Origin of the sequence: Paenibacillus faecalis, assembly GCF_900289175.1 — a bacterium.
GTDB lineage: Bacteria > Bacillota > Bacilli > Paenibacillales > Paenibacillaceae > Paenibacillus_AQ > Paenibacillus_AQ faecalis.
In genome coordinates this window covers 372,250-833,622 of record NZ_LT985747.1, presented here as the reverse complement: position 1 = coordinate 833,622, position 461,373 = coordinate 372,250, and the positions used below count along the sequence as shown (strand labels likewise).

Sequence of the window (461,373 nt, the reverse complement as noted above, 5' to 3'; positions counted from 1 at the left end):
CGATTCCCATACTGCTCTGGACGGACTCCGGCAGCCCGCTAGACAGAAATATCCCGATCCAGGACCCGATATTCCAGGCTGCAAAAGCGATTGCATTCAAACCGAGGACAAAGCTTGGGTGCAACTCTCTTGATCCTTGAGTTGATGCAACGCTGAATGTTTCATCGGTGACGCCGAAGGATAGCAGGGCAGACCATTTTTTTGATACACGCGCCGGTATTCGTTGAGACAGTGAAGCTGTCATGAAAAAATGACGAAGATTCAAAATAAAGGTCGTAATGATAATCTCCCAGTTTGCTACACCTGCAGCCATAAGATTGATCCCGATGAACTGACTGGCGCCAGCATAAACAAGCAGAGACATCATGATGGCGACACTTATCGGTATATCAGATGTTTTGGCCAGCAGACCAAAAGTCATGGCGATGGGCATGTAACCGATGGCTACCGGTATTCCGGCTTTTAACCCAAGCTGGAAATGGGAAGGCTTTGCAAGCTGATGCTCTATTGACGGAGTCGTCATAAATTCACCTCATCTTGTATTTCAGATGGAACGCAAGCTGGTATTTAGTATTTTTTAAACATGCCAACCGAACGGGGCTGCGTATATTCGAAGCCAAACTTCTTATACAGTTTGTCTGCCGGAACATCGGCAATGAGACTAACGTAACAATCTTGTGGTGCGTGTTCATTCAGGTAATTCATAATTTCAGACATAATCAAAGAACCAAAGCCTTTTCCTTGATAATCAGGATGTACTGCAATGTCTACAATTTGATAAAAGCATCCGCCATCCCCAATAATTCTCCCCATTCCGACGAGTGCATTGGAATCTCTCAGAGAAACCGAAAAAATACTGTTTTTCATCGCAATGGCTGCGGTAGATATATTTTTGGGGCTTAGTCCCGTAGCTATTCTGAGGTTAACATATTCCTTAGGTTCCGGTGCTTCATAAACTATGTTTATATTTTCTGTCATAATCAAACCTCCTATGTTCATGGCGATATTATGGAAAGCTTCCTTTAAATAAATGTATATTACATATATTGTAATGGGAAGTCAACTTTCCATGGTTGTTCAGGAGGTACGATGATTGAAAAACAGGCTTGAAGAAATCAGAAGAAAACAAGGGATGAAACAGGAGGAACTTGCAGACAGGTTGAAAGTGTCCAGGCAAACGATTGGTTCACTTGAAAACGGTCGCTATAACCCATCGATCATTCTTGCATTCAAGATCGCCCGTTTTTTTGGAATGAGTATCGAAGATATTTTCATTTACGAGGAGGAGCAGGAAGATGAAAACGATAAATAAGTGGGTGCTTTTAACACTCGCAGGATTGATCTTCGTCTATGTTGGCGGATTTATATACTTCTTGCTTTAACTGGCACATTTAGTTTAGCGGGTGTAAGTTCTACGGTAGTTCTTGTCTTATGTGCTGTTATTATTTTTCAAATTGTTTTAGGGATTTTCCTGTTTAATCATTATGCCAAAAGAATGTAACAAAAACGGCTAGATCGCCTTTTTTAAGACAATCTAGCCGTTTTGACATTTTCTGGTTCAGTTTTATTTTGAAATATCAATAAACCCTTCACCAAATACGTCGCGAACATCGTGGATTGTAACAAAAGCATTTTTATCCTCGGCCCGAACGATTTTTTTGAGATTAGAAACTTCTTGCTTGCTGATCACAATGTACAGTATATCTTTGGTTTGCCCCGTATAATAACCGTACCCGCGTAATACCGTCACTCCGCGGTCCATCACCTCTGTAACGTGATTAGCGATGCGCTCGTGTTGAGTTGAGATAATGGTGACTGCTTTTTTCGGATTCAAACCTTCAATGATGAACTCCATCGCCTTCGTTCCAATGTAGAGGAGAACAACCGTAAACATCGTCTTTTCCACGCCGATAACAAAGATGGACGCTCCCGCAACGATGAGATCAAAGAACAGCAGGGCATAGCTGATATTCCAGTCCCAATATTTATTGGCAAGACGGGCCAAAATTGCCGTACCCGCCGTCGTACCTCCAACTCGGATAATCATACCGATTCCGACACCGGCAAACAACCCGGCAAAAATAGCATTGATCACGGGGTCGCTCGAAGAAATAGACCAGTCCTGTGTTAAATGCAGGAACAGTGCGTTAAAAGCAACAGCGATGATCGTATAGTACGTTGTTTTACTGTCAAGCAATCTATAACCAATAACTAGCAAAATGCCGTTGGCAACGATGTTGACAAGTGCTGGTGACCAACTAAACAAGTAGTATAGAATGATTGAAATACCGGTTACTCCGCCTTCACCGAAGTCGTTGGGGATGATAAATAGATTTACGGACAGTGCAAACAAAAATCCTCCAACCAGCAGCATAACCATGTCAAACACTCTTCTTTTCATACAATTCCCTCCATACATTCCTATAAGTCCACAAAAAAAGCGATCAAAGGAAAAGAATCATCCTTTAATCGCTTAATGCAAACAACATAGATTGCGCAGCTCTTTTAATAATTTCATTATAATGAACAAAACCGGTGTTGTAAATGATTTAAGGCCGTAAATTAGTCAGTTAATTATAGATGTTTTAGGGATACCACGCGTTTCTTATACAACAATTTAACAGTTAATCCATCATGATTCATCTTCACTTTTAATTGGATATTCTCTGTGTTTCATTTTTCTGTCTGTTCATGCAGCTGTCGGTACTGTCCCGGCGTCATGCCTTCGAGCTTCTTGAACGTTCGATTGAAATATGAAGGCTGATATCCGATCGCTTCAGCAATTTCGCTCATCATCATATCGGTTTGGACAAGCATTTCCTTCGCACGGTTTATTTTTAAAGTTTTGACGTAATCAACATAGCTCGATCCGACCATTTGTTTAAACGCCCGGCTAAGTTGCGATATGCTGACTCCTGCATCAGCAGCGACTGTTTCGAGTGAAAGATCGCACATGAAGTTGTTTTCGATGTGAGCAAGAACGTTTTCTACAAGCTGCTTCATTGTTGTGTTATAACTTTTGCCAAGTGAATCGATATAAGGCCGAATTATCTTTCTCTGGAACCAGTCAAGACATGCCTTTGTATCACGTAGCTCGTTCAGTTCTTCATACAGCCGGGCGCCGTCATATACAGCATAAGGGTTCTGACCGGCCTGAAGCATGGCGCGATGGATGTTGGCCATCAGCCGCATCAGCCCCTGATGCACGAGCCATTCGGCTGCTCCTCCGGCTTGCATTGCGGCAACAAAGCGTTCAAGTCCTTGCATCGCTTCTTCTTCCAGTCCCATATTGAGCGCATGGATCAGGTCTTGTTCCAGCTCAATCGGGAACTGGCCCCGGTCGATCAGCTTCGGTTGGGACAATACTTGCTCCGCTTCAAGCAGTTGGCTCCCGGCATTGAAGGCGCGATAGCGCAGAGCCCTTCGTGCCTGTTCCAGGGCATGAGGGATGTCTGTCCACCTATCAATCGGGCCGTTCATGACGATGGTCGTCTCTAAGCGCAGTACATCGCGCAGTGCACGTTCATACTGTTCACACAGTTGATGAAGCGCCTTTTGCCCCTCATCTTTCGATGGTAGTGGTGAAAGGATAAGCACAACGCCAAAGGAGCAATCGTCAAAGACAAGCGTATGCACATAGTCCGCATCCCTTTCGGATAATTCCTCGACAGCATTCATAGCCGCATACATTAATAAGTCATCATCCTTGTCAGACAAGGGAGCTCGCTCTTCATTAAGCGGATGCTGGCGAAAGACGACGGCTGCGAATTGCTTACCTTCGATGTCTACATCGAAGCTATGAAGTTTCGATGTCAATTCCGTTTCCGTCAAGTGTGTGGACTGACCGGTAACGAAACGGTTGATAAACGCTTCACGCAGTGTAGGAAGCGACTGATTCAATCGGCTTTGCAGCGATTCATTTGCGAATTGGTACTGCTTCCATTCACTCTCGATATAATCAAGCTCGTTACGTATAACGATTTCGGGTTTTCGCCAGCCGGCAAGCATATCCATAACCCGCCGAATCGGGTTATAAATCCGCCTTGTTGCGTACCAGCTCAGTACAAGTGCGGCTATGAGTACGACGATGAAACATATCAGAATAATATGTGTATATGCCTGGGTTGGAGCTGTAATAACGGATCGCGATGTGCCGGAGACGAACGTCCAGCTGCTGCCGAGCTTCTCGAATGTGACAGCATTAACGAGCAGTGTATCTCCGTTTAAAGGCAGTTCCCAGCCTCTAGGCCCTCCGTTATCCACTTCGGTTTCAGTCAAGCTGCTGCGAATTTCATCAAGCGCCTCGGGCGATTGTGCAGCACGTTCAGATTGGCCGATAACATGCCCTTCATTATCGAGCAGGGTCGCCGCTTTATCCGTATCGGAGAAGAGATGCAGTTTGGATGGATTTAAATAAATGACGATCGCTCCATATGGCTTCGGTCCATTGAAAGGAAGCTTCATCACGATCGCATGGGTGGAGCCGCCTTGCCGGAACGGACGAACCAACTGGTGAGTCCAGAAGATACCGCTCTCGAAATCCATCAGTTCCTGCCACTGTTTCAATTCTGTTTCGCTCTCTAACGCACGTGCGCCGAGTGATGGTTGCAGTACTTTAGCTTGTTTATCCACGTACAAATATACTTGATCGATCAGCGGGTCAGCGTTTTGAACGAGCGACAGCACATCCAGAAGCTCATTGGTTTCTTCAAAGCGATCGGCGAAGTCCATATCGGATAAAGTTGGCTTGAAATGCGGTTTTACGACCATTTGCACTGCATATTGAATAAGCTGCCCAAACTGATTGTCAATTTGCTTAGCGGCATCGAGGACGGCTTCCTCATTTTTTAATTGAAACTGTTGAACCAAATGTTGATTTCCGAAATACCAATAGGCCGCGCTGATTACGGTTATTGGCAAAGATGTAAGCAGCACAGCAAGAACCATGCTTTTCCAATAGAAAACACCTTTTTCCGAAAACTGCTTTATCCAAAGATGCTTCATCTGTAACCTCCCTGCCGATGATATCAATCCTTTAGCCCGGCAACATGCATATATCTTAAATATACTGAATTGCGACTACAATGAAAAGGCTTACATTCATTTCGGGAGCAGATTCGTTCATTATTTACTTCAGAAAAAAAGTGCAATAAGCGGAAATTGATGTCCTTTTGAGGTGATATTCCATCTGGTAAAGCCTTGCCCAGCACAGCTTTCATACGTTTTTCATCACAGCGGAAAAAAAGTCAAATTGCAGGGAATGATGATAGCGTTTACATTTAGGTTGACCGTTCAGGAAATGACATCATTTGTATGAACATGAAAGAGAGGGGTTTCTATGAAACAACGAGAGACCGCTACAGCTGTCGCAGGAGAGAAAGGCGGCGCAATTTCGGCCAAGCGAAAAGGGAAACGGAGCGTTTGGGGCGAGGTTAGGCGGGAAAAGTATTTGTTTTTGCTGGCTTTACCGGGCATTATTTTCTTTATTGTTTTTAAGTATATACCGATTACGAACCTGGTTATTGCTTTTCAGGATTATTCACCGTATTTCGGTATAACGGGGAGTCCGTGGGTTGGATTCGAGCACTTCAGCCGGTTTTTCAGTAATGAAGATTTCTATATGCTTCTGCGAAATACGCTGGCCATCAGTTTTCTTAACTTAATTTTCTTCTTTCCGGCTCCAATCATTTTGTCCATCATGCTGAATGAGGTGCGCAATTCGATCGTTAAGCGAACGGTGCAATCACTGATTTACATTCCTCATTTTCTCTCATGGGTGCTTATTTACGGTTTGACTTTCCTGATGTTCTCTCAATCCGAAGGGTTGATCAACAAGTTTATGATCTCCATGGATCAAAGCACAATAGATATTTTATCAAATCCAGACTATTTCTGGGCTATGTTGACAGCGCAATCGATATGGAAGGAAGTTGGCTGGGGAACGATTATCTTTCTTGCCGCCATCGCCGGCATCGATCCGCAATTGTATGAAGCTGCGGTTATGGACGGCGCGGGACGAATGCGGCGCATTTGGCATATTACGCTGCCCGGCATGCGCAATGTCATTATGATACTGTTTATTCTTCGCCTTGGTACGATTATGGATACGGGCTTCGAACAGATTTATTTGATGATGAATGCGGCAGTCTCGCATGTGGCCGAGGTGTTTGATACTTATGTGTATCGGGTCGGTATCAAGCAAGGAGAGTTCAGTTACAGTACGGCCGTCGGCCTGTTTAAATCGGTTGTTGGCGTCACCCTTGTCGTCATAGCGAACAAAGTAGCTAAGAAACTTGGACAAGACAGCCTGTATTAAAAGGCGGAGTTACGCGCATGAAAGGAGTCGAGCTTCATGAGAGATTTAGGCTGGAAAGACCGCCTGTTTAACGTGACGAATATATCGCTTTTGCTGTTGTTCAGCATAGCCACTGTTTTTCCGATTTATTACACGGTGGTTCTGTCCTTTACAGACCCGACGGAGTATTATAGTCGACCGCTTATTCTGTTTCCAGAGCAATGGACACTGGATGCCTACCGTCATCTGTTGTCAAACAAGCTGTTTATGAGCTCATTTGGTGTCAGCACGTTTCTTGCTACCGTTGGAACAGCGCTGAGCCTAATTGTAACAGGGGGGCTGGCTTATGCCTTGTCACGAAAACGCCTTCCGTTTCGTAAAACGATCATGTTCCTTGTACTATTAACGTTCTTATTCCAGCCGGGGCTGGTACCGCTCTATCTGGTTGTTCGGAATCTGGGGCTTATCGATAGCGTCTGGTCGCTAATCTATCCTGCGCTTACGAGCGCTTGGTATGTACTTTTGATGAAAGGCTTCTTCGACAGCATTCCGGATAGTCTGGAAGAAGCCGGGCGAATTGACGGCTGTAATGAAATCGGAGTATTTTGGCGTATTATGCTGCCGCTGTCGCTGCCGGCGCTTGTGGCGTTCGGACTGTTCTTCGCTGTCGGATACTGGAATACATACTTCAACGCTTTGATGTTCATCAACGATCAGACCAAGTGGCCGCTGCAGGTGTTGCTGCAAAACATGTTGGTTGATCCATCGACGATGGGGGGAGCAACAGGTGGACTGGAGTTTCGCGTAAACCGTCAGATGCCTTCAGAGACACTTAAGATGGCGGCGGTCGTCATTGCGACGGTACCGATTATGATGGTGTATCCATTCTTGCAGAAGCACTTCGCCAAAGGGGCGATGGTTGGCTCTGTTAAAGAATGATCAGGATATCAGGGTACACAACGTTAAAAATCATAATAAATTGAAAGAGAGGGTCTATCTATGGAATTTAAACGAAAAAAGCAATCATCCGTATTCAAGACATCCTTGCTGTTGATATTGTCCGGATCGCTTTTGCTCACGGGCTGTGGAGGCAAGAACAATGCAACAGGTGAAGGGGATGAAGCCCCAACAAAGATTACGATGCAGACGCTGAATTACGCACAGGATATGGTAGATAATTCAAGTCCGCTTTGGCAGGAACTTGAGAAAAAAACGAATACAGAACTGGAGATAACATGGCTGACGCCAACGACGATTCAAGACAAAGTGAACGTTATGCTTGCATCAGGAGATTTGCCGGATGTAACTTTTGTGGAGTCCCTTAACAATTCACAGCTTCAGAAAATGATCCAGCAGGGGGTGTTCTGGGATTTATCTCCGTATATTAAGGATTATCCGAATTTGAGCAGACCGGATCTCGCCCAGATGTGGGAAGATTCGAAGGTAAACGGCAAAAACTATGCGATCCCGCGTTATTACCCAAGCTATGGCGGGGGAATGTTCCCGATGCTGCGCAAGGATTGGTTGGATAATCTTGGTTTAGAGGTGCCGACAACGATGGATGAGTTTTTTGACGTGTTGGTGGCATTTAGAGACAAGGACCCGAACGGAAATGGTCAGAAGGATGAAATTCCTTATGCAACAGCACCTACCTCGCTGCTCTTTGTTTACGGTATTTATAACGAAACTTTAGGTAACTGGAAACTGAAGGATGGCAAGCTTGTACCGATTATTACAGAGGATGCATCTCGCGACGCGCTTCTTTGGATTAAGAAGGCATTCGATGAGGGGCTGCTTCCGAAAGATTTTGCCATTATGAAATTCTCTCAGGTTGTGGATCTTTTTCGCGGAGGCAAGGTCGGTGCAAGTGATTTCTCCATGAATGCGGTTTGGGGACACGGGAAAGTCATCAAGGAGGTTGACCCGGAAGCAGAACTGATTCCTACAACGTATTTGGAAAATCCAAACGGCGTTAAATATACGCCATCTGGACCTCCGTATTACGGGGTATATCTGATTCCGAAAAAAGTACCGGAAGAGAAAATGAAGAAAATTCTTGAACTGTTCGACTATGGAAACAGTCCGGAAGGCAACGTTATGATGTATCATGGGTTTAAGGATGTTCACTACAAAGAGGTTAACGGAAAGAAAGAACTTACGGAACAAGGTAAAAAAGATATGGTCGGCGACGGCAACATGTCCAACCTGTTCCATCTGATCAGTGATGATATGTCCATTGGCTTTGTTGGCATGCCGGATGAATTGTATGAGCGAAACGTACAGATTGTAAATGAGCGCAAAAAGGTTCAAGTGCCAGATCCATCGCGGGGACTGTATTCTGATACGTATAACCGCCTTTACCCGGAAATCGAGAAAAAAGTGGAAGATATGAGAACAAAGGTTATCATCGGACTAGAAACGATCGAGGCGTATGATCAATTTATTGAGCAGCTGAAGCAGGATAAAAATCTGCAGCTCATTACTGAAGAAATGAATAAGGAATACGAAAAGAAAATGGCGAGTGAATAAATTAACGAACAGGTAAGGTATAGGGCCGTCCTTATGCAGTTTTATGAACTGAGGGATGAATCTTAGATCGAAAAAAGGTTGAGTTAGGGGCTTTAATTGCTCCGTACTCGACCTTTTTACTTCATCATTGCATCCATGAACCTTTTGGGGCATGTCTTTTTGATTTATTTACAATAAATTTGCAAGAAAACGTGCAACTTTTCCATTAGAGTAGATGTTTAGTTATATAGGAGAACATTGCACAAACAGCATCGATTTGTAAATATTTTATATGAAAGGACAAGAAGTGATGAACAAGAAATGGATGGTTTCTGCCGCTTTACTTCCTGTATTCGCCGGAATGTTCTTTTTTGTCTCTCACAGTGCTGCCCAAGGTCCCGATCAACAAGCTGAAACGAAGAACGTCGTTCACGGTCGGGTTGTGCCGGGAGATCAAGATAAACCGGTAACATCACCAGTCAAGACGATTGATTTTCCGGGTACAAATGGTGGCAAGGTTCAGCTCCCGTTTCAAATGATAGAAGCTGAATTGAGCCTGGATGAGAGGACTAGGGCAGTGAATTCACAGCCTTCGAGCCCTCCGGTTATGAGTTATAAAATACCGCCGAAGAAGAAGGACATGCTGCAAGCGGTAATGGTCTACCGTTCGGACATGGCTGGCGGATATATGCTGCTGGCGCCGGCAGGATGGCAGGCATCGGCTACCGTTGGAGCGAATGGTTCTTTTGGCGTCACTTTCAGCGACCCCAATAATAAAGAGCAAACGTTGAATTATTCTGATACTGCCGGATCGTGCCAGGGGTGCGCTATCACCAATATAGGCAGCTATTTTCCGGACCAGGCAAAGTGGGCAGACGAGCAAGGCTTTACCGCTGATCTGTTATCATTTAAAGAATGGAGTCAGGCGGGCAAGTCTGGGCAAGACGCCAGAACAGCAAGCTATAGGACGGAGCCTGAGGAAGGTTATGATAATAAAGGTGCTGTTTACTACCAAAGAGACTCCGCAGGGTATCTGTTCCGTAAACTTGAATTTAAGCTGTCGAATAAGAACAGGACTCCTGGTGATCCATTCGACACCATTTTAGATTTCTTCAAAACCTATCATGGAGCTTTGGTAATGGAAGAGAATAACTCTCCAAAAATACTGCAAGCTCTACAGAAAGAAATGGATCAATACATGAAAAATAAAAGAACAGATAAAATAGAGGTAAGCATCATGCTTAGACATGATTTAAATATCAGCAAAGAACAGTTTATCAAGACTGAATTTTCTTCATACCAAGACTCAATAACGAATGAAAAGGGCTTTGGAGGGTATAGTTTTTTTGCTAAATTAACGCCGGATGAAATTATAGAAATCAGCCAATGGAACTCGGTTTCCTCCCTTTCTGTTCCGGATGATGTTGTTTCTGTATGGTAACGATAGAACTGGCATAATGCACAGCAGTCAACGAGATCTTGTTCGTTGGCTGCTGTGCTTTTTTCATAGGATGGACTGATATCAGTTATCGTCCAACGCGAGCGGACCGCATCAGCATATCCATTACTTATCTTCAAATGGCTTCCTATATTATCTGTTTACGTTTCATCCGGTTTCCCGAAAAGCTTGTCCGCATGTTATATTTAGGGAAAGAGAGAAAGAGGAGAGAGAAGGAGTGAACAGTCAGATCGTGACTATTTTTAAAAGTGGACAGGCTGTGAAATGGGAGGGCCGGAGATAGAATGAAAAAAACGATTGCAGATATCGCTAAAATAGCAGGGGTTTCCAAAAGTACGGTGTCTCGATATTTAAATGGCGGTTCTCTCAGCGATGCGACCCGGCGTAAAATTGAGCACGTGATTAAGGAAACGGGATATATCCCGAACTCCTTCGCGCAAAGCTTGAAAGCGAAGAAGACGAGTATGATCGGTGCTATCGTGCCCCGGCTTGATTCCTTCTCTGCTTCGCAAACGGTGACCGGCATGGATGAAGAGCTCAGGGACAGCGGCTACCAGCTGTTGATTATCAATACAAGCCAAAATTTATCCCGCGAGATTGAGGCCCTGTACGACCTGGCAAGGCAAAAAATATCGGGAATCGTCCTGTTCGCTACTCAGATCACTGAAGCTCATTTAAAGGCCGTCAAGGAAATCGGTATCCCGGTTATTTTTCTCGGCCAGCAGCATCAGGATGTCCATAGCATCATTTATAATGATTACGCTGCCGGATATGATATGGGCCGTTACATTTTAGCCCAAGGTCATCGAAACATTGCATACCTCGGTGTAACCGAGAAGGATGTAGCCGTAGGAGTTCAGCGCAAGCGTGGCTTTCAGGCAGCCCTGAAGGAGCAAGCTGGGGCCAAGGCTGGCTTTTATGAGAGCGGATTTAAAATGTCGGCGGCAGTGAAGGCTGCTTCCGATATACTCGACAACTGTGATCCTCATCCATCTGCCATCGTATGTGCAACGGACAATATTGCTCTTGGAGTGATGAAGGCGGCTCATATGCGAGGGATCAGAATTCCGGAAGATATCTCGGTTACAGGCTTCGGAGGCTATGATGTGACCGAAGTGATTCATCCGGGGCTTACTACGGTGAAATATGGTTATGAGTCAGCAGGGCGTTTGGCAGCACGCCATATCATCAAACTTGTTCAGGATGAGCCTCTCGATGCCCTTACAACCTTGAGTTATGAATTTATAGAGCGAGAAAGCGTTGACAAAATGGAGAGGCATCCATTATACTGACATCGACGGAACCGGTTCCAAAGCGATGAAAAAGTCTTTGGAACTGCGTTCATTATTTTTACACCGCGTTGGAACCGGTTCCAATGAATTCAGAATTTCATATGTATTCACGTGAATGAATCGGAAGGAGAAGGGATATGAACAGAGATCAGAAATACCGCCGCCTGGAACAGGCTTCTCCCGAAGAAATGGCCGCTTTGAAGAAGAAGGTGAAGGAAAGTCCCTGGAGACAGACCTATCACATCCAGCCTATTACCGGTCTTTTGAATGACCCTAATGGTTTTGCTTATTTTGCAGGAGAGTACCACCTCTTTTATCAATGGTTTCCGCTTGATACCTATCATGGACTCAAGTATTGGTACCACACGGCTTCAAAGGATCTGGTCTTTTGGCGCAATGTCGGCATTGCGATTGAACCGGAGGAGCCGTATGACACGCTTGGGGCCTACTCGGGAAGCGGAATCGTGAAGGATGGGAAGCTTCATCTGATGTATACGGGCAATACCCGGGATGACGACTGGAACAGACAACCGTTTCAGTGCATGGCTGTGATGGATTCCCACGGAACAGTGGTCAAATTGAAGGAACCGCTCATTGGTTATGTACCGGCAGGATATACAGCGCATTTTCGGGACCCGAAGGTATGGAGGGACGAAGATATGTACCGTTGTATTATCGGTGCCCAGAGGGAAGACCTGACCGGAACCGCTGTAATTTACGAGTCTCCGAATTTATCAACGTGGCGGTATGCTGGCGAAATGAAGACATTACTGGATAATTTTGGTTTTATGTGGGAGTGTCCTGATTATTTTGAACTGGACGGCCAAGGTGTGCTTCTCTTTTGTCCCCAGGGTTTACAGCCTCAAGGGGATCGTTTTCGCAATATTTATCAATCCGGTTATATTGTCGGTAAGCCGCTGGACCGGGATACGCTGGATTTTGACCATGGGGTGTTTCATGAGCTTGACAGAGGTTTTGATTTTTACGCACCGCAGACAATGGAAGATGATCAGGGACGCCGGATACTGGTTGCCTGGATGGGACAGCCGGAGATCGGTTATCCGACAGATTCGCATGGCTGGGCGCACTGTCTGACTCTGCCGAGAACGCTGGAGCTTCGTAGTGGCAAGCTGGTGCAGCAGCCGGTAGTGGAATTGCAGAAGCTTAGAGGGACGCGACGTGAAGTACAGGATACTTTAACTAGTGAAATGAAGGCATATGAAGGCCTGAGAGGGCAGGCTTTCGAGATGATCTGCGAGTTCAATCCGGTGAATGCCGAAGGCGTCGGACTTGAAATACGGACCGGTGAAATGGAGCGAACCGTCATTCGTTATGATATTGACAGGCAAAGGCTGACGCTGGATCGTTCATTTTCAGGGGAAAAGATCGACAGCCGATATGGGCCAACCCGGTCTTGCAGACTGGTGTCAAGACATATCAAATTGCATCTGTTTGTAGACATCTCCTCGGTTGAATTATTTGTCAACGACGGCGAAGAAGTGTTTACAAGCCGCATTTTCCCTCATCCTGACAGTCAGGGAATCCGATTTTTTGTAAATAACGGCAGTGCTGGCCTGAAGGTTGTCAAATGGGATTTGGCAAGGGCCGTAAATGATATGGAAGGGAATGAATGAGTATGGCAGCAGATAACCAGAGCATCGCTAAGCAGATCGTAGAAGCTATCGGTGGCAGGGAATATAGCCTCCTTTGCCCACTGTGCAACACGGCTGCGCATTATGGTACACGATGAAGAGAAGATCGACCAGAAAAAAGTGGAAAACATCGACAAGGTAAAAGGTGCGTTTTTCAACTCTGGTCAATACCAGATTATATTTGGTACAGGTACCGTCAACCAAATCTTCGAAGCCGTGGAAAATCTCGGCCTGGAAAGCACTAGCAAGGAAGAGATGAAAGCCGAAGCGAAAAAATCAGGCAATATGTTTCAACGGGCGATTCGCACATTTGGTGACGTATTCGTTCCCATCATTCCGGTATTGGTTGCTACGGGGCTGTTCATGGGGCTTCGCGGCTTGCTGACTCAGGAAACGGTGCTTGCCTGGTTTGGCTTGACGCCGGGTGATATTTCGGCCAATTTCCTGATGTTTACACAGGTGCTGACAGATACGGCATTTGCGTTTTTGCCAGCCCTGGTTGCCTGGTCTGCCTTTAGAGTCTTTGGCGGCAGCCCAGTGCTTGGCATCGTACTGGGGCTGATGCTCGTCAATCCGGCGCTGCCGAATGCTTACAGCGTGGCCAACGGGACGGAGGAAGCACTTGTCATGTTTGGATTTATCCCGGTTGTGGGATATCAGGGCTCGGTCTTGCCGGCGTTCTTCATAGGACTGCTCGGAGCGAAGTTTGAGCGTTTTCTGAGAAAGCGGATTCCTGAAGCGATTGACCTGATTGTTACACCGTTTATGACCCTTCTCGTTATGATTATTCTCGGCTTGTTCGTGATCGGTCCGATTTTTCATTCCTTTGAAGAGATCGTACTGAATGCGACTCTTTTTCTGCTTGATCTACCGTTCGGCATTGCCGGGCTGCTCATTGGCTTCTTTAATCAGATTATCGTAGTTACGGGCGTTCATCATATTTTTAATTTCCTCGAAATCCAGCTGCTGGAGCAGACGGGAAGCAATCCGTTTAATGCCATTGTCACCAGTGCGATGGCTGCTCAAGGTGCAGCCTGTCTGGCTGTTGGCATGAAGACGAAAAACAAGAAGCTGAAGGCACTATCTCTTCCGTCCTCGTTCTCCGCATTTCTCGGAATATCGGAGCCGGCAATATTCGGAGTGAATCTGCGTTATGTGAAGCCCTTTATCATGGGCCTGATCGGCGGCGGTATTGGAGGCTTCATGGCATCGATCTTTCAGCTGAAGGCAACTGGCATGGCAATTACGGTAATACCGGGCACGCTGCTGTACCTGAACAGTCAGCTTCCACTATACATTCTGTGCAATCTGACGGCAATGGCTATCGCTTTTGTATTGACCTGGTTGTTTGGTTTTCATGATGACATGCTGAATGACGTAAAAACGGAAGCAAAATCATAATTTAAGGTAAAAAATGTCAGAAAAATAATATCGCATGAAATATGTGTTTGTTGAGCATAAATAATAAGCTTTCAGTCTCATCATCAAACAAAATGCACAGCAGCCAAGCGGAAACATTCGTTGATTGCTGTGCATTTTTGCAGTTTTAGTGGAATCATTCGGCTTCTTCTATGATGGTTCCATCTTTTAAGACGATGATTCGGTCACACCTATCCGCTACTTCTCGATTATGAGTTGCGATGAGGAAAGTAACTTCATTCTCTGTGTTTAATTTCTTGAACAGCTCCATAATCGTTAGAGTCGTTTTCGAATCCAAGGCCCCTGTTGGTTCATCCGCAATAACCAGATCTGGATTATTGATGATCGCTCTCGCAATGGCAACTCTCTGTTTTTCGCCTCCGGATAATTGTCTTACTTTTTTATGCGCATAATTAGGCATATTTACTTTATCCAATGTTGCAGCGACTAATTTTCCAATCTGATCGATGCGTATATCTTGATTGAACAACAACGGCAATTTCAGATTATGATAGACCGACATATCCTCAATTAGTCCGAAATTTTGCATCACATAACCGATATGCTTGTTTTTTATTCTCGCTATTTCTTTCTTATTAAATGATTGAAAATCTTTTCCCAGAAACCGATACAACCCAGCGTAATTCTTTATATTTCCCCCGATAATGTTCAGTAAAGTAGATTTTCCCGACCCGGACGGCCCCGTAATAGCAACCATTTCACCCGTCTGTATCGAAAGAGTTACATCATGAAGAGCTAGCTCATGCGCACTATAGCTTTTTGTCAGGTTGTCCAATACAACAATATCATCATGCTTACGATTCATCATCTGTAATCTCCTAATCCAGAAACTTCTCATCATATTTTACTTTGCTTATAAAATAGGACTGAAACACAGTAATGAGCACCACCGTGAAAATGGAAATACCTATTAAAGCGAGGCTGTGTGGCCAAATAAATTTTATATCTACCATCAGACATATTAAGAACCAAAGGAGTTCTTGCAATAGAATCGGAAACGCAAAGAAAGTTACATTTAAAATAAACATGGATAGAGAGTAGAAGTAGGGATCGATACCGCAGGTTCTGTAAATGTATAGTTCTCTTTTCTTGTTTTGAAACTCTAAATAAAGGAAACTTGCGAGCGAAACGATAATAAGCGGAATAAAAACGATTAATAGCGTTATATATAAATAAATATCGTTATACGTTAATCCATTTTTTCTAAGAATCTCTGTTTCAAGATTGCTTATATTGTCAAGTCCATCATCTTCTAGTAATGAAATAAATGAGCTTTCTGAGTATGAAGTGTCATTTTTAATGACGATCGGAACCCGGTTGTCGTCAGCTTCGTAGAAAGAGCGGGACAGCTCCCCCGTTACATCATAGATTAATAGAGTTGAATCCCTTTTATATATATTAGGAGAATTGAAAAGCTCTAATATATAGTTATCCTTCCGGCTGCCTATAATTTTCACTTGAATGGACTGCAGCGGCTTAAAACTTTTATTTATTGTAATATCATAAATTTCGCCGATTTTATATTTATTGCTTAGTTGTTCTGGAATGATAGCTGGATAAATGTGTTCCCGATAGGGCTCATTTCCGAAATAGTCGCCGTTTGACACGGAATAGTTATACTGCTCGATTTCATTCTGTGATAGAAAATGGACAGTCACTTGTGTGTTATCATGCCTTTGATCCGTAAACGCTGATTTCTTTACAGGGGCGATGATGTTTACACCAGAGGGCAATTCTTTTTGCATCTTTTCTAATTTCATATCCAAATTAGCAGGATCGTCTAGGCTAAAATCAGCTACATATAAATTACTGGCTTCGGCGCTTTCCAATGTTTGCTTCATATACTTCATTTCCCAAAGGTTATAAAACACAAGATGGAAAATGAGGCCGATAATTAGAAATTGAATCGAATGATATAGATATTTTTTTTTACTAATGCGAATGTAAGTCTTGATAAAATCAATTATTTTGCTCATTTTCTCCTCTTCAATGTATAGGCGTTATTTCTTGAATAACTGGGCCTATGAAATGAGATAAATAGCTTCCAGCAACAATGGAGCTGCATGTTAACAGGAACAATATAGCCGCAAAATTAAGAACAATATATTTATGTTCATAACCAAGATTTCTGTATATGTTCATAACAGTCTTATTACGCAAAAGGATGATTTTAACCAGATGCATTAGATTAAAGATACAGAGAACGCTAACGATCAATGCAGCAATAACGCTTCCTGAAATATGTTTCAACATGCTTTTCAGCTTCCAGGAGGACGATGTTGTAATACGATATTCGGTATCGTAATCTAATTTGCTTTTAGCGGATTTAACAATTTGTCGTATTTCTTTTTTGCTTGCTTTTTCTTCTAAAGTGATATAAGCCTCGTTAACACGGAACTTTTCTTTATATTTTAGTATGGTGCTGTAAGGGATGAGAGAACCTACTTTTTCACGATCATCCTTACTGATGCCAATTAGTGTAAAGTCAAGATCGGCAATTGGAATCGTATCTCCTACCTTATAATTTTCATAATGATTTACATGATCGGTTTTACTTAATATGATGACATTTGAACCATGTTCCAATTCGCTTTCGCTAAAAGCTCTGCCAGAAATCATAGATTTAGCCGTATTGCGCGGGTTCAAGTAAGCGTCCTTATCGTCGAAACGGGGATTCAAGCGATGTAAGGCACTATCAGTAACGGTTACATACATAAATGTTATTTTTTCTATTTTTTTTTGTTTGAATTCGTTCAAAATAGAGTGAAAGGATTGCACGGAATGAGCACCTGAAAACCTGATTTCATATGTTCTTGCTGCTTCATTCAGGTCTTGATATTCTGAAAGCTTGGCCATCATGGCTGCCGAGATTAAAAATAAAAAAGTAAAAGTAAAAGTTAGCGTACAAAGAATGACAATATTAATTTTTATATCATGCACAAACTGTCTAAATAACATCTCAAGGAATGTTCTAATCCGCCTCATAGTCCTCACTCCCCGCCCAATCGATGCACTGAAGCGCGAAATATATTCTTTAACTGGCTGCTCCTGTAATAGACTTATAAAAAAAGCAAAAGTATTATGGAAGACAAGAAACCGAACCTGCCCTCCATAATACCATTTTTTGTTTAATAATAAGTTAATTGTTTGTTATTGATCCATAGCCGACCAAATATATACCACTTGATAGATAATCATTATTAATTACTTCTACAGTGTAGCTTCCACCACTTTTTAGGCCTGAAATGGTTCCGGACTCTGTTCCGCCAATATCAAACTGTAAGCTTTTCGATGACAATAATCGATTTAGCTTAACTGTATATTTGTGTCCAGAGTACCCACTCTGTCGATCTCCAACTGAATTTTCAACCCAGGCGGTAGCATCCACACTAACTGAAGAACTATCTATTGTAAAGCTAGATGATTCAACGGTATACCGAATCTTAAACTCAAAATCTTTTGCTACCGTTCCGGCTGTCGTCATTCCTTTTTCTGCAGGATCAATCCATCTAAAATATTCACCAGTCTCTTTATTTTCATAATTCTGACCATAAGATAGTTTAATAGGTTGATTGCTTTCTTTAGCTGATACACTCGCAGGAGCACCCAATACCGTTACCAGACAAAGTAAGACGGAAACAATAAGTGATTTCTTCATGTTCTTCATGCTTAAAATCATATTATAGCCTCCTCTTTCATTTTGAACTTTTAAAACAGCAGCGAACAGTTCAGCGCAAGATTCAGGAATGACCTTCCATCTATCTAGCTGTTATCATCTATGTATGCATAAGATGGTGTCATTAGGTAATGACCAATTCTATCACCCCCTTGCATATCAACGATCTTTCAACTTTAATATTACTATAGATACTTAAAATGTCAATAATAGAAGATATTATAATATTGGTTTGGGTTTGTATTACAAAATTGTGCACTTATACCGTATCCATCAGATTTCCTCATAGATTATCAAGCACTTCAGCTGTCTAAGGGGCCAATTATTGAGCGATCGATTTAAAATATCGGTACACCCGTTTTAATTTTTTTTCATGCTGGCCTTTCGGACTTTCCATGTTCCCAAATTCGAAAAATTTCACCTTCCGAATCCCTACGTATTGAAGCAGTGCTTTTTTCATTAGGATTTTATGTGCATTGTTCAGCCAATACAACGGATATAGTGTAGGTCCTTTCATCACAGAAATACATACAGCAGTTTTACCTTTCAATAACCCTTCTGGCAAAAGCCCGCCATGATCCTGATAGGCAAAGTTCGAGGCAAAGAGCTGATCGACATACCCTAGCAGCATCGCAGGAGGCCGCCCCCACCAGATCGGATACACAAAGACGAGCTTATCCGCCCATCGTATTTGTTCCCGAAAGCGCTCGAAATTTGGATCAGTATGCATATCCCTTCTACGTTTTTGATCGTTAAATACTAGAACCGGGTCAAAATTCTCTTCATAGAGGTCAAGTACATGAATCTTTGTAATGTGCTCGTTCTCATAGCTTCCCTGGATGACTTGTTGTAAAAAAGCATAGCTTAGGCTTCGGTGATTTGGATGTGTAAAAATAGCTAATACGTTCATAAGTTCACCCCATTAATTATCAAATGATAACGAAATGGTAGCACGCCCTCGATCCTAGTTGTCAAATGATAATTGTATATTGATAAACAATTTGTTATCGTTTCTGTATGAGGTGATCGTGATGGACAAGAAAAATCTATTTCATAAGTTTGTGGCCTTTACAACAGCCGTGCATGAAGTGACGCACGAATTAACCAAAGATGTTAAGCCAGAGGACATTACGCCCGTCCAATACAGCATCTTGGAATATATCGCGGTCAGCCAGCCTGTAACCTTAAGCCAGATTAGCGACTGCAAACATATTTCTATGCCGAATACGAGCCGTGAGCTTAAGAAGCTGGCGGAGAAGCAGTTATGTGAAAAATTTGAGGTTACGGAAGATCGGCGCAAGCAATTGATTCGGCTCTCCGAAGCAGGACAAGCAATGATGGATCGTGCCTTTGGCCAGATTGAAAACCAGTTCCGGACACGGATCAAAGATGCTTCTGATGAAGAGTTAAAGGAGATCGAGCGTGCTCTGGAGGTGCTTCACACGAAAGTGTTTTATGAGGAGTAAGATAGATAGTGAAGGAATACCCCAAAGTGAACTCTCCCCGTTAGTAGACAATGCGAAAAATAAAATAGTTTGTATAGCCTTGGTTCTGTATTTCCTCAGACCAGGGCTATTTTCCATTCAATTGTAAACGTTTGCAATTTGTGAAAGTGGATGAGATGTTCATATATCGTAGGTACAGAGTTTATATCCTATACCTCTTACCGATTTAATATATTTCGGCTTGCGGGGGTTATCCTCGACTCTTGTACGCACGCGGTGTATATAAACATACAATAATTGCAAATCAATGTTTTCTTCTGCAGGTAACCAAACATATGTGTATAAGGAATGAAAGGAAACGGGTTCATTAAGGTTGTAGGTCAGACGGATTAGAAGACGAAGTTCGATTCTTGAAAGTGAACAGGGGAGATCATTTTTCATAAAAATTGATTTATTTATATCTATGAAGCAGTTGTTATCTAAAAAAATAGGTTTAAGCAACAAGATATCCATTGTTATGTTACCTCCTTAATTTAAAAATGTTTTTTGTTATTATATGGCATTTATAGGATTTATTAAAGATATTTAGCTAATTTTGAAAACTAAAAATCTTGTAAGTTTTTAGAAGGGAAAATTGTAGTAGACTTAAGAACAATAAGTTTTCAAAATCTTGAAAACTTAAAACATTCGAAAAGGGAGGATTTTTAATGAAAAAGAGTAAAATGTTGCTACCGTTGGTTATGGCCTTGTTGATGGTTTTTTCTACGGCGATTTATGCATCGGCAGAAGCTACACAATTTAATAAATCGATACAGAGCTCCGAATTTAAGTTGAACATGCCTGCTCATACGGAAGAAAGTACTCAAAATAGCTTCTCTTTTCATTTAGAGGATTTTGATTCTAACGACTTTCAAGTTCAGAATTTTAAAAGGCAGTCCAAGATTCTAGATCCGTTAAAAGCGAATCTCAATGATAAAAGTTTAAACAGCCAGGATCGAATGGAAGTTAGTGTCATGCTAAAGCATGATAGTAAACTTAGTAAGAATGAATTTATTCAAAAAAATGCAGAGCTACTGAATGAAAAAATAACAGACATCAACGGGTTTGGAGTCTATGGTTTTTTTGCTAACCTATCAGCTCCAGAGATTGAACGATTAGCACAACTGGAGGACGTCTCGACCATTTCTACGACTAATGATGTTGTTTCCGTATACGGTATGCCAAGTGAGAACCAGGATCAGTTTGAAACATATCTAAATGGTGCTACTGAGATGACTGGAATAAAAAAAGCCAGAAGTGATTATGGTGTCACCGGCAACCGTGATGGCAGTTCCGGTTATTCAAAAAATGATTCGGTTATAGCAATTATTGATACAGGAGTTGACAGCAACCATGTTGATTTAAGAGGAGGTAAAGTTATAGGATGGAAGGATTTTGTTAATCCGTCATCCACTACAGCTTACGATAACTTAGGACATGGTACACATGTGGCCAGTATAGCGGCCGGTGCAGGAACTGGTGAAACTGGAGTTGCACCAGGAGCTGCGATTGTCGGTATAAAGGTTTGCGCAACGAACACATCTTGTTCTTTCCAAAATATACTGGAGGCTATGGATTGGGCTATACAAAATAAAACGAATTTAGGTATAGATATTATAAACTTGAGTTTAGGCAGCTCAGGAGCAGCAGATCCACAATTTTGCAGTAGAGTGAGCAGTGCAGCAAGTAAAGGAATGCTTACTGTAGTAGCTGCAGGAAATACTTCGGGTGGGGCAAAATATAATTCATTAAATCGTTTGGGAAAATGTTCAGGGGTGCTGTCAGTCGCAAACCTGGCTGATCCTAATGAAGGTGGCTGGTATCTGAATCCCTCTTCAAACAGGGGAGTAGGGAACGAAAGACCGTCGCTAGCTGCTCCGGGAACTAATATTCGTGCTGCTAAAGCAAATTCCACAAATCAGTATATTAGTTATACAGGTACATCCATGGCAGCCCCTATGGTAGCAGGATTAGCTGCACTTATGCTGGAAGCCAGCAATGGTAATACTAATTATGATTTTAAAACGGAAGACTATGGAATGAGTGGAAGCGACAAAGCTTATGGGAACGGACTGGTTCTCGGCCATGAGACGATCAAAGCTGCAGCAGGATCTTCCGCCGGATCGTTTAATAACGATCGTCAACATCTTCGGATGCAAAGCAGTATTGCTGCAGGAGCCGTTGATTTATATGAAGTCAATGTAACGAATACTGAGGCTTTCTTTGCGAATACACTTGTAATTGACAATGAAAATGGTGCTGATTTAGATTTATTCATTTGGGCTCCTGGTGTTGATCCTATGCAGAATGGCGAATTGAATATGGATCAAGCACTCCGCAGCAGCACAGGGCTGCTTCCACAGGAAATGATAAGCTTCAAACCTTTAACAACCGGGACATATACGGTAGGTGTTGTTGCATATTCGCCAGCAACATATGCGATTGACTGGGTAGGGCAGATATCATCTCCTTAACAGAGATTTGAATCGTATAATGCCATCTGATTGTCGTCAAAGCTCATCCAATCGCTTTCAATTGAAGAATCCACCTGCGATTGAATTGCCGAGATTCTTGCTCATATGCGAATACTTTTTGGCTCAATAAAAAAGGGATGCTCATCAGAGCATCCCCTATGTATCTTATTGACCGCTTGTTAGCTGTCCCACTGTCGTGCCGAATTTAGCCATATTTTCTGCGATCCAAACATTGTCCTCGAGTATAAATTGAATCGTTTCAGACTTCTGATCTTTAGAAGGCTCAAGATTTTTATACGCTTCAATTAATTTATTGACGAACAATTCAGCCATTTTATCCAACATTTCTTGTTCATTCGTTATACCTGAATTTTCGAGTTCGGCAATAACATCTTCAACCACTTTTTCCTGCATACTCAGTTCATCAAAGTAAGTAGTGCTCAGCTTAACCTCAGCGGACTCCTTATCCTCAGAAACAATTTCAGCAGTAGCACTTAATTTTTTAATCCCTTCTATACGAGCTTCAACGATTTGAGTAACCTGTTCATCCGAGATTACCAAACCAGTTGTTTCCATATAGCCTTTAAATAATGTGATGAGCGTTTCCTTTGTCGTTTCAAGCAGCGTGCTTGCCTCATCTTCGTTCATTCCAAGCTTGGTGGCACCAGCTATATCTCCCTTGATATACAGATCATAGAAGATCTTGGCTGACTCCGCAGCATCTGCTTCTGGTTTGCTTGTGCATCCCGCTAACAACATCACGACTAGAAACATACTCACCATAACCAATAAACTTTTTTTCAATCTTACTCTCCCACTCTTTCTCTATATAATATTTTCCATTATTTTATTATTCCATGATTATCCGTTTATTGTTGTGAACAATTTCACAATATAATGAATATTATTTTTTCAGCATCTGAGCATTGACTCCGTGTTGACATCAGGGCAAAAAAATACATCGCCCAAGGCAAGTACCTCAGTGACGATGTATTTATATACTACATACTATTAAATATTCTCTAGGCTTTTTTCATCTCCGGTAGCGATCCGGTTCTCTTTGTACGAAATCCAATCACTCCAGCTGCCCCCATACAGCTTTACATTCCTGTATCCTGCTTCTTCCAGGGCTAGCACGTTCGGGCAAGCAGAGACGCCGGATCCACAGTATACGATGATATCCTTGTCCTTGGACAGAGTGGAGAAGTGCTGTTCAATCTCCTCAGTACTCTTCCAGCCGCCAGCATCATCCAGCAGGTCCTTCCAGAAGAAGTTCGCCGCACCTGGAATGTGACCAGCTACGGGATCAATCGGCTCCTCAGCTCGGCATAACGGCGTGATTCCCTGGAATCGATGATGATCGCTGATTTATCTTTGGATGCATCTCTCACATCCTCGACACCAACAAGCATGTCTGGTCGAGGTTTAGCCTCGTATGTAGCCGGAATGACAATCGGTGTCTCATCGGTAACCGGATACCCGGCTTTGCTCCATGCCGTAAACCCTTCGTCCATGACATAAACCTGATCATGTCCTGTATAGGTTAGCATCCACCAAAGCCGGCTCGCTACCATTCCGCCCTGGTCGTCGTAAATGACAACACGCTTATCTTTGTCGATACCGCAGGCTCCCATCTTTCTGGCAAAGGCCGTTCGTCTGAGAAGGCTGGGAATCGTCGTTATTCTTTATTCTTTGCTGGCGAAGCTTGTTCTTAATATTCTGATCTGCCTGCTCGTCACTGGCTTCTTCTCAATTAATCTGGGGGGAATCTCTTTAATCGGAATTATTATCGGCATACTAGTTCTGTTCGTCTCAGAGATTTTCAAGTACGGTGCTCTTCTGCAGGAAGAGCATGATTCAACTTTATGAGAATGGGGACTGATGATAGTGCCGATTATTATACGCCTGGACCGGGTCCTAGCCGACAAAAAAATGAAATTGAATGACCTGACGGACAAGGTCGGGATCTCGAACGTCAATCTGTCCAATCTGAAGACGGGTAAAGTGAAGGCGATCCGGTTCTCAACCTTGGAAGCGATATGCGAAATTTTGAATTGTCAGCCAGGAGATATTCTGGAATTTGTTCCGAAGGATAGCGATAGCTTTGAAGACGATTTAAGGGGGGCTAATCCTCCCTTTAATCGTTTTTTTGAGCAAGCTTATTTAAGGGGGCTGCTTGATTCATGATGAGCCGTAAAGTCGGACTCAGCATTTTGGCCTCGAGTGTAATTTCATTAAGGCATACTGTCTACTTGCCTCATAAGCTGAACGTAACGGACCAGCTCGAGCTTCTGTTGCTCGATTTCTATGATTCGCCGAGACATGTCCTCAAAAAAGGTTTCGATTTGGTTCTTAAGAACATTGGCGGAATGACCTTTCCAATTCTGCAGACGGGCGTACAGACTTCTAGCTTCTTGTTCATCAGCACGAAGGCGTGTCAGCAGATCGGTTAATTCTCTCTCTGCCCCAAGTAAATCATCGAGTTCAACTAGTATTTCACCGTTCATATCTTAATCCTCCACAAGCGCGTGTTATCTGTGTTAGCTGCTGTTATCGGCTTGTTCGAACAAATCAGCCTTATGATTGATAAAGTATAAAATCTCGTTGGTTTGCTGTAGACGTGCTTGACTCATGGAGACGATGGAGGTCTCGAGCTGCTGGATAATAGGCTGAAGCCGCCGACTACGGCTGGAATGCATGTACATGGAGAGCCGTTGCCGAATTCCTTCAATTTCAGCGTCACTATACTGAGCATTTAATTTCCATCGTTTCGCAACACTTCGAAGCTCACTCGGAGTTACCTGTATGGTATCAGCAGCGGCGGAGCCAGTTGCATTAGATAAAGCCCCGGCCAATGCAGATAATGAACTCACTGCACCGGTAATTGCATCGGCAATTCGATTTTTCACTTCGTCTAAGAAATCTGTGGAAGAAGGGACCCGTGGTGAATCTACAGGCTCACCCGTAGCTCCATCGAATAAAGGGTTGGAGATATAGCCGTCTTTAAACTTGTAGTGGTCCATAGAGTGGTAGTTAGGACCGCCAAAAGAATCACTAATTTTATTCTTGATACCATCGAGACCCTTTAGACTAGTGTCATCCGGGTTAGCATCTTTATAGTTAGAGTCTATATAGTACGTTGATCCTACATGACCATCATAACCGCCGTATGTACCACTACCGACGATGTCTTTCGGATGGGCGAAATTGATAATCTGATAATCGAATCCGCCTTCTTCAGCTTTTCTTCTCATCTCTGGTGTTAAACTACCTACAACTGAGGGAGCACTAAAGGTAACGGCGGTCATCCCTGTATAAGCAGCAGCATATTGTGCATTAGCACCACCCAGGGAATGGCCTGTCAAAGAGAAGTCGAGATGTTTGTACTTTTGCTGCATCTCTTTAGCGTAGTCTTCGGCTTGGTATAGTTGCTTTGGTCCAGAAAGCGGGAACATTTTGTTCATTCCTTTCGATACATCACCCATCCAGTTGTTAAGTTTCGTTATACCAACAAAATCTTCAAATTTGGTTATTTGACTATCCCAAGGACGCGGGATTTCGTTCTTTCTGCTCAGTTCGTTTAATCCGATTCCAACATCATTGAACAAATCGGGGGCGGCTCTTTCAAATCCTGCTTTTTTTATGTCTTCTGTTCCTCGAAATGCAATGACAGCTTGATTCGTTTTTTCATTTACGAAAGTTATAGCATCGAAACCAGTTGAACTATCGCTTCTAGTGTTCTCTAAGACTTTCCAATCATCAGAAAGTCCCTCGAGTTCTGATTTTTCTGTAAGGTTCCGATAGGCAAGTGCTGACATAGTTTTATAGGTCTCATCATTTACCTTGGAATGTTTCCCCAACTACAATACCTCCACTAATTTATTTTTTCTTGATAGAAGGATCAAACCCCTTAGCTCTAATTGCAGCAGCTAATTCTGGGCTCATTACCATATCAGCTTTTTCATTTGTTTTGTAATTCACAGAAATGCTAAAATATTGCTTTTCATCGCCGATAACATTTCCTTCAAATATGACTTCGGAAGCTACATATGTAGGGAGGAGGCTTTCACCTGTTATTTCAACATCCAATTCATATGTATCTTTTAAATACTTGATTGCAATGGGTTTAGCCTTGTCGATGATTGCTTGCTCCTCTTTGTTGTAGACAACTTCCTCGTTAGTATCTCCGTTATTTTTTTCCATCCGTTGGCATCCTCCAAGCATTAAGATGATTACAACAAATCCAAGCAGTACCATATAAAAGCCGAATCTGGCTTTAATAATAATCAACTCCTTTGATTGTGACTAACATTATGTAAATGGGAATGGTGACTTGGTCTTCAGATCGTATATATATTAATTGTATTCGGTTTGATTTTCAATATTTGTAAATGTTTAGTTCGTTAGTATGGTGCGACATGGTACTTAAACGGTACTTAGATATGATATCCTGAGTCAAAAGTTATACTCTCCCGATTACATTCCCTTTAAATATAACTTGGGAAGCTACATATGTAGGGAGCAGCTGTTCACCTGTTAGTTCAACATCCAATTCATATGTATCTTTTAAATATTTGATTGCAATGGGCTTAGCCCTAACGATGATTGCTTGCTCTTCGCTGTTGTAGACGGCTTCGTTGTTACTACCGTTGTTATATTTCGTCTGTTGATATCCCCAAAGTATCAGGATGATTACAACAAGCCCAGACAGTATCATATACCAGCCAAATCTGGTTTTGATAATAATCACTCCTTGGATAATCATAGATACAGTTAATACTGGTTTTCAGATCGTATATATATTAATTGTACTCCGGATTAAATTCAATATATTGTAAATTATCAGTTCGTTAGACTCATACCCACCATGACTGAATCATGAAACAACAAAACTGCTCTTCAAAAAAAAGTATTTCTCCAGATTTCCATAAAAAAGAACCCGCGCCAAGCGCGGGTTCTTGCAAGTTATTCACTTCCTGTTGCTACCGGATTCTCGCTATAAGAAATCCAATCACTCCAGCTGCCCCCATACAGCTTTACATTCCTGTATCCTGCTTCTTCTAGGGCTAGCACGTTCGGGCAAGCAGAGACGCCGGATCCACAGTATACGATGATATCCTTGTCTTTTGGGACATCGCGGAAGCGGTGCCGAATCTCCTCTAGGCTGATCCAGCGTCCTTGCTCATCCAAATTGTCTTTCCAGAAGTAATTGACGGCTCCAGGGATGTGACCGGCAACCGGATCGATAGGCTCCTCAATGCCTTCGTAACGGGGTTGCTCCCGAGAATCGATAAGATATGCCGATTCGCTATGTAACGCTTGTTTGACGTCCTTGACATCAACCAGCATATGGTGCTGAACGTCCGGTTCATAATGTCCCGGAATGACGACTGGTGTTTCAGCGGTCACGGGATAATTTGCGTTCTTCCATGCTGAGAAGCCTTGATCCATAATATAAACATGTTTATGACCCGTGTATTTTAACATCCACCAGAGCCGGCTGGCGATCATGCCGCCTTGATCATCGTATATGACAACCCGCTTGTCCTTATCGATGCCCGCTTGGCCCAGCTTGCTCGCAAATTCCCTCATATCCGGCAGGGGATGACGTCCGCCATGCAAGGAAAGGGGGGAGGAGAGGTCTTGATCCAGGTCCAAGTAGACGGCTCTCGGAATATGTTCCTCCTCGTAGGCGAGCCTGCCTGCTTCAGGCTGCCCTAGTGTAAAGCGGCAGTCCACAATGACCAGATCCGGCTCAAACATTCGGGCGAGGAGCCACTTCATGGATACAATATATTTCATAAAGAAAGGCACCGCCTTTTGCTGGTGTGTATAGGATTCATATCAGGCCGCGGCCATCTGCTCCATAAATTGATTCAGCTGACCAAACGATTTAGATATGGTGGTCGTTGCTACATCATGCTTGGCAGAAAGATCGGCTTGAGTAACTGAAATATCAAGCGCTCGTGTGAAAAGCTGGTCCAAAGCCGCTTTAAATCCTCCTGATTTGCGGAAGCGCGGAGACTCTTTCAGACAGAAGCCGTTCCAAATAATGAGCATGTTATAAAGAACAAGCATTTTATCATGATCGTTGTACTCATAGTCATTGTATAACTGCGGGAACAGTTCTTCCGCCAGCTCCCGATAAGAATCGTTATCCCATTTCATTTCCCTTAGCGCTGCCATAAACTCAGCCATATTCGTCGGCGGATTCAGCATAGCTTGTTTCTCTTCTGGGGAAGGCTCGATATGATGGGGTTGTCTCTCTGCCTCACGGTCTTTTTCAAGACAGCATCTTTTGTATTTTTTGCCGCTGCCGCAGTGACAGGCATCATTTCTACCTATCTTGTTCAAAAATCTCACTCCTCAAATGGTTGTTTAACAGAAAATGAACTACTCATCTATATCATCATAAAAGATAAAATAAAATTTGACCACATCTTGACCGGGGATTCCCGTACATTTTCAATAATTTCTTTAAAAAAAAGTAAAATCTAAGGCTTATTCCCTCCTTTAACGAAGAAAATAAGCCTTTTTTTGGATAAAGTGCATGTTTTTCGATTTAATTCGAAATAAGTGCGATTGTCATTTTACCAAATATAGAACCGGTTTATGCTTTCTGATATCGATTCCGGTCGTTTCCGGAAAAAGTATCTATTTGATCGAGTTTACAATGAGAGATGTGTAGGCAGCCGCTCCTTCAGGCTCCAGATGTACACCGTCGGATCTGAAATATTCCGGATGATCTTTACTTGCTGTGTACCAATCGACAAGCGTCGTATTCGGGAATTTCTGGCTGGTTTCAGCCAGCATGGTGTTTACGTTATGCTCCCAATCTCTTGGAACTTTGGTGTTAACAAGGAGAACCTGTTTAGCCGTACTCAGCGAACTAAGCAGAGATTCTAGATCTTTTTTGGCAAAAGCCCCGTTTGTCCCCAGCCCTATAATGACAACGCCGTCAAGCCGTCCTTTGGCTTTGAGTCCCGAAATAAGCTCATCGGCATCACGCATTTGTCGACCGATCTTGGCGTCAATCATAATGCCGGGCAGCTGTTTTTCCAAATATGGAGTAACCCCAACCATAACTGAGTCGCCTATTGCCGTAATGGCTGATCCGTCTTGAGGTTTTTGGGTATGCTGACCATCTGCTTTCTCAGAGCTATTAGGCTTCTTGGTCGTGCCGCTTGATGGTTTATTTTCTGGAGTCTCGGGTTTTTTCGGTTTTTCAGCCGGTTTCTTTCCTTCTGATGTACCCGGTTTGCCGGAAGTTTGGGCTTTATTCTCACCGTCATCCGTTTTTTTAGCTGGCGGATCTTCAGGTGTTTTATTGTTTGGTGGTACGTTAGCAGTGCTTTCTTCAGGTTTTTGATTTGCCTCTGGTTTCTTTTCGGCAGTTCCATTCTGAGAATCGGAAGGAGCTTGGATGCTTTTATCCTCCTCAGGTTCTACAGCTGGTGCACCAGGGGGAATAAGTACGTCCACGTAAGCTTCTTCAGATATTTGGGGTGTGGTTGCACCTGAGACGCTATTCATCATGCCTGCAGTAAAGACTCCGATCACGATCAGCGTACTGCATGTAACGATCCAGTTTTTCAAAGAGAGTCGACCTGGACGCCAATGGGGATGACGGATTTTTTTCCAGGCCGCCTTTAGGGCCCCATGTCGAATCGGTTGTTCGATATATTTATAGGACAAGGAAGCGATAAGAACGCTGGCTGCAATTTGTAAAAATGTGTGCAAGGTGCTATTACTTTCAGGGCTTCCGTAGCGGCTCGTAAGAATGATAATTGGATAATGCCACAAATATATTCCGTACGATCGAACACCGATCCATAGCAGCGGCTTACATCCTATTATTTTTGCCAGCCATGATGCCGGATGAGCCAAGACAGCAATGACGATAGCAGAGGCAATGGACAGGATGACCATACCGCCTTGGTAAAGAGTTTCATCATAGCGATCCGTTGTCCACATCATAGACAGGACGAGGAACAGGGCTGCTGCTCCGACGATATCCAGCCCCAGGCGTCCAGAAAGCGAGACCTTGGCAGAGAGCCTGTAGCTAGGCCAGATGATAGCGAGTGCAGATCCGATCAATAGTCCAAAGGCACGGGTGTCTGTACCGAAATATACACGGCTTGGGTCGGTGCCAGGCTCGTAAATCAGTGCCATGCCGATGGCTGAAATACCAGCAAGAGCACTGATATAATAAAACAATTGTCCTCGGCGCGGAAACAGATGAAGACCGAGCAGCATCATGAGCGGCCATAATAGATAAAATTGCTCTTCTACCGCCAGGGACCACATATGTCCCAAGGGAGAAGGGGGACCAAAGGATTCAAAATATGAAATGTCTTGGAAAATAAACTGCCAGTTGCTTATGTATGTGACAGCCGCTGCAACTTCTCCGCGGAGTGTTGACAGTCGGGAGGGATCAATTAAGGTAACCCAGGCAACAACGATGATAAGCATTACGAACATGGCTGGAAGAAGTCGCCGGAATCGTCTATACCAGAAATCTTTCAGGTCGATTCTGCCGTTCAGACGCCACTGCGATGCCAAAATATCGGTGATCAAGTAGCCGGAAAGCACGAAAAATATGCTGACTCCTAAAAAACCGCCAGGGGCAAAGTCAAAGCCCCAATGATAGCCCATGACGCCGAACAGCGCCAAAGCTCGAAGTCCATCCAGTCCCGGCATGTATCGGAATTGTTTCTTCATTGGTTCAGGCATAGGCTGTCACCTCTGCCTTGCACGAAATATGAAAGTTTTTGTCATAAAAAAAACAGGGTGTCATCGTGAAGTTCATATTCACAAAAGTCTGGGTGTCGTTATTCAAATAGGTCATTTGGAACATGCTGAAACCTTCCCTTTCCAAAACAAGATGTCATAGGTTAATACTAGCATTACAGGAATAAAAGTAGGTGACAAAATGGTAAACCTCAGGAAACATAACGATGTCAATAAAAAGACAGAATTTTAACTAAAGGCTTGTGTCGAAATAAAACGAAAATTGGAAAGGTGCGGCAATTCGAAGTTACACAACTTCGGCTGCAATAGAAAGAAGAGGAGGTGATTGTAACCTCCTCCTAACCTTTTGATATAAATACCAATAATTACTAGACCCCTGATCCCTCCCTTTTCTTGAAAAAAGATTTGAGAGCTTCGTACACTCCACCTTTATCTTTGATTACATAATATAAAAACTGACTCATCTTGATGTTCTTGTACGCAGACATCAAGGTGCTGCTTCGATTGTATTGGTTGACCTCGCCATAACCGAACATATTGCTTACTTTGAGCAGTTCACCAATCAGCTTTACACATCGCTCATTATCGGAAGTCAGGTTATCGCCGTCTGAGAAATGGAAGGGATAAATGTTGTATTTGGAGGGGGGGTAGCGAGAGTGAATAATTTCAAGTGCTTTAATGTAAGCGGAAGAACAGATGGTTCCCCCGCTCTCACCGCGAGTGAAGAAGTCTTCCTCAGTCACTTCTTTGGCTTCTGTATGGTGGGCAATGAATACAATTTCAACTTTTTCGTATTGCTGACGCAGGAAGCGTGTCATCCAGAAGAAAAAGCTGCGGGCACAATACTTCTCGAAGGAGCCCATCGAACTGAGTGTACCATAATTAACTATAAGTTACTATACGATAAATTAGCTGTATTTTGCTTTACAATGATATTATGAAAAATATGCAAAAAACAACAGATGGAGGACTCAAAATTGAATAAGCTAATCGTAACATATCATATAAATAATGAATTTGCAGGTTCTGACCGTTTAAAGATGAGCGAGCAGCGTGTAGAACATATTGACGTTGAGAGCGATCTGAGGGACTCTAAGGAGCTGGTTCATACAGAGGTTAAACAAAAGCTTAGCGAAGTTGAGGGACTGCCTCTGGAAGAAATTAAAGTGACTGGAATGGCTATGGTCCGTTATACCAGGAGGTGAGAAAATTTTCTTTTGATATTCTTAAACGAAGATTCTGAATTGATGGCAAAGTGTCTTCATACAGCCATTTCTGAAAACTCTCAGCTTTTGGTTGATTAGTTTGACCCATAACTCTGTACAGAGAATAATTTGATACAAACTTCTCACCAGCATTGTTCACGAATCAGCTATTGCAAATCTTATCAAACAGAATAGACAAACATTTAGTGATATCAAGGCTAGTTGTAGATAAAAATATTATCCATATTAATAATTAGAGATTGCCAATAGAAGAAGGAGGCAGACTTGTTCTACTGGGCAATTATCAGAATTTTTAAAATGATTCATAGAAGACAAAGCAAAAACTCTCCCAAATCAATGGAGAGTCTTTTTTTGTCCTAGTGCTTTCTTTGGCATTCATTTTTAATTTGAATCAGATTCAATAACTCTAACCTCAAACAGATCATTTGGAGTGACATCAAAGTAAGCACACAGTTTAGCAATAAGTGAAGCAGGTATCCTTTTGCTTTCCATATCTTTATTGTGTACAAGCTCATTTATTGTACTTCTGCGATGGTCAATATCTTCCGACAGCTTTAAGGCTGAGATTCCATGTTTATCAAGTAGCTCACCCAATTTGGAGTAAAGGACAACACGATTAGTATCCAAATAGAAACACTCCTATATTAGTTTGAAATTAAGTATTGACCGTTAAACGTTCATATGGTATATTTTAAATGTAGGGTTGAACGTTAAACGGTCAATGTAAATGTATTATACCATAAATCACATAACTTTATAACTCAATTATGGAGGTATCCAGCATGTTAAAGCAAGTGACTATTTCTCACATCTTGAATGTACTCGAAATTAACCCAAAGGCATACGAACTTATAGCACAAATTGAATTCTTGCTCCGTACTGACGAAGAGCGTTCCCGCTTCCTGTACGAAGCAATAGGTAGGGATGGTAAGGAGATTAATAAGATCCTAAACAACATAAGACGAGACAAGATAAGTTGTAATTGTATAAGCTTGTATGCCTTTATAGCTGAGTGTGAGCATGATGAAATGTTGGCTATAGAAAGTCTGCTGCAGGAGCGTATAACGGAAGCTAAGTATTCCAAACTCAAGCAATCAGGAATGACACCTATAGAATTATTCAGTATACATAAGCGGAATCCTTTTGCTCGACTTATGGGCATTCTATTATACGCCTAACAAGGAGGTGAGTGTTTTGTATAGAACAGGAAGGTTAATTGAGGGTAAGTTGTATTTAAAAACACGTCAGGGTAACTGGGTGAGTATTGAACTTATTTTTTCAGATTGGAGTGATAAATTTGACAATAGTTAACGTAACGCTTGATCCATCAAACAAATCACCAGGTATTATTTTAAGTAATGATAATTTGACGCTTTCCTCTAACCGGAATTCTTCATACGTTATAGCAACTCACGGTAAAACGAAAGGTAAATGGTATTGGGAAGTTAAATTCGATAGCGGTTCAGCTATAAGCATTTATATCGGAGTTGGAAATATTAACTTCAAGATTAGTTCGAGTAATTGGTCAGCTGTACAAATTAGGGGCGCTGTCCCTGGGGACACCATTGGCCTAGCATTGAATATGGATGATTACAGGCTCAGATATTTTAAAAATGGGACTGAGTTGACGGATCTTGAGCGTAAGATTGAGCATCTAGGTGAAGGAATTTTTCCATTTCTTAACAGTGCTAGTACTGCCCCTAAATCTGCCACCATTAACTTTGGATCAACCCCTTTTAAGTATCCAATTCCGGAAGGCTACTTACCGTATATTGATTATCATGTACGACATGCTCTGTTTACAAAAAACAATCAAAGTTTTAGTATTACTGATCCTAAGCCAACCGATCTTGTTCCCAAAATGACTTCTAACACTCTTCCTAGCGGAATTGTTAAAGCTAGTTCATCAGCTTCTGCTGGAAGTGAGTATCGTGTTTTTGATAAAAATAAGTCGGGAGCAGTATGGGTAACCAGTAAATCTAATAGAACAGGCTGGATTCAGTACAGCTTTCTGAATAAAACAATAGTAAATAGATATGGAATCACACCCCAACTAAATGCTATTGATCGAGCGCCAAGAAGTTGGATACTATCAGCATCAAATACAGGCATATTCGATGGTGAAGAAGTTGTACTAGATGTCAGAGAAAACTACCCTGATTGGAATGATGAAACAAAATACTTTGACATCCCAAATAATACTGATTATCTATTCTATAGACTAACTATTACTGAAAATAATGGAAGTCCCGATTACACAGGATTAAGTGAACTTGAATTGTTCTACCGTGAGACAAAGCTAGTTAAACTTTCTTCTCAAACCGAAGAAGACTTTATTAAGCATGGCTTAGATATGCCGATAGATGTATGTAGTTTTAATGGAGAAGTGAGTATTAATAAAAACAGTAATGATCTAGGTTCAGGTAAAACCTTTGAACATACTATTGATCTGTCGAAGCGAAAAACGAATAAGATTTCTCTCAACGGAAGCTAAACCAATAAAAGTTTTTATGGCTAACACAACTAAAAAGAACAGGAGTGAAATTATTGAGAATTGAAAATGTTACATTAGATTCTGATAATAGTTATGGAGATTTTGATTTATCAACTACTAAATTAACTGTTTCAAAAATATCCGATAGTGATCGAATTGTTGCAACACATAGTAAGAGAAGTGGAAAATGGTATTGGGAAACATACTTCTCTGCGGCAGATACAAGGGAAACTAGAATTTATTTTGGAATTATAAGAGAAGGGAAAATGCCTATATTTTCAAGTATGCCTTTAGATGATAATGTAAGAATGTATTATGGAGGCGGTACGAAAATCCCAGAAAAAACTCCGTATGGCTCTAGTATTAAAGTTGGAGATACTATAGGTATTGCTCTTGACATGGATAATTACACATTGGAGTTTTATAAAAATGGTGTATATATGGGTGTGTCGCATACAGACCTAAATTATCTTGGAGAGGTATATCCTTTTTATGCCAGCACTGGAGCGCCAACATCATATAATTTAAGAATCACCGTAAACTTTGGAGCCACTCCTTTTAAATATCCTATACCTGATGGATTTGAAGCATACAATATATATTACGATAATAAGGCATTAATTTTTGCTAATAACGCTTACGCTTCCATTAGCAATGCCCATTATAGTAGAAAAGAAATTAAGTCCATTTCTGCAAGTAGTTATTTACATTCTGGATATATACCTGAATATGCATTTGATGGAAATATAAATAAAGAATGGATTTCGTCTACTGGAGACTCTAATCCTTGGCTTTCTGTTGAGCTAAAAAACAAGCAGAAGGTGTATAGCTATTTTATTACCCCAAGACAGTATCTGTCTTCATCTCCTACTACATGGACATTTGAAGGAAGTAATGATGAGACTGCTTGGACAGTCTTAGATAGGAGAGATGATGTTACTTGGGAAATATCTGAAACTAGAGAATTTGTAACAGAAAATAGTGGAGATTATAAGTATTATAGAATCATTGTTGAAAAAACATTAGGAGGCTCCTTCGGCTTGGCTGAGTTTTCATTAAAATATGCAAGAACTTTTTTGATGGGGCTTGACGGAAGTGAGGAATCATTCATTAAATATGGAATAGAGGATGATACACAGATTAATCTAAATGAATCAATTTCTACAGTAAAACACTATAATAATAAAGCAGAACCATTGGGATCAGGTAAAGTATTTAAACACTCCATTGACACAACGAAAACTCCAATTAAGAGACTAACGATTGAGTAAATGATTTATTACTCAAGTGGAAAATAAAATGACCATTTTATCGAAAAAAAATGATGAGCTAGGTTGAAGAACAGAAAGATATTATACAGCCTAGATCGAGAAGACAAAAAGAATCAACACGTAATTGTGATGGTTCTTTTTTTATGTTGGACGTTGTGTACAACTGTCTGCAATTTGCGTATGGTAAAACTGATTTCTATATTGGAAACGAGTACCCCTCAGTTTGGGAGCTACCTGAAAGGGTGTGTGTTTAAATCACCCCCTTGAGAGTGTTCGGATTCGGCATTTCACCGTAACTTAAACATTTATAATTTTCTGACCTTTCGATTCAGAAGGTCTAAAAGGCGTGTCACCAAATGTCACCCAGTTATGACGTGATCTAATCATCCCGTCTAGATCCCATGTAATCTCAACATACCCCACAATAAACAAAGCCCTTTAGACAGCCTTGTAGAGCCTGTGGTAAGATGTGGTAAGTGGTTCAGTACATCAAGATTGGGGAGTAATGTGAGTGTCTGGGGTAGTAAATGAAGAAAAAGGGAAGTAAACGAATTCCTTTATTAAGTGAAGGTATACTGATAGCGATTTTGACAGCTATAGGTTATGCGTGTGCGTATTATTATGATAAAGGATACAAGGGATATTATTTAGTACCAGAAGAATTCATCGAACTAAATATTACAACAATAGTAAAGGTTATAAGCTTAACGATTGTAATCAGTATGTTCTTGTTCGTTTTAGTTGACAGTTTAACTATCCCAATTAGGCAATTAAAGTCAATAAACAGAGCCATTGCGTATAAAGTTGATGAACTGCTTAGATCATCTTTGCTCTTATTATTTATGTTCTTATTTTTTGAACTGAACATAGCATCAATATTGCTTTTTCTTATTGCTGTTTTTGGGGAAGCCATGATCTTATTTGTTTTACCTATACTTCAGTTTAGAAGAGTTAAGGGTTACAAAGAAAAGTTGGAAGCCTCCATATCATGGGAGGAGGAAACGAATCAAAGTCCACCTAACGGTCTTACAACAACGATCCTTAGACGCTTAGGTTATAAAAAACTCAAGGTAGTCTTTTATTGCTTATTCGTATTAGCAACAATCCCTAACCTATCTATGATTGGAAATCATAATGCGGCTAAACAAACAGAATACATGATAATTGAAGGGAATCCAAACTATGTTGTTGTAGGTACATATAAAGATTATGCTATTGCAGCTGAATTGAATATGGAGAATAAAGAAATAAACCCCAATTATAGGCTAATCAAAAATGAAAACTTTAGAGCAAGGATATACAATACTGGAAAACTTAAAGTGGCTGAACCTATAGAATTGTTTAAAGACAAATAAACCTAGTTCATAATTGAGCTAGGTTTATTTAGTAGAGTAATTCATGATTAGTCTATTTTTTTATGTAGGATCGATCTAATAACAGATGTTGCTATAGTTTAGTACGCACAGCGTTTTAATCGTGATGTTAGCGCCTTCGATGAATAATCGTTGAATAGTAGGATGATTGATAGAATCAATTGTACGTTAGAATATAATCAAAGAAAGGAAATATGAAGTTTCTTTAATCATTTAAATCTAAATTATATGTCTTCCACTTTCACATTCATGTTATGATACGATACGATTTTGGGATATTAAAAAAACCTTATAGAATAAGGAGTCTTACTTTTTAGGGATGAAAGATAATCGTTAAAAAAACAGACGAAAACCCCTTTATTTATAAGGGTTAATGAACTGTATAAATAGTAATAATTACGATTTAATATACGATGTTAAATTAATAATAGAGTTTTCCTTTATTTATAAGGGTTTCTTACGTTTATACGAGACGATAACGATATGCTTATATCGTGTACGATGTGAATGCGAGGATGTCCTGTTCTTCCAGTTGGGATTATTGAGCGATCCACAATTTGGTTATACATAAGGATATTTCTATTTCTACAAAAGGTAGAATTAGAAATTTACATAACACGGGAGAAATATTCATCACTTCACAATGGTGATATCACTCCTGTAAAATGACAAAATATAAATACAACATAATATAAATTATGTTGTAAAACAGACCCGTAATTAGTATAATCATATTATGAAATGCAACATAATTTATGAAGAAACGGTTATTATATAATGCAACATAATTTACAGGAGTGGTCACAATGCTGAAGCTATTTGAACAATATCTGATAGACCAAGACAAAAGCGATAATACGATTAACAGTTACGTATTAAATGTGAGAGGATTTATGAAATGGTTTAAAGAAAGCAGAGGAATTGAGTTCAAGAAGCTATACAGGGAGAATGTGAAAGAGTACATAAGCTATTTAAAGACAATAAAGAAAAATAGTCCATCTACATTGAATACTAAGATAAGTTCACTTATTAAGTTTAACGAATATCTTATTGATGCTGGTATCCAGTCGGAACAAATGATAAGCAAAAAGGATATGATGAAGATACAACGTCAATATGCTTCATTAACTAATGTTGAACGTACTGATGTTGAGAAGTTTAGACAATTAGTGTTAGAGAGTAATTCGAAACGGAACTATGCAATTGTATCATTGCTTGCATATTGTGGTTTGAGGATAAGCGAGGCATTGAATATTAGGATGGATGACTTTCATTTATCCTCTAGTGAACTTGTAGTGACCGAAGGTAAAGGTAGTAAGTCAAGAACAGTTATGTTGAGTGATAAGGTAAAGGCAGCACTTCAAAGTTGGATAAGAGAACGAAAAGAGAAGGGGATTCAAAGTGAATACCTGTTCCCAAGCAACAGAGGAACAAAACTAAACAGAACAGTGATAAACAAGTTATTTAATGAGTATTCGAAGGTTGTAGGTAAAGAGATCACTCCGCATGATCTTAGACACTTCTTTTGTACGAATGCTATTGAGAACGGAATGGATTTTCATCAAGTTGCTTCACAAGCTGGACATAGTAACATACACACAACAATGCTTTATACGAATCCTAACAAACAGAAATTACTTGAGATGATGAATAAACTATAAAGCCCTAATCAATGGGCTTTTAATTTTATCTTGGCAGCCTATGGATTATGAATTGTTCGCAGCAAACAAAAGAAAAAGAAGCCTAATGCTATAGGCCTCTCTGTCTTGGGTTAGGCTGATCACGAAGTATCCACCATGTCTTAGCTTTCTTCTCTGCTACTATAGTACCAGCGACACATAACCTCTTGATATAGTCTTGATGAAGACCCCACAACTCACTGGCTTCCTCTGTGGTCATGAGTTTGCTAATTACTTCATCTAGTTGTTCTTCTAACCTTTGTCTATCCATATTGCTTGCTCCCCTCAATGTTAGGTGTTTTTATGTCTAATCATCATAAAGACAGATGCAATTGCACCTAATACACCGATCATCTGAAATGCACCATCGTAACGTGGATATGGCAAAAATATACTTACTGCAAATGATAAAGCTAGCAACAACCAGGTAACCTGATTTCTTGTCATACTATTCAACCTCCTTAATTGTTTATTGTCAATATCTTGTTGTATGTTGATTATATGCAATGGGAATGTGTATACTTGTTGTAAGGGAAGACTAGGGGAACTTTATGCTCCCCTAGCTGGTGTAACCCCTTAGTGCTTGGAGTGTGTTACCTTTCGAGGAGGTAATGCACTCTTTTCATTTGTTGATGGTTCTTGGTGTATCAAGCGTTCAGCCCGTTCCTTCCTTCTAGCCCTTTTTTCATCGAGGATGAACTTTAGCCAGAAGCCGAATACGTTTAGTGCCGTTAGGATAACAGCTATGTATTCATTCATGTTCTCACCCCCCTCACCCTTACAATCTAATTATATCATGATATCGGACATAATACAACGACTTTATAGTTATTTTTCATATATTTATTTAAGGTGATGGGGGGGGTAATATAAAGATGGAATTGGAAGCGAGTTCCATAAAATCGCCATAGCACATTCACTCCCACACCAAGCATAATTTTTGACAATGTAGTTTCAAACTACAGCATCAAATCAATTGCCAGATGTAGCGTATCAGATTATCATTGCCAGATGTGGCAATATCACACTGAGTAATACCTTCTCAACATGTGCAAAGGGTATGGGGAGTACATTTACATCAAAAAAGCCGATTAAATTTACAAATAATGCCCTAGCACATCCTTTCACACCCGAAGGTTAAATTTTGACGATATCTCCAAGAATGTCTGTTTTCTTTGAAAAACTGATAAAAATTTAATCGAAAGAGCGTAATTACGCACAATACCCCATTTAAATAGTTTTTTTTGATATATTTGTATTTTATTTGACAATTCTCGACTTGCATTTAATTCTAATAGAGGTATATTGGTAATATGAAACAAATAATAAATATTTTAGGAGGCGAAAGTTTTGAAAAAGAAATTGCTAATGATTTGTTCAAGTCTCGTTTTAAGTCTTACTCTAACTGGAACTAGTTTCGCTGCCGATAGTCAGCAAGCAACAAACCAATTTAGTGGTTTTAGTTATAACTCAAATGAGAACGTTTTCTCTGTTGGTTCTGATTTGAAAAACGCTAAGGTTTCCAAGGCTGACTCTCATCTCTCACTCTCATATTCTTTAGAGGGAAAAAATGTCTCAATCGAGGCAGATTATTATTCTAACATTGATTTTGAAGAGTATACTGGTGAAGCAGTAATTAATGACTCGACTATTCTTTCAGCAACTGTTATTACAAATGAAAATGGTTTGAGTGGTTTAGTTTATGATGAACAACAAAATGTGGACCATGGTTTTGTTATTGACTACAATGGTGAAATTAATAATAAGTCCAATGAAGTAATAAGTACATTAAATCAAGCGCAAACAGAAGAACTACAGATTACATTTGAAGAACCTCAGATCGGTACTATGGCTGCATCTAGAAATTTTGTTGCCCATCTATCACATAAACCTGTAGAGGGCGCAGGAGTTAGAACTGGTTTTAATGAAGGTTGGTTACATTACACAAGGTATACAAATAGTCCTGATGGCATTAGAATTTATTTTGATAAGCTTGTCGCCTCAATAGAAACACTTGGATCTCCTTTTGCTTCCTTTTTAATTAAAAACGAGGATGCAGCGTATGGCATACTTTACACAACTAATATCAATGAAGTTACTCAAGAACAAAAAACCTATCCAGTTAAAACAACATCAACCAGTGCAAAGAATTTCATTTTTAAAACTAAGTCTGCAACAAAGGCAACTGTTGGCGGTCTTCCGATTTATGGATGGAGTGGTAAAGAGATAATCTTACAGTAATATGATTAATAGAAGGAGTTTAAGATGAACAAAGATTGGAGAATTATTCAAGCCATAGTAATATTTTTGATTTTATTAGATGGCTATAACAACTTTAGTTATTATTCCAGCGGTGATAAATTTGAAATTCTCAATCTGTCATTAAGCTCTTTTTGGTATTTACCACCAGTAATACTAGCGGTTTTCGTTGGAATTTTAGTTATATCCTATTCTTTTTTGAGAAAAGATATTATAAAAAAAATATTGGCTTTTACTATCATGATACACAGTATCTATCTAATTACTTTTTCGTCACTAGCTTATCTACCTTTGTTTAATAATTACTGGTATTTATTTTTCCTTACCTTATTCGTTAGTGTTATTGAGTTTATGGTTGGAAAAAGAATGCTCAGTAAATAGAGATGATCAATTTAAATTGAATTTCTTAGCCCGCCCTCATTACAAAAAAAGTAATGGGGGCTTTGCTTATGTCATAATTAATTTCCCAATATTCCTTTAAAAACCCTGCAATCCTTCCTTTCTTAATTGGGTCACTTTCAGCTTCTCCCCTACGCATAGAAAACCCAAGCACTCAGAAATTAGAATGTTTGGGTTTGTGGCTGGAACGCCATTTCCTTATTATTTCATTGTGTTCCTCTTCACTAATATGGTTAGGATTAATGATATTTACCTTTCTTCTTTTCTCCCCAAAAGAATAACCGACACGATTAAATGTAATCATTTCTATATTAGCCTTTGGAATTAACGTTTTATTCTCTGCAGACTTTCCATAAGTATCTCCCACCATCAATCCACCATCAATATTGGGATTTACGATAAATCTGTCTTTAATTATTTCACCATTTTTTAAGTGAATGTTGACCATAACTCTGTCGAAGTAAACATTAAGAAAAAACATGCGAACAAAAGATATTAAAGCTGGATACACTGTTAATAAGAAAAGTAAGGCAAGAAAATAGAGTGGATTGTCAACTTTATTTAAGTCAAATAAAACAAGCAAAGTGTGTTCTAAGCCTAACTCATATATATTATTTATTTCATATAAAATTACGTTTACACCTAAGCCAAAGTAAAAAGAGAGTAGGGCACAAAAGACGAGATTTATAATAGTAATGACTATTGCATATGCCATGCTAGTTTTAGCTTTCGCTAAAGTTAACCTTCTTTTTAGGAAATTCTTAAATATTGGAGTGAACGACAATAAAATTAGTATAAACAAAAATAAAGTTATTAGTGGAGTTATAGGATTTACAAAAATGAAATTTATAACCTTCAAGCTCAAACTAGTCCTGTTTGTTTCAAAACCAGCAGCAACAGTAAAATAAATTAACAAGACAGAAGTAAAAAGAAACCAGTGAACGATTCCTCTAAAACCTCGATTAACACTGTTCATAAATTGCTGTTCTTCTTTGGAGTATCTACCCAGAGCAGAAATAAGCCCTATTATTCCTGTGACCAGAACTGTAGACTTAAGAATGATATCAATTAGTGCTATATCAATAACCCCCTATAAGTTTCTAACTATAGTATCGCCTGAAATTGGGGAATTTTCCATATTAAAAGTAGTGGTCAAATTGACCACCACTGATAACGTGCTTGGGTTCAACATTTTTTGGGGAACGGAACTTCGTTCTCCTTACAGATGTTCAGACGTCGGAACGTATTCGAGAAAAGTCTATGATTAATTCACATACTTAAAATCCCCTTCAATATTAGTCAAAGGGGAGCGGGATTCAAATTTGAATTGGGGTGTCATGTGTCACATTCACTTACTTTTATATAGTCCGAAATTACACATAATAGATTATTGTTAAAGCTATAGGGGAGGGGAGTTAAGTAGTGAGAAGGGAGGAAAGCAATACAAGCACATATATACCCATATCACTTTCATAACAGTTGTTTATTTTTTATTTATAATTTGTATATATTTATTTATTGATGAAATATACTACTGGGTAACTCAAGTTTCCTTTCTCGTTGTAATGGAGCGGGATATTTTCTTTTTCTATTAGTTCATTATTCAACTTTTGTTTGTTTAGTTTATATTTGATCATCAAACCACCTATTATTTTTTTTAACTGTCTACGTTTGAGTTCATACAGCCATTTATCTTTATCTTCAATCGAAATGATATCATCTTCTTTTATTCTTCTGTCTCGTTTCCTCATTTCAGAGTCAATATCAGCAATGTCTAATGAAGTATTGTCGATGATCCTTTTTTCTGTTACCCATCCGAATTGTTCTATGTATTTTACCATCGTTTTTTCTAATTCAAGACAGATCATCTCATTCAACTCTGATAATTTTTCACCTTTACGCATTGGAAATACACGATCAGCTTCATCTTCTCCAAGTGTTTTCAATATCATCTGTCTATCAAAATTACCAACAGTCATTCCAAGGTTCTGAAATTGTTTAGCTAGTCTTTCAACATCTTGCATGTGTGTAGCAGCCATAGAAGGGAGAGACCAAAAAGTGATCAAATTTTTATAATGCTTTTTCTCTGCTTCAAGTTTAGCTCTTTTTACGTACTCTAACGGTAATTTGTCTGTACCAATACGATTAAGCAGTTGAAGGTAAACCAGTAACGACAGTATAACTTTTAGTCTCTTCTCCTTACTGCTTTTGAATCTATCAAAATCACAGAATCTATCTAGTCGCTTTAAAATGTGATTAACAGATGCATAGAATACAGCCTCGTTTGATTCTTTTGTCTGTATAAGAGTTGAAATATTCTCTAAGGCAATCAGATGGATCTCTCTTAGAACAGAATAATAAAATGGAGTCCGTAACAGGGAGTTTAAATATGGATATGCTTCCTTGATGTATTCTTCATCACTCAACAGTTCTAGGTTCTGTTGAATCAAGTTTTCGATTTCAAGTTGCCATTCAGATTTCTGAATTGTGATATTAAATGAATCAAGTAAGTATTTTAATGATTTTGGTTTATTAAGTTTGGTTAAGCGTTCTGTAACTTCTATGATTGTTCCAGTGAACGGATTACTATCGCTCCTGCACTTATACCACCAATAACCCGTATTGGGATCTTGATATATATCAGATGATGGACTCTTCTCATAATGGAATATGTCAAAACAATGTTTGTACTGTATACCGAGATAATCATGTAGGTTAATTCGTTTTAGATAGTCGTATGCTTCTTTACGTGATGATACTGTAATTGGTAAATATTCTTTATTCATTCTTTCACTTATATAAGTATATTTACTTTTAATGATATCTATATTGCTTAGTATATTTGTATCTTGTTGGTTATTGTTGGTCTGAGGGGGGATATTATTACCCCAATTATTCTCTATATAAGGACTATAACTTATTGGGGTTACAATATGGGGGTCATTCTTCAATCGGTTAGAAAAATCAAATGTATGTAGTTCAGTTCCCCCAAAGAAGATACGATTAGCTTCAAATGTTGATTCATCTGCAAATGGATACTTTTCGAAAAGTTTATCTGTATTAAATTTTAATATGTTTATATTATTGAAAGGCTCTTCAAACGCAAACACAACTCTAAATTTAGGCCACTCATTTGTATGGCTGAAGGTTTTATACATGAACATAGCGGTATCTACAAATTCTTGCTTCGCTTCTTCCCATGTCATTCTAACATCTTTAATCTTCTTCTTTAACTTCTTGTCATAATACCCATTATCAATGTCTAAGCATACAATCTGTTGTGATGTCCATGACTCTGCAGTACGTCTTAATTTACCGTTTACCTTTGTTGTAATGTAGCCAGGAACGAATGATTTACCTTTAATGATTTCTTGTGCAAGTTGTTCGGGTTCGAGATCAACAGGATTTGCTAGGACTGCTTTATTGATTTCGTATCTTATTGTTTCAGGCGTGGGTTTATGACTGTACATCGTGTTATCAAGCAATAACTTTATATTAAGCACCTCCGTAATAGTTTTGTATCAGATATTAAGTAATTGAAGAATCAAATTCGCATAATCCTACTAATATCTATTATTTAATTGTATTTAGCTAAATGAGATATGTCAACTCTATATTCATCCTTTGACGATCCTTATTTCAGGAAGCGGGATGCATGTTTTCATGTCTATTTCCTTGATTAATTAATAGGGAAATCAAACATTGATGACTATCAGATGTATTTGTATAGGAAGCGGGTTGCTATCTCCATTTCATTGATTACTTATTATTATTTCAACTTAGAATTGATTTAGGATGGAGTATGTTAAACATACGTCATCAATGAGGGCGTTTCAATCGAGGGCATAGGAGATCATATGTCTGTGGTGGAGAATATGATTTTAGGCTGCAAGGTTGGTGGTGTGGACCAGTGAAAAAACACCCACAAAAAAGCCTTATGTGTCAAGGGTTTTAGAGGTCGATTTTTTGGCTTTCCACACCAATGACCGTGGACAGAATTGTCCAACGAGCAGTGAGAGGTCGTAAGAGAATTATTACAAACAATGGTTCATTTTTAACACATCCATAATAGGACAAGATACCGTCAATTTGAGGGCTGCTGATATCAATATAGATAAATATAAACAAATTATTGACATTGATTTCATCGGCTGATAAGATTGGTTCATGAGTTGTTCCAAGCTGATTGATACATAGCGAATTGCGGAAGGTAAAGGAGCAAACCTATAAGTCGGAACGAAGCCAAGGATAAACCCCTTGGGGCTTAAATATAGTGGGAAGGAGGAATGACGTATTTACGATATTTTTAGTGTATAGAAATGTAAGTGTAATAAGATAATATTGGATTGTAGCTTGTTGGAATGACTTATATAAGTGAATATATACAAAATAATAAGAAAGAAGGTAGCAAGAGGATGGAAATTACACCAATTTTTACTTTTGAGAATGGTTACAGAAAGACTGGAGAATCCTTTGATTTAGAGAAGGTTACATCACAAGATATTGAAAGATTTTTGAACATCGAGTACATAAAAAATGGTTTCAAAAACGATGGAAATATTACTTTTGTCGAAAAGGATAATAAAGAGACTATATATAAATATTCTGATTTGATAGCTTTGACTTTTCAATTTTCTAAATAAGGAGGCTGTAACGGTGAAAAATTATTATATTTCATTGAAATTTGAGGACATAACATATAAAAACCCTATTCATTCTTTTCCTGAGAATTTAGATATCGTTAGATTCATTGCTACTAGTAGAGAAAACAATGCACCATTTATTGATGAAACAAACGGAGTCAAAAGAAATTTGGCTGATTTGAAATCAATTGAAATTATTTTCGAATAAATATATACATAATAGGAGGGGTTAAATGAGTTTAGGGTTAATATTAGCGTCATCAAATAAAATTATGATTGGAGCCGATTCAAGGCTTTCAATGACAATGAATGGTCTAAATTATGCTGCAGGGACTGCAAGAAAGATTGAGCAAATCGACAATTCAGTTGTATTCTCTAGTGGTCATGGTGTAGTAAGTCGCAGAATTATGGATTCATTTAAGTCATGTTCTGCTAAAACGGTGGACAATTTAAAATTAATCATGATTGAAGAGATGAACAAATATTTAGAGGAAAGTAAAAATTTCAATTTTAGTGAAGAATATGATTTTAAAAAGAAGCTTGTGGCTGATATGACTTATTGTTGTTTTGAAAACAATTTACCAGTTATCTATAATATTTGTTCCAGAACAAACTATAAGGTAATTAGAGAAACATGTACCAATGAAGAATCAGCCTTTGCAGCAGTTGGGGTTCAAGTAGAGGAAGCGGTAAGTTTAGCAAAGCAACTGAGAAACAAACTTTCGCCACTAGAGCTGTACCCAGAAGTATACTCTCGTCTTGCTAATGAACAAGTTGGTGGACAGCTAACCGTATATACTCTAACTAACGGAAAAGTAATACATAATTTGACTTGTCCTATTTTAGACAGAAAACCGATACGTCGATATGAAGAACAATTTAATTTAACTAATGAAGACGGTTTTTTTATTGATAAAAATGTCAATGGAACAATGGATAGGGTTGTTTGGCTTGATCTTGATGGAAATTTGAATGCCAAAAGCGGACATTTCAAAGATAGTTTCATTACAGATGGTCAAATCGTGGGTGCTACTCTAAAGATTGGTTCAGGCAACCATGTATTTAAGGCTGATTACAATGGAATTTATCTAGGGTCTGAGAATTTTAACGATGCGCCATTTAGGGTAGGTCTAGATGGAATTTTATATGCAAAATCTGCTCATCTTAAAGATTCATTTATAACTGATGGAGAACTGGTTGGGGGTTCTTTGAGGATTGGTAGTGGCGATAGGGTTCTACACGTTAATAAAGATGGGATTTACCTTGGAAATGATAATCCTAATTTGGCGTCGTTCTGGGTAACCCCCGAAGGTAAACTATATCTTCGGGGGCCAAACGGACAGCTCTTTATAAACACAGAAGACGGATTTGCTGATTTTAATGGGATGGATGTTCGGGGGATTGGTGCTATTGACGCTGAACTCTTAGCCGCTAATATGCTTTCTGTACAAGATGGGATTATCTCTAATCTAACAGCAGGGAGACTGTCTACGTTGACCAATGCCGCTTTGAACAATTGGTCAAATTATATTCGTATTGAAGGAAATAGTACAGCGTATATCACGGGTAAAGTTAAACCTGGAAGTGAAGTCCACAAAACATTATCGGATGGAAGACCACTATATTGGGTTTCTTCTGAAAAAAAAGGGTTAATGACTGTTGAGCCGACAGCTTGGCCTGTAATGGTTTATGATATGGAAGAGAAAGAAAAAATGAAGTTTTATTTTGAAGGAGATGGACAAGAGGCATATCCTATCATTGATATGGGCGAAGGGGATTTAAGGGGCTATGGAAAAGGCTCCATAATAAAACCCAAAGGTTCCTTTGATCTTGTATACTCGAACAGTAACTACGGTCGGGAAAGAAGTTTAAAGCTGCATGATGACGGTATATCAGTTATATCGGAGAATGGACAATTTATAGCCAAGAGTAAGGATTTCAATTTCATTGTGGATCAGGGAGAATATAAAATAGGTCTGTCTAATGGGACGATTTTTGAGGTTTCACCAACTGGTGTAAATATGGATATCCAAGGTAACATTAATATTAAAGCCACAGGTGTTGTTACTATCAACGGTCAACAAATCAAACTTAATTAACTCATCCAATTAACCGATAATAAAGTAAAAGTCTGTTTATCCATACTTATTATCGGAGGTACATAACATGAAAAAAATCGTTTCAAAAGTTCCAACATTTGCACTAGGTTTGTTTGTAGGTGTGGCATTAACCGCTGGTACAGTAGTTGGTGCTGCATCCTACCTTAAAGCAACTGTCTATGATGTTAAAATTGTCGTAGATGGGGAAGAGGCAAAATTAACAGATAAGCCACTGAACGTAAAAGGCAGAACGTATTTACCTGTACGTGATACGGCAAATGTATTGGGGTATGATGTAGCTTCGGTGACTTCTTCTAAGATTGAGCTGAAAGAGTCAAGCACAAGTTCAAGTACATCAATTAATAATTCAGGCAGTAAGACAGACAATGCGAGTAACAAAGGCAAATCTAATAGTAAGGGAGTGTACGTTAAAAACTTGAGAGAGACATATTCAACCGATGGAAAGTTGGACGCTAGCAAGATTCGCGCAGACTTGAACAGCGGGAAACTTGACGTGAATTCGCATGACGAGGCTGGGAACACACTGCTTCATTATGTGATCTTGGAAGACAATTTCGAGGCATATAAGGCCATCAACAGAAATGCACTCAACGTAGATATTCAAAACAAAGATGGGAAAACGCCGCTTCATACAAGTGTAATTGAGAAGAATGTCTTCTATTTTTCTGAGTTAAAGAACTTAAAAGCAGATGCGACAATTAAAGATAAAAACGGTCTACTTCCAATTGACTATGCTCAAAAGAATTCTATTTTCGAACTGGGCTTAGAAGCGTATATGATGTAGAGGAGGGACTAAATGCCCGGAGTTGCATTAAACAACGCACCGATCCAGCAAGCAAGTAAATCAAGTCATGTATCATATGTAGAGAAATATAAGATTGGTACAGAGTGTGCCAGTAGGGACGAATATGGTAATTGTACCAGTGAGAGAGACGTATACACTACTATAACCCATTACACAAATGCCAAAATAACTGGAACAGTAAGTGGTTCACATAATGTCTTTGTTAATGGGTTATCGGTTTTAACTGTGGGCGATCCCACATCAGAACAGTGGGTAGCTGACCCTTCTCCAAGCCCAAAGAATGGTGGTTCAATCATCTCTATAAGTCCAGGAACATCTGGTAGTGGACAGGGAAGCGTTGCGGTGGGAAGTCCAAATGTATTTGTAAATGGTAGGGCATTGGCTCATATAGGTTCAAGGGTCAACACTCACTTAGGAACACAAAGCTCAATAACATCAGGTAGCAGTAATGTGCTTGTCAACTAGCATGTAACAGAGAGGGCGTCTACTATAGGCGCTCTCTTTTTATTATGGTATAATTACCCATGACAATAGAATGGCTAATATGGGCGGTCGGCTAGTCTCCCGGAAGGGAGGTGATGCCAGTGGAGGTTAAAGATGCTATTACGTTAATGCTGATGTTCGGCATGTTCATTTTGGCGCTTCTGACCTACATCAAAAAGAAATAGACCGCCCCACGGAAAGGTAGCGGTCTGTTACTTGGACTAAACACCTTTTTAAGCCTACCGCCCTTAAAAGCGGCTGTTGTTAGGGGAGTGAGGATGTTGGTAGCATCTTCGCTCCTCTTTATTATATACATATTGTACCAACATTATTACCCGTTTTCAAGCATTGTGAATGCGCAAATGTCCAAGATTACTTTTTACATAAGAGGGAAAAGTTTGCTTATTGTACTGTTTTCATCAAGCAGTTCAAGTTCAGTGATTTTTTTTCTGAGTAAAGCTGAAAGCTGGAAGACGTGATTTACTGAGTTAATGATATAGTCATGATTCTTCCCTCTTTCTAAGTTTCCGGTTGAATGCATAACGTCATTCCTCCATTTAACGACTTCTCTTACTCTCTCAATATCAATATTTTCTAAACTTCGATTACTGAGGGTTAGCTCTAATAGACCAGACAGTTTCATGGAAAGCGTGAATTCATTAGGCAAAAACTTCTTTATTTTCTTTTCACTAAACCCCTTATATTTACGAAGATATAAGTGTAAGAACTGGTTAAGCACAATTTCTAAACCTATTACTGATTCGGCTACTGCTAATCTGTAGTTATTAGAGCCAATGTGACCAGCTGCATTAATTATAAACTCTCTTTCTGGAGGTAGCGGAATTTTATTTTGCAATGCAGCTTTGATATTGTTCCATCTTGCTATTTCCAGTTCTACTCTTTGAATTGTTTCTCTATTTTGTAACGAAAAATAATATTTCTTAACCTCATCTTCAAAATCAATAGGAATTACTGGAATCCAATTATCTCCATGATCATGTGATTTGTGTACCTTCCATAGAAATATTACTTTTTCGAATTCATTAAATTCATAAAAAAATTCATGTATGTAGGGGACAAATCCAAAATTACGAATTGTGTACATAATTTTGTTTGTGATAGCTAAAATCTCTTTGAATAACTTTTCGTTGTTGTTATCACTCAGATGGGCGATTAATGGATTTGCATATTCAGTATTTTCAAGATCAATAGCAGTAATACTGATCATATCCATATGTCTAAACGGCTTGATTTTACTTTCTTTGTATTGGAAATCGTGAACAGGCGTTGAAGATTGAAGCGAAACATCTATTTTCACACGATTTTTATAGACATAATCAAACTTCGGTAACTCTAAGTCTTCAGGCTTGTCACAGCTAAAAAGAATGTTTGTGGGTATTCTCCAATTAAGTTGCATCAAATTCACCGTCCATTGAAGTTGTGTTTACCTGATTTTAACACATAGAAACTATAGATAGTTGAAATATGAGAGCTTATATAGATAAACATATACAAAACAAATATATTATGGTATTATAACTTTGGGAGCGGATAAGTATCCCGCTTCAATTCAAACAGTAGTGAGGTGGATCAATGGATTAGAGCATAGGGAGATTCATAAATCTTGATGAAAGATGTGTTTTATTAACTAAGAACCACATAAAAAGGAGCTGCAAATGGATAATACAATCTACAATGAATTATTCAAAGTAAAGGACAAGCAATTAGAACAGTGTAAGGATGAAATAGACGCTTTTGAAGACTCTCTTCATGACATGGATAGACTGGTTCGGAATATTCTCGATGTAGTGAAAAGCTACGGGATTGCTGACCATGTGCATGATCATGTACTAGATAAGGTGGACAAGCACTTTGACCAGAATGGCATTACAAGAGACACATATCAATATTTAGTAGAGATTCTTGGGTAGGAGTCAAAATGACGTTTCCCAACTTGTTGGGAAAGGATTAACCAACATGGTTAGTATTGACGATTCATCATTTTGATGATCTAAATAAAATAAACATATACAAATCAAAATTATAAAAGGGACAAAATGGGCAAAGACACAACATTAAATGAAACAACAAGTAACATTAAAAGTTGTGGAACAGATCAATATGACGCACTCCACAACATTAAATGCGAAATTACAGGTCAAACATGTCCTTTGTTAAAGAGGCTTAATGATAATCATGAGAGCAGACTTTACAAAGTAGAGGAAGTTCTGAACGTTGCTAAGGCATTTCTACCTTGTGACTATTGTTCACTAGGATCGGCTTGTCAGAATATTAGTAGTCTCCAGAAAGTACGATTGGGCAGGTTGGAGAGGAGAGCCCTACAAATGGCTCCCCATGAAGATGAAAAAGGGCTAGTCTTGGAACCAGTGGATAGGACTCGTTCAGCAGATGAAGCAAACAGACGCGCTATAAGAAAGTTGAATAAACACGGATTGTTGTACATCGGCACAACATATGTTCCATATGAGACTAGAAATAAGAATTATATCTATAGTGTCATAAAGAGGGATTATAGAAAAAGGTCAATATGGATTACTCCATTGGGCAGATCAGTTCGCAATTATTTTAAGGATGAACTTGAAACTGGCAGACCAATAAGATGGGAAAAGTTCATATCAAAAAAACCAGACTTTGTTGAATATGAAGAACAGTTATTTGATAGATTGGAGAGTACATGTAGAGCGGAAAGTCGGTTTTATCAAAAGAGCCATACAATGATGTACATTGCTGATTTAATCAAAAAACTAAAAGGAGATGTCAAAAACGGTTAATCAACTCAATTTAAGCAGCTTGTTAGAGGAATATGGACTAGTAGCGGGACAGTTGAGTACAGACGGTTTACATTTGGAACCTATAAGTTTTATCAAGACATTATTAAGGGATGAAGATTATCCAATTGATATCGTTAGAGAGTTCTTGAACAATTATTACATACCAGACGTAACAGAAGCGTTTCTACGAGAGTTTTACAACGAAGGGGTATAGAATGAAGCAGATACATATTACAGGCTTAGACGGGCGTACAATGCGTGTGTACGTCCATGATAATTATGGTGAGAGTGAATGTGATTATTTTGAATACATAGAGAATGAAATGGAAGAGGAATAGGGTAGACCCTACGGACGATAGTCCCAGAGGTTCTGTGGAAATCAAATTGATTTAAGCGAAGACTAGAAGATATAGGGTTGTACGGAGTGTACAACTTTTCAGTTGCGGTGGAACGCACAATCTAAATACTGTTCGTGATCACAAGATTAGACATGGCGAAATCACCATATCCGAAAATTACACATTGATTTAACTAACGGAAAAATTCCGTAGGTTATTGGGATATGTTGAATATACAACCTACACGAAATTAGGGATAGTTTAATTAGATAAAAATACATAAAAAGAAAGTGGATTATACATATTGAATGGAAATCAAATATATCGAATGAGACAAGTTCTTCAATTCATAACCTTTAGAATGAGGGGAGGGGTTGAGGATAGCAATCACGGTTTCATCAGTTAATGGCTCAAGGTCACCTTATGAATGGTATGCAGAGAAATTAAAGGAGTTTGCTAAGGATAAATATGGTTTAGAAATTAATGTTGAACTGATACCCAATAATACATATAAAACAAATAACGAAAAAATCAATGACACCCAATAATAGGGTGTTATTTAGTTAACATTATACGTATAATTAATAATAGGTGTGTCATTAACTAACTATGAAAACGAGGTTGTTAAATGGTAATTGATAAAATTAAATGTGGCATCTATGCAAGGGTAAGTACAGACCGTCAGGGAGACTCAATAGAGAATCAAGTAGACCAAGCAAGAGAGTATATTAGACGGTTAGGGGATGAATATGATTCCGATGACATAACTGTCTATCCAGATGAAGCTGTATCAGGATATTACACCAGTGTATTTGATCGGGCAGAAATGAAGAAGGCAATTACAGACGCAAGAGAAGGAAGGATTCAATTACTTGTCTTCAAAGAAGTTAGCCGTGTGGGAAGAGATAAACAAGAAAATCCGGCTATCATTGGGATGTTCGAACAGTACGGAGTAAGAGTTATTGCGATTAATGATAATTACGACTCTCTGAATAAAGACAATATTACATTTGATATTCTTTCCGTTTTGTCTGAACAGGAAAGCAAGAAGATATCTGTACGTGTGAGTAGTGCAAGAAAGCAGAAAGCAGCGAGAGGGCAATGGAACGGTGAACCTCCCTTTGGTTATCGGGTTAATCCAGAAACTAAAAAATTAGTCATTCATGAAGAACTAGGGAAGATTCCTCCACTTGTTTTTGATCTGTATGTCAATAAAGGAATGGGTACTTTTAAAATTGCTGAATATTTAAACAAAAAGGGCGTGCTAACAAAGAATGGAAAGCTGTGGAGTAGAGAAACAGTTAATAGACTTATTCGAAATCCGGCCTACATTGGACAAGTTGCTTATGGAACAAGAAGGAATGTATTGAAGCGGGAGTACGATGAAAGAGGAGCAATGACCAAAAAGAAGATACAGATAAAAATGAATAGAAGTGAATGGCAAATAGTTGAAGATGCTCATCCTGCATTGGTGGACAAGGAAATGTTTTATAAAGCCCAAAAAATATTGGCATCTCGTACACATGAAAGAGGGATTAAAAGAGCCCATCATCCGTTAACGGGTATACTTGTATGCGGGATCTGTGGCGTAGGAATGGTATGTCAAAAACGCACACATGGCAATAAAGAATATCGTTATTACATTTGTAAAACTTATCATAAATATGGTCGGGATTCCTGTCCCCAAGCTAATATAAATGCTGATGAACTTGAAGCAGCAATTTTAAGTGATGTAAGAGACAAGTTAGGGAGTCTACCTAAACATTCGTTATTGTTAACTGCAAATAGGGAAGAGGATGTCAATAATCTGAGAAAGGAAATTAAAGCGGTCAACATTAAGCGAGACAAATTGATTAAAGATCAGAAGGATATATTTAATCAACGTGAACTTTTCACAGAAGAGTTGTATCGCTCTCAGATGATTGAATTAAAGAATAAAATAGCAGCTCTGGATGATGAACTTGTATTAATTGAGAATCAAATCAAAGGGATCGAGGAAAAGATTACCGAAGCTTCATCCCTTCAATATATAATTGAGGAGTTTAACGAGGTAAAGGTTGATGATACACAGCGTTTAAGGGTATTGCTTCATGACATTATTAGCAAGATAACAATAAAAGGTGAGCATTCAGTGATTGAATACATCTATGATTTCAGTAGTTAATTATGAAACACCCATCGAACCCGAAGTATCCATCATGGCGATAATGACCGCGTTGGATTCCGGAATCACCGTGTCATCCCACGTTTTAAACCTCAGATCATCGGGACTGATGCGGTGGATGCCCGGATTTCCGGCCATGGCATTACGACGGAGGTTCTCCAAAATTGTCCTTTTTTTATCGATGTTCGATACAATCCCTTTTTTTCGAATATCGTTAAAGACGATGGAATGAGTTTCGATCGCCTCCTTATCTTTTGGCTGAAGTAGCGGAAGCTCAAGTTCCTCGAACAGCATGTTTTCAAGTTCTTCAATACTAACTTCCGTCTCGATGACATCATATCCCGGCTGGTCTCCGGCTTTTTCGCCTTTTCCCGGCTGCTGCGAAGAATCGCGGCCTAGAACATCACCTACCTTGCTGTCACCGTCTCCCTGCCCAACATGTTTTTGCTTCTGATAATTATAAATAAACCGGTATTCATCAAGGCTTCGGATCGGCACTTTTATAATTTGTTTGCCATCGGAGAGGATAATATTTTCCTCTGTGATGAGATCAGGCAGGTTCTGTCTGATAACATCCTTGATTTTTTGTTGATGGCGAACCTGGTCCTGGTAGCCTTTGCGGTGAAGCGACCAATCTTCACGGGATACGATGAACGACAGAGAATCTTCGTTTTTCACGGACAAGCACCTCCCACCTATGTCCTTTACCTCATACAGGTTATAAGGTCTGTAGTACCCCATTATATTCCTGTAAACGTTCGTTATGTGAGTGTAGATACCGGGAACCTGCTTTTGAGCTTGGTCTATTTTTAAACCGCCTTTCACCAAAAAAAAACGATAAAAATCCCTGCACCCTCATATGTTGAAGAGGCAGGGAATGTAACTTAACCGTTCAGAACGAATACAAACAAGGCCAAAATCGTAAAGAGGACGACACCGTTAATAATGGCGCCGAGTATGGAGTAAGATCTTTTATGGGTTTTGGAAAAGCTTCCGATCAATCCAATGAGCAATCCGATCAGATTGATAGTCACAATGATAATAAACACGGCCGCCAAAGATGTCATCGCTTCTAGCGATTCCTGGGAAGGCTGAAGTACTTTACCATCAGGGGTAATATACGGCTCGATCATGGTCGTTCCGAGTGAAGCCATGAGGATATAACCAATCAAAGTTACTATGGAAATAACAAAAGAAATAATGCCATAACGGAACTGTTTAATATCCTCAGGTGGATTGATTTCGGTTTGTCCTGGTGGCTCTTTTTGATTCAGTGGTGGGGACTTGGTTTGATGTTTCATTATGTATTCTCTCCTTATTTTTTCCTGCAATTTTTTATCGTATTTGTTTTAAATTTTTCATAAAATTGTCGTGAAATCAAGCCTTTTGCTTCTGCTGGATTGGTGGCAAACGTGTATTCCTTCGGTTAAACTGATAAATAGACATTGATTAAAGGATAACACACTGTACGAGTAAACGTTAAAGGAGTGGTTGACAAAAATGCAAAAAGTTTTTATTGCCTGGGGAGCTGTCCTAATGGCACTGTCCGTAGCTCTTGGCGCATTCGGCGCCCATATACTGGAAGGAAAGATCAGCCCGGATGAAATATCGGTATATGAGACCGGAGTCCAGTATCATATGATTCATGGTATTGCAATTATCATTACGGGGATCGCGGCAGGATTGTTCGGTGAATCTAGAAAACTGTTCTGGGCGGGTGTGTTGTTTATCGCAGGGACGATTATTTTTTCTGGCAGCTTGTATGTTCTGAGCTTGAGCGGAATCAAATGGCTTGGGGCAATTACGCCGATTGGAGGCGTATCTTTTATAGCTGGCTGGCTAGTGCTTATGTCTTCGGCCTGGTCAGGAAAAAGAGCATAGCAAAACATAAATGTAAAAACGGCTTACCTGTTCCAGTTAAGGAAGGGGAAGCCGTTTTTCTTGAAGGAATATCGTCGTCTTTTAAAAAAAGGGACGACAAAATCGCTTCTTTTTAGTTTTAGCCGGCGCTGAACTCGTCAATTTCATTTACCTTAAATGTATAAACCTGTTTTTCATCCACATGATACACATTTACCATTTGATTGATTTCATCGTAATTGAGGATACGGCAAGGCAGACTAATCTGTTTGCCGTTACGGTTAGCTGTCAGTCTAACAAGGCGATTGTCTTTTGAGTAAATTTTAATCCATTCGTAAGGGTTATTCTCAGGAGGGGGTGAAACGCTGCTTTTAGCAGGCTTCTTTTCCTTTTCCGGTAGGATTGGACCTTTACTTGAATGATTATTGGAGTTAAATTCTTTATTGCTAGATGGTAATTCATCTGCTATGGAAATTGGCGCTTTGGCTTTAGAGATGACGGAGCGCTTCTTCGCCTGAACCAGGGTATCGATAATTTCTCCAAGCTCCATCCCTGATTTAATGCGAAAATCCATGACTGCTTCATTATTGTTCAGCATCTCTAGCAATTGCTGCAAAGCCAGTGCATTTGAGCGGCTTTTTATTAAAATATCAACATTAAATAAAAAGCCATTTTCATCAGTAGTTGCATTATTGTTCATAAATATACGGTTCACCAGCTTTCAAAATCATTCCTAAATTACACTATATCATACCTTCCAGATAATCATAGTCCTAATGTCATGATGTTTTTCATAAAAGTGTTTTTTTAGCCAGAGACGTTTGCACCATACTATCGCTTATAGAATACACATGATCTTAGTCAGGTGAGGGGAGGTGTGTTTCATGGTTACACTGCTGCCTATCGAAGTTGAAGGACATACCGTTATGGGAGTGGAAGTGAAGCTACCCAAGACTACACTTTTGGCCATATATACAACTCGCGGATATATCATGTGCGGGGCTTTGGATGTAGGTCTTCTTAACCAGAAGCTGTCAGACCGTCAGATTATTGCCGGAAGAGCTGTCGGAGTTCGAACACTTGAGGATTTGCTTGAGGCGCCGTTGGAGTCAGTTACCGTTGAAGCGGAGAAGTGGGGGATTCAGCCTGGCCAAAGAGGCAGGGATGCAATCCTTAAGATGCTGTAGATGTCGACTGGCGCATTGCCAGAAGCGCGATATTACAATGTTCGATTACAAACGAAAAGCTCGCACAGGCAGGATATTACGATTTTCCTGCGCAGTACGAGCGTCTGCGTAACTTGCACTCAAGCGATTGAACCCTGTATACCGAACGCTGGTGCGGAAGGTCGGCTACTCAACTAATGGGTAGCCTCCTATCCGATTCGATGGCAGTTAGATGGACGAGTTTACTAATATGCCCATTCTTTTTTCGTCTTTTGTTGACAGGATAAAGTGGATTTACTTGATTTTGTAGCTTGGGCTGACGATTTCTCCGCCGTCTACAATTAAATCTTCCTGTTTTTGCGCTTTTCCTTCAAAGAAGTTATCCAGAATCGCTTTTGTTCCAAGCTCAATGCGGTGTTGAGCTTCCAAAGTCATACCGGAGTAGTGGATGGTCATAGCTTGTTTTGGCATTGTTCTCCAAGGATGATCGGCAGCAGCAGGTTGTGGATACCACACGTCACCAGCGTAGCCAGCCAAATGTCCGGATTTCAGGGAGTCTACAAGAGCGTTTGTTTCCATGATTTTTCCGCGTGCGGTATTAACGATATAAGCACCTTGTTTGGTGCGACCTAAAACATCGCGGTTGAACAGCGTATCTGTTTGCTCTGTCAATGGAGCATGGATAGTGATAACATCACTGGTTTCCACCAGTTTGTCGAATGGAACGTATTCAACGTCCAACTGAGCTTCCAAATCTTCACGACGGTATGGATCGTTGTAAACCAATTTGACATCGAATGGGCGCAAACGGGCAGCGACACGTTGGCCGATGCGTCCAAATCCAAAGATACCGACTGTCTTCCCTTCGAGGTCGTGTGCATATGCACCAACTTTAGGCAGGCTCCACTCGCCACTTACTGCTTGCTGGTGACCGCCAACGAAGTTGCGGAGCAAGATCAGGATTTGCATGACAGCATGTTCCGCCACACTTACAACGTTACTTCCTGTAACTTCTGCAACCGTGATATTCCTTGCTGCGCAAGCTTTCAGATCAAAATGGTCAGAACCGACACCAGCTGTCACAGCCAATTTGAGATTCGGAGAACGCTCAATGAGCTCTTTTGTCAGGTAAGCAGGGTAGAACGGGCTACAAATAAAGATGGACATGTCAGCCAAGTGAGGCTCCAAAGACTCCTTTGCGTCGCTGATTGTAACGAATTCATGGCCCTTGCTTGCAAAGTACTCATGCAGGTTATAAGCTTTCTCAACGTTAAACAAATACCCTGGAGATTGTTCTGGCAATTCAACTACTGGGGGCAGTACCGCTACAATTTTCATGACGTATTCCTCCTTGGAATGAAAAATATAAATATAAAAAACCACTATATTTTGGTCAAAAGGTAGCGTTGGCTGATCCTTTTATCCAAAATGATAGTGGTTAGTTACTAAGCACATAAGTACCGTATACCATCCGCTTGTCATATGGAAAACATATTTTCTGTTCCATCTATGGGCTTTTCAAAAACAAATATAGATACAACTTCATCTTTCTCTAAATCTACATCAGTAAAAAGCTTTACAAATTTTACTCCTACCAGTTGTTCCATCTCAGTGGGAGCAAACTCGTTGTACAGCTCTTTTACCATGCGAGTACGCGCATGCCAGATCATATCTTGCCCTTCTTTTGAGCGGGTAATAAACCGTTCTACAGGACTTAGGCATCCACTCATATAAGCAATTGCCCAATTCCTAATAAAAGTTACTTTAATCTTTTCAGGGCCTTTTCCAATCTTATTTTTTCGATAAGTTCGAATAAGATTAGAAAATTGCTGTTCAAGTTTTTGTATAAATTTACTCATTCAAAACACCAAATATATAAATTGTCTATAATTTTTCTCACACATTGAATTGTATAACATAATAAACTAAATGTAAATAGTTTTGCATAATTAGGAATTTTTGTTGTTCTCTGTTTGCTAGAAAAATACATATTCTCACCATGACACCCAGCAATCTATAATCAATATAATGAAAGTGTGCGCGATATTCTATTTGAAATACAAATATGGAAATCGACACTTGGCGAAACTAAAAGGCATGAGTCCGGTACAGTATCGAACTCATGCACAACAAGTCGCCTAAAGAATTAACCTGTCTAAACTTTATGGGGTCACTTCATTAGACGGGTGGTCATACTTCATATTAAAATAAGTCATATAAAAGAAAACGCATTTTTTATGTAGGAAGTTGAAAATGTTCTTTAATTTGTTGATTATTTTGATTCGGAGTCAGGCCGGTAGGGTAAACTACAGGTAGCTGCTCAGTTTATTGTTGCAGATAATGTGTACTCCTAATGTGCACTGTAATGAAGTAAAAAGTTCAAGGCCAATGTCGGGCTTAAAAAGCCATTTTTAATGAATGAAGTATGGAAAAGGAAGGGGATTGACGATGGATAAAACACAATCAACGAACTCGGATAGCAAAACGAAAAACCATGGGGTAGAACAGGTGCTTAACCAGCAAGTAGCTAATTTGAATGTTCTATATGTAAAGCTCCATAACTACCATTGGTATGTAAAAGGTGATAATTTCTTCTCCCTTCACTCCAAGTTTGAGGAACTCTATGATGAAGTTACCTTGAAGATGGATGAGGTGGCTGAACGGCTGCTTGCGATCAAAGGGAAGCCTGCGGCAACGATGAAAGAATACCTTGAGCTTGCTACCATTCAGGAGGCCGCTGGCAATGAAGATAACCGCGGTATGGTACAGAAGCTGATCGAGGATTTTGCAACGTTGTCCGAGGAGCTGCAGGAAGGTATTGAAGTCGCTGAAAAAGCGGAGGATATGCCTACCACAGATATGCTGACAGGCTTTAAAACAGATTTTGAAAAGCATATGTGGATGCTTCGTTCTTTCCTTGGAAAATAAAAAGAATACAGTGAAGAGTAAGAGTGATTCCGAGGCTTGGCCGCTTGATGTGGTCAAGCTTCTTTAAATTTAAAATAAATCGTGGATTTTATACCTTTTACGCAATGACAAATATCACAGTTTGGCTTGTCCGGTTGAATTAAAGCACCTTTTATTATAAAATGACTTGAGAATCAGTGAGAATCAGATTAGAATAATTATAAATAAAGTTTTGTGATAAACCAGGGCGACCAATCCTGTTATCATATATACACCACAATACTTTTTTCGACGGAGGGAATATCATATGTCAACGAAGTTTGTCATTGAGGGCTTGAAAGCACAAATCGAAGGCAAGGAAATTTTGAAGGGCATTAACCTTGAAATGAATGGCGGAGAAGTACATGCCATTATGGGACCGAACGGAACAGGTAAAAGTACTCTCGCTTCTGCTCTGATGGGTCATCCTAAATATGAAGTTACCGAAGGAAGCGCAGTTTTGAATGGTGAAGATCTGCTTGAAATGGGCGTTGATGAGCGTTCATTGGCAGGGCTGTTCCTCGCTATGCAATACCCAAGTGAAATTGCAGGTGTGACCAACTCTGATTTCCTTCGTAGTGCAATTAATGCACATCGTGGTGAAGGCAATGAAATTTCTCTGATTAAGTTCATTCGTCAACTTGAAAACAAGATGAAAGATTTGGATATCAATCCTGAATTTGCTCATCGTTATCTGAATGAAGGCTTCTCCGGTGGTGAGAAGAAGCGTAACGAAATTTTGCAAATGATGATGATGGATCCAAAGGTTGTTATTTTGGACGAAATTGACTCCGGTCTGGATATTGACGCACTGCGAATCGTAGCTGACGGTGTCAATGCCATGAGAAACGAAGAGCGCAGCTTTTTAATCATTACCCACTATCAGCGATTGCTTAATTATATCACACCTGACTTTGTCCATGTAATGATGCAGGGGCGTATTGTTAAATCCGGCGGACCTGAACTCGCACAGCGCTTGGAAGCGGAAGGCTACGACTGGATCAAGGAAGAGCTGGGTATTACGGATGAAACTGTAGGTCAAGAATCATAAATTGACGGGAGGAGAAGACGAAATGACTACACAAACGATTCTTCCGGTCAACATTGAAGCATTGAAGGCACTGTCCGCAAGCAAGCAGGAACCTGCATGGGTAACGGAAAGCCGCCTGACGTCGCTGGAACTGGCCGGTCAGTTGGAATTGCCTAAGCTGGAGAAACAGCGTATAGACCGCTGGAATATCCACGCATTTGGTGAATATAAGGAAAGTGAACAGCTCTCGTCTTTAGAAGATCTTCCTGAAGAAGTCGCAAAGCTAGTTGAGGGTTCAAGAGAAGGCGGACTCGTAATTCAGCGAAACTCAGGGACGGTGTATTCGAAACTATCGGAGGATCTGTCTAAACAGGGCGTTATTTTTACCGATTTGCAAACAGCAGTTAAAGAGCATGAGAATCTCGTCAAGCCTTATTTACACGAGGCTGTGAAGCGTGACGAGCATTCCCTCGCCGCGCTGCATGCTGCTATCTGGAATGGCGGAATATTTTTGTACGTTCCTAAGAACGTAGAGGTGGAACTGCCATTGCAGGCTGTCATGCTCACGGACCGCGCTGATGCGTTATTTGCTCCGCATGTGCTTATCGTTGCTGAAGCGAACAGCCGTGTCACATATGTGGACAATTATATTTCTCATGGTTTGTCAGGGCATGTTACTCATAACGGAGCTGTTGAAGTTTTCGTTAAAAACGGGGCCAAGGTTCGCTTTGCAACGGTTCACCAACTGTCTTCAGATACGACGGATATCACATATCGCCGCGCCGTTGTTGAGAATGACGGAGCTATCGAATGGATTGTCGGCGAAATGAATGATGGCGACACTGCAAGCGATACGATGAGTGTTCTGAAAGGGAGCGGATCTGAGTCCGATGCGAAAGTAATTGCTGTTGGCTCCGGATCACAAAAGATTAATTACACGACTCAAGCACGTCATTTTGGTAAAAGTTCTGCAAGCCAGATGATCACCCGTGCCGTTATGCGTGAAGAAGCTCAGGCGATCATTAACGGGATTACAAAAATCGAAAAGGGCGCAACCAAAGCGGACGGGCAGCAAACCGAACGAGTATTGATGCTTAGCCCGAAAGCGCGTGGAGATGCCAACCCGATTCTCCTGATTGATGAAGATGATGTTACAGCAGGACACGCGGCATCCGTAGGACAGGTGAATCAGGAGCAGGTGTATTATCTGATGTCTCGCGGGATATCCCGAACAATGGCGGAATCGTTGATTATTTACGGCTTCCTGGCACCTGTAATCAGCGAGATTCCTTTAGAAGGTCTGCGTGACCAGCTTCAAGGGCTTGTTGAAAGGAAACTAGGACAATGAACGCTTTAATCCGCGAACAGTTTCCTATCCTGCATCAGGAAATAAACGGGCATCCGCTCGTGTACCTTGATAATGCTGCGACTTCTCAGAAGCCGCGTGCCGTTATTGATGCTGTAACCCGCTATTACGAGTGGGAGAATGCTAACGTACACCGCGGTGTTCATACGCTCGGCAGCCGTGCTACGGATGCGTATGAAGGAGCCAGGGAGAAGGTAGCCCGTTTTCTCCATGCGAAAAGCACGGAAGAAATCATTTTTACACGCGGGACGACAACGGCTCTTAACCTGGTAGCTTCATCGTATGCACGTTCTGTCTGCGGACCCGGTGATGAGATCGTTTTGACGGAAATGGAGCATCACAGTAATCTTATTCCGTGGCAGCAGGTGGCTTTGGCCGTCGGCGCTACGCTTAAATATATACCGATTCAACCGGACGGTACGATAAATCTGGATGATGTGGAAAAAACGGTAACCAGTCGTACTAAGATCGTGGCTATTGCCCATGTGTCCAATGTGATGGGGGTGGTTCACCCCGTAAAGGCGATTGGGGAGATCGCTCACAAGAACGGTGCTGTAATCGTCGTCGACGGTGCCCAGAGCACGCCGCATATGAAGGTGGACGTTCAGGACTTGGACTGCGACTTTTACACCCTTTCCGGGCATAAAATGTGCGCACCGACCGGTATTGGAGCTCTATACGGCAAAAAGGCGCTGCTTCAAAAGATGGAGCCGATAGAGTTCGGCGGTGAGATGATCAACGATGTTGGTCTCTACGAGTCCACCTGGAAGGAGCTTCCTTGGAAGTTTGAAGGAGGTACCCCGATCATTGCTGGCGCGGTTGGACTGGGCGCAGCCATCGATTTTCTCGAAGAGATTGGCATGGATGAGATCGAGCGCCATGAGAGCCGTCTTGCAGCTTATGCCATAGATCGGTTGGATGAGATCGATGGTATCACTCTGTACGGACCGCGTGAGCGCAAAGTTGGCCTCATTACTTTTAACCTGGGTGATGTGCATCCGCACGATGTCGCAACGGTGCTTGATACACAAGGGATTGCCATTCGTGCCGGTCATCATTGTTGTCAGCCGCTGATGCGCTGGCTCAAGGTATCATCTACAGCACGTGCAAGCTTTTATCTGTATAACACAGAAGAAGACATCGACAGGCTTGTCAGCGCCTTAATCCAAACGAAGGAGTTTTTTGGCGATGCAACTTGACGATTTGTACAGACGTGTCATTATGGATCATTATAAAAATCCGCGCAATCGAGGTAAGTTCGATGACGATGCTGTCACGATTGAACTGAACAACCCGACGTGTGGAGACCGGATTTCACTCCAGCTGAAGGTCGAGGATGGTATCGTGAAGGCTGCGAAGTTTTCAGGGGAAGGCTGCTCAATCAGCATGTCTTCCGCTTCGATGATGACCGATGCTGTCAAAGGGAAAACATTGGAAGCAGCTCTTGAGATGGCTTCTAAATTTTCCTCCCTGATGCAGGGCGAAGATGTGGAATTTGAAGATTATGAGGATATTGAAGCTTTGTCCGGTGTGAACAAGTTCCCTGCACGCATCAAATGCGCAACGCTGGCTTGGAATGCGCTGCGAAAAGGAATAGAAGGCACAGAAGAGAAACATTAGAACGATAGGGAGGTAAGACGAATGGCTAAGAAAGCTCCTGAATTAGAAGAGTACAAATATGGTTTCCGCGATGAACACAAGGCTATTTTTCAATCCGGAAAAGGTCTGACACGCGAAATTGTTACAGAGATATCCAAAATGAAGAACGAACCTCAATGGATGCTTGATTTCCGCCTGAAGTCTTTGGCGCAGTTCGAGAAAATGCCGATGCCGACATGGGGAGGTAATCTCGATGAACTGGACTTCAACGATATTCAGTATTACGTAAAACCTTCAGAGGGCAAAGGGAAAACATGGGAAGAAGTTCCGGCAGAAATCAAGGAAACTTTTGATAAGCTCGGTATTCCTGAGGCTGAACAGAAATTCCTGGCGGGTGTATCTGCTCAGTATGAATCTGAGGTTGTATATCACAATATGCAAAAAGAACTTGAGGACCAGGGAGTTATCTTCTCGGACACCGATACAGCGCTCAGAGAGCATCCTGAAATTTTTAAAGAATACTTCGCTACTGTCGTTCCAGCTACGGACAACAAGTTCGCGGCGTTGAACAGTGCGGTATGGTCCGGGGGCAGCTTTATTTACGTTCCAAAAGGAGTAAAATGTGAAATTCCGCTGCAAGCTTACTTCCGGATTAACTCGGAGAACATGGGTCAATTCGAACGCACACTCATCATTGCCGATGAAGATAGCTTTGTTCACTATGTTGAAGGTTGTACGGCTCCGATCTATAGTACAAACTCGCTTCACAGTGCTGTCGTTGAGATCATCTGTAAGAAGAATGCTCGCGTTCGTTACACGACCATTCAAAACTGGGCTCCGAATATTTATAACCTGGTTACGAAGCGTGCAGTTGCAGAAGAGAATGCAACGATGGAATGGGTCGATGGCAATATCGGTTCGAAGGTAACAATGAAGTATCCGGCAGTTCTTTTGAAAGGTCGCGGTGCTAAAGGTTCGGTTCTTTCTATCGCCGTTGCCGGTAAAGGACAGCATCAGGATTCAGGCGCCAAAATGCATCACCTGGCTCCGGATACGACCTCTACGATCGTATCCAAGTCGATTAGTAAGCACGGCGGTAAGGTAACCTACCGTGGACTTGCTTCCTTCGGCCGCAACGCCGATGGTGCTAAATCCAACGTAAAATGCGATACCTTGATTCTGGATAACGAGTCCACATCGGATACGATTCCGTATAACGAAATCAAGAATGATGATGTGATGCTGGAGCACGAAGCTACGGTATCCAAGGTATCCGAGGACCAGCTGTTCTATCTCATGAGCCGCGGATTGAGTGAAGATGAAGCAACGCAAATGATCATTATGGGCTTCATCGAGCCGTTCACCAAAGAGCTGCCGATGGAATATGCAGTAGAGATGAACCGTCTCATCAAATTCGAGATGGAAGGTAGTATCGGATAACCTTGAAGCAACAGGGCTTTCCAACTTTGATTTAGGGGTTTGTCCGTTTACTTTACGTACTGTTCGTACAGATTAATTTTTTCAGTAACATGTAAATACGTGTCTGCAGTGACTTTCACGCTCGCGTGTCCTAGTCGCTCGGACACGTATTTTATATTTGCGCCAGCTTTGAGTAGATGAACAGCATGAGTATGTTTAAGAGCATGCGGTGATAAATACTAGGACTGTGGCCCGCATACATACTTCTTTCGAATCCTGTCAAAGCTTTAAGAAAAATAAAGGAGCTCCCCCCAAGTTAATTGAAGATGAACCAGTGTTTCAGCAACCAGAACGTTGTGAAGGCTGTGTATGGGGAATGGACGGACACTAAGCAGGTTACCGTAAATTTGACGGGTATTGAATCAGTGCTGGACAATATGTCCCCAGTGATTAAAATGTGGGTTTTTTCTAACAAAACCCACATTTTTTTATGCCGATATCATATTGAACAAGCCACTCCCATAAAATCTGTTATTAGGTCAATGCATTGTAACCGGATACTGAATGGAGTGATGTTTATGTCAGATCCTTTTGTTGTACGTTCATTAGATGAGATACGTTTTTGGTCGCGCATTATGAAGGAACATTCCTTCTTTCTTCGCTTAGGTTTTAGGTGCGAGGACACTCAATTAATTGATGAGGCCAATCAATTCCAAGCGATCTTTGAGGATATCGAAAGAAGAGCTCATATGTATCAAGAAAATACTGATCCTCAAACCATAAGACAGTTTAACTCAGAAGTTTACAATGCAGCCACACACATTTGGGCATTTAAGCGGAAGGTACTCGGACTGATATTGCGGTGTAAACTTCCCGGAGGTAACAATTTTCCTCTGCTTGTAGATCATATTAGCCGGGAAGCAAGATATTTCAGTAACCGATTAGATGAACTTAATAAGGGAAGGCTTGAACCATTAGCTGATGCGATTATTGATGAGAATGTATTTTTTCTGAAAATTATGGCCGACCATGCAAAGTTTATAGGTCATTTGCTTGATCCGTCTGAAAGAAAGCTGGTAGAGCAAGCAAGAGAGTTTAGTCATGAATTCGATACGCTCATGTATCAGGCTATCGATTTAAGTTCAATGCGCCCTCAGTCGCAAACACATCCGCTTTTAAGTCAATTTGTTGATGAAAATCGCGTTTCAGTAAAATCATTACGTGATTTTAAGAAAACTGCACGTGACTTAATTGAAGAGTGCCGAATAAAAAGTATCATTCATCCTTTGTTAGCGGATCATGTTTTCCGTGAAGCAGAAAGATTCTTGTTTATTCTTGACATGTTTGATCGGTCATTGTCCGGTATGAAGGTAAACAGGAAAGAAATATTATTCTGAAATTGACTGAACATTTCGTATTATTAGGTCAACCAGAGATGTCTGGTTGGCTTATTTCCTTAGGTGCTAATCTAATTCAGTTATGGAAAGGTGTAACTCCTAAAATACATACTCGGGATAAAAGGGTAAAGGAGAAGAATCACTTATTCATATCGAACACCCTTTTTACAAAAACCTCCTTTGCATCTGTGTATTCATTAATTCCAGTGTTTTGCTTTGCAACAAACGATATTTTGATTTGCTCGTACTCTTTTCTTAGGGATTCATTAGAGTTTAAACAATCTCTAAAAAAAATTAAGTCTCTCCACTTTTCCCCTTCGAACTGAACTAAATGAATAAAATGAGTTTTTTCATTAAAAGAATCATCTTTAAATTTTGCTAATACAATTTCATTTTCCCTCTCAATTCTCAGCCTATAGAATCCAATTTTTTTAAACTTATCAAATAAGATTTCTTCAATTTCCTCTAGATTATCAACACCAACAAGAATATCTAGTACCGGTTTGGCTGCAATCTCTTTAATGGCTGTACTGCCAATATGTTCGATTCTTTCAAAATCTAGATCTAATGCAGACTGAATATCTATTTGAACTTCCTTAAACTCCATGGACCACTTTTGATTGTGAGGTACTAATTTAACTTCATTTCGTTTCAATCCTAAATTCATAATATATCGATCCTTTCAAGTGCTTAATGGTAAAGCAATTATCGATTGAAACTTATTCGTGATACATGAGCGACACTATTATACAATAAAAGGAAAATATGTACACATACTAAGTTCAATCATTTCAGGCACTATCAATGTATTGTCAATTACCTTGTAGCAGCAAAAAAGAGCGCCTATTAGGGCGCTCTTAAATATGGTATAATATGCCATGACAATAGAATGGCTATATGGGCGGTCGGCTAATCTCCCGGAAGGGAGGTGATGCCTGTGGAGGTCTACCAAGCATTGACGCTTATGATTTCATTTGCAACATTGGTTGTGCTAGTACTCTCCTTCAATCAAAAGAAATAGACCGTCCCTCTGACTAAGGATTGCGGTCTATTTCGGAACTTAGTTAACAGCCTTCCGCCCTTAAAAGCGGCTGTTGTCAAGGAGTGAGGATGTTAGCGCATCTTCGCTCCTTCTTTATTATATACATATTGTACCATATTATTACCCGTTTTCAAGAAGCTAATGCACTGCCCTGTGGCAAAAACTATAACGATGTCTCTTTTACTGGGCCTGCTTATCATATATTGTTTGAAGGCTTTGGACACTCCTGCTTGATCCTACATTTTCTTGCAAACGACGGCGTTTGTTATCGATTTGACGACTTAAATTGACAAAGTTTATGCTATGATCATGGACCGGCGGTATGTTTGGCTCCAAATTTTACGAAGGAGGAGATGAAATTGGTTAAGCTTAAAGATATTGCCGAGCGGGTTGGCGTATCCATATCTACGGTTTCCCGGGCAATTAATAACGATATAAGCCGTCCGGTCAGTGAAGAAACCAAGCAGAAAATCCGGAAAGCAGCTCTTGAGCTTGGATACAAACTAGATGAATCATCCAGAAACGCAGTGGGGAATAGCACAGCGATCAAGCGGATCGCGTGTATCGTTCCCCAACTTCTGATGGACGAACACCCTTATTTTTCAAAGGTTTTAGCCGGTTTTCATAAAAAAATGGAGGAACTTGGTCAGCCTCCGGCAATCGTTCGTACATGCGAAGAAGTATGTGATACGGAAAAAATGCGTCTGATGCTAAGAGAGACAAAGGTTCAAGGAATTGTCGCCATCAGCTGGTACGACGAAGAGCTGTTTCAGCTGATCCAGGAGGAGGGTATTGCGCTCATGGGGGTAAGTCTGAATGATGAACGGCTGAGCATACCCGTTGTGGACTGTGATCGCATCCTTTCGACAAGGGCAGCAGTACGTCATTTGATAGACCAAGGTCATACGAAGATTGCTTTTATCGGGGGACCCGCATATTCCAAGCAGATGGAAAGTGAAGAACGGTTTGTTGGGTATAAATTTGCCATGCTGGAGGCCAACCTTGAGCTGCGAAAGGAGTGGCTGATGGATACTCGCTGGAATGTGGACCGGAGCTTTACACTGCTGTCGGATCTTCTGGGTCGACTTCCAAAGTCGGAATGGCCGACTGCTGTTTTTTGTGCCAGTGATATGCTTGCTATTCCGGCCATGCGTGCCGTTGTCGAGAATGATGGCAGCATTCCAGAAGACATTGCGATCATGGGGATGGACAATATCGATGTGGCCCAGTATACAACCCCGCCGTTAACCTCCGTTTCGGTTCCTAAGTACGAAATCGGGAGAGTCGCAGCGAAATCAATCGTGGATTATTTGGATGGACATTTTCCGATAGCGACCAAAATATTGCTCCCAGGTTCACTTATTATCCGGGAATCCACTAATTTTTCTAGAAAATAAGACTTATATTCTGTGTTATATTATATTACATTACATCGAGTAATAGCCCTTCCTTGAAAAGCAGTCGCCGGTATGAAATACGGGACTGTTTTTTTGTGCCTAAAACAAGAAATTACAGGCGTTTCACTCCAAAACAATCCAAAAAAGTATTTGACAATACATAATTGCTATATTATTATAATTAAAATCACAGAGGGATTTGGAATTTTTCATTTCATTTGGAATCAATAAGTACTATCCTTCGATCAACCCACCTCAAATTTGATTGCGCTTACAATACTGATATAAAAGGTGTTTGCAATAAATGCATTCCTCGTGATGATGATGGTTGCTTTAATTAAGCATCTAGTTTAACTTCCATTACACCAAATTTAACTCCAAAACAATCCAAATATAACTTATTATTATCCAAAAAACGTATTTTCCGAAAATTATATATAGATTGATAAAACGTTATGATATCTAACATGTTTCGTTGAGAACCGCACAACACCATCGGTTTATCCGTGTTTTAGCGGCCATATTAAAAAGCAAGGGGGGGCATTAACGAATATATTAACGAGCGTACTGCAGCCGTAATACTTTCAATCTAAAAATTTGCGCTAACCGAAGCTTTGAATAATTGCCGTGATTTTGTGCAGTGCTGATGTTTTGCGGTGAATTGAACGCCCACAAATACATAACGAGGTGATGCTCTTTGGCGAATACGACTGTACAGCCCGTTGTAGATGCAGTACCTGAAACAAAACGTAAGCGTTTTAATTGGAAGCGTGTCTGGCGCAATTGGCAGCTTTATCTCCTTATTTCTCCGGTTATCGTTTATTACATTGTTTTTCATTACTTTCCGATGTACGGCATTCAGATCGCCTTTAAGGATTTCATAGCAACGAAAGGGATTTGGGGCAGTCCGTGGGTCGGCATGGAGCATTTTAACCGGTTCTTCGACAGTTATTATTTCTGGCGGCTAATCAAAAACACGCTGGGTATCGGTTTATACAGCCTTGCCGTCGGGTTTCCGATCCCGATTATTCTGGCTTTGCTCATGAATGAAATCAAAGCGGAACGATTCAAAAAGTTTGTACAAACGGTAACCTATGCGCCGCATTTTCTGTCAACCGTCGTCATTGTCGGAATGATGATGATCTTTCTGTCGCCGCGTTACGGCATCATCAATCACTTTATTGAAATGTTCGGAGGACAACCGATCAATTTCATGACCGAGCCTGCCTGGTTCAAGACATTATACGTTCTGTCGGACGTATGGCAGACGATGGGCTGGAGCTCCATTATTTATTTGGCTGCCCTTGCCGGCATTGACAACCAATTGCATGAAGCTGCGCGTGTAGACGGTGCAACACGGCTTCAGCGAATTTGGCACATTAACATTCCGGGCATCAGGCCAACCATTATCATTCTCCTGATTTTGAACATTGGAAGCGTTATGGGTATCGGCTTCGAGAAGGTACTCCTGATGCAAAACAATTTGAATTTAGAAAGCTCCGATATTATTTCTACATACGTGTATCGAATGGGGATACAGAATGCTGAATACAGCTTCTCCGCAGCCGTCGGATTGTTCAATTCCATCATCAATTTTGTTCTGCTGGTCGTTGTGAACTTTATTGCGAAGCGCGTAAGCGAGACGAGTCTTTGGTAGAGAAGGGAGGTTCAACTATGCAAATTGAAACCAGAGGGGACCGTATTTTTAATGTTCTTAACTATACCGTTTTGATCATGATCACCCTCATTGTGTTGTACCCGCTGCTTTTTGTGCTCAGTGCATCATTTAGCGATCCGCAGACGGTTCTCCGCGGCGAAATGCTGCTGTGGCCCAAGGGAGTCAATCTGAATTCATACGAAAAAATATTTCAGAACAAGGATATTATGAGCGGTTTCACCAACACGCTAATTTATACAACGGTAGGTACTGCAATTAATCTAACGATGACCATTCTTGCGGCATATCCACTGTCGCGGAAGGATTTTGTCGGGCGGAATGCGATTATGGCCTTGCTTGTTTTCACGATGTTTTTCAGCGGCGGGATGATTCCGACTTATTTGCTGATCAAAAACCTCGATATGTTGAATACGTTATGGGTCATGATTATTCCGAATGCTGTATCCATCTGGAACATCATCATTATGCGGACTTTCTTCCAACAGTCGATACCCGGCGAGCTTCAGGAGGCAGCAACGATCGACGGCTGCTCGAACATTAAAATATTGACCCGGATCATACTGCCACTGTCCATGCCGATTATCGCGGTGACGATTTTGTTCTATGCGGTCGGCCACTGGAATGCATTCTTTAACGCACTTTTGTATTTGTCGGATAAAGATAAGTTTCCGCTGCAGCTTATATTGCGGGAAATTCTGATACAGGGACAAACCAACGACATGGTCAAAATGTCGACAGAATCGGCGATCAAGCAGCAAAGGGAAGTGGAAGGGATCAAATATGCGGTGTTGGTTGTGGCTAATATTCCGATGCTGGTGCTCTATCCGTTCCTTCAGCGGTATTTTGTCAAGGGCGTTATGATCGGGGCCATCAAAGGATAATTCCTTGCATGGATATATGGATAAACATGAAAAGGGGAGGAAAACGGATGAAGCTAAAGAGATGGGGAAGTCTTCTGTTAACCTGCATGTTGTCGGTATCATTAGTGGTGGGATGCAGTTCGAAAAGTTCAGGAGGAGCGGTTGAATCGGATTCGTCAGATGCCGAGAGCAAGATGAATGAAACGGGATTTCCAATCGTAAATGAATCGATGACGGTGACAGGATTTGCCGGAAAGTTCTTTGCGAACGCGGACTGGAACAACATCAAGCTGTGGCAGGAATATGAAAAAATGACAAACATCAAAGTACAGTGGGAGACGGTACATAAAGATAATTTGGCTGAAAAACGAAATCTGCTGCTCGCAGGCGGCGATTATCCGGAAATGTTTTACGCTTCTGCGTTCCCTAGGGGGGACCTGTTAAAATACGGAAAACAAGGTGCGTTTATTCCGCTGAATGACCTGATTGATAAACATGCACCGAACTTCAAGGCATTGATGGAAAAGTACCCGATTATTGAAAAGGGGATTACGATGCCGGACGGTAACATTTACGGATTGCCGACTCTTTTTGATCCGGAATTCAAATCGGTGCTGTATGGAACGCCGTGGGTGAAGTCGGACTGGCTCAAGAAGCTTAATATTCCAGAGCCGCAAACGTTGGATGATTTTTATAACATGCTAAAAGCATTTAAAGAGAATGATCCAAGCGGAAACGGCCAGAAGGATGAGTACGCCTGGGGCGGCGTTGGGACGGCCGGCATTGTGAATTATTTACGCGGTTCGTTTGGCCTTAATTATAACGGAACATCGAATATACACGTCGACACGCACCCGGAGAGCGGCAAGGTTCGTTTCATACCGACAGATCCACGATACAAAGAACTGCTTCAGTTTGTTCATAAGTTGTATAAAGACGGCCTGCTGGAGCAGGATATTATGTCCGTTAAAAGCACGGAGATCGATGCCAAGGGAACCGAAGGGCTTCTTGGGGTCGTGGATAACGTGGACCCGGTCGCTATTTACAACCAGAAGGGATATGTCGGACTGCCTGTACTGAAGGGGTCACACGGAGATCAGATGTACAGCGCCACAGGTTCGCCGCTTGGCAATATCGGAATGTTTGTCCTGACCGATAAAGCGAAAAATCCGGCCGCAATGATCCGCTGGATGGATTATTTTTATAGTGATGAAGGCATTCGCATGTTCTTTATGGGCTGGAAGGATGAGACGTATAAGGAAGACGCGGAGGGTAATGTAGACTATGTAGACGACATCAAGAACAACCCGGACGGACTCAGTCTTGACCAAGCGGTTGGACAGTATTTGATCTGGCCTGGCGGATATTATCCTGGCTTTGTGACGCAGAAGTATTTTAAAGGAGCGGAAGGATTGCCAACGTCTGTAGAAAATGCAAAAAAAGCCGAGCCGTACGTAATCCCTCAAGACAAAGTTTGGCCGCCGTTTAACTTTACAGCAGATGAGCAGTCCGAACTCACCGGTATTCAAACAGATATTTACACGTATGTGGACGAAATGCGGGATAAGTTTATATCCGGCAATGAATCTTTTGATAACTGGGATCAATACGTAGCGAATCTGCAAAAAATGGGGTTGGACCGCTACCTGTCCATTTATCAATCTGCGGCAGAACGATACGCCAAGTAAAGATGTAAAACCTGAACATAAAGGAGACATTATATGAGCCAAATAAAAGCAATATTAATCGGGGCAGGAGCAAGAGGGGCGGGGGGATATGCCCCTTACGCCCTGGATTATCCGCATGAACTGACCTTTGTAGCTGTAGCTGAGGCAGACCCGGGGAGAAGAAACCGCTTTGCTGAGAAGTATGGGATTTCTCCTGAACGATGTTATGAATCCTGGGAGCCGCTGCTGGCAGAACCGCGCTTAGCTGATATTGCCGTGATCTGTACACAGGATCGCATGCATTATGGACCGACGATGCAGGCACTGGACAAAAAATATCACGTTCTCTTGGAGAAGCCTATGTCTCCCGACCCGAAGGAATGTTTGGAGATGGAACAGGCGGCGATTCAGAACAACAGGCTTCTGACGATCTGTCATGTTTTGAGATATACCCCGTTTTGGAGCACCATGAAACGTTTGATTCAACAGGGAGCTATCGGAGAAGTCGCTTCGATCCAGCTGAATGAAAATGTGGGGTACTGGCATATTGCACACAGTTTTGTCCGGGGGAATTGGAACAACTCCGAGAAAGCCAGTCCGATGATTCTGGCCAAATCCTGTCATGACATGGATGTATTGTCCTGGCTGATGGACCGGACGTGTACGCAGGTGACCTCCTTTGGCTCGTTGATGCACTTTCGTGAAGAGCATGCGCCTGAAGGTTCGGCTGACCGCTGTCTGGATTGCAAGGTGGAATCCACCTGTGCTTATTCGGCGCCACGCTTTTATTTGAGTGATCAGTACAAGGGATGGGCAGGGCACTTTACCCAGGAGCTGACCAAGGCAAGCATCATTCAGGGGCTCCGGGAAACAGACTACGGCCGCTGCGTATATCGGAGCGACAACAATGTAGTCGATCATCAGGTCGTGAATATGGAGTTTGAGGGGGGCGCTACTGCTATGTTCAGCATGTGCGGCTTTACATACGAGCAGGAGCGAAGAATTCAGATCATGGGCACACGTGGCGAGCTGCGGGGAGAGGAAGACAAAATCATGGTCTTTGATTTTTTATCCGGCCAAAAAACAGAGATTACGATCCCTTCCCAATCCAGCGGACATGGCGGGGGAGACAGCGGCATTGTTGCCAGCTTCCTGAATGAGGTCCGTAACTATAACGGACAGGAAAGCCTGACATCGGCCAGTGCCTCCGTTCGCAGTCATCTCATCGCGTTCGCCGCAGAGAAGTCACGTTTGAATCACGGACAATCGATCAATCTGAAGCAGTACGCAGAGGAGTTGATGTCGCAAAAGGAAACAGTAAAATAAAATGGAAATATGTTTAACATAAACTGTAACCCGAGAGATGGACACTTTGAAAAAAGCACCTTCTTTCGGGTTCTCTGTTCTTAAAAGCCTAGCTTCATATCTAATAATAGGTTTTAACATATTTGTTTTTTGTGAACAACTTCATTGTATTGGTGTTTTTGTGATCGAATTTCACCTGTATTTTGGCAATGCAAGCGCTTTACATTTAACAATTTGTGAATGCAATCACAATGTTTTCGTTCAATGTTATAATGATTATACTTCAAATTTTAACATGTTTACCCATCGTGGTAAGGAGGAACGGATATGGCCAGATTTTTTAACGGGAAAGAAGTTGAACTGTTAGCTCCAGCTGGAACATTTGATATTTTTAAATCCGTTATCGATATGAATTGTGATGCGGTTTATTTCGGCGGACCGTCTCTAAATATGCGTATGATGCGTAAAGGATATAACCTGAGCTATGAAGAAGTGCGAGAAGCGATCAAAATAGCGCATGACCGCGGCAAGCGTGCGTATGTGACGGTGAACAATCTGATGAGTGAAGAGGATTTGGACGAAGCGAAGCGTTATTTTGCCTTTTTGAATGAGGTTGGGCCGGATGCGATTATTTCACAGGATATGGCTGTATTTCCTCTTATTCAGAGTATGAATTACACGAATATTCCAGTGCATTCTTCTGTAATGATGAATGTGCACAATCTCGATATGATAGAAGCGTTGAAGGAAATGGGCGTAACCCGCGTGGTTGCCTCCCGCGAGATGGATTTGTCTACAGCTGAACTATTGATATCGAAGACGGGCATGGAATTTGAATATTTCGTTCATGGGGATATGTGTACAGTGCATGGGGCGAACTGCTTTATGAGTTCCATGCTGTTCGGCAACAGTGCTAACCGGGGACGTTGTATGAAGCCATGTCGCTGGGATTACCGTGTGAAGAAGGATGGTCATATCTATCCTACAGAATATCCGATGGCTGCCAAGGATATGTATATGTACGAGCATATTCCAGAGCTTATCAAGTCCGGTATCGTCTCTTTCAAGATTGAAGGGCGTATGCGGGATGTGGAGTTTCTTCGCCTGCTCGTCAATAGTTACGGTGATGCAATCGATCGCTATATCGCCGATCCGATCGGCTTTAATCGTACACAGGATGCTGACGTATTGTATGAGAATCGCAAACGCGATTTCTCGACAGCGTATGCTTTTGGCAAACCCGGTCTGAATTACATTAACCGCCGCTACGAAGGCACAGGCAAGTTTTACAGCACAGGCAAGGTGTTCAGTACACCGACGGCAGAACGGGAGCTAAAGGCGGAGCGTGTAGAGCAAATTCGTAACAGGCTGAGCAGTGTAAAACGGTCAGGAAGCGCGACTACTTCGTCTAAGATCAGCGTTCATGTGAATAACATCGATCAGGCCCGCGCTGCCCTTAAAGCCGGAGCTGATGTGATATATCTGACCGGAGATGTGTTTCAGCCGGATCGTCCATTTACACGCGAAGAGATTGAGACCCTCACATCAGAGAAGGGGCAGGCACAGATCGTACTTGGTATGCCTAGAATGATGACCGAGCTTCATATGGAGCAATATAGTCAATTTATTCATGCAGGGGCTGAGCATGGCTTTTATGGCTTGGACGGCTTACTTGTAACCAATATCGGTGCGATGCACAGATTCCGTGATCTGCCGCTGCCTAAGATTGCGGATTTTAATCTGAACGTGTTTAACCATATGTCGGCTGACCTTTATCATCAGCATTTCAATGTAGAGCGGCTTCATGCTTCGCTTGAGCTTTCTTTGAATGACTTAACGATGCTTCTTCAGAACACAAATGTGCCTGTTGAAATGGTTGTCCATGGTTCACCGATCGTCATGTATCTGGAGCTTGATCTGTACGAAAATACAGAGGTCATGGAATCGATCGGTGAAGAGGATAATCAATTCGTTGATAATCAACATCTCGTTTTGATGACGGATAAAGGAGAGAATCCGGTATATCGTGATTGGAGCGGACGCAATCATCTGGCTCTTTCGAAAGAACTATGTTACCTGCCTATGTTGAAGGAACTGCATGAAGCCGGCGTTAATCATTTCCGGATTGAAGGAAAGACATACACGCCTGATCAGCTTGGGCACATCGTTTCTGTTTATAAGCAGGCCGTTAAGGACCTGATGCAGTGTGATCAATTGTTTAAGGGGATGCAATCGGTATATGCCGGGTATACCCTTGGAGCGCTTCATTTTGGACAGGCCCCTAAATTGGAAGCAGAGCCTGCAGGGGTATAACCACTTAAAAAGTAGTATCTAATCACATATCATGGCAGCACTCAAGGAGGGCGGCAGACATCCTTGTCTGCCGTTTCTTGCGAAAAAGGCACACCATCTGTCATTTGATATCAGCTTGTCTGATTGCACCGTCTTGAGGAGCTTTAAATCGTGAAAAATATAAAAAGGGTGAGTGAACGTGAGTAATTTGAAACAAGATCCAGAACAGGGTCAGGAACAAGAATATATCGGACCTGCTGGTGTATTGAAGAAGCGTAAACAGTATTTTTTCCCTTGCACACATCATTTTTATAGCAATCCGCCGCAAATTGTACGGGGAAAGATGCAGTATTTGTATGATGAGCAGGGACGTGAATATGTCGATTTTTTTGCTGGCGTCTCTGTCGTGGCCTGCGGACATTGCAATGAGGAGATTACAGCCAGAACGATCTCGCAGCTTCAAACATTGCAGCATACCACGACGATCTATCTTACACAGCCAATGGTGGATCTGGCTGAACGATTAGCAAACAATGTGCTGCCGGGTCAACTGAAGCGCACCTTTTTCTGCAACAGTGGTTCCGAGGCAAATGAAGGCGCGATGCAGCTTGCCCGGTTGCATACGAAACGCCGTGATTTTATCGCTCTTGAATATGGGCTGCATGGGCGGACCTATTTGACAATGGGCGTGACAGGTATTCCGATGTGGCGTTCGGATGATTACCTGGATACTGGCGTTACATTTATTCCGCGCCCTTATGATCCGGAAATGGATGATGAGATGGCTGCCCGCCGCTCTCTTGAAGCACTTCGTGAAGTGCTTTCCAGGAAGGGAGACTCGATCGCTGCGATGATCGTAGAACCTATCCAGGGTAATGGCGGCATGATTACGCCACCGGATTGGTATTTTCGCGAGGTGAAGACACTGCTCGAACAGCATGGTGTTTTGCTCATTGCGGATGAAATTCAGACTGGCTTCGGCCGGACAGGAAAAATGTTTGCCATGGAGCATTACGGTGTCGTGCCGGATATCATGTCGATGGCGAAAGCGCTCGGCAACGGAGTACCGATTGGGGCATTTGCGACGACAGATGAGATTGCTGCCAGCTTTAATCGCGCGTCTGCTTCTACATTTGGGGGGAACCCTGTTTCAGCTGTTACTGCACTTGCTGTGCTGGATTATATCCAGCAGGAAAATCTGGTTGAGCGTGCAGAACGAACAGGCGAACGCCTTATGAAGGGCCTGCGGGATTTGCAAAGGAAGCATTCCGTGATTGCGGATGTGCGCGGCAAAGGACTGATGTGCGGAGCAGAGCTTTGCGGGGCAGATGCAGAAGCAAGCGCAGCTATGACAGATGCTGTACTGGAGAAAATGAAGGATCGCGGCTATATTATTGGCAAGAACGGCATTGGCCGCAATGTAATGGCTTTCCAGCCGCCAATCATCATGCCAGATCGGGATGTGGATATGATGCTTATGGCGTTGGATGAGGTGCTAGCTGCCTGTGAAGCAGGGGAGTGCTGATCTGATCATGGAAATGATTCGAAAGCTCACACATAAAACCCGAATGTTTGGTGAGCTTGTTATGTTTTCTCATACATTGTTCTCTCTGCCCTTTGCTCTTATATCGATGGTATGGGCAGCAGGAGGCATTCCAGCGGGGCGTGTACTCCTGTGGTCGCTCATTGCTTTAGTGGCCGCACGTAATGGAGCCAATGCCTTCAATCGTCTGGTGGACTGGAAGTTCGACGCAGCGAATCCGCGTACAGCGCATCGTCACCTGCCGCGCAAGCTGCTGCAAAAAAGTGAAGTGGCAATTTTTGTTGCCGTGAATTTTGCTGTTTTTATCTTTGCAGCAGGTATGCTGAATCCGCTCTGTTTGTGGTTGTCGCCAGTGGCTATTGCACTGATCTGTTCCTATTCCTATACCAAGCGCTTTACTTGGCTGTGTCACTTGTATCTGGGCTTTACGATCGCTTCCGCACCGATTGGCGCATGGTTTGCTGTAACTGGTGAATTTGCTTTTACTCCATTTGTGCTGGGCACGATCGTAATGTTGTGGATTGGCGGTTTTGATATTATTTACGCAACGCAGGATATCGATTTTGACCGTGACAGCGGTCTTTGGAGCGTACCGTCTGTGTTTGGTCTTGATGAGGGGCTTTTTATTGCGCGGGGCCTGCATACCATTATGGTGCTTTTGTTGTTTTCCTTGTACTTTATTATGGGTCTCGGATGGTTGTATTTGATCGGAATCCTGATTTCATCGGTATTGCTGGCAGTTGAGCATAATATCATTAAGCCGTCCAGCCGGAAACGAATGAAGATCGCCTCCTACAACTTGAATCAGGTAATTAGTATGGTGATTTTACTCTTCACCATGACAGATTATTTTTTAGCGATGAGTTGAGAAGTGGGAATAAAATCATATCATATCTAAATAAAAGGGAGTGCTCGGGTCGATGGACCTTTAGAGCGCTCCCTTTTTCCTCGTTCTATTCAAAAAAGGATTTCATGAATTGCGCAATCCGGCTCCTTAGAGAGGTCGATAAATCGCTCGGAAGTTTTAATGAGTGGACGGAAGTAGTCCGATTGGTTGTTCATAACGATAATCCCGGTTTCTCCTGTGTTAAGCACGACTTTTTTACCAATAAAGTTCGGGAGCATGTGCTGAATAAAGGCGTGCGAAGGCTTGCCGTTTAATTTGCCAAAGCTAAGGCTGTACAGTTCTCTTAACACAATTAACAGCTGTTGCTTGGATTGGTAGACCCTGTTGGTTGTCATCGCACTGTATACGTCGGCCACAGCCGCGATATGAGAGTATGGATGAATCTGATGCTCGTAAAGCCCCTTAGGGTATCCGCTACCGTCATCCCGTTCATGATGCTGAAGAGCAACAAGAGCGGTAACCTTATCGTCGATGGATTCTCGAATGATATCATAACCATATATTGTATGTAATTTAATCTTCTCGAACTCCTCAGCAGTGAGTTTGCCGGGTTTGTCCAATATTTCCTTTGGGATTTTACTTTTGCCAATGTCATGCAAATAACCGGCTCTTCCAACTTTATAGGCTTCTTTAGATGAATAACCCATCCATATGGCAAGGTAATAGGAGAGCATGCCTACTTGCATGGAATGCTTGTAGGTATAATCATCTTTTTCGTTAAGCAGCAGAAGCAAGGAAACAACGTCTTTCTGTTCCATAAGTGAACCAACAACGGGCTGAAATGAATCATCAACAACACTTTCATTAAACTTTCCGGTTTTAAGCGCTTCCAGATACATTGTGGTAAATCCGTCGATGGCTTGGTCGAATTTCGGCTTGATCTGATTCAGTGCCTCAGGTGTTTCGGACGATGGATCAATAGACAAGAGGATCTCGCGGGGTTCAATATCAATATAGTCTATACCATGCTGCACTAGCCTCGATATTTCCTCGAGCTGAACAATCGTTCCTTTTTTTAGGACATGGACACCATTTCTGTTGAAAACTTCTCGCAGCATTTGATCACCGGGTATCAGGTCCGTAACGTGTATTCTCAAATCGTTGCACCTCTTACCTGTGTAATAAAATGATAGACTTCATGATAAACCTATCTTAGCAAGAAAAATTTGGATTTACAATGACTTATTGACTAATGGCTAGCCTGATATCGGGTCCCAAGTCCCGCTTTGAGGTCCTATCCACTGGGACCCATCTTCCCAAACTTCCTTCTTCCAGATAGGAACCGTTCGCTTTAATTCATCGATGGCGAAGCGGCTTGCATCATAACATGTATCACGATGGGGAGAGGAAACAGCGATAACGACGCTGATTTCACCAGCCTTTACCCTCCCGATCCGGTGTGAGATTGCACATGCTGTATCTGGCCATCTCGTTTGCATGTTAGAGCGGATCTTCTGCATTTCCTGCAGCGCCATCGGGATATAGGCTTCATATTCCAATAGGACAGTTCGAAGGCCGTTCGTTATTTCTCTCGTCGTTCCGATAAAATTCAATGAGGCGCCGTGGTTAGGATGGAGAACCTTTTCGATTGTAGACTGAGGGGATAAGATGTCAGATGTAATAACACACATGCCATCGGGTGTAGCGCCGAAATGTGTATGGTTTGGTTCTGGATGGTGGGACGGATCTTCCCCACCGGAAACGGGTGGAATTAAGGCTACCTCATCACTTTCAGTAATAACGCTATCTTCTGTTGCGTATTGTTGGTTTACAGCAGCAAATGATACTTTGATCAATGAACTTGCTTGTGGATATGCGGTCTGGATCGCAGCTTTAAGTTCACTGGCGGTGATCGGGAAATTTTTAACGGGAATCGAAATGCGGGATGCACCGATCTGATCTGCCAGTCCTGCAAAAAGTAAGACTTGAACATGATTGCTCATTTTCGCTTCACCTCAAATTGTTATGGGCTTCAATATACCATAATTTTAACGAAAATGTTATGCTTGTAAGACCTGAAAAATCGATTATGTCATAGGGAGGGGCCGCTTATGAGTCAGACGAAAGCTGATAAGCTGACGATATTGCACACGAACGATATACACAGTCATTTTGGGATGATGAGTGCAAATGCGGCAGTTATTTCCCGGGAAAGAATAGCTGCAGAAGAAGAGGCTGTATTGGTTCTTGATATCGGCGATCATATGGACCGGGCAGCTGTCGAAACGGAAGGCACGATGGGACAGGCGAACGTGGATGTAATCAACCTGACCGGTTATGACGCTATAACGATCGGTAATAATGAAGGGTTGACCGTCCCGCCGGAAGCTTTAAAGACAGCTTATGCAGGCTTGCTGTGTCCTGTCGTATGCTGCAACATATACGAGATAGCGACAGACAAACCTCCGGAGTGGATGAAAGAACATGTGATTGTGGAAAAGAGCGGCATTAAAATTGGATTAATAGGAGCAACCGCAGCGTTCGATCGTTTTTATGAGCTGTTGGGCTGGAATGCCATGGACCCTGTAACTTGTATCAGTAAGCAGGTACAGCTTCTTAGAGAGCAGGTAGACGTAGTAGTCGTAATGTCCCACCTCGGTATTCAGGCGGATCAAATCATAGCAGACAGCGTGAGCGGGATCGATGTTATTTTGGGTGGTCATACTCACCATGTGTTAGAAGAGCCTTTAATGATTAAAGGAACGGCTGTATGCGGAGCCGGAAAATTCGGTCATTATGTTGGAAAAGTTGAGCTGAAGCGAGAGGCATCGAATGAGAATTTTACTGTTACGGGAGGCTGCTGCATTCCGGTGAAATGTTCGGAGCTTGATCCGGAAGTAGAGAACGCGGTGCTGCTGCATCGCAAACAAGCCGAAGAGCGCTTGCAGGAAGCTGTTGCGGTAACGGATCGAAGACTGGAAATAAACTACGAGAAGGAGTCCTCGTTCGCCAATTTGCTCGCACAGGCGGTTCGTCATCATACGAGTGCAGAAATTGCTATCGTCAATGCGGGCCAGCTGCTCGGTCATCTGCCTGCCGGAAAGATTAGTACAGGTATGATCCATGCGCTTTGTCCATCGCCAATAAATCCTTGTGTCATGAAGCTTCGAGGCTCGGAAATTATGCAAGCACTGGAGGAAAGTCTCCTTCCTGAATTTTACAATAAAAAGATTACAGGCTTCGGATTCAGAGGAAACGTGCTAGGCGTTCTGGCTGTAGATGGACTGGAAATTATATACGACAGAGAAGGGCCTTATTACCATAAAATTACACAGGTGAGCGTTCAAGGTAAGCCCATGATGAAAGATCGGGAGTATACGGTAGGAACGCTTGACATGTTTACCTTTAAAATCGGGTATGAAACATTGGCCAATGGTCAAGATATTCTTTTCATGCTTCCGGAGTTTATTCGTGATTTGCTCAGACAGGAATTGTCGCGCCCCGGAGCTTTAGAGGAAAGTTTTTTTCCAAGATGGTTATCCTGAGCATCCGACTATCTTTCTTCAGCCGAGCATACATATGAGTAGGACAAAGCTGAAGATGAGAGGGGATGGCCATGGATTTTATCACATCCATTATATTGGGGATTGTAGAAGGATTAACGGAATTTATTCCGGTATCATCGACAGGTCATATGATTTTGACGGCCAAGGTGATGGGGTATGATGACCAAACACCGATCATGAAAACGTTTGAGATTGTCATTCAGCTCGGCGCAATTCTTGCGATCGCGTTGGTTTATTGGCGGCGCATAATGAATCTTCTGGGCATTAGTCACAGCGAACCGTTATTCAGACAAGGCAAGCCCAAGAAACGTTTGAATCTGGTTCATGTATTTCTGGGGATCGCTCCGGCGCTTCTGGTTGCTTTTTTTGCAAAAGATTTTATCAAAAGTTTATTTAGCGCCCAAACTGTGCTGTACGCTCTTGTAGCAGGTGGTATATTTATGATGTTTGCAGAGTGGTACAATAAAACTAAATCCCGGATTACTGCTCATGAACTGGATGATCTGACATACAAGCAAGCACTGCTCATTGGCTTGTACCAGATTGTATCGGTGCTTTGGCCCGGATTTTCACGTTCAGGATCGACGATTTCCGGTGGGATGCTAAGCGGAGTGAGCTATAAGGCTGCTGCTGATTTCTCGTTTTTGATCGCTATTCCGATTATGTGTGCCGCAGCCGGGTATGAGCTGCTGGAATCGTACCGTTACTTTACAGGCGATGTGCTCGGTCTGTTTATTACCGGGTTTATCGTATCCTTCGTGGTCGCATATTTTGTAGTTTTGGCGTTTATGAAGCTGATTCAAAAAATACGGCTAACTCACTTTGCAATCTACCGTTTTGTACTAGCTGCTGTTTTTTGGCTATTTATTATGCGGTAAATTGATTTTTTAAACCTATAACATTTTTGTTGTAGAAACAAACCATTCATATATTGATATGCAGAGGAAGTGGCAGCTTGCGTCTTATACCCGTAAACTTATTGAAGCCCGGAATGACACTCGGTAAAAAAATCTACAATAACGACGGATTGATCCTGTTAGCAGAAGGTGTGAAGCTGACAGATACGATCATCCGACGCTTGAGCGTTCTGAATCTTAGCTATGTATATATCGAGGATAAGAAAACTGAAGATATCGTTATTCCAGAGTTGATAAGCGAAGAGACCAAGCTTGAGGCTATCGGTTCGATTCGAGCGGGTTTCAAGAACCTGGAGGAGCGGTCTACCATCAAGGGCAGTTTTCTTCATTTGGGCAAGACCTTTTCCGGGCTTATGGAGACGATTATGGGCGAAATATTTGCGGTAGATGAATCGATGGTGCTGCTTACCGATATGAGTACGAGTGATTATAATCTATATCAGCATTCCTTGAATGTATGTCTGTACTCTATCGTGCTGGGGATCTCTCATGGCTACAGCCGGGATGAGATCAAAGTACTTGGCTTTGGAGCGCTGTTGCATGATATCGGCAAAACCCGGCTTCCTGCAGCTCTGATTCAAAAGCCGGGGCGCTTGACAGATGAGGAATTCCGGGAAATACAAAAACATGCTGAAATAGGCTTCAATATGTTAAAGGACGAGCCGAATATTCCACTTGTTTCTGCGCATTGTGCGCTTCAGCATCACGAGCGGTTGAATGGCTCAGGTTATCCACGAGGTCTGAAAGGACCGGATATTCATGAGTTTGCCAAATGGATTGCCATTACTGATTCTTATGATGCTATGACAACCCATCGGGTTTATCGCCCTGCCATGCTGCCACATCAAGCGGTAGAGGTGATGTACGCCGGTTCGGGAACCTTGTATGAACAAAGCTTTCTTGCGCTGTTCCGCGATCGGGTTGCCATTTATCCTCCCGGCATGACGGTTCAGCTCTCGACGGGGGAAACGGGAGTGGTTTCCAGGATTCACCCGGATGTACCCCATCGACCGGTCGTTCGTGTATTATCCAGCGCTGCAGGAGAGGAGCTCACGCAGCCTTATGAAATAGATATGTCGGAATCACTGGCTGTGATGATATCCAGTATAGGGACAACGAAGCAGGAATGAATGGAACGCAGGGAGGAAGTACCATGGATCAACATGGCGGGGATCATCTGTTATACCGGTGGGGCCGGTTCGTGTTTCGCTTCCGTCGCGCTATTGTTGCTGCATGGTTTGTTTTATTTTGCATGTTAATACCGTTTGCGTTGCAGCTGCCCTCACAGCTACATCAAAACGGGTTCTCTCCAAAAGACAGCCCTTATTTGATCGGAATCGAGAAACTTGAAGAAGGACTAGGTTTGTCGGCTACAATGATTGATGTTGTTATCGAAGGTGAAGAAGACCAGAACCTGACCACTGGCAAACAGCAAAAGCGAATTCTGGATGAGCTAGCTCCGTTGCTGGACAAGCCTTATGTTCGTGATATGTTTATCAACATCGCTTCGAGGAAACCTGGACAAGACCACATTATTTCTGTAACCGTCATGCTGAATGAAGATACAGCAACGGCGCTTGCGAACTTTGATGAAATTCGGGCAGACATCCCGGCGATTACAGGCGCAAATACATATTTGACCGGCAACACGGCCATATTTGCCGACATGAATGAAGCGGTGAAAAGTGATATTTTTAAGGCGGAAATGATCGGATTGCCACTGGCATTCATCATTTTGCTGCTTGTGTTCGGCACGCTTACAGCTGCATTGCTGCCGTTGATTGCAGGTTTGATCAGCGTAACGGTAACGATGGGCTTGCTTTATTTCGTTGCGGTTGTTGATGGAAACATCAGCAACTTTCTTCCGAATGCAGTGACAATGCTGGGCCTTGCGGTAGGCATCGATTATGCGCTCTTTGTTGTTAGCCGTTTCCGCGAAGAAATATCAAAGCGGAGTACGGAGCAGGCGGTATCGATTTCCTGTGCTTCGGCGGGAAAAGCGGTAATGTTCTCAGGTGCAGCGGTTTTAATCGGATTTTTCGCCATGTCATTTATCGACCTGCCGATCTTTCGATCGTTCAGTATCGGTGGAATCGCGGTGGTGCTCATTTCGGTGTTGGCCGCCAACACGTTGTTGCCAGCTCTTTTATCTTTGCTGGGTCCTAATATCAATGCTTTGCCTATTTTCGGGAGCCGTTTTCGCGATTTTTGTCATGGACGCGGATCGGGGATGTGGCATAGGATTTCTGCTTTTGTGATGGCACGGCCGATCCTTATTTCTATTTCGGTTATCATGTTATTGATGTTCGCTATGTTTCCGGTTAAAACCATGAAGGTCGACATTCCGGAAGCAGAGATTCTTCCACCGTCTTATGAATCACGTTATGGATATGAACTGATGAAGAAGGCCTATGATGAAAGGGAGCTGAGTCCGATATTGGCTGCCGTTGAATTGCCCGATTCCTATGAATCGCCGCAAAGCATTCAGGCCATGAGAAGCTATATGGGACAGGTGAGACAGCTTCAAGGCGTTCAGCGGGTGGAAAGCTACACCAGCCTTACCCGCGGCAATGTAGTGCAGGCATCCATGGACCTGTCGCGTCCAGAGATGAAGCAGATGTTGGAGAAGCATCATGTTGTCCGTGATAATATGGCTGCGGTTGCGATTGTACCGAAATATGACGATTCCAATCAAAAGACGGAAGAGCTTATTCTTCAGCTGCGAAGTATGGATACACCGGAAGTTCAGACCTATGTCACAGGGGCTGCGGCCTTTAAGCTCGATATTATGCAAAAAATTAGACAGGCCACACCAATTGTTCTTATGTTTGTGTTTATTACGACGTATGTTGTATTGTTATTCGCTTTTCGCTCTGTCATCTTGCCGCTCAAAGCCGTAACAATGAATGTTTTCAGCCTGGGAGCAGGTCTTGGTATTGTCGTATGGGTGTTTCAGGAAGGGATCGGTGCTCAATGGTTCGGCATCACCCATACCGGTTCTGTATTTGCGTTTTTGCCTATATTGATTTTTTGCGTCGTATTTGGTATTTCCATGGATTATGAGGTTATTTTATTATCGCGTATTATGGAAAGCTACAAATCTACCGGTGATAATGAACGGAGTACGGCGGACGGACTGGAAAAAACGGGAGGATTAATTACAAGTGCGGCGCTTATTCTTGCTGTTGTTGTCGGAGCGTTTATATTTACAGACAATGAAGTAATGAAAGCGATTGGTCTTGGTCTCACCGCTGCTGTTCTACTGGATGCGACCATCATACGAATACTGCTTGTTCCGGCTTTTATGAAGCTGCTTGGTCAAGTGAATTGGTGGAGTCCCGCATGGATGTTTCAGCATCGCAGTCATTCCAAACAAGCTGCCTCCATTTCTCCGGAAACGGATTAGATAACGAGAAAAATAAAGTTAGTTACAATAGGTGTGCTATAATATTGAAATGGATATAATCCGTTATTTATTAGTTTGAATCGATCGTTTGTTATAGAAGCATTCGGTTAATAAATGATATAAAGGTGGATAACAATGAGTAATACAGCTAGACCCTATCAGCCTGTTTTGAAAACCATTTCCCCAAGTTATGATCCATGGGACCCGATTACATCTTTGCGAGAACACGGACGACATGTGCTGACAAGTGTGGAAATGACGGTTACCCATCTGTGTAATATGCGCTGTGAGCATTGCGCCGTCGGCGATATGCTTGTCATGAAAGAGTCGCCGATGCTGCCGCTGGATGTGATGCTGAAGCGGCTGGATGAAGTGGAGCATTTAGAGACGATCAGCATGACAGGCGGGGAGCCGGCCTTTTTGGGGAAAACCGTGGATAACGTTATCGTGCCCTTGTTGAAGTATGCCAAAGAGCGCGGTATACGTACCCAGATCAATTCCAATTTAACATTGGATATTGGCAGATACGAGAAAATGCTGCCTTATCTTGATGTTATGCATATTTCGTTCAATTATTTGAACGGAGATGATTTTCATGAGGTTGGTTTTGCTAACAGCGGGCATCCTGTATCCAAAGAGGCCGCGTATCGGCTGTATGACACTATGCTTCTGAATGCAGAGAAGCTTAGCGAAGCAGGTATGTTTATTTCCGCTGAATCGATGATTAACTATCGTACACACGAGAAACTAGGTGGGATTCATAACCTGATTAAACAGATGGGCTGCAAACGACATGAAGTTCATCCGATGTATGCATCCAACTTCGCAGCTTCATTGCCAGTGTTGCCTTTGTCTGATATAAAGTCAGCTATACATCATTTGCTGGATGCGCGGGACCCGGATATATGGATGCTGTTTGGCACACTTCCTTTCTTCGCCTGCAGTCATGAGGAGAGTGACCGGGACTTGATCCGTCGTCTCCGTTCTGAACGAAACGTGACCGTACGCAATGACCCTGATGGACGAAACCGAGTCAATGTTAACTTGTTTTCAGGCGATGTTTACGTGACGGATTTTGCAGACATCCCTCCATTTGGAAACATTAAAAACCAGACGCTTGATGAGATTTTTGAAGCATGGTTAACAGGTCATCCGCTCAATCAGACGGTAAATTGCCATTGCGACACGGTGAGCTGCTGTGGTCCTAACTTACTTGTTGCGGATATGTATTACAAAGGTATTGATTTTAAAACCAGAAAAGCTATTACAGACTAGAATCCGAAAGAAGGCGTATCGCAATGGAGGAGTTTGAGGTCGGGAAACTGATTTTAAACCTGCTCTTGGTTTTTTTACTTGTTTTGTTGAACGGTGTATTTGTTGCCGCGGAATTTTCTCTCGTCAAAATGCGCCAGTCCAGGCTGACCCAGCTTGTTAGTGAAGGAAACCGTTTGGCGGGTGTAGCTCTCAAAGTGAACCAAAAGCTTGATGCTTATTTATCAGCTACGCAGCTGGGCATTACTTTAACCTCTTTGGGGCTTGGTTGGATCGGGGAACCGGCTATTTCCGAACTGTTAATTGAGCCGCTGATGTACAGTGTAGGAGTAACAGACCAAGTTATGATCTCAACGATTTCTGTCGCCGTCGGCTTCTGTATCATTACGTTTCTGCATATAGTGTTAGGGGAGCTTGCACCAAAGTCACTTGCTATTCAGCGAACAGAAGGAACGGCCCTTGTGTTATCTGCCCCCCTGTTATGGTTTTATCGTCTTTTTCTTCCGGTCATCTGGGTTTTGAATGCATCTGCTAACGGTATTTTGCGTTTGTTTGGCATCGAACCGGTAAGTGAAGCGGAAGCAGCTCACTCTGAAGAAGAAATACGCATTCTGATGAATGAGAGTGCCAAAAGCGGGGTCATCGATGAGAATGAGATGAAATTAATGGACAACCTGTTCGATTTTTCGGATCTTCGGGCAAGAGAGGTCATGCTCCCGCGTACCGATATGCATGTGCTGTATACCAATCTATCCCTGGATGAAAACCTGAGAATCATGAAAGAGACGAAGCATTCACGCTATCCTGTAGCCAGAGAGAACAAGGACCGGATCATCGGCTTTATCCATATTACCGACCTGCTTATGGCCCCGGCGGAACAGCGGAAGGATTTGGCTTCTATTGCTAGACCGATTATGGACGTGCCGGAGTTTATGGAGATCAGCCATGTACTTCGCTTGATGCAGACAAGGCATGAGCAGATGGCTTTGGTCGTGGATGAGTACGGGGGAACAGCCGGCATTTTAACAGCGGAAAAGATACTTGAGGAGATTGTTGGAGATTTATATGATGAGTTTGAGGACGAGCGTCCGGAAGTGGAAATCGAAGGTGAGATGATTTCCGTGGATGGCCGGATGTTAATTGAGGAGGTCAACGATCTGATCGGGGCGGATATTGATGAACAGACGGTCGATTCGATTGGCGGCTGGTTGTTCAAAGAGCTTGAGGGAGATCCTCAAAAAGGCAAAAAAATAATGTCAGACGGCTTTGTCTTTGAAGTCGAAGAAGCCACCCCCTTGCGCATCACCCGTGTTAATATCTACAGGAAACGCGCTGCCAACCAAGACGTAAATCCGGAATAAAGGTAAGGAACTTGATCAGTTAGTAAGGAAGTGAGCCATGTCTGGGAAGCAGTTAGTTTTAATTGGTTTGGGGCTCTTGTTAATCTACGGTATGTTCACAGTGGGAGCCCCTTTTTTACTGGCGTTAGTTATTGCCATATCGCTGGAGCCGATCAATCGTTTCTTAATGAAAAGAGCACGTTTAAGCCGGACCGTGTCTTCCGTAATTACGTGTACGCTGTTTTTGCTAGTTTTGCTGCTATTGGCGTATTTAATGGGGCTTCAGGTTTTTGCCCAACTGGTGGAGTACTGGAGTAAAGCCCCCCAATATTTTGAAGGGGCAAATCAATTTTTACAGCAAACGATCTTGCAGGCACAAGACATGCTTAACAGCATTCAACCAGGACTGGCTGACAGCTTAACAGTGTTCATGTCCAACATATCATCCTATATGCAGTCTTTAGTGAACACGCTCTCCTCCACGTTTCTGTCATTTGCCAAAACATTGCCTAATATGTTCGTTACATCCATTGTGTTCTTTGTCGCGGTCTATTTGTTCAGCTTCAGTCTGGATACGATGCGTGAGAGTGCCTTGTCTTTCTTTGACGAGTCGTCACAGTCTCAGGTCAATGAAGTTCTCGGCAGCCTGAAGAGCTCCATCTTCGGTTTTTTACGGGCACAATTAATTCTTAGCTTGTTCACCTATGTGATCACGCTGTTTGGTTTTCTGCTGCTCGGGGTAAGCTACCCGATGGCCATTGCGCTATTGGTCACGATTGTTGATATATTGCCGATTCTGGGTGTAGGCTCGGTACTTATTCCCTGGGCAATCTATCTTCTGTTTGTAGGCGATCTTTTTACAGGATTGGGACTTGTCATCATGTTTATTCTGATCACTGTCATCCGGCGTGTCCTGGAGCCTAAAGTGATCGGCGATGCCGTTGGAATCGGAGCGCTTCCTGCTTTGATCAGCATGTATATCGGATTTAAGCTCGTTGGCATCATTGGCTTTTTTGTCGGACCGTTAGTTGTTATTTTGTATTCAGCTATGCGAAAGGCAGGGCTGTTTCAGATTAAAATCAAGTTTGAATAGGATGGCGAATACCCCTTTTTTCCGTTATTTGAGCGGAGAAAAGGGTTTTTTATATTTTTCGGGTTCATTTTCTGGGCGAATGACATATGTTAGTTACGAAGAGCGATATTTTGTGCTTCTTGGGGAAATTTGAAGCGAAGGAGGAAAATGTTTTGAAACCGAATCCAGAGGAACGTGTATACGTCCCGTTTCGCGGCCCATTTGATCCTTGCCCTCCACTGCCGTATAGAACTTATGTTGTTCCAGTAAATCAATACATCGTATTTCAGCCCGTTGACCTGCCCCAGTTCAGCCCGGCAGAGGCACTGAGACATGGAACGTTGTGGCCTGCTCTCTATAGTCCCTACTATTCAAGGAAACAGAAAGGAGAGTAGATCATGGAGGAAGTCAGACCTAAACCTGGAGATCATCGGTATTATGAGCTTCTGGAACAGTTGCAGGCTATTGATTTTGTACTGGTGGAGCTTAATTTGTATCTCAATACGCATCCGGATGATCTGAAGAGCATCGAGCAGTACAATAAAATGGCCCAGGAACGAATGATATTGGCAAAGCAGTTTCAGGAGCTTTATGGTCCCTTGATGAATTTTGGTCACGCTTATAGCAGGTATCCGTTTCAATGGTCCGAAAGCCCATGGCCGTGGCAGGTGTAACGGTGTCAGCAGCTAAGGTTGCCTTCGGATAACGGGAAGAATTCATGACCGGGGCTCCCCTGGCTGTAAGCAAGGCTAAAATTAAGGAGGCGGTTCATCCCATGTGGGTATATGAGAAAAAGCTGCAGTATCCCGTGAGGGTCAGTAAATGTGATCCGATGATGGCTAAATTCCTGATCGAACAGTATGGAGGAGCCGATGGAGAGCTAGCGGCGGCTTTGCGATATTTGAATCAGCGGTATACGATTCCAGATAAAGTGATCGGTGTGTTAAACGATATCGGGACGGAGGAATTTGCCCACCTGGAAATGATTGCCACAATGGTATACAAGCTGACGAAGGATGCTACGGTGGAGCAGATGAAGGCTGCCGGTCTCGGTGCCCATTATGCGAATCATGACAAGGCTTTATACTACGAGAATGCGGGGGGTGTGCCTTGGACAGCGAGCTATATTCAAGCCAAGGGCGACCCCATCGCGGATCTGTACGAGGACATTGCGGCGGAAGAGAAAGCGAGAGCTACATATCAGTGGCTGATTGATATGACAGATGATGTGGACCTCCAGGACAGCCTGAAGTTTTTGCGGGAAAGAGAAATCATTCATGCGATCCGTTTTCGGGAGGCCGTTGAAATTATTAAGGAAGATCGGGCGGCAAAAAAGATTTTTTAAAACCATATCAGGTCACCCACCAAGGTGGCCTGATTCATTTTTTCGTTTTCAAGTTTCAAGCAACAGCGACGTCCACACGAAAATAATATACAGAAGAACGGGAAAAGCGATCCCACCGGCAACGAGAAGCCAGAGGTACGGGGGGCGCCAGACTTCTTTAATATCCATGATTTGATTGGTCTTATGTTTTTTCTCCAATCGATTTAAAAAATGATTGAGAATGACAGCTTGTTCTTCTTCGCTGTAATTGTCAAGTTCTGTTTCAATACGGCTGTGCAGCTCGCGAAGCTCAAGGGTAAGATCATTGTTCTCCATTTTTGATATGGTCCTTTCTCCTCACGGATGTGAATCAGTAGACATTTTTCGCTCTATATTTATAAACAATTTAAATCGTAAATAGTTTGTATATTATTTGTCATCATTTGTTGTATTTGTGAGAATGTCGTTTGCAGGGGGGACAAGCTTCCTTTATGATGGGGGGAGTGTACTAATTATCATCGAGGAATGAATGGAAGGGAATGACAGGAAGATGGAGAGAAACGTAAGGCTGACCAAACCGGAAGCGATCATATTTGATATGGATGGAACGTTGTTTCAGACAGAGACCCTGCTTTTGCCAGCCTATCATAAAATGTTCGACATATTGCGGGAGGAAGGTCTTCATACGGGAGAGACACCGAAAGAAGAAGTGATGCTGGGCTGCCTAGGGATGCTGCTTGAGGATATTTGGAAAATTGTACTGCCAGAAGGTACGCCTGAAGCTCATCGCCGTGCCGACGAGCTGCTGCTCCAACTGGAGTTGGAGGGGTTGAAAAATGCGGATGCTGTACTATACCCCGGAGTGGAAGAGACGCTGCAGGAGCTTAAGCGCCGAGGGGTTCGATTGTTCATAGCAAGCAACGGCCTGGAGCATTATGTAAAGGGTATCGCAGAGGCTCGCAATATTATGCCGTTGTTTGAGGAACTATACAGTGCGGGTCAACACGCTACAGCTTCGAAGGTAGATTTGGTTGCCTTGCTTCTTGAAAATCATGGAATCAAGCGCGCATGGATGGTGGGAGACCGTTCATCTGATGTAGAAGCAGGTAAGAAAAACGGACAGACTGTTATCGGCTGCCAGTATGCAGGGTTTGGAGATGACCAGGAGCTGAACGGTTCGGATGCCATTATTACATCTTTCCCTCAGCTGTTGAATCTGTATGAAAACGCTGTTGAATAATTGCCTTTTTGAATAACAGGGCTGTTTCAAAATCTTTGGATCTTTTGAAACAGCCCTATGTTTTTTTATGATATCTATTTTGTTTGTATGATACAGTGATGACGTTTCAGGCGTTTTTGGAATGTTTACGGTGGTTGTAAACCCAAAGTGCATATTCCAGAGGTCTTATTAAGGAGATACGGTAAGCATTTTTATCGCCAACCTGAGAGAATACTTCGCGTGATGGTTTCGGATTCACTTCTAAAAGCAGGGTTCGGCCGGATTTGTCGATAGCCAGATCCAGTGCAAGTTCGCAAAGCGCCCCGTATTGTTCTTCAAGGTAGCGGGATACATCGATGCCGAGTTTTGCGGAATCCCTTCGTACTCTTTCACGTTTTTCCGCATCAGGAATCCATTCTTCCAGCAGTTCGTCCATCCCGGTTGCTCTTCCGCCTCCGTGGAGATTCGAAGTTACGCTGTTAATGGCTCCGACCCGGCCCACACAACCGGTGACTTCCCATTCCCCGAATCCGTTTTTCTGCACAAGCATTCGGTAATCATGCACCCTTCCGTTCGGCAGTTCAAGTGGAATTCCTTCCTGTACCAAATAACGGCCCTTGACGTCCCATCCGGCCAAATAAGAAGCAAGCATGGCTGCAGGAATCCGTTTCGGGGTGATGATACTCCGATCCGTATTTCGTCCGCGAATTTCATAGGAAGAGCTATTGCTTTTAGATATTCGTAAAATACCGCGTCCCCCTGTTCCGTTGATCGGCTTCAGGTAGACCGCATCGTATTTATCTAGCATCCGATTAACATCTCCGATACTGTTTACCAGCATCGTGTCCGGCAAATGAGGCTTGAATCGTCTAACCTCGAAAAGTGTCTGATGAACAGTCCATTTATTACGCAGCGGCTTGTTCAGAAACAACAGATGATTATAACGTGATCGAAAGCGTAATAATTGCTGGAATCGTTCACTTTTTTGAATACGGGAGCGGTCAAAGATCATATGAGGAAAAGAGCGCCACCGCCTGGTCCATCTGCCTGTGTCCGGATTGAATTGCAGAGCGTGGATAAGTCTCTTGGATGAATTCACATCGGCAGGTGTAAATACAAATACATCCAGCCCCAATTCACGTCCTTCGCTAATCATACGTTCATAGACAGGGACCTCTTCAAGCCTTTTCCGGTTGTTCAAATACAGTGTCAGGATACCTAAGACGGGTTGAGACACAGAGCTTCACCTTCTTGAGTAAGAGTCTAAGTCCAAATTATTAAAAGCGCCATCAGGTATTTTATATTCTCCCCTCATGACCAGGGCAGGCTTACCTGAAGGCCCTTTTTTTAAAGCTATAGCTTGCATACCGGCATGAAAACACATCTTAAGAGCTGAATATGGTCAATGGCTACATTGCAGTGCATATGCTTTAATTTTGACAGCTGGAAGAGGATCAGCGAGGTGCCGATACGCCGTTTCCTGTAAAGCGGATGAACGGCAATCAGGCAAGCATCTTCTCCGAATCCTGCCGTAAAGCATATGCCAACAGGTATCTTGCCAAGCTCGCCGCGAACGGTTGCTGCTATGAGTGAAGTACCTGGAAGCTGGAGCTGATCATAATGCATATTTTGCAGGATGCTGCATCCTTCAGAGGAGAGACGTCTGCTGCCGAATCGGCACAAAAAATCATAACACTGCTGACGAATGTCCGGCCATTCTACCGAACTGTCGGGCAAGATAGAGCTGATCTCCACATGATCCCCTCCTTCTAAAATTAATTTACTTGTTTCTCTATGAGATAATCGCAGTAATCGAAAATTCGCTCAAGCGAGCGTTTGCGGATAGAGGGCTCATCAAATTTCATCGGTCTGGAGTTTGCCTCGAAGAACCATAGCCCTCCGGACGTATCCAGCCCAAGGTCCATTGACATTTCACCCAATTTGTATCGGCATCCCCACTCAATCTGCTTGGCAATATGCACGGCCGCATTCCGAACTTTGTTCAAGATGACTTCGGTTTCTTCCGATCCGAAAAGGCTCGGGAGAAGCTTTTCCGGGTCTTCGATCGTGCCGCCGCGAGGAACGTGAGTAGTAATACTTCGGGTACCTGCCATACGGGCGCCAATGCCGGTGACCCCCCACACGCCGAGATCCGACTTCTGAACCAGAAGCCGAAGATCAAAGGCACGACCATGTACGGCTGTCAATTCGATTCCTTGTTGAATAATGTAAGGAGCACCTTTGGTTTCTTTACAGATACGTCCCCATACCCGTTCCAGTGATGCTGATTTGTAGGTGATACTGTTTTTATTATTTTGAATCTGCAGTCGATATGGCATCGGTTTGCTTTTTTGATATTTCAGCCTCATAATCCCTTGTCCGGCCTTTCCCTCTTCCGGCTTGAGGTACAGGTATGAACAGCGCCTTATCATATCATAGAGTGATGGCAGACCTTTCAGCTTTTTGGTGATCGGCGCCCATTTACGTGTCAGTTGTGATTTGCATAGCCAGGTAATTAACTTTCGTTTGTTAAAGAAAAACGGATTGTAAATCTCTATGTGAGGATGAAGAATGCATTGTTTTATTTTTCGCCGCACTCGCGGTTTTATTTCATCTTCACGGTAAGGAATGCGGTTATAGATAACCTGGGGCAGAGGAAACATTCTCTGCTCCCAGGTATGGGGATCGCCGTTTGATATAAAACCTCTGATCGTATCAGCTTTCAGTTTTAGATCGCGTACAGTAACTACGTAGACGAGATATCCCTTATCTTTTCCGGTCTTGATGATTTCGTGAAAATTTTGCCGATTTCCCCGAAACTGACGCTCGGAATCATGCATGGTAAGAATCGCGACAACAGGTTTGGTATCCTCCTCAACTCGATGGATCACGAATCATTCCCCCTGTAGAACCCGCCGAGATATAAGCAGTGCTCAAAAATATGTTCAATTGACGCTTTTCCTTCGACTCGAAGGGAAGGGTGATTGAAGATGGAGCGGCCCGGCTTTGAGTTGGCCTCAAACATCCAGATTCTCTCATCTTCATCAATTCCAATATCGAATCCGATTTCCGCCAAGACATGGGGGTGATGGTTTTCAATGGCTTCTGAAAGTATGATAGCCACTTGCTTTGCTCTTTCCAAAACCTCCCGCCCCCTTACACCGAACGCACGGTTAAGAGCCTGTTCTGGAGTCATCAATGAGCCCCCGTTTTTGACATGGGTCGTTACGCTTCCCCGTCCGGCCTTTTTGGCTCCGATTCCGACAGGTACCCAACGGTTTTTTCCGTCTTTGTGCATGTGAAAGCGGAAATCAATAGGACATCCATCAATTTCGATCAGTCGAATACCCTGCTGGATAACGTAGTTTTTCAGGCTGGCGCCGTGTTTGGATTGCAGCAGTCGCATAAGGCTATTGAATTTGGGGAACTTCAACAGCGTGTTTCCCCTGGCGCCGCTATAACGAGCAAAGTAACCTTTTTTAGGTTGGTAGGTAAGTCGGTATATGCCGTTGCCGAGGCTTCCTGCAGAAGGTTTATAGTATACGAACCGATGGCGCTCAAGCATATCTTTTATACGTTCGGGACTTGGGTTCGAATACGTTTCTGGAACAAATCTTCCCGCCATCACATCATTTTCCAGCTGGCTGTTAATTTCAGATTTATTAAAGAAAGCCCAGTTGAAAAAGGATATATTTCGTTTTAAAAACCGATCTCTCAGCTGATTGGTAAAAGGCGAGAAATCTGTACGTCTGCTCGGCAGTCTGTTGTAGACAACATCTGGAAGGGGCACGGTTTTGCGGATAAATTGGCCGCTGGCTCCTAACATATAGGCATGAACGGTTTCCCGCTGCCAATTGATATCCCGGGGAGTAAAGGCATAAACGAACATTTTTTTATTGCCTTCACGAAGGAGCTGTTTAATGTAAGCGGTTCGTGCACCGAAAGGAGTGGATGGATTGGCGGGTCCATCGGACAATACTCCGACTACCGGGCCGATCTGAACCTCTACATCCTTGGTCATATGAACGTAAACAGGCCCGCTTCTAGGAACATGAAGACTGTTTCGGATGCCCGAGCTTAAAAACAAATGTTTCCCGGAACGTTCTGTACTTTTTACAGTAGCTGATACGGTATTTCTGCCCAGTCGGAGCTTGATTTGTTTTCTGCTTGCAAGTCCCAGGCTTTTCATGAGCGAGCTGGACATAAAGACCACTTTTTCGGGCTGTTGCGAGAAATGAACATTAATAAAAGTCAAACTCATGTATTAACCCTCCTAAGTTGTCGAAGCAATAAATAACGTGCATAACGGAGGGGGTTCTCCACTGACAGCTTTGCTGCCGGAATGTCCCCTGTTTGTCTGAATGCGAGCCGCCCCGGTTTTGAATTGACCTCAAGCAGCCATACCTTTCCGGAATATTCTATTCCGAAATCGATGCCGAGTTCGCCCAGACGGCCAAATCCGCCTTCAAGTATCGGGGGAATGAGGTCGCTCAGCTGTTTGATGCAGGTGATAATGTGTTCTGCTGTGAGAGCACCGAATTCAGATTCCAGAAAGACAGAGACAGGTAACGCTGTTCCTCCGCCATGAAGATTGGAGGTTATTCCTTCGGCTGAACCCTGACGAATGGCCATCCCTGTTGTCGTCCAGAGACCCTGTGCATTTTTTTGAACCAATACTCTGACATCATAGGGCCTGCCATCGCGACTGGTTAATGTTAAATATGGCTGAATGATAAAGCGGCGTCCTTCGGTGAACTTTTTTATCCTGGAGGCCAATTCAGAGGTCGGCAAAGTTGTTTTGAAAATGGAATTGTCTCGATTCCTTCCTTGCAAGTAGGCAATTTTATGATCGGTACAATCAACAAAGAGGGTGTGTTTGCCGTGTGAGCCTCCGCTGGGTTTCAAAAACAGCTTTCCGTCAAACATGGATATAGCCATTTTTAGTGAATCATTTCCGGTATAGGTTAACGTATGTGGTAGATATGGCGCGAGGCGCTGCTCACGCTTTAGAAGATCATATACTCGCTTTTTCCCAGGCAATCCTCGCGATAACCACCACCAACGTTTGTCAGGCAGATTGCCTAAAAACGTCGCCACGGCAGAAGTTTCACCAATGTTTTTAAAGAGGCAGCGATCATATATAATATCCGGGACAGGAAAGCTACTCTTTTCCCAGCTTCCGTTTCTGTAGGTATAGCCAGGAATCTGGTCATTTCGCTCGGGTGTATTCTGTTTATCTTCCGGAGAAAAAACAAATACGGTAATGTCAAGGCAGGACGAGGCCAGGCATAATTCACGTAGGAACTCTTTCTCCGCGAAAGGAGGCGTGCCTGTTCTCCGGCACACCATGACACCGAGTGTACCAAGGTTGTTATCAGAGGGCATAGCCTGCTCCTTTTCAATAGCCAGTCAAATAATGGCTGTATTGTACAAGGCGTATTGCTGATGGACGAACTTTCTGAACATTGAGAGGGGCATTATCGCCCTTGGACGGTTTGGAGTTAACTTCCAGCAGCCAGATTCGCCCCGTAGTATCCACAGCCAAATCGATACCAAGTTCTCCAAAATGATAAGGAATGGCCTCTTCGATCCCTTTGGCGATGTCGAGTGCGGCTCGTTCCATGCGTGCACCAGCCGATAGTTTTGCGGCAGGCGGAATACCGCTCGTGGCAAGCGCATCTTTAACCGTGGATAGTGATCCTCCACGGGCGAGATTGGATACATAATGGTTTCCTCCCGCAATTCTGGCTACAATGGATGTTAGGCTCCACCTTCCTTTTTTGTTTTTGTGGACTAGTGCGCGAAAGTCCACATTACGTTTATGGAGTCGGACCAGGTTCAGTCCTTGCTGAATTTGATAGCGATTTTTTTTGATTTTGCCGGAAAGGCTGCTGAACAGTTTCGGCAGTGACGGATAGCTGTTTTTTTTAATTCCTTCAAGTGAAGTGGTCAGTGTCTGATAGCTGCCGTTTTCCTGACGTGTGATACGGATAATGCCTTTGCCCAGACTTCCTCGAATCGGTTTAAGAAAGACTGTTGAATGGGCAGTGCACATTTTTTTAAGAATAGGGTAGCTTTTTAATGAATAGGATTCGGGTAAGTATTTCTTTAGTTTTTCATTAGAGCCCAGTGCATCAAATACTTCCGTTTTATCCAGAAACTTTTCATTAAAAATGTGTGTGCCCAAACGGGATTTTACTTCTTTCATAAAATGCTGTACGCTAGGACTATTCTCCAATTTACGAGTGGAAAGCCGGTTGTTAATGACATCAGGTATAGGTACGGGCCCCTTCTTCCAGTCTTCGTCATACTGCACCGCTTCAAGGGTTAACAGGTCTGGAGCAATCATTTCAGGGGTGAAAAAGTATACGTACGCGCCTAATTTTTGGCAGGCATTGACCATCTCCATGCAAAATGATGAGATCGATCCGAAAGGTTTGCTTGGTTCATCCGGATCATAACGACTTATCATCACTCCGATTACGGGACCGAGCCGTAATAGTTTATCGATGGCGTTGTATTTGACGTTAAGCGTGGATCGAGGAAGAAGTCCAGAGCTGCTGGACAGGGAAGGACTTATACGGAGTACAGTCGATTTTTTGCCTGGTATAATGCGTACCTCCTGCCTGAAGGAGCCGATTGCAAGCTGTATAGGTTGATCTGTTGGAATCCGGAGCAGTTTTATCAGCCGCTCGCCAAGCTTGATCTCATTATCCTGATGATGGTTTGAGCGAAATAGCTGAACCGATATCTTGGTTTTGGACATCTTGGATCTCCTTCCGACAACGACTTGATGTCTGGTGGACAGATTGGACTTCATCTGAACATTGCATGTAATTCATCATATGAGGACATATATCCCTTGGTGATTGTACGGATTTGGAAAAAGGGAGGACTTTAAAAATGCCGGATTGGTTGTTTATATTGGTGAACGTAGGAGTAGCTGCGTTTGTCGGCGGCATTACGAACCATTTTGCTATTAAAATGCTCTTTCATCCGCGTGAGGAAATCCGCATTTGTGGATGGAAGCTGCCCTTTACACCCGGATTGATTCCGAAGCGAAAGGAAGAGATCGCGGAATCTCTCGGTAAAGTCGTTTCCGATTATCTGGTGACGAGTGAAGGTCTTCAGGAAATGATCCGCAAACCGCTCTTTCGAACGAAGGTGGAGGACATCGTCCATCAGAAGTTGAACCTGCTCTCAGAGAGCGAAGAGACTCTGGGTAGTATAGTATCGAAATGGTGGAGCAATGAGGAGTGGCAGCAGCTGAAGGACCGTGCTGTTATGAGCGCTCAATCGGTGACGGCTCGTGGAGCAGCGGCGCTTTGGTTGAATCACGGCTTGGAGGACAAGCCGCTTAAGGAGCTCATTCCCGGGTGGTCCGAAGATAAGCTGCAGCGGTGGAGCGAGGCAGCTGCGGAAGCGGTGTTGAAGGAGCTGGGGGATACGCTGCTTTCATCCGAAGGCCAGCGTTTGCTTAAAGAGATGGCTTCTGCGATGATGGATAAGGCAGGAGGCTTTTTGGGTACGATGGCCGCCATTTTTGTAGATGAGGACAAGCTTGTTCAAAAAATGACGCCGATGCTGATCGGTCAGCTGGAAGGAAACAAGGTTCGACAGACGATCGCTTCTGTTGTTTCCTACAAGCTGGAGCAGTATGGAGAAATGTCTCTTGGCCGTGTAGTACAGGCTGCAGCTGGTGAGCCTGCTCTTGATTTAATCCAGCGAAGACTTGAACAGTCGATTCCGTGGAAAGAATGGATAGATCATCTGGAGAAAATTCGGCTTGCCGATCTCGTGACTCCCCGTCTTCCGGCAGTAGAGCGGATGCTTCCCGGTTTGATGGAGAAAGGGCTTCGAATGCTTGAGGATGCAGTTCCCGGAGCAGTAAGGGCCGTTGACTTGTCAAGCCTGGTACAGGAACAGGTACAGAAATTTCCGATTGAACGTCTTGAAGAAGTGATTTTAAGTGTATCCGGCAGGGAGTTTCGGGCGATCACATGGCTTGGAGTTCTTCTGGGCGGTTTAATCGGGTTGTTTCAATCATTTTTCACTTTGCTGTGGAGATAAGAGTAATAAACATGATGCGGGGACATTCCCGCAAACGAGGAGGATACATATGACTATATATGACAAGGCGCATGATTTGGCTAAGGCAATGAAGGAAAGTAAAGAAGTACAGGAGATTACAAGTGCTGTAAAGTTGATTGAAGCAGACCCGGAAAGTAAACAGATGCTTGACAACTTCCGTGAGCGCCAGATGGAAATTCAGCAACGGATGATGACTGGCGATATGCCTTCACAGGAAGAAATGGAAAAGATGGAGAAGCTGTTTGAAGTGCTTAGTCTAAACCTGAACATCCGCCGTTTGTTTGATGCGGAGCGTCGGCTGAGTGTTATTATCGAGGACGTGAACAAAATTATTTCGGACAGTCTTCAGCATCTGTATGGTCCGGCTCAATCCTAGTTTTTACAATCCGCAGCGGAAGCTGCGGATTTTTTAAATCTAAGTATAGTATAAGTTTGGAACGATCCTTAGCTAATCTTCTTTCATAATTTGGACCAGCTTCTCATAGAGTAGAAATATAGAGTTTAGAAGAAAGCAGAGGAGCTGTAAAACGATGAAGAAGAAGAAAAACAAAATCAAGCATTTCGTTTATTTGCTGATTGCGCTTGGAATGCTTGTATATGCACTGCCAAGCATTTCGTTCGCAGGAGGGTTCTCCTTGACGTCGCTGTTTGGAGCTGTATGGGCAGGCTTCGCCCTGCTGGTTATTGGGGCACATCTGCATATTCTGATCGGTGTAGATGAAGAGAAACAGAAGGCTCTGGATGAAATACGCAAGCATAAAATGAAGCAATGGCAATTGAAATGGCCGGAGGAGCAAAAGAGCCGCAGCGTTTAATATCCGCATATAAAAACCGTTCGTTATCATTTTCGAACGGTTTTTTTGCGTTGTTTATGTTATTTTTTTAAGCATGTCTGGTATACTGGATACAGTATGGTACAGATCTGACCAGGGAGGTGGAACAGTTGGATGCTCAAGACGGAACAATTACGAAGCATGAACAACTGGTACAGCATATCGAAGGGTTAAAGGTAGGGACTAAAATATCAGTCCGGAAACTTGCCAAGGAGCTTTGCGTAAGTGAAGGTACAGCTTATCGTGCACTTAAGGAAGCGGAAGGTCTGGGGATCGTTGTAACCAAAGAGAGAATCGGAACCGTGCGGATTGAGCGAAAGCCGCGGAATATTTCGGAGCAGCTTACTTTTGCTGATGTCGTTGAGATTGTTGAAGGGCATGTGCTGGGCGGAGCTGAAGGGCTTCATAAAAATTTGCATAAATATGTGATCGGGGCAATGAAGGTCGAAGCGATGGTTCGCTACATTGATGCAGGCAGTCTGATGATTGTCGGAAACCGGGAGGATGCGCATTTTCTCGCTTTGGAACAAGGGGCGGGTGTCCTCATCACAGGCGGTTTCGGAACGAGCCGGGAAGTAAAGCAGCAGGCTGACAAGCTGAATCTTCCTATTTTTTCTTCACGTCATGACACCTTTACGGTTGCTTCGATGATCAACCGAGCCATTTTTGACCGACTAATCAAGAGAAAAATTATGCTCGTTGAGGACATTGCCGGCGTGAAACCAAAGATCCATGCACTCAAGTGCTCGGTCACTGCCGGGGAGCTTATCAAAATGTCTAAAAAATACGGGGAGCAGCGTTTTCCTGTTACGGATGAATGGAATCGTGTGATCGGTATTGTCGGTGTCAAGGATGTTGTTAAACTGCCGGAGGATCAGGCGATTGATCGGGCGATTACACGCAATCCGGTGACGGCTACGTTAAAAACATCTCTTGCTTCAGCCGCTCAGATTATGATGTGGGAGGGGATAGACTTTCTCCCTATTGTGGATCGCAATCGCAAGCTCGTGGCTACAGTTACGCGAAAAGAAGTGCTTGAGGCGATGCGAAATGCCAGCAATCAGCCTCAGCTGGGCGAAACGTTTGACCAGTTAATCTGGAATGGAATGGCTGAAGATCGGGATGCTGAAGGGAATTTGTTTTTTAACGGTTTTATTACACCGCAGATGGCGACAGAACTGGGGACGATTTCTCAAGGCGTGTTGACAACGGTCATGAGTCAGGCTGCATTTAAGGCAGCCAAGGATATTAGCGGCAGAGACCATGTGCTGGATAATATGTCGACATATTTTATTCGTCCAATTCAAATTGAGGACCCTATCGTGGTGACTCCGCGACTATTGGAGATCAGCCGGAGAACGTGCAAGATGGAGATGGAAATCAGTCACCAATCCAGTCTGGTTTCCAAGTCGGTTATGACATTACAGGCCATTGATTGAGGATAACGAGATATGTTCATTGTAATACTGCATTACAAAGAGGGCTGCTCATCCGGCTGAGTATATTACCGGCATGAGCAGCCCTTTTATTTGTTTCGTATACCACACATCGTTATTTATTTCGTTGCCATAGAGCTGCTTATACAGCTTTTTTTATTTTGCCAATTGGTTTCCGCATTTTAGAGTCATTGCTATATTTCTTGCTGTACGCTCCATATTGGCAGCTGCATGTGTCATGGCATGATCCAGACTGCAAACGCCGGGCACAATCGAGAAGGTAATATCGATCCCATGCTCATAAACAGCCTCATATCCGTCTGTCAGTGAACCGGCGATGCCGATGACCGGGATTCCGTACAGCTTAGCCGTCTTAGCTACGCCGATCGGCGTTTTCCCGTAAATCGTCTGGCTGTCGATTCGTCCTTCACCGGTAATAACGACATCTGCATCCTTTACGTGCTCGGCCAGACCAGTCGCCTCGATGACGATGTCCACCCCCGGCTGTAATTTTGCAGACAGGAAGGCGAGCACGCCGGCCCCTAGCCCTCCTGCGGCGCCTGCTCCGGGAATTCCGTTCACATCGCGGCCCAGGAACTGTTTAATCATAGCTGCATAGTGGGCAAGATTGTCGTCAAGCTGCCGTATCATGTCAGGCCCTGCACCTTTTTGTGGGCCAAATACGGCTGCGGCTCCCTGTTCTCCGGTAAGCGGGTTATTTACATCGCAAGCGGCTACGAAGGTAACCTGCTTCAGTCGAGGATCGGCTTCCCCCATGTCGATGCGGGCGAGGCGATGCAATTCACCACCGCCGTAGCCTATCTCCGAGCCATCTGCCGCAAGCAATTGAACGCCGAGTGCTTGCGCCATGCCAGCCCCACCATCGTTCGTTGCGCTGCCGCCGAGGCCGAGAATAATCGTGCTTGCGCCCTCGTCCAGTGCCGATGCGATGAGCTCGCCCGTGCCGCGAGTCGTCGTCACGAGCGGGTTGCGCTGATCCGGCGGAACGAGCGCCAGTCCCGAGGCGGCTGCCATTTCAATAATCGCTGTTTTACCGTCACCCAGCATTCCGTAAAACGCTTCAACGGGTGTGCCAAGCGGGCTAGTCACTTGACGGTAAATCAAGCGTCCGCCCGTCGCATCCACCAAAGACTGCACCGTACCTTCACCGCCGTCAGCCATAGGTACCTTTACAATTTTTGCATCGGGAAACACCTTTCGAATCCCTTTCTCTATAGCCTGACAAGCTTCTAACGCAGATAAGCTCTCTTTAAATGAATCCGGAGCAATTACCATCTTCATTTTGTCCACTCCCTCTTTCGTATACCTCAATAGATTCTTACTAAACATGGAGGATGAATCTAATTACAAGAACCAGCCGAATACACCGAATACAAGTGTTGATATAACGGCCAATACAAGACCGATTAATGTTTCATAAGGAATAAGCTTCAGACGTTCCTTCATCGCCATATTGACGCTGCCGCCCGTTGCATGGAAGAAGCTTCCGTGCGGCATATGGTCGAACACAGTCGCCCCGGCGTGTATCATCGCAGCAGCACCTAAGGAAGCGACGCCAAGCTCCATAATTGTAGAACCGAACACCGAGCTCGCAACCGCGGTTCCCGCCGTCGTCGAAGCGGTGGCCAAAGACATGAGTGCGCCGCTGATCGGGGCAAGCAAGTAAGCCGGCAAGCCCGAAGAGGCCAAACTGTCGATAATAACGTCCTTCAGTTGCGAATTCGATATAATGCCCGCCAGCGTTCCTGTCCCAAGCAGCATGACGGCTACGCCTGTCATCTTACCGAGACCGGATATCGCATACTGATTCACTTGCTTGATGCGGCCCATACACAATGCACCGACAAGACCGCCGACCGGCAAAGCAATGATCGGGTCGATGACTATGCCTGCTAACGGACGCAGCGCCAGCAGCGCAATCGCCGTAATTGGAGCCGCCATTGCCGCCAAGAAGCTTGGCAGCTGCTCCTGTCCATCATCTACGCTTTCCTTGGCTGAAATCATTGTGCCCTTCTTGCTCAACCGCTTTGCAATCAAATAGGTGACAAAAAGGCCAAATAGAGCCGGTATGATTCCAGCCATCATCATCGATGTTAGCGGAATGCTGAAGGCATCTGCGGCCGAGATGGCGTTCGGATTCGGGGACATAATGTTCCCGGCCTTCCCGCCGCCGATCATAGCGAGCAGTATCGCCATTCGAGATAAGTTGGCACGCGATGCAATCGCGAGCGCAATCGGCGCAACGGTAATGACCGCCACATCGATAAATACACCAACCGCCGTCAAAACCATCGTCGCAAATGCCAAGGCGAACAGCGCTCTTGTTTCTCCGACTTTTCGAACGAGCGTCTCAGCGATCGTCTTAGCGCCGCCCGATTCAATCAGTACACCGGCCAGTACGCCGGCGGCCAGGATGCGCAGCACGGCCGGAATCATGTCTTTCGCGCCATTCATCATCAGGTCTACCGAATGAACCAGTCCGATCCCGCCCGCAATCCCGCCGGCAAGAGCCCCGATCATCATGCCGTAAGCGGGGGGGACTTTACGCAATATGAGTACAATGGCTACGATCAATGCTGTCAAAGCACCAAACACAGTTACAGATACGTCCATAGATGAATCCCCCTTAAGTGAAACATTCTCTTGTTACACTATTACTGTACCTGTAAATAGAAAGCGCTTCATCATGCATAAAAATGAAATAAAGCGCTTTAATAAGGTCGTTTTTTGTTCAAATGCACAATTTATGCCGTTTCGTTACAAAATATTTCTTATTCTGGAACCGTATCTTCCAGTGCGCTTAACCAACTGGCTGTTATGAGCGTATACAGATCACGAAAATTGTTCGGATCTTTGCCTGTCATTTCATGAATGCGCCGTAAACGATAGCGCAGCGTATTGCGGTGAATTGCCAGCTGCTCGGCTATACGCTGATGTTCTCCGTTTTCTTCATAATAAGCCTGCAGCGTCAGCCTCAGTTCCCCGCTCTTATCCTCCTGAATAAACCGCCGCCACAGATGCAGCAGCTCTGATGTGATCCAGGAGGGCTTGACGTTTGCAGCCACCGCTTCATTCGGCATGTTCTCGGTGTAGTAAACCGTCTGCTCCGGCAAAATCGCCTGGCCAACCCGCATCGTATCTTGGGCTGAACGGTATGACTCGATTAAGCCCTCGATGCCGGAGTATGCTTTGCCAACGGCAATGCGAAGCGGAGAGATCCGCTTCTTCTCCAGCAGCCTGCGAATGTGGCGGATGCTTCCGTCTATTTCAGCGAGCGGTTCCTGCCCCTGAACATGCACCTTAAACATGACGATTTGACGCGTGTTGCGAATAGCGATCAGGTCGATGGAGGGGCTTCCCTCCAGCATTTCAACCGCCCGCTTAAGTACTGGCAGTGAGTCTGCATCCTGCACGTCCGACAGCTCCATAATGCAGGCCACTCGTGTCTTATCCGGATTGAGTCCAATCCGTTCTGCCTGAAGGCGCAGCATGGCAGTATTCTCGCCGTCTGCATGAATGACAGACAGAAGGAAATCTTCCTTCATCCGCTTATCCCACTGGGCCTTCTCCAACAGATCGGCTTGCTCCAAATACATTTCCGCCGTCATTTTCACCAATTCGCCGTACTTGGTCACCTCGTTCGGATCACCGGTAATGCCGATAACACCTACGACTTCGCCCTGGAATTGGATGGCAAGATTTGTGCCTGGCAACACCCCTTGCAGCTTGCGTGCACTTTCCTCGTCAATCTCGAAACGCCCTTTTCGCTCAATCGCAATAACTGCGCCTTCATGTTTTTGATACAAGCGCGAACGGTCGCCAGAACCGATAATTCTCCCGCGTTCATCCATAACATTAACGTTGTAATGAATGACTTGCATCGTTCGTCTAACGATTTCCTGCGCCAATTCATTTGTCAGTCTGCTCATGCTCGCTACCACCTTTATTCATATCCAAAATGAAAAACGCCCTATCCAAGATTAACGCGAATGAATGCGTTTTAGCCAGGATAGGGGCATTAAGTTTTAGTTACGTTAAATATACCCATCATAAAGGTTGTTCATAAGAAGAGTTTACAAACCAATCGTTCAGAGTTTATGGTAAGTTTTATATCAAAAGTATGTTGTTCGTATGTCGTTTTTATGTTGTTTTTTGTTTTAGCTTTGTGCTGATTTTTGACGAGAGTAATAAGTAGTGTTTCTTATGCCTGCAAAAATGTTGAAAGCCCCCAGTACGATGAAGACCGCTTCGACGATTACTGCAGGTGTTGAGCCTCTGAACATCAGCATGGCAATAAAGGAGAGGGCGACCAGCATCGTTCCCATACTGATATTCATCATTCCAAGAAAGATTCCGCGGTCAAGTGGGTTCGGCATCCTGCGGGCACGGAAGCTGAACAATGCAGCAGCGATGCATGAAATAACAAGTACGGCGAACAGAATATAGCGGATAATATCAAGCATGGTATTATAGCACCCCTTAACAATGTAAAGAATATCCATAGTGTAACATGAATCCTTTCAGAAGTGCAGATTAACTGCTGATATCTACCCAAATTTGCAGAACCCCTTCCATAACAAGCATGGTTCTGATTTGGATCTTATAGTCTTTATCCCGGATCGTGTATATTTTATCGTCTAGCAGTGAGCGTGTAAGCTTGCTGTCAGTGTCGATATCGAAGATGCTTCTGCCCCGGAGTGCTGCGAGATCCCGACCCATCATCTGGATGATTTCTTTTTCAACCAATGAATCGATCGGCTTGTCTTTTTGTTCCGTGCGAATCTTTATTTCCCGTATGACGGTCGGCTGCTTGCTATATTTTTTCAAAGTTTTAATATCTTCCTCGTACTGGTGAATTTGGATTTGAAGATCCTTATTATTCATCCACAACTTGTTATAACTGGCGTGATACAGCGAATTATAGACGACACTCCCGAAGACCATTCCAAGTACAAAGATCGAGGCGGCCTGATAAAAAGGACGGAAACGGCGAAGTGGAGGCACTCTCATTTATTAGCTCCTGTTGGAGCAGACCCATTTGACCAGCTCACTGCCCATATGTGCTCCTAAAAATGCGAAAACCAAATATAAAATCTGTTTTATCGCGGGAGACAGATTCCCGCCGAGCATATTGCTTTCAATGACGCGCATGGGATCAATGGTTCCGCCAACAGCGGCAGCGAGCGCCCAAAATTTGATACGGTCTGCAACATCAAGCATCGTCTGGGTCGGAGGCTGTAACGAGAGTACTGCGCCCACTCCTCCAACCATGGCTCCGCCAACGACAATGCCAAAAGCTATGAAAAAATCTACAATTGCTTTCGATAAAAAAACATTCATCATTTTGTCCCCTTTCTTGCCGAATGAAAGAACAGACTGCCTGTCCGGATGCTCTTGTTTCATTCTATGGGCGGGTAGAGCTACATTATGATAAAATAAGAATAAGAATTTAAGTGGCGAAAGGAAGGCGAAGGATGAGTACTTTCGTGCATTTGCATGTGCATAGCGAATACAGTTTGCTCGATGGAGCGGCACGTATTGATGATCTTGTACAGAAAGCGGCAGCACTTGGTATGAAATCATTAGCGCTGACCGATCACGGGGTCATGTACGGAGCCGTTCCATTTTATAAATCATGCCGAGCGCATGGCATCAAGCCGATTATCGGATGTGAAGCATATATTACTACAGGATCGCGCAAAGAGCGGGGGAGCCGTAAAGATCAGCCTATCTATCACCTCATCTTGCTTGCCAAGAATGAAACCGGCTACCGGAACTTGATGAAGCTGTGCTCCATCGGCCATCTGGAAGGCTATCATTATAGACCTAGAATAGATATGGAGGCGCTCGCTGCCTATCATGAGGGAATCATCTGTCTCAGTGCTTGCTTGGGCGGTGAGGTTCCCCAGCTTCTGCTTCATGGAAAGGAAGCGGAGGCTAGGGCAGCTGCGCTGCGATATAAGGCTGTTTTCGGAGATGATTACTATTTGGAACTACAGGATCACGGACTGCCGGAGCAAAAACGCGTCAATCCGCAGCTCATTGCCTTGAGTCGGGAATTGGGCATTCCCCTGGCTGCAACGAATGATGTGCACTATTTGACGTCAGACGATGCGGAGGTACAGGATGTGCTCATCTGTATCGGGACAGGTAAGACGGTGGAGGACGAAGAGCGGCTTAAAATCCCGACAAGCCAGCTGTATCTGAAGAGCGAAGACGAGATGAGACGACTGTTCCCACACGTGCCGGAAGCCGTGGATAACACGGTTGCGATTGCGGAACAGTGCAATCTTGAACTGGAGTTTGGAAGGTATGTTCTTCCGCAATATCGGCCTTTGCCGGAAGGATTGGATGCCGCTTCTTATTTACGAGAGCTTTGCAATAGCGGCCTTCGTGAACGCTATGAAGCAGCGGAGATATGGGCATCAGAGGAGCGCCGGGCTGAACTTGAGCGCCGGCTGGACTATGAGCTGAATACGATTGAAAGTATGGGATTCAGCGATTATTTTCTGATCGTATGGGATTTCATCGCGTATGCTCATAAACAGGGGATTGCCGTGGGACCCGGAAGGGGATCTTCCGCCGGGAGCCTTGTTGCGTATACACTGCGGATAACGAACGTAGATCCGATAAAGTATAACTTGCTCTTTGAACGGTTTTTGAACCCGGAGCGAGTGACGATGCCGGATATCGATATCGATTTCAGCGACGAGCGCCGGGATGAGGTTATCGATTATGTGGTACACAAGTATGGGCAGGAGCATGTTGCCCAGATCATCACCTTCGGTACGATGGCAGCAAGGGCAGCGGTGAGGGATGTCGGACGCGCCTTGAATGTTCCATATGGCGATGTGGACCGGGCGGCCAAGCTGATTCCCAACCATCTGGGCATCAGCATTTCCAGGGCATTGGAGGAAAGCCCCGGGTTGAAAGAACAGTACGATACTAAACCTAAAGTGCGCGAGCTACTTGAAATGGCGCTCAAAGTAGAGGGGATGCCGCGCCACGCCTCCACTCATGCGGCCGGTGTCGTTATATCCCGTGGTCCGTTAACCGATGTCGTTCCTCTGCAGGAAGGCAGTGAGAAGACGGCGCTGACCCAATATTCCATGGAGCACTTGGAAAGCATCGGACTGTTGAAAATGGACTTCCTCGGGCTCCGGACTTTATCGATTATCGAGCGGACCATGAGATGGATCGGTGATGAAGCGCCGAATTTCGAAAACATACCCGATAACGATCCGATGACGTATCACATGCTGGGGCGCGGTGAAACAACAGGTGTATTTCAGCTGGAATCGGCCGGAATGCGCCGGGTATTGAAGGATTTGAAGCCCTCTTCTTTTGAAGACATCATATCTGTTCTGGCGCTGTACCGGCCAGGACCGATGGAATTTATACCGAAATATATTCAAGCCAAGCATGGGCTGATTAAACCGGAATATCCGCATCCTGACCTTGTTCCGATTTTGGCCGACACCTATGGAATTATAGTTTACCAGGAACAGATTATGCAGATCGCCTCTTCGATGGCTGGCTTTTCGCTCGGGGAAGCCGATCTCTTGAGACGGGCGGTTTCTAAAAAGAAACGGGAAGTGCTTGACAGGGAACGGGATCACTTTGTGTCCGGCAGCTTGAAGCAGGGGTATAGCAAAGAGGATGCAAACCGGGTGTACGATATGATCGTCCGTTTTGCAGATTATGGATTTCCGCGAGCGCATGCAGCCGCTTATGGTGTGCTTGCCTTTCAAACAGCTTATCTTAAAGCTCATTATCCGGTTCAATTCATGGCTTCCATGTTGACAGCTGTCATGGGCAGCCATCGGAAAGTGGCGGAATACATTCTTGAATCCCGTCGCATGGATATCGATATCATGCCGCCGGATGTAAATGAAAGCGGGACTTTTTTTACGCCGGTATCCGTTCGTTCCGGTTCCGATTCAGACAGCCATTTCGAACAGAAAAAAGGCGGCATCCGTTTCGGGCTGGCCGCCATTAAAAATGTTGGTACTCAAGCGGTGGAGAATATCGTTAAAACCCGCGAAGACAAGCCTTTTGAAAGCTTGCTTGATTTCTGCCGCAGGGTTGATCTGCGCGTGTGCAACAAGCGAGTGATCGAATCGCTTATTCAAGCAGGCGCCTTCGATACTCTTCCAGGTCACCGCTCCCAGCTGATCGCTATGCTGGATGAAACGGTGGAAGCTGCCGTGAAGTGGCGAAAGGAACGAGAAGATTTGCAAATCCAGCTGTTTGATTTTGTAGAAACGACAAATTGGGACATCGAATATCCAGATATTCCGCCATATTCTGCAGGGCAGCAGCTGGAGTTGGAACGTGAGTTGCTCGGTATGTACCTCTCTGGTCATCCGCTGGACGCATACGATTCTTTACTCGAAAAGCATGGAGCGGATCGTCTGATGGATTTGGCCGAGGCGCCGGACGATACGATAGTTACGGTAGCGGGAATGGCGGTGTCCGTAAAGACCATCACAACCAAGCAAGGGAAAGCGATGGCTTTCATGGAGTGGGAGGATCAGATTGAACGATGTGAGGTCGTTCTGTTCCCTGAAGTGTGGAAGCGAAGCGCTCATCTCGTCGAGAAAGGAGCTCTTCTCGTGCTTCGAGCCAAAGTTCAGCAGCAGGACGAAGGCTTTAAGCTGTTGGCAGAAGAACTGCTTCCTCTAGAAGAGGAGCAGCTGATGCGGTTGATCCGACGTGGCCGGGCCTATCGCGGTGGATTGTCAAGCAAGAATGGAGGAGCTGTGGTTTCACAAGGTACGTCCGTAAGCCGCCGGATACCGCCGAAGTCTTCTTCGTTGGCATCCGTTCCGGTGGATGAACAAAGAGCAGCTTCTGGCGAAGATGCTGTGGTTTCTGCGGTGAAACAGGAGCAGCGCGTTTTTGTGAAAATTACGGCGGAGGCTGAAAATCCTCAGCTGTTGTCCCGTTTGAAAGAGCTTTTACAGCAGCACCCGGGGCCTGTGGCAACTGTGCTGTTTTATGAACGGAGCCAGAAAGTGCTTGGTCTGAGTGATGCTTACCGAATCAAACCATCCCCTTCATTGTTTTCCCGGATGGAAGACATGCTTGGAAAAGACACGGTTAAAGTGAAGTAGACGTTACTCACGTTATTTAAAAATGTATGAACGTTTTAACCCTCTCCCGCATACACATAGGACACTACAGGACAACAAGTCCGGAATATTCGTTACCAAAGCTTCTTTGTCGAATCGAGGCGATGATAGCGGTTGTTTCGGTTAAGGCCGCGGGAGGGGTTCGTTATGTCAATGAAAATGGCTGAGAACATGCTGAATCGTAGAGGTGTCAGCGTATCCGCCATTGCGGATATTGTTTATCGCCTGCAGAGAAAATACCATCCGTTTTTGACGATGAAGCAATGTGAGGAGAGCGTACGGGCCGTGCTTGGCAAGCGAGAGGTGCAGTATACTCTTTTTACCGGAATTGCGCTGGATGAGCTTGCTGAGCAAAAGCTTTTGCCAGAGCCTCTGCAATCGATTATGGAGAAGGATGAGCCGCTGTATGGTGTTGATGAAACGCTGGCGCTGGGCGTTACGAGTATATACGGGATGGTGGGGCTTACCAGCTTCGGTTATTTGGATAAGGAAAAAATAGGAGTTATTGAAACGTTGAACGATAAAGCGGATGGCATTCATGTTTTTCTGGATGATCTTGTAGCAGGAATTGCCGCTGCCGCTTCTTCCCGCATCGCTCATAACAATCCGCAAGCAACTTTTTATACGACGGATAATGATTGATTTTCGATGGATAATACCCTTGTTTTATAACCGTTGAATCGCCTTTTCTGCTCCCTTCTCTTTTGTTGAGGTAAAAAGTGAAGTATGTTATCATTATCCATTATATCGGCTCAGGATATATCTATGGCACGAGATTAGGGGGAACAGAAAAGGCATGTGGACGGTAATCTATATCGCGCCAACCGCTAAGGTGGCGGAAATGATTAAAACCAAGCTTACGGAAGAGGGTTTTTTAGTTAAGAGCCGTCCTGTAAATCTTTCCAAACAACAATTCGAGATTTTGGTTCCCTCTGGTGAGCTTGAGGAAGTACAGGAAGTGTTGAATTCGATTTTGCACCCCTAGCTTAAGGGATACATAGCAAAGATTGTTTTAATCCAAGTACCATGCTTAAAACTTGGGTAAGTTTTGCCTGTCAAATAAGACGAAAAGCCGTTTGCGCTCGGATGTACAGATTTGCTAAGTTTGCGGCATTCAAATTTACGGCTGGAGAGGTGTAGTTGTGTTTAAAGATCTGTTTCAGAAAAAAAGAAGATATGCAACCATTCCTTCGGATCGTACACGGGCTGGCCTAGTTGAAGAAGGTGAACGTCCGAAACGGGAAATTCCCGAAGGTCTGATGAATAAGTGCAGCAAATGCGGCAGTATTCAATACAGCAAAGAGCTTGAGAAGAATCTGAAGGTATGCCCGGAGTGCGATCATCATATGCGTTTGAACGCATGGGAGCGCATTGCCGTCACACTGGATGAGACAGGCTTTGAAGAGTTTGACGCAGAAATGATATCCGTCGATCCCTTGCAATTTCCCGGCTATGCTACCAAGCTGGAGCAGCAGAAGATGAAATCGGGCCTTCGTGATGCAGTCATTACAGGCAAAGGCTCTATTCATGGACAACCTGTGATCGTAGCCGTAATGAGCTTTGATTTCTTTACAGGAAGTATGGGATCGGTTGTAGGGGAGAAGATTACCCGTGCGATCGAATTTGCAACGGATGAAGGATTACCGCTTATTATATTTTCTACTTCTGGTGGAGCTCGAATGCAGGAAAGCATTCTCAGTCTGATGCAGATGGCCAAGACGAGTGCAGCTCTTTCGCGATTTAGCGAACGGGGCGGCCTTTATATTTCGGTCATTACAGATCCGACAACAGGTGGTGTTTCAGCGAGTTTCGCAACACTTGGGGATATTAATATTGCAGAACCTGGCGCTGTGTTTGGTTTTGCCGGACGCATCGTAATCGAGCAGACAATACGGCAGAAGCTTCCGGATGATTTCCAGACGGCCGAGTTCAATCTGGCACATGGTCAGCTGGATATGGTCGTACATCGTAAGGAACTGCGCACCATGCTCGGAAAATTGTTGGAAATGCATACCTCGAAAGGGGGATTTTAATGTCAGGCGAACTTCCTTTTGAAATGCCGCTAGTAGAAATGCGCAAGAAGATTGAAGAGCTGAAGCAGTTCGGACAGGAAAAAGGGATTGATTTTACGGATGAAATCGCCCGTTTGGAAGAACGCTATAGTCGTCTGGAAGAAGAGATTTATTCCTCTATTTCACCTTCACAAAAAATGCACTTGGCCAGACATCAGCAAAGGCCAACTTCGCTTGATTTGATTCAACTGATCTTTACCGATTTCATTGAATTGCACGGAGACCGGCTGTACGGTGACGACCTGGCAGTCGTAGGCGGTTTGGCCAAGCTTGATGGGGTCCCGGTTACAGTTCTTGGCCAGCAACGGGGAAAGGATACGAAGGATAATATCGCCCGTTTCTTCGGAAGCGCGCATCCGGAAGGTTTCAGGAAGGCTCTGAGGCTTATGCAGCAGGCAGAGAAATTTAAACGTCCTGTCATTACCTTTGTTGATACAAAAGGGGCTTATCCGGGTAATACAGCTGAAGAAAGAGGACAATCCGAGGCGATTGCCCGCAATCTGCGGGAAATGTCGGCGCTCGGAGTGCCCGTTGTTTGTGTGGTCATCGGCGAAGGCGGTAGCGGCGGTGCTCTTGCGATGGCCGTAGGAAATCGTGTATTGATGCTTGAAAATGCGATCTACTCGGCTATTTCACCGAATGGAGCCGCTTCGATTTTGTGGAAAGATGCCTCAAAAGCAGATCAGGCTGCAGAGGCGATGAAAATTACAGCGCAGGATCTGCATGAGATGGAAATTATTGAAGAGATTATTCCGGAGCCTAAAGGCGGAGCACATCGAGGGTATGAAGAAACTGCCACAGCGATCAAAGATGCACTCATACGTCATCTGAAGGAGCTGTCGGTTATGGATGCCTGCGAGTTGATTGAAGACCGTTATAGGAAGTTCCGTAAGATCGGAAAGTTTGACTTTGAACAATCCGAACAGCCGGACCATCTTGTATAAGTGAACTACGTATGAATATATGACAAAACTCCTATACAAATAAGAAGTTTTGTAGTAGATTTAATTGTTGGAACAGAGATAAAGAGAACCCTTGAAAAACGGAGGAAACCCAAATGCGTAAAACTAAAATTGTATGTACTATCGGTCCTTCCAGTGAATCGTTGGAAAACACGAAGAAGCTCATTATGGCCGGCATGAACGTTGCCCGTTTGAACTTCTCCCATGGTGATTTTGAAGAACATGGCAACCGAATCAAAACGATTCGCCAAGCTTCTGAGGAATTGAACAAAACGGTTGCTATTCTTTTGGATACAAAAGGACCGGAAATTCGTACCGGCAAATTGGAAGTGGAACCGGTAGAGCTTGTAGAGGATGAGTTTATCACCCTTACTACCGAAGAGATCCTTGGTGACAAGAATCGTATTTCCATTACTTACAAAGATTTGCCGCAGGATGTTCAGGTGGGATCTACGATCTTGATCGATGATGGTTTAATCGGTCTGACTGTCGTAGAAGTTCAAGGCACTGAGATCAAATGCCGTATCGTTAATGGTGGAACAATCAAGAGCAAGAAGGGCGTAAACGTACCGGGTGTGAACATTTCGCTTCCAGGTATTACTGAAAAAGACGCCAACGATATTATTTTCGGGATCGAGCAGGGCATCGATTTTATCGCAGCCTCCTTCGTTCGTAAAGCTAGTGACGTATTGGAAATTCGTGAGCTGTTGAAGCGTCACAACGCCGAGCACGTTCAGATCATTTCGAAGATTGAGAACCAGCAAGGTATCGATAACTTGGATGAAATCCTGGAAGTGTCCGATGGCCTGATGGTAGCCCGTGGTGATCTGGGTGTTGAAATTCCGGCTGAAGAAGTACCTCTTGCGCAAAAGCGTATGATCGAAAAATGTAACATTGCAGGAAAACCGGTTATTACAGCAACACAAATGCTGGATTCCATGCAACGCAACCCTCGCCCGACCCGTGCAGAAGCAAGTGACGTGGCGAATGCTATTTTTGACGGCACGGATGCAATCATGCTTTCCGGTGAAACAGCTGCAGGTAAGTATCCGGTAGAATCCGTACTGACGATGTCCCGTATTGCAGAAAAAGCAGAGTCTGCTTTGAACTATCGCGACCTGTTCTTGAAGCAGCGTATTGCTCAAGAAACAAGTGTTACAGAAGCGATCAGCCAATCCGTTGCGATTTCTGCATTGGATCTGAACGCGAAAGCGATTATCTCTTCGACGGAATCTGGACAAACCGCACGTATGGTTTCCAAATACCGTCCTAAGGCTCCTATCATCGCTGTAACGACTCAGGAAAGAACGCTGAGACGTCTGGCATTGACTTGGGGGGTAACGCCTGTTAAAGGCGAGAGCGCTACGTCTACGGATGAGATGTTTGAATACGCTCTTCAAGGCGGACAAAAGTCCGGCGTTGTGAAGGAAGGCGATCTGGTTGTGATTACAGCTGGTGTTCCGCTTGGAAAATCCGGTTCAACCAACTTGATCAAAGTTAGTCAAATCCCTGCGCAGAAGTAATCTTCTGTATAGGTAAAGATAGATTCGTACAAAAAGCAATGGACGAGCAATCGACCATTGCTTTTTCTAAAATATTAGAAAGTACAAATTGCATATTGTATACTTGTTTTATATTTACTTGAGAAACGCCGGGCAGATCTCCTTTGAAAAGGAAGCCAAAAGGCGTTTCTTCTGTCAATAATGGGGTGAGCATATGCCAAAAGCATCAGATCATCAAGTAAGCAGCTGGTTTTCGACTTCCTTCAGGGTACGATATCAGGAAAGCGACCAAATGGGCGTCGTTTATCATGCCAATTACTTGAACTGGTTTGAAATCGGAAGAACCGAGATGATTCGACAACTTGGATTTACGTATAGAGCAATGGAGGAAGAAGGAATACTTCTTCCCGTTGTAGATTTGGATATTCAATATAAAAGTCCGGCACACTATGATGACCTTGTAACTGTGTTTACACGTATAACGACATTTACCCCGCTTCGAATCCATTATGAATATGAAGTTCGCCGATTGAATGAAGAGGAACGGGAATTACTTGTTTCTTTGGCGAACGGGGCAGGGGAGCTTCCGGGAGATAAGCTTGTCACAGGTGCTACTCGGCATGTTTGGGTAAATCGAAGCTGGCGGCCGGCAAGACTGGATAAAAGTGTTCCCAAGTTGTATGATGCTCTAAGGAGTTCTCTTTTGGGAAGGAAGGAGTAAGTAATATGTGGAAGTGGATGCTGGCGGCCATTATTTTTCTGCCTGCTATAGAAATATTTGGATTTTCTTTTGTTGCGGAACGGGTCGGCGGCATAAATACGCTGCTGCTAACATTACTTACTTCCGCAATTGGTGTCGCAATGATGAGATTTGAAGGGCGCAAGGCCATGGAAGATGCCAGATTGAAAATGAACTCGGGGATGGTTCCCGGCTCTTCGATGGTGGACGGTCTCTGTATTTTCGCAGGTGGAGTTTTATTAATTATTCCTGGATTTGTGACAGATATTGTCGGGTTCACGATGGTATTTCCATTGACGCGTCCTTTGTACCGATTCTTGTTGCTTAAGTGGATGAAGAAAAATATGAAGAACGGAAAAATTACGATTTTTCGGCGTTAATAGCTGGGAAATCAAAGTTTTTCACTGTTTAAAGACCGGCTGATAAAGCCGGTCTTTTCCAATATATTTAATTATGATACAATCAATTTGAAAAAATCAAGATTCGACAATGACAATTGTCATGGTTATAATGGAATTGTAAGTGGTTTCAAAAATGAGAAGAATTGATGCAGGAGTGGTAAACACTGCCGACTGTCTGAAACTTGCCGGAATCATTTGAAAATCAAGATCCATACTAAGAAAAAGAAAAGAGGCTGATTCCCAAGGTTATTAAGATCTTTTGGGAGAGCCTCCTGAAACTTATATTCGATTATTAGAGTTCGTTATTATTTGTGGCGGATAGCCCCCAAGCTTGGCTGCTCATATTCTTTCCCCCAGCTCGGTAGGTTATCACATACTGTCCTCCTTTGACTCCTTGAGGAGTGTCGGTGAAACTTCTCCAATCCAAACTACTACCTGGAGCTATGCTTTTGCTAAAATATATTTTTTTTGAATCAGTATGCTCCATAGTAGCAGTAATAGTTGATGTGCCAGTGTTTTTAATGAAGACTTTTACATGACCGTAACCTCCAGCAACATTAAAAATTGAGGTGCTGTTAGTGCCTGCAAGAGTAGTGTTGAATAATGGATCAACTACCTGAGGTGTAATAACCGGTCCGGTTTTATCTTCTTGGACATTAGATTGATTGGTGTTTGTAATTGGACTTTCTTGAAGATTTGGTGAGGCAAAAACAGATGTTGCTAGTGCAAAAGTTAAAACAAATAGAAGAGCTACTTTTTTCATTGATACCCCCCATTTCTATATTTGATGGTAAATATACATCTTAATTATGAAATAATTACCTTTTAAAAACAATATATTTCCAATTGGAATTATTTCAATTGAAATTAAACTGCTGAGGTCATATGATGGAAAATTTAAATATATCTGTTTTAGGAAATGTCCGATTCATTCAAGGAGGTGATTTACCTCCCACATTTTAACCGCGTATTTTTGAATGTTTTTATACTTTATTCTATTGAGAAACGTATGTGATCACCCAGACGCAACCAGTGAAAGACCTTGATATATATAGTGATTTTGCACACTGATATATCCAGAATTGTAAGCGTATAATATTTTGTTTATGGTTTCGATAAAACATTTTGATGCAGATAATGACGCTGCATTGTTCACATATCAGACAATATCCAGTATGATATGAGAAGGTTTTAAGACAAAAATCATGGCTATTTGCCACTTCGAGTTATTTTTTATTTATTATTCGGCTTCATGAAAACAGTTTCATGAGGGTCCAATTCAGTTTATCCCGAAAAGGAGAGATGATGCATGACAGCTACCAAGGGTTTGGAAGGCATTGTAGCTACAACTTCCTCGATCAGCTCGATCGTTGATGGTGTTCTTACATATCGAGGCTATAACATTGATGACCTCGCGGAACATGCCAGTTTTGAGGAAGTCGCTTTTTTACTTTGGTTCGGAAAGCTTCCGAATGCACAGGAATTACAGAAGCTGCAGCAGGATTTAAGCAATTACGCAGCTATTCCGGATAAACTGATAGAACAGATCAAGCTCTATCCCAAAGACGCGAATACGATGGCCGCTCTTCGATCTGCCGTATCTGCCCTGGCACTTTATGATGAAGATGGAGATGACATGAGCCTTGAAGTCAATGAGAAAAAGGCAGTTAAGCTTCAAGCCCAGCTTCCTACAATCGTTGCGGCTATTGCTAGAACTCGCCAAGGGAAGGAGCCAGTTGCTCCGAAAGCTGGTGCTTCGATTGCTGAGAATTTCCTGTATATGCTCAGAGGGGAGCAGCCGGATGAAACCTCGATTAAAGCTCTGGATCAAGCACTTGTGCTTCATGCCGATCACGAGCTGAACGCATCCACATTTGCTTCACGTGTGACTGTGGCTACGTTGTCCGATATTTACTCGGGTGTTACATCTGCGATCGGTGCGCTTAAAGGCCCGCTTCACGGAGGCGCCAATGAAGCCGTCATGAAGATGCTGAAAGAGATTGGAACGATCGATAAAGCCGAAGCCTATATTCTGGAGAAACTGGATAAACGCGAGAAAATTATGGGCTTTGGACATCGGGTTTACAAAAACGGTGATCCGCGTGCCAAACATCTGCAAAAGATGTCTCGTGAACTCGGTCAAATGAAGGGAGATACTTCCCTGTATGACATGTCTGTACTTATCGAGGAGACTGTAACTTCTCAAAAAGGTCTTAAGCCTAATGTGGATTTCTACTCGGCATCGGTATACACGCAGCTTGGGATTGAGCATGAGCTGTTCACCCCAATTTTTGCAATCAGCCGCGTATCCGGATGGACAGCTCATATTCTGGAGCAATACGACGGTAATCGGATTATCCGTCCGCGTGCAGAGTATACAGGTTTAACAGATCAAAAATATGTACCGGTTGATATGCGCTAATTAACAATTCATTATGTACAATAGGGACAGAGTAAACGATGGCAGCACATTTTGATGTATGCAGCGATGCACTCTGTGCCCTTTCCCCATGTTTTGGTAATGGGATTTATAAAGAAGCAATTACTTTAAAGGAGGAACTCATACTTATGAAACTTGAGAAATTTGCACTACCTACCGAAGGCGAGAAAATTACAATTGATAACGGAAAGCTGCAGGTGCCAAACCATCCGATCATTCCATTTATCGAAGGTGATGGGACAGGCCGTGATATTTGGAGAGCATCTAAGCGTGTTCTTGACGCAGCTGTTGAGAAAGCATATAACGGTTCCAAAAAACTGGCATGGTACGAAGTGTTTGCCGGTGAGAAGGCGTTTAATACATATGGGGAGTGGCTTCCTAATGATACGCTTGAAGCTATTCGCGAGTATATCGTAGCGATCAAAGGACCGCTTACAACGCCAATCGGTGGTGGAATCCGTTCTTTGAACGTGGCTTTGCGTCAGGAGCTTGATCTGTACACTTGCTTGCGTCCTGTTCGTTATTTTAACGGCGTTCCTTCTCCAGTGAAGCGTCCTGAACTGGTGGATATGGTCATCTTCCGTGAGAATACAGAAGATATCTATGCAGGAATTGAATATATGGAAGGTTCTGAAGAGGTTAAGAAGGTCATTAAATTCCTTCAGGAAGAGATGGGCGTGAACAAAATCCGCTTCCCTGAAACTTCCGGTATCGGTATTAAGCCAGTATCCTCTGAAGGTACCAAGCGCCTTGTTCGGGCTGCTGTTGAATATGCTATCAAGCATGGCCGCAAGAGCGTAACGCTCGTTCACAAAGGCAACATCATGAAGTTTACCGAAGGTGCTTTCAAGAACTGGGGATATGAAGTGGCTGAACAGGAGTTCGGAGATAAAGTGTTCACTTGGGCACAGTACGATATCATCAAGGAAAAAGACGGCGTAGATGCTGCAAATGCAGCACAGAAGGCTGCAGAAGAAGCAGGTAAGATCATCGTTAAGGATGCTATTGCTGACATTGCTTTGCAGCAGGTACTGACACGTCCTACAGACTTTGATGTCATCGCAACGCTGAACCTGAATGGTGACTATCTATCCGACGCTCTTGCTGCTCAAGTTGGTGGTATCGGTATCGCTCCTGGAGCGAACATCAACTATGTAACAGGACATGCCATCTTCGAAGCTACTCATGGAACGGCTCCGAAGTACGCTGACAAGGACGTTGTGAACCCGGGTTCCGTTATTTTGTCCGGCGTTATGCTCCTTGAGCATCTGGGTTGGCAGGAAGCGGCTAATCTAATCTACAAAGGGATGGAGACGTCGATCAATAACAAGACGGTAACATATGATTTCGCTCGTTTGATGGATGATGCTACTGAAGTGAAATGCTCTGAGTTCGCGAACGAAATTATTAAAAATATGTAAGGGGGACAATCATCGTGGCCATTACTCGTAAAAAAATAACTGTAGTTGGTGCCGGTTTTACAGGGGCAACCACTGCACTTATGCTTGCACAGAAGGAATTGGGCGACGTTGTACTTGTAGATATTCCACAGCTTGAGAATCCTACCAAAGGGAAGGCTCTTGATATGTTGGAAGCAAGCCCGGTTCAAGGTTTTGACTGCAATATCGTTGGGACGTCTAGTTATGAAGATATCATTGATTCTGATGTTGTTATCATTACCGCTGGCATAGCGCGTAAGCCTGGTATGAGCCGTGATGATCTTGTCAATACCAATGCGGGAATTGTGAAGTCCGTTTGTGAAAACGTGAAGAAACACGCTCCTAACTCTACCGTTATTATTTTGAGCAATCCGGTAGATGCTATGACATATGTGGCTTACAACACGCTTGGTTTCCCTAAAAACAGGGTAATCGGTCAGTCTGGTGTGCTGGATACTGCCCGGTACTGCACATTCATTGCTCAGGAGCTTAACGTATCCGTCGAAGATGTACGCGGGTTTGTTCTGGGTGGACATGGGGATGACATGGTTCCCCTCGTTCGCTACTCCAGTGTCGGTGGCATTCCGATCGACACGTTGATTCCGGCGGATCGTATTGAAGCGATTGTGCAGCGTACACGCGTCGGAGGCGGTGAAATCGTCAATCTCCTGGGTAACGGCAGTGCATACTATGCACCGGCTGCCTCCCTGGTACAGATGACAGAGGCAATCCTGAAGGATAAGAAACGTATTCTGCCGGTCATTGCCCTTTTGGAAGGCGAGTACGGCTATGATAACTTGTTCATGGGCGTACCGGTTATCCTCGGGGGTGACGGTATTGAGAAAGTATTTGAGCTGGATTTAACGGCTCAGGAGAAAGCTGCACTTGATAAATCTGCTGAATCCGTTCGCAATGTTACTTCCGTGGTGAAGCTCTAATACAGTTCTATCTATTTTTGACGATTGAATGAACAAAGCAATCCTGTTCCACATTTTAGGAGCGGGATTGCTTTTCTTTATGGGTTTTGTTCAGTATAATATGGGTCAGTGCAACAAGTGTAAAATATATCACATCTTTTTGATTGGAGGAGGAGTATAATGGGCGGCATTTTTTATCTGCTACATATGATCGGAACCGCTGCGGTTGGATTCTATTTGATTATTCCATTTGTCGTAGGCAGTCTTCAAAAATTATCATTAAATGCTCAGGAAGGTGCGATCAACACCGTTCGTTTAGCGAATCGTATTGCCCAGTACGGCTTGGTTGTCCAACTTATAACTGGCGGTTACATTATGTCCAAGGGTGAGTATTCAGTAGCTTGGATGGTCATTGTGTCTTTGTTGCTTCTTGCTATGTTTGCTTTTGGCGGCATAATGGGTAAGCCTCTCAAAAGTGCTTTGGCAGGCATTCGTGAGAAGCGGGATATAAAGCAAGATATAGGCAAACTTCGCACATTCAGCTTGCTGCTGGCGCTCAGCTTGCTTGTGATGATCATCTTTATGGTATACCAAATTTAATTTTAGCGTTTAAATGAAGAAGTCACTCCAATGTAATTGGGGTGGCTTTTTTTGTTGAACTGTCATTTGTCTGAAAGTTTTAAAAGTAGCATAGAATCGTGTCATTTTCGTTTGATTAACCTTTGACTGTGGTAATGAACATATCATAAGAGGTTTTGATAATATGGCCGGGTCTAACGTATCCTAACAGCGATGCTGGCCATAAACAGCAAGCAGAAGAACTGAAAGGAGCATGAAATATGGCACAAAACGGACAAAATCAAACGCTCCCCCCACAGCATCAGGATCATCGCCCCGGAACGGAGACAGAAATGAATCCACATCCAGCATATGAATCCAGTGAATACAAGGCAGCCGGCAAACTTAAAGGAAAGGTTGCTTTAATTACTGGGGGAGACAGCGGGATCGGCAGAGCGGTAGCGGTCCTCTACGCCAAGGAAGGTGCAGATGTCGCCATCGTTTATTTAAATGAGCATAAAGATGCGGAAGAAACGAAGCGTCAAGTAGAACAGGAAGGCCGCAAATGCAACCTTATCGCTGGCGACGTTGGTGATGATGCATTTTGCCGAAATGCAGTGAAGCAGACGGTGGAGCAGCTTGGCAAGTTGGATATTCTCGTCAATAATGCGGCTGAACAACATCCGCAGCAGAAGATTGAAGATATTTCGAAAGAACAGTTGGAGCGGACGTTCCGAACGAATATTTTCGGAATGTTTTATTTGACACAAGCCGCTATGCCGCATCTTGGCAAAGGCAGTGCAATTATTAATACGGCGTCGATCACCGCTTATCGGGGAAGCCCCGAACTCCTTGATTATTCGTCAACGAAAGGAGCCATCGTATCGTTCACCCGTTCCTTATCGATGAATGTCGTGGACAAAGGGATTCGTGTTAACGGTGTAGCGCCAGGCCCGATCTGGACGCCTCTGATTCCATCGACATTTCCAGCAGACCAAGTTAGCAAGTTCGGTGCAAGCCAGCCGATGAAACGTCCGGGACAGCCTGAAGAGCTAGCTCCGGCATATGTGTACCTTGCTTCATCCGATTCTTCTTATGTGAGCGGACAGGTGATCCATATTAATGGCGGCGAGGTTATTAACGGTTAAGTGATGAATCATCAGCTTATATGAGAAACAAATATAATGTGATCAAAAGGCTCTGTTGTATCGCTTAAAGCGGTAGTCAGGGCCTTTTTATGTTGAACCATGAGTATTTAGATTGAAAGAATCACAAATTTAAAGAAAACCCTTTCATGAATTTTTTAGTATGATATGATAGGACTGAAGGGTGTGTTTTAGATCACAGTGCACAGCTAACTGGCATAAAAGAGAGGGGTAAGTAATCAGACATGAAGCATTTTGAAGAAAGTGTTTATCAGCTTATTGTGGAAACTTCAACCAACCTCCCCGGTGATGTCCGCAGAGCGGTCAAACGGGGGCGTGAGGCTGAGGATTCTGCTACTCGGGCGGGTCTGGCGCTGACTACGATTGCGGATAATATAGAGATGGCGGAAAAAGAGATTTCACCGATCTGTCAGGATACTGGCATGCCTACGTTTATTATACATACTCCAGTTGGAGCTAATCAGATTGAAATGAAGAAGGATATTTTCAAAGCGGTCGTTCGTGCAACCCAAGACGGGAAGCTCCGTCCGAATTCTGTCGATTCTTTGACGGGAAAGAATAGCGGCGACAATCTGGGATCTGGAACGCCTGTCATTCACTTTGAACAGTGGGAACAGGATACGATAGATATTCGTTTAATTCTTAAGGGCGGCGGTTGTGAGAATAAAAATATTCAATACAGCCTGCCGACAGAGCTTGAAGGGCTGGGGAAAGCCGGTCGGGATTTGGATGGAATTCGAAAATGTATTTTACATGCGGTTTACCAGGCACAAGGGCAAGGATGCAGCGCCGGTTTTATCGGAGTTGGCATCGGAGGCGATCGGACGACGGGATATGAACTGGCCAAGCAGCAGTTGTTCCGTCATGTTGATGATGTGAACCCGAATCCGGATCTGCAGAAGGTGGAAGATTATATTATGAAAAACGCAAACAAGCTTGGAATTGGTACGATGGGCTTTGGTGGAGAAGTTACTCTTCTCGGCTGTAAGGTTGGTGCCATGAACAGGCTTCCGGCAAGTTTTTTTGTCTCGGTTGCATATAACTGCTGGGCGTTTCGACGTCAAGGCGTACTGATCGATGCAACAAGCGGTCAAATTCAGGAATGGTTGTATGAAAGCGGAAGCGGGATCAAGATGTCGGATACAGATACGGCAACGGCTGAAGCACCGGTTTCCGAGTTTTCATTAAACGAAGAAGAACAGCCTAAGAGGAAGGAAGTGGTGCTGCAAACTCCGATCAGCGAAGAGCAGATCCGCAGCCTCAAGGTTGGTGATGTTGTCGTCATTCGTGGAGAAATACATACGGGACGAGACGCTCTGCACAAACATTTGATGGATCATGATGCACCGATCGATCTAAACGGCGCGGTTATTTATCACTGCGGTCCGGTGATGCTTAAAGATGATGAGGGTTGGCATGTGAAGGCGGCGGGACCGACGACAAGCATCCGGGAAGAACCTTACCAAGGAGAAATTTTAAAGAAGTTTGGTATTCGGGCGGTCATCGGCAAAGGCGGTATGGGCCCCAAAACGCTAAAAGCGCTTCAGGAACATGGCGGCGTATATTTGAACGCAATCGGCGGTGCGGCGCAATACTATGCCAAGTGTATTAAGAAAGTGAACGGCGTCGATTTTATGGAATTTGGAATTCCTGAAGCGATGTGGCATCTGGAGGTCGATGGCTTTGCGGCTATTGTGACAATGGACTCACACGGCAACAGCCTTCATGCGGATGTTGGCAAGGACTCAGCTGCCAAGCTGGAAATGTTCAAGGAGCCTGTGTTCAGTTAAACATCAACAGCCTAATTTTTTATTAGTATTTTTCAGTATCCTTCGGAAGTAAGTTTTTGCCGAGGGATACTTTTTTATATCCATCGAAGAACGGACAGATCATTTTTTTCGTCCATCATTTGAACGTTGCGGTTGATGAAAATGAAGTTTATCATGGAAAGCAGAGTAGAATCGTTACAATTTCACCGTAAAAGGAAGAGATGGATGAGACCGTTTCGTAATCGACTTACATTTATTATGATGACATTGATAGGGCTGTCCATGCTTGGTGCAGGGTTTGCCATGGCGAATGTATTCAAACAGTCCCATATTGCCATTTTGGAAGATAATATGGTTCGTGAAATCAAGCTTATGCAGGCGACTATGGAATTTCCGCCTCTTGAGAGGGAACAGAAAATCCAATATTACACAGAGAAGTCACGTCAGCTCGATGCGTTAACGGAAGCCAGAGTAACATTTATTTTGAAGGACGGGACGGTAATAGGCGATTCGGAGAAGGACCCGGACTCCATGGATAACCATGCGTATCGTGATGAGATGCTTCAGGCCAAGGAGGAAGGGGCCGGCAGTGCCATTCGTTACAGCAGCACGCTTGGGCAAGATATGCTTTATGTGGCGCTGCCGGTGAAGCAGGGGGATTATGATGGATATATCCGCTTGTCCATGAGCTTGAAAGAGGTAGACCAAGGTGTTAAGCAAGGCTGGGCAGTGATGGGCGGAGGGATTATTATACTGTTCGTTCTTGCGGCTTTTGTAAGTTATAGGGTAGCTGCAAGCCTGACCTCCCCGCTTGAGAAAATTACACGTGTTGCAAGGCAAATTACAAGACAGGACTACGATGCCAGAGTTCGGTTTCATCGCAAGGACGAGATTGGCCAATTGGCATATGCGATCAATGGAATGGCTGACAGTCTTCAAACCCAATTGCAGACGATCAAGGACAACGAAGCGATGCTGCAAAGCGTCCTTGATAATATGACAGGCGGTATTGTCATGCTTGGGCATGACGGGAATATAGTGCTGGTGAATCGAGCAGCAGAGCAGATGCTAGGCATCAAGGCTGATAATGTGACAGGCAAATCCTACAGGGAACTCAGGCAGCATTATGAGCTTACCAAGCTTATGGAAGAGGGGCTGGAGCATCGAAACAATTTTCGTGAAGAGCGCAGCTTGTATTTTCCGATGGAATCGATTGTACGCCTGGACGGAGTGGCTTTGCTGCAAGAAGATGGAACGTATCGGGGGATGCTGTTCTTGCTTCAGGATGTAACTGATATTCGGCGACTGGAGCGGATGCGAAGCGAGTTTGTTGCCAATGTGTCCCATGAGTTGAAGACTCCGCTAGCGGCGGTGAAGGGCTTTGCCGAGACTTTGCTCGGGGGAGGCGTAAAGGATGATGAGACCTCGCGATCATTCCTGCAAATTATTTATGATGAGTCTGAAAGGCTGAACCGGTTGATTCGGGATATATTGGAATTGTCCAAGATTGAGTCAAAACGGATAGCAGTGGAGTATTCACCGATCCATCTGTCTACGTTTTTTGAATCGTTAATGAAATTTATGCGGCCTGAAGCAGCTAAGAAAAGAATCAGCCTCAGTATGCAAGTTCCGGAAGAGCTGTTTATGGAGGGCGATGAGGACAAGCTCAGACAAATATTCACAAATCTGCTTTCTAATGCGATTAACTATACGCAGGAAGGCGGGCGAGTTCAATTGACCGTGAGGGATATGCACCGAGCTGAACAGGGGGATACCGTGGAGTTTACCGTCATGGATTCAGGGATCGGAATTCCCAAAAAAGATCTGCCGCGTATCTTTGAGCGATTTTATCGGGTGGATAAAGCTCGTTCGCGCAGCTCGGGCGGAACGGGGCTCGGATTATCGATCGTGAAGCATCTGGTAGATCTGCATCACGGGACAATTAAGGTCGAGAGCGAGGTCGGCATGGGCAGCTCCTTTGTCATTGAAATGCCGCTGCTCCAAGAAAATGATTAGAAAGTTATATTCATGCTTAACATTGGGTTAACATTCTGTTGATATACTGTGACAAGTAATAAAAATATATATTTTCGAGGGCGGGGTTAACATCATGGCTCAACGTTTGCTTGTTATTGAGGATGAACCTACACTGTCACGGCTATTGTCGTATAATTTGACACAGGAAGGTTTTGACGTCACCGTGGAGGAACACGGAACGGCAGGTTATGACCGGGCGTGTGAGCAATCATTTGATCTGATATTGCTGGATGTCATGCTTCCAGGCATGAATGGGTTTCATATTTTGGAGAAGCTGCGTCAGAAGGGATTAAGGACACCGATCATTATTTTGACCGCGAAAAATGCCGAGGAAGAAGTCGTTCAGGGACTTAAAATGGGGGCTGACGATTATATTACAAAGCCTTTTGGTGTGTCGGAATTGCTGGCCCGGGTTTCTGCCGTTTTGCGCAGGGTTTCCGGACATGCTGAGGAAGTCAAGGAGACAGAAAATCAGCAGAACGTAATTACGCTCGGGCAGCTCGAGATTTTTCCAGATAAATATGAAGTTCGGCTTGGTGGTCAGAACATCAACCTTCGGCCTAAAGAATTTGAAGTGTTGCTATATTTAGCTAGAAAACCGGGCGTTGTTTTAACCCGGGATGATCTTATGAATGCGGTTTGGGGATTCGATTATATTGGTGGACAGCGGACAGTCGACGTACATGTCAGCTCTCTTCGTAAAAAGCTGGAATTGGACCCGGAATCGGTTTTTATCGATTCGATTCGGGGTGTAGGCTACAAGCTGGTTGTCAACCCTAAAAAAGCTCCCATCATGGAATAATGATGCGAGCTTTTTTATATATCATTCACAAATTCGAAACTTCTTACAGGTAAAAAGACATAAAAAACTTTTCGAGTTTACATTCCCTTCATATTGCAATCACATTCTGTTAATACTACTTCGATAAGATGCGTCTAAAGAACCATATAAGGGGTGGGACTCATGACGCTGCTTCAACATAAGTTACATAGATCAACAACTGTGAACAACAATGAACGGATGCTAAACGATCAACGTGCACAGTCGCAGCATATTTCCGCACTTTTCTTATGTAGACAGGTTCCAGTCATCGGGATGCTTGAGACCTGCCGTGAAGTGATGGACATCTTCAAGTCCAATCCGGAGCTTCCATGTATCGTTTATTGCCGGGAAGCAGACAGACCAGAGGGACTCATCATGAGAGACGATATGTTCCGCCGGATGACAGGCCGTTTTTCCAGAGAAATATATGATCATCGCCCGGCAACTTATATAGCAGATATGCAGCCGATGATGGCAGATATATCTTTGCCTCTGTCAAAGCTGCTTCATCAAGCATTGAATCGGCAGGAATCGAAGTTCTATGACTGTGTTCTTATGACGGATCAGAACAAGCTTCTTGGTGTGCTTACAGTGCAAGATTTGCTGCATCTTTCAACATCATTGCAGAAGGAAGCGGAGAGCAAGCGGGAATTTATTTTAAATGAAAGTATCTCTCATACTCTTAAGATTGAACAGTCTTTAAACCAGGTTGCAAGTGCGGCTCAGGTAACTCAGGCTCGAAGCCAAGTCATAAAGGAATGGTCTCAGTCCGGAAATGAAAAGCTGGAACATGTAAGCAGCTCATATAAAAGGCTGGTTAGCAGTATAGAGCAAAGGGCTGACTCCGTTTCGCAGCTTTTGCAAAATGCTGATCATATTTCCTCGATGACTAAACAAATTACGAGTCTTGCCGATCACAGCAAACTGTTAGCCATTAACGCTTCGATTGAAGCAGCACACGCGGGTGAGCATGGGAAAGGATTTCGGATTGTTGCTGGAGAAGTTCAGAGCTTTGCGAAACAGATACGGAATTTATCGGAGGACATCTCCAATCTGCTCATACAGATTCACCGTCTCGTTACAGAAACGGCTGAAGCTTCAGCGTCCAGTCTGCAGGATATTCGTTCCTGTGAGAGCGCTGTAGCCGAGGGAGGGCACATATTTGTTCAGTTGGAGCAAGTGGCCAAGGAAGTTGGCGATAGCGGTGGCCAGGTCCATGATCTGACAGAGGAGGCGAGCGCTCTGATTAAACAGATCAAGGGGGAAATGGAAATGATAGACTTGCAAGATTCCTAAAGTTCTCCAAAATAGTCTATAATTCTTGTGAATTGTTAAAGATTTTACACAGAGTTTACAATTCTCGATAACTGAAATTACATTCCAGCTTTAATATCGATATTGTAATAGTGGTTAGTAGACCAGATCTGAAGGAGTGGATAGGTTTGTTTAGTAAAAGGGGTCGTAAAACAGCAGGGATTCTCGCATTGATACTGATGTTGAGCACAGTGCTCGCAGCATGCGGTGGCGGGGATAAGAGCGACACGGGAGCTGGTCTTTCCGGAACGATTGAAATTGACGGGTCCAGCACAGTACATCCGCTTACAGAGGCCGTTGCTGAAGAATTCGGAATGGAGAACAGAGATGTTCGGGTTCCGATCGGAACAGGTGGAACAGGCGCTGGCTTTAAACGTTTCATCAATGGCGAAATCGTTATGACGAACGCATCCCGTCCAATTAAGGATAATGAAGCTAAGGAAGCGGAAGAAAAAGGATTTGAATATCACGAGGTTATGGTAGCCTATGACGGGCTGGCTGTCGTTGTCAATCCGGAGAATGATTTTGTCGATAAGCTTACGATTGAAGAATTGAAAAAAATATATGAGCCAGAAAGCAAAGTGAAAACATGGGCAGATATACGTGAAGGCTGGCCAGCAGAGGAAATTCGAATTTATTCGCCTGGTACAGACCATGGAACATTTGACTATTTTACAGAAGCCATTAATGGCGAAGCGCAGATTAGCCGTAATGATGGCCAAATTACATTCAGTGCAGACACCAATGCGATCGTTCAGGGCGTAGCCGGTGATAAGAAAGCGATCGGTTACTTCGGCTTCTCCTTCTACGAAGAGAACCAGGACAAGTTGAAGCTCGTTCCGATCGATAACGGAACAGCTACGGTTTCACCGAATGCAGAGACAATCAAGGATAACAGTTATGCACCTTTGTCCCGTCCATTGTTCGTTTACGTAAGCAAGAAGGAAATGGAGCGTCCTGAAGTGAAGGCTTTCCTGGATTTCTACTTGAGCAACGCTGGAGCGCTGGCGAGTGAAGTTGGATTCGTACCGCTTCAAGATGATCAGTATCAACAGGAAAAAGAAAAATTAGGTTTATAAGTCATGGATAGAAAGGGAAGAGAAGAATGAATAAAACAACATCCATGGCGGGAAGTTCCGGGAACATGACGTTCCGCAGAAGCAAAACGCGTATTTCTGACAAAATCATTCCGTTTTTTCTAGGGATATGCGCAGTGCTTACGGTATTTACCACCATCGGTATTGTGTACACACTTCTACAGGAATCCATTTTATTCTTCAAGGAGGTTCCGATTTGGGACTTCTTGACAGGAACGGTATGGAGTCCAATACTCTCCCCACAACAATTCGGCGTGCTGCCCCTGCTGGGCGGCACATTGCTGATTACAGGCATTGCGATTATTTTCGCAGTGCCTATCGGCTTGGCATCCGCTATTTATTTGAATGAATATGCGCCTGCCCGGGTTCGTGGGATTGTAAAGCCGGTTCTGGAGATTCTTGCTGGCGTACCGACCATTGTGTACGGTTATTTTGCACTTGAGACGATTACGCCTATGTTGCAAAAAATATTTCCCGACATGGGTCTGTTCAACGCGTTGAGTGCAGGTATTGTTGTCGGGATCATGGTGCTGCCTATGATTTCATCTCTCAGTGAAGATGCGATGCGTGCAGTTCCGAAGAGCCTTCGACATGGAGCTTATGCACTTGGTGCTACTCGCTTTGAAGTAGCGCTCAAAATCGTGTTGCCTGCAGCGATCTCCGGCGTCGTGTCCTCGTTCGTGCTGGCATTTTCCCGTGCGATTGGCGAAACAATGATCGTTACGGTAGCCGCAGGAGCGACACCGCGCTTAACTTTGAATCCGCTCGAAAGCATCCAGACGATGACTTCATACATTGTCCAGGTTACCAGTGGTGACGTTCCGCGTGGCACGCTTGAGTACGGGACGATATTTGCCGTTGGTCTAACCTTGTTCGTGATTACCTTTTTTCTTAACATCTTGGCGCAGTGGGTTGCTCGCCGTTTCAGGGAGGAATATTAGATGGAATCAATGAATCTGGGGGAAACGAAAGAAATAACCCGCAGACGTCGCGGCGATAGCACCCTGCACATGATTTTCCTGGTTTGTACGAGTATCGGTATCGTTGCGTTGATGGCGCTCATTGTAACCATTTTGATGGACGGTCTTCATCGGCTTTCGCCAGAATTATTTACGAATTATCCTTCTCGGATCGCCTCGCGTGCAGGGATGAAATCGCCGATTGTCGGCACTGTCTACCTGCTTTTGCTCATGGCTCCGTTGTCATTCATTCTTGGCGTTGGTGCTGCTATATTTCTGGAAGAGTATGCTGGCAAAAAACGCTGGGTGCGTCTCATTCAGTTAAATATCAGTACGCTAGCAGGTGTTCCTTCTATTATATATGGTATTCTTGGCCTTGCGATTTTCGTTCGCGGTTTCGGTTTGGGTCGAAGCTTGCTGTCCGGTGTCTTAACGATGACGCTGCTTGTTCTGCCAATTATTATTGTCTCCGCTCAAGAGGCGCTCAGGGCAGTGCCGAAAAATCGGCGTGATGCTTCTTACGCTCTGGGTGCAACGAAATGGCAGACGGTCTCCGGATCGGTTTTGCCGTCCGCTATGCCAGGTATTATGACAGGGGTTATTTTAGCTCTGTCTCGGGCGATTGGAGAAACGGCACCGCTTATTATGATCGGGGCGCTTACCTATGTTGCCTTTTTGCCGGAAAATCTGCTGGATTCATTCTCGGTCATGCCGATTCAAATTTATAACTGGATATCCAGACCGAATGAGGAGTTCCACGATTTGGCTGCCTCGGGTATCATCCTGTTGTTGATTATGCTGTTTACGATGAACCTCTTGGCCATCTGGATTCGCAAAAAGTATCAGAAGAACACCTAGGCTCCAATATAACTTCATTATCGATAGCGTGAATGTTCGAAAAGAAGGAGACATGATTATTTTATGAAAGCCATAATACAAATTGAGAAGCTGAATCTCTTTTACGATTCTTATCATGCGCTGAAAAATGTGGATCTTGACATACCTGAAAAAACAGTGACGGCGTTTATTGGTCCTTCCGGCTGCGGTAAATCAACATTGCTTCGTACTCTGAACCGAATGAATGATATGATTTCGGGGACACGGATTGAGGGAAGTGTAAAGATCGGTGGCACCGAAATTTACAGTGATGAAGTCCATGTTGAAGCTTTGCGTAAACAAGTGGGGATGGTATTTCAGCAGCCGAACCCGTTTCCTAAATCGATCTATGATAATATAGCATACGGTCCACGTCTGCACGGTATTCGGAATAAATCGGAGCTGGACGGTATTGTGGAGCAAAGTTTGAAGCAGGCTGCACTGTGGGAAGAGGTAAAAGATTATTTGAAGCGCTCTGCTTTCAGCTTGTCCGGGGGACAGCAGCAACGTCTTTGTATTGCGCGTGCCTTGGCCGTTCAGCCTGATATTTTGCTGATGGACGAGGCAACTTCTGCACTCGATCCGATCTCCACGCTCAAAATTGAGGAATTAGTTCAGGAGTTGAAGAGTAAATATACCATTGTCATGGTTACTCACAACATGCATCAGGCTGCGCGGATTTCAGGGCGGACTGTATTTTTCCTGAATGGTGAGGTCATCGAGTCGGAGGATACGGAAGTATTGTTCTCCACACCATCTGACCCTCGTACTGAGGACTATATTTCTGGTCGTTTTGGTTAATGGTTTAATACATTTTGAACTGGAGGGGTATGTACATGATTCGGAGAATTGAATTTGATCAGCAGCTGGATGAGCTGAGAACACTGCTACGGGATATGAGTAAACATATGGAGAAGGCACTGGCGGATGCCGTGTCATCACTTCAAACATTGGATATAGAAAAAGCTCAAAGTGTTGTAAAGCAGGACGTCCAATTAAACGAAATGGAAGAGCAGATTATGGATATCGGCTCCCGTCTTATTATCACTCAACAGCCTGTAGCGAAGGATTTGCGCCGAATATTGGTTGCTTTTCGGATCGCAAGTGATCTGGAACGGATGGGTGATCTGGCACGTGACGTCGCAAAGGCAACGATTCGGCTGCAAGGCCAGAAGCTGATCAAGCCGCTTGTAGATATCCCTCGAATGACAGAAATTGTAAGCTCCATGGTATCAGAATCGATTGAGTCTTATTTGACTGAAAATACGGACTTGGCTTATAAAATGGCTAAAGTCGATGATCAGGTAGATCATTTGTACAGCGTAATTTTGCATGATCTGTTCTCTCATCTGGCGGGTGACCCGGAAACAGCCAATCAGGCGATGCTGCTCGTCATGGTCGGCCGCTATATCGAACGGATTGCCGATCATGCAACGAATATCGGAGAAAGCACGGTTTATCTGGTGACCGGACATCGTCCGGATCTCAACCAATAAAGAAAACGTCCGGCGAAAGCCGGCGTTTTTTTATCTTTTTAAGTAATTTTGCCAAAGACGTGTCATGTGGTTTTTTCTATAAATTTACATAAGGTGAGGGCTTGGTCTTCGGTTTTATGGGGAACCTATGTTATCATGTGTGAAGGAAGTAAAAAAGGGGTAGGTGCCTGAATGGACAAGTTGATTGTGATCGATGGGAACAACATTATTTACCGTGCGTTTTTTGCGATGCCCCCGCTGACGAATGCCAGTGGGCAGCAAACAAACGCTGTTTATGGATTTACGACGATGCTGCTTCGTCTAATTGACGAACATAAGCCTACACATATGATGGTTGCATTTGATGCGGGGAAAGAAACGTTCCGTCATGCGGATTTTCAGGACTATAAAGGAAAACGAGAGAAAACACCGCCGGAGCTGTCTGGACAGTTCCCGCTGCTGAAAGAGCTTTTACACGGACTTGGAGTTGCTCAATTCGAAATTGACGGCTATGAAGCGGATGATATAATCGGAACGATTACCCGGCAGGCAGATGAGCAGGGGCGCAAGGTTATGGTCATTTCCGGGGATAAGGATATGTTGCAGCTAGCGTCCGAGCATGTCACGATCGGTATGGTCCGCAAAGGGGTAACGGAGATCGAGCAATACGGCCCCGCGCAGATTAAAGAGCGGTATGATCTGACACCGGAGCAGATTATTGATTTAAAAGGTCTGATGGGTGATGCGTCAGATAACATCCCCGGTGTACCGGGGGTTGGCGAGAAGACAGCCCTGAAGCTGCTTCATGAGTTTGGCTCTGTTGAACAAGTATTGGCCCGTTCGGATGAGCTGAAAGGCAAAATGAAAGAAAGAATTCAAGACAATGCGGAGTCGGCTATTCTCAGTAAAAAGCTGGCGACTATTTTTCGTGAAGTGCCGCTCACACAGTCCTGGGATGATATGAAGTTTGATGGATTAAACAAGGAAACGGCCGGACCTGCATTGGCAAAGCTTGAGTTCAAGTCACTGCTGGAGCGGTTAAACTTGAGTGCAGGCGGAGCGGGGGATGCAGAATCAAGGCAGCCGGAAGCTGAAGTTGAAGTGGTAAGGGTAGATGCGGAAAAACTGCCCGAAGTTGCAAGTATACTGGATCAAGTCCAGGCGATGCATGTGGAGACTTATGGAGAAAATCCACATCATGCGAGTGTAATCGGTATCGTACTGGGGACGGAGAAGGTTCAATATTATATGCCGTTCGAGCTGCTGAAAGAGGATGCGGCGAAACCCATTCGAAGCTGGCTGGCTGATAGCCGTATTCCTAAGCGAGGTTATGATCTTCACCGCATAGATCTGGCACTGCACTGGCAGGGTATCGAGTTTGCAGGTGCTACCTTCGATGTGCATCTGGCTGCTTATTTGCTCGACCCAACGGATTCGAATCAAACGCTTAGCAGCTTAGCGGCAAAGTATGGATTATCCTTCTTGTCCCCGGATGAGGATGTGTTTGGTAAAGGAGCGAAATACAAAATACCGGACGAGGAAACGCTCAGCATCCATCTCGCACGGAAATGCGCTGCCATCGCTCAAATTGTACCGCTTCAGGAAAATGAACTAAGCGATAATGAAATGCTGCCGTTGTTCCATGACCTTGAGATGCCGCTTTCTCGCATTTTGGCTGACATGGAGAAGCAGGGGATTGCTGTGAACGTAGAAGACTTAAAGCAGCTTGGTCATGAATTTGAGGAACAGATCAAATCTTTAGTTGAAAAAATTTATGAGATTGCCGGAACGGAGTTTAATCTGAATTCTCCGAAGCAGCTTGGTGAGATCTTGTTCGTGAAGCTGGAGCTTCCGGTCATCAAGAAGACAAAAACCGGTTATTCCACAGATGCGGAAGTGCTGGAAAAGCTGGCTCCATATCATGAAATAGTCCGCTATATTTTGCAATACCGCACACTGTCGAAGCTGCAATCAACCTACGTTGAGGGGCTGCTCAAGGAAATATCAGCGCAAACCGGTAAGGTGCATACGTATTATCGTCAGACGATTGCAGCAACCGGACGGCTTAGCAGCCAATTTCCGAACCTGCAAAATATACCGATTCGTCTGGAAGAAGGCCGTAAGCTTCGCAAAGTGTTCGTGCCATCTGAGCTGGGTTGGTTCATTCTCGCGGCAGACTACTCCCAAATCGAGCTGCGTGTTCTTGCTCATATCTCGGATGATGATCGTCTGAAAGAAGCATTCTTGCATGACATGGATATTCATACGAAGACGGCAATGGACGTTTTCGGGGTGAGTAAAGACGATGTGGATTCAAACATGCGCCGCTCGGCCAAGGCTGTCAATTTTGGGATTGTGTACGGAATCAGTGATTACGGATTGTCTCAGAATTTGAATATTACACGGAAAGAGGCAGCTCAATTTATCAATCAATATTTTGAGGTGTTCCAGGGCGTTCGTCATTATATGGATGATATTGTGAAGCAGGCCAAACAGCTTGGATATGTCAAAACCTTGCTGGAACGAAGACGTTATTTACCGGAGATCAATGCCAGCAATTACAATATGAGATCTTTTGCCGAGCGGACTGCCATGAACACACCGATTCAAGGAACAGCAGCGGATATTATCAAGCTGGCTATGGTTCATATGGATGCTGCTTTGCGTGAACGTCAATTAAAGAGTCGTATGTTGCTTCAAGTACATGATGAGCTGGTGTTTGAAGTGCCTGAGGAAGAGATTGAAACGATGAAAGTGCTCGTACCGGAAGTGATGAGCAAGGCACTGGAATTGGCAGTTCCTCTGAAGACGGAAGTAAGCTATGGCAGGAACTGGTACGAAGCAAAGTAAGAGCAGTTTTTTTCCAAAAACCGTAGTCCCGCTTGAGCTTCACATCCGCTATAATGGGGTAGAGGTGAAGACATCATGCCGGAATTACCGGAAGTAGAAACGATAAAAAACACATTAAATCAACTTATTTGTGGAAAGCATATAGAACGTGTTACAGTAAAGCTTCCGCGGATCATCCAGCGCCCGGATGATAGTGAGGCTTTCGCCTTTCTGTTGCAGGGGCGGACGATAGAACGTGTGGAACGACGCGGAAAGTTTCTGAGAATCAAACTTGATGGCTTGGTGATCGTCTCCCATCTGCGGATGGAGGGGCGATACGGGCTGTATTCTGCCGAAGATCCGGTGGAAAAGCATACACATGTCATTTTTCATTTTGATGATGGGACTGAACTGCGTTATAAGGATGTTCGGCAGTTTGGAACAATGCATTTATTTCCTTCCGGCGAGGAGTTCAATCATCCTCCACTTTCGAAGCTGGGAATTGAACCGTTGGATGATGCGTTTACGTTCGAGATCTTTAAGGAAATCATCTCCAGCAAAAAGACAAAAATCAAAACCGTTTTGCTGAACCAATCATATATCGTCGGAATCGGAAATATTTATGTAGATGAAGCACTGTTTCGGTCAGGCATCCATCCTGAACGAAATGCCAATACATTGAGCGAAGCGGAGTTAAAAACGGTTCATAAGGCCATTATCGATACGCTGACGGAATCCGTGGAAGCAGGCGGCTCTTCGATTAAGTCCTATGTAAATGGACAAGGTGAGATGGGGATGTTCCAGCATAGTCTGCGTATTTACGGACGAAAGGACGAGCCCTGCAATAACTGCGGTACACCTGTTATGAAAACGGTCGTTGGCGGCCGCGGCACACATTTTTGTCTGAAATGTCAACCTGTTAATCCTTAATTTATAGGCGTGCACCCATCCCTTCCTGTACCCATATACTACTTGGAGAACTAGCCGAAAACATGCCGAAAGGCTCGTTACCGGCCATAGGGAGGGAAATGGGTGCTTACTCTTCTTTTTTCGCCTGTATTGCTGGCTTTGGCATTAAGCTTGGACGGCTTTGGGGCTGGCGTTACATATGGGCTGCGCAGAATGAAAATCCCGCTGTTATCTGTACTCATTATTTCGCTGTGTTCGGGTTTGGTGCTTTATATTTCGATGCAGGCTGGAGCGCTGCTTCAGCAGGTGCTATCCCCTGCAATCGCTTCGATGATTGGTGCGCTTATCCTTATTGCACTGGGAGTTTGGTCCTTCATTCAGCAGCTTGGGAGCGGTATGGCTCGCTCTGATGATAAAGGAAAACAGATTCCGACCAGGACAAATAAAGCAAGGATAACGTCTGCTGCTGGCAGCGGGTCATATCCTCAAATGGCTCAAATGGCAGTGTTCTCCTGGGAAATCCGCAAGTTTGGTCTGGTTATCCAGATATTAAGAAGTCCTGCACGTGCGGATATGGATGACTCCGGCAGCATTACATCATGGGAAGCTGTCTGGCTTGGTACAGCTTTATCCCTTGACGCTTTCGGTGCCGGACTTGGCGCTGCGATGCTCGGATTTTCCCCTTTGGCTACAGCGGGGGTGGTGGCATTGTTTAGCGGAGTGTTTCTTGTGCTCGGCATGAAAATCGGGTTTCGGGTCGCTTCCAAAGGCGGTATGAGACTGATCTCATATATGCCAGCGTTTTTACTAATCTTCATGGGTATAATGAAGTTGTTGTGAGGTGAAATCATGAATATCGGTTTAACCGGAGGAATTGCAACAGGAAAGAGCACCGTATCCTCCATGCTGACCCGGAAGGGAGCGCTCCTCGTGGATGCGGATGTGATCGCCCGGGAGGTTATGCTCCCGGGCCACCCGGTTTTGGCAGAGGTCGCCGCGTATTTTGGACAAGATATTATCCAGGCGGATGGGCAGCTGGACCGGAAGAAGCTTGGCGAGATCATTTTTCATGATGAAAAAAAGCGGCAAGCACTAAATGAGATTACTCACCCGGCGATACGCCGTGAGATACGCAAGCAGATGATGGATTATGAAGCAGCTTATCCCGATCGATTGGTAGTGGTGGACATTCCACTGCTTTATGAATCAGAGCTGCAGTCACTTTTTGAAAAGATTATTGTCGTTTATGTACCAAGGGAAATACAGCTTCATCGGTTGATGGAGCGTGATAACATTACGAAAGAACGGGCAGAAGCCAGGCTAAATAGCCAGATGGACATTGAGCAGAAGAAGCAGTTGGCTGATGAAGTTATAGATAACAGTGGAACTCTTGAGAAGACAAGCGATCAAGTGGACGAGCTGTGGAAAAGGTTATTCAGATCATGAGCTGGCTTCGTAAAAAACGTGTGCTGCTCGTTTTACTGGTTTCGTTCATAGCCATACTTTTTATGAATGATATCTGGATGAAATGGTTTTACCCGATTCATTATAAAGACGAAATTCGTAAGCATGCGATTCACTATGATGTCGATCCGTTTCTGGTCGCCTCTATTATCCGGGTAGAAACAAACTTTAAACCGGGTAAGGAGTCGAAAAAAGGGGCACTTGGTATTATGCAGCTTATGCCGGATACAGCTACCTGGGCTATGGAAATGGCCAAGCTGCCCACGATATCGTTAGAAAGTGTAAAGCATGAAACAGATGCTAATATCCAGCTGGGAACATGGTATATTAAGAAATTACACGATGATCTGGACGGGAATCCGATCGCTGCTATTGCAGCTTACAATGCAGGACCGGGGCATGTTCGCAGCTGGATAAAAAAGGGGATATGGGACGGGACCTATGAAGATGTTAAGAACATACCTTTTGGGGAAACCCGTCACTATGTACAGAGAGTCATTTACTATTACAATCAGTACACTGACGTGTATGACACATTCTAGAGAATAACGCGAAAAAGAGCATTGGACAGGCTTGTTAACAAGCCTGCCAAACACTCTTTGTATGACGAATAATTATTGACCGGATTGTTGACCAGCCAATTGTTGCTCGGCCATCGTTACCAAACGCTTGGTAATGTATCCCCCGATCGAACCGTTCTCGTAGGAAGTCATATTACCTTGGTAACCGTCTTGTGGAATGCTGATACCAAGCTCTTGAGCAACCTCATATTTCATTTGCTCCAGAGCACCAGTTGCACGAGGTACAACGAGGTTGTTGCTGCTTCTGCTGCTACCGCCTTGTCCCATATTTGTTCACCTCCTTGAGTTGGTACAGGTATTATGTCTCGGAATTGCAATCTTCATAACCATGAAATGTAGTCCATTTAATGGAAGATGGATGAAGCACAATTTTAGCTTATTAAAAGGGAGTGATTTACGCTTTATGAAATGCCCATATTGTAGTTATAACGGAACGAAGGTGCTTGACTCTCGCCCGGCTAACGAGAATAAATCGATTCGCCGCCGAAGAGAATGTGAACAGTGCAGCCGTCGTTTTACAACGTTTGAGACCGTGGAGGAGACTCCGCTCATGGTCATTAAGAAAGATGGTAGCCGCGAGGAATTTAGCCGTGAAAAGGTGCTGCGCGGCCTGATCCGTGCCTGTGAGAAACGTCCGGTATCTGTCGATCAGCTGGATAGTATCGTGTCTGAGGTCGAGGTTGCTCTTCGCAACACTGCTGCCGCTGAAGTAGAGAGTCGTCAGATCGGTGAGCTTCTGATGGAACAGCTGTATCCGGTTGATGAGGTTGCTTATGTTCGATTCGCTTCTGTGTATCGGCAGTTTAAGGACATCAACATGTTTATGAAAGAATTGAAAAACCTGCTGTCCAAAGGGGCTATGCCGGATTCGGAATCGTAATGAATACAGCCTTAGGCTGTAAGATATGGACGAGAAAAAGTCCTCTGAAGGTATGAATAGAGTTATGAGGGCTTTTTTCTCCGGATTCTTAAAAATTATGATTGCAAGTTATACAATGCTATGATATATTATTAAAGTAACTGTTTGAAAGCAAATAAATAATTAAGGGGCCTTAGCTCAGCTGGGAGAGCGCTTCGCTGGCAGCGAAGAGGTCAGGGGTTCGATCCCCCTAGGCTCCATAGAAGAAAAACCCTTGATGATCAAGGGTTTTTGTTTTTTTATAGGACGAAATTAAAAAACATATCTAAATTGGTTTGGGGACGATATTCGATTTTTTGAAGATAGCAATCATATTTTGGTCATGAGAACATGCAGCGTTGGGAACCCGGCGCTGTTTTTTATAAATATAATGTCTCCATGTCTTTTTTTTAATCGTTCTCTTTAGATTCGTAACTTTTTGTTTTGTTTATGTAGTAATCAGATTATTTATTAATTGAATTTAAATGATTTACAATATAATTGTTTTTCCAAACCAGCTACTGCAAGAAGCGTTGTATGGTGATAACTATCATGTCCTTTTTAAGCAAAAAAATGACCTTTTTTACAAAGAAATGTATAGTTGATCCATTAGTATTAGGTTTAAGATCGTAAATGCTTTAGAGATTTATGATCTTGGAAGTGCATAAACTCGAAAGGGAGGTGGTATTTGAAGGACTCGTGTTCTGAAGCTTAAGGTATATATGGAGGTGTATTAACATATTGGTGACTATACAGTCACTTCGTTCCTGCCAAAGGTAGAACTATATGTTCGTTGTTTGAATGGTTCGTCTACGCAGTAGACTATCATAACATTTTATAGGAGGGACAGATCCGTGAGAAAAGGAAGAACTGCACTTTTAACAGCAATTATGTTAACGCTTACATCAAATCCTCTTCATGTATTTGCAGGTGACGCCATGCCGCCAACTGGTAATGCTGTCTTTGGAGAGAATCAACCCGTCACACACGGTTACCGTGCTGTGGATATTGAGCGTTGGAATCCGGAGACAGACCCACATGCAGAACGATTAAGAGCCCATGTGCCTTTGCAAACCAGAAACGAAGCATTTGCACCTACGCAGGCTAATCCGAAACTAAGTCCGGAAACCGAGTTTTTCAACTTGACCGGAGATTATGATAACTACTTCTTTGGGGCTACACCTTACAACAATGAATTTTCGAACTATTTGTTTAATTTCTGGCAGTATACCGATTATTACGGCGGCTGGCATGGGCAAGCAACAGAGGATGTGCCTCCGAGCTTGTTTGATCCTACGGAGTCGTGGGAGAAGAGAGCATTCGAGTTCGGAGTCTTGGACTTACCTAACCCCGCGTATACAAATGCAGCGCACAAAAACGGCGTGAAATCCATAGGTACGATATTTATCCCTCGCGCAGGACAGCCTTATGATCTGTTACTCAGACAGCGGGAAGACGGCTCATTCCCGGTAGCCGAGAAGCTCATTGAAATAAAGGAATACTTCGGTTTTGACGGGTACTTCTTCAACCAGGAAACCTCGATCAAACCTGAGCATATCGAAAAATATAAAGCCTTCACTAAGACACTGGTAGATGCAGGAGTATATACCCAGTGGTATGACACGGTAGACGATAAGGCAGGGAAACTGTCCTATCAGCCGTCTCTGATCCCGTCACACAGTTCTTTTCTGCGAGATGATGAAATGGGCGGAACGATTAACAAATCAGTCTTCATGAACTATAACTGGAATTCTCCAGATGGCTGGAACAATGGAGACAGCGCAAATCAGCAGTATATTAACAAAACGGTTAAAGAAGCAGAGCGTAGAGGCATAGACCCACTGAAAACGGTCTTTTCCGGTGTAGAGGCTGGAATGGGTGGCTTTGGAGGTAACCACAACTCGACTCGTAATATGGATGTCATCTTGGACCCGGAGACAGGAAACCCGATGACGTCGATTGCAACATTAGGTGGTAATTTTGTTCAGCATGCTTTAGACGAAAATTTAGGAGATCCCAGCAAAAATCTCCGAGCCGATGACGATCATCAGTGGATGATTGCAGAGCGTGAGCGCATGTGGTATACCGGCGTTAAGATCGATCCAACGGATACGGAGGAGCAGAAGGGGTATGCACGGCCAGATGTGGCGGTGAAGGACGCTTCAGAATGGACCGGTATTTCCAGATATATTACTGAGCGTTCGGTTGTTGACGGAACTACCTTCGTGACGAATTTCAATACGGGACATGGCATGGAGTATTATGTGAATGGCAAAATCTCGAATGACGAAGAGTGGTCGAACATGAATCTGCAGGATATTTTACCAACGTGGCAGTGGTGGATCGATACCGAGGGTACCAGGCTGCAGGCAGACTTTGATTATGGAGATGCTGTAGAAAAAGGTGACAAGTTCACTTATGAATCTATCGGAGGTTACAAAGGTGGCAGTTCTCTTGTTGTCAATGGAACACTCGATGCGAAGAACTTTCTGCGTCTTTACAAAACGGACCTGGATGTCAAGAGTTCATCAACAGCTTCGATGACGTATAACAAATCATCATCCAAGGATCGTTCTGAGATTCAACTAGGACTCATCTTCAAGGATGCTCCTGATCAAGTTGAATACATTACAATACCTGACAGCGGCAAGAAGACAAAAAGCTATGTTACGGAGGAACTCGATTTAAGTCCTTATGCGGACCGTGAAATTGCTGTGCTGGGCCTTGCGTTTGATCCCAATGGGGAGAAGATTTCCAATTACCAGGTCAACATTGGCGAGCTGAAGATTACGGATGGGCAGGACTATACGCCGAGCAAGCCAACGGGTTTCGAAATGGATAACAGGTTCGATACGGGTGAAGTCAATGTCGCATGGGAGCGGGAAGATTACAGCAAGGTGCAGCAGTACCATCTGTACGCTCAGTTGAATAATGGTAAAGAGGTGTTCTTGGGCGGCGTTTATGACGACAATTTCTATATTAAAAACCTGGATAAACATGCCGTTTCCCTTAAATTGATTGCCGTCGGCCTGGATCATTCGGAGAGTGAACCGGTTGTTATTCCACTCGATCGGAAAAACTTCATTTCGAATGTGAAGGTCACTGAGCTCAGTGATGGATTTGATGTCAGTTGGAGCAAAGGAAACCGAGGCCGTGAGGTTCGATTGGATCTTAGCTTTACCGATGGCAGAGAGGACACGTACACCAAGACCGTTGATAAGAAACGGGGCGCTGCCAAGTTCGAAGTACCCGTCAAAGACGATGACCGATATCTCTTGAACATATCCACCTTGGATGCGGAGGGCGAAGTCATAGATACGGTTAGTTTTACAGGGAAAATGAAAGATAGCTACTCCGAACCTTTCGACGGCGGTTACTATATCAATGGCGCAACATTGGGAATTGACGTGCCTTCCTCAAAAGATTGGTGGCATATGTACGTAACTATTAATGGCGAGCCAGTACGGCCAGCGAAGAAATACAACGGCACCATAACAGATTATTTTATCCGAGGATATCATGATCTTAGTGGAATGCGGGTACCGGAGAAGGGATCGGTGATCAGTATCAAACTGAAGGACTATAAGGGCAATATGTCCGAGGCAAAAAATATTACTGTGGAGTGAGGGAAGCCTACGTTCTCATTCGTGATACAAGTGTAAGGAGAGGAAAAGTAGTTATTGATGAACTGCATCTCCAATAATTAATTGTGTCTAACTATTGGGGTGCAGTTCAATCATCTTTAGATGACTTTTGGAACAGCTTCTTCTTGTCTCTTTTTTAGTCATATTAGTACTCCGTCCAATACTGAGCATTAGGCTTTACCGTTGGCTGCTTTGGTATGTTTGATTCTCCTTCCCAGCAACAGTATAGCGTCATGTACGCGCTGTTTACTTTGTTCGGTCTTGTTCTCCAGTTCGTGTACGGTTGGCATCCGGTGCCGCTGACTAGTGTAGTTGTACAAAATTCTGAGGACTTTACTTTTGTAGTCAGGTAGCATGTTGATCACTCCTATGAACATTGATTAATTCCCTTTTGTTTTCCATATGATTATAAATATTAGAGTAAAAAGAAATATACACGCCAAAACTAGTTCTAGTATTGAAAACTTTCTATCTATTAAGTAACGAAATAAAAAAATGCCTCCGAATAATACGATGCCTCCAATACTGACGTGCATTAAATTATCAATCTTTTTCAATCCTCAACACCTCCCCCATTTTTTCATACATTATATTACAATAGACCTACCACTACATAGCTTCTAAACATGATCGCCAGTCTTCGTTTTGCCAAGGAATACAGCGTGCTGTTCAGGGATTTAATTATGAAGCATAACTCCTATATGAAGCTTGATCGTAATGACGTCAGCCACAAAGTGGTGGAAAAGATGAAGCAGGACAAAGAATTGGCTGGTTTCTCTGACGAAGAGCTGATGAATATTTTGTTCAAGATGCAAATTTTTCAAACAGGGCTTTCGGTTATGGCGGCGAACGGATTGCTTCCAGACCATTTGAAAGAAGAGCAATTAATCGAAGTGCTGGATAGCGCTGCGTTAGACATTGTCACGGCTGCTCGCATACGACAGAAGGAAGTATGAAAGAAGTCGGGAAGGGGAGTGTTAGGGCGCAATGAACGATAACATAACTCAGTCGCTGTTGGATGATCTGGTGGTTCAAGTCACGGGAAAGAAAAATATTTTTGGTGCTGTAATGTGCGTGGAAAAGGGGGATGGATCGCTTTCGCTCGTCAGCGGAGCAGGGAACCTTTCATTCGATACTCCATATTTCATTGCCAGCGTAACAAAGTTGTACGTCACAGCGATTTTGTTGAAATTGCGCTCTCAGCAGAAGCTGCGTGTGGAGGATAAAATCTCTAAATACCTATCGCAAGAAATTTTAAACGGAATTCATGTGCTGGATGGGGTTGATTATAGCCATGAGATTACCATTAAGCATCTGTTGTCTAACACTTCGGGCATTCCCGATTATTTTACGTCTGAACTCGTCTCGGAGTTGGTGGACGGAAAGGATCAGGCGTGGTCCTTTGAAAAAACGTTGGAAGCAATCAAGAGGAAAAAGCCCAAATTCAAACCGGGTCAGAAAGGGAAAGCACAATATTCGGACCCGAATTTTCGGCTGCTTGGAAAGATTATTGAGAGTATTACCGGTCAGAGCATCCAAGCCGTGTTTAAAGCTTATATTTTTGATGAATTGCAGTTGGCGAGTACATATTTGTTTGAAGATGTGAGCGACAAACGCCCAATCCAGATATTTTATAAGAAACGGCAGCTGCACGTTCCGCTTTACATGTCCTCGATCGATTCGGAGGGAGGCATTGTTTCAACCGCACAGGAGTCGATGGTTTTCTTAAAAGCTTTTTTTAACGGACGGCTGTTTCCTAAAAAAGATCTCGCTGAATTGACCTCCCATTGGAATCTGTTATTCGGACCTGGACTCTTTTATTATGGAATCGGGATTTCGAGACAGCCCACCACTCTTTTTAATTTGAAAAAAGGGTTGATCGGGCATTGGGGGCAATCCGGGGCGTTTGCTTTTTATCACGAAGATACCGATCTGTACTTTACGGGCACGATCAATCAGTTTACCGGTCATTCCGTTGCTGTGGGCATGATGATGAAGCTCATTAAAATGATGAAGCATTAATGTATCCTGGGCACTAGAAAGAGCATATCTTGAGTTAGTCAAAACATGCTCTTTATTATGTACGGGAAGATCTATCGTGAACTGATGGATGCGAATGGGTGATCGATGCGGATTTACGGCGCTTTTTCGGAGCCGTTGAAATAAGCTTTGGAGTATTGGTCATTTTTTCTTTATATATGATAAATTTATGTATAGTATCTATATTTTCATCTAGATATTTTTGATAAAAATGATTTATTACATCAAAGAACTAAATTAGGGGCAAGAGGCAGAATGTTGAGGATGATGTCTGCTGCCAAATAGGAGGTTTACTATGATTAATGAAACCGATCTAAAGCATTTGAGACGCTGTATTGAACTTGCAAAGAATGCTTTGGAGGCAGGCGATGAACCATTCGGTTCAGTGCTTGTCTCATCCAACGGGGACGTGCTTGCAGAAGACCGCAACCATGTTGCAGGAGGCGACCATACCCAGCATCCGGAGTTTGCGTTGGCGCGTTGGGCAGCTTCAAACATGACATTGGAAGAACGAAGCAAAGCAACTGTCTATACTTCGGGAGAACATTGTCCAATGTGCGCTGCAGCCCATGGCTGGGTTGGCTTAGGCCGGATTGTTTACGCCAGTTCCTCTGAACAATTGGCACAATGGCTGAAAGAAATGGGGGTTGCTGCGTCGCGCGTTCGCAATCTTCCGATCCAAGACGTAATTCGTGATACGATTATTGACGGCCCTGTATCAGAGCTTGCAGAAGAGGTTCGAGAACTCCACCATCAATTTTACACTAGGAGATAGGGAACCTGGGATGCGTAATTAGAGATTCTGGGTTAAGTGGTTAAATCAGACGAGACTGAGTATTATTTGCTGACAGAATACAATTGCCCGATTCAAGACATCGCTATGAGCTATACCGAAGCTTGCTGCTGAGCTGTCTTTATTCCAAAGATTGCTCAATGCTGATTTAGAGCGGCTCGAATGCAAGTCTAAAGGGGATCATAAATGCGTTTATGCCATTAAACCTAAATCGTAATAAGTTAGACACGCCGACTATGGCGTGTTTTTTTATACAACGGATATCTGTTAAGCAGCAGCTTGTTATTCTCCAAAAAATTAACACACCTATAGTTACCAATTTCCTTGACCAATATTGTTAATGATCGATATAATAAATCATAAGTAGTAAGTAGTAAGTAAATTGAAAATAATACCATCTAAGAGTAAACATCAGCCGCATGATTTAAATCATGAATAGGGGTGGTTATCGTGACTGACCTAAATTTAGCACAACGTTTTTCGATCATTGGCTTGAATGCACAAAGCAGTCTTTACATGACTAATGTGAAGAAAGTGTCTGTTCGCTGCATGGCTGCAGCCGTGATTTTGGACGCTTATCTGGATAACGCTTTTGAAAAAACGGGGAATCGGCTAACATTGCATAGTGATGTATTGAATCAAGCTGACATAATGCCTTATCAGGAAATGATTTTGAAAGTCTTCTTTAACAAACAAGCGGAAGCAAATGGTGATCTGAAATGGTGGCTGAAAAAGGCCTCTAGCCTGTCCAAGAAAAAATTAAAAAGCTTTGAGCTTACAATAACGGATTCCCTAAAGGAAATGGGGATGCTTGAGGAAATCCCTAGTTTGTTGGGGAGCGATCTTTATTACGTTTCTGCGGGGGTTGCCGTTAAAGATTATCGCAGTAATATAGAGGAATACTCCAGAATCTCCGAGAGCGTTCGAGCAGAAATATTGGAAGAGGGATCGGTTACCGATGATGTTATTTGTATGATATGGCTTCTTCGCGAAAGTGGATGTATGCATGATTTTTTCTCGCAAAATGAATTAGCCAAGGTTAATACCAGGATGAATGATTTGTTTCACAATACGTTACTAGCTCAAGAATTGTTTCCAATTCATATTCGTCACGGAGTTGAAATCGGGATCAAACAATACCTTCAAATGAAGTCAAGGTTTGCGAAGACTACTGTCGGCACCAGTATAAACTTCTTTTTTCCCATGCTTGAGCGTTCGAAAGCCGTATTTATTGAAACGGAAGCCTGGTTTTCCAACTCCAGTCAAAGACTGAATGATGTAGTTCAGCGGTTGGAGTCCTATGGTCATGAGGTTAACGTCTTGGAGAAGGGGACAATCCCGACAATCAAAATTGATAACTTGGTTTACGAAGCGGTACCGCATGTGGTTCATAAACAAATACCGATTCAAGGTGTACGTCTTGTGCCGAGGCTTCCCGTTTAAAGGAGCAAGTAAACATGTCCAGACAGCGTTCTATGGAGGCGATCTTAGCCTCTGAGTTAGTTACTATAGGGGAATTAGTTCGAATCACGAATACTCGCTACAGTACTTTGAAATATTACACAGAAGAAGGTATGCTGCCTTTTGAACAGGCGGAAGAGAATTTGACACGCAGATATAAAAGAGTAAAAACCGTTGAACGTATTCATTATATTAAAGAACTGAAAACTCGCGGGTTATCGATACCGCAAATTAAAGAAACTCTTGGCATCAACAAAGCAGAAAAGTAAGAACCAATGCGATAGCTTCTACGAATTTTTGATTATTCTTCCAGTCGCTGTTGCTCCCAGGTTTCTTTTCATGCTAAATCCATGAAAACATCGGGCATTTCCGGTGTTTTTTTATTTTGTTTTTGAAAATATTAGAAAAGTTTTAATCGATTTGCAAAAGTTAATAATTACCATCAAAAAAATTGCGAAACAGGTATTTACTCTCGACATTTATTTAGGTAAACTAACTAATAGCCAATCTAACTAATTAGGTTGTTTAATTGTTGAAATCCGAAAATAATACCCATGGAATGGAGGGATAGCATGGATCGGGAGGGCAGTCAAGGTAAACGATTGATTGAGGCTATGGCCAAAATACAACGTGTAGCATCGAAGCATAAGTTTGATGATATTTTGCCCCAGCGTGAATTTTACGTATTGGAAATTATCAATTGTCGAATCAATGGTAATCACTCCGGTGAACTGGGACAGGATGCACCACCCGGCATTAAAGTATCCGAATTAAGCGAAATTTTACACATTACGAAGCCGTCCGTTTCACAAATGATCAACGGTTTAGAGCAGAAAGGCTTTGTGAAGCGTGTCACTAGTAAGAGTGACCGGCGAGTTGTATATATCGCACTTGATGAAAATGGAGAAGCCGAATTACAAAAAGCTAAAAAAGCTTTTTTATCTTTTACCGATGAAATTGTAAACCGGCTAGGACATGATGAAACAGAACATTTAATTGCTCTGTGCAATCGCCTTTACGAAATTATTGGTGATATCAGGAAACGTGAATCCTGATCCTGCTCATTTAACATGCACTTTTATGTTTTCAACAAGATTTTAGTTAAAGATTAGAAAGGATCATGTCATGGTTAAACTTGTAAAATATTTGAAGCCTTTCACCGTGTCGCTTATAGTAGCGATTGCGCTGCTGTTTGGGCAGGCGTTGGCAGACTTGAATTTGCCGAATTACATGTCCAACATTGTAAACACGGGTATTCAGCAAGGCGGTATTGAAAATGCCGTACCTGAGGCGATTAGCGAGGAAGGCTTCACACTGATGACCTCCTTGATGGAGGAACAGGATAGGGCAGTTGTAGAGAAACATTATACGCTTGTTCATGCAGGGGATGAAGAGTATATCGATAAGTATCCCCTTTTGGAAAGTCGAAATGTATATATCTTAGAGGATTCAGATAGCAGTACGATCGATACATTAAATCCGATCTTTGGCAGAGCGGCATCCACTTTCATTCAAGTCTCGAAGCAGTTGGCTGAAGTCTCTGGTGATCAGGCAGCACCTGCCCAAGAGATGGACATGACCAAGATCGATTACGATCAGCTGTATGCCATGATTCCGATGCTCCAGCAGCTTCCGGCTGAGAAACTGGATGAAGCCATCACAGCTGCGAACAAGATGGACCCGTCTATGCAGATTCAGACAGGAACAGCTTTCGTCAAGCTGATGTACGGTGAGCTGGGATTGGATACAGGCAAGATTCAAAGCATGTATATTCTCAAGACCGGACTCTTCATGCTTCTAATCGCTTTAGGCGGAGCAGCTGCTACAGTGGGTGTCGGTTATCTGTCAGCCATTATTGCAGCCGGAGTAGCCAAGAAGCTTCGTCGTGATGTGTTCGGCAAAATTGAAAGCTTTTCTCACAATGAGTTTGACAAGTTTTCCACCTCGTCGCTGATCACCCGTACGACGAACGATATTACCCAGATTCAGATGCTTATTATTATGGGGATTCGGATCTTGTTCTACGCACCAATCCTGGGGATTGGCGGCGTTATTATGGTGCTCAAGGAAAATAGCTCCATGACGTGGATTATCGGTTTGGCAGTCCTTCTCTTGATCATACTAATCGGGACTGTTTTCTATGTTGCGATGCCGAAATTCAAGCTCGTCCAGAAGCTCATTGATAAATTGAACCTTGTCTCTAGAGAAAATTTAAGTGGTCTTATGGTCGTACGTGCTTTCAGCACACAGGATTTTGAGAAGAAGCGTTTTGATCATGCAAACCAGGATTTGACCAAAACATATTTGTTCATTAGCCGCGTGATGGTGTTTATGATGCCAGCGATGATGCTGATTATGAACTTGATTACCCTGCTGATCGTATGGGTCGGTGCCAACCAGATCGCGGCATCCGCGATGCAAGTTGGCGATATGATGGCGTTTATGCAATATGCAATGCAAATTATCATGTCCTTCTTGATGATTTCGATGATGTTTATTATGGTGCCGAGAGCTTCGGTGTCTGCACAGCGTATTGTAGAAGTGCTCTCAACCAAACCTTCTGTTGAAGATCCTGCTCAGGCGAAGCCATTCAAGTCCGACAAAAAAGGTGTGGTTGAGTTCCGTAATGTCAGCTTCCACTATCAGGATGCGCCTGAAAATGTGCTGACGGATATTACATTTACAGCTAAACCTGGTGAAACCACGGCATTCATAGGCTCCACAGGCTCAGGAAAGTCTACACTTATAAACTTGATTCCTCGATTCTATGATGCAACGTCAGGTGAAATTTTCGTAAGTGGTGTGAATGTAAAAGAGGTAACACAACATGATCTTCATGAACAGATTGGCTATGTACCTCAGAAGGGTGTTCTGATGTCAGGTACGATTGCAAGCAATCTTCGCTACGGTAAAAAAGAAGCTTCCGATGAGGAAGTGAAGCTCGCTGCGGAAATTGCTCAAGCAACAGACTTTATTCTCAAAGATGAGGACGGATTTGAGAAGACGATTTCGGAAGGCGGGGCCAATGTGTCCGGTGGTCAGAAGCAGCGTCTATCGATCGCACGCGCGCTTGTGAAGAAGGCGCCGATCTATATTTTTGACGACAGTTTCTCTGCGCTTGACTATAAGACGGATACCGCTCTTAGAAAAGCCTTGAAGAAATATACGGAAGATAGCACTGTTCTTATCGTAGCTCAGCGTGTAAGCACGATTCGTCACGCGGAACAAATCATTGTACTGGATGAAGGTAAAATCGTCGGAATTGGTACGCATGAAGAACTGCTTCAGAACTGTCCGACCTACCTTGAAATTGCTTCATCCCAGCTTTCGAAGGAGGAATTGTAATGAGTGAGAAAACCTCCAAATTTAAAAATACGAAGAACAAAGAGCCTATGGGCGGCGGCCACGGGATGATGATGCCGGGTGAGAAGGCGAAGGATTTTAAAGGAACTTTCAAGAAACTGGTCGCCTACTTGGGCAAGTATAAGACGGCAGTCACTTTTGTTATTCTTTTTGCCATTGGATCAACGATATTTAATATTTTGGGTCCTAAAATACTCGGTGAAGCAACGACCAAAGTGTTCGAAGGCGTCATGGATATGATCACAGGTACAGGAGAAGGTATAGACTTTAACTTTATCGGTCGGATTATCATCATCCTGATCATTCTCTATCTCATCAGCGCATTGTTCGCTTATATACAGGGGCATATTATGTCTAACGTCTCGATGAAGGTCACTTATAATTTGAGACGTGATATTTCGGAGAAGATTCACAAGCTGCCGCTGAAATATTTTGACAAGAAAAATTACGGCGAAGTGCTGTCTCATATTACGAATGATGTGGATGCGATCAGCAACAGCTTGAACCAAAGCTTGACGCAGATCATTACTTCAGTAACTAGCATTATCGGGATTATGGTCATGATGTTTACGATCAGCTGGCAAATGACGTTAGTCGCGCTCTGCGTACTGCCGTTGTCCTTTATATTCATCATGCTGGTAGTGAAGAAGTCACAGAAGCACTTCGTTTCCCAGCAGGAATCTATCGGACATGTCAATGGCCATATCGAAGAAATGTACAGCAGCCATACGGTTATGAAGGCATTCAACGGTGAGGAAGAGTCGCTGAAGAAATTTGACGAGCACAATGAGAAGCTTCACGATGCGACGTGGAAATCTCAATTTCTTTCCGGTATGATGATGCCGATCATGAACTTTATTGGGAACCTTGGATATGTAGCGATCTGTATCTTGGGTGGATATTTGGCCGTTAATGGCCGAATCGCTGTCGGTGATATTCAGGCATTCATCCAGTATATGCGTCAATTTACACAGCCGATTGCCCAGGTGGCAAACATCTCGAACGTCTTGCAGCAGACGGCTGCTGCGGCTGAACGTGTATTTGAATTTTTGGCCGAAGAGGAAGAACCTGCAGATACGACAAAACCGGCAAATGTGTCTCGTATTCAAGGTGCTGTTCGTTTTGAAAATGTGAAGTTCGGATATAACCCGGAGAAGACGGTTATTAATGACTTTACCGCAAGTGTTAAACCTGGACAGAAGGTTGCCATCGTTGGACCTACAGGTGCTGGTAAAACGACCATCATCAAGCTCTTGATGCGTTTTTACGATATTCAGGAGGGTGCAATATTGATCGATGGTACCGATATTCGCGACTTTACCCGCAATGACCTGCGCTCGATGTTCGGAATGGTGCTTCAGGATACCTGGTTGTATAACAACACAATTCGAGAAAATATCCGCTATGGCAAGCTTGAAGCTACCGATGAAGAGGTTTATGAGGCGGCCAAGGCAGCGCAGGTGGATCACTTTATCCGCACACTGCCTGATGGTTATGATATGGTGCTTAATGAAGAAGCAAGCAATGTGTCACAAGGTCAAAAGCAGCTTCTTACGATCGCACGTGCGATCTTGTCCAACCCGCAAATTTTGATCTTGGATGAAGCGACCAGCTCGGTAGATACCCGGACCGAGATTCTGATTCAGAAAGCGATGGCTAATCTGATGAAGGGACGCACGAGCTTCGTTATTGCTCACCGCCTGTCGACCATTCGTGATGCAGACCTCATCTTTGTGATGAAGGATGGCGATATTATCGAGCAGGGTACGCATGACGAGCTGTTGGCACAGGGAGGCTTCTATGAGAGCCTGTATAACAGTCAATTTTCCGAGGGTGAGGAAGAGGCTGGTTAAGAAGAAGCTGCCCTAAAAAGATTAAAATAACTTAGAAGTTTTCCTCGTGTGATCTGGAACATTTGAAGGATCAACGGGGAAAGCTTCTTTATTTTAGAAATAATGGAAACAAAGGTGTATAATAAACAGTGTTCGAGATGTTATTCAATCCACGAAAAGGAAAGGAGAAGCATTGGTGAATACAAAACAATTAGATCAAATCCGCTCGGGAAAGGGATTTATTGCAGCCTTGGACCAAAGTGGCGGAAGCACGCCTAAAGCTTTGCAGCAATACGGCGTTCAAGAGAGCAGCTATTCTAATGATGAGGAAATGTTTGAACTGGTTCATGAGATGAGGACGCGTATTATTAAGAGTCCAGCGTTTGATTCCCGGTATATTATAGGGGCCATTCTTTTCGAGAACACGATGGATCGAACCATTGACGAGCAATTCACTGCCGATTATCTTTGGGAGAAAAAAGGGATCGTTCCTTTCCTAAAAGTCGACAAAGGACTTGCAGAGCTGGAAGACGGCGTTCAGCTGATGAAGCCCATACCTGATTTAAATGAATTGCTGAAGCGGGCGGGCAAGCGAAACATTTTTGGAACAAAGATGCGTTCGGTTATTAAAGAAGCCAATGCTGCCGGAATTAAAAAGGTCGTTGAGCAGCAGTTTTCCATCGGCAAACAAGTTTTAGATATGGGGCTGGTTCCCATCATCGAACCGGAAGTTGACATCTATAGTGAGGATAAAGCGGCTTCGGAAAAGATCTTGAAGGATGAAATTTTTGCTCAATTATCGACTTTGAGCCAAGATGAAAAGGTGATGCTTAAGCTCTCTATTCCAACGGAAGACAACTTCTACAGTGAGCTAATGGAACAACCGCAAGTAATACGGATTGTGGCTTTGTCAGGCGGTTATACGCAAAAAGAAGCCAATGACAAGCTGGAACGTAACCAGGGCTTGATCGCCAGTTTCTCGCGTGCTCTGTCACAAGGGCTAAACGTGAATCAAACGGATGATGAGTTCAACGCCATGTTGTCCAAATCCATTCAGAACATTTACAAAGCTTCTATCACATAAAAAAGTCTTTTCTTGTGTTAATAAGCACAGAAGGATAAAACAGGGCATCTCCAAAGGTCTGCTTGAGTCAATCTTGGAGATGCCCTTTCTTTTAAATAATAGGCAACGAAGTCATCTATTTTTGTCGGTATAAAAAGCATAGGTGATAGACTCATTGAAACAGACTTTGATATAGTAAACGTATCTATCGTTATTTTATAGCAGCAATGAGCATTATATTTGACTTCAGGAGGAACCTATGAAGCCTATTAATAAGTTGAACGTTCAAGATGAATTTATTGGCTTTTACTTGCTGAAAGAACTGAATCTAAGACAGACTAACAGCACACCGCCAAAGGATTATTTCGATATCGTACTCTCTGATTCCAGTGGTCAAATTTCGGCCAAGTATTGGGATGTGACGATACAAGATAAAGAAACTTTTCTTCCAATGCAGTTGGTAAAAATTCAGGGTGTTGTTCAAAACTATCGCAATCAATCTCAAGTAAAAATAAACAAAATCCGCAGAGCAAGGGAAGACGATGGGGTGTCATTGACCGATTTTGTAAGATGTGCCCCCATTCGCCCAGTGGATCTGTTACATACGATAAAGCTTGCGATCCATGAAATTACGGATCAAGATATCCGGAATATTGTACAGTTTTGTGTGGGCAAGGTCGAAGAGAAGCTCATGCATTATCCTGCGGCCAAAACATATCACCATGCCTATTTTGCCGGGCTGGCCTATCATATTGTACGAATGCTTGAAATTGGAGATTTTATATGCAAGCAGCGTCCATTTCTGAATCCGGATTTACTAAAAGCGGGTATTATTCTTCATGATATTGCGAAGCCGGAAGAGATGATTGCACAAATGGGCATCGTCACCGATTACAGCAATCAGGGAAAGCTTGTCGGGCATATCGTGATGGCATCCAATTGGATCGTGGAAGCTGCCATTACGCACAATATCCCTATAGATTTCGAGATCATTCTTGGATTACAGCATCTGGTGCTTTCTCATCACAACTTGGGAGAGTGGGGTAGCCCGGTTCAGCCGCAAACGGCAGAAGCTGTTGCCCTGCATTATATTGATCTGATGGATGCGAAGCTGCAGATGGTAGAAGACGCTTTGGATACGACAGCTGATACGGAACCATGGACTTCCATGATTAGAGGGCTTGAAAATAAGTCCATATACCGTCTGAAGGTGTAATTAACGTAATGATGCGGGGGATTCGGGAACGGACGAAGCTTGAAGCGATTGAAGGTTAGCCGCCATAGGCGGTGAATCATTGGAAATGGGCTGTGAGACTAGTTGACTTTATAAATAACTGACTGTATAATTCATCACAACGAAACACCGATGCATGGATCTGAGGTTCTGATTTCAAATCAATCTGTTACAAGCGATGAAGGAAAGAGTAAGCGGAGAAAATTCCTGACAGGGACGGTATGCCACCGACTGAAAGCATCCGAGCGAACGTTTCCCGCCGAAGTTCATTCCTGAGCTGGTATTCTGATAGCTTGCTGATGCGAGCGGTAGGAGTACCCGTTTTCCTTGCGTTAAAAGGTTCAAGTGAGATGTGCTGATTTTTTTCGAATAAGACACGATTGTGTTCGGCATATCTAATAAGGGTGGTACCACGAACTCCACGTCCCTTTGCGGGCGGGAGTTTTTTTGTTTTCAATAGAAAAAAGGGAGAGATACTGTATGAGTCAAGGGCGTTTGGAACAATTAAGAACACAATTGGATTCCGTCAACCTTCAAATGTTGGAGCTATTATCTGAGCGGGCACGGATTACAAAGGAGATTGGAGAGGAGAAGAAAAAACAGGGAGTTCCTGATTTCGATCCGGTTAGGGAGAAGAAGATGCTGGATACACTCGTTGAAAATAACAAAGGTCCTTTTAACAATGAAACCATCCGGCATTTGTTCAAGCAAATTTTTCAGGCATCTTTAAAACTGCAACAGGTTGAGCATAAAAAGCATCTGCTGGTCAGCCGTAAAAAGAAAAAAGAGGATACGATCATACATTTGGGCGATGTCAACGTTGGTGGTGGAAAGCCGGTCATGATTGCCGGACCATGTTCTGTTGAAAGCTACGAACAGGTACGTACGGTTGCAGCCGCTCTTAAAGAAGCTGGAATTACAGTATTGCGGGGAGGCGCGTTCAAACCGAGAACATCTCCTTATGATTTCCAAGGGCTTGGAGTTGAGGGGCTTAAAATATTGAAAGAAGTGGGGTCCGAATTCGGATTGAAGACGATCAGCGAAATTGTTGATCCTGCTCATATCGAAATCGCATGTGAATACATCGATGTGATTCAGATTGGCGCCAGAAATATGCAAAACTTTGAACTGTTGAAAGCTGCGGGTGATGTACAAACTCCGGTCCTTCTCAAGCGCGGTTTGGCTGCTACAATCGATGAGTTTGTTCACGCTGCAGAATATATCGTATCTCGAGGAAATACACAGGTTATGCTCATTGAACGTGGTATTCGGACGTACGAGAAGGCGACAAGAAATACACTTGATATTTCTGCTGTCCCAATTTTGAAACAAGAGACCCATCTTCCGATACTGGTCGATGTTACGCATTCAACAGGCCGCAAGGACATTTTAGTACCATGTGCAAAAGCGGCTTTGGCCGCGGGAGCAGACGGTGTTATGGTTGAGGTTCATCCGGACCCTGCTACGGCATTGTCTGACGCGGCGCAGCAACTGGACATTCCTGAGTTTCAGGACTTTCTTGCAAATGTGAAGAATTCCGGTTTACTATAAAAATCGTTCTCGTTACAGGAACAATGGTGTGATTCCAGGGATTTATGTGAAGGGAAACCAACTCTATAGGGTTTCCCTTCGTTCTTTAAATGTGTCGGGAGACCATCCGTTTATTCTGAACCATGATCTGAACCATGATATAAAAGACTATGTTTCCAACTGATCTACGTAATTTTTAGCATCTTTAAGGGATATCCCTCTTGCTTCCCTTAGCACTTTGATCGCTTTAATTTTTTGATCTGATGCAATTAATATACGGAGCCGTTTTTCCAGATCCGCATCTATTCCGTAGATATTCGGTTCGGAGGTAATTGGTGAGCTTGATTCGATCATTGGGCTATGGTCTGAACGATTTTTGATCCACTCCAGCTCGGATTGGATATCATTTAGCTTGCTCTGAAGACTAAATACCTTGATCAATAGAAAAACAGAGAGGACCAATGCTGCAATTGCAATTATTTCGATAGTTTCCATTTGATCACCTCCTTTTTTAGTTCCCGCTACTAATTTTAGCAAACATGTATGATAGCATTTTAACATACATGCCTAATTTTGGTGCGCATGATACTAAAGTCATTGCACATTCTCTCTTTTTATTGCCATAATAAAAGTTAGAGTCTAGCACATTTATAGCTGTTATAGGAGATAATCAGCTTACTTTTTTATAGTAACTGTGGTAATATTAATTATATGAATAGATTTAGAGAAGGAGAATCATAACATGGACGCTACTACAACGAATTCATTTGCATCTTTTACTGAGCTTTTAAAGACCAGAAGATCTGCAATGAAGTTTATTCCGAATGTAAAGATCAGTAAGCAGGAGCTGGAGGACATATTCAGTCTTGTTAAATTTGCCCCCTCTGCTTTTAACCTGCAGCACGCGCATTATGCAGTAGTTACAGATCCTGCGTTAAAAGAGAAACTCTATGAAGCAGCGTATAGACAGTATAAAGTATTGACCAGCTCTGCCGTTATTATTGTTCTTGGGGATATGGAAGCATATCATGATATCGGACCGATGAATGAAGGAATGCTGAACCTGGGGATTATAGATAAATTTGAATTCGATAAAACGGTTCGGGAAGTAAATGAATTATACGAATCCAGAGGAGACGTCTTTAAGCGGGAAGAAGCAATCCGCAATGCAAGCTTGTCGGCTATGCAGTTTATGTTGATTGCCAAGGATAAGGGTTGGGATACTTGCCCGATGATCGGTTATGATCCTGAAGAGGTTTGCCAGGTGCTTGGCGTTTCGGAACAATATGTACCTGTTATGATGATTACTCTTGGAAAAGAGGATACGAGCAAGCAGAGACCTCGCGGCTACCGCAAACCGAACGGAGAATTTGTTACATATTACGGTGAATAATTTGAATAATAGAAATAGATGAGTGTCAAAAGCCCTTCCCGATTCCGGTCGGAAAGGGCTTCTTTAAAATAACGAGTTTAAGGAGCTGGCTGGACTGGTGCAACGTTTTTTATCAAGTACAGCAGCTATTAACAAAGGGGAGGGAATTCAATGACGTTGCAGCAATTAAAATATGTTATTGAAGTAGCCAATCGGGGTTCCATGAATGAGGCGGCCAGACGCTTGTTCATTTCTCAGCCCAGCCTGTCGAATGCGATTCGTGATTTAGAAGAGGAATTTCAGATTGAAATATTTGAACGCACGAACAAAGGAATCTCTTTATCGAAGGAAGGGACTGAGTTTCTTGGTTATGCTCGTCAGGTGGTAGAGCAGGCCGAGCTTTTAGAGACACGTTATGGAAATAAGAAGCCTTCGCCGCAGCATTTTTCAGTATCTACGCAGCATTATGCATTTGCAGTCAATGCCTTTGTGAACCTGGTTCGAAAGTATGGACAAGAGGAGTACGAGCTTGCGCTGCGGGAAACCAAAACATATGAAATCATTCAAGACGTAAAAACACTGCGCAGTGAAATTGGAATCTTATATATGAACGAATTCAACGAGAAGGTGATCAACAAGCTGCTGAAAGACGCCGGTTTGCAGTTCAACAGTCTGTTTACGGCTAAGCCGCATATTTTCATCAGCATTAAAAACCCGCTGGCTAAACAATCTGTCGTAACCATTGAGCAGTTGGAGAATTATCCGTATCTTTCCTTTGATCAGGGAGAATACAATTCGTTTCATTTTTCAGAAGAGATTTTGAGCACGTTGTCACGTAAAAAAAGCATTACAGTGAATGACCGGGCAACTTTATTCAATCTGTTGATCGGATTGAACGGGTATACCATTTCCACTGGTGTGCTTAGCGCTGATCTAAATGGAAATGAGATCATTCCAGTTCCGCTTGAGAGTAAAGAAAGCATCAATGTTGGGTGGATCAGTCATAAAAACATTTCATTATCCAAGCTGGCCATTTCGTATGTTGAAGCATTGCATGAAGCTATAGCGGAGAACTAAAGACTATAACAAGGGGATGTCTTAAAAGGTCCGTAGACCTTTGAGACATCCCTTCTGTCTGCTGAAAGACGCTTCAGGTATGAATCATTCCTCCGTGCTCTTAGCAGTATATTTTCGAATCAGCGATATTTGTCCGGCGTGCATACCCGTGTGATACATCAGCCTGCCCACCGCTTCAAGTGGTGTAGAGACACCCATCGGAGATTTGACGGGTTCCGTCCATTTTTCCTCAGGCAGTTTTTGCATCGCTTGAATGATATGCTCGTTTGAGGCTTTCAAGATGGAAAGGAGTTCTTCGAGGTTCGTAAAATCATCCCCGGCTTTTGTCGCTCCACGTGAGGTAACAATGGCAAGCCCTTCTGGCATCGGTCGATTAAAAAACCATTCTGCAAACATATATTCAACCTCTGCGTTATGGCGCAGCATGTAGCCAATAGAAGCATGGCCCAGCTTTAGCGGCAAATCTTTTTCCGGGAGATTTTTGACGGACTGATGAAATCGGTCCTGAAGAGCATTCCAGATGTGAGATACAGTATTAAATGTCACTTGTGTCCGTACTCCTTTCAAGGTTTTATATGGATGCTTCAGACATATGTCCATCCCTTGAGACAAGGTCAAATCGGTTGCCCGATAAATCGATGTCAAACGCTTGACCGAAACCGACCACATAACGCCCTTCATGTACAGTTAGCTCAAACAGTGAAAAATCCAATCCCTGAAGCATTCGAATCATACTTTCCCCAAAGATCTGACCGAACAAATCAAAGATATCTTCGTATCCTTTGTTTCCTAGATTGATGGCTGTACAAGCGAATCTTGCTCTTTGACGGGCGAACAGATTTCTGCATTGCATCTCGTCTTCGATAAACATGACGTCTACAGCTGGATGATTCTCGATGTGATAATAATGATTGGCGATTTTACTGATGTAGATGTAGAGCTTACCGTTCTTTTTTACAAAAGGGGCATAGGAGATAAACGGCTGTCCATCTTTATTCACCGTGCTTAACATGATTGTTTTTGTGTGATCTGTAAACGTTAAATATTCCAACTTGATTTTTTCTTTATCCAATGGCTTCATAACTGATCCCTCTACTTTTCTTTAAAATATGAATGCGTGGGGTGGAACTACTATCAACATATTCCACTTCCGATTCAACGCCGTATACTTCACGAATCAAATTCGGGGTGAGCACTTGCTGTGGAGGACCGTAATCATGAATGATGCCGTTTTGTATGACAGTGATTTTGTCACTATAGGCACTTGCATGATTTAGATCGTGAAGGACCATAACGACCGTCAGGTTTAATTCATCATTGAGTCTGCTTATCAGTTCAAGCACTTCCAGCTGATGCGCAATATCTAGGTATGTGGTCGGCTCGTCAAGAAGCAGTATTTTTGGACGCTGTGCAAGGGCCATGGCAATCCAGGCGCGCTGTGTTTCTCCACCTGACAACGAAACGATCAACCTGTTTTGGTATGGAAACATGCCCGTCTGATCAAGCGCCCATTCAATAACTTCCTCGTCGTTTGAATCGAAGCGTTCATACCATTTCTTGTGTGGAACCCGTCCGTAGCCTACTAATTCTTTAACGGTCATGTCAGCCGGACATGAATTGGATTGACAAAGCATGCACATGATGCGGGAGACCTCTTTGGTGCTAAGGGCTGACAATTCCCGATTAGCAATACAGATACGTCCGCTCGTGCTGGGAATATTGCGTGTTAATCCTTTAAGTATCGTTGATTTGCCGGAGCCATTCGGTCCAATGATGGATACGACTTCTCCTTCACGTACCTTAAGTGAAAAGTTGTTGATAATGGTTCGATCGGCATAACGTATCGTTAAAGATTGGATATCAAGCATATTAAGTTTCCCCCTTACGCATCAGGTAAAGAAAATAAGGTCCTCCAAGCATAGACATCACAATGCCGGCTGGGATTTCAGTCGGTGCGAAAGCGGTTCGTCCCGCTGTATCTGCAGCAAGCAGTATCAATGCTCCGAGCAGAAGGCTCATCGGCAATGCTTGCTTATAGTCCGAACCGACGAGCAAACGGGCAATATGCGGAACGATGAGGCCGACAAAACCGACTAGTCCGACAGTTGACACAGAGATGGCAGCCAAATAAACGGCTACAAATGAAAGCGTAAATCGGATGCGATTTAAATTTTGCCCGAGATTATGTGCAACCTGTTCTCCTAACCGTAAGATGTTGGCTTGCCGGATACACAGCAGGGCTGCAATCCATCCGATGAAGGAATAGAGGAGCAGCACTTCTACAGCATTCATCCCTTTGCCGGATAAGCTCCCGTTCAGCCATTGCAGTGCAGAGGGGAGCTTATCGCTGTAAAGTAACGACAACAGCCCGATAACTCCGCCGAATACAGCGTTGACGGCTACACCGGACAGAATAATTCGGATCGGAGTGAATCCGGTTTGCCGGTTCCAAGCCCATGTATAGACGAGGAACGCTGCAATCAAGCCGCCGACAATCGCAGCTAATGGAACCAGTGACACGTATTTGGGTTGAGCCAGCAGGATAAACAGTACAGCTACTGCGGCTCCGCTAGATACCCCCGTAAGACCGGGATCTGCCAAGGGATTCAGCATCACTGCCTGTAGCAATGCACCTGACGCCGCCAAGTTTGCTCCGATCAACAGAGCGAGCAACACTCTCGGAATGCGGATATCCCACAAAATGGTACGGTTGGCTTCATCTCCACTTCCAAACAAGGTACTTATCGTATCTGTCGGAGATAACTGTACACTGCCCAGGCCGATGGAAAGCACCACGGCTGCGATCAAAGCCAAAGTGGTGATTCCGAGAAGCGCAGCTTTTTTCAATGGTTTCTCCGTCACACTGTATTCCTCCGTATCAGTTGTACAATATGTTAAACAGCTCTTCGTATGCCTCAGGAGCCTTGATTATGGATGCAATGCCGAACAGGCTGTTATCGAGCGCAATCAGCTTGTTGTTCTTGAATGCGTTAAGTTTTTCCCAGGCGCCGTTTTTCTTTATATCTTCTTCAAATTTTTTGGCAACTGCATCCGGATCACCATGAGCAACCAATAAAATAACGTCTGGATTTGCAGCTACAACGCTCTCCATATTGAGCGGAATATAAGTTTCCTCCAGCTTGAGCACATCACTAACCACATTCGATGCGCCGAGTTTCTTTACTAAACTGCCTGTGTATGTATTCTCATTCATGAACATAAGTGATTCGGCAGATCCGAACAAAATCATAACTGACGGTGCTTCTTTGCCTTTGGTTTTCTCAATAATGGCGGCTTCTTTCTCGTTGAACTGCTGTAAGTATGCTGCTGCTTTATCTTCTTTCTCGAACAGACGTCCGAGGGTAATCATTGAAAGTTTCAATTCATCCAGTGAATCAGCGGGCAAGTAAGCGGATGGCAAGGATGCGGATTGAAACACTTTGTCCAGACTGTCTTTAATCGATGATGGTCCAAGGATGAAATCAGGTTGCAACTTGGCGATCTGTTCCAGATCCGGTTGGTGGGATGTACCGATACGAGGTACATTGTCAAAAGCCTCCGGCAGTTTGCTGTTTGTTGTTGGCACGCCAACAGGGGTGATACCTAACTCATTTAATAGCTCCGATATCGAGACGGATACCGTAGCTACTTGATCTGGCTTTTTCCCGTTGAATTGCTTCATCAATTCTTCCACCTGTGCTTCATCAACAGTAGAGGACTGCGATTGTACGTTTGAAGCTTTTTCCTGATCAGAGGCTGTTTCAGAGCCTTGATTCGTATTAGCTACTGTTGCTGTCTCAGATGAGGAGACAGGCTGTGACTGTGATGACGTGCTATCGGCAGACGGCGTTTGATTGCAAGCTGCGACGATAATTGCGAGCATGGTAAGAATTAGAGCAGGTTTTATGCGTTTAAACTTCATAAATAATCCTCCTTTATATAATTGATAACGATTATCATTATATTGATAATGATTATCAATATCAATATATATTTTTGATTTTGATGAAATAAATTTTAATGATTTGGTTTGAAGCAGAGATTTGCTATAGCTTAAAGCTATAACCAGCAATAGTTATTTGGAGTTACTCTATAACCGGAGAACTGTGATATCTTTCATATAATGTAAATGCAGCAGATTAATAGTTAAAGGGGATAGTGAAGATGAGTCAGGTTATAGAAAGTGGCAAACAAAGAACAGTTGCACCTTTTAGGCATGATACGGTTGGCAGTTTTTTGCGTCCGGAGATTCTGAAAGAGGCCAGAAACAAATTTGAAAAAAACGAGATCAGTGCGGAGGAACTTGAGCGGGTAGAAGATCGGGAAATCATCAAGCTTGTAGCCAAGCAAAAGTCTGTAGGGTTAAAAGCTGTAACGGATGGAGAGTTCAGACGTTCATGGTGGCATCTTGATTTTATGTGGGGACTGGATGGAGTGGAAAAAGTGAAATCAGACAAAGGTTATCAGTTCCATGGTGCTAAGACCCGTGCAGAAACCGCCCGTTTGAATAGCAAAATCGGCTTCTCCAGCCATCCATTTGTAGAGCATTTTAAATTTCTAAAAGAAGTGGCCGGAGAGGGTGTCATCGCTCGCCAGGCGATACCGGCACCGGCCCAATTTTTTGCAGAGCTTCAGCGTCCGGAGAACAAGGCCAGTACCGACTCTTATTACAGCAGCACAGAGCAATTGACAGCTGATATAGCAGCTGCCTACAATGCAGCTATGCTTGCGCTTTATGAAGCAGGCTGCCGCAGCATTCAGCTGGATGACTGCACGTGGGGAATGCTCTGTGACAAAAATTACTGGAGTTTGATTCAGGAGGATGCAACGAAATTTTCTGACATTGCAGAGCTTTATGCGACTATAAACAGTCAAGCTGTTGCCGGGCTGCCGGAGGATCTCATCATCACTATGCATGTGTGCCGGGGGAATTACCAATCAACATGGGCTGCCTCCGGCGGGTATGAACCTGTGGCAGAATATCTTTTTGGCATCGATCGGATTGATGGATATTACTTGGAGTTTGATACAGACCGGGCAGGGGGCTTTACGCCACTTAAACATTTGAAGGATCAGCAGGTTGTCCTCGGGCTGGTCTCGTCCAAAACAGGCGAGCTTGAAGATAAGCAGGAGATCATTCGCCGCATTCAGGAAGCGGCTCAAATTGTTGATTTGAATCAGCTTTGCTTAAGCCCTCAATGCGGCTTTGCATCCACAGAGGAAGGCAACATATTAACAGAAGAGCAGCAGTGGAAGAAGCTTTCTTTGATTAAAGAGATTGCGGACGAAATCTGGAAATAACAAAAGGTTAGGAAAACCCCTTTGATGAGAACGAACCTCTTTGCGGGATGTGGTTCTCAATCAAAGGGGTTTTTTGTTGTGAAAAATAAGTCTATATTATGATTACGTGAATATATTTATACTAGCTTCCAAAGGGCTGAAGCATTAGGAGGCTCCCAGCCGTTCAATGAAGTGTGGGACTGACGGCATTCATATGTCGAGCCATTGTAGCTTACCTGTGTGCCAACGGTATATGACGTGTTCGGTGCCCACGCTTGAACGGCAGGTCCATCTACGGTTGTTGCGCTTACAGAATTACTGGCGGGTGATTCGTTACCGGCTGCGTCAACGGCAAGAACGGTAAAGGTATAGGCGGTATTTGGACTTAGGCCAGATACGGTGTAGCTGCTGGTTGTGCCTGATACGGTCCCTGCCAATGTTGTGCCGCGGTAAACCTTATAACCCGTTACACCTACATTGTCTGTGGACGGGTTCCATGCAAGAGAAACACTTGTCGAAGTTGGACTGCCATTGACACGCAGATTTCCAGGGGCAGTCGGTGCTTCGTTATCAACTACAGCAGGACTTGTGGTCACACGAACGGCATTGCTGGCATTGGACAAGTTGCCAGCAGCATCTACAGCCTTTACCGTAAAGGTATAGGCTGTATTTGCATTCAAACCGGTTACTGTATAATTTAGCGTTGAGCCGGATACGGTTGTGACAAGATCGTTGCCGTTGTATACTTTATAGCCAGTCACACCTACGTTGTCTGTGGCTGCTCTCCAAGCCAGAGATACAGATGTGCTTGCAACGTTTGAGGAAGCAAGTGAAGAGGGCGCTGTTGGAGCTTCATTATCGACCGGGTTGCTTCCACCGAAATTAACATCAATTACGTTGTAAAATGCATTGGCTGTGTCCGCGATTTCCCAAACAGCCAAGATGACATGATAACCGGTACGTTGTGGTACATTGCACGTATCGCTATACGTGTTCGGAGGACGGGTACCGCCGTGGTCGACGGAGCAGAATGGGGTAAGGTCAAAGGAATCACGTGTCAGAGCAGCGTTCGGATTCCAGTTCGGTTTCGTAATATAATACTTCCAGCTGCTTGTAGCGTGAGCTGCAGTTAACTTCCAGGTAAACGTGTTGGTTCCAGGGGACATATTCACCTTGGTCCAGCGTGTGGCTGACTGCTCATCCAGCTTTGGAAAGATTCCGCCTGCACTTGCAATTTTTCCGTCAGCAGGTCCAGCTGCAGGAAAGCCTTTAGGTGCTTCCAAGCTTTGAGGCTCATAAATGATTGCTCCGCAATCCGTATTTTGACCGTTTTTACATAAGATAGCGCGGCTTCCTGGGCTATCAACCCAACCGTGAGCAGACACTTTTTCTGACATAAACATCATAAAAACTGCAGCAGCAATCATCATACCACACATAGCGAGCAGTTTCGCAATCGTTGAATTAGATGAACGAGTAGTCATTGGATGATCCTCCTTTAATTTTGAAAATATTAAGTTTTTTTGACTTAGTTCCTTGATATCAAAGAATACCTCCCCTCATTATGGATTTAGATGTCCTGGTTGAAAGATATCACCTCCTTATGTATAAGGTTTTATATAAACTCATAAAGAGTCTATATACATGAAAGAAAAGATGAGAATGAAGTAGGATAGAGTCGAATAAAGTAGATAATAGATATGGAAAATAGCAGCGATTAGATTAGGAGTAATAGAACGGAAAAATAGAGGAAGCGGATTTAAAGATTAGGTTGTATTATATTTTTTCTGGAAATCCTGCCCTAATTATATACTTAAATGTGAATTTTGTGTGAACTAATTTTACATTTAATTGAAATTTATAACATTTCGTTAATAATTATAAAGTTCAAAATGACAATTATTAGGTTAATAAAGGGTGGTAATCAATTTGTTAAAACAAGACTTTATGAAAGCTTCATCCATGCAAACAGCCTTTATGGTATAATGATATCTAAGTTTTGGAGCTGGGTAGAGATGATGAGAAGCCTTTGCATGACTAAAACGCTTTCTTTGTGTTGGAAACGTTTTATGCAGAGTGCTTCTTATTTTTGTATATACATAAAAAATGCTTGATGTGCGATTAGGGGGAGTTTGGATGCACCATTATAAAGGTTATATATTTGATCTGGATGGAACGATCTATCTTGGAGATAAAGTGATTGAGGGCGCAGTTGAAACAATTCGTTATTTGCAATCGATGGATAAAAAGCTGCTCTTCTTAACGAACAAAACGATTGAATCCAGAGAAAATTATTTGAAAAAACTGAATTCTTTCGGTATCAAGGTTGGTCTGAACAATATATTGAACCCTGTGCTTGTTACGATTCACTATTTGCAACAGCATCATAACGGAGAAAAGGTGTTTGTGATCGGTGAAGATATATTGAAAAGAGAACTTTTTGAGAATGGAATTGAATTTGCTGCCTCTCCTGAAGAAACGGATGTGGTGGTGGTTTCCTGGGATCGGGGATTTCATTATGACCATCTTGAATTCGCTTACCGGGCGATTAAAAATGGGGCCGATGTTATTGCCACTCATCCGGACCGTACTTGTCCAATGCCGGACGGAGATGTGCCTGATTGCGGCGGGATGATAGGTGCGATCGAAGGAACGACTGGCACGAAGATCAATTTAATTATGGGTAAACCTTCGATATTAACGGCACTGGCTGCTCTTGACATATTGCAAGTGGAAGCGAAGGATTGTCTGATGGCTGGAGATCGGCTGGAAACGGATATTTTGATGGGTAACAATGCAGGAATGAGCACTGCACTCGTGCTTACCGGTGCAACTCAACAGGAGGATTTATCAGCTAACCAGGTTAAACCTACCTATGTGTTGAACTCTATCTATGATATTTACCGCAGAAGTCTTAAAAGTGTACAAATTTAATATTTCAACGTGAAATCAAATATGTTGTTACAACGGGAGAACCGGAGAAGTTGTTTCAACAAAGAGGTGAAGGAAATGAAAATGAATTTGAAAGCTAGCGTGAATGGTGCCGAGCGAATTGCTTATTGCTTGAAACGTAAACCGATCATTACTTCGTTATTGAATGTAGATGAACTGCCTTCTGTTCTTGAGACGGATTCAAATATTGTATTTATTCTGAAGACAGATATTTTTGTCATTGATTCGATTGTTGAACAAATTCGGGAAGCGGGAAAATTGTCATTTGTTCATTTTGATCTGATTGAAGGAATTGGGAAGGACAGAACGGGGATAGCCTACTTGGCTGAAAAGGTCGGAATTGACGGCATTGTCACAACGAAAAATTCAGCGATCACCGAAGCGAAAAAGTGGGGACTGCTTACCGTACAGCGGCTGTTCGTATTTGATTCGGTATCGCTCGATAACGGGATCAGAATGACGAAGGCATCTGGTCCGGATGCTATTGAAGTGCTGCCTGGCATGGTCTGTCAGAGAATAATGGACAGAATTCGTAAGGAATTGGATGTACCTGTCATCGCAGGTGGTTTAATGATCGATCTGGAGGATTTTGATACAGCGTTAAAAAGCGGAGTCATTGGGATATCAACTTCCAGCAAGGAGCTGTGGCGCTGGCAGGATGAAAATATATGATGAGTTGAAGGGATAAAGATTAAACTTATCGCTCCCTTCTGCCGATTTCCAATGTTATACTTGACCACTTGATGGGTAACAAAATAGGGAGCTTGATCCGATAGGAGCAGGCTCTTTTTCTATGGGTAAAAAAAGTTCTTGCATTTTTTATTTAATCGGAATATACTCTTAATTACGGTGATTGAAACAGTCGTTAAAAAACAGTGTTTTTGATGTTACCGTTGACCTTACATCTTCATCATATTTTTTGAGGAAGATACATATTTGCGGTCGTGGCGGAATTGGCAGACGCGCACGGTTCAGGTCCGTGTGGGCTTACCCCCGTGGAGGTTCGAGTCCTCTCGACCGCATCATTCATTATAAAAAGCTCTTGAATTTGTCTTAATGACAATTCAGGAGCTTTTTGCATATTTGCTTAATTTTCATCTGTTATGTTAACAACGTTATTTTCAACAGTTATTTTTATGAAGTTTCTTAAGTTAAACAATGTTATCAAATCTACTTCCTCAACACATAACAAAAATGTTATTCAACTATAGGTGAATAATCAAAATATTGCTTGATAAGTTAAACAGAGTTAGAAAAGCAGAGAAGGCTGTCTCCAAGTAATTTTTGCTTAGGGATGGCCCTTTTCTTTTGGGTATCTTTATTTGAATGTACACTTATTTGCGAGAAATCGGGTGAGTTGTTTGTGTTTTGTTATTCAGAAGTTTGGGAGGAAATTATGGGTGAAGATAAAGAAAGGATAGTAAGGGAGAATCATTATTTATAAAACCTTCCCGTCTTATGATTTGCGTGTTCGATGTGACTTTACAGCGTACCAAAGCCCAGCGAGCACACCGATGCCTCCGCAAATGCTTACGATCCAAATCAGATTGTAGGAGTGCCAGTTTAGCAGAAATCCGATGCCGCTACCAAAAGTCGTACCCCCAAGAAGCCCGAGTGCCATGCCTGTATCTTTATCTACCATAGCTACATTCTATCTCCTTTAAAAATCAAATCTATTCTGTTTTCTGGTATTCCCTAAAAACTCGTGAAGTATGTATACAAATGGCAGATCGTTTTATAAATTGAAGAAAGCTCCGATTTCAAGCCTTGAAGGCTAAATCGGAGCTTTTACATGCATTATGAACGGGGTGATTTCGTCTTCGGATGCAATACACAATCGGCGAACAATACCGATTTTGGAATTCGGAAGAACGCTTCAGCTTTATCTTGAAAAGCGTTAGACGGCAGAGTTCCCTGATGCAGCCATTTACGGAACGTTCCTGGATGTACACCGATCCAGCGGCTTACATCGCTGACGGACAGATCATGCACCATGCAAAGTCCGGTTAGAATTCGGTTGCTTACGGGTGAACGTGTCAGTGTTCTCTTCATAAACCGGGAAGCCTCCGGCTGACAAATGACCGGAGATTTCTCCAACAGCTCTTCTCTGAACAAAATATGACGCGGGTATCCCAAATAATTGCAAGCTTTCTCAAGGTTGTTCTTCCCAGGAATCCGGCCTTCATACACCCAAGCGCTGACGCTTCGGGAAGATACGCCGAGCTCCTCGGCTAACTGTGACAATTTGATATCATTGGCCATCAGGATGGCGAGCAGCACGCGATTACGAATCTGACAGCGGGTCGGTCTGCGGAATCGCTTGACACGTACGCCTTTCCCTAAATATTTTCGGTTGATCAGGGACCACGCCTCGATGGAGTGTTTTTCTCGATGTTGTTTAGTAGGCATAATTCCTCCGACTTTTTTTACCACAATACTACAATATTCGACATGGTATTTTCAATAGGCTTCTCCTATCATTTGTTTCCATTTCGTGTACTTGAGACATTTGGATCATGCCAATCTCTCTGATAAAAGGATATAACTACCAATGTCTATTTAATAATGTTCGTTTTTTATGGAGTTTTATATCTATAACAGAATATAATCAACCATTTAATTAATAAAAAACGAACGATAAAAATTATTATCATTGACATGTTCGTGTTTTTAGGGTAAGTTATGAGATGGGTGTTCAACATAATAACTGGTACAAAATTCGTATAACCCTAATAATATGGTTAGGGGTTTCTACAAGGAACCGTAAATTCCTGGCTACGATCAGGGCTTTTTTCATGCCTGTTCATAGCCGGGGTTTTTATTGTGCCTGTATATTTTCTCAAATGGTTGGATTGAAGCGCCCATCTGTATCCGAACAGTATGAACTTACAGGGGGATAATATGAGCAAGTATGATGTGATTGTTATTGGAGCCGGTCCGGCTGGTATTTTTGCATGTTATGAACTGACGTTGAAGTCGCCGCACAGCAAAGTTTTGCTGGTAGACAAGGGACATAATATTTACCGGAGAAGATGTCCGATTCTGGAGGATAAGATTCAACTGTGTCCACCCGCTGCAGGAAGAAAGGAATTTGCAGGATGTTTGCCTGCCTGCTCAATTACAGCGGGTTTTGGCGGTGCAGGGGCTTATAGTGATGGGAAGTTTAACATTACAACAGAGTTTGGCGGTTGGATGACAGACTACTTGCCTGCTTCCAAAGTGCTTGAATTGATTCAATATGTAGATGATATCAACCTGAAGCATGGCGCTGCTACTGCTTTAACCGATCCTACAACAGCAGCGATTCAAGACATCGAGCAGCGCGGTTATGCGGCGGGGCTTAAGCTGCTGCGTGCTCAGGTAAGGCATTTGGGAACCGAGCAGAACCTTGAGATTATGCGGTCCATTTATGAATATTTAACAACGCGAATTGATATGGTCTTCAGGGCTGAGGTTGAAGACTTGAATACTGTCAAGGAGGACGGTGTACACCGGATCACCGGCATTACCATGAAAGGCGGAGATGTTCACGAGGCCGATTTGGTAATGGTTGCTCCGGGAAGAGACGGATCAGCATGGCTCAGCAGTGTACTGAAGAAACGCAGACTGAAAATGTATAACAACCAGGTCGATGTAGGGGTTCGGGTGGAGACGCCGGACATCGTAATGCGAGAAATTAACGAGCATTTGTACGAAGGAAAGTTTATTTTTAATTCCTCGGTCGGAACTCGTGTGCGTACGTTTTGCAGCAATCCGTCCGGTCACGTCGTTGTAGAGAATCATAGCGGCGTTATGGCTGCTAACGGGCACGCTTATAAAGATCCTACACTTGGTTCATCCAATACGAACTTTGCTCTTCTCGTATCGCATAAATTTACGGAGCCGTTTGATAAACCGAATGAGTATGCTCGGGAAATATGCAAACGGGCGAATGATCTATCTAGTGGAGGAGTTATCGTGCAGAAGTATGGTGATATCCTTCGCGGTCGCAGATCTACTGCGGGGAGAATTCGGGAAGGTTTTCTGGAGCCGACCTTGAAGGAGGCTGTTCCGGGAGATTTGGGGCTAGTGCTTCCGTACAATACGATGAAAAGCCTTGTGGAAATGATGGAGGCTCTTGATAAAGTAACACCCGGCATCGCCTCTGAGCATACGCTCTTTTACGGGGTGGAAGCGAAGTTTTATTCAGCTCGTCCGAAGCTTACGGACACATTTGAATCGGAGATTCAGGGGCTGTATTGCGGCGGCGATGGCGCCGGGATCACCCGCGGTCTCGCTCAGGCTGGAGCGGCAGGAGTATGGATTGCGCGTAACATGATTGAACGGATGGGGGAAGTGTAAGCATAAAGAACCAATAGATATACAGCAGAAGGACGAGCCGCCAAGCTCGTTCTTTTTTATATGTCTTGTAAGCTATTGTTTCATTTACAGCTAATGCTTGAACTAAGGAGGCATGAAAAAGAGTGATGAAGTCTTTTCTTCTTGCGTAAGCGATTTCCTTTTCCGCTTGGTAAAGGTATGATAGTACAGGAGACATTTTTAGTGACGAAAGGAGCAGAGCATGATTAAACATATCGTTTTTTTCAAATTAAAAGAACCGACTACAGAAAATATCGAACGGACCGTGCAGGTACTGCGTGATATGGAGGGCAAGATTCCCCAGCTCCGTTCTCTTGAGGTAGGAAGTGATATCGTTCGCTCGGATCGTTCCTATGATCTTGCTTTGATTTCGGAAGTGGATTCATTGGAAGATTTAAAGGCGTATCAGGTGCATCCGGTGCACCAGGAGGTTATTCGTTATATTAACGAAGTTAAAGATGTTTCGATTAGTGTGGATTTTGAAGTATAACGAGTTGATCGTTCATACATTAAGCTTGGAATGAATCAATGAATCTATGATTATAAACACATACAAGATTATGCTAGAGGAGGGTCAAACGTGTATTACGTTAACCAGGAACAAATTGAACGTCGACTGAACGCCATTCCCGAAATTTCAAGTGGACTCAGGCAGGCGGCCGAGTCTTGGGACGGCAGTCTGGTATATGGACTTGTGCAGGAGCGTGCGCTTCACTTGGCGATTGAAATTGTGACAGATGTAGGCAGTTATTTAATCGATGGCTTTATTATGAGAGATGCCAGCAGTTACGAGGACATTATAGATATAACGCATGAAGAGAAAGTGATGAGCGATGAAGTTCACGCTGTTTTGACCGAACTGGTTCGGCTGCGAAAGCCGTTGGTTCAAGAATATTATGATTGGCAACGCCACGACCTTCATCCGCTTTCATCTGTCCTACCAAACATATTGGAGCAGTTTGCAGCCAGCGTCCGTGATTATCTTAAGCGGGAACTGTAAACAGCATGATATAAGTCAGTGGCTGAAATCGACGTTACATATATTATAATCAGAATAAGTCTTCGCGCAGGAATTGTCTGTGCGAAGGCTTTTTTGACTTTGCAGGAAGAGAATTCATCATAAAAAAATGCAATCCTTGTGTCAAAACAAGCCCATTGTGCTTATAATGCATCATGCGACTAGGCATTCGCCCGGTCAGCCAGGCAATAGGGAGGGTGGACATATGGCGGAATGGAGTGCACTGGCGGCTGCAGCGGGCATCCTGCTCATTGCTGCTGCAATCATAGGCATTATGCTGTCGGTCAGACGAACGCTGCTCCGAACAGAAGCAGTGCTTGGAAAGCTGGGGAGGGAGTGTTCACAGCTATCGATGGAAGCCAGAAGAGTGATGGATCGGGCTTCGGTATGTCTGGACAGCATCCAACGTCAGCTGGAAGCAGGTGAATCCATTGCAGCATCCATAAGCGAGGCAGCGTCTGCCGTAGCGAATACAGCTAGTGCGGTTCATTCGGTCAGCAAGCGGGCATCAATGGCCGCAGTTGAGCATATGGAACGGGCTCGTTTGGAGAACGAGCGCCGCATTGGTGAAGTGTTCCGCTGGCTTGATGCAGGCATGACGCTCTGGTACACATGGAACCGCCGCACCTCCAAGTCAGGCGGGCGGGCGGGCCAACTAGATGATGAAGGAGAGATGGACGAATGAAAGAGAAGAGCAAGGGCATTTTGATTGGGGCTTTGATCGGAGGAATTGCGGGCTCTGTCACAGCCCTTCTGTTCGCACCGAAGGCGGGCAAGGAGCTGCGTCAGGATATTGCAGACGGTGCTCGTCAGGTTGGCGGCAAAGTCCAGGAAGTTGCTGGGAAAGTTGGTGAGCAGGGGATTCAGCTGATCGGGACAGTAACGGACCGGGCAGAGGGTGTTATTTCCGACATTCAGGCCTGGAAAAATAAAAAAGAAGCCAGTTACGAGAATGAAGGGAGGGAAGCCCAAGTATCTTCGGCTAAGGATCATGATTTCGAAGATCAAGATGTATTCATTAAAAGCTGAACATAATATGAACATACAGTCAGTCAACAGCCCTGATAGACCCGGATAATGGGATCGTTCAGGGCTGTTTCAAGTGGAGAGATGAGCTTGTTTTTGAACGATATTCCCCTTGAGATTGTAAAGAAATCCGGCTGTGCCCGGTTTTGTCAAAGTTGAAGACGATACAGAATTGGGTTAAGATCTAGGTACGTTTCATATGGAAATAACATATGGTAACACAGCTACAAGATCAGAATAATGACAAGAAGGAAGCGTGTGTTCGTGCAGCAAGCAATCGCAATACTAGATTCGGGTGTAGGAGGGCTGACTGTTGCTAAAGAAGTGATGAGGCAGCTCCCAAGAGAGAAAATTATTTATTTCGGAGATACTGCTCGTGCACCTTACGGACCCCGTACCCCGGAACAAGTCCGTTTATTTACGGAACAAATCGTAGACTATTTACTTCAATATGAACCGAAAATGATAGTGATCGCTTGCAATACGGCAACTGCGGCAGCGCTGGATCATATTTCGGAAAAAGTGTCTGTTCCGGTGATCGGCGTCATCCATCCGGGAGCTCGCGCGGCGATCAGTGCAACAAAAACGGGGCATATCGGTGTTATCGGTACGATCGGAACAATAAACAGTGGGGCTTACACGTTAGCACTCAAGCAACTGTCCCCGTACGTGGAAGTGGAAAGCCAGGCGTGTCCTGCTTTAGTACCGCTTGTTGAACATGGCCTGTTCCGTTCCGCTGAATCGTTTCAGGTCGTCCAGGATTCTCTCGAAGGCATTCAACAATCAACGATTGATTGCCTTATTCTTGGATGCACTCATTATCCATTCTTGATGGATACGATACAGCAGGTAATGGGGCCTGCTGTGAAATTGATCAGCTCGGCGGATGAAACAGCTCGTGAAATCAGCACCATTTTATATGATAAGGGCAAGCTTTCAGCTGGTGAAGAACTGCCAATCCATCAGTTCTTCTGCACAGGTGATGCTGAAATGTTCCAGAGCATTGCGACTGATTGGCTTGGAGAACAGATTAAGCGAACTCCTGTCGTATGGCAGGTCACCAAGCTATAAATTTCATTTCACATTCGTTAAGACAAGCCGAATTCCTGTAGAGGAGTTCGGCTTCTGTCGTCCCATAGCGCTTTTTCTTTCGGACATTTCGTACAACCCTTGCTACATATACATGCATTTAAGACGGTTAAGCAAATAGGCGGGCGGCGCTTTGCTGCCGGAAAGGAATCGTGTTATGCGGCAGTATATCGTACGTAAAGGGGATACACTTTTAAGAATTGCGGCGAGGTATGGCTTGGCTAAAGAGCAGCTTATTACCGCAAATCCATGGGCCGGACAGCAGCCTTATCTATTGCCGGGTCAATTGATGTTTTTTCCGGCGTCATTACGGCGAAGATATGTGATTCAAGAGGGAGATACGGCTGAACGTATTGCTCGAGCATTTCATTTTCAGCCAGAGGCGTTGGAGGATATGAACCCAGGCATGTCTATTTATACTTTTCCCATCGGTAAAACAATTGTACTTCCGCCTTCAGAGTCTGAGCATCGGATCAGACTGTTGGGGGAGTATGGGCCGAGGGAATTGGCAATGGATCTGGATGCGCTCGCAGCTCAATATTCTGTAATCGAATGCAGTACAATCGGGGTTAGCGTTATGGGCAAGCCGCTGCATGCGGTGAAAATCGGTGTTGGTGATAAGCATCTTCATGTGAATGCAGCATTACATGCGAATGAATGGATAACGACTCCTTGTTTGCTCAGATTTCTGGAAAATTACGCTTCGGCTTTAACGACTGGTCATCCTATCGATGGCTGTGAACCGGAAAAATGGTATCAAAACTATACATTATGGCTTGTTCCAATGGCTAACCCGGACGGCGTTGAGCTTGTCCAGGAGGGGGCTTTGCCGGATCATCCATACTATGAACAGTTATTGCGCTGGAATAATGGACGAAGCGATTTTCGGCGGTGGAAAGCAAACATTCGTGGGGTTGATCTGGGGGATCAGTTTCCTGCCCATTGGGAGGAAGAAGTAGAAAGACGAGGTAAGACAGCTCCATGCCCGCAAGATTACGCAGGTAAGGCACCTCTGTGCGAGCCCGAGGCAGAGGCTATAGCCAAGCATACGCTTGAGGTTTCTCCCCTTAGGGTGATCTCCTTCCACAGTCAAGGTCAGGAGATATATTGGAATTATAGAGGATATGAACCGCCGGAAAGCGAGAAATGGGCAACAGTTTTAGGAAAGGCAAGCAGTTATCGGCCAGTCAAGCTGCAGGGAAGCGATGCGGGGTATAAAGATTGGTTCATACAGCATTTTCGCAAACCGGGATTTACGGTTGAAATTGGGCGGGGAATGAATCCTCTTCCGGTAGAGGATTTTGAGGACCTGTGTGTAGAGGTAAGTTCAGTAATGGCTGCATTCATGTCGCTGGATTGAAATGGGAATGAAACTTTTTTTGTAAAAATGCGTAATCTATATAAGGGGAGACAGCTGCCGAGTTCAAGGTTTTTTATCGATCCGGTGGTTGTCTCTTCTTCATACATGCTAGAATCGGGTATAAATATAGAAGAGGGTTGATTAAAAAGATGGGAGGAAAGCGCCAAATGAAATGGAATAAACTGTTCTCGCTCCGGCGTTGGTCCCACGTCTTTAAGCGTATTTTCACATATTTGATTTCATCGCGAATCTCCATAGGAGACAAGCTGTTGTTCTTTATTCCAGTGTTGCTGTATTGGGTACTTCCCGACGCTATACCGTTTATGCCTATTGATGACATCGGGGTAACCATGCTGCTGATGAACTGGTTCGTAGGACGAATTGAACGAAAATATCCGGAACTGAACTCGGACAACCCCAATCAGCTTCCGCCGTCTCGTTAACGAAAACGTTGCTTGCGAAAATATGCCATGAGGGTTAAAATAAAATATTGAATAGTTGAATGAGAAAATGACAGCGGCCATCAAGGTCGTGTATTAAAAGAGGGATAACTAGACATGGCAAATGATATTCGCGTATGTGAAAAGTGCAAGGCTACTTCACTAAAAACGATTATTCCCAAATTGAAAAAGCTGGCACCCGATGCTGATATTAAAGTAGGCTGCAAGTCTTACTGCGGGCCGTGCAAAAAGCGTGCTTTTGTTTATGTGAACGGTCGTTACATCAGCGCTCCAACGGAGGACGAAGTAATAGAGAAGGCAAAGCCTTTTATCAAAGTATAAATTTTATTTTTAACATGACACAAGTTAGAACGGTCAATTATTTCCCTTTTCTTCCCGTATAGTTCCTCTCGAACCCATCCATGCTAAGGATGCAGCAGGAACTTTGAAATGAGAAGGGAGCAACCTTTATGAACAGTCATGATTCCAGCCTTCAGTCGAACAATCCGGCAAACAGTGCTTTGGACTCGGTGGAGAAATTGCATCGTTCGGTTTCCTCGGCGTTGTCTCACCCCACCGATCAGATGATCGAGCAAGCGCAGAACTCTTTGGCTCATACCGAGCAGGCTGTTCGTCAGGCTAGGGGAAACGCCAATAAGCAAGCTGTTGAGCTCGCAGAAGAGATGCTCGGCGAAGAGAAGGAGCGTCTGTCCAAGCTTCATTCAAATCAAAGATAACATGTATGCTGTGCAGCCCGCCAAGAATAATCTTGGCGGGCTTTTAGCTATTTCTTATCGGGTGATGAAGTTTTAAACTGTTTGAGCAGGTCATACGTGATAACCTGGTCCGATAGGTTTAACATTTGTTTAGTTTCCTCGTATCCAGCACGACAAGCGTTAACATCGGTTGGTTGACGTGTCGACAGACTGTAGCAGACGCCCTTTTCAAAGCTGCCGGATTCCTCAGGAATATAAAATACCTCGTTGTTTGAGAACGTCCCGCTACGAAGTGGAATCAGGCGTTCCTGATTTTCCAGCAAGCTGTCTCCCATCAAGAAGTAATTCTCTTGCGAGATGCCGAGCAGATGATAAATCGTTGGGGCGGTGTTCATCATCCCTGCTGGTTCTGGATAAACGCCGGCATGGTCTCCATCGGGCAGGTGGATCAAAAGAGGAACCTGATTCATGATTTGCTCCATGTCGAGATCATTCAGCGGACGGCCCAGAAATTGCTCATACATCGCTTGGTCTTTGATGGAGTTATCGTGATCTCCATAAATGACCAAGATCGAGGTATCCCATAGTCCTTGAGCTTTCATCTGTTCCATGAACTTGCCCAGCGCTTGATCAACATAATGCATGGATTGTAAATAGTCCCCGAACATCGTTCCCTCAAATTGGCCGGTATCGAGCATTTTTTTCTCTTTCGGCAATGTATATGGATGATGGCTCGTTAATGTAATCAGAAAAGAGTAAAACGGCTCAGGCACGTCTTTCATCATGTTCAGCGACTGGTTGAAAAAGGATTCATCGCTCACCGACCAGCCGAGCATTTCATCTTGCTTGAAATCTTTTTTGCTGTAATAACGGTCATAATTCATTTCCTTGTAGACGTTATGCCGGTTCCAAAAGCTGCTGTCATAGGAATGGTATACATTAGCAGCATAACCGTTCTCTTTTAATATCGTCGGTATCGTGTCGTACTCATGGGAAGGATAGCGCGTAAATACCGATCCTGCCGGAAGCGGAAGCAGAGAGCTCTGGGTTACGAAATCTGCGTCCGAGGTCCGTCCGAGCGCGGTTTGATGATAAAAATTGCTGAAGTACATACTTTCTTTCATAAGCTCGTTAAAATTTGGAGTGATTTCTTGACCGTTAATTTTTTGATTGACGACAAAATTCATGAATGCCTCGGTTTGAATCATAATAACATTGCTTCCTTTGTACTGGCCAAACGAATCACTTGCCGTATTCCGATTTGCTTTTTTTTGTTCAAACCATTTCCGATGGTTCTCCACTTCCTCAGAAGGCAAAGCAGGCTGAAGACCTAAATGGTCTTGGGCATATCGATAGACGTCATAACCATGAAATGCAATCAGACCTGTGACGTTATAAAGCGTGACGTTCCACCAATTGGCTTCAAACAGACCGGCTGCCCAGGTTTCGGCACTTTTTTTAATCGGTACAAAAGTGAGCATCATTCCAAGCAGCAGTACGAGCGCGCCTGTAATGAATCTTCGAATTACCGTTTTACGGCGAGAGCTGGTGCCGTAGGTGGGGGCGCTGATGTACCCCCGCTCCTTTTTTTTGCGAAAGACCAGAGAGACTGTTAAAGGAATCAGTACGATCCAATCGATAAAAAAGAACAGGTCCTGCCAGTATATAAGGGATCTGATGCTTTCACCCAATGATCCGACCTGACCGGCTTGCAGAAGAATCGGAACGGTAATAAAATCTTCGAAATAGCGGAAAAAGACGAGATCAGCATATATGATTCCGGTCAGGATCATATTGAGCAGCATTAGCGCGCTGATCCTGCCTCGTTTGGGCAGCCAAAAGGTCCAGAAAGATACAAGGAAGAGTGAGCCGATGGCAATGATATAATCGACCCGGTTCATGTCGATATTTTTGACTTGCAGACTATAGTGCATGAGAACAAGCTTGAGCAGCATGACTACGATAAATAACATGTAGGTAATGTACCGGTTTTCCAAACTGCGGCTTAGCCGGTACTTTAAGCCTCCAGATGACAATGTCAGCAAAAGTAAAGCCCCCTCCTTAAGGTTATAAAAGCCTTGATTTAACGATTCTATTTCACACGAAAAGCATGAAAGCCGCCTGTATGGGCGGCTTTTGCAGCAAAACAAGGATGTAAACTGATTCAGCCGGATGTCGGACGCGGTGGAAGCGGGCCGAGAAACTGTAAATACTGACATTCAATCCGTCCGTTGAATAGCTTGCGCCGTTTATCCGCTTTGCGGCCGAAATAATGCTCGAATTGCTTGGTTGGACTTAGCGCGAAGAAGGACCATGTTGGAAGCTGAGCGGACATTCTGCCAAGCTGCCGGGTCAGAAGCTCCACTTCCTTCTTCTCGCTCAGGCGCTCGCCATATGGCGGATTCGTGATGAGACACCCATAATCGCCTTCTGGCAACGCTTTGGAAGCCGGGAGGACGCTGAAGTCGATAACTCCGGTCAGCCCTGCGCTTTTTGCTGCTGCTTTGGCCACTTCGATCGCTTTTGGATCGATATCGCTTCCAGCTAGCTGTAGTGGGATGTCGTCGGTGACAGCATCATAAGCTTCATTGCGCGCCTCTTCCCAGCGATCGCTGCCAATGATGTTCCAATGCTCTGAAGGAAAGGAGCGGCGCAGGCCGGGAGCGATATTCCATGCCATCATGGCCGCTTCTATCAGAATGGTGCCTGATCCGCAGCACGGATCATAAAGGGGGCGATGAGGACCCCAGCGGCTCAGCTGGATCAAGGCGGAAGCCATCGTTTCTTTCAATGGCGCTTCCGTAACAAGTTTGCGGTATCCCCGTTTGTGAAGGGCAGGGCCTGTTGTGTCGAGCGTCAGGATCGCCCGGTCTTTAAGCAGAGATACTTCAATAACGTAACGTGGGCCGTTCTCAGGAAACCAATTCGTATGATGGGAAAGCTTCAGTTTTTCTACAATCGCTTTCTTAACGATACTTTGACAGGCGGGAACGCTGCTTAGCTGTGACTTATGTGAACGTCCTTCAACAGGAAACTCGCCATTTGCCGGAATCCAGTTTTCCCAAGGGAGAGCTTTGGTTCCTTCAAACAATTCGTCGAAGGTGAGCGCGTTAAATTCCCCCATTTTGACCAGAATACGGTCAGAAGTTCGAAGCCACAGATTGCAGCGGCAGATGTCGATCAGATCACCGGAAAAGATGACTTTTCCGTTCTCCACCTGGATGTCCGTATATCCGAGTTCTTTCAATTCACGTGCAACTACAGCTTCAAGTCCCATAGGGGCGGTAGCAATCAATTGTAATTCAGGCATGAAACAAGTCAACTCCATTTACGGTGTGTACGGTGCGAATAAGCACCGCCAATTCAACCTATATAGTATAGGCGATTGTACAAGTCAAGACAATTAGCATATGATAAGATTCGTCAAATTCATATTTTGGGCGCGGATAATGAATATTACATAAGGGAGGAACTTTTTTTGCATATAACGCCTGATGATTATGTTAACCAACTATATCCTGAAGATGGACAATTGGAGCATGTGAAGAAAGTGATACGGGAGCGGGGGATGCCCGAAGTGTCGGTCGCTCCGGCTTATGGCCGTTTACTTACGCTGCTCGTCCAGACATCGGGGGCGAAAGAAATATTGGAAATCGGCGCGCTTGGCGGATACAGCGGTATTTGTCTTTGTCGCGGTTTAGAAGGTGATGGAAGGCTGACCTCGCTTGAATTGAAAGAGGAATATGCGAACCTGGCAAAATCCCACCTGGAAATGGCAGGCTACGGCGATCGAGCAGAATATCGGATCGGGCCGGCAGCGGCAAGCCTGGAACAGCTCAAACAGGAGGGACGCCGCTTTGACTTTTTCTTTATCGATGCAGACAAAGAAAATTATCCGCTTTACCTCGATTATGCGATTGAGCTTGCCAATGCAGGCGCCATCATTGCAGGGGATAACTGTTTCTTGAGAGGGAGGACATTAAACCGTGAAAAGAATGGGCCGTCTGTGCAAGCGGTTCGCCGTTTCAATGAAATCATCGCCAGAGACGAGCGATTGACCAGCACGCTTCTTCCCGCCTACGATGGTTTGATTATTGCACGGGTGCAGTAAAAAGGGAAGGCGGCTGTACAGGAGTATATCTGTTGTATGAAAAGGGGGGACTGCCAGTGTACCATTCGCGAAAGCATCGCTTTACTCGCGATCTGGGGGTATGTCTGCTTACGATGTGCTTTTTTCTTGGTTCGGTTTCTGCGGCAGCTGCACATGCCGAGAAATCGATGCTGGACGAGCATCACGCAGCACAGCCAGATGGCCCAACCATTCAGTTTGATCCCAGTTTCCGCTATTATCAGGATCGTTCTGCGGAAAGCATCGCTGATGAATTTTTGCAAAACGGGTATACTACCGTGCGTTATTTTGTCGTGAATGAGAACAACGTAGATCGCGAGCTTGTTGAGACGCTTAAGAATCGCGGTTTATCCGTCTGGGCGCTTGTACTGGGCAACGGCTCTTACTCCGTTGAGGGTTTTCCCTCCGATTGGCCGACCTGGCAGATGAAGCTTCTAACTCCGGTGAAAGACGGGTATTATCGTTTCTCCCCTCATAGCAAGGGGTATACAGAATGGAAGAAAAGAAAGCTTGCTGATCTGGTTAAACATATTCCATTTGACGGTATCGAAATTGCGGAGCCTTATTTTCCAGAATGGGACGGCTTTAAACGAGGAGCGTATGGTGATGTGGGACCGCTTGCGAAAGCTGATTTTTATCAAAAGCACGGTCTTTCCATCCCGAATTTTAAAGATCGGTCTCACCCGGACTATTATCTTGCCAACAGAGAGCTGTATAAGAAATGGGTGCAGTTTCGGGTAGATGCAGTAAATCGTTTTTTAAATGAATTGATCAACGGTCAGGGCGGTGTCCGGGACACCAGAAAGGATATACAGGTTGCCACTTGGTCGCTCGCTATCGATGCGGGAGCAGACTCGGTAGATAAGCTGCGGGAGATGCAAGGTCTGGATGCAGCAGAAATGATTTCCGCGGTTCGCCCCGATGTTCATTTCCTGCAAACCCATTGGCCGGATTGGTTAAAGTCACAAAAAGAGCTTCCGCCGACATATATACACCGGTATCAAAATTTTGTGGATCAGATTCGTGCGGTCCATCCGGATATACCTCTTGGCGTACAAGCCGACATCGGTTCAAATCCCAGAATGGTCAAGGATCGCCATTGGTACCATTCTTTCGGACGGGTTGCGGGGAATATGGGGTTTAAAACCTGGACGGCTTACGAATATCATCTTGGGAAGTATATGTATGAAGAAGCCCCGAAGCCGGTTGCGGTTGCTCGTCCCGATCGTGATCAAATCATCATCTCGTTTCAAAAACGGATCGATGAAGCTTCTGCCAAAACTCCAGGCAGTTTACTGATTCTTACGGAGGACAGGAAGGTTCCCGTGGAGCCGGAACAAATAACCGTTGATGGCAATCTGCTGAAAATCCGGTCCGCCGAGCTCCCTAGACAGGGGTTTCGTTTACGAATTCAGCATGTTAAGGATACGCCAATCTACAGGCTGTACCACAAAGATCGGCCTGCGAACGTGATAGCAGACGGAACAGTTGTTCAAGTGAGTCCAAGTGAATCAAAGGAAAGATGAAGAAAGTTTTGAAGCCAGATGATGGCATAAAAAAACCCGGGAACCAGCTGACCCTGCACTAGGCAGAATCAGACGAGTGTCCCGGGTTTATCTTTGAAACGCTAAATTATCCTCCTACGGGATGACGCAGTCCTTTCTTTTTATAAAGCTTCAATCTGACCCAGATCATATTTACGAGCAGCAGTATTCCTGAAGCAATGAATAGTCCCTCGATCCCGATGAACCCGGATAAGAAACCGCCAATGACTGCTCCCAGCATGTTGCCGAGGGCAAGCGCACTGGTATTGAAGCCGAATGCTCGGCTTTCCATCCCTTCCGGTGTAAACGAACGAATGAGTGCATTGACGCTCGGAAGGAGACCGCCCATAAACACACCCATCATAAAGCGGACGATAACCAGCTGCCATACCGATGTTACAAATGCTTGCGGAATCAAAGTAAGTCCGGTTCCAATCAAGGCGTAAGTTAAAATCCGGTTTGCTCCGACCTTGTCGCTTAGTTTTCCAAGGAGTGGAGAGGCGATCATATTGGATAATCCGGTTACCGCTATAACAAAACCGGACCATAGAGCAATGTCTTGGGCTGAGCCATGCAGCTTTTGTACATAGAGCGGCAGCAATGTCATCGGGCTGATCATTGCGAACTGCAGCAGAAATGTTACGGCAAACAATGCAGGGAGCTGCGGTATATGGCTTAACTCTTTCAAGCCTGCAATAACGGATGCTTGTGGCATCGCTTTCGCCTCTTCACGGTTAAAGTTTTCCTTAACGAGAAACAGGGCGAGCAAGGAAGCTGCAAAAATAAGAGCGCCGGTAATGTAAAATATCGGACGGAACCCAAACCAATCTGCCATCATACCGCCGATTAGCGGGCCGAGAATCGTTCCTGCTACTTGACCGGATTGCATAATCCCCATTGAAAAGCCCATGCGGTTTTTCGGTGTGGTGCTGGATACGAGTGAAATCGAAGCCGGGTTGAACCCGGAAATCGTACCGTTTAGCAGGCGCAGTACGAGAAGATGCCATGGATGAGTGGCGAACCCCATACATGCAATGACGATCGCCATGCCGAAGCCTGAACGAAGCAGCATCAGCTTTCGTCCATACTTATCTGCAACTTTTCCCCAGATGGGCTGGAAAATAAATGAGGTCAAAAAGTTGGCGGCAAATATTAATCCTGCCCATAATCCGATCTCGCGGTCCCCGACAACATTCAGATCTTGAGCCAGGTATAATGTCAGGAAGGGAGTGATCATAGTCATTCCTGCATTGACGAGAAATTGTCCGAACCAAAGCACAATGAGGTTGATTTTCCATACTTTCAAAGTGCTTATCACTTCCTTTCTATGCTGTCCCATCTGGAAAAACTGCAGAAGTTTCTTTATTTCTCAAAAAAAGCCGTTCTTTTAGTATAACATATTTTTCAATTTCCTGTTGACAGCAGCCTCATCGTATTGTCATTTGATTTTCATATGAAGGCATGCTCAGACGGTTGTTACTTACTTTTAAAAAGGGCATAATGTATATGTGTGGAAACTTTTTATTACAAATATGGGGGCCTTGTCATGACTTACAATGATCAGTTTATTCGAGCCTGTCGAAGGCAGGAGGTAGATCATATTCCCGTGTGGTATATGCGGCAGGCAGGTCGCTACGATCCGGAATATCGAAAGATTAAGGAAAAGTACTCGCTTCTGGAAATATGCAAGCAGCCTGAACTGGCTGCAGAGGTGACGTTAATGCCGGTTCGCAAGCTCGGTGTTGATGCGGCTATTTTATATTCGGATATTATGAATCCCGTTGCATCGATTGGGGTGGATTTTGATATCGTAAAAAATATCGGGCCTGTCATTTATAATCCGATCCAAAGTGCCGCCGATGTAGAGAAGCTTACGCCAATTGATGTAGAGGGTGACCTCGCTCATGTGCTTGAAACGATTCGTATCCTTGATAAAGAGCTTGACGTTCCTCTTATCACATTCGCCGGAGCTCCATTTACGATTGCCAGTTATTTGATTGAAGGTCGTCCGTCCAAAAATTACATACGCACCAAAGAGATGATGTACAGTGAACCCAGCGTGTGGTTTTCCTTAATGGACAAGCTAGGTGACATGGTGATCACTTACTTGCGTGCGCATATAGCCAACGGCGGCAAAGCATTTCAGCTGTTTGACAGCTGGGCTGGCGCTCTGTCTCCCTTTGACTTCCAAAAGTATGTATTACCGACGGTTACCCGTATTTTTACCGAACTGAAGGATTTAAATGTACCTAAAATATATTTTCCCGGTGTCAGCTCAGGTGAACTGCTCCCAACTTTATCCGGTTTGAAAGCGGATGTTATCGGGTTGGATTGGAGAGTGTCCATTACCGAAGGCCGCGAACGCTTAAATCACCAATTTGCGGTACAGGGCAACTTGGACCCAACCGTTTTGACTGGACCGATGGAAATGATCAAGCAGTATGCCAAGGATATTATAGATCAGGGTATTCTTGAGCCGGGATACATTTTCAATCTGGGTCATGGTTTGTTCCCGGAAGCATCTCTGGAAAAACTTCGCGAATTAACGGCATATATACATGAGTATTCTGCAGAAGCTCTTAAAACAGGCGCCCGTCAAATGTCTTAAAATCGGGTAATGATGTAGATCGATATTCTAAAAGTCAGAGGTGAATGGGATGAGTAATAAAGTAGGCGTTTTGGTCATGTCTTATGGAACACCGGAAAGTATGGAGGGAATCGAAGCTTATTACACGCATATCCGCCACGGAAATAAGCCGTCTGAAGAGCTGCTCAAGGAGCTGACCGAGCGATACGAGGCGATTGTAGGTGGTGTATTTCCACTTCGTGAAAACACCGATCATCAGGTTCAGACCCTGCAAGACACGTTGAATCGTGATGAACGGGCGCAAAACACGCAGTTTGTATGTTATCAAGGCTTGAAGCATGCGGCTCCGTTTATTGAAGACGGGGTGGAGCAGATGGTGAAGGATGGTATCAAACGGGCGATAGGCATTGTTTTGGCACCTCACTACTCCGGAATGAGCGTTGGTACTTATGTGAAGCGAGCACAGGATAAAGCTGAGGAAGTTGGTCTTGAGATTTCTTTCGTAGAGAGCTATCATATGCATCCTTTACTGATCGAGGCTTTCGTAAAACGAGTGAACGCCAAGCTGGATTTATTCGAGGAAGCTGGAGCGCTTCGCGAAAGTGTGCGCGTATTGTTCAGTGCGCATAGCCTGCCGGAGCGGATTTTGTCCATGGGTGATCCATATCAGGAACAGCTGCTGGAAACCTCAAAGGCGATAGCTGAACAAGCCGGGGTCTCGCAGTGGCAGTTCACTTGGCAGAGTGCTGGTCGTACGCATGAGCCATGGCTTGGACCGGATATTCTGGAGACATTACAGGAACTTAAAAACGAGCAGGTCGAGGATGTGCTTGTCGCTCCGATCGGTTTTGTATCTGACCATCTGGAGGTACTGTACGATCTGGACATTGAAGCCAAGACGATTGCAAAAGAAATGGACATGCGCCTTGAACGAATCGATTCCTTAAATAGTGATCCTCTTTATATGAAAACCTTGAGCGATTGCGTAATTACACGTTGGAAACAGGATGGAAAACTATAGGATATCAACGGCTTAAGCGCTTGGAATCCCGATTTTTTGATCATAACTTTGAACAGGGACTATCCCGCAGCAGATCTTTTCTACTGTGGGTGGTTCCTTTTTTTGCGCGTTCTTCTTGCCATCAAATATTTGGTATAATAAAGTGAGTTCATGGAAAAATTGCATCGCATAGAGAAAAAAGGGGGAAACGATGTACCCATCACGAGCAGAAAGAGAACATGCCAAACAGCAAGCTAAAAAGGAGCATCAGCGACGGGTATGGGCTGTCATTAATTTAATTTTTATTGTTGTGATCATCGCTGTGCTTACTTATTATTTCGTGTTCAAAGAGGATGAAGAACAGACCGGAACAGAACCTTCATTTCCAGAAACGGTGATGCTGATCGATTCAGGAGAACCAAGGTTGAAAAAGTATTGAATTTTAGATATGTTACTATTGAAATTTTTGATTGTTACGCGAAAAAGTGTCTGGGTGCTGGAATGAACGAAATATTGTAAACTCGGGTACGCACCAGTTAAGAGACACTTGGGAGGTCTTACCATGAACAATTTATGTGTAGCTCACCGGGGCTTTTCAGCTAAAGCGCCTGAAAATACTCATGCTGCCATTAAACTGGCAATGGCAGAGCCTTTTGTAAACTGGATGGAAATCGATGTACAGCTGACGAAAGACGGCGTTCCTGTCGTTATTCATGATTTCAGTGTTGACCGGACAACGAGTGGTAAAGGGAAAGTGAGAGATCTTACCTGGCAGGAAATACGCCGGATGGATGCGGGAATATGGAAGGGAAGGGAGTTTCAAGGAGAACAAGTCCCTTCGCTTGACGAAGTATTGCAGCTAGTCAAAGGCCGCTTAAAGTTAAATATTGAACTGAAAACAAGCGGAGATATGTATCCTGGGCTGGAAGAAGCTGTACTAGAACGGGTTCATGCTCATGGCATGATTTCGGATGTTGTCCTGACATCCTTTGAACCGAAGGCGCTTCTTCGAGCCAATAGGATAGATTCTGGCGTACGGGTAGGGCTCATTATTGATGCACACCCGCGCGATCTGTTGTCACGCCTGAAAAAAATAGGCTGTTCTTTTCTGTCCATCGGTCATTCTCATTTGGACGCTGCCTTTGTTTCAGAACTCATCAAAAACGGAATTACGCCGATGGCCTGGACGGTAGACGATAAGCGGAGTATGGCTGCGCTGGCAAAGATGAGCCCGGAAATTATGATATGTACCAATCGGCCTGATACGTGGGGGCAGTTGTTTCTGAATAAAATAGCACCTCGAATCCCGTTTTGGCGCAGAAAGTGGAGAGGATGGTTCTAAAATGAGTGCTTTGGTGAACAACGTGTTTTGTGTAGGCCGTAATTATCGGCTTCACGCTGCTGAATTAGGGAATGCCGTACCGGAAGAGCCTTTGATTTTTCTAAAGCCATCCCATGCGGTCGTTCCGCTCGACGGCAGCCGCCTGGCCATGCCGAAAGGTCGGGGAACTGTTCATTTTGAGGGAGAGATTGTGATCCAGGCATCCAGAGATTATACTCCCGGCATGACAGTAGACGAGCTGGTTGAGGTCATGGCATTGGGCTTTGATTTTACGCTGAGAGATGTGCAGTCCGTTATTAAAGAAAAGGGCCATCCATGGACGGCGGCTAAAGGATTTAAAAACTCGGCACCATTGACTGCGTACATTACTTTCCCGGGAAATGATCAACTATCGCAAACTGATTTTACGGTTTTGAAGAACGGAAAAGAGAAGCAGCGGGGAAATGCCGGAGATATGATTTTCTCCCTTCAGCATATTATTGATTATATCGGTCATCATTATGGTCTGGGCAACGGTGACTTGATCTTTACCGGGACACCGGCTGGTGTGGGCCCTGTGGATCGCGGAGACGTGTTGGAATTGTTTTGGGGCAAAGAGTGCCTTGGCCGCTGCCAGATCGAATAGAGATATGCGGATTCGTAAGGGGGATTAAGCTTTGAATTGGCTCATTGGTGGTGTGGGTGCACTGATCGTAGCAGGTGCTGCATACAAGAAAAGATCACTGTCATTATCGGGCGCTATAGCAGCCGTTATGATGGGGACGATTTATTATGGAGCAGGGAACCTGTTTTGGTTTGGGACCCTGCTTCTTTTTTTCATCACGTCAACCTTGCTCTCAAAATATCGGCAAGAAAGCAAGCAGGATTTGGAGAAGTCTTACGCTAAAACGGGCAGACGTGATGCAGGGCAGGTGTTAGCTAACGGAGGCATCGGCATGATTTTATGTCTCGGTTACTTTATAAACCCTGATGAGACATGGAAGCTTTTGTTCATCGGTGTCATGGCTACTGTGACAGCTGATACATGGGCTACTGAGGTCGGGAGCTTAAGCCGCAGACCCCCGATTTCGATCTTGAATGGTAAGCGGCTGCCGCCAGGAACCTCCGGCGGAATTTCCTGGCTTGGTTCAACAGCAGCTGCTATTGGAGGGGCTGTCATTGGAGCGGGAGCATGGGTGTTCGGTCAATGGATGGGGATGGAGGCTGGGCTTTTCACATATATATTATCCGGATTTATTGGCGGTTTGGCTGGAGCCTTTGCCGATTCATGGATGGGGGCAACGGTGCAAAAAATGTACCACTGCAGTGTCTGTGGCAAGGACGTAGAGGTTCATAAGCATTGCGGACAGGCGACAGATCGATCCCGCGGCTGGGGCTTTATGTCAAACGATGCGGTAAACATGATCAGCTCGATGATCGGAGGGCTGGCGGCTTGGCTGACAGCTTCATTGCTGTAATTTTAGATCAAAATGAGAAATAAAGGGGCAGTAAGACGGGCGAAATTACTGTGTTGTTCGCACTGCGCAGGAGCTCCTAGCGTGCGCTGTATCGCCTATATGGCGGCGTTTAACCACTGCGCGTGTTTCGACAACCGGACCATGTTATGATAAGGTTTATAAGAAAGTATATTTATATAATAAGTAGGGAATTAAACGATGAATATCATGACTGTTGAACAATTGACTAAAAGTTATGGCGATAAAATATTGTTTCAGAACGTGTCCTTTGGGCTGGAGGATCAGGATAAGATCGGTGTTATTGGAGTAAACGGAACGGGTAAGTCAACGCTTCTTCGCATTATTGCCGGTCTGGAGCAAGCCGATTCCGGTCATGTTACAGTTGGTAACCGGATCAGAATTCAGTATATGGCCCAAAACCCGGATTTTGATCCGGACAATACGGTGCTGCAGCAGGTGTTTGCCGGTGATCTTCCAGAGATGAAGCTTGTTCGTGAATATACGGAAACGATGGAGCTGCTGGAGGTCAATCCGGAGCATCGTGAACTGCAAGAAAAGCTGCTAAAGCTGAATCAGAACATGGACACCTTGCAAGTATGGCAGCTGGAGAGTGAGGCCAAGACGGTTCTGTCCAAGCTGGGCATTCGACATTATGATGCGAAGATGAGGACATTATCCGGCGGTCAGCGTAAGCGGGTGGCGCTTGCTGCTGCTTTAATTCAGCCGTCTGATCTGCTTATTCTGGACGAGCCGACCAACCATATTGATAATGATTCGGTCGCTTGGCTGGAGCAGTATTTGCAAAAGCGGCGCGGTGCTCTGCTGATGATTACCCATGATCGTTACTTTCTTGATCGAGTTGTCAATGTGATGCTGGAATTGGATCACGGTCGTCTGTTCCGATATGAAGCCAATTACAGCAAGTTTCTGGAGCTGAAGGCAGAGCGCGAAGAGCGGGAAGCTGCGGCAGAGCAAAAACGGCAAAACCTGTATCGTCAAGAGCTTGCCTGGATGCGAAGAGGGGCCAGAGCTCGAACGACTAAGCAAAAAGCAAGAATTGAGCGGTTTGAAAACTTAAAAGAGCAGGAGCTTGTTCAATCAAACCGGGAGATTGATGTATCGGTCGCTTCGACACGCTTGGGTCAAAAAATTTTAGAGATAGAGCATCTCCACAAACGTGTGGATGACCGGGTCCTTATAGAGGATCTGTCTTATATTGCTGTGCCTGAAGATCGGATTGGCATTGTAGGACCAAACGGTAGTGGAAAGAGTACATTACTCAATCTCATTGCTGGAAAACTCCAGGCTGATGGTGGAGAAGTGATCATGGGTCCGACGGTCAAGCTCGGTTATTTCACGCAGGAACATCAAGAGATGGATGGAAGCTTGCGTGTGATTGAATATATTAAGGAAGAGGCTGAAGTGGTGCGAACCGATGATGGCTTTTCCATTACAGCGGCTCAAATGCTGGAGAGGTTTCTGTTTCCACCAGCGATGCAGTGGACTCCGATCGCCAAGTTATCCGGCGGGGAGAAGCGTCGGTTGTATTTGCTTCGAGTTTTGATGAGCGCGCCAAATGTGCTGCTCCTGGATGAGCCGACCAATGACCTGGATATCCAAACCTTGTCTGTGCTTGAGCAGTATTTGGATGAATTCCCTGGCGTGGTGATTGTTGTATCTCATGACAGGTACTTTCTTGACCGAACTGTGGATAAGATTATGGCATTTGAAGGGGAGGGACAAGTCCGTGTTCATGTCGGTTCTTACAGTGAGTATGCCGAATGGATGTCCCGCAATACCAGTGAAAACAAAAGTCAGAGCAATTCTGTTCCTGTGCAAAAAGCGAAAGAAGCACCGCCGCGAGAGAAGCTTAAATTCAGCTATAAAGAACAGCGGGAATTTGAACAGATCGATGACTGGATCGAGGCCGCCGAGGCCAAGGTCACGCAAATTCAGTCTGACATGGCAAGCGCAGCGAGTGATGCGCCGCGCCTGATGGAATTGATGAATGATTTGAAAGCCAGTGAAGCGGAGCTGGAACGTTTAATGGACCGCTGGACATATCTTAATGAACTGGCAGAAAAAATGGAGAGAAGCAAAGGCCGAACGTAATAAGAGTTATATACGCAAAAAAGACTAAGAGTAAATACAGCAGGGGCTGTTCGATTAAAGGTTATGAACCTGTACCTCGAACAGCCCCTGCTTGATGTTATTGGATTATTGCAAAATATTATTTTACATAGGCTGCAAGTAATTTCGTCGTGTTGATAACGGCTTGTTTATGAGTTCTTTCCATCGCATGGGAAGCATGAACACCAGGCCCGATCAGTGCAGCTTTTATGTTGCTTCCGGCAGATAAAGCGGCAGAAGCGTCGGAGCCGTAGTTGGGATATACGTCGACTGCATACGGAATCCCTTCCGCTTCTGCCAGCTCAATAAGACGGCTTGTCATGTCATAATCATACGGGCCGGTAGAGTCCTTGGCGCAGATCGAAACGTCGGTTTCTTTACAGCTCAGGTCGTCACCGATACAGCCCATATCCACGGCAATGAGCTCGTTAATATCCGAAGGGATGTATGCGGCTCCGTGTCCAACCTCCTCATAGTTGGAAATAAGCACTTTTACTTGACAGCGAGGTTTCCAGTTTTCGCGTTTCATGGCTTCAAGCAGTCCAAACAATGCAGCTACACTGGCTTTATCATCCAGATGGCGCGACTTGATATACCCGCTTGGCGTAATTACCGTACGAGGATCAAAGGAAATGAAGTCACCGACAGCAATGCCTAATTTTTTGACATCTTCATCATCTTCCACATTTTCGTCAATGCGTACTTCCATATGACTTTCTTTACGTTCAAAAGTATCAGCATCATCGTACACATGAACGGAAGGCTGGGTGCTCAAAATTGTTCCGGTATATGTTTTCTCGCTTCGTGTGTGGATGACACAGTATTCATTCTCAATGCTGTTCATCATAAAGCCACCAACTCTTGTCAAACGCAGCGTGCCTTCCGGTTTAACTGCGCGAACCATAGCGCCAAGCGTATCCACATGCCCGCTGAGACCGATCGTATAGCTGTCGTCTTGCCCTGGAACAGTAAGGACGGCACCGCCTTTTTCGTTAAAAGTTATAGATACTCCCAGGTTTAAGGCTTCTTGTTCGATTCGTTTCATAACTTCCCGGGTAAAGCCTGTCGGGCTTGGTGTAATCAGCAGATCTTTAAGCAGTGACAAAATGTAAGTTTCATTTGGATGTATAGACATGATAAAGCGCTCCTAACTGTTTTGATGTTACATCACAGTATAAAATCCCCTGCTGCCAGGAGCAAGGGATTTTATTGTTTCAGATTAAAGTTTATTTCGTCAGCTCTTCCATTTGAGAGATGACATCTTCGAATACACTCATCGCTTCTCGGATCGGCTCCGGCGATGACATATCGACACCGGCTTTTTTCAAAATGTTGATGGAGAAGTCACTGCCGCCGCTTTTCAGGAAGCTGAGGTAACGGTCCACGGCTGGCTTTCCTTCTTCAAGAATCTGCTTCGAGAAGCTCGTTGCTGCTGAAAATCCTGTAGCATATTTGTAAACGTAGAAGCTGGTATAGAAATGAGGAATCCGCGCCCATTCCATACTGATGTCTTTATCTACCGTCATGTTCTTGCCGTGGTATTTCACGTTCAGCTCATAGTAGATATCCGAGAGGTCCTGCGGAGTGAGCGATTCGCCGCGTTCGGCACGTTCATGTATGATCTTCTCGAATTCAGCGAACATCGTCTGACGGAACAGTGTTGTACGGAACTGGTCTGCATAATAGGTCAGCAGGTACATTTTTTCCTTCGGATCTGTCGATTTTTTCAGCAAATAATCCATGAGAAGTGCTTCATTGGTTGTTGAAGCCACTTCCGCAAGGAAGATGGTGTACTGGGCATTGCGATATTTCAGGTTGTTGTCTGAGTAAAACGAATGCAGGGCATGCCCCATTTCGTGAGCGAGCGTGAACATGCTGCTCAGATTGTCCTTATGGTTCAGCAGCACGTAAGGATGTGTGCCGTAAGCACCCCAGCTGTATGCGCCGGTACGTTTGTTTTCGTTCTCATAAACGTCGATCCAGCCGTCATCATAGCCGCTTTGAAGGTTTTTCAAATAATCTTCCCCTAGCGGATGAAGCCCCTCCTTGACGGTCTGCTTCGCTTTCTCGTAAGAGATGTCCATTTTATACTCCTCGACAAGCGGGGCAAACAGGTCATACATATGCAGCTCTTCCACACCGAGCAGTTTTTTGCGCAGATCCATGTAACGATGGAGCAGCGGAAGACTTTCGTGAACTGTATCGATCAGGTTCGTGTACACTTCCTTCGGAATGTTGTCGCCATACAGGGACATTTCAAGTACGGAAGGGTATTTGCGGACACGGGAATAAAAAATGTTTTTATTTACATTGGCGTTTAGTGTAGCCGAAATCGTATTTTTCAGCTTGCCATAGGTTTCATAAACTGCTGTAAAAGCAGCCTTCCGCACTTCGCGGTTCGGATTTTCGAGGTACTGGATGTAGCTGGCGTGTGTTAATTCCACCTCTTTACCGTTTTCGTCTTTGATTTTCGGGAATTTGATGTCCGCATTGTTCAGCATGCCGTACACCGTTTGCGGTGTAGAGGACATGTTTCCGACCTGGGCAAGCAAAGCTTCTTCGGTTTTGGACAGGATATGGGCCTTTTCTCGCTTCATTTCCGTCAAGGTGAACTGGTAATCTGCAAGTGACGGATCTGCGATCAACTTGTCTAGCTCACCTTCCGACAATGAAAGGATTTCAGGTGTGATAAACGAAAGGGCTTCTCGAGCTTCGACACTAAGTTTTTTGGCTTTTTGAGTGAGAGCCTGGTATGTAGGGTTAGCTGTATCTTCATCATGATGCATATGCGCGTAAACATACAGTCTTTCCACATGAAGACTGATTTCATCTTCCAGCTCGAAGCACTGTTTGATCGTTTGAGCATTGCTTAGCTTGCCGTGAAAATCAGCTGCGGTCTTGATCAGTTGCTGGAGTTCATTATAAGTATGATCCCAAGCCTTCTGGTCTTGGAACAGATCTTGCAGCTTCCAGCGATATTCAGCAGGGACTTCAGAACGTTTCATTACTTTTTTCATAGGGGGCCGCCTTGTTTGATAAGTATATGATATAGATCGGGTTCCTTCAGCAAAAGCGTCGGAATGAAGGGGGAGAAGTGGCAGGAGACTCAGTGCTAAAGTCAGACAGAGCGTTCTTGCTCGCTTCACGGGCATAAACCTCCTCGAAAACATATTTTCGAGCGTTAGTATGCCGCATCCCTGTACCTTTCATCCTTGGGCTTTTAGGAGGAACCCAGCGTAATTAAACTGTATACAATGATAAAGAAGGCAAACAGGACCAGAAAGATAGAGGTCAAGGCCATCCCTCTGCGAAGCTTCGGAGGAATGCTGTCCTTATACATGATCATGACAAGTCCCAGACAGAAAGCAAGAATAATGAAGATAACAGCGTTAGTATAGTCCATCTGTTTACACCTGCTTAAAAGCGTCCATTATTCGCTGCCATTCATCTTCCTGCCCGTTGTATTCATCTTTTGGAAAGCGACTATGCGCCCATTCCATTAAAGCCGGGCGGCTCATGAAGGTATGAGTTTCTTCACCCCACTGGTCGGAAATTTCACGCAAGACGATATATCTGCCTTGTACCTCGACAGTCATCATGTTCCATTTGTCTTTTTTGTATATTTCGTATTTTTTGATCATTTGCATTCTCCGTTACTTCATTAGGCTTTTGGGTAAATAATAACGCACTCCTGGTCTGAAAAGCAAATAAGAAAACGCTGTAATTCAGGAGGAAGCGCCTTCATTAAAAGCTCTATAAGGCAAATGACGGATTGCATTGTCTGGAAATATGAGATATAATATGGTTATTCGCCACTAGATGGCGGTATTTTTAGGAGGTTGTTCATTTTGAAAGGTACAGTTAAATGGTTTAACGCAGAAAAAGGTTACGGCTTTATTTCCGTCGAAGATGGTGAAGATGTATTTGTACACTTCTCCGCAATCCAGGAAGAAGGTTTTAAATCTCTGGAAGAAGGCCAAGCGGTTGAGTTTGAAATTACTGAAGGTAACCGTGGTCCTCAAGCAGCCAACGTAACAAAATTGTAAGTTAACTCCGCTCTCGGAGATCTTATAGATTAAGAGTCAATCTTGATCAGGATATTTGTTTACTAAGGCATTAGGCACAGTTCTTACAAAGAACTGTGCCTTTTTGTTATTTTAAGACAGGTAAAAAAGTTTTTTTGGAAAATATAATGAAATAAGTAGTGAAAATTACCGAAAATCTTTCTTTTATGATGAGTCTTATTTGTACAAAAGGGTTGATCATATTATAATAAGGTTTGATTTGGATAGGTATAAAAATGACAACCATGTGGAGGCAGAGTTCATTGAATAATCAAGAGCTAAGCCGTAAAGTTCCGTGTAGTCCGGTCGGCCTTATGACCCGGGTGTATAAATTCATACTTCCGGAAGTAGCGATTGAGCTGGATAAGTGGCGTCGGGAAGCCGAACAAATTCCCGATGAAGAGCTGCGGAAGCAGGCGCTTGCCAGTATTGAAACGAAGAAGTTTCATTGTCAAGGCGGGGCGGTATATGCTGCAGCTAATTTACCGGAGAAGCATGTTTTAATTCCGTTAATCGTCGCTTATCAGACGATCAGCGATTATCTTGACAACTTATGCGACCGCAGTACTTCCCTCGATCCTGTCGATTTCAGACAGCTTCATCAGTCGATGCTGGATGCGGTAACTCCGGGTACGGAAATGGCGGATTATTATGCACACCGTTCGGAAAAAGAAGATGGTGGATACCTGGAACGTCTTGTACATACTTGCCGCAGCTGCATTGACCAGCTTGCCGGATACAAAGCCGCCAAGCCGTATATTCGGGATTTGGCCGAGCTTTATGTAGACTTACAGGTGTACAAGCATATTCATCCTGAGAAAAGGGAAACCGCTCTTTTGGAGTGGTGGTCGAAGCAAGCTCATCGGGCACCGCATTTAAAGTGGAATGAGTTTGCTGCCGCAACAGGATCTACCCTTGGGGTGTTCATGTTGTTTTTGGCTGCTACAGATCCGTCTCTGGATGACCAGGCTGCCTCTTCTATTCATGCGTCTTACTTTCCCAATGTATGTTGTCTCCACATTATGCTGGATTATCTGATCGATCAGGACGAAGACAGGTTGGGCGGCGATCTTAATTTCTGCAACTATTATGAAGACGCTGATACGATGTTGAACCGCATTGCTTCCATCGTTGAATGGGCCCGGAAGGATGTCACAGCAATTCCCTCAACTTCTTTTCATCGGATGATCATTGAGGGGTTACTGGCTTTATATTTATCTGATCCCAAAGTCAGCGAGCAACAATCGGTTCGCTCTGTATCCAAACGATTAATGAAGAGAAGTCCGATGACGCGTCTTTTCTTTTTTGTCAATAGTCGATGGATTCGCAAGCATAAGAATGAGTGACATTTAGGAGGAAGAAGACATGGCAAAAGTGAAAAAAATTGCAGTTCTAACAAGTGGAGGGGACTCCCAGGGAATGAACGCTGCACTGCGTTCCGTTGTACGAAGCGGTTTGTATCACGGCTTGGAAGTGTATGGTGTTCATCGCGGGTACCAAGGTCTGCTGAATAATGAAATTTACAAAATGGATCTTCGCAGCGTGGGCGATATCATTCAGCGCGGAGGCACAATTTTGCAGTCTGCCCGCTGTCCTGAATTCAAGACGCCGGAAGGCCAGCAGAAAGGTGCCGACATCTTGAATGAGTACGGGATTGACGGTCTCGTTGTCATTGGCGGAGACGGCTCCTATCAAGGTGCCAATAAGCTGAGCAAGCTGGGCATTAAAACGATGTGTTTGCCAGGTACAATCGACAATGATATTTCATTTACCGACCATACCATTGGTTTTGATACGGCTGTGAGCGTTGTTGTGGACGCAGTTAATAAATTGCGTGATACGATGTCCTCTCATGCCCGTTCGTCTGTTGTTGAGGTTATGGGACGGCATTGCGGCGATATTGCATTGCATGCCGGACTTGCTTCTGGAGCTGAAGCCATTCTTGTGCCTGAAGTACCGTATAACATGGATGAAATTGCGGATCGCATGAAGGATAACTTCTGCAATGGAAAACGACATAGTATTGTCATTGTAGCTGAAGGCGTTGGTAAAGGTGAGGATGTAGCCCATGCTCTGAAGGAACGCCATTCCTCCATCGATGCACGCGTAACCGTACTCGGTCATATCCAGCGCGGCGGAACACCAACACCGTTTGATCGGAACCTTGCAAGCCGCCTTGGTGATTTCGCGGTTCGCAGTTTGATTCAAGGTGAATCCGATAAAGGTTGTGGAATTATAAAAGGCGAGCTTGTTCTTACCGACATTGACCAAGTTGTCAACACGAAAAAAGAATTTAACATGGATCTGTACGAGCTGGCACTTCGCTTGTCTCAATAAGCAGTTTTTTGGGAAGGCAGCCCTGTGGGAAATCCTGCGGGGCGTTTCTTCTTGAATCGATCGAACAGAAGGGGAGAGAGGGATGTATTTATATCGCTTGGAAGTGGAATGCAGCAAGGGGAAACTGACCGTCATTACGGCTGCTGAAGATGAAGAAAAAGCGTTTCGTGCAGTAGATGAGCATATGGAACGGCATTTCCTAACCATGCCGGATATTCATGAAGTGACATTGCTTGAGAAAAAACGAATCTCTCCCGGTACCGCTTATGTGATTGATATGAAATAAAGGGACTGTCTGATGACGGTCCCTTTTTCATATGCAACTTTATGTTATCTATGCGGTGCTGTTACTGCCGATCTTGCCTTCGAAGAAGCTGCGCTGAACTTTGATCAGTCTGATCAGCATAAGGGTAGCGCCAGTGGCCAAACCTGCAATGAGGCCGATCCAGTAACCGAATGCGCCAAATGAAGTGAAGTTAGCGAGCACATATCCTACTGGCAGACCGATAACCCAAAACGAGAGAAATGCGAGTACAAAGGCCACGTTAACGTCCTTATATCCGCGTAGTGCTCCTTGGGTCGGTGTTGCGATGGCATCGGATATTTGAAAAAAGATGGCAAATATTAAAAATTTCTGTGTTAAGCCGATAACGTCCGGCTCGTTGGAGTAAAGTCCGGCCACCTGACGCCCGAATACAAGTAGAATAAGCGCCGTAACCAACGATAGCAAAACAGCCAATCCAATTCCCAGCTTCGCGTATTGCTTAGCATCCTGCATGCGTCCAGATCCGGCTTCAAATCCGATCAGGATTGTCAGGCTCATACAGATGCTGAGAGGAACCATATACAGCGTTGTTGAAAAGTTCATGGCTGCCTGATGAGCTGCAATGGTAATCGTATCAAAATTACTCATGAGCAGGGTGACCGCCGCAAATACGGCTGATTCAAAAAAGATGGAAAACCCGATGGGCACGCCGATCTTCAAGTGATTTTTCCAGGAGCCAAGCGAAATTCCTGGAATGTTTCGAAACACCTGAAAACTGGAGAACGGATGCATCTTTTGGACAATAATAATCGCAATAAAAAAGACAATCCAGTATGTGATGGCTGAGGCTACGCCGGCCCCCACGCCCCCAAGTCTCGGAAAGCCCAGGTAACCGTAGATGAAAAGGGCATTCATTGCGACGTTAAGCGGTAAAGAAATGAGTGTTATCACCATGGACATCCGGGTTTGTCCAAGTCCGTCTATGAAGCTGCGGAGCACCATATAACCGAACAGGGGAATGATACCGACCGAGATGGCAAGCAGATAACGCAATGCGATATCTCGGACAGCTGGTTCCAGGGTCATGGCGTTCAATATACTTGGAACGATGAGATATCCGATAGCAAGTACAGCCAAGGCTAGGAATACGGATAGCCACAGCGCCTGTATGACCTGATAAGCGACTTTGTTATCTTTTCGCGCCCCCATAAATTGGGATACAATCGGGGTAAGTCCTAATAATATTCCACTGAGTCCAGTCTGTACGGGCACCCAAATACTTGTTGCAATCGCTACTCCGGCTAGATCAGTTGAGCTGAACTTCCCGGACATATTCGTATCAAAAAAAGTAATGGCAGAAAGCGCAAGCTGTGTAATGAGAATAGGTAGCAGAATCACTGCAAACTGTTTTAGCTTCTGCCGAGTTGTAACTGTAACATTCATAGGATGAGAGCCTTCCTTGCAAGTAATATTTTAGAGCACAACTTCTTATTGTAATCAATCTGCCTTCATATAACAAACCTTAAATTTTCAAAAACAAAGATCCGGCATGCATACCGGATCTTTGTTCAGTACTATTTTTGCTGTCTACAGAGTTCATTGATGAAGACTTACTTGTAGTTTACTCCCGGAGTATAGCGGTTAGCCGCATTCCAGAGCAAGTATTCATCCACGTTCATATCATGAAGCGCGCGGATTTGTTCCTCGATTTCTTTCTTGCCGTATTTCATATAGTTGCCGCTGCCGAGCCAGCTGGCAGTAAAATCCTGTATCCAGGGGCGGATGATTGGCTTATCAGAGCCAAGCGGATCAAGCTTGTTATGCGTGTCCTTCATGGACCCTTTGATGGTTTGATACGGAGCTTTATCAGGCACCTTGGAGCCGTACCAGCCGGTCGAATAGTGACTTGGATAAACCATTGGGCTGATGACGTCCACATTTTCAGATATTTTCACAAAGTCCTGTCCGATGCCTTCAGCTGCCGGCACAGAAGCGGCGTATCCGAAAATATCGACCGATACGCGAATGCCGAGCGGTGCAAGCTCTTCACGTGCTTTTTTTACAAAATCGGATACGACATCGACCCGGGATTGATCTGTTTTTGTATATTTCAAGGAATTCGCCCGTTTTTCAAAGCCTTCAGGGAAACGCACATAGTCAAACTGGATTTCTTTAAATCCGAGCTTGGCCGCTTCTTTGGCGATTTCGATATTGTAGTCCCACACTTCTTTGCTGTATGGGTTCACAAAGCTTTCGCCTCTGCCGTTTTTCCATACGGTGCCATCGCTTTTACGGAAAGAAAGCTCGGGATTTTTGTTAGCGAGGATCGTATCTTTAAAGACGACGACTCTGGCGATCGGATAAATGTCGTGTTTTTCCAACCGCTGCATTAGCTTGTCGATATCCTTAATAAAAGGCTGCGATTTCCCGAGTTTTTGAAGCTTGGGATTATCCGTCTCATACGTTATGTATCCCTCATCATCTTTAATGTCGATAACCATGGCATTCAGTTCGGTCTTATTCACCAGATCCACGAGCTGATCCATACGTGAGCCCCCTGCGCTGTAGGCGGTCACATAGATGCCCTTTACTTTAGGTGCATCCTTCTGCGGGTCGGTTTTCACAGCTTTTTGTTTGGAGCCGGTGCCTTCGTTAGTCTGGTGCTGGGCAAGTGCAGAATTTACAGTTGTCTCAAGCAGGCTGGTTGATTGCCCGTCTGGCTGAACGGTTATTCCCATGCCTCCTGCAGCCCAAATTAATAAAGCTAAGATGATGTTCATAATGGCTTCTCTCCCTTGTCTGCATTCACTACATGATTATAAAGGAACACTTGTCAATAAAAAGAACAGCTTTGTTACAATGCTGGTTCATATTACCGAGGAACTTTAAATGTAAAATGGTATACCGGTACGTAGTGTTCTTAAACGAAATGGGAGTCAGTTAAACGAGAATTTTGTCAGGAGAGTCACAGTTTGATGGATATAACAACAAACAATGCCGTTACTCCGCGAAGATGATCGGGAAGTAACGGCACCGCTCTTAAAATCATGTGATCTTTAACCACAAAAATCAGTGAAGGTAAGTTTGGTTTTGATATTCATAAATACTACATTGTATGATCTGCAATGCGTCGTCCTCTTCCAGAATATTGAGCCCATCCCTTAGAACGATGATGGAGTTCAGCTCGTTCTGTCTAAAGAAAGGCATCATGTCCGGAAACCATTTCATGACGATTTCTGACAGTTTTACAGTTTCCATTTCCATCAAAATCACCCTTTCCTTCCTTGGATTTAGGTTAGGCAGGACGTCTTTTAGTAAAACGGAAAAACTTGGTTTGAGCTGATTGAAAATATCTCTTGCTATTGTAAGAACTGCGCAACAATATTATACCACAAACTTTTTTTATAAAAATAGATGAAATTAACTTCTGCGGAATTGCCCCATTACCGCGATCGTCTCCACCACATTAACAAACGCTTCAGGATCTGTCTCCGTAATGATTGCCTTTAACTCGGCAAGCTCATATTTAGTCGTTACCGTCATCAGCATATCCTTTTCTTTATGGGTAAAAGCTCCCTCGGTTCTAATTTTGGTGACGCCGCGCGGACGCTTCAGCAATTTTTCCAGCAGATCCTCTGTTTTGTCGGTTACAATAAACAGCGTTACTTTAATATGGCTGATATGAACAAGGTCAATTACTTTTCCTGTTAAATACATGGACAGCATGGAAGCTAGAGCGATATTCCAGTCTTGTTCCAGGTAAGCTACAGCCAGGATAACCAATGTATTCATCCCGACAAGCACATTGCCGACCGGAAAATCCCGATGTCGTGTTACAAGGGAGCCAATGATATCGAAGCCGCCTGTTGAACCTCCGACCCGAAAAGATAATCCGCCGCCAAGCCCGACCAGAACGCCGCCAAACACGGCAGAGAGAAGCATATCGGGTGCTACGGCTTGAACGGGTATGATCTCTAATAAGAGAGTAACTACAAGTACAGACAATATGCTGAGCCAAACGAATCGTTTGCCAAGCTTAATCCAGCCGGCAATCAAAATCGGAATATTTAACACAAAATACATGATACTGATATTAAATGGAGAAAAATAACTGATAAGTATGGCCACCCCGGAAACACCGCCGCTGAGAAGATGGTGGGGGATGATAAACAGGTTAAAACCGCATGCGATAACGATTCCACCCAATATTATGGCAAGATAGCTCCATAAATATTTAATCAAAAATTTCACCTCTTGAAGTAGTATGAGTTAAAGTAGCTTGCTGGTATTCCAGAATTGTTTTGTGATATAATGTGTTGGATATTCTTGAGTAGTTCGTTACAATGATAACTTTGTATGTTTAAAAACATGCTTAACAGGATGACTATACAGATAGCTGACCTTTGGACTGGCGGCATTATAAAGAACGGTCCATCTCTTGCAGAAAAGCGTGCGGACCAAAAAACAAGGCCTATAACGTTTCTGCTACTTAAGAATACAGAGAAGAAAGTGGGATGTCCACTAGATAGAAGGAGTTTGAACCTATTGAAAACATTTACAGAATTTGGCCTGGAGCCACAAGTGCTTCAGGCAATAACAGAGCTCGGCTTTGAGGAAGCCACTCCGATTCAGTCCCAATCCATTCCGATTGCGCTTACCGGAAAAGATATGATTGGACAAGCACAGACGGGTACAGGTAAAACCGCAGCATTCGGTCTTCCGCTCATTAGCAAAATTAACAAGAATGAAGATCGTATTGTAGCACTCGTGATGACACCAACCCGGGAATTGGCAATTCAAGTAGCTGAAGAGATCGGTAAATTATCCCGTTTTAAAGGAATCCGTTCCCTCCCAATTTACGGCGGACAAGACATCGGACGCCAAATTCGCGCTCTTAAAAAGAAGCCTCAGATTATTATCGGAACACCAGGACGTTTACTTGACCACATCAACAGAAAAACGATTCGTCTCGACGATGTTCAGACCGTTGTTTTGGATGAAGCGGATGAAATGCTGGATATGGGCTTTATGGAGGACATTCAGACCATTCTCAAGCTTGTCCCTGAAGAACGTCAAACCATGCTTTTCTCGGCAACAATGCCCCCTAATATTCAAAAGCTTGCACAACAGTTTTTGAAAGACCCAGAGCACGTATCCGTAATTCCTAAACACGTTAGTGCCCCATTGATCGATCAAGCTTATATCGAAGTGCCTGAACGTCAGAAATTCGAAGCGCTGAGCCGTTTGATTGATATCGAATCTCCCGATTTGGCGATTGTTTTTGGACGTACCAAGCGCCGGGTAGACGAGCTGGCAGAAGCGCTTCAAAAACGAGGTTACTCTGCAGACGGATTGCATGGCGACCTGTCTCAGCATCAGCGTGATACCGTCATGCGTAAATTCCGTGACGGAAGCATTGACGTTCTGGTAGCCACTGACGTAGCAGCCCGTGGCCTTGACGTATCGGGGGTATCGCATGTTGTGAACTTTGACCTTCCACAGGACCCTGAGAGCTATGTACACCGTATCGGTCGTACGGGCCGTGCCGGTAAACAAGGTACTGCATGGTCTTTCGTCACTCCGCGGGAAATGGATCATCTTCATTTCATCGAACGGGTGACCCGTCACCGCATTCCACGCAAGCCGCTTCCAACGATGGCGGAAGCGATTGAAGGGAAACAGCGTGTGATTGCCGAGCAAGTGATTGAGATTATCGAGAATGGCGAGCTGAACGAATACAAAGGCTTGGCTATTCAGCTTTTGGAGCAGTATGATTCTGTACAATTGCTGGCTGCAGCGATGAAACTGTTGACTGGCGACAACAAAAAAGAAGCTGAAATCCAGCTTACACCAGAAGATCCGATTCGTGTGAAGCGCCGGAAGCCAGATCTCCGCAGCGGCCGCAAGCCTAGCGGCTATGGTCGCAGCAATTACGGTGGCTACAATCGTGACCGTAACAACAGCGGCGGACGCGGAGGCTACTCCAAAGGCGGCTACGGCCGTGATAACGGTGGTGGCAGTCGTGACCGCAACTATAGCGGAGATCGCAAGCCGCGGACGAACAATGGAGACCGCCGTCCGAACCGGAGCGGTGATAGCTCTTACAGAGGCTAGATTCGGTATTAACAATTTCAGACAATAGAGGAAGACGGAGCCCGCTCTATAGCGGCAGCTCCGTCTTTTTGATTATCCAAGAAAGTACAAGTTCGAAAACGTTATTGTGAATCTTGGATGCATTGTTCAAGCCTAAGCATGGTTCGTCATAGACTGAGTGAACTTACGCTTGATATTATTGCAGGACTTCAGGCTTAATGATTAATTTAGATAAAAGCACGCAGGATTATAACCAGCAAGATAAAGAGGACCAGAACGATTCCTATAGTAGAACCAAATCCGAAGCCAGAGCAAAAAGACATGTGCATTCAACTCCTTTACCATAGGTTGGTTATTAATGATTACGTCCATATATTATGGGGAAATCGTTAAGATGGATTGGACACGAACCTAATCAGCTATAAATTAGGCTCTGGTCATGTGCATGTGAAATAAGGTATATTATTAAATACATGCATGAGATTTAGTGAGGAGGAAACGTTTTGGAAATGAAAGGAGCCATGGGTGGCTTATATAAAGTTACCGAGTGGATAACCCGCATCGCGTTCACTAATATATTGTGGGTTCTGTGTACTTCCCCTTTTTTATTTGTGCTTTTCACAAAGTTCTTGATGTTTATTCAGATCCCGGAAGCGCACAATGAGCAAATACTGTTAAACTGGGTTTTGGCAATTCTAACCCCGTTTCTGGTGTTTCCAGCTACTTCTGCAATGTTTACGGTTGTCAGAAAGTGGGTCATGGGAGATCCAGATATTCCGATTTTTAAAACTTTTTTCAGAGGTTACAAGGAAAACTATAAGCAGTCGATGCTCGGTGGTATCGTGTACACCTTGCTGTTCGTTATCATGTACATTGACTACACCGTTTACATGACACAGTTTAAGAACTTCCAGATTGTTGGAATGGTGATGCTAGTTCTTCTTTTAGTATTGTTCGTCTCGATGTTCAATTTCTTCTCAATGACGGTTCATTATGAAATGAAAACCCGTCATTTGTTGAAAAATGCGGTGCTGCTTACGTTGATTCGTCCGTTTCGTGTTTTCTCAACATTGGCAGGAAGCGCTGTCTTAGTATTTATCGGTATGAAAATGCCTGCGCTATTTATCATTTTCCTGTTTTCTTTGATGGCTTTGCTCGCATTCTTTAACTTCTACGCTACTTTTCTAAAAATGCAGGAGCAGGCAGAGCGGATGAAACAGATTGAAGAAGAAGAGTCTGCAGAACAAGCTATGCTAGAAGAGATGGAACATGTTAAATCTGACGATAAATAGTCGAAATAACAGAAATGACAGGTTTACATTTTAGCAAAAAGCCCCTATAATTAAATTACATCCTGCGATGTGCGTAACGGTACTCCGTTGTTTTGAACCAATGACGATGTCTCGGGAGATCAACATTGTTTCGTGGCTGAAATGCCCTGCTTGTCTAAGGGGAATTCATATACGATTACTGAGATCACCCACCTGTTTTACGCAGGTTCGAAGACAATGTTACCGAAACGGCATAGGCGGGTTTTTCTTTAGCTGATCATTAAAGCGTCCTTCTTTCGATTTTGAAAGATGGGCGTTTTTTTATAAACAAATAAGAATAATTAATCTATATTGTTCACTTGGCGTATACTACTTTCAGGAGCTGATTTTGTCTTTTAAAAAGGACGCCAATGCTGGTTTTTTTCTGATTGTTGTGAGCATGTTCACAATTACAATAAAGGTTTGCTGAAAGCATAAACAATTGATAAACTAGATAGTGAAAAGGGAACGGTCATTGAGAAAAAGGAGGAACGGTCTTTGTCATTAAAACGAGTTCTAACGGGTATCGTGCGAAGTTATGACGGCACAAGCGACCGTGCTAAAGACCCCAAACTGAAAACACGTTACTACAACCTCTCTAAAGAGAAATGTCTTGAAGAAGTATCTTCAACGCTCAAAAAAATACCAGGGTATAAAGTGCTGCATGAGGTCCCTTCAGTCGGAGAAATTACTTTGGAGAAGAAAACCTCCCTCGGGCGTACATTGGATATCACAGTATCCGTGCTTGGAATAAGTCCAGTACGATCTGCTATCGATATTTATTCAGCCTCTCGTGGCTCTTTAGGTGATCTTGGAGCTAACTATCGTGTTATTTTAAATTTATTTTCAGCCTTGGAGAAAAAGATCGGCAAGTATAAAATCGATAGTTAAACACGAAAAAGCGGGAGAGCTGCTCTCCCGCTTTATAACTATAGCCTGCTGTTGTCGTAAATAATTATTATCGCAGTGATTTAACGGCCTCTACGGCTGCTTCATAGTTCGGGTGCTCGGACATTTCGCCGAGATACTCGACGTAAGTAATTTTGTCGTTCTGATCTACAACGAAAATCGCCCGCATGTCGAGCTGGAATTCTTTAATCAGAACGCCGTAGGCTTGCCCGAAGGAGCGGGATTTATAGTCAGACAATGTGATGACCCGGTCTACTCCGGCTGCTCCACACCAGCGTGCCTGCGCGAATGGAAGGTCTGCACTTATAGTCAGGATCACTACATCGTCACCCAGTGCAGCTGCTTCCTCGTTAAAACGGCGAGTCTGAGCATCGCATACGCCGGTATCGAGGGAAGGCACTACGCTGATCAGCTTGATTTTCCCCGCAAAATCCTTAAGAGTAACCTCTTCCAGCAGGTTTTTGCTAACGGTGAAATCAGGGGCTGAATCGCCTGGCTGAAGCTTTGGACCGATAAGGGTGATAGGGTTGCCTTTAAATGTAGCGACACCTGTACGTTCTTGAGCCATGAAAAATCTCCTCCTTGAATATCAAAGTTTGGTGATCGGGTTCATGGTACATTATAATCTTTTTAAAAAGGGAATGTCCACCTAAGGATGACCTGTATCCGGTTGGGATAGGAGAATGCCATGATATTTATTCGATATGAAAACTGGAAAAGTTATTTGCGTTATTACCCTTTCACTTCTTTGCTGTTAATTGTGAATCTTGCTATGTTCTTTGTTCTGACATTTAACGGCGGGTCCACCAACTTTGGAACATTGCTGGAGTATGGCGCGGTGACAAATAGGGAACCTTTTCGTGAAGAATGGTGGCGGTATTTCGCAGCAATTTTTTTGCATAGCGGGTTTGATCACTTGTTCTTTAACAGCTTTGGTTTATTGGTGATCGCACCGCCGTTGGAACGAATACTTGGATCGTTTAAATACGCACTGCTGTATCTCTCCAGCGGGGTTATAGCAAATATCGTCAGTGTTGCCCATTATGATCGAGTTGGGGAATATACGCTGCTTGTAGGGGCTTCAGGTGCGATTTACGGAGTGTACGGAGCTTTTCTGTATATCGCCTTGTTCCAGCAGAATAAGATGGACGAAGCTTCTAGAAAGATTCTTTATACTTTGCTAGTATTGGGGATTCTGTTCTCGTTTGCCCCTGGGATCGGCTGGATGGCACATATAAGCGGAATGGTTGCTGGTTTCTTTATTTACGGCCTGCTTATTCGTCTCGTAAAGCAGCGCCGAGTGTAAAATCGTTCAAGGAACGGTTAATGTTTTGTTCTAAAAAAAAGTAGCATGGGATTTCAGAATGGAGCGATCATCGCGTGGAATTAAGACAGTTGCAATACTTCGTAAAGGTTGCGCAGAAGGAACACGTTACCCAAGCGGCAGAAGAGCTTCACGTGGCCCAGTCTGCGGTTAGTCGGCAGATTCATCAGTTGGAGGAAGAGCTCGGCGTCAATCTGTTTATGCAAAAGGGACGTAATTTGCAGCTGACGCCTGTTGGACAGTTGTTCTGTAAGCGGGTTGAAGAGATTATGAAAGACCTTGAGCGTGCAGTAACGGAAATTCATGAGTTTTTGGACCCGGAGCAGGGAGAAATCCGTATCGGCTTTCCTCACAGTCTCGGCATTCATCTGATACCGTCGGTCGTGGCGGAATTCCGTAAAAGCTATCCGAATGTAAGATTCCGTTTCAAGCAGGGGATGTTTCCAACGCTCATTCGGGATGTGATTTCTGCGGAAGTCGATCTGGCATTTGTATCCCCGTTTCCTGAGCGTCATGATCACGTGGAAGGAAATGTAGTACTGACTGAGGAATTGTTCGCTGTCTTGCCTCCTAATCATCCGCTTGCGGGTGAGAAGGGCATCAAGCTGGAGCAGCTAAAAGATGAGCACTTCATACTCTTCAGCAAGGGTTATTCTCTTCGCCCGATTGTATGGCATGCTTGTCTGGAGGCAGGTTTCACACCGAAAATAGCCTTTGAAGGGGAGGAAACAGATACGATCCGGGGCCTGGTTGCTGCGGGTATGGGAGTAAGCCTGCTGCCGGAAATGGCGCTGTTCCAGACGAACCCGCTTCAGCCGGCAAGAGTAAGTGTTACGGAACCAAAAGTAACTCGCTCAATCGGGCTGATTCATCGGGCGGATGATAAGCTTCCACCTGTAGCTCAGGCATTTCGAAGGTTTTTGCTGGAATATTTCGGTCTGGAGCCGGAAGCCGAGCCATCCAAAGTGATGGACAGTGCCCCGCCTTTATCCCGCACTTAGTTAATCTTATAAAGAAAAAAAGCAGGCCACTTGAGAAGAATCAATCAATCTTCCAGTGGTCTGCTTGTTTTTTTGCGATAATAGTCGCGGGGTTATTCGCGGTTATTGACAAAGATTAAAATATAACGAATCAACTCCAGCAAGGAGAGAAGAGCAGCGGCTACATAAGTTAAGGCAGCGGCGTTTAATACTTTGGATACACCGCGTTCTTCTTCGTTTGAAATATATCCTTCAGAAACCATAATGTCACGAGCCCGGTTGCTGGCATTGTATTCGACCGGCAGTGTAACCAGCTGAAATGCAACAGCCGCCGAGAAGAAAATAATACCAAGACCAATCAGATTAACTGCCTGGAAAAAGAATCCGGCAAGGAGCAAAAATGGGGCGATCCCGGATGCAAAGTTGACGACTGGGAACATTTTATGACGGGCAACGAGCATTGGGTATTTCACTTTATGCTGTATGGCGTGGCCAACTTCGTGACAGGCAACAGAGACAGCGGCAATTGAACGCTCGTAGTAAACGGGTTCGGACAATCTGACAACACGCTGAATCGGATCATAGTGGTCTGTCAAAGCGCCCCGTACGGGCTCGATCGGTACATCATGCAGGCCGTTGCTGTCCAGCATATGGCGAGCTGCATCGTAGCCGGTCATTCCGCTTGAATTCTCTACCTGGGCCCATTTATTAAACGTTCCTTTTACCCGGAACTGTGCCACCAGGGTGAGGATAAATGCAATGATAATAAGAATTAGCATAGGGTCAAAATAAAACATTCATCATACCTCCGTTAGTTAGTATTAGGATTACATAGGAGTAAATTGATTGAGCAATATTTGCAGCGACTCGATACAAGCCGCTCCCTTTGGAAGAATATTAGTTAAAGCCGCACGTGCCTGATTGGGCTTCAGGTCTTTCAGAAGAGGCTTAAGTTCCTTGACATCTCGTTCCAGCTGCTGGATATGGAGCTCCAGCTTGGTTAATTTATCCGTAACTACAGCATCTTGGGCAATTGATTTCCAGCGCTCTAGCGTATTTTTAATCTCTTCCAGGGTATATTTCTCTTGTTTAAGTTGATTAATACGTTCCAACGTGTTTAAAGTTTCAGAACTGTATAGACGGTAATTTTTCAAAGTTCGTTCCTCAGGGGAGATCAGACCCAGCTTCGTATAATAGTCGATGGTTCTTTCGCTGATCCCTGCCGCCTTTGCCAATTCACCGATACGATACAGCTTCGGTGCACTCAAACTTCCCACGTTTTATCACCTCGCAGGCCTGTATGATTATGATATTAACTTCTAATAGAAATATGATACATGATCGCTAACCGTACAGTCAAACGTTATGCTTTCTATTACAATGATGTGTACATTTATACAGAACGCAAAATGACATAGTCTTTCTGGCTTAATGTCCACTGCTGTCCATTTCGTTCGGGTGCTCTGCGCTGATCGGGTATGATCTGATAAGCGCGGAGCTGATAATCACCGGGAGAAGAGAGTTGTGGTGAGCCGATAAAATATACTTTTAACAGTCCGCCGAATGATTGCAGCTGCTTCAAGTCTTCAATGGAAGGAAGTGGAGGGCTGGTGGGATGACTGTGATACAAGCCGCATATGCGGGGTTCATTAAACAGAAGAGCGGTCCAGACCACCGGGTCCAGCGAGAAATAAAGCTTTGGATCGGTGGCGGTGTTGGGAATGGCAATATAGTCATCAAGCCGCAAACCTCTTTCTGACAGATTCCCTAGAAATACGCCACAAGCCTCTTCGGGAAGGCAGGAAAAGGTTTGCTCACGGATCTTGTGCAGCACCTCGGAGGTTATTTGTATAGGGAAATCATTATCATTTCGGCCGTTCATGGTATTCTCCTTTATTATGAAAAGTATCATATTTCATCTTATAGCTGGTTTGAAAGTTATGGTATTCAGGGTACAATAGGGACTATAAAAAGTCTATCAGTAAAGGAAACGATCCATGAAACGTAACTTGACCATTTTGGTAATGATTGTTCTGGTGGGGATCTTGGTGGTATACAATCAGGCAGGGGACAAGATCGTGTCTGTATTTATGGATGAGAAGCCATTGCCTACTGAAACCGGAGCTAAGGCAGGTATGCTTGCACCCGCATTTTCGCTCGAAGGATTGGATGGCAAGACATATACTGGTGAGGGGCCTCGGGATAAAGCGCTCCTCATTAACTTCTGGGCTTCCTGGTGCGAACCGTGCAAAGAAGAAGCGCCGGAGCTGTCGAAACTGGCCGCTGCCTATGCAGAGGATCTGGACATTTACGGGATTAACGTTACGAAATATGACAATGAGAAAAAAGCCCGTCAGTTTGTTAAGGATTTTAACCTGACTTATCCGATTATGTTGGATAAGGAGGGCAAGGTGTTTGAGGATGTTTATAAAGGAAAAGTGTTTCCGACCAACGTTTTGATTGACCGCAGAGGTGTCATTACAGAAGTTATTTTGGGAGCGCCGGAACCGGAAGATCTCGAACAGAAGATTAAAAAGCTTATTCGTTCTTAATACAATGGTAATCTGGGGGGGCGTCCTTTTACAAAGGGTGTCGTTTCGTTTCTGCAAACATGAAAGAGCACGTTCTTCGAACTAGAGAAGGGAGCGTGCTCTTTTTGTATCGTTTTTATGAACAAAAGGGGTACTCTTAGTGATTTATAATACCCTGCCGTGGCAAGGATTCGATTTCGGTCTGTGCCGGTGTCATCTGGCCCAGCAGTGCATATCGCATACTGTCGACAAGTGCTTCCCAGCTAGCTTCAATCACATTACCTGATACGCCGACCGTATTCCATGAGTTTTCAATATTTTTGGATTCAATCAGCACCCGGACTCTGGCTGCCGTAGCGTCATTATCGTCCATGACACGTACTTTGTAGTCCGATAGATGCATTTCTTTCAAGGTAGGGAAATATTGCTGCAGTGCTTTCCGCAGTGCATTATCGAGTGCATTGACGGGCCCGTTTCCTTCCGCAGCTGTATAAATGCTTTGTCCAGCCACTTTAATCTTTACAAATGCTTCGGACATAACAGGACGCCCTGCTGTTTTCTCGACAAGCATTTTGAAGGACTCAAAGGTAAACAGCTCTTGCAGCTCGCCGCTTGCTTCCCGAAGAAGCAGTTCCAGTGAAGCATCTGCTCCTTCAAATTGATAACCTTGATGCTCCAGTTCCTTGATTTTACTAATGACATGCTTGGACTGCTCGCTGGTTGGATCGAAATCAACTCCCATATCCTGCGCCTTGGATACGATGTTGCTTTGCCCGGCAAGTTCGGAGACGAGTATCCGCTGTTTGTTGCCGACCTTCTCAGGCTCGATATGCTCGTACGTTCTGGAGTCGCGCAATATGGCAGAAACGTGAATGCCGCCTTTATGGGCGAAAGCTGCGTTACCAACGTAAGGCTGGTTCACAGGCATATTGACGTTGGCGATTTCGCTCACATAGCGTGCGGTGCTTGTCAGCTGGCTCAGATTCGCTTCGCCAATGCAATCATAGCCGAGCTTCAGCTGAAGATTCGGGATAATAGAGCATAAATTGGCATTGCCGCATCGCTCCCCGTATCCGTTCATCGTTCCCTGAACATGCCTTACACCGGCTTGAACAGCACTTAGTGTATTGGCAACGGCCAGCTCGCAGTCGTTATGGGTGTGAACACCGAGCGGAGCTTCTGGAAGGGAACTGTTCAATGAAGATACAATTTGATGCACTTCATGCGGGAGAGTGCCTCCATTGGTATCACACATGACGAGCCAGTCGGCTCCAGCTTCAAGGGCCTTCGACAAGACAGAAACGGTGTACTCCGGATTATTCTTGAATCCGTCGAAGAAATGTTCGGCATCGAAAATCACTTCAAGGCCCTGTTGTTTCAAATAAGCTATGGAATCATAAATCATGGCCAGATTTTCTTCAAGAGAAGTTTGAAGAGCGGTGTGAACATGGAAGTCCCATGATTTTCCGACAAGTGTGGCCGCTTTCACACCAGATTCCAGAATCCGGTGCAGGTTCGCATCCTGATGTGCGATAGATTCTTTACGACGTGTACTGCCAAAAGCTGTAACTTTAGACGTCAGGCCGAGCTGCTGTACTCTTTTGAAAAATTCGATATCCTTGCTGTTGCTTCCCGGGATGCCGCCTTCAATATAATGGACACCAAGAGCATCCAGCTTTTTGGCGATTTTGATTTTGTCGTCCGCCGACAAGCTGATTCCTTCGCCTTGTGTACCGTCGCGAAGCGTCGTATCAAAGATGAAAATTGACTTAGACATGATGTCCTCCTTTTTTTGCAAGTCCGGGATGGACCGTAGAAGTGATATAATGTTGTCATTATAGCATTTCTTTACGGCAAAGTGACAAAGAATTGAAATTTTAGAAGAGTGCCTATTTCTTGACCCCTGCTGCAAGGGGACATATGCTTAATGCAAAAGAATACTTAAGAAGAAGGTATGTACCCGTGGGAAACATAAACGATTATTATCCGGCAAGAGGACGTGTAATTCTTCATGTGGATATGAACGCTTTTTACTGCTCGGTACATGAGGCGGAGGAGCCGGAGCGGTATCGCGGTAAACCGACTGCTGTTGCCGGCAGCGCGGAGCTTCGTAAAGGTGTTATTGTTACTTGTTCTTATGCAGCGCGCAGGAAAGGGATTCGGACGGGGATGAATGTGCGTCAGGCGCTGAAGATCTATTCTGATCTGATTTTGATCCAGCCGGATTTTCATTTATATCGTAAATATTCCAATGCCTTCATGAACATCGCTTATGCTTACACGCCTTTGCTTGAAGCGACTTCTATTGATGAATGTTATCTCGATATTACAGGCTCCAAGCAATTCGGGACGCCGACCCAGATCGCAGAGGAGATTCAAACGCGCATTCGGGAGGAGCTGTCACTGCCGTGCTCGATCGGAATTGCTCCAAATAAGCTGCTGGCCAAAATGGCGTCTGATATGAAGAAGCCAAATGGCATTTCCGTGCTCCGCATTCGGGACGTTCCGAAGCTGCTATGGAACCGGCCCTGTGCTGAATTGTTCGGTATTGGCTCGAAAACGGCGGACAAGCTCAAAAAGCTGAACATCGTAACGATCGGTCAGTTGGCGGCAGCGGATGAGGAGATGTTAACCGAAGCTTTTGGAGTGATGGGAAAATGGATGAAGCAAGCGGCAAACGGTTTGGACCATTCCCCGGTTAATGCTGAGCGAGAGCCGAGCAAATCCATTGGCCATGCGACTACACTGCCGGCAGATATTACTTCCCGAGAAGATGTCAAGCGTGTGCTGCTTAATCTGAGCGATCAGGTGGCAAGGCGTCTAAGAAAGCAGAAATTGTTGGCAGGAGGGATTCAAATCACGCTGCGTACGCCTGATATGAAGACGACGACACGCTCTCGTCAGCTTGTCACGCCAACGGAGAATACAGAGGATATATATCGGGAAGCCTGTTTATTGTACGATAAGCATTGGGTGGAAGAAAGACCGCTTCGGCTGCTTGGTGTTACGCTGCAACAGCTCGTCTCGCGTGAAGAGTCGGCTATTCAGCTGGATCTATTTGACTATGAGAAGCAACCAAAGAAGGAATCATTAACGAGAGTGATGGATGAGCTGCGTAACAAATTCGGGGAAAGTGCGGTGCTTACAGCAGGAATGCTTGGGGATGATCCTTCAGCGTTGATCCGTAATCATAAGGTTAGAGGAACTTCATTGCAGATGGATTTTATTCGTAATACAAACCGTAAACCGGAACAGGAATAAATTTCTGAATAAAGAAATGTAATGAATATCATTTGTGTTGCAAAAAAAATTGTATTAATATGAGAGTGGTGCATACAAACTATGCACCTTTAGTTATGCTTTAGACATACAGGAGGCAGAGGAACAATGGCGAAGTTTACATGGGTAGATAAAGATACATGTATTGCTTGCGGCGCTTGTGGCGCTACAGCACCCGATATTTATGATTATGATGACGAAGGTCTTGCGGAAGTTATTTATGAAGGTGATAACAATCGGGGAATAACGGAAATTCCTGAGGACTTGTACGAAGATTTGGAAGATGCGTGTGACGGATGTCCTACGGATTCCATTCGGATTGCGGACGAGCCTTTTAACGAAGAGTAATCATATTCTGCGAGCGAATTTCGCAGGTTTCATTATAGGAATTGACTTAGGCGTCTTTGCTCGTACTTATGCAAAGGCGCCTGTTTTTTGCTGAAAATGTTTGTAGACGGATATTATATTCGCAGCCTAGCGTAGGGAATACAGAATGGAGGCCTTTGTGCCGATAAACAGAATATACAAGAAGAAGCACCCAACGTTTCTTCGAGAAATAGGTTCTGACGGAGGTTCTCATGTTGAACAATTCACTGTATCTCAAACGCTATGTAGAGACGCATCCCGATAATAAAATGGCCTGGTATTTGCTAGGGAAGGATTACGAGTCTAACGGGGAGCAGGGAAAGGCCAATTATTGCTATAACCGTGCTGAAGAAGTGTATGAGGCGTTTGAACTGAGTAAAGTTCCTTCAGATATATGGAAAAATTATGAGTCGCGGCTTTTACAACTTGAGAAAGAAAAGGATAAGAGGAGAAAAAGAGTCCGGCATATGCTTTTGGCAGCTGTACTGCTGCTTCTGGCTATGATTCCTTCGGTGGACGCTCCGGGAGGGCCGGGGTCAAGTTTCGCCAAGAGCAGGCCGAATGGTCCGGAGGAAAGTCAGCTGACTATAGCCGCGGCAACAAATGAGGAGTATCGTGGCCCTCTATTCACTGCTGTTGGTAAGCGCGACAAGAGATGGTCCAGCATACTTCCGCACCTGATGACCGAATCGGATCGTTTGCCTTCGTGGACAGTGGCTCTTGGGATGAAGCGGGCAGGAAAGTGGGAGATATGGTCTGAGAACATGCCGATCCTGTACGGCATTTATAAGGATGCAAACGGTGTGATCGGCATCGAGCCTTTCGAGGCTGTTCAGGCCGAATGCGGCGGTTGCAAGCCGGCGAAGAGTACGGCGCTAAAGGGCGATGCGCAGCGTTGGGCAGACATACAGGTCCAGCATGCTGTATTAAAGGAAGCGATTCAGCGTTATCAGGAGCAAAACGGCAAAGCCCCTGAAAGTTTGGATGATCTAACAAGACCGTTTCCGAATAACTGGCTTTCCGGGAAAACAGAAACGATGAACATGTTATTTCCGATTTTAACAGGTGGCGGTAACCCGGATAAAAAGCTGCCAGGAAACCTCGGCTCCTCTCCGGATGGGGAAGCTTTTTTTAAAGAGCCTTTGGAAGTCATTATAGACCGCAAAAATCACCGGCTGGGCGTTGTCAGTGGATCGGTACTGCTTCGAAATTATGAGGTCGGGCTTGGCCGTGACAATAAAACGCCGCTGGGCCAGTTTCATATTAGCGATAAGGTAATGAACCCGAACGGGTCGGCAACCGGGACATACGGCTCTCGCGGAATGCAGCTTTCGGATTCCAATTACGCGATTCACGGCACTTTGGATACGGAAAGCATCGGAAGGAATGAATCAGAAGGATGCATTCGCATGTATGGGGAGGATGTTGAGGAATTGTTCGATCTTGTGCCCATGGGGACCCAAGTGAGTATTGAGGAAGGGGTTCTGCCTGATGACCTGGTCATACCGGATGAGCGTTTTACACTCAAACATGCAAAGGGACAAACGAACCCCCACAAAGTATATAATTGGCTTGATTAAGGCTGGGCGAATATGATCAGAACGACGATCAGAATGATCAGCAAAGTGATGCTTGTGCCGATCCACAGAATGGCTTTTTTGTTGACTTCCTCTTTTTTCTGTTGCAGTGTCGGTGGTTTGCGCTTAGCTGACATTTCCATTCCCCTCTTCTCATTGTTTATGGTGAATTACTTCTTACATTGTATAAGGTTTGTCCAAAAAATGCTATAACATGAGGCGGGAAGCAGATGCCCAAAAGTGGCAAGAAAACTTTCCTTTTACTTCAGAAACGGATAAACTGAATGATAGAGAAATTATAAGCCATGAGAGGAAGAATGGATGTGCTGTACCGTAATATAGGCAAGCCTTTATTTTTTAAAATGGACCCGGAAAAAGCTCATCATCTCGTCGTTGGGGGGCTTGAGCGTACCGCTCTGCTGCCTGGGGCTGAGGCAGTTATGCGCACAGTATATGGCGTTAAGGAAACCCCGGATCTTGCCGTAGATTTATTCGGCTTGCACTTTCCCACACCGATCGGACTTGCAGCCGGATTGGATAAAAACGGGATGGCGGTCAGAGGGTTTTCTTCCATCGGCTTTGGTTTTATGGAAGTAGGCACAGTCACGCCCAAGGGACAGCCGGGTAACGAGCTTCCTCGATTGTTCAGGCTGCCTTCGGATGAGGCGCTTATCAATCGGATGGGATTTAATAATGAAGGTGCTGAAGCGATGGCTCGCCGTTTATCACTGCTTAAGGAGCGGCGAATCCCGGTGGCGATCAATATTGGAAAAAACAAGGAAACGCCGAATGAGGATGCGCATGATGATTATAAGACGTGTATTCGGCAGCTGTTTCCTTATGGCGACTTTTTTGTTGTAAACATCAGCTCTCCAAACACACCGGATTTAAGAAGCCTTCAGCATGGCAGTGAGCTGTCTTCATTACTGGATGCGGTCATGAACGAAATGTCACAGCAGGCAAAGGTCCATGGAACGCAAAAAGCGGTTCTCGTAAAGATCGCTCCTGACGTTAGCGACGAGGAACTTGAGTATATGGTGGATACGATATCCGGAAGCGGAGTATCCGGCATTATTGCAACAAATACGACATTGTCCCGAGCTGGATTAAGTCACGGAAATGCAAAAGAAACGGGAGGACTGAGCGGCAAACCGCTGCGTGAGCGGTCCACCGAGATCATTTCAAGGATATATCAGCAAACCAAAGGCTCCCTGCCGATTATCGGCTCAGGGGGGGTCTTTACTGCTAAAGGCGCATATGAGAAAATTCGCGCCGGAGCAACCCTGGTGGAAATTTACACAGCACTCATTTATGAGGGCCCTGAGGTGAATCGAAGGCTGCATGCAGGTCTTCGAGCGTTGCTGAAACGTGACGGATATGCACACATATCTGAAGCTGTAGGAGCAAATCATCGGTAAGGGGTAAAGACAGGAGGCATGACGATGGACGGTAGAGACTGGGGGACATTTTTGCTTCCGTATGAACAGGCCGTTGAAGAATTGAAAGTGAAATTCAAGACAATGCGCGCTGAGTTAAAAAAACGAGAAGAGTATGCACCAATAGAATTTGTAACCGGACGGATCAAGCGAATATCCAGCATTCTGGACAAGGCTAAGCGATTGAATGTTCCTATGGATCAATTGGAAACCGGGATTGAGGATATTGCAGGGATTCGTATCATGTGTCAGTTTGTGGAGGACATTCGGCGGGTAGCTGAGTATATCCGCGAGAGAAAAGACTTGAAGGTCGTCTATGAGAAAGACTATATAACCAACTATAAAGAAAGCGGGTATCGCAGCTTTCACATGATTGTGGAATATCCGGTTCAAACAGCATTGGGTCAGAAAATTGTACTTGCTGAAATCCAGATTCGTACACTTGCCATGAATTTCTGGGCAACGATCGAGCATTCTTTAAGCTATAAATATCGTGAAAGCCTGCCGGATGAAATCCGTGCCCGACTGAAAAAAGCGGCGGAAGCTGCAAATACGCTGGACAATGAAATGTCGAGTATCCGTGAGGATATATTGGAGGCTCAAAAACAATTTGAGGATAACTCCAATATTACTTCACAGCTGCTCAACGAGATCCATCAGCTATATTTCTATCATATGGTCAATGAGGCGATTGAATTTCAAGCCCGGTTTAATGAAATATGGCAGAAGAAAGAACATAGTGAGTCCATGGAAGCGGTAAAGGAACTGCAGAAAGAGGTTAAGGATTTATTGGCAGCAGCTAAAAAGAAAGGTCATGAGAATGAATTATGATCCGCTCTACGCTGCCTACCTGGTTTATTTCAATCGAGACCGGGATTATTTTGAATGCCACGAGGTACTGGAAGAGCTGTGGCTTGCTAATGACCGAGACCCTCGCTATAAAGGGCTTTTGCAGGTAGCTGTGGGACTGTACCATTTTCGGAACGGAAATGTTCGAGGTGGTTATAAAATGATGACAAGCGCCTATACACTTCTCAAGCCGTGTCGGCCGGATGAACTGGGGATCGATATGGCGAAGCTGGTTACCGAGGTCGGCATCTATGCCGACCGATTGGCATCGTATAGTACAGAGCCTTTTTCATATTATGATCTCACGATCCGGATTTTGGACTCGAAATTGTTGGCGCTTGTAGCCAAGATGTCAACAGAAATTCGTCCTGCCTTATCCCAGCCTCGCGGTTCACGGCGTACATAGGCGCGTACTATATTCAAGAGAATAATGAGAAACCCGCTGCGTATGGATAGCAGCGGGTTTGTTGAGAATAAAGGAAAGTAAATAATAAGTTCGGCATGATCTTCAAGCCTTAATGAGAAGATTATACTTCAGGAGCTGTTCCTTTGTATTTATTATCGATGAATTCCTGAATCTCCTCCAAGGACTTGCCCTCGTCCTTCAGACGCTTGGCATCTTGCAGTTCTGCCAGGCAGGTGCCACATTGCGCGCCATGATCTGTCCACTTTACGCCTTCTTCATTCTTTTCAGCTATGAAACAACGGTGCAAGGAGTCATGCAGCTTCTCATTATCCATACAGCCACAGTAACATTTGAGCTCCTTAAGAATCTCTTCGAGCTCCCCTACGGCAGCATAAGAGGCTTGGGTGTTATCTGTGTAAACGGAGAGAAGTTCTGGCATGACATCAACAGAAGCTGTCGTTTCATACTGTTCGGAGTCGAGACCGTGAGAGTGAGAGGATGAAGAATCCTTGTCAGAACAGGCAGTTAGCAGCAGTGCACTGATCAGCCCCGTGATCAGTATGGAATGTATTCGCTTCATGGAGATACACTTCCTTTATATTTATCGAGAAATTGCGAAAAATCTTCTGCCGTATTGCCATCCGCATTGGCATTTTCCGTAATGCCGCCAACGAGGCGTTCTTTCTCTACTCCATTCTCGTAGAAGACAAGGGTTGGAGTATATTCAATGTTGTACTGTCTTAAACCTTCCTGAAATTCACGCAGGTTGAACTGGTGAAGGTATGCTTCGCTTTGTTCCGCAAGCGGCATCAGCTTTGGTGTTGTCACCTGACAGCTAGGACAATCCGGTGAGAAAAAGTAAACAAAGAAGCTTTCTTTGTTCTCAATCTTCTTGTTTAATTCATCAGGCAGGATGATTTGTTGATAATTGGGATCATCCAAAATGGCCTTCGTCGAAGGATTCATTTCAGAGACCTTCATGCCGCCGTACAGCTCGCTTTCCTCTCCTTGAGTATTCAGAAATGCAAGCAAGCCGATAAGTACAAGAAAAATACCGATAAACAAGAACAGACCTGTATATTTCTTTTTCTTGTGGTCCAATTACTCACCTCCATCGTTCAAATTGTATGGTTTTGTTCATACCTTTTTTAACTTTTTTTATTATACAATATAAAATGTCACAGCGAAACAAATAGAGTTCACTCTCTTATATTCTAATAGACAAGGCAGGTAGATATATGGTTTTACAACTCCCAGCGCCTTTTGAGGCCAGAATGAAGTCGCTTCTTGGCGATGAATATGAACAGTTTAAACAAAGCTATCAACAGGCTCCGCACGCAGGCATTCGGATCAACACGTTGAAGATCAGCAAGGAGCAGTTTAGCCGGATCTCTCCGTTTTCGCTCGCTCCCATCCCCTGGTGTGAAACCGGGTATTATGTGGAGAAAAGCGTTCGTCCAGGTCGGCACCCGTATTATCACGCTGGGTTATATTATATTCAAGAGCCAAGCGCTATGGCCCCGGCTGAGCTGCTGGGCGTTGTACCCGGCGATCGTGTACTGGATCTATGTGCAGCACCGGGCGGTAAATCGACCCAGATCGCTGCAAAACTTGCAGGCTCGGGACTTTTGATCAGCAATGATCTTTCACCGGATCGAACCAAAGCATTGGCTAAAAATGTGGAGATGTGCGGTGTGAGAAATGCGGTGGTTCTTAATGAAACTCCTGAACGAATTGCCGAGGTGTTTCCGCAGTTTTTTACAAAAATCCTGATTGATGCTCCATGTTCAGGAGAAGGGATGTTTCGTAAAGACGCCGATATGCTGAAGCATTGGGACCCGTCCTCACCTCATAAATATGCGGACATGCAAAGAGAGATTTTGTCTTCGGCTGCCAAAATGCTATGCAAAGGAGGAAGGCTCGTCTATTCCACATGCACCTTTTCTCCCGAAGAGAACGAAGGGATTATTGCGGCTTTTCTGAAGGACCATTCGGAGTTTTCAGTAGTTCCTATTGGTGACTCCGAGTGGTTCTCGCCAGGAGAAGCGCAGTGGGTGATGGAGCATAGCAGACAGCAGGATGGCGCGGGTGACCCTGACTTTGAAACATACATTGAGCAAACCCGGGGGACAGGCCGTTTATGGCCGCATCGGGTCAATGGAGAAGGGCATTTTATAGCTGTTCTCAAGCGGGCAGGTCAACTGGATGAACAGGTAGACTTGCATGATTGGCCGAAAGCGGAAGCCAAAGGGGCATGGCAGTCATCGAGACCAGAGAAAAAACAAAAACCATCACGAAAGAGCGGTGATCGGCTGAAGCAGAAGAAGGTAACTACCTTTAGACGATCGGGCGAACGTTCTGAGTCTGACCGCAAAGGAAGCGAGCAAAGTCATCTTGAGATTTTTTATGATTTTGTCCATAAACAGTTGAATTTGGATTTGTCTAAAGGCTATCCTGTAGTCCACGGAAATTACATCTATCTGTCGCCGCTTCCAAAGGGCCGACTGGAGGGACTAAAGACGGTTCGTGCAGGTTGGTACATGGGTCAGATCAAGTTTGGAAGATTCATTCCCAGCCATCCACTCGCTACAGCGCTGAAACCTGGCGAGGCTTTGAGATCGGTCAGTTTGTCATCGCAGGACGGAGAAGCTGTTCGCTACCTGAAAGGTGAAACGCTTGAAATCCCATCAGACCGAATTCATTACGAGTCTGTCACCGATTCCAAAGGGTATGTGTTAGTATGTATAGATGGGTATTCTGCCGGTTGGGGAAAATGGCAGTCCGGTATATTAAAAAATGAGTACCCGGCAAGCTGGAGGTGGATATCAACATGAGCGCCAAGGGCAGAACAACTCTAAGGCTGGATAAGGTTCTCTCCAATATGGGTTATGGTTCTCGTGCCGAGCTGAAAAAGATCGTGAAGCGGGGAGCCATAACTGTAAACGGATCTTCTGTAAAGGACCCGGCCATGCATGTGAATCCGTATCAGGATACAATAGAGATTGAAGGAGAACAGATTCATTACAGGGAATTTGTATACTTAATGCTGCACAAGCCCCCTGGGGTCATTTCGGCAACCGAAGACATCAGGGAACGGACTGTATTGGATCTACTGGACAAGTCTTATCTGACCTATGAGCCGTTTCCGGTTGGACGGCTGGATAAAGACACAGAGGGATTGCTTTTACTAACCAATGACGGCAAGCTTGCTCATGAGCTGTTGTCTCCGCGCAAGCATGTGCCGAAAACGTATGAAGCTCATATAGCCGGAAAGGTATCTGATGAGGACGTCGCTCTTTTTTCTCAGGGGGTTACCTTGGATGATGGGTATGTGACATTGCCTGCTGAGCTGACGGTGTTGTCGATTGAAGAACGGGAAAACGGACCGCTGTCTAAAATTTCGCTTACGATTCATGAAGGCAAATTCCATCAGGTAAAGCGAATGTTTGAATCCGTTGGCAAAAAGGTCATTTACTTAAAGCGCGTCCGGATGGGAGAGCTTCAACTGGATGAATCACTTCCGATCGGCTCATACCGTGAGCTTACAAACGAAGAATTGGCGTTGTTGGGAAAGCACAGCTAAAGCACCCTGGCTGACAAAACTTAAGTAGAGAATATATACAAAAGGATGGGTGGAGTCATGACTTATAAACTGGTAGCGCTGGATGTTGACGGGACGCTGTTAAACGATGAGCACGTAATGACGGAGCGGACGATGAGGACGATTATGGAGACCGCAGAAAAAGGAATTGAAATTGTGCTGTGTACCGGGCGGGGACCGCAAAATACGATTCCTTTTTTAGAGAAAATGGGCCTGACCGGTTACGTAATCAGCCACAATGGGGCAGCTACGGTAGAAGTAGAGTCCAAGAAAATCATTCATCAGTTCGAGATGGAGAAGAATAATCTGAATCCCTACATGGATTATTGCCGGGAAAAGGGAGTACATTTTGATGTTAACACGGCGTTTGAGATGTATGTAGATAACGTAGAGGAACTGGCGGGACCTGTGCGTTTTATGTATGAGAACTATTTGATGTTGCCTTCCAACCTGCCGGCATGGGAAGAACTGAAAGAACCGGTTGTTAAATTTACAGCTTTTGGAGAGGCAGCGGATATGGAAGCTGTTTACGAAGATTGGAGCAAGTGGGAACCGATCTTTAATATACAACGCAGCGGCGAGTATTTCATCGACCTGATGCAAAAGCAAGCTTCCAAAGGCAATGCGCTGCAGCAGCTTGCGTCCAAACGCGGCTTGAAGCCGGAAGAAGTGCTGGCGATTGGTAATTATTATAACGATATTACGATGCTTACATTTGCTGGTATGGGTATTGCGATGGATAATTCTCCAGTTGAAGTAAAGGCTGCAGCAGACGCGCTGACGGCATCGAACAACGATGACGGTGTACATGAGGCGCTTGTGAAGTATTGTTTGTCATAATGGATATGGATTTTTCAAACCTCCGTTCCCTCCTTGCATGGGGCAGCGGAGGTTTTTTAATGCGCTTTTACTCCGGTGAAAGCGGATGGATGTTGAGAGTTCCATATGTCATAATAATAGAGGAACACATATTCCATAAATATATATATTGTTGTATGTATAGATATATGATTTTTACGAAAAAGGAGATCTTCATGAAATTACTTCAGGCATTATTTTTCCCTCCTGAACAGCCGGGGGGCGTCTCTTCGATGATTCCGCATTTGCAAGACCGATTTCAATCTTCACGCTGGGACATGGAGCTGTTCTGGTTGCCGAAAAGGGTTCGCAACAAAGGAGAAGGAGAGCCTATATTTCATACGTTTGACTGGAAAGTTTACGCGAAAAGCCCGATCGTTCAAAAGTATATCCAAACGTATCTCGACTACATATGGTGGATTCGCCTTCGTTTGAAGAAGCCTTTCGATCTGATCCATGCGCATCATCCTATTGCCGGAATGGCCATGAAAGCAGTATTTCCGGATACGCCGCTGATCCAAACGGTACACTCTAGTTATGAGCGGGAGCTCATTTTAAACGGGAGGATCGAAGAGAATGGTCTGGAGCATCGTTTTCTCGTATCGTTGTATCGGGAGCTGGAGTATATCAGTCAGGAGCTGATTACGGTATCGCGATCTTTTGCCGATTATATGTCATCTTACGTAGAGTCGCCACAATCCATTAGGATCATTCCGAACGGATTTGATGAAAAGCGCTTTAAGCCTGTGCCGCATGAGAATGAGATTCCACAGCTGGTTACGGTATGCCGCCTCGTCCCGGCTAAAGGGCTGGATGTTCTGCTTAAAGCTTGTGCGGAGCTAAAACGAAAAGGCTATGATTATGTGCTTCATATTATAGGTGACGGACCATCCCGGCATGAGCTCGAGGATTTGGCCAGGGATCTTGGTATATATCAGGAAACGATATTTTACGGGTATACACTGCATCCGGAAGAATTTATGCCGTTTTTTGATATTTTTGTGCTTCCTTCACGAGCAGAGGCGTTTGGTTCCGTCTTTGCGGAAGCAGCGCTGAGCTGTCTGGCACTTGTCGGCAGTGATGTTGGAGGGATTGCGGAGCAGATTGAGGACGGAGTTAACGGACTGCTTGTACCTTCGGAGGATTATATGGCTCTAAGTGAAGCGCTTGAGAAGGTGATTTCCGATCCGATGTATCGCTACGAACTCGCGCGATCTGCTTGGGATAACGCCAAGAAACGATATTCGCTCACAAAGTCTGTCAATGAACTGAAGAAATTATATTTGAACTATCAAACATAAGAAAGAGGAATCGATCATGCTTCCCTTCCGTTTTATTCATGCAGCCGATTTGCATCTGGACAGTCCGTTCGCCGGGTTGTCCGGATTAACAGACACGATGCGCAAGCATTTGCAGCAATCGACCTTTGCCGCGCTTAACCGGATGGTGCAGCTGGCGGTTCATGAGAAGGTCGATTTTGTCGTTATAAGCGGAGATATCTATGACAGTTCGAACACGTCATTACGAGCACAGCTTCGCTTGCTGGAGGCGCTGGAGCATCTGAATCGGGAACATATCCCTGTATATATCATCCATGGCAATCATGATCCGCTGGACAGTCCGAGGCTAGCGGTAACGCTGCCTCCATCCGTGCATGTATTCGGAGCTGAGCCTGAGTCGGTGACCGCTGTTCGCCGCAGCGATGGTCAACAGGTTGCTGTTCTTACAGGCATGTCGTATCCGACGTCCAAGGTTAAGGAAAATATATCGCTGAAATATAATCAGAGGTCGGCACAGTCCGATCTGTTTCATATCGGATTGCTTCATGCGAATGTGGACGGTAATCGGGAGCATGAGACGTATGCCCCTTGTTCGAAAAAAGATTTAATGGCAGCAGGATACCATTATTGGGCGCTTGGGCATATTCATTCACGTCGAACACTGCAAGAGTCCCCCTATATTGTCTATCCAGGAAACATCCAGGGGAGAAATATCCGGGAGACCGGGCCCAAAGGGTGTTATTTGGTCGATGTAGATGAAGCAGGGGCAGTCACGATGGATTTCCGTGAGCTGGATGCGGTACGTTGGTTCGATACGGACGTTTCCATCGATAACTGTCATCATCCGGAACAATTTCGGACGAGCGTAGAGCGTCTGTTGAATGATGTATCAGAGTCTTTCCCAACCGGGCTTAGCATGGTGCGAATACGTATCATTGGCAGAGGGACGATTCATCGGGAACTTGAAGATGGATTTATGTTGGAGGATCTGTTGAGCGATCTTCGCCGAAAAGCCGATGATCAGGCAGAAACTGTCGGTTATGGCGGATGCGTATGGGTAGAGAGCTTTAAGCTGGCGTCCGGCGCGGAAATTCAGCTGGATGCGCTGCTTCAGGAAGACAGCTTTATTGGAGAGCTGTTGCGCTTGGCCGAAAGGGAGCTTACTGGAGATATGGGAAACGAATCTGTGGTTGCACATGCGTTAAGGCCGCTGATGGAACAAGCAGAAATCCGGCAGCTGCTTCAGAGCCTTACCCGGGAAGAGCAGCGTGACTGGCTGCTGAGAGCGATGGAGCTTACGGCACTTCTTCTGCTCGATGACCAGGAATCGGGAGGTGCTTCGGCTTGAAAATACAACGTGTGAACATTCAGGGATTCGGTGCGGTACGCGATATGGAGCTGGATTTGGGCCGCTCGATGACCGTATTATATGGACCGAATGAAGCGGGAAAGAGCAGTGTTCTATATTTTATCAGAGCGATGCTGTATGGTTTTCCTGCCAGAACACAGCCTGCTTTGCGCGGAGAGCCGCAAGATGGCGGCGTTCATGGGGGCGAGCTGTCTCTCATGGATGAAGATCGAAATGTATGGATTGTTCGGCGTTTTCATCATCGAACGGATGGAAGGACGAGCCGGGGAAAGATGGAGCGTGTGCATATATCGATGCAAAACCTAGATGGGCTCCTCACGGAATACGGACAGCAGGAAATGGAGCGAAATTTGCTGAACGGTGTGTCAGAGAGCATGTTCCGGCAATTGTTTGCGATTTCGCTTAGTGAACTGCAGGAGATTCGGACACTTCAGTCTGACGAGATGAGCAGATACTTGTTTCATGCGGGCATCAGCGGCGGAAATGCGATCGTTCGCGCCGAGCGGAAGTTGAATCAGGAAATGGACAAGCTGTTTAAACCGAGGGGCAGAGTTCAGGAGAGCGCAAAGCTGATTCAGGACATCGAGCAGCTGCGTGGGCGCATTGCAGAGAACCGCACTTATGTTCAGAAGTATAATAAGGTCATTTCCGATCTGGACGAGATCGATGATGATCTGTCGGCGAGAGAAGCAAGTCGTAATAGCAGTATGCATGAGCTTGCTCTGTACCGCAAGGCGATGGAAATTCGGCCGCTGTGGTTAGCCCGGAAGGAGGATAACCTTGAATGGTCCACACTTCCTGATAGTTCGTCATTTCCAGTCGACGGGCTTGAACGTTGGGAAAAGATGATCGAAGAAGAGAGGGAGTTGAAGCAGAGGACAAGCCGGATTCAGAAGGAGAATTCAGCTCTTTCTTTGCGCCTAGACAAGCTGCCTGAAAAACCGCTGTTCGAAAGACACGGTCCCCGGATAGAAGCGTTGTGGTCTGAAAGATCGTTGTACTTAGCAGGCCAAGCCGAAAAAGATGAACTAATGACCGAGTATCGATTGCTCGATGATCGTCTTGATCGCATCTTGAAGGGAATTGATGAATCATGGACGCCGGATCACCTGGCATCGTTTAAGGTGTCAGTTTCCCGTCGGGAAGAAATACGGCGAATGGGATCCATGTTTGCTGGATATGACCGCCGAATGGAGGCGCTCTCACTGGAGCATCGAGGTGCTGTCCGGGCGCTGGCGGCTGCCGAAACTACACACCGGGAAGCACAGCGAAATTATCGTGAGGAAAGTGAGCGGGGCGGCGAGCTCTTTTTCATGATAAAGCCTTCTGATCCACGGCAAACGAATACGCTATGGAACAAGCTGCAGTTGGAAGCTGAACGCTGGAGAGAGAAACGATTGACCCGATCTGCTTCAAGTACATCACAATTGCAGGGAGCCCGCCGCAAGAAGGAAGTATTACCGGTTTACCGCAAGCTGTTGATGGGGATGTTGACCTTGACCGTTATTCTTCCCGGAGTGCTGCTGTGGACGAGAGCTGTGGAGGCGGCGGCCGTTTCTGCCGTATTTCTTCTTGGAGGTGACCTTTATATTTGGTGGAGCGGCCGACGTGAGCAATCGATGATCGGTGAAGAGGCACATGTTGATGGAATAAGCAGCGATGAGGCTCTAGATGGAAAAGAGGTTATCCGTCTGATCAACGGTCTGGTTGAGGACCCTTATGCTGCTTCGGATCTGGAGTCAACACCTCGGCGCGGGCAGAGGGCCGGACAAATGACCTTTTCTGTTGATCCAGTTCTGATCGAGGCGCGCCTGCGTGAATTGCGGAAAACGATGGAGGATTGGCAGTCCTGGCAGCAGCGGCTAGAGCGGCTGAAGGGGGAAGTGAGCGCGGCGGAAGAACAGGTATCCCGGCAAAATTCCGAGCTTGCACAAATAGAGCAAATGATTCAGCAGGAAGAAATGCGCTTTCTTCAGTTGGAACAGCAGTGGGATGATTGGCTTCATGAATGGCAGTTGCCGGAACGCTTGTCCCCCGATGCAGTGATGGATATATTGAACGGAGCCGAACAAGGGAATGAGCTGATCCGGCAGCTGGAAAAGCTTCGAGGGAAAATAGAAAGGCTGTCGCATGAAGGCGCTCGCTATGAGGAAGAATGCCTTCTTCTGATACGAGAAATGGGGATGGAGGAGACCCAAAACCCATCGCTTATGGAAAATGTGTATCATCAGTGGAGCAGTTACAAGGAGACGATAAACGAACGGAAGCATCTGTCTGTCAGGCTTGACGAGCTGTTGAAGGAGGCTGATGAAGCAGATGATGAGAGCAGCAGGCTGAAAGAGCGAAGGCAGGCTCTGCTTCAAGTTTGCGGTGTAAAGCGGGAAGAAGAGTTCCTTAGGCTTGGTGCTGCTGCTGTTCGCCGTGAGGAACTAAGCCGAAGTATACGTCATGCGGAAGTGGCTATGTTCAGCGGCTGGAGCTTGGAGGAGCGAAAGCAGCTGGAGTTTGTGTTGGATCAATGCGATGCTTCTGAGCTTGAAAGTCGATGTCAGGAAAAAGAAGGAGCAGCAGCTGCTGAAGAAGCATTACGGGGCGAGCTGCAGGAGCGACGCGGTCGTCTTTTGCAGGAGAAGGAGAGTCTGGAGCAAAAGGGGCTTCAGGAGGATGCTATTCAGCAGCTTGAGGAGAAGCAGGCGGCATTAAAAGATATTGTCGTTCAGTATGCCGTTCGTTCAATCGGTGCAGAACTGATCAGCCGGACCCGTAAATATTACGAGGAAGAGAAGCAGCCTCATGTTCTGAAACTCGCTTCAGGTTATCTAAAGCGATTGACTGGCGGGGCTTATATCAGAGTTTTGATGCGGATGAAAGATCAGATGCTGCTGACCGAGCAGAAGGGCGGAAACATGATGGAGAGCTCGCGGCTGAGCCGCGGGACGCAAGAACAGCTGTACTTGGCGATGCGTCTTGCTTTGGCGGAGCTCATGCCGCATAAAGAAAAGATACCGATGATCTTTGATGATGTTTTCGTAAATTTCGATAAACAGCGGCTGGGATATGCACTTGAGGTATTGGCGGAGGTGTCTTCTGAAAGACAGATTGTCCTGATGACCTGCCACGAACATGTAATGAAAATGATGCGCGAGCTTCATCCGTCCGTTCAGATGATAAAGATGTAAACAGGGGACAAACGCTAAAAACAGGCAGCCCATCCAGAGAAAAGAATCTGTTGGATGGGCTGCTTTCATTTGAGTCAGAGATCAGAAGGCTGCATAACATGATACATGGATCGCAAGTTACCTGCGCGAAGGTGAAGTACGGAAGACAGATAAGCGTAAAGCCCAGAAAAAACAGATTAACCCAAATAGCGGATAGAGCACGGACAAGAGAGAGCTGAATCCAAACTGGCTGAAAAAGTAACAGAATACCATTATGCCGATCACAATGGTCTGTTGTGAAAGGGAAGTTCTTTGCTGTATTTGCAGCGTGATTCCATAAACATCGGCGACAAACGTGCTGAAGATTTCCAGAAAAATGAGAATAACATAGACGGTTTGTACAAACCATCCGAGCTGGTAAGCGATATTCCCCATTGGAATTTCAAACTGGGTAATGCCGGGCATTTGAGCGGACATGGCAAAATGGGCAGACATCAGCATAAATCCGACTCCTGCGCCGCCGATTATACCCCCCCATCGGACGGCTCTGGCGCTATCTGTTTGACTGCCAAGGGGGACCAGGACAGGCATGGCCATGACCAGGTTGAAGGCTGTGTACAATAGCGGTGCAATCCAGGCTGAAGGCAGGCTGTGATCGGTGGTCAGGGTAAGGAACCGGGTCGCACCGGGCGTGTTTAACGTTTGAGAAATGATAAGCAGCGACAGAATCAGCATCATGGGCACGACCAGGCTGTTCATATAGAGGATGGACTTTATTCCTTTGCGCAGAATGAAAAAAGCGCCAACTATCGTGATGATCAATCCTGTCTGATAATTCAGATTGAAATTTTCCATGAAAACAGAGCCGGCACCTGCGAGCATAATGGAATTTACTCCTAGCAGGATGACAAGCATGACCAGACTTATCGATCCGCCTAACCGTTCACCGAATAAATGCTTGTTTAAGTCCTCATAGGATTTCGCTTTGATTTTTCTGGAGATGGTCATCATTTTGGTCCCCAGCCAAATAAAAAGCATCGTTGAAAACAATATGGTGATGGTTGCCCAATGTCCATACTGCGTAAAAAACTGTAAGATTTCACGCCCTGTAGCGAAACCTGCACCAACGATCGTACCAATGTATGTAAAAGCGATCTGGAAGACACGAATCCGACTTTTCACTTGGCTGCCTCCTTGTTTGATGAGTTTTCGCTCCATACTGCATAGTACAAGATATGCCTGGACAGGTCAGGACATGACTGTAACATGTCCTTGGACCATGACGGGAGTACTTGCCGAAAGCATTTCATATATGGTACTTTTACGACAAGGAATTGTAGCGGGAGGTCGTTGAATGGATTGGTTGAAACAGCAGATCATTGAAGAAGCCGTCGTTGTATCGGATCAGGTTGTTAGACTTGATGCGATGCTGACACATCAGGTGAATCCAGCATTGATTATGAAGATGGGCAAGGAATTTGCAAACCGTTTTAAGGACAAGGGTGTGACCAGGGTTGTTACTCTTGAATCTTCCGGTATTTCTGTTGCCTTTGCGGCAGCGCTTGAGCTTGGAGTCCCGATGGTGTTTGCCCGGCGGAAAAAAACACTGCTGGCCGATCCGGATGCGTTATGTGAGCGGGTGCCTTCTTTTACGAAGGGGATTGTTACGGATATTATGATGTCTCGCCAATATATTGGAGAGAGCGATCATGTGCTGTTTATAGATGATATCATCGCAAACGGTGATGCAGCGCGGGGGCTGATTAAAATTATCGATCGTGCCGGCGCCAAGCTGGCAGGCCTCGGCGTCGTGATCGAGAAGAGTTTTCAGGCAGGAGCAAGAACGCTTCGTGAACAGGGGGTTCAGGTCGAATCACTTGTCTGCATCACCTCACTTGAAGGCGGGAAGATCACATTTGGAGAATAGTCTTTTCGGGTTTGCTTTTTTGTCTTATAATAAAAGGGTAGGAAAAAGAGAGGAGGCAACGATAGTGGGAAAAGAACCGGTAACCGAGCCGTTTTTGATTGAGAAGTTGAGTGGGGCGAAGGTCCATTTTGAACGTGCTTTGGATTGTAAACATACGGAGTTTGATGATCTTTATCCCTATATGATTGAACATCCTCAGTTTTTCTGGTATAAGCGTTACGTTGCTTGGTCTGAGCTGCTCACGATTACGGGTCTGTGTGAAGAGCTCTCTTATGATTGGAGAAAGCAATTTACACCACAGCAGGTAGAGTATGTTGAGAAGCGGGTCATGTCGTCTACGGTGCTCGATTTCTGGTTTGAAAAAAACGATAGCATCGAGCCGGCTCAACGTTAGTGAATTTTCTGGGGACATCTGGTTGGATGTTAAACCATACTACTGAAGAGACCTAAATGATTTTCATTTAGGTCTCTTTTTGGAATACGAGAACAATAGGTCCTTTAAGGAAGAGGAGAGATAAAACAGATGATAAGCGATGAACAGTTGAATCAGCTGCGTTTATCCGGGAAGAGAGTCCGGGTGGTGCGTGATGATCTTGAAAGTAATGATGTGACCGGCATCGTCGTTGCATGGGATGAGCAGCATGTGCTCATCCGCCGTCGAAACCGCCGTGTAGTAAAGCTGGATCGGAAATACAGTTACCAGCTTTTTGATGAACCGCGAACAAGCCCTTTGGGCTGAAAGCATAGATTTACAACAAGCAGGACACCTTAAGCAGGAATTCTGATGAATCAGTGAGGTGTTTTACGCGATGGATTTATCGAACGACAAAATCAGCACATACAAGGATGAGATTCTTCATCTTAAAAAAGCTATGCCGAAGGTAGCGGAGTCTTATCATCACTTTACAGGCGCCTGCTTTCAAGGAGGCGAGCTTGACGAAATGACGAAACAGCTTATAGCCCTTGGCATTGGACTGTTCGCGAACAACGAATTATGCACGTTCTATCATACGGAAGAAGCGCGTTCAAAAGGTGCTACAGAGGCGCAGATAATGGAAGTGGTAGCTGTCGCTTCGGCAGCGAGTGCAGGTCATGCGCTGGCTCAAGGATTAATGCGTGTTCAGCCCAACCTTCATTAAATCAGTCTGTGCAGTTGAAAGTTTTATAAAACCGTCTTTGGACCCGTGAAAAATTGATGGGAGAAGACGGTTTTTCTCATTTTGTTTTTTTATATTAAGAAGGCTGTCTCTATAGCCATATTAATGGCCAGCTGCAGCTTGCGGGGGATGGGAGTGCGTTGGAGTGAGTCCGAGATAAGCCCGCATACGGGACATCATTTCTTCGCGAAAGGAAGGCCACAGAATTTCCATGCTTCCAACATAACCCCGACAGGCGTAGCGTGCTTCGATTCCATTGTGATTTCGGTGTATATCAAATACTTTAATCGTTCGGGAGCCGAACTCCTGTTTAACCTCCTTCAGCAAGATAGCAGCGCGTTTCGCTCCATTTCCAACGACTTCAACGTACAAGTGGGGAGTCTTAAAGACGCCACTCTCTTGAATAATCCGGCAATCCCTTTCGAACACTTTGTGTATGAACAGGAGAAGCAGATAGCTTTTGATCAAAGACCTTTCCTCTACTGTAATTCCTGTGAGTGCCATGGATAATCACCGCCTTTATATAGAAAATCACTCGAAATACGAACCTATGTTCTTATTTTATCCTATTTCTCATGTTTTAATCAAGATTAAAAAAAGTTGTTGACTCAAGAATGCTGGCGTGTTAGAATATATCTTGTCGCTGCAATAAGGAATATTGATGTGACAACTCAATATGCGGTCGTGGCGGAATTGGCAGACGCGCACGGTTCAGGTCCGTGTGGGCTTACCCCCGTGGAGGTTCGAGTCCTCTCGACCGCATCCTGAAGACGTATCCCTCTAAGTGGGATGCGTCCTTTTTGCGTTTCTGCCTTACATATTTACCGCTTGTTTCTCAAACACTATAGAACATGTTTCTACAGTGAAAGGGGATTGTTATGTGTAACAGAACATCGAAATTTGCATTGGCACTTTTTGGGCTGTTCGTTTTATGGTTGGGAGCTCTGTGTGCAGAAACGGCAGAAGCAGAACCATCGGCTGTACAAGAAAAAAATACATCCCCGGCGAACAAGCTGGCTGTGATCATCGATGATTTTGGCAACGGGCAAAAAGGAACGGATGAAATGCTGAATCTGCCTGTGAAAATTACGGTTGCGGTCATGCCTTTTCTCCCAACGAGCAAAAGTGATGCGGAGCGGGCACATAAGCTTGGGCATGATGTAATTATTCATATGCCGATGGAAGCCAAGCGTGGGAACAAGAAAGGACTGGGTCCAGGGGTTATAACGAGCCAGATGACGGACGAAGAGGTTCGAAAGCAGCTGGAAGATGCGATTGATCAGGTTCCGTATGCGATCGGAATGAACAATCATATGGGGTCTAAAATAACAGGTGATGAGCGGATCATGTCGATTGTGCTTGATGTTTGTAAGGAGCGAGGGCTCTTCTTTTTAGACAGCAAGACCAATTATCATTCCGTGACCGGTAAGCTTGCTGCCGAGAAAGGAATGCCGAATTTAGCGAATGAGATCTTCCTTGATGATGTACACACTGTCAAACACGTTACGAAACAGCTTAAGGCTGCTGCTCAGCAAGCGGTTCAGAACAAGTACTGTATCACGATTGGACATGTAGGAACCTTTGGCGATCGGACGGCTGCTGCATTGAAAGACTCTATTCCTGAGCTGCAAAAACAGGTGCAGTTCGTCGGCGTTCAAGAGCTTGTACAAGAGAGATTTGATTGGTATCCGAGCCCGGTTCAATATTAACAAGAATATGTATGTCGTGTTTAAGGTTGCAAAAAGGCGGTAGGTGTATTCATACCTAAAAAGGTGTTTCCATTTTGTGATCATGGAAACACCTTTTTTTCATGAATGCTGGGCAAGGATTTGTATTACAAGGTGGTCAGGTAGTCGGCAATTCCATCGACAATCGCCTCGGCTATTCGCATCTGGCCGTCTCGGCTGCATAGTTTCTCGCGGTCATGGGGATTACTTAAAAAACCAGTTTCCACAATGACGGCAGGAACTTTAATTGTATTGAGCAAATAGAAAGGTTTGCCGACTGAAGTGCGATTGCTTTTTGTATACAGATGGTTTAATTGACGCTGTATCGATTGTGCCAACAGAAAGCTGCGCCCTTCCGCTTGGTGAAGAACAATACCGCCTGAATTGGACGAGCTCTTTCCCCAGTTCACATGAATGCTGACGACCAGTTCTGTAGGGATCTCACTGCTCAGCTGTTTCCGCTGGGCTAAATCTCGTCGATGACGGGATTTGCTTCTATGCCAGCGATTATCATCGCTTAAGGCATAATCGCCATCCCGATTTAATACCGCATGATATCCTTCACTGCGCAGCAGCATAAATAAACGGCGTGAAATTTCCAGGGTGATGTCTTTTTCTAAAATATCGCCATAGGATGTCCCTCCGTCGATTCCTCCGTGACCAGCGTCGATCAGAATGACATCATGAGGAAAAGGGTGATGCTGATTACTCCTGCTGTCTTCCGGTTCTTGTTGAAAGTTGTCTGCGTATATGGGAAGGGTCAGAAGACAGAGGGCGAGGGACAAGATCGTTATAACAATCAGTGATGTTCGCATAATCATGATGCTACCCTCTTTCTTCATCGAGTAAATGCACTGGTTGTTCACTACAGTTATATTTTGTGCAAAAAACGGGAAAACATGCTGAGGTCTAGATTGTTGCAAATCGGTGCATCCTGATGATAAGAAGCGCAAAAAGATTAGCATTTGAGGAGGAATGCATAATGGCGAGTAGTAATGATCTCATTAAATATATAACAGAGCGGGTCGTCAATTATATCGATACACCGAAGGAAGTCAGGAAGCAGGGAAGAAGGAAGGAACCGTGGACCGTTCGTTGGTTCGGCATGATCCCGTTTTCTATGTCATTATGGAAAAAGGATATCGTGTCAAAAAAGGACGGGAAACGTAAGGGATGACGATCAGAGGGGCTTCAAGTAGCAGCCACGATATATCTTTATCATAAAAAGACGTACCCTGGAAAAAGGATACGTCTTTTTGTATGACAAAACCCGGCTTGAGTACGGAATGTTCTGGATGATTTCTATTTCTCACGAAATTTACCGGGACCGATGAGATGATTTGCGGGAAGAAAACGAATCAGGTCCGTATTTCGCTGCGGAACAGTTACATAGATGACTTCGGCATTCGGCTTGTCCCTATGAGTCCAGCGCTGCCAGCCGGTCACATGAAATGGGGCACCGTAGGCTGCGTTTTGCTTGTCCGCGGTATAGACGAGAGATGTCTGGCTTCCTGCGGGAAGATGAGAGACCAAATCTTTTTCCGTTCGGATGGGGAGTGCCTTTTTACTAAGCCACATTAAGTTCTGGTAAGGGTCTTGATCAGCCTTTGTCGTGATTACAGTACCGGAAGACCAGGTGTTTTTACCAGAGGTGAGATTCAAAGACAGAGCATTGTCCTTCATCGGTGCTAGTGGCGCTTTCGTGCTCGGCGGGTCAGGGATGATCTCATACGTTACAGCATGAACATAAATCGGCTTTTTGTCTTTAAGGGTTATTTTCCAATATGGGGCAACGGAGCTGTAAAGAGCCTTTATATTGCTTCCCTTAGGCAGAGTAGAAGATTTGTCTTGTTTTTTCTGCATATTTTCTTGTAATATGACCGTCGATGCAAGTGTATTTTTCAAGGGGGCCAGGCTGTATGGCAGTTCGGAACCGATTCCGTATTCACTCAAAATATATCCACCGTGATCGTCAGAAGTGATAATGATGTATCCAAGTGGCTTTTTATCATCTTTGAGCGTGACCAGCCAGCTGTGGGTTCCCGGTCCAAGCGGTGTATAAACCACATCGGCGTCCTGCCAACTGTTGAAAGGGATGTGCTGTGCCAGATCTTCAATCGTTTGTTTCGTGAATGTCTCGAGCTGCTGGGGAACCTTATGCGCGGCTGTAGCAGCGGCTGAAGCAGAGACTGCCAAAGCTGAATTCGCTGCGGGAAAACAAGTGAGAAGCGTTGTAGAAATTAGGGCTGCTGATAGGAATCGAATTATTTGATTATGTAATGCGGATGAGTTAATCATAGGCAAAAACCTCCCGGGATCATCGTAATATCATTCAGGATAGATTTATTTTAAAAGACAAGCCCTGAAAAGACTGTTGCAAGATGTCTTTGTTCAGGGCTTATATAGCTGTCTTTTTTTAGCTTGTTTTGGTGATGGTCGTCAGGAGACCCCGTTACTGGACGAGCATAGGTGGAACAGCCCGCAGGTTATGGCAGATACGCTCACTTTGGGTGAATACTGCCATTTCATTTCGGAGCGGCGGTTTTGATGCTGCTCTTGTATCGCAGACTTTTTCTCTTCTTCAGGCTCGTTCAACAGGTCCTCGTAATAACTGTCTACAATCGCGAGTTCCTCTTGGAGACGAATTTCAGCTTGCTCTGCCCAGGTGTAATCCAACTTGCTGATCTTGCTGATTAAATAGTCTTCCAGCATAGCGGAAGCTTGTGCCAGCGTGATGGCAGCAGGACGGACATGAACATTTTCAGGAAGACGGGGAGTTATAACTTTGCTGTCCAGCTGTGCATGGAATTGATCGATGATCTTTTTTCGGGAAAGAGAGATACCGAGAAAATGAAGCTCTTCCCGTTTTAGATCACAGCTGAACTCCACTTTAAAGCAGATGCCCAGCCATTGCTCGTATGGGGCGGAGCGCGTTTTGGGACGCTTTTCTTCATTCGGCTGCTCGAACAAATAGACGCATTTACCTTCCTCACGGGAGGCTTCCCAAATTTGAGCAAGTCTGCGGCTGCCATAGAGGACATCCTCCCGCTGGATTCGTCCCGGCCCAACGACGGGAAGGATCGGGGCATTGCCGTAGTATCTCGAGAGAACAGCGTCCTGTTCTGCTCCTTGTTTTGAACTTTGCCTGGATGCGGCTTCTTCGGCTAAACGCTCGTCGTATTTAGGCGGGTCAAATACGAAGCAGAACGACAGGGTCTCAGGTGGTGCGCCGGTTCGTTCCACGAAGCTCCAGTAATAAGGACGGTTCGTCAGCATTTTATCCGCTTGGGGAGACAGCTTGACCGTTACGTGTTCAGGTGATTTTTCGATGACGGTGCATTCGGTGGCTTCCAGATAGGCCATGAAGTGCTGCTGCACCTCCTGCGGCGTCATGGTCATATTAGGCTTCTTCCTCTCTTAAGGGTACTTCGGATGATTCTTGTTCCAAATCCCGTTTAATAGTATGAAGTGAGTCGCCAAGGGTGCTGAGACGTTTCCGGATTTCGTCGTCACTGCCGGACTCCAGCATGATTTTGTACAAACTTTTTTCGATGGATTCCTTCTTCTCGAATCGCTCTAAAATAACGTCAAGACCGCCAATAACCATCTCGAACATATTGATTTTCTCGTGCAGGAGATTAAGAATATGTTCCTCGATTGTCCCGGCCGTGGACAGGTTGAAGATCCGAACGTCGTTCGTCTGTCCAAGCCGGTGAACCCGTCCGATCCGCTGCTCCACCCGCATCGGGTTCCAGGGAAGATCGAAGTTGATCATATGGTGGCAAAACTGCAGGTTGATGCCTTCGCCTCCAGCCTCGGTTGCAATCATGACCTGAGCTTTTCCGCGGAACAGGTCCATCATCCAGTCCTTCTTGCCACGGTTCATTCCACCGCGGTACGGTACGGAGATCAGGCCATAATCCCGAAAGTAGTTAAGCAGGTATTCCTGGGTGGCCCGGTATTCAGTAAAGACGATGACTTTTTCATTCATTTCTTTAATCAATTCGATTGTTTTCTCGGCTTTCGTGTTGGTCTTGATCGCTTTGATCAGATAGACAAGCTCCCATATTTTATCGCGAAGCGGTGAGTCTTCGGGCAATTTTTTGGACAAGTTGACAAGCGTGACAAAGACAGCGTCACGGCTGCTGCATACTTCCCGCTGAAGGGTAACGAGAGAAAGCATACTGCTTAAATTTCCCCCTGCTGCCTGATACTGATCTTTGACGAAAGCTGTAACTCCATCGTATAATGACCTTTCTTCGGGTGAAAGCTCAAGGCCGACATTGCGAACGGTCCGTTTGGTAAATTTTACAGGTCCATCGCCTCTGCGATTACGTATCATCACTTTGGACAGCTCGTCCTTGAGCTGGTCCTCGTTCTTTGGCATGCGCTTGTCGACGACAAAATTAGCCGAAAAATCACCTTGCCGTCCCAATTGCCCCGGCTTCAACAGCGTGATAAGATTAAACAGCTCGCTAAGATCATTTTGTACGGGTGTTGCGGTAAGGAGAAGGCAATATTTTTTTCGCAGCTTTTGCACGAATTGATAATTTGAAGTTTTCTTGTTTTTTAGTTTATGTGCTTCATCAATGATGAGCATGTCATACTCTTCGTTTAATAGAATTTCCTGGTGCGGACTGCGCTTGGCTGTATCCATGGATGCGACGACGATGTCGTTGCTCCAAGAATAGACCTTTTTTTGTGCGATGGCCGGTATTCCGAATTTGGAGTTGAGCTCACGCACCCATTGCAGCACAAGGGAAGCGGGCACTAGAATCAACACTTTGGAGACGAGTCCGCGTACGATGTATTCTTTTAAAATAAGTCCGGCTTCAATCGTCTTGCCAAGGCCGACTTCATCCGCTAAAATCGCTCTGCCAGACATTTCGAACAGCACACGCCTTGCTGTATCCGTTTGATGCGGAAGCGGGGACAGGCTGCCGATATGCTTTAGGCATTGCAGCTCTTCAAAGCTTGTGACCAGACGGGATTGCTCGCCTTGTATGGCCAGCTGTGACAGAGTCCAATCTCCCCAAGGTCCGCCTTTATCGAGACGGTTCTCTAAATCTTCAAGCCAGGAGCGATCCACATGAATCGGGACAGGGAGACGCGGATCATGACAAGAATCCGAGGTAACGGGTAATGAGTTGTTCACAAAATCTCCTCCTAGATGTCGATTTCAGAGTAGCGATGTATGTGTAGTATGGACGAAAAAAGAAGACTTCATAACCAATCGGGTATTTCTCCTTGTTTCAGAAAGCCGGGAGGTCGCGTGGATACTGTATTTGGCGGTTTTCAGGCTCTTTTCATAGATGGATCGGCGAAAAAAGGAGAGAGAGATAGGAAAAGGAAGGCTGAACGCTTCAGAAAGAGGTACAAGCCTTAAATTTCATTTCTTAGGTATAGTTTTACCATATGTAGTATAGTATAATGGATTTCGCCCACAATATGTGGTGTCGAACCTTGTGTTTTTCGTTTAACCGGTATACATATAGGTTAACTTGTAATTATAGACAGGACTTATAGCGGCTTAAACGCAAACTTGTACAATTTTTTGTTTTTATAGGAGGTAGTTGCTCTTGAGTACGATGCAAAATCAGCGGCTGGAAGGTTTAAGTGAGAAGATCTTTTTGGATCGATATGCATGGAAGGATGCGGATTCTAACAACGCCAAGGTAGGCGATGTTGTTCTGGTTCTTACTAAAGATGATCCCAAGTTCCCGACGAAGGAAGTCGGAGAGATTGTAAAGCGTGATGGTCGTGTAGTCACAGTGAAAACCCGTTCGGGTGAACTGGTGGAAAGCGATGTAGAGAAGCTGACGCTAACGATTGAGAAGACACCTGGGGAAATGTGGGAACGCTTGGCAGCTGCAATGGCATCGGCAGAAGCAACGCCAGAACTGCAGGAAGAGTGGAAGGAAAAATTCCGTTATATTCTGGAAGACTGGAAACTGGTTCCGGGCGGACGGATTGCGGCAGGAGCTGGAGCAAGCAGCGAGCTGACATTATTCAACTGTTATGTTATCCCTTCACCGAAGGACAGCCGGGGCGGCATTATGCAGACATTGTCTGAAATGACCGAGATCATGGCTCGCGGCGGCGGTGTAGGCATTAACCTGTCCTCCCTTCGTCCGCGACGTTCGATTGTAAAAGGCGTGAATGGATCTTCCAGCGGCGCTGTATCCTGGGGCGGACTGTTCAGCTACACAACCGGACTGATCGAGCAGGGAGGCAGCAGACGCGGTGCCCTCATGCTGATGATGAATGACTGGCATCCGGATGTAATGGATTTCATTACAGTGAAGCAGACGATGGGGCAAGTGACGAATGCTAACCTGTCGGTATGCGTCAGCAATGACTTCATGAAGGCTGTAAAAGAGGACCTTGATTGGGATCTTGTTTTCCCGGATACAAACGACCCTGACTATGATGAAGTATGGGATGGCGACCTGGATAAGTGGAAAAAAGCAGGTCGTAAAGTGATCACATACAAAACGGTCAAGGCACGCGATATTTGGCATACGATTATTGAATCGGCATGGAAGTCGGCGGAGCCTGGCGTCGTATTTATGGAATACTATAACCAGATGTCCAACAGCTGGTACTTTAATCCGATCATCTGTACGAACCCGTGCGGTGAGCAAGGTTTGCCAGGCTGGGGGGTATGTAACCTGTCCGCCATGAATCTGTCCAAGTTCTATGATGAAGAAAATCATGATGTAGACTGGGATGAGCTGGCGACCGTTACACGTTATTCCGTTCGTTTCCTGGATAATGTTATTGATACAACTCCTTATCATTTCCCGGAAAATGAAGCGAATCAGAAAAAAGAACGCCGCATTGGACTGGGAACCATGGGTCTTGCCGAGATAATGATCAAGCTGAACATTCGTTACGGAAGCCCTGAATCTTTGGAATTCCTGGATAAGCTGTATGGCTTTATCGCTCGTGAAGCATATCTGGCATCTGCGGATATCGCTGAAGAAAAAGGTTCGTTCCAGGCATTTGACGCTGATCTTTACCTGCAAAGCGGCTTTATGAAAAATATGTCTGAAACATATCCTGAGGTGGAAAAAGCGGTACGTGCAAAAGGTATGCGTAACGTAACGGTTATTACTCAGGCGCCTACAGGCAGCACGGGTACTATGGTCGGCACGTCAACTGGCATTGAGCCGTACTTCGCGTTTAAATATTTCCGTCAAAGCCGTCTTGGCTTCGATGAGCAGTTCGTACCAATTGCCCAAGAATGGCTTGACAGCCATCCGGGCGAGGAGCTGCCGGATTACTTCGTTACGGCGATGGATCTGTCCGCTGAGGATCATATCCGTGCGCAGGCTGCGATCCAGCGCTGGGTAGACAGTTCGATCTCGAAGACAGCGAACTGCCCGGCTGATTTCACGGTAGAAGAGACAAAACGTTTGTATGAACTTGCTTTTGATCTGGGTTGCAAAGGCGTAACGATTTATCGTGACGGCAGCCGTGATGTTCAGGTGTTGCAGACAGAGAAGAAGGAAGATAAGGCAGAAGATGCGGTAGTAGCAGCGGAAAGTGCTGGGAAGGAAAGTTCGGTATCCGCCGAGGCTTCCAGCAAGAGCGGTTTAGATAAGCAATACAAGAGTCGTCCGCAAATTTTGCGTGGTGCGACTTACAAAATCAATACACCGTTTGGCATGGCGTACATTACGATCAACGACATGAACGGTATTCCGGGAGAAATCTTCCTGAACGTTGGGAAGGCCGGTTCGGATGTGTTTGCCATGGCTGAAGCTCTTGGCCGTGTCTGCTCCTTGTTCCTGCGCTATGGTGATCATGGCAACAAGGTGGAACTGCTGATTAAGCATCTTAAAGGCATCGGCGGATCAGGGGCTATCGGCTTCGGTGCAAACCGTGTGGAGTCCATTGCGGATGCTGTTGCTAAAGCGTTGGAAACCCATGTTGCCCATGGAACCCATGATGATCATGACCACGATCCCGCTCCGGTAGCTGCAACGATAGCACCTGCCGAACAGCTGGGCAGCCACACATCAGGCGGTCATGGCAGTCATGTCGCCACTTCCCGCGACCTGTGCCCGTCCTGCGGCGGCGCTTCGCTGATTAATATCGAGGGCTGCAAAACATGCAGCAGCTGTGGTTACAGCAAGTGTTCTTAAGGAAAAAGGTTAGAGAAGAACGGTTAATGATATAGATCATAGATAGAGATTGATAAGAACATTGTCTGCATTATCTATAGAGAAATGTTCAGGGATTATTGTCTAGGGATAGACAGATAGAAGCGATAGTAAAAGAGATATAAATAAAGGCTTCGGAGAACGAAAGACCTGCAGGTCACAAAAGTGACTTGCGGGTCTCTTTTTTATATTCAGGTAGGAGGTATTTGTAGGCAGATGGAGGTTGTTTTCTTTGCTTGATGTGGTCGTGGTTTCTCACATAATACGAGAAAGGCAGGGGGATGGAGATGGTTGAGGTCAAGTTGATATGCGGGATGGATATTGGTAGGACGTGAAATTGAGGTCTTTTGCTGGAAACGGCATTAATAAAATTTAACAAATACAGGGACGACGGTGGATTTCGAGCGAATATGTCTATAGCGTATCCACTGCTTCAACGATATATCGAGTTGTATAAATCTAAAAAATGGCTTTTCCCAGGCCTGTAGGAAGTCACTTAACGGAGAGATCTATACAGAAGGTGTTCGAACAAGCGCTAAACAGGTCCAATGTAGCGAAAAAGGTGAGTTAATATACTACTCCAACATTTTTTTTGCCACGCATTTACTGAAAGTCGGTACGGCTCTCCGGATATGTACAAGAGTTACTGGGACATCAAAGCAGCCGAACTACAGAGCGTTATACTCTTGTATCCGTGAAAGACGCCAGGCGGATTAAGAGCCCGGTAGATAATTGAGAAGTGGTGTTAGGTAGGGGAAGTTCGTAAATATCCTGGTGAAGGGAGTGTTTACGAAGTACGGGAACAAGCGTAATATGGAAGTATTCGCGAAGTTCGTAGATAGGAAGTTATGCGAAATTACATTAAGGGAATGATTAGCTAAAATGAAATTTTTCTATTCATCTTTGTACATACATGAAACATTGAATTCATTTGAAGACCTCAAAAATAAAATAGATCCTAAATTAATCAAACTATATTTAGATACAAATATTTGCATTTATTTATCTAAATTTTACAAAGATCCAAGTAGTTTTGTGAGTGTAACAGATAATATTTCTGAAGAACTACTGAGTTTGCTGAAGAATATTGTGATGAATGATTTATTAGTTGATTTTTCACTTGGACTGGAAGAAGCATGTAGAGAACCTAGTAATTTTGAAATAAACATATCCAAGTTTCATGATATGAATAACGCAATTAAATCTTTATTCGAAATGGATTATTTTGAAATGTTGCAATATAGCAAACTAATAAAATTTGAACCATTCATAAAACATGAAACAAGAAATACAAACTTCCAGATCTATTAATAAAACCATACTCTAGTAAGATATATGGGAGTATCCTATAGAAGACATCACCATCTCATAGCATCGCATTCACACCGCGTCGCCTAACGGATCCTTGATCTGCTCGAGGAATTTCGGAGATGTGGAACCTGACAGATAACCCTGCAAGGCAGAGCCACCCGGTGCATTCGCGCCTTAAGTTATCGGGCTCGTGAATGCAGAGAACGTTACAAGAAATATCTACAAGAGCAAAAAACCACTAGCTAACGGAGTGAATCACTTCAGTTATAATTGAACTTTATTGCCTAACTATTGGAAATGCGCGGTATAATTCATTTTATTTGAGTACTTTAAGAAGTTTTAGTTATTTTATTGTGTCGTAAAAAATGGGGGATTGAAATGAAAATTGATTTTAGAAATTTCGATAATTCTTATTATGATGAAGTTTATCAATTTTTGATTGAATTATCAAAGGATGACCGTTTACATATAAATTGGAATTGGGCTAGGTGGGAGTGGATGTTTTTTCATCCTGATTTTAATAGTAGCTTAATGGATAAGATTGGCTTGTGGTATTGTAATGACGAGTTAGTAGGTATAACAACTTATGACCATTATTTTGGCGAAGCATTTTTTGCAACTAAACAAGGGTATAAAGAATTAGAAAAAGATATATTAGAATATGCCATTGCTACTTTCAGTGATGAAAAAGGCCTTGGGATTGCGGTGAATGATACGGATACTCACACTATAGACTTATTGCGTAGTAGGAAATTTGTGAAGAATGATCAGACTGAAAATGTACTTGAAGTTGAACTAGAGAATGTTAGGCTTGATTACATAACTCCTGAAGGCATAACAGTGAAAAATCTTAATAAAGAGAATGATTTATATAAGCATCAGAAATTATTATGGAAGGCATTTGACCACGAAGGACATGTACCTGTTGATGAAATTACAATTCATAAGCATAAAACAATGTTGTCAGCAACGAATATGAATTCATTCTTACATATTGTGGCAGAAAATGAAGATGGGGAATATGTTGCATACTGCGGCTTATGGTATAGTCAGAAAACTGATTATGCTTATGTTGAACCAGTATGTACGATTCCAGAGTACCGGCAGAAGGGACTTGGTAAAGTGGTGGTTTTAGAAGCCTTAAAAAGAAGCTGTTCCTTAGGTGCTAAAAAAGCATACGTTATTTCTGATAATCCTTTTTATAAGTCCATAGGCTTTCATCAGCATTCACATTATACTTTCTATTGGTATAACATCTGATATTTCAATCATGGATTTAATATTTACTGTGGCTTAATTAGATTTTGTGTCATTCATGGGATACTGTTTGTGTCACCTGACTATCGGAAATTTACAATAAAAAAGACTCAAAACCTTTTAAGGAGGCATTTCATTGTCAGCGCCTAAAATACTCGTTCGTGTAGCCGTGAAAGAGGATATACCGTCTTTGGTAGAATTGAATTACCAATTTAATGGGGTTCAGCGAAGCAAAGAAGAGGTGGAAACTGATCTATTAAATGCTAGGGAAACTATTGTAGTAGCTGTAATGGAAAAGCAAGTCGTGGGATTTGCATGTGGACAGATCTATAAATCGTTTTGCTATGCAGAATATCAGGCAGAAATTACAGAAATGTACATACAAGAATTTGCACGAAGGAATGGTTTGGCTGTAATGATGATAGACTTATTAGAAGAAATATTTAAGAGTTCTGGAGTAAAGAATATAAAAATCTTGACAGGATTAAAGAATATAAAGGCTATAAAAACATATGAAAAAGCAGGTTATATTCAGGAAGAAGAGCTAGTATTTAGTAAGGACTTGGAATAAATCTTTGGAAGTATTTCTAGAAGTCGTTAATTCCGGATAACACTATATTCACGCGGCGGTCCTAACGGTCCTTGGTCTGCAGAGAAATTTCTAGGTAGCGTATTAGCAGACAACCCTAAAGTCTGAATGCGAAACGTTATATGAAATCTACGAAATACATAAAAGGATGGATAGGATGATTAGTAGGAATAATGCAGAACATTATATTTGGGGCGATAAATGTGACGGTTGGCGGCTTATAGATGAAGAAGAAAGAAGTATAATACATGAGAGAATGCCGATAGGTACAAGTGAAGTAAGACACTTCCATAAAAGGTCAACGCAATTTTTCTTTATGTTATCAGGTACAATGACTATCGAAGTGGAGGGAATGGAATACATTCTTAAGGAACATGAAGGTATCGAAGTAAAACCGTATAGAGCTCATCAAGTATTCAATAAGTCGGATAAAGATATAGAATTTTTAGTCATATCTCAACCGAATACTATGAATGACAGGATAATAGTAGATTAATATTACGCAATACCCATATGAATGACGATTGTGTAAAGGGATTCTTATTATGAATATTTGTTTAAAGTCCGGAGATACAAATTTTATAGGATTAGTGAACGCTCAGGAATACAAGTCATTTGTTAATGATATTAGAGCATTTTAGTAATGAAATGTTAAGTGAAAATATTTTAGTGTGCCAGATGACAAATGAGGGCATTGAGCATTCGTGAGAATAACGGAATTTATAAAGTTGCTTTTTACCAGCACTATAATGTTGATGAAGATAGATTTATTGGCAGAAGTTATATTGATATTAGGATTATTTTAACTGAGATACCTTAAATTGTAGGGCAGGCTAATAAGGTTTTTTGGTGTACTTTCTATTAAGAAGATAATATTTAACCACTAATAAACCAGGAGAACATGAATGAAGAGAATAATGGTCATTGGATCTGCAGGGTCAGGAAAATCTACTTTATCAAGTAGACTCTCTGAAATTTTTGGATTACCCTTGTATCATTTAGATGTATATTATTGGGAACCGGGATGGGTTGCAACCCCTAATCATGAATGGGATGAATTTCAAAGAAAGCTTATTCTTAATGATGAATGGATTATTGATGGAAACTATAATAGAACATTAGATATTAGAATTTCGAGAGCGGATACAATCATTTTTTTGGATTTACCTTCGTGGATAGCTACTTTTAGAGTCATTAAAAGAAGAATTAAATACCATGGAAGAACGAGACCAGATTTGAATGAAGGATGCCCTGAGAAAATAGATTGGGAATTCATTAAATGGGTATGGAATTTCAGAAAACATAAAAGACCAGGAATACTCGAAAAATTAAAGAAATATGAAAAAGAAAAGAAGATCATCATACTTAGAACACCAAGGGAAGTAACAAACTTAATAGATCAATTAAAAAAGTGAAAATAGAGCGGCAATTGATCCTTATAAGGGATTTTAGATTTAAATCGCTTGTCATAGTAAAAAAATGCTTTAGAAAATTAAGATTAAGGATATGACGAAGAATTAATTATTTTTATAACTAAACGGAAGAAGAGGGAACTCGATAACACAGTCGTTTCACTGTCGCTACTCGGTCTATCTATTGGGAATCGATACAGTAACAAAACAAGTCAAGCGAAACCCGTGCAAGACAAAATAATCAAAATAATATATTATGCAAATCTTCAAGAGTTCAAAAATACTAAGAATAAGAACACTTGTTCTATCATTTTGTATTTGTTACAATTATATATAAGATTTATTCTTAGATTCGCAGTCTTTCTTTCAAGGAGGTGGAAAAATGGCAGTTAAACATATTCCAACTGGAATAGTTCATAATGGGACAAAAGGTGGGACAACTGGTTGCGGATTTAATACCAATGAACATTCAAGTCATTGGGTAAATACAGCTTCTAGAATTACTTGTGATAAAAACGGTTGTAAAAACTAATTATCATAAAAGACCGTTCCCAATTATCCGTTGGCGAACGGTTTTTATTGTTTAATAAATTTACTCTAGGGCTCATAGTTACAAATCGGCGGTCTAAAGAAATTGGGAAAACAAATAATTATTTTGGGAGGGGTTGTTATGGATATCGGTTCGGAGTCAATGAAGATGGCTTCAGAACTAGTTGGTCAAATTGGAAAAAAAAGCGTAGAAGCTATATTTGATAAAATACGTACTGTAAAACAAAAAGGTAATAGCGAAGAAGTAATTAGTAGTCTAGAGGAAATAATTAATGAATTAATTTCCGATAAAAATCAACTTATTCAAATTACTCAAGCATATGAAGAGAAATTAATAGCACAGAAAATTTCTGAAGAAGACATAAGCTATATTACAAGCAGTTTCATTCCATTATTGGAAAGTCTTATTCAACAGAATAGTAATGAAGAAGCTGATAAGATAAGACAAGGTATTGAAATGTTCAAGCCAATATTATCAAAGGAAACTTTTAATATTCTACAAATTATGGGATTTAATTTTAAACAGGCGATCGGAATACCTTTAACGAGACTTATTGAAGCTCTAATTTCTTCGAAGATACCTCCTACTGGTGATAAAGCTGTTGAACTCCAAACTTTAGTTGAGCAGAGACAAATAGAATATTTGAAAGTTGTTCAAAATGAAGAATATTATCGGAGATTGGTAAGCATTTACGAATGAAAAATATAAAAAGGTTGAATGTAAATCAACGAAGAGACCTACACCCTTTAACATTTGGATGCTACCACCCCTTTGGTTGTCAGATACTTAATTTATGGAAGAGAGTCTGACAACAAATGACCCAGCCTAAGATAGGAATCCTGAGGCTGGGTCATTTCGTGAAATAAGAAAATACAGGAATTTTTATCAGAAATCATTAGTAAAATTATAAAACACAAGGAGCTAAAACATGGGGAACTTCAAAAGCTATATATTCAACTCAATTAGAACTGATTTCTCTAAGTATCTTGACTTTAAAGATCGTGCAAATACTACCGATACAAAGAAACGGTACTATGATGATCTTGAAGTGTACATAGAGGATCATCTTAAGTCTAGAATTTTAGTTGAAGATTATACTGATATTTTTAACAAATCAGATATAAAGGCATTTCTAACTTCTAGAAAGAGTGCAACTGCAAAGTATGCACTTTCTAATCTGTTATCTTTTTACCATTATAATGAGAGAGTTAGTGATAGTTTTTTTCTGGAAATTAAAAATGAATTGAAGAAATATAAAGAAAAAAAGCCACAAGATATGGACTTTTTATCTGAGAATGACTTCAAATTTCTTTTTAGTTCTGCATTAGAGTTAGAAGAAAATGATCAAGAGAAAATGGAAAAACAACTACTAAAACTAATATTACTTTTCTCATATAACTATCTGTTTGAACAAAGGCATTTATTTAACCTTCAATGGGGAGATATTGATTTACAGAATAGAACAATAAAAAATGCTAGATATCAAATAACAGAACTCAACCAAGAAAAATTTGATATGAGTAATGAAATATATGAATTGGTAATTTCTTTATATGGAATGTCGGAAAAAGAAGACAGCGAATATATATTTGAAAGTATGAGACATAATAAAAATTCAATAAATAACTTATTGGGAATTCTAAATGGTAGGCAAAAAATTTTTTTGAAATTATCTTCAACTGTAAATCTACAAAAAGTAATTAGGTCCAGAATTCTTTTGGATCTAATCAACTCTGAAGGGAAATCACTTATTTACTTTTATAAGATATTTGGATTAACTAAAGATACTCAGTTAATAACTGCAATTAAAGAATATTTAGTCTTAGAGAAATCGAGGATGGAAAATTATTCTGATAATATTGTAGGCTCGTAGATACAGCAAGAGGTATGGAATATGTAAATTGAGATGAAGGCGAGTTGAATTGGAAGCATATAGATGAACTTGAAGAACTACACACGTCAAGGATCATAAAATTTATGCTAGAGCACTATCAAAACAATCAAAATAAAACTGTATTTATGATAGGAACTATTACAATCGATGAAGATGAAAACCATAAAATACAATGGAGAACTCAAAGATCCAAAAATTTTCAAGGATTAATTCTGAGGCAGTACATTCAATACGATCAGAGTTCGAAAGAGAGTTGAAGAAATGAAGCGTCTTCAGATGATTAGAAAAAAAGAAAAAGAATATCATGATGATTGTTACGAAAATCTTGAACTTTTCAAACCAGGATCATGGCTACATAAACCAGTAAAGACAGTAATGGATTTAATGTGTAATTTTGAAAGCTTGGATACAGTGAATGTATTAGATTTAGGGAGCGGTGTCGGAAGGAATAGTATTCCTATAGCAGAGATTTTAAAACACAAAGAAGGCAAAGTAGTCTGCATCGATTTATTGGAATCAGCTATAACAAAATTAGAGGAATATAGTGAAAAATATGGTGTGAGTGCTAAGATAAGTCCGGTGTTATCAGACATTGCAGATTATATGATTCCTAATGATTATTTTAATTTGATTTTTTCAGTCTCTTCACTTGAACATTTGGAGTCGGAGGAGAGATTTGATGACGTAATCGAAAATATGCTCTATGGTACAAAGAAAAAGGGTGTAAATTGCATAATTATTAGCACAGGGGTTAGAGAGACACGAATGGATACTGGCGAGCATATCGAGCCAATGTACGAGTTGATGTTCGAGACTACATATTTAAATGAAAAACTTGAGAAGATGTATAACAACTGGAAGGTATTGAAGCATACAGTAAAACCGTATGAGGTAGAGATATCCAGAGATGGAAGTAGAGTTTTGCTTGAAAGTGATGAGTGACATGGATCGTACAAAATATATAACGAAAGCTAAAAGGAGGCCATAATGAAGAGATTGATTTTACTGTTTACAGTTATCATTCTAACAACTTTATCCGTTGTAATTGTGGCCAATTTTTATCCCAAGGAAGTTAAAATTAACGCACAAGGAATAAAATATAGATTAGGAACTGAGCATGATGAGTCAGAGAAACTTGTAAATGTAAATATTGAAGGAAAGTTATATAAAAAAATTTCTGGTGAAAGAAGATTTGAAGGGACGATCGACATAGAAGGTGAAGAAATACCTGTTCCAAAAGATCAGAGGAAACTAAATATACCAATAACAAATGATGGCTGGGGCGCTATTAGCTACCCGTATTTTACATACAGAAAAGAAGACAATGGAGTAGCTAGTACTAATATTTATCAGTACGGATCACTCGTAATAAATAATGACTTCAGTAAAGTGACGATTTTAGTTTCTGATCAAAATCAAATAAAAGGAAATGGGGGTATATCTTGGAGTGAGGAAGATGGTCAAATGATAACAGTGCCAGCTAGTAGCAGAGCAGAAGCAATCCATATTTCAAATGAGATCATGGAATTATTTTTAAAAGGATTGAAATTGAAATAATGAAGTCATGAGTATGATGATAGGAGGTTAGATAATCATAACTGATTATTGAAAGAGAGATCATATTTGAAGATGACGGTTGGGATGGTTGGTTTGTTGCTTTAGATGAAGAAGAAGTTGTTGGTGCTATTGGTGGAGGCATCAAACAAAAATGGAGAAAAATATAAGGTGTTTAGATATGTTCGGAAAATATGAATGCACATTTATCAGAAAAAATCGGCTAAGAAAGGAAAAAATTTATGAACAACCAACCCTTGAAATTCACTAAAGGCAGCAAGGTAGGGCTGATAGCTTGTTCGGATGGTTTGAAAGAGGAGGCGTTGCCCAAAATTAATGAACTCATCCAAACTTTAAACCATTTTGGACTTGAAGTCATTGTTGCGCGTACTTTGATGAGAAGAGCCAGCTATTTCAGTGGGACTCCAGCGGAACGAGCGGAGGAACTGAACCGATTGTTCAAGAACGATGAAATATCCGCAATATTCGATATATCCGGCGGAGATTCAGCTAATCAAATCCTAGATTACCTGGATTATGATTGTATCAGAATAAATCCAAAACCTTTTTTTGGAATTAGCGATCTGTCGGTTATTTTGAATGGATTGTATACAAGAAGTGATTCGATTTCATTTCACTTTCGGTTAATGAATCTGGTCTATTCTGATGGAGAAGTACAAAGGAAATGGTTTTACCGAACCTTTTTCGAGGGCCAGCACGATCTTTTCGATTTTAAATACAAATGGGTTCGCGGAAATCATATGAGTGGAATAGTCATTGGTGGAAACATTCGATGCTTTTTGAAATTGTCGGGAACAAACTATTTGCCAGACCCCGAAGGTAAGATACTATTTTTGGAGAGCTTAAGTGGGCGGGCGAGCAGAATCGTTTCGTTAACAACTCAACTGCATCAGATCGGATATCTGGATAGATGTGCGGGATTGATCCTTGGATCATTTACAGAATTAGAGAACTATAATGAATATTCTATCGTCGAAGAATATATTAAAGAGATTACGCAACGAACCGGAATTCCTATCATCAAAACCGATGAATTAGGGCATGGAAGTCATAGTAAATGTATTATGATTGGGCAGAATATTGTTTTGTAATACAAAGTATAATCGGACGGCATGCTATATGAATATATCGGCTAGTGAACCTTCTTGCTAAAAAGCAGAAGGTTTTTATAGTTTCAATTTATATGTCAATAAATCCAAACTAATCCATTTCTGGTATACTGAAATCCTTTTTTATGTTATTATATATCCATATTTTAGTTTATATCTATGTTTATTGTAAATTTTTTGTCGCAACTTGTCGTCCTTATTATTCATCGAAGGGGTGGTAGTAATGCCAGATGCAAGTTTAATGACACCAGAAAGAGTACAAGCATTATATTCTTTCAGAACCGCAGATTTTTTTATGTTTCGTACTCCTTTATTGCCTCTAAATGTATATGACGATGTCTTCTCAGGGACAGAAGGAGGCGGGCAGGATAACGGTCAAAATGAATATCAGGCTCATGCTAGCTACCTAGTGCATACGGCTCTTCATCCAATAATTCGGGAAGCGATTGCGATCTCAAGTCCAAGTTTATTGGCTTCCCTTGATAATTTTGATTTTTCATTCAGCCATAAAAAGAGTTTGCAGCGAATCCGAAGCCTAACCCGTTACCTGATACGCATCACGACCCGTCCAACGCCATTTGGATTACTTTCAGGTCTGGATTATGGCACTTTTAAGGATCATACCCAGTTATCTTTAGAACCTTTAGAAAGCTATACAAAATATACACGTCCGGATATGGAATGGTTGCTGAAGGTAATCAGTGATCTGGAAAAAGATGACCGGGTCATCGACGGCGTTACGGTTCAGAGTAATCCTTCCGTTTACAGAGCGGGCAGCCGATTAAAGAACCCTTACCACACTGGCTTTGGTCAAAATTTAAAGGTAGGGAAATCGTTTCAGAACGATTCCGTGACGATCCGCTTGACCCCGGTTGTCGAGGATGTATTAGACAAGGCACAGAAACCGCTCTCCTTTTTGGAGTTACAGGATTGGGTTTACAATAAATATCCCGAAACCGATCGTGAAGTCATCAAGCCATTTCTAAAAGAACTCATTCGACAGGAATTTTTAATGACCTCCTTACGACCACCTCTGATGAACACAGAGCCTTTCTCCTACCTCTTGCAGGAACTTCAGAAAAACAGCAGGATAGACGACATGAACAGCATCTTAAATACGCTTTATAAAATGCTGCAGGACTTTGACAGCTTACCGATCGGAGAAGGGGAGAAGCAACTGCGTAATATACGGCAGTTCATGAAACAAATTCATGAAGCAAAAGATGTCTTGCAAGTGGATTTGGCCTTATCCAGCAAGCCTCTCCACCTGCACAGTTCCATCCAGGAAGAAATTGAACGTGCGGCGGATGTTCTATGGAAACTTGCTCCTTCGATGACAGGCACTGTTTCTCTACAATCTTATCTGAACGATTTTATGGAGCACTACGGAGAAGATCAGGAGGTCCCCTTGCTGGAATTGTTAGATCCTGACTTGGGATTAGGGGCCCCGGCTACATATTTATATCCGCCATCCAGCCGAACACTGGGACAAAAACCGGAGATTTTCCCTAAAGAGAGGGAGATTCTCATAGAAGAATGGATTCGCCAGGCGATGATGGATCACAGTATGGAGATTGAGTTGACAGAGGAGAAGATTAAACAGTTACAGGTAGGGGAGCTACAGGAACATGAGCTTCCTACTTCAATGGAACTCTATTTCAACCTGTCTGCGTCCTCTGCTGCAGCCGTCGACCAGGGGGATTATCAGCTGATACTTGCGCCTAATCCTGGTTCCCTGGGAGCAGGTAAGACGTTTGGGCGTTTCATGCATATGATGGGCGAGTCTACTAAAGATAAGCTTAAACAGTTGTATGAAGAGGAGAAAAGCCTTGGTGAGGATGAAATCTGGGTGGAGATTGTCTATCTACCTTCTGCCGGCCGATCTGCGAATTTAGCGATCAGCGACAATCTTTCGTTCTATGAGCTGGCGATTGGCACGCATTCTTCTAAGAGTGAGAGACAGACCATTCCCGTTTCAGACATTCTCGTAGGATGCCATAATCATTGTTTTTATTTAAAATCCAAGTCGTTGGGCAAGAGAATTGTGCCGCATATTAACAATATGCTCGATTGGTCTAAAGCTCCGAATATATATCACTTCCTGGCGGATATGGCTTTTGAAGGCAAGCGCAGATGGGTTCCGATCCACTGGACCAGCAAAGATATTCTTCCGGTCATCCCCCGAATTCGAGTCGGCCGTGTCGTCCTGATTCCGGCGGAATGGAGACTAAACCAAAGTACGCTTGAAGTCGACAAAAGCATGTCGCTAGAAGCGTGGATGAAAGAATTTATGGCATTTCGGAACAAAATGAAAATCCCCCAATATGTCTTTTTAAGGGAAGAAGACCATCGTCTACTGCTAAATTTGGATCAGATTCTTCATGTGGATTTAATTCGGCAGGAGTATGAACGGCTGAAGCCGGGTGAGTTAATCCGCCTAACCGAAACGGAGATGCTTTCAGAAGAACACTGTTGTACAGGCCCGGACGGTAGATATATGACGGAGATCGCCGTTCCATTGATTAGAAGATCTTCAACTTCTACTCATCATCAAAATTCTTCCCCTCCGGTTAAGCATGAGTATATTTCAACAGCCGAGCGTTTGCACCTTCCGGGCAGTGAATGGCTGTATGTAAAAATGTATGGTTTTAGTGGGCGGCAAGAAGAGTTTATTGCTAATCCACTATACAACTTTGTTAAAGAGTCTTTGCAAGAGGGGTGGACGGATCAATTTTTCTTTATCCGTTATTCAGATGAAGGGGCCCATCTGCGGATTAGATTTCACGGGGATGCTGCGAATCTAGTTCAAGAAGGAATACCGAAGCTCTATCAGTGGGCGAAGGGTTTACAGCAGGAAGGTTTGCTATCGCGCATGGTCATTGATAGTTATGATCCTGAAATTGAGAGATATGGCGGTAAGTCGCTCATTTCGGCGGCAGAGAGGCTATTTTGTCAGGACAGTCTCATGGTTACGGAATGGATTCGGAATAAGCAGCTGGGTCTTCTTGAGATGGATTATGACTTTTTTGGCATTGTCAGTGTTATTGATATGTTAAACAACTTTGGTTATTCGACCTCAGGATCTATGGACTGGCTTATTCCTGGATCGTCTCATAAGGAGTATTTGGATTTGTACCGGAAATACCGGACTAAACTGCTAGGATGGGTTGAACCTGGTCTTGTCAAGGCTCCCGAGAATGCGGACCGTCCTCTAGTGACAAATCTGCTTGATGCGAGAAGCGCTTCGATACGCGATTATGCTGAACGGGTCCAAATGATGGACTTGCAGGGAAGTTTGTTGAATCATCCACAATACTTAGTAAGAAGCATGATTCATATGCATGTAAACCGATTGGTTGGAACGGATCGTGTTAGAGAGATGAAAATTCTGACTATGGCTAGACATACGATGCGGAACTTGGCTCAGATCCGAGGAGTGATGCCATGACAGTCAGAGAAGAGATCCTTCATTTCAAAATAATCAATATCATTCGCTCGTTTAAATTGCTCCCACGTGTGTTCAAAATATTGTGGGAAACCCACAAGGTCTACTTTCTTATCATTCTGATCTTAAATGTGATCAAGGGACTCATCCCGGCTGCGCTGCTTCTGGCGACCCAAAATCTGATAAACAGTGTAGTTATCGCGCAGGACAGTGGCAACTTTGAAAGTATTATACATGCATTTATTTGGATGGTAGGTATTACCTTGTTTAACGAGCTTTTAGGTTATACCGACAACTATTTTCACCATTTGTTTGAAACGATGCTGTCCAATGAAGTGAATATTAAAATTATGGCTAAATCCGTCAAGTTGTCTCTGTCTACATTTGAGGAAGCAGAGGTTCAGGATCAATTAACGCGGGCGCAAAACGAAGCAAATATTCGTCCCTATCAAATATTTACGACGATTCTTTCTTTAATAAGCGGGACGGTTACGCTTTTTTCTACCGCGGCCATTTTGCTTGTCTGGCGGTGGTGGGTGGCGGTCTTATTAATTTTGCTGCCAGTATCTTCATTTGTCTCTTTTTTAAAATTAGGCCAGCGAGAGTTTGACGTTCATTTCAAGCGGGCACCTAAAATGCGGGAGTCCTGGTATTTATCTTTTCTATTAACGAAAGACGTCAGCTTTAAAGAAATAAAACTGTACAATCTGGGCAACTACTTGCTGGGTCACTACAAGGCTATTTACAGGCAATTTTTTGCGGAAGATAAAAAACTGGCGTTTCGAAGGTTTTCGCTGTCCAGTGCTTTTCAGCTGTTTCATTTGTCTGTGATCAGTTCCGTCATTTTCCTCGTCCTGTGGTCTGCGTACACCGGGGAAATTATGATTGGCAGTCTTGTAGCCATGATACAGGCTGTCAGCAGTACACAGTCATCTTCTCAAGGAGTACTTCAGCATCTGCTATCACTCTGCCAACACAACCTCTATATGCAGCAGTTATTTTCATTCCTGGATTTGAAGGTGGAGGAAACAGGCGCTCAAAAACCGGAGATTGCAAACAATGACAAATTAAATCGGTTGGAGCTTAAAGGAGTCAGTTTTAAATATCCGAAAAATTCAAAGTATGCTGTTCACGAGGTCAATCTGGAATTGAACAAAGGGGAAACGCTGGCTTTGGTCGGTAAGAATGGTTCGGGTAAGTCAACTTTAGTGAAGTTGCTAACTCAACTTTATCAAGATTATGAGGGAGAGATTCTGATCAATGGGCACTCCGTGAGGGATATGGATCACTCTCAGCTTTTACAGAAAATCGGTGTCGTTTTTCAGGATTTTGTACATTATGAGATGCCGATGAGGCATAACATTGCTTTCGGTGAAGTTCGGCAAGTAGACAACGATCAGCAGATTATGGAGGCTGCAAGGAAAGTTGGCATTTTACCGTTAATAAATCGGCTCCCTCAAGGTTTGGATACACAGATGGGCAAGTGGTTTGAAGAAGGGCATCAGCTCTCCGGAGGACAATGGCAGCGGGTTGCTATAGCCAGGGCCTATATCCGAAACGCAGATCTGTACATTTTGGATGAGCCTAGTGCATTTCTGGACCCGGAAGCGGAGTATGAAGTTTTCCAAATGTTTAGACAGCTAGTGGAAGACCGAATGGGAATCTTTATTTCCCATCGCTTCTCCTCTGTTCGATATGCCGATAAAATTGCAGTCATGGATGAAGGGAAAATTGTGGAGTATGGCAATCACTATGAGTTGATGGCGCTCCGGGGCTTATATCACGAACTGTATACGATGCAGGCTTCGGCTTATCTCGATAATGAAAAGGTTGTGAGAGTATGATGAAAGCAGACCTGATAGATTTAGGAGAAGGTGAGTTGAAGGAAAAAGTACGGTCTGAGGTGCTTCAAGCGGCTGCTTTATTAGGAGACCGTGATTACGTCAGAAAAATAGTGTTACAGGAAGCAGAAAAAACCGAGTCGCATCCTCTGCTCGGAGCTGTTTGGGATGATTTAAGCCTTTCCCATGGATTGCCGGGCCTTTGTATCTTGTTTGGACAGCTGGATCGGTTAGATCCGGATGGGGGCTATGACGAGATTGGACACCAATATATGCTTGACATGAAAGCGAGAATTGATGAGGAAGGTATTCAGCAGCTTTCTCTATGGGGCGGGTTAGCAGGGATTCTGATGGGGGCAAAAGCATTGTCGCGTGATCGGACCCGATATACTCATTTTATTGACCAAATGCTGAACCTGTTTACGAATCATTATAAATTGCAGCTGGATGCATCTGTGGAAGCTATATCATCCGGGGGCGATATGTTTCACTATGATGTGATCCAGGGATGGAGCGGCATGGGGCGTTGTTTGTTACATTTCATAGATCAGCCTCACATTCGGAAGGCAGTAGAAGATATTTTGGAATATTGCGTACTTTTAGCTCAGCCTAAAACGGTGAACGGGCAGTTGGTTCCAGGATGGCATATTCCTTCCCGTTTTCTCATCCATGAGCATGAACGGGAGTTATATCCGAATGGCCTGTTTAATTGTGGATTGAGTCATGGAATCCCTGGAGTATTGGCTTTCTTGTCTCTCTCCTATGAACAGGGTGTGATCGTTCAGGGGCATAAAGAAGCGATCGAGACGATTACCGGATGGCTTATTCAATGGGCAAGCGAGGATGAATACGGCCTATTTTGGCCTGCTTCTATAAGTTGGGAAGAACAAATAACGAACACATATTTGAGAGAACCCAAAAGCCGTGAAGCCTGGTGCTATGGCTCCCCCGGTGTCGCTAGATCGCTGTGGCTGGCAGGTACTGCGTTAGATCAACCAGAATGGAAAGATACAGCGTTGTCAGCCATGCTCGCTACTTTTAAGAGACCTCTTGAACAATGGAATCTTTTTTCTCCAATCTTTTGCCATGGGTGGAGTGGATTACTCCAGATTACGAATCGAATGTGGAGAGAGAGCGGTCATAAAGATCTGCAGCGGGAACGCGGCCGGCTTATTCAGCTTATTTTTGAATCTTATCAGTCTGATGCTCCATTTGGATATACAGACGTCGTCTCTGTCGATGGCAAGTTTATCGAAGTGAGCAAACCAGGACTGTTGGAAGGTTTGGCAGGAATCACTCTGGCATTACTGGATACAGTATTTGAGCCGGGAGATGATTGGGACTCTGTATTCCTTATTAAGTAAACATAGTAATATATTGTAAATGATAGATTTATATGTTACTATAAAAGAGTAGATAATCATCTACAAAATTATTTTTGAGAGGAGTAAGTAAAATGGCTAAAAACTCCATGTTTGACTTGGACGTTCAAGTAACGTCGGTGAAAGATGAGGTAAATGTTCAAGCAGCACAGAGCAGACTGATTTGCACTCCTGGTTCTTGCAGTGGAAATAATTGTGTTCTTACTACATGGAGAGGTTGTCCTACTTACGGTCCGAAATGTGATATCTAGCAAGCGAATAAAAAACAACCCCCAATTCCTGATCCTGGGGGTTGTTTTTTATGACGATATGATTTTTAAACGCCGCTGCCTTGCACATCACTGGATACATAATGATAGTAACTGATGGCAGTACATAGAATGGACAAGGTCAGTAAGGTTCCAAAGCCGCGGATCATGAGCGGGCCTTCCAGCGGGCTGTCGATAATAAATGTGACAAATGAATACGGATTATAGACGGAATATTGGAATGGAGTGGCGGCAATCATCAGAATGACCGATGAAGTGACTCCTGCAATACCGACGATAATCCCGGCGATGACCTGTCGGCTGAGGACTCCTGCGAGAATAGCGATCGGAACGAGCAGAAATTGTAGTCCTATAATTTTTAAAAGCTCCAGTACTTTGTTGGTAAATAAATCGAAGGGTAAGCTCGTTGTTGTAAATATGGACCCAATTCCCAAGCTGATGAGGAAGGTAACCCCAATGATCGCAGCGATGAGCAGGAGCAGGATGCATAGTTTACCGAAAAAAAACAAAGCGCGATGCCGGGGATACAAAAAAATAGAGTTAACCGTTCCCTCGTGGTATTCCCTCGCGAACAGGAAACTGGCCAGCATTGCAAACACAGGAGGGCCAATCAGCATATTAATTAATGCTTGGCTGTACACTAAAAACCCGCTCCATTGAGGTGGAGAATCCAGTACATACCAAGAACCGAAACCGATAAAAAACGAGATGAGAGAAGGAATTACAATCACTGCTGCTAAAACCCATAGAATAGAAGCTCGCTTACATTTAAGAAGTTCTGTATATAAAATGGTTCTCATTGCACTACCTCCGCTAATTTCCTAACTTCCACTGTGTATATCCGATTGTGTATAACTGTAAAGGGTGGTGTAGAGGCATACGATAAAAATAATCAGCATCGTTAATAAGCCTCTCCATAAAATCCAATCAGGAATACCATTGCCAACGGTCAACTGACTTACTATGTAGGAGGGGAAGTAGTAAGGATTGAATGCGGAGTATTGTGGAGGCACACTTGTAAGGACAGTCATAATGGAAGCGGCCACCCCGCCTGCGCCTACGATGATACTGGAATAGCTGTTTTTCAACAAAACCGCTGGCACGAGGGCAATAAAGCATAGGGCAAACTGCCATATAGCGATAATAACCAAATTTTGAAGATGGATCAGCAGTGTCGCTCCAGTCAGTTGTTCCTGGGTCAATAATAATCCTGCGATCCCTACCAGCACATAAGATAGAAACAAGCTGATCAAAATGATGGGAAACAGCAGCAAGATTTTTGTTAAATAGATTCGCAGTCTTGAATAAGGTGAAATGAAAATATAATTAACCGTGTTTTCCTGATATTCACGCGCAAAGATAAAACCAGCAATTTGAGCAAAGCAGGGCGGAGCCAGCAGCAAATTGATCAGGAATTCATGTGTAGCAAATATATCAAACCAGCCGACACTTTTTCCGCTGCTGAAAATTCCCAGGCTAATGACAATTTGCAGAATTAGCGGCAGCAGAATAAAGATGGATAGGACTGCGGCAACCGGCGAACGCTTCAGCTTGGTCATTTCCGTGAATAATAGATTAGACAACAGCATTCCCTCCTGTAAGATCGAGGAAATATTCTTCCAGGTTTCCTTTATGGAACACCAACTCCGCGACATCGACGCAGTTTTCAACTAGCGTCCGGTTAATCATCATCGATTCGTCCATACGCTCATAAATTCTGATCTTTCCCGATTCTATAATGATGTAATCCTCTATTCCCAAGTTCTCCTGCAGGATGAAGGCAGCATGCTGATCGTTCGATACGGTAACCTCCAAAAAGTGCCTGTTCTTCTGCCGAAGCTGTTCCATATTCATTTCCTCAAGAAGCTGGCCTTGATGAATGATGCCAATTTTGGTTGCGAGCTGTTCAATCTCATTTAAAATATGACTGGATACGAGAATCGTAATATCACGGTGTTTGGCCAAATCCAGCAAAAGGTGGCGAATGTCTTTAATCCCTTGCGGATCGAGTCCATTGGTCGGTTCATCAAGGATGAGAAAGTCAGGTTGGTGGAGCAGGGCTCGGGCCAATCCAAGCCGCTGTTTCATGCCGAGAGAAAATTTGCTGACTTTCCGGTTTCGCACTTCCAGCAAACCAACCAGTTCGAGTGTCTCCTCAATTGAAGATTTCGAAGATATCCCCATCAGCCTTCGATGAATATCCAGATTCTCGTAAGCTGTAAGATTTTTATATGAACCGGGGGTTTCGATGATGGCGCCTACTCTTTCAAAAGCTCTAAAACTGTTTTTGGTAATTTTCTCACCAAACATTTCTACCTCTCCTGAAGTAGGCTTCACTAGACCGAGCATCATCCGGATTGCAGTTGTTTTTCCGGCACCATTTTGTCCTAGAAAACCATAAATTTCACCTTTGCTGATCGACATATTCATCCTGTTGACGGCTATATGTTGATCATATGTCTTCGTCAAATTGATTGTTTTTAGTATAGGTTCCATAGAGAGAAAACTCCTTTCTTACTTTCGATTGTAATCGCAGAATCTTACAAAAACCTTACCGATTAGCAGGGAGTGTAAGAAAAAAAGTCGTCTTCTCGTAGGGGACGCTGGTAACGGTCAGTGATCCGTTTTGCTTCTCGGCTAGCTTCTTAGCGATAGCTAACCCCAATCCGCTTCCTTGTATATGATGGCCTCTGGAACGCTGACCTGTATAGAAGCGGTTGAAAATGTAAGGCAAATCCGCAAGAGCAATCCCTTTGCCCCGGTCCCATACTTGTACAATAACATCATCGGTGGACTCCTGAATTTCAACACCGAGAAGTTGGCCATCCGCGCCATAGCGATATGCGTTAGTGATCAAATTCAGCAAAATCCGCTCTGTTCCAAGCGCATTGCCGTAAACAAGTACCGGTTGATCTGGAAGACGCAGCACGGGCTCGACCTGACTAAGTTCTATGGGTTGATGCAGGGATAGAATGACTTCTTGAACAACTGCAACAATGTCAAAAGGGGCAAGATGGAGAGGGGACTCTATGGAATCAAGTTTGGCCAATTCAAAAAAATCATTAATCTGGGTTAGTAATTTTACAGCTTTGGCATGGACCACATTCATATAGGAATCCTTATCTTGCAAAGATAAGCCGGCAGCATTTCTCTGAATGACCTCAATATATCCTAACAATGAAGTGAGCGGGGTTCTCAGGTCATGGGAGAGATGCACCAGCATCTGGTTTCGCTCCTCTTCCAAGAAAAGCGTGCGCTCCCCTAACTGTTTATGATGTTCCAAGAAGCGATTGAGCTCATCAGTCAATTGATGCAGCAGCTGCACGGATGATTGAACGCGCACACGCTGGTGGTCATTGGCTGTTCGGATGCGCAGCAGGGTATGGGTGATTTTACGGAGCTGCTTGCAAAGATGTCTATACCGAATGATCAAGCCGCCCAGTAACAGAGTTACGACCAAGGCATAAACAATTAAGATCGTTACCATGCGGCGGTCTCCGATTCCAATTTGCCCATTCTGTAACCGATCCCCCAAATAGTTTGGATATAGACAGGTTGAGAAGGATTTTCTTCAATCTTGCCACGTAATCTCCGGATGTGAACCATAACGGTGTTGTCATCTGAAGTATAGTCATCAGGCCAGACGGCATCAAAAATCTGTGACTTACTGTATATTCGTTTCGGGGAGCGCATAAGCAGCTCCAAGATGGCAAACTCTTTGGCAGTTAGAGGAATGGTCTGATTTCGCACCGTGATTTCGCAAGTATGGCAGTTGAGCGTTAGATCACCATGAACCAATATAGGAGGATCTTCTAAGGGCTGCTCGTTCAGTTTCAAGTACCGTCTGAGCTGAGCATTGACCCGTGCTATGAATTCACCGACATGGTACGGCTTGGTTAGATAATCGTCCGCACCAAGATTGAGCCCAAGAATTGTATCAGATTCTGAATCCCGGGCGGTCAAGATCAGAACAGGTATATTCATATGTTCCCGAATCCATTGCAGTACTTCCCAGCCGTCCATATCAGGCAGCATCAAGTCGAGGATAACCAAATGATAAACTCGATTCCGCAAGGCTTCACAAGCCGTTTTTCCGTCATATACAGCATCTACCATATAATTCTCTTCAGAAAGTGTTTTCACGATCAGCTTACTGATCTCCAGATCATCTTCCACTGCTAAAATATGAGGCTGTATCATGTTTACCAACTCCAAAAATGTTCATTTATCGTACTCTACAAATCTAATATATTATAAAATTATACCATAAAAGTATAATTCTAAAAGAATACGTGCTTTCGGGAATGTTTGCAAGGATTAAGAGGTTCAAAATTAAGGCGGATTTTAATACCCCATAGAGGGAGGATAAGTATGCTTGATAGAACGTTCGCATCTTTTTATGTGGTATAGTTTGTTTATACTATTATAGGGGAAAAAGGTGTGAAATTTGATGAAGGCCGAGACCGTCAAAATATATGGCAGAGTAACCGACTTCTATAATCATCCTCTTGAAGGAGCAGTCGTCCGTATTTTAAATGATAGATTTGAAGATATTACCAATACATATACCAATGATCATGGACAATTCGAGGTTGTTTTGGATAAAGGGATGTATTACGCATTTTATGCCTGCAAAGATTATGGAGTTCATTATTTGGAATATTGGGCATGGAACATACCCGCATATCAAGATATCGAAATGAATTCTAAAATAGACGGATTAGAAGTTTATTCACTAAGAGCATTTAAAGTTTTTCGTAATTTTCCTCAATTAATGCTTTACTTCAGGCCGATGAGTTTAAAGAGATCGCAACCACTAAGAGAGAATATTCAAATATTAGATTCATCCCAGATCATAGATATCGCCCCCAATTTAAAAAAAGATGATCTTAAAGTATTCATCAATGGAAAGAAATCAGAAATCTATCAAATCAACAAGGTCCAGGAATACGCGGATCAAAATAATATATATGCTTACTTAATACATGTTAGTTTGGATTCAAGTACAAATCTCTTTGAATATAACAGAATTGATATAACGATAAAGGATGATGAAACCGGCGAATTTGGAATGGGGACAACGTATTGGAAAGAAGAGGCGACAATAAACTATTAAACGTTGTACGCAGTATGTAATGTAGTATAAAAATGAAAAAATGACCAATAATAACAATTGAAGGGTGGAAATGTGACAACTTTTTAAAAAAGGAGATTTTAAACGAATTATTTGTTTGTAATCATTATAAACAAGCTTGACAGATTTCATAATTTGGTTAATTATAATGATTGTAAGGTAGTTCGGAGATGGTGTTGCATGTTCTGAATAGCCTCAAACTAATATTCAACAAAGGAGATATGAGACATGTCAGTAATTGGAACAGAGGTATTACCATTTAAAGCATCCGCATTTCATAACGGCAAATTTATCGACGTTACCGAGGAAAATTTCAAAGGTAAGTGGAGTGTTGTTTGCTTCTATCCAGCGGACTTTACATTCGTTTGCCCTACCGAGCTTGAAGATTTGCAGGATCAATACGCAACATTAAAAGAACTCGGTGTTGAAGTCTATTCCGTTTCTACTGATACTCATTTTACACATAAAGCATGGCATGAAAGCTCTGAAGCGATTGGCAAGGTTACTTACATTATGATCGGTGACCCTTCCCATGTCATCTCCCGTAACTTTGATGTACTGAATGAAGAGGAAGGACTTGCAGATCGCGGTACTTTCATCATTGATCCAGACGGTATTATTCAAGCTGTTGAGATCAATGCGGGAGGCATTGGCCGTGATGCAAGCACTCTTATTAACAAGATCAAAGCTGCACAATATGTCCGGAACCATCCAGGTGAAGTTTGCCCAGCTAAATGGCAGGAAGGTGGACAAACACTTAAGCCAAGCCTTGATCTTGTAGGAAAGATTTAAGGTGATAAAATGGCACTAGATCAAGAAATTAAAAATCAACTAGCGCAATATCTTGAACTCTTGGAAGGTGATATCGTCCTCAAAGTCAGCGCAGGCTCTGATGAGGCATCCACAAACATGCTGGATCTGGTCAATGAACTGGCCAGCATGTCTTCCAAGATTAAGGTTGAGCATACGCAGTTATCCAGAACACCGAGTTTCAGTGTAAATCGTGTAGGTGAAGATACAGGAGTTGTCTTTGCTGGAACTCCGCTGGGACACGAATTTACCTCATTAGTGCTGGCTCTGCTTCAGGTTAGCGGCAGACCTCCAAAAGTGGAGGATAGCGTAATTGATCAGATCAAAAACCTTCGCGGTGAATATAAGTTTGAAACTTATATCAGCCTGAGCTGTCAAAACTGTCCTGATGTTGTACAAGCTCTGAACTTGATGAGCATCCTGAATCCTGGCTTCAGTCATACGATGATTGACGGTGCAGTATTCAAGGAAGAGGTAGAAAGCAAGGACATTATGTCTGTACCGACCGTATACCTCAATGGTGAGTTTTTCGAAAGTGGTCGTATGACCGTTGAAGAAATTCTTGCTAAGCTGGGAAGTGCCCCAGACCCATCTGAGTTTGATAATAAGGACCCTTATGATGTGCTCGTTGTTGGCGGTGGTCCGGCAGGTGCAACTGCGGCCATTTATGCGGCGCGTAAAGGGATTCGGACAGGCCTTCTTGCTGAACGCTTTGGTGGTCAGGTCAATGATACTTTGGCTATTGAGAACTTTACTAGCGTTAAATATACCGAAGGTCCTAAGCTTGTAGCCAGTATTGAAGAGCAAGTTAAAGCGTATCCTATTGATGTTATGAAACTACAACGTGCAAAAAGCTTGGAGAAGAAGGATCTTATTGAGATTGAACTTGAGAACGGCGCTGTTCTAAAGAGCAAAACGGTGATCCTTTCGACAGGTGCTCGTTGGCGGAATTTGGGTGTTCCTGGTGAAGCGGAGTTCAAGAACAAAGGTGTGGCGTACTGCCCGCATTGTGATGGTCCTTTGTTCACTGGAAAAGATGTTGCCGTCGTCGGCGGTGGTAACTCAGGTATTGAAGCGGCGATTGATCTTGCAGGTATTGTAAGACACGTAACCGTTCTTGAGTTCGCACCGGAGCTTAAAGCAGACGCTGTGTTGCAAGATCGTCTCTATAGTTTGCCTAACGTGACTGTACTTAAGAACGTACAGACGAAAGAAATTACCGGAACCGATAAGGTCAACGGTGTTTCCTATATCGATCGTGAGACAAATGAAACTCACCATATCGAATTGCAAGGTGTGTTTGTACAGATCGGCCTTGTACCGAATACAGAATGGTTAGGTGACTCGGTTGAGCGTAATCGCTTCGGCGAGATCGTTGTAAACAGCCACGGAGCTACAAACGTTCCTGGAGTGTTTGCTGCTGGTGATTGTACGAATAGTCCATATAAGCAGATCATCATTTCTATGGGATCAGGCGCAACTGCATCCTTAGGTGCATTCGATTATATCATCCGCAATTAATGAATCATAGTTATTAAACAAAAGCCCTCATCTTCTTATAAAGTGAGGGCTTTTGTGATGTTTTTTTACAATTTGTGCAAATAAGAATTTACGAATCCAGCATGTTTTCCAAGGATTAAGTCGAGATTGTAGTATATAATATGGGTTAGTGATCCATTTATACAATTAGTGGAACAAATCATTCAGAGATGGAAGTTGAGGTAGCGCTGATGAGAACTGCTGAAATCCTATCGATTAATATTGGCAAGCCAATACAAGTACAGTTTAAAAACAAAGAAATTTCTACGGGGATATTCAAGACACCCACGAATGACCCCCTTTTTTTGTCGTGGTTGAAGTTTGAGGGGGATGGACAAGCTGATCTTGTCCACCATGGAGGCAGAGAAAAAGCTGTATGCGTTTATTCTTTTGATCATTATTCTTATTGGGAAAAGGAATTGCAGAAAACGTTAGAATATGGAGCTTTCGGCGAAAATGTAACGATTCGGGGGATGGTGGAAACGGAAGTTTGTATAGGTGATATTTTTAAGTTGGGTGAAGCGGTTGTTCAGATCAGCCAGCCGAGGCAGCCTTGCTACAAATTGTCCGTCAAATATGATAAACCTGATATGCCGTTGAGAGTACAGGAAACGGGCTATACCGGATTTTATTTTCGTGTTTTGGAACAGGGGATGGTATCCAGGTCGGATCGCTTGATCAAGCTCGACTCCCATTCGAAAGCAGTATCGGTATCATATGCAAATCATATTATGCACCGGGATAAAAACAATATCGAAGGTATTCAAAAAATCCTTGAAGTGGAAGAGCTGTCGGCAAGCTGGAGAAAAACATTTTTGAAACGGCTGGAAGGCAGCGAAACGAACGCCCGAGAGAGATTAACCGGTGATAAATAGATAAACCATATAAATAGAAAGCAAACACTTTTGGTCTGGCTTTTGTACAAGTCAGGCTTTTTTGATGTTTCATCAAAAAAATTGGGAGATTAACGGTATAAATGATTCCTCAATCTTTGAACCACTTAAAGAGGGTTGAAAAAGCACCCTCTTTCTTAGTCTGATTGTGGCTCTGCCTATTGTAATGCCTTTATCACATCTTGTCTCGTCGCCCATAGAGCAGGATATAAAACCGCTCCAGCACCAATCATCGGAGAAGCAACAACTAAACCAATCAGAAGGAAAGGCATTGCATGGAAGGTAGCAGCATTTAAACTTTCAAGCAAACAGTAAGCGGAAATTGTTGAAAATCCGACTGCGAACATCCCAACTGTTCCCGTTAAAAGAGCTCCTTCCAGTAATAACAACGAGAATAACCGTTTTTTTGTATTACCAAGCACTCGTAACATACTCAGCTCTTTAAGTCTTTCTTTTATACTACTCGCAGCACTGTTCATTAATCCAATGATCGTAAAGACAATGATTAATCCTACAGCAAAATATAAAATAAAAACCCGTTGGAGAAACTGTTCCTCTAATGCTGTTAACTCTTCAGCGCGGTCGTATAAAATGGTATTCGAATATTGAGGATCTTGTAGCAGTGATTGAATGGATGCTGCAGTTTCTGTCTTTTCATCATGAAGAATATTCATATCTACCCGATAGAGTGTTTGAATACCAAATAGTTTATCCATGTTCTTCCGAGTCGTATAGAAGTGGTAATCTTCGTTCAAATGATCCGCATTTATAACAACTCCTTCTACCACGAACTCTCTTTCATCTAAAACAGCAGAGTCATCTGATACATTCACAACAATTGTATCACCTAATTCATACCCCAGCTTTTTTGCTGTTTTTTCCGGAATCACTACGCCATTTTTACTCATCTTGTCTTCGGATGACAAACCATTCTCTGTCATAATATTTCCTGCATCAAAACTCGATTGGAGATCTGTCCCGTTAATCCCAAATACCACATTTGATAAGCCATCTTGATTTAATAGATCAAAAAGAACTACATTTGTATAATAATAAGCTTCTATGCTCGGATCGGTTTCCACTATTTCATAGAAAGAGTATGAAAATCCTTCTGATTCTGGTGACGAAATCGAAGTCACACGGAAATCATATGGATGTGTTTCTTTTATAATTTCAGTGGTATCGTTCTTGACGGTCGTTAAAATGACAATTCCAATCATCGAAATCGCAATTCCAATCGTAAAAATTACGGAAAGCTGTACATTCCTATTTAATTGTCTAATTAAATTTCGATCAGCTAAAACCACTTCGATTGGTACTTTGTAAAACTTAGAAATTAAAGCGATAAGCTTGTTACAGAGCGCAAAAATGATCGGTATACTAAGAAATGCACACACGAGGAATAGGATTGCATTGACAATGTACATGTGCCTTGATTGCCATAGAAATAAATTGATCAAGAATAAGGCACATCCGATAATTGTCACTAGGATACTTATGAGTGAAAATCTCTTTGACAATGATTGAACGTTCGCAGAACCTCTATATGCAACAATCGGTGGGGCTAAGCTGGCTTGATAAGCAGGCATAAACGAAGAAATGAAGATCACAAGGCTAAATATGCCTAAACTTAGGAATAAGTCTGACCAAGGAAAAACAAGCTCAACATATTGAACACCCATCTTATTCATAAACCAGTCAATGAAAGCAATAGGTACTAACATTCCTGCAACCAACCCTACCACTAAAGATAGTAATCCTATTAATAAGGATTCCATCAAGACAAGCAAGAGGATATGTCTTTTTTCAAAACCTAACAGTCTCAACGTTGCTAATTCTTTTTGCTTTTCTTGAACAGACATGCGCATTGTACTGATCATGATCAACGCACTCACAAGGTAAATAGCAATATGAAGACCTTGTATAATCGGTCCCAGGCCTCCAATATTCTCACGCTCCTTATCAATCACTTCTCTTTGGTCAATAAAAAAATCAGGATTTACTTCGCGCAATTGGTTAATTACCTTGGATTTATTCTGGTAGTGATCCATTTGAAGAATGACCGCTGTCGTTCGCCCTTCATTGGATGTTGCTTGTTGCAGCCATCCGTAGTCAAAAATAACCATATTGGAGAGTGCTTCATTGTCTTCGGTAAACCCGGAAATCACAATTTCCTTCATCCCATTTGGCGGAAATCTCATTTCAATTGAAGAATCTATCTTCAAGTTATGTTGTTTTGCATAGAAAGAAGAAATTAAGGCTTCCCCTTCTTTCGGAAAATGCCCTTCCGCTACGGAAACAAAAGGATGCTCTAAAGATAAATCATTATTTTCAAACCCTACATAAATCGGTTCTCCCCACATATCCATTTCCGTCTCTTTATTTAAATATGGATATAAGATCAGACTTGTATGCTCAACAGCACTTAAACTTTTAATGGCTTTTATTTCCTCTGCTTCAACGGATTTCTCTGCTGTCTGATAACCTACTAATAAATCAAAGTCACCATGTTGCTCTTTCATCGCCCTTTCATTGGACGCTTCTAAACTAGCAATCAAAATTTGGGCAACAACGATTAACGCAACTCCTAACGAAACGCCAGTTATTAGAAAAACATTTCTGCTTTTATGAGCTAACAAAAATTTCGCAGCAGTTTTAAATAACTTTCTCATATGCCCAACCCCTCGACTTTTGAAGAGATTATCCTAACCTTCTCCTGATTCTCTAAGACGGAATTGGACAAATGAAGCGTATCAACAATTTTTCCGTCAGACATAAAAACGACTCGATTTGCATAGGCTGCTACATTTGCATCATGTGTCACTAAAACTAACGTATGATTGAATTGACTACAAAATTGTTGTAGTATACGCATCATTTCTTTTGATGTTTTGGAATCAAGGCTTCCGGTCGGTTCATCTGCCAGAATTAATTCGGGTTCATTGATCAGTGCCCTTGCGATCGCTACTCTTTGCTGTTGCCCTCCAGATAAGAGAGTGGGTTTAGATTGAATAAAAGAACCTAAACCAACTAAATTTAGTAAATCCACTGCTTTTTTCTCCAAACCTTTTTGGTTTTTATTGTTTAGCATGGCTGGGAGTGTCACATTCTCGATCACAGATAATACGGGGATTAAATTAAAAAATTGAAAAATAAACCCGATTTTTTCTCTACGTAAAAGAGTCAATTCATAGTCCGAATACCCTTTTATGTTTTCACCGCTTATCAGCACTTCTCCCTCATCATACTTGTCCAACCCAGATATCATATTTAAAAGAGTTGATTTCCCGCAACCACTTGTGCCCATGATTGCAACAAATTCTCCTTGTTCAACGGTTAAATGGATATGATTCAATGCTTTTACTTTGTTTTGTCCTTGACCGTATACTTTAGATAGTCCTTTGACTTGAAGAACTGGCATTTTTATCTCCTCCTTATTTTGCTTCACATATTATAACGAGGAGGTATCATTTTTTTATCCAGCTTGTATCAAGACTTTATCAAGAAAGATCATCATTTTATAAAAAAATCCGAAGGGAATGATTCCCTCCGGATTTTTATGTTCTTTTGTAATTTGGAAATACTTTCGGTAGCTTTACGATGATTTTAGCACCTTTTTCTTCCTCATTTGAGGCCTGGATTGTACCATTATGCTTCTGAATAATCACTTGTGCAATGGTTAAACCTAGCCCCATTCTTTGATCTGAACTGAACTTTTCTTCTTCACCTTTATATAAAGGTTTGAATAGGTGCTTTAGATCTTCTTCGGTAAACCCTTTGCCATGATCACGGATCATCGTTTCGATAAAATCTTCACTTTCACTAATGAACACTTCAATTTTCTCTTTTGACGGGCTATGGCGGATACAATTGACAAGCACATTTTCAAATGCTCTTCGTAGTAGTAGATAGTCACCAGCAATGAATTGACTTGTTCTATTCTCAACTTGGAGTATAAGGTCTTTCTCCGAGAGGTTGAAAACTAACATTTGTTGTAAGTCGATGATCACATTGTTGACTTGAAATACTGTTATTTCTTCGAGTTTAATTTGTCCTTCAATATTTGCGTAATTAGCCAAAGACGTGACCAGTTCATTCAGATGGTTGGCTTGTTTCATACTCATTTCTAAATATTGCATTTTCTTTTGTTCATTTTTAACGATCCCCTTTGTCAAGCCTTCCAAGAAGCCTCGTAATGAAAAAATAGGCGTCCTTAAATCATGAACAATGGAAGACACAAAGAGCTTTCTTTCTTCTTCTAAGCGTTCATTAGCCTGCCTCGATAATTTAAGTTTTTTAGCCATTTCAATAAAGGCATGAGCGGTATAGTTCATTTCTTTAATACTTGAACTTGGCAAGCTTATGTTGTATATCCCTTTCGCTATAAGATGTGAAGATTCATTTATAGAGCGCAAGGGCTTTATTAAATTTACTTGTAGAAATAATATAAAGAGCACGGACACTAGAGAAAATGCACTAATGTAGATGATGAAGTCATAGTTTATACTTTTAAGTTGTTCTTCTGCAGGTCTAGGATTGTTAATATATACGGATGCAATTAATGAATTGTCTGAATAAATATTATAATGGTCTAGGGCTGGATAATAGAGTTCATAGAGATTTCCCGAAAGAGCTCGATCACTTTCAATTAACAAAGTATTGTCAGGTTTCTTCATGTCTTTGGTTTGAAGCAAATCTCCATTATCAAAAATCATTAGTAAACCCATGTTATCTTCTTCGGCTTTCATTTTGATTTGACTTTTCCATTCGTCTTTGTAGAACTGTGTCTTATCTACATCCAATATGTTCTCTTGTACCCATAAATTCGAGTTGTATGTTTGATTCTCTTTGGGTGACAACATGTCCGTTAGATTTGAAACTGTCCTCACCAAAAGAATCGGTGAGAAAATAATAACAACTAGACTCAATAGAATAAACACCCTAAAACTAACCTTTGGCATCTTTTATCCTTTCACTCTTTTATGCAGCTGGTAACCAACGGCTCTTACTGTTTTTATCTCAGGAATAGAAGAAAAAGGAGCTAACTTTTCTCTTAAGTTTGCAACATGGACTCGCACACTATGAAAGCTCGTTACGTCATCATTCCATATTCTTTCTATGATCTGCTCATATGTAAGTACAATCCCTTCATTTTCCATAAAAAAATGCAGTAAATCGAACTCAATTGTCGTTAGGTCAACCTCTTTCTGCGCTACTTTCACTGACCTTGTGTCTTCGTTTAATTCAAGTTGATCGATAGATAAAACTCTCCGTGCTTCTCTAGCTTTCCGAGTATGTATAGCAAATCTTCTTTCAACTGCCTTAACCCTTGCCACAATTTCGCTTGGGCTAGCTGTTTTGACAATATAATCATCAGCTCCAAGCGTAAGACCTCTTATTTTATCTGCATCGCTTTGATATGCACTCAAAAATAAGATAGGAACTTCTGATTCTTTTCGAATTCTCTTGCAAAGTGCAAAACCGTCTATTCCAGGCATCATAATGTCTAAAATTATACAATCTATTTTTACTTGACGTAAAAGGGATTGTGCTTCTTCAGCATTTTTAGCACTATAAACTTTGTAATTTTCCATTTCTAAAAAATCAGTCATCAATTGTATAATTTCTATATGGTCATCGACAATTAGAATATTCGTAAAAGACAATTTAACCACCTCTTCATTAAAACGAAAATCCCTCTATGAATCGGGCTTTACGTATCATATACTCTAAATAATATAGAATCATTCAAAGAATATCCAAGCTTTATAATTTATATCATTCTCAATTTATAGGATTATCCAACGTAGCGTTGAAAAATTCGAAAGAGAAAGGGTGGTCCGTGGGTGGTAACCATTAGGTCTGTCGCAGCGAGCGACTTAATACCATTGAATGAGCTTTATGAACAATTATCAGGAGAAAGAGCAAACAATGACTCTATGCTCCAATTGTTCCACACGATTCAAAACAATCCTCAGTATCATTTACTTGGGGCATATGTGGACGATGTGTTGGTCGGTTCGGTAATGGGAATCGTATGCCACGATCTGGTCGGTTCATGTCGGCCGTTTATGGTCGTCGAGAACGTTGTCGTATCAGACATGCACCAGGACATGGGCATTGGCAAAATGCTAATGGGGGACATTGAACGGATCGCCAGAGAACGCGAATGCACCTACATCATGCTGGTGTCAAGCGATTTTCGTCAGCAGGCGCACCGCTTTTATGCATCGCTCGGCTATGAGCCGGAGCGTGTGAGAGGATTCAGGAAAGAGCTAAAGTACAGCAGTATATGAAATCCAAGTGCATTGCCGTAGTATATTCATTCGAAAAAGCAGACTCGGCGTCGCCGTGCTGCTTCATTTTCGATAGTCGGTTATATGATATTACCCGGCGTGAATTCGGTTTAATGCTATAGGGGGGAGCACGTGCTCCCCTTTTTTGTGTCAGTTTCCGTTATATAGCCGCTCCAGCAATCCAAGCTCGTAGCCTTTAGCTACCGCACCGATTCTTGTCTTGACGTCAAGCTTCCGGTTAATAGCTGCCATATGGTACTCCACCGTTCGCTGGCTCATCGCCAGCTCTAAGGCGATCTCCTTATTTGTCTTCTCCAGCGCGATCCATTTCAGCACTTCCCGTTCCGTTGGCGTTAACTGGTCGGCTCTCGGCAGAGTGGTCATTCTCTCCGGCACAAGTCGGTGCCCGAGCATACTCTGGCGAATGGCGTTAATAATTTGCGGATAGGTTGCTTGCTTGGACAAGTAAGCGTGAACGCCTATTTCATATGCTTTATGTATATATTCGTCGTACACGTACCCTGACAGAATGATCAGTTTGATGGTTATAGCGTAAGTTCGTTTCAGCTCCTCCGCCAGCTCGAAGCCGTTCATGCCGGGCATCGAAATGTCGATGACGGCGACGTCCGGGTTAAGCCCCTGAATGTCTGCAAGCAGTTTTCGCGGGTCGCTGAACGTCCCGACGATCTGCATATCCGGCTCACGCTCCAATCGGTTTTTTAAACCCTCCATAACTAGCGGATGGTCATCCAGCAGTAGAACCTTGATCGGTTGCTCCATTTTTTACTTCGCCTCCCAGCTTTGGCAGCCGAATATGGATTGTTGTTCCGCATCCGGGTGCCGCTTCAATATCGATGTCGCCTCCGAACTGGGCGATCTGGCTGTTTATTGTGACAAGCCCAAACCCCCGGTTCCCTGTTCGAATGCCACCTACGTCAGCCGGATCGAATCCAATGCCGTCGTCTTTGACCTGAGCATATATGGCAACATCCGTTTCCCATAGCCGAATCGTCAGCCTGGCTGCGCTGGCATGCTTGACCGCATTATTGGTAAGCTCGCGAACGATACGGAATAGCGTAAGCTGATATAACGGAGGTAGCGTTTCCGGCAGCTTGTTTTCCAGATCGGTCGACGGTCCGCCGTTTTCCTTCAACGTGCGCGCAAGCCAGCGAAGTGCAGCCCCAAGCCCTGCCTGATCGACGATGTGTGGGTAGAGATCATCGCACAGCATTCGAATGTCACGTTGTGTATCGTATAGACATTTCAACCAGACAGAAGTCAGCTGCTTGTCGCTTTGTCCGGTATCATGTAATTCCTCTAGATCTCGTGTAAGGAAAATAAGATTTTGCAAAACATGATCATGCAAATAGTAGGATGTTCGAATCCGCTCCGCGTGCTGTGCTTCCATCAGCCGGTTATCGAGTGCTGCTCCGGATACATTTCTGCGGGCTTCACGAAGTTCTTCGAGCAAGGAAGCGTTCGTTAACAGGCGGACGGTTTCGAACTTTATTTTGTCAATCAGGTTCAGTTCATCAGGGGTGAAGGAAGTATGGTTTATTTTCGTACCAAGTCCCAAATGCCCAATGACTTTCCCGTCCGATTGCGCAAGGTCGATGATCTGCAGGAAGCCGCTCTGACTGGAGAGTGTTTCGTGTGAGATGGTTTCTCCGGCAGCAGACAGCTCTGATAACTCAGCGAATGGTCCAGTTCCGTATACAAAAGTTTCGCTTCCGCGATTCCAGATGAAGCATAACCCCTCAATGTCCGTTACACTATGGACAAGCTCCGCGGGCATCCGAAGTAGATCACGGCTGTTGCGATGCTCGGCAAGTCGGATCGACATCTCCAGACGAAGTTGATCGAGCCGGACTTCTCGCTTTTCCCGTTGACGCTTGACAACGTCGAGGCCAAGACGATGCAGCAGTGCTAAAACAGCGAAGGCGCCGCACAGTGCTAGAGTTGCCGGGGATGCGCCGCTGCGGACAAGTGCGGCGACGATAACGGTCGCAAGCCCCACATATAGGCCGTGAATGGCCAGACGGGGAAGATAGAAGGACATATCCAGCAGCTTTTGACGAGCCCATATCAACAGCACCGAAGCAGGCAGAACGATAAGACCGGCCAGCGTCATATCCGGCGGTGCCATCGGTTCGCCCCACAGCAGATCAGGCAGCGCGTACAGGAACAGGTATGGCATTAATCCGAATGACAGAGCTGTAACAAATGTGAGCAGCCGATTCTTCTCGGCGCGGTCCATTGCACGCCAATATATTGCTGCAATGGCGAGTATGCCAAGCAGTGTGCCGATCAAAGCCGTATGAATGACGCTGCGGGTCCATCCCGGAATAGCGCCGATCGAGAAGACAATCAGCACATAAACGGCAAACAAGGCTGCGAGTATTCGGTAGGCTGCCATTGCCGAGACGAGCCATCTAGGGACGCAGCGGAACACGAAGGCTACAAAGAAGGCGAACAGCAAGTATGGCATCCAGCTTGCAGCGACCGGCAGAATCAGCCCGGTCAAGTTCGTTTCCGTCGAATAGACCGACAGCAGCGTTGCGGCCATGAAAACGTTCAGTGCATAGAAGCGGCGTACCATATAAGACTCTGGCTTGTTTCTGTAAGCTGCCAGTCCGATTGCAAGAAGCGCCAGTTCCGTACAGACAGCGAACATTCCCTTGTACACGTCCGTGATGGCAGCATTGTTATGTATTTCAAAGCGTCCTATGCCCTCGCGCTGAAACAGTAGTGTACCTGATTCTTTCAGGTATGCACGATCACCGAGCTTTACCAAGTCCGGATGTTCCCCATCGACAGCTAGAAGGTGGTCACCGATGTGGATGTTCCATTCATTCGCCCGACCCGCAGGATCGACGGATGCGACAGACCAGCCGCCAGCATCTTCGCGGAACAATAGACCGGTGTACGGATTCTGTAGCGTAACAGTATGAATATAAGCCGCAATAAGAAGAAATAGAAGGGCTGATCCGTATACAGCCCAGTTGTATTTGCGCATAATTTTCGGCAAAGTGCATCACCCGATCCCATTGTACCATTTTTTACAAGCCCCGAAATGATCAAAAAAATAACAAAGCCAGGTGTTTGAAAGCACGGGTGATTTATACCCCGACAAGGTACAATGTGATTTTCCCCCACACAAAGTTAACGAACAAGTGTAGCAGGATGGCACCGTAAATATTTTTACGCAGCTTGACGAGTATTTCTTCCGGGATGAACATGGCCAGCAGCACGAACGCCCAGTTGATCGGAATTTGCCACATATGATAAAACTGAAAAATGATAGCGATCCACAGCCAGTCGAATCGGAGGCGTCCCACCTTGCGCAGCAGATAACCGCGGAAATAGACTTCCTCGCCGATAAAGTTGCCGATCAGGCCAATCAGAAACAGCGGCCAGGGAAAGTTAGGGTCGTAATAATCATGATGAAAAATATGCCATTCTCCCATATGGAAAATCGGAAACCCGTTCAGCCAATCGTGTAGCGGCGGGTACACATATTTCATATAAGGCAGTGATATGAGCGTAAACAGTATCGTTAAGATTGGAAAAACGATCAATAGTCCTTTCAGATCGAGTCTGGTAAAGCCGAGATATACGAGCGATTCCTTAAATGTAAGTCCGTCCTTGTAACGCAGCATCAGGAACGGAACGATCAAATGCCAGCCGCCGGCCATGAAAGTAAGCGCCAGTAACTGCACATATTGGGCCGACAATCCCGTCCATTCCATGATCGGCTCGCGAAGCGGATAGACGAACAGGTACGCGACCAAACCGGGCAAAAGGCCGAGAAACAGGTAAAAGGCGATTTGTTTTTTCGTTTTGGCTTCATACTTGCGGATGAAAGAAACGTAGTTTGGATCGGACAAGTTGAAAAAGTTAACAAGTTTGCGGTACATCGTAGACATGATATATCCCTCCGTGTAAGCTCAAAGTTACTCTTTGAGCATAACGGACTTTGGCGCGCGGGAAATCCGTATTTCCCGTTGATTTCGGGGCGTGCTTACGCATTTGTTTTTGCGTGATCACGCATTCGACGAGTCTCCTTCATGCTAGGTAGCATAGTGTGTTTCAACGACTTACCTTACCTAGTAACTGCATGTATAATAAAAGAAGAATAAGATTCAATAAACGTCTCAGCCTTATGGAAGAGTTATATACTGAGGTGTTATACAAGAATGGGGAACGGATTTGAATGCAGACTGAGGTAAATTACCAAATACTAACGATGAGCATGGTCAAAGATGGAGATCAGATACTGTTGATTAACCGACCGGAGCATAAGGGATTCCCGGGTTTTATTGCCCCCGGCGGAAAAGTGGATTTTCCAGAAAGTATTGTAGATGGAGCCATACGCGAGGTTCGAGAAGAAACAGGCTTAATCGTAAAAGACATCATATATAAGGGATTAAATGAATTTTGTGAGATTAATTCAGGACTTCGTTACATGGTCTTTAATTATTTGGTCACATCATTTGAAGGCGAGCTTCTTGTAAATCCTCCAGAAGGGGAGCTGTTGTGGGTCAACAAGGATCAACTTGATGAACTGCCTATGCAGGATTGGTTTCGGGAGAGAATCGCGTTGTTTTTTAGACCAGGAATATTTGAACAAAGTACAATATGGGATAAAAACAATGATATCGAATTAAACAAAACGATCATGCATTATATTGAGAGCGAAATGAATGATCGTTAGCAGGAGAAGTTAGCGCCATCTATTATGACGCCATATTATACCGTTTCTAGGAGGAAGTCATGAACAGAACTGAAGTTTCTTTGGATATAGGGACTGTACCTTCACCCATAAGAGAATACTTAGTAAATGCAAAAATATATGATAGCAGCTGTTCTGAGGATGCAAGAACATTGTTAGTAGAAGGTGAAGTAAGAGCCTATCTGAAGATTAGCAAAAGAGGGAGTCTTGGACGAGAAGAGAAAATGACCTCTTTTTTAAGCAGGTATCATGTTGCACCCAAAGCCATAGCGTATGAATCAGATGTGGAGAATGACTTTTTACTTACGGAAGCCGTGAGCGGTGAGGACGGAACAGCGAGAATACATATTGATCATCCCAAAAAGCTGGCCGCTGCTTTCGGTGAGAATCTGCGAATGTTACATTCCCTTTCGACAGAAGGCTGCCCGTTTCAAAACCGGACCGCCGAAATGTTGAATGAAACAAGTCATGGTAAGGACGATATGTTTGAGGATTTAAGAAAAGCGGCTGTTGACGATGTTGTCATTCATGGCGATTATTGTTTACCTAATATGATTATGGATGACTTTACGTTCAAGGCGTTTATCGATTTGGGAAATGGCGGCATTGGAGATAGGCATTATGATATCTACTGGGGATTGTGGACACTTGGATTTAATTTCAAGACTAGTGCGTATAACGATATTTTTTTAGATGCTTATGGCAGAAACGATATTGATACCGACAGGCTGAAATTATTTACTCACTTTGTTGAGGCTACGGATTAATATGGATAAAAATAAAGAGTCATACAACGACTAACGTTGAAGTATGACTCTTTTTGTTTGGTTGTTGATAACGTCAACTGGTCGATCCTCTTGAAAGGGAAAATAGGGATATACCCGATACCTTCCATGATCCTCAGATAATATTTGAATTTCATCTCGTAGAACGACCTTTGTATCTGGCTGTGGGTTATTGATGAGGGAAGTAAAAAAAATCTTTAACCCAGTGAAACTCTATCTAGATTACTTTAATAGCTCAGTGAAACGATCTGCCCGTTTCTTTCCATATGTGTTAATGTCTATATATGTATATTATTTACTTGGAATCATGTAAAACGGGAGGATGGGGATGGAACTGATCAAAGTGGACGGCTTGGTTAAAAAGTACAACGAAAAAACAGCCGTTGCAGGAATTACGCTGAGTATTGAAAAGGGAGAGTTGTTTGGTTTGCTTGGACCAAATGGGGCGGGGAAGTCCACGACGATTTCCATGCTCGCCGGGCTTGTCAAACCGACGTCCGGGAGCATTCACATTAACGGGGCAGACATTTCCAAGCATCCGATCGAAGGAAAAAAGCGAATCGGCTTGGTCCCTCAGGAAATCGCCTTGTATCCCACGTTAAGCGCCGTTGACAATTTGCGATTCTGGGGGCGGATGTACGGCGTAACTGGCAAGCGCCTGAAGGAACGGGTGACGGAGGTTCTTCGCATCGTAAATTTGGAAGACCGTAAAAATCAAATAATCAAAAGTTATTCAGGCGGGATGCAGCGCAGAATCAATATCGCGGCGGCTCTCATACACGAACCTGAAATCCTCATTATGGACGAACCGACGGTGGGGATCGATCCGCAATCGCGGAATTACATATTGGAGACGGTCAAAGAGTTAAACGGTGCGGGCATAACGGTCATCTACACAAGCCACTATATGGAGGAAGTAGAGTTTCTCTGCACCAAAATCGCGATTGTCGATGACGGCAAAATTATTGCGATGGACGATAAGGAAAATCTCAAAAAAACCATGCTTGACGGAGAAGTGATCGATATCCGGCTCTCCGAAATTTCTCCGGAGTTGGTAAAGAGTCTTCATGGACTTGAAGCCGTTCGTCATATTCAACAAAACGATTACGATCTCAGCCTATCCGTAAACGATGCGGACCAAGCTTTGACCGACATTCTGACCGTCATTTCGGGACATCAAGCTAGAATCGTCCAAATGAAAGTGGAAGAGCCGAATCTGGAGAGCGTTTTTCTGAAACTGACTGGGAAAGCGCTCAGAGATTAGGGGGAATCCGGATGAAGATATGGAGCATCGCTTTAAAGGATCTGCGTGTGATCCTCAAAGATAAACAGGCATTAGCGCTGATCATTCTGATGCCAATAGTGCTGATCCTTGTTCTGGGATTAAGCTTGAATTCTATGTTTAGCGGAAGCGAAGCGAAGATGGAAGCGATCGAAGTTGGTTTTGTGGATCTGGACGGAAGCGATGATTCGAAAAGTATAAAGAGTTTCCTTGAATCGGATTCGCTGTCCTCTTATATCCATGTTACCGAGATGAAAGAACAAGAAGCTTTGGAGAAAGTGAAAAACGGAGACCTGGCCTCCGCCGTCATTGTACCCGAAAATTATTCGTCAAACATTGAAGACGGAGGGCGGGCGCAAATTCGATTGTACGAAGATAAAGGCAATGAGCTCGAAAGCTCAATCGTAGGCAGTATCATGAACAATTACGCAGGCATGTCATCTGCGATGCTCGCCGCCGCAGATGCGGCGGGTTCTTTGCTTACGGAATACACGATCCCGGGGGAAAGCATTGTTCCAGCGCTGATGGAATCCATCAGCTATTCGGAATCGGTCGTTTCCGAAGGAAATATTACGGGGGACAGCAAAGGTCTGTCTGCAATACAGTATTACTCTGCGGCCGTAGTTTCCATGTATATATTGTTTGTTGGGATGCTTGGAACCACTTCTATTATTGAGGAAAGGGAAGATCAGACGCTGCGGAGACTGTTGACGACCAAAGCGGGGAAGGCGGAAATTCTCACCGGAAAATTCGTGGGATTGACGATATTGGGCATCATGGACGTAGCTATCCTAATTTTGTTTACAAAGTATGTCTTTCGCGTGGAATGGGGGAACTCGTTAGCCGGGCTGATCGTGCTTTCGCTGGCGATGACGTTTGCGGCCTCCGGGCTGGCGATGCTGCTCGCCACGCTGTTCAAAACTTCCAAAACCGCCGATATCGTAAATCCAGCCGTCATTATGCTTATGGCTTTTGTGGGAGGCAATATGATGCCGATTTATGATATGCATCCCGTCCTTCAAAATGCGGCAAACATGTTGTTGAACAACTGGGCGCTCAAAGGCTATTTGAACCTGATGGTTAACAACGGCTTTTCGTCCATTATTACTCCTTCAATCGTGCTTTGCTCGATGGGAGTGGTGTTTCTAAGTCTCGGTATATCCAGACTCAAGCTGCAATAGGAGGCATTCTCGTGAAACAATCGCTTTATATTGCTTTATTGAAAATAAAACAGGTACTTAAGGACAAAACCTCCTTGGTATGGATGTTTTTGACCCCTTTATTTTTTGTGACGGTAGTCATCTATGGCTTTGGAGGCGGAACTGGCGATGATAAGTTAAAAATTTTGATTGTGGATCAGGATCAGACTGAATCTTCTAAACAGGTTGTTGCCTGGTTACAGGACAATTCCGCCTATGAAGCTCAATTGAAAAGCTATAGCGAGTCCAGAAAGGCGATCATTGAAGGCAAGGTAGTGGCGGCAGTTGTGATCGGGAACGGATTTTCTGAGGATGTCTTGACCGGTGACGGCACTCCTGTTCAACTTCTCCATTTGCAGGACAATGAAAAAATACGCGGATTGAAAAGCGAATTGGACGGATACGCCAACAGACTGAAAATACAGCATAGACTTGTGGACGAAACTTTGAATGTCGTCTCGGCTATGGCTCCTGCCGAAAAGGAAACCATTCCTGAAGACAAGCGGGAATTGGAACAGTCTTTTTTGAACAATATGCGTGCTCCCCGAATTGAAATTGCGTCTAGCGACAATACTTCCGGGGAAGAGACTGGACTGAGCGACATGTCCTATACTACGCTAGGGATTCTGATCATATTTATCGCATTTTTTATTGTGAACAGTACAGGATCGATTTTGGAGGATAAGCAGAACGGAACGTGGAGAAGACTGCAATCGACTTCCGTACGTTCAAGCTATATCGTGCTTGGGCAGATTTTTTCCATCTTTGTGCTCGGGTGGATTCAGGTCGGAGTTTTGCTTCTTTTCAGCAGGTATGTGTTCGGGGTAAACTGGGGGAATTCTCCCGGCGGAATCATTTTGTTGTTTTCCACATTTCTTCTAAGCGTAACGGGACTTGGCGTGCTGATGGCGAACCTGGTTTCGACCAAAAAACAGCTTAGCAGTCTCACAGCGATTGTCATTATGCCGACCTCGCTGCTTGCCGGATGCATGTGGTCCAGAGAACTGATGCCCGATGTTCTGCTTAGAATCGCTGATTTCGTTCCGCAGTCTTGGGTCATCAAAGGAATGACCGACCTGGTTTCCAGAGGTTCCGAAATAAACGCTGCTTTTCTGCCTTCCATGATCCTGCTGCTGTTCGCCGTCTTGTTCTTTGTCGCCGCCAATGTGGTGGCCATGAGACGGGGGAAGGCGTATTAATTCATGTGTTGAAAAACAGTGAGTAACCAATCTCGCTTCTCTTCGGAATGGATTGGATACCTTGTAGCGAAAAAAAACGTCATGCTGTACTCATTTGTTCAGCATGACGTAGTCTTTAAAGAGGCATGGTTTAGATTACTTTATAGCTTAGTGAAACGATCTGCCCGATTCTCTCCACCTGTGTTAATTGAAAAGTACTGGGCACGGTTCCTCGAGGGAACAGCGGAATGCCCTCCCCGAGTACTTTTGGAATGACAGCGATTTGAAGTTCATCAAGTAATTTGGCTTCCAAAAAAGCCGATACAAGCTGTCCTCCGCCTACCAGCCAAATGTCCCCCTCTGAAGCCTGTTTTAGTTTTGGAATAAGGGTTTCTATATCCTCATCCGTATAAATAACATGCGGTTGAGGGGATTGCTGTGATCTGGACAAAACATAGCATGGTTTATCCGCATAGGGAAATTCATCAGATAGTTTTAGCACTTCCTCATACGTGAGTCGCCCCATGACAACAGTACCCACCCTTTTATAAAATGCATCATATCCGTTATCTTTTCCATCTCCTTCAACATCAAACAGCCAGTCAACAGCACCATCGGGTTTTGCAATATAGCCGTCTAAACTCATGGCGATGTACAGCACGATTTTATCATTGTTCATGTTTTATCGCTCCTTTCTAAATAGTATGATACATTATAACTATGACAAAACATGACGTAATTAGGTGAATAAAATGAACGATCGAAGACTGATGATGATGCGGATGCTTGACTCAAGAAAAAAGTTTACGGCCCGCGAACTGGCTGAACAATTCAACGTATCGGTTCGCACGATTCAGCGTGACCTGGATTATTTGCAGCAGATGGGCGTACCTCTTTACACCGAGGTAGGGGCACATGGGGGATATCGTGTGCTGCCGAACCGAATTTTGCCACCGCTTCAACTTAGACAGCATGAGGCGTTTGGTTTATTTATGATGTTGGAATACTTGGAAAAAGTACCGGACTTTCCATATGGATCGATTCGATCCCACCTAGCCGAACATTATTTCTCAAGTTTGCCCGCCGATGTACAGGATAAAATCACTCGCATGAGACAGCACGTTACATTTCTTCAATACGATTTTGTACATCCGGAGTTATTAACTACGAAAATATTAAGTGCTGCTGTAGAAAAGAGAAATATCGAATTCATCTACTCATCTCGCAGCGGGCCGAAGAATGTAGTCGCTTGTCCGATTGGCATCTATTATGAGCATGGATTTTGGTATATGCCGGCAATGAAACATGAACGGGTATGGTTGTATCGTGTTGATCGGATGAAGCAGGTGGACATCCTTAACCAGAGTAATGAACCGGTCCCTACTCTTAAGGAATGGTTTCATTCTGAGGAAGAAAGGGAAGGTGTGGAAGTAATATTAGAGTTTACGGACTTTGGTGCAAGACTCGCAGGGTCAGATCCTTTATTCAAGGCTGTGCAGCACAATGAGTGGCGGGGGCAAGTTCCAACGGATGAGATCCCCTTTGTGTCACGCAGATTGCTTTCGTATGGCCCCGAAGTTAAGGTTAAAGCTCCCAGACAATTGCAAGAACTCGTCATGGAAATGCTGCACAGAAGCTTGAATCAGTATGAACAGCCACACGATAATTCCTAGGTTTTGAAATTTTCAAACCGTAAGTATAATATATATGGAATGAACGAAAGTCAAAAAATGTTTCAGGAAAGTCTTGATTTTATTCGGCATTTTTTAGCAAAGGGGCAACAGCTAGGCACCATTCATCCATTGCCACCGGATGCATTGATTGCTATTTTTTACGGAGCTCTTGTTCAGCTATTTAATACGACTAGATCTGGGATATTAGAGGAAACAGACGAGCTTATTGCAGGTGTTGAAGAATGCTGCTGGAATGCAATCAGAGTTCAATGACTCGGCGCGGTAGTTGAAATGGAGGTCTGGCATGATTTTCTTTATAGTCAATCGACGTTCCGGAAACGGACAAGGATTCAAGGTGTGGAAAAGAATACGGCTGTTGCTCCGAAAAAAAGGAGTTCATTATCAGGTCAAGTTTTCGGAAAGCCCGGATCATGCTGCACAAATACTAAAGAAACATGTGAAAGAGGCTGCCCAAGTGAAAGCTGTGGCTGTCATAGGCGGTGACGGAACACTCCAAAGTATTGTGGGTGAATTGGCAGGGACCCGTATTCCACTAGGTGTGATCCCCGCAGGGTCGGGAAATGATTTTGCCAGGGCGTTAGGGATACCGTCATCTCCCAAAAAAGCGCTGGATTACTTACTGACAGGAGCCATTCAAAAAATAGATTTGGCCCAAAATGGGAACAGAACTTTTATAACCGTCGTTGGCATCGGATTAGATGGAAAGCTGGCTCAAAACGTCAATCAGTCGAAATATAAAAAATGGTTTAATAGAGTCAGAATGGGACGTTTAGCTTATATAGTAAGCTTTCTACAAGTATTTACTCGCTATCGTCCTTCACTCTCAGTAAGCATACAAGTGGACGATAAGGAGATGACCTTTTCGGATGTATGGCTTATTGCCGTGGCCAATATACCCAATTATGGGGGAGGAATGAATATTTGTCCTCATGCGTCTTATACGGATGGATTTTTTGATATATGTATCGTTCATGGAGTGTCTCGTTTTGAAGCTTTACGATTATTTCTGCGAGTCATCACTGGAAAACATACATCATGTTCTGGAGTGTCGATGCTTAAAGGCAAAAAAGTAAAGGTGCTTTCAAGCTCCGAAATGATTGCCCATGGAGATGGGGAAATCATTGGTGAGACTCCGATCGATATTTCCATTCGTCAAGAAGCAATACATATCATTTGTAAAGAGAATAGACGAGTAAGTTGAAAGCGTTGATGGGAGAAATATACTTGAAGGAAGATGGATATGAACATTACATCCTGGCTGCTTGGACTCGTTATTTTTTTGAACATCATATTTGCACTTATCGTTATTTTTCAGGAGAGAAAAGAAGATGTAGGGTCAACGTGGGCATGGCTGCTCGTATTGCTATTGATCCCTGTTGCCGGCTTTATACTCTATTTATTCCTGGCCCAGAATTTCAGGCGCAAGAAGTTGTTTCATTGGGATGATATTAAAAAAAGAGGCTTGGATCGAGGAGTAAAGTCCCAGGTTTCGCAGTTTCAATCCCAGCAATTTCAGTTTCGGAATTATTCTTCTGCTCGTTATAAAGACTTAATCGCGATGAACCTGCTTCATAATCAAGCCGAGCTGACTGAAGACAATCAGGTGAAAATTTATACGGATGGAAAGGAGAAGTTCGCCGCTTTGTTTAAAGACATTGAACAGGCGAAAAATTATATTCACCTTCAGTATTATATTATCCAGAAAGACAATCTCGGCAAACAGTTGATGAAGCTGTTAACGAAGAAGGTTCAGGAAGGGGTTGAAGTCCGTGTCCTGTATGATGAACTGGGCTCCAGACGAATCAATAAAAGGTTTCTTAAAGAGCTTCGTGCAGTCGGTGGACAAGTAGAGGCATTCTTTCCATCCAAACTCCGCCTAATTAATCTTCGCATAAATTATCGGAATCATCGGAAACTGGTCATTATCGATGGTAAAATCGGTTATGTGGGCGGGTTTAATGTAGGAGATGAATATCTCGGTCTTAATCCTAAATTCGGCTATTGGCGGGATACACATCTTAGAATTGAAGGAACAGCGGTATATGCGATACAGACCAGGTTCATTCTGGATTGGAATCAAGCTTCGCATATTCACGACATTGCCTATTTTCCAAGTTTGTTCCCCCTGGTATCTACCACGGGCAATGTAGGTATACAGATTGTTTCTAGCGGTCCAGAATCGGAGTACGAGTATATCAAGAACGCTTATTTAAAAATGATCACTTCAGCTCGCTCGTCCATTTATATACAAACGCCATATTTTATTCCGGATGCCAGTGTCCTTGATGCCTTAAGGGTGGCTTCATTATCCGGAGTAGAAGTGAATATAATGATCCCGGATAAACCGGACCATATGTTTGTATACTGGGCTACCCTTTCCTACATAGGTGAACTGTTAAATACAGGCACGAAGGTATATTTGTACAACAATGGATTTATGCATGCCAAAACATTGGTCGTTGACGAAGAAATCGCCTCCGTAGGAACAGCGAATTTTGATTTCCGAAGCTTTAAGCTCAACTTTGAGGTGAACGCTTTTATATATGATGAAAGAATCGCCCAGCAGTTAAGCCAGGAATTCAGGAAAGATATTGGCGTATCTACTTTACTTACGATGGAGAAGTATTTGAAACGTTCGCGCTGGATCAAGATCAAAGAGTCGATATCGCGTCTGTTGTCACCGATTTTGTAATTTGTAGAGGAAGCAAGATTTTATAAGGCTTTCGGATATGCGTAAGATTTCTCTATTTAATAGGAGGAGTTTAGTTGATTAGTTTACGAGAAATTGATCGTTCCAATTGGGAAGATATCATTCACCTGAGCTTAAAGGAAGAGCAGCAGCACTTTATGGCATCGAATCTTTATTCTTTAGCCGAGGTGCAATTTCTTCCAGGTTTTATGACAAGAGGTGTATATCTAAAGGATCAAGCGATTGGTTTCCTGATGTTTGGCATTGATCCAGATGATCACAATTATTGGATTTACCGATTTATGATTGATAAACAGTTTCAAGGAAAAGGTTATGGGAAGGCGGCTATGAAGCTGCTGATCGAATTAATTGAAGGAATGAACAACTCAGGAAAAGTAATCATGATTGGCTACGACCCAGATAATATTGGTGCAAGAAAGTTGTATGCAAGTGTAGGTTTTGAAAAAAGGGGCATCGCGGATTGGGGAGAAGAATTGGCCCAGTATACATTCAGTCGCAGCTCTGATCCCAATGGAGGGGACAAATGATAGAAATCGATTGTCTCGGTGAAATTTGCCCCGTCCCTGTTATTTTGTTGAAAAAACATCGACAGGCTATCCAAAACGGTGAGAAAGTCATGTTGGTTACGGATCATAGCTGTGCGAAGACAGCTATTTCTGATTACTGTCGTACTTCCCATCTAAAATGCACCATCGAAGAAGTGATCAACGGTGTATGGGAAATCACGGTTGAAGCGTAGATGTTGAACTCAACACAATGTATCGTTCAGCGTTTTTTCCATGTATCGAAGCAATTGCTTTGTATCATGATCACAACGCTGGTTCTGTTTCTTTACCATATAGATCTCATTATAAATTTGAAACTGATCGATATTTATAATTTTGAGCTGTTTGCTGTACAGCTCTTTTTTTATGGACATATAAGGGAGAAAAGCGGCACCATGTCCTTTGACGGCTGCCAGTTTAACGGCTTCAATAGAGTCTAAATTGTACAAAATATTCAAACTGACATTTCGATCGAGCGTACTATTGATAGCTTTGTGAACACAACAGAGCTGCGGCGACCAGATGAGTGGATAACGTGGCAGTTCATTTAGAGTGATTTCATCCGGGCAAAGGGTGGAGCGGCTTATGACGAGCATAACCTGGTCCGAAAACACTTTATACGAACTTAAATCAGGGTTGGACGAAGGCCCTGAAATAAACCCGATATCGCCTTCTTCCAGCAAAATATGCTCTTCTATCGCGGTAGAGTTGCCTTCATTTAGTGAGATATGATATTCCGGAAAATGCTTTTTAACTTCATATAACGTACAGGGAAGAGCGTAATTGCATACTTCCGGGATGGCGTACACAGACAACGTATGTTGACTTGGATTTAATTGGGTAATTTCTGTATTCATATCATCATACAACTTGCATATTTGGGACGCGTATTTCTGGGCAACTTTCCCCGCTTCTGTCAGGCGTGCCCCTTTATTGCTTCGATGCAGCAGCTCGGTTCCGAGCTCATTTTCCCAAGATTTCAATTGTTGACTAAGTGCAGATTGGGTGAGATGAGATTTCTGGGCAGCTTTTGAAATGCTCTTTAATGCAGCGATGTCCAGAAAGATTCTAAGCGTTTCCAGGTTCATGATTTATTCCTCCAAAGGCTCGAAATTTGAACAAAGCTAGCCAATGCGATACAAGTTTATTCACTATTAGCAAAACTTATATTGCATAAATAAAGCATATAACTACACTCATCATAAGTATGTTACTATTTTCACATAGTCATTGAAATACATGTGTTGGGGGTGTAAACATGGGACAAATCAATCGTCCCGCAACGAAATCAACCCGAACCAGAGCTCCGAGAAAGCCTAAGAAAAGTCAGCTGCCCATCGCTTTATCGGCTATGGTTCTCATCATTGTATTTGGTGTTCTATTAAACCAGTATAATGACAAAATGGGCGTCTATTTGCTCTTCGGAATTTCGTTTGGTGTTATTTTGCAAAGATCACGGTTCTGTTTTACCGCATCTATGCGGGACCCTTGTATTACTGGCAGTACTTCTGTAACAAGAGCTGTATTGGTTGCATTCGCTATAGCTACGATTGGTTTTACAGCGATCAAGTACTCTGCGTTTACAGGAGGAAATCCGATTCCAGGCATGGGCAATGTCGGACAGATCAGTCTGGCTTTGGCCATCGGAGGCATATTGTTTGGTATAGGTATGGTCATTGCCGGAGGCTGTGCGTCAGGAACCTTGATGCGTGTAGGGGAAGGGTTTACGATGCAGATGCTCTCACTTCTCTTTTTTGTTATCGGTTCCCTTTGGGGGGCGCATGATATGGGCTGGTGGCGTGCTCACGTCATTAAAGATTCACCGGCCGTATTTTTGCCTGATGTGTTTGGATGGCTTGGCGCATTAATCGTCCAGTTTCTGATCATTGTGCTGCTATATATCGCAGCAGTGAAGTGGCAGGAGAAAAAGATGGGCAGCGCAGATTAAGCTTAGCAAAGTAAGTGATTATATTCACAATTAACCAATCAACAAAAACTAAAAATAAGAAAAGGTGGTTTTCAAGATGGCTGAATTTACACTTGATTGCATGGGAGAAGCTTGTCCGGTTCCATTGATGAGAACGGAGAAGAAAATGGCTGAACTTAACGTTGGAGACATTTTGGTTGTATCTATCGACCATAGCTGTGCGATGAAAAATGTTCCGGAATGGGCAAGAAAGCAAGGCCATAACGTTGAAATCGAAGAGATCGAAGACGGCGAATGGGAAGTTGTTATTGAAAAGACAAAGTGAAAATGTTGAAAAAGAGCAAGAAAGGACGGTGAAATAAGCAGTGAATGAATTCTGGTTAAAAATAACTTCTAACCGCTTTTATAAAAAGCTGCTGAAAGAGCCGCTGACTTATGTTACCGGAGCCGTACTTCTCGCTGTATTTGCTACTGCCCATCTGGCTGTATTTTCTAAAGGATGGGGAGTGACGAGTGCATTTGCGGATTGGGGAGCTTGGTTATATCAGCTGTTCGGCGGAAACGTTGAAAACTGGGCTTACTTCAGCTCAGAAAAAGCCCAAAGCAAACTGTCTTCCGGCTTTCTGAATGATGGCGGATCAATCCGAAATATAGGTATAATCCTGGGTGCTTTATTGGCTACATTGTTTGCATCCGAGTTTAAGATCAAAAAGATTAAATCGAAGAAGCAGGTTGCCGCTGCTGTGTTTGGTGGTTTGCTCATGGGATACGGAGCCAGACTGGCAAACGGATGTAATATCGGCGCATTGTTTACATCGATCGCTTCGTTATCCCTTTCGGGATGGGTTTTTGCACTTTTCCTGTTTATAGGTGCTTATATAGGCAGCAAATTATTAGCAAAGTTTTTTATGTAGCATTCAAGGAATGCAAAATTCAGGGCTGACGCAGGTCAGCCTGTTTTTTAAAACGATAAGAGGGGCGAAAGAAATGAGTAAAAAAACCGAGCAATATGACGTAGTCATTATCGGTGGAGGCGCAGCAGGTTTGACGGCTGGAATTTATTGTGGACGTGCCAGATTAAAAACACTTCTAATAGAGAAATCTTTAATGGGCGGACTGGCTACATATACCAATGAAATTGAAAACTATCCCGGGTTTCCCGAAGGGGCTACAGGTACCGAGCTTATGGGCCTATTTCACAAGCAGGCTAAAAAATTTGGTGTTCATTTTAAAATGACCGATGTGAAAGGGGTAAAACTGACGGAAGATACGAAAGTGGTGGAAACCTTTCGAACGAATTACGAATGTAAGGCGGTTATAATTGCCTCAGGTGGCAAGCCAAGAGTTACAGGTGCGGCGAACGAGGAACTGTTCTTATATGATAAAGGGATTTCCTTCTGCGCGACATGTGATGCGGCGGCGAATACAGGCAAAACCGTCATGGTTATTGGCAGCGGGGATGCGGCGATTGAAGAAGGGATGTTCCTGACCAAGTTCGCGGATAAAGTGATTGTGTCCGTTATGCATGATCCTGGAAAAATGGACTGCAACGAAATTGCCAAAACCGAGGCGCTTGAAAATCCGAAGATGGAATTCATCTGGAACACGGTGGTGGATTCTTTTGAAGGAGACGGCCATTTAGATACCGTTGTATTGAAAAATGTGAAAACCAACGAGCGCTTGCCGATCAAGGTAGATTCCTGTTTCTTGTTTATCGGGTATATTCCGAATACGGAAATACTTTCCGGTGTGATCGACATGAACCGAAACGGATATATTCTTGTAAATGAAAAAATGGAGACGAACATTTCCGGTGTATTTGCGGCGGGAGATGTTTGTGACAAGTTTCTAAAGCAGGTTGCTACGGCGGTTGGTGATGGTGCGATTGCAGGGTATGGTGCGGAAAAATACATTTCTGAATGTGAAATTTATGAAAACCAGATTCAGAATAATGGCCAGCCTTCGATTGTTTATTTATGGAACGCTATTGATGCCGCATGCCGCGAACTATTGCCCCTGATCGAACAATTTGAACAGACCCACTCCCCAGAAGTTCGAGTTACGAAAGTGGATGTTTATAAATCCCCTGGACTTGCAGCTANTATAAGAGACAGAGGGTATGGTGCGGAAAAATACATTTCTGAATGTGAAATTTATGAAAACCAGATTCAGAATAATGGCCAGCCTTCGATTGTTTATTTATGGAACGCTATTGATGCCGCATGCCGCGAACTATTGCCCCTGATCGAACAATTTGAACAGACCCACTCCCCAGAAGTTCGAGTTACGAAAGTGGATGTTTATAAATCCCCTGGACTTGCAGCTAAACTGGGCGTAGAAAACGTACCAGCTGTTGTTTATCTGACGGACGGAAACATTCAATCCGTGATGACCGAAAATATAAATGAGAACTCGTTAAAGCAACTGTTATCGTAAAACGAATCTGAAAAAGCAGCCTTTCCGATAATCGGAAGGGCTTTTTTTGCAGGTAAAATGAAAAATCCCCTTTCGGCTAAGCAGCCTTTGGCATCATCTGAAACAGATGAGTACTTGCAGCTGTCCGCCTTAAGGGGAGCGATACGGAACATATATGGATAACGATTAAATTACACTTCGTCCCAGATGCGTTTTACATTATCGAAAGCAATCTTGGTACCTTTCGTGCACTCTTCCATACCTTCATATTCAATGGACAGGTAGCCATCATAACCGGAATGTTTTACGATGCGCAGGATCTCGTACATATCGAGATCGCCGTGTCCAGCGATTGCTCCGCGAAGGTAGTTGCCGCTTGCACTGGTGAACCAGCCTTCACCCGGATTACGGTAGGATGGACGGATATAGAAATCTTTAATGTGTATCATCGAAGCGTATTTCAAGTTGTTTTTCACGGCAGCTACCGGATCTTCGTCTACACATACGAAGTTCCCGACATCGAGTGTCGTTTTGAAGTTAGGGCGATCGACAGCATGAATGAGCGTTTGAACCCGGTCGCTGGCTTGAACATAGAAGCCATGGTTTTCTACGCTTGTTGTAATGTTGTACTGCTCTGCATGATCGGCAATCCGGCGGCAAGCAAGAGCGACCTTCTCCAAATCCTTGTTGAAGTTGGCAATGGATATATCTGGACGGGAAGCAACGTCATGGCGCATCCGTTTTGCCCCAAGGCGGTGAGCCCGATCCACTTCGCTCATAACGCGAGCAATTTCTGTTTCATACTCCTCTTCCGTTTCAGTGATGAAATTAGCCCCAATCGCATAATTGGAAATATCGATGCCTGCAGATTTAGCCTTTTCTATAATTTGTTCTTCCAGCTCTGGGTTTGTCTCAAAGTCGAATCCGAGTTTCGGAACGATTTCAATATGCTGGGCGCCGATCCCGGCTACCCAGTCGATAACATCGATGATGCTCATTTTTTTCGCATGCATTGCTTGAAATAAACTATAAGAACTAATCCCTAATTTCATGATGTGTATGCTCCCTTCGTTCTCACATTCCTGTTAGTTTCGATAAGATTTAATGAATTCAACGGCTTTGCGGATGTCTTGCTCTGGATTGCTGCCGACTTCTCTTTCGATGGTCAAATAGCCGGCATACCCGATTTCTTGAAGTGCTGCAAAATATGCAGGGAAATCCACACTACCTTCACCTAGAGGAACTTCTTCAAATGCGGCACCTGAGGAAGCCATCTCCGCAATCTTCTCATGATCCATCTCGCCGTATCCAAGGAAGCCGTATACGTCTCTTGGGTCAACCGGACGAAAACGTTTGCCGTCCTTGACATGAGTATGCACGAGATAATCTTTTAACAGCTTGACGCCTTCAACTGGATCGTCACCTGTAACCATCACCATATTGGCAGGGTCAAAGTTGACAGAAACACCGTTCGTACTTAGCGTATCCAGGAAGCTCTTTAAATGCGCAGCCGGTTCCGGGCCGGTCTCGATGGCGAAGTAGGCGTTCATGCTTTTGGCATATACGCCGAGCTCCTCACATGCACGGTACATGGTGTCGTATATACGACTGTTCTTGTCGTCGGGAACGATGCCGATATGGGTGGTGACGACAGAAGTGCCCAGCTCTACGGCAAGATCCAGGATGCGCTTCGATTTTTCGATTTTTTCGGGATTGGCTTCAGCATCCTGAAAGCCGTGCCCGGCCAAGTCACCGCAAAGCGCAGAAATTTCAAGTCCTAAACCGTCAATGTAGCTGCGAAGCTCTTTGCGCTTGGCCGGAGATAGGGCTGCAGGGTCCATCTCACCGGATACCGCGTAAATTTGAACACCGTCGGCTCCAACCTCTTTTGCTTTTTTAAGACCTTCCATCACGCCTACTCCAAAACTGTCTACAATAACACCGATTTTATTATTTAATTTCATAGCTGCTATAGCCTCCTAAATCATTGAAATAGTGTTAGTTACCTCGTGATCAAAAGTCGACTAGAAGTGGATTTCAGTTCCTTCTGCGGCGGACTTATACACAGCGTTCAGTATTTTAATCATTTCTACACCGTCATCTACAGGGCTGTTCGTTTCGATAATACCGAGACAGCTGTCGATAAAGTGATTGATTTCATTATTAAAGGCTCCTTGGAAATCAAAGCCTGGTGTTGTGAGTTGAGGAGCGATATTGATCATCGTATTATGGCGTTCCGTAATGATGGACAACACCGGTTCAATTTCAGCTCCGCCTTTGTCTCCATAGATGTTGATTGAACTGGAATCATTTTTGGCGTGAAGTGAGAAGCTGACGTCAACCATAATAGAAGCCCCGTTCTCAAAACGAATAAGCGCATTTGCCATATCCTCAACCGTGTTAAGAGACGCGTCATAATCTGCAGCTTTATAAAAGTCATAATGTTCGATGTTGGAGCGGTTTCCAAGCTTGCTGTACGTATTCCCGCTCACCGACTTCACCTTGGGCTTGCCCATTAGATACCAGCAAAGGTCAATAACGTGAACACCGATATCAATGAGCGGTCCTCCGCCAGAACGTTCTTTATCAGCGAACCATCCACCCGGATTGCCGAGACGCCGGGTCAAGCTGGCTTTGGCGAAATAAATCTCTCCGAGATCACCTGCATCGATAAATTTTTTCAGTACGGAAATGTTGGATGCATGGCGGCGAACATATCCAACTTGAAGGATTTTACCCGTTTCATGTACGGCTTGCTCAACCGCAAGAGCTTCATCAACCGTTTTACAAAGCGGCTTCTCACACAGAACGTTCTTCCCTGCACGAAGTGCGGCGATACTGATTTCAGCGTGGCTATTATTCCATGTACAAACGCTGACTGCATCGATATCGGTATTTGCCAACAGCTCGCGATAATCAGTGTATACATGGGAAGCGTTGTATTTTTCAGCCTTTTCACGGGCTCTATCTTCTTTCAAATCACAGACAGCAACGATCTGTACATTGGGATTGTTTTGATAAGCTTGAAAATGAGATTCGGAAATGGAACCGCAGCCAATCACACCAATTTTTACTTTACTCATGTTTACGCTTACACCCTTTCATGATCTGCATCGTGAAACTGCAATATTATACGATAATTACGACGCAGATATGTTATATTTAATCAAGCAAATATAATTTAACACAGTTGTTTTAAAGGGAGAATGTGCAGGATGACAAAATACATGGACTATATGATCAGTTCTCACCCTATTCGTGTATTTAATCCAATGATCGATCCCAGCAAGCAAAAGATCAAGTCACTGACGATTATAAATGCAGGTCATTTGCCAGGCAGAACTTTACAAAGAATAGATGCCAAATTTCACAGCTGGGCGTTTGTTATGATTACGAACGGAAGCGGTTATTACCGGGTGGATGGGGGCGAGACACAGAAGGTAGAAGCAGGGAGTTGGTTTTGTTTATTTCCTGGTGCATCGTTTGATTATGGTCCTTATTCCGAGGGATACTGGGATGAATATTATTTTACCGTGGAGGGATCCAGAGTTACGGAGTGGCTGGAGCACTGGCTTCAAAGCCCGGGATTGATTAAAAGGGCTGCTTTTGATGAGTCATTGATCCATCGGATGGAAATGATGTTTATGCTAATTGACAGCAATGTCCCCAACAATATGGACCGGGCTGCGTTGATTTTGGAATCTTTCATTTATGACCTTGTATCTCAATCGGACAAAAGCGAGCTGAACAACCGGGAAAGCTTCGTACTCAAAGTGATCGACGATATCTCACAATCGATATATATGAAGCAGGAACCGGCTGAAATGGCATGCAGACATCATATTTCGGTTTCCACTCTTCGCAGAATTGTTCATGAGCATACCGGCTATCCGCTCAATGAATTTTTGCATCGACTTAAGGCAGCCGAGGCAAAAAATATTTTGCTCAATACCGAGCTGACGGTCAAAGAGATTGGTGAAGCGCTCGGATACAAAGATTCATTTTATTTTTCACGTGTATTCAAACGAATCACCGGTGTCTCACCGAAAATTTATCGAGACAGGGTAGGGCAGTAGATGGTCTATTATTTATAGAAATATTTTTAAAAATGGAGGGGAATATGCAGCCTTTTCTTGAAAATGAGAGAATAACAAGTGAAGAAGAGCTTCGGGATATGCTAGGTTATCCAAGCCCGTTGGTTATGAACAAGACGATCGATCACATTGATCATCATGCGATGAACTTTATACGGCATTCGCCGATTATTTTTATATCGACTTCCGATGCTTCAGGGTCTTGTGATGTGTCTCCGAGGGGCGATGCCGCCGGATTTGTTCATATGATCGATGACAAACATCTGGTCATTCCAGAACGTCCGGGAAACCGCCGCTTGGATTCCATTTTAAACATTCTAAGCAATCCTCACATTGGTATCGTATTTGTAATCCCGCAGATTGAAGAGACGCTGAGGGTCAATGGGAAGGCATGTGTCATCAAGGATAAAAATATACTGGAAGCCATGTCGGCAAACGGAAAAATGCCTCTTGTCGGAATTGGAGTAACCGTAGAGGAGTGTTACATCCATTGTGCCAAGTCTTTCAAAAGGTCAAAGCTATGGCATCCCGAAAGCTGGGCGGATCGCAGTACGTTACCTAGGCCTTCGGAGATATTGGCGGCCCATGCCAGAGCAAAGGAAGAGGACGTTCAAAAGTCGCTCAAGGAATCTTATGAGAAGCGATTATATTGAGTTTGAAAGGAGAGAGACCTGATATCGATTGGATCGTCAGCTTCGAAATCTCGTTCTCGTTAGTGAGCCGCGGACCACGGCTTTAATCTCGATAACCATGAAGGTGTCTGCTCCTTACGTTGAGGTGCGGGTAAAGGACAGTGGCATAGGGATTGACGAGGCGCATATTCCACATGTATTTGAGCGTTTTTTTAAAGCAGATGCTTCCCGCAATCGAGAGAAAGGCGGTAGTGGCCTAGGTTTGTCCATTGTGCAAAAGATCGTGCAGCTTCATAACGGCACAATTGAAGTCACCAGTACGAAAGGAGTGGGGACAGCTTTTATTGTCGAGCTTCCGCTACATGAAATAATGGAAGGTGAAGTTGTGTGAATTTTTACTTAAACGCCAAATTCAAGCAAGCTCGATCGGGTTCTCTTTGTAGCGGATAAAATCGCTTGGGACCAGTCAGGCACTCCTCCTTACATCCATGAGCTCCGTCGAAGTTTGGAAGTTTCATTGTCCCATGGTGCTTTTGCATACATTCATTACCTATGGGAACGAAAGGAATCGCTTAAAGTAGTACATCCATGGCTGAAAGATGCTTATGAAGAGTTAAAAGACTTGTTAAATGACAACGAAAGTCGGTATGAGTAGCTCTTGGGAGGTGAAACGTAATTGAACTTGGAACAAGAGTTGATAAGGATTATGAAAACGAATGAAAATCTAATGAGAGATTTGGAATGGGTGCGGCAATTGGAATTGCCACAGGGGTGTATAGCGGCTGGTTATGTACGAAATTATGTATGGGATTATCTCCATGGATACCCGAATCGAAATCCGATGAATGATGTGGATATCCTTTACTTCGATCCAAGTGATTTTCAGGAAGAGACTGAAAAACATTATGATGCCCAGTTAAAGCAACTGTACGATCCGTATGATTGGTCGGTGAAAAACCAGGCCCGCATGCATATTAGAAACGAGGATCATCCTTATGTATCTGTGGCGGAAGCTATGAAGAGATGGCCGGAAACGGCAACGGCTGTCGGTGTCCGCCTGGATGACGATATGAACATCGAAGTAATTGCTCCTTTTGGACTTGATGACCTGTTTCAGATGGTCATTCGAAAAAGTCCTTATTTTAAGGATGAAGCATATTTTAAATCCAGAGTAAGAGGTAAGAAGTGGCTGGATATTTGGCCTCAGTTGAAAATGATGTAGTATGGTTATGGGTCGACGCGGATGATTTGAGGGTTATAGGAATAGATGCCTTATGAAGCGGAATCGGTGAGGGGACATTTTTATCCAAGTCATCGATTTGCAGTTATTGTCATGAGTCATTAGAAGAAGGCGCTTTGAAATGCAAATATTGTGGAACACTGGTATCGAAATCTCCTTCCCGATTTGAAGGCGATGATTTACACGATGAGGAATTAACACCATTTCCCGATAATACTGCCATGGCACTGATTGTAATTTCAACGATCATCATCCCATTTTTCGGACTTATTGTAGGAGGCGTTATTTCCTTCAGCGACGATGGGCATAAGCGCGATACGGGTAAAGCCTGATGATTTTTGGATTCGTGATGATATTTGTTCAATTATTTCTGTATTTATGGATATTTGCATGAATAGGGTGAAGGATAAGAAGTACATATCGGTTGTTAACGAAGCATCATTTTGAGGAAAAGCATGAAAATGAAGAAGTGAAAAGCCACCTCCCGGTGGCTTCTTAAATCTGTTATATCGACGTGAGTACCTTGTCAATAATCCCGTATTCGACGGCTTCATCTGCAGACATGAAGAAATCCCGGTCCATGTCCCGTTCTATTTTTTCGGTGGATTGACCCGTCCGCTCTGCTGTGATTTGGACAATTTTTTCACGGATTTTAAGAATCCGTTGTGCGCTGATAGCGATATCACTTGCCTGGCCTTGAACTCCCCCATGCGGTTGATGAATCATAATTTCACTGTTGGGCAGAGCGAAGCGTTTTCCTTTAGTACCGGCAAGCAGCAGCATAGACCCCCACGAAGCAGCCAAGCCTGTGCATATGGTCTGAACCTGTGGCTTAATGTGCTGCATCGTATCAAAAATACCGAAACCAGCGCTAACCGAGCCCCCAGGACTGTTAATATACATATGGATGTCTTTTTCCGGATCTTCGGCCGCCAGTAACAGAAGCTGCGCAATTACGCTGTTAGCGACGGCATCATTAATTTCAGATCCAACAAATATAATCCGGTCTTTCAGAAGTCTTGAATAGATGTCGTATGATCTTTCACCCCGGCTGCTTTGCTCAACAACATAAGGGATATAGTTGGTCATGATGTTACCTCCTTGGTTCGAGTGATTTAACAACAGGTAAACGAATCGGTAACGGTAAAAGATACGGAGAAGGTGTCAAAAAAATTTATGTAAATAGCGTAACGTAATGAATGCATTGTTCGTTTACATATAAGATAAATCTATACAACGTTAAAGGAGCTGACTGCGGAAAGATGACCAATCCACGAAAACCTTTGGCCAAGACAGAAGACGACGATCTGGAACAGTTAAATGCTCTTCTGAACAGGTACTGTCTTTCCCTCACGGAATCAAGATGGGATTCCGACGATCTCGTGCAGGATACATGGGTGAAATCACTGGAAAAGATCAAGGAACAACAGCATAATAATCCAGAAGCATTTTTACTTCGAACAGCCAAGAATGCCTGGATTGATCAAATACGCCGAAGAAAAGTATTAAATCGGATTTTGGATCAGGAAAAAGAACAGGCCAAAGCTCATGCCAACTCCGTGATGGACAGCAGCACCTTAAACATAGAGATGGCGTTTCATATGCTGATGAAACATTTGTCTCCACTGCAGAGAACTGTTCTGTTGATGCGAGGGGTATTGGGTTATTCCGTAGCCGAGACAGCCCAAAAGCTTAAGACGACGGAAGGAGCTGTCAAAGCTGCGTATCATCGTGCACGGAAAGAGCTTCAAGCTGTAGGGCAGGATGTAGAAATCGATGAAATTGTCGTTTCTGAGGAAGAAGAAACACAGTTTAGAGTAAACGCAATCGCAGTCGCATATGTAAATGGTGAAATCAACGAAGTGCTAAGGCTTGTTCAAGGAGATCCGGAAGTTCTTCAAGTAGTGGGCACTTATTCGGGTCCGCCTCAAGATCAGCCTAAATATAAAGCCTTTAATCACTCATTCCATCATGTTGAATCAAGAATGGCGGCGTAGCAGGGGTTTGACTTTATGATGAATATAGTAATGGATATCAGACGTTTGCCAGTTTTATTCAGGCAGCGTCTTTTTTATGAAGGATATGGTAAATTTGAACCGAATATTTATGACTGACAACTCTAAAAGAAGTGAGCTGATCTTATGCAGAAAAAAGTGGTTCTTGCAGGGGGAACAGGGTTCATTGGCAAGCTCCTGGAAGAGAAGTACACATCGCTTGGTTATGATGTCCGTATGATTTCAAGGCAAGAGCAGCACATTTCCTGGAACAATTCTCAACAGATGGTGGAGGCTATTGATCAATCTGATGTATTAATTAATCTTGCAGGCAAGTCGGTGGACTGCCGGTACAACGAGAAAAACATGAAAGAAATATTTAGTTCCCGAACTGAGACGACACGAATATTAGGGGAGGCACTGGAGAAGTGCGAGAATCCGCCTCCATTATGGATCAACTCAAGTACGGCTACGATTTACAGGCATGCCGAGGATCGTCCTATGACGGAAGACGCTGGGGAAATTGGTACGGGTTTTTCAGTGGAAGTGGCTAAGGAATGGGAGAAGGCATTCTTCTCTTTTCAGCTGCCGCAGACAAGACAGGCTGCGCTACGAATCGCGATCGTACTTGGACCTGGCGGCGGTGTTATGACCCCATTTAAAAATCTCGTTCGTTTCGGACTTGGTGGAGTCCAAGGTCCGGGAAACCAAATGTTCAGCTGGATTCATATTGAAGATGTATTTGGCATTATACGGTTTTTGCAGGAGCGGCAAGACTTAAGCGGCGTATTTAATTGCTCCTCTCCGCATCCGGTAACGAACCGTGAGCTCATGGCCAAGCTGCGGGATGCGATGAATGTGAAAGTGGGATTACCTTCTCCTAGGTGGCTGCTTGAGATGGGGGCGGTCCTCATCAGGACGGAAACCGAGCTCATCCTGAAAAGCCGCTGGGTTGTTCCTGAACGGCTGGAAAAAGAGGGATACAATTTTAAATATAAAGATATCGATCAAGCTATTGCCCATATTTTAAAAAGTGATATGTATTGAACGATAATAATCAAATTTTGTTGTTGAAAGGTCCGCGTAGAGGCTGGGAGCTGACGGGAGGACAGGTTGAGGAAGGGGAGTCCTTATCAGATGCGGCAGTTAGGGAGACCAAAGAAGAAACGGGTATCGATATCGAAATCATTAGGTTTTGTAGAATATTTCAGAACGTAAAGGATTCAATATGTAATACGCTGTTTGTAGGCCGGCCCATTGGCGGACAGTTGGCAACTTCGAGTGAAGAAAATACAACCAATTATGAACCTAGGCAAGCTGCTCGACCCTCTAGCTGACAAACTGTTAATTTCGGTAGCACTTATCATATTTAAAGCGAGGATATTGATGGAAATTTTAATTATAATTTTGGTAATTGGGTTGTTTGGTATTATCAGTAATCAATTTTCCGGGCTAAGAAGGATTGAAAAGCTGGAAAAAACATTGGATGAAATTAATGAAAGCATGAAGACGATGAATGACCGGAGAAACAGACCGTAAGCATTTTGAAATTACAACATCAACGAAGACGGTATGACAAAGGAGCAGCATCATGGGAACTTTAACGATTACGCGTGTTAATGGAGACCCATCCGAACCCAGAAGAGGACTTGCGCAAGGATATAACATCCGCTGCGCGGTCCTTTTTTATTTTGATAAAACGGTACCTCAGGGGGCTACTGACGTCATAATGGAACTTTGTTATATTGAGAATATCTTTAACTCAGTGAAGGAGGAAATTTTGTGAGAAGCAGCTCAAGCAAACAGGCATCATTGCTTATACGTTTTTTTGTTCCTTATGCAATTATTCTGTTCAGCGCACTGCTTGTCGGCTGGTTCGCCTATAATAAGACCTCTGATCTTGTTGAAAGCGAGACTATGAAGAGTAATGCCGCCTTATTGGGCCAAATCCGGGAAGCGCTCGACCGACGCCTTGCTGAGATAGAGATGATTGCCAGGCAGATGTCCAGTGAGCCCAAGGTACAGTCTTTTCAATACGTGAAAGAGCCTTTCGGGGGTGAAAATCCATACAACTTATTGGATTTGGAGAAAAGCTTATTTGACTACCGTATGTTTAATCATTTTATTGTGGATTACTATGTGGCTTACAAGAACAGCGGCATGTTCATTTCACCGCGAAAAATTTATACGATGAAGCAGTTTTATGACCTGCAGCTTCATTATGAGGATCTTACGATGGAGGAGTGGCAGAGCCGGCTGTTTGATACATATCATTACAAAACGTACATGCCGGGTACCTCGGTTGTGTATGAAGGAAAACTATATTCTGTGGTCAGTTTTATGCAGTCATTTGGTATTAAGGGCAGTGGAGGGGTTATCACGGTTCTCATCAACAATGAGCAAATTCAGGAAATGCTGCGAAATATCGATTCTGAACAGCGGGGGTTTGCGTATATTGCGGACCAGAACGGAAACCTGATCAGCCATATAGGATTGGAGAAAGAGTCGATTGATTTGAAAGCGCTTCCTATTGAGGGGGACTTCTCCCAGCTCATATGGAACGGTGAAGAAATGCTTGTGACCAAGGCGACATCTGGATATAACGGATGGACATATGTATCCGCACTACCCAAAACGGTTGTACTCGAAAAAGCGTATTACATTAAACAGTTGACGTTCACTGTATTTCTGATTGCGCTTATTTTTGGGCTTATGGCTGCAGCCTATTTTGCATATCGAAGCAGTCGCCCTTTTCTCAAGCTTTTGCAAATGCTCCCGGTTTCCCGTACAGAGAACAATTCGCGAATGCTTCGAAACACTGTCGATTATATCCGTACCTCGGTATCCGATCTGATTGAAAGACATGATCTGTTAAAGGGCCGGCTGGAGGAACAACTTCCGCAAATGCGAAGTGTGCTTTTGGATCGCCTTCTAAAGGGAGGATATACTTCAATGCGTGATGTAGAGGCTGCAATGGAACATGCCCGTCTCGATCTTCGAGCATCTCAGTATGCTGTTGGAATCTTACGTCTACGTGGATATCATGCTCCGTACAATGAAGAAATTTTAACAGAGATGGATATCGTGAAGCTGGGCATAAGTGACCGTATTGAAGAGTCACTAAGTCACTGTGTCATTGTGCATGATTTAGGGGAGAACTTGATGGTCTTGCTGCTGTATGAAAGTGAAGGCAGATCGGATGATTGGATAAACATGATGCGACGGCTGCTTGGAGATATGATTGGAGAGCTGACAGGAAACTTGGGGGCAGGGTTGTATATGGCAGTCGGCGGCGTGCAAACTCAGCTAATAGAGCTGTATCGTTCATTTGGAGAAGCAAAATTTGTTCTGCAGCATGCCAGATGGCAGGAGAGTGAGCCTATTCTTTGCCATGAGGACGTTGAATTAGCGGTCCCAAGCTATTTTTATCCTTCTGATGTGGAGCAGAGATTGATTCAGCTTGTAAAATCAGGCAACCAAACGGAGACAGGACGGCTTCTTCAACAAATCCGAAAGAGTAATATAGAGGAGCGTCAGCTGCCATTAGCTGTTGAAAGACTGTTCGCCCATGAATTATGCGGCACATTGATAAAGTGCTGTGAACAGGCCTCAGGAGTTGACATTGCTGAAGAAGCAGAAACGGTGCTAAAGGCTTCGGATGCGGCCATCCTTCCTGCTGATGCCATTAACATGCTGTGTGCTTCACTGCTGGGCCTGTGCGTCAAAAACGAAGAGCGGAAAAAAAGTCACAACGATGATCTGACAAACCGTCTGATTGCCTACATCGAAATGCATTATTCCAATAGTGAATTAAGCTTGACCGTATTGGCTCGTGAAGCGCGAACTTCAGAGGCGTACGTGTCTTACTTCTTCAAGGAACAAACGGGTCTTAATTTTTCCGATTATTTGGAGAACATCCGCATGCGTGAAGCGAAGAGGCTTTTACTAAACAGCGGCAAGCCGGTCAGTGAAATTGCTGCTGCTGTCGGGTACTTATCTTTGAATACATTCAGTCGGGCGTTCAAGCGGGCAAATGGGATCAGCGCCACCGAATACAGGCGGAATCATGAGGCGGGATAAGGGATTTTCTAAAGAAAAGTTAAGTCCATGAATGCTGAATAATGGCTTTCTAAAGAACGGAATAACTTTAAAAATGTGATGATTTACGCGAAAAATAAGTCCTTTTATACTTCTAATCACCGGACCGGTCAGCAAGACCATTTTATTAGATTGGGGTGATAGGCACTGAAGGGCTGGAAGAAGATCAGAGTTAAATGGCAGCTGTACGCACTTTTTTCGCTGCCGCTTCTGTACATTATTATTTTCAAGTATGTGCCTATGTACGGAGCGTCGATTGCCTTTAAAGATTTTAATGTAACGAAAGGAATCGGAGGGAGTGCGTGGGTAGGTTTCGCTCATTTTGAGCGGTTCTTCCACTCGCATGAGTTTTGGAGACTGCTGCGAAATACGCTGTCCATAAGCTTTTACACACTGCTTGCCAGTTTTCCATTTCCGATTCTGCTGGCGCTTGGATTAAATTATGTAAGAAACAAAAGATTCAAGAACATGGTTCAGATGGTGACGTATGCACCGTATTTCATTTCACTTGTTGTTTTAGTTGGCTTGATGCTTCAGTTTCTGGATCCCAGGACAGGGCTGATCAACACGATTCTTGGCTGGTTTGGTATCGGACCGGTTCACTTTATGGCGGAGGCGTCCTGGTTCCAGTCCATCTACGTCTGGTCTCATGTATGGCAAAATGTCGGATTCGCCTGCATTATATTTTTGGCAACGCTTGCAGGAATTGACCCGGCTTTGCATGAAGCGGCTGTAATTGATGGAGCATCCAAGCTGCAGAGAATGCGGCATATTGATCTACCGGGTATTATGCCAATTGCAGTTATTTTGCTCATTCTAAACACGGGACAGATGCTTGAGACCGGTTTTGAAAAAATACTTCTCATGCAAAATGCACTCAATTTACGTTCTTCAGAAGTCATTGATACGTATGTGTATAAGGTCGGATTAGTCTCTCAGGCCATGAACTTTTCTTACGCGACAGCGATTGGTCTGTTTAAAGCGGTGATTGGATTCATTCTGCTGTTAATTGTGAACCAAACGGCCAAACGGCTTAAACAGGAAAGCTTATGGTAGGAGGGCGTAACGTATGCAATCAAAAACAATAAAAGAAACCGGCTCCGACCGCCTGTTTACGATTTTTAATTATGTCATGCTGTCGATTGTTCTCATCGTAGTGCTGTATCCGCTTATTTATGTTGTAAGCGCTTCATTCAGCTCGAGCAGTGCGGTGCTGTCCGGTAAAGTGTGGCTTTGGCCTGTTGAACCGACTTTGGAGGGCTATAAAGCTGTATTTAAAAATGCCATGGTTGTCAAAGGCTTCAGTAACACGATTTTTTACACATTAGCCGGCACGGCTATTAACTTGGTGCTTACTGTCATGGCTGCATATCCGCTTTCGCGGAAGGATTTTAGCGGACGTAATTTTTTTATGCTGGTGTTTGTATTCACAATGCTGTTTAACGGGGGACTCATCCCGACGTATCTGATCGTCAAGGATCTTGGCATGATTGACACCGTCTGGGCCATGCTGATTCCGGCGGGGCTTTCCGTATGGAATGTCATTATTATGCGAACCTATTTCCAGACGACCATACCAAGTGAACTGCTCGAGGCATCTCAATTGGATGGGTGTACGGATTTCCACTTTTTGCGAAGTATCGTATTACCGCTTTCGGGTCCCATTCTAGCGGTTATCGCATTGTTTTATGCTGTTGGACATTGGAATCAATACTTCAACGCCATGATTTATTTAAAACGGGCGGATTTGTATCCGCTGCAGCTGGTGCTTCGAGACATTCTCGTCCAGAACGAGGTCAATATCGAAATGCTTGGGGACGCGAAAACTGCAGCAGCCCGTCAGGGATTGAGGGAACTTCTTAAATATTCACTGATTGTCGTGACCTCGCTTCCGCTGCTTGTTGTGTATCCGTTTCTGCAAAAGTTTTTTGTTAAAGGCGTCATGATCGGGTCTATTAAAGGCTAATAACGGTTTTCCATTTCCTTTTGAAATCAGGGAGGGGCATTATGAACAAAAAATTAAAGGTAGCATTCAGCGCATTTACCGCGTTTAGCATATTTCTTGCCGGCTGCTCGGGAGGTACGGATAAGGCGGGAACCGATAAGGAGAAGGACAACTCAGCTTCAGCGATTAAGCTGACTGCCCCAGGCACTTATCCGCTTGTAGAAGAGAAGCAAACTTTAAAAGTTATGGTTCGGGGAAACCCATTGGTCGAAAACTTTGCAACAAATGAGTTTACAAAGTGGTATGAAGAAAAGACTAACGTTCATATCGAGTGGGAGGTTGTTCCGGAGCAAAGCATGCAGGAAAAACTGAATCTTGTACTGGCGAGTGAGGATTATCCAGATGTCATCATGGGGCTGAACATTTCTCCTTCGCAGCAGATGATTTACGGCTCGCAGGGTGCTTTTTTGCCGCTGAACGATCTGATTGAAAAGCAGGGAACTCAGACGAAAAAGATGTTCCAGGATTACCCGGAGATCAAATCGACGATTACTGCTCTTGATGGCAACATTTACGCTCTCCCCGAAATCAATGATTGTTACCACTGCTCCATGAGCCAAAAAATGTGGATTTATGAACCGTGGCTCAAAAAGCTGAATTTTGAAATGCCAACAACGACAGACGAATTATTCAATGTGCTGAAAGCATTTAAAGAGCAGGACCCGAACGGAAACGGTAAAGCGGATGAAATTCCGTTATCCATTTCGCAGAAATCATGGAGATCCTCGATCGATTCGTTTCTGATGAATTCTTTTATCTACAATCCGACTTACGGATCAAGCTATAAACATATGTTTGTTAAAGACGGGAAAATTGATGTGGCGTATAACAAACCGGAGTGGAAGGAAGGGCTTCGTTTTATGAACAAGCTGTATCAGGAAGGCTTGATCGCTCCGGAGTCGTTTACGCAGGATGATAATCAATTGATTCAGGTCGGTGAAAATCCGGATACGGTTATTTTGGGAGCGTCTACGGGAGGCCATCAGGGTGTTTTCACTCAGCTGATGGGTGACAGCGGACGATGGGCTGAGTATAAAACGGTTCCTCCATTAAAAGGTCCACAAGGTGTTCAGTATGCAGCTAATGATACAACGGGGTTGAATCCGGGCGCCTTCATCATCACAAAAAAAGCGAAAAATCCAGAGCTTGCCCTCCGCTGGGCTGACGGCTTGTATGAAAGAGAACATACGCTCCGCAGTGCATATGGCCGTCCGAATGAGGAATGGCGTGAGGCGAAGGAAGGTGAAATCGGGATTAACGGTGAACCGGCGGTATGGTCCGAATTGAAATCCTACGGTACAGTTCAAAACGTAAGCTGGGCTCAGACCGGGCCTGCTATGCGTACGAATGAATTCCGATTGAGTGCGGTAGCAAAAGGTGACGATGATTTAGAGGTAATTCTGTATAACGAGACGAAGAATAACTACGAACCATATGCGCCGAAGGATGTTTCCACGGTACCTCCTCTTTTCCTGACGAATGAACAGGCATCGGAGGTTGCGGATCTGGCCAAAACTGTAAACGATTACGTAGACGAGATGATTGCGCGTTTTGTTATTGGAGATGCGGATTTGGACAGCGATTGGGACGGGTATGTCCAGCAGCTTGAGGCCATGAATCTTGCACGTTACTTGGAAATTTACCAGCAGGCATATGATGAGAAGAGTAAAAAACAGCAGATGGAGGGGTTGTAATCAATGAATCCGAGATTTAATCGAACCGCTACGCTCATGAACGATCGTTTTGGACTGTTTATTCACTGGGGGCTTTATGCCATACCGGCAAGAGGGGAATGGGTGCGGAACCGGGAGCGTATTTCGAATGAACAGTATCAGCCTTACTTCCATGAATTTGATCCTTCGCGTTATGATCCGCGGAGCTGGGCAAGGGCCGCCAAAGCCGCAGGTCAGAAATACGCGGTAATGACGACCAAGCATCATGACGGCTTCTGCTTGTTTGACAGTAAACTGACTGAATACAAGGCAACCAATACACCTGCGGGTAGAGACCTGATTCGAGAATATGTTGACGCATTTCGTGAGGAAGGCATTGCTGTTGGATTTTATTACTCTCTCATCGACTGGTACCATGATGATTATCCGGCTTACAGTGACCGCATTCATCCTATGCGCGGAGTGGAGTCCTTCAAGGATAAAGAGCGCGATTTCAACCGTTATCTCGACTATATGCATGGCCAGGTGAAAGAGCTGCTTACGAATTACGGAAAAATCGACATCATGTGGTTTGATTTCTCCTATGATGATATGACTGGAGAAGTATGGCGGGCAACGGAGCTGATGGAAACGATCCGATCCCTGCAGCCGGATATCGTGATAGATAACAGGCTTGGCGGTAACATTATGGCGGCAGAGCCAGAGGTGTATGCCGGGGATTTCTATTCTCCTGAGCAGATTATCCCTCCGCGCGGGATTGTGAATGAGCTAGGAGAGCCCATTCCTTGGGAGGCATGTATTACGCTGAACGGCAACTGGGGATACCATGCCACCGATAAAGCATACAAGTCACCGCGACAAGTGATACGGGCACTCGTGGAGTGCGTCAGCAAGAACGGAAACCTGCTGCTGAATGTCGGACCGGATGCAGAAGGGGAAATACCTAAGGAATCGCTTGAGATATTATCTGAGGTCGGCGAATGGATGCGCCGGAATGGAGACAGTATTTATGGCTGCGGAATGGCGGAGCTTGATAAACCGGAATGGGGACGTTACACACAGCGTGGAAATAAACTGTACGCCCATATTTTTGACCGCGGCATCGGCCCGATTTATTTCCAAGGTTTGAAAGGGAAAATCAAAAGAGCTCGCTTACTCGCGGATGGAAGTGAGTTGAAGGTAGAGACGCCTTGGATGGCGGAGCAATATTCTGACACGGACAGCGGTGCTTTTATTTACCTAGCCGGTGGAGAGCTTCCGGATGAAATGGATACGGTAATCGAACTTGAACTGATCGATGACGAATCAACTGCTTAGGGGGTAAACAGGCATGAGAGTCGGAGTCAGCATTTACGGTCTTGAAAATCTGAGACGAATTTGGGACGAAGTGTAAGCGGATTCCTTAATGAATTAGAAATGAAATGATCAGTTTCCGAGTCAAAAGTACTAAATCACATAATACTGAGGTTTATTTGCTCTAAATTAGGGTATAGGTGAGTACTAGACAAGGAGGCGATGACATGAAGAAAAGAACGTATCAAACAAAGCATATCGTTGGGGCATTTCTTACCGGGGCTATGTTGTTTTCAGGTTTTTCCTTTGCTGCAGTAAGTGCGAGTGATTCATTCAATAGTGCTGGACAAACGACTGAAAAGGTAAGTTTTTATGTAAACGGCGAGGATCGTTCCACGGAGGATGTATATGAAAATCATGGAATTGCAGCGCCTGCATCTATTGTTCAATACGGAACGACATATGTTCCAGTGCGTATGGTTGCTGAAATGATGGGTACACCGGTATTCTGGGATCAATCTACCCGTTCGGTTTCCATTGGGACCCCTTCAGTAAAACTGTTTAATACATCGGGTGAGCCAACCGGCTCTGCCACATTGGAACAGGTGAATGACGGAGTAAAGGTAAAAATTTCCGCATCCGGTTTAACTCCGGGCAAGCATGGATTCCATGTACATGAAAATCCGATTGAGTCGAATGATTTCAAGTCCGCCGGAGCGCATTTCAATCCAATGAATAAACAGCATGGTCTTCAAAATCCGAAAGGAAGTCACGTTGGTGATATGCCGAATTTGATCGTTGAAAAGGATGGTACGGTGGAAGCGGAGCTGATCATCAAGCATGCAACGCTCGAAAAGGATCAAACCAACTCCTTGCTCGGAAGATCATTGATTATCCATGAAGGGGAAGACGATGAAAAATCCGACCCTGCCGGAAACTCAGGTGATCGGATCATGGGCGGCAATATCCCTAAATAACTCATTTCAGTATATTGCCAATTTTGATGTTTATGTTATAATGATGTCGAATGGACGACCATTCAAGATAAGTAGAATAGAAAAGTTTTAGGCAATGGAAGTTTGGTGCAAATCCAACGCGGTCCCGCCACTGTGATAGATCGAAGTGTTCGATCTTAAGTCAGGTCGTTTGCCTATGAACTGTTTCTGGACCAGTCACTTCGAGGCGAAAGTGACTGGTTTACAAGTCTAGTGACATTTAACGCCTCGCTAGGCTTTTTTCTTGTTACTAGCAGGGCAGCCGACGCTGCTGTCGGCAAGGCCTGGCGCGCCGCCAAACTTGATACAATGAGGTATAGAGTGGACAACAGGAGGTTCTTCAATGCTGAAGAACGATGATGCACAAGGATGTGCATCCCTTTTTTTCAAAATCATTGAGAAGTTTTTATGATACATTTGGTTGACGAGTATCTGGTTTACGTTGTACATTGGAGATAGACAATTTCATGAATGCTGCACAATGTCGTGCACATGATATAACAAGCAAAGAGGCTTTTGAAGGGATACATTCCTTTTAGAGGTCTCTTTTTTTGTTTCTAGCTCATTTTTGGAGGTGCCTTATACAAATATGGACAAAATTTCGATGAAAACTGACATCTACTTGGGACAAGGTACGCTGGATCGCCTGATGGAATGGAGAGACAGGAGGATTTTTGTTGTCACAGACCCGTTTATGATCAAGTCAGGGATGATTAATATGCTGTTTGAACGGCTGGATGATAGCAATGAACAATATATTTTTAGCAAAATTGTACCTGATCCTCCGATCGAAGTCGTAACAGAGGGGGTTGAAACACTTGGTGAGTTTCAGGCTGACCTGATCATTGCAATTGGCGGGGGTTCTGCAATTGATGCCGCCAAGGCGATGAAACTGTTCGCTTACAAAATATTGAATCTTCAGGAGATTCAGTTTGTAGCGATTCCGACAACGAGCGGGACAGGCTCAGAAGTGACCTCGTTCTCTGTCATCAGCGATAAGGAGAAGAATATCAAGTATCCTCTAGTAGACGATCACATGCTCCCGCAAGAAGCGATTCTGGACCCGGAACTGGTCAAGAGCGTACCTGACTTCATAACTGCGGATACGGGGATGGATGTGCTGACCCATGCGATTGAAGCATTCGTGTCGATCAAGGCAAATGATATTTCCGATGCGCTCGCCGAAAAAGCAATGAAGCTGGTGTTCAAATATTTGCCAAGGGCTTATCAGAACGGAAATGACCTTGAGGCAAGAGAGAAGATGCACAATGCTTCTTGCTTGGCAGGCATGGCCTTTAATATAACTTCACTTGGCCTAAATCATGGAATCGCTCATGTGGCCGGAGCCAAATTCAAAATTCCACACGGTCGAATGAACTCGCTGCTGCTGCCCTATGTCATTGAATTTAATGCAGATTATAAACCGGGATACGGTAAAGAAGAGAGCAACAAGACAGCAGCCAGATATGCCGAATTATCAAAAAGCATAGGTCTGTCTGCACCTAATGCCAAGAGCGGTGTTCGAAGCCTGGTGCAAGCAATCAAGCAGTTACAGAAGCAGTTACAGATGCCGCAGACGCTGCGGGAGTGCGGAGTAGAGGAAGATTTGTTTGAAACGATGAAAGTGGAAATTGCGGAAGGAGCGCTTCAAGACGGTTGTACTGCGACCAATCCACGTGTTCCTGCAGCTTCTGATATCGTTGAAATTTTGAACAAAATGTATCGAACCTAAATCTGGATTGAAGTTTCGGACGCGCTCATATTGACAATACCAGCAGGTTAAAATATAGTTAAGATAACACAACGGCGTGTTTATAGATTGAAAGCGAAGAGGCTTCTTAAAATTTCCGCGTGAACTTTTAAGGAGTCTTTATGTGTTTTTTTAGAGATAATCATTTGTTAGTTGTGTTTGACATGAGAGTGGGATGATCAATGGAACAACATAATGAAAAGCAACGTGTCATTCAGGAATATGTACCTGGTAAACAGGTAACATTAGCTCACATTATCGCGAATCCTAACGCGGATATTTATAAGAAGCTAGGACTCGGAAACGATGCGAAGGATTCGATTGGCGTCATGACGATCACGCCAAGTGAAGCTTCTATTATTGCGGCAGATATTGCAACAAAGGCGGCTGGTGTACAAATCGGTTTTGTCGATCGATTCAGCGGCTCACTTGTTATTACAGGGGATGTATCTTCTGTGGAATCTGCAATGAATGAAGTACTTATTGGGTTGCAGAATATTCTGGGGTTCTCGGCCACGAAAATTACGAGAACGTAAAGGAAGAAGCTGCTATGAAAAAAATTATTTTTGCTGGAAGCACGGGATCGGGTAAGACCACGCTGTGTCAACGATTGCATGGGCAGGAAATAGCTTATAAGAAGACACAAGCTGTTGAGAACTTTGAACAGGCGATTGATACGCCTGGAGAGTGTATTGAAAATAGACATCTATATAAGATGTTATTAGTTTCCAGTGTGGATGCGGACGTTATCGGACTTGTGCAAGATTGCACAAAGGAAGAGAGCTACTTTCCACCGGCCTTTGCGACGATGTTCGCCAAACCAGTTATAGGGATTGTAACGAAGGTGGAGCTGGCTCGGAATGATGAGGATATTGCGCAGGCAAGATCATTTTTGCAGGCTGCGGGTGTAGAACGTATTTTTGAAGTATCATCCGTGAAACATGTGGGCGTAGATGAGTTGCGAGCCTATTTGGAGGCGTGATACTTCCGATCATCATCGATGGTACGTTCACGAGATACAAGCAAATAATCGGTAAACAACGAGGTGCATAATTGCATGAATAGAAAAATTGTGATAGTCGACGACGAACCTATTACAAGAATGGATATTCGTGAGATGCTTGAAGAAGCAAACTACAACGTTGTAGGCGAAGCTTCTGATGGTTTTGAGGCCATCGAACTATGTAAGAAGCATCTGCCCGATTTGGTCATTTTGGATATTCAAATGCCGATACTAGATGGGCTTAAGGCGGGTAAGCGAATTATTTCGGAGCAACTGGCCGGTGCCGTTATTTTATTAACCGCCTTCAGTGATAAGCAAACGATTGAAAAAGCATCTTCTATTGGTGCGCTTGGTTATCTGGTGAAGCCGCTTGATGAAAAATCGTTCATCCCTATGGTGGAAGTGACGATTGCAAAAGGCAAGGAAGTGCGCAAACTCGAAAATGATTTGTCAAAGCTGTCGCAAAAGATGGAGGAACGGAAAGTTGTTGAAAAAGCAAAAGGGATTCTCATGAAGGAAAATGGCTATACCGAAGAAGAAGCCTATCAAACCCTGCGCAAACTAAGCATGGACCGGCGATGTCCGATGATGGAAATTGCTACAACGATCGTCATTTCCTATGATTGAATTCCCAAAGCGCATTCGTCAACTTTGCAAGCGTTATACCGGACTAAGCGATGCTGATATCGCAAGGATTATAGAAATGGCTGAGTCCATTGAAATGTCTGACGGACAGGAGGACATATTCATCGATGTGCTTTCCAGCGTAGAGGATGAAGCCGTAGTGGTGTACCAGTATCGACCAGTCACAGGAAAATCGTTATACAAGCGTTCTGTCGTTGGTGAGAAGGCGCTGCGCGAGAATGAACCCGGGGCGTTGCGAACATTGGAAACCGGTGTTATGTCCCAGGGGCTGATCGCCAATACGCAGGAAAATCAGCTAGTCCGGCAAACGGTGCATCCGATCAGGAACCAGGAGAAAGTGATTGCTGTTGTTATTTATGAAAAAGATGTAAGTGATAACATCCAGGCACACTTTAATATGACGCAATTTGAGGACAGCCAAATGTCCTCTATGCTGACGGCCATGCTGCGCTTCCAGGATTCGATTATAAATCAGTTAGAAGATGCCGTTCTGGTATTTGACAAGCATGGATTTTTGAAGCAGAAAAACAAGCAAGCTGATATGTGCTATCGTCGGCTTGGTTATTTGGAAGACATTCAAGGATTGCATTATAATAATCTTTCGCTGGATCAAACGACGTTCTCAGATGTAATGAGACAGTACTATGCGTCTTCAAGTTGTCCATTAATGACAAGTGTAAAGGCAGCGGATCGATTTTATCAGGTGAAAAGGCTGTTTATTAATGAGGAGGATCTGTGCATAGGCATAATTTTACATGATGTGACGGAAATCAAGGAAAAGGAAGCGCAGATTATTTCCAAATCGGTAGCTATTCGAGAGATTCATCACCGGGTAAAAAATAATTTGCAGACGGTAGCTTCATTGCTTCGTATACAGAGCCGCCAATGTGAGAGTCCGGAAGCTAAAAAGTGTTTGAATGACAGTGTCAGTCGAGTGCTCGCTATTGCTGCGACCCATGAATTGTTATCGATGGAGATCGAAGCGCAGGTGGATCTGGTTGATGTCATTCAGCTTATTTCTTCGAACATCCAGCGCTGCTTCGTCGATTGTAATGCGATCGATATCCAGATATCAGCTGCGCAAAGTGTTTTCTTGGACAGTGATCGTACCGTTGCGATTGCGTTGATCATTAGCGAACTGCTGCATAATAGCTACGAGCACGCGTTTGGCGATTGCAAGAAAGGTACGATTACGGTGACTGTGCAGCTGGAAAGTGGTTTGATTACCGTTGGTGTTATTGATGATGGGGCCGGATTCACGGTTGAAGAAAAGCCGTCTAAAAGTTTGGGGTTATCCATCGTCCGCAGCTATGTAAAGGACAAGCTGAAAGGTAAGCTTTCTATCGTGTCGGGCAGTGACGGAACGGCTGTTACGTTTACATTTAAAAAATAACAACTTCTTGAAAAATGAATAAATCAGGCTACAAGGGTGTAGCTTTGCTAAGCAATGAGGCTTAAAGTTAACCATTTTCGTTCAGGCGAAAAGGTTATGACTTTAAGCCTTTTTTCGTCTATTTTACTGGGTCACGATCGGGTAGGGGGTGAGAGAAGTGAATGAGCAATTGTTAAGTGTAGGCATTGATATGGGGACGTCTACGACCCAGCTTGTGCTCTCAAAGCTGCATATCCAAAACATGGCATCCTCTTTCTCAGTGCCGCGTTTGGTGATTACGGACAAAGAGGTGATTTATCGCAGCGATATTTGCTTCACGCCTGTTCTGGAAGACAATCGGATCGATATGCAGAAAATCCAGCTTTTCGTGCAGGAACAGTATGAGAAGGCTGGCATTCGCAAAGAGGAGATTCAAACAGGCGCTGTCATCATCACGGGTGAAACGGCGCGCAAGGATAACGCGAATGAAGTGTTGCTGTCATTAAGCGGATTTGCCGGAGATTTCGTCGTTGCTACCGCTGGCCCTGATCTGGAAAGTATTATTTCAGCTAAAGGTGCAGGTGCCCATACGTATTCAAAAGAGTTTTCCACATCTATTGTGAACATTGACATTGGCGGAGGGACCAGCAATCTTGCACTGTTTGCAAACGGTGATCTGCTGGATACGGGCTGCCTTGACATCGGGGGACGATTGATACGAGTTGATCCGAATACGCATCAGATTACGTACATCGCTCCGAAGATCAAGCAGCTTGCGGCGGTAAGAGGATTGAACCTCGCATTGGGCCAGCGGGTGACCCCGGATGATCTTGCGCCGATAATCGCTGAAATGGTCAAGCTGTTGGAGGAAAGTGTTGGTCTCAGGCCGGCGGGAGATTTCTATGAGACCATCGTAACGAACAAAGGTCTGAAGCTGGATCGGAGCATTTCGTGCATTTCCTTCTCCGGAGGGGTGGCGGATTACATCTATCACGAAGAGACTGGAGATGAATTTCGATATGGAGATATCGGAATATTGCTCGGAAGAGCCATCGCCGCATCTTCCTTGACACAGCAGTTAACCGTCGTGCGTTCTACGGAGACGATTCGGGCTACCGTCGTTGGAGCGGGTTCTCATACGACCGAGATCAGTGGAAGCACGATCACCTACACGGAAAAAAGTTTTCCGATCAAGAACATCCCGATTTTGAAGCTTGCTTCGGTGGATGAGTCGGGAAGCAGCGATGTGCTGGCGCAAGCTGTCAAGGATAAACTGAATTGGTTCAAGCTGAACAATGATTTACAGCGGGTTGCCATCGCTGTGGAAGGAAAGAGCAGTCCGAGCTTTCAAGAGGTTCAGAAATATGCTCAAGGATTGTACAAGGGAATGTCAGAATTGCTGGCAAGGGAGTATCCGCTCATCGTCATCGTTCATGAGGACATGGCGAAGGTGCTGGGGCAGACGCTGTATGCTCTGCTTGGCTACAAGAAGGATGTCATCTGCATCGACAGCATTCAGGTGGATAATGGCGATTATATCGATATCGGCAAGCCGATTGCAGGCGGAAAGGTACTTCCTGTCGTCATTAAAACGCTCGTGTTTCATTAATCGAGTTGGTATTTGGGAGGAGGAGCTATTGTGATTTTAAAAACAAAACTGTTTGGCCGAGTCTATCAATTTAAATCACTGATGGAAGTTATGGCTAAAGCAAATGAGGAAAAATCAGGGGATACGTTGGCCGGAATAGGTGCGGCTTCATCTGAAGAGCGCGTGGCTGCCAAGGTGGTGTTGTCCCAGATGACATTGTCAGACTTGCGCAACAACCCTGCGGTTCCATATGAGACGGATGAGGTAACCCGAATTATTCAAGATGGGGTCAATGAGCGCATCTATAGTGAAATTCAAAACTGGACCGTAGAAGAGCTGCGGGAGTGGATATTAGACGAGAACACAAGTGAGGCTGACATCAAGCGAGTATCCCGTGGTCTGACAGCCGAGATGATCGCCGCAGTGGCCAAGATTATGTCTAACCTCGATTTGATGTATGGAGCTAAGAAAATTCGGGTTACGGCGAGCGCCAACACCACCATCGGTCGTCCGGGTACCTTATCGGCTCGCTTGCAGCCGAATCACCCTACTGATGATCCGGATGGAATCATGGCTTCCCTAATGGAAGGTTTAACTTTCGGGATTGGGGACGCGGTATTGGGTCTGAACCCGGTAGATGACTCGGTTGAAAGTGTAACCCGTGTTCTCAAGCGATTTGAGGAGTTCCGTCAGAAGTGGGAGATTCCGACACAGACATGCGTCCTGGCTCACGTTACGACTCAGATGGAAGCTGTTAAAAGAGGCGCGCCGACAGGGCTGATCTTCCAATCGATTGCGGGCTCGCAGAAAGGGAACGAGGCATTTGGCTTTAATGCAGCCACGCTTGAAGAAGCGCAGCAGCTTGTTCTGCAGCACGGCCAGGTATCCGGGCCGAATGTCATGTATTTCGAAACAGGCCAAGGCTCGGAGCTGTCTTCCGAAGCCCATCACGGGATTGACCAGGTGACGATGGAAGCACGCTGCTATGGCTTTGCGAAGAAATACAGCCCGTTCCTCGTCAATACGGTGGTCGGATTTATCGGACCTGAATATCTATACGATGCGAAACAAGTCATTCGGGCTGGGCTTGAGGATCATTTTATGGGTAAACTGACCGGGGTTTCTATGGGGTGCGATGCATGTTACACGAACCATATGAAGGCTGATCAGAACGACTTGGAGAACCTGGCGGTTCTATTGTCTACAGCCGGTTGCAATTTCTTCATGGGTATTCCTCATGGTGATGATGTCATGCTCAACTACCAGACGACCGGCTATCACGAAACGGCAACGCTGCGCGAACTGTTGGGCCTGCGTCCGATCCGCGAGTTTGAACAATGGATGGAAAAAATGGGCTTTATTGAAAATGGCAAGCTGACTAAAAAAGCCGGTGACGCATCGGTATTTCTCAAGTAAGGAAAGGAGGAAACTCTCATGAACGAAAAAGATATAAGATCGATGATTGAATCGATTCTAAACGAGATGGTAGGAAACAAGCAGGAGCAGGAAGAGAACAACATGAACCCTGGACAAGCTGCATCACCTGTCGGGCACTCAGCAGCAGCAAATCCGAATGAAGGCGGATCGGCTACTATGCTAACCGAAGATCATGTGGATGATGGCGAATGTTTGGATGATATTACAGAAATCGATCTTCGCAAACAGCTGCTCGTTCCGGAGCCAACAGATCGCGAAGGTTATATGAAAATGAAGGAAAAAACGCCGGCTCGTCTTGGGGTATGGCGTGCAGGACCGCGTTACAAGACGATTACGTCACTGCGGTTTCGCGCCGACCATGCTGCCGCTCAGGATGCAGTATTCTCCTATGTGTCCGAAGATTTTGTCAAAGAAATGAACCTTGTTCCGGTAGAAACCTTGTGCGGGGATAAGGATGAATACATTACACGCCCAGATTTGGGCCGACAGTTCTCTGCCGAAACGATCGAATATATCAAGCAGCATACAGCCAAGAAGGCCAAAGTTCAGCTTATGGTTGGAGACGGTTTAAGTTCGGCTGCTATTGAGGCGAATCTGCGTGATATTGTGCCAGCTATAGCTCAAGGGCTCAAAATGTATGGCATGGATGTAGGTAATATACTGTTTGTCAAACATTGCCGCGTTCCTTCAATGGATGTTATTGGCGAAGTAACGGAAGCAGATGTGGTATGTTTGCTTGTCGGGGAACGCCCTGGGCTGGTTACAGCAGAATCGATGAGTGCCTACATTGCATATAAGCCAACCGTTGGTATGCCGGAAGCTAGACGTACAGTCATCTCCAACATTCACTCAGGCGGAACGCCTGCAGTGGAGGCGGGTGCGCATATCGCTGAGTTGATCAAAACAATGATTGACAAAAAAGCATCAGGTATTGATTTGAAACTATAGGAAGGCAAGGGAGGCGTTCGTATGAGAAACGAACCGATTCATGCCCAGGTGCTGGGCTTGAAGCTCATTTCCAACGTCAGCGCGGACATGGCAAGCAAGCTGGGTCTGAAATCGCACCATAAAAGCTTGGGAATCATTACCGCTGACATTGATGATGTCACTTATACAGCATTGGATGAAGCGACAAAAGCAGCAGCTGTAGACGTTGTTTATGCAAAAAGTATGTATGCCGGCTCGGCGAATGCTTCAACAAAGCTGGCAGGCGAGGTCATCGGGATCTTGGCTGGTCCGAACCCGGAGGAAGTTCGCAGCGGATTGAACACGGTCGTTGAATTCATCGAGAACGGTGCTCATTTCGTTAGTGCTAATGAAGATAACAGCATCACCTATTTTGCACATTGCGTTTCACGCACAGGCACGTATTTATCCCAGACTGCCAACATAAAGGAAGGGGAATCCTTGGCGTATCTCATCGCACCTCCTCTGGAAGCGATGTATGCACTGGATGCGGCGCTGAAGGCCGCTGATGTATCCCTGGCAGAATTCTTTGGCCCGCCTTCCGAAACCAACTTTGGCGGTGCTCTGTTAACAGGCAGCCAATCAGCCTGCAAGGCAGCATGTGATGCTTTTGCAGACGCTGTTCAATTCGTTGCAGATAACCCTACGAGTTATTAAGGGTAGCAGCAGATGAGACATAACGCGTTAGGGCTGGTTGAGGTAAGAGGGTATCTGGGAGCTATTGCCGCTGCGGACGCTGCCTTGAAGGCGGCGAGTGTGTATTGCATCGGGGTGGAAATCATCAAGGGCGGACTGGTGACGATCAAGTTAGGCGGTGACGTCGGGGCTGTGCAATCTGCTGTGGCGGCTGGAGCAGAAGTAGCTGCCCAGCTGGATGTTCTGGTGACAAGGCATGTCATTGCCCGGATGCATGAGGAGACCGCCGACATGGTGGTGAGCCTAATTGACGTGGAAGAAAAACAAAAACAGCAAGAAGACGCTGCGAAAGGCTCTGAACCGGATGAACGTGCAAGCTTAAACATCAAGAAAGCATCCGAAACTGCTGCTTCTAAATCGGATGTGATCAGAGCAAGCGCAGAAACAAAGGTGAAAAGGTCTGATGAAGCTCCAAAGGATAAGATGAAGGAGAGTTCAAGGACAAAGGAGCCGAAAGCTGAAAAAGCTCAAGATGTTGAGACGGTGGAATTGGCATCTGCTGAGGCGGTCAAGAAAGCTGACAAGGACAAGCCGGATTCCAAGAAGGCGGAGTCCACGGCAAGCAAGGCTGAAGCTGCAGAGAAGCCAGACGCCGCCAAGAAAAACCAGAGTGATGTACGAGTAAAGCCAGTGCCCGCCCCGGCAGCAAAGAGAACCAAGAACAAGAAGAATGCCAATTCATAAAAAAATAACAGGGAGAAGGAGTATTGATGGAAATATTGGATAAAGACCTGCGATCCATTCAAGAAGTTCGCGATTTGATCAAACAGGCCAAAGAGGCGCAAGCCAAGCTTGCGGTCATGACGCAGGAGCAGATCGACGCCATTGTCAAAGCAATCGCTGATGCTGCTTATAAGCATCGCGAGAATCTTGCGAAAATGGCTAATGAAGAAACAGGTTTTGGCCGCTGGCAGGATAAGATCGTCAAAAATGTATTTGCTTCGAAGCATGTGTATGAATCGATCAAAGATATGAAGACGGTCGGTATTCTGAAGGATGACAAAGTGAACAAGGTGATGGAGGTGGCTGTGCCTGTTGGTGTCATCGCTGGATTGATTCCATCCACCAACCCGACATCAACGGTCATTTACAAGGCGCTGATTGCGATCAAGTCTGGAAACAGCATCGTCTTCTCTCCGCATCCGAATGCGCTAAAAAGCATCTTGGAAACAGTGAAGATCATTAATGAAGCAGCTGTGCAGGCAGGATGTCCACAAGGGGCTGTTTCAGTCATGACAGTTCCGACCATTCAAGGAACGGACCAGTTGATGAAGCACAAAGATGTCGCCTTGATTCTCGCTACTGGCGGAACAGCAATGGTCAAAGCGGCATACTCGTCCGGTACGCCTGCCATCGGCGTTGGTCCAGGTAACGGTCCTGCATTCATTGAGAAAAGTGCAAATATCCCGCTTGCGGTCAAACGTATATTGGATTCCAAAACGTTTGACAATGGGACCATCTGCGCTTCAGAGCAATCTGTTGTCGTTGAAGCGTGCAGCAAGGAAGCGGTAGTGGCTGAGTTCAAAAAGCAGGGAGCTTATTTTCTCTCTGAACAAGAAGCCGCTCAGCTAGGAAAATTTATTATGCGGGCTAATGGAACGATGAACCCGCAAATCGTTGGCCGCAGCGTGGAGCATATCGCCAAGCTGGCAAACCTGGATATTCCAGCAGGTACACGCGTTTTAATTGCGGAAGAGACTCGCGTTGGGCACAATGTGCCGTATTCCCGTGAGAAGCTGGCCCCGATTTTAGCGTTTTACACAGAAGAAAACTGGGAGGCCGCTTGCGAGCGCTGTATTGAGATTCTAAACGGGGAAGGCGCTGGACACACGATGATCATTCACTCGGAGAATGAGGAGATCGTACGTCAATTCGCCTTGAAGAAGCCGGTATCCCGTCTTCTGGTAAATACACCGGGCGCCCTTGGCGGTATCGGTGCTACGACTGCACTTGCGCCAGCGCTAACGCTCGGCTGTGGCGCAGTAGGCGGCAGCTCGACATCCGACAACATCAGCCCGCTTAATCTGCTCAACATCCGCAGAATGGCTTACGGTGTGAAGGAGTTGGAGGATTTGATGGAGCAGCCGACGACTCAGCCGGAGGCAAACATCAATCCGGGTGATAAAGAAGAGCTGATCAATATGATCGTGGCTCGTATTCTTGAAAAAATGTAATTCAAAAAGCAATACTAACTCAATTCATGTTGATTCAAAAATTAATCATAAATCAATTCATAAATTTTTAGGAGGAATTTTATTATGGCAAACGCAAACGCATTAGGAATGGTAGAAACAAAAGGTTTGGTAGGAGCAATCGAAGCAGCAGACGCAATGGTGAAAGCAGCTAACGTTACATTGATCGGTAAAGAGCAAATCGGTGCAGGTCTCGTAACGGTTATGGTTCGCGGTGACGTAGGCGCTGTTAAGGCAGCTACTGATGCAGGTGCTGCGGCAGCTGAGCGAGTTGGAGAATTGTTGTCCGTTCATGTGATTCCAAGACCACACACAGAAGTGGATGCGATTCTTCCGAAGACCAAGATTGCTGAATAATTGTTGATCCAAAATAAGGGGATGAGGGCAGGGTGCGGCATCAAACCGCACCCTGGGCTTCACCTGCTTTAGACTATTTTTCCTATCGTCAGCGGCTCGAACGACTGCGTGTGAAAAAGTACACGCATGAAAAGGATGTGAGAATATGGCTGTGGTTACGGAAAGTGAGCTGCGCAGGCACTTTCGCAATCGAAATATGAAGGAGGCTGCCGTATACGAAGCAGCGCCGGGCACCATTCTGACTCCTTCGGCCAAAAGCTTTTTGACCGATCATCAGATAGAACTGCGTTATGTGCATACACCTGAGAGCGAAGTGGAAGCGAAAGCACCTCAGAAGGAAGTGAAGCTTCAAATCACTAAAAATTTGAACGTTGAACAACCTCCTGAAGGAAAGAAAAGGTTTCGCACTTTATACGGCGGATTTCTGGAAACGAAACCGGAGCATATGACCCATCTGCATGGGAATCTGCTTGTGTTTAAAGATCATCCCCGGATTTTATTTCGCGGCAAACTGGACTCATTGGAAGCGAAAATTTTGGAAGCACAAATCAGCTGTTTTAAATTAAATATGACCAAGCTGGTCGATGATTTGGAAGAAATCTTGCAATTTGTAAGAAGAATCGTACGTTGTGAAGTGCTAAGTGAAGATATTGAGGAATTTTACTTGCTTGGGATGACACCAAAGGAGCTGCGTGAGCAGTCTCATTTTCCCAAAAAATATTTTGGCTTGGAACATTTTCAACCCAGCTATGATATGGGCGAAGCGGTTGTTGCTATAAATGCGTTGCGCACATTGACAAGAGAGACAGAGCTGCTGGCTTATCAAGCATTTAAAAAGGAACACGGCGATACTGAGCGTGAAGACATCATCCGGTCGCTGAACCGTCTGTCTTCGTTGTTCTGGATCATCATGTTCCGAATTCGTGTTGGTCAGTACAATTCATGAGGTGAAATTGGTGGATAATCAACTGGTAGATAGCATCATAGATGAAGTAATGAAGCGCGTGCAGGAAGAAGCTTGCATCGAGATCGAAGCATCCGGTAAACATGTGCATTTGAATCGCGAGGCGATCGACGCTCTGTTTGGTCAGGGATATCAATTGACAAAGGCGAAGGATCTTTCTCAGCCCGGACAATATGCCTGCAAGGAGCGTGTTACGCTGATTGGTCCCAAAGGATCTTTGCATAATGTTGTCGTACTCGGACCGGAACGTAAGGAATCCCAGGTTGAAATATCACATACGGATGCTGTCGTGCTGGGAACACCGGTTCCAGTAAGAGAAAGCGGCAAATTGGAAGGAACGCCGGGGATCGTGATCGCTTCAGGCAGCAGCATGATCCGGCTTGAACGCGGATTAATCGCTGCCCAGCGGCATATTCACGTGAAAGCGGAGGATGCGGAGAAATACAACGTAAAAAACGGGGAAATCGTACAGGTAAAAGTTTACGGTAAACGTCCGCTTATTTTTGACGATGTGCTTGTTCGTGTCAGCCCAAATTATGAGACATACATGCATATTGACTATGATGAGGCCAACGCATGCGGTTTTACGAAAGGCACCAAAGGAAAGATTTTGAAGAAGAGCATCTAGTTTAGGGGTGTTAAAAAATGAATGCTGAAGCTCTGGACCGGGCGGCAATTATTGAAGCAGTTACAGCTGAAGTGATCAAGAGGCTGGAGCAGGCAAAGTGGAAACAATCTACGGTTAAAGCGCCCAGAAAAATGGCGGTCCTGATGGCTACGGAGCCTGTGACGGAACTGGAAAGCATATTAAATCAACATTTTGAGGTGCAATATTATGATGAGTCACTCAGAGAGTGCGATGTGCTGATCCTTCCGAAACTGTGTCTTCAGTTGCTGTCCAACCTTGCACAGGGTATCAGTGCCGGCCAGCGTGAGCGATTCATCTTGACAATGCTTTTGAAGGGCAAACAGGTTATCGTCCTGGAAGAAGGGCTGCTTTACCGAAGATACAAGTCAACTGCCCCAGTGTTGTTGTACAAGCTGTATGACGGATTTGCAAACAAGCTGAGCAGTTACGGCATCCAGCTCGTTAAAGAGTCGGAGTTGCTGGCGACTTGTTTGCAGGAAGGGCGAGTGGAGCAGGTTCAGCAGTCGTTATGTGCTGCTCAACATGAGAAGATGGTTACACAGCCGGAAGTGCTGAACCGCAAAGTCATTACCGAAGCCGACCTGAAAAAATACCGTCTGCAAAAACAGATTGTAATCGATAAAAACAGTATCATTACTCCGCTGGCGCAGGATTATTTACGCATGCAGAAAATTGAGGTTCATAGAAGATAACGGCGAGGTGAAGCTATGATTGTGGGACAAATTATGGGAAGCTTATGGGCTACCCGCAAAGACAGCAAGCTGAATGGTCTAACCTTCTTGGTGGTCAAGCCGTTATCGTATAATGATGCTTCTGAGAATCTCGACTATTTTGTGGCCGCGGACAATGCGGGAGCCGGTATTGGTGATACGGTGCTGGTGACGACAGGAAGCGCTGCCAGAGCATCACTCACCGGCTCGGACGTACCGGTTGATGCAGTTATTGTAGGGATCGTCGATTCCATTGAGATGAACCATGAATAACTCAAATGGAAGTGGTAGAACGCATCAGCAACAAGATACGAGCGGCAGAGTTTCAAAAAATGAACCTTGGCATGATTGGAGTCAAGTTTGGAAAAAGAATGGAGGAGCACATTCGTGGAAATAAACGAAATTATCATATATGGTATGGTTATTTTCATGATTCTTGGTGCCATCGACAAGTGCATCGGGAACAAATTCGGTTTGGGCCAACAATTTGACGAGGGGATCATGGCTATGGGTTCCTTAACACTGGCTATGGTAGGGATTATCTCCTTATCTCCGGTATTGGCAGATGTGTTAAGCCCGATCGTCGTTCCGCTGTATACAGCGTTAGGAGCGGACCCTGCGATGTTCGCAACTACGCTGCTGGCTAATGATATGGGTGGATATTCACTCGCTCTTGAGCTGGCCCAGAATCCTGAAGCCGGATTGTTCGCTGGCACAATTCTGGGGGCCATGCTGGGGCCTACGATTGTATTTATCATTCCGGTGGCGCTGGGCATTATTAAAAAGGAAGATCACAGATTTTTGGCCACTGGTGTTTTGGCGGGCATTGTCACCATTCCGATTGGATGTTTAATTGGAGGGTTGGTGGCGGGTTTCTCCATCGGGATGATCCTTTCTAATCTGGTTCCAATCATCCTGTTCGCTTTGCTTATTGTGCTGGGCTTATGGAAAATCCCGCAAGGTATGATCAAGGGTTTTACAATATTCGGAAAATTCATCGTCATCGTGGCAACGCTTGGACTGGCTGCTGGCATTACGGAGCAGCTGACGGGTATGACGATTATACCGGGCATGGCTCCAATTGAAGAAGGCATCAAAATTGTGGGTGACATTGCCATCGTGCTCGCCGGTGCTTTTACAATGGTATTTGTCATTACGAAGGTATTCAACAAACCGCTAATGAAGCTTGGCAAGATGCTTGGTATGAACGAGATCGCAGCAGCGGGAATGGTAGCAACGCTTGCCAATGTGATCCCGATGTTCGGTATGATGAAAGACATGGATAACCGGGGAAAGGTTATCAACGTGGCCTTTGCCGTATCCGCCGCTTTTGTACTTGGCGATCATCTTGGTTTTACGGCAGGGGTAGCCAGAGAGATGATCTTCCCAATGATTGTTGGAAAGCTCGTTGGCGGAATCACCGCAGTCATTGTTGCTATCTATATATCCAAGAAAATGGTGGATAAGCCGGAGGCTGAGCCGCAAGAGGCTGTATAGAAGAAGGCGGACAATGTTTGTTAGTTTTGGTTTTGACGAAATATAGGGTAATCGCTCTGAATAATCTAGGGTTCATCTATTGATGTCCCGTATGTCATGCAAATGACTGCGGGGTATTTTTTTTGCAATTTTTCAGTAATTGACGGGTGATATGCACAAAATGATATGTTGTGTTTTTCCTCTTTGCCGGGGTTTACCAAAAGCAGCTAAGGCAATAATGGTGTTAAAAGATATCCTTGAGAGGAAGAACATCATGATTTTTCGAAAAAGAAAACCGCATAAAACGAAACAAACTCCTGACATCAACAGTGATAATCATGCCGATGATTCTGATCAGAAATTGAGCAATGATCTGGAGCAGAACGTACAGAAAATTCAAAAAAGCCTTGGCCACAGCTCAGATCTGATCATAAGAAAGATACCGTATGGTCCGGCAAATGGCCGAATGATTGCGATTTTATTTATCGACGGGTTGGCGGATGGAAAAGTAATCAACGATTATATTATGGAATCTTTAATGCAAAAAGAAGAGGAAGATATCGATTCAGGCAGTCAGAAAGCTGTTTCCTCATCCCACATTATACAAAGGTTGAAAGATGAAGATTTAACGTTTGGCGATATTCGCGACCTGACCGATTTTGAAAAGTTATATCATTCGCTATTGTCTGGCGATGCGATTATTCTTATCGATGGGGAGTCGAAAGGGATTATAGCGAGTGTACGTGGATGGAGAGATCGGGGCGTTACTGAATCTTCAATAGAGAATGTGGTTCGTGGGCCGCGTGAGGCTTTTTCAGAATCACTGCGAACCAATACAGCATTGATTCGGCGTAAAATCAAAGACCCTCGTCTTTGGCTGGAATCCAAGCAAATCGGTCGTGTATCTCAAACAGATATAGGCATTATGTATATCAAGGGCATAGTGAATGAGAAAGTTGTCGGTGAAGTTCATGCTAGGCTGGATCGCATCGATATTGATGCTATTTTGGAGAGCGGTTATATTGAGGAATTGATTCAGGATAAAACGGCGACTCCTTTTCCTACAGTGTATAACTCCGAACGTCCTGATGTTATTGCTGCGGAGCTTTTGGAAGGAAAGGTAGCCATTCTGGTTGATGGAACTCCGTTTGTACTGATCGTCCCTGCACCGTTTGTCTCTTTCATGAATGCTGCGGAAGATTATTATCAGCGAACAGATATCAGCAGCTTTATCCGCTTCCTTCGCTATGCCGGAGCTATTATCTCTCTTCTGGCCCCGTCGGTCTATATTGCTGTCACTACATTTCATCAGGAAATGATACCGACCAATTTATTGATCGGTCTTGCAGCCCAACGTGAAGATGTTCCGTTTCCCGCCTTTATCGAGGCGCTCTTGATGGAACTTACGTTTGAAATATTGCGTGAAGCCGGAGTTCGAATGCCTAAATACATTGGATCGGCTGTCTCCATCGTTGGTACGCTTGTGATTGGACAAGCGGCTGTTGAGGCCGGAATTATCTCCGCCGCCATGGTTATCGTCGTTTCGATTACGGCAATATCCAGTTTTGTGCTGCCTGCATATAACATGTCTATCGCTTTTCGACTGATGCGTTTTCCGATTATGGGGCTTGCTGCCTCCTTCGGAATATTCGGTATTTTCGTAGGTTGTATGGCTCTTGTTCTGCACCTTTGCAGTCTGAGAACCTTCGGTACGCCCTATATGTCTCCCCTTGCACCTTTGGTTACAACGGATAATAAGGATGCTTTGTTTCGGTTCCCTCACAACTGGATGTTTTCCCGCCCACGGTTAAGCAATGATAAAAATATCAGGCGGCAAGATCATCACGACAAAGAGCAAAAATAACGTGGAAGGAGGCATGTGAACCGGGATGAAACGGTATGTAAAGAGCCTGATCTTGATTCTTTTTGTGATCTCTTTTCTTACCGGATGCTGGAACCGCCGGGAATTGAATGAGCTCGCTATCGCTATGGGCATGGGAATCGACAAGGTGGGAGATCGATACCGGGTATCGATCCAAGTGGTCAATCCGAAAGAAGTGACAGCTGATAAGGGAGGGGGCTTGGCTCCGGCTATTTTGTATACAGAGGAAGGGGATACCGTCATAGAAGCTATTCGAAGAATGAGTATTCTTAGTCCGCGAAAAATTTATATTTCTCATCTGAGAATGCTTCTTATCGGAGAAACGCTGGCTAAGGAAGGCATTGCCGAAAGTTTGGATTTAATGTATCGGGATCATGAATTTCGCTCTGATTATTACCTCGTGGTAACACATGACAGTACACCGGAAGAGGTGTTGAAGGTGTTGACGCCGCTGGAGAAGGTTCCAGCGAACAAATTGTTTGCTACTTTGGAAACATCTGAGAAATATTGGTCTCCCAGCTTGACAGAAACGCTGGATGAAGTGATCAGGGATCTTATTAGTGATGGCAAGCATCCTGTCTTGTCGGGACTCCTTATTGAGGGAGACAGGGAGGTGGGAGCCACACAGAAAAACGTTGAAAATATATATACCCCTACCGAATTGAAAGGCTCCATGCTTGCAGCATTTAAGAAAGACAAGATGATTGGCTGGTTAAGCGAGAATGAGAGTAAAGGGTTTAACTATATTCGGGGAAACGTGAAAAGTACGGTTGGTCATGTGGATTATCCTGGAGGCGGTAAGGTTGTTTTAGAGACGATTCGTACGAAGTCCGATATAAAGGGTCACGTTGAAGAGGGAAAGCCTCGCGTAAAGATTACCATTCATTCGGAGCATAACGTCGCTGAGGTAGAGGCCAGGAATGTGGAACTGGAGAGCCAGGAAACGATCAAGAACATTGAACAAGCAGCAGAAGCCAAAATCAAGCTGCTCATGGAATCAGCCATCAAGAAGGCGCAGAAAACGTTTCGTTCAGACATTTTCGGTTTTGGTGAGGCGATTCGGCAAGCTGATCCGAAAGCGTGGAAGGAGATGAGAAACGACTGGGATGAGCGATACTTTACCGAGCTTCTGGTCGATTTTGATATCAATATAAAGATTCGAAAATTTGGAAAGGCTAGCGATTCATTTCTGAACTATATAAAGGAGTAAGCCGGTATGACAGGTGTTGCGATCATCATTGCGGTTGGTGCGTTCATTGCTTGGCGAGAGGTCCCCTCTTTATTTCAAAATAAACAAAAAAAGGAGCTCTGGGCTTTCTCTGTACTATTGCTTTTTGGTCTTGCTGCAGGGATCACAGTCCAAATCAATCGCAATGTTCCGAGCCCGTTGGAATGGATCACGCTTATATTTAAACCGATCAGTGATTTATTGGCCGCAATCGGTCTGATCGTCTGACGACAAGAGGTGAACTTAGGTGGATGAAAAAATAAAAATAACGGGAAGACAATTCACAATTCTAACGACTTTTTTCACGATCGGCAGCGCTATTTTGGTCATTCCGTCAAATATAGCTGCCATCGCGAAGCAGGATGCCTGGATTGCGTCTCTCATCGGAGTCGGTTGCGGGCTTGGTATTACCCTGCTATATAACGCATTAACTTTACTATTTCCCAACATGAATCTAATTCAGATGATGGAGAAAGCTTTTGGAAAGTGGCCGGGGAAGGTTCTCTCTTTGCTGATCACCATTATTTTAATCTTTCTTGCTCCTAGAGTGTTATATTATGTCGGGAGCTTTTTGACGACTCAGATCATGCCTGAAACTCCAATACAAGCGGTCAATATCTTATTTGCCGTTGTTATAGTTAGAGGGGTAAAGCTCGGACTGGAGGCTTTAGCCCGAACAGCCGAGCTGATGTTCCCTTGGTTTATGCTGATCTATATTTCGCTGGTTATTTTAATACCGTCCCGTATTGAGCTGGAAAATGTTCAGCCTGTACTTGAAAGGGGAATGGGGCCTATTTGGCCGGCTGTGCTCTCCTTTCTCGCCACGGTGTTTCTTCCTCAATTTTTAATGCTAATGATTCACGGTCCTAACACCAATCAGCCCGAAAAAGCGAGAAAAGCCTTTCTCGTGGGGAGCCTGATTGGTGGGCTCGTCATTGCTTTAATTGTGGCCTTGTCGATTCTGGTATTCGGCCCTGAGATTATTTCACAAAGTGCATTCCCAAGCTATATGATCGCTCAGAAAATCAATATCGGAAATTTTCTACAGCGAATCGAAGTGGTGATGGCGATCATGTGGCTAATATCGCTATTCTTTAGATTTGCGCTGTATCTGTATTTTATGGCGCTTTCCATCGCCTATATATTCAACTTAAAGGATTATCGTCCGCTGGTGTTGCCGCTGGGACTCATTCAGGTGGCCTTGTCAACGATCATTTATCCCAACACCGCTTATCAGCAATATTTTGACTCCCATATCTGGGTTACTTATTTTTTGATTTTTGGATTACTGCTGCCTCTGCTGTTGTTCATCGTTCGCGGAATACGAAGGATGGCTGGCTCGAAAGGGAGCTAGATAAGGCGACTAGGGCTCAAGAGCTTGAATTTCTCACATTGGAACAAGCTATCGACATAACTGCTTTTACGTCACTTCAGTCAAATATAATCTCCTTTTGCTGCTCTGACGAATCGTAAATAGCCTGGATCATTTTTGCGGAAATGATGACGGTGTCGATGTGAGATGGCTGCTTTTCACCTGTTCGAATGGAGTTTAGAAAAGCATCGATTTCATTTTGGAAATGATCTCCCGGGTTGAACTTCGGGGTTGTTTCCAGCAGGACGCCGTTTTTTGCGCTGTACATTTTAAAGCTACCGCCGTACTGCAGGCGGATTCCTGCTTTATCTCCCAGAAAATCGATAAACATCTCATCCTCGCCAATGTTTTGCGCCCAGGCTCCGTTTAGTGTAATGCTCGGACCTTCGGTTCGAATCATAGCTGTGACAAAATCATCGACGTCATACACACCTTCGAGTTTAGGCGGTCCGGCCCACATGTTCATATAAGTATAATCCTTCATATTCCGGCCTAGTTTGGAGTAGGTTTGGGCAGAAACGGATTTTGGAGCAGGATCTCCTGAGCAGTACATGACGACATCAAGAAAATGTATCCCCCAGTCAATCATTACGCCTCCGCCAGATATTTCTTTTGTAGTGAAAGCGCCTCCAAGACCGGGTATTGAGCGATGTGCCCGGAAGCTGGCATAGACGTGATACAATTCTCCCAACTCACCATTTTCGATCAGGTCTTTAATAATATTAACGGCTTTATTGAAGCGGTTGACCATTCCGATATTAAGCACTTTTCCGCTTTCATGCTGTGCTTTTTGCATTTGGATGGCCTCGCTATATGTTCGGGCGGCAGGTTTTTCGCACAGCACATTTTTTCCCGCGCGTAAACAATGAATAGAGATAGATGCATGTGTATTGTTTGGTGTACAGACGGAAACAGCCTCTAGCTCCGGATCATCCAGTATATCACGATAATCCTGCACGGCTATGCCGCATCCATACTTTTTTACGAAACGCTCTGCATTTTCTTTCTTAGCATCACAGAAATATTTTATTTCTGCATTCGGGTTATTTAAATATGCGGGTATATGAGCGGTTTCAGCTATGGTTCCGCATCCGATAATGGCCACTTTCGTTTTGTTCATTTTCATCCTCCTGTAAGGTTGTTGCTGATTTCAGTTCTTTAATTTCTGTACAGGAAAAATCATACCAAATAAATTCCTTTGACTCTATACATATAAATTGACTATGTGACGGTTTGTATGTAATATAACAGTAAATATTTCCCCTCATATTTTAATACAGAAAGAATATATTCTCCATAAAATTAAATAAGCTCGTTTGAAAAGAAAGCAAAAAGCACTTTGGAATGGGTATAACTTTGAAATCATTTATATAGTTATATCGTAAAATTATATGATTTGAAGAAAGAGAGGTAATAAGCAATGAAGCAAGCGATTGATCAAGGCGCGAATATTTTATGGGTTGATTTTTTGGCCAATGGAATCCGATTAGCTGATCCGGAAAAAAGAAGAAAGCTTGCAGATAACGCCAAGCGAGCGGGAATTACTCATATTGTAGTTGATGCGAAAATACCTTATGGGCATACAACCTACCCGAGCGAATATGCCTATCATGTCAGCCGTTGGTCCGACGGACGTTACGATATGTGGAAGGGACGTGATTTCTTACAGGAAATGATCGATGCCTTGAAGGATACCGGGCTACAGGTGCTGGCCAACATCGATGTGTTTGCCGAAGGTACGGGGAAATCGCGTGACGGGCTGGCTTATGATAAAAAACAGTGGCAAGTCATGTTCTACAATCCAAGCTTGTCTTCAGCTCCGGTAGCAGCGGAGAACGTCTCAGATGCGACTATTTTTGTCAATCCGATTCATCCGGAAGTGATCCGTCATGAACTGGCAATTATCGAAGAGGTTACTAAAAATTATAAGCTTGACGGGGTCGTGCTGGATCGGTGCCGTTATCCTAACATATACGGTGATTTTAGCGAATTGAGCAGGCAGCAGTTCGAACAATATATCGGTCAAAGGGTAGAAAAGTGGCCGGAGCACATATTTACAGTACAGGAAGGTACGAAAGAGATTGAATTTGGGCAATGGTTCGGAAAATGGACAGAATGGCGGGCATTAAACATAAAAAACTTCGTGAAAAAAGCCAAGCAGCTTGTGAAATCGTTAAATCCGGAGCTTTCGTTCAGCATTTATGTCGGCTCCTGGTACCCGTTATATTATAATGAAGGCGTAAACTGGGGGAGTGAAACGTACCATCCTGAACTGCCATGGGCTTCTGAGGATTATCATCGTTCCGGTTATGCTGATGAACTCGATTTTCTCATGACAGGTTGCTATTATCCAGAAGTATCGATTGAAGAGGCGGAGCAAAGCGGGCGTCCTGCATCATGGTATAGCGTGGAAGGAGCAATTGATATGAGCCTGCAGGCGGTTAATGGGCAAATACCGGTTGTAGCCAGCCTTTTCTTGAAGGATTATGACGGCAATCCTGAACAGTTTAAAAAAGCAGTACGCATGTGTAAACAAAAATCCCATGGTGTCATGCTGTTTGATGTCGTTTATTTGGAAAATTACAATTGGTGGGAAGCATTGGATTTAAAATAAGCGTGGCTTCTTCAAAGTGGATTCACAAAAGGTCGAGTTAGGGTGCAGTTCACATTGCTCCCGCCCTCGGCCTTTTTGCTTCATCACTGCTACCCTGTCAGCCATCCTGATTCCCCGCTGTGAAAGCTTAGGGCGAAGCTTGCCTATTGAATCTGAAACCGATAAAATAAGGACAGTAGAAATCATCCTTCTGAATCGGAAATAAAGAATATATTCTACATATGGGCAGGTTGAAAGGGGATTTTGCGTTTGACAACCATACAGGGGATGGGTAAAACATTATTAAATATTCAGAGTCATCTGAATGGACTTACGAAAGCAGAGCAAAAAGTCGCTCAGTATATATTGGATCACGCTTCCGATATCATTTACCATTCTGTAACCGAGTTGGCGGAGAAGGCTGATGTCGGTGAAACGACGGTGCTGCGTCTATGCCGGAAGCTCAAGTTTCAAGGATTTCAGGATTTTAAATTGTCATTGGCTCAAGATCTTGTGAAGCCGCTTGATCATTTGCATGAAGAGGTTACAGAAGAAGATAACGCCATGGCGCTTAATGAGAAAATCATTGCCACTCATATCCGTACATTGGAACAGACACGGGAACTGGCGGTTTCAGAACAATTAGGCAAGGCGATCGATGCGCTGCATCAGGCGAGAAGCATTTATTTTTTCGGCGTTGGCTCGTCCGGGCTGACTGCCGTACAGGCAGCACATAGTTTTTCCAGAATCGGCAAGCATAGCAGTGCCAAGACGGATACGCACTTCCAGGCGATGGAAGCAGCGCTAATGACGAAAGAAGATGTTGCAGTTGGACTTTCCATATCGGGCAGCACGAAAGATATGATCGAAAATTTGACACTGGCCAAAAAAACGGGAGCTACCATTATTGCGATTACGAGTAATGCCCGTTCTCCGATTACGAAAGTAGCAGATATCGTCTTACTCATGATTGCCCGTGAGAATCCGTTGCAAGGAAGCTCGCTTTCTGCGAAAATATCTCAATTGGCTGTCATAGACATTTTGAATGTCGCGGTATCATTAAGAATGAAGGATGATGCCTTGAGAGTTCGAGAAGTGACTGCCAAGGCCATTTCAGAAAAGCTGTTCTAACGATTAGATTCAAAAAAGGTCGAGTTAGGAGCATTTGCTCCCGGACTCGGCCTTTTTGCTATTATTACTTACCTGAAGCACATGGTGGGCAAGGAAAGCTCTCGGCCGCGCATTCGGACAGTTTTTGAACAAAACAAGAAATAATCTCTTTTATTTAAATAAACAGTGGAGATATTCTCCTAAAGATGATAGAATGAGTTTGCCGGAGGAAGAGGCAATGATCCATAGGATGCATTAGTGCTGATTGGCAGAAGTATTCAGTCTTCATTGTAAGCGCTTATATCAAGAATTCTGCAAACTTTCAGTCTTTCTTTTTTCGGTTAGAGACTAATTATACATTTAGAAGGGGTGTAGTTTCATGAAAGGTACAGGAAGAAGACTGATTTCACTGTTGTTAGCATCGATTATGATCGTTGGTCTGCTCGCAGCTTGCGGTTCGAAGACGTCAGATGACGGCAAGGCCGCTTCCAATGCAGATGGAGAGGGGAAAACTGGTGAGAAAGTGACGGTGGAGTTTTGGACAATTTCGCTACAGCCTACATTTAATGACTATTTTAATAAACTGATCGCTGACTATGAATCGGAAAATCCGAACATAAAAATTGACTGGAAGGACTATCCATACGATGCTGTGCTTAATAAGTTGATGACGAACATAGCAGCAGAGGAAGCGCCGGACGTGGTCAATTTAAATACCGAATTAGCGAATCAAATGGGAACGAAAAATGCTCTGGTCGATTTTAACCAGGAACTGACACCAGAGCAAAAGGAGGCTTATTTCCAGGGAATCTACTCTTCAACAGAAATAGACGGTAAAGCCTACGCCTTGCCTTGGTATACAGGGCTTCCGATTCTTTTCCTGAACAAAGATCTGGTGGAAAAAGCGGGGCTTGATCCGAACAATCCGCCAGCGACGAGAGAGGACTTAATGCAATGGGGACGTCAAATTAAAGAGAAAACGGGCGTCTACGGTTATATCTTCTCTATGGAAGCACGCTCTTTGTTGGAAGAGAACCTGCAGTTCTTGACGGAAGATTACAAGAAAGCGGCTTTTAATACACCGGAAGTAGAAGAATATATTCAAGAGAATCTTGCGCTGTTGGAGGAAGGCGTTATTCCGAAAGATATTATAAATTATGATAAACAGGTGCAGTATTTTGCAAGTGAACAAGTTGCGATGTCATTATCCAGCTCACCGTTTATTAACAAGATCAAAACAGCAGCTCCGGACGTTTACGAAAAAATGCTTGCTGTACCAAGTCCGGTCGGCGAGGCGGGAATCCGCTATTCCAATACGATGAACCTTGTCGTGCCAGCTACAACGTCGCATAAGAAAGAAGCGGTTGACTTCGCTGTATATGTCACGAACGCGACCAATCAGCTTGAATTTTCGAAAGTGGCCAACACATTGCCTTCTACGGTGGAAAGCGCCAAAGATCCGTTCTTCTCAGAAAATGACGGCACTTTGGAAGGAGTGGCCAAGACCGTTTCAGCGGTCAGCTTGGACAAGGCTCAAGACTTCTATATCGGTATCGAAAGTGCAAACGATGTGAACCATGCTGTAACCAAGGCACTGGAGAATATCTACTTGAATGATGCCGATGTAAAAGAAGAATTGGCGGCAGCAGAACAAGAAGTTAACAAGATTTTGGGCAATTGATCCGTAACATTGGGCAGGCTTGTCCTGCCCGATCTTTCTTAAAGGAGGCAAAAGCTGCATATGAACAAGACATCGATTTTTTCTAGGTTTGGCAAAACAGAAGCCTCTATCGCTTGGCTTTTTATGACCCCCGGTTTGATCCTGCTGGTATTGTTCGTTTTTTGGCCGATCATTTACAGCCTCCCGCTGGCACTAACCAATTACTCTATTATTGGGGAAACTGAATTTGTTGGGTTTGACAACTTTAAAACGGCATTTCAGGATAAGAGCTTTATTACATCGCTTATCAACTCACTGCTATATGTCATCGTCGTTCCGTTCATTCAGATTTTTTCCATTTTGATGGCGATTTTAGTGAACAGCAATGTGAAAGGTATCAAATTTTTTCGAACCGCATATTACATTCCTGTCGTAACTTCTATGGTTGCTGTAGCACTCATTTGGGGATGGCTGTTAAGCCAGAACGGTGTTGTTAACTATATTTTGAGCAGCGTAGGACTGATGGAAGAACGGATTACATGGCTGTCCAACAAGAATACGGCGCTGTGGACATTGATGTTCATTACGATGTGGAAGGGCCTTGGCTACTATATGATGATTTACTTGGCTGGACTGCAATCGATTCCGAAAGATTTGGTAGAAGCGGCAATGATCGATGGAGCGAATCGGTGGCAGTCGATCCGTAAGGTGACGATTCCACTTTTGAAGCCGTATGTCTTTTTTTGCTCCCTCATTTCATTAATGGCAGCGATCCGCGTATTTGATGAGGTATTTATTTTGACTCAGGGCGGACCAGGAATCACTACATTGACATCAAGTTTATATATTTATCAACAGGGATTCCAAAAATTTAATTTTGGCTACTCTTCTGCACTCGGCTTAATCGTAAGCGTGTTGATTGCCGCACTTAGTATTATTATTTTCAGATTCAACCAGAAGGGCGGTGTCAATCCATATTAATGGATGCATGATATGAAAACGAAAACGAAGCCATTGAAATTTTTGAAATTAGCGCTGCTTTACATCTGTTTGATTCTGTTTGCCATATTTATGATGGGGCCGTTCTTATGGTTGTTTAGCGTGTCGCTTATGCCAGGGAAAAATGTATTCAGTTTTCCGCCTGCCATATTCCCGACATATATCGATTTTGAAAACTATACTCAGGTATGGAATTACATGGACTTTCCACAATATTTATGGAATACCGTAGTTATTGCCATATTGGGTGTTGTCATGAATATACTTTTCTCTTGTCTGACAGCTTATCCCTTGGCTGTATTTCGTTTTAAAGGCCGTGATCTGATTTTTACCTTGCTGGTGGCGACGATGATTATTCCGGCGGCAGCCGGGATGGTCGTTAACTATTTGACGGTAAAGGCGCTTGGTTTAATGGGAAGCTTTCTTGCCGTAGTTCTTCCATCGGCGGTTACTGTGTTCAATGTGTTTTTAATGAGACAGGCGTTTATGGGAGTTCCAAGTGAATTGCGTGATTCCGGTAAAGTGGATGGAGCCAGTGAGCTTCGTATATGGTTTCAGCTGGCCCTGCCTATTGTAAAGCCGGCGATTGCTGTTATCGGGCTGCTGGAGTTTATGGCGATGTGGAATAACTTCCTCTGGCCGATGATCGTACTAAACGATACCAAAAAATATCCAATCGCATCTGCTCTCAGTTTTCTAAACGGGCAATTTGCCTATAATTTCGGCTGGATCGCAGCAGGTACGGTCATCTCGGTTGTTCCGATCATTATCGTGTTTTTGTTCACGCAACGTTATTATATGGAAGGCATCTCCGGAGCTGTCAAAGGGTAAATCAGAAAGTGTACAGGACAACATGTACAGGACAACATAAAGGAAGTGAGTCAATGACACAGCCGATAATGGACCAAGTCCATCAAGGATTGATCGTATCATGTCAAGCGCTTGAGGATGAGCCTCTTCATGGCGCGGAGACAATGGCGAAGATGGCAAGGGCAGCTCAAATAGGGGGAGCCGTGGCCATTCGGGCGAATGGTATACAGGATATAACTTCTATTAAAAAAACAACGAAGCTGCCGATTATCGGGATCATTAAAAGAGAATATCGCGGTAGCGATGTCTATATTACACCTACGCTTAGAGAGGTCCAAGAACTTATGGAAGCGGGAGTTGATCTGGTTGCATTGGATGCGACCCTGCGGGCCCGGCCGAACGGTGAAAAGCTGGAATCACTGATCGCTTACATGAAGGAACGGGGACAGAAAGTGATGGCAGATATTTCAACTTTGGACGAGGGGATTTATGCCGCTTCGCTCGGCGTGGATTGTGTATCGACAACGTTATCCGGATATACGCCGTATTCGCCGCAAAAAGACGATCCAGACTGTGATTTGGTTATGGAAGCTGTCAAGCGTCTGCCCATTCCGGTATTAGCAGAGGGGAAAATTCATACACCGGCGCAGGCGGCGCAAATGCTTAAGTTCGGAGCTCATGCTGTAGTTGTCGGCTCAGCCATCACACGTCCACAGCTAATAACAAAGCGGTATGCGGCGGAGATGAAAAAGGTATTTGAAGCGTGAACCTGATGTAGATATATAGACGGAAAGGAGTGAAGGCAGCTTGAAAATAATCGGTGTTGATATTGGCGGTACTTCGATTAAAGGGATCGTCATCAATGAAATGGGAGATTGCCTGGAAGAAACGAGAATGTCAACGGAAGCCAAGCGCGGTAAAGAACATATCGCCCTTCATGTGGAAAAGGTCATTGGACAATTGCTGTCTCGTTATCCGGATGCAGCTGGAATCGGGATCGGAACAGCGGGCAGAGTAGACGTCAAAACAGGACAAATCGTGTATGCAACGAATAATTTGCCGGGCTGGCAAGGGTTTGAATTAGGCGAGTGGTGCGAAGGGAAGTTCGGTTTGCCTGTCGTCGTTGATAACGACGCTAACACAGCATTGGCTGGGGAAGCCTGGCTTGGTGCAGGCGTTGGCTTGTCTGATTTGACGATGTTGACACTGGGTACGGGTGTTGGCGGCGCCAATATGATTGGCGGCAAGCTGTATCGAGGTGCCCATTGGAATGGCGGCGAATGGGGACATGTTGTTCTCGTCCCGAACGGTTATCCATGTAATTGCGGTATGCAGGGATGCATTGAACAGTACGTATCCGGGACGGCATTGGTTCGTCTTGCCCGAGAAGCGGCGGGCCGCGATTATACAACTGGCCATGAAGTATTTGCCGATTTTAAACGCGGGCAGCCTGAAGTTCTTGCTGTGGTGCAGCGTTTCATCAGTGATCTGGCCCTTGTTATTCATAACATTCATATTGGATTGAACCCTCAAGCTATCATCATCGGCGGGGGAGTGGCAGAATCAAAATCCATATGGTTTGATCTGTTAAAAGGTAAGCTAGCAGAGCTGAGTCCGGTTATTGAGGTACGGGCAGCGACGCTTGGCAATCGGGCTGGAGCGATTGGTGCGGCCCGATTGGTGCTGGAATCTCTCAAGGAGTCATAGCGAAATCTGTGATGTTAGGCGTTGTTCATTGAAATTTAACATGGCGTACACGAAATAAAGGGGTGTTGATGCACCAACAAAGGAGCTTGCGATATGAATAATGAACAAAGAACCGATATCGTCATCGTAGGCGGTGGACTTGGCGGATGTATGGCCGCACTGGCTGCGGCCAAGATGGGCGTGCGGGTCCTGATAACGGAAGAAACGGATTGGCTGGGAGGACAGCTGACAAGTCAGGCCGTTCCGCCGGATGAGCATCAATGGATAGAAAGCTTTGGCTGCACGGAGTCATACCGTGAGTTTCGAAACCGGGTTCGCGCATACTATAAGCAGAATTACCCACTGACGGAAGAAGCGAATGGTGACGAACGACTGAATCCGGGAAATGGATGGGTAAGCCGACTCTGTCATGAGCCGAAGGTGGCGCTGCGCGTGCTTGAGGATATGCTTGCACCTTACGTCAGCAGCGGCCGCATCACGATAATATATCATGTTAAACCGATCAAAACTGCGGTGAACGGGGACAGAGTGGAGACGGTCACTGTGAAGCATTCGTATACAGGTAAGGAAACGATATTGAAAGGGGAGTACTTTCTTGATGCTACGGAATGCGGGGACGTTCTTCCGCTGGCCGGCGTGGAGCATGTCATAGGTGCGGAATCCAGATTGGAGACAGGCGAGCCGCATGCATTGGAAGAAGCGAATCCGGCTGATATGCAATCGTTTACGCATGTCGTAGCCCTCGATTATGTAGAGGGTGAGGACTTTACGATTGAGAAGCCGAAGAAATATGATTTTTGGCGTCAATACGTGCCAGAGTATTCGCAATTTCCGCTTCTGAGCTGGTATGCGAACGACTCGGACGATACGACCCGGATGAAGGAATATGGCCTTTTCCCTGATGATCGTGTGGATGCGGAAGGGCGAAAGGTAATGCCGTTATGGACGTATCGGCGCATTATCGATCCTGTCTTATTTGAGCCTGGAACATACGAAGGGGATATTTCGTTAATTAACTGGCCGCAAAATGATTATTTTCTCGGTCCGCTCATCGGTGTTTCCGAAGAAGAACGACTTCAATCTTTGGACAATGCCAAAGAGTTGAGCCTTTCGCTCGTTTACTGGCTGCAGACGGAAGCGCCGCGTCCGGACGGAGGGCAAGGGTATCCGGGAATCCGGTTGCGGGGGGATGTACTCGGTACTTCGGACGGGTTGGCAAAGTATCCGTATATCCGGGAATCGCGGCGGATTAAAGCGATGTACACGATAACCGAGCAGGATGTCAGCAGGGAATTACGGGGGGCAGAAGGGATACGTCGCTATGATGACAGCATCGGAGTAGGAAGCTATCATCTGGACCTCCATATCACGACGGTCACAAACCGTACGTTTTATATTCCGAGTTATCCGTTTGAAATTCCGCTTGGGGCATTGCTTCCAATCCGTATGAAAAATATACTTCCAGCCTGTAAAAACATCGGCACCACCCAGATTACAAACGGTTGTTATCGTGTCCATCCAACGGAATGGAACATCGGGGAATCGGCCGGTTATTTGGCGGCCTATGCACTGCAGAACAACGTAACGCCGCATGAGGTGCGCGCCGATCAGAAGCATCTTCGTGCTTATCAAGCGCTAATTCAACGTCAGGGCGTGCAAATTCATTGGCCGGATGACATCGAGCTTTAACATATTGGAAAGCTGTTCCAAAAATAACATCTACTCACTAGACGAGACACTCACTTGATGAGTAAATTAGTAAGAAATAAAGAAATGGCGGTGCCAAGGGTGTTATCCTTGCGCCGCCATTTCTGCTTTTTGGTCTATTGCTGCCTTCTTGAGCAAATTATGGGCAAGCGAAAGCCACCCGACCTCAAGGCTTACTTTTTGCAGCCCCATGCTTCGTTCCGATAGCGTCCTTAGAACAGACAAAGGAGCCGACCCGGGTCAATGGACCTTTTGCGACAGCTCCCTTTCGTATTATTAGGTCAACCAGAGTTTACTGGTTGGTCTTTTTTATTGGTTGTTTTACGATGGTGGTAGCCGGGAGAACGTGACAGCCCCTGGGGGGGAACCCCGTACAAAAAACAGTTCTCTCACTATCGCCTTCTACCATGTTTGAGCTGGTTGAGGCAAATGACCTCGTATAACAAGCGAAGCTGTGGAGTTGGAACCATTGTGGGATTACCGGCAAATATAATGCGGGAGGAGAAAAATGAAACCTGTTATAGGAATTGATGTAGCAAAAGGAAAATCAGTTATTCAAGCATTTTTAAAGCGAAATGTTCCCTATGGCCGAGATCAATTGATTTTGCATTCACCAAAAGGATTTGAACGATTATTTCAAACTTTAGTGGAATTAGAAGTTAAGACAAATCGGAAGCCCGTTGTTATCTTGGAACCAACAGGGCACTACCATCGTGTCCTTGTTAACTATTTACAAAGCGTAGGATATGAGACCATTCTCGTTAATCCCCTGCAGGCACAACGTGCTCGAAGAACGAATCTACGTAAAGTGAAAACGGATGCATCAGACGCTTGGCATCTGGGGGATTTATACTACCAGGAGGAGAGTTGGCTTGTTCATCCGAGTCCTAAAGAATCGTTAATGGACTTACAGTTCATAACAAGACAACACGAGTTTATTACTAGTCTTTACGTTCAAGCGAAGTTGAATACGCGGACGCTAATCGATCAGGTATTTCCAAACTATGAAAGTGTATTTAGAGACCTATTCTCAAAAACGTCATTAAACTTACTAGAAATGTGTCTCTCGCCAAAAGGCATTGAGGAGCGAGACCATAATACTTGGGCTGCGGTCGTAAGAGAATCCACTAAAGCTGCTCGTTCTGAAGATTGGATGAACCGTAAGATTGAGCAATTAAACGTAGCTATAAAGGATAATCCTGTTATGCACGTCCCATATGGATTAGAAATGGCTCTGCGCAGTATGCTAACGGTTATCCGTGACTTGCAAAACCAACTAGCTGAACTAGAAAAAATCATATTAGAACTGTCTGAAATGATAGCAGAAGTTCAGCTTTTAAAATCCATTCCAGGAGTAGGTACAAAGCTGGCAACCTCTATTGCTGCTGAAATTGGTGATGCTTCGCAGTTTCGGCATCCGAAGCAACTAGTAGCTTATGCTGGCCTAGATCCCAGTGTCTTTAGTTCAGGCAAGTTTGTAGCAACGCAAAATCGAATAACAAAACGTGGCTCCAAACGATTAAGGCGTGCAGCTTATTTGGCAGTAACCTGTGGTCTACGAGGAGATCTAAATCTCCGTATCAGAGAGTACTATGACAAGAAAAAAAGTGAAGGGAAGCCCCATAAAGTAGCTGTGATTGCTTGCGCTAACAAGTTATTACATCACATCTACGCTATGCTCAAGAAAAGGCAACCCTACACTTTATAATCCTCGCAAGCCATAAACTTCCATTTTTGTGGAGGTTTATTTCGTATGCTTTCTTTTAGTATAGCAAATTTCTTTCGTTTCCAATAGCTTGACTTGACAAACCATTAGCTGGTTTTTAGATTTTGCAAGGCGTCCAGCAGGAAAGGATCATGATATAGGAGAATCAGTGTATACCGCTGAAATCAAGGGAGGGGAGCACGATGACACAAAAATGGCTGGAATGGGCCAAGGAAATTCAGGCGATCAGCCAGGCGGGCCTTGCCTACTCCAAGGATATATATGATAAAGAGCGTTTTGAACAGCTGCGGGAACTAAGTGTCTCGATTTTACATGAATATACCGAAATGGAGCATGAGAAGATTCGGACATTGTTTGCAAGTGACACCGGGTATCCAACGCCCAAGGTGGATATTCGCGGGGTTGTTTTTCAAGATGGAAAAATTCTTCTTGTCAAAGAAAGAAGTGGTGGCGGATGGGCTTTGCCAGGCGGATGGGCCGATATCGGCTTGTCGGTCAAGGAGGTTGTGGTGAAGGAGATCAAGGAAGAATCCGGTTATGATGTTACTCCGGTCAGATTGCTGGCGGTTTTGGATAAGAAATTTCACAATCATCCGCCTTCATCGCAGCATGTATATAAGTTGTTTATTCAATGCGAGTTGATCGGAGGGAAAGCAGCCAGTGGAGTTGAGACTTCAGATGTTGGTTTTTTTAATGAAGACGGATTACCTGAACTGTCTCTAGATCGGAATACACCAGAACAGCTGCAACAGATGTTCGGCTATCTCCGCAACCCTTTGAAAGAGGTATGGTTTGACTAGTTCAAGAAACGAATAGGGGGTGTGCTTATGCTTCCATTTTTGAAATTGAATGGTTTAAGTGCATTATATGCTATTTCTTTTTTGATTCAGGTTCAGCTCATGGTCAATGTTTACCGTATAGAAAGGATTACCGGATTAAGTAATATAGCGGGATATACTGATATTTTGATCATCATTGTGTTTTTGTTCTTTTCTATACTTTGCTATTTTCTAACTAAACATTTATTCGGCCGAAAAAAGCTGAAATATATTATACCCGTCCTGTGGATGCCGTATTTTTGGATGTTTAATAGCATATTTGTTTCATTGTATCCAATTACTGATCCAGGGGAAAAACCCCTTCCGGCTATTGGAATCGTTATAATGGGACATTATATTTTTTCTACGTTTGTGATTATATTGATCAACATTTTTTCATCATTGAGGTCTAGAGAATAATGTCAGCGTCTATGCCAAAAATTCGTGTCGGTATTATCGGCTTTTACAAGATGGTAGATTTAATGTATCGATCGTTATGCGGTGAACAGGATTCCGTTGATTTGCCAACGTTTGATGACGGACATAAGGTTCAATCTCTACTTGATGCGATTATTGCTTCGTCAAACACGCGTTCCCGAGTCCAAGTGGATTACAATCACAGCGTATGAATTAAAAGGGGGAATCGATATGAAAGCTAATAAGTTTAAGACGGGTGATGAAATTCGTGTTGTGTCTCCTTCCCGGAGTATGTCTATTATTGCAAAAGAACAGCGAAAGCTTTCTGAAGATCGCTTGCGAGAGATGGGTCTTGTCTTATCATATTCCAGGCATTGTGAGAAAATAGATGCATTCAGCTCGTCATCCATCGAATCCAGAATTCGAGATTTGCACGAAGCGTTTCTGGATCCGAATGTATCCGGTATTCTGACAACGATTGGCGGCTACAATTGCAATCAGCTGCTCCGATATATTGATTATGATCTGATCGCTTCGAATCCGAAGAGGCTGTGCGGATATTCCGATATTACGGCACTGAGCTGTGCGATATATGCCAAGACGGGGCTAATTACCTATTCAGGTCCGCATTTTTCAACTTTTGGCATGCTGCACGGGACTGAATATACATCCGAGTATTTTTATAAAATGATGTTCCATGAGGGGCCTTTGGAGGTATCTCCTTCTGATATTGGAGTGATGATGCCTGGTACATAGATCAGGAGAACCGGAATTTCATTCGAAATGACGGTCCATACGTCATTAATGAAGGGAAAGCGGAAGGGATACTGATCGGCGGTAACCTGTGTACTCTGAATTTGCTCCAAGGGACGGAGTTTATGCCGAGCTTGGCGGGCGCTATTTTGTTTGTTGAGGATGATTTGGAATCATCGCCACCGACCTTTGATCGTGATCTGCAATCCCTTATTCATCAGCCTGGTTTTCATGAAGTGAAAGGAATGATCATCGGACGGTTTCAAACCGCATCACAGATGAGCAGACAGCTCCTGAGCGATATTATCAAGTCGAAGAAAGAACTGGAACACCTGCCTGTAGTGGCCGACATTAACTTTGGACATACCTCACCGCAAATTACGATTCCGATTGGTGGAGAGGCTGCCCTTGAAGCATTCGGGGATGAAGTGAAGCTCAGTATTCAAGAGTAAATGGCGATGGAGGTAAGATAATGAGACGTCTTCAGATCGGAATGTGGCATCAATTCATCCGGGATCGATGGAATGATATATCGAATGATTTCATTAGCGGGATGGAAATTTCGAAGTATCCAAATAAAGAAGCCGTTGAAGAGTTGAGCAGGTTCTGTATGAACGAAAACCTTAAGTTTGGCGTTCACGGTCCTATACTCAATACATGAACGGATGAGCAAGTGGATTCAAGCTGAGCAATCTGTTTTTGTAAAATCTTATGTGTCTTCGGGCATAGAGGGGGAGCGCCTATGGTCAACAGCCTCATTATCGTTTTTGTATTGACAATGATCATTCACACAGCGGAGACGTTATCCTATTCCGCCAGGTATGCCGGTGTGAAACTGAATAAAATTGCTGTCGCCTTATCTTTGATCGGCATTATTGTTCTCGTATCAAGAACGTCGAACTTGATTCAGGCTCCACTGACGGCCAAATTTGTAGATTATGCCCGAATAGACCCTTCTTTTGATGTGCTTCGATATTTTCGGTTTATTTTGCTTGCTGCATCTGTTGGAACCTTGCTTGCCATCGTACTGTTTCCCACCTTTGTAAACCTGTTTGCCCGAGTTATAGCGAAGCTGGAGGTGGCAGGTTCGATTCCAAAGCTAATTTCCAGTGTAACGATTGGCCAACTTAAGAATACGAAGCATTACTTTAGAAAGCCCTCATTGAAAATCAGCCAGTTTCGTTATCTAGGCATTCCCAATCGTTTTATTTTTCTCAATATCGGAGTAACAGCCTTCTATACGGTAGGTGTGCTGTCTTCGCTGTATGCAGCCCATATCGTACCTGAATTGGCGACAACGGCTTCTCAATCCTCAGGAATCATCAACGGTATAGCTACGATTATTTTAACGATCTTTATCGATCCTCAGCTTGGCCTCATTACAGACAAAGCAACACATCAACCGGAAACGAGAGATCAGCTTGGCAAGGTGTATACACTGCTGATGGTTACACGTTTTTTGGGGACGATGCTTGCCCAGTTGATTATTGTGCCTGCTGCGTATTTGATCAGTGTGGCTGTTACGTTAATATAGCCATAAGCTTTATGAATACGTTGAATTGATGGTACGCCCTGGACTTTCAATTCAAAACTTACGCCAAACATGACTAAAACGTTCAACATTAACATAAATATGGTGCAAGGTGAAATTTGAGAAAAAGGAGTTTGGAAACCATGGCTAAATCCAAAAGAGGACGCTCCTTATGGCATTTACCTGCTCGTGGGCGAGGTACTTGCCCGGTATGTCACAGTACCCGAATTAAACTTTTGTACCCCCGGACCAAATCCGACGGCATGTCTTTAAAAGTGTGCAAGCGGTGTGACAAAGCACCCCAGTCAAGAATTGATGCGCTTTGAGGTGATTGTCATTGAGGTAAGTTAATTTTTGGAATATAATATAAAAGTCTGATTTGTTTTAGGCCGTTTTCCGGATAGGGACGGTCTATTTTTTATCCGATAAGGGGGGGAACATGAATTATTCAATGGTGATGATTACAGTGAACGACGTTGCTTTTGAGCTGAGAGAGGATCATAGCTTCGATTGGATTCAGCATGAGGGACGTGTTTTTCGGGTGTTTGCCGGGCAGGACTCCGGCAATATCAGCTGCTGAACTATTATCCCGTTAATTCTGGATATGCGGCCGTATTCGAATGGTTTACAGGAGAAAATCTGCATCCACATGAAACATTTCCACCTCCGGCCAAGTACACCCACTCTGATTCCCCCTACTTTCGCTTTAAACAGCTGCCGGTTGAAACAAGACTACAAGCATTGGATGAGATTTTTGATTTTCATCTTCTCGTGGAACGGAAAAACTTAGTTGCCGTTGATTTTTATCAAGAAGAGTGATCAGATTTTTAGCAAAAGGTTGTGAGTGAAATGGAAAAGTATACGCATCTGGGCGTTTATGGTGTTTTAATTAAACAAGGCCGTATGCTGTTAATTCGTAAAGCGAGGGGGCCGTATATAGGCAAATGGGATTTGCCTGGTGGCTCAATCGAGTTTGGGGAAGAGCCGGAACAGACATTAAGGCGTGAATTTCTTGAAGAAACAGGGCTGACAGATATTCGCAGCCGTATGAAAACCGCTGTTTCCTGTACAATCATTTATAAGCGGTCGGATGACGTGCTGGAGGAAATGCATCACATTGGCATCATATACGAGGTTGAGATGGAGGGTGAGCAAGTTCCAATTAAGCGCGTTGGTGATCAGCAGGATTCACTGGGAGCGGAGTGGATTCCACTTGAAAAGCTGAAGTTCATCCCGATAACTCCTTTTGTTGAAACGGTGGCTGAGCAATTTGTGGAGGAATTTGGCTCAAGGATGAATTGAAAATAGAAAGGTATATTCCCTTTTTATTTCCGGGGAAATGGATCATGATTTAAAAAAAGCCTCCCATCAATGATCCATCGATGGGGGGTGATTGAACTAAAGAATGGTAATACTTCAACGAAAGAAGTTGGAATTATTCTGGAGAAACGTCAGTGTTCGCCTAAAAGCTTTCCTACGGAAAGCTCGCTTCGAAAGCGTAAGCTGTCCCCGGATTTCAACGGTCGTTTAAATCTTTCAGAGAAATCTGGGGGCAAGAGCGATCGGAAGAATAATCCGAATTCGTAGTGATGCTAGGGCTAGGTTCTTTAGTTCAACTTGCATATATATTTTTAAAATTTAAAAATATTGATCGTTTTTTGGAGCTGGAATACGGCATCTGTCATCGCATTTATTTCATCTGCCATCCTCTTGATCGATTCGATGCCCTCATTCATGGAGGCAGACACCTGTTCGGTACCTGCGGCGGATTCTTGGGTAATGGCTGATATGTTCTGTATCGCAGCAGATATGCTTTGAGCACTTTCCAGCATCGATTCGCTTTCCTTGGAGAAGGCGGAAATTTGCTCCGTTATGTACTGTACACTCGTAACGATCTCCGAAAAGATCAGCTCGGCTTCTTGAATCATTTCAGTCTGGTGATGAACGACTTCTTCATTGATTTTGATGTTTTGACTTGCAAGATTAATGTCATGCTCGATGCTTCGAACAAGATTAAAGACCTCACGAGTGGAAGAGGTGGATTCCTCTGCAAGCTTGCGAACTTCATGCGCGACGACCGCGAAACCGGCCCCATGTTCTCCGGCTCTTGCGGCTTCAATAGAAGCGTTTAATGATAATAGGTTCGTCTGTTCAGCAATCTCTGAAATCGTTTCGGTAATTTTGCTGATCCCCTTGGCATTTTTGGAAAGGGCATCGATTGATTCTGCCACTTTATTTGTGGCTTCAATGTTTTTTTGCATACCGGCAGATTGTTGTGAAACAGATACTCGTCCTTTCTCTACCAGACCGAGTGTTTCCGTAGATCGTTGATTCATCGCTCTTGTGGAATCTGTATAATTGCTAACCTTATGTTCGATCTCACGGATGGAGTCGCTCATCTCGGATACATCTTCTGATATTTCGTTTGCTCCAATGGCCAGCTCGTTGGAAGACATGGTTACTTGGTTCATAACTTCGATCAGATTTTGGTTTTTGTTTGATATATCACGACTGGAATCCATAACTTTTCGGGAGATATCTGAGGCTTCCTGCAAAATCCTCCGCAGTCTGTCAACCATACTGTTAAAAGTTCGGCTCAGATCTGTCATGCCTCCGGCTTCTCCTACTTTAACCGTGAAATCACCTCGTGCAATTTGTGAGGAAACATTGGAAATTTCATCGAAAGAACCTGTGAGCGCTTTCTGAATGAATTGAGAGAGCGGGTATGTAAGTCCGGCAAGTATAGCAACCAGTACAATTCCCAATACAATTTTGCCGAGAGCTATAAAGGCAATCAGCATCGGAAGTGCAAAGAGAACAGCAATTACATAACAAGAAACTGTTATTTTATTCGAGATGCTTAACTTGTTGAACCAAGACATGAGTAAAACTTCCTCCTTTAAGCATAGGATACAATTACCACGATTATAACATCGTTCGACAAAAGTAGATATAACGAATTATATATTCACGATTATAAATCATTTAAAATTAGTTCTAATTATCTAAGTCAGCAAACAAGTTTAAGGGGAAAAGAAAGAGGCTTTCTTTACTTTTCCCCAAGAAATAAAAGCTATATCATCACTTTACAGCTTTAAACAAGGCTGAGGCCAGAAAATTGGTATTATCCAAAATCATTCGATCATGCTTGAATAATGTTTCCCATAGCGTTAGATCAAAAAGGTATCCTTCATCTCTTAGCTCTAATGAATCCATATGCTGAATTTGCTCTTGTTTCATTTGGTCCGTAAAGTGGTTATATTCCAAAGCCTCCTCAAAGGAAAAACCGCTATCCAGCAGTTGCTTGCTCCATTCTTCTCGATTCATCAGACGAGGAATGCTAAAAAATTGTTCCAGTTCTTGTTTTTGATCCATTGGCATCGGTTGGTCTAATAGCAGTTCCCGGTCATAAAGCGTTCCACCTTTTACTAATACACGGCAGTATTCGGATAACGATTCGGCTGCATTGGTGAACACGGTGACGGACTCCGCGATTACAAAATCAAATTGCTCATCCTCAAATGGCAAAGAGCATACATCGGCTTGAACAAAGTTGATATCAAGTCCCATGGCATCAGCCCGTATTCGAGCTTTATTCAGCATGCTTTCATGCATATCCACAGCGGTAACTTGATAACCCTTTTCAGCCAGGTAGCAGGCAGTTCTGCCGGTTCCACAGCCTACTTCCAAAATTCGGCTGTTCAATGGGAGCGTTTCCTTCCGGAACAACCTCAGTGTTGCTTCAAATCCCCCTGGATGGGCGCTCCCCGTTCCTAATTTGGACAGCATGTCGATATAGTTCATGTAGCGTCCCCCAATTCTTCCCTTATTTTGTTATAAACTTTACTTGTTACTTACCATATGTTTCAGGTACCTTTGGGGTTTTTGCTGAATCTAATAATTAGAGCCCGTTTTTTGAAATATGCTAAATATCATGGAGGGAAGAAACCGTGAAAATGGAACCTTATGAGGCTGCCAAAGAACTGATACTCCGGGAGTATCCGAATTGCTTGATCGCTGTTTTGGGTGGAAGTGCAGGCAAAGGTGAGCACAATGAGAAGTCTGATCTGGATATTGTAGTGATTGATGATACGATAGAGGATTTAAGTCGAAAGACAATCGAAGCAAACGGTTGGGTCGTTGAACTGTTTTTACTGACAACTTCAGGATACCGGGAACTGTTTGATGCAGGTGTGATGGCAGGGAATCCAACCTTGCAGCGGATACTCACAGAAGGAAAGATTTTGTGCACCAGTCCGGGAGGGGAGGACATTCGAGAGGAGGCCAAGTGCGATTTGGATTATGGCCCGCTTCCCTACACTTCATATGATATCGATGCAGCACGTTATATGATTACCGAATATCTGATGGACTTGCAAGGTTCTGACAAAAGGGTAGAAAGATGGTTTATTACTCAAAAGCTGACCATACTGTCATGTGAATTTATCCTTCGGGTCAATCAACAGTGGACGGGGGAAGGAAAGACTTTATACCGTTTGCTGTCTGAATTTAATTCCAGTATGGCTGAGGATTTGGAAGCCTCGCTTGAGCGGCTGTATCTTCATAATGAAGAGGAAGCTTTGCATAATTGGACGTCAAAACTACTGGAGCCGTATGGAGGTCTTCATTTGATAGGCTATGAAGAATAGACGTTTTATGAATCGATGTAAGCAATCTGATAACGGACTCAATAAAGAATAGCTCGGCCAAGTTGCAGGTCGAGCTAATTTTTGATTGTTTTCATTAATATATGAAGGCTATTTATTTTTTGCTTTTGGCGAAGGACTGTTCGCTGATACTACAGCTGTCATGACGAGATGCTTTTGGCTGGATTGGATTGCATTCATAAAAGCGTCCTCCAGTGTATGGAACACTTCTTGCAATGTACCGTCCAGCCGACTGGCATAGTGGATGCCTTCTGTTAACGTCCCTTTTGTTTTTGCTCGTTCAATCTCTTTATATATGATGTCCATATAATTTTCTGAGCCCAGTGGATAGAGGGAGAAATGGGAGGCTGTCTCCATATTGGCGGAGCTTCCAAGGTTCTCATTCATCGGTTTATCATCTTCCGACATGTATGCATCATCTTTGCTATCGCCTGGACATCCGATAGAGAATGTCCCATTAAATACCGTATGCACACCCGTGGCAGCAGTATGAGCAAAAATAGCGCGTGTCACATCAAATACATGTTCAGCCTTGCCTCGAACGCAAGTACATAAATCATCGGTATGCATCCAAACTTTGTCCGTGTTTACAGACGTCAATGCTTCTGTAATGACTTGAACGAATTGATCGGTCATCGGGGATACAGAGAAAGTACAACCTACAATCCGACTTGTTCCACATACTGAATTATTCATGATCGCATAACCTCCATACATTTTAGAAATAAAAAAACTGCACTCCTGTGAAGAAGTGCAGTTTTATGTTCATAGACAAATAAACATAAAGCTCCACTTCCCCACGCTAGTATGATCTAGATCGGGTCATAAGGGTTGACGATTTTTCGTCTCTCAGCACGAGGCACCCCTAGCTTGGCTTGTTACAAGGCTATTGTACTTGTCATGACTGGTATAAATCAATATATAACGTATAACTCAGAGTATAACTCAGAAAAAAGTTTAGAAAAAGCAAGTGAGCTATCATGAAGAAAAAGTGAAAAATATGAACAAATGATGAACAAAAAGGTGGGTTGCAAAAAATTTAATTGATTTTGATTCTCAATTATACTTGTCGGGTTGAGAATGTGATGATATAATTCACTTTAGATCGTAATTGATAATCAATCTCATTGAGAATGAGATCAATGCCGCCGGTACATACCGGAACTGCATACCGCATAGAAGGAAGTGCCATGAAGAAAAGATACTTGATCGCAGCAGTTGTGGTGTTATCGATCATCTCCTTATTTATAGGAGTAAAGGACATCTCACCGCTTGACCTGTTTCGAATGACGGAGCAACAACAGCATATTATGTTAGTCAGCCGTATACCGAGATTGATCAGTTTGATTTTGGCGGGAGTCAGCATGAGTATTTGCGGCTTGATCATGCAGCAGCTTAGCCGTAATAAATTCGTGTCACCGACTACGGCTGGTACGATGGATTCCGCAAGACTGGGCATTCTGGCGGCTATGCTTGTATTTTCGAATTCAGGCCCTCTGATCAAGATGCTGGTTGCATTTCTGTTTGCTTTTGCAGGTACGCTGTTATTTATGAAGATTCTCGACAAGATCAAATTCAAGGATGCGGTATTTATTCCGTTAGTTGGATTGATGTTCGGGAATATCATCAGCTCGATTGCTACATTTTTTGCCTATAAATATGATTTGATTCAGAATATGTCCGCCTGGCTACAGGGCGACTTTTCGATGATTATCAAGGGGCAGTATGAATTGATGTACATAAGTGTTCCTCTGGTCATTCTAGCATACCTGTTCGCTAATAAATTTACGGTGGCGGGCATGGGGGAAGAGTTCGCAACGAATTTGGGACTTCGTTATCGGAGCGTGGTGAATACCGGGTTGATCATTGTAGCTATGGTGACAGCATCAGTCGTTCTGACTGTAGGGATGATACCGTTCCTGGGGCTTATTGTCCCGAACATTGTGAGCCTTTACCTGGGGGATCATTTGAAAAAAAGCCTTTCGCATACCGCATTGCTCGGGGCCGTCTTTGTACTCTTCTGCGACATTATCGGCCGGATCATTATTTATCCTTATGAAATTCCGATTAGCTTAACCGTGGGTGTGATCGGAAGCGGTATATTCATTTACTTACTGATGAGGAGAAAGGCATATGACTTATAAAGCCAAAACCGGTCTGCTGGCCGTGGTGGCACTCATCCTGATCGGCCTCTTCCTGTTTGTTGATCTCGGAGGCAGTTGGGACTACGCGCTGCCGAGAAGAATCAAGAAGGTGTTGGCGATTGTTTTAACAGGCGGCTCGATTGCGCTGTCAACCACGGTGTTTCAAACCATCACCAATAACCGGATTCTGACGCCAAGCGTCATGGGGCTCGATTCACTTTACGTTTTAATACAGACATTTGTAGTGTTTGCTTTCGGTTCTTTTACACTGTATGAGCTGGGAAATGTTAACTTCTTGATCAATGTCGGCGGGATGATACTTTTCTCGGGAGTTCTGTACAGGATATTGTTTCGCAGGGAAGGCAATAACATCTATTTTCTTCTGTTAATCGGAATGATTTTTGGTTCATTGTTCTCCAGCCTATCTTCCTTTATGGAAGTGTTAATCGATCCGAATGAATTTCAGTATGTTTCAGACAAAATGTTCGCCAGTTTCAACAATGTGAAGACGGAGCTCTTGCTCATCTCTTTCATTGTGGTGGCGATTACGTTAATATATTTCGCTAAGTATTTCAAATATCTCAATGTGCTCGCGCTTGGACGTGAGCATGCGATCAACTTAGGTGTGAATTATGATTTTGTTGTCAAAAGAATGCTTATTATCGTGGCCGTTCTGATTTCGGTAGCAACAGCGCTTGTTGGCCCAATCACATTCTTGGGACTTCTGGTCGTAAACGTGGCCTACGAGTTTATGAGAACTTATCGTCATTCCTACCTGATTACTGGTTCGATTCTAATCAGTATCATCGCACTGGTTGGAGGTCAGTTCATTGTAGAACGGATATTCACGTTCTCAACAACGCTGAGCGTCATCATTAACTTTATCGGCGGCATCTATTTCATATATTTGCTATTAAAGGAGAGTAAATCATGATCCAGGTTACTAACGTTTCTAAAGCATATGGCGGCAAAAAAGTCATAGACAATGTATCCGTTTCAATACCTAAAGGCAAGATTACCTCATTTATCGGACCGAACGGAGCCGGTAAGAGTAGTCTTCTGTCTATGATCAGCAGGCTTATTACAAAAGACAGCGGTGAGATTATGATTGAAGGCAAGGAAGTGAGCCAATGGAAGAGCGGCGACCTTGCCAAGAAGATTTCGATTCTGAAGCAGTCGAATCATATCAGTCTTCGTTTGACGGTCAGAGAATTGGTATCTTTCGGGCGTTTCCCTTACTCTCAGGGCAGATTGACGGATGAGGATAAGAAATATATTGATGATGCTATTCGCTATATGGAGCTGGAAGACATGCAGGATAAATATTTGCATCAGCTCAGCGGAGGTCAGACTCAGCGTGCTTACATTGCCATGGTCATCGCCCAGAATACGGATTATATTTTGCTTGACGAACCGCTCAATAACCTGGATATGAAGCACTCTGTCCAAATTATGAAAATTTTAAGAAAACTCGTGACGGATTTGGATAAAACCATTATCATCGTCATTCATGATATCAACTTTGCATCTTTCTATTCGGATTACATTGTTGCTCTGAAAGATGGAAAAATTGAAAATGAAGGCCAGACAGACAAGGTCATTCAGAGCAATGTGCTCAGAAGCATTTATGACATGGATATCGAAATTGAAGAAATCAACGATAACAAGGTTTGTGTTTACTACGCTTAAGTACAAGGGCAAGTAAAATTGATGAAAAATGAACCCATACTATATAAAGAGGTCTGCTTGATTAAAGCGGAAGGACCTCTTACGGCCTCATTATGGTAAATTTTAACCTTATTTTCAAATATTTATATTTCAAATCTTATTAAAAACAGGGGTGTTAAGAAATGAAGAAAGTATTAACGTTGTTGATGGTATCTTTGCTAACACTGGTTCTTGCTGCGTGCGGCGCGGATGAAAAGCAGGCAGGTTCGGCTTCCACCGGTAACGATGGAGAGGCTTCAGCAGAAAAATTGACGATCAAGCATGAGCTTGGAGAAACGCCAGTTCCGAAAAATCCTCAAAAGCTGGTCGTATTCGATTTTGGTATATTGGATTCATTGGATAAGCTTGGCATTGAAGTAACAGGGGTTCCGCAAAAGAACGTGCCTCCTTACCTGTCTAAATACGCCGATGCGAAGTATGAAAATGTAGGCAGCTTGAAAGAGCCAGATTTTGAAAAAATCAATGAAATCAGCCCTGATCTTATTATTATCTCAGGCAGACAACGTGATGCTTATCAAGAGCTTTCTGAAATTGCACCGACGATTTATCTAGGGGTCGATACATCCAGATATATGGAATCTTTCAAGGAAAACATGAACACGCTGGGTCAGATTTTCGGGAAGGAAAGTCAAATTGAAGAAGAGCTGGCAGCGATCGATGAAGACATTAAAGCGCTGAATGATAAAGTTAAAGCAACTGGAAAGAACGCTTTGATTATACTTGCAAATGAAGGTAAAATCAGTGCATATGGTCCTGGTTCCCGCTTCGGAATTTTGCATGACGTGTTCGGATTTACAGCTGTTGATCCTGGGATCGAGGTCAGTACACACGGAAAGGATATTTCCAGTGAATATATTGTGGAGCAAAATCCTGACTACCTGTTCGTTGTTGACCGTGGCGCTGCTGTAAGTTCAGGCGACGAAGCTTCAGGAGCCAAAGATGTGGTTGAGAACGAGCTTGTGAAGACAACGAACGCTTACAAGGAAGGGAACATCGTTTACCTTGATCCAAACTATTGGTATCTTTCCGGCGGTGGACTGACATCTGTAGCAGAGATGGTTAAAGAAGTAAGTGCTGGTGTGAAGTAACTTAAGCAGACAATTTCGAGCAAATTAAGTCCATTAGCAAGTTATGTTGTTATATTCGATGTATAGAGAAATCGTTCCTTTCGTAAATGGGGTCTGGCACTGCTATTTTACGAAAGAACGATTTTCTTTTTGTTTTAAAGAATCCAGATGCCGTTTTGCAACTTTCAAAGTAGGTTACTATTTAGAAGATAATGAGATTGAGGAGAAAAGGGGAGGTTTATTTTATGTATCCTAACCAAATGTATATTGGTGGACAGTGGGTTACCGCTTCGGAACAGTTGGATGTAGTCAATCCGGCTACAGGAGAAAAGCTTGGGACGGTGTCAAAAGGTGGGCAGAAGGAAGCCGCTATGGCGGTAGACGCAGCTTTTAACGCATTTTCGGATTGGTCGGGATTAACAGCTGAGGAGCGAGGATGCTTGCTGCGAAACTGGTATGAGAGAATTGCCGAACATACCGATGAGCTGGCAAAAATTCTAACCCTTGAACAAGGGAAGCCGTTAAAAGAAGCAGTCGGGGAGATCCATTATGCCAACAGTTTTATCGGCTGGTATGCAGAAGAAGGCAAGCGTATCTATGGTGAAACGATACCGTCTTCTTCTCCAAGTAAACGAATTTTTGTAAAGAAACAGCCGGTTGGTGTCGTTGCAGCCATTACACCTTGGAATTTTCCGGCTTCGATGATCACTCGAAAAGCTGCGCCGGCGCTGGCTGCCGGTTGTACAATGGTCATTAAGCCATCAGAGGAGACGCCATACACTGCGCTTAAACTCGCGGAACTTGCAGAGCAAGCAGGAATCCCTACTGGAGTGATTAATGTTGTCATAGGTGAAGCAAGCGAGATTGCTGAGGTTTGGCAGCAGGACAGCCGGGTTAGAAAGCTGTCGTTTACGGGTTCAACAGCTGTGGGGAAGAAGTTGATGGCAGGGGCTTCCGGTCAAGTTAAGAAGCTGTCATTGGAGCTGGGGGGACATGCTCCGTTTATCGTTACATCGAAGGCAGACTTGGACAAAGCAGCTGAAGGGGTTATTTTATCGAAATTCCGGAATGCAGGACAAACATGTGTATGTACCAACCGTATATATGCAGAACATTCCATCGCATCCGTATTTGCCGACAAAGTAGCGGAACGGGCCAAGAAGCTGCGGGTTGGCAATGGCATGGAAGAAGGAACAGACATAGGACCGCTGATCAACACGAAGGCAGCAGAGAAGGTGAGAAGGCATATTAAAGATGCGGTGGAGAAGGGTGGCGTTATTTTATCTGGAAATGAAGATCTTGCCGAAGGTCATGGTCAGTATGTTCCTCCGACGATTATCATGAACGCAACCGATGACATGTTATGTATGAACGAGGAAACCTTTGGGCCGGTTGCTCCTGTTGCATCATTCTCTACGATCGAAGAGGCGATTGAGCGTGCCAATAACAGTCCATATGGACTTGCAGCTTATGTGTATACCGAGCAACTGGGAGAAGCTGTACAGATCGCTGAAGCGTTGGAATATGGCATAGTTGGCATCAATGATCCTCTTCCATCCACGGCACAAGCGCCGTTTGGCGGCTTTAAGGAAAGCGGACTTGGACGAGAGGGAGGCCATTACGGAATCGAGGAATTTCTGGAAACGAAGTACATTTCGCTTGGTTTATAACCGATTTTTGGATGATAAAGCAGTTCCTTCAAAAAAGATAACTCTTTGATCCCCTTGCTTAATATAATATTAAGAAATTTGCAATGACATATTTGACATCGCTTACAATAAACTTTAATCTTTTATGTGACGATTTGCAAAAGGGGGAATAAAGAATGGAGCAGTATATTTTGGCGCTGGATCAAGGCACGACCAGTTCACGAGCAATATTGTTTAATCAGGAAGGAAACATGGTTTACTCGGCTCAGAAAGAGTTTCCACAGTATTTTCCTAAACCCGGATGGGTTGAGCAAAATGCAAATGAAATATGGGGCTCCATCTTGGCTGTTATTGCAACCTGTCTATCTGAAGCCGGAGTCAAAACCGAACAGATTGCCGGGATTGGCATAACCAATCAGCGTGAAACTGCTGTTGTATGGGACCGTAAAACGGGTGTTCCTGTTTACCATGCTATCGTATGGCAATCACGTCAAACAGCCGATATCTGTGAGCAGCTCATTGCAGATGGTCATGATCAAAAAGTACGTGATAAAACCGGATTGTTGGTTGACCCGTATTTTTCAGGAACGAAGATCAAATGGATTCTTGACCATGTTGAGGGGGCGCGGGACCGTGCAAAGAGAGGTGAACTTCTCTTTGGAACGATCGATACCTGGCTTATTTGGAAGTTATCCGGCGGTCAGGCACATGTAACGGATTATTCCAATGCATCCCGCACGATGCTGTACAACATTCATGAATTGAAGTGGGACGATGAACTTCTTGACATATTGGACATTCCCAAAGCTATGCTTCCAGAAGTCAGACCGTCCTCCGAGGTATATGCTCAGACAGCAGCCTATCATTTCTTCGGGCGTGAAGTGCCGATAGCTGGTGCAGCTGGCGACCAGCAAGCCGCATTGTTCGGCCAAACTTGCTTTAAAGAAGGTATGGTCAAAACAACATATGGTACTGGAAGCTTTATGCTGATGAATACTGGGGATAAGCCGGTTACATCCGAGCATGGTCTGATTACGACCATTGCCTGGGGATTGGATGGAAAAGTACAGTATGCGCTTGAAGGCAGTGTTTTCGTAGCCGGATCGGCCATTCAGTGGCTTCGAGATGGACTGCGTATGTTCCGGGAAGCGAAGGACAGCGAGCCGTATGCCAGACGAGTTGAGTCCACAGAAGGTGTATACGTGGTACCTGCCTTTGTTGGACTTGGAAGCCCTTATTGGAACAGTGAAATGCGGGGAGCGGTGTTCGGATTGACAAGAGGAACAACCAAAGAGCATTTCATCCGGGCGACCTTGGAATCGCTTGCATATCAAACGAGAGATGTGCTTTCAGCGATGGAAGAGGATTCTGGAATAAAAATTGAAACGCTGCGGGTCGATGGCGGCGCGGTAGCCAATACATTTATTATGGAATTTCAAAGTGATATATTGAACGTACCGGTAGAGCGGCCTGTTATTAGTGAAACAACGGCGCTTGGTGCTGCTTATCTTGCGGGGCTGGCTGTAGGTTACTGGAAGGATCAAGACGAGATTAACAGCAAATGGAGCGTAGAGCGAAGATTTGACCCAAGCATGAGCGAAAAGACAAGAGAGCAGCTTTACAATGGTTGGAAAAAAGCTGTTTATGCAGCTATGGCATTTCATTAAAATTTTTGATATAATAATTTATAAGTTAATAATTGTCTGGAGATTAGGAGAGACCACTTATCGCGGATGCTGCTCATGTAGCAGGTTATTTCCGCGTGTTTCGTGGTCTCTCTTTTTGTTTTCATTAATAATAACAGTCAATCAGGGGAGGGCCTACATTATGAATCAGCCAAAATCTTTTTCAAGTATGGATCGTAAACGGAAATGGGAAAATATAACGGAAAGTACCTATGATTTGATTATTATTGGCGGAGGGATTACCGGTGCAGGCATTGCACTGGATGCAGTGACTCGCGGGATGAGTGTTCTGCTTGTAGAAATGCAGGATTTTGCGGCTGGAACGAGCAGCCGTTCAACCAAACTTGTCCACGGAGGTTTGCGCTACTTGAAACAGTTTGAGGTAGGCATGGTAGCTGAAGTTGGGAAGGAGCGGGCTGTGGTATATGAGAACGGGCCACATGTTACGACGCCGGAATGGATGCTTCTTCCGTTCCACGAAGGAGGAACGTTCGGGAAATTCAGCACCTCGATCGGATTGAAGGTATATGATTTCTTGGCAGGGGTTAAGAAGAGCGAGCGGCGTACGATGTTGTCTGCAGCCGAAACTTTAAGCAAGGAGCCATTGTTGAAAAAAGAGGGGCTTAAAGGGGGCGGCTATTATGTCGAATATCGGACGGATGATGCAAGGTTGACGTTGGAAGTTCTCAAAGAGGCAGCGGCTCATGGCGCTGAATTGATCAATTATGCTAAAGTGGAATCATTAAATTATAATGCCAATAAGCAGGTTTCCGGGGTTACGGTGAAGGATATGCTAAGCGGTACGGTTTACTCGGCATCCGGTCGTAAAATCGTAAATGCAACCGGACCATGGGTGGATCGGGTCCGTGAAATGGATAACTCTAAAGAAGGAAAAACACTTCAGCTAACCAAAGGGGTACATCTTGTCATCGACCAATCCAAATTTCCGCTAAGGCAGGCTGTATATTTTGATACACCAGATGGACGGATGGTTTTCGCCATTCCGAGAGATGGCAAAGCCTATGTGGGAACAACCGATACGATATATGAAAATGACCCCGGGCATCCCTTTATGACTGTGCAGGACCGGGATTACATTTTAAATGCGGTGAATTATATGTTTCCAACTGTCAAGGTGAGTGAAGAGGACGTGGAGTCGGCTTGGGCCGGAGTTCGGCCGCTTATTTTGGAAGAGGGCAAGGACCCGTCTGAAATTTCCCGTAAAGATGAGATATGGGAATCGCCAACCGGCCTGATTACCATTGCCGGAGGAAAGCTGACTGGCTATAGAAAAATGGCGGATACGGTCGTCAATGTAGTGGCAAAGCGGATTCAGGAAGAGAGCGGTCAGGTGTATGGATCATGTCAAACGAAAAATCTCCCGATCTCTGGCGGCAAGGTAGGGGGCTCTGCCAATTTCCCGGCATTTATTCGTGAAAAGACTCAGCAAGGTGTGAGCCAAGGGCTTGACCCCAAGCTTGCCGAAAGCTGGGCAAGAATGTACGGCTCAAACGTTGAAAAGCTGTTTCAATTGGCGAAAGAGCTTGATAGTGCAGAAACTGAACATGCTCTCCCTATGTCGGTCATTGTTCCGCTAATTTATGCAATTCATCATGAAATGGCGGTTAAACCTGTGGATTTCTTTATCCGGCGCACCGGTTCTTTGTTGTTTAACATCGAGTGGACATTAAAGTGGAAGGAGCCGGTAATTCAATATATGGCTTCAGTGTTGGGGTGGAGCGAAGAGCAGAAAGAGACGTTTGCAGGGGAGTTGGAAAAAGAAATTACAGAAGCGACCAGACCGGCTGAATCCGAATAAGTTTTTGATTTCGTGGAGCCCATCCTCGGTTCATTTTTTGGGTGGGTTTCATGTGATTTATCGAATGTTGACCGGGGTATAGGGTATGGTAATCTATAGAAGTGACAACGAGAGGAGAGATTACCGATGAATAAAAAAGCGTTTGAAGGGTCCTATCAGGGAGAGAAGGCTGTCTGGCTGCAGTTCGGTCGATATGAGGCTGTGATGCTGCCGGAAATTGGAGGGAATTTGGTCGCTTTTCGTGATAAAGAAAGCGGTTACCGTTTTCTGCGGGAGCCTGCTGAGACAGAGATGCAACAATTTAAGGATAATCCGGGGGTTCACGGCATTCCTGTGCTGTTCCCGCCAAATCGTTATGAAGATGGAAAATTTCCATGGAACGGTCAGACGTATCAATTTCCGGTAAATGAAGAGGCCACAGGTAATCACCTGCACGGCTTTTTACATACGATTCCTTGGACTGTTGAAGAGTTCGGAACGACCCAGTTAGAAAGCTATGTCACAGTAAGCGTTACAATTGATGAAACACACTCTGTGTTTAAGATGCTGCCGCATAAATTCACTTTTCAGCTGCGTTATGCTTTAAGTGCTGACGGACTATCACAGCATGTAATTATTCGCAATAACGGGGATACACCGATGCCTTGTCTTCTGGCATTTCATACGGCGGTGAATGCACCGTTTGCCGAGGGAAGTACTTCGGATGATTGTAAGGTGAAATTTACGATCGGTCAGCGCTGGGAGATGAATGAGCGGATGCTTCCAACTGGCAAATATCAAACATTGACGGCAGAAGAGGAGCAGCTGCGAGGGGAAGGGATCAGTCCATATTTTGATGAAATGGATAACCATTATACCGCAGCGCCGCAAAATGGACGTAACCGCATGGAGCTGACAGACACCAAACTCGGAAAGACACTGGTTTATGATGTAGGTACTTCTTATAAACAGTGGATGATTTGGAACAACGAAGCTGGGAAGCAGTTTTTCTGCCCGGAGCCTCAGATAAATCTGGTTAACGCGCCGAACGTGGACCTTCCGGCAGAGGAGATTGGATTGTTCAGTCTTGCCCCGGGTGAAATATGGGAAGAGACATCACGCCTTTATGTGAAATAAAGGCTTTAGATGAAGAAAAACGTATGGAATTCCGAGCTGCTGCCGGGAGCTTCCATACGTTTTTTGATTAAAAAGATGTTTCATGCAGGTGCTTGCGCTTCTTTCGGATTTTCTTGAAATGATCCGGTATGGCAAAAAACAGAGAGAACATGATGATGAACAACAAAAGCGCGATCAGTTCCTCGGCAAAAATATAGAAGGGGTGCGGGCCAAGCAGATCCAGCAGCGATGGAGTGTTCGGCTTCCTCATTAGAAACATGTAGTTTGAGTTTAAGGCAAGATTGATAAGCCCGACCACAAGTGCAGCCATATTCAGAAACAGCATCGTCCAGCCGATGGATTTCCAGCTTGGGCGGTATTTTTGAATCCACGTCATGTATAAAGGTGCGAGGATGATCGCGACATGGGACACAAAGAAATGGAAAAATCGGAGATGCGGAAACGGAAAATCAAGGCTTGGTGTAAGGACGGCCTGAAGGGCACCTCCTATGCCGGCAAAGTACATCAGAGGATACAATTTCCGGCTGTTTGTCATAAGCATTACAGCAGAGAACAGCATCGTCAGGCTGCACAGTTCCAGCGGAAGCGATGTAGTGCGATCCCAAATGCCAGTTGAGACATACCATATTTGAAGGCATATTTCAGGAATCAGCAGGGCTGTGACAAGGGTCCATTTTATAGAACGCCGAAGGGCGGGGGTGGATGCTATGATTTTGCGGCCCATGAATAGAGATAGGATGAGTACAAGCAACAATCCAAGCACAATCCAATGCTCTGTTGAGAAAGCTTTAAAAACATGGGGATAATTAGGATCAAATGATAGAGTGATGGATAGCCCTCCCTGGATGCGGATACTGGATTTCCCTGAACTTTACGTTTGTATAGAAGTTTACCATGGATAGATAAGAAATGTGAAAAAATAAAATTTGTTAGCAGGCATATTAAGGGCTTTTTCTATGGCTATCCTGATGGGCTCCATGTAAAATAATTGCGAAAGGAGGAGTTTATGGTCAGCGATCCAAAGCATGTGAATAAAACAGTCAAAAAAAGAAGAACGCTGCATTTTCTTCTTATACTGCTGATCCTGTTGTTCTTATATGTGCTTTATACAGCTTATGTTATATGGTCTTATGGACAACAGACAGGCCCTGCCCAAGCTGAAGCGGCTATTGTACTTGGAGCTGCGGTTACGGAGGGAAAGCCCTCGCCTGTATTGAAAGGAAGAATTGATCATGCACTTATGTTATATGATGCCGGAAGTGTGGAGAAGCTGATTTTTACAGGAGGTAGCGGAAGTGAAGGGGAGATCAGCGAGGCGGAAGCCGCACAGAAATATGCCATTTCGAACGGCGTGAACTCTGAGGATATTCTTATTGAGACAACCTCTACCATAACTGAGGAAAACTTGTACAATGCTAAAATCATAGCGGAGCAGGCAGGGATCAGTTCCTTTTTGATCGTCAGCGATCCGCTTCATATGAGACGGGCAATGCTGATGGCAGAGGATTTGGAAATGAGGGCTTACCCTTCACCTGCCGTTAACAGTGCTTATAAGAGCTGGAAAACCAAGTTGCCGTTTTTACTGAGGGAAATGTTCTTTTATATCGGGTATCAGGCAGTGTCGCCGTTTCGATAATTCAGAGATTATAAAAACGCCTTCGACCTGTATAAAGGACGAAGGCGTTTACTCTTTGGATCAAGAAATATCTCCATTATATATGGTCTTGGATATTTCTCTTGGCCGGGATCAGGTAATCGGCTGTTTTCTTCCTGCCATGAGCCGTTTGAGCGGCTCTTGTTTTCTTCTCGGAATTCGAAGAATTTTTGAAGATGGCGCCCTTTCGCCAAAAAAAACAATTCCATGCTCGACTTCTGAAACTTTGTCTACATTAACGTAGCAGTTTCCGCCAACATTAAAGAATTGTTTTCCAGACAAAAGAGATGTGATTTGTTCGGCAGTCATTCTTTTCTTTATATTATAATTTCTGCCGTGAAAGCTGACCAACCCGTGGGACCCGGTTTTAAAGAACAGAATGTCCGTTTCCACCACGAAGTCCTCGTATAGGTTTCTGGATTCTGGTGCGTAACTCATCATTCTGACTCCCCCTTATTTAATTATCACTTAAATTGATAACGCTTTCATCTTATCATATTTTCCGAATGCTTTAAAGGGAAATTTAGATCTGCAGGCAAAAGAGACACGATGAATTCAGGAAAACAACGAGGTTAAACATCGATCTGTTTGGCAAGAAAGTCGCCTGTTCCATGAAAAAACCGTAGTTTCAAGGTGGCTTTGACAAAGCCCAAGTTGGCGTGACAAATTATTTTTACAAGGAAAAATGCGGAAGATATGGAGGTGCAGTATGACCGAAGCGGCATTAAATACCCATGATGAAATGATCCGGCTCATCGGACACCGTGAGCTGTTTTTTCTGATGTACATGCTCGAAAGCCACGGTATCGATGGCTCCACCGATCCGTATCGCGGCTATCTGATCGATGAAATGGAAGCACAGTTGGAGGAGTGCAAGCAAAACCTGCTCAAGGCAGGCCTGCTCATTCAAAAAGAAGATGAACTCGAAGTCGAGCCGGTCATGAAAGCGTTCATGGCCGTCATGGACAGTCCGTATGCGATGTGGATTCAGCTGATCCTGGCGGTTCATCCGTCTATGATGGATACATGCATACGCCGCCGCAGATGGTGATCGAACGGATCGTGTATGAAGAAACAAGCCAGACCTGCCGCATCAGCGCCATCGCCAACGCCCAGCTGGCGACGATGTTTCTGGAGCATATTCGCTAAGAGGACTTGAACCTAAATACCGAGCGCCTTTTGGGTTAGCTACAGTTACAGAAATCTTTCCTTGGACACGTCTAATCCTACAGGATTGAAACGTCGATAGGTCTATCGTGTAATAGATATCTAGCGGTCGCTCCTTACGCAAGAGCATAAACGATGGCGCATGGCGAATCGGCATATTTTACACAATATTCACAATATTCATACAGAATAAAGAGGGAAGTTCTGGTTTAATATCGAATCGTTACTAGAATATAGGAAATACGGCCTAGTACAATGGATAGAACTGTATGGCCGATAAATCAGTAATATGAAGGGAGCGGATCAGTACTTGTATTATGCTCACCGGACAGAAGACGAGAATAAGCAAAGGTGGCAACGATTGCAAGAACATTTGCTGGCTGTTGCCGAGCGTACGGAACAGTTTGCCAATGTATTTGGAGCAGGAGAGTGGGGACATGCGATTGGTCTGTTCCATGACCTTGGGAAATATTCGGACAAGTTCCAACGAAGGTTGAACGGCAATCCAGAGCAAGTGGATCATGCGACAGCCGGTGCTCAAGCAATCATAGAGCATTGGGGCAATCGAATTGGAATAATTCCAGCATACATTATCGCTGGGCATCACTCAGGGTTGCCGGATGGAGGGACAGAGGCTGGTTCGGAATCCTGTTTGGTTCGAAGACTAAGCAGAGACATTGAAGATTATCAGAATGCTTATCAGGAAATTACTCCTCCAGGGAAGCCGCAGCGGGTGCCGCTTGCTCCAGGGCTGCATCCTGGCATGCAATTCTCTCTGTTCATACGTATGCTGTACTCATGTCTAGTGGATGCGGATTCATTAGATACGGAGCGTTTCTGCAATAGGGACCAGTCCGAACTGCGAAGCATGCCTATGAATGTCGATTCTATGCTGGAACGATACTATGAACATATGGCTCAATTTAATGAGCCGAAGACCGATATTGAACGTTATCGTAGCGAGCTGTTGCATGAATGTTTGCAGGCAGCCGAGGGTCCCCAGGGACTATATACGCTGAATATGCCGACGGGGAGCGGGAAAACATTGGCTTCGCTCGGGTTCGCCTTGCGTCATGCTAAGCGCTACGGACTATCAAGAATCATCTACGTAATCCCATATACCTCCATTATTGAACAGAACGCGGCTATTTTCCGCAGCATATTAGGTTCTGAGACCGTGTTAGAGCATCATTCCAACATTCAACGGGACGTGAATCAAGATGGGGAAGATGATCTCGTTCGTACGTTGAATCAGAAGATGCAATTAGCAGAAGAGAATTGGGATGCGCCAATCATTGTGACGACGAATGTTCAGTTTTTTGAGTCGCTCTTCTCCAATAAGCGATCGAAAGCGAGAAAGCTGCATCATATCGCGAACAGTATCGTTATTTTTGACGAGGCGCAAATGATGAACGGTCATTTCTTTAAACCGTCCTTATATACGATGGAGGAATTGACACGGAATTATCGGGTGACAGCACTGTTCTGTACAGGAACACAACCTGAAATCGGCCAGCTGTTCCCGAAGTCGGTACAGATTCATGAAGTAGTGCAAGACGTTCCGCTTCGTTATCAACAGTTTCAACGTACCTGTATCCATCAACTAGAACAGCAAACGATAACGCGGCTCGCAAGTAAGCTTGAACAACACGACCAGGTACTGTGTATCGTTAATACAAGAAAGATAGCGCGTGAGCTTTATCAACAACTTCGTTCGGATGAGATGGATGACGAATCGCACATCTACCATTTGAGTGCACGCATGTGTGCGAAGCATCGGATGGAAGTGTTGGCAGAAATTCGTGAGCGGTTGGATGCAGGCTTACGCTGCTGCGTTATTAGTACGCAATTGATCGAAGCGGGTGTTGATATCGATTTGCCTATTGTCTACCGGGAACTGGCTGGACTCGATTCCATCGCACAAGCTGCGGGACGCTGCAATCGCAATGGAAAGCTGCTAAGAGGCGAAGTTTATGTATTCGAGTTGGAGCAAGGGTTGCCGCCAGGCTGGTTCCGCCTAACAGGCTCCGTGACGCAAACGATTTTGCAGCAGTATCAGAATCAAAGCTTATCGATAGAAGCCGTAAAAGCCTATTTCAAAGAGCTGTACTTCTATCAGACGTCCACATCCATAGATCGAACAGATAAGGAAAATATTTTAGGACGGTTAAATGAACATGCCAAAGCCATGAGCTTTCCTTTTAAAGAGATTAATCAACTATTTAAACTGATCGATACCGATATGGAAACGATCATAGTTCCAATAGATGAGGAGGCTCTGAAAGGCTTAGATGAGTTGAAGACAGCCCTTTATTTAAGGCGGCCGATGAGGAAGCTTCAACCTTATACCGTTCAGTTATACCGCGAAGAATTTCTTGCTTATGCACAAGCTCGGGAGATCGAGGAAATACGGAAAGGCGTGTTTGCATTAACGAATGTGAGCAATTGGTATAAAGACGATTTGGGCCTTCTTCCTTACTCGGACGAGCATCATAAGCTGGAAAGTCTCATTATATAAGCATTGGAAAGGGGGAGACCCATGGGATATGGAGTTCGATTGCTGGTATGGGGCGAGTACGCGTGCTTTACTCGTCCGGAAATGAAAGCGGAACGAGTCAGCTATGATGTGATTACGCCTTCTGCGGCGCGAGGCATCTTAGAATCAGTTCATTGGAAACCTGCTATTAGGTGGGTGGTGGATCAGATTCATGTGCTGAACGAGATTCGATTCGACACGATCCGGCGCAATGAGCTAGGATCCAAAATATCTGCAAATACGATTAAGTCCGCCATAAAGGGCAAGAAGCCGATGAAACTGCAAGTCATCACTATGAAGGAGCGAGAGCAACGGATGACGATGATGCTGCGTAAGCCGTCGTATCTTATTGAAGCACATTTTGAGTTAACTGCCCATGCGGGGGAGACGGACACTGCCGAGAAGCATTATAACATGTTTATTCGCCGGGCCAGAAAGGGGCAATGCTTCCATCGGCCTTATTTGGGCTGTCGTGAATTCGACGCTCACTTTGCATATGTGGAGCACGATGAAGCAATATCGGAATCATTCTACCGTGATTCCCCAGATATCGATCTTGGCTGGATGCTCTGGGATATAGACTACAGCCGTGAGATGGAACCTATCTTCTTCCGGCCTGTCATGCGTCAAGGCATCATTGAAGTTCCTGATCTCCTGAAGAAGGGAGGGAAGCAAGGGTGATTCTGCAAGCGCTGTATCAACGGTACATAGATCTGTCGCAAGATCCTGGCTCTGGCATTAGCAAACGCTTCTTTAGTATGGCCGATGTGGCCTTCGTATTGGAGATCGAATTGGACGGATCCTTGAGCCGTATCTTGGATATCCGAGAGCAGAAGGGCAAGAGGCTCGTCCCCGTCAAGATGAATGTTCCGGAACAAGGAGCCAAGTCTAGCGGAATTAAGCCGTTTTTCCTCTGTGACAAGCTTGAATATCTCATAGGCTATGTGACACCGGATGACAAATTATCCGGCAAGAAGCGGGAGAAGCAATGGGCAGATGCGATTGAAAAATTTAAGAGCAGCAAACAGTTGCATCTAGAGGGTTTGACACCAATACATGATGAAGAGTCGCAAGCGGTTATCCGATTCTATGAGCGTTGGGATCCTGAACACGCTAGAGAGCATCAGATAGTCGCGCAAATGGTGGAGATATTGGATAAAACGACGAATCAGGTAGCCATTTTCAAGCTAAAGGGTCACCATCATTATGTGCATGATCGTGAATGTATCCGCCAAAACTGGATTCGGAACAAAGAAAAGGAGTCTTTGCAGGCTGATAAGGTAGGACAATGCATAATAACGGGAGCAGAAGAACGACCGCTTGCCCGTATTCATGAAATGAAAATAAAGGGCGTTAAGAACGCACAATCAAGTGGGGCGTCACTTGTCTCGTTCAATATTTCGGCATTTGAATCCTATGGCAAGGAAAAAAGCTTTAACGCACCGACTAGTGACGAAGCTGTATTTGGCTATACGACAGCATTAAATCAACTATTAGCATCGGAACGGAATCGTTTGACCAATATGGGTGATATGACGATTGTGTATTGGAGTGGGACTCGCGAACAAGGGAATGGTCAAGACGAGATACAGGAGGAAAAGGAGGACTTCTTCAAATCATTCTTCGTTGATCTTCCCACGGAAGAGGGAGAGAACAAGGAGCAAGATCAGTTGCTTCATGATATATGGCTCCGGGTTCGCAATGGAGACGAGCTGACGACTACTATGACGGATGCGCTGAATGCACCGTTTTACGTGCTGGGTTTATCTCCGAACAATGCCAGAATAGGTATTCGTTTCTTTTGGCAAGGCAATATGACGAAGCTTATGGAGCAGTTTAGCAAGCATGTGCAAGATTTGGCGATTGCAAGGCTGCCAGCAGCTCAGGATTTATTTCCAACGGTCACTCGTATTCTGTTAGAAACGGTGCGCAAAGATGCCAAAGATGTCTGGAAATCTATTCCACCTTCGCTTGGTGGTCATCTGTTCCGCTCGATTATGGAGGGAACGCTTTATCCTTATCCACTATTCACTGCAGTATTGAATCGAATTAAAGTGGAAGGCGAAATCAATCCAATAAGAGCAGCCATAATTAAGGCTTATTTAGCGCGATATGCGCGAATTCATAAAAACCTATCATTGGAGGAGGTTGTCACCGTGGAATTAAATTCGGCCACACAAGACGTTCCGTACCGGCTGGGCAGATTGTTTGCCGTATTGGAGAAAGCGCAAACCGACGCCGCCGGCGGCTATAACAAGTTGAACAGTACGATTAAAGATCGGTATTTTGCTTCTGCAGCGGGAACTCCAGGCAATGTGTTCCCTGTACTATTGAAGCTGGCGCAGCATCATATGTCCAAGTCGGATTACGGTTCCTTTCGGGATCGCGAGATTCAAAATATTATGGCGGGCATAGATCAACTGCCTAGTCATCTGAATTTGCAGCAACAAGGTGTTTTCATGCTGGGATACTATCATCAGAAACAGTCTATGTTCAAAAAAGGAGAGAAGAAAAATGAAGAATGAGAGAACGCATCAGCCGATTACGAAGCGGTACGATTTTACGATACTATTCGATGTAACGAATGGTAATCCGAACGGTGATCCGGATGCAGGGAATTTGCCGCGGATGGATGCCGAAACCGGTCATGGCATTGTAACCGACGTATGCCTGAAACGAAAGATTCGCAATTATATTGAAATTGTAAAGCAAGGCGCTCCAGGCTATGGCATCTATGTAACAGAGGGTGCTGTGCTGAATGAACAGCATCGTCAAGCCTATTATGCATTGCGTGGGGAGGATGGGGCGAAGGCTGCCAAGCTGGAACCGAAGGATAAAGCGGAGGCACGCGAGTTGACTCAGTGGATGAGCGACAATTTCTTTGACGTTCGTACGTTTGGTGCGGTCATGTCAACGAAGGTAAACTGCGGTCAAGTTAGGGGACCTGTACAGTTTACATTTGCTCGTAGCATTGATCCGATATTCGCTAGTGAAGTAACAATTACAAGACAAGCAGTGACGCAAGAAGGCCAAGAGAAGGATCGGGAAATGGGCCGTAAGCATGTTGTTCCTTATGGGCTATATCGAATGAACGGCTTCGTATCTGCTCACCTTGCAGACAAGACTAATTTTACAGAAGAAGATTTACAATTGTTATGGGATGCAATTGTGAATATGTTCGAGCACGATCGCTCGGCATCAAGAGGTGAGATGACTTTACGCAAGCTCGTTATATTTGAGCATCAATCAGGACTCGGACAAGCTCCTGCGCACCAATTGTTCGATCGGATTACCGTACAGAAGGTACATGATCGGCCTGCTCGCTCCTATAAGGACTATCAAGTATCGATTGAACGAGAAACACTCCCTGAGGGCATCACCATTATCGAGAAATAAATGACGTATTCAATGACGAGGGAACGTGCTTATACGCCGGGCGGTTCCCTTCGTTTCTTATACTTAACCAACTGCTTCATGAAGAAGAACAATGGGGAGGATAAATCATGAGAAAGCTGCTCAATGTGTTATATGTCACCTCTCCACAATCCTGTATTAAGCGCGATGGTGAAAATATCGTTATTTTAAATGAACAAACGGAGACGTTTTTCATCATGATTTTCTCAATTTAATGTGTCTACTCTATTGAAAGAGGTACATGTACAGTAAAGAATTTAGTTGATTCGATAGGAATTGTGATGATGTTATTTGCAGCTTATTAAATATTAAAGCCTTGGCTTAGAGACAATTAAAAATAACGAATCAGACAAAAAAAGCCTGCACAGGCTCTTTTTATCGTTTAATAATACCTCTTTTACAATGCATTTTAACTGATAACTCCAACCCTTTTAATATGTATTCTATCCCCCCTTGTAAATCATTACGTATATAGTACTTACCGAGTTCAATTAGAAATCGAACAGATTGTTCGTACACGATTGGTTTATTGTATTCATCAATTTTGTTTTTACTTGTCATTTTAAAAGGGACATATGCAGCGAATCGTTCAAGTATACCGTCAATGTTAAAATTATATAGATTAGAAGCCAGTACGATTTTAAACAAAACAGCCGGAATTTGATCCTCTTTAGAAGAAACAAAGTTGACGTATTCATCCAGCACATGGAGATCACCAGAAAGTAATTGATAAAGGTACCTGTTAGCTGTAGCCCATTCTTTAAACTGCGAACTAATTCGCTCGGATTCCTCGTTCTTTTCCCGAATCCAATCTGTATCTTCATATAACGAAGTATAATACAAAGCTTTATCATATAGTCCACGTTCTTCGTAGGCTACTGATCTCAGAAGGTGGGAGTATAGGATATACGTGTAGACAGGGTGCTTCGATTTTCGATTTTCACCTCCTCTCTTAAGATTGGATTGCATTTCGTACTCGATTGTTGCTATTCTATGCAACTCCTGAGCTAATTCCTCGACTTTATCCCAACGATGCAAGGCGCCATAAACATGAGCTAGTTCCAGTAAACCGCCTAACTGATATTCGGAGTCCAGCCGGTCTACATAACATTCAAAAATGATTGCCGCCTTAAAGTTGGCATCTAAATCATTACCCAATGACAAATTAAACAAGCGATAATGGCAAAGAGCTAGACGCTCTGAATGCTGATATTTTTCAGCTTCGGCAACATTTTTATAAATAATTGCTGTTGCTTCTCTATCCCCTTCAGCGAACAATTCCTCAGCCAGTTCAAACAGCATCGGCGAGTACGCAAGATTCTCCAACAGCGTTTGAACCACTTCTTCAACGATATCTAGTTTGCGTAGTTCAGCACAACGTCTCAGGAAAGGCCCTATCCGTCGCCAGGTGACTGTGTGCTTGAAGCAGGCATCCATAAATTCCCTATATAAACTTCCTTCTGGAAGACCCATCGCAGATATGATGAGATCAAATTGCGTGATGGAAGTAAGACGCTCTCCATTAATAAGTGCGCTTAGTGTCCCCGAATTCACAGTAGATAATCTCGATAGTTGATTAATGGATATCCCGTTAGTCTCTAAATACTTGTTCAATTCTGATTGTATCGTGCTTGTATGGTTCAATTCAGACAACCTCCAATCTTTGTTTCGAACGCCCATAATTTGGCATTGCTTATAATATATCGAAATTCGAACACTTGTCAATTAACCTCATAAATTTGGATAAATTGTTGTTACAAGAAGCTATGATGGCGATCTATAGAGAAGTAAGAGGAGATGAAAGCAATGAATTCACTTGCTAAACAAGTTTTCGGAAGAAGCGAACCTACTAAGACGATCCGCTGCAAAACTATCAAAATGCGTGGTACTGAAAGAGGGGGAAACATCACGAGGGATGGATGAGAAGGCCGAAAAATCTTCAGCCCTCAGCTTTTACTCTTAAGATATTCATATATAGCTTTATATGCGGCATGGATCAATCCATATTTGATGCAGGTGTAACGGATTGCGTCGAACGGCCTTCCATTAGTTTGGGTTGAAAAATAACTTTCTGCTTGGATATATCGGGTGTATTTGCATGACGTAATAACAGCTGGATCGTATGATGTGCCATATCGGAAATAGGCTGCGAAATCGTTGTGAGCCGCGGCTGTACGATTTGCGACAGCAGCGTATCATCAAATCCGATGATCGAAAGATCGTCAGGTACTTGAAGTCCCAGATCCTGCGCCGCTTGCAGTACACCGACAGCAAGCATATCGTTACAGGCAAAAATTGCGCTTGGCCGCTCGGAATGCTCCAGCATATGACGCGCTCCATTGTACCCGTCTTGAATAGAGGACTGAACGTTGGTAATCCATTCCGAACGCCACGATATGCCTGCTTCTTTCATCGCTTGCTGTCCACCGCGAATCCGGTGCTCACCGCTCGGACCTGTTTCAGCGACAATCCCAATCTGCCTGTGACCTTTGGCAATGAGGTACTCGATTGCCTGATAACCGCCTTGATGATCATCTACCGTGACGGTATGTACATTTAAAGATGGAACATCTTTTGAGAAGAGTATAACGGGCGTCTCCGTTGCCAAGTATGGATGGAGCAATGACCAGTCCGTAAAATGACACGCTATGATCATGCCATCGACCTGCTTGCGCTGCAAGAGGGAAAGATAATTTACGCTTCGTTCGTCCTCATTGTCAGTACTGCACATTACGATGCTGTAGCCCGCTGCCCGTGCCTCATCTTCAAGGAACCGTGCTGCCTCTGCAAAAAATGGGTTAGCGATATTGGATAGAAGAAGGCCGAAAGTAGAAGTTTTTTTTCCTGTCAGCGCGGAAGCGACTACGCTGGGCTGATATTGCAGCTCTTCCATAATGCGGAGCACACGTTTGCGTGTTTTTTCACTTATATTTCCGGTTTGGTTGACAACTTTGGATACCGTTGCGATTGAAACGCCTGCTGCTTTAGCTACATCGTATATTGTTGATTTCATAACTTTCTCCTTAAATAACATTAAAACACAGTAAAATTGCTGTGTTAACTGAACATGCACGACTTTTGACTTGTAAACTCTATTATAAACAACAAAGGAAGAATGGACTATACCCATTCTCCCTTATATCATATTTGCTAACATAAAGCAGGCAAACGTTCAAATATACTTATCGAGGGAACAACCATTCATGATCAGGATCGTTATGAAACTTCCATGTTCGTTTGGGTCCTGCCATGACATTCAAATAATATGAATCATATCCCGGGGGTGCAGATACGGGATGATAGCCTTCTGGGACGAGCACGACATGACGGTTAGGCACGACAAGCGTCTCATTAAGTGAGCGATCATCGTTGTATACCCGCTGCAGGATGAACCCTTGAACCGGATTGACTTCATGGTAATAGGTTTCTTCCAAATAGGATTCATGGGGCAGATTATCTTGATCATGTTTATGCGGCGGGTAACTGGACCAATGTCCACCCGGTGTATAGACTTCCACGACGAGCAGGCTGTCGGCGGCATTCTGTTCAGGCAAAATGTTGTGAATATGACGCTCCATACTGTCCGAACCGCGTGTCTCCACACCAACCTCCTTCGGATGGATCACACGAGCCGGATATGTACCGCGCCCTGGTGCGGCGCATACAGCGAGCTCCAAATCCGTTTCTGCTGTAATTGTATATTGATCATCATTAGGGACATATACAGAATACGGAGGAATGCGTTCAAAGACACTCATTCGCTGTCCAATCACTCCGAATTGTTTTTCTTGTGTGCTGACATTGGCTTTTCCGCTAAGAAGAACAAGACAAACTTCCTGGTCATTCGTTTTTCGCTGCAGAGTTTCACCGGACTTTAGGGAGTACACCTCAAATCCGACATATTTCCAGCCTGCACTCTCCGGTGTGACACATATAATATTCCCTTCCGCATTGCGAGTATGGGGGGAGACGATAAGCTTAGACATTGGATTGTCCTCCTTCTTTTAAACGTCCATAATCGATTATTTATGCACGATCACATCTTGGATCATCTTCCTGAGTTAGATAGCCTCTAACACAGACACGTGGTTAAGCTTCACAGGAAGTCCTGTAAGAAGGGATTCCTTCGCTGCTTGTGCGAGCCGTTCCGCCTGCAGACCGTCATTACCGCTGCATACGATTGGGAGTTCTCCTTGAATCGAACGGAAAAAATCCTCAATTTCTTTCACATACGCCTGTTGGTAGCGCTCCAGGAAAAAATGAAACGGTTTATCCATCAACACTCCGTCACTTGTTGATATGACCGCGGTAGAAGGACGATCATTCTCTGTGGAGATGCAGCCCTTGGAGCCAAATGCCTCAATTCGTTGATCGTAGCCGTAAACGGCTTTTCGGCTGTTTTCGATAATACCGATCGCGCCGTTTGCAAAAGTAAGCATAACGACAGCGGTATCTACATCGTTCAGCTCACCGATTTTCGGATCGATCAAGTTCGCCCCTTGCGCATACACCTCCACAACTTCACTCTGCATAACATAGCGAGCCATATCAAAATCATGGATCATCATATCCATGAACAGACCGCCTGATTTCGCCACATACTCCGCTGGAGGTGGTTCTGGATCACGCGAGGTGATTCGTAAAAGATGCGGCTCACCGATGATCCCGCCTTGCACAGTGTCTCGTACCTTCCTGTAATTATGATCGAAGCGGCGATTGAAGCCGACTTGCAGGATCACATTTCCTTCACGTACAGCTTGCAGTGCCAACTCTGTAGTTTCAACTGTGAAGCTCACAGGCTTCTCACAAAAAATATGCTTGCCCGCACGTGCTGCTTCCTGAATGATGACTGCATGTGTGCTTGTTGGCGAGCAGATGAAAATGGCTTTAATAACGGGGTCGTTTAACAAGTCTTGATAGTTGTCGGTTACGATCGGAATCTGAAGGCTCGATGCCCAAGTATCCAAGCCCTGCAAATTGACATCAGATACGGCACGGACGCGTGCCATCGAACTGCGTTGAATATGTTCAGCATGAAGCTTGCCGATTCGTCCGGCGCCAATGATACCTACTTGCAACATAATATCTCCTGCTTTCTCTGTCATAGAATGATTGTTTTAGGGAAAGCGCTTAACTCATAAACATCATAATGGACAGTATTTTATTTTTCAAGTTGTGAATTAAAGAACTTAGTGCGTGTCGTATGTGTACCTTGCCCTAAGGCTATTCTTTTATAAATGTAGCAATCCAATATTGTGAAAAAAAGAACTTAAACAGCTTTGTGAAAAAGCGTTTACATTGGCAAAATTGTGTGTTTATAATGGGCATTAAGTTAAGCGCTTAACTCGAATCGTTTAATATTATGACGCGTTATGACGCGGCTAAACAAAAGAGGTGCGAGTTTGACATGAGTACGATTCCATTTCCGGCTGAGCGACCGCTCGATTTTATATCTTTGGGCCGATTGTGCATTGATTTGAACGCCAATGAAATCAATCGTCCGATGGAACAGACGCGGACATTCACGAAATATGTAGGAGGATCTCCGGCCAATATCGCGATCGGGGCAGCGCGTTTGGGATTGAAAACCGGGTTCATTGGCAAAATTGCGGATGATCAAATGGGGAGATTCATTAAGCAATACTTAGTAGAGCAGGGTATCGATGTGACGCAACTGGCTGTAGATGATACTGGAGCAGTAACAGGATTAACGTTCACGGAAATTAAAAGCCCTGAGGATTGCAGTATTTTGATGTATCGTGACAATGTTGCCGACCTGTTGCTTCGTCCTGAAGAAGTGTCCGAGGATTATATCAGAAAGGCGAAGGCGCTGTTGATATCCGGGACTGCATTAGCTGCAAGCCCATCTCGTGAAGCGGTGTTTGTCGCACTATCTTATGCCCGCAAGCACGGCGTGTTCGTGTTTTTCGATCTGGATTACCGGCCGTATACATGGAAGACTCCATCGGAAACAGCGGTTTACTATAAGCTTGCAGCACAGCACTGCGACTTCATCATCGGAACGCGTGAAGAGTTCGATATGATGGAAGCGTTTGATGGCCAGCAGGCAGATGACAGACGAACGGCTCAGACATGGTTCGATCATCATGCGAAGGTCGTTATTATTAAACATGGCGGCGATGGCTCGATTGCATATACGAAGGAAGGACAGTCGTTTAAAGGCGGCATTTTTAAAACAAAAGTACTTAAGACGTTCGGGGCAGGAGATTCCTACGCTTCGGCTATGATCTATGCATTGATGCAGGGATATGATGTGGCTACAGCGATGGACTATGGAAGTGCTTCTGCCGCCATTGTAATTTCACGTCACAGCTCCTCGGAAGCGATGCCTACAGCTGAAGAACTGCGAACCTTTATCAAGTCAACCGAACGAATTCAGCTATAACGAATATGACATGAAAGCCAATATGCGATAGGGGGAAATAAAAATGACAACAGAAATAACCATTCGAAATTTTATTGGAGGAGAATGGAAAGCTTCTACATCCGCTCAATTGGAGCCGGTATACAATCCAGCTACAGGAGAAGTCATTGCCCATGTACCGCTCTCTACAACAGAAGAACTGGATGAGGCAGTGCAGGTTGCATCCGAGGCGTTCAAGACATGGTCCCGCACACCTGTACCGCGCCGCGCGCGCATTTTATTCCGTTATCAGCAGCTGCTCGTGGAGCATTGGGATGAGCTGGCGAAGCTGATTACAAAGGAGAACGGAAAAAATGTAAAGGAAGCGTATGGTGAGGTTCAACGCGGAATCGAGTGTGTTGAATTCGCAGCTGGTGCGCCCACTCTAATGATGGGCAAGCAGCTCCCGGATATCGCAACGAACATCGAATCCGGAATGTATCGATATCCGATCGGTGTCGTCGGTGGCATTACGCCATTTAATTTCCCGATGATGGTACCTTGCTGGATGTTCCCGCTTGCGATCGCTTGTGGCAACACATTTGTGCTGAAACCTTCTGAACGCACACCTCTATTGGCGACTCGCCTTGTCGAGCTGTTCGTTGAAGCAGGTCTGCCGAAAGGTGTTTTGAATGTTGTGCATGGCGCTCATGATGTGGTCAATGGGCTTTTGGATCACAAGCTGGTTAAAGCGATTTCTTTTGTCGGCTCGCAGCCGGTTGGGGAGTATGTGTATAAGCGCGGAACGGCGAACCTGAAGCGTGTTCAGGCATTGACCGGAGCGAAAAATCACTCCATCGTCATGGAAGATGCGGATCTGGATATGACAACGAACCAAATTATAAATGCAGCTTTTGGCTCCGCTGGCGAGCGCTGCATGGCATGCTCTGTAGTGCTCGTACACGAAGCGGTGGCAGATGAACTCGTATCTCGGCTTGTAAAAGCTTCGGATGAGATAAATATCGGCAACGGACTGGAAGAAGACGTATTTTTGGGTCCGGTTATCCGTGAAGCACACAAAGAACGTACACTCGATTATATTGAGGCTGGGGTTAAGGAAGGAGCGCGCCTTGTGCGCGATGGTCGTAACGATGCACAGGCGTCTGGAGAAGGGTTTTTCGTAGGCCCAACGATCTTTGATGAAGTGACGCAAGAGATGAAAATATGGAAGGATGAAATATTTGCCCCGGTGCTGTCGATCGTAAGGGTGAAAAGTCTTGATGAAGCGATAGCGTGGGCGAATGAATCCCGATTTGCCAACGGTGCTTGTCTATTTACAAGCAGCGGCGCTTACATGCGTCAGTTCCGTGAAAATATGGACGCAGGTATGCTTGGTGTAAACGTCGGTGTTCCGGCTCCAATGGCCTTTTTCCCGTTCTCGGGTTGGAAGGATTCGTTCTACGGTGATCTACATGCCAACGGCACGGACGGCGTGGAGTTCTACACCCGCAAAAAAATGGTAACGACCCGGTGGTAATCCCGGATTCGAAAACGGTGATTGAAAGGTGGTAGGTTCTTAGCATGACAACGATTCGTTTGACAACAGCACAGGCACTGATCCGGTTTTTGAATCAACAATATATCGAGTTTGACGGACAGCAGGAGCGATTTGTAAAAGGGGTTTTTACGATATTCGGGCACGGTAACGTGCTCGGTTTAGGTCAGGCGCTGGAAGAGGCGCCTGGGGAACTGGAAGTATACCAAGGCCGAAATGAGCAAGGGATGGCACATGCGGCTGTTGCTTTTGCGAAGCAGAAGCGAAGAAGACAAATTTGCGCGTGCACCTCTTCCGTCGGACCGGGTGCAGCGAACATGATTACCGCAGCGGCAACGGCTACAGCGAATCAGATTCCGGTGCTGCTGCTGCCAGGTGATACATTCGCTTCCCGTCAGCCAGATCCGGTGCTTCAACAGATCGAGCAGACGCATGACATCACCATTTCGACGAACGATGCATTTCGTCCGGTCAGCAAGTATTGGGACCGCATCTCTCGTCCGGAGCAGCTGATGTCCGCCATGATCCAAGCGATGCGCGTGCTGACGGACCCGGCGGATACCGGAGCTGTCACGATCGCACTTCCTCAGGATGTTCAGGGAGAAGCGTATGATTATCCGTTGTCCTTCTTCCAGCGGCGGGTGCATCGCATTGAACGCCGTCCTGCGAGTGAGGAAGCTCTTAAAAAGGCAACAGATGTTATCCGCGCAAGCCGGAAGCCGCTGCTTGTGTGCGGCGGAGGCGTTCGTTATTCGGATGCAGGGGAAGCCTTGATGGCATTTGCTGAAGCGTTCCGCATTCCGATCGCTGAGACGCAGGCTGGAAAGAGCGCGATCCCTGCTTCCCATCCGTGGAATGTAGGAGGAATCGGAGTTACAGGAAATGCAGCGGCTAACAAGCTGGCACGCGAAGCTGACCTGATCATCGGTGTCGGAACGCGTTTCACCGATTTCACTACAGGTTCGAAAGAATTGTTCGGGCAGCTTGAGAAATCGGTATTGGCGATCAATGCCTCGCCATTTCATGCCGGCAAGCTTGATGCCGTCGGTGTTGTAGCGGATGCCAGATCCGCACTCTCCGCTCTGAATGAACGTCTAATGCAGATGAACTATAAGTCAGCCTATAAGACAGAGGTTGAAGCTGCAAAGCAATCGTGGATGACCGAGTGGAGCAGGCTGGCGCAGATCGAATATAGTGCTGATCATTTTAAACCGGAGATTGACGGTCATCTGAATGAAGTTTTGCCGGAATATGTGAAGGTGCTGAACAGCCAGCTGACGCAGACTCAGGTACTGGGCGCATTAAACCATTTGCTAGGTGAAGATGCGGTCGTTGTTGGTGCAGCAGGCAGTTTGCCGGGAGATTTGCAGCGGATGTGGAAGGCAGAAAAACCGGACTCGTATCATATGGAATACGGTTATTCCTGCATGGGTTATGAGATTTCGGGAGCTCTCGGTGTGAAAATGGCAGAGCCTGAGCGCGAAGTGTACGCATTTTGCGGAGATGGGAGCTATCTGATGCTGCATTCCGAGCTGGTCACTAGCTTGCAGGAAAAACGTAAAGTGAATGTGCTGCTCTTCGATAACGTAGGCTTCGGGTGTATTAATAACCTGCAGATGGACAACGGCATGGGAAGTTTTGGCACGGAGTTCCGGGCACGCAACCTGACAACAGGTAAACTCGATGGAGAATTAGTGCCGATTGATTTTGCTCAAAGCGCTGCCGGTTATGGTGTCGCAACGCGGACTGTACGTACGATGAACGAGCTTGCTGAAGCGGTTGAGTGGGCTAAACAACAGACGACTTCAACACTCTTGGACATTAAAGTATTGCCCAAAACAATGACAGATGGGTATGGCGCATGGTGGAACGTTGGCGTTGCTCAAGTGTCCGACCAACCTGAAGTTAAGAAGGCACGCTTGGATCGAGAGCATCATTTGAAACAGGCCAGACCTTACTAAGTGGAGCACTAAAGCATCGGTGTTGTGATATTTGGATTGGTGATTAAGGCAAGAGGAAGAGGTAAAGGCGATCTTGGCTTTTTGCAAGTTCGAGGGGTAACCGCCTTTTCCTTCAGCCATTTTCTTCAAGGGATTGAAATTGATGTTACTCATGCTGGGAGGAATAAACATGTTTGCTGCAGGAACCGTAAAGCTGGGAATTGCCCCTATCGGGTGGACGAATGATGATATGCCTGAATTGGGCGGCTCTAATACGTTTGAGCAATGTGTTAGCGAGATGGCTTTAGCAGGGTTTACAGGAACGGAGATTGGCAATAAGTATCCTAAAAATGTAAGCGCTTTACAATGGGCGCTCCGCTTAAGAAACTTAGAAGTGGCAAGCGCATGGTTCAGCGCATACTTGACCGTTCAGGATTATAAAGAGACAGAACGATTGTTTGTTGAACATCGTGACTTTTTACATGCGATGGGTGCAAAAGTAATTGTCGTTTCAGAGCAGGGACATAGCATTCAAGGTCAAATGGATACGCCTTTGTTTGCAAATAAGCCTGTATTTACAGATGAACAATGGAGACGTCTCGTTGAAGGCCTGCACGGACTCGGCACAAAAGCGCAGGAGAAAGGGATGCATGTTGTGTACCACCATCATATGGGGACGGGGATACAGACCGCAGAAGAGATCGATCGTCTGATGGAGAGCACGAACCCGGCTCTTGTGTCCTTGCTGTATGATACCGGTCATCTCGTGTTTTCGGGGGAGAACCATCTGGATGTGTTGAAACGTCATATGAGCCGTATTAAGCATGTGCATTTAAAAGATGTGCGGGCAGATATAGCGCAGCAAGTTCGTTCAGAGCAGATGAGCTTTCTGCAAGCCGTGAAGTCCGGTGTGTTTACGGTTCCAGGAGATGGTTACATCGATTTCACTCCTGTTTTTCAGGAATTATCGAATGCTTCATATAAAGGGTGGCTGCTCGTCGAGGCAGAACAGGACCCGGAAAAAGCGAATCCGCTGGAGTATGCGCTAAAAGCCAGAGGTTATATCCGGGAGAAAGCGGGCGTATAGGATGGGGAAATTCGTTGTAGGAAAAGAGCGAGGGCAAGACAATGGTCTTTAAGAGAAAAAGGGAGTGGAAATATGCAATTGAACGATCGGCGCATTTCTGTTGGTTTAGTCGGCTTAGGCCGATTGGGAAGACATCATGCAGAAAATTTGGCATTTCGGATACCGCACTGCACATTAACAGCTGTATGCAGTGTGAAGGAGGAGGAAGTGACGGCGGCCAAGCGCGAGCTTGGCGTTCCATACGGATATACCGAATATGAGGAAATGCTGAAGAACAAAGAGCTCGATGCCATTTTTATCGCCTCTCCATCCGGATTTCATTGTAAGCAGATCGAACAGGCCTTGGCAGCTGGCTTTCACGTTTTCTCTGAGAAGCCGCTAGGCTTGTATATTGAAGAAGCGCTGCAAGTTCAGGAAGTTGTACAACGTCATTCCGACCAGGTGTTTATGCTCGGTTTTATGAGACGCTATGACCGTTCTTATGCTTATGCCAAGCGCCAGATTGAAGCGGGATCGATCGGTGAGCCAGTGCTTGTTCGCTGTTATGGACTCGATCCGGCTCAGGCGATGCCCAGCTTTCTGCAGTTTGCCAAGAACAATTACAGCGGCGGATTGTTTCTCGATATGGCAATACATGATCTCGATCTGGCACGCTGGTATCTTGGTGCTGAAGCGCAGGCGGTATGGGCGATTGGCGGTTCGCATCGTTATCCGGAGCTTGACCAGCTGCAGGATGCAGAGACTGGCGCAGCTTTGGTGCAGTTCGAGGGGAAGAAAATGGGGATATTCGTGGCAGGCCGAAACTGTGTTCACGGTTATCATATCGAGACGGAAATTATCGGAACCCACGGGTCTTTGCGCATCGGCACGAATCCGGAGAAGAATCAGGTTACGCTGATGGACGAGCGCGGGGTCATTCGTGAATGCACAAACGGATTTCTGGAGCGATTTGAGCAGGCATATTTAGATGAAGTAATTGAATTCATTCGCTGTATTCGTGAAAATCGAAAGCCGGAAGTAACGGTAGATGATGGTGTTTATTCGACGATTCTAGGCTATGCATGCAAGCAGTCATTCGAAACGGGACAACTGGTTACTGTACAGTCTGTTTCACCGGCTAAGGTATAGATAACGGACAGCTTTAGTTACTCGATGAGCGGAAGGGGGATAAATGATGATTTATATTACAATCTTTACCTTTTTACTTTATACGGGCTTTGTTGCATGGTACTCGTGGTATAAGACGAAAAATGTGGATATGAATAGTTCAGACGGCTATTTCTTAGGCGGGCGCAGTTTGACGGGTATCGTTATCGCTTTCTCTCTTCTTCTGACGAACTTGTCTACAGAGCAGATGGTGGGCTTGAATGGACAGAGTTATGGCACGTCTATGGTTGTTATGGCATGGGAGGTCACTTCGCCAATCGCTTTAATTTTTATGGCATTTGTTTTCTTACCTCGATATTTGAAAGCAGGCATCACGACGATACCAGACTTTCTGGAGCGGCGCTATGATATGCGCACACGTCAAATCATATCGATCTTGTTTTTGCTAGGGTATGCGATGGCGTATTTGCCGACGGTTCTATACTCTGGTGCGCTAGTGTTAGATACGATTTTTAGCTTGTCTTCTATAATGGGCTTCGGTGAGTTCGGTATGGTGCTCATCGTTTCGTTGGTGATCGGTGTTGTCGGTATTTTGTATGTTGTTCTTGGAGGCCTGCGAGCTACTGCCGTGTCAGATACTGTGAATGGAGTAGGACTTATTATAGGTGGACTATTAATTACAGTTCTTGGTCTTATTGCATTAGGAGGAGGCGACATTGTTGATGGCGTCAACACTTTGCTGCAAAAGGAACCTGAGAAGCTGAATGCAATCGGTGACAGTAGTTCCCCTGTTCCGTTCGTAACGATTTTCTTCGGTCTATTATTCAATAACTTGTTCTACTGGTGTACGAATCAGGCGATCGTGCAGCGTACATTAGGGGCTAGTAACTTGAAAGAAGGCCAAAAGGGTGTTTTGTATGCAGGTATGTTCAAAATATTCGGAGCGTTCTATCTTGTACTTCCAGGTATAATAGCATATCACTTGTTTAATAACTCATTAGCAAATGCAGATATGGCTTATCCTTCTCTCGTTATTGAGGTGCTGCCAACATTGTTATCCGGATTTTTCGCAGCTGTATTATTCGGGGCGATCTTAAGCTCTTTCAACGGAGCGTTAAACAGCTCCTTGACGCTGTTCACGCTCGATATTTACAAGCCGATGTTTAAACCGCAAGCGACAGAGAAGCAACTGGTAAGAGCCGGTCGTATATTTGCAATAGTGCTTGGTCTAGTATCCGTAGCAATAGCACCGCTTATTCTGTTCGCTCCATCGGGCTTGTACTATTATTTGCAAGAAATGTTCGGATTCTACAATGTACCAATTATCGCGGCTATTATTGTCGGGTTCTTCACTAAGCGAGTACCAGCGATTGCACCGAAAATTGCGCTGGCTGTACACATCGTGCTCTACGCATTGTCCAAGTTCTTCTTGGGTGAGATTAATTTCTTATACATTTTGAGTGTGTTGTTCCCAATATGTGTGCTCGTTATGCTCATTGTTGGCAAGCTTGCACCCCGCGATGAAGATTTCGTATTGTACAACTCAGGCAAGGTAGATTTGACACCTTGGAAATATGCAAGAGTCTTTACAGTGATAATGATTGTGCTAATGATCTCGGTGTATATATTGTTTTCACCACTTGGTATTGCTGCTTAACTTAAACGTAAAAGAAGCTTGTTGGCTCCATGCCTTCAAGTTTCTTTGCTCCTTTCTTTGCTCCTTCCTTTACTCCTTCCCTTCAAAAAAGCACCCCGTGCCTTATCGGCACAGGGTGCTTCGAACCATTAATTCGCTGGAGCTTCAGCTGTTTCACTAGCGGTTTTATCGTCTGCTTGTTCCAGAGTATTTGTAATTTTGGCTTTGCCCTTCAGTTCTTCGACATATGCGTAATACTGTTGGCTTACCTTCGAAGAAACAAGCTGCTTGCGAATATCTTCTTTCTTCTCTTCAAATGTAGGATTTGTAGCTTCTTTGTGATCTGTTACTTTGATGACATGGTATCCAAAGGAGGTTTTGACCGGCTCGGTTGTAAATTTACCTTTTTCCAGCTTAAAGGCCGCATCTTCAAAGGCTGGGTCCATGCCGGAGTCGCGTGCAAAGAAATTAAGGTCGCCTCCATTTTCTTTACTTCCAGGGTCTTTACTTTTTTCTTTAGCAAGCGTTGCAAAATCAGCACCATCTTGCAATTGCTTAATAATTTCTTCAGCTTCTTCTTTCGTGTCAACAAGGATATGGGATGCACGGATTTGTTCAGGTGTGGCAAAATTATCTTTATACTGATCCCAAAATTCTTTTAATTCTTCATCGGTCACTTTAACTTTATCACCCATCAATTGGGTCAGTTCAACTTGTCTTTTGGTTTGCTCTTTGAGCATGTCCAATGTTAGACCGCTGGAGGCCATTGCTTGGTTAAACGCTTCTTCCGAAGGGAACATGCTCTTCAGGGCGTCGATTTCTTCATTAATTTGCTCATCAGTGACTGCAATGGATTTTTTGGCTACTTCTTGGTCAATCAGCTCTTCAGTGATAAGAGCTTCCAAGGTTTGCTCTCCGCCAGCTTCAACCATTTTGTTATATAAATCATTTTTGGTTATTTCAGTATCATTGACGGTGGCAACCGCTTCTTTTCCGTTATTGGCAAAAGGGTTAACGATCAGGACAACGATCAGTGCCGCAGCCAGCAGTAAGGATGCGATCATCCAGCCTTTGCTGCTGCCTCCTCCGTTTCCTTTACCAGCTGCCGTATTTTCGCTATTACCGCTGTCGAGCGAATCGGCTTCTGCAGTTGCAGAAGGCGTGGCTTTGGTATCATCCAGTGGAACAAGTTCCTCCTGAACCGATTCCGTATCAGAACTTTCATTGGTACTTTCCTCAGAACCTGGTGTTTCCGACTGAGGTTCATTTCCCTCAGGAATGACTGGATCTGGTGTTGTGTCGGTGTTCTGATCTTGGGCTTGTCCTGTATCTTCCCCCGGACCTTCGTTGTTCATTGGCTGCAAATCATCATTTTCTTTCATTAATTCATGGACTCCCTTCAACTGCTTCTAATAATGAGTTGTTATTATCTCTAACCACTTTAACAGATATACGAGCAGCTTACCTTAAGAAATAATAAAAAATACACAATTTTTGAACCAATACTTGGAATGTATGGTTTCCATTTATAATTCAGACACGTACTTAAGTGAAGCAGAATGGTCAAGCATGGACTTGTTGGCTGCATTTTCATATAATAAAATTAACAAAAATCGATTACTGTTGTTTTTTTACCCCCGGGAGATTGCTTCATGTTGTTCAAACAGCATAGCATTTCCGGGGTTGTTGCATTGAGTGCAATTGAAGACTTCAAACATCATGAAGGGATGATCAATTACATGAACCAACCTGAAAAAATTAAACTCACTTCGTTTTCTTCAAAAGGAGGTTGCGGCTGCAAAATCGGTCCTGCGGATTTGGCTCAGGTCATTCGCACCCTTCCGCCTGCGGAACATGATCCAAATCTGCTCGTTGGCCTGGATACAAGTGATGATGCTGGTGTGTATCGTTTGACAGATGATCTGGCCATCGTGCAAACCGTCGATTTTTTCACTCCGATTGTGGATGATCCGTATTCGTTCGGCCAGGTTGCTGCAGCAAACGCGATCAGTGATATTTATGCAATGGGCGGCAAACCGCTCACAGCGTTAAACATTGTAGCGTTTCCGATCTCCACGTTGGATAAACAGGTTTTATCCGATATTTTGCGTGGAGCGGGGGACAAGCTTAAAGAAGCAGGGGTTACACTGGTTGGAGGTCACTCCATTGATGACAAAGAACCGAAATTTGGTTTAGCCGTGACAGGTATCGTCCATCCTGATAAAGTACGGACCAACTCGGGCGCGAAGCCTGGTGACGCACTTATACTTACGAAGCCGATCGGCGTAGGGATATTAACAAGCTCGATTAAAAAAGATTTGCTGAGCGAAGAAGAAGTTGCCCGTGTCACTTCAATTATGGCGGGCCTGAACAGGACAGCTGCTGAAATTATGGAACGCTATAACGTTCATGCATGCACTGACGTAACCGGATTCGGTCTGATGGGACACTCTCTTGAAATGGCAAAGGGCAGTCATGTAGGAATTACGATTACGAAAGATCATGTACCCGTTCTTCCGCGAGTACGCGAAATGGCTGAAGCCGGCGTCATCCCTGGCGGTACAAAAAATAACCATAATCACGTAAGTGACTCTGTAGATTTTCCTGAGCATATGGACCAGATTGACCGCTGGATTTTATGTGATGCGGTCACTTCCGGAGGTTTGCTCATTGCGGTTGAAGAGGGCGATGCAGAAACATTGCTTCAGGAACTTTTGGATGCAGGTGTTGAGGCAGGCTTGATCGGACGGGTAACGAGCGATCATCCGGGAAGAATTGTTGTGAAATAAACAGCTAGCACGGTCCGAAAGGGACCAAAGGAGAGTACGGATATGTTTCAAGACATCAGTGTGGAGGAACTGCTTGAACTTCAAAGCAGTAAAGAAATCAGTCTGATTGATGTTAGGTCTCCATCAGAGTTTCAGGAGTCAACCATCCCGGGCGCAGTCAACATTCCGGTATTTAACGATGAGGAAAGAGCGGAGATCGGCACGCTGTATAAACAGGTGAGTGTTGATGCGGCCAAGGAGCGCGGGCTGGAAATTATGTCTGCGAAGCTGCCTGCTTTTGTCAAGGAATTTAAAGCGATTGAAGGCAATAAGGCGGTCTTTTGCTGGAGAGGCGGTATGCGAAGCCGAACAGCAGCTACCGTGCTTTCCCTAATGGATGTTCATGTGTACCGATTGCAAGGCGGTATTAAAATGTACCGGAAGCTGGTCGTTGACACGTTAGGGAAAGCGAAGCTGGAAGCTGAAGCATTCGTGCTGCACGGGTACACCGGAACGGGTAAGACAGCAGTGCTGCAGCAGCTGCAACAAGAAGGCTACCCGGTCATTGATTTGGAAAGCTTGTCAGGGCACCGCGGCTCGATCTTTGGCCATATCGGTCTCAGCGCTAGAAACCAAAAGACTTTTGACGCATTGCTGCTGAAACGATTAAAGGAGATCGGCGGCTCCCCGTATGTTTTATTTGAAGCTGAAAGCAAGCGAATTGGCAAAGTTGTAGTACCGGACTTTATTCTGGAGAAGAAGGACACAAGTACGGCCATCATTATAGATATGCCGATGCAAGAGCGTGTGCTTCAGATTATGGAGGAGTACCGGCCCGCTGAATTCAAAGCCGAATATATCGAAGCCTTTCATCGGATTAAAGACCGGATTCATACTCCTGTTGCCGCAGAAATTGGCAGTTGCCTAGCGGAAGAACGATATGAGGAAGCGATTAGACTGCTGCTTACTTATTATTATGATCCGAGGTATGACCATTCGTTCCATCATGATGATCAGAGCAGACAGATAGTGCTGCACGTTCGCAGCACCTCAGAAGCAGTGCAGGCTGTAAAGGATATTTTAAATCGCAGATTCTAAATCACCCATGTCAGTGCATCCGGCGATACACTACATATAAAGGGGGATATGGCGTGATACCTTATATCATCGTCATTGCTTTGGCGCTAATCGGCGGTGTAGCCACGGTTATGATCGGTTTGTCGCAGGAGAACAAAAAGTCTAACCCAAAGTATGAGCGCAGGACGAAGAAAAACATCGCAAGACTGACACTGCTTTACCTTCTTTCATTGGCCGCTTTTATAGCTATTTGGGTTATATACGACTGAGTTTCTGGAAACGATAGTTTAAATTTATAAAAGCCAAGTATACATTCAGGCACGATTGTATACTTGGCTTCATTTTTCACGTAATGCTATCTTTGACGTTAGATGTTCCTTATTCTTTCTCTATACTCGTAAAACGATTCGGCGAAGCGGTGATCACAGTACCATCCGAAAAGGTTATGATTTTTTCAGCATCACTCATGTTATATACGACATAGGTTTTACGCCCGTTTTTATCAAAAACAGCGTACAAGGGATAATCTGATGTAATATCCGGGTCTTGGGTGCCCAATGAGTCTAAATTATGAATCCAATAATAGGCGTTTGCCTTGGAGTTACCTTGTTCCGGCACCATGGACTCTGCCTGCGAAGCGAAGTATTTTACAGCACTTGAAGGGTCTGAAATAGCCAAGTACATATACATAAGGTCCTCCCATGCATTAAAATCACTTCCTCCGTTTTCTTTAATCAAAGCAGCATAGTTTTTCTCCGCGTATGAAGGATCATGAGTCAGGTATAATGAGGAGCCTGTAAACGGCATCCAGTTCACTCCATGAACCTCCTCGGGATTGGTTGTCCACATCGTTGAGTCGCCGGTTGTTTTTCCACCCCAAATCATACTTGCTTTGGATTGTGAAAAACCGGAGCGATCATTCGAGTCGTACTTATTGAACCAGTATTCATTGATTGCATTCATTTCCGTTGTATATAAATAGATGCCGAGATTGCGAATATCCGTCTCTCCGGTAGCTTCTCCCCACAGAATAAGTGCTGCCCAAGCGTTCATCGTCTCAGCGGAGGAACCGTTGTGGTTGCCATCACCGTATCTGCCGTGTCCGGAAGACCAAGAATGTCCGGAATAAGGATCAAAGCTGCGAAGAAATGGGAACATCGGGTCGCTTCTATCACTGCTTGCAATGTCCCGGATCAACATCTGAACCATGGAGCCATATTGATCATCCCTGGCCCAGTTTGGATCGCTTCGAGCAATTTCAGCAGCAGCTTTTATAAAATATCCGTAGTGAATGTGATGATCATTTAACTCTCTATCACTCCCGTAGCTCGCTGGATATCCGATGAGGGTCCCCCACTGGCTGTTGTAGTAGAACAGCTCGGAAAGATTAGAATTACCTAAGGGATCATGGGCTGTTAACCAATCTTCCAATATAAATTTGATTTTATTGTGAAGTTTTTCAGCGGCTTCCACTTCTCCAATCTGTTCAGCAATCGGTACAAGTGTTGTCAGCTTGCCGAGATATTTGCCTACCGAATATGTGTCAGGAGCGCCATAATAGTCTTCGTCTTTGATATCTTCGATATATTGAGCAAGCTTGTCCCGGTTATAGGAGCCTTTGTCCGGCAGTGACGGAAGTACCCCTGTATATTTCATTTTTGTCTGAAAGGAAGTGCCTTCACCTGTCTTCATCGGACCTCGGACCGATGAATATATATAAGGAAGAAGATGAGTGCCGGATAAATGCTTCCATTGATGGGGGTACAGGGCGAAAAGAGTTCCCTTTTGGCTTCCTTCCTTTGCTTTCGTATCATATGTAAACGTCGTTATAACTTCGCTGGTTGACGGATCATATGTCCAGTCGACTTTGGTATCCGTTACATGGGAATAAGCATATTGCTTATACTTTTCAAAAGTTGCTGGTTTGTTGTCCGGTAATGCGGCGATCGAAAAGTAGTCTTTGCCATGAAGTGAATTTGTAAGCTTACGGGTCCCGATACCGTTCCAATGACTGCCTGCTGGACCATAAAGTCCGTAATGGGCGCCATCAATCGTTATCGCTATCGCAGAGCTGGATTGATTTCCGTACCAGACCTTAGGTATCGAGTTGAATGAAATTTCCGGATTACCATTTGCATAAGTAAAGTAAACGAATGGTGAACCGTGACCGTATGACACCTTCATGGACTTCGTCCCGTTTTTGTATTCAGCAGTGACAAACCAATCGCTGTAATCATCAACCTTTGTATCAGGAAACGTATCTGTCCCTGAGTGTCCGACCATGAAATCGCGCGAATGATCTATCGAGCCTGAGATCTCAGTGCGGTCTGTCTTGATCCGGGGCCCTGGATTATAGATTTGGATACCGCGTTCCCCATTTTTGACTGCAAGAGGGTGAGGGTATTGGGCTTGCGAGTATGTATCCCAGGCAAGGCTGCTCCACCAGTCATTTGTAGGAATTTTACCGGTAACCTTTGAAGTTTTGTAGATATTAGATTGCGGTTTGGCAGCACCGGTAGGAAGAACATGAGTATATGATCCGGCTCCTGCAGAGATATTTTTGGTGTCTGCATAAGCTGGAGTGGTTAAAGAAATACATATAACTGCTCCTAACATAGCAGTAAACCAGCGTCTGTATTGCATATGAACCTCCTCAAAAACTTTTTAATAAGTGAAACATAATAAAGAAAAGTTTACGAAAAAATAAACAAACGACCCAAAGCTGTACAACAGCTAGGGAACATGAAACTATCTTGTATCTGATCCAGATTACACATGAAACATACATAAAGGGGATGACATCGTGAGTAACCGCTGCACATATTCTAATACCCATATCCGACGATATTGGATCATCTCTGTTGTTTCATTCCTGGTTTTCGCCGGGATCGCTGCCGTAGTTATGTCAGAACAAGAGTATGGGTTCGATTCTTTTGTTACCGAACTTGTCCGCGGATTTGAACAACCGGCAGTAACGGATATCGCCATGGGACTGACCTTCATCGGTTCCAAAGGACCGATTATTATCATTTGCATCTTCATATGTGCCTTGTTATATGTCTTTTCGCTAAAGAGAGAAATCACGTTTTTTCTAACGGTTATATTAGGTTCTGCACTACTGAACATTTTGTTAAAAACGCTATTTCGTCGGAACAGACCTGATGTAAAGCGTTTGGTGGAAGCAATCGGATATAGCTTTCCGAGCGGACATGCCATGGCCGCTTTTTCATTGTATGGAATACTGATATATTTGCTGTGGAAGCATGTAAAAACGTTATCTTTAAAAGCTTTGATTTTCATCGTATTCGGTGCTATGATTCTGGGCATTGGATTAAGCCGGATTTATCTCGGTGTTCATTATCCAAGTGATGTGCTGGGTGGTTTTTTTGCAAGCTGTTCGTGGCTCATGCTATCCATCGGCATATATGAATATTTAGGTTCTAGGTCTGTATAATTTTGGAGTTGAAGGAAAATGATCTGTTTATGAATTTCGATATTGCAAGGACTATACTTATCCATTATACATGAATAGTTATGATAGAAATATATTTAAGGAGGGCTTTTAGATGGCCTTCGGTGCAAGGATGTTTAAAACGGGCTTGGCTGTTACTCTGGCTCTGTATTTAACGATGCTGCTCGATATTACCTCCCCGGTGGGGGCGGCGATTGCGGCGATTTTTGCGATGCAGCCTTCAATATATCGCTCCTGGAGGTACTTTCTTGATCAACTCCAGACGAGTACGCTTGGGGCGATTATCGCCATGCTCGGAGGATATTTTCTTACGAATCAACCTATATCGGTAGGACTTGTATGTATATTGGTCATTATGATCTGTATTAAATTGAAAATGGCTGATACAATCGGCCTGACATTGGTCACTGTTATTTCGGTGATGGAGGCATCCGGACAGTGGGATTTTGCCATCAACAGATTTTTTCTGACGCTGATCGGTATCGTTTCTGCATTTTTGATTAATATTTTGGTCTTTCCCCCGAAACCGAGAGAGCAATATTTCAAGCAAATCAACAGTGTTTTTGTCAAAATGTCGCTGCTGCTCCGAACCGCAATCTCTCATGAGATCAAGGATTCTGTCTATCGGGATGAACTTAACAATTTGGAGGGGACCATTAAATCTTTAGCTGATAAGTACCAATTGTTTGAGGAAGAGCAGAAAAAAATGAAACGCACCAAATTTAGTCAAGCCAGACATTTGGTCGTATACAAACACCTGTTGAGCTCGCTTCAGAAAGGGTATGAAGTTCTGATCGCAGTTGAGAATCATTATTTTCAAACCGAGCGTACCGAGGAAGTTGATCAGCAGTTTGATGCAAATCTCGAGCGACTTATCAAGTTTCATGAACATATTTTGTGGAAGTTTGAAGACATATTAAAACCTAATGAGGATGAGGCCGAAAGCATGACGGCGCAAAATGAAGCGTTTATGAATGAGGTGATGTGCGGAGTAGGGCTGAAGCCTGGGGGATTCCGGTTAACTATAGTTGCTGCGGCAATGTACGACTACGGTCACACCCTTGAGCGATTGAACAGAGTCGCCAACCATATTAGCCATGTTGAAGAGAATAAAGAAGGTGACGGTGGATTAATGGCCTGGCTCAAGAAATAAATGTATAGTGAGTCATCGGGTGAATAATAAAACAGACTGGAATCATTGTTCCAGTCTGTTTTGCTCATGAGGTATATACATAATTAAAAAGTCGGCTAGTTTAGCCGACTTCTGGGCAATGATATTGATTAATATGATGTAAACTGATAAAATAAACGTTAGTCTGTTTAAAAAACAAAGACAGAAATATTTCCTTTTAATTATACCATAAATAAAACGAAATGTCAACCAGTAAATAAGGGGATGAGAAGATGGCAATAAGCGATCAGGATTGGAAAGAAGAACAAGCCCGTGTAACCGATGTGACGTCAAAGATTAGAGAAAAAATTAAACAGCTTGAAGCAGACGTTGGTACAGTGCGTGGCGATGTTATAAACTTGCGTAAAGAGTTTTGGGATGAAGTTACTGTCAATTTCAGTAATCCTGATGACTTGGGCGAGACGTCAACCAACTTACGTCAGCAGGCTCAGGTGCTTTCTGAAAGAGAGAGGTCTCATCTGCAATCAACCAAAAATTTAAAAAAATATAAGAAGCTTAGCTCTTCACCTTATTTCGGTCGGATTGATTTTCGTGAAGAAGGGACCAACGCAGCAGAATCCATTTATCTAGGAATCGGCTCCTTTATGGACGAAGTTTCGGACACATTCCTCATCTTTGATTGGCGTGCCCCTATATCCAGCTTGTATTATGATGGAGCGCCGGGTAAAACCCAATACGATACACCATCGGGAATCGTTACAGGAGAGATGACCCTGAAGCGACAATTTGTTATTCAGGACGCAATCATTGAAGTTCTGTTTGACACAGGTGTCACGATTGGCGATGAGCTTTTGCAACAGGTACTTAGCCACAGCGCTGATGATCGGATGAAAAATATCGTTGCTACGATTCAAAAAGAGCAAAATGAAGTTATTCGCAATGACAAAAAACGTATGCTGATCGTTCAAGGGGCTGCCGGGAGCGGGAAAACTTCGGCTGCTCTTCAGAGAGTTGCGTATCTGCTATATAAGTACAGGGAAGTGCTGCACGCGGATCAGATGATTCTGTTTTCGCCGAATCCTCTTTTTAACAGCTATGTTTCAACTGTTTTACCGGAGCTTGGGGAAGAGAATATGCAGCAGACAACATTTCAAGCTTATTTGGACCATCGTCTCGGCAAGGAATTCGAGTTGGAGGATGTGTTCATGCAGACAGAGCTTCTGCTCAATGCACCTGATACCTCGTTTTATCGAGCTAGGCTGGATGGAATAGCCTATAAGTCTTCTGTACAATATCTTGATGTTATTCGCTCATATAGAGACCTTCTGGAGAAAGAAGGAATGATGTTTCGGCCCGTTGTTTTTCAAGGCAGAGTTATTATAAGTCGGGAAGAGATGAAGGCTCAATTTTATAGCTATGATTCGGCAGTGAAGCTTTCCGGAAGGCTCGACATGATGAAGGAATGGATGCTAAAGCGACTTTCGGAGTTTTCACAGGAAGAGAGAAAAGCACCTTGGGTTGACGATCAGATTGATCTCTTGAGTACGGAGGAATATCAACGTGCTTATCAGACGATGAGAAAGAAACAGAGAAAGATGAAGGAAGTCAGCTTTAATGATTTTGATCAGGAAAGAGAACTCCTCGCCCGTATGGTAGTTAGTGATCGTCTCAAGCCCCTTCGGCGCTGGATTAAGCGATTCCGCTTCGTTGATGTAAAAGGGTTGTACCGTAAACTGTTTGAAGACGAAGGATTGTTCAGACGGCTTGCCAATAATGAATCAACATTGCCTGAAAGCTGGAGCGAGGTGTGCAGTCAAACGATACAGAAACTCGAGAATAAGGAATTATATTATGAAGATGCCACTCCGTTTCTGTATTTGAAAGAGCTGCTGCAAGGCTTTAGAACGAACACATCGATTCGGCATGTTATTGTAGATGAGGTACAGGATTATTCAGCATTTCAGCTTGAGTTTCTCAAACGGCTGTTTCCCCGTGCAAAAATGACCGTTCTCGGCGATCTCAATCAGGCGATTTATGCACATGGCGAGGCGCTGGGCAGTTTGGAAAACCTAGTTAGCTTATATGGCGAAGAAGAAACGGAAGTGATCAAATTAACGCGGAGCTATCGATCGACTTTCGAAATTGTTGAATTTACCCGCAAAATGATTCCTGGAGGAGAGGCAATCGTTCCGTTTAACCGCCAAGGTGAAAAACCGTGTGTGATTTCGGTAAACACAGAAGCTGAGCTGGTAAGCTCGGTCATATCCGACATTCGCAGTCTCCATGAAAAGGGATATCATTATGTAGCAGTTATTTGCAAGACGGAAGAGGAGAGCAAGCGTGTTCAGAAACAGCTGTCAACTGAAATTCCGGTAAAACTTATCACCAAAAATACACCTGCTTTTGAAAAAGGAACGCTTGTAATACCGGCGTATCTGGCTAAAGGCGTGGAATTTGATGCCGTCATTATTTATAATGGTTCAAATGAGACCTATAGCAAGGAAAGTGAGCGTAAATTGTTTTACACGGCTTGTACGCGCGCGATGCACGAGCTGCATATTTATCATTTGGGTGAAAAGAGCAGATTTCTTCCTTAAGATATAAATATTAAGAAAAAATAGTAAGCAGGTCACTTCACAATTTTACTCAAAAGTGACCTGCTTTATTTTATTTAAAGATAGCAGCATAGGATCATGTATATTTTTCATATAACATCAAATTTTTCCTAGTAATTGAAAACATTGAGTGTAATTTTCATGAAATTCTCACATTTACAAATAAGTTTCGTAAGAGCATTTTATGCTCTATTCATTTCCCGTCTCCTTATGTCGACATATATATTTGGAGGGAAACTTATAAAAGGCTAGGTGTGACAAATGAAAATTAAAACGAAGTTAGTTATCACCACGACTATTGTGTCCACGGTGATCACAGCCATGATTTTAAGTGCATTTTTTGCTTCGACATCCACGGAAAAAAAATTCACAACGATCATCGAGGTAGATCAGAAAATCGTATCCAATCTGAATAGCATGCAGCACTATTTCTCCGGCATTGCAAATGATGAGCGGGGTTTTTTGGTCTCTGGAGATGAAGTTTTTATAGAAGAGCTTAGAAAGAAACAAGATGCTTTTCTTCAGTTGTTGGATGAAACAAAAAAACTGGTAGCTTCGTCCCCAGAAGAGGTAGAGATGCTTAAACAGATTTCTTCTGGATATGCAGTTTACCATAACACGATTGACGATCTGTTGGTCAAGGCTGGTTTTGGTAAGAAAAAGCTGAATTCTTATAGCGATTACGCAGAGGCTTTTCAGCTTGAGAGAGAGCTTCGTAAAGCCTTTGAACCTCAAATTGATCAATTTATAAACGAAAAAAACAAAGATATCCAAGAACAAAAAGATTCAATCAACAAACAGGCTACCATTCAAAACCTGACCATATTGGTCGTTGGTCTAGCTGTTGTCGTATATAACATCATTCAGAGCTTTTTCCTCGTTCGATCGATTTCCCCTCTTAAGCGGATGCGTGAGCAGCTCTTGAAGATTGCTGAAGGCGGAGGCGATCTGGTAACGCAAGTGAGCATTCGGACGAAGGACGAGATTGGCGAAGTGGCGGAAGCCTATAACAAGCTGAACGAAGGTTTCAGGGAAATTGTACTTCAGGTTCAGGATGCTGCTACTCAGGTAGCAGAATCAACGGGAATGCTTAAATCCAGCTCGGAGGAGATTCGTCAGGCTACACAGCATACTTCTGGTATTATGGAGGAGCTGGCGGGCGGAGTGGAAAAACAGCTTCAGGATACGGAAGCAACTTCGGCTGTTATTTTCGAAATGGCAGGAAGCATGCAGCAAATTGCAGATACAGCACAATCAACTGCGGAGTTATCCAGTAAAACAACGGATTTGGCCGGAGAAGGCGAGCGGGCCATCATACATACGATGCAGCAGATGGAAAGTATAAGCGGCGCTGTCACCCAGTCCACCGAGGCCGTAAAAGCATTGGGACAAAAGGCCGCAAACATTGGCGCTATAGGCGACTTGATTATGGATGTAGCGGCACAGACAGGATTGCTTGCTCTTAACGCTTCCATTGAAGCAGCACGGGCGGGTGAACATGGACGAGGCTTTTCTGTCGTAGCTTCAGAAGTGAAGAAGCTGGCTGAACAGACGTCAACATCATCTGAGGAAATCAGTCAATTCGTACAGCAAATTCAGCGTGATATTATGGAACTGACACTTGTTATGGAGAATGGACTTGCGTCCGTAATCGAAGGGATGGATGTTGCTAAAGGAGCAGAAGATGCTTTCAAGAACATCGAGCAGTCGATCGGAGAGCTGGATGACCAAATCGCTGGGGTTAGCACAGCTGCTGAACAACTGAATTATGGCGCTGAGGGACTTGTCAAATCTGTGAATCGAATTACAGAGATTACTGAAAACACAGCTGGCGGCGCACAAAGCGTAAGTGCTGCGGCAGAGGAACAGCTGGCCTCCATGGAGGAAATTGCAAGCAGCGTAGAGGCGTTATATGAACTGTCAGGTCGTTTGCAGAAACTAATGGCCGGGTTTAAAGTTTAATCGTTTGTAGACCATCTTTTTGGTATGCATATTACCGGGAAATGAACCCACAATATAGGTAATGTAGCTGATAAAAGGTGGTCTTCTGATGGAAACCAAAAAACGGGATTTGGTTGCCCTGGCATCCATACCGTTGATCATGACGCTCGGAAATTCCATGTTAATTCCTGTATTACCCCAAATATCCAAAGCGTTAGGCATCAGCTCATTTATGGTGAGCATGTTGATTACGGTTTACGCCGTTGTCGCCATTTTGCTTATTCCTATTGCCGGATATCTTTCCGACCGTTATGGGCGCAAAAAAATTATCATCCCTAGCTTGATCATCGCTGCTGTAGGCGGTGCGGTTTCAGCAGTTGCTGCTTGGCTGATGGATGGAATGGGAGCATACAGCGTGATTTTGGCTGGTCGTTTGCTTCAGGGTATAGGTGCGGCGGGCGCTTTTCCTATCGTTATTCCACTTGTCGGTGACATGTTCAAGCTAGAAGAAGACGTTAGCAAAAGTTTGGGGATTATTGAAACATCGAATACTTTCGGTAAAGTGATCAGTCCGATTCTGGGCGCCTTTTTAGGCAGCTTTATCTGGTATCTTCCGTTTATTGCAATCCCCTTTTTATGCGTAATTTCCTTGATACTCGTTATTTTTCTTGTAAAGCCGCCAAAGCACAAAGAAAACAAGCAGTCGATTCGTGAATTTTTAAAAACGACGAAAGCGGTCCTTCATGAAAAAGGACGATGGCTTTATGCTATCTTTGTAATTGGCGGTATTTCCATGTTTGGGCTTTTCGGGGTTCTTTTCTATTTATCAGAGGTGCTTGAATCGACGTATCAATTAAAGGGTACGCTGAAAGGATTGGTTCTGGCTATCCCTCTGGCAGCCCTTTGCCTAGCTTCATTTGTGACAGGGAAAATGATAGGAAATAATAAGGCGGCTATGAAATGGATCGGTTTTACGGGGATGACACTGTTTACTGTCTCACTTGCCATAGCAGGCTTTAACGATCAAATTTATTTTGTGATCAGCTTAATGACGCTTGGCAGTATAGGAATTGGCCTTGTGCTTCCGTGTATGGATACCTTATTGACAGAAGGTATTGAAAAGGAGCAGCGGGGAACGATCACTTCACTTTACAGCAGTATGCGTTTTATCGGAGTTTCTTTGGGACCGCCGGTCATATCCCTTCTGCTTGGTGCGAATCATTGGGTACTGTTTCTTGTCCTGTCTTCAGTTTCAGCGATTGGAGCGTTGTTAACCTTTTTTGCTGTAAAGCCTGAAGAATAAAGAACAAGTATAGCCTAATCAAAAAAACCTTGCCTGGTCATAGGCAAGGTTTTTTAATGTTTTACTTTTCCAGCAGTCCCCGCTTGATAAGAAATTCACGAGCAACGATATCCTCACGATATCCTTCATCGACAAGAGCGTTCATTTCTTGCATGTCTTGCTCGCTGATCTGACCTGCGAGTTCATTAATCGCGCTGCCAACTTCCGGATGTTTCTCTAACAGATCGCTTCGAATAACAGCTCCTGCGTCATAAGGAGGAAAGAACTGTTTATCATCTTCGAGGAGAACCAGGTCATACATTTTAACTTGTCCATCGGTAGTAAGGGCACTGGCTACATCGATATCATTCTGTGCAATGAGACGGTATTTAATTCCTCGGTCCATCCCTTTGGCACGTTTGAAATCCATATTGTAAAGCTCTTGAAGACCCGGATACGTATCCGGACGATCGAGAAAGTCAAATTCTGCCCCGAGCTCCATTTTATGTGACACTTTTGCGAGATCGCTGAAGGTTTTCAGGTTATATTTTTGAGCTGTTTCCGGTGTTACGGCTAAAGCATAAGAGTTACTGAAACCAAACGGCTCTAGAAATTCAAGTCCGTCCTGGCTGATCAATTCTCTTGTACGCTGAAGCGTTTCTTCTGCAGTACCCGTTTCTTCTTGATAATAGTTAGCCACAATCGTTCCTGTATAGTCCGGATATAACTGCACATCATTATTAAGAAGTGCTTTCCATGTTATACTCGAGCCGCCGAGATTTAATGTCCGTTTCACCTTCAAGCCTGTGCGATCCTCAATGAGATCTGCCATCATATGGGCCAGAATAATGTTCTCCGTGAAGTTTTTAGAGGCGATCGTCAAATCGGCAGGGCCGCTTAAATTGCTCTGAGTAGATTGAGGAACACTGCAGGCGCCAAGGACCAGTAACATGACAAGCACTATGGCTGTGAACAGTATGCTTTTTTGCTTCATGGTTGTTCCCTCCATCGCTTGTTATATTTTCAGGCCGCGCGGTTTCGTCCAGTGTTCAAGAAGCCCGAGCAGATAATCAAACAGAAGAGCCAGCAAGGCAGCAGGCAATGCACCGAGTATGATAAGTGCGTCAATATTACGCGTAATTCCGAGGAAAATAAAATCTCCCAGTCCGCCGGCGCCGATAAAAGCAGCTAATGTTGCCGTACCGACATTAATTACGGTCGCTGTACGAATACCGGCCATGATGACTGACATCGCTAAAGGAAGCTGAACTCTGAACAGAATTTGAGAGCCTGTCATTCCCATGCCGTTTGCAGCCTCGATGATGGCGGGGTCCACATCCTTAATGCCCGTATATGTGTTGCGGATAATAGGGAGCAGGGAGTAAAGGAACAGCGCAGCTATTGCTGTTTTCGTCCCGATGCCAAGAAACGGGATCATGAAGCCCAGAAGCGCAAGGCTCGGGATCGTTTGCAGTATGCTGGCTCCACCAATGATCCACATCCGTAGTGAGCTAAATCGAGTAACAAGAATCCCGGCAGGAATGCCGACAGCAATTGTAATAAGCATAGATAGTAGTACGAGCTGGATATGTTCTCCTGTCGAAATCAGCAGTTCCCCCCAGCGAAGAGAAAATTGGCGTCCGATTTGTTCCCAGATTGAGAGCGTCATTCTTCATCACCCTTTCCTGCCCAGTGGCTTGCAAATGTGGAGATCAATGTTCCGCGAGTTACAATTCCTTTCAGCCGCTGGTGCTTGTCAACCACGGGAATGATACCAAATGGGGCATCTTTAGCAGCGATTAGTGCATCTTTAGCTGTTGCAGTTACCGGTAATGTAACTTGAACCGGAGTTATGATCTCTTCCACCGTCGATACGGCATCGATATTAAATTGAAGGTCGTAGGCGGACACAAGTCCAAGCAGTACGTCGTGTTCATCCACGACCAGCAGTGTATCGGTTTTACGCTGGCGCATATTGGTAACCGCGCGGAGCGGTGAACGTTTGGGCAGTACTGTAGCTACGTTGGTTTTCATCACTTCGGTTACAGGGATGAAAGCCGGGTTTTGATATACACGCTTTTTCCCGATAAATTCTTCAACGAAGCCATGGGCAGGTTCTCTTAGAAGCTTCTCTGGAGAATCAAGCTGCAGCATCGTCCCAGATTTCATAACGGCAATTCGGTCACCCATCTTCAGAGCCTCATCCATGTCATGGGTGACGAAGACGATGGTTTTCTTGAGCTTCTGATGAAGCAGCAACAGCTGATCCTGAAGCTGCTGTCGTGTAATCGGGTCCAGAGCTCCAAACGGTTCATCCATCAGGATGACTTCTGGATCTGCCGCGAGTGCGCGGGCAACGCCTACCCGCTGCTGCTGTCCGCCTGATAGCTCTTTCGGATAACGGGATGCGTATATTTCGGGATCAAGGCCGACCATATCAAGCAGTTCGTACACCCGCTGCTTTTTTTTGGCTTTATCCCACCCTTTCAAATCAGGCACAAGACCAACATTTTGCTCGAGTGTATAGTGCGGGAAGAGCCCGGTTTGCTGAATAACATACCCGATGCTTCGTCTTAGCTCAACAGGATTCGCTTTTTTGATATCCTGTCCATGCAATGTAATGCTCCCGGCTGTATGGGGCTCAAGGCGGTTGATCATTTTCATGGTTGTCGTTTTGCCGCAGCCACTCGGTCCGATCAGTACAAGAAACTCGCCTTCCTGAATTTCGAAATTAAGGTCCTTTACGGCCTGGAAGCCATCGGGGTATACCTTGCTGACATTTTCAAATCTGATCATTTACATCCTCCCTTTTTGTAGTCAATTTGTGTGATGTCTTTTCAAGAGGCAGACTTTTGAAACATTACATTTGAGAATTGTTGTTGTGACTGCTTTCGTTTTGTGGGGAAAGAACGGAATAATAGAGAAGCTTCCATAGAACGAAAAACAGTTAAGGGGCCGGCATTCACGGAGGTGAGATTGTGATGCCGGTAGGATTTGAGGATAAGAAGTTAAGAACAGCTTGTCCAGTCAAATGTGTTGAAATTTTGTTGGTCCATCATTGGTTGGTGTTTGAATTGGATGATTTCGCGGATATATTCTTCAGTTAAGTCTTATACCGTTTAATATTTTCGTTCATTTGCGAGATGATGGCCCAAAACAATTTCATTTGTTCCGGATCAATACCTTCGGTCATAAGACGTTCGCACTCTTGCTCAATAGGAATAGTTGATTCAATCAGCTTTTTTCCCTTTTCGGTAACATGGAGCAAAAAAGCTCTACGGTCCTGTTGCGAAATTTCTCGCCGGATAAGGCCTTTTTTTACTAGTAAATCGAGTATGCGCGTTGTAGTCGGCTGATCTTTACCGACTCTCGTTGCAACCTCTTTCTGATTTAATCCTGTATGGATTGCAATCTGATTCAGAACAGTCCACTGCTCTGGTGTAATGGCAAAAGGTTTTAAATTGTTAGCTAACAGATTCATCGCCCGGCGGTAAGTGTAGCCTAACTGAAATCCGCTTGAGGGACTAGTCTCAGAATTCTTCAACAAAACATCCCACCGTTTTCAACTTGTTTTTTCAAAGAAAATAATAGTTGTCTGGACAATTATATATATAACAAGTGAATATTGTCAACAATTTGTCTATTTTCAGATGATAGATTTCCCGAATTTATGCGTTATTCTGTTAACATACAGTGAGCATTGTCCTGGAATGTTTTGAGTATTTTGTCTATAATTTTAAAAAAGAGTTAAGAAAAAGGAGGGGGAAATTTGGGGGAGAGTAAACGAAGACAGTCCAAGCCGTCCGCTTCACGCCCAAAAACATCCAATTCGGTTAACCCGCAGCGTAAAAAGCTTTTTATCGGAATTGCTTTGAGTCTGCTTTTTGTTGCGGCATTAACGACTTTATTTATTTTAAGCAATCAACCAGGCGAAGAAGAGGGGATGAAATACCCTGATCTTCAAAAGGTACAAGCGGGAGAAGTGCCTGACGACTTTGATGTTGCCAATCAACCGATGCTGGGAGACCCTTCAGCGCCCGTTCAATTTGTTCTTTTTTCAGATTATAAATGCTCTTATTGTAAATTATGGGCGGAAGATGTACTTCCTCAAGTGAAAACGGAGTATGTCGACACAGGAAAGGCCAATTTCGTTTATGTAGATATGGCATTTCTCGCTCCTGACTCTGTACTGGCTGCATTGGCCGGAGAGACGTTGTATCAAATGGATGAGTCTTATTTCTGGAAGTATCATGATCTGATGACGGAGCGTCAAGGTGATCCTAGCAAGCAATGGGCGACCTATTCCTTCATTACCAATCTGGTAGAGGAGGAAATGCCAGAAGTGCCGCTTGAACAATTTAAAGAAGATCTGAAATCTGAAAAATATATCAAGAATATCAAACGTGATCTGGATATTGCGGATAAGCAAGGGGTTGAAGGGACCCCGACTGTTTTTATTAACGGTCAGAAGTTCGAATATCCTTCGTTTGAAGAAATAAAGGCATATATTGATGAAAATGTGAAGTGAAATATACGGTAAGAAATGAAGCCAGATGCATGGAGAGATGCGTCTGGCTTTTTGTGTGATTCTAAAAATTTTCATAAGGAATGATGACAGGGATTGACTAAAAAATGTGGAATAAAAGAGGTATAGTCTAAACACAGCCTTAACAATTGAAGGCTATGATAAAAGTTAAACCGATAAAAAATCAGGAGGGGTATAATATGTCACAAATTATTAATTTTGCGCACCGGGGAGCATCAGGAGTATGTCCGGAAAATACGATGGCTGCATTCCGCAAGGCGTTGGAGCTTGGAGCAACAGGAATTGAAACCGATGTTCAGATGACCAAGGATGGAAAATTGGTCCTCATACATGATGAAACACTTCAGCGGACGACGGGTGTGCAAGGATGGGTCAAGGATTATACGCTTGAAGAAATCCGGAAGCTTGACGCAGGTTCCTGGTTCAGTGAGGAATTCCGTGGAGAACGGATACCTACACTGGAGGAATTGCTGGAGCTTACTAAAGACCGGGGGACGATTGTCAATATCGAATTGAAAATCGGTGCTGTGCAATATCCGGGTTTGGAAGAAAAGGTGATCGAAACGATTCGATCTTTCGGAATGGAGAAACAAATTGTCATTTCCAGCTTTAATCATTATTCACTCGTAAAATGCAAATCCATTGCTCCTGAGATTCACACAGGCATTTTATATATAGAAGGGTTGTATAAGGCTTGGGAATACGGTCAATCTGTAGGTGCCGATGCACTGCATGCTCTAAAATATGCCGTACTGCCTGAGTGGGTTGAGGAAGCCAGAGCTTGCGGGATCGTATATCACCCTTGGACGGTCAATGAACCAGAGGAAATGAAGCGTCTAATTGCTGCTAAAGTAGCTGGCATTATTACCGATTATCCGGATATGCTTAACGAGCTGCTGCGCACTGAAGGGGTGTGAATATGTGAAAAAGACATGGCTGTTAGGATTCGGTTTTTTCAGTATAAGTATAACCTGGGCATTGTATAACGCTTTCGTTCCCTTTTTCTTAGAGAGATACATTTCGAGCGTTGCATGGATCGGATTTTTTATGACCATCGATAATTATTTTGCTCTGTTCTTACAGCCATGGATCGGCAGCCGCAGCGACCGAACTCATACACGCTTCGGAAGAAGAATGCCTTTTTTAATGATCGGAATGCCGCTCGGCGCCTTATTTACAGCGATGATTCCATTTCACACAAGCTTTATAACTTTAATGATGTTCATGGTTCTTATGAATCTTGCCATGAGCTTATACCGCTCACCAACGGTTGCTCTTATGCCCGATATTACAGCTGAGAAAAACAGGACCCGGGCCAACGGCATTATAAATTTTATGGGCGGGCTTGGTTCCATTCTTGCCTTTGGTGCGGGCTCCATATTGTATAAAGCACATCCTTCGTTTCCGTTTATTGCCGCAGCATGTGTTACGTTGATCTCATTGTTTATTTTGATGCATTTTATTAAAGAGAAACGGGATGCTCCACGATATGCCGCACAGACCGAAGCCAAAGCAAAGGTATCGTTTAAGGGCCAGTTGAACCGGACAACGGTCTTTTTGCTCCTGGCGATCTTCTTCTGGTTTGTTGCCTATCAAGGTGTTGAAACGCTGTTTACTTTGTATGGTAAAAATGAAATGGGATTGACAGAAGCAGAAGCATCGTTTTCACTGACCTTCTTTTCACTGGCTTTCGTGTTGTTTGCGATCCCAAGCGGGTGGCTTGGGGCGAAATTCGGAAAAAAGCGGGTCATTCTAATCGGCGTTACAGGACTTTTGCTCATCTTTGTATCTATTCCATTTATCGATTCGTTGCTGTTCCTTCGCATTTTTTTGACTCTCGGAGGCTTGTTATGGGCATGCATTAACATCAACTCTTACCCGTTCATCGTTTCCACAGGAACGGAAGAGAGTATTGGTACACGCACGGGTATGTATTATTTAGTATCTTCACTGGCCGCTGTTTCTTCACCTCCGCTACTGGGTCAGCTCATTGATGTGCTGGGGTATTCTGTTTTGTTCTATAGCGCTGCTGTCAGTATGCTGCTTGCTTTATTCTGTATATCGATGATACGGCATCCCGAGCAAGTGAATCATTCCGAGAACCAAGAGACGGCAGCCACTTGACAATGTATTAAATATACTATTAATTGTTTAAAAATGAAGAAACTCCTGTTACAATAACGAAAAGTCAAAATATCAGGAGGCGTAACATGACACAAAAGATAAGAGTGGGGATTGTTGGATACGGAAACCTGGGTCGCGGAGTAGAGAAAGCGATTAAGCAGAACAGCGATATGGAGCTGATCGCCGTGTTTTCAAGACGTGATCCTGAAAGTGTTTCTTCGGAAGCAACAGCAGTACATATTTCTGAGATTGACAACTTTAAAGAACAGATTGATGTACTCATTCTTTGTGGCGGCTCTGCCAAGGATTTGCCGGAACAGGGACCGGCATTGGCAGGTTTGTTTCACACGGTAGATAGCTTTGATACACACGCAAAAATACCTTCTTATTATGAAAGTGTTGACGCCGCCGCACGCCAGGGCAATAAAATCAGCGTCATCTCAACAGGTTGGGACCCGGGATTGTTCTCCTTGAACAGATTGCTGGGAGAAGCTATTCTTCCAGAGGGAAATGAATATACATTTTGGGGCAAGGGTGTGAGCCAAGGCCATTCTGATGCGATCCGCCGTGTCCCTGGAGTGAAAAATGGAGTGCAGTATACGATTCCTCGCGAGGCGGCCGTTGAGCGGGTACGCAGCGGTGAAAATCCAGAGCTGAGCACCCGGGAGAAGCACCTGCGGGAATGCTATATCGTTGCTGAAGAAGGAGCAAACCTAGCTGCGATTGAGACCGAAATTAAAGAGATGCCGAACTATTTTGCTGACTATGATACGGTCGTGAACTTTATTAGTGAAGAAGAACTGAAACGTGACCATGCAAGCATGCCTCATGGCGGCACCGTGCTGCGCAGCGGCCGAACGGGGGAAAGCAGCAATCAGATTATCGAATTCGGTCTGAAGCTGGATAGCAACCCTGAGTTTACAGCAAGTGTGCTTGTTGCATATGCACGTGCTGCTTATAAGCTCGGACAAGCTGGTGAAGCTGGAGCACGAACTGTATTTGACATTCCATTCGGATTATTGTCCCAGAAATCTCCGGAGCGGCTTCGCAAAGAACTTCTATAATAGTTTATTTGATGCGCCTGTGCCCTTTTTGGGAACGGGCGCTTTTTAAGAGGCCTTGCAGACAAGGGGCAAGCGACTCATAATGGAATAAAGATTTTGAGCATACCATGCTCTTATTTTTTGCTTGTAAGCTTGGAGGGATGTTGTGCAGCTACTGGCTATGCTAACAATGCTGATTGATCATGTCGGTCTTGTCTTTTTTTCTGGACAGGAGGTTTGGCGGATCATTGGACGTATCGCATTTCCCTTGTATGTATACGCATTGGTTCAGGGATACATCCATACTTCATCAAGACGCCGATATATGTTTCGTCTAGGTTTTATCGCTCTATTATCCCAAATTCCCTATCAGCTTGCGATCAATCCGCTCGGATTGAATGTGGTCGTATCCCTTTTGGCTGGTGTGATTATACTGCGCTTACTGGATTATTCCGATTCACAAATACTCTCCTTCGGAATAATAACTATCGCAAGTTTGATCATGGAGATGTTTCCTTTTGACTATGGAGCGTATGGTTTAATGCTGATTTTAATATTCCGGTATTCTCCAGCTCAGTGGCTTGTACCGTGGCATCTGATGCTGAATATGCTGTTCCTCGTTTTAAATGGATGGGACTTGCAGCTATGGAGTGTGCTGCCGACGATGTTTATCGCATACGGTCCGACTTTGTGGAAGCGGATTGAATCGTTTCGAGTTCCTTCTTGGTTATGGAGATCGTTTTATCCGCTCCATATGTTACTTCTAGCCTTGATTCAGTTGTGGAGATAAAAAAGATATGGCAGATGATTCGGCTTTTCGGAATAAAAAAATAGATCATGTAAGGCGGCAGGCTGCATAACATTTCTGTGCTTCTTGCTGAATATACCCTTATATATGATGAGCAACAGAATAGATGGGGTTAACCTCTCTTCTGAGAGGGTAATGAAAACAAAAAAAGGGGCGAAAGGAGTTGTGCGAAAGTGAAAACGATAACGATCGGAAATACAGTGATCTCTGTCTTATCGGGTGATATTACCGCTTGGACGGGTGATATTATCGTAAACGCGGCGAATTCCGGTCTGTTGGGTGGCGGCGGTGTAGACGGTGCCATTCATCGGGCAGGCGGTCCCGAAATTATGGAACAGTGCAAGGAAATTCGTAAGCTCCAAGGGGGGTGTCCTCCAGGTCATGCGGTTATTACGGCCGCAGGCAATCTGGACGCGAAGCACGTTATACACACTGTCGGTCCAATATGGGAAGGTGGAGGACGAAGGGAAGCACAAACTTTGGCGGAGTGTTACCGAAGCAGTTTGAAGCTGGCGAATGAAGTGAGTGCTCGCAGCATTGCGTTTTCGAATATCAGTACCGGTATTTATGGATATCCCAAATCACCTGCTTGCGATGTCGCTTTGAAAGCGGTCACCGAATATGTTAGAGAAGATCAGGATAATCGCCTGGAGCAGATTGATTTCGTATGCTTCGACTCAGATAATTTGGAATTGTATATGAAGCGGTTGGAACAATATGCGTAATAACCGGCATCTAGTTTCAACATGATCATGATGCCGGTTGTGAATACGACTGACCAAAGGAGAAAAGCACCATGGATATGAAGAAGAATGCCGCAGAAAAGGCAGTGGAAAGTATCCAAGATGGGATGAAGATCGGCCTCGGTACCGGTTCTACAGCTTACTGGGCCATCGTTCGAATTGGAGAACTTGTAAGGGAAGGGCTTAACATTGAAGCAGTAGCCACGTCCAAGGCTTCCGAATTATTGGCGTTGGAGCATGGAATTACATTAACTCCGTTTCAGCAAATCGGCAGATTGGACCTTGCGATTGATGGAGCAGATGAACTAGATTCACAGCTTCGACTGATCAAGGGAGGCGGAGGTGCTCTGCTTCGGGAGAAAATCACCGCCTTTCATAGCGATCAGCTTCTGATCGTGGCCGATGAAAGCAAGTCGGTTTCGGCGTTAGGGACATTTCCGCTGCCTGTCGAGATAGTTCCTTTTGCAAAGGAATGGACTTGTGACGCGATTGAAAGTTTAGGCTGCAGCGTGCAGCTGCGGAAGGATGAAAGCGGAGATTTATATGTAACAGATAATGGAAATTATATTGTGGATTGTAATTTTGGTATAATAAACTATCCAGAACAGCTTCAGCAACATTTGAAGAGGATTCCGGGTGTGGTGGAGCATGGTTTATTCATTGGTATGGCAGATAAGGCATTCATTGGACGAAGTGACGGAGCTGTAGATGTTATGGATAAAAAACCAGCAGCCAATAACTCGGGATAATTGATTTCGGAGGGTAAAAAAAGCATGTCAGATAATCTGGAACACGAAGATTTGTCATTATATTTATTTGTAGTGCTTTCAAGAGCCTACGACTCCGTTATGGCTCATTCCAATCGGAGTATTCAAAGCCACGGACTAAATTCAACAGAATTTGGCGTGTTGGATGTACTGTACCATAAAGGACCTCAGCCATTGCAAAAGATCGGCGAGAAGGTTCTTATTTCCAGCGGAAATATTACGTACGTGGTGGACAAGCTGCAAAAAAAGAATTTGCTGGTCAGAAGGGCTTCTGCAGAGGATCGGCGGGTTATTTACGCTGAATTGACGAAGGAAGGCAAGGAGATGTTCGAACGGATTTTCCCCATACATAAGGAGAAGATTGCTTGTGCAGTAAGCGGCCTGACGGATGAGGAGAAAATCCAGGCATCTGTATTGCTCAGAAAGCTCGGTATCACTGCACAGGACTTGTATTAAAGTTTTAGAGATTATTTTGAAATGGGGCTGAACAATGATGAAAGACATATCCTCTCGCTTAGAGGATCTGGAGGTTAAGAAGCTCATTGCTTATTCCGTTTTCCCCGATCCGGAGCATCTGGATCAGGCGGTGGAAGCATACCGAAAGCCTGACGGATTGAAACTGTACGGGTATGAAGAAGAGGGGGTGCTTGTCGGTATCATTGGATTTGATAAAGTTGCTGATGAGCTATGGATTAAGCATATCGCGGTAACACCGGAAAATCGAGGCAAGGATTATGGCAGAGGGATGATCGTCGAGCTGATGGTGCAGCAAGAACCTGCACGTGTCATTGCAGAGACAGACGAAGAAAGCGTAGATTTTTTCCGCAGCATTGGCTTTGAGATATACAGTCTTGGGGAGACGTCCCCTGGAATCGAGCGTTTTCGCTGCGTTTATGAAGCAGAAGAGCAAGAAAACTAGTGGGGATGTTTTCGCTCACAAGGAAAGCTGATCCATAAAATATGCCATACTGAATGCTGAAGAAACCGTTCCTTTTGTAGATGGTTGGTCTTAACCTCCATTTTTACTAAAAGGTCGGTTTTTTTGTATTTTCCTACAGTAAAAATTGACAATGAATTCATAATTGAATATAGTTTGATCATAAAATAGTTTCAACATTGAACTAAATGGGACGGGAGGTGAACAGCATCGATTTAAAGCATACGGAAAACTGGATCAAGCGTTACCTTAACGCGGACATGACAGTGAACAGGCGTATTCTTGCAGATATCCGTGAAGTCATTGGTGTAGAGTTGACACGGGAACAGTATCAAGTGTTGGGCTTGATCCATCATTTTGAACGATGCACATCCACTTTTTTGGCGGATTTTTTATTTGTTGGTAAAAGCTCGATTACATCCATTATTAACAGACTGGCGGAACGGAATTTGGTCGAAAGAACACGGGATAGCACTGATCGCAGAGTAGTCTATTTAACACTTACAGAAGAAGGTCGAAGTGTATATGAGCAGACCGAGCTTCAGGTACAGTCGATCGTATCATCATATTTGACTCATTTTGATGAGGACGAAGTGGATCTTTTTATAACACTGTATGAAAAACTAGCGAATTTGATGCAGGATTATGAAAGGGGAGCAAAAGAATGAAGACGATACTCAAAGCCAGATGGGCTGTTGTTGTATTATGGCTGGCTGCTGTTTTTGTGCTGTTATTCACTGCTCCATCCATGGGGGAATTGGTTCGGGAGAAGGGACAGCTGAATGTTCCGGAAGGATATTCTTCAACTCGGGCAGCCGATTTTTTGAAGGAGATGAATGCGGACAAAGGTGGAGGGAATCTGATCCCGTCAGTTATGGTTTTTCATGATCCAGACGGCTTGGGTGAACAAGGAAAAAATCAGGTTCAAAAGGCTGTCAGTGACTTGAAAGCAGAGAAGGATGCATTAGGTATTCATTCGATTATGAATCCATTCGATGAACCGGCTCTTGAAGACAAGATGATATCCGAAGACGGAAAAACGATCATGATCGCTATTTCATCTAACAACGATATAATGACGACCAAAGAACTGAGAACGAAAATTCATACAACACTTGGCGATATCGGTGTGGAATATTATCTTACCGGCGATGCGTTGATTACAGAGGATACGATCCAGGGGTCGGAAGACGGACTTAAAAAGACGGAATACATCACGGTCATATTTATCCTTGTCATTTTATTTGCCGTGTTCCGTTCTTTCGTTGCCCCGTTTGTTCCGCTGCTGACGGTTGGTATTAGTTATTTAGTATCCCAGGGCATTGTAGCTATCCTTGTAGATACGGTTGATTTTCCGATATCAACCTTTACACAAATTTTCATGGTTGCAGTCATGTTTGGGATTGGGACAGACTATTGCATTTTGTTGATCAGCCGATACAAGGAAGAATTGATGCGGCAAGAAAACACAGCTTCAGCAATTATAGAAACCTATCGTACAGCGGGTAAAACGGTGTTTTTCTCCGGCCTTGCTGTTTTCATCGGCTTTGTGTCCATCGGGTTATCACAGTTTATACTTTACCAGTCCGCAGTAGCCGTAGCTGTTGGTATTGCCGTTATGCTCGCGGCACTGTTTACGTTGGTACCTTTTTTTATGTTGGTGCTGGGCAACAAGCTGTTCTGGCCTTCCAAAGGCTCGCTGGAGCATAAGGAGAGTAAAGTATGGGGCTATGCTGGTAAGTTTTCATTAAAGCGCCCATGGGCAGCGCTGCTCATTGTTGCCGTGATCTGCGCCCCGTTTTTGCTAACGTATAATGGACATCTGTCGTTTAACAGCATGGAAGAAATAAGCGAAGACTATGAATCCGTGAAAGGTTTTAATCTGATCGAAGCAGGATTTGGCGCAGGCCAATCTATGCCGGCGACCGTCGTCATTAAAAATGATGACCGGATGGATACCGGCGAATATATCGCTTTGACGGAAAAAATATCCCGCGAGCTTTTAAAGGTAAACGGTGTGGACTCCGTACGAAGCTTGTCTCGTCCAACTGGGGATGAAATCAAGGATTTCCACATCTCCGAGCAGGTCGGAACTTTGAATCAAGGTCTGGATCAGACGACGGATGGTTTGTCTGAAATCCAAAAAGGATTGTCTGAAGCGAGCCAAAAATTAAGTCAAAATGAACCTGAGCTTAGGGAGGCTGCTGACAGCAGCAGCAAGCTGACCCAGGGTACTGCTGAACTCCATCAGGGGATTGGAGAACTTGGGGACGCGCTGGGCCAAATACAAGCTGGTATACAGAGCGGCTCTGTCGGAGCGGGCGAACTGAAGCAAGGCTTACGGACCGCAAAAGAGAGCGCCCAGCAGCTCGCCGCTGCAAGCAATGAGCTGCTCAATGGTTACCAGCAGGCCGCGAAAGGAATATCTGCTTTAAGCACCGCGATGGCAGAGATTCAAGGCCAGCTTGACGGCGCTGCAACAGCTTTGGGCGGATTGGAGACATCCTTCCAGCGCCTTGAAGCATCCAGACCAGAGCTTCTTCAGGATGCAGACTACTTAACGATCCGCGGAACGGTTAGTGAAGCTGGCAAGGGGGCGTCCCAGCTGGCTGCGGGGCTTATGCAAATACAGCAGCAGACGAAACAGGCAGCGGACGGTTTGAATAAAGCGAATGAAGGCTTTGCCGCTGCGGTATCGGGTCAACAGGCACTTGCCCAAGGCTTCGATCAATTGATCTCAGGAATAAGCGAGCTGCAGAAAGGGCTGGATCAAGCAGCCATTGGTCAAGGCCAGATCGTCAGTAACATTCCCTCGATTCAATCTGGTATGGAGCAGCTGCAAGGTGGACAGGAGCAAATCGAGAAGGGCTTCAGTCAGTTGTCAGATCAGCTCGGCCAACTGACCGATGGGTTGGATCAAAGCGTTCGCGGTCTAGCTCAAATTAGCGGAGGACTGGATACCGCTCAGGATTATCTGACGCAAATCCAAGCCGTGCAGGATAAAGAGTTAAGCGGATTTTTTATTCCGCAAGAAGTGTTGGATCATAAGGATATGCAGCGGGCTTTTGACAATTATTTATCAACAGACCGGAAAATAATGACTATCGATGTTGTTTTCGAAGGGAATCCGTACGCTGCCGATACTTTGGACAGTGTAAAGGATATAAATGATGCGGTAGATCGTGCAGTCAAAGGAACCAAACTTGAGAATGCTGAACAGGAAATCAGTGGGGTAACCAGTACATTTGCTGATTTGAAAAAGATTTCAGATGAGGATTATAACCGGACAGTGCTCTTGATGCTAACAGGTATCTCACTCATTCTGATCGTTCTGCTGCGCTCTATTATAATGCCGATCTATCTCTTATTTTCATTGATCATTACGTACTATGTATCCATGGGAGTAACGGAATTTGTTTTTGTCGATCTGTTAGGATATTCAGGCGTTAGCTGGGCAACTCCATTCTTCGGGTTTGTCATGCTGATGGCACTTGGTGTTGATTATAGTATTTTTCTAATGGACCGATTTAACGAGAACAAATGGAAGAATGTGCAGGAAGCGATACTTCATGCCATGAGGAATATGGGGACTGTTATTTTATCAGCTGTCTTGATTCTTGGTGGTACATTTGCGGCGATGTATCCATCCGGCGTGCTGTCGATGATGCAGATTGCAACGGTTGTACTTACCGGTCTTCTGCTTTATGCACTCGTGTTTCTGCCATTCTTTGTACCTGTGATGGTAAAAATGTTCGGCAATGCAAACTGGTGGCCGTTTACCAACCGCAAAACGCATACCGATGAAAAGCATCAAGATGAAAAGCATCAAGATGTAACAATGTAACCTTCGGGAACCTCCACCCTATACGGCTTTGCCAAGCATTTTGTGGTTATAAGCGAGATATATCCCCGTTTCGGTTATAGCAGCTCCATCATATGATATTTAACATAAGCAGGTGGAGGTGAGCAGGGTGGTGTATCATTACACCGCTGTCGGTGACTCCCTGACCTTCGGGATTGGCGCGATGCCCGGCAGCGGTTTTGTGCCATTATATAAACGGATGGCAGAGAAACAACTTCAGCAGACTGTAAGCTATCACAATCTGGGGATCAATGGTTTAACGTCGGAAGCGCTGTATGAACGGGTGAGGAGAGATTCGTTGTTTCGCAGTTGTATACGAGAAGCGAATATCATTACAATTTCTATTGGAGGCAATGATCTGATTCGTGCCGTACGTTCGTCAGGAGGTCGTCCGGATAGGGGGAAGCTGGATCAGGCGATCATTCGGTGTGAGCAAAATATGTCCGGTAGTCTCGGCGTCATCCGGCAACTGAAGATGGACAGCAGACGGCCATATATGATTCGAGCGGTGGGGTTATATAATCCATACCCTTCCTGGAGGGAAGCGGATGAATATGTTATTCGATTCAATCGCTTTTTGATAGGCTTGGACTTCGGGGGCTATTTTCGAACAGCAGATGTATATTCCCGATTTAAGGGGCGGGAGCAAGAAATGCTCTCAATAGATGGTGTTCATCCAAGCACGAAAGGACATCGCGTTATTGCAGAGCAGCTCTCCCATCTTGGATATAGGCCTTTGTATTAAAGTAGGGTAACGTATTAAATGAAGAAAAGGCGTGCTTAAGGATGTGATCCTTGCGCCGCCTTTTTTTGCTTTTATTCTCGGTTGCCACCTTCTCGAACAATTTCGAAAGATCGTCAGTCCTTCCGATCTAGAAGCTGCTTTTTAGAAGGCTTCGAATCGCCCACTTGCGCTCCTGACGTTTTTTATATTTTGGCAGTGATTTGTAAATATCAACAGACTCCTTAAAGGCCTGTTTGGCTTCATCGATTCTTCCAAGGTCTTTATACACCGAGCCAAGCAGATAAAAAGCTTCGCTGGAAGAGGAATGATCAGCTTGATATTGCTGGACATAGGCGATGGCTTTTTCACGATCACTCTCTTTATACGCCTTCGCTAATCTTAAATAAGGTCGTCCGTATTTCACTCTGGGATTGAGCTCTAGAGCTTTTAAAATGTATTTTTCTCCTTGTGGAATGTTCCCTGTATGCAACAGACAAGTGCCAAGATCATCCCAATATTCTGCGGAATGCTCTGAGCTGGTACGAATGGACTCAAGCAGCTCTTGAGCTTCCTTGTATTTGCGGCGTTCGGTAAGCAGTCTTGCAAGCTCATGGCGTGAGGATACGTCACTTGGACTGTTGGCAATCGTTGTACGAAGTTTGGAGATGCTGCGCATGCGTTTGAAAGGGTGGGTAAAGCTCGGAAACAGTCCAACAAAGCGACGGTCGAGCAAATAAACGATTAGAAGTATGATCAGTATAGCTACGACCGGATTTCCCAAAATTCTCCACATCAAAAGAAATCCAATAAAATTTCCCATTCTTGTCCTCCATTAATGTAAATGTCACATAGGCTTGAAGCATCGCATGTTCACATTTAGGATATCCGCTATCTTCTTCAGGCACAGTCTAATGGAAACCGTCTATAATTTCAAGGCAGTCAATATTGAAAAACCGTATGAATAAGCCGATATAAAATGAAAGAGGTGATATGATTGGCGAACAAGGGACAGATTTTTCGTTACTACAGTCTGGAGACGAAAAAGAAGGCAGTCGCCATGAGGCTGGAAGGAATGACAAAGAGAGAAGTTGCCAGGGCCCTGGACATAACAGATATCGGTCGGCTGAAAGTGTGGATGCGAAAGTATCGGGAACACGGAGAAGAGGGGCTTATCGACCGGCGCAGACGTTCCAATACATCTGATGAGAAATCGCCGGGGGAAATGTAGCGACTGGGTTAATACAATAAATTCAGGGATAGGAGCGTCCGGTGTATATCGAACGCTTTTTTTGTTTATGAAATTATGGAATATTAGCTTTTAAAGCTGATAGGCTGATTTATCAATCTGATCATCAAAGGCACAAGCCTAGTTCATTTTTGAAGACTAGAGAATAGCATGTAGTATGTTCAAGAAAGGGAGGGATCAATATGAGTGGATTAGCTGGAGGTTGTGGATTTGGATTTGGTTCGACTATAGGTATTGTCTTGGTATTGTTCATTCTGTTGGTTATTATCTTACGCGCATTTATCTAAGTATAAGCGATGTAAGTTGTATAACTAATGTGAATGATCATCGAAGCAATGAAACCCTACCTTAACACGGTCAAGATCTACCTTGAAGTGGTCGCTTCTCAGTATTGACTGGGAAGCGACCGCTAGTTTTTGTTTGGCCAAAATCTATAACTTTTTTCAGAGTTGTTACTCTCATTAATTTCAAATTTTATTCCTCTGGAATATATTCTAATAGATCACCTGGCTGACACTCTAAAGTTTTGCAGATAACTTCAAGCGTTGAAAAGCGAATGGCCTTTACTTTTCCTGTTTTTAAGTTAGAAAGGTTGACATTAGAAATACCTGCTATTTTAGCCAGGTCATTCAATTTCATTTTTCGATCTGCTAATACTCGGTCTAAACGTATTATAATTGCCATAGTCATTCACATCCTTACAGTGTTGAATCATATTCTTCTTGGAGATAGGCTCCATAACGGAAAATATGCGAAACGATCATCAGCAATAAACCGATCATAAGTCCTGTTAAACTAATGTTCGTTAATTGAATGCTAAAGATATTTGTTACAAAAATAATGATTGATAAATTCAAAATTAGATTTCCGAGAAGGGAATATCCAATAACTGCATAAGAAAGATTTCTAAACCGAGTTGCATTTTGTACTGCAAAAGGGGTATGCGTATCCGTGATAGAAAGAAGTATATTCTTTATTTGCTTTAAACCATATAAAAATACAGGCATGAAGATAAGCATTCGAGACAAAAGGAATGTAATAAAGGCTGTTTTGGCCTGAAACCGATCTGTACTTAGTGGTTGAAGAATGCTGAAAGGAACTATAGAACTGAAGGAAAGATGATCCGATATCTTTACGCTTAATAACCAATGCGCTACACCTTTCTCAGCTTGAAATGACTCTTGGGGTACAAAACTAGCCCAAATAAGTAGTCCTATTGCAGCAACAATGAAAACAATCGTTCCTCCTATGATCAGATTCATGAATGTCATAATTTTATTTGATCTCATTTTTATTTGTTTTAAAACATCTGGATTCATTATCCTCATCACCTTCTCTGTATTGGGTTATTACATATAACATTAAAAAATTAATGATTATCGTTATTTTTTTAATTATATTACTAAATGTAATCAATGGGAACAGAGAAATCAGAAATATGTTTTCCTTGAAGTTTATAAAAAGATAAAAGCCCTTGTAGCAACTTCTTGCTACAAGGGCTTTTATCCGGGCGCCCCTTCGGGACGCCCATCATGGGAGAGGAGAAACCGGACGAAGAGCTTATGGGGAAACGTAAGTCTTCTCCGCGGTTGTCTACGACATTCATTGATGTCGATATTTCAAGGATGCCCTTCACAGGCGCAAATATACCTGTTCTTTGAAAAATATTGAAGGTGGATATGATTCATTTTTCATATGAGGGGTGATTGTGTTACCATTATCTCATAAAATGTCTTTTCGAGTGGCATTTTTCAACATTTAGAGATGGAACGGGTGAGATCGGTAGTGAGAGTAGTAGCGGGAAGTGCCAAGGGCAGGCCGCTGAAAAGCGTGGCTGGCATGGGCACCCGTCCGACGACGGATAAAGTGAAGGAAGCGATTTTCAGCATGATTGGTCCGTATTTTGAAGGGGGCAACGTTCTGGACCTGTTCGCTGGTACAGGCGGACTTGGAATAGAGGCGCTGAGCCGGGGGATGGAGCGGGCTGTGTTTATCGATATCGAGTCAAGAAGTATCGATACCATCAAAGCTAACCTGAAGTTGACAGGCTTTGAATCCAATGCTGAAATATATCGTAATGATGCGGGAAGGGCCATTAAAGTATTGGAAAAGAGAAACTATAACTTTGACCTTGTGTTTTTGGACCCTCCGTACCGGATAAAAAACGGAAATATACTTATGATAGAGATGGCATCGCGGGGGCTTCTTCGCAAAGGTGCCTTATTAGTGCTGGAATATGAGTCAAGCTATTCGTATTCCGAACATGTAAGCGGCTTTCGGCATTTACGGACAGCCGAATACGGTGAAACCGCCGTATCGATTTATGAATTTGAACAATATGAAAGCAAGTCGGAGAAGCCCGGCGAGGAGGAATAACATCAATGAAAACACAACCGAAGAACAGTACATACCGTGTAGCCGTTTATCCAGGCAGCTTTGACCCTGTAACGATGGGACATATGGATATTATTACAAGAGCATCAAAACAATTTGACCATCTGATCGTGGCCGTCCTTAACAACTTGAGCAAGAACCCGCTGTTTACGGTAGAAGAGCGCAAAGACTTGCTCAGACGTGTCACAGCGCATCTGCCGAACGTGGAGATAGACAGCTTTCGGGACTTGCTGGCCAATTATGTTCGGGAAAAAGATGCTCAAGTGATCGTGAGGGGAATACGGTCAATTACTGATTTTGAATACGAGCTTCAGCTTGCATCCACAAACCATAAGCTGAACCCTGATGCGGAAACGATATTCATGATGACAAATCCGAAATATTCTTATCTCAGCTCAAGTCTTGTCAAGGAAATAGCTCATTTTAACGGGGACACGACGGATTTGGTGTGCCCAGAAGTTGATATCGCACTCCGTCAAAAAATTAGCGAGAGAGCCGGGAAATAATCCGTGAGGCGATCACAAGCAGGCATATGAACATAAAAAAAGTGATCATTTGCCATTTCAGTACGCTATATAAATTGCTCCATAAACTTAAGACGTGCTCATGTTGAGCAGTTTGCTGCGGTGTTGTACTGAATGCAGGATGCACGGCCGAACTGATCAAGGCCGCAGGCTTCCAGAAGATGAGCGCTAAGCTGAAAGCATAAACCGTATGCAGCAGTCTTTTCCCAACGAATACCGTCCATTTTATACTGTCTGCTGGCAGAACGGACATGCTTTGAAGATGCCCGCTGATGCCGCTCCATGCCAGCACAGCCGACAGAAGGGCCAGCTGGATGGAAGTGGAGTGAAATGTGCTTTCACTGATGGTTTGTGTCCCAATATGGATCTCCAGCACGCCTGCAACGTAAGAAGACGCATACGGAAACAGATAAGTGGACAACACTTTAACAATGACCGCAAAGATCATAATAAAACCGCCGGTCATCATGAGCGTCTGGACAGAACGTGTGACGGAATCGCCAAGCAGCTTGCCGAAGCTGCGTCCATCCCGTACTCGTGCCTTGGAAGCCGCATTTGCCGCACGAAGCAGTAATGAAGCGCTTTTTGTTTGTTTTATATATTTTTTTGTCGCTACAGAGTGTCCGGTTTCGGCGCTGCCTAGCCTTGGTTGTTTGAATGAGAATGACCATGCTGCAAGCCAGCCGGCAATCCAGTGAACGATCAGCAGGAAATATCCAGCAGCAGGCTGGTGCAGTAATCCGACGCCAACCACGACCAGGATCGTCATCGGGTTGCAAAAATGAGACAGCGCGGCCAATTTTCCGGCTTCTTTGACACCAAGTTCTCCTTGTTTGATCAGGCTTGTGGAAATTTGCGCGCCTGCAGGGAAGCCGGCAATCATTCCGGTAATGAGAACGGTGCCGCCACTGCCTGATATTTTAAAAACTTTTCGCATAAAGGGATTTAGGAGGATGCCGACACCGTGAGCCCAGCCATAGGCAATAATGATTTCTATAAGGACAAGGAAAGGCAGAAGGGCTGGGAATACGATATTCCACCACAGCTTTAAAGCCTGGAGAGAGGCTTGGAAAGCAGATTCAGGCGCGCTGACGACAGCCAATACCAGCAGGAAAGCTGCAGCTCCAAGAACAATGGTAGTCCATAAGCTGGAAGATCGGTTGACGACATGACCTTTATTCATAACGATTCTCCTCTCTGCGTAAACATGGCTAGTACCACTTTATGCAGAGAAGACAACCATCAGACCATTTGCAGCTGTTGCAAATGGCAAGTGACATGCCAGAGGGAAGGGGAAATCATGAAAAGAACCGTTAAAGCAAGTGGATTAAAAGTACTTTTATACCTTGTGATTATGGGAGTTCTACTGTATGTTGTTGTATACATGCCGACACCTTACCTGATTTATCAGCCAGGAAGTGCCGAGAATGTAAAGCCGATGATTACTGTTGAAAAAGGTGATCCTGTTGAAGAGGGGACTTTTATGCTGACAACGGTATCGGCGAGCTATGCAAATATGGCATTGTTATTTATGTCTGCGTTTAATTCAAATGCGGAGGTCGTAAAGAAAGAAGAGAAGCTGGGCGAGCAAAGCAAGGAGGAGTATGCGGCTACCCAGGTTTTTTATATGAATTCTTCCCAGTCTCTGGCGATGGAGGCTGCTTATAATGCTGCTGGCATTGATTACCGCATTGTCCCGGATTATATGTTCATCATTTCGGTTCCTGAAACTTCTGTAAACAAGGATTATTTCCACCCTGGTGACAAGCTGCTGTCCGTAGATGGAAAGAAAGCTTCAGATAACGAAGAGTTGGCGGAGCTGATGTCGGAGAAAAATGTTGGCGAGTCGGTAGAGGTGAAGCTGGAGCGGGCAGGTCACTTAGTAACAGAACAAGTCAAACTGGTGTCGATCAAAGATGATGAAACGGGGGCTGAGCGGCCAGGGCTAGGCGTAATGATTGCTACAATGCAGAAGATCGAACCTGAAAACCCGGATGCACGTATCACCTTTGCCGATACGAATATAGGCGGACCTTCAGCTGGTTTAATGTTTTCGCTCGAAATCTATAATCAGCTCACTCCAGGAGATTTAACCAAGGGGTATCGGGTGGCAGGAACCGGAACGATCAATAAGGAGGGGACCGTAGGCCCGATTGGAGGAGTGAAGCATAAAATTGTCGCCGCTCACCAGGAAGGAGCAGAGCTGTTCTTTGTGCCGAGCAAAAATTATGATGAAGCCAAAGCCAAAGCGGACAGCATCGGTACCGCAATGAAACTGATCCCGGTCGACAAGCTCCAGGATGCGATCCAGCACATGAACAACCTGCCTCCTAAAGAGTGATAGGAGGCAGGAGATAATCGCTGAATATCGCGGGAATGGCTGGATTGGCGTATGCGTTAGCATAAACAGCTGCCGCCTTGAGATCCCGTTCAAGGAAGGGATGATCGAAGGTAGACGGTCTGGTGATGACTGGAAGGGAAGCGGACTTCTTCATTGTTCTGAGCAGAGCACGTCCTGATTCTCTGAATCCGAGCACGCGGATATATCCCGGTCCTTCTTCCAGCTGCTTTCGTGTCATATCCGATTTCTTGTTCTGAAGCAATATATGTAGAAGCATTCGCTGCAGTTTGGTTCTTGTATATCGTTTGGTCTTTATGCTGTCCAGCAGCGCTTCTATGCTCGGCTCTGCAAGCTGCGGAAGCAGACGCTGAATTCGATGCTCCAACCCTTCGGTCACTTCATTGAACAGCTGCAACTGAGTGACATCTTGTGTTAAAAGAGCATGAAACATCGGTTGACGGAAATTTTCCCAATTTATAGGTCCGCGGCCTTCCTCGAATTCTCGGCGAAGAATGTCGAGTGTGTAATCCGGGACATACGGCGCGGAACTTTCGAGTCCGTGCTCTGAGATCAGCTTGCGGACACCCGTGGCGCTTGCAATGGTCGAAGCGGCAGGTTCTGCATCGTGATATTGTGCACTCTCCCGCGGGATTGTATAGGGAACGATTGGACTGCCAAGCCGCTTAAGTGCTATCAGATAATGAAGCCCCAGCGAATTGTTGGGCTTAGCTAAGAGCTTGTTTAAAGCTTGTATGGATGATTCCGAGGCTCCGGTTACAGCCGCGGCAGCAGCAGCGTATGCGGAAGGAAAACTGCTTCCCGTTGACATTTGTCTTGCGATTTCTTTTCTCAGCTCGTCGCTCTCCTTAACCAGTTTTTCTGCTACCGGCAGAAGGTTATCGAGTGTCCCGCTTTCAGAGCCGAAAGAAAGGCTGTCCACGACCCCGGTGGCATTTAGAAGGGTGCAAGCGCCGTAAGCGAACCATTCAGCAGGCTGGACCGCATAGGTTACAGGCAGCTCAATAACAAGGTCAACGCCCATTCGCAGAGCCATTTCTGTCCGGGCCCGTTTATTTACGATCGCGGGTTCTCCGCGTTGTAGAAATGGACCGCTCATAACCGCTACTACGGCATCGGCACCCGTAATTTGTTTAGATCGATTATAATGAAGCACATGACCGTTATGCAGTGGATTGTATTCTACGATAATTCCAACCGTTTTCACTTCAACCAACTCCTTGTGCTAAAAATATATCATAAATACTGGCGGCTTTCGAAAGAATAACGGAAGATACTTGGCCTCATTGATGCAACAGTGCCATTTGCAAGCTTAAAGGATAGGCTGTTGACAAAAGTCTCTATAGATCGGTATAATAATCTTTGTTTGTTTGGAGTGATGGAAATGCTTATTCAATTTCGAAAATTGACAACCAGCGATCAACCGTTACAATTCCATCAAACTGTGGATGTTAGCCATGCCGTTAAAGGCCGGAAGGATATCATCGCCGTAACACCGCTTGAGGTGGAGCTTAAGGCGACTCCGACCGTCGCTGGCTCGGTCATCGTTCGTGGACACTTACAAGGTCAGCTTGAGGTGAAATGCTCTCGCTGTCTTAAGCCGGTCACCGAACAGCTGAACATCCCCTTTCATGAAGTATTCCAGCCGGTAGAGAACCCTGACATGGTTCAGGATGAAGATGAAGATATCATATACGTGAAAGGCGAGAGCTTAGATCTCGTTCCGTATGTGGAAGAAGCATTGGTGCTCTATCTGCCGCTAGCCCCGGTGTGCAGCGAGGATTGCAAGGGACTTTGCCCGATTTGTGGTAAAGATCTGAACGAGACTTCTTGCGATTGCAACACCGAAGTAATCGACCCGAGGCTGGCCGCGCTGAAGGACTTTTTTAAATGATGATGGATATGACACCCCGTGAAAGCGGGTTGAACTGATAAGGAGGTGGGAACATGGCAGTACCTCAACGTAGAACGTCTAAGACACGTCGTGATAAGCGTCGCACTCATTTTAAACTGGCCGTACCAGGCATGGTGAAATGCGAGCAGTGCGGGGAAATGAAACTTGCTCACCGCGTATGCCGAGTGTGCGGAACTTACAAGGCAAGAGAGATTATCAAACAATAGTTATGAACAAGTAGTACTTCATCTCTGGTGAGGTGCTATTTTTTTGTTTGCATGACTTTCTTTTTGTACAAACATGATTTATACTACAGATTAGTACCAGGTTCTAATATTAAGGTTTAATATTTACATACATTAAAAGAATGGCGCCCTAGCGGCAGAGGGAGTTGTATCATCATCGAACGTCTATCCAAAAAAGATCGTCACCAGAGACTGATCCAGCTGATAGATGATAATCCTTTTGTCACAGATCGTGAGCTAACGCGTGAGCTGAAAGTCAGTATACAGACGATTCGCCTGGATCGGATGGAGCTTGGTATTCCTGAGCTTCGAGAGCGGATGAAGCAGATGGCGGAGCACACGTATGATCAAGTTCGCTCATTGTCACTGGATGAAGTCATCGGTGATGTGGTGGATTTGCAGCTGGACAAGAGCGGTATATCGATTTTTGAGATTCGCGAAGAGCATGTATTTAGTAAGACGCTGATTGCGAGAGGGCATTATGTTTTTGCTCAGGCTAACTCTTTGGCGGTTGCAGTAATCAATGATGAAATTGCCTTAACCTCTTCAGCGGACATTCGTTTCATAAGGCAGGTTCGGCTTGGAGAGAAGTGTATCGCCAAAGCTTATGTGCGTTCCAATGCAGTACAGAAGGGTAAGGCTAAAGTTGAAGTGTTCACTTATGTCGGTGATGAAATGGTGTTCCAGGGCAATTTCACCGTATATCGGTCGACAGGAGATTAATGTCAGTCAATCAAAGGAGGCTACAACATGAAAATCGCCATAGATGCCATGGGTGGTGACAATGCTCCGCAAAGCACAGTGGAAGGAGCAGAAGCTGCGGCCCGGGAATGGAAGGATACTGAAATTGTTCTTGTCGGCGATCAAGGGAAAATTGAGCCGCTCCTGAAGGAGCGGCCTTCGAACCTGATCGTTCGTCATGCCAGTGAGATCATAGAGCCCGAGGATGAGCCGGTTAAAGCGGTACGCCGGAAAAAGGATGCTTCCATGGTTGTTGCCGGAAGAATGGTCCGTGAAGGTGAGGCGGATGCCATGATTTCGGCAGGGAATACCGGTGCACTGATGACAACCGGTTTGCTTATTGTAGGACGGATGAAGGGAATTGAGCGTCCTGCGCTGGCACCTATGATTCCTACACTGGATGGGAAGGGTGTGCTGGCACTAGATTTGGGGGCGAATATGGATGCCAAACCGGAACATTTGCAGCAGTATGCATTGATGGGGAGCTTGTATCGTGAAAAGGTTCACGGTGTGTCCAAGCCGCGTGTTGGCTTACTGAATGTTGGGACAGAACCGGGCAAGGGCAATGAGCTTACCAAGCATGCATATCCGCTGCTTGAGCAGCTGCCGATTCATTTTGTTGGCAACGTTGAGGCGCGCGACGTTATGAACGGTGTTTGTGACGTTTTGGTTTGCGACGGTTTTGCAGGAAACATACTCCTGAAATCAATAGAAGGGACCGCTGGCACGCTGTTTTCACTGTTAAAGGAACAGTTCAGCCAGTCACTCAAGACCAAATTAGCGGCAGCTATGATGATGCCGCAGTTAAGAGGGTTGAAGTCGATTATGGATTACAAGGAGCATGGAGGAGCGCCTCTCCTTGGATTGAGCGGCCTTGTAGTCAAGAGCCACGGCTCGGCAGACGGTAATGCGATTAAAAATGCGGTTCGCCAAGCCCGTATAGCTATGCAAAATCGTTTGGTTGAGAGCATCTCAAACGAAATTAGCGGGAAGTGAGTGAGATCATGTATAACAATTTACGTCCGGTTGGCATTATTGGAACAGGTAAATATGTTCCGGAAAATATTTTAACAAATAGTGATTTGGAAAAAATGGTAGAAACGACTGATGAGTGGATCGTTTCCCGTACAGGTATCAAGGAGCGCCACATTGCTTCGAAGGATCAGGCGACTTCGGATCTGGCTTATGAGGCTGCCGTAAGAGCATTGGAGTCTGCTGGAATGTCGGGTCAGGATCTGGATCTGATCATTGTGGCTACCGTAACCCCTGATATGTTCTTCCCTTCCACGGCTTGTCTGCTTCAGGATCGACTTGGAGCGAAAAAAGCGGCCGCTTTTGACTTGTCAGCCGCCTGTTCAGGCTTCGTTTATGGGCTTGCGACAGCAACAAATTTTTTGAAGACAGGAATGTATAACAACGCTCTTGTCATTGGCGCAGATTGTCTGTCTCGTATTACGGATTATACAGACCGTAACACCTGCGTTTTGTTTGGTGATGGAGCAGGGGCTGTCATTCTCGGAGAAGTGCCGCAAGGGCGTGGGTTCCAGTCCTTCGACCTCGGAGCAGAAGGCTCAGGAGGCGCACACTTATATCTTGAAGCAGGCGGTTCCCGCATGCCAGCTTCAGTCGATACGGTGGAAGGCAAGAAACATTTTATTTATATGAACGGACGTGAAGTGTTTAAATTCGCTGTTCGGGTAATGAGCTCTGCAACCGAAACCGTTTTGGGAAAAGCAGGTATAACAAAAGAGGATATTGACTTATTTATTCCCCATCAAGCGAATGTGAGAATTATTCAATCCGCCAAGGAGCGCTTGAGTCTTCCGGATGAAAAAGTGATGATCAACGTTGATAAGTACGCCAACACTTCGGCAGCTTCCGTTCCGCTGGCTTTGGTAGAGGCTAGTGAAGAGGGACGTCTGAAGGAAGGCGACACGGTTGTCATGGTCGGATTTGGCGGGGGACTGACTTGGGGAGCTGCAGTTCTTAAATGGTAATCATCCTTTAAAATATATAGCTGAAAGGAGCCTTATATTTGGGCAAAATAGCATTTGTATTTCCTGGTCAGGGAGCACAGTCGGTTGGTATGGCCAAGGATGTATTTGAAAAGATACCTTCTTCTCGGGCCGTTATTGAATCTGCCGACAAAGGCCTCGGACTTTCACTCAGCTCCATCATGTTTGAAGGTCCTGAACAGGAGCTGAAGCAAACGTATAACACACAACCTGCGCTTCTTGCTGCAAGTGTAGCTTATCTGGAAGCCTTTCGCGATAAAGGGATTACTCCTGATTATGTGGCAGGTCACAGTCTGGGTGAGTACTGCGCATTGGTAGCTGCGGGGGTTTTATCTTTAGAAGAGGCAGCGGTGATTGTTCGGGCACGCGGGGAATATATGGAGCAAGCAGTGCCTAATGGTCAAGGTGCTATGGCTGCCGTTCTGGGAGCTGATCGTGAGGCGTTAAACAATCTGTGCCGCGGTATATCCGCAGAAGGAACACCGGTTGAACTTGCAAACATGAACTGTCCTGGCCAGATTGTCATTTCCGGCTCCGCTGAAGGTGTCGCCGCCGCATCAGAACGGGTGAAGGAAATTGGCGGAAAGCGGGCGATACCGCTTGAAGTTAGCGGTCCGTTTCACTCATCATTGATGAGAAAAGCAGCGGATCGGCTTGCAGAAAAATTAACGGATGTCAAAATGTCTGCTCCGGCTGTATCCGTTGTAGCCAATGTGACAGCACGTCCTGTAAGCGATGTGGAAGTGATCCGGAAGCTGCTCGTGGAGCAGGTTTATTCGCCAGTATTATGGCATGACAGTGTGGAGTGGATGATTAGCCAAGGTGTAGATACCTTTATAGAGATCGGGCCTGGCAAAGTTCTTACCGGATTAATTAAGAAAATTGACAAGAATGTGAAACTGGTAAATATCAACAGTCTAAGCAGTATTGAAGAGTTCGAATCTCTCTAAGTTCGATTCTTTGACGAGCTGAAGGATAAGTTTTTTGTATACTCGTGGAAAGGAGGTACATTTATGATTGAAGCTTTAAAAGGACAGACCGCTCTTGTTACAGGTGCTTCCCGCGGTATCGGACGCAGCATTGCACTGGCACTGGCGGATATGGGCGCAGATGTTGCTGTGAACTATTCCGGCAATGAGGCTGCCGCCAATGAGGTCGTCTCTGAGCTTCGTTCCAAAGGCGTAGAGGCGATTGCTTTGAAGGCCAACGTTGGGAACAGTGCTGAAGCAGATGCTCTTGTCAAGCAAATTATGGATAAATGGGGAAGAATTGATATCCTTGTGAATAATGCGGGGATTACTAGAGATAATTTAATCATGCGGATGAAAGAAGAAGAGTTTGATCAAGTGATCGAAACGAATCTGAAGGGCGTGTTTAACTGTCTCAAAGCCGTAAGTCGTCCGATGATGAAGCAGCGTTACGGGCGCATCATTAATATTTCATCTGTTGTTGGGGCGCTTGGCAATGCTGGACAGGCTAACTATGTAGCTGCAAAAGCAGGAGTGATCGGTCTGACGAAAGCTGCTGCCCGCGAACTCGCTTCGCGCGGTATTACAGTAAACGCGGTTGCGCCTGGTTTTATCGATACAGACATGACCCGTGAGCTTCCTGATGACATGCGTGACAAGCTTCTGGGAGATATCCCGCTTGCACGTCTTGGAAAGCCGGAAGAAATCGCTGATGTTGTTGCTTTCCTGGCTTCTGCCAAAGCTGGTTATATGACAGGTCAGACCTTGCATGTAGACGGCGGAATGTATATGTAAGAATGGCTTCTTTCAATGAAAAATAAGCCTTCAAAACATAAAGAGTGATTTCAAATTGCCTTCTATGGTAATTTGAAATTATTTCTCGTATAATTACCAAGAGGAGGTGAGCCGGATGTCCGATATTTTGGATCGCGTGAAACGCATCGTCGTTGACCGCCTGGGGGCTGACGAAGCCGACGTAACATTAGAAGCATCTTTCAAAGATGACCTTGGGGCTGATTCTCTCGATGTAGTGGAATTGGTAATGGAATTGGAAGATGAGTTTGATATGGAAATCTCTGATGAAGATGCGGAGAAAATTACGACCGTAGGTGAAGTTGTTAATTACATACAATCTCATACCTAAGTCATAGCGATAAGTCCCGTTCTTGTTGTAAGGCGGGACTTCTCCTCATTTCATGAAAGTGAACTTCAAAAACCTTGAATCTGCGAAAGATTATCGCTGCTCTGAACCTCCTATAGCAGATGGGAAGACAAGGGGTAGTCCATATAGAGGTGAGTCTGTTTGAAACAAAGAGTTGTTGTAACAGGAATGGGTGTCATGACCTCTATAGGTCAAGATCTCGAAACGTTTTGGAACAGTCTGATGAATGGTAAATCCGGGGTTTCACATATTGAGGCCTTTGATGTCAGTGACTATCCAACAAAAATTGCCGCATCGGTGAAGGATTTTAATCCGGAAGATTATATGGAACGCAAAGAAGCCCGCAAGATGGACCGGTTTGTCCAGTTTGCGGTTGCAGCTGGCAGTAAAGCTTTAGAAGACAGCGGGATTAAAATCGGTGAGAACGCTGACGCCGAACGTGTCGGCGTATCGATCGGCTCCGGTATCGGCGGTTTAGGAACATGGGAAGACCAGCACAATATATTGCTGGAAAAGGGTCCTAAACGTGTGAGTCCGTTTTTTATCCCGATGATGATTGCTAATATGGCTTCTGGCCAAATGTCGATCAATCTGGGTGCTAAAGGGCCGAATACGACGCAGGTAACCGCTTGTGCGACCGGCAGCCATTCTATTGGCGACTCTTTCCGCCTGATTCAGCGCGGAGATGCCGACGTTATGGTGTGTGGTGGTGCTGAGGCTACCATTCGTCCGACAGGCATGGCCGGCTTCTGTGCGATGCGGGCAATGTCAACTCGTAATGATGAGCCTGAGAAGGCAAGCCGACCGTTCGATACCGGACGTGATGGTTTTGTAATGGGTGAAGGCGCCGGTATTTTGATACTGGAATCTTTGGAGCATGCAAAAAAGCGTGGAGCCAAGATTTACGCTGAAGTGATCGGCTATGGATTGAGCGCTGACGCCTATCACATTACCGAGCCTGATCCGGATGGTGCAGCACGCTGCATGAAGATGGCGATTCGGGATGCGGGGATTGCACCGGAAGAGGTTGATTATATTAATGCACATGGAACATCAACGCCTGTTGGTGACCGTTCGGAAACCAAGGCTGTCAAGATGGCGTTAGGAGATCATGCATATAAAGTTGCGGTGAGCTCCACAAAATCGATGACGGGTCATTTGCTCGGTGCTGCTGGCGGTGTGGAAGCCGTCATTTGTGCATTAAGTATTAATAATCAGACGATTCCTCCGACGATCAATCTTGAGGATCAGGACCCGGAATGCGATCTTGATTATGTGCCGAATCAACCTAGACAAGCCGAGTTGAACGTTACTATGTCCAATTCATTTGGATTTGGTGGCCATAATGCTACCATTATTCTGAAAAAATACGCCGAGTAAGGGGACAGTATGTTGAGTGGAGATCTGAAGCAGTTACAGCATAAACTTCAAATCAAGTTTCGTAACGGAATGCTGCTGAAGCAGGCCTTTACCCACGCCTCATATGTCAACGAACATCGTTTTAGCCAGAGTCAAGATAACGAACGACTGGAATTTTTGGGTGATGCTGTACTGGAGCTTACAGTCAGTGAGTTCTTATACAATCTTTACCCGGATCGTCCAGAAGGGGAATTGACAAAACTTCGGGCCGCCATTGTTTGCGAGCCATCATTGGTTAAATTTGCAGAAAGACTGGACTTTGGCCGTTATGTGCTCTTAGGCAAGGGAGAAGAAATGACGGGCGGACGAACCCGCCCGGCCCTTCTAGCTGACGTGTTCGAATCGTTTGTGGGGGCGCTATATCTTGATCAAGGGTTGGAGGCAGTTCGTTTATTTTTGAGTGATCATGTTTTCCGATCCGTCACAGTTAACGGCCGGCCTCATATGAGCGATTATAAGACCGAGCTTCAAGAACTGACACAGCATCACGGTATGGGTACGCTGGAATATCGTATCGTTGAAGAACGTGGGCCTGCGCATGAACGCGAGTTTGTCTCTGAGGTATATATGGGAAGCGAATGTCTTGGACGCGGCAGTGGCCGATCCAAGAAAGAGGCCGAGCAGCAAGCAGCGGCGGTAGCCCTAGAGCAGCTGAAACGCGCTAACGCTTAAGCTTTGCCAAAAGTGAGGACAAACAAAGAGCAAAGATCAGTCAAGAGGACAACCGGAAAGCCGAGTTCACGACTGTTTTTTGCTCTTTTTCGTTGTCTATCCCTTTTAAAAGTTGACCAAAACCGGATCGAATGAATGCCTTCTATATTGAGGGATGGCTGGATTCTTAAGGATAAACGATATGGTACAATAACGTAGAGGTGATTTGAGATATATGTATTTGAAACGAATAGAGTTAACGGGTTTCAAATCGTTTGCCGATAAAACGGAAATGGAGTTTGTCCGGGGAATTACCGCGGTCGTCGGCCCTAATGGAAGCGGCAAGAGTAATATTTCTGACGGCATCCGCTGGGTACTGGGTGAGCAAAGTGCGAAGTCACTTCGCGGGGGCAAGATGGAGGATATTATTTTTGCCGGAAGTGATGCTCGCAAGGCTGTGAACTATGGCGAAGTATCGTTGACATTAGATAATGAAGACCATGCACTCCCGCTTGATTTCAATGAAGTGACTGTTACACGTCGTGTACACCGCAATGGTGAAAGTGAATATTTGATTAACAGACAGTCATGCCGACTGAAAGATATAACTGAATTGTTTATGGATACTGGCATCGGTAAAGAAGCTTATTCCATTATCGGACAAGGCCGGATTGAAGAGATTTTAAGTACTCGTTCTGAAGATCGCCGGGGGATCTTCGAGGAGGCTTCGGGCATTGTGAAATACAAGTCCCGTAAGCGAGAATCTGTTCGTAAGCTGGATGAGACAGAGCAGAACCTGCTTCGTATTCACGATCTTGTAACGGAGCTTGAGGATCAGATTGGACCGTTGAAGGAGCAATCTGAGAAGGCGATACGTTATAAAGAGCTTAAGGAGCAGTTGAAGTGTCAGGAAATATCACTGTATGTGTATCAGATTGAACAGATACATAGTGCATGGAGCGAAGCGAATGCCAAGCTGGAGCAGCTGCAGGAAGAGCAGCTGGCACTTTCAGCAGTCGTGTCCGCACATGATGCCAAGCTGGAGAGCGATCGCCTGGCCTTACGGCAGCTGGAAGAGGAAATTGAACTTGTTCAGAATCAGCTGCTGCAATATAGTGAGTCGTTTGAAAAAAACGAAGGTTATGGTGAGGTTCTGAAAGAGCGTCGTCGCAACTTGGAACGAACTCGCGATCAGTTATCCCAAAACGTAGAAACGGGAGACATCCGTTTGAAAGAGCGGCAGGAAGAGTTGGCCGCATTGAAGGACAAGCTTGACGCCTTGCATAAAGAGCTGGGTGAGCTTAGAGATCAACTTTCTGCAGAGGAAGCGAAGCTGGAAGGCGTTACCGGTGGAATCAGCCAACAGAAGGAAGAGAGCTTGAAAGGAAATCTGCTTGAGCTGATGAACCGGATGGCTCAGGCGAGAAATGAAATTCGTTACGCAGACCAGCAGCAGGAGGCGCTTGAGCGCCGGATGAATCGCGCTGAAGAGGAATCTGGAAAGTGGGAAAGCCAAAAAGAGGAGCTGCTCAAACGCAAAGAGCAGATCAACCGTAATCTGAAACGGTTCGGCAAGGAAATTGCTGAATTGCGCAATGAATATATTACGGAGAGCGAGCGGTACAATTCACTTCAGAAGCTGCTGGAAGAGAGTCAGGGAGCACTGCGCAAGTGGGAACAGAAACGTGAAGCACAAATTTCTCGCCGGGATACAATGAAAGAAATGCAGGATGATTTTGACGGTTTTATGCTAGGTGTTAGAGAAGTGCTAAAAGCGTCTCGCAAATCCGTCTTGAACGGGGTTCATGGTGCTGTTGCTGAGCTTATCCATGTGCCGGAAAAACTGGAATTGGCAATGGAAACAGCGCTTGGCGCTTCGATGCAGCATGTGGTCATGGATAATGAAGCCGTCTCCCGGCAAGCGATCTCTTTCCTCAAACAGCGTCAACTGGGACGTGCGACTTTCCTGCCGCTGGACGTTATTCGTCCACGTCACGTTTCAGCTTCAGATCGCTCGATGACGGAAGGAGAAGCCGGATTCGTCGGCTTCGGTTCAGAGCTTGTGCAATATGATCCCAAGTACGCAAGCATTGTCGGTAACCTGCTCGGTCATGTCGTTATTGCTGAAACACTGGAGCAGGCCAACAAAATTGCAGCTCGGCTCCAATACCGCTACCGAGTTGTCACTTTAGAAGGCGACGTGGTCAATGCAGGCGGATCGATGACAGGTGGAAGTCACCACAAGAAGAGCAACAACCTTCTGGGACGCAAACGCCAGTTGGAGCAGCTTGATCAGGAAATCTCTGCAACGGAAGCGCAGATCATAAAGCTTCAGCAAGGAATTAAGCAGGTTAGAGAACAAATGGCGGGCTCATCAGACAAGCTGGATAAGCTGAGAAAAGCTGGCGATGATAAACGAATGGAAGAGCAGCAAGCGGCAAGTGATCAAAAGCAGCTGGAGCATGAGCTTCGTCATGTTATGGAGCAAGCTGAGCTTGCCGGTCAGGAAAAGACAAGCTATCAGCAGGAAGCCAAGGAGATTCAGGAGAGCCGCGCGCGTGCCCAGCAGGTGTTGGCTGAGTTAGAGGATGAAGAAAAGGCAACGCATCAGGCTATTCAAGCTGCAGAGTTCGCACGTAAAGCGAATGAATCTGCAAAGGACGAGCTCCAGACACGGTTGACAGCTCTCAAGGTTCAGGAGGGCAAGTTGGATCAGGAAACTTTTTCACTTGAGGAACAGCTGAAGAGACTTAAAACAGATGTGGGCAATCACGAAAAAGAACAGGGGCAAAGCCAGACGATGCTTAATTCCGTTGTAGCGGAATTGGAGCAGAATGCAGCCGAAAGTGTGAAACAGATCGAAAATCTGAATCATTTCAAATTGAAGAAGGATGAAGCCGCTCAGCAGCTTGAGTTTAAGCGGGCATCAAGAACCCAGCTGAGCCAAAAGCTGGAGCTCGCTGAAAGTGAGACGAAGGAGCAGAGGACCCAGCTGAGATCGGTTGAGGAACAGCTCCGTCAAACGGAAATCAGTGTAAACCGGCTCGATGTTGAGCTGGAGAACATATTGAAAAAATTGAGCGAGGATTATGAGTTAAGTTATGAGCTGGCGAAGCAGCGCTATCCTGTGCCTGAGGATGTGCCGGCTGTACAGCATGAAGTGCGTGAATTGAAGCGCAGCATAACTGCTCTGGGCGATGTCAATCTGGGCGCGATTGAGGAATACGAGCGTGTTAACGAACGTTATCAATTCCTTAGCGAGCAGAAGGCTGATCTGGTCGAGGCGAAAACAACACTGTATCAGGTAATCAAAGAGATGGATGAAGAAATGTCCAAGCGTTTTAAGGTAACCTTTGATGCGATCCGAAAAGAGTTCGGGATGGTGTTTACGAAGCTTTTCGGCGGAGGACGCGCGGATTTGATTCTGATAGATCCGGATCGTCTTCTTGAGACAGGTATTGACATCGTGGCCCAACCTCCGGGAAAGAAGCTTCAGAATCTTCAGCTTCTCTCCGGTGGAGAAAGGGCGCTGACTGCAATGGCGTTGTTATTTGCGATACTTCAGGTTAAGCCGGTACCGTTCTGTGTACTGGATGAAGTTGAAGCAGCTCTGGATGAAGCAAACGTTGTCCGGTTTGCGCAGTATTTACGAGAGTTCTCGGAGCAAACCCAGTTTATCGTTGTAACGCACCGGAAAGGTACGATGGAAGAGGCTGACGTACTATACGGCGTAACGATGGAAGAAGGTGGAGTCTCGAAGCTCGTTTCGGTCAAGCTTGAGAACGAGGAAGCGGAAATCGCTTAAAGAATACAATGACACGGAGGAAGCATATGAGCTTTTTTAAGAAACTTAAAGAGAGCATTTCAAGCAAAACGGAAAGTGTAACAAAACAATTTCGCGATGGTCTGGAGAAGACCCGTAAAGGTTTTGTAGAAAAGGTTTCGGATCTGATGATCCGTCGCAAAAAGATCGATGAAGAGTTTTACGAAGAACTCGAAGAGATATTGATCGGTGCTGATGTCGGTGTAAACACAGTGATGAATCTGATGGACGAACTGCGTGACGAAGTGAAAAAACGCCGTATTGAAGAAGCGTCCGATCTTCAGCCCATCTTGTCCGAGAAATTGATGGGGCTGCTTAGAGGAGATAACAACAATGAGCTCCAGATGAATCCGGACGGGATCACGGTTATTTTATTTGTCGGTGTTAACGGGGTCGGCAAGACAACAACGATCGGAAAGCTCGCACACCGTTTCAAGCAGGAAGGAAAAAAAGTGCTACTTGCTGCTGGCGACACGTTCCGCGCCGGAGCGATTGAGCAGCTTGAAGTATGGGGAGAGCGTGTCGGGGTTGATGTTGTTAAACAGCAGCCGGGTTCCGATCCTGCAGCTGTCATGTTTGACGCTGTACAAGCGGCAAAACAGCGTAATGTCGATGTTCTCCTGTGTGATACAGCCGGTCGCCTCCAAAACAAGACGAATCTGATGGAAGAGCTGAATAAAATTTATCGTGTTATCCAGCGCGAAATTCCGAGTGCGCCGCACGAAGTGCTGATGGTACTTGATGCGACAACAGGCCAAAACGCATTGAGCCAGGCGAAGCTGTTTGGCGAAAAAAGCGGAGTTACTGGTCTTGTGCTGACGAAACTGGACGGTACGGCTAAAGGTGGTATAGTTGTAGCGATCCGCCAGGAGCTGAACCTTCCTGTGAAATTGGTCGGTCTAGGTGAGAAAATGGGGGATTTGCAAACCTTTGATTCCGAACAATTTGTGCACGCATTATTTGCCGGACTGATCAAGGAAGAAGAGAACGGGGAAGAGACCGTTTAACGCCAATATGGTTTAAAGGAAAGAGGACCTGCCGAGCAGGTCCTCTTTTTAAAATACACAGTAACACATATATTGACTACGATGAGACGATACGAATGAACTCAACCGAGTGCAACGGGATCGTCGCTGTATCGCTGGGAGGTCCGTCAATGATAAGAGGGACTTTTAGAATGATCATTCCTTCATAAATGTCTGTCAGCGTTCCGACAACAACATCATCTGATATCATTATTTCTACCTCTGATCCAATCAAGCCCTGAAGCCAATCAACATAGCGCATATTAGATACCCCCTTTTTAATAAGTTGTCAAAATACTAATGAGCTGCAGTTATTTTTGAGAACGGAATCAATACGAGATTTCCGGATTGTTCGCGAATCTGGACGCCATCCTCAGCCGTTGCGATGACGATGCCTTCCAGGGTAACAAACGTCGTACTGACCTGAACCTTTTGAATTGTCCGATTTCCGAAATAATCGATAAGGGCAGGAACGATCGTCTGTCCGGTCAAAACCTGATTGTCAATCGATTCAACTCGATCGGTCAATGTTTCGGTCTGTCTGCGAAGAAGATCCACTTCTCGAATTAATTTTTTGACTTTGGCTGCTAAACGGCAACATCCAAAAGATAAAAAACACATTGTAGATGTCTCCTCTCTTTATGAACTAGTCTAGTATAATGGATGAATCCAAGGTCTTCCTCCTTTTACATCTTGCGATATTATATGTAATTAATAGATTAATAGATTGGATAGATGGAGGGATCGAGAAAATTAAATTATTGGGGAATCAATCTGAACTTTCACTTACTCCGTTGGATTTGAATGAGAACAGCACAGCGCTTATAATGAAAGTTAAAGATTAGAACGAAAGGAAGTTAGTTGTGGCGAATACTCATACCTATCCCCGCAGGGAGGAAATAGCCAACGCAATTACTCATGGTATCGGTGCCGTGCTCAGTATAGCTGCTCTGGTGCTGCTAATCGTATTTTCCAGTTTGGAAGGAACCGTCTGGCACGTGGTGAGCTTTACGATTTACGGAACAACCATGGTACTTTTATACCTGAATTCCACATTGGTTCACAGCTTTAAGGAGGGGAAAGCGAAGGATGTTTTCGAGTTCCTCGATCATTCTTCCATATATTTGTTTATTGCCGGAACCTATACACCGTTTTTACTGGTAGCTATTCGTGGACCTCTTGGATGGAGCTTGTTCGGGGTAATCTGGGGCATCGCATTGCTTGGATGTATATTCAAAGTGTTCTTTGTCAAAAGGTTTCTGTTTATGTCCACGGTATTTTACATTGCAATGGGATGGTTGATCGTCATTGCGTGGAACCCATTGACAGCGGTAGTGGCGCCCCAAGGTATAAACTTGTTGGTTGGCGGAGGGCTGTTATATACGATCGGCACGATTTTTTATGTGTGGCGAGGTTTTCCTTTCCATCATGCAATCTGGCATTTGTTCGTGCTCGCAGGCAGTGTGCTTCACTTTTTCGCAGTGCTCTTCTATATTCTGCCGATTCAGTAATAATCCAAAATGAAACAAAGAATTAAAAGAGAAGGATGACAAGGAGAAATGCTTGACATCCTTCTATGTTTTTTGTATGATAATGTTCGTTAAGTGAACTGTAAAGTGTTTTCCCTTGACGAGGGGGGTGCTTTTGAGTGAGTCAGGGCAATCGACTCGAGAAGACGAACCGGATTAATCTGCTGTTTGATTTTTATGAACGATTGCTAACAGAGAAGCAGCAGACGTTTTTAAAGCATTATTTTCATGAAGATTTCTCCTTGGGGGAAATTGCGAGTGAATTCGAAATCAGCCGTCAAGCTGTGTACGAGCATATTAAACGTGCAGAGCAGGTATTGGAAGCTTATGAAGAGAAGCTTGGGCTTCTGGAGAAGTATGAAGAGCGTATTCATGAGCTCAGTAAGCTAAGAAATATGCTTAATGATATTGTTCTGAATGAGCAGGACAAGAGAATGATGATAGATATGGTAGATCAACTTATGTTAAAGGATTAATAATAGGACGGAGGTTGCGAATATGGCATTTGAAGGGTTGACCAGCAGGCTGCAGAATGTGTTCAGCAAGCTTCGCGGTAAAGGTAAAGTGTCCGAAGAGGATGTTACTCAAGCCATGCGCGAAGTTCGTCTGGCACTTCTTGAGGCCGACGTCAACTTCAAAGTAGTAAAGGAATTTGTAGCCAAGGTCAAAGAAAAAGCAATTGGCAAGGAAGTTATGGAAAGCTTTACGCCGGGCATGGTGATCATCGACATCGTCAACAAGGAACTGACAGAGCTGATGGGCGGAAGTCAGGCGAAGCTTGCGAAGAGCAACAAGCCTCCTACTGTTATTATGATGGCAGGTCTTCAAGGTGCCGGTAAGACCACGACCTCCGGAAAGCTTGCCAAGCTTTTGCTGAAGCAGAACAGTCGTCCGCTGCTTGTAGCTTGTGATATTTATCGCCCGGCAGCGATCAAGCAACTGGAGGTTCTGGGTGAACAGATCAAGGTTCCTGTTTTCTCGCTTGGGGACCAAACAAGCCCGGTTGAAATTGCGAAACAAGGCTTGCAGCATGCCAAGGATCATGGTCAAGATTATGTCATTATCGATACAGCCGGACGTCTTCATGTTGATGAAGAGCTGATGGAAGAACTGAAGCAGATTCACAGTGCTGTAAATCCGGAAGAGGTTTTGCTTGTCGTGGATGCAATGACAGGTCAGGATGCTGTCAATGTGGCGGACAGCTTCAATAAACAGCTGGAGCTGACCGGTGTTGTATTGACCAAACTTGATGGCGACACCCGAGGCGGTGCGGCGTTGTCTGTTAAAGCGGTCACCGGATGCCCGATCAAGTTCGCGGCGCTCGGCGAGAAGATCGATGCTTTGGAGCCTTTTCATCCTGAGCGGATGGCATCCCGGATTCTCGGCATGGGCGATATGCTCTCTTTGATTGAGAAAGCCCAGTCGAATATCGATGCTGATAAAGCCAAGGAAATGGAACGGAAAATGCGGAATGCTGAATTTACGTTTGAGGATTTCCTGGAGCAGATGGAGCAGGTTAAGAAGCTTGGTCCGCTGGATCAGTTAATGGATATGATTCCGGGCATGGGCAATATGAAGCAGACGAAAGACCTCAAAGTGGATGAAAAGCAGATGGATCGGATTGAGGCAATTGTTCGTTCCATGACTATGAAAGAGAAGCAGCAGCCGGATATCATTAATCTTAGCCGACGCAAGCGAATTGCAGCAGGCAGTGGAACCACGCTTCCTGAGGTAAACCGTTTGATCAAACAGTTTGATGAAATGCGGCGAGTAATGAAGCAGTTCTCCGACATGATGGGACCGAAGGGCAAGAACAAGGCTCTGAAGCAACTGAAGGGGTTAACCGGCAAAGGTATGAAATTCCCTTTCCGTTAAGGTTTCATTCGGACATAAAGCAGGACATTCTTTGAAGGAGGTGAATTTTGTAATGGCAGTACGTATTCGTCTGAAACGTATGGGTGCTCATAAAGCCCCTTTCTATCGCGTGGTAGTTTCGGATTCCCGTTCCCCGCGTGATGGCCGTTTTATCGAGGAAATCGGTTATTATAATCCGGTTGCTCAACCGGCTGAAGTTAAAATTGATGAAGAAAAAGCGCTCAACTGGCTTCAAAACGGTGCGCAAGCATCCGATACTGTTCGCAACTTGCTGAGCAAAGCGGGCGTTATGAAGAAGTTTCATGAGCTTAAGCATCAGAAAAAAGACTGATCGCGAGGGTAATCTATGGAAGAATTAGTTCTTGTTATTGCTAAGGCTTTAGTGGATCATCCAGAAGATGTGACTGTGAAGACAGTGGAGAAGGAGCATCTGATTGTGTATGAACTGTACGTGCATCCTGACGATGTCGGGAAGGTCATAGGCAAACAGGGGCGTATCGCCAAATCATTGCGCACGGTCGTAACATCAGCGGCAGTTAAGATGGATAAACGGGTGACCGTGGACATCATTTCTTAACATATTCGAATGAAGGCTATAAAGGCTCTTCGTTCTAATATGGGAAGAGTTAACTGTAAGTCGCCAATGCGGTCTTTCTTCTCTATAGTCGTTCTTTCCAAAGGACGACCAAGTCCTTTTTTTTGAGTTTTTCTTAATGATATACGAAAGGGGGTTAGGATGCATGTCCTAGCCCTTTTTCGTACATGCTGAAGAAATCTGGTTTTTTAAAAATGCTTTCAGCTTATAAATAAGTTGCAGGAGGAGAACATGTCTGAGAAGTTATATACTGTAGGGGAAATCGTGAACACACACGGTATACGCGGCGAAGTTAAGGTTGTATCCCATACGGATTTTGCGGAACAGCGTTTTGCGAAAAAAAGTCAGCTGTTTATCGTGCCACCCAATGGCGGTAAACCTGTTCCCGTCACAGTTGAGACTTCCCGTCTTCATAAAAATATGTATATTATTAAGTTTATGGAGATCAGCGGGATCAATGAGGCTGAGAAATACAAAAAAAGTCTTTTAAAGATTAGTGAAGAGCTTCAAGAAAAACTTCCGGAGAACGAATATTATTTCCATGAAATCATCGGCTGTCGTGTCATGACAGATGATGAACCCGCTGAAGAGCTGGGGATTATTACGGAAATTTTAACACCGGGTGCCAACGATGTTTGGGTAGTAAAGACTCCAAAAGGCAAAGAAATTCTTTTACCGTCCATTCCTGAGGTCGTACTGGATGTGGATAAAGAGTCTAGGGTGGTCCGGGTTCATCTGATGGAAGGATTGCTATAATATGAAGATTGATGTTCTCACGCTGTTTCCGGAAATGTTTGATGGGGTATTTCATTCCAGCATATTAGGTAAAGCAGCTGAAAAAGGAATTGTCTCACTGAACACAGTAAACTTCCGTGAGTATGCCGGAAATAAGCATTCACAGGTTGACGATACTCCTTATGGAGGCGGAGGTGGTATGGTTCTTAAGCCAGAACCGATCTTTGCCGCTGTTGAGGATATATTGTTACCCAATTCAGGGGAATTTGGAGCTTCTGAAAATTTGCCTGAGTACGCGGTTTCTGATGATGATAAGCATTCTGCTGTGGTTCACCGAAAGCCGGCGCGGGTTATTTTGATGTGTCCCCAAGGTGAAACCTTCACGCAGAAAAAAGCGGAAGAGCTTGCGGGCGAAGAACATTTGGTGTTTATTTGTGGTCATTATGAAGGTTATGATGAACGAATTCGTGAGCACCTTGTAACCGACGAGCTATCCATCGGTGATTATGTGCTGACTGGAGGCGAACTTCCAGCTATGGTGGTTATCGATTCTGTGGTCCGGCTGCTGCCTGGTGTACTCGGTAATGAAATGTCTGCGGTTACCGACTCGTTCAGTACAGGCTTGCTGGAGTATCCGCATTATACTCGCCCCGCTGAATTTAGGGGCTGGAAAGTGCCGGATATACTGCTCAGCGGTCATCATGCCAATATTGAAGTGTGGCGCAGAGAGCAGGCATTGGCTAGAACCTGGGAGCGGCGTCCGGAACTGCTTAAACATATCGAGCTTACCAAGAAAGATAAGATTTTTCTGGAGAAGCTTCGTGAACATAGTGTACGTGAAAATCATGAAAAATAAAATTAAGAGGGGAGCATATCACAGACAGGTGATATACTCCCCTCTTTTTTGACTTTTTAAAAATAAGCAGGTAGTTATTTTGTGCAGGAAAATTGTTACATAACGAATAAGCACTGCTGCATAAGCATACTAGTATTCGTCAATGTCATAACTTGTTTTTAGGGTGGAGGATATTTATGCACCGTTTCTGGGAACGTGTTATTAAGCATGTGCTTATAGCTACAAGACCAAAAACCATAGTGGAAATTGGATCGTTTACAGGGTACACAACTTTTAAACTGCTGCAGTATTGTAAGCATATCGGAGGACGATGTTTTGTTGTGGACCCTAGTCCTCAGTATGATGCGGCTTTGCTCTGCAAGCACTATGGCGATGTCGTAAACTTGATTACCAAGTTCAGTCTGGAGGTTCTGCCCTCTATCGATCAATATGACATGATTCTCATCGATGGAGATCATAACTGGTATACGGTATATCATGAGCTGAAACAGGTCGAGCAAATGGCTGGAAAAACAGGTCGATTTCCTGTAGTCCTTTTACATGATACCGATTGGCCATATGGCTATCGAGATATGTATTATTTTCCGGAATCTATCCCTGAAGAGTTTCGAAAGCCGTATGCAGCAAAAGGAATGAAACCTGGGCAATCCGAGCTGCTTGACAATGGAGGATTCAACCATATTGCTTATAATGCAGTCTATGAAGGAGGGCAGCGAAATGGTGTTCGTTCAGCCGTAAAGGATTTTATGAAAGAATCGTCTATTAAACTGAAGCATTATGAGCTTTTTTCCAATAACGGACTTATGATTTTGATTCCGGAAGAAGAAGATCCTTTAATTCATGCTCAAATAACTTACATATTAGATAGCTCCGGTTTATAAAAAAATTTAGCAGCTCAAGGAAGGAGAGGGGTTAGGATTGACGGATGGTTTAACTTCCATTGTTGTTCTCACAAAGGATCGTTTGGATCTGACCAAAAGGTGTGTGGAAAGTGTTATTCGTAACACAGAAATTTCTTTTGAGTGGATATTTGTAGATAACGCTTCTAAAGATAATACGATTGAATATTTGCAGACAGTAGAAAACGCTAAAGTTATTCAAAATTCAGAAAATAAAGGGTTCGCTGCAGGTTGTAATCAAGGTATGGCTGTCGCCAAAGGGAAATATATAGTTCTTCTGAACAATGATACTATTGTTACGCCAGGCTGGCTTTCGAATTTGCACAAATGGTTAAAGAAAATACCTTCTGCCGGCATTGTAGGACCTGTTTCCAATGTTGTGGCTCCCATACAAAGAGTTAATGATTTCGTATATCAATCATTGGAAGAATTGAATGCATATGCTGAAAAGCGGGCGGAGCTATTTAAAGATAAAGGTTTTTATCCTCATCGTTTAACTGGGTTATGCATGCTGTTTCCTGTCGAACTTGTAAATCGCATAGGCGGGATGGATGAGAGGTTTTTCCCGGGAAATTATGAAGATGATGATTTTTGTATTAGGGCCCGGATCAGCGGTTATACGCTGTGGGTGGCACAGGATGTGTTTATTTATCATGAAGGGCATGGAACTTTTGGAGGCAGGGATATTTCTTATAAACTGTCTTCATTACAAAACGCCGAAAAGTTTCGCCAGAAATGGAGTATCGGTCAGTCTGCATTCGAAATAGACCAGTTAGGATATAATCCAAGCGATATTGTAGCCAGAGAGATGCATTTTATTCCTTCTAGGCATGTAGAAAAAATATAAAGATATCTAGATTTTGGTTACTTCAAGCAATTTTCCTGATCAAGTTAGGGATGTTGCTTTTTTTGTTGTGGGCTGAACTGGAACAAGCTAAGTAGAATATGGTGTCCATATAGGCATTTGGTCAACGGAATTATGGATTAGGGAATGATAACTGGGGAGGGAAAACATGAATTTCCATAAAAGGGATAGAGCTAAGAAGCTTAAGTTAAAGCGAGTTCGTAGAAAACGACGTTCTAGAAAAAGAATATTTATAAAGATACTTAGACGACTTAGCGTGAATATTCAAATACTTTTTAGGGGCGGTGAAAATGAAGGTTTGGCCGCTTTAAAATTGCAGGTACAAACTTTGAATCGTCTCGTTCAAAATATGTCGTTTACGGTGAGTGAAAAAAGGGCGGTTCAAAATGTGGCGCAGCAAGTCGTAAAGAATACAAGCATATTAGATCCTGTTGAATTTGCTAGGGATTTGGATCGATTTATAAATACAGTTTATTTATTAGCTGATCGGATGGGTGTGAGAAGAGCAGTTGAAACTTCTGTAAACGAAGGTTTGAGGGTTTTAAACCAGATCATGGAGTCAAGAAATGAACCGAATGTACCACAGGATAATTCAGCATTAATTAGTTCGCTGGAAAGTTTACCGATCTTTATAACGAATGCGTTGACTCGACCAAGTCCAGAAACACGAGTGCAGTTAGGAAATGTACTAAATGTTATAGCTGAACAAGCTGGTATGCTGGGGGCTCCAAGTCAACAAGTTGGGAGGCTTCGAGAAATCCAGCAAAACATAGTTCATTTACTCGGGGAAAATGCTATTCCAGTAGCACAAATCAATGAGGAATTGACGGATTATTTAGCGAACTTAGCTAGTGTGGCTCCAACTTTGAATATATCTCCAGACGGAGAGGCAGCCTTGTTTAGAGCGTTTAGTTCAGTGTCACGATCTAGTGCAGAAGCTGTTTACGGAATTACACGAATGCAGGCTTTAGAAGGCATGGTAGGAGCAACAGGAGCCACAGGGGCAATAGGAGCAACTGGAGCTACAGGTGCTACAGGCCGTAGAGGAGAAATGGGTTCCACGGGAGTAACAGGGGCTACAGGAGCAACAGGTGCAACAGGAGTCACGGGAGTAACAGGAACAACCGGATCAACGGGAGCAACAGGAGTAACAGGGGCGACGGGGGTAACAGGAGTTACGGGAGAGACGGGAGCGACTGGAGTAACCGGGGTGACAGGAGAAACTGGTGCAACAGGATCAACAGGTTCCACGGGGGAAACTGGATCAACAGGTGCAACAGGAGTAACAGGAGCCACGGGATCGACAGGTGCGACAGGAGTCACAGGTGCAACAGGATCAACAGGAGTGACCGGAGCAACGGGCGTAACGGGAGCCACGGGAGCGACAGGATCAACCGGGGCAACAGGAGCCACAGGAACGACAGGAGAGGCAGGAGCAGCGGGGGCGACAGGAGCAACAGGAGCCACAGGAGCAATGGGTGCAACAGGATCGACAGGATCAACCGGGGTCACGGGATCAACAGGAGCAACAGGAGCAACAGGAGCCACAGGAGCCACGGGGGTAACAGGTGCAACGGGAGTAACAGGAGTTACGGGAGAGACGGGAGCCACGGGATCGACAGGAGCCACTGGGGTGACAGGGGCAACAGGAGTAACGGGAGTCACAGGATCAACAGGATCAACAGGAGTGACAGGATCAACCGGAGTCACCGGAGCTACGGGGGTAACAGGGGCAATAGGAGCAACTGGTGCGACAGGAGTAACGGGAGTAACAGGATCAACAGGAGTGACAGGATCAACCGGAGTCACCGGAGCTACGGGGGTAACAGGGGCAATAGGAGCAACTGGTGCGACAGGAGTAACGGGAGTAACAGGAGCAACAGGAGTGACAGGATCAACTGGAGTCACCGGAGCTACGGGGGTAACAGGGGCAATAGGAGCAACTGGTGCGACAGGAGTAACGGGAGTAACAGGAGCAACAGGAGCAACAGGAGCAACAGGAGTGACAGGATCAACTGGAGTCACCGGAGCTACGGGGGTAACAGGGGCAATAGGAGCAACTGGTGCGACAGGAGTAACGGGAGTAACAGGAGCAACAGGAGCGACAGGAGCAACGGGAGCAACCGGAGTAACTGGAGCAACAGGTGCAACGGGATCGACAGGAGCCTCTGGGGTAACAGGGGCAACAGGAGTAACAGGTTCAACGGGAGTCACAGGAGTTACGGGAGAGACGGGAGCAACGGGGACTACAGGAGCCACAGGTGCAACAGGATCAACGGGAGCAACGGGATTAACAGGTGCAACGGGAACGACAGGAACAGCAGGAGCGACAGGAGTCACAGGATCAACCGGGGCAACAGGATCAACAGGAGCTACTGGATCAACGGGAGCAACCGGAGTAACTGGAGCCACAGGATCAACGGGAGCAACGGGATTAACAGGTGCAACGGGAACGACAGGAACAACAGGAGCGACAGGAGTCACAGGATCAACCGGGGCAACAGGATCAACGGGAGCCACGGGAGTAACAGGATCAACCGGGGCCACGGGATCAACAGGAGCTACGGGAGTAACAGGTGCAACGGGTGTAACAGGATCAACCGGGGCGACAGGTGCAACAGGAGCAACGGGAGCAACAGGAGTAACAGGAGCCACAGGGCCTACCGGAACTGCAGCAACAATCGGTGGTAGTGTGATTTTTAACAGCAATGGAGTTGCAGAAAGCATTCCATCCAATAGTCCGTTGACATTTAATCAAAGCAATTTGCAAGGAGTAACTTTTAATGGCACCACTACGTTGACTATTGTAACCGCAGGTTATTATTATTTTGATTGGCAGGTTACTATAGATGTTGGGCAAACTACTCCTAATACTTTCGGTATCGTTATAAACGGGAGTACGGCAAGTACTGCCAACATAAGTTCCAATTCTACAAATGCCGGGATTTCCGGGTCGGCTGTTATTAATCTTGCTGTTGGAAACACTGTTCAGTTATACAACCTGTCTCCTACTTCAAAAACGCTTCTTGCTCCTTCGGTTGCGGCGAGAGTGTCGATGTTCCGTATTGGAACTTAGCACTATAAACAATTGTGTTTACAACTGAAATGATATAATCCTCTACTCTTAGCTAAGTAACTGTTATAAAGACCGATTCATTATGAAAAGCCCAATTTTGTATTCGAATTCAGATGAGGTGCATAGAATAAAAGATTGGGTAATAATAATTCGGGGCTATAGGTTACTGAACATAGGAGGTTTTATCATGACAGATAACAAATATGAAGAACAATATAGAAGTGAAAATGAACAGGAATACGAAGTGCACTTTCGAACAGTAGATGATATCTTGGCATACTATGGCAGACGCCATGGATCAAACACCGATAAAACGGAAGATACACTGAATTCGTAACAGAGAAGAAAGAAAGCAGCTAGCTAGCAGTTATGTGTTTTGATTCAATGATTTGAGTTTCTTCAATCAGCCACTCCCAGGAATGTTTGTTCTATGGGAGTGGTTTTTATAAGATTCCCAAAATCCAATGAATTTGGATCACAATTTACTTGCTTCTGCCCAAAATCTGTGTTAATATTTCTTTTGTTGTGAATACGGTGGTCCGCTGCGGATAATGATGGATAACAAGAGGTTTTCCGGAAGAAGCAAGAACGCCTGTGTGAGAGGAGGGAGTCCTAGATGAATATCGTACAAGCGATTACCCAAGATCAACTTCGCAAGGATATTCCGAGCTTTCGTCCTGGTGACACTTTAAAAGTGTACGTTAAGGTTATTGAAGGAACTCGTGAGCGTGTCCAGTTGTTTGAAGGTGTTGTTATTAAACGTCGCGGTGGCGGAATCAGTGAGACTTTTACAGTTCGTAAAATTTCTTACGGCGTTGGAGTGGAAAGAACTTTCCCAGTCAACTCGCCAAAAATCGATAAAATCGAAGTGGCTCGCCGTGGTAAAGTGCGTCGTGCGAAGCTTTATTATCTTCGTAAACTGCGCGGTAAAGCAGCGAGAATTAAAGAAATTCGTTAATCAACTGACGGCAAAGGGGCTTGTGCGTATATACAAGCCCTTTTTCTATATCCAAAATCATCTTTATACGTAAAGAATTACAGGGAGGACGGTGAAGGAATGCAGCAGGACACACAGCAGGATGCGTTCGAAAAGAAAGAGGCAAAGAAGACAGATAAAAAGAAAAAGAATGAACTGGTGGAATGGTTAAAGGCTCTTCTTATTGCACTGGTTCTTGTGTTTCTTATTCGCTGGTTCCTCTTTAAACCTTTTGTTGTACAAGGGCCATCGATGGAGCCTAACTTTGTAACGGGACAAAAGGTGATCGTTAATGAGATATTGTACGATATCCGTAAGCCGGAACGTGGTGAGGTCGTCGTATTTCATGTGCCTTCCGAAGGAAGAGACTTTATTAAACGTGTCATTGCAGTAGCAGGCGACACTGTTAAAGTGGAAGGAGATAAAGTATACGTAAACGGACAGCCGGCGAACGAACCTTACATACAAGAGGCAGTTGATCAGGCGCATGCAGAAGGCATACTTTATAACAATACGGATTTCCCGAATGCTTATGTTAAGGAAGAAAAGGTACCGGAGGGACATGTATTTGTTATGGGGGATAACCGTTCTAACAGTACGGACAGCCGGATGATCGGTTACATACCTTTGGAAGATGTTGTAGGGAGAGCTGACTTGATATTTTGGCCGCCAAAGGATATTGGTTTGATTGATAACTAGCAGGGAATACAAAGAATAATGAAGCTGGAATTTATGTGAGGTGACGACGTTGACAATACAATGGTTTCCGGGACATATGACAAAAGCACGCCGTCAAATACAGGATAAACTGAAGTTAATTGATGCTGTAATTGAGCTGATTGACGCCAGGCTGCCGTTATCCAGCCGTAATCCTATGATCGACGATATATTGCAGGGAAAGCCGCGGTTGATCATTATGAATAAGGCCGATCTGGCAGATCCTGAGGTGACCCGCGAGTGGCTGGCTTATTTTAAAGATCAAGGTCATCAGGCACTTCCTGTTGATGCTTCAACAGGCACGGGTGTAAAAGAGATCCCCAATCAAATCAAGTTGCTGCTGAAAGAGAAAATCGAAAAGCAACTTGCCAAAGGAATGAATCCTCGGGCCATGCGCGTTCTGATCGTAGGCATTCCGAACGTGGGCAAATCCACGCTGATCAATCGATTGGCGGGGCGTAACATTGCTGCTACCGGAGACCGTCCGGGTGTAACCAAAGGCCAGCAATGGATTAAGGTTGCCGGTGGTGAGATGGAGCTGCTGGATACGCCGGGAATTCTGTGGCCGAAATTTGAGGATCAGAACGTAGGTTATCGACTCGCAGTAACAGGAGCGATCAGGGAAGAAATATTGAATGTTGAAGATATCGCTTTTTTTGCAGTGAAGTATTTGTCTAAATATTACTGGCAGCCTATGAGCGAGCGCTTTGATTTGAAGCATCAACCTGAGGATTTTGAGAATCCGGATGAGATTGTAACTGTTATGGAGGAAATAGGACGCAAGCGCGGCTGTATTATGAGCGGCGGACGGGTAGATTTGGAAAAAGCTTCGAAAGTTTTCCTTCGCGAGCTTCGTGCCGGTAAAATGGGGCGTTACTCCATGGAATCCCCTTATTGATATTGTCCGGGGCTTTACCCGGGAAATAAAAAAATAAACAACCGTTCTGCCATATGTCGGCGGAACGGTTGTTTTGTTTACAGGATACTAGAGCCCATCGAAACGATCAGCGCTGAATGCCGCCGGTAGATTCTCTGAAGACGGGTGTTGTTTGTATATGCGTGATCTGATAGGGAAGTGCAGGCTCCTTGATTCTGCTTAACAGAATATTAGCTGCGGCAATCCCCATTTCATCACTATAGATATGTACCGTCGATAGATGGGGCTCAACGATACGCGACTCCAATGCATCATCAAATCCGCAGATAACGATATCCTCCGGGATGCTAATGTTTTTACTTTTTAACGATTTTATGACGTTAACCGCGATGAAATCATTGGCGCAGACAAACGCAGAAGGTATACTCCCGATTTCATCCAGCCGTTGATCCATCCAATTCGACTTCGAGAAAAACTCGCGGTCCGGATTCAATATACACTGCTCCAGATTGACCGTCATCCCCTTCTCGATCAGAGCCCGATTAAATCCTGCCCAACGTTCGTTAAAGCTTTTGCAATGATTGAAATCTCCGATAAACCCCAGTGATGTACAGCCATGCTCAATTAATTTGCATGTCATGTAGTATGTGCTGTGTTCATTCTCCATCAGCAGCAAGTCAGCCTGTAAATCCGGATAGAACATATTTGCTGCACAGTCAATAAAAACGGTTGGAAGCCCGAGGCTGGTAATAAGCTCGCTGTATTCTCGATCAAATAATTCAATGCAAACGATGCCGTCTACCTTTGAGGCTTCAAAGTTGTTAGGCAGCATCCGAGAGCTGCGCTCGATGTCCCGGACAATATAAATGGAGAGGTTATATCCTTCGGCACTGATTCTTTTCTCAAGTCCGCTAATCAACCGCGAACCAAAATGGGAGGTGTTTGGCAGATTGGCTGTAAGGAGAGCGATATTGCCGGGAGTTTTTGTCATCAGATTGTCGGATTCCATATAAGCAAAATGTTTATACTTGAGCTCAATCGCTTTCTTTATAACCTTGTTCCGGGTTTCGTCCGAAATGCTGCTGTTTCCGTTCAATGCTTTGGATGCGGTGTTTCTGGAGATACCCAGCGCATCCGCGATATCTTGAATTGTGACTTTTTCCCTTGTCATGTATTTGATTTCACCTCAAATGATCTAGTTCATACTAAGGTCTGGGTTACCCTGAAATTGTTTACTCTCTATCGACCTGAATATTCTCATGTCAAATGTATAATAGATTGGATAAAATAGCAACCTTAACTTTACAAATGAAAACTAGTGTTTACATTTTACTCATTAAATATATTGTATTTGAAAATGTGAGAAATCAATAATCCTGTGATTTTAGCGTAAAAAAAGGAGGAGAGTAAGATGAAAGGTCCTGAATACTTGAATTTTGTCAATTTTGTCAAAAAAGAATCCACATCTTACAATGTAATGAACAAATACACATTTGCAATTGCACAAAAATAATTTTACAAAAGTTATTGACGAATGTTACACGCTTTGATAAATTGTAAAGGCGAGATTAAACATCAGTGCAAAAATGAAAACCTTTTCTGTAAGCTGCATGTTAACTACTTTAGAATGAACGGGGGTAAAGGGTTTGGAACATTTGGTGGAACCAGCCAATGATGGAGCAGTCGTATTGCAAAAAAGAAGAACGAGAGGGTCATTCCTTGGCTTTATTAAGAAAAATTATTTTTTGTATATATTGCTTGCTCCTGCACTCATATTAACGATTATTTTTAAATACTTCCCGATGTACGGAGCTATTATCGCTTTTAAGGATTTTAGTCCGCTAAAAGGGATCATGGGAAGTGATTGGGTAGGCTTTCAGCATTTCGAGAAATTTTTAAGCTCTCCCAATTTTGATGTGATTTTTATGAATACGCTTAAGCTAAGTTTCTTTGGTCTCATCTTTAGCTTTCCGGTTCCGATTTTACTCGCACTGATGCTAAACCAAGTCCGCAAAGCGGGTGTAAAGAAAAATATTCAGCTGTTTCTGTATGCGCCGAATTTTATTTCGGTTGTGGTCATTGTCGGGATGCTCTTTATTTTCCTGTCTCCAACGGGGCCGGTCAACCAGATCATCACTTGGCTTACCGGGGAACCGGTGATGTTTATGTCACAGCCAGAATATTTCCGTTGGATTTATATCCTGTCTGATATTTGGCAGGGGGCAGGCTGGGCCTCCATTATCTATGTAGCAGCACTCGCTAATGTCGATCCAGAGCTTCATAATGCCGCAAGCCTCGACGGGGCCAACTTGCTCCAGCGAATTCGAAACATCGACTTGCCAACGATAAAGCCTATAATGGCGATTGTTTTTATTCTCGCTGCTGGCGGCATTATGTCTATTGGTTTTGAAAAGGCATATCTGATGCAGACATCCATGAACCTTCCCACCTCTGAGATTATACCGACCTATGTATATAAGGTTGGCTTGCAATCAGGTGATTATGCCTACTCAGCGGCAGTTGGTTTGTTCAACTCGGTTATCAATGTCATTCTGCTAGTGACGGTAAACTTTGTTGTCAAGAAACTTAATGAGGGCGAAGGACTGTACTAAGGAAAGGAGTTTTGATCAACATGGCCGTCAAGCATTCACGCTTTGACCGTTTTTTGTTAACGCTAAATGCTATTTTTTTAACTCTTGCCATCTTAATTATTGTAGTCCCATTGGTTTACATTGTAGTGGCTTCGTTCATGGATCCGACTGTACTACTGAATCAAGGGCTATCGTTCAAGGTTTCGGACTGGAGCCTGGACGGATATCAGATGATTTTGTCCAATCCCGCTATGTTGCGGGGGTTTGCCAATTCGCTGCTATATTCATCGGCCTTTGTTCTGCTAACGGTAACAGTATCCATTTGTGCAGGGTATGCGCTTTCAGATCAGCGGCTGGCCGGACGTCATTTCTTTATGACGCTGTTTATCATTACAATGTTTTTCAGCGGGGGACTCATCCCTACATATTTGCTTGTTCGTGAGCTTGGCATGTTGGATACCGTATGGGCTGTCATTATTCCAGGAGCGGTAAATGTGTGGAACATCATACTGTCCAGAACCTTTTTTAAGGGTGTACCGAATGAGCTGAAGGAAGCAGCCAATGTGGATGGAGCATCCGATATCATGATATTTTTCCGCATCGTTCTTCCGCTGTCCAAGCCCATCATTTTTGTACTTGCGCTGTATGCTTTTGTCGGGCAATGGAATGCGTTTTTTGACGCTATGATTTATCTTGATGATCCAAAGCTGCACCCGCTACAGCTTGTACTCAGATCGATCCTGATTCAAAACCAGGCTGCGCCGGGCATGATCAGTGATCAGCTGGCAATGGCAGAGCTGAAACGGCTGTCTGAAATGATTAAATACTCAGCGATTGTTGTATCCAGTCTTCCGTTGCTAATTATGTATCCGTTTTTTCAAAAATACTTTGAAAAAGGTGTCATGGTAGGTTCGCTTAAATAAGGATTGGGCCTGCCTCCACATAAAAGTGCATTAATCTATTACATGCTATCGGGAGGTCTTTTAACATGAGAACGACTCAGACAAAGAAACATTGGAGCAAGAAAGCTGTTGTGTTTTCCGCACTGGCTGCTGTGCTGGCATTATCCGGGTGCGGCGGCGGGGATGAGCAGGTGAACGAATCACCTGACGGTAAGGTGACGTTGAATTTTCTGACCCAAAGCTCGCCGCTTGCACCTGCTGATCCAAATGATAAGTTGATCAACAAGAGGCTTGAAGAACAAACCGGTATTCATATCAATTGGAAGAACTACACAAGTGATGTGTTTATCGAAAAGCGTAACCTAGCGGTCGCAAGCGGTGATTTGCCTGATGCGATTTTTGATGCCGGATACGGGGATTACGACCTGTTAAAACTGGCAAAGGACGGTGTCATTATCCCGGTAGAGGACCTAATTGATCAACATATGCCGAATTTCAAAAAAATTCTGGACGAAAATCCGGAATACCGAAATATGCTTACAGCTCCAGACGGACATATTTACTCTTTCCCATGGATCGAAGAACTCGGATCGGGAAAAGAAGCGATTCAATCGGTTGACAACTTCCCGTGGATCAATGTTGAGTGGCTCGACAATCTGGGCCTGGAAATGCCGACAACGACTGAGGAGCTTAAGGAAGTGCTGATTGCATTTAAAACGCAAGATCCGAACGGCAACGGACAAGCGGATGAAATTCCGTTGTCTTTCATCAACAAGCCGGGCGGCGAAGATCTTACCTTCCTGTTCGCTTCGTTCGGTCTCGGGGAGAACTGGGACCATACGGTAGTGACCAATGACGGGAAGGTGGTATTCACCGCGGCAGAAGAAGGGTACAAGGAGGCGGTATCCTTTATCCATGAGCTGTATAAAGAAGATTTAATTGATATTGAGGCTTTCCAGCAGGATTGGAACACGTACCTGGCTAAAGGGAAGGATCACCGCTATGGTCTGTACTTTACATGGGATAAAGCGAATATTACAGGTATGAATGATTCGTACGAATTACTGCCGCCACTTGCGGGCCCATCCGGTGAGGTGAATGTGACAAGGACAAACGGAATCGGCTTCGACCGGGGAAGAATGGTCATTACAAGCAGCAACGAGAAGCTGGAAGAGACCGCAAAGTGGGTTGACCAGCTCTATGACCCGCTTCAGTCGGTTCAGAACAACTGGGGTACCTATGGAGATGATACACAGCAAAATATTTTTGAACTCGATGAGGAAAAAGGAATGCTGAAGCATTTACCGCTAGAGGGCACTGCACCTGTGGAGCTAAGACAAAAAACAAGTATAGCTGGACCGCTCACGATTTTGGATGAGTATTTCGGCAAGTATACAACGATGCCGGATGATGCCGCCTGGAGACTGCAACTGATGAAGGACGTTATGGTGCCGCACATGAAGGCCGAGAACACGTATCCAAAAGTGTTTTTCTCGATCGAAGAGCTGGACAGCTTATCCACTATTGAGGCCGATTTGTTCCCATATCTGGAGCGCATGCGAACCGAATGGTATCAAAATGGCAAAGTGGAGCAGGAATGGGATGAGTATCTGAAGGAACTGGATCGTTTGGGACTGCAGGAATGGCTGTCGATTAAGCAGGCCGGATATGACAGGTTTACACAGTAATATAGTAGATTCACGAAGGGTTGTGCAGATACCGGCTTGGGCTGACAGCCCTTCCATATAATAAAAAGAGTGAGGGAGAACATCAATGACAACAATGCATACACAAAACTATCGCGGTACCTATCATTTTTCCCCTAGGGAAAACTGGATGAATGACCCGAATGGCATGGTTTATTTTCAAGGGGAGTACCATCTTTTTTTTCAATATCACCCTTTTGGTATGACTTGGGGACCGATGCACTGGGGGCACGCAGTCAGCAAGGATCTGCTGACATGGGAAGAGTTGCCTGTCGCTCTTGAGCCGGATGAGCATGGCACGATATTTTCGGGAAGTGCTGTAGTGGATTGGAACAATACAACTGGTTTTTTTGAGGAAGAACCCGGACTTGTCGCCATATTCACGCACCACAAGGAATTGCCTGATACGGGAAAAGTCACTCAATATCAAAGCCTTGCCTTCAGCAAGGACAAAGGCAGAACCTGGATGAAGTATGAAGGGAATCCGGTGCTGCGGCATGAATCTTACGTAGATTTTCGTGATCCTAAAGTGTTCTGGCATGAGCCTTTCTCCCAATGGGTGATGATTATTGCCTGTGGTCAGACGGTATGCCTGTACCGTTCTCCCAATTTAAAAGAATGGACCTTTGCCAGTGAATTTGGTCAAGGCATGGGATCTCATGATGGAGTGTGGGAATGTCCGGATTTGTTCCCGCTTCCTACCAAAGCAGGCGGATCAAAATGGGTGATGATTGTCAGCATCGGCGACAATCCCGAATGTGTAGAAGGCTCTAGAATCCAATATTTCACGGGGGAATTTGACGGGGAGCGTTTTGTACCGGATGCGAGGTCCAAAGGGGAAGCCCGGTGGCTCGATTACGGCAGAGACAATTATGCGGGTGTAACCTGGTCGGATATACCGGATGAAGATGGCAGACGTCTGTTTATCGGCTGGATGAGCAACTGGAAGTATGCCAATCTCACGCCGACAGAAGGTTATAGAGGAGCGATGACGGCTCCAAGGGAGCTGCAGCTGGAGCAATGGAATGGGGAATGGCGACTGATCCAGCAGCCGGTCCGAGAAATAACGAAGGTTCAAAAAGAGGTTTTGTCCTTAAGTCAGACAACAGCGAGCGAAGCTTCCGCTAAACTGTCTAGCTTGCAACTGGAGAGCTATGAAATCCATGCCCGAATTTACACGGCTCATGATATCGGTTTTAGATTACAGACGGGTTCGGATGAAGGAGCTATTGTAGGCTGGAATCGTACGGAGGCCAAGGTGTACGTGGATCGAAGCAGATCGGGCATTACAAATTTTCATCCTGATTTTCCGGGGGTGCATTCTGCATCACTTACTGGATTAACCGGACCGTTGGAGCTGCGCATATTGGTGGACCGTTCCTCGGTTGAAGTGTTTGCTGATGAAGGCCGTGTGGTCATTACCGATTTAATCTATCCGAGCGGTGTCACCACCGGCGTATCCGTGATTGCTGAAAGTGAACAGCCGGTGATTGAATCCCTGGCGGTTTATGATCTGTCGGCAGGAATACAGACCGTATCGATGACAGGTAAGGAGAAATAAGAATATGCGTATCGGAGCGATCGAGGCAGGAGGCACTAAATTCGTCTGCGGTATTGGAAACGAAAATGGAGTTATTGAGGACAGCATCACCTTTCCAACAGCACATCCAGAGCAAACCTTGTCTCATGTCATATCCTATTTTAAGGACCGGAATGTGGAGGCTATTGGGATTGGTTCTTTCGGACCAATTGATATTCGGAGGGACAGTAAGACGTACGGGTTCGTGACGACGACGCCGAAGCCAGGATGGGCGGGATTTGATTTTCTGGGGACCATCAACAAAAATTTTGATGTTCCCCTTGGCTGGGATACGGATGTCAATGCGGCGGCCTATGGTGAAGTTTTATGGGGGCAGCTAAAGGTTTGGACAGCTGTGTGTATTATACGATTGGAACCGGGGTAGGTGTTGGTGTATATGCTGAGGGCAAACTGATTCATGGCTTGGTTCATCCGGAGGGAGGTCATATTCTGGTCAGACGTCACCCTGAGGATGATTTTTCAGGGCTATGCTCTTTTCATGGTGACTGCCTGGAGGGGATGGCGGCAGGTCCGGCGATCGAAGCACGCTGGAAGGCAAAGGGCGATTGCCTTTCGGCCGATCATCCTGCCTGGGGTATTGAAGCCTATTATATAGCTCAATCCGTAAGTGCCGCTGTGCTCATGTATTCACCGAAAAAGGTGGTGCTGGGGGGCGGCGTCATGTCCCAATCTCAGCTGTATCCGCTCATTCGTGAAGAAGTAAAACGCAATCTAAAAGGGTATGTTAACACACCGGAAATAATGCATCATATGGAAAGCTACATTGTACCGCCAGGCTTGGGGCCTCAAGCCGGATTGTGCGGTGCGCTTGCGCTTGGCTTGAAGGCATGGAAAGAGCAACACCGTGCGCGGTCATAATTATATAGAAAGCTCATCCTGACAGGGCTGATCTGCGAGAGTGGATCAGCCCTTCTTAGGATCTGCTAAGGCCTGCTGTCTATTTAACAAAGAAGCGAGGGAACAAACAACGAAGTCATATATAAAGAGGACAAGCTGTTTGGATTTTGTTCGGCATCATCATATCAAGGAAGCCGTCAGCTCTCAGCGAGGTGGCGCTGCATGACGGCGGCTGGTTGACTACAAAACAATGTGTTCAAAATGAAAAAAATTCTTGCTGCAAACTGCCGGATATCCGGCAGTTTTTTTATGTTTTGAATGGATGCTTCCGACAGGGTGACGTTATCACCAAACCTATGATAATCTAGTAGAGTGATATAATATGAAATACACTCCCATCACCTGATGGAGAGTTATCATGCTTTTGTACTATAGCAGACCGATTGGCAGAAGTTATACATGGGGATTAAGGAGTAAAAGTGATGACAGATTTATTGATGTATGAGCGTGAATATTGGAATCAGTATGTACATATAGCAGGCATTGACGAGGTGGGGCGTGGCTGTCTGTTCGGAGATGTGGTTGCCGCAGCTGTTATTCTGCCGGAAGGATTGATTATCGAGGGGATTAATGATTCCAAGAAGCTCAGCGCCAAGAAGCGGGATGCGCTGTATGATCTAATTATGGAGCAGGCGGTTGCTGTCGGCGTGGGACAGGTAGATGCTGAAACGATTGACCGGATAAATATCAAGCAGGCTGCCAGACTAGCTATGAAAAAAGCCTTGGAGCAGCTTGTGATTCCCCCGCAATTTCTGCTTGTGGATGCCGAAAAGGTAGATAGTGAGATTCCGCAGCGGGCCATTGTGAAGGGGGATGCCAATAGCCAGTCGATTGCAGCTGCTTCCATTGTAGCAAAGGTTACACGTGATCGTCTGTGTGAAGGGGAATGGGATTCGGCTTATCCCGAATACGGAATCGCTATACATAAAGGATATGCAACGAAGCTGCACCGTGAGCAGATTTCAATTCATGGTCCGACACCGCTGCATCGGCGGAGCTTTTTAAAGAATATTGAAGTGGAGCAGTTGTCTCTATTTTAGAAAACTGTACAGCCCGCCTTGTAAAAAGGCGGGCTGTTGCCGATATATAAGGAAAACGGATGTTTGGGGAGGAACAAAACGTGAACATCGGATCGTTGATTCGCGGTCTTCTTGGAGATCAGAAGGCAGGCGAAACCAAAACATTGGAGATGAAACCGGGTCAGGTCGTTCGCGGTGTCGTCATGAATGTCTCCGAAAATGGGCAGGAAGCGGTTGTGCAGATTCAGGGAGTGCAGGTGAAAGCCAAGCTGGAGACGCCGCTTCGGGCAGGGGAAACGGCACTGTTGCAGGTTCAGCCGCCGGGAGAAGAAGGAACAACTGTGCTGAAACCGCTTGGTTCATCCTCGAATCAACCTCTTACACCGTCCTCAATGGCCGAGGTGCTTGAATTCGCAAGCCTGCCGGATACGAAGGAAAACCGGGAATTGATTCGCGGTATGCAAATGGCAGGAGTTCCGTTAACGAAGGAAAATATAGCTCGGTTTAAGGATATGCTTGCGATGAAACCGACCCAGGTCCCTTTAACCGAGTGGGTTGAGGCATCAGCGATCGCATTTCATCGCGGCTTGCCTGTGACACCGGAGAGTGTAAAAGGGCTGCATCAAGCTGTGTTTGGCCCTCAGCTTCATGAACTGCTCAGATCATTTGAGAATCAGCTCGCAGGCGTGCTGCGAGGTCAACAAGGAAATGGGCAGTCTGCCAGCCAAAACGTTGGGATATCGAATGCGCCAGCGGGATCTGTGGAACAAGCTGGTGAGCCGGCGCTTTTAAATGGCGCCGGTGAAAGAGGGCCGATTGCAGGTGAAGCGGCACGCGGGCAGCAGCAGACCCTGCTGACGAAGTTGCAGGATCTGCTGCTGCAGCTGCGCGCGGGCACCGCGCAGCAAGGCCTGGCCGGCGCTTCGCGTGAGCCGGCCCAGGG

General features: G+C 44.3%; 447 protein-coding genes, 3 tRNA genes, 1 other RNA gene, 11 pseudogenes and 3 riboswitches (1 of these 465 only partly in view). Of the genes and pseudogenes, 331 read left to right on the top strand and 131 right to left on the bottom strand.

Annotated features, from left to right (window positions below; translation table 11 throughout):
* Together C8268_RS04050 and C8268_RS04045 are read right to left on the bottom strand one after the other, a co-directional pair.
* Positions 1-523: the 5' portion of an AzlC family ABC transporter permease gene (locus C8268_RS04050; protein ID WP_106766490.1), read on the bottom strand. It extends 221 nt beyond the left edge of the window; the window shows 523 of its 744 coding nt (coding positions 1-523); it begins with the start codon at positions 521-523; its stop codon lies beyond the left edge, outside the window.
* A 44-nt stretch (positions 524-567) separates the two neighbouring features.
* Complete coding sequence (locus tag C8268_RS04045; protein ID WP_106766489.1) at positions 568-978, bottom strand: GNAT family N-acetyltransferase; 411 nt, start codon at positions 976-978, stop codon at positions 568-570.
* Positions 979-1,093: 115 nt separating this feature from the next.
* Between C8268_RS04045 and C8268_RS04040 the strand changes: the two genes are divergently transcribed.
* The gene (locus C8268_RS04040) at positions 1,094-1,312 is read left to right on the top strand and encodes a helix-turn-helix transcriptional regulator (RefSeq protein ID WP_106766488.1); all 219 of its coding nucleotides are present in this window, start codon (positions 1,094-1,096) and stop codon (positions 1,310-1,312) included.
* A gap of 252 nt (positions 1,313-1,564) precedes the next feature.
* Here the strand turns inward: C8268_RS04040 and C8268_RS04035 are convergent, their stop codons facing one another.
* The gene (locus C8268_RS04035; RefSeq protein WP_106766487.1) at positions 1,565-2,401 is read right to left on the bottom strand and encodes a YitT family protein; all 837 of its coding nucleotides are present in this window, start codon (positions 2,399-2,401) and stop codon (positions 1,565-1,567) included.
* A gap of 272 nt (positions 2,402-2,673) precedes the next feature.
* Positions 2,674-5,004: a helix-turn-helix domain-containing protein gene (locus C8268_RS04030; RefSeq protein WP_106766486.1), complete on the bottom strand. Its 2,331-nt coding sequence runs from the start codon at positions 5,002-5,004 to the stop codon at positions 2,674-2,676.
* A gap of 334 nt (positions 5,005-5,338) precedes the next feature.
* Here C8268_RS04030 and C8268_RS04025 point away from each other — a divergent pair, with 334 nt between their 5' ends.
* From C8268_RS04025 to C8268_RS03995, 7 genes and pseudogenes are all read left to right on the top strand, one after another.
* Entirely contained in the window at positions 5,339-6,316 is a 978-nt protein-coding gene (locus C8268_RS04025) for an ABC transporter permease (RefSeq protein ID WP_106766485.1), read from the top strand.
* A gap of 36 nt (positions 6,317-6,352) precedes the next feature.
* The gene (locus C8268_RS04020) at positions 6,353-7,234 is read left to right on the top strand and encodes a carbohydrate ABC transporter permease (protein ID WP_106766484.1); all 882 of its coding nucleotides are present in this window, start codon (positions 6,353-6,355) and stop codon (positions 7,232-7,234) included.
* A gap of 60 nt (positions 7,235-7,294) precedes the next feature.
* Positions 7,295-8,824: an extracellular solute-binding protein gene (locus tag C8268_RS04015; RefSeq protein ID WP_106766483.1), complete on the top strand. Its 1,530-nt coding sequence runs from the start codon at positions 7,295-7,297 to the stop codon at positions 8,822-8,824.
* A 289-nt stretch (positions 8,825-9,113) separates the two neighbouring features.
* Entirely contained in the window at positions 9,114-10,244 is a 1,131-nt protein-coding gene (locus tag C8268_RS04010) for a DUF4850 domain-containing protein (protein ID WP_158702669.1), read from the top strand.
* 302 nt (positions 10,245-10,546) lie between these two features.
* Positions 10,547-11,554, top strand: a complete 1,008-nt coding sequence (locus C8268_RS04005; RefSeq protein ID WP_106766481.1) for a LacI family DNA-binding transcriptional regulator — start codon at positions 10,547-10,549, stop codon at positions 11,552-11,554.
* Positions 11,555-11,691: 137 nt separating this feature from the next.
* A complete protein-coding gene (locus C8268_RS04000) occupies positions 11,692-13,188 on the top strand; it encodes a glycoside hydrolase family 32 protein (RefSeq protein WP_106766480.1) in 1,497 nt (498 codons plus the stop codon).
* Positions 13,185-14,607 (top strand): annotated as a pseudogene (locus C8268_RS03995) (sucrose-specific PTS transporter subunit IIBC). Before C8268_RS04000 ends, C8268_RS03995 begins: the two are co-directional and overlap by 4 nt.
* A 154-nt stretch (positions 14,608-14,761) precedes the next feature.
* Here the strand turns inward: C8268_RS03995 and C8268_RS03990 are convergent.
* From C8268_RS03990 to C8268_RS03970, 5 genes are all read right to left on the bottom strand, one after another.
* Positions 14,762-15,454 (bottom strand): ABC transporter ATP-binding protein, encoded by a 693-nt coding sequence (locus C8268_RS03990; protein WP_158702668.1) that lies wholly within the window; start codon positions 15,452-15,454, stop codon positions 14,762-14,764.
* A 10-nt stretch (positions 15,455-15,464) separates the two neighbouring features.
* Positions 15,465-16,622 carry a hypothetical protein gene (locus C8268_RS03985; RefSeq protein ID WP_106766478.1) on the bottom strand — a complete coding sequence of 386 codons (1,158 nt, stop codon included), beginning with the start codon at positions 16,620-16,622 and terminating at the stop codon, positions 15,465-15,467.
* A gap of 10 nt (positions 16,623-16,632) precedes the next feature.
* Positions 16,633-17,631, bottom strand: a complete 999-nt coding sequence (locus tag C8268_RS03980) for an ABC transporter permease (RefSeq protein ID WP_106766477.1) — start codon at positions 17,629-17,631, stop codon at positions 16,633-16,635.
* Positions 17,632-17,785: 154 nt separating this feature from the next.
* The gene (locus C8268_RS03975; RefSeq protein WP_106766476.1) at positions 17,786-18,325 is read right to left on the bottom strand and encodes a hypothetical protein; all 540 of its coding nucleotides are present in this window, start codon (positions 18,323-18,325) and stop codon (positions 17,786-17,788) included.
* 319 nt (positions 18,326-18,644) lie between these two features.
* Complete coding sequence (locus tag C8268_RS03970; protein ID WP_106766475.1) at positions 18,645-19,232, bottom strand: NAD(P)H-dependent oxidoreductase; 588 nt, start codon at positions 19,230-19,232, stop codon at positions 18,645-18,647.
* Positions 19,233-19,353: 121 nt separating this feature from the next.
* On the opposite strand from C8268_RS03970, the gene C8268_RS03965 reads away from it, so the two are divergent.
* The gene (locus C8268_RS03965) at positions 19,354-19,788 is read left to right on the top strand and encodes a MarR family winged helix-turn-helix transcriptional regulator (RefSeq protein ID WP_106766474.1); all 435 of its coding nucleotides are present in this window, start codon (positions 19,354-19,356) and stop codon (positions 19,786-19,788) included.
* Between the two features lie 159 nt (positions 19,789-19,947).
* On the opposite strand, the gene C8268_RS23465 is transcribed toward C8268_RS03965, so the two are convergent.
* On the bottom strand, positions 19,948-20,208 hold the full coding sequence (locus C8268_RS23465; protein WP_420094266.1) for a winged helix-turn-helix domain-containing protein: 261 nt from the start codon (positions 20,206-20,208) through the stop codon (positions 19,948-19,950).
* A gap of 266 nt (positions 20,209-20,474) precedes the next feature.
* Between C8268_RS23465 and C8268_RS03955 the strand changes: the two genes are divergently transcribed.
* The gene (locus tag C8268_RS03955; protein WP_106766472.1) at positions 20,475-22,280 is read left to right on the top strand and encodes a S8 family peptidase; all 1,806 of its coding nucleotides are present in this window, start codon (positions 20,475-20,477) and stop codon (positions 22,278-22,280) included.
* 165 nt (positions 22,281-22,445) lie between these two features.
* Here the strand turns inward: C8268_RS03955 and C8268_RS03950 are convergent, their stop codons facing one another.
* The 3 genes from C8268_RS03950 to C8268_RS23385 all read right to left on the bottom strand — a co-directional run bounded on the left by C8268_RS03950 (position 22,446) and on the right by C8268_RS23385 (position 23,914).
* Complete coding sequence (locus C8268_RS03950) at positions 22,446-23,084, bottom strand: DUF5105 domain-containing protein (RefSeq protein ID WP_106766471.1); 639 nt, start codon at positions 23,082-23,084, stop codon at positions 22,446-22,448.
* A 207-nt stretch (positions 23,085-23,291) separates the two neighbouring features.
* On the bottom strand, positions 23,292-23,534 hold the full coding sequence (locus tag C8268_RS23390) for a sulfurtransferase (RefSeq protein ID WP_337441806.1): 243 nt from the start codon (positions 23,532-23,534) through the stop codon (positions 23,292-23,294).
* Between the two features lie 44 nt (positions 23,535-23,578).
* Positions 23,579-23,914, bottom strand: coding sequence for a sulfurtransferase (locus C8268_RS23385; protein ID WP_337441778.1), 336 nt, complete (start codon positions 23,912-23,914; stop codon positions 23,579-23,581).
* Here C8268_RS23385 and C8268_RS03940 point away from each other — a divergent pair.
* Both C8268_RS03940 and C8268_RS03935 read left to right on the top strand, forming a co-directional pair.
* On the top strand, positions 23,874-24,149 hold the full coding sequence (locus tag C8268_RS03940) for a DUF2975 domain-containing protein (RefSeq protein ID WP_234032663.1): 276 nt from the start codon (positions 23,874-23,876) through the stop codon (positions 24,147-24,149). The two genes, C8268_RS23385 and C8268_RS03940, sit on opposite strands and share 41 nt — an antisense overlap.
* A gap of 18 nt (positions 24,150-24,167) precedes the next feature.
* The gene (locus C8268_RS03935; protein ID WP_337441777.1) at positions 24,168-24,467 is read left to right on the top strand and encodes a helix-turn-helix domain-containing protein; all 300 of its coding nucleotides are present in this window, start codon (positions 24,168-24,170) and stop codon (positions 24,465-24,467) included.
* A 47-nt stretch (positions 24,468-24,514) separates the two neighbouring features.
* Here C8268_RS03935 and C8268_RS03930 read toward each other — a convergent pair whose 3' ends face one another.
* From C8268_RS03930 to C8268_RS03895, 8 genes and pseudogenes are all read right to left on the bottom strand, one after another.
* Positions 24,515-24,787 carry a hypothetical protein gene (locus C8268_RS03930; protein WP_106766470.1) on the bottom strand — a complete coding sequence of 91 codons (273 nt, stop codon included), beginning with the start codon at positions 24,785-24,787 and terminating at the stop codon, positions 24,515-24,517.
* 33 nt (positions 24,788-24,820) lie between these two features.
* Complete coding sequence (locus tag C8268_RS03925) at positions 24,821-26,098, bottom strand: Tle-like phospholipase domain-containing protein (protein ID WP_106769830.1); 1,278 nt, start codon at positions 26,096-26,098, stop codon at positions 24,821-24,823.
* A 61-nt stretch (positions 26,099-26,159) separates the two neighbouring features.
* Positions 26,160-26,483 (bottom strand): hypothetical protein, encoded by a 324-nt coding sequence (locus tag C8268_RS03920; protein WP_106766469.1) that lies wholly within the window; start codon positions 26,481-26,483, stop codon positions 26,160-26,162.
* Positions 26,484-26,742: 259 nt separating this feature from the next.
* The gene (locus C8268_RS03915; protein WP_158702667.1) at positions 26,743-27,030 is read right to left on the bottom strand and encodes a hypothetical protein; all 288 of its coding nucleotides are present in this window, start codon (positions 27,028-27,030) and stop codon (positions 26,743-26,745) included.
* A 215-nt stretch (positions 27,031-27,245) separates the two neighbouring features.
* Complete coding sequence (locus C8268_RS03910) at positions 27,246-28,082, bottom strand: sulfurtransferase (RefSeq protein ID WP_106766467.1); 837 nt, start codon at positions 28,080-28,082, stop codon at positions 27,246-27,248.
* Positions 28,083-28,124: 42 nt separating this feature from the next.
* Complete coding sequence (locus C8268_RS23055) at positions 28,125-28,634, bottom strand: YecA family protein (protein WP_234032661.1); 510 nt, start codon at positions 28,632-28,634, stop codon at positions 28,125-28,127.
* 300 nt (positions 28,635-28,934) lie between these two features.
* Positions 28,935-31,013 (bottom strand): acyltransferase family protein, encoded by a 2,079-nt coding sequence (locus C8268_RS03900; protein WP_106766466.1) that lies wholly within the window; start codon positions 31,011-31,013, stop codon positions 28,935-28,937.
* 386 nt (positions 31,014-31,399) lie between these two features.
* Positions 31,400-31,906 (bottom strand): annotated as a pseudogene (locus tag C8268_RS03895) (DUF444 family protein); the annotation flags it as partial.
* A gap of 102 nt (positions 31,907-32,008) precedes the next feature.
* Between C8268_RS03895 and C8268_RS03890 the strand changes: the two are divergent.
* Entirely contained in the window at positions 32,009-32,236 is a 228-nt protein-coding gene (locus C8268_RS03890) for a hypothetical protein (protein WP_106766465.1), read from the top strand.
* A gap of 402 nt (positions 32,237-32,638) precedes the next feature.
* Here the strand turns inward: C8268_RS03890 and C8268_RS03885 are convergent, their stop codons facing one another.
* Positions 32,639-32,884: a helix-turn-helix domain-containing protein gene (locus tag C8268_RS03885; protein WP_106766464.1), complete on the bottom strand. Its 246-nt coding sequence runs from the start codon at positions 32,882-32,884 to the stop codon at positions 32,639-32,641.
* Positions 32,885-33,039: 155 nt separating this feature from the next.
* Here C8268_RS03885 and C8268_RS03880 point away from each other — a divergent pair, with 155 nt between their 5' ends.
* The 5 genes from C8268_RS03880 to C8268_RS03860 all read left to right on the top strand — a co-directional run bounded on the left by C8268_RS03880 (position 33,040) and on the right by C8268_RS03860 (position 39,056).
* Positions 33,040-33,435: a hypothetical protein gene (locus C8268_RS03880; protein WP_106766463.1), complete on the top strand. Its 396-nt coding sequence runs from the start codon at positions 33,040-33,042 to the stop codon at positions 33,433-33,435.
* A 119-nt stretch (positions 33,436-33,554) separates the two neighbouring features.
* On the top strand, positions 33,555-34,751 hold the full coding sequence (locus C8268_RS03875) for an SPRY domain-containing protein (protein WP_106766462.1): 1,197 nt from the start codon (positions 33,555-33,557) through the stop codon (positions 34,749-34,751).
* Positions 34,752-34,804: 53 nt separating this feature from the next.
* Positions 34,805-36,022 (top strand): discoidin domain-containing protein, encoded by a 1,218-nt coding sequence (locus tag C8268_RS03870; RefSeq protein WP_158702666.1) that lies wholly within the window; start codon positions 34,805-34,807, stop codon positions 36,020-36,022.
* A 527-nt stretch (positions 36,023-36,549) separates the two neighbouring features.
* Complete coding sequence (locus tag C8268_RS03865) at positions 36,550-37,377, top strand: hypothetical protein (RefSeq protein WP_106766460.1); 828 nt, start codon at positions 36,550-36,552, stop codon at positions 37,375-37,377.
* An 824-nt stretch (positions 37,378-38,201) separates the two neighbouring features.
* Positions 38,202-39,056 (top strand): tyrosine-type recombinase/integrase, encoded by an 855-nt coding sequence (locus tag C8268_RS03860; protein ID WP_106766459.1) that lies wholly within the window; start codon positions 38,202-38,204, stop codon positions 39,054-39,056.
* 88 nt (positions 39,057-39,144) lie between these two features.
* On the opposite strand, the gene C8268_RS23460 is transcribed toward C8268_RS03860, so the two are convergent.
* The 3 genes from C8268_RS23460 to C8268_RS03850 all read right to left on the bottom strand — a co-directional run bounded on the left by C8268_RS23460 (position 39,145) and on the right by C8268_RS03850 (position 39,833).
* Positions 39,145-39,294, bottom strand: coding sequence for a helix-turn-helix domain-containing protein (locus tag C8268_RS23460; RefSeq protein ID WP_420094265.1), 150 nt, complete (start codon positions 39,292-39,294; stop codon positions 39,145-39,147).
* Positions 39,295-39,365: 71 nt separating this feature from the next.
* A complete protein-coding gene (locus C8268_RS22595) occupies positions 39,366-39,521 on the bottom strand; it encodes a hypothetical protein (RefSeq protein ID WP_158702665.1) in 156 nt (51 codons plus the stop codon).
* A 129-nt stretch (positions 39,522-39,650) separates the two neighbouring features.
* Positions 39,651-39,833 carry a hypothetical protein gene (locus C8268_RS03850; protein WP_106766457.1) on the bottom strand — a complete coding sequence of 61 codons (183 nt, stop codon included), beginning with the start codon at positions 39,831-39,833 and terminating at the stop codon, positions 39,651-39,653.
* A gap of 591 nt (positions 39,834-40,424) precedes the next feature.
* Here C8268_RS03850 and C8268_RS03845 point away from each other — a divergent pair.
* Both C8268_RS03845 and C8268_RS03840 read left to right on the top strand, forming a co-directional pair.
* A complete protein-coding gene (locus C8268_RS03845) occupies positions 40,425-41,315 on the top strand; it encodes a S8/S53 family peptidase (protein WP_106766456.1) in 891 nt (296 codons plus the stop codon).
* Positions 41,316-41,339: 24 nt separating this feature from the next.
* On the top strand, positions 41,340-41,714 hold the full coding sequence (locus tag C8268_RS03840) for a hypothetical protein (protein WP_106766455.1): 375 nt from the start codon (positions 41,340-41,342) through the stop codon (positions 41,712-41,714).
* Positions 41,715-41,886: 172 nt separating this feature from the next.
* On the opposite strand, the gene C8268_RS03835 is transcribed toward C8268_RS03840, so the two are convergent.
* Together C8268_RS03835 and C8268_RS03830 are read right to left on the bottom strand one after the other, a co-directional pair.
* Positions 41,887-42,708: a hypothetical protein gene (locus C8268_RS03835; protein ID WP_106766454.1), complete on the bottom strand. Its 822-nt coding sequence runs from the start codon at positions 42,706-42,708 to the stop codon at positions 41,887-41,889.
* Between the two features lie 535 nt (positions 42,709-43,243).
* The gene (locus tag C8268_RS03830) at positions 43,244-45,217 is read right to left on the bottom strand and encodes a hypothetical protein (RefSeq protein WP_158702664.1); all 1,974 of its coding nucleotides are present in this window, start codon (positions 45,215-45,217) and stop codon (positions 43,244-43,246) included.
* 930 nt (positions 45,218-46,147) lie between these two features.
* On the opposite strand from C8268_RS03830, the gene C8268_RS03825 reads away from it, so the two are divergent.
* From C8268_RS03825 to C8268_RS23050, 6 genes are all read left to right on the top strand, one after another.
* Entirely contained in the window at positions 46,148-46,375 is a 228-nt protein-coding gene (locus C8268_RS03825) for a hypothetical protein (RefSeq protein ID WP_106766452.1), read from the top strand.
* A gap of 13 nt (positions 46,376-46,388) precedes the next feature.
* A complete protein-coding gene (locus C8268_RS03820; protein ID WP_106766451.1) occupies positions 46,389-46,583 on the top strand; it encodes a hypothetical protein in 195 nt (64 codons plus the stop codon).
* 25 nt (positions 46,584-46,608) lie between these two features.
* On the top strand, positions 46,609-48,474 hold the full coding sequence (locus tag C8268_RS03815; RefSeq protein ID WP_106766450.1) for a hypothetical protein: 1,866 nt from the start codon (positions 46,609-46,611) through the stop codon (positions 48,472-48,474).
* A gap of 67 nt (positions 48,475-48,541) precedes the next feature.
* Positions 48,542-49,279, top strand: a complete 738-nt coding sequence (locus C8268_RS03810; protein WP_106766449.1) for a stalk domain-containing protein — start codon at positions 48,542-48,544, stop codon at positions 49,277-49,279.
* 12 nt (positions 49,280-49,291) lie between these two features.
* A complete protein-coding gene (locus C8268_RS03805; RefSeq protein ID WP_199794806.1) occupies positions 49,292-49,765 on the top strand; it encodes a PAAR domain-containing protein in 474 nt (157 codons plus the stop codon).
* 119 nt (positions 49,766-49,884) lie between these two features.
* Positions 49,885-49,968, top strand: a complete 84-nt coding sequence (locus tag C8268_RS23050; protein ID WP_234032954.1) for a putative holin-like toxin — start codon at positions 49,885-49,887, stop codon at positions 49,966-49,968.
* Positions 49,969-50,162: 194 nt separating this feature from the next.
* Here C8268_RS23050 and C8268_RS03800 read toward each other — a convergent pair whose 3' ends face one another.
* Positions 50,163-51,200, bottom strand: coding sequence for a hypothetical protein (locus tag C8268_RS03800; RefSeq protein WP_106766448.1), 1,038 nt, complete (start codon positions 51,198-51,200; stop codon positions 50,163-50,165).
* Between the two features lie 259 nt (positions 51,201-51,459).
* Between C8268_RS03800 and C8268_RS03795 the strand changes: the two genes are divergently transcribed.
* The 5 genes from C8268_RS03795 (at position 51,460) to C8268_RS03780 (ending at position 55,077) form a co-directional block, all read left to right on the top strand.
* Positions 51,460-51,714 carry a hypothetical protein gene (locus tag C8268_RS03795; RefSeq protein WP_106766447.1) on the top strand — a complete coding sequence of 85 codons (255 nt, stop codon included), beginning with the start codon at positions 51,460-51,462 and terminating at the stop codon, positions 51,712-51,714.
* A gap of 126 nt (positions 51,715-51,840) precedes the next feature.
* Positions 51,841-52,575 carry a hypothetical protein gene (locus C8268_RS03790; RefSeq protein ID WP_106766446.1) on the top strand — a complete coding sequence of 245 codons (735 nt, stop codon included), beginning with the start codon at positions 51,841-51,843 and terminating at the stop codon, positions 52,573-52,575.
* Positions 52,576-52,790: 215 nt separating this feature from the next.
* A complete protein-coding gene (locus C8268_RS23290; RefSeq protein ID WP_272939317.1) occupies positions 52,791-52,913 on the top strand; it encodes a hypothetical protein in 123 nt (40 codons plus the stop codon).
* A 374-nt stretch (positions 52,914-53,287) separates the two neighbouring features.
* Entirely contained in the window at positions 53,288-53,461 is a 174-nt protein-coding gene (locus C8268_RS22590; protein ID WP_158702663.1) for a hypothetical protein, read from the top strand.
* 80 nt (positions 53,462-53,541) lie between these two features.
* Positions 53,542-55,077, top strand: a complete 1,536-nt coding sequence (locus C8268_RS03780; protein WP_106766444.1) for a recombinase family protein — start codon at positions 53,542-53,544, stop codon at positions 55,075-55,077.
* A 9-nt stretch (positions 55,078-55,086) separates the two neighbouring features.
* Here C8268_RS03780 and C8268_RS03775 read toward each other — a convergent pair.
* Positions 55,087-55,755 (bottom strand): annotated as a pseudogene (locus tag C8268_RS03775) (DUF444 family protein); the annotation flags it as partial.
* A gap of 206 nt (positions 55,756-55,961) precedes the next feature.
* Positions 55,962-56,378, bottom strand: coding sequence for a hypothetical protein (locus tag C8268_RS03770; protein ID WP_106766443.1), 417 nt, complete (start codon positions 56,376-56,378; stop codon positions 55,962-55,964).
* A gap of 199 nt (positions 56,379-56,577) precedes the next feature.
* Here C8268_RS03770 and C8268_RS03765 point away from each other — a divergent pair, with 199 nt between their 5' ends.
* Positions 56,578-56,958, top strand: a complete 381-nt coding sequence (locus tag C8268_RS03765; protein ID WP_106766442.1) for a DUF423 domain-containing protein — start codon at positions 56,578-56,580, stop codon at positions 56,956-56,958.
* A 118-nt stretch (positions 56,959-57,076) separates the two neighbouring features.
* On the opposite strand, the gene C8268_RS03760 is transcribed toward C8268_RS03765, so the two are convergent.
* Complete coding sequence (locus tag C8268_RS03760; RefSeq protein WP_106766441.1) at positions 57,077-57,637, bottom strand: hypothetical protein; 561 nt, start codon at positions 57,635-57,637, stop codon at positions 57,077-57,079.
* 184 nt (positions 57,638-57,821) lie between these two features.
* Between C8268_RS03760 and C8268_RS03755 the strand changes: the two genes are divergently transcribed.
* Positions 57,822-58,124: a YunC family protein gene (locus tag C8268_RS03755; protein ID WP_106766440.1), complete on the top strand. Its 303-nt coding sequence runs from the start codon at positions 57,822-57,824 to the stop codon at positions 58,122-58,124.
* A gap of 273 nt (positions 58,125-58,397) precedes the next feature.
* On the opposite strand, the gene C8268_RS03750 is transcribed toward C8268_RS03755, so the two are convergent.
* Complete coding sequence (locus tag C8268_RS03750; protein WP_106766439.1) at positions 58,398-59,441, bottom strand: NAD-dependent formate dehydrogenase; 1,044 nt, start codon at positions 59,439-59,441, stop codon at positions 58,398-58,400.
* Positions 59,442-59,581: 140 nt separating this feature from the next.
* On the bottom strand, positions 59,582-59,962 hold the full coding sequence (locus C8268_RS03745; protein WP_106766438.1) for a Na-translocating system protein MpsC family protein: 381 nt from the start codon (positions 59,960-59,962) through the stop codon (positions 59,582-59,584).
* A 589-nt stretch (positions 59,963-60,551) separates the two neighbouring features.
* Between C8268_RS03745 and C8268_RS03740 the strand changes: the two genes are divergently transcribed.
* From C8268_RS03740 to sufB, 6 genes are all read left to right on the top strand, one after another.
* Positions 60,552-61,031 (top strand): Dps family protein, encoded by a 480-nt coding sequence (locus C8268_RS03740; protein ID WP_106766437.1) that lies wholly within the window; start codon positions 60,552-60,554, stop codon positions 61,029-61,031.
* A 286-nt stretch (positions 61,032-61,317) separates the two neighbouring features.
* Positions 61,318-62,100, top strand: a complete 783-nt coding sequence (gene sufC, locus C8268_RS03735) for a Fe-S cluster assembly ATPase SufC (protein ID WP_106766436.1) — start codon at positions 61,318-61,320, stop codon at positions 62,098-62,100.
* A gap of 22 nt (positions 62,101-62,122) precedes the next feature.
* Positions 62,123-63,427: a Fe-S cluster assembly protein SufD gene (gene sufD / locus C8268_RS03730; RefSeq protein ID WP_106766435.1), complete on the top strand. Its 1,305-nt coding sequence runs from the start codon at positions 62,123-62,125 to the stop codon at positions 63,425-63,427.
* Positions 63,424-64,644 (top strand): cysteine desulfurase, encoded by a 1,221-nt coding sequence (locus tag C8268_RS03725; protein WP_106766434.1) that lies wholly within the window; start codon positions 63,424-63,426, stop codon positions 64,642-64,644. The genes sufD and C8268_RS03725 overlap by 4 nt, the downstream gene beginning before the upstream one ends.
* Entirely contained in the window at positions 64,634-65,065 is a 432-nt protein-coding gene (gene sufU / locus C8268_RS03720; protein WP_106766433.1) for a Fe-S cluster assembly sulfur transfer protein SufU, read from the top strand. The genes C8268_RS03725 and sufU overlap by 11 nt, the downstream gene beginning before the upstream one ends.
* Positions 65,066-65,086: 21 nt before the next feature.
* A complete protein-coding gene (gene sufB / locus C8268_RS03715) occupies positions 65,087-66,484 on the top strand; it encodes a Fe-S cluster assembly protein SufB (protein WP_106766432.1) in 1,398 nt (465 codons plus the stop codon).
* Between the two features lie 47 nt (positions 66,485-66,531).
* On the opposite strand, the pseudogene C8268_RS23590 reads toward sufB, so the two are convergent.
* Positions 66,532-66,733 (bottom strand): annotated as a pseudogene (locus C8268_RS23590) (tyrosine-type recombinase/integrase); the annotation flags it as partial.
* Between the two features lie 308 nt (positions 66,734-67,041).
* On the opposite strand from C8268_RS23590, the gene C8268_RS03705 reads away from it, so the two are divergent.
* A complete protein-coding gene (locus tag C8268_RS03705; RefSeq protein WP_106769828.1) occupies positions 67,042-67,860 on the top strand; it encodes a DUF2935 domain-containing protein in 819 nt (272 codons plus the stop codon).
* A gap of 139 nt (positions 67,861-67,999) precedes the next feature.
* On the opposite strand, the gene C8268_RS03700 is transcribed toward C8268_RS03705, so the two are convergent.
* Entirely contained in the window at positions 68,000-68,527 is a 528-nt protein-coding gene (locus C8268_RS03700; RefSeq protein ID WP_106766431.1) for a GrpB family protein, read from the bottom strand.
* A gap of 264 nt (positions 68,528-68,791) precedes the next feature.
* Here C8268_RS03700 and C8268_RS23455 point away from each other — a divergent pair, with 264 nt between their 5' ends.
* The 9 genes from C8268_RS23455 (at position 68,792) to C8268_RS03660 (ending at position 80,512) form a co-directional block, all read left to right on the top strand.
* Positions 68,792-68,881: a putative holin-like toxin gene (locus C8268_RS23455; protein ID WP_420094231.1), complete on the top strand. Its 90-nt coding sequence runs from the start codon at positions 68,792-68,794 to the stop codon at positions 68,879-68,881.
* Between the two features lie 380 nt (positions 68,882-69,261).
* Positions 69,262-70,299, top strand: coding sequence for a LacI family DNA-binding transcriptional regulator (locus tag C8268_RS03695; protein WP_106766430.1), 1,038 nt, complete (start codon positions 69,262-69,264; stop codon positions 70,297-70,299).
* Positions 70,300-70,996: 697 nt separating this feature from the next.
* Positions 70,997-71,956: an ABC transporter permease gene (locus tag C8268_RS03690; RefSeq protein WP_106766429.1), complete on the top strand. Its 960-nt coding sequence runs from the start codon at positions 70,997-70,999 to the stop codon at positions 71,954-71,956.
* Positions 71,957-71,973: 17 nt separating this feature from the next.
* The gene (locus C8268_RS03685; RefSeq protein ID WP_106766428.1) at positions 71,974-72,858 is read left to right on the top strand and encodes a carbohydrate ABC transporter permease; all 885 of its coding nucleotides are present in this window, start codon (positions 71,974-71,976) and stop codon (positions 72,856-72,858) included.
* A gap of 47 nt (positions 72,859-72,905) precedes the next feature.
* Positions 72,906-74,525: an extracellular solute-binding protein gene (locus C8268_RS03680; RefSeq protein ID WP_106766427.1), complete on the top strand. Its 1,620-nt coding sequence runs from the start codon at positions 72,906-72,908 to the stop codon at positions 74,523-74,525.
* A gap of 33 nt (positions 74,526-74,558) precedes the next feature.
* On the top strand, positions 74,559-75,830 hold the full coding sequence (locus C8268_RS03675; protein WP_106766426.1) for a Gfo/Idh/MocA family protein: 1,272 nt from the start codon (positions 74,559-74,561) through the stop codon (positions 75,828-75,830).
* 306 nt (positions 75,831-76,136) lie between these two features.
* Positions 76,137-78,122, top strand: coding sequence for a peptidase U32 family protein (locus C8268_RS03670; protein WP_106766425.1), 1,986 nt, complete (start codon positions 76,137-76,139; stop codon positions 78,120-78,122).
* A gap of 178 nt (positions 78,123-78,300) precedes the next feature.
* A complete protein-coding gene (locus C8268_RS03665; RefSeq protein ID WP_420094230.1) occupies positions 78,301-79,626 on the top strand; it encodes an aspartate aminotransferase family protein in 1,326 nt (441 codons plus the stop codon).
* A gap of 7 nt (positions 79,627-79,633) precedes the next feature.
* Complete coding sequence (locus C8268_RS03660) at positions 79,634-80,512, top strand: UbiA-like polyprenyltransferase (RefSeq protein WP_106769826.1); 879 nt, start codon at positions 79,634-79,636, stop codon at positions 80,510-80,512.
* Positions 80,513-80,601: 89 nt separating this feature from the next.
* On the opposite strand, the gene C8268_RS03655 is transcribed toward C8268_RS03660, so the two are convergent.
* The gene (locus C8268_RS03655; protein WP_106766424.1) at positions 80,602-81,648 is read right to left on the bottom strand and encodes an HD-GYP domain-containing protein; all 1,047 of its coding nucleotides are present in this window, start codon (positions 81,646-81,648) and stop codon (positions 80,602-80,604) included.
* Positions 81,649-81,747: 99 nt separating this feature from the next.
* Positions 81,748-82,494, bottom strand: a complete 747-nt coding sequence (locus tag C8268_RS03650) for a molybdenum cofactor biosynthesis protein MoaE (RefSeq protein ID WP_106766423.1) — start codon at positions 82,492-82,494, stop codon at positions 81,748-81,750.
* 108 nt (positions 82,495-82,602) lie between these two features.
* On the opposite strand from C8268_RS03650, the gene C8268_RS03645 reads away from it, so the two are divergent.
* The 10 genes from C8268_RS03645 to C8268_RS03600 all read left to right on the top strand — a co-directional run bounded on the left by C8268_RS03645 (position 82,603) and on the right by C8268_RS03600 (position 93,409).
* Positions 82,603-84,036 (top strand): bifunctional metallophosphatase/5'-nucleotidase, encoded by a 1,434-nt coding sequence (locus C8268_RS03645; protein WP_106766422.1) that lies wholly within the window; start codon positions 82,603-82,605, stop codon positions 84,034-84,036.
* 71 nt (positions 84,037-84,107) lie between these two features.
* Entirely contained in the window at positions 84,108-84,935 is an 828-nt protein-coding gene (locus C8268_RS03640) for an undecaprenyl-diphosphate phosphatase (RefSeq protein ID WP_106766421.1), read from the top strand.
* A 77-nt stretch (positions 84,936-85,012) separates the two neighbouring features.
* Positions 85,013-86,104: an HD-GYP domain-containing protein gene (locus tag C8268_RS03635; protein ID WP_106766420.1), complete on the top strand. Its 1,092-nt coding sequence runs from the start codon at positions 85,013-85,015 to the stop codon at positions 86,102-86,104.
* A gap of 23 nt (positions 86,105-86,127) precedes the next feature.
* The gene (locus C8268_RS03630) at positions 86,128-88,380 is read left to right on the top strand and encodes an MMPL family transporter (protein WP_106766419.1); all 2,253 of its coding nucleotides are present in this window, start codon (positions 86,128-86,130) and stop codon (positions 88,378-88,380) included.
* A 135-nt stretch (positions 88,381-88,515) separates the two neighbouring features.
* Positions 88,516-89,655 (top strand): radical SAM/CxCxxxxC motif protein YfkAB, encoded by a 1,140-nt coding sequence (yfkAB, locus tag C8268_RS03625; RefSeq protein ID WP_106766418.1) that lies wholly within the window; start codon positions 88,516-88,518, stop codon positions 89,653-89,655.
* 23 nt (positions 89,656-89,678) lie between these two features.
* Positions 89,679-91,013, top strand: a complete 1,335-nt coding sequence (locus tag C8268_RS03620; protein ID WP_106766417.1) for a hemolysin family protein — start codon at positions 89,679-89,681, stop codon at positions 91,011-91,013.
* Between the two features lie 37 nt (positions 91,014-91,050).
* Positions 91,051-92,085, top strand: a complete 1,035-nt coding sequence (gene ytvI / locus C8268_RS03615) for a sporulation integral membrane protein YtvI (protein ID WP_106766416.1) — start codon at positions 91,051-91,053, stop codon at positions 92,083-92,085.
* A gap of 152 nt (positions 92,086-92,237) precedes the next feature.
* A complete protein-coding gene (locus C8268_RS03610; protein ID WP_106769825.1) occupies positions 92,238-92,459 on the top strand; it encodes a spore coat associated protein CotJA in 222 nt (73 codons plus the stop codon).
* A gap of 3 nt (positions 92,460-92,462) precedes the next feature.
* Entirely contained in the window at positions 92,463-92,738 is a 276-nt protein-coding gene (locus tag C8268_RS03605) for a spore coat protein CotJB (RefSeq protein WP_106766415.1), read from the top strand.
* 101 nt (positions 92,739-92,839) lie between these two features.
* The gene (locus C8268_RS03600) at positions 92,840-93,409 is read left to right on the top strand and encodes a manganese catalase family protein (protein WP_106766414.1); all 570 of its coding nucleotides are present in this window, start codon (positions 92,840-92,842) and stop codon (positions 93,407-93,409) included.
* Positions 93,410-93,457: 48 nt separating this feature from the next.
* Here the strand turns inward: C8268_RS03600 and C8268_RS03595 are convergent, their stop codons facing one another.
* Positions 93,458-93,724: a hypothetical protein gene (locus tag C8268_RS03595; RefSeq protein WP_106766413.1), complete on the bottom strand. Its 267-nt coding sequence runs from the start codon at positions 93,722-93,724 to the stop codon at positions 93,458-93,460.
* 214 nt (positions 93,725-93,938) lie between these two features.
* Here C8268_RS03595 and C8268_RS03590 point away from each other — a divergent pair, with 214 nt between their 5' ends.
* Positions 93,939-94,628, top strand: a complete 690-nt coding sequence (locus C8268_RS03590; RefSeq protein ID WP_106769824.1) for an HAD family hydrolase — start codon at positions 93,939-93,941, stop codon at positions 94,626-94,628.
* Between the two features lie 106 nt (positions 94,629-94,734).
* Here the strand turns inward: C8268_RS03590 and C8268_RS03585 are convergent, their stop codons facing one another.
* The 6 genes from C8268_RS03585 to C8268_RS03560 all read right to left on the bottom strand — a co-directional run bounded on the left by C8268_RS03585 (position 94,735) and on the right by C8268_RS03560 (position 101,373).
* A complete protein-coding gene (locus C8268_RS03585; RefSeq protein ID WP_106766412.1) occupies positions 94,735-95,844 on the bottom strand; it encodes a YheC/YheD family endospore coat-associated protein in 1,110 nt (369 codons plus the stop codon).
* 116 nt (positions 95,845-95,960) lie between these two features.
* Complete coding sequence (locus C8268_RS03580) at positions 95,961-96,362, bottom strand: N-acetyltransferase (protein ID WP_234032660.1); 402 nt, start codon at positions 96,360-96,362, stop codon at positions 95,961-95,963.
* Positions 96,363-96,382: 20 nt separating this feature from the next.
* Positions 96,383-97,498, bottom strand: coding sequence for a YheC/YheD family endospore coat-associated protein (locus C8268_RS03575; protein WP_234032659.1), 1,116 nt, complete (start codon positions 97,496-97,498; stop codon positions 96,383-96,385).
* Entirely contained in the window at positions 97,495-98,868 is a 1,374-nt protein-coding gene (locus C8268_RS03570) for a YheC/YheD family endospore coat-associated protein (protein ID WP_106766411.1), read from the bottom strand. The genes C8268_RS03575 and C8268_RS03570 overlap by 4 nt, the downstream gene beginning before the upstream one ends.
* Positions 98,865-99,992, bottom strand: coding sequence for a YheC/YheD family endospore coat-associated protein (locus C8268_RS03565; protein ID WP_106766410.1), 1,128 nt, complete (start codon positions 99,990-99,992; stop codon positions 98,865-98,867). Before C8268_RS03565 ends, C8268_RS03570 begins: the two co-directional genes overlap by 4 nt.
* 13 nt (positions 99,993-100,005) lie before the next feature.
* On the bottom strand, positions 100,006-101,373 hold the full coding sequence (locus C8268_RS03560; protein WP_106766409.1) for a YheC/YheD family endospore coat-associated protein: 1,368 nt from the start codon (positions 101,371-101,373) through the stop codon (positions 100,006-100,008).
* Positions 101,374-101,510: 137 nt separating this feature from the next.
* Here C8268_RS03560 and C8268_RS03555 point away from each other — a divergent pair, with 137 nt between their 5' ends.
* The 4 genes from C8268_RS03555 to C8268_RS03540 all read left to right on the top strand — a co-directional run bounded on the left by C8268_RS03555 (position 101,511) and on the right by C8268_RS03540 (position 104,970).
* Positions 101,511-102,677: a DUF445 family protein gene (locus tag C8268_RS03555; protein ID WP_106766408.1), complete on the top strand. Its 1,167-nt coding sequence runs from the start codon at positions 101,511-101,513 to the stop codon at positions 102,675-102,677.
* Positions 102,678-102,726: 49 nt separating this feature from the next.
* The gene (locus C8268_RS03550) at positions 102,727-103,074 is read left to right on the top strand and encodes a YlbF/YmcA family competence regulator (RefSeq protein ID WP_106766407.1); all 348 of its coding nucleotides are present in this window, start codon (positions 102,727-102,729) and stop codon (positions 103,072-103,074) included.
* Positions 103,075-103,228: 154 nt separating this feature from the next.
* Positions 103,229-103,513 (top strand): hypothetical protein, encoded by a 285-nt coding sequence (locus tag C8268_RS03545; RefSeq protein WP_106766406.1) that lies wholly within the window; start codon positions 103,229-103,231, stop codon positions 103,511-103,513.
* A 128-nt stretch (positions 103,514-103,641) separates the two neighbouring features.
* Positions 103,642-104,970 carry a DRTGG domain-containing protein gene (locus C8268_RS03540; protein WP_106766405.1) on the top strand — a complete coding sequence of 443 codons (1,329 nt, stop codon included), beginning with the start codon at positions 103,642-103,644 and terminating at the stop codon, positions 104,968-104,970.
* A gap of 153 nt (positions 104,971-105,123) precedes the next feature.
* Here C8268_RS03540 and C8268_RS03535 read toward each other — a convergent pair whose 3' ends face one another.
* From C8268_RS03535 to C8268_RS03510, 6 genes are all read right to left on the bottom strand, one after another.
* Entirely contained in the window at positions 105,124-106,269 is a 1,146-nt protein-coding gene (locus C8268_RS03535; protein WP_106766404.1) for a glycerate kinase, read from the bottom strand.
* 63 nt (positions 106,270-106,332) lie between these two features.
* Complete coding sequence (locus tag C8268_RS03530; RefSeq protein ID WP_106766403.1) at positions 106,333-107,601, bottom strand: GntP family permease; 1,269 nt, start codon at positions 107,599-107,601, stop codon at positions 106,333-106,335.
* A gap of 158 nt (positions 107,602-107,759) precedes the next feature.
* On the bottom strand, positions 107,760-108,917 hold the full coding sequence (locus C8268_RS03525; RefSeq protein ID WP_106766402.1) for a sugar diacid recognition domain-containing protein: 1,158 nt from the start codon (positions 108,915-108,917) through the stop codon (positions 107,760-107,762).
* 228 nt (positions 108,918-109,145) lie between these two features.
* Positions 109,146-109,451 (bottom strand): YtpI family protein, encoded by a 306-nt coding sequence (locus C8268_RS03520; protein ID WP_106766401.1) that lies wholly within the window; start codon positions 109,449-109,451, stop codon positions 109,146-109,148.
* A gap of 70 nt (positions 109,452-109,521) precedes the next feature.
* A complete protein-coding gene (locus C8268_RS03515; protein WP_106766400.1) occupies positions 109,522-109,998 on the bottom strand; it encodes a sporulation membrane protein YtrI in 477 nt (158 codons plus the stop codon).
* A gap of 3 nt (positions 109,999-110,001) precedes the next feature.
* Complete coding sequence (locus tag C8268_RS03510; RefSeq protein WP_106766399.1) at positions 110,002-110,328, bottom strand: YtrH family sporulation protein; 327 nt, start codon at positions 110,326-110,328, stop codon at positions 110,002-110,004.
* Between the two features lie 134 nt (positions 110,329-110,462).
* On the opposite strand from C8268_RS03510, the gene C8268_RS03505 reads away from it, so the two are divergent.
* The 8 genes from C8268_RS03505 (at position 110,463) to C8268_RS03470 (ending at position 119,777) form a co-directional block, all read left to right on the top strand.
* Positions 110,463-114,104 (top strand): DNA polymerase III subunit alpha, encoded by a 3,642-nt coding sequence (locus C8268_RS03505; protein ID WP_106766398.1) that lies wholly within the window; start codon positions 110,463-110,465, stop codon positions 114,102-114,104.
* 165 nt (positions 114,105-114,269) lie between these two features.
* Positions 114,270-114,764 carry a phosphatidylglycerophosphatase A family protein gene (locus tag C8268_RS03500; protein WP_106766397.1) on the top strand — a complete coding sequence of 165 codons (495 nt, stop codon included), beginning with the start codon at positions 114,270-114,272 and terminating at the stop codon, positions 114,762-114,764.
* Positions 114,765-114,918: 154 nt separating this feature from the next.
* Complete coding sequence (locus tag C8268_RS03495; RefSeq protein ID WP_106766396.1) at positions 114,919-115,107, top strand: glutamate decarboxylase; 189 nt, start codon at positions 114,919-114,921, stop codon at positions 115,105-115,107.
* Positions 115,108-115,264: 157 nt separating this feature from the next.
* A complete protein-coding gene (accD, locus tag C8268_RS03490) occupies positions 115,265-116,155 on the top strand; it encodes an acetyl-CoA carboxylase, carboxyltransferase subunit beta (protein WP_106766395.1) in 891 nt (296 codons plus the stop codon).
* Positions 116,155-117,138, top strand: coding sequence for an acetyl-CoA carboxylase carboxyltransferase subunit alpha (locus tag C8268_RS03485; RefSeq protein WP_106766394.1), 984 nt, complete (start codon positions 116,155-116,157; stop codon positions 117,136-117,138). The genes accD and C8268_RS03485 overlap by 1 nt, the downstream gene beginning before the upstream one ends.
* A gap of 113 nt (positions 117,139-117,251) precedes the next feature.
* Entirely contained in the window at positions 117,252-118,679 is a 1,428-nt protein-coding gene (pyk, locus tag C8268_RS03480) for a pyruvate kinase (protein ID WP_106766393.1), read from the top strand.
* 193 nt (positions 118,680-118,872) lie between these two features.
* Complete coding sequence (locus tag C8268_RS03475; RefSeq protein WP_106766392.1) at positions 118,873-119,379, top strand: acyl-CoA thioesterase; 507 nt, start codon at positions 118,873-118,875, stop codon at positions 119,377-119,379.
* 5 nt (positions 119,380-119,384) lie between these two features.
* Positions 119,385-119,777 carry an FxsA family protein gene (locus C8268_RS03470; RefSeq protein WP_106766391.1) on the top strand — a complete coding sequence of 131 codons (393 nt, stop codon included), beginning with the start codon at positions 119,385-119,387 and terminating at the stop codon, positions 119,775-119,777.
* Between the two features lie 313 nt (positions 119,778-120,090).
* Here the strand turns inward: C8268_RS03470 and C8268_RS03465 are convergent, their stop codons facing one another.
* Entirely contained in the window at positions 120,091-120,561 is a 471-nt protein-coding gene (locus tag C8268_RS03465) for a hypothetical protein (RefSeq protein ID WP_106766390.1), read from the bottom strand.
* 546 nt (positions 120,562-121,107) lie between these two features.
* Between C8268_RS03465 and citZ the strand changes: the two genes are divergently transcribed.
* The 19 genes from citZ to C8268_RS03370 all read left to right on the top strand — a co-directional run bounded on the left by citZ (position 121,108) and on the right by C8268_RS03370 (position 142,412).
* The gene (gene citZ / locus C8268_RS03460) at positions 121,108-122,220 is read left to right on the top strand and encodes a citrate synthase (protein ID WP_106766389.1); all 1,113 of its coding nucleotides are present in this window, start codon (positions 121,108-121,110) and stop codon (positions 122,218-122,220) included.
* A gap of 146 nt (positions 122,221-122,366) precedes the next feature.
* Positions 122,367-123,659 (top strand): NADP-dependent isocitrate dehydrogenase, encoded by a 1,293-nt coding sequence (gene icd, locus C8268_RS03455; RefSeq protein ID WP_106766388.1) that lies wholly within the window; start codon positions 122,367-122,369, stop codon positions 123,657-123,659.
* A gap of 14 nt (positions 123,660-123,673) precedes the next feature.
* Complete coding sequence (gene mdh, locus C8268_RS03450) at positions 123,674-124,615, top strand: malate dehydrogenase (protein ID WP_106766387.1); 942 nt, start codon at positions 123,674-123,676, stop codon at positions 124,613-124,615.
* Between the two features lie 159 nt (positions 124,616-124,774).
* Positions 124,775-125,194 (top strand): hypothetical protein, encoded by a 420-nt coding sequence (locus C8268_RS03445; RefSeq protein ID WP_106766386.1) that lies wholly within the window; start codon positions 124,775-124,777, stop codon positions 125,192-125,194.
* 239 nt (positions 125,195-125,433) lie between these two features.
* A complete protein-coding gene (locus tag C8268_RS03440) occupies positions 125,434-126,300 on the top strand; it encodes an SDR family oxidoreductase (RefSeq protein ID WP_106766385.1) in 867 nt (288 codons plus the stop codon).
* A 242-nt stretch (positions 126,301-126,542) separates the two neighbouring features.
* Positions 126,543-128,108, top strand: coding sequence for a fumarate hydratase (locus C8268_RS03435; protein WP_106766384.1), 1,566 nt, complete (start codon positions 126,543-126,545; stop codon positions 128,106-128,108).
* Between the two features lie 204 nt (positions 128,109-128,312).
* Complete coding sequence (pnpS, locus tag C8268_RS03430; protein ID WP_106766383.1) at positions 128,313-130,103, top strand: two-component system histidine kinase PnpS; 1,791 nt, start codon at positions 128,313-128,315, stop codon at positions 130,101-130,103.
* 94 nt (positions 130,104-130,197) lie between these two features.
* Positions 130,198-130,926 (top strand): response regulator transcription factor, encoded by a 729-nt coding sequence (locus C8268_RS03425; RefSeq protein WP_106766382.1) that lies wholly within the window; start codon positions 130,198-130,200, stop codon positions 130,924-130,926.
* A 162-nt stretch (positions 130,927-131,088) separates the two neighbouring features.
* Complete coding sequence (locus C8268_RS03420; protein ID WP_234032658.1) at positions 131,089-132,243, top strand: methyl-accepting chemotaxis protein; 1,155 nt, start codon at positions 131,089-131,091, stop codon at positions 132,241-132,243.
* A gap of 146 nt (positions 132,244-132,389) precedes the next feature.
* Entirely contained in the window at positions 132,390-133,340 is a 951-nt protein-coding gene (locus tag C8268_RS03415; RefSeq protein ID WP_106766381.1) for a PstS family phosphate ABC transporter substrate-binding protein, read from the top strand.
* Positions 133,341-133,366: 26 nt separating this feature from the next.
* A complete protein-coding gene (pstC, locus tag C8268_RS03410; RefSeq protein ID WP_106766380.1) occupies positions 133,367-134,299 on the top strand; it encodes a phosphate ABC transporter permease subunit PstC in 933 nt (310 codons plus the stop codon).
* Positions 134,300-135,175: a phosphate ABC transporter permease PstA gene (pstA, locus tag C8268_RS03405; RefSeq protein ID WP_106766379.1), complete on the top strand. Its 876-nt coding sequence runs from the start codon at positions 134,300-134,302 to the stop codon at positions 135,173-135,175.
* A gap of 63 nt (positions 135,176-135,238) precedes the next feature.
* Positions 135,239-135,994, top strand: a complete 756-nt coding sequence (gene pstB, locus C8268_RS03400) for a phosphate ABC transporter ATP-binding protein PstB (protein WP_106766378.1) — start codon at positions 135,239-135,241, stop codon at positions 135,992-135,994.
* A gap of 35 nt (positions 135,995-136,029) precedes the next feature.
* Positions 136,030-136,689 carry a phosphate signaling complex protein PhoU gene (gene phoU / locus C8268_RS03395; protein ID WP_106766377.1) on the top strand — a complete coding sequence of 220 codons (660 nt, stop codon included), beginning with the start codon at positions 136,030-136,032 and terminating at the stop codon, positions 136,687-136,689.
* Positions 136,690-136,860: 171 nt separating this feature from the next.
* Positions 136,861-139,518 carry a DNA polymerase I gene (polA, locus tag C8268_RS03390; RefSeq protein WP_106766376.1) on the top strand — a complete coding sequence of 886 codons (2,658 nt, stop codon included), beginning with the start codon at positions 136,861-136,863 and terminating at the stop codon, positions 139,516-139,518.
* A gap of 75 nt (positions 139,519-139,593) precedes the next feature.
* Positions 139,594-140,427, top strand: a complete 834-nt coding sequence (mutM, locus tag C8268_RS03385; protein ID WP_106766375.1) for a DNA-formamidopyrimidine glycosylase — start codon at positions 139,594-139,596, stop codon at positions 140,425-140,427.
* A 102-nt stretch (positions 140,428-140,529) separates the two neighbouring features.
* Positions 140,530-141,246, top strand: a complete 717-nt coding sequence (gene ytaF, locus C8268_RS03380) for a sporulation membrane protein YtaF (protein WP_106766374.1) — start codon at positions 140,530-140,532, stop codon at positions 141,244-141,246.
* Between the two features lie 9 nt (positions 141,247-141,255).
* Positions 141,256-141,852 (top strand): dephospho-CoA kinase, encoded by a 597-nt coding sequence (gene coaE, locus C8268_RS03375; RefSeq protein ID WP_106766373.1) that lies wholly within the window; start codon positions 141,256-141,258, stop codon positions 141,850-141,852.
* Complete coding sequence (locus tag C8268_RS03370; RefSeq protein ID WP_106769821.1) at positions 141,849-142,412, top strand: lytic transglycosylase domain-containing protein; 564 nt, start codon at positions 141,849-141,851, stop codon at positions 142,410-142,412. The genes coaE and C8268_RS03370 overlap by 4 nt, the downstream gene beginning before the upstream one ends.
* Positions 142,413-142,484: 72 nt before the next feature.
* Here the strand turns inward: C8268_RS03370 and C8268_RS03365 are convergent, their stop codons facing one another.
* Complete coding sequence (locus C8268_RS03365) at positions 142,485-142,718, bottom strand: alpha/beta-type small acid-soluble spore protein (protein WP_106766372.1); 234 nt, start codon at positions 142,716-142,718, stop codon at positions 142,485-142,487.
* 136 nt (positions 142,719-142,854) lie between these two features.
* Between C8268_RS03365 and nrdR the strand changes: the two genes are divergently transcribed.
* From nrdR to C8268_RS03350, 3 genes are all read left to right on the top strand, one after another.
* Positions 142,855-143,331 carry a transcriptional regulator NrdR gene (nrdR, locus tag C8268_RS03360; RefSeq protein ID WP_106766371.1) on the top strand — a complete coding sequence of 159 codons (477 nt, stop codon included), beginning with the start codon at positions 142,855-142,857 and terminating at the stop codon, positions 143,329-143,331.
* 166 nt (positions 143,332-143,497) lie between these two features.
* Positions 143,498-143,570, top strand: a tRNA-Ala gene (locus C8268_RS03355).
* Positions 143,571-144,203: 633 nt separating this feature from the next.
* Positions 144,204-146,975 carry an endo-beta-N-acetylglucosaminidase gene (locus C8268_RS03350; RefSeq protein ID WP_106766370.1) on the top strand — a complete coding sequence of 924 codons (2,772 nt, stop codon included), beginning with the start codon at positions 144,204-144,206 and terminating at the stop codon, positions 146,973-146,975.
* A gap of 188 nt (positions 146,976-147,163) precedes the next feature.
* On the opposite strand, the gene C8268_RS03345 is transcribed toward C8268_RS03350, so the two are convergent.
* The gene (locus tag C8268_RS03345) at positions 147,164-147,349 is read right to left on the bottom strand and encodes a hypothetical protein (RefSeq protein WP_106766369.1); all 186 of its coding nucleotides are present in this window, start codon (positions 147,347-147,349) and stop codon (positions 147,164-147,166) included.
* A gap of 327 nt (positions 147,350-147,676) precedes the next feature.
* Here C8268_RS03345 and C8268_RS03340 point away from each other — a divergent pair, with 327 nt between their 5' ends.
* The 11 genes from C8268_RS03340 to C8268_RS03290 all read left to right on the top strand — a co-directional run bounded on the left by C8268_RS03340 (position 147,677) and on the right by C8268_RS03290 (position 160,330).
* Positions 147,677-147,949 (top strand): hypothetical protein, encoded by a 273-nt coding sequence (locus tag C8268_RS03340; RefSeq protein WP_158702662.1) that lies wholly within the window; start codon positions 147,677-147,679, stop codon positions 147,947-147,949.
* Positions 147,950-147,980: 31 nt separating this feature from the next.
* Complete coding sequence (locus C8268_RS03335) at positions 147,981-149,015, top strand: serine hydrolase domain-containing protein (RefSeq protein WP_106766367.1); 1,035 nt, start codon at positions 147,981-147,983, stop codon at positions 149,013-149,015.
* A 313-nt stretch (positions 149,016-149,328) separates the two neighbouring features.
* A complete protein-coding gene (locus tag C8268_RS03330; protein WP_106766366.1) occupies positions 149,329-149,808 on the top strand; it encodes a nucleoside deaminase in 480 nt (159 codons plus the stop codon).
* Positions 149,809-150,276: 468 nt separating this feature from the next.
* Entirely contained in the window at positions 150,277-151,269 is a 993-nt protein-coding gene (locus C8268_RS03325; protein WP_106766365.1) for a hypothetical protein, read from the top strand.
* Between the two features lie 14 nt (positions 151,270-151,283).
* Complete coding sequence (locus C8268_RS03320) at positions 151,284-151,556, top strand: helix-turn-helix domain-containing protein (protein WP_106766364.1); 273 nt, start codon at positions 151,284-151,286, stop codon at positions 151,554-151,556.
* 303 nt (positions 151,557-151,859) lie between these two features.
* Positions 151,860-152,342, top strand: a complete 483-nt coding sequence (locus tag C8268_RS03315; protein ID WP_158702661.1) for a MarR family winged helix-turn-helix transcriptional regulator — start codon at positions 151,860-151,862, stop codon at positions 152,340-152,342.
* A 70-nt stretch (positions 152,343-152,412) separates the two neighbouring features.
* Positions 152,413-154,632 carry an ABC transporter ATP-binding protein gene (locus C8268_RS03310; protein ID WP_106766362.1) on the top strand — a complete coding sequence of 740 codons (2,220 nt, stop codon included), beginning with the start codon at positions 152,413-152,415 and terminating at the stop codon, positions 154,630-154,632.
* A complete protein-coding gene (locus C8268_RS03305) occupies positions 154,632-156,503 on the top strand; it encodes an ABC transporter ATP-binding protein (RefSeq protein ID WP_106766361.1) in 1,872 nt (623 codons plus the stop codon). The genes C8268_RS03310 and C8268_RS03305 overlap by 1 nt, the downstream gene beginning before the upstream one ends.
* A 175-nt stretch (positions 156,504-156,678) precedes the next feature.
* Positions 156,679-157,566 (top strand): fructose bisphosphate aldolase, encoded by an 888-nt coding sequence (locus C8268_RS03300; protein WP_106766360.1) that lies wholly within the window; start codon positions 156,679-156,681, stop codon positions 157,564-157,566.
* A 238-nt stretch (positions 157,567-157,804) separates the two neighbouring features.
* Positions 157,805-158,761, top strand: coding sequence for a 3'-5' exoribonuclease YhaM family protein (locus C8268_RS03295; RefSeq protein WP_106766359.1), 957 nt, complete (start codon positions 157,805-157,807; stop codon positions 158,759-158,761).
* Positions 158,762-159,259: 498 nt separating this feature from the next.
* Positions 159,260-160,330 carry a bifunctional 3-deoxy-7-phosphoheptulonate synthase/chorismate mutase gene (locus C8268_RS03290; RefSeq protein ID WP_106766358.1) on the top strand — a complete coding sequence of 357 codons (1,071 nt, stop codon included), beginning with the start codon at positions 159,260-159,262 and terminating at the stop codon, positions 160,328-160,330.
* Between the two features lie 147 nt (positions 160,331-160,477).
* Here C8268_RS03290 and C8268_RS03285 read toward each other — a convergent pair whose 3' ends face one another.
* Positions 160,478-160,804 carry a ribosomal protein L7/L12 gene (locus C8268_RS03285; protein WP_106766357.1) on the bottom strand — a complete coding sequence of 109 codons (327 nt, stop codon included), beginning with the start codon at positions 160,802-160,804 and terminating at the stop codon, positions 160,478-160,480.
* 247 nt (positions 160,805-161,051) lie between these two features.
* On the opposite strand from C8268_RS03285, the gene C8268_RS03280 reads away from it, so the two are divergent.
* Positions 161,052-161,702, top strand: a complete 651-nt coding sequence (locus C8268_RS03280; RefSeq protein WP_106766356.1) for a nitroreductase family protein — start codon at positions 161,052-161,054, stop codon at positions 161,700-161,702.
* A gap of 150 nt (positions 161,703-161,852) precedes the next feature.
* The gene (locus tag C8268_RS03275; RefSeq protein ID WP_106766355.1) at positions 161,853-162,758 is read left to right on the top strand and encodes a LysR family transcriptional regulator; all 906 of its coding nucleotides are present in this window, start codon (positions 161,853-161,855) and stop codon (positions 162,756-162,758) included.
* Between the two features lie 84 nt (positions 162,759-162,842).
* Here C8268_RS03275 and C8268_RS03270 read toward each other — a convergent pair whose 3' ends face one another.
* From C8268_RS03270 to C8268_RS03250, 5 genes are read right to left on the bottom strand one after another with little or no spacing between them, the layout of a single operon-like run.
* Positions 162,843-163,304, bottom strand: a complete 462-nt coding sequence (locus C8268_RS03270; protein WP_199794805.1) for a DinB family protein — start codon at positions 163,302-163,304, stop codon at positions 162,843-162,845.
* A 25-nt stretch (positions 163,305-163,329) separates the two neighbouring features.
* A complete protein-coding gene (locus C8268_RS03265) occupies positions 163,330-163,839 on the bottom strand; it encodes a HugZ family pyridoxamine 5'-phosphate oxidase (protein WP_106766353.1) in 510 nt (169 codons plus the stop codon).
* The gene (locus C8268_RS03260) at positions 163,823-164,626 is read right to left on the bottom strand and encodes an ABC transporter ATP-binding protein (RefSeq protein WP_106766352.1); all 804 of its coding nucleotides are present in this window, start codon (positions 164,624-164,626) and stop codon (positions 163,823-163,825) included. Before C8268_RS03260 ends, C8268_RS03265 begins: the two co-directional genes overlap by 17 nt.
* Position 164,627: 1 nt before the next feature.
* On the bottom strand, positions 164,628-165,620 hold the full coding sequence (locus C8268_RS03255; protein WP_106766351.1) for a FecCD family ABC transporter permease: 993 nt from the start codon (positions 165,618-165,620) through the stop codon (positions 164,628-164,630).
* A gap of 16 nt (positions 165,621-165,636) precedes the next feature.
* Positions 165,637-166,680 (bottom strand): helical backbone metal receptor, encoded by a 1,044-nt coding sequence (locus tag C8268_RS03250; protein ID WP_234032657.1) that lies wholly within the window; start codon positions 166,678-166,680, stop codon positions 165,637-165,639.
* Between the two features lie 242 nt (positions 166,681-166,922).
* On the opposite strand from C8268_RS03250, the gene C8268_RS03245 reads away from it, so the two are divergent.
* Complete coding sequence (locus C8268_RS03245; RefSeq protein ID WP_106766350.1) at positions 166,923-168,059, top strand: 5-methyltetrahydropteroyltriglutamate--homocysteine S-methyltransferase; 1,137 nt, start codon at positions 166,923-166,925, stop codon at positions 168,057-168,059.
* Positions 168,060-168,175: 116 nt separating this feature from the next.
* Here the strand turns inward: C8268_RS03245 and C8268_RS03240 are convergent, their stop codons facing one another.
* Positions 168,176-169,522 (bottom strand): lytic polysaccharide monooxygenase, encoded by a 1,347-nt coding sequence (locus C8268_RS03240; protein WP_106766349.1) that lies wholly within the window; start codon positions 169,520-169,522, stop codon positions 168,176-168,178.
* 652 nt (positions 169,523-170,174) lie between these two features.
* On the opposite strand from C8268_RS03240, the gene C8268_RS03235 reads away from it, so the two are divergent.
* From C8268_RS03235 to C8268_RS03225, 3 genes are all read left to right on the top strand, one after another.
* Positions 170,175-170,972: an HAD-IIA family hydrolase gene (locus C8268_RS03235; RefSeq protein WP_106766348.1), complete on the top strand. Its 798-nt coding sequence runs from the start codon at positions 170,175-170,177 to the stop codon at positions 170,970-170,972.
* A gap of 87 nt (positions 170,973-171,059) precedes the next feature.
* Positions 171,060-171,662 (top strand): glycerol-3-phosphate responsive antiterminator, encoded by a 603-nt coding sequence (locus C8268_RS03230; protein WP_106769819.1) that lies wholly within the window; start codon positions 171,060-171,062, stop codon positions 171,660-171,662.
* Between the two features lie 266 nt (positions 171,663-171,928).
* Positions 171,929-172,012, top strand: a tRNA-Leu gene (locus C8268_RS03225).
* A 434-nt stretch (positions 172,013-172,446) separates the two neighbouring features.
* Here C8268_RS03225 and C8268_RS03220 read toward each other — a convergent pair.
* Both C8268_RS03220 and C8268_RS03215 read right to left on the bottom strand, forming a co-directional pair.
* Complete coding sequence (locus C8268_RS03220; RefSeq protein ID WP_106766347.1) at positions 172,447-172,632, bottom strand: hypothetical protein; 186 nt, start codon at positions 172,630-172,632, stop codon at positions 172,447-172,449.
* Positions 172,633-172,787: 155 nt separating this feature from the next.
* Positions 172,788-173,399 (bottom strand): helix-turn-helix domain-containing protein, encoded by a 612-nt coding sequence (locus C8268_RS03215; protein WP_106766346.1) that lies wholly within the window; start codon positions 173,397-173,399, stop codon positions 172,788-172,790.
* A gap of 290 nt (positions 173,400-173,689) precedes the next feature.
* A riboswitch (purine riboswitch) is annotated at positions 173,690-173,788 on the top strand.
* A gap of 103 nt (positions 173,789-173,891) precedes the next feature.
* Here C8268_RS03215 and C8268_RS03210 point away from each other — a divergent pair.
* The 10 genes from C8268_RS03210 to C8268_RS03165 all read left to right on the top strand — a co-directional run bounded on the left by C8268_RS03210 (position 173,892) and on the right by C8268_RS03165 (position 181,019).
* Positions 173,892-175,331 (top strand): NAD(P)/FAD-dependent oxidoreductase, encoded by a 1,440-nt coding sequence (locus C8268_RS03210; protein WP_106766345.1) that lies wholly within the window; start codon positions 173,892-173,894, stop codon positions 175,329-175,331.
* A gap of 220 nt (positions 175,332-175,551) precedes the next feature.
* Positions 175,552-175,839, top strand: a complete 288-nt coding sequence (locus C8268_RS03205) for a Dabb family protein (RefSeq protein ID WP_106766344.1) — start codon at positions 175,552-175,554, stop codon at positions 175,837-175,839.
* Positions 175,840-175,929: 90 nt separating this feature from the next.
* A complete protein-coding gene (locus tag C8268_RS03200; protein WP_106766343.1) occupies positions 175,930-176,349 on the top strand; it encodes a DUF86 domain-containing protein in 420 nt (139 codons plus the stop codon).
* A 223-nt stretch (positions 176,350-176,572) separates the two neighbouring features.
* A complete protein-coding gene (locus C8268_RS03195; protein WP_106766342.1) occupies positions 176,573-177,052 on the top strand; it encodes a hypothetical protein in 480 nt (159 codons plus the stop codon).
* On the top strand, positions 177,049-177,396 hold the full coding sequence (locus tag C8268_RS03190; protein ID WP_106766341.1) for a YtxH domain-containing protein: 348 nt from the start codon (positions 177,049-177,051) through the stop codon (positions 177,394-177,396). The genes C8268_RS03195 and C8268_RS03190 overlap by 4 nt, the downstream gene beginning before the upstream one ends.
* Positions 177,397-177,657: 261 nt before the next feature.
* Positions 177,658-178,464, top strand: a complete 807-nt coding sequence (gene racE, locus C8268_RS03185; protein ID WP_106769818.1) for a glutamate racemase — start codon at positions 177,658-177,660, stop codon at positions 178,462-178,464.
* A gap of 175 nt (positions 178,465-178,639) precedes the next feature.
* Entirely contained in the window at positions 178,640-179,842 is a 1,203-nt protein-coding gene (locus C8268_RS03180; protein ID WP_106769817.1) for a M14 family metallopeptidase, read from the top strand.
* 167 nt (positions 179,843-180,009) lie between these two features.
* A complete protein-coding gene (locus C8268_RS03175) occupies positions 180,010-180,285 on the top strand; it encodes a hypothetical protein (RefSeq protein ID WP_106766340.1) in 276 nt (91 codons plus the stop codon).
* 114 nt (positions 180,286-180,399) lie between these two features.
* Positions 180,400-180,624: a YuzB family protein gene (locus C8268_RS03170; protein WP_106766339.1), complete on the top strand. Its 225-nt coding sequence runs from the start codon at positions 180,400-180,402 to the stop codon at positions 180,622-180,624.
* Between the two features lie 128 nt (positions 180,625-180,752).
* Positions 180,753-181,019 carry a hypothetical protein gene (locus tag C8268_RS03165; protein ID WP_106766338.1) on the top strand — a complete coding sequence of 89 codons (267 nt, stop codon included), beginning with the start codon at positions 180,753-180,755 and terminating at the stop codon, positions 181,017-181,019.
* A gap of 47 nt (positions 181,020-181,066) precedes the next feature.
* Here the strand turns inward: C8268_RS03165 and C8268_RS03160 are convergent, their stop codons facing one another.
* On the bottom strand, positions 181,067-183,043 hold the full coding sequence (locus tag C8268_RS03160) for an LTA synthase family protein (RefSeq protein ID WP_234032655.1): 1,977 nt from the start codon (positions 183,041-183,043) through the stop codon (positions 181,067-181,069).
* A gap of 119 nt (positions 183,044-183,162) precedes the next feature.
* Entirely contained in the window at positions 183,163-184,308 is a 1,146-nt protein-coding gene (locus tag C8268_RS03155; RefSeq protein ID WP_106766337.1) for a THUMP domain-containing class I SAM-dependent RNA methyltransferase, read from the bottom strand.
* Positions 184,309-184,476: 168 nt separating this feature from the next.
* Here C8268_RS03155 and C8268_RS03150 point away from each other — a divergent pair, with 168 nt between their 5' ends.
* On the top strand, positions 184,477-185,109 hold the full coding sequence (locus C8268_RS03150; protein WP_106766336.1) for an O-methyltransferase: 633 nt from the start codon (positions 184,477-184,479) through the stop codon (positions 185,107-185,109).
* A 56-nt stretch (positions 185,110-185,165) separates the two neighbouring features.
* Positions 185,166-186,653 carry an N-acyl-D-glucosamine 2-epimerase gene (locus C8268_RS03145; protein WP_337441776.1) on the top strand — a complete coding sequence of 496 codons (1,488 nt, stop codon included), beginning with the start codon at positions 185,166-185,168 and terminating at the stop codon, positions 186,651-186,653.
* 106 nt (positions 186,654-186,759) lie between these two features.
* On the opposite strand, the gene C8268_RS03140 is transcribed toward C8268_RS03145, so the two are convergent.
* Entirely contained in the window at positions 186,760-188,025 is a 1,266-nt protein-coding gene (locus C8268_RS03140; protein WP_272939345.1) for an MFS transporter, read from the bottom strand.
* A 192-nt stretch (positions 188,026-188,217) separates the two neighbouring features.
* On the opposite strand from C8268_RS03140, the gene hemE reads away from it, so the two are divergent.
* The 7 genes from hemE to C8268_RS03105 all read left to right on the top strand — a co-directional run bounded on the left by hemE (position 188,218) and on the right by C8268_RS03105 (position 195,169).
* On the top strand, positions 188,218-189,279 hold the full coding sequence (gene hemE / locus C8268_RS03135; RefSeq protein WP_106766334.1) for a uroporphyrinogen decarboxylase: 1,062 nt from the start codon (positions 188,218-188,220) through the stop codon (positions 189,277-189,279).
* Positions 189,280-189,328: 49 nt separating this feature from the next.
* Positions 189,329-190,279 (top strand): ferrochelatase, encoded by a 951-nt coding sequence (gene hemH, locus C8268_RS03130; RefSeq protein WP_106766333.1) that lies wholly within the window; start codon positions 189,329-189,331, stop codon positions 190,277-190,279.
* Positions 190,280-190,469: 190 nt separating this feature from the next.
* A complete protein-coding gene (locus C8268_RS03125) occupies positions 190,470-190,697 on the top strand; it encodes a hypothetical protein (protein ID WP_106766332.1) in 228 nt (75 codons plus the stop codon).
* 123 nt (positions 190,698-190,820) lie between these two features.
* The gene (locus tag C8268_RS03120; protein ID WP_106766331.1) at positions 190,821-191,600 is read left to right on the top strand and encodes a glycerophosphodiester phosphodiesterase; all 780 of its coding nucleotides are present in this window, start codon (positions 190,821-190,823) and stop codon (positions 191,598-191,600) included.
* A gap of 1 nt (position 191,601) precedes the next feature.
* Complete coding sequence (locus C8268_RS03115) at positions 191,602-192,225, top strand: fumarylacetoacetate hydrolase family protein (protein WP_106766330.1); 624 nt, start codon at positions 191,602-191,604, stop codon at positions 192,223-192,225.
* Between the two features lie 31 nt (positions 192,226-192,256).
* Entirely contained in the window at positions 192,257-193,057 is an 801-nt protein-coding gene (locus C8268_RS03110) for a DUF92 domain-containing protein (protein WP_106766329.1), read from the top strand.
* Between the two features lie 198 nt (positions 193,058-193,255).
* Positions 193,256-195,169, top strand: coding sequence for an ABC-F family ATP-binding cassette domain-containing protein (locus C8268_RS03105; RefSeq protein WP_106766328.1), 1,914 nt, complete (start codon positions 193,256-193,258; stop codon positions 195,167-195,169).
* Between the two features lie 118 nt (positions 195,170-195,287).
* On the opposite strand, the gene C8268_RS03100 is transcribed toward C8268_RS03105, so the two are convergent.
* The 4 genes from C8268_RS03100 to C8268_RS03085 all read right to left on the bottom strand — a co-directional run bounded on the left by C8268_RS03100 (position 195,288) and on the right by C8268_RS03085 (position 198,828).
* Positions 195,288-196,322 (bottom strand): M42 family metallopeptidase, encoded by a 1,035-nt coding sequence (locus C8268_RS03100; RefSeq protein ID WP_106766327.1) that lies wholly within the window; start codon positions 196,320-196,322, stop codon positions 195,288-195,290.
* A gap of 91 nt (positions 196,323-196,413) precedes the next feature.
* Positions 196,414-198,204 (bottom strand): oligoendopeptidase F, encoded by a 1,791-nt coding sequence (gene pepF / locus C8268_RS03095; protein WP_106766326.1) that lies wholly within the window; start codon positions 198,202-198,204, stop codon positions 196,414-196,416.
* Between the two features lie 203 nt (positions 198,205-198,407).
* Positions 198,408-198,590 carry a hypothetical protein gene (locus C8268_RS03090; protein ID WP_106766325.1) on the bottom strand — a complete coding sequence of 61 codons (183 nt, stop codon included), beginning with the start codon at positions 198,588-198,590 and terminating at the stop codon, positions 198,408-198,410.
* A 4-nt stretch (positions 198,591-198,594) separates the two neighbouring features.
* Complete coding sequence (locus tag C8268_RS03085; protein WP_106766324.1) at positions 198,595-198,828, bottom strand: hypothetical protein; 234 nt, start codon at positions 198,826-198,828, stop codon at positions 198,595-198,597.
* 204 nt (positions 198,829-199,032) lie between these two features.
* On the opposite strand from C8268_RS03085, the gene C8268_RS03080 reads away from it, so the two are divergent.
* From C8268_RS03080 to C8268_RS03065, 4 genes are all read left to right on the top strand, one after another.
* Entirely contained in the window at positions 199,033-199,233 is a 201-nt protein-coding gene (locus C8268_RS03080; protein ID WP_199794912.1) for a cold-shock protein, read from the top strand.
* A 281-nt stretch (positions 199,234-199,514) separates the two neighbouring features.
* On the top strand, positions 199,515-200,597 hold the full coding sequence (locus tag C8268_RS03075; protein ID WP_106766322.1) for a tetraprenyl-beta-curcumene synthase family protein: 1,083 nt from the start codon (positions 199,515-199,517) through the stop codon (positions 200,595-200,597).
* Positions 200,598-200,616: 19 nt separating this feature from the next.
* Complete coding sequence (gene pfkA / locus C8268_RS03070; protein WP_106766321.1) at positions 200,617-201,588, top strand: 6-phosphofructokinase; 972 nt, start codon at positions 200,617-200,619, stop codon at positions 201,586-201,588.
* Positions 201,589-201,670: 82 nt separating this feature from the next.
* The gene (locus C8268_RS03065) at positions 201,671-201,874 is read left to right on the top strand and encodes a DUF3906 family protein (RefSeq protein ID WP_106766320.1); all 204 of its coding nucleotides are present in this window, start codon (positions 201,671-201,673) and stop codon (positions 201,872-201,874) included.
* A 48-nt stretch (positions 201,875-201,922) separates the two neighbouring features.
* On the opposite strand, the gene C8268_RS03060 is transcribed toward C8268_RS03065, so the two are convergent.
* The 4 genes from C8268_RS03060 to C8268_RS03045 form a co-directional block, all read right to left on the bottom strand.
* On the bottom strand, positions 201,923-203,296 hold the full coding sequence (locus C8268_RS03060) for an MATE family efflux transporter (protein WP_106766319.1): 1,374 nt from the start codon (positions 203,294-203,296) through the stop codon (positions 201,923-201,925).
* Between the two features lie 167 nt (positions 203,297-203,463).
* On the bottom strand, positions 203,464-204,591 hold the full coding sequence (locus C8268_RS03055) for a putative glycoside hydrolase (RefSeq protein ID WP_420094264.1): 1,128 nt from the start codon (positions 204,589-204,591) through the stop codon (positions 203,464-203,466).
* A 331-nt stretch (positions 204,592-204,922) separates the two neighbouring features.
* A complete protein-coding gene (locus C8268_RS03050; RefSeq protein WP_106769814.1) occupies positions 204,923-205,117 on the bottom strand; it encodes a hypothetical protein in 195 nt (64 codons plus the stop codon).
* 156 nt (positions 205,118-205,273) lie between these two features.
* Entirely contained in the window at positions 205,274-206,095 is an 822-nt protein-coding gene (locus C8268_RS03045; RefSeq protein WP_106766317.1) for a YitT family protein, read from the bottom strand.
* Between the two features lie 303 nt (positions 206,096-206,398).
* Here C8268_RS03045 and cshA point away from each other — a divergent pair, with 303 nt between their 5' ends.
* The 4 genes from cshA (at position 206,399) to C8268_RS03025 (ending at position 210,147) form a co-directional block, all read left to right on the top strand.
* Positions 206,399-207,967 carry a degradosome RNA helicase CshA gene (gene cshA / locus C8268_RS03040; RefSeq protein WP_106766316.1) on the top strand — a complete coding sequence of 523 codons (1,569 nt, stop codon included), beginning with the start codon at positions 206,399-206,401 and terminating at the stop codon, positions 207,965-207,967.
* A 482-nt stretch (positions 207,968-208,449) separates the two neighbouring features.
* Entirely contained in the window at positions 208,450-209,238 is a 789-nt protein-coding gene (locus C8268_RS03035; protein WP_106766315.1) for a YesL family protein, read from the top strand.
* A 56-nt stretch (positions 209,239-209,294) separates the two neighbouring features.
* A non-coding RNA gene (gene ssrS / locus C8268_RS03030) (6S RNA) lies at positions 209,295-209,485 on the top strand.
* 269 nt (positions 209,486-209,754) lie between these two features.
* Positions 209,755-210,147, top strand: coding sequence for a DUF1499 domain-containing protein (locus C8268_RS03025; protein WP_106766314.1), 393 nt, complete (start codon positions 209,755-209,757; stop codon positions 210,145-210,147).
* A gap of 67 nt (positions 210,148-210,214) precedes the next feature.
* On the opposite strand, the gene tpx is transcribed toward C8268_RS03025, so the two are convergent.
* The gene (gene tpx, locus C8268_RS03020) at positions 210,215-210,733 is read right to left on the bottom strand and encodes a thiol peroxidase (protein WP_106766313.1); all 519 of its coding nucleotides are present in this window, start codon (positions 210,731-210,733) and stop codon (positions 210,215-210,217) included.
* A 120-nt stretch (positions 210,734-210,853) separates the two neighbouring features.
* Between tpx and C8268_RS03015 the strand changes: the two genes are divergently transcribed.
* A complete protein-coding gene (locus tag C8268_RS03015) occupies positions 210,854-211,471 on the top strand; it encodes a rhomboid family intramembrane serine protease (RefSeq protein WP_106766312.1) in 618 nt (205 codons plus the stop codon).
* A 74-nt stretch (positions 211,472-211,545) separates the two neighbouring features.
* Positions 211,546-212,490: a glutamate biosynthesis transcriptional regulator GltC gene (gltC, locus tag C8268_RS03010; protein WP_106766311.1), complete on the top strand. Its 945-nt coding sequence runs from the start codon at positions 211,546-211,548 to the stop codon at positions 212,488-212,490.
* Positions 212,491-212,582: 92 nt separating this feature from the next.
* Here the strand turns inward: gltC and C8268_RS03005 are convergent, their stop codons facing one another.
* The 3 genes from C8268_RS03005 to C8268_RS02995 form a co-directional block, all read right to left on the bottom strand.
* The gene (locus C8268_RS03005; protein WP_106766310.1) at positions 212,583-213,266 is read right to left on the bottom strand and encodes a zinc metallopeptidase; all 684 of its coding nucleotides are present in this window, start codon (positions 213,264-213,266) and stop codon (positions 212,583-212,585) included.
* 30 nt (positions 213,267-213,296) lie between these two features.
* Positions 213,297-213,746, bottom strand: a complete 450-nt coding sequence (locus tag C8268_RS03000; protein WP_106766309.1) for a MerR family transcriptional regulator — start codon at positions 213,744-213,746, stop codon at positions 213,297-213,299.
* 116 nt (positions 213,747-213,862) lie between these two features.
* Positions 213,863-214,351 (bottom strand): M67 family metallopeptidase, encoded by a 489-nt coding sequence (locus C8268_RS02995; protein WP_158702659.1) that lies wholly within the window; start codon positions 214,349-214,351, stop codon positions 213,863-213,865.
* A gap of 115 nt (positions 214,352-214,466) precedes the next feature.
* Between C8268_RS02995 and C8268_RS02990 the strand changes: the two genes are divergently transcribed.
* Positions 214,467-215,021: a TlpA family protein disulfide reductase gene (locus tag C8268_RS02990; RefSeq protein ID WP_106766307.1), complete on the top strand. Its 555-nt coding sequence runs from the start codon at positions 214,467-214,469 to the stop codon at positions 215,019-215,021.
* Between the two features lie 136 nt (positions 215,022-215,157).
* Here the strand turns inward: C8268_RS02990 and cimA are convergent, their stop codons facing one another.
* Positions 215,158-216,777: a citramalate synthase gene (gene cimA / locus C8268_RS02985; RefSeq protein WP_106766306.1), complete on the bottom strand. Its 1,620-nt coding sequence runs from the start codon at positions 216,775-216,777 to the stop codon at positions 215,158-215,160.
* A gap of 185 nt (positions 216,778-216,962) precedes the next feature.
* Between cimA and C8268_RS02980 the strand changes: the two genes are divergently transcribed.
* From C8268_RS02980 to C8268_RS02970, 3 genes are all read left to right on the top strand, one after another.
* Entirely contained in the window at positions 216,963-218,261 is a 1,299-nt protein-coding gene (locus tag C8268_RS02980) for a DNA polymerase IV (protein ID WP_106766305.1), read from the top strand.
* A 126-nt stretch (positions 218,262-218,387) separates the two neighbouring features.
* Entirely contained in the window at positions 218,388-218,627 is a 240-nt protein-coding gene (locus C8268_RS02975) for a ferredoxin (protein WP_106766304.1), read from the top strand.
* Positions 218,628-218,857: 230 nt separating this feature from the next.
* Positions 218,858-220,225, top strand: coding sequence for a L,D-transpeptidase family protein (locus tag C8268_RS02970; protein ID WP_234032653.1), 1,368 nt, complete (start codon positions 218,858-218,860; stop codon positions 220,223-220,225).
* Here C8268_RS02970 and C8268_RS22875 read toward each other — a convergent pair.
* Entirely contained in the window at positions 220,222-220,359 is a 138-nt protein-coding gene (locus C8268_RS22875) for a hypothetical protein (RefSeq protein ID WP_199794803.1), read from the bottom strand. The two genes, C8268_RS02970 and C8268_RS22875, sit on opposite strands and share 4 nt — an antisense overlap.
* 186 nt (positions 220,360-220,545) lie before the next feature.
* On the opposite strand from C8268_RS22875, the gene C8268_RS02965 reads away from it, so the two are divergent.
* From C8268_RS02965 to C8268_RS02955, 3 genes are read left to right on the top strand one after another with little or no spacing between them, the layout of a single operon-like run.
* Positions 220,546-221,640 (top strand): quinone-dependent dihydroorotate dehydrogenase, encoded by a 1,095-nt coding sequence (locus C8268_RS02965; RefSeq protein WP_199794908.1) that lies wholly within the window; start codon positions 220,546-220,548, stop codon positions 221,638-221,640.
* A 24-nt stretch (positions 221,641-221,664) separates the two neighbouring features.
* Complete coding sequence (yjbM, locus tag C8268_RS02960; RefSeq protein WP_106766302.1) at positions 221,665-222,489, top strand: GTP diphosphokinase; 825 nt, start codon at positions 221,665-221,667, stop codon at positions 222,487-222,489.
* Positions 222,479-222,913 (top strand): DUF309 domain-containing protein, encoded by a 435-nt coding sequence (locus C8268_RS02955; RefSeq protein WP_106766301.1) that lies wholly within the window; start codon positions 222,479-222,481, stop codon positions 222,911-222,913. Before yjbM ends, C8268_RS02955 begins: the two co-directional genes overlap by 11 nt.
* Positions 222,914-223,034: 121 nt before the next feature.
* Here C8268_RS02955 and C8268_RS02950 read toward each other — a convergent pair whose 3' ends face one another.
* Positions 223,035-223,493, bottom strand: coding sequence for a PCYCGC motif-containing (lipo)protein (locus C8268_RS02950; RefSeq protein WP_106766300.1), 459 nt, complete (start codon positions 223,491-223,493; stop codon positions 223,035-223,037).
* Positions 223,490-224,014 carry a thioredoxin family protein gene (locus C8268_RS02945; protein WP_106766299.1) on the bottom strand — a complete coding sequence of 175 codons (525 nt, stop codon included), beginning with the start codon at positions 224,012-224,014 and terminating at the stop codon, positions 223,490-223,492. Before C8268_RS02945 ends, C8268_RS02950 begins: the two co-directional genes overlap by 4 nt.
* 137 nt (positions 224,015-224,151) lie before the next feature.
* Here C8268_RS02945 and C8268_RS02940 point away from each other — a divergent pair, with 137 nt between their 5' ends.
* The 6 genes from C8268_RS02940 to C8268_RS02915 all read left to right on the top strand — a co-directional run bounded on the left by C8268_RS02940 (position 224,152) and on the right by C8268_RS02915 (position 233,200).
* Positions 224,152-225,747 carry an RsmB/NOP family class I SAM-dependent RNA methyltransferase gene (locus tag C8268_RS02940; RefSeq protein ID WP_106766298.1) on the top strand — a complete coding sequence of 532 codons (1,596 nt, stop codon included), beginning with the start codon at positions 224,152-224,154 and terminating at the stop codon, positions 225,745-225,747.
* Positions 225,744-226,496, top strand: coding sequence for a pseudouridine synthase (locus tag C8268_RS02935; RefSeq protein ID WP_106766297.1), 753 nt, complete (start codon positions 225,744-225,746; stop codon positions 226,494-226,496). Before C8268_RS02940 ends, C8268_RS02935 begins: the two co-directional genes overlap by 4 nt.
* A gap of 57 nt (positions 226,497-226,553) precedes the next feature.
* Positions 226,554-227,354, top strand: coding sequence for an HAD family hydrolase (locus tag C8268_RS02930; RefSeq protein ID WP_106766296.1), 801 nt, complete (start codon positions 226,554-226,556; stop codon positions 227,352-227,354).
* 194 nt (positions 227,355-227,548) lie between these two features.
* Positions 227,549-228,673: a glycosyltransferase family 4 protein gene (locus C8268_RS02925; protein ID WP_106769812.1), complete on the top strand. Its 1,125-nt coding sequence runs from the start codon at positions 227,549-227,551 to the stop codon at positions 228,671-228,673.
* Between the two features lie 16 nt (positions 228,674-228,689).
* Entirely contained in the window at positions 228,690-230,000 is a 1,311-nt protein-coding gene (locus tag C8268_RS02920; RefSeq protein ID WP_106766295.1) for a metallophosphoesterase family protein, read from the top strand.
* Complete coding sequence (locus C8268_RS02915; RefSeq protein ID WP_106766294.1) at positions 229,997-233,200, top strand: AAA family ATPase; 3,204 nt, start codon at positions 229,997-229,999, stop codon at positions 233,198-233,200. Before C8268_RS02920 ends, C8268_RS02915 begins: the two co-directional genes overlap by 4 nt.
* Before the next feature lie 117 nt (positions 233,201-233,317).
* Here the strand turns inward: C8268_RS02915 and C8268_RS02910 are convergent, their stop codons facing one another.
* The gene (locus tag C8268_RS02910) at positions 233,318-234,361 is read right to left on the bottom strand and encodes a YkvI family membrane protein (RefSeq protein WP_106766293.1); all 1,044 of its coding nucleotides are present in this window, start codon (positions 234,359-234,361) and stop codon (positions 233,318-233,320) included.
* A 172-nt stretch (positions 234,362-234,533) separates the two neighbouring features.
* Here C8268_RS02910 and C8268_RS02905 point away from each other — a divergent pair, with 172 nt between their 5' ends.
* The 4 genes from C8268_RS02905 to C8268_RS02890 all read left to right on the top strand — a co-directional run bounded on the left by C8268_RS02905 (position 234,534) and on the right by C8268_RS02890 (position 236,245).
* The gene (locus tag C8268_RS02905) at positions 234,534-235,106 is read left to right on the top strand and encodes a xanthine phosphoribosyltransferase (protein WP_106766292.1); all 573 of its coding nucleotides are present in this window, start codon (positions 234,534-234,536) and stop codon (positions 235,104-235,106) included.
* 64 nt (positions 235,107-235,170) lie between these two features.
* Positions 235,171-235,500, top strand: a complete 330-nt coding sequence (locus tag C8268_RS02900; protein ID WP_106766291.1) for a hypothetical protein — start codon at positions 235,171-235,173, stop codon at positions 235,498-235,500.
* Positions 235,501-235,629: 129 nt separating this feature from the next.
* The gene (locus C8268_RS02895) at positions 235,630-235,845 is read left to right on the top strand and encodes a hypothetical protein (RefSeq protein WP_106766290.1); all 216 of its coding nucleotides are present in this window, start codon (positions 235,630-235,632) and stop codon (positions 235,843-235,845) included.
* Between the two features lie 70 nt (positions 235,846-235,915).
* Positions 235,916-236,245 (top strand): carboxymuconolactone decarboxylase family protein, encoded by a 330-nt coding sequence (locus C8268_RS02890; protein ID WP_106766289.1) that lies wholly within the window; start codon positions 235,916-235,918, stop codon positions 236,243-236,245.
* Positions 236,246-236,365: 120 nt separating this feature from the next.
* On the opposite strand, the gene C8268_RS02885 is transcribed toward C8268_RS02890, so the two are convergent.
* A complete protein-coding gene (locus C8268_RS02885) occupies positions 236,366-236,767 on the bottom strand; it encodes a YhjD family protein (protein ID WP_106766288.1) in 402 nt (133 codons plus the stop codon).
* Positions 236,768-236,941: 174 nt separating this feature from the next.
* On the opposite strand from C8268_RS02885, the gene C8268_RS02880 reads away from it, so the two are divergent.
* A tRNA-Leu gene (locus tag C8268_RS02880) sits at positions 236,942-237,025 on the top strand.
* A 116-nt stretch (positions 237,026-237,141) separates the two neighbouring features.
* Complete coding sequence (locus tag C8268_RS02875; RefSeq protein WP_106766287.1) at positions 237,142-237,972, top strand: divergent polysaccharide deacetylase family protein; 831 nt, start codon at positions 237,142-237,144, stop codon at positions 237,970-237,972.
* A 125-nt stretch (positions 237,973-238,097) separates the two neighbouring features.
* Here C8268_RS02875 and C8268_RS02870 read toward each other — a convergent pair whose 3' ends face one another.
* The gene (locus C8268_RS02870; RefSeq protein ID WP_106769811.1) at positions 238,098-238,805 is read right to left on the bottom strand and encodes an N-acetylmuramoyl-L-alanine amidase; all 708 of its coding nucleotides are present in this window, start codon (positions 238,803-238,805) and stop codon (positions 238,098-238,100) included.
* 167 nt (positions 238,806-238,972) lie between these two features.
* Between C8268_RS02870 and C8268_RS02865 the strand changes: the two genes are divergently transcribed.
* Positions 238,973-239,167: a YqzE family protein gene (locus C8268_RS02865; protein ID WP_106766286.1), complete on the top strand. Its 195-nt coding sequence runs from the start codon at positions 238,973-238,975 to the stop codon at positions 239,165-239,167.
* Positions 239,168-239,292: 125 nt separating this feature from the next.
* Here the strand turns inward: C8268_RS02865 and C8268_RS02860 are convergent, their stop codons facing one another.
* From C8268_RS02860 to C8268_RS02850, 3 genes are all read right to left on the bottom strand, one after another.
* Positions 239,293-240,288, bottom strand: coding sequence for a hypothetical protein (locus tag C8268_RS02860; protein ID WP_106766285.1), 996 nt, complete (start codon positions 240,286-240,288; stop codon positions 239,293-239,295).
* Between the two features lie 141 nt (positions 240,289-240,429).
* On the bottom strand, positions 240,430-241,389 hold the full coding sequence (locus C8268_RS02855; protein ID WP_106766284.1) for a YqhG family protein: 960 nt from the start codon (positions 241,387-241,389) through the stop codon (positions 240,430-240,432).
* Between the two features lies 1 nt (position 241,390).
* Complete coding sequence (locus C8268_RS02850; RefSeq protein WP_106766283.1) at positions 241,391-243,145, bottom strand: DEAD/DEAH box helicase; 1,755 nt, start codon at positions 243,143-243,145, stop codon at positions 241,391-241,393.
* Positions 243,146-243,578: 433 nt separating this feature from the next.
* Between C8268_RS02850 and C8268_RS02845 the strand changes: the two genes are divergently transcribed.
* From C8268_RS02845 to C8268_RS22865, 16 genes are all read left to right on the top strand, one after another.
* A complete protein-coding gene (locus tag C8268_RS02845) occupies positions 243,579-246,140 on the top strand; it encodes an adenosylcobalamin-dependent ribonucleoside-diphosphate reductase (protein ID WP_420094263.1) in 2,562 nt (853 codons plus the stop codon).
* A 900-nt stretch (positions 246,141-247,040) separates the two neighbouring features.
* Entirely contained in the window at positions 247,041-247,469 is a 429-nt protein-coding gene (locus C8268_RS02840) for a hypothetical protein (RefSeq protein WP_106766281.1), read from the top strand.
* Positions 247,470-247,847: 378 nt separating this feature from the next.
* Positions 247,848-248,729 carry a GNAT family N-acetyltransferase gene (locus C8268_RS02835; RefSeq protein WP_106766280.1) on the top strand — a complete coding sequence of 294 codons (882 nt, stop codon included), beginning with the start codon at positions 247,848-247,850 and terminating at the stop codon, positions 248,727-248,729.
* A 133-nt stretch (positions 248,730-248,862) separates the two neighbouring features.
* Positions 248,863-249,297 carry a GNAT family N-acetyltransferase gene (locus C8268_RS02830; protein WP_234032652.1) on the top strand — a complete coding sequence of 145 codons (435 nt, stop codon included), beginning with the start codon at positions 248,863-248,865 and terminating at the stop codon, positions 249,295-249,297.
* Positions 249,298-249,472: 175 nt separating this feature from the next.
* Positions 249,473-249,811, top strand: a complete 339-nt coding sequence (locus C8268_RS02825) for a cupin domain-containing protein (protein WP_106766279.1) — start codon at positions 249,473-249,475, stop codon at positions 249,809-249,811.
* A gap of 409 nt (positions 249,812-250,220) precedes the next feature.
* On the top strand, positions 250,221-250,730 hold the full coding sequence (locus C8268_RS02815) for a DNA topology modulation protein (protein WP_106766278.1): 510 nt from the start codon (positions 250,221-250,223) through the stop codon (positions 250,728-250,730).
* 379 nt (positions 250,731-251,109) lie between these two features.
* Positions 251,110-251,259, top strand: a complete 150-nt coding sequence (locus tag C8268_RS22870) for a hypothetical protein (RefSeq protein WP_199794802.1) — start codon at positions 251,110-251,112, stop codon at positions 251,257-251,259.
* A gap of 138 nt (positions 251,260-251,397) precedes the next feature.
* On the top strand, positions 251,398-251,976 hold the full coding sequence (locus C8268_RS02810; RefSeq protein WP_106766277.1) for a hypothetical protein: 579 nt from the start codon (positions 251,398-251,400) through the stop codon (positions 251,974-251,976).
* Positions 251,977-252,205: 229 nt separating this feature from the next.
* Complete coding sequence (locus C8268_RS02805; RefSeq protein WP_106766276.1) at positions 252,206-253,150, top strand: hypothetical protein; 945 nt, start codon at positions 252,206-252,208, stop codon at positions 253,148-253,150.
* Positions 253,151-253,432: 282 nt separating this feature from the next.
* A complete protein-coding gene (locus tag C8268_RS02795) occupies positions 253,433-254,113 on the top strand; it encodes a class I SAM-dependent methyltransferase (protein WP_199794801.1) in 681 nt (226 codons plus the stop codon).
* A 45-nt stretch (positions 254,114-254,158) separates the two neighbouring features.
* Complete coding sequence (locus C8268_RS02790) at positions 254,159-254,728, top strand: hypothetical protein (protein WP_106766274.1); 570 nt, start codon at positions 254,159-254,161, stop codon at positions 254,726-254,728.
* A 239-nt stretch (positions 254,729-254,967) separates the two neighbouring features.
* Complete coding sequence (locus C8268_RS02785) at positions 254,968-255,837, top strand: S66 peptidase family protein (protein WP_106766273.1); 870 nt, start codon at positions 254,968-254,970, stop codon at positions 255,835-255,837.
* A gap of 241 nt (positions 255,838-256,078) precedes the next feature.
* Complete coding sequence (locus tag C8268_RS02780) at positions 256,079-259,303, top strand: lantibiotic dehydratase (protein WP_106766272.1); 3,225 nt, start codon at positions 256,079-256,081, stop codon at positions 259,301-259,303.
* Positions 259,300-261,144, top strand: a complete 1,845-nt coding sequence (locus C8268_RS02775) for an ABC transporter ATP-binding protein (protein ID WP_106766271.1) — start codon at positions 259,300-259,302, stop codon at positions 261,142-261,144. The genes C8268_RS02780 and C8268_RS02775 overlap by 4 nt, the downstream gene beginning before the upstream one ends.
* Entirely contained in the window at positions 261,141-262,505 is a 1,365-nt protein-coding gene (locus C8268_RS02770; RefSeq protein WP_106766270.1) for a lanthionine synthetase C family protein, read from the top strand. Before C8268_RS02775 ends, C8268_RS02770 begins: the two co-directional genes overlap by 4 nt.
* 92 nt (positions 262,506-262,597) lie before the next feature.
* Positions 262,598-262,774: an FDLD family class I lanthipeptide gene (locus C8268_RS22865; protein WP_199794800.1), complete on the top strand. Its 177-nt coding sequence runs from the start codon at positions 262,598-262,600 to the stop codon at positions 262,772-262,774.
* A gap of 65 nt (positions 262,775-262,839) precedes the next feature.
* Here C8268_RS22865 and C8268_RS02765 read toward each other — a convergent pair whose 3' ends face one another.
* Genes C8268_RS02765 through C8268_RS02745 form a run of 5 tightly spaced genes read right to left on the bottom strand, consistent with a single transcriptional unit; the run spans position 262,840 to position 266,992 of the window.
* Complete coding sequence (locus C8268_RS02765; RefSeq protein ID WP_106766269.1) at positions 262,840-263,592, bottom strand: ABC transporter permease; 753 nt, start codon at positions 263,590-263,592, stop codon at positions 262,840-262,842.
* A gap of 21 nt (positions 263,593-263,613) precedes the next feature.
* Positions 263,614-264,375: an ABC transporter permease gene (locus tag C8268_RS02760; RefSeq protein ID WP_158702658.1), complete on the bottom strand. Its 762-nt coding sequence runs from the start codon at positions 264,373-264,375 to the stop codon at positions 263,614-263,616.
* Positions 264,368-265,288: an ABC transporter ATP-binding protein gene (locus C8268_RS02755; RefSeq protein ID WP_106766267.1), complete on the bottom strand. Its 921-nt coding sequence runs from the start codon at positions 265,286-265,288 to the stop codon at positions 264,368-264,370. The genes C8268_RS02760 and C8268_RS02755 overlap by 8 nt, the downstream gene beginning before the upstream one ends.
* Positions 265,289-265,343: 55 nt before the next feature.
* Positions 265,344-266,279, bottom strand: a complete 936-nt coding sequence (locus tag C8268_RS02750) for a sensor histidine kinase (protein ID WP_106766266.1) — start codon at positions 266,277-266,279, stop codon at positions 265,344-265,346.
* Positions 266,273-266,992: a response regulator transcription factor gene (locus C8268_RS02745; protein WP_199794799.1), complete on the bottom strand. Its 720-nt coding sequence runs from the start codon at positions 266,990-266,992 to the stop codon at positions 266,273-266,275. The genes C8268_RS02750 and C8268_RS02745 overlap by 7 nt, the downstream gene beginning before the upstream one ends.
* A gap of 250 nt (positions 266,993-267,242) precedes the next feature.
* Here C8268_RS02745 and C8268_RS02740 point away from each other — a divergent pair, with 250 nt between their 5' ends.
* The 4 genes from C8268_RS02740 to C8268_RS02725 all read left to right on the top strand — a co-directional run bounded on the left by C8268_RS02740 (position 267,243) and on the right by C8268_RS02725 (position 271,150).
* Complete coding sequence (locus C8268_RS02740; protein ID WP_106766265.1) at positions 267,243-267,908, top strand: carboxypeptidase-like regulatory domain-containing protein; 666 nt, start codon at positions 267,243-267,245, stop codon at positions 267,906-267,908.
* A gap of 246 nt (positions 267,909-268,154) precedes the next feature.
* The gene (gene ahpC, locus C8268_RS02735; RefSeq protein WP_106766264.1) at positions 268,155-268,718 is read left to right on the top strand and encodes an alkyl hydroperoxide reductase subunit C; all 564 of its coding nucleotides are present in this window, start codon (positions 268,155-268,157) and stop codon (positions 268,716-268,718) included.
* Positions 268,719-268,727: 9 nt separating this feature from the next.
* Positions 268,728-270,257: an alkyl hydroperoxide reductase subunit F gene (gene ahpF, locus C8268_RS02730; RefSeq protein ID WP_106766263.1), complete on the top strand. Its 1,530-nt coding sequence runs from the start codon at positions 268,728-268,730 to the stop codon at positions 270,255-270,257.
* Positions 270,258-270,466: 209 nt separating this feature from the next.
* The gene (locus C8268_RS02725; RefSeq protein ID WP_106769808.1) at positions 270,467-271,150 is read left to right on the top strand and encodes an MOSC domain-containing protein; all 684 of its coding nucleotides are present in this window, start codon (positions 270,467-270,469) and stop codon (positions 271,148-271,150) included.
* Positions 271,151-271,326: 176 nt separating this feature from the next.
* Here C8268_RS02725 and C8268_RS02720 read toward each other — a convergent pair whose 3' ends face one another.
* The 4 genes from C8268_RS02720 to C8268_RS02705 all read right to left on the bottom strand — a co-directional run bounded on the left by C8268_RS02720 (position 271,327) and on the right by C8268_RS02705 (position 276,834).
* Positions 271,327-273,840, bottom strand: a complete 2,514-nt coding sequence (locus C8268_RS02720) for an ABC transporter permease (RefSeq protein ID WP_106766262.1) — start codon at positions 273,838-273,840, stop codon at positions 271,327-271,329.
* Positions 273,837-274,589, bottom strand: coding sequence for an ABC transporter ATP-binding protein (locus tag C8268_RS02715; RefSeq protein ID WP_106766261.1), 753 nt, complete (start codon positions 274,587-274,589; stop codon positions 273,837-273,839). The genes C8268_RS02720 and C8268_RS02715 overlap by 4 nt, the downstream gene beginning before the upstream one ends.
* A gap of 136 nt (positions 274,590-274,725) precedes the next feature.
* Positions 274,726-275,970: a sensor histidine kinase gene (locus C8268_RS02710; RefSeq protein WP_158702657.1), complete on the bottom strand. Its 1,245-nt coding sequence runs from the start codon at positions 275,968-275,970 to the stop codon at positions 274,726-274,728.
* Positions 275,971-276,132: 162 nt separating this feature from the next.
* On the bottom strand, positions 276,133-276,834 hold the full coding sequence (locus C8268_RS02705) for a response regulator transcription factor (protein WP_106766259.1): 702 nt from the start codon (positions 276,832-276,834) through the stop codon (positions 276,133-276,135).
* Between the two features lie 180 nt (positions 276,835-277,014).
* On the opposite strand from C8268_RS02705, the gene C8268_RS02700 reads away from it, so the two are divergent.
* Positions 277,015-277,464, top strand: coding sequence for a GNAT family N-acetyltransferase (locus tag C8268_RS02700; protein WP_106766258.1), 450 nt, complete (start codon positions 277,015-277,017; stop codon positions 277,462-277,464).
* A 150-nt stretch (positions 277,465-277,614) separates the two neighbouring features.
* Here the strand turns inward: C8268_RS02700 and C8268_RS02695 are convergent, their stop codons facing one another.
* From C8268_RS02695 to C8268_RS02685, 3 genes are all read right to left on the bottom strand, one after another.
* Positions 277,615-278,244, bottom strand: coding sequence for a response regulator transcription factor (locus C8268_RS02695; protein WP_106766257.1), 630 nt, complete (start codon positions 278,242-278,244; stop codon positions 277,615-277,617).
* Positions 278,210-280,492, bottom strand: coding sequence for a sensor histidine kinase (locus C8268_RS02690; protein WP_106766256.1), 2,283 nt, complete (start codon positions 280,490-280,492; stop codon positions 278,210-278,212). Before C8268_RS02690 ends, C8268_RS02695 begins: the two co-directional genes overlap by 35 nt.
* A 91-nt stretch (positions 280,493-280,583) precedes the next feature.
* Positions 280,584-281,390 carry a CPBP family intramembrane glutamic endopeptidase gene (locus C8268_RS02685; protein WP_106766255.1) on the bottom strand — a complete coding sequence of 269 codons (807 nt, stop codon included), beginning with the start codon at positions 281,388-281,390 and terminating at the stop codon, positions 280,584-280,586.
* Positions 281,391-281,677: 287 nt separating this feature from the next.
* Here C8268_RS02685 and C8268_RS02680 point away from each other — a divergent pair, with 287 nt between their 5' ends.
* Positions 281,678-282,178, top strand: coding sequence for an 8-oxo-dGTP diphosphatase (locus tag C8268_RS02680; protein ID WP_106766254.1), 501 nt, complete (start codon positions 281,678-281,680; stop codon positions 282,176-282,178).
* A gap of 59 nt (positions 282,179-282,237) precedes the next feature.
* Entirely contained in the window at positions 282,238-282,963 is a 726-nt protein-coding gene (locus C8268_RS02675; protein WP_106766253.1) for an aminoglycoside 3'-phosphotransferase, read from the top strand.
* 69 nt (positions 282,964-283,032) lie between these two features.
* Here the strand turns inward: C8268_RS02675 and C8268_RS23450 are convergent.
* Positions 283,033-283,185, bottom strand: a pseudogene (locus C8268_RS23450) (DNA-binding protein); the annotation flags it as partial.
* Between the two features lie 130 nt (positions 283,186-283,315).
* Here C8268_RS23450 and C8268_RS02665 point away from each other — a divergent pair.
* From C8268_RS02665 to C8268_RS02655, 3 genes are read left to right on the top strand one after another with little or no spacing between them, the layout of a single operon-like run.
* Positions 283,316-284,245: an ABC transporter ATP-binding protein gene (locus C8268_RS02665; RefSeq protein WP_106769807.1), complete on the top strand. Its 930-nt coding sequence runs from the start codon at positions 283,316-283,318 to the stop codon at positions 284,243-284,245.
* 11 nt (positions 284,246-284,256) lie between these two features.
* A complete protein-coding gene (locus C8268_RS02660; RefSeq protein ID WP_106766252.1) occupies positions 284,257-285,444 on the top strand; it encodes an ABC transporter permease in 1,188 nt (395 codons plus the stop codon).
* Between the two features lie 11 nt (positions 285,445-285,455).
* Entirely contained in the window at positions 285,456-286,661 is a 1,206-nt protein-coding gene (locus C8268_RS02655) for an ABC transporter permease (RefSeq protein ID WP_106766251.1), read from the top strand.
* Positions 286,662-286,791: 130 nt separating this feature from the next.
* On the opposite strand, the gene C8268_RS02650 is transcribed toward C8268_RS02655, so the two are convergent.
* A complete protein-coding gene (locus C8268_RS02650) occupies positions 286,792-287,319 on the bottom strand; it encodes a dihydrofolate reductase family protein (protein WP_106766250.1) in 528 nt (175 codons plus the stop codon).
* Positions 287,320-287,392: 73 nt separating this feature from the next.
* Between C8268_RS02650 and C8268_RS02645 the strand changes: the two genes are divergently transcribed.
* From C8268_RS02645 to C8268_RS02620, 6 genes are all read left to right on the top strand, one after another.
* Positions 287,393-288,313, top strand: a complete 921-nt coding sequence (locus C8268_RS02645; RefSeq protein ID WP_106766249.1) for a helix-turn-helix transcriptional regulator — start codon at positions 287,393-287,395, stop codon at positions 288,311-288,313.
* Between the two features lie 3 nt (positions 288,314-288,316).
* A complete protein-coding gene (locus C8268_RS02640; protein WP_234032651.1) occupies positions 288,317-288,586 on the top strand; it encodes a TetR family transcriptional regulator C-terminal domain-containing protein in 270 nt (89 codons plus the stop codon).
* A gap of 31 nt (positions 288,587-288,617) precedes the next feature.
* Positions 288,618-289,535 (top strand): diacylglycerol/lipid kinase family protein, encoded by a 918-nt coding sequence (locus tag C8268_RS02635; RefSeq protein ID WP_106766247.1) that lies wholly within the window; start codon positions 288,618-288,620, stop codon positions 289,533-289,535.
* A gap of 39 nt (positions 289,536-289,574) precedes the next feature.
* Positions 289,575-291,026, top strand: coding sequence for a cardiolipin synthase (cls, locus tag C8268_RS02630; protein ID WP_106766246.1), 1,452 nt, complete (start codon positions 289,575-289,577; stop codon positions 291,024-291,026).
* A 74-nt stretch (positions 291,027-291,100) separates the two neighbouring features.
* Entirely contained in the window at positions 291,101-291,571 is a 471-nt protein-coding gene (locus tag C8268_RS02625; protein ID WP_106766245.1) for a GNAT family N-acetyltransferase, read from the top strand.
* Positions 291,568-291,783, top strand: coding sequence for a sulfurtransferase TusA family protein (locus C8268_RS02620; protein ID WP_106766244.1), 216 nt, complete (start codon positions 291,568-291,570; stop codon positions 291,781-291,783). The genes C8268_RS02625 and C8268_RS02620 overlap by 4 nt, the downstream gene beginning before the upstream one ends.
* 9 nt (positions 291,784-291,792) lie before the next feature.
* Here the strand turns inward: C8268_RS02620 and C8268_RS02615 are convergent, their stop codons facing one another.
* A complete protein-coding gene (locus C8268_RS02615; RefSeq protein WP_106766243.1) occupies positions 291,793-292,677 on the bottom strand; it encodes a LysR family transcriptional regulator in 885 nt (294 codons plus the stop codon).
* A 170-nt stretch (positions 292,678-292,847) separates the two neighbouring features.
* Here C8268_RS02615 and C8268_RS02610 point away from each other — a divergent pair, with 170 nt between their 5' ends.
* The 4 genes from C8268_RS02610 (at position 292,848) to C8268_RS02595 (ending at position 295,952) form a co-directional block, all read left to right on the top strand.
* The gene (locus C8268_RS02610; protein ID WP_106766242.1) at positions 292,848-293,537 is read left to right on the top strand and encodes a YeeE/YedE thiosulfate transporter family protein; all 690 of its coding nucleotides are present in this window, start codon (positions 292,848-292,850) and stop codon (positions 293,535-293,537) included.
* Positions 293,538-293,613: 76 nt separating this feature from the next.
* Positions 293,614-293,841: a sulfurtransferase TusA family protein gene (locus C8268_RS02605; protein ID WP_106766241.1), complete on the top strand. Its 228-nt coding sequence runs from the start codon at positions 293,614-293,616 to the stop codon at positions 293,839-293,841.
* Between the two features lie 40 nt (positions 293,842-293,881).
* Positions 293,882-294,430 (top strand): YeeE/YedE thiosulfate transporter family protein, encoded by a 549-nt coding sequence (locus C8268_RS02600; RefSeq protein ID WP_106766240.1) that lies wholly within the window; start codon positions 293,882-293,884, stop codon positions 294,428-294,430.
* A gap of 10 nt (positions 294,431-294,440) precedes the next feature.
* Complete coding sequence (locus tag C8268_RS02595; RefSeq protein ID WP_474646562.1) at positions 294,441-295,952, top strand: FAD-dependent oxidoreductase; 1,512 nt, start codon at positions 294,441-294,443, stop codon at positions 295,950-295,952.
* A 170-nt stretch (positions 295,953-296,122) separates the two neighbouring features.
* Here C8268_RS02595 and C8268_RS02590 read toward each other — a convergent pair whose 3' ends face one another.
* The 3 genes from C8268_RS02590 to C8268_RS02580 are packed head-to-tail and all read right to left on the bottom strand — an operon-like array spanning position 296,123 to position 299,014.
* Positions 296,123-296,983: a sugar phosphate isomerase/epimerase family protein gene (locus C8268_RS02590; protein WP_106766238.1), complete on the bottom strand. Its 861-nt coding sequence runs from the start codon at positions 296,981-296,983 to the stop codon at positions 296,123-296,125.
* Between the two features lie 33 nt (positions 296,984-297,016).
* Entirely contained in the window at positions 297,017-297,895 is an 879-nt protein-coding gene (locus C8268_RS02585; RefSeq protein ID WP_106766237.1) for a sugar phosphate isomerase/epimerase family protein, read from the bottom strand.
* 60 nt (positions 297,896-297,955) lie between these two features.
* Positions 297,956-299,014: a Gfo/Idh/MocA family protein gene (locus C8268_RS02580; protein ID WP_106766236.1), complete on the bottom strand. Its 1,059-nt coding sequence runs from the start codon at positions 299,012-299,014 to the stop codon at positions 297,956-297,958.
* A gap of 132 nt (positions 299,015-299,146) precedes the next feature.
* On the opposite strand from C8268_RS02580, the gene C8268_RS02575 reads away from it, so the two are divergent.
* From C8268_RS02575 to C8268_RS02550, 6 genes and pseudogenes are all read left to right on the top strand, one after another.
* On the top strand, positions 299,147-300,007 hold the full coding sequence (locus C8268_RS02575; protein ID WP_106766235.1) for a helix-turn-helix domain-containing protein: 861 nt from the start codon (positions 299,147-299,149) through the stop codon (positions 300,005-300,007).
* A gap of 44 nt (positions 300,008-300,051) precedes the next feature.
* Positions 300,052-300,678 carry a pyridoxamine 5'-phosphate oxidase family protein gene (locus tag C8268_RS02570; protein ID WP_106766234.1) on the top strand — a complete coding sequence of 209 codons (627 nt, stop codon included), beginning with the start codon at positions 300,052-300,054 and terminating at the stop codon, positions 300,676-300,678.
* Between the two features lie 28 nt (positions 300,679-300,706).
* Entirely contained in the window at positions 300,707-301,048 is a 342-nt protein-coding gene (locus tag C8268_RS02565) for a sensor histidine kinase (protein WP_272939316.1), read from the top strand.
* An 18-nt stretch (positions 301,049-301,066) separates the two neighbouring features.
* Positions 301,067-301,312 (top strand): annotated as a pseudogene (locus tag C8268_RS23035) (HAD family hydrolase); the annotation flags it as partial.
* Positions 301,313-301,333: 21 nt separating this feature from the next.
* The gene (locus tag C8268_RS02555) at positions 301,334-301,879 is read left to right on the top strand and encodes a nucleotidyltransferase family protein (protein ID WP_106766233.1); all 546 of its coding nucleotides are present in this window, start codon (positions 301,334-301,336) and stop codon (positions 301,877-301,879) included.
* A gap of 134 nt (positions 301,880-302,013) precedes the next feature.
* Positions 302,014-302,229 (top strand): hypothetical protein, encoded by a 216-nt coding sequence (locus C8268_RS02550; protein ID WP_106766232.1) that lies wholly within the window; start codon positions 302,014-302,016, stop codon positions 302,227-302,229.
* Between the two features lie 172 nt (positions 302,230-302,401).
* Here C8268_RS02550 and clpP read toward each other — a convergent pair whose 3' ends face one another.
* A complete protein-coding gene (clpP, locus tag C8268_RS02545) occupies positions 302,402-302,986 on the bottom strand; it encodes an ATP-dependent Clp endopeptidase proteolytic subunit ClpP (protein WP_106766231.1) in 585 nt (194 codons plus the stop codon).
* A 173-nt stretch (positions 302,987-303,159) separates the two neighbouring features.
* Here clpP and C8268_RS02540 point away from each other — a divergent pair, with 173 nt between their 5' ends.
* From C8268_RS02540 to C8268_RS02385, 31 genes and pseudogenes are all read left to right on the top strand, one after another.
* Complete coding sequence (locus C8268_RS02540) at positions 303,160-303,894, top strand: sigma-70 family RNA polymerase sigma factor (protein WP_158702656.1); 735 nt, start codon at positions 303,160-303,162, stop codon at positions 303,892-303,894.
* Between the two features lie 144 nt (positions 303,895-304,038).
* Positions 304,039-304,938, top strand: coding sequence for a TIGR01777 family oxidoreductase (locus C8268_RS02535; RefSeq protein WP_106766229.1), 900 nt, complete (start codon positions 304,039-304,041; stop codon positions 304,936-304,938).
* Positions 304,935-305,213, top strand: a pseudogene (locus C8268_RS02530) (NUDIX hydrolase); the annotation flags it as partial. The gene C8268_RS02535 and the pseudogene C8268_RS02530, both read left to right, overlap by 4 nt.
* Positions 305,194-305,430: a CDP-alcohol phosphatidyltransferase family protein gene (locus C8268_RS22860; protein WP_420094229.1), complete on the top strand. Its 237-nt coding sequence runs from the start codon at positions 305,194-305,196 to the stop codon at positions 305,428-305,430. The pseudogene C8268_RS02530 and the gene C8268_RS22860, both read left to right, overlap by 20 nt.
* 243 nt (positions 305,431-305,673) lie before the next feature.
* Entirely contained in the window at positions 305,674-307,971 is a 2,298-nt protein-coding gene (locus C8268_RS02515) for a helix-turn-helix domain-containing protein (protein WP_106766226.1), read from the top strand.
* Between the two features lie 258 nt (positions 307,972-308,229).
* Positions 308,230-309,045 carry an ABC transporter permease gene (locus tag C8268_RS02510; RefSeq protein ID WP_234032650.1) on the top strand — a complete coding sequence of 272 codons (816 nt, stop codon included), beginning with the start codon at positions 308,230-308,232 and terminating at the stop codon, positions 309,043-309,045.
* A gap of 13 nt (positions 309,046-309,058) precedes the next feature.
* A complete protein-coding gene (locus tag C8268_RS02505; RefSeq protein WP_106766224.1) occupies positions 309,059-309,955 on the top strand; it encodes a carbohydrate ABC transporter permease in 897 nt (298 codons plus the stop codon).
* Between the two features lie 41 nt (positions 309,956-309,996).
* Positions 309,997-311,688 (top strand): ABC transporter substrate-binding protein, encoded by a 1,692-nt coding sequence (locus C8268_RS02500; RefSeq protein ID WP_106766223.1) that lies wholly within the window; start codon positions 309,997-309,999, stop codon positions 311,686-311,688.
* Positions 311,689-311,691: 3 nt separating this feature from the next.
* On the top strand, positions 311,692-312,984 hold the full coding sequence (locus C8268_RS02495; protein WP_106766222.1) for an alpha-L-fucosidase: 1,293 nt from the start codon (positions 311,692-311,694) through the stop codon (positions 312,982-312,984).
* 203 nt (positions 312,985-313,187) lie between these two features.
* On the top strand, positions 313,188-313,937 hold the full coding sequence (locus tag C8268_RS02490; protein ID WP_106766221.1) for a superoxide dismutase family protein: 750 nt from the start codon (positions 313,188-313,190) through the stop codon (positions 313,935-313,937).
* 70 nt (positions 313,938-314,007) lie between these two features.
* Positions 314,008-314,162: riboswitch (adenosylcobalamin (AdoCbl) riboswitch) on the top strand.
* A gap of 382 nt (positions 314,163-314,544) precedes the next feature.
* Positions 314,545-315,687, top strand: a complete 1,143-nt coding sequence (locus C8268_RS02485; RefSeq protein WP_106766220.1) for a 1-propanol dehydrogenase PduQ — start codon at positions 314,545-314,547, stop codon at positions 315,685-315,687.
* A 200-nt stretch (positions 315,688-315,887) separates the two neighbouring features.
* Positions 315,888-316,241, top strand: coding sequence for an ethanolamine utilization microcompartment protein EutS (eutS, locus tag C8268_RS02480; protein WP_106766219.1), 354 nt, complete (start codon positions 315,888-315,890; stop codon positions 316,239-316,241).
* A 14-nt stretch (positions 316,242-316,255) separates the two neighbouring features.
* A complete protein-coding gene (locus tag C8268_RS02475; protein WP_106766218.1) occupies positions 316,256-316,687 on the top strand; it encodes a EutP/PduV family microcompartment system protein in 432 nt (143 codons plus the stop codon).
* 75 nt (positions 316,688-316,762) lie between these two features.
* Entirely contained in the window at positions 316,763-317,335 is a 573-nt protein-coding gene (locus C8268_RS02470; RefSeq protein WP_106766217.1) for an ANTAR domain-containing response regulator, read from the top strand.
* Positions 317,328-318,746 (top strand): sensor histidine kinase, encoded by a 1,419-nt coding sequence (locus C8268_RS02465; protein WP_106766216.1) that lies wholly within the window; start codon positions 317,328-317,330, stop codon positions 318,744-318,746. The genes C8268_RS02470 and C8268_RS02465 overlap by 8 nt, the downstream gene beginning before the upstream one ends.
* A gap of 157 nt (positions 318,747-318,903) precedes the next feature.
* Positions 318,904-320,334, top strand: a complete 1,431-nt coding sequence (eutA, locus tag C8268_RS02460) for an ethanolamine ammonia-lyase reactivating factor EutA (protein WP_106766215.1) — start codon at positions 318,904-318,906, stop codon at positions 320,332-320,334.
* Positions 320,335-320,364: 30 nt separating this feature from the next.
* Complete coding sequence (locus C8268_RS02455) at positions 320,365-321,729, top strand: ethanolamine ammonia-lyase subunit EutB (protein WP_106766214.1); 1,365 nt, start codon at positions 320,365-320,367, stop codon at positions 321,727-321,729.
* A 177-nt stretch (positions 321,730-321,906) separates the two neighbouring features.
* Positions 321,907-322,698, top strand: a complete 792-nt coding sequence (eutC, locus tag C8268_RS02450) for an ethanolamine ammonia-lyase subunit EutC (RefSeq protein WP_420094262.1) — start codon at positions 321,907-321,909, stop codon at positions 322,696-322,698.
* Positions 322,699-322,719: 21 nt separating this feature from the next.
* Positions 322,720-323,373, top strand: a complete 654-nt coding sequence (gene eutL, locus C8268_RS02445) for an ethanolamine utilization microcompartment protein EutL (protein WP_106766212.1) — start codon at positions 322,720-322,722, stop codon at positions 323,371-323,373.
* Positions 323,374-323,385: 12 nt separating this feature from the next.
* Entirely contained in the window at positions 323,386-324,096 is a 711-nt protein-coding gene (locus C8268_RS02440; protein ID WP_106766211.1) for a BMC domain-containing protein, read from the top strand.
* Between the two features lie 26 nt (positions 324,097-324,122).
* On the top strand, positions 324,123-325,586 hold the full coding sequence (locus C8268_RS02435) for an acetaldehyde dehydrogenase (acetylating) (protein ID WP_106766210.1): 1,464 nt from the start codon (positions 324,123-324,125) through the stop codon (positions 325,584-325,586).
* A gap of 84 nt (positions 325,587-325,670) precedes the next feature.
* Positions 325,671-325,961, top strand: a complete 291-nt coding sequence (gene pduA / locus C8268_RS02430) for a propanediol utilization microcompartment protein PduA (protein ID WP_106766209.1) — start codon at positions 325,671-325,673, stop codon at positions 325,959-325,961.
* Positions 325,962-326,106: 145 nt separating this feature from the next.
* Entirely contained in the window at positions 326,107-326,907 is an 801-nt protein-coding gene (locus tag C8268_RS02425) for a cobalamin adenosyltransferase (protein ID WP_106766208.1), read from the top strand.
* A gap of 10 nt (positions 326,908-326,917) precedes the next feature.
* The gene (gene eutD, locus C8268_RS02420) at positions 326,918-327,553 is read left to right on the top strand and encodes an ethanolamine utilization phosphate acetyltransferase EutD (protein WP_106766207.1); all 636 of its coding nucleotides are present in this window, start codon (positions 326,918-326,920) and stop codon (positions 327,551-327,553) included.
* Positions 327,554-327,570: 17 nt separating this feature from the next.
* Positions 327,571-328,266: a TIGR02536 family ethanolamine utilization protein gene (locus C8268_RS02415; RefSeq protein WP_106766206.1), complete on the top strand. Its 696-nt coding sequence runs from the start codon at positions 327,571-327,573 to the stop codon at positions 328,264-328,266.
* A 15-nt stretch (positions 328,267-328,281) separates the two neighbouring features.
* Positions 328,282-328,557, top strand: a complete 276-nt coding sequence (locus tag C8268_RS02410; protein WP_106766205.1) for a EutN/CcmL family microcompartment protein — start codon at positions 328,282-328,284, stop codon at positions 328,555-328,557.
* Positions 328,558-328,671: 114 nt separating this feature from the next.
* Positions 328,672-329,781, top strand: coding sequence for an ethanolamine utilization protein EutH (gene eutH, locus C8268_RS02405; RefSeq protein WP_106766204.1), 1,110 nt, complete (start codon positions 328,672-328,674; stop codon positions 329,779-329,781).
* A gap of 253 nt (positions 329,782-330,034) precedes the next feature.
* On the top strand, positions 330,035-331,624 hold the full coding sequence (locus C8268_RS02400) for a spore germination protein (RefSeq protein ID WP_106766203.1): 1,590 nt from the start codon (positions 330,035-330,037) through the stop codon (positions 331,622-331,624).
* A 25-nt stretch (positions 331,625-331,649) separates the two neighbouring features.
* Positions 331,650-332,852 (top strand): Ger(x)C family spore germination protein, encoded by a 1,203-nt coding sequence (locus tag C8268_RS02395; protein WP_106766202.1) that lies wholly within the window; start codon positions 331,650-331,652, stop codon positions 332,850-332,852.
* 6 nt (positions 332,853-332,858) lie between these two features.
* Complete coding sequence (locus C8268_RS02390; protein ID WP_106766201.1) at positions 332,859-333,098, top strand: hypothetical protein; 240 nt, start codon at positions 332,859-332,861, stop codon at positions 333,096-333,098.
* Between the two features lie 19 nt (positions 333,099-333,117).
* Positions 333,118-334,224, top strand: a complete 1,107-nt coding sequence (locus C8268_RS02385; RefSeq protein WP_106766200.1) for a GerAB/ArcD/ProY family transporter — start codon at positions 333,118-333,120, stop codon at positions 334,222-334,224.
* A 76-nt stretch (positions 334,225-334,300) separates the two neighbouring features.
* Here the strand turns inward: C8268_RS02385 and C8268_RS02380 are convergent, their stop codons facing one another.
* Positions 334,301-335,362 carry a Gfo/Idh/MocA family protein gene (locus C8268_RS02380; protein WP_106766199.1) on the bottom strand — a complete coding sequence of 354 codons (1,062 nt, stop codon included), beginning with the start codon at positions 335,360-335,362 and terminating at the stop codon, positions 334,301-334,303.
* 300 nt (positions 335,363-335,662) lie between these two features.
* Between C8268_RS02380 and C8268_RS02375 the strand changes: the two genes are divergently transcribed.
* From C8268_RS02375 to C8268_RS02340, 8 genes are all read left to right on the top strand, one after another.
* Positions 335,663-336,856 carry an alpha amylase family protein gene (locus tag C8268_RS02375; RefSeq protein WP_106766198.1) on the top strand — a complete coding sequence of 398 codons (1,194 nt, stop codon included), beginning with the start codon at positions 335,663-335,665 and terminating at the stop codon, positions 336,854-336,856.
* 249 nt (positions 336,857-337,105) lie between these two features.
* Entirely contained in the window at positions 337,106-337,966 is an 861-nt protein-coding gene (locus C8268_RS02370; protein ID WP_337441775.1) for a MurR/RpiR family transcriptional regulator, read from the top strand.
* Positions 337,967-338,324: 358 nt separating this feature from the next.
* Positions 338,325-339,626, top strand: a complete 1,302-nt coding sequence (locus C8268_RS02365; protein ID WP_106766197.1) for an ABC transporter substrate-binding protein — start codon at positions 338,325-338,327, stop codon at positions 339,624-339,626.
* Positions 339,627-339,686: 60 nt separating this feature from the next.
* Positions 339,687-340,586 (top strand): carbohydrate ABC transporter permease, encoded by a 900-nt coding sequence (locus C8268_RS02360; RefSeq protein ID WP_106766196.1) that lies wholly within the window; start codon positions 339,687-339,689, stop codon positions 340,584-340,586.
* 12 nt (positions 340,587-340,598) lie between these two features.
* The gene (locus tag C8268_RS02355; RefSeq protein ID WP_234032648.1) at positions 340,599-341,435 is read left to right on the top strand and encodes a carbohydrate ABC transporter permease; all 837 of its coding nucleotides are present in this window, start codon (positions 340,599-340,601) and stop codon (positions 341,433-341,435) included.
* Between the two features lie 53 nt (positions 341,436-341,488).
* A complete protein-coding gene (locus tag C8268_RS02350; protein WP_106766194.1) occupies positions 341,489-342,181 on the top strand; it encodes an N-acetylmannosamine-6-phosphate 2-epimerase in 693 nt (230 codons plus the stop codon).
* 40 nt (positions 342,182-342,221) lie between these two features.
* Complete coding sequence (locus tag C8268_RS02345; protein WP_106766193.1) at positions 342,222-343,121, top strand: ROK family protein; 900 nt, start codon at positions 342,222-342,224, stop codon at positions 343,119-343,121.
* A 93-nt stretch (positions 343,122-343,214) separates the two neighbouring features.
* Positions 343,215-344,810 carry an FAD-dependent oxidoreductase gene (locus tag C8268_RS02340; protein WP_106766192.1) on the top strand — a complete coding sequence of 532 codons (1,596 nt, stop codon included), beginning with the start codon at positions 343,215-343,217 and terminating at the stop codon, positions 344,808-344,810.
* A 102-nt stretch (positions 344,811-344,912) separates the two neighbouring features.
* Here the strand turns inward: C8268_RS02340 and C8268_RS23445 are convergent.
* Positions 344,913-345,017 (bottom strand): annotated as a pseudogene (locus C8268_RS23445) (transposase); the annotation flags it as partial.
* Positions 345,018-345,336: 319 nt separating this feature from the next.
* On the opposite strand from C8268_RS23445, the gene C8268_RS02330 reads away from it, so the two are divergent.
* The 9 genes and pseudogenes from C8268_RS02330 (at position 345,337) to C8268_RS02290 (ending at position 351,375) form a co-directional block, all read left to right on the top strand.
* The gene (locus C8268_RS02330; RefSeq protein ID WP_106766191.1) at positions 345,337-346,536 is read left to right on the top strand and encodes an IS110 family RNA-guided transposase; all 1,200 of its coding nucleotides are present in this window, start codon (positions 345,337-345,339) and stop codon (positions 346,534-346,536) included.
* Between the two features lie 200 nt (positions 346,537-346,736).
* Positions 346,737-347,354: an NUDIX hydrolase gene (locus C8268_RS02325; RefSeq protein WP_106766190.1), complete on the top strand. Its 618-nt coding sequence runs from the start codon at positions 346,737-346,739 to the stop codon at positions 347,352-347,354.
* Positions 347,355-347,791: 437 nt separating this feature from the next.
* Positions 347,792-348,001, top strand: a complete 210-nt coding sequence (locus C8268_RS02315; RefSeq protein ID WP_106766188.1) for a hypothetical protein — start codon at positions 347,792-347,794, stop codon at positions 347,999-348,001.
* 19 nt (positions 348,002-348,020) lie between these two features.
* Positions 348,021-348,994 (top strand): annotated as a pseudogene (locus C8268_RS02310) (S66 family peptidase).
* Positions 348,995-349,014: 20 nt separating this feature from the next.
* Positions 349,015-349,203 (top strand): hypothetical protein, encoded by a 189-nt coding sequence (locus C8268_RS02305; RefSeq protein ID WP_106766187.1) that lies wholly within the window; start codon positions 349,015-349,017, stop codon positions 349,201-349,203.
* Between the two features lie 81 nt (positions 349,204-349,284).
* Entirely contained in the window at positions 349,285-350,076 is a 792-nt protein-coding gene (locus C8268_RS02300; protein WP_106766186.1) for a lipid II flippase Amj family protein, read from the top strand.
* A 140-nt stretch (positions 350,077-350,216) separates the two neighbouring features.
* Positions 350,217-350,399, top strand: coding sequence for a hypothetical protein (locus C8268_RS23030; protein WP_106766185.1), 183 nt, complete (start codon positions 350,217-350,219; stop codon positions 350,397-350,399).
* 113 nt (positions 350,400-350,512) lie between these two features.
* Positions 350,513-350,653, top strand: a complete 141-nt coding sequence (locus C8268_RS22580) for a hypothetical protein (RefSeq protein WP_158702655.1) — start codon at positions 350,513-350,515, stop codon at positions 350,651-350,653.
* A 269-nt stretch (positions 350,654-350,922) separates the two neighbouring features.
* Complete coding sequence (locus C8268_RS02290; RefSeq protein ID WP_106766184.1) at positions 350,923-351,375, top strand: NUDIX hydrolase; 453 nt, start codon at positions 350,923-350,925, stop codon at positions 351,373-351,375.
* A gap of 329 nt (positions 351,376-351,704) precedes the next feature.
* Here C8268_RS02290 and C8268_RS02280 read toward each other — a convergent pair whose 3' ends face one another.
* Both C8268_RS02280 and C8268_RS02275 read right to left on the bottom strand, forming a co-directional pair.
* Entirely contained in the window at positions 351,705-352,955 is a 1,251-nt protein-coding gene (locus C8268_RS02280) for a methyl-accepting chemotaxis protein (protein WP_106766182.1), read from the bottom strand.
* A 199-nt stretch (positions 352,956-353,154) separates the two neighbouring features.
* Positions 353,155-353,877, bottom strand: a complete 723-nt coding sequence (locus tag C8268_RS02275; protein WP_106766181.1) for a class I SAM-dependent methyltransferase — start codon at positions 353,875-353,877, stop codon at positions 353,155-353,157.
* Positions 353,878-354,029: 152 nt separating this feature from the next.
* Here C8268_RS02275 and C8268_RS02270 point away from each other — a divergent pair, with 152 nt between their 5' ends.
* Positions 354,030-354,722, top strand: coding sequence for a nucleotidyltransferase domain-containing protein (locus C8268_RS02270; protein WP_234032951.1), 693 nt, complete (start codon positions 354,030-354,032; stop codon positions 354,720-354,722).
* A gap of 108 nt (positions 354,723-354,830) precedes the next feature.
* Here the strand turns inward: C8268_RS02270 and C8268_RS02265 are convergent, their stop codons facing one another.
* Positions 354,831-355,436, bottom strand: coding sequence for a YkoF family thiamine/hydroxymethylpyrimidine-binding protein (locus C8268_RS02265; protein WP_199794798.1), 606 nt, complete (start codon positions 355,434-355,436; stop codon positions 354,831-354,833).
* Positions 355,437-355,517: 81 nt separating this feature from the next.
* A riboswitch (TPP riboswitch) is annotated at positions 355,518-355,617 on the bottom strand.
* A 313-nt stretch (positions 355,618-355,930) separates the two neighbouring features.
* Between C8268_RS02265 and C8268_RS02260 the strand changes: the two genes are divergently transcribed.
* From C8268_RS02260 to C8268_RS02225, 8 genes are all read left to right on the top strand, one after another.
* The gene (locus tag C8268_RS02260) at positions 355,931-356,884 is read left to right on the top strand and encodes an ABC transporter permease (protein WP_106766179.1); all 954 of its coding nucleotides are present in this window, start codon (positions 355,931-355,933) and stop codon (positions 356,882-356,884) included.
* Positions 356,874-357,818: an iron chelate uptake ABC transporter family permease subunit gene (locus C8268_RS02255; RefSeq protein WP_106766178.1), complete on the top strand. Its 945-nt coding sequence runs from the start codon at positions 356,874-356,876 to the stop codon at positions 357,816-357,818. Before C8268_RS02260 ends, C8268_RS02255 begins: the two co-directional genes overlap by 11 nt.
* Positions 357,815-358,573 carry an iron ABC transporter ATP-binding protein gene (locus tag C8268_RS02250; RefSeq protein ID WP_106766177.1) on the top strand — a complete coding sequence of 253 codons (759 nt, stop codon included), beginning with the start codon at positions 357,815-357,817 and terminating at the stop codon, positions 358,571-358,573. The genes C8268_RS02255 and C8268_RS02250 overlap by 4 nt, the downstream gene beginning before the upstream one ends.
* Before the next feature lie 161 nt (positions 358,574-358,734).
* Positions 358,735-359,700 (top strand): siderophore ABC transporter substrate-binding protein, encoded by a 966-nt coding sequence (locus C8268_RS02245; protein WP_106766176.1) that lies wholly within the window; start codon positions 358,735-358,737, stop codon positions 359,698-359,700.
* Positions 359,701-359,924: 224 nt separating this feature from the next.
* The gene (locus C8268_RS02240; protein ID WP_106766175.1) at positions 359,925-361,349 is read left to right on the top strand and encodes an NAD-dependent succinate-semialdehyde dehydrogenase; all 1,425 of its coding nucleotides are present in this window, start codon (positions 359,925-359,927) and stop codon (positions 361,347-361,349) included.
* Between the two features lie 155 nt (positions 361,350-361,504).
* On the top strand, positions 361,505-362,995 hold the full coding sequence (gene glpK, locus C8268_RS02235; RefSeq protein WP_106766174.1) for a glycerol kinase GlpK: 1,491 nt from the start codon (positions 361,505-361,507) through the stop codon (positions 362,993-362,995).
* Positions 362,996-363,155: 160 nt separating this feature from the next.
* Positions 363,156-364,832 carry a glycerol-3-phosphate dehydrogenase/oxidase gene (locus C8268_RS02230; RefSeq protein WP_106766173.1) on the top strand — a complete coding sequence of 559 codons (1,677 nt, stop codon included), beginning with the start codon at positions 363,156-363,158 and terminating at the stop codon, positions 364,830-364,832.
* Positions 364,833-364,958: 126 nt separating this feature from the next.
* Positions 364,959-365,948 carry an aldose 1-epimerase gene (locus C8268_RS02225; protein ID WP_106766172.1) on the top strand — a complete coding sequence of 330 codons (990 nt, stop codon included), beginning with the start codon at positions 364,959-364,961 and terminating at the stop codon, positions 365,946-365,948.
* 67 nt (positions 365,949-366,015) lie between these two features.
* Here the strand turns inward: C8268_RS02225 and C8268_RS02220 are convergent, their stop codons facing one another.
* Positions 366,016-366,777, bottom strand: coding sequence for a YwaF family protein (locus tag C8268_RS02220; RefSeq protein ID WP_106766171.1), 762 nt, complete (start codon positions 366,775-366,777; stop codon positions 366,016-366,018).
* 177 nt (positions 366,778-366,954) lie between these two features.
* Between C8268_RS02220 and C8268_RS02215 the strand changes: the two genes are divergently transcribed.
* Positions 366,955-367,584, top strand: coding sequence for a YdcF family protein (locus C8268_RS02215; RefSeq protein ID WP_106766170.1), 630 nt, complete (start codon positions 366,955-366,957; stop codon positions 367,582-367,584).
* Positions 367,585-367,695: 111 nt separating this feature from the next.
* On the opposite strand, the gene C8268_RS02210 is transcribed toward C8268_RS02215, so the two are convergent.
* Complete coding sequence (locus tag C8268_RS02210) at positions 367,696-368,043, bottom strand: LytTR family transcriptional regulator DNA-binding domain-containing protein (RefSeq protein WP_106766169.1); 348 nt, start codon at positions 368,041-368,043, stop codon at positions 367,696-367,698.
* Between the two features lie 268 nt (positions 368,044-368,311).
* Here C8268_RS02210 and C8268_RS02205 point away from each other — a divergent pair, with 268 nt between their 5' ends.
* The 7 genes from C8268_RS02205 to C8268_RS23280 all read left to right on the top strand — a co-directional run bounded on the left by C8268_RS02205 (position 368,312) and on the right by C8268_RS23280 (position 374,934).
* Entirely contained in the window at positions 368,312-368,653 is a 342-nt protein-coding gene (locus tag C8268_RS02205) for a hypothetical protein (RefSeq protein ID WP_106766168.1), read from the top strand.
* Positions 368,629-368,751, top strand: a complete 123-nt coding sequence (locus tag C8268_RS23285; RefSeq protein WP_272939315.1) for a hypothetical protein — start codon at positions 368,629-368,631, stop codon at positions 368,749-368,751. Before C8268_RS02205 ends, C8268_RS23285 begins: the two co-directional genes overlap by 25 nt.
* A gap of 379 nt (positions 368,752-369,130) precedes the next feature.
* Complete coding sequence (gene cas3, locus C8268_RS02200) at positions 369,131-371,287, top strand: CRISPR-associated helicase Cas3' (RefSeq protein WP_158702654.1); 2,157 nt, start codon at positions 369,131-369,133, stop codon at positions 371,285-371,287.
* Positions 371,288-371,308: 21 nt separating this feature from the next.
* Positions 371,309-371,986: a type I-C CRISPR-associated protein Cas5c gene (gene cas5c / locus C8268_RS02195; protein ID WP_106766166.1), complete on the top strand. Its 678-nt coding sequence runs from the start codon at positions 371,309-371,311 to the stop codon at positions 371,984-371,986.
* Positions 371,983-373,830, top strand: a complete 1,848-nt coding sequence (cas8c, locus tag C8268_RS02190) for a type I-C CRISPR-associated protein Cas8c/Csd1 (protein ID WP_106766165.1) — start codon at positions 371,983-371,985, stop codon at positions 373,828-373,830. Before cas5c ends, cas8c begins: the two co-directional genes overlap by 4 nt.
* Positions 373,820-374,701, top strand: coding sequence for a type I-C CRISPR-associated protein Cas7/Csd2 (cas7c, locus tag C8268_RS02185; RefSeq protein WP_106766164.1), 882 nt, complete (start codon positions 373,820-373,822; stop codon positions 374,699-374,701). Before cas8c ends, cas7c begins: the two co-directional genes overlap by 11 nt.
* Before the next feature lie 107 nt (positions 374,702-374,808).
* Positions 374,809-374,934, top strand: a complete 126-nt coding sequence (locus tag C8268_RS23280) for a hypothetical protein (protein ID WP_272939314.1) — start codon at positions 374,809-374,811, stop codon at positions 374,932-374,934.
* Positions 374,935-375,094: 160 nt separating this feature from the next.
* Here C8268_RS23280 and C8268_RS02180 read toward each other — a convergent pair whose 3' ends face one another.
* From C8268_RS02180 to iolG, 4 genes are all read right to left on the bottom strand, one after another.
* Complete coding sequence (locus tag C8268_RS02180) at positions 375,095-376,363, bottom strand: transcriptional regulator (RefSeq protein ID WP_106766163.1); 1,269 nt, start codon at positions 376,361-376,363, stop codon at positions 375,095-375,097.
* Positions 376,364-376,715: 352 nt separating this feature from the next.
* The gene (locus C8268_RS02175; RefSeq protein WP_106766162.1) at positions 376,716-377,732 is read right to left on the bottom strand and encodes a LacI family DNA-binding transcriptional regulator; all 1,017 of its coding nucleotides are present in this window, start codon (positions 377,730-377,732) and stop codon (positions 376,716-376,718) included.
* 169 nt (positions 377,733-377,901) lie between these two features.
* Complete coding sequence (gene iolB / locus C8268_RS02170; protein WP_106766161.1) at positions 377,902-378,705, bottom strand: 5-deoxy-glucuronate isomerase; 804 nt, start codon at positions 378,703-378,705, stop codon at positions 377,902-377,904.
* A 75-nt stretch (positions 378,706-378,780) separates the two neighbouring features.
* Positions 378,781-379,800: an inositol 2-dehydrogenase gene (gene iolG, locus C8268_RS02165; protein WP_106766160.1), complete on the bottom strand. Its 1,020-nt coding sequence runs from the start codon at positions 379,798-379,800 to the stop codon at positions 378,781-378,783.
* A gap of 326 nt (positions 379,801-380,126) precedes the next feature.
* On the opposite strand from iolG, the gene iolC reads away from it, so the two are divergent.
* The 6 genes from iolC to C8268_RS02135 all read left to right on the top strand — a co-directional run bounded on the left by iolC (position 380,127) and on the right by C8268_RS02135 (position 388,429).
* Positions 380,127-381,125: a 5-dehydro-2-deoxygluconokinase gene (gene iolC, locus C8268_RS02160; protein WP_106766159.1), complete on the top strand. Its 999-nt coding sequence runs from the start codon at positions 380,127-380,129 to the stop codon at positions 381,123-381,125.
* A gap of 43 nt (positions 381,126-381,168) precedes the next feature.
* Positions 381,169-382,620: a CoA-acylating methylmalonate-semialdehyde dehydrogenase gene (locus tag C8268_RS02155; protein ID WP_106766158.1), complete on the top strand. Its 1,452-nt coding sequence runs from the start codon at positions 381,169-381,171 to the stop codon at positions 382,618-382,620.
* Positions 382,621-382,664: 44 nt separating this feature from the next.
* Positions 382,665-384,599 carry a 3D-(3,5/4)-trihydroxycyclohexane-1,2-dione acylhydrolase (decyclizing) gene (gene iolD, locus C8268_RS02150; RefSeq protein WP_106766157.1) on the top strand — a complete coding sequence of 645 codons (1,935 nt, stop codon included), beginning with the start codon at positions 382,665-382,667 and terminating at the stop codon, positions 384,597-384,599.
* Between the two features lie 169 nt (positions 384,600-384,768).
* A complete protein-coding gene (gene iolE / locus C8268_RS02145) occupies positions 384,769-385,665 on the top strand; it encodes a myo-inosose-2 dehydratase (protein WP_106766156.1) in 897 nt (298 codons plus the stop codon).
* Positions 385,666-385,737: 72 nt separating this feature from the next.
* On the top strand, positions 385,738-386,793 hold the full coding sequence (locus C8268_RS02140; protein WP_106766155.1) for a Gfo/Idh/MocA family oxidoreductase: 1,056 nt from the start codon (positions 385,738-385,740) through the stop codon (positions 386,791-386,793).
* A 46-nt stretch (positions 386,794-386,839) separates the two neighbouring features.
* Positions 386,840-388,429: a solute:sodium symporter family transporter gene (locus tag C8268_RS02135; protein ID WP_106766154.1), complete on the top strand. Its 1,590-nt coding sequence runs from the start codon at positions 386,840-386,842 to the stop codon at positions 388,427-388,429.
* Positions 388,430-388,557: 128 nt separating this feature from the next.
* Here C8268_RS02135 and C8268_RS02130 read toward each other — a convergent pair whose 3' ends face one another.
* Positions 388,558-389,790 carry a peptidylprolyl isomerase gene (locus C8268_RS02130; protein WP_106766153.1) on the bottom strand — a complete coding sequence of 411 codons (1,233 nt, stop codon included), beginning with the start codon at positions 389,788-389,790 and terminating at the stop codon, positions 388,558-388,560.
* A gap of 357 nt (positions 389,791-390,147) precedes the next feature.
* Here C8268_RS02130 and selD point away from each other — a divergent pair, with 357 nt between their 5' ends.
* From selD to C8268_RS02115, 3 genes are read left to right on the top strand one after another with little or no spacing between them, the layout of a single operon-like run.
* The gene (gene selD, locus C8268_RS02125) at positions 390,148-391,197 is read left to right on the top strand and encodes a selenide, water dikinase SelD (RefSeq protein ID WP_106769803.1); all 1,050 of its coding nucleotides are present in this window, start codon (positions 390,148-390,150) and stop codon (positions 391,195-391,197) included.
* A gap of 42 nt (positions 391,198-391,239) precedes the next feature.
* Entirely contained in the window at positions 391,240-392,274 is a 1,035-nt protein-coding gene (mnmH, locus tag C8268_RS02120) for a tRNA 2-selenouridine(34) synthase MnmH (protein ID WP_106766152.1), read from the top strand.
* A 53-nt stretch (positions 392,275-392,327) separates the two neighbouring features.
* Complete coding sequence (locus C8268_RS02115) at positions 392,328-392,522, top strand: hypothetical protein (RefSeq protein ID WP_106766151.1); 195 nt, start codon at positions 392,328-392,330, stop codon at positions 392,520-392,522.
* Positions 392,523-392,631: 109 nt separating this feature from the next.
* On the opposite strand, the gene C8268_RS02110 is transcribed toward C8268_RS02115, so the two are convergent.
* On the bottom strand, positions 392,632-394,896 hold the full coding sequence (locus C8268_RS02110) for a glycosyl hydrolase (protein WP_106766150.1): 2,265 nt from the start codon (positions 394,894-394,896) through the stop codon (positions 392,632-392,634).
* Positions 394,897-395,056: 160 nt separating this feature from the next.
* Here C8268_RS02110 and C8268_RS02105 point away from each other — a divergent pair, with 160 nt between their 5' ends.
* The 5 genes from C8268_RS02105 (at position 395,057) to C8268_RS02085 (ending at position 402,716) form a co-directional block, all read left to right on the top strand.
* On the top strand, positions 395,057-395,707 hold the full coding sequence (locus tag C8268_RS02105) for a phosphatase PAP2 family protein (protein WP_234032647.1): 651 nt from the start codon (positions 395,057-395,059) through the stop codon (positions 395,705-395,707).
* 112 nt (positions 395,708-395,819) lie between these two features.
* Positions 395,820-396,878, top strand: a complete 1,059-nt coding sequence (locus C8268_RS02100; protein WP_106766149.1) for an FUSC family protein — start codon at positions 395,820-395,822, stop codon at positions 396,876-396,878.
* Between the two features lie 251 nt (positions 396,879-397,129).
* Positions 397,130-399,454, top strand: coding sequence for an RNA polymerase recycling motor HelD (gene helD, locus C8268_RS02095; protein WP_106766148.1), 2,325 nt, complete (start codon positions 397,130-397,132; stop codon positions 399,452-399,454).
* A gap of 279 nt (positions 399,455-399,733) precedes the next feature.
* Complete coding sequence (locus C8268_RS02090; RefSeq protein WP_106766147.1) at positions 399,734-401,434, top strand: methyl-accepting chemotaxis protein; 1,701 nt, start codon at positions 399,734-399,736, stop codon at positions 401,432-401,434.
* An 88-nt stretch (positions 401,435-401,522) separates the two neighbouring features.
* Positions 401,523-402,716 carry a bacillibactin exporter BcbE gene (locus C8268_RS02085; RefSeq protein WP_106766146.1) on the top strand — a complete coding sequence of 398 codons (1,194 nt, stop codon included), beginning with the start codon at positions 401,523-401,525 and terminating at the stop codon, positions 402,714-402,716.
* Between the two features lie 61 nt (positions 402,717-402,777).
* Here the strand turns inward: C8268_RS02085 and C8268_RS02080 are convergent, their stop codons facing one another.
* From C8268_RS02080 to C8268_RS02065, 4 genes are all read right to left on the bottom strand, one after another.
* Entirely contained in the window at positions 402,778-403,689 is a 912-nt protein-coding gene (locus C8268_RS02080; RefSeq protein WP_106766145.1) for a glycine betaine ABC transporter substrate-binding protein, read from the bottom strand.
* Positions 403,690-403,710: 21 nt separating this feature from the next.
* The gene (locus tag C8268_RS02075; protein ID WP_106766144.1) at positions 403,711-404,364 is read right to left on the bottom strand and encodes an ABC transporter permease; all 654 of its coding nucleotides are present in this window, start codon (positions 404,362-404,364) and stop codon (positions 403,711-403,713) included.
* Positions 404,361-405,491: an ABC transporter ATP-binding protein gene (locus C8268_RS02070; RefSeq protein ID WP_106766143.1), complete on the bottom strand. Its 1,131-nt coding sequence runs from the start codon at positions 405,489-405,491 to the stop codon at positions 404,361-404,363. The genes C8268_RS02075 and C8268_RS02070 overlap by 4 nt, the downstream gene beginning before the upstream one ends.
* 307 nt (positions 405,492-405,798) lie before the next feature.
* Positions 405,799-406,239: a MarR family winged helix-turn-helix transcriptional regulator gene (locus tag C8268_RS02065; RefSeq protein WP_106766142.1), complete on the bottom strand. Its 441-nt coding sequence runs from the start codon at positions 406,237-406,239 to the stop codon at positions 405,799-405,801.
* Positions 406,240-406,464: 225 nt separating this feature from the next.
* On the opposite strand from C8268_RS02065, the gene C8268_RS02060 reads away from it, so the two are divergent.
* From C8268_RS02060 to C8268_RS02005, 12 genes are all read left to right on the top strand, one after another.
* Positions 406,465-407,223, top strand: coding sequence for a DsbA family protein (locus C8268_RS02060; RefSeq protein ID WP_106766141.1), 759 nt, complete (start codon positions 406,465-406,467; stop codon positions 407,221-407,223).
* 197 nt (positions 407,224-407,420) lie between these two features.
* The gene (locus tag C8268_RS02055; protein ID WP_106766140.1) at positions 407,421-408,158 is read left to right on the top strand and encodes a glycerophosphodiester phosphodiesterase; all 738 of its coding nucleotides are present in this window, start codon (positions 407,421-407,423) and stop codon (positions 408,156-408,158) included.
* Between the two features lie 4 nt (positions 408,159-408,162).
* Positions 408,163-409,365 carry an SLC45 family MFS transporter gene (locus C8268_RS02050; RefSeq protein ID WP_106766139.1) on the top strand — a complete coding sequence of 401 codons (1,203 nt, stop codon included), beginning with the start codon at positions 408,163-408,165 and terminating at the stop codon, positions 409,363-409,365.
* Between the two features lie 86 nt (positions 409,366-409,451).
* Entirely contained in the window at positions 409,452-410,429 is a 978-nt protein-coding gene (locus tag C8268_RS02045) for a diaminopimelate dehydrogenase (protein ID WP_106766138.1), read from the top strand.
* Positions 410,430-410,574: 145 nt separating this feature from the next.
* Positions 410,575-411,198 carry a TraX family protein gene (locus C8268_RS02040; protein ID WP_106766137.1) on the top strand — a complete coding sequence of 208 codons (624 nt, stop codon included), beginning with the start codon at positions 410,575-410,577 and terminating at the stop codon, positions 411,196-411,198.
* A gap of 191 nt (positions 411,199-411,389) precedes the next feature.
* A complete protein-coding gene (locus C8268_RS02035) occupies positions 411,390-411,941 on the top strand; it encodes an O-acetyl-ADP-ribose deacetylase (protein ID WP_106766136.1) in 552 nt (183 codons plus the stop codon).
* Positions 411,942-412,012: 71 nt separating this feature from the next.
* Positions 412,013-412,708 carry a ribose-5-phosphate isomerase RpiA gene (gene rpiA / locus C8268_RS02030; protein ID WP_106766135.1) on the top strand — a complete coding sequence of 232 codons (696 nt, stop codon included), beginning with the start codon at positions 412,013-412,015 and terminating at the stop codon, positions 412,706-412,708.
* Positions 412,709-412,732: 24 nt separating this feature from the next.
* The gene (locus C8268_RS02025) at positions 412,733-413,182 is read left to right on the top strand and encodes a MarR family winged helix-turn-helix transcriptional regulator (RefSeq protein WP_106766134.1); all 450 of its coding nucleotides are present in this window, start codon (positions 412,733-412,735) and stop codon (positions 413,180-413,182) included.
* A gap of 34 nt (positions 413,183-413,216) precedes the next feature.
* The gene (locus C8268_RS02020) at positions 413,217-413,645 is read left to right on the top strand and encodes a GNAT family N-acetyltransferase (protein WP_106766133.1); all 429 of its coding nucleotides are present in this window, start codon (positions 413,217-413,219) and stop codon (positions 413,643-413,645) included.
* A 218-nt stretch (positions 413,646-413,863) separates the two neighbouring features.
* Positions 413,864-414,331 (top strand): MarR family winged helix-turn-helix transcriptional regulator, encoded by a 468-nt coding sequence (locus tag C8268_RS02015; RefSeq protein ID WP_234032646.1) that lies wholly within the window; start codon positions 413,864-413,866, stop codon positions 414,329-414,331.
* On the top strand, positions 414,328-417,507 hold the full coding sequence (locus C8268_RS02010) for an MMPL family transporter (RefSeq protein WP_106766131.1): 3,180 nt from the start codon (positions 414,328-414,330) through the stop codon (positions 417,505-417,507). Before C8268_RS02015 ends, C8268_RS02010 begins: the two co-directional genes overlap by 4 nt.
* Positions 417,508-417,634: 127 nt before the next feature.
* Positions 417,635-418,270, top strand: coding sequence for a GDSL-type esterase/lipase family protein (locus tag C8268_RS02005; protein WP_106766130.1), 636 nt, complete (start codon positions 417,635-417,637; stop codon positions 418,268-418,270).
* Positions 418,271-418,397: 127 nt separating this feature from the next.
* On the opposite strand, the gene C8268_RS02000 is transcribed toward C8268_RS02005, so the two are convergent.
* Complete coding sequence (locus C8268_RS02000; RefSeq protein WP_106766129.1) at positions 418,398-419,069, bottom strand: tetratricopeptide repeat protein; 672 nt, start codon at positions 419,067-419,069, stop codon at positions 418,398-418,400.
* A 174-nt stretch (positions 419,070-419,243) separates the two neighbouring features.
* Here C8268_RS02000 and C8268_RS01995 point away from each other — a divergent pair, with 174 nt between their 5' ends.
* Together C8268_RS01995 and C8268_RS01990 are read left to right on the top strand one after the other, a co-directional pair.
* The gene (locus C8268_RS01995; RefSeq protein ID WP_106766128.1) at positions 419,244-419,477 is read left to right on the top strand and encodes a helix-turn-helix domain-containing protein; all 234 of its coding nucleotides are present in this window, start codon (positions 419,244-419,246) and stop codon (positions 419,475-419,477) included.
* 200 nt (positions 419,478-419,677) lie between these two features.
* The gene (locus C8268_RS01990; RefSeq protein WP_106766127.1) at positions 419,678-419,782 is read left to right on the top strand and encodes a sporulation protein YjcZ; all 105 of its coding nucleotides are present in this window, start codon (positions 419,678-419,680) and stop codon (positions 419,780-419,782) included.
* Positions 419,783-419,969: 187 nt separating this feature from the next.
* Here C8268_RS01990 and C8268_RS01985 read toward each other — a convergent pair whose 3' ends face one another.
* Positions 419,970-420,179, bottom strand: a complete 210-nt coding sequence (locus tag C8268_RS01985; protein WP_106766126.1) for a helix-turn-helix domain-containing protein — start codon at positions 420,177-420,179, stop codon at positions 419,970-419,972.
* 14 nt (positions 420,180-420,193) lie between these two features.
* Complete coding sequence (locus tag C8268_RS01980; protein ID WP_158702653.1) at positions 420,194-420,814, bottom strand: DUF2975 domain-containing protein; 621 nt, start codon at positions 420,812-420,814, stop codon at positions 420,194-420,196.
* A gap of 466 nt (positions 420,815-421,280) precedes the next feature.
* Here C8268_RS01980 and rsmD point away from each other — a divergent pair, with 466 nt between their 5' ends.
* Together rsmD and coaD are read left to right on the top strand one after the other, a co-directional pair.
* The gene (gene rsmD / locus C8268_RS01975) at positions 421,281-421,871 is read left to right on the top strand and encodes a 16S rRNA (guanine(966)-N(2))-methyltransferase RsmD (protein WP_106766124.1); all 591 of its coding nucleotides are present in this window, start codon (positions 421,281-421,283) and stop codon (positions 421,869-421,871) included.
* Positions 421,872-421,876: 5 nt separating this feature from the next.
* Positions 421,877-422,395, top strand: coding sequence for a pantetheine-phosphate adenylyltransferase (gene coaD, locus C8268_RS01970; RefSeq protein ID WP_106766123.1), 519 nt, complete (start codon positions 421,877-421,879; stop codon positions 422,393-422,395).
* Here coaD and C8268_RS01965 read toward each other — a convergent pair.
* On the bottom strand, positions 422,373-423,596 hold the full coding sequence (locus C8268_RS01965; RefSeq protein ID WP_106766122.1) for a nucleoside recognition domain-containing protein: 1,224 nt from the start codon (positions 423,594-423,596) through the stop codon (positions 422,373-422,375). The genes coaD and C8268_RS01965 overlap by 23 nt on opposite strands.
* A 117-nt stretch (positions 423,597-423,713) precedes the next feature.
* Between C8268_RS01965 and C8268_RS01960 the strand changes: the two genes are divergently transcribed.
* The gene (locus C8268_RS01960) at positions 423,714-424,754 is read left to right on the top strand and encodes a SepM family pheromone-processing serine protease (protein ID WP_106766121.1); all 1,041 of its coding nucleotides are present in this window, start codon (positions 423,714-423,716) and stop codon (positions 424,752-424,754) included.
* On the opposite strand, the gene C8268_RS01955 is transcribed toward C8268_RS01960, so the two are convergent.
* Entirely contained in the window at positions 424,744-425,979 is a 1,236-nt protein-coding gene (locus C8268_RS01955; protein WP_106766120.1) for a nucleotidyltransferase, read from the bottom strand. The genes C8268_RS01960 and C8268_RS01955 overlap by 11 nt on opposite strands.
* Before the next feature lie 177 nt (positions 425,980-426,156).
* Here C8268_RS01955 and C8268_RS01950 point away from each other — a divergent pair, with 177 nt between their 5' ends.
* The 12 genes from C8268_RS01950 (at position 426,157) to ftsY (ending at position 438,697) form a co-directional block, all read left to right on the top strand.
* Positions 426,157-426,666 carry a YceD family protein gene (locus C8268_RS01950; protein ID WP_106766119.1) on the top strand — a complete coding sequence of 170 codons (510 nt, stop codon included), beginning with the start codon at positions 426,157-426,159 and terminating at the stop codon, positions 426,664-426,666.
* Between the two features lie 53 nt (positions 426,667-426,719).
* Positions 426,720-426,893 (top strand): 50S ribosomal protein L32, encoded by a 174-nt coding sequence (rpmF, locus tag C8268_RS01945; RefSeq protein WP_106766118.1) that lies wholly within the window; start codon positions 426,720-426,722, stop codon positions 426,891-426,893.
* Between the two features lie 174 nt (positions 426,894-427,067).
* Complete coding sequence (fapR, locus tag C8268_RS01940) at positions 427,068-427,634, top strand: transcription factor FapR (RefSeq protein WP_106766117.1); 567 nt, start codon at positions 427,068-427,070, stop codon at positions 427,632-427,634.
* A gap of 27 nt (positions 427,635-427,661) precedes the next feature.
* On the top strand, positions 427,662-428,648 hold the full coding sequence (gene plsX, locus C8268_RS01935; protein WP_106766116.1) for a phosphate acyltransferase PlsX: 987 nt from the start codon (positions 427,662-427,664) through the stop codon (positions 428,646-428,648).
* Between the two features lie 8 nt (positions 428,649-428,656).
* Complete coding sequence (locus tag C8268_RS01930; RefSeq protein ID WP_106766115.1) at positions 428,657-429,649, top strand: beta-ketoacyl-ACP synthase III; 993 nt, start codon at positions 428,657-428,659, stop codon at positions 429,647-429,649.
* 38 nt (positions 429,650-429,687) lie between these two features.
* Entirely contained in the window at positions 429,688-430,617 is a 930-nt protein-coding gene (gene fabD, locus C8268_RS01925) for an ACP S-malonyltransferase (protein ID WP_106766114.1), read from the top strand.
* Positions 430,618-430,680: 63 nt separating this feature from the next.
* On the top strand, positions 430,681-431,430 hold the full coding sequence (fabG, locus tag C8268_RS01920) for a 3-oxoacyl-[acyl-carrier-protein] reductase (protein ID WP_106766113.1): 750 nt from the start codon (positions 430,681-430,683) through the stop codon (positions 431,428-431,430).
* Positions 431,431-431,545: 115 nt separating this feature from the next.
* On the top strand, positions 431,546-431,779 hold the full coding sequence (gene acpP / locus C8268_RS01915) for an acyl carrier protein (protein WP_106766112.1): 234 nt from the start codon (positions 431,546-431,548) through the stop codon (positions 431,777-431,779).
* Positions 431,780-431,938: 159 nt separating this feature from the next.
* Positions 431,939-433,177 carry a beta-ketoacyl-ACP synthase II gene (gene fabF / locus C8268_RS01910; RefSeq protein ID WP_106766111.1) on the top strand — a complete coding sequence of 413 codons (1,239 nt, stop codon included), beginning with the start codon at positions 431,939-431,941 and terminating at the stop codon, positions 433,175-433,177.
* Positions 433,178-433,189: 12 nt separating this feature from the next.
* Entirely contained in the window at positions 433,190-433,888 is a 699-nt protein-coding gene (gene rnc, locus C8268_RS01905; protein WP_272939344.1) for a ribonuclease III, read from the top strand.
* Positions 433,889-434,102: 214 nt separating this feature from the next.
* Positions 434,103-437,672, top strand: a complete 3,570-nt coding sequence (smc, locus tag C8268_RS01900) for a chromosome segregation protein SMC (protein WP_106766109.1) — start codon at positions 434,103-434,105, stop codon at positions 437,670-437,672.
* 26 nt (positions 437,673-437,698) lie between these two features.
* Positions 437,699-438,697 (top strand): signal recognition particle-docking protein FtsY, encoded by a 999-nt coding sequence (gene ftsY / locus C8268_RS01895; protein ID WP_106766108.1) that lies wholly within the window; start codon positions 437,699-437,701, stop codon positions 438,695-438,697.
* Positions 438,698-438,773: 76 nt separating this feature from the next.
* Here ftsY and C8268_RS01890 read toward each other — a convergent pair whose 3' ends face one another.
* Together C8268_RS01890 and C8268_RS01885 are read right to left on the bottom strand one after the other, a co-directional pair.
* On the bottom strand, positions 438,774-438,977 hold the full coding sequence (locus tag C8268_RS01890; protein ID WP_106766107.1) for a hypothetical protein: 204 nt from the start codon (positions 438,975-438,977) through the stop codon (positions 438,774-438,776).
* A gap of 35 nt (positions 438,978-439,012) precedes the next feature.
* On the bottom strand, positions 439,013-439,336 hold the full coding sequence (locus tag C8268_RS01885) for a hypothetical protein (protein ID WP_106766106.1): 324 nt from the start codon (positions 439,334-439,336) through the stop codon (positions 439,013-439,015).
* 242 nt (positions 439,337-439,578) lie between these two features.
* Here C8268_RS01885 and trhA point away from each other — a divergent pair, with 242 nt between their 5' ends.
* The 14 genes from trhA (at position 439,579) to ylqF (ending at position 451,736) form a co-directional block, all read left to right on the top strand.
* Complete coding sequence (trhA, locus tag C8268_RS01880) at positions 439,579-440,226, top strand: PAQR family membrane homeostasis protein TrhA (RefSeq protein WP_106766105.1); 648 nt, start codon at positions 439,579-439,581, stop codon at positions 440,224-440,226.
* Between the two features lie 137 nt (positions 440,227-440,363).
* Complete coding sequence (locus tag C8268_RS01875) at positions 440,364-440,720, top strand: putative DNA-binding protein (RefSeq protein WP_106766104.1); 357 nt, start codon at positions 440,364-440,366, stop codon at positions 440,718-440,720.
* Positions 440,721-440,742: 22 nt separating this feature from the next.
* Positions 440,743-442,119 carry a signal recognition particle protein gene (gene ffh / locus C8268_RS01870; protein WP_106766103.1) on the top strand — a complete coding sequence of 459 codons (1,377 nt, stop codon included), beginning with the start codon at positions 440,743-440,745 and terminating at the stop codon, positions 442,117-442,119.
* Between the two features lie 52 nt (positions 442,120-442,171).
* Entirely contained in the window at positions 442,172-442,450 is a 279-nt protein-coding gene (gene rpsP / locus C8268_RS01865; RefSeq protein ID WP_106766102.1) for a 30S ribosomal protein S16, read from the top strand.
* A 15-nt stretch (positions 442,451-442,465) separates the two neighbouring features.
* Entirely contained in the window at positions 442,466-442,696 is a 231-nt protein-coding gene (locus C8268_RS01860; RefSeq protein ID WP_106766101.1) for a KH domain-containing protein, read from the top strand.
* A 249-nt stretch (positions 442,697-442,945) separates the two neighbouring features.
* Complete coding sequence (gene rimM / locus C8268_RS01855) at positions 442,946-443,470, top strand: ribosome maturation factor RimM (RefSeq protein ID WP_106766100.1); 525 nt, start codon at positions 442,946-442,948, stop codon at positions 443,468-443,470.
* Between the two features lies 1 nt (position 443,471).
* Complete coding sequence (gene trmD / locus C8268_RS01850; protein ID WP_106766099.1) at positions 443,472-444,305, top strand: tRNA (guanosine(37)-N1)-methyltransferase TrmD; 834 nt, start codon at positions 443,472-443,474, stop codon at positions 444,303-444,305.
* 176 nt (positions 444,306-444,481) lie between these two features.
* A complete protein-coding gene (locus tag C8268_RS01845; protein ID WP_106766098.1) occupies positions 444,482-445,186 on the top strand; it encodes a class I SAM-dependent methyltransferase in 705 nt (234 codons plus the stop codon).
* A 37-nt stretch (positions 445,187-445,223) separates the two neighbouring features.
* Entirely contained in the window at positions 445,224-446,051 is an 828-nt protein-coding gene (locus C8268_RS01840) for a glycosyltransferase family 2 protein (RefSeq protein ID WP_106766097.1), read from the top strand.
* Positions 446,052-446,325: 274 nt separating this feature from the next.
* Positions 446,326-449,145: a collagen-like repeat preface domain-containing protein gene (locus C8268_RS23275; RefSeq protein ID WP_272939313.1), complete on the top strand. Its 2,820-nt coding sequence runs from the start codon at positions 446,326-446,328 to the stop codon at positions 449,143-449,145.
* Positions 449,146-449,332: 187 nt separating this feature from the next.
* Complete coding sequence (locus tag C8268_RS22855) at positions 449,333-449,482, top strand: hypothetical protein (protein WP_199794797.1); 150 nt, start codon at positions 449,333-449,335, stop codon at positions 449,480-449,482.
* Positions 449,483-449,761: 279 nt separating this feature from the next.
* Positions 449,762-450,103, top strand: a complete 342-nt coding sequence (rplS, locus tag C8268_RS01830) for a 50S ribosomal protein L19 (RefSeq protein WP_106766096.1) — start codon at positions 449,762-449,764, stop codon at positions 450,101-450,103.
* A gap of 99 nt (positions 450,104-450,202) precedes the next feature.
* A complete protein-coding gene (lepB, locus tag C8268_RS01825) occupies positions 450,203-450,820 on the top strand; it encodes a signal peptidase I (RefSeq protein WP_106766095.1) in 618 nt (205 codons plus the stop codon).
* Between the two features lie 49 nt (positions 450,821-450,869).
* A complete protein-coding gene (gene ylqF, locus C8268_RS01820) occupies positions 450,870-451,736 on the top strand; it encodes a ribosome biogenesis GTPase YlqF (protein ID WP_106766094.1) in 867 nt (288 codons plus the stop codon).
* A 106-nt stretch (positions 451,737-451,842) separates the two neighbouring features.
* Here ylqF and C8268_RS01815 read toward each other — a convergent pair whose 3' ends face one another.
* Positions 451,843-452,886: a LacI family DNA-binding transcriptional regulator gene (locus C8268_RS01815; protein ID WP_106766093.1), complete on the bottom strand. Its 1,044-nt coding sequence runs from the start codon at positions 452,884-452,886 to the stop codon at positions 451,843-451,845.
* 517 nt (positions 452,887-453,403) lie between these two features.
* Between C8268_RS01815 and C8268_RS01810 the strand changes: the two genes are divergently transcribed.
* The 7 genes and pseudogenes from C8268_RS01810 to C8268_RS01780 all read left to right on the top strand — a co-directional run.
* Positions 453,404-454,327: an ABC transporter permease gene (locus C8268_RS01810; protein WP_234032947.1), complete on the top strand. Its 924-nt coding sequence runs from the start codon at positions 453,404-453,406 to the stop codon at positions 454,325-454,327.
* A 20-nt stretch (positions 454,328-454,347) separates the two neighbouring features.
* Complete coding sequence (locus C8268_RS01805; RefSeq protein WP_106766092.1) at positions 454,348-455,229, top strand: carbohydrate ABC transporter permease; 882 nt, start codon at positions 454,348-454,350, stop codon at positions 455,227-455,229.
* 65 nt (positions 455,230-455,294) lie between these two features.
* A complete protein-coding gene (locus C8268_RS01800) occupies positions 455,295-456,896 on the top strand; it encodes an ABC transporter substrate-binding protein (RefSeq protein WP_106766091.1) in 1,602 nt (533 codons plus the stop codon).
* A gap of 85 nt (positions 456,897-456,981) precedes the next feature.
* On the top strand, positions 456,982-458,475 hold the full coding sequence (locus C8268_RS01795; RefSeq protein ID WP_106766090.1) for a glycoside hydrolase family 32 protein: 1,494 nt from the start codon (positions 456,982-456,984) through the stop codon (positions 458,473-458,475).
* Between the two features lie 73 nt (positions 458,476-458,548).
* A pseudogene (locus tag C8268_RS01790) lies at positions 458,549-459,372 on the top strand (ROK family protein).
* Between the two features lie 461 nt (positions 459,373-459,833).
* Positions 459,834-460,451, top strand: a complete 618-nt coding sequence (locus C8268_RS01785) for a ribonuclease HII (protein ID WP_106766089.1) — start codon at positions 459,834-459,836, stop codon at positions 460,449-460,451.
* Between the two features lie 80 nt (positions 460,452-460,531).
* Positions 460,532-461,373 (top strand): annotated as a pseudogene (locus C8268_RS01780) (hypothetical protein); the annotation flags it as partial.

Coding starts and splice junctions, on each gene's coding strand:
- C8268_RS02380 (WP_106766199.1), bottom strand. CDS start 335,362: ATGAACAAAACGAAAGTGGCCATTATCGGATGCGGAACCATAGCTGAA.
- C8268_RS02925 (WP_106769812.1), top strand. CDS start 227,549: ATGAAATTACTTCAGGCATTATTTTTCCCTCCTGAACAGCCGGGGGGC.
- pfkA (WP_106766321.1), top strand. CDS start 200,617: ATGGCAAAAGTGAAAAAAATTGCAGTTCTAACAAGTGGAGGGGACTCC.
- fabG (WP_106766113.1), top strand. CDS start 430,681: ATGATTGAAGCTTTAAAAGGACAGACCGCTCTTGTTACAGGTGCTTCC.
- C8268_RS02815 (WP_106766278.1), top strand. CDS start 250,221: ATGAAGAGAATAATGGTCATTGGATCTGCAGGGTCAGGAAAATCTACT.
- ahpF (WP_106766263.1), top strand. CDS start 268,728: ATGGCACTAGATCAAGAAATTAAAAATCAACTAGCGCAATATCTTGAA.
- pduA (WP_106766209.1), top strand. CDS start 325,671: ATGGCAAACGCAAACGCATTAGGAATGGTAGAAACAAAAGGTTTGGTA.
- iolG (WP_106766160.1), bottom strand. CDS start 379,800: ATGTTGCAAGTAGGTATCATTGGCGCCGGACGAATCGGCAAGCTTCAT.
- C8268_RS03825 (WP_106766452.1), top strand. CDS start 46,148: ATGGAAATTACACCAATTTTTACTTTTGAGAATGGTTACAGAAAGACT.
- C8268_RS03165 (WP_106766338.1), top strand. CDS start 180,753: ATGAACAGTCATGATTCCAGCCTTCAGTCGAACAATCCGGCAAACAGT.
- C8268_RS02930 (WP_106766296.1), top strand. CDS start 226,554: ATGACTTATAAACTGGTAGCGCTGGATGTTGACGGGACGCTGTTAAAC.
- C8268_RS22875 (WP_199794803.1), bottom strand. CDS start 220,359: ATGTCAGCTAAGCGCAAACCACCGACACTGCAACAGAAAAAAGAGGAA.
- C8268_RS03085 (WP_106766324.1), bottom strand. CDS start 198,828: ATGATCAAAAAATACGAAATATACAAAAAAGACAAATGGAACATGATG.
- C8268_RS02905 (WP_106766292.1), top strand. CDS start 234,534: ATGGATTGGTTGAAACAGCAGATCATTGAAGAAGCCGTCGTTGTATCG.
- C8268_RS03195 (WP_106766342.1), top strand. CDS start 176,573: ATGGCGGAATGGAGTGCACTGGCGGCTGCAGCGGGCATCCTGCTCATT.
- C8268_RS02620 (WP_106766244.1), top strand. CDS start 291,568: ATGATAGAAATCGATTGTCTCGGTGAAATTTGCCCCGTCCCTGTTATT.
- cimA (WP_106766306.1), bottom strand. CDS start 216,777: ATGTCTAAGTCAATTTTCATCTTTGATACGACGCTTCGCGACGGTACA.
- C8268_RS03005 (WP_106766310.1), bottom strand. CDS start 213,266: ATGTTTTATTTTGACCCTATGCTAATTCTTATTATCATTGCATTTATC.
- C8268_RS04015 (WP_106766483.1), top strand. CDS start 7,295: ATGGAATTTAAACGAAAAAAGCAATCATCCGTATTCAAGACATCCTTG.
- C8268_RS03205 (WP_106766344.1), top strand. CDS start 175,552: ATGATTAAACATATCGTTTTTTTCAAATTAAAAGAACCGACTACAGAA.
- polA (WP_106766376.1), top strand. CDS start 136,861: ATGGACAAGTTGATTGTGATCGATGGGAACAACATTATTTACCGTGCG.
- C8268_RS03620 (WP_106766417.1), top strand. CDS start 89,679: ATGGAGGAGTTTGAGGTCGGGAAACTGATTTTAAACCTGCTCTTGGTT.
- C8268_RS03525 (WP_106766402.1), bottom strand. CDS start 108,917: ATGAGCAGACTGACAAATGAATTGGCGCAGGAAATCGTTAGACGAACG.
- C8268_RS03345 (WP_106766369.1), bottom strand. CDS start 147,349: ATGCTACCTGACTACAAAAGTAAAGTCCTCAGAATTTTGTACAACTAC.
- C8268_RS03880 (WP_106766463.1), top strand. CDS start 33,040: ATGTTAAAGCAAGTGACTATTTCTCACATCTTGAATGTACTCGAAATT.
- C8268_RS02895 (WP_106766290.1), top strand. CDS start 235,630: ATGATAAGCGATGAACAGTTGAATCAGCTGCGTTTATCCGGGAAGAGA.
- pstC (WP_106766380.1), top strand. CDS start 133,367: ATGAATAAAACAACATCCATGGCGGGAAGTTCCGGGAACATGACGTTC.
- C8268_RS03740 (WP_106766437.1), top strand. CDS start 60,552: ATGGATAAAACACAATCAACGAACTCGGATAGCAAAACGAAAAACCAT.
- C8268_RS01985 (WP_106766126.1), bottom strand. CDS start 420,179: ATGGCAATTATAATACGTTTAGACCGAGTATTAGCAGATCGAAAAATG.
- yfkAB (WP_106766418.1), top strand. CDS start 88,516: ATGAGTAATACAGCTAGACCCTATCAGCCTGTTTTGAAAACCATTTCC.
- C8268_RS04005 (WP_106766481.1), top strand. CDS start 10,547: ATGAAAAAAACGATTGCAGATATCGCTAAAATAGCAGGGGTTTCCAAA.
- C8268_RS02215 (WP_106766170.1), top strand. CDS start 366,955: ATGGTCAGCGATCCAAAGCATGTGAATAAAACAGTCAAAAAAAGAAGA.
- C8268_RS01950 (WP_106766119.1), top strand. CDS start 426,157: ATGCTTATTCAATTTCGAAAATTGACAACCAGCGATCAACCGTTACAA.
- C8268_RS02230 (WP_106766173.1), top strand. CDS start 363,156: ATGAATCAGCCAAAATCTTTTTCAAGTATGGATCGTAAACGGAAATGG.
- C8268_RS02245 (WP_106766176.1), top strand. CDS start 358,735: ATGAAGAAAGTATTAACGTTGTTGATGGTATCTTTGCTAACACTGGTT.
- C8268_RS04030 (WP_106766486.1), bottom strand. CDS start 5,004: ATGAAGCATCTTTGGATAAAGCAGTTTTCGGAAAAAGGTGTTTTCTAT.
- pnpS (WP_106766383.1), top strand. CDS start 128,313: ATGAGACCGTTTCGTAATCGACTTACATTTATTATGATGACATTGATA.
- C8268_RS03250 (WP_234032657.1), bottom strand. CDS start 166,680: ATGAAGTTTAAACGCATAAAACCTGCTCTAATTCTTACCATGCTCGCA.
- C8268_RS02290 (WP_106766184.1), top strand. CDS start 350,923: ATGGAAAAGTATACGCATCTGGGCGTTTATGGTGTTTTAATTAAACAA.
- C8268_RS03215 (WP_106766346.1), bottom strand. CDS start 173,399: ATGCCTACTAAACAACATCGAGAAAAACACTCCATCGAGGCGTGGTCC.
- C8268_RS03860 (WP_106766459.1), top strand. CDS start 38,202: ATGCTGAAGCTATTTGAACAATATCTGATAGACCAAGACAAAAGCGAT.
- C8268_RS02870 (WP_106769811.1), bottom strand. CDS start 238,805: ATGCGAACATCACTGATTGTTATAACGATCTTGTCCCTCGCCCTCTGT.
- C8268_RS03340 (WP_158702662.1), top strand. CDS start 147,677: ATGAAGCATAACTCCTATATGAAGCTTGATCGTAATGACGTCAGCCAC.
- C8268_RS02810 (WP_106766277.1), top strand. CDS start 251,398: ATGGATATCGGTTCGGAGTCAATGAAGATGGCTTCAGAACTAGTTGGT.
- C8268_RS04010 (WP_158702669.1), top strand. CDS start 9,114: ATGAACAAGAAATGGATGGTTTCTGCCGCTTTACTTCCTGTATTCGCC.
- C8268_RS02110 (WP_106766150.1), bottom strand. CDS start 394,896: ATGCAATACAGACGCTGGTTTACTGCTATGTTAGGAGCAGTTATATGT.
- C8268_RS02790 (WP_106766274.1), top strand. CDS start 254,159: ATGAAGAGATTGATTTTACTGTTTACAGTTATCATTCTAACAACTTTA.
- C8268_RS03105 (WP_106766328.1), top strand. CDS start 193,256: ATGAATATCATGACTGTTGAACAATTGACTAAAAGTTATGGCGATAAA.
- C8268_RS02260 (WP_106766179.1), top strand. CDS start 355,931: ATGAAGAAAAGATACTTGATCGCAGCAGTTGTGGTGTTATCGATCATC.
- C8268_RS02840 (WP_106766281.1), top strand. CDS start 247,041: ATGAAATTTTTCTATTCATCTTTGTACATACATGAAACATTGAATTCA.
- C8268_RS03090 (WP_106766325.1), bottom strand. CDS start 198,590: ATGGACTATACTAACGCTGTTATCTTCATTATTCTTGCTTTCTGTCTG.
- C8268_RS23455 (WP_420094231.1), top strand. CDS start 68,792: ATGCCTGTGGAGGTCTACCAAGCATTGACGCTTATGATTTCATTTGCA.
- C8268_RS03500 (WP_106766397.1), top strand. CDS start 114,270: ATGTCAATGAAAATGGCTGAGAACATGCTGAATCGTAGAGGTGTCAGC.
- C8268_RS03760 (WP_106766441.1), bottom strand. CDS start 57,637: ATGAACAATAATGCAACTACTGATGAAAATGGCTTTTTATTTAATGTT.
- C8268_RS03840 (WP_106766455.1), top strand. CDS start 41,340: ATGAACAAAGATTGGAGAATTATTCAAGCCATAGTAATATTTTTGATT.
- C8268_RS02805 (WP_106766276.1), top strand. CDS start 252,206: ATGGGGAACTTCAAAAGCTATATATTCAACTCAATTAGAACTGATTTC.
- C8268_RS02325 (WP_106766190.1), top strand. CDS start 346,737: ATGACACAAAAATGGCTGGAATGGGCCAAGGAAATTCAGGCGATCAGC.
- C8268_RS02615 (WP_106766243.1), bottom strand. CDS start 292,677: ATGAACCTGGAAACGCTTAGAATCTTTCTGGACATCGCTGCATTAAAG.
- eutC (WP_420094262.1), top strand. CDS start 321,907: ATGCTAACCGAAGATCATGTGGATGATGGCGAATGTTTGGATGATATT.
- C8268_RS03240 (WP_106766349.1), bottom strand. CDS start 169,522: ATGACTACTCGTTCATCTAATTCAACGATTGCGAAACTGCTCGCTATG.
- C8268_RS03640 (WP_106766421.1), top strand. CDS start 84,108: ATGGATTTTATCACATCCATTATATTGGGGATTGTAGAAGGATTAACG.
- C8268_RS02490 (WP_106766221.1), top strand. CDS start 313,188: ATGAAGAAAAGAACGTATCAAACAAAGCATATCGTTGGGGCATTTCTT.
- C8268_RS02375 (WP_106766198.1), top strand. CDS start 335,663: ATGAAGCAAGCGATTGATCAAGGCGCGAATATTTTATGGGTTGATTTT.
- C8268_RS02825 (WP_106766279.1), top strand. CDS start 249,473: ATGATTAGTAGGAATAATGCAGAACATTATATTTGGGGCGATAAATGT.
- C8268_RS23290 (WP_272939317.1), top strand. CDS start 52,791: ATGAAGCAGATACATATTACAGGCTTAGACGGGCGTACAATGCGTGTG.
- C8268_RS03475 (WP_106766392.1), top strand. CDS start 118,873: ATGCCAAAAGCATCAGATCATCAAGTAAGCAGCTGGTTTTCGACTTCC.
- C8268_RS03660 (WP_106769826.1), top strand. CDS start 79,634: ATGGAAATGATTCGAAAGCTCACACATAAAACCCGAATGTTTGGTGAG.
- C8268_RS03510 (WP_106766399.1), bottom strand. CDS start 110,328: ATGAATGTTTTTTTATCGAAAGCAATTGTAGATTTTTTCATAGCTTTT.
- C8268_RS03675 (WP_106766426.1), top strand. CDS start 74,559: ATGAGCCAAATAAAAGCAATATTAATCGGGGCAGGAGCAAGAGGGGCG.
- C8268_RS02365 (WP_106766197.1), top strand. CDS start 338,325: ATGAAAGGTACAGGAAGAAGACTGATTTCACTGTTGTTAGCATCGATT.
- C8268_RS02745 (WP_199794799.1), bottom strand. CDS start 266,992: ATGATACAGCCTCATATTTTAGCAGTGGAAGATGATCTGGAGATCAGT.
- C8268_RS02775 (WP_106766271.1), top strand. CDS start 259,300: ATGACAGTCAGAGAAGAGATCCTTCATTTCAAAATAATCAATATCATT.
- C8268_RS02605 (WP_106766241.1), top strand. CDS start 293,614: ATGGCTGAATTTACACTTGATTGCATGGGAGAAGCTTGTCCGGTTCCA.
- C8268_RS03365 (WP_106766372.1), bottom strand. CDS start 142,718: ATGGGACAAGGCGGTAGCAGCAGAAGCAGCAACAACCTCGTTGTACCT.
- C8268_RS01960 (WP_106766121.1), top strand. CDS start 423,714: ATGAAAAGAACCGTTAAAGCAAGTGGATTAAAAGTACTTTTATACCTT.
- C8268_RS02075 (WP_106766144.1), bottom strand. CDS start 404,364: ATGACGCTCTCAATCTGGGAACAAATCGGACGCCAATTTTCTCTTCGC.
- smc (WP_106766109.1), top strand. CDS start 434,103: ATGTATTTGAAACGAATAGAGTTAACGGGTTTCAAATCGTTTGCCGAT.
- C8268_RS03100 (WP_106766327.1), bottom strand. CDS start 196,322: ATGTCTATACATCCAAATGAAACTTACATTTTGTCACTGCTTAAAGAT.
- rimM (WP_106766100.1), top strand. CDS start 442,946: ATGTCTGAGAAGTTATATACTGTAGGGGAAATCGTGAACACACACGGT.
- C8268_RS02330 (WP_106766191.1), top strand. CDS start 345,337: ATGAAACCTGTTATAGGAATTGATGTAGCAAAAGGAAAATCAGTTATT.
- C8268_RS02795 (WP_199794801.1), top strand. CDS start 253,433: ATGAAGCGTCTTCAGATGATTAGAAAAAAAGAAAAAGAATATCATGAT.
- C8268_RS02250 (WP_106766177.1), top strand. CDS start 357,815: ATGATCCAGGTTACTAACGTTTCTAAAGCATATGGCGGCAAAAAAGTC.
- cas5c (WP_106766166.1), top strand. CDS start 371,309: ATGGGATATGGAGTTCGATTGCTGGTATGGGGCGAGTACGCGTGCTTT.
- C8268_RS02265 (WP_199794798.1), bottom strand. CDS start 355,436: ATGAATAATTCAGTATGTGGAACAAGTCGGATTGTAGGTTGTACTTTC.
- C8268_RS02845 (WP_420094263.1), top strand. CDS start 243,579: ATGCAAAATCAGCGGCTGGAAGGTTTAAGTGAGAAGATCTTTTTGGAT.
- icd (WP_106766388.1), top strand. CDS start 122,367: ATGAAACTTGAGAAATTTGCACTACCTACCGAAGGCGAGAAAATTACA.
- C8268_RS03745 (WP_106766438.1), bottom strand. CDS start 59,962: ATGAGTAAATTTATACAAAAACTTGAACAGCAATTTTCTAATCTTATT.
- C8268_RS02000 (WP_106766129.1), bottom strand. CDS start 419,069: ATGGGAAATTTTATTGGATTTCTTTTGATGTGGAGAATTTTGGGAAAT.
- C8268_RS03600 (WP_106766414.1), top strand. CDS start 92,840: ATGTGGGTATATGAGAAAAAGCTGCAGTATCCCGTGAGGGTCAGTAAA.
- rpsP (WP_106766102.1), top strand. CDS start 442,172: ATGGCAGTACGTATTCGTCTGAAACGTATGGGTGCTCATAAAGCCCCT.
- cls (WP_106766246.1), top strand. CDS start 289,575: ATGAACATTACATCCTGGCTGCTTGGACTCGTTATTTTTTTGAACATC.
- sufB (WP_106766432.1), top strand. CDS start 65,087: ATGGCTAAGAAAGCTCCTGAATTAGAAGAGTACAAATATGGTTTCCGC.
- C8268_RS02865 (WP_106766286.1), top strand. CDS start 238,973: ATGGCGAGTAGTAATGATCTCATTAAATATATAACAGAGCGGGTCGTC.
- C8268_RS03065 (WP_106766320.1), top strand. CDS start 201,671: ATGTATTTATATCGCTTGGAAGTGGAATGCAGCAAGGGGAAACTGACC.
- C8268_RS03630 (WP_106766419.1), top strand. CDS start 86,128: ATGGATCAACATGGCGGGGATCATCTGTTATACCGGTGGGGCCGGTTC.
- C8268_RS03530 (WP_106766403.1), bottom strand. CDS start 107,601: ATGGACGTATCTGTAACTGTGTTTGGTGCTTTGACAGCATTGATCGTA.
- sufC (WP_106766436.1), top strand. CDS start 61,318: ATGTCAACGAAGTTTGTCATTGAGGGCTTGAAAGCACAAATCGAAGGC.
- pstA (WP_106766379.1), top strand. CDS start 134,300: ATGGAATCAATGAATCTGGGGGAAACGAAAGAAATAACCCGCAGACGT.
- C8268_RS02440 (WP_106766211.1), top strand. CDS start 323,386: ATGAGACATAACGCGTTAGGGCTGGTTGAGGTAAGAGGGTATCTGGGA.
- C8268_RS03920 (WP_106766469.1), bottom strand. CDS start 26,483: ATGGAAAAAAATAACGGAGATACTAACGAGGAAGTTGTCTACAACAAA.
- C8268_RS23460 (WP_420094265.1), bottom strand. CDS start 39,294: ATGACCACAGAGGAAGCCAGTGAGTTGTGGGGTCTTCATCAAGACTAT.
- C8268_RS02715 (WP_106766261.1), bottom strand. CDS start 274,589: ATGCCAGTTCTTCAAGTCAAAGGACTATCTAAAGTATACGGTCAAGGA.
- C8268_RS03900 (WP_106766466.1), bottom strand. CDS start 31,013: ATGCCTGAACCAATGAAGAAACAATTCCGATACATGCCGGGACTGGAT.
- C8268_RS02045 (WP_106766138.1), top strand. CDS start 409,452: ATGACACAAAAGATAAGAGTGGGGATTGTTGGATACGGAAACCTGGGT.
- C8268_RS02765 (WP_106766269.1), bottom strand. CDS start 263,592: ATGAGAACCATTTTATATACAGAACTTCTTAAATGTAAGCGAGCTTCT.
- C8268_RS03670 (WP_106766425.1), top strand. CDS start 76,137: ATGGCCAGATTTTTTAACGGGAAAGAAGTTGAACTGTTAGCTCCAGCT.
- C8268_RS03120 (WP_106766331.1), top strand. CDS start 190,821: ATGAACAATTTATGTGTAGCTCACCGGGGCTTTTCAGCTAAAGCGCCT.
- selD (WP_106769803.1), top strand. CDS start 390,148: ATGAACCAACCTGAAAAAATTAAACTCACTTCGTTTTCTTCAAAAGGA.
- C8268_RS02590 (WP_106766238.1), bottom strand. CDS start 296,983: ATGAAATTAGGGATTAGTTCTTATAGTTTATTTCAAGCAATGCATGCG.
- C8268_RS03980 (WP_106766477.1), bottom strand. CDS start 17,631: ATGAGGCGGATTAGAACATTCCTTGAGATGTTATTTAGACAGTTTGTG.
- C8268_RS02100 (WP_106766149.1), top strand. CDS start 395,820: ATGGCCTTCGGTGCAAGGATGTTTAAAACGGGCTTGGCTGTTACTCTG.
- C8268_RS02315 (WP_106766188.1), top strand. CDS start 347,792: ATGTCAGCGTCTATGCCAAAAATTCGTGTCGGTATTATCGGCTTTTAC.
- C8268_RS22870 (WP_199794802.1), top strand. CDS start 251,110: ATGGCAGTTAAACATATTCCAACTGGAATAGTTCATAATGGGACAAAA.
- C8268_RS03015 (WP_106766312.1), top strand. CDS start 210,854: ATGATATTTATTCGATATGAAAACTGGAAAAGTTATTTGCGTTATTAC.
- pepF (WP_106766326.1), bottom strand. CDS start 198,204: ATGAAAAAAGTAATGAAACGTTCTGAAGTCCCTGCTGAATATCGCTGG.
- C8268_RS03275 (WP_106766355.1), top strand. CDS start 161,853: ATGACGTTGCAGCAATTAAAATATGTTATTGAAGTAGCCAATCGGGGT.
- C8268_RS02155 (WP_106766158.1), top strand. CDS start 381,169: ATGACAACAGAAATAACCATTCGAAATTTTATTGGAGGAGAATGGAAA.
- C8268_RS02950 (WP_106766300.1), bottom strand. CDS start 223,493: ATGAAGCGAATACATTCCATACTGATCACGGGGCTGATCAGTGCACTG.
- C8268_RS03940 (WP_234032663.1), top strand. CDS start 23,874: ATGACAACACGCTTATCTTTGTCGATACCGCAGGCTCCCATCTTTCTG.
- C8268_RS02210 (WP_106766169.1), bottom strand. CDS start 368,043: ATGATGAGTTACGCACCAGAATCCAGAAACCTATACGAGGACTTCGTG.
- C8268_RS02680 (WP_106766254.1), top strand. CDS start 281,678: ATGCAGACTGAGGTAAATTACCAAATACTAACGATGAGCATGGTCAAA.
- C8268_RS02090 (WP_106766147.1), top strand. CDS start 399,734: ATGAAAATTAAAACGAAGTTAGTTATCACCACGACTATTGTGTCCACG.
- C8268_RS03280 (WP_106766356.1), top strand. CDS start 161,052: ATGGACGCTACTACAACGAATTCATTTGCATCTTTTACTGAGCTTTTA.
- C8268_RS02635 (WP_106766247.1), top strand. CDS start 288,618: ATGATTTTCTTTATAGTCAATCGACGTTCCGGAAACGGACAAGGATTC.
- C8268_RS23285 (WP_272939315.1), top strand. CDS start 368,629: ATGCATACGCCGCCGCAGATGGTGATCGAACGGATCGTGTATGAAGAA.
- C8268_RS03605 (WP_106766415.1), top strand. CDS start 92,463: ATGGAGGAAGTCAGACCTAAACCTGGAGATCATCGGTATTATGAGCTT.
- C8268_RS01805 (WP_106766092.1), top strand. CDS start 454,348: ATGGCCGTCAAGCATTCACGCTTTGACCGTTTTTTGTTAACGCTAAAT.
- C8268_RS03970 (WP_106766475.1), bottom strand. CDS start 19,232: ATGAACGTATTAGCTATTTTTACACATCCAAATCACCGAAGCCTAAGC.
- C8268_RS02935 (WP_106766297.1), top strand. CDS start 225,744: ATGAGCGCCAAGGGCAGAACAACTCTAAGGCTGGATAAGGTTCTCTCC.
- hemH (WP_106766333.1), top strand. CDS start 189,329: ATGAGTAATAAAGTAGGCGTTTTGGTCATGTCTTATGGAACACCGGAA.
- C8268_RS02425 (WP_106766208.1), top strand. CDS start 326,107: ATGGCTGTGGTTACGGAAAGTGAGCTGCGCAGGCACTTTCGCAATCGA.
- C8268_RS01990 (WP_106766127.1), top strand. CDS start 419,678: ATGAGTGGATTAGCTGGAGGTTGTGGATTTGGATTTGGTTCGACTATA.
- C8268_RS02010 (WP_106766131.1), top strand. CDS start 414,328: ATGAAGACGATACTCAAAGCCAGATGGGCTGTTGTTGTATTATGGCTG.
- C8268_RS02575 (WP_106766235.1), top strand. CDS start 299,147: ATGACAAAATACATGGACTATATGATCAGTTCTCACCCTATTCGTGTA.
- C8268_RS02990 (WP_106766307.1), top strand. CDS start 214,467: ATGAAACGTAACTTGACCATTTTGGTAATGATTGTTCTGGTGGGGATC.
- C8268_RS02855 (WP_106766284.1), bottom strand. CDS start 241,389: ATGACCATGACGCCGCAGGAGGTGCAGCAGCACTTCATGGCCTATCTG.
- C8268_RS03485 (WP_106766394.1), top strand. CDS start 116,155: ATGTCAGGCGAACTTCCTTTTGAAATGCCGCTAGTAGAAATGCGCAAG.
- C8268_RS01815 (WP_106766093.1), bottom strand. CDS start 452,886: ATGACAAGGGAAAAAGTCACAATTCAAGATATCGCGGATGCGCTGGGT.
- clpP (WP_106766231.1), bottom strand. CDS start 302,986: ATGACCAACTATATCCCTTATGTTGTTGAGCAAAGCAGCCGGGGTGAA.
- C8268_RS03645 (WP_106766422.1), top strand. CDS start 82,603: ATGAGTCAGACGAAAGCTGATAAGCTGACGATATTGCACACGAACGAT.
- C8268_RS02340 (WP_106766192.1), top strand. CDS start 343,215: ATGAATAATGAACAAAGAACCGATATCGTCATCGTAGGCGGTGGACTT.
- C8268_RS01845 (WP_106766098.1), top strand. CDS start 444,482: ATGCACCGTTTCTGGGAACGTGTTATTAAGCATGTGCTTATAGCTACA.
- C8268_RS02225 (WP_106766172.1), top strand. CDS start 364,959: ATGAATAAAAAAGCGTTTGAAGGGTCCTATCAGGGAGAGAAGGCTGTC.
- C8268_RS03700 (WP_106766431.1), bottom strand. CDS start 68,527: ATGAATTTAGGATTGAAACGAAATGAAGTTAAATTAGTACCTCACAAT.
- coaE (WP_106766373.1), top strand. CDS start 141,256: ATGAATATCGGTTTAACCGGAGGAATTGCAACAGGAAAGAGCACCGTA.
- C8268_RS22595 (WP_158702665.1), bottom strand. CDS start 39,521: ATGACAAGAAATCAGGTTACCTGGTTGTTGCTAGCTTTATCATTTGCA.
- C8268_RS02175 (WP_106766162.1), bottom strand. CDS start 377,732: ATGAAATCAACAATATACGATGTAGCTAAAGCAGCAGGCGTTTCAATC.
- C8268_RS03790 (WP_106766446.1), top strand. CDS start 51,841: ATGGGCAAAGACACAACATTAAATGAAACAACAAGTAACATTAAAAGT.
- C8268_RS01930 (WP_106766115.1), top strand. CDS start 428,657: ATGTATAACAATTTACGTCCGGTTGGCATTATTGGAACAGGTAAATAT.
- C8268_RS02890 (WP_106766289.1), top strand. CDS start 235,916: ATGGATTTATCGAACGACAAAATCAGCACATACAAGGATGAGATTCTT.
- C8268_RS02510 (WP_234032650.1), top strand. CDS start 308,230: ATGTACGGAGCGTCGATTGCCTTTAAAGATTTTAATGTAACGAAAGGA.
- phoU (WP_106766377.1), top strand. CDS start 136,030: ATGATTCGGAGAATTGAATTTGATCAGCAGCTGGATGAGCTGAGAACA.
- C8268_RS03925 (WP_106769830.1), bottom strand. CDS start 26,098: ATGTCAGCACTTGCCTATCGGAACCTTACAGAAAAATCAGAACTCGAG.
- C8268_RS02770 (WP_106766270.1), top strand. CDS start 261,141: ATGATGAAAGCAGACCTGATAGATTTAGGAGAAGGTGAGTTGAAGGAA.
- C8268_RS02535 (WP_106766229.1), top strand. CDS start 304,039: ATGCAGAAAAAAGTGGTTCTTGCAGGGGGAACAGGGTTCATTGGCAAG.
- C8268_RS02025 (WP_106766134.1), top strand. CDS start 412,733: ATGTCAGATAATCTGGAACACGAAGATTTGTCATTATATTTATTTGTA.
- C8268_RS22865 (WP_199794800.1), top strand. CDS start 262,598: ATGGCTAAAAACTCCATGTTTGACTTGGACGTTCAAGTAACGTCGGTG.
- C8268_RS03750 (WP_106766439.1), bottom strand. CDS start 59,441: ATGAAAATTGTAGCGGTACTGCCCCCAGTAGTTGAATTGCCAGAACAA.
- C8268_RS02955 (WP_106766301.1), top strand. CDS start 222,479: ATGAATTATGATCCGCTCTACGCTGCCTACCTGGTTTATTTCAATCGA.
- C8268_RS03295 (WP_106766359.1), top strand. CDS start 157,805: ATGAAGCCTATTAATAAGTTGAACGTTCAAGATGAATTTATTGGCTTT.
- C8268_RS03975 (WP_106766476.1), bottom strand. CDS start 18,325: ATGATTTTAAGCATGAAGAACATGAAGAAATCACTTATTGTTTCCGTC.
- C8268_RS03335 (WP_106766367.1), top strand. CDS start 147,981: ATGAACGATAACATAACTCAGTCGCTGTTGGATGATCTGGTGGTTCAA.
- C8268_RS04000 (WP_106766480.1), top strand. CDS start 11,692: ATGAACAGAGATCAGAAATACCGCCGCCTGGAACAGGCTTCTCCCGAA.
- C8268_RS02785 (WP_106766273.1), top strand. CDS start 254,968: ATGAACAACCAACCCTTGAAATTCACTAAAGGCAGCAAGGTAGGGCTG.
- C8268_RS02970 (WP_234032653.1), top strand. CDS start 218,858: ATGTTGAACAATTCACTGTATCTCAAACGCTATGTAGAGACGCATCCC.
- C8268_RS03210 (WP_106766345.1), top strand. CDS start 173,892: ATGAGCAAGTATGATGTGATTGTTATTGGAGCCGGTCCGGCTGGTATT.
- C8268_RS03550 (WP_106766407.1), top strand. CDS start 102,727: ATGACTATATATGACAAGGCGCATGATTTGGCTAAGGCAATGAAGGAA.
- C8268_RS03265 (WP_106766353.1), bottom strand. CDS start 163,839: ATGAAGCCATTGGATAAAGAAAAAATCAAGTTGGAATATTTAACGTTT.
- C8268_RS02940 (WP_106766298.1), top strand. CDS start 224,152: ATGGTTTTACAACTCCCAGCGCCTTTTGAGGCCAGAATGAAGTCGCTT.
- C8268_RS03570 (WP_106766411.1), bottom strand. CDS start 98,868: ATGAGTTTGACTTTTATTAATGTTCATTTCTCGCAACAGCCCGAAAAA.
- C8268_RS02920 (WP_106766295.1), top strand. CDS start 228,690: ATGCTTCCCTTCCGTTTTATTCATGCAGCCGATTTGCATCTGGACAGT.
- C8268_RS23030 (WP_106766185.1), top strand. CDS start 350,217: ATGGCTAAATCCAAAAGAGGACGCTCCTTATGGCATTTACCTGCTCGT.
- C8268_RS03370 (WP_106769821.1), top strand. CDS start 141,849: ATGAGCTGGCTTCGTAAAAAACGTGTGCTGCTCGTTTTACTGGTTTCG.
- C8268_RS01860 (WP_106766101.1), top strand. CDS start 442,466: ATGGAAGAATTAGTTCTTGTTATTGCTAAGGCTTTAGTGGATCATCCA.
- C8268_RS03780 (WP_106766444.1), top strand. CDS start 53,542: ATGGTAATTGATAAAATTAAATGTGGCATCTATGCAAGGGTAAGTACA.
- C8268_RS03985 (WP_106766478.1), bottom strand. CDS start 16,622: ATGAGCAAAATAATTGATTTTATCAAGACTTACATTCGCATTAGTAAA.
- C8268_RS02875 (WP_106766287.1), top strand. CDS start 237,142: ATGTGTAACAGAACATCGAAATTTGCATTGGCACTTTTTGGGCTGTTC.
- C8268_RS03425 (WP_106766382.1), top strand. CDS start 130,198: ATGGCTCAACGTTTGCTTGTTATTGAGGATGAACCTACACTGTCACGG.
- C8268_RS02275 (WP_106766181.1), bottom strand. CDS start 353,877: ATGAACTATATCGACATGCTGTCCAAATTAGGAACGGGGAGCGCCCAT.
- C8268_RS03650 (WP_106766423.1), bottom strand. CDS start 82,494: ATGAGCAATCATGTTCAAGTCTTACTTTTTGCAGGACTGGCAGATCAG.
- C8268_RS03565 (WP_106766410.1), bottom strand. CDS start 99,992: ATGCCCTCTGATAACAACCTTGGTACACTCGGTGTCATGGTGTGCCGG.
- C8268_RS02505 (WP_106766224.1), top strand. CDS start 309,059: ATGCAATCAAAAACAATAAAAGAAACCGGCTCCGACCGCCTGTTTACG.
- C8268_RS02610 (WP_106766242.1), top strand. CDS start 292,848: ATGGGACAAATCAATCGTCCCGCAACGAAATCAACCCGAACCAGAGCT.
- rpmF (WP_106766118.1), top strand. CDS start 426,720: ATGGCAGTACCTCAACGTAGAACGTCTAAGACACGTCGTGATAAGCGT.
- C8268_RS03305 (WP_106766361.1), top strand. CDS start 154,632: ATGAGTGAGAAAACCTCCAAATTTAAAAATACGAAGAACAAAGAGCCT.
- C8268_RS02685 (WP_106766255.1), bottom strand. CDS start 281,390: ATGTCTACGATGTACCGCAAACTTGTTAACTTTTTCAACTTGTCCGAT.
- C8268_RS03235 (WP_106766348.1), top strand. CDS start 170,175: ATGCACCATTATAAAGGTTATATATTTGATCTGGATGGAACGATCTAT.
- C8268_RS03835 (WP_106766454.1), bottom strand. CDS start 42,708: ATGAACAGTGTTAATCGAGGTTTTAGAGGAATCGTTCACTGGTTTCTT.
- C8268_RS03245 (WP_106766350.1), top strand. CDS start 166,923: ATGAGTCAGGTTATAGAAAGTGGCAAACAAAGAACAGTTGCACCTTTT.
- helD (WP_106766148.1), top strand. CDS start 397,130: ATGGCAATAAGCGATCAGGATTGGAAAGAAGAACAAGCCCGTGTAACC.
- rpiA (WP_106766135.1), top strand. CDS start 412,013: ATGGATATGAAGAAGAATGCCGCAGAAAAGGCAGTGGAAAGTATCCAA.
- ftsY (WP_106766108.1), top strand. CDS start 437,699: ATGAGCTTTTTTAAGAAACTTAAAGAGAGCATTTCAAGCAAAACGGAA.
- C8268_RS03685 (WP_106766428.1), top strand. CDS start 71,974: ATGCAAATTGAAACCAGAGGGGACCGTATTTTTAATGTTCTTAACTAT.
- C8268_RS04045 (WP_106766489.1), bottom strand. CDS start 978: ATGACAGAAAATATAAACATAGTTTATGAAGCACCGGAACCTAAGGAA.
- C8268_RS02750 (WP_106766266.1), bottom strand. CDS start 266,279: ATGGTAACGATCTTAATTGTTTATGCCTTGGTCGTAACTCTGTTACTG.
- C8268_RS22855 (WP_199794797.1), top strand. CDS start 449,333: ATGACAGATAACAAATATGAAGAACAATATAGAAGTGAAAATGAACAG.
- C8268_RS02415 (WP_106766206.1), top strand. CDS start 327,571: ATGAATGCTGAAGCTCTGGACCGGGCGGCAATTATTGAAGCAGTTACA.
- C8268_RS03595 (WP_106766413.1), bottom strand. CDS start 93,724: ATGGAGAACAATGATCTTACCCTTGAGCTTCGCGAGCTGCACAGCCGT.
- C8268_RS03190 (WP_106766341.1), top strand. CDS start 177,049: ATGAAAGAGAAGAGCAAGGGCATTTTGATTGGGGCTTTGATCGGAGGA.
- C8268_RS03955 (WP_106766472.1), top strand. CDS start 20,475: ATGAAAAAGAGTAAAATGTTGCTACCGTTGGTTATGGCCTTGTTGATG.
- C8268_RS02240 (WP_106766175.1), top strand. CDS start 359,925: ATGTATCCTAACCAAATGTATATTGGTGGACAGTGGGTTACCGCTTCG.
- C8268_RS02720 (WP_106766262.1), bottom strand. CDS start 273,840: ATGAGAAAGTTATTTAAAACTGCTGCGAAATTTTTGTTAGCTCATAAA.
- C8268_RS03170 (WP_106766339.1), top strand. CDS start 180,400: ATGGCAAATGATATTCGCGTATGTGAAAAGTGCAAGGCTACTTCACTA.
- C8268_RS01785 (WP_106766089.1), top strand. CDS start 459,834: ATGACAGATTTATTGATGTATGAGCGTGAATATTGGAATCAGTATGTA.
- C8268_RS23385 (WP_337441778.1), bottom strand. CDS start 23,914: ATGGGAGCCTGCGGTATCGACAAAGATAAGCGTGTTGTCATTTACGAC.
- C8268_RS02085 (WP_106766146.1), top strand. CDS start 401,523: ATGGAAACCAAAAAACGGGATTTGGTTGCCCTGGCATCCATACCGTTG.
- C8268_RS02780 (WP_106766272.1), top strand. CDS start 256,079: ATGCCAGATGCAAGTTTAATGACACCAGAAAGAGTACAAGCATTATAT.
- C8268_RS03850 (WP_106766457.1), bottom strand. CDS start 39,833: ATGAATGAATACATAGCTGTTATCCTAACGGCACTAAACGTATTCGGC.
- C8268_RS02485 (WP_106766220.1), top strand. CDS start 314,545: ATGGACAAAATTTCGATGAAAACTGACATCTACTTGGGACAAGGTACG.
- tpx (WP_106766313.1), bottom strand. CDS start 210,733: ATGGCTCAAGAACGTACAGGTGTCGCTACATTTAAAGGCAACCCTATC.
- C8268_RS02495 (WP_106766222.1), top strand. CDS start 311,692: ATGAATCCGAGATTTAATCGAACCGCTACGCTCATGAACGATCGTTTT.
- C8268_RS03555 (WP_106766408.1), top strand. CDS start 101,511: ATGCCGGATTGGTTGTTTATATTGGTGAACGTAGGAGTAGCTGCGTTT.
- C8268_RS02725 (WP_106769808.1), top strand. CDS start 270,467: ATGAGAACTGCTGAAATCCTATCGATTAATATTGGCAAGCCAATACAA.
- ytvI (WP_106766416.1), top strand. CDS start 91,051: ATGTCTGGGAAGCAGTTAGTTTTAATTGGTTTGGGGCTCTTGTTAATC.
- C8268_RS02740 (WP_106766265.1), top strand. CDS start 267,243: ATGAAGGCCGAGACCGTCAAAATATATGGCAGAGTAACCGACTTCTAT.
- pstB (WP_106766378.1), top strand. CDS start 135,239: ATGAAAGCCATAATACAAATTGAGAAGCTGAATCTCTTTTACGATTCT.
- C8268_RS02570 (WP_106766234.1), top strand. CDS start 300,052: ATGCAGCCTTTTCTTGAAAATGAGAGAATAACAAGTGAAGAAGAGCTT.
- C8268_RS02360 (WP_106766196.1), top strand. CDS start 339,687: ATGAACAAGACATCGATTTTTTCTAGGTTTGGCAAAACAGAAGCCTCT.
- C8268_RS03470 (WP_106766391.1), top strand. CDS start 119,385: ATGTGGAAGTGGATGCTGGCGGCCATTATTTTTCTGCCTGCTATAGAA.
- C8268_RS03590 (WP_106769824.1), top strand. CDS start 93,939: ATGGAGAGAAACGTAAGGCTGACCAAACCGGAAGCGATCATATTTGAT.
- C8268_RS02580 (WP_106766236.1), bottom strand. CDS start 299,014: ATGAGTAAAGTAAAAATTGGTGTGATTGGCTGCGGTTCCATTTCCGAA.
- cas7c (WP_106766164.1), top strand. CDS start 373,820: ATGAAGAATGAGAGAACGCATCAGCCGATTACGAAGCGGTACGATTTT.
- C8268_RS03990 (WP_158702668.1), bottom strand. CDS start 15,454: ATGATGAATCGTAAGCATGATGATATTGTTGTATTGGACAACCTGACA.
- C8268_RS02130 (WP_106766153.1), bottom strand. CDS start 389,790: ATGAAAGAAAATGATGATTTGCAGCCAATGAACAACGAAGGTCCGGGG.
- C8268_RS03115 (WP_106766330.1), top strand. CDS start 191,602: ATGAGTGCTTTGGTGAACAACGTGTTTTGTGTAGGCCGTAATTATCGG.
- C8268_RS03420 (WP_234032658.1), top strand. CDS start 131,089: ATGACGCTGCTTCAACATAAGTTACATAGATCAACAACTGTGAACAAC.
- C8268_RS03290 (WP_106766358.1), top strand. CDS start 159,260: ATGAGTCAAGGGCGTTTGGAACAATTAAGAACACAATTGGATTCCGTC.
- acpP (WP_106766112.1), top strand. CDS start 431,546: ATGTCCGATATTTTGGATCGCGTGAAACGCATCGTCGTTGACCGCCTG.
- C8268_RS03310 (WP_106766362.1), top strand. CDS start 152,413: ATGGTTAAACTTGTAAAATATTTGAAGCCTTTCACCGTGTCGCTTATA.
- C8268_RS03515 (WP_106766400.1), bottom strand. CDS start 109,998: ATGAGAGTGCCTCCACTTCGCCGTTTCCGTCCTTTTTATCAGGCCGCC.
- C8268_RS04025 (WP_106766485.1), top strand. CDS start 5,339: ATGAAACAACGAGAGACCGCTACAGCTGTCGCAGGAGAGAAAGGCGGC.
- C8268_RS02645 (WP_106766249.1), top strand. CDS start 287,393: ATGAACGATCGAAGACTGATGATGATGCGGATGCTTGACTCAAGAAAA.
- C8268_RS03445 (WP_106766386.1), top strand. CDS start 124,775: ATGGGCGGCATTTTTTATCTGCTACATATGATCGGAACCGCTGCGGTT.
- C8268_RS03060 (WP_106766319.1), bottom strand. CDS start 203,296: ATGAATGTTACAGTTACAACTCGGCAGAAGCTAAAACAGTTTGCAGTG.
- C8268_RS01980 (WP_158702653.1), bottom strand. CDS start 420,814: ATGAATCCAGATGTTTTAAAACAAATAAAAATGAGATCAAATAAAATT.
- C8268_RS22860 (WP_420094229.1), top strand. CDS start 305,194: ATGAACCTAGGCAAGCTGCTCGACCCTCTAGCTGACAAACTGTTAATT.
- C8268_RS02080 (WP_106766145.1), bottom strand. CDS start 403,689: ATGAAGCAAAAAAGCATACTGTTCACAGCCATAGTGCTTGTCATGTTA.
- C8268_RS02650 (WP_106766250.1), bottom strand. CDS start 287,319: ATGAACAATGATAAAATCGTGCTGTACATCGCCATGAGTTTAGACGGC.
- C8268_RS02395 (WP_106766202.1), top strand. CDS start 331,650: ATGAAACGGTATGTAAAGAGCCTGATCTTGATTCTTTTTGTGATCTCT.
- C8268_RS01965 (WP_106766122.1), bottom strand. CDS start 423,596: ATGAATAAAGGTCATGTCGTCAACCGATCTTCCAGCTTATGGACTACC.
- iolC (WP_106766159.1), top strand. CDS start 380,127: ATGAGTACGATTCCATTTCCGGCTGAGCGACCGCTCGATTTTATATCT.
- ahpC (WP_106766264.1), top strand. CDS start 268,155: ATGTCAGTAATTGGAACAGAGGTATTACCATTTAAAGCATCCGCATTT.
- rplS (WP_106766096.1), top strand. CDS start 449,762: ATGAATATCGTACAAGCGATTACCCAAGATCAACTTCGCAAGGATATT.
- eutS (WP_106766219.1), top strand. CDS start 315,888: ATGGAACAACATAATGAAAAGCAACGTGTCATTCAGGAATATGTACCT.
- C8268_RS03505 (WP_106766398.1), top strand. CDS start 110,463: ATGAGTACTTTCGTGCATTTGCATGTGCATAGCGAATACAGTTTGCTC.
- C8268_RS03260 (WP_106766352.1), bottom strand. CDS start 164,626: ATGCTTGATATCCAATCTTTAACGATACGTTATGCCGATCGAACCATT.
- C8268_RS03965 (WP_106766474.1), top strand. CDS start 19,354: ATGGACAAGAAAAATCTATTTCATAAGTTTGTGGCCTTTACAACAGCC.
- sufD (WP_106766435.1), top strand. CDS start 62,123: ATGACTACACAAACGATTCTTCCGGTCAACATTGAAGCATTGAAGGCA.
- C8268_RS02500 (WP_106766223.1), top strand. CDS start 309,997: ATGAACAAAAAATTAAAGGTAGCATTCAGCGCATTTACCGCGTTTAGC.
- C8268_RS02355 (WP_234032648.1), top strand. CDS start 340,599: ATGAAAACGAAAACGAAGCCATTGAAATTTTTGAAATTAGCGCTGCTT.
- hemE (WP_106766334.1), top strand. CDS start 188,218: ATGACTTACAATGATCAGTTTATTCGAGCCTGTCGAAGGCAGGAGGTA.
- C8268_RS02300 (WP_106766186.1), top strand. CDS start 349,285: ATGGTCAACAGCCTCATTATCGTTTTTGTATTGACAATGATCATTCAC.
- citZ (WP_106766389.1), top strand. CDS start 121,108: ATGACAGCTACCAAGGGTTTGGAAGGCATTGTAGCTACAACTTCCTCG.
- C8268_RS02055 (WP_106766140.1), top strand. CDS start 407,421: ATGTCACAAATTATTAATTTTGCGCACCGGGGAGCATCAGGAGTATGT.
- yjbM (WP_106766302.1), top strand. CDS start 221,665: ATGGACGGTAGAGACTGGGGGACATTTTTGCTTCCGTATGAACAGGCC.
- C8268_RS02860 (WP_106766285.1), bottom strand. CDS start 240,288: ATGATTAACTCATCCGCATTACATAATCAAATAATTCGATTCCTATCA.
- C8268_RS02755 (WP_106766267.1), bottom strand. CDS start 265,288: ATGGAACCTATACTAAAAACAATCAATTTGACGAAGACATATGATCAA.
- C8268_RS02270 (WP_234032951.1), top strand. CDS start 354,030: ATGGAACCTTATGAGGCTGCCAAAGAACTGATACTCCGGGAGTATCCG.
- lepB (WP_106766095.1), top strand. CDS start 450,203: ATGCAGCAGGACACACAGCAGGATGCGTTCGAAAAGAAAGAGGCAAAG.
- C8268_RS22580 (WP_158702655.1), top strand. CDS start 350,513: ATGAATTATTCAATGGTGATGATTACAGTGAACGACGTTGCTTTTGAG.
- C8268_RS02020 (WP_106766133.1), top strand. CDS start 413,217: ATGATGAAAGACATATCCTCTCGCTTAGAGGATCTGGAGGTTAAGAAG.
- C8268_RS03770 (WP_106766443.1), bottom strand. CDS start 56,378: ATGAAACATCAAACCAAGTCCCCACCACTGAATCAAAAAGAGCCACCA.
- C8268_RS02540 (WP_158702656.1), top strand. CDS start 303,160: ATGACCAATCCACGAAAACCTTTGGCCAAGACAGAAGACGACGATCTG.
- sufU (WP_106766433.1), top strand. CDS start 64,634: ATGCAACTTGACGATTTGTACAGACGTGTCATTATGGATCATTATAAA.
- C8268_RS03320 (WP_106766364.1), top strand. CDS start 151,284: ATGTCCAGACAGCGTTCTATGGAGGCGATCTTAGCCTCTGAGTTAGTT.
- C8268_RS03155 (WP_106766337.1), bottom strand. CDS start 184,308: ATGCCTGAATTACAATTGATTGCTACCGCCCCTATGGGACTTGAAGCT.
- trmD (WP_106766099.1), top strand. CDS start 443,472: ATGAAGATTGATGTTCTCACGCTGTTTCCGGAAATGTTTGATGGGGTA.
- C8268_RS02660 (WP_106766252.1), top strand. CDS start 284,257: ATGAAGATATGGAGCATCGCTTTAAAGGATCTGCGTGTGATCCTCAAA.
- C8268_RS02695 (WP_106766257.1), bottom strand. CDS start 278,244: ATGGAGCAACCGATCAAGGTTCTACTGCTGGATGACCATCCGCTAGTT.
- C8268_RS03050 (WP_106769814.1), bottom strand. CDS start 205,117: ATGGAAATGGAAACTGTAAAACTGTCAGAAATCGTCATGAAATGGTTT.
- C8268_RS02435 (WP_106766210.1), top strand. CDS start 324,123: ATGGAAATATTGGATAAAGACCTGCGATCCATTCAAGAAGTTCGCGAT.
- C8268_RS03680 (WP_106766427.1), top strand. CDS start 72,906: ATGAAGCTAAAGAGATGGGGAAGTCTTCTGTTAACCTGCATGTTGTCG.
- C8268_RS03755 (WP_106766440.1), top strand. CDS start 57,822: ATGGTTACACTGCTGCCTATCGAAGTTGAAGGACATACCGTTATGGGA.
- C8268_RS03545 (WP_106766406.1), top strand. CDS start 103,229: ATGAAGAAGAAGAAAAACAAAATCAAGCATTTCGTTTATTTGCTGATT.
- C8268_RS03180 (WP_106769817.1), top strand. CDS start 178,640: ATGCGGCAGTATATCGTACGTAAAGGGGATACACTTTTAAGAATTGCG.
- C8268_RS02140 (WP_106766155.1), top strand. CDS start 385,738: ATGCAATTGAACGATCGGCGCATTTCTGTTGGTTTAGTCGGCTTAGGC.
- plsX (WP_106766116.1), top strand. CDS start 427,662: ATGAAAATCGCCATAGATGCCATGGGTGGTGACAATGCTCCGCAAAGC.
- mutM (WP_106766375.1), top strand. CDS start 139,594: ATGCCGGAATTACCGGAAGTAGAAACGATAAAAAACACATTAAATCAA.
- C8268_RS02585 (WP_106766237.1), bottom strand. CDS start 297,895: ATGAAATTAAATAATAAAATCGGTGTTATTGTAGACAGTTTTGGAGTA.
- C8268_RS03805 (WP_199794806.1), top strand. CDS start 49,292: ATGCCCGGAGTTGCATTAAACAACGCACCGATCCAGCAAGCAAGTAAA.
- mnmH (WP_106766152.1), top strand. CDS start 391,240: ATGTTTCAAGACATCAGTGTGGAGGAACTGCTTGAACTTCAAAGCAGT.
- C8268_RS02995 (WP_158702659.1), bottom strand. CDS start 214,351: ATGAACGGCCGAAATGATAATGATTTCCCTATACAAATAACCTCCGAG.
- C8268_RS02390 (WP_106766201.1), top strand. CDS start 332,859: ATGACAGGTGTTGCGATCATCATTGCGGTTGGTGCGTTCATTGCTTGG.
- C8268_RS03765 (WP_106766442.1), top strand. CDS start 56,578: ATGCAAAAAGTTTTTATTGCCTGGGGAGCTGTCCTAATGGCACTGTCC.
- C8268_RS03330 (WP_106766366.1), top strand. CDS start 149,329: ATGATTAATGAAACCGATCTAAAGCATTTGAGACGCTGTATTGAACTT.
- C8268_RS03465 (WP_106766390.1), bottom strand. CDS start 120,561: ATGAAAAAAGTAGCTCTTCTATTTGTTTTAACTTTTGCACTAGCAACA.
- ffh (WP_106766103.1), top strand. CDS start 440,743: ATGGCATTTGAAGGGTTGACCAGCAGGCTGCAGAATGTGTTCAGCAAG.
- C8268_RS03800 (WP_106766448.1), bottom strand. CDS start 51,200: ATGCAACTTAATTGGAGAATACCCACAAACATTCTTTTTAGCTGTGAC.
- C8268_RS02975 (WP_106766304.1), top strand. CDS start 218,388: ATGGCGAAGTTTACATGGGTAGATAAAGATACATGTATTGCTTGCGGC.
- C8268_RS02255 (WP_106766178.1), top strand. CDS start 356,874: ATGACTTATAAAGCCAAAACCGGTCTGCTGGCCGTGGTGGCACTCATC.
- C8268_RS02885 (WP_106766288.1), bottom strand. CDS start 236,767: ATGGCACTCACAGGAATTACAGTAGAGGAAAGGTCTTTGATCAAAAGC.
- C8268_RS04020 (WP_106766484.1), top strand. CDS start 6,353: ATGAGAGATTTAGGCTGGAAAGACCGCCTGTTTAACGTGACGAATATA.
- C8268_RS03520 (WP_106766401.1), bottom strand. CDS start 109,451: ATGCTTGATATTATCCGCTATATTCTGTTCGCCGTACTTGTTATTTCA.
- C8268_RS01800 (WP_106766091.1), top strand. CDS start 455,295: ATGAGAACGACTCAGACAAAGAAACATTGGAGCAAGAAAGCTGTTGTG.
- C8268_RS03285 (WP_106766357.1), bottom strand. CDS start 160,804: ATGGAAACTATCGAAATAATTGCAATTGCAGCATTGGTCCTCTCTGTT.
- C8268_RS03815 (WP_106766450.1), top strand. CDS start 46,609: ATGAGTTTAGGGTTAATATTAGCGTCATCAAATAAAATTATGATTGGA.
- C8268_RS23280 (WP_272939314.1), top strand. CDS start 374,809: ATGAGAAAGCTGCTCAATGTGTTATATGTCACCTCTCCACAATCCTGT.
- nrdR (WP_106766371.1), top strand. CDS start 142,855: ATGAAATGCCCATATTGTAGTTATAACGGAACGAAGGTGCTTGACTCT.
- C8268_RS03175 (WP_106766340.1), top strand. CDS start 180,010: ATGAAATGGAATAAACTGTTCTCGCTCCGGCGTTGGTCCCACGTCTTT.
- eutL (WP_106766212.1), top strand. CDS start 322,720: ATGAGAAACGAACCGATTCATGCCCAGGTGCTGGGCTTGAAGCTCATT.
- C8268_RS02205 (WP_106766168.1), top strand. CDS start 368,312: ATGACCGAAGCGGCATTAAATACCCATGATGAAATGATCCGGCTCATC.
- pyk (WP_106766393.1), top strand. CDS start 117,252: ATGCGTAAAACTAAAATTGTATGTACTATCGGTCCTTCCAGTGAATCG.
- C8268_RS03535 (WP_106766404.1), bottom strand. CDS start 106,269: ATGAAGATGGTAATTGCTCCGGATTCATTTAAAGAGAGCTTATCTGCG.
- C8268_RS02835 (WP_106766280.1), top strand. CDS start 247,848: ATGAAAATTGATTTTAGAAATTTCGATAATTCTTATTATGATGAAGTT.
- C8268_RS02350 (WP_106766194.1), top strand. CDS start 341,489: ATGACACAGCCGATAATGGACCAAGTCCATCAAGGATTGATCGTATCA.
- C8268_RS03440 (WP_106766385.1), top strand. CDS start 125,434: ATGGCACAAAACGGACAAAATCAAACGCTCCCCCCACAGCATCAGGAT.
- C8268_RS03705 (WP_106769828.1), top strand. CDS start 67,042: ATGTCAGATCCTTTTGTTGTACGTTCATTAGATGAGATACGTTTTTGG.
- C8268_RS03315 (WP_158702661.1), top strand. CDS start 151,860: ATGGATCGGGAGGGCAGTCAAGGTAAACGATTGATTGAGGCTATGGCC.
- C8268_RS02070 (WP_106766143.1), bottom strand. CDS start 405,491: ATGATCAGATTTGAAAATGTCAGCAAGGTATACCCCGATGGCTTCCAG.
- C8268_RS03810 (WP_106766449.1), top strand. CDS start 48,542: ATGAAAAAAATCGTTTCAAAAGTTCCAACATTTGCACTAGGTTTGTTT.
- iolB (WP_106766161.1), bottom strand. CDS start 378,705: ATGTCTAAGCTTATCGTCTCCCCCCATACTCGCAATGCGGAAGGGAAT.
- C8268_RS01890 (WP_106766107.1), bottom strand. CDS start 438,977: ATGCGCTATGTTGATTGGCTTCAGGGCTTGATTGGATCAGAGGTAGAA.
- C8268_RS03560 (WP_106766409.1), bottom strand. CDS start 101,373: ATGTCCAAAACCAAGATATCGGTTCAGCTATTTCGCTCAAACCATCAT.
- C8268_RS04035 (WP_106766487.1), bottom strand. CDS start 2,401: ATGAAAAGAAGAGTGTTTGACATGGTTATGCTGCTGGTTGGAGGATTT.
- C8268_RS03910 (WP_106766467.1), bottom strand. CDS start 28,082: ATGAAATATATTGTATCCATGAAGTGGCTCCTCGCCCGAATGTTTGAG.
- coaD (WP_106766123.1), top strand. CDS start 421,877: ATGAAAACACAACCGAAGAACAGTACATACCGTGTAGCCGTTTATCCA.
- C8268_RS02400 (WP_106766203.1), top strand. CDS start 330,035: ATGATTTTTCGAAAAAGAAAACCGCATAAAACGAAACAAACTCCTGAC.
- C8268_RS01885 (WP_106766106.1), bottom strand. CDS start 439,336: ATGTGTTTTTTATCTTTTGGATGTTGCCGTTTAGCAGCCAAAGTCAAA.
- C8268_RS01795 (WP_106766090.1), top strand. CDS start 456,982: ATGACAACAATGCATACACAAAACTATCGCGGTACCTATCATTTTTCC.
- iolD (WP_106766157.1), top strand. CDS start 382,665: ATGACAACGATTCGTTTGACAACAGCACAGGCACTGATCCGGTTTTTG.
- C8268_RS03125 (WP_106766332.1), top strand. CDS start 190,470: ATGTACCCATCACGAGCAGAAAGAGAACATGCCAAACAGCAAGCTAAA.
- C8268_RS03220 (WP_106766347.1), bottom strand. CDS start 172,632: ATGGTAGATAAAGATACAGGCATGGCACTCGGGCTTCTTGGGGGTACG.
- C8268_RS03055 (WP_420094264.1), bottom strand. CDS start 204,591: ATGGGAATAACCGTTCAGCCAGACGGGCAATCAACCAGCCTGCTTGAG.
- C8268_RS03725 (WP_106766434.1), top strand. CDS start 63,424: ATGAACGCTTTAATCCGCGAACAGTTTCCTATCCTGCATCAGGAAATA.
- C8268_RS02475 (WP_106766218.1), top strand. CDS start 316,256: ATGAAAAAAATTATTTTTGCTGGAAGCACGGGATCGGGTAAGACCACG.
- C8268_RS23465 (WP_420094266.1), bottom strand. CDS start 20,208: ATGAAAAATGATCTCCCCTGTTCACTTTCAAGAATCGAACTTCGTCTT.
- C8268_RS03435 (WP_106766384.1), top strand. CDS start 126,543: ATGAAGCATTTTGAAGAAAGTGTTTATCAGCTTATTGTGGAAACTTCA.
- C8268_RS02675 (WP_106766253.1), top strand. CDS start 282,238: ATGAACAGAACTGAAGTTTCTTTGGATATAGGGACTGTACCTTCACCC.
- C8268_RS03795 (WP_106766447.1), top strand. CDS start 51,460: ATGGATAATACAATCTACAATGAATTATTCAAAGTAAAGGACAAGCAA.
- C8268_RS02305 (WP_106766187.1), top strand. CDS start 349,015: ATGAGACGTCTTCAGATCGGAATGTGGCATCAATTCATCCGGGATCGA.
- C8268_RS02465 (WP_106766216.1), top strand. CDS start 317,328: ATGATTGAATTCCCAAAGCGCATTCGTCAACTTTGCAAGCGTTATACC.
- C8268_RS03865 (WP_106766460.1), top strand. CDS start 36,550: ATGAAGAAAAAGGGAAGTAAACGAATTCCTTTATTAAGTGAAGGTATA.
- C8268_RS03930 (WP_106766470.1), bottom strand. CDS start 24,787: ATGAACGGTGAAATACTAGTTGAACTCGATGATTTACTTGGGGCAGAG.
- C8268_RS02410 (WP_106766205.1), top strand. CDS start 328,282: ATGATTGTGGGACAAATTATGGGAAGCTTATGGGCTACCCGCAAAGAC.
- C8268_RS02470 (WP_106766217.1), top strand. CDS start 316,763: ATGAATAGAAAAATTGTGATAGTCGACGACGAACCTATTACAAGAATG.
- iolE (WP_106766156.1), top strand. CDS start 384,769: ATGTTTGCTGCAGGAACCGTAAAGCTGGGAATTGCCCCTATCGGGTGG.
- C8268_RS02135 (WP_106766154.1), top strand. CDS start 386,840: ATGATTTATATTACAATCTTTACCTTTTTACTTTATACGGGCTTTGTT.
- C8268_RS02280 (WP_106766182.1), bottom strand. CDS start 352,955: ATGTCTTGGTTCAACAAGTTAAGCATCTCGAATAAAATAACAGTTTCT.
- glpK (WP_106766174.1), top strand. CDS start 361,505: ATGGAGCAGTATATTTTGGCGCTGGATCAAGGCACGACCAGTTCACGA.
- C8268_RS03495 (WP_106766396.1), top strand. CDS start 114,919: ATGTGGACGGTAATCTATATCGCGCCAACCGCTAAGGTGGCGGAAATG.